411 protein-coding genes, 11 tRNA genes, 6 rRNA genes, 1 other RNA gene, 4 pseudogenes and 1 riboswitch (2 of these 434 only partly in view) are annotated in these 458735 nt (G+C 59.0%); of the genes and pseudogenes, 292 read left to right on the forward strand and 141 right to left on the reverse strand.

Annotated features, from left to right (window positions below):
* The 3 genes from msub_RS18530 to msub_RS18540 all read right to left on the reverse strand — a co-directional run.
* Positions 1-222: the 5' end (the start) of an FKBP-type peptidyl-prolyl cis-trans isomerase gene (locus msub_RS18530; protein ID WP_048497609.1), read on the reverse strand. It extends 495 nt beyond the left edge of the window; 222 of the gene's 717 nt are visible here — the first part of the coding sequence; the start codon lies at positions 220-222; its stop codon lies off the left edge, out of view.
* Between the two features lie 124 nt (positions 223-346).
* Positions 347-733, reverse strand: coding sequence for a hypothetical protein (locus msub_RS18535; RefSeq protein WP_048497610.1), 387 nt, complete (start codon positions 731-733; stop codon positions 347-349).
* Entirely contained in the window at positions 730-1287 is a 558-nt protein-coding gene (locus msub_RS18540) for a TIGR02444 family protein (protein ID WP_048497611.1), read from the reverse strand. The genes msub_RS18535 and msub_RS18540 overlap by 4 nt, the downstream gene beginning before the upstream one ends.
* A 46-nt stretch (positions 1288-1333) precedes the next feature.
* Here msub_RS18540 and msub_RS18545 point away from each other — a divergent pair, with 46 nt between their 5' ends.
* The gene (locus tag msub_RS18545) at positions 1334-3280 is read left to right on the forward strand and encodes an ATP-binding cassette domain-containing protein (RefSeq protein ID WP_048497612.1); all 1947 of its coding nucleotides are present in this window, start codon (positions 1334-1336) and stop codon (positions 3278-3280) included.
* Positions 3281-3286: 6 nt separating this feature from the next.
* Here msub_RS18545 and ppx read toward each other — a convergent pair whose 3' ends face one another.
* Complete coding sequence (gene ppx / locus msub_RS18550) at positions 3287-4813, reverse strand: exopolyphosphatase (RefSeq protein ID WP_048497613.1); 1527 nt, start codon at positions 4811-4813, stop codon at positions 3287-3289.
* Positions 4814-5113: 300 nt separating this feature from the next.
* Here ppx and trxA point away from each other — a divergent pair, with 300 nt between their 5' ends.
* A complete protein-coding gene (trxA, locus tag msub_RS18555; protein WP_048497614.1) occupies positions 5114-5440 on the forward strand; it encodes a thioredoxin TrxA in 327 nt (108 codons plus the stop codon).
* A 63-nt stretch (positions 5441-5503) separates the two neighbouring features.
* Here trxA and msub_RS18560 read toward each other — a convergent pair whose 3' ends face one another.
* The 5 genes from msub_RS18560 to msub_RS21685 are packed head-to-tail and all read right to left on the reverse strand — an operon-like array spanning position 5504 to position 8379.
* Positions 5504-5950, reverse strand: coding sequence for a molybdenum cofactor biosynthesis protein MoaE (locus tag msub_RS18560; RefSeq protein ID WP_048497615.1), 447 nt, complete (start codon positions 5948-5950; stop codon positions 5504-5506).
* A 1-nt stretch (position 5951) separates the two neighbouring features.
* Complete coding sequence (locus msub_RS18565) at positions 5952-6212, reverse strand: MoaD/ThiS family protein (RefSeq protein ID WP_048497616.1); 261 nt, start codon at positions 6210-6212, stop codon at positions 5952-5954.
* Between the two features lie 2 nt (positions 6213-6214).
* Positions 6215-7429 (reverse strand): molybdopterin molybdotransferase MoeA, encoded by a 1215-nt coding sequence (locus tag msub_RS18570; RefSeq protein ID WP_048497617.1) that lies wholly within the window; start codon positions 7427-7429, stop codon positions 6215-6217.
* Positions 7430-7463: 34 nt separating this feature from the next.
* Entirely contained in the window at positions 7464-8036 is a 573-nt protein-coding gene (gene moaB, locus msub_RS18575; protein WP_048497618.1) for a molybdenum cofactor biosynthesis protein B, read from the reverse strand.
* Between the two features lie 49 nt (positions 8037-8085).
* On the reverse strand, positions 8086-8379 hold the full coding sequence (locus msub_RS21685; protein ID WP_156182836.1) for a hypothetical protein: 294 nt from the start codon (positions 8377-8379) through the stop codon (positions 8086-8088).
* A gap of 20 nt (positions 8380-8399) precedes the next feature.
* Here msub_RS21685 and rho point away from each other — a divergent pair, with 20 nt between their 5' ends.
* The 3 genes from rho (at position 8400) to msub_RS18590 (ending at position 12591) form a co-directional block, all read left to right on the forward strand.
* Positions 8400-9662 (forward strand): transcription termination factor Rho, encoded by a 1263-nt coding sequence (rho, locus tag msub_RS18580; RefSeq protein ID WP_048497619.1) that lies wholly within the window; start codon positions 8400-8402, stop codon positions 9660-9662.
* Positions 9663-10097: 435 nt separating this feature from the next.
* Positions 10098-11585: a 4-hydroxy-3-polyprenylbenzoate decarboxylase gene (gene ubiD / locus msub_RS18585; protein WP_048497620.1), complete on the forward strand. Its 1488-nt coding sequence runs from the start codon at positions 10098-10100 to the stop codon at positions 11583-11585.
* A gap of 1 nt (position 11586) precedes the next feature.
* Positions 11587-12591 (forward strand): 2Fe-2S iron-sulfur cluster-binding protein, encoded by a 1005-nt coding sequence (locus msub_RS18590; RefSeq protein WP_048497621.1) that lies wholly within the window; start codon positions 11587-11589, stop codon positions 12589-12591.
* Between the two features lie 88 nt (positions 12592-12679).
* Here the strand turns inward: msub_RS18590 and msub_RS18595 are convergent, their stop codons facing one another.
* The 6 genes from msub_RS18595 to msub_RS18620 form a co-directional block, all read right to left on the reverse strand.
* Entirely contained in the window at positions 12680-13921 is a 1242-nt protein-coding gene (locus msub_RS18595; RefSeq protein ID WP_048497622.1) for a heme biosynthesis HemY N-terminal domain-containing protein, read from the reverse strand.
* Positions 13918-15042, reverse strand: a complete 1125-nt coding sequence (locus msub_RS18600) for a uroporphyrinogen-III C-methyltransferase (protein ID WP_048497623.1) — start codon at positions 15040-15042, stop codon at positions 13918-13920. Before msub_RS18600 ends, msub_RS18595 begins: the two co-directional genes overlap by 4 nt.
* An 8-nt stretch (positions 15043-15050) precedes the next feature.
* Positions 15051-15860 carry a uroporphyrinogen-III synthase gene (locus tag msub_RS18605; protein ID WP_048497624.1) on the reverse strand — a complete coding sequence of 270 codons (810 nt, stop codon included), beginning with the start codon at positions 15858-15860 and terminating at the stop codon, positions 15051-15053.
* Complete coding sequence (hemC, locus tag msub_RS18610) at positions 15841-16782, reverse strand: hydroxymethylbilane synthase (RefSeq protein WP_048497625.1); 942 nt, start codon at positions 16780-16782, stop codon at positions 15841-15843. Before hemC ends, msub_RS18605 begins: the two co-directional genes overlap by 20 nt.
* 91 nt (positions 16783-16873) lie before the next feature.
* Positions 16874-17623 carry a LytR/AlgR family response regulator transcription factor gene (locus msub_RS18615; protein WP_048497626.1) on the reverse strand — a complete coding sequence of 250 codons (750 nt, stop codon included), beginning with the start codon at positions 17621-17623 and terminating at the stop codon, positions 16874-16876.
* A complete protein-coding gene (locus msub_RS18620; protein WP_048497627.1) occupies positions 17620-18693 on the reverse strand; it encodes a sensor histidine kinase in 1074 nt (357 codons plus the stop codon). Before msub_RS18620 ends, msub_RS18615 begins: the two co-directional genes overlap by 4 nt.
* 119 nt (positions 18694-18812) lie before the next feature.
* Between msub_RS18620 and argH the strand changes: the two genes are divergently transcribed.
* A complete protein-coding gene (gene argH, locus msub_RS18625) occupies positions 18813-20222 on the forward strand; it encodes an argininosuccinate lyase (protein ID WP_048497628.1) in 1410 nt (469 codons plus the stop codon).
* Positions 20223-20244: 22 nt separating this feature from the next.
* On the opposite strand, the gene msub_RS18630 is transcribed toward argH, so the two are convergent.
* Entirely contained in the window at positions 20245-22689 is a 2445-nt protein-coding gene (locus msub_RS18630) for an EAL domain-containing protein (protein WP_048497629.1), read from the reverse strand.
* A 109-nt stretch (positions 22690-22798) separates the two neighbouring features.
* Between msub_RS18630 and msub_RS18635 the strand changes: the two genes are divergently transcribed.
* From msub_RS18635 to msub_RS18660, 7 genes are all read left to right on the forward strand, one after another.
* Positions 22799-25657, forward strand: coding sequence for a class I adenylate cyclase (locus msub_RS18635; RefSeq protein WP_048497630.1), 2859 nt, complete (start codon positions 22799-22801; stop codon positions 25655-25657).
* Positions 25658-25719: 62 nt separating this feature from the next.
* Entirely contained in the window at positions 25720-25866 is a 147-nt protein-coding gene (gene lptM / locus msub_RS21370) for an LPS translocon maturation chaperone LptM (protein WP_082146588.1), read from the forward strand.
* Between the two features lie 41 nt (positions 25867-25907).
* Positions 25908-27158: a diaminopimelate decarboxylase gene (lysA, locus tag msub_RS18640; protein WP_048497631.1), complete on the forward strand. Its 1251-nt coding sequence runs from the start codon at positions 25908-25910 to the stop codon at positions 27156-27158.
* 14 nt (positions 27159-27172) lie between these two features.
* A complete protein-coding gene (gene dapF, locus msub_RS18645; RefSeq protein WP_048497632.1) occupies positions 27173-28090 on the forward strand; it encodes a diaminopimelate epimerase in 918 nt (305 codons plus the stop codon).
* 16 nt (positions 28091-28106) lie between these two features.
* Positions 28107-28853: a DUF484 family protein gene (locus tag msub_RS18650; RefSeq protein ID WP_048497633.1), complete on the forward strand. Its 747-nt coding sequence runs from the start codon at positions 28107-28109 to the stop codon at positions 28851-28853.
* 28 nt (positions 28854-28881) lie between these two features.
* Positions 28882-29823 (forward strand): tyrosine recombinase XerC, encoded by a 942-nt coding sequence (gene xerC, locus msub_RS18655; protein WP_048498025.1) that lies wholly within the window; start codon positions 28882-28884, stop codon positions 29821-29823.
* Positions 29824-29882: 59 nt separating this feature from the next.
* Entirely contained in the window at positions 29883-31358 is a 1476-nt protein-coding gene (locus tag msub_RS18660) for a GGDEF domain-containing protein (RefSeq protein WP_048497634.1), read from the forward strand.
* Here msub_RS18660 and msub_RS18665 read toward each other — a convergent pair.
* Complete coding sequence (locus msub_RS18665) at positions 31355-31588, reverse strand: DUF2789 family protein (protein ID WP_048497635.1); 234 nt, start codon at positions 31586-31588, stop codon at positions 31355-31357. The genes msub_RS18660 and msub_RS18665 overlap by 4 nt on opposite strands.
* A gap of 96 nt (positions 31589-31684) precedes the next feature.
* On the opposite strand from msub_RS18665, the gene msub_RS18670 reads away from it, so the two are divergent.
* Complete coding sequence (locus msub_RS18670) at positions 31685-34483, forward strand: ATP-binding protein (RefSeq protein WP_048497636.1); 2799 nt, start codon at positions 31685-31687, stop codon at positions 34481-34483.
* Between the two features lie 17 nt (positions 34484-34500).
* On the opposite strand, the gene msub_RS18675 is transcribed toward msub_RS18670, so the two are convergent.
* Positions 34501-34866, reverse strand: coding sequence for a hypothetical protein (locus tag msub_RS18675; RefSeq protein ID WP_156182837.1), 366 nt, complete (start codon positions 34864-34866; stop codon positions 34501-34503).
* A gap of 215 nt (positions 34867-35081) precedes the next feature.
* Here msub_RS18675 and msub_RS18680 point away from each other — a divergent pair, with 215 nt between their 5' ends.
* Together msub_RS18680 and msub_RS18685 are read left to right on the forward strand one after the other, a co-directional pair.
* Entirely contained in the window at positions 35082-35693 is a 612-nt protein-coding gene (locus msub_RS18680; RefSeq protein WP_048497637.1) for a hypothetical protein, read from the forward strand.
* 142 nt (positions 35694-35835) lie between these two features.
* Positions 35836-37917 (forward strand): patatin-like phospholipase family protein, encoded by a 2082-nt coding sequence (locus msub_RS18685; protein ID WP_406564713.1) that lies wholly within the window; start codon positions 35836-35838, stop codon positions 37915-37917.
* Between the two features lie 6 nt (positions 37918-37923).
* Here msub_RS18685 and msub_RS18690 read toward each other — a convergent pair whose 3' ends face one another.
* From msub_RS18690 to msub_RS18700, 3 genes are all read right to left on the reverse strand, one after another.
* Positions 37924-38601 carry a GntR family transcriptional regulator gene (locus msub_RS18690; RefSeq protein ID WP_048497639.1) on the reverse strand — a complete coding sequence of 226 codons (678 nt, stop codon included), beginning with the start codon at positions 38599-38601 and terminating at the stop codon, positions 37924-37926.
* An 82-nt stretch (positions 38602-38683) separates the two neighbouring features.
* A complete protein-coding gene (cls, locus tag msub_RS18695; RefSeq protein ID WP_048498027.1) occupies positions 38684-40114 on the reverse strand; it encodes a cardiolipin synthase in 1431 nt (476 codons plus the stop codon).
* A complete protein-coding gene (locus msub_RS18700) occupies positions 40114-41196 on the reverse strand; it encodes an AraC family transcriptional regulator (RefSeq protein ID WP_048498028.1) in 1083 nt (360 codons plus the stop codon). Before msub_RS18700 ends, cls begins: the two co-directional genes overlap by 1 nt.
* Before the next feature lie 397 nt (positions 41197-41593).
* Between msub_RS18700 and msub_RS18705 the strand changes: the two genes are divergently transcribed.
* The 4 genes from msub_RS18705 to msub_RS18720 all read left to right on the forward strand — a co-directional run bounded on the left by msub_RS18705 (position 41594) and on the right by msub_RS18720 (position 45101).
* Complete coding sequence (locus msub_RS18705; protein ID WP_048497640.1) at positions 41594-42388, forward strand: alpha/beta fold hydrolase; 795 nt, start codon at positions 41594-41596, stop codon at positions 42386-42388.
* Between the two features lie 101 nt (positions 42389-42489).
* Positions 42490-43575 carry an SMP-30/gluconolactonase/LRE family protein gene (locus tag msub_RS18710; RefSeq protein WP_048497641.1) on the forward strand — a complete coding sequence of 362 codons (1086 nt, stop codon included), beginning with the start codon at positions 42490-42492 and terminating at the stop codon, positions 43573-43575.
* Complete coding sequence (locus msub_RS18715; protein WP_048497642.1) at positions 43575-44036, forward strand: acyl-CoA thioesterase; 462 nt, start codon at positions 43575-43577, stop codon at positions 44034-44036. The genes msub_RS18710 and msub_RS18715 overlap by 1 nt, the downstream gene beginning before the upstream one ends.
* A gap of 81 nt (positions 44037-44117) precedes the next feature.
* On the forward strand, positions 44118-45101 hold the full coding sequence (locus msub_RS18720; protein WP_048497643.1) for an NADP-dependent oxidoreductase: 984 nt from the start codon (positions 44118-44120) through the stop codon (positions 45099-45101).
* 14 nt (positions 45102-45115) lie between these two features.
* On the opposite strand, the gene msub_RS18725 is transcribed toward msub_RS18720, so the two are convergent.
* The 3 genes from msub_RS18725 to msub_RS18735 form a co-directional block, all read right to left on the reverse strand.
* On the reverse strand, positions 45116-46972 hold the full coding sequence (locus msub_RS18725; protein ID WP_048497644.1) for a cation:proton antiporter: 1857 nt from the start codon (positions 46970-46972) through the stop codon (positions 45116-45118).
* Between the two features lie 21 nt (positions 46973-46993).
* Positions 46994-47785, reverse strand: coding sequence for a tRNA cyclic N6-threonylcarbamoyladenosine(37) synthase TcdA (tcdA, locus tag msub_RS18730; RefSeq protein WP_197083906.1), 792 nt, complete (start codon positions 47783-47785; stop codon positions 46994-46996).
* A 268-nt stretch (positions 47786-48053) separates the two neighbouring features.
* The gene (locus msub_RS18735; protein ID WP_048497646.1) at positions 48054-49829 is read right to left on the reverse strand and encodes an acyl-CoA dehydrogenase C-terminal domain-containing protein; all 1776 of its coding nucleotides are present in this window, start codon (positions 49827-49829) and stop codon (positions 48054-48056) included.
* 170 nt (positions 49830-49999) lie between these two features.
* Here msub_RS18735 and msub_RS18740 point away from each other — a divergent pair, with 170 nt between their 5' ends.
* The gene (locus msub_RS18740) at positions 50000-50743 is read left to right on the forward strand and encodes an SDR family oxidoreductase (protein WP_048497647.1); all 744 of its coding nucleotides are present in this window, start codon (positions 50000-50002) and stop codon (positions 50741-50743) included.
* 29 nt (positions 50744-50772) lie between these two features.
* Here the strand turns inward: msub_RS18740 and msub_RS18745 are convergent, their stop codons facing one another.
* Together msub_RS18745 and msub_RS18750 are read right to left on the reverse strand one after the other, a co-directional pair.
* Positions 50773-51411, reverse strand: a complete 639-nt coding sequence (locus tag msub_RS18745; RefSeq protein WP_048497648.1) for a ChrR family anti-sigma-E factor — start codon at positions 51409-51411, stop codon at positions 50773-50775.
* Entirely contained in the window at positions 51408-52007 is a 600-nt protein-coding gene (locus tag msub_RS18750) for a sigma-70 family RNA polymerase sigma factor (RefSeq protein WP_048497649.1), read from the reverse strand. Before msub_RS18750 ends, msub_RS18745 begins: the two co-directional genes overlap by 4 nt.
* 239 nt (positions 52008-52246) lie before the next feature.
* Between msub_RS18750 and msub_RS18755 the strand changes: the two genes are divergently transcribed.
* Positions 52247-53290, forward strand: coding sequence for an AraC family transcriptional regulator (locus msub_RS18755; RefSeq protein ID WP_048497650.1), 1044 nt, complete (start codon positions 52247-52249; stop codon positions 53288-53290).
* Here the strand turns inward: msub_RS18755 and speA are convergent, their stop codons facing one another.
* Positions 53291-55201, reverse strand: coding sequence for a biosynthetic arginine decarboxylase (gene speA / locus msub_RS18760; protein ID WP_048497651.1), 1911 nt, complete (start codon positions 55199-55201; stop codon positions 53291-53293).
* A 211-nt stretch (positions 55202-55412) separates the two neighbouring features.
* Between speA and speE the strand changes: the two genes are divergently transcribed.
* Entirely contained in the window at positions 55413-56294 is an 882-nt protein-coding gene (gene speE, locus msub_RS18765) for a polyamine aminopropyltransferase (RefSeq protein WP_048497652.1), read from the forward strand.
* Between the two features lie 75 nt (positions 56295-56369).
* On the opposite strand, the gene msub_RS18770 is transcribed toward speE, so the two are convergent.
* The gene (locus msub_RS18770) at positions 56370-57641 is read right to left on the reverse strand and encodes an ammonium transporter (RefSeq protein ID WP_048497653.1); all 1272 of its coding nucleotides are present in this window, start codon (positions 57639-57641) and stop codon (positions 56370-56372) included.
* A 73-nt stretch (positions 57642-57714) separates the two neighbouring features.
* Complete coding sequence (gene glnK, locus msub_RS18775) at positions 57715-58053, reverse strand: P-II family nitrogen regulator (RefSeq protein ID WP_004578958.1); 339 nt, start codon at positions 58051-58053, stop codon at positions 57715-57717.
* A gap of 381 nt (positions 58054-58434) precedes the next feature.
* On the opposite strand from glnK, the gene msub_RS18780 reads away from it, so the two are divergent.
* From msub_RS18780 to trmB, 3 genes are all read left to right on the forward strand, one after another.
* Positions 58435-58689: an accessory factor UbiK family protein gene (locus msub_RS18780; protein WP_048497654.1), complete on the forward strand. Its 255-nt coding sequence runs from the start codon at positions 58435-58437 to the stop codon at positions 58687-58689.
* A gap of 60 nt (positions 58690-58749) precedes the next feature.
* Positions 58750-60282: a YifB family Mg chelatase-like AAA ATPase gene (locus msub_RS18785; protein ID WP_048497655.1), complete on the forward strand. Its 1533-nt coding sequence runs from the start codon at positions 58750-58752 to the stop codon at positions 60280-60282.
* 72 nt (positions 60283-60354) lie between these two features.
* Positions 60355-61089, forward strand: coding sequence for a tRNA (guanosine(46)-N7)-methyltransferase TrmB (gene trmB, locus msub_RS18790; protein ID WP_048497656.1), 735 nt, complete (start codon positions 60355-60357; stop codon positions 61087-61089).
* A 15-nt stretch (positions 61090-61104) separates the two neighbouring features.
* Here the strand turns inward: trmB and msub_RS18795 are convergent, their stop codons facing one another.
* The 10 genes from msub_RS18795 to msub_RS18840 all read right to left on the reverse strand — a co-directional run bounded on the left by msub_RS18795 (position 61105) and on the right by msub_RS18840 (position 70126).
* Positions 61105-61638 (reverse strand): hypothetical protein, encoded by a 534-nt coding sequence (locus msub_RS18795; RefSeq protein ID WP_053077984.1) that lies wholly within the window; start codon positions 61636-61638, stop codon positions 61105-61107.
* The gene (gene hemW / locus msub_RS18800) at positions 61638-62777 is read right to left on the reverse strand and encodes a radical SAM family heme chaperone HemW (RefSeq protein ID WP_197083920.1); all 1140 of its coding nucleotides are present in this window, start codon (positions 62775-62777) and stop codon (positions 61638-61640) included. The genes msub_RS18795 and hemW overlap by 1 nt, the downstream gene beginning before the upstream one ends.
* Complete coding sequence (gene rdgB / locus msub_RS18805) at positions 62774-63373, reverse strand: RdgB/HAM1 family non-canonical purine NTP pyrophosphatase (RefSeq protein WP_048497657.1); 600 nt, start codon at positions 63371-63373, stop codon at positions 62774-62776. The genes hemW and rdgB overlap by 4 nt, the downstream gene beginning before the upstream one ends.
* A 7-nt stretch (positions 63374-63380) precedes the next feature.
* The gene (locus msub_RS18810) at positions 63381-63836 is read right to left on the reverse strand and encodes a DUF4426 domain-containing protein (protein WP_048497658.1); all 456 of its coding nucleotides are present in this window, start codon (positions 63834-63836) and stop codon (positions 63381-63383) included.
* Complete coding sequence (gene metW, locus msub_RS18815) at positions 63833-64438, reverse strand: methionine biosynthesis protein MetW (RefSeq protein ID WP_048497659.1); 606 nt, start codon at positions 64436-64438, stop codon at positions 63833-63835. Before metW ends, msub_RS18810 begins: the two co-directional genes overlap by 4 nt.
* Positions 64435-65583, reverse strand: a complete 1149-nt coding sequence (metX, locus tag msub_RS18820; RefSeq protein WP_048497660.1) for a homoserine O-succinyltransferase MetX — start codon at positions 65581-65583, stop codon at positions 64435-64437. Before metX ends, metW begins: the two co-directional genes overlap by 4 nt.
* Positions 65584-65710: 127 nt before the next feature.
* Complete coding sequence (locus msub_RS18825) at positions 65711-67675, reverse strand: dynamin family protein (RefSeq protein WP_048497661.1); 1965 nt, start codon at positions 67673-67675, stop codon at positions 65711-65713.
* Between the two features lie 244 nt (positions 67676-67919).
* Positions 67920-68504 (reverse strand): YggT family protein, encoded by a 585-nt coding sequence (locus msub_RS18830; RefSeq protein ID WP_048497662.1) that lies wholly within the window; start codon positions 68502-68504, stop codon positions 67920-67922.
* Positions 68505-68526: 22 nt separating this feature from the next.
* Positions 68527-69360: a pyrroline-5-carboxylate reductase gene (gene proC / locus msub_RS18835; protein WP_048497663.1), complete on the reverse strand. Its 834-nt coding sequence runs from the start codon at positions 69358-69360 to the stop codon at positions 68527-68529.
* Between the two features lie 61 nt (positions 69361-69421).
* Positions 69422-70126 (reverse strand): YggS family pyridoxal phosphate-dependent enzyme, encoded by a 705-nt coding sequence (locus msub_RS18840; protein ID WP_048497664.1) that lies wholly within the window; start codon positions 70124-70126, stop codon positions 69422-69424.
* A 140-nt stretch (positions 70127-70266) separates the two neighbouring features.
* On the opposite strand from msub_RS18840, the gene msub_RS18845 reads away from it, so the two are divergent.
* The 3 genes from msub_RS18845 (at position 70267) to msub_RS18855 (ending at position 74044) form a co-directional block, all read left to right on the forward strand.
* The gene (locus msub_RS18845) at positions 70267-71301 is read left to right on the forward strand and encodes a type IV pilus twitching motility protein PilT (protein ID WP_048497665.1); all 1035 of its coding nucleotides are present in this window, start codon (positions 70267-70269) and stop codon (positions 71299-71301) included.
* A gap of 45 nt (positions 71302-71346) precedes the next feature.
* Positions 71347-72468: a PilT/PilU family type 4a pilus ATPase gene (locus msub_RS18850; RefSeq protein WP_048497666.1), complete on the forward strand. Its 1122-nt coding sequence runs from the start codon at positions 71347-71349 to the stop codon at positions 72466-72468.
* A gap of 121 nt (positions 72469-72589) precedes the next feature.
* A complete protein-coding gene (locus msub_RS18855) occupies positions 72590-74044 on the forward strand; it encodes an OmpP1/FadL family transporter (RefSeq protein ID WP_082146590.1) in 1455 nt (484 codons plus the stop codon).
* A 38-nt stretch (positions 74045-74082) separates the two neighbouring features.
* Here msub_RS18855 and msub_RS18860 read toward each other — a convergent pair whose 3' ends face one another.
* Both msub_RS18860 and polA read right to left on the reverse strand, forming a co-directional pair.
* A complete protein-coding gene (locus msub_RS18860) occupies positions 74083-74457 on the reverse strand; it encodes a hypothetical protein (RefSeq protein WP_048498032.1) in 375 nt (124 codons plus the stop codon).
* Positions 74458-74693: 236 nt separating this feature from the next.
* The gene (gene polA / locus msub_RS18865; RefSeq protein ID WP_048497667.1) at positions 74694-77423 is read right to left on the reverse strand and encodes a DNA polymerase I; all 2730 of its coding nucleotides are present in this window, start codon (positions 77421-77423) and stop codon (positions 74694-74696) included.
* Positions 77424-77510: 87 nt separating this feature from the next.
* Between polA and msub_RS18870 the strand changes: the two genes are divergently transcribed.
* Both msub_RS18870 and msub_RS18875 read left to right on the forward strand, forming a co-directional pair.
* Positions 77511-77849 (forward strand): DUF2782 domain-containing protein, encoded by a 339-nt coding sequence (locus msub_RS18870; RefSeq protein ID WP_048497668.1) that lies wholly within the window; start codon positions 77511-77513, stop codon positions 77847-77849.
* A 151-nt stretch (positions 77850-78000) separates the two neighbouring features.
* Positions 78001-78435: a hypothetical protein gene (locus msub_RS18875; protein ID WP_048497669.1), complete on the forward strand. Its 435-nt coding sequence runs from the start codon at positions 78001-78003 to the stop codon at positions 78433-78435.
* A 123-nt stretch (positions 78436-78558) separates the two neighbouring features.
* Here msub_RS18875 and msub_RS18880 read toward each other — a convergent pair whose 3' ends face one another.
* On the reverse strand, positions 78559-79212 hold the full coding sequence (locus msub_RS18880) for a DUF4124 domain-containing protein (RefSeq protein ID WP_048497670.1): 654 nt from the start codon (positions 79210-79212) through the stop codon (positions 78559-78561).
* 3 nt (positions 79213-79215) lie between these two features.
* On the reverse strand, positions 79216-79854 hold the full coding sequence (gene pyrE, locus msub_RS18885) for an orotate phosphoribosyltransferase (protein WP_048497671.1): 639 nt from the start codon (positions 79852-79854) through the stop codon (positions 79216-79218).
* A gap of 81 nt (positions 79855-79935) precedes the next feature.
* Between pyrE and msub_RS18890 the strand changes: the two genes are divergently transcribed.
* Positions 79936-80742 (forward strand): exodeoxyribonuclease III, encoded by an 807-nt coding sequence (locus tag msub_RS18890; protein WP_048497672.1) that lies wholly within the window; start codon positions 79936-79938, stop codon positions 80740-80742.
* A 156-nt stretch (positions 80743-80898) separates the two neighbouring features.
* On the opposite strand, the gene rph is transcribed toward msub_RS18890, so the two are convergent.
* Positions 80899-81615, reverse strand: coding sequence for a ribonuclease PH (gene rph, locus msub_RS18895; RefSeq protein WP_048497673.1), 717 nt, complete (start codon positions 81613-81615; stop codon positions 80899-80901).
* A gap of 169 nt (positions 81616-81784) precedes the next feature.
* Between rph and msub_RS18900 the strand changes: the two genes are divergently transcribed.
* The gene (locus tag msub_RS18900; RefSeq protein WP_048497674.1) at positions 81785-82651 is read left to right on the forward strand and encodes a YicC/YloC family endoribonuclease; all 867 of its coding nucleotides are present in this window, start codon (positions 81785-81787) and stop codon (positions 82649-82651) included.
* A gap of 23 nt (positions 82652-82674) precedes the next feature.
* On the opposite strand, the gene msub_RS18905 is transcribed toward msub_RS18900, so the two are convergent.
* Positions 82675-83493, reverse strand: a complete 819-nt coding sequence (locus msub_RS18905) for an RluA family pseudouridine synthase (RefSeq protein WP_048497675.1) — start codon at positions 83491-83493, stop codon at positions 82675-82677.
* Positions 83494-83649: 156 nt separating this feature from the next.
* Between msub_RS18905 and gmk the strand changes: the two genes are divergently transcribed.
* The 4 genes from gmk to msub_RS18925 all read left to right on the forward strand — a co-directional run bounded on the left by gmk (position 83650) and on the right by msub_RS18925 (position 87361).
* Entirely contained in the window at positions 83650-84282 is a 633-nt protein-coding gene (gmk, locus tag msub_RS18910; RefSeq protein WP_048497676.1) for a guanylate kinase, read from the forward strand.
* An 86-nt stretch (positions 84283-84368) separates the two neighbouring features.
* Complete coding sequence (gene rpoZ / locus msub_RS18915; protein WP_048497677.1) at positions 84369-84581, forward strand: DNA-directed RNA polymerase subunit omega; 213 nt, start codon at positions 84369-84371, stop codon at positions 84579-84581.
* A gap of 173 nt (positions 84582-84754) precedes the next feature.
* Entirely contained in the window at positions 84755-86896 is a 2142-nt protein-coding gene (locus msub_RS18920) for a RelA/SpoT family protein (RefSeq protein ID WP_048497678.1), read from the forward strand.
* Positions 86897-86974: 78 nt separating this feature from the next.
* Positions 86975-87361, forward strand: coding sequence for a RidA family protein (locus msub_RS18925; RefSeq protein ID WP_048497679.1), 387 nt, complete (start codon positions 86975-86977; stop codon positions 87359-87361).
* A gap of 59 nt (positions 87362-87420) precedes the next feature.
* Here msub_RS18925 and msub_RS18930 read toward each other — a convergent pair whose 3' ends face one another.
* Positions 87421-88293, reverse strand: coding sequence for an NAD-dependent epimerase/dehydratase family protein (locus msub_RS18930; protein WP_048497680.1), 873 nt, complete (start codon positions 88291-88293; stop codon positions 87421-87423).
* 76 nt (positions 88294-88369) lie between these two features.
* Here msub_RS18930 and msub_RS18935 point away from each other — a divergent pair, with 76 nt between their 5' ends.
* The 3 genes from msub_RS18935 (at position 88370) to msub_RS18945 (ending at position 92926) form a co-directional block, all read left to right on the forward strand.
* Entirely contained in the window at positions 88370-89326 is a 957-nt protein-coding gene (locus tag msub_RS18935) for a hydrogen peroxide-inducible genes activator (protein ID WP_048497681.1), read from the forward strand.
* An 8-nt stretch (positions 89327-89334) separates the two neighbouring features.
* Positions 89335-91410: an ATP-dependent DNA helicase RecG gene (gene recG, locus msub_RS18940; RefSeq protein WP_048497682.1), complete on the forward strand. Its 2076-nt coding sequence runs from the start codon at positions 89335-89337 to the stop codon at positions 91408-91410.
* Positions 91411-91561: 151 nt separating this feature from the next.
* Positions 91562-92926, forward strand: a complete 1365-nt coding sequence (locus msub_RS18945) for an aminoacyl-tRNA deacylase and HDOD domain-containing protein (protein ID WP_048497683.1) — start codon at positions 91562-91564, stop codon at positions 92924-92926.
* A gap of 331 nt (positions 92927-93257) precedes the next feature.
* Here the strand turns inward: msub_RS18945 and msub_RS18950 are convergent, their stop codons facing one another.
* The 5 genes from msub_RS18950 to msub_RS18970 all read right to left on the reverse strand — a co-directional run bounded on the left by msub_RS18950 (position 93258) and on the right by msub_RS18970 (position 101862).
* Positions 93258-93728, reverse strand: coding sequence for a DUF2489 domain-containing protein (locus msub_RS18950; protein WP_048497684.1), 471 nt, complete (start codon positions 93726-93728; stop codon positions 93258-93260).
* 19 nt (positions 93729-93747) lie between these two features.
* A complete protein-coding gene (locus msub_RS18955) occupies positions 93748-96042 on the reverse strand; it encodes a molybdopterin-dependent oxidoreductase (protein ID WP_048497685.1) in 2295 nt (764 codons plus the stop codon).
* A gap of 129 nt (positions 96043-96171) precedes the next feature.
* Positions 96172-99438, reverse strand: coding sequence for an Ig-like domain-containing protein (locus msub_RS18960; RefSeq protein WP_048497686.1), 3267 nt, complete (start codon positions 99436-99438; stop codon positions 96172-96174).
* A 14-nt stretch (positions 99439-99452) separates the two neighbouring features.
* A complete protein-coding gene (gene aupA, locus msub_RS18965) occupies positions 99453-100790 on the reverse strand; it encodes an alkane uptake protein AupA (RefSeq protein WP_048497687.1) in 1338 nt (445 codons plus the stop codon).
* A 343-nt stretch (positions 100791-101133) separates the two neighbouring features.
* Positions 101134-101862, reverse strand: coding sequence for a choice-of-anchor N protein (locus msub_RS18970; RefSeq protein ID WP_048497688.1), 729 nt, complete (start codon positions 101860-101862; stop codon positions 101134-101136).
* A gap of 627 nt (positions 101863-102489) precedes the next feature.
* Between msub_RS18970 and msub_RS22590 the strand changes: the two genes are divergently transcribed.
* Both msub_RS22590 and msub_RS21380 read left to right on the forward strand, forming a co-directional pair.
* Positions 102490-102771, forward strand: coding sequence for an HNH endonuclease (locus msub_RS22590; protein ID WP_082146591.1), 282 nt, complete (start codon positions 102490-102492; stop codon positions 102769-102771).
* A 134-nt stretch (positions 102772-102905) separates the two neighbouring features.
* The gene (locus msub_RS21380) at positions 102906-103382 is read left to right on the forward strand and encodes a tyrosine-type recombinase/integrase (protein ID WP_227506890.1); all 477 of its coding nucleotides are present in this window, start codon (positions 102906-102908) and stop codon (positions 103380-103382) included.
* A 9-nt stretch (positions 103383-103391) separates the two neighbouring features.
* Here the strand turns inward: msub_RS21380 and msub_RS18980 are convergent, their stop codons facing one another.
* From msub_RS18980 to rpsU, 6 genes are all read right to left on the reverse strand, one after another.
* Positions 103392-103769 carry a hypothetical protein gene (locus msub_RS18980; RefSeq protein WP_048497689.1) on the reverse strand — a complete coding sequence of 126 codons (378 nt, stop codon included), beginning with the start codon at positions 103767-103769 and terminating at the stop codon, positions 103392-103394.
* A 16-nt stretch (positions 103770-103785) separates the two neighbouring features.
* On the reverse strand, positions 103786-104370 hold the full coding sequence (locus tag msub_RS18985; RefSeq protein WP_053077986.1) for a DUF6036 family nucleotidyltransferase: 585 nt from the start codon (positions 104368-104370) through the stop codon (positions 103786-103788).
* Between the two features lie 144 nt (positions 104371-104514).
* Positions 104515-104591, reverse strand: a tRNA-Ile gene (locus msub_RS18990).
* A gap of 96 nt (positions 104592-104687) precedes the next feature.
* On the reverse strand, positions 104688-106538 hold the full coding sequence (gene rpoD, locus msub_RS18995; protein ID WP_048497690.1) for an RNA polymerase sigma factor RpoD: 1851 nt from the start codon (positions 106536-106538) through the stop codon (positions 104688-104690).
* A gap of 132 nt (positions 106539-106670) precedes the next feature.
* Entirely contained in the window at positions 106671-108398 is a 1728-nt protein-coding gene (gene dnaG, locus msub_RS19000; RefSeq protein WP_048497691.1) for a DNA primase, read from the reverse strand.
* Between the two features lie 149 nt (positions 108399-108547).
* Positions 108548-108763 (reverse strand): 30S ribosomal protein S21, encoded by a 216-nt coding sequence (gene rpsU, locus msub_RS19005; protein WP_007153483.1) that lies wholly within the window; start codon positions 108761-108763, stop codon positions 108548-108550.
* A 237-nt stretch (positions 108764-109000) separates the two neighbouring features.
* On the opposite strand from rpsU, the gene tsaD reads away from it, so the two are divergent.
* Positions 109001-110056 carry a tRNA (adenosine(37)-N6)-threonylcarbamoyltransferase complex transferase subunit TsaD gene (gene tsaD / locus msub_RS19010; protein ID WP_048497692.1) on the forward strand — a complete coding sequence of 352 codons (1056 nt, stop codon included), beginning with the start codon at positions 109001-109003 and terminating at the stop codon, positions 110054-110056.
* Between the two features lie 3 nt (positions 110057-110059).
* Here the strand turns inward: tsaD and plsY are convergent, their stop codons facing one another.
* Positions 110060-110647, reverse strand: a complete 588-nt coding sequence (gene plsY / locus msub_RS19015) for a glycerol-3-phosphate 1-O-acyltransferase PlsY (RefSeq protein ID WP_048498035.1) — start codon at positions 110645-110647, stop codon at positions 110060-110062.
* Between the two features lie 142 nt (positions 110648-110789).
* On the opposite strand from plsY, the gene msub_RS19020 reads away from it, so the two are divergent.
* Together msub_RS19020 and folK (msub_RS19025) are read left to right on the forward strand one after the other, a co-directional pair.
* A complete protein-coding gene (locus tag msub_RS19020; protein ID WP_048497693.1) occupies positions 110790-111146 on the forward strand; it encodes a dihydroneopterin aldolase in 357 nt (118 codons plus the stop codon).
* Positions 111146-111670, forward strand: coding sequence for a 2-amino-4-hydroxy-6-hydroxymethyldihydropteridine diphosphokinase (gene folK, locus msub_RS19025; RefSeq protein ID WP_048497694.1), 525 nt, complete (start codon positions 111146-111148; stop codon positions 111668-111670). Before msub_RS19020 ends, folK (msub_RS19025) begins: the two co-directional genes overlap by 1 nt.
* On the opposite strand, the gene pgi is transcribed toward folK (msub_RS19025), so the two are convergent.
* From pgi to dksA, 10 genes are all read right to left on the reverse strand, one after another.
* Entirely contained in the window at positions 111653-113314 is a 1662-nt protein-coding gene (gene pgi, locus msub_RS19030; protein ID WP_048497695.1) for a glucose-6-phosphate isomerase, read from the reverse strand. The genes folK (msub_RS19025) and pgi overlap by 18 nt on opposite strands.
* A 22-nt stretch (positions 113315-113336) precedes the next feature.
* Positions 113337-114185, reverse strand: coding sequence for a pantoate--beta-alanine ligase (gene panC, locus msub_RS19035; protein WP_048497696.1), 849 nt, complete (start codon positions 114183-114185; stop codon positions 113337-113339).
* Positions 114182-114976, reverse strand: coding sequence for a 3-methyl-2-oxobutanoate hydroxymethyltransferase (gene panB / locus msub_RS19040; protein WP_048497697.1), 795 nt, complete (start codon positions 114974-114976; stop codon positions 114182-114184). The genes panC and panB overlap by 4 nt, the downstream gene beginning before the upstream one ends.
* Positions 114977-115036: 60 nt before the next feature.
* A complete protein-coding gene (gene folK / locus msub_RS19045; RefSeq protein WP_048497698.1) occupies positions 115037-115534 on the reverse strand; it encodes a 2-amino-4-hydroxy-6-hydroxymethyldihydropteridine diphosphokinase in 498 nt (165 codons plus the stop codon).
* Entirely contained in the window at positions 115531-116862 is a 1332-nt protein-coding gene (gene pcnB / locus msub_RS19050; protein WP_197083921.1) for a polynucleotide adenylyltransferase PcnB, read from the reverse strand. Before pcnB ends, folK (msub_RS19045) begins: the two co-directional genes overlap by 4 nt.
* 726 nt (positions 116863-117588) lie before the next feature.
* Complete coding sequence (locus msub_RS19055; protein ID WP_048497700.1) at positions 117589-118992, reverse strand: sigma-54-dependent transcriptional regulator; 1404 nt, start codon at positions 118990-118992, stop codon at positions 117589-117591.
* Between the two features lie 7 nt (positions 118993-118999).
* Positions 119000-121963, reverse strand: a complete 2964-nt coding sequence (locus msub_RS19060) for an ATP-binding protein (RefSeq protein ID WP_048497701.1) — start codon at positions 121961-121963, stop codon at positions 119000-119002.
* The gene (locus msub_RS21910; protein WP_048497702.1) at positions 121953-122129 is read right to left on the reverse strand and encodes a hypothetical protein; all 177 of its coding nucleotides are present in this window, start codon (positions 122127-122129) and stop codon (positions 121953-121955) included. The genes msub_RS19060 and msub_RS21910 overlap by 11 nt, the downstream gene beginning before the upstream one ends.
* A gap of 50 nt (positions 122130-122179) precedes the next feature.
* Entirely contained in the window at positions 122180-123052 is an 873-nt protein-coding gene (gene gluQRS / locus msub_RS19070; protein ID WP_048497703.1) for a tRNA glutamyl-Q(34) synthetase GluQRS, read from the reverse strand.
* Positions 123053-123113: 61 nt separating this feature from the next.
* Positions 123114-123554, reverse strand: a complete 441-nt coding sequence (dksA, locus tag msub_RS19075) for an RNA polymerase-binding protein DksA (RefSeq protein ID WP_011784204.1) — start codon at positions 123552-123554, stop codon at positions 123114-123116.
* A gap of 179 nt (positions 123555-123733) precedes the next feature.
* Here dksA and sfsA point away from each other — a divergent pair, with 179 nt between their 5' ends.
* Entirely contained in the window at positions 123734-124465 is a 732-nt protein-coding gene (gene sfsA / locus msub_RS19080; RefSeq protein ID WP_048497704.1) for a DNA/RNA nuclease SfsA, read from the forward strand.
* Here the strand turns inward: sfsA and msub_RS19085 are convergent.
* The 3 genes from msub_RS19085 to msub_RS19095 are packed head-to-tail and all read right to left on the reverse strand — an operon-like array spanning position 124449 to position 126774.
* On the reverse strand, positions 124449-124820 hold the full coding sequence (locus tag msub_RS19085; RefSeq protein ID WP_048497705.1) for a Rieske (2Fe-2S) protein: 372 nt from the start codon (positions 124818-124820) through the stop codon (positions 124449-124451). The two genes, sfsA and msub_RS19085, sit on opposite strands and share 17 nt — an antisense overlap.
* Complete coding sequence (locus tag msub_RS19090) at positions 124817-125185, reverse strand: pentapeptide repeat-containing protein (RefSeq protein WP_048497706.1); 369 nt, start codon at positions 125183-125185, stop codon at positions 124817-124819. The genes msub_RS19085 and msub_RS19090 overlap by 4 nt, the downstream gene beginning before the upstream one ends.
* Positions 125186-125220: 35 nt before the next feature.
* Entirely contained in the window at positions 125221-126774 is a 1554-nt protein-coding gene (locus msub_RS19095; RefSeq protein WP_227506891.1) for a bifunctional aminoglycoside phosphotransferase/ATP-binding protein, read from the reverse strand.
* A 247-nt stretch (positions 126775-127021) separates the two neighbouring features.
* On the opposite strand from msub_RS19095, the gene mrcB reads away from it, so the two are divergent.
* Both mrcB and msub_RS19105 read left to right on the forward strand, forming a co-directional pair.
* Complete coding sequence (gene mrcB, locus msub_RS19100; RefSeq protein WP_227506855.1) at positions 127022-129262, forward strand: penicillin-binding protein 1B; 2241 nt, start codon at positions 127022-127024, stop codon at positions 129260-129262.
* Positions 129259-129834 carry a tetratricopeptide repeat protein gene (locus tag msub_RS19105; RefSeq protein ID WP_048497709.1) on the forward strand — a complete coding sequence of 192 codons (576 nt, stop codon included), beginning with the start codon at positions 129259-129261 and terminating at the stop codon, positions 129832-129834. The genes mrcB and msub_RS19105 overlap by 4 nt, the downstream gene beginning before the upstream one ends.
* A gap of 47 nt (positions 129835-129881) precedes the next feature.
* Here the strand turns inward: msub_RS19105 and msub_RS19110 are convergent, their stop codons facing one another.
* On the reverse strand, positions 129882-130844 hold the full coding sequence (locus msub_RS19110) for a DUF4382 domain-containing protein (protein ID WP_048498036.1): 963 nt from the start codon (positions 130842-130844) through the stop codon (positions 129882-129884).
* 225 nt (positions 130845-131069) lie between these two features.
* Between msub_RS19110 and msub_RS19115 the strand changes: the two genes are divergently transcribed.
* The 4 genes from msub_RS19115 to msub_RS19130 are packed head-to-tail and all read left to right on the forward strand — an operon-like array spanning position 131070 to position 134164.
* A complete protein-coding gene (locus msub_RS19115) occupies positions 131070-131657 on the forward strand; it encodes an RNA polymerase sigma factor (protein ID WP_197083907.1) in 588 nt (195 codons plus the stop codon).
* Between the two features lie 10 nt (positions 131658-131667).
* Complete coding sequence (locus msub_RS19120; protein WP_048497710.1) at positions 131668-132363, forward strand: anti-sigma factor family protein; 696 nt, start codon at positions 131668-131670, stop codon at positions 132361-132363.
* Entirely contained in the window at positions 132360-132788 is a 429-nt protein-coding gene (locus tag msub_RS19125) for a hypothetical protein (RefSeq protein WP_227506856.1), read from the forward strand. Before msub_RS19120 ends, msub_RS19125 begins: the two co-directional genes overlap by 4 nt.
* A gap of 53 nt (positions 132789-132841) precedes the next feature.
* Complete coding sequence (locus tag msub_RS19130; RefSeq protein WP_048497711.1) at positions 132842-134164, forward strand: tetratricopeptide repeat protein; 1323 nt, start codon at positions 132842-132844, stop codon at positions 134162-134164.
* Between the two features lie 35 nt (positions 134165-134199).
* Here msub_RS19130 and msub_RS19135 read toward each other — a convergent pair whose 3' ends face one another.
* The 6 genes from msub_RS19135 to msub_RS19160 all read right to left on the reverse strand — a co-directional run bounded on the left by msub_RS19135 (position 134200) and on the right by msub_RS19160 (position 140396).
* Positions 134200-135120, reverse strand: a complete 921-nt coding sequence (locus msub_RS19135; protein ID WP_048497712.1) for a lipase family alpha/beta hydrolase — start codon at positions 135118-135120, stop codon at positions 134200-134202.
* A 322-nt stretch (positions 135121-135442) separates the two neighbouring features.
* Complete coding sequence (hemL, locus tag msub_RS19140; protein WP_048497713.1) at positions 135443-136723, reverse strand: glutamate-1-semialdehyde 2,1-aminomutase; 1281 nt, start codon at positions 136721-136723, stop codon at positions 135443-135445.
* A 15-nt stretch (positions 136724-136738) separates the two neighbouring features.
* Positions 136739-137398, reverse strand: a complete 660-nt coding sequence (gene thiE, locus msub_RS19145; protein WP_048497714.1) for a thiamine phosphate synthase — start codon at positions 137396-137398, stop codon at positions 136739-136741.
* Positions 137395-138153 carry a bifunctional hydroxymethylpyrimidine kinase/phosphomethylpyrimidine kinase gene (thiD, locus tag msub_RS19150; RefSeq protein WP_082146609.1) on the reverse strand — a complete coding sequence of 253 codons (759 nt, stop codon included), beginning with the start codon at positions 138151-138153 and terminating at the stop codon, positions 137395-137397. Before thiD ends, thiE begins: the two co-directional genes overlap by 4 nt.
* A gap of 41 nt (positions 138154-138194) precedes the next feature.
* Positions 138195-138617 (reverse strand): protoporphyrinogen oxidase HemJ, encoded by a 423-nt coding sequence (hemJ, locus tag msub_RS19155; protein ID WP_048497715.1) that lies wholly within the window; start codon positions 138615-138617, stop codon positions 138195-138197.
* 3 nt (positions 138618-138620) lie between these two features.
* Complete coding sequence (locus msub_RS19160) at positions 138621-140396, reverse strand: chloride channel protein (RefSeq protein WP_048497716.1); 1776 nt, start codon at positions 140394-140396, stop codon at positions 138621-138623.
* Between the two features lie 154 nt (positions 140397-140550).
* On the opposite strand from msub_RS19160, the gene argC reads away from it, so the two are divergent.
* From argC to erpA, 4 genes are all read left to right on the forward strand, one after another.
* Positions 140551-141588, forward strand: coding sequence for an N-acetyl-gamma-glutamyl-phosphate reductase (gene argC, locus msub_RS19165; RefSeq protein ID WP_048497717.1), 1038 nt, complete (start codon positions 140551-140553; stop codon positions 141586-141588).
* A gap of 16 nt (positions 141589-141604) precedes the next feature.
* Positions 141605-142345, forward strand: a complete 741-nt coding sequence (locus msub_RS19170) for a DUF6776 family protein (RefSeq protein WP_048498040.1) — start codon at positions 141605-141607, stop codon at positions 142343-142345.
* 1 nt (position 142346) lies between these two features.
* Positions 142347-142844, forward strand: coding sequence for a bactofilin family protein (locus msub_RS19175; protein ID WP_048497718.1), 498 nt, complete (start codon positions 142347-142349; stop codon positions 142842-142844).
* Positions 142845-142928: 84 nt separating this feature from the next.
* A complete protein-coding gene (erpA, locus tag msub_RS19180; protein WP_197083922.1) occupies positions 142929-143261 on the forward strand; it encodes an iron-sulfur cluster insertion protein ErpA in 333 nt (110 codons plus the stop codon).
* Between the two features lie 13 nt (positions 143262-143274).
* On the opposite strand, the gene msub_RS19185 is transcribed toward erpA, so the two are convergent.
* Together msub_RS19185 and msub_RS19190 are read right to left on the reverse strand one after the other, a co-directional pair.
* The gene (locus tag msub_RS19185; protein ID WP_048497720.1) at positions 143275-144372 is read right to left on the reverse strand and encodes an anhydro-N-acetylmuramic acid kinase; all 1098 of its coding nucleotides are present in this window, start codon (positions 144370-144372) and stop codon (positions 143275-143277) included.
* Between the two features lie 5 nt (positions 144373-144377).
* Positions 144378-145787 (reverse strand): OapA family protein, encoded by a 1410-nt coding sequence (locus msub_RS19190; protein ID WP_048497721.1) that lies wholly within the window; start codon positions 145785-145787, stop codon positions 144378-144380.
* A gap of 303 nt (positions 145788-146090) precedes the next feature.
* Here msub_RS19190 and tyrS point away from each other — a divergent pair, with 303 nt between their 5' ends.
* The 59 genes and pseudogenes from tyrS (at position 146091) to rplQ (ending at position 193139) form a co-directional block, all read left to right on the forward strand.
* Positions 146091-147293, forward strand: a complete 1203-nt coding sequence (tyrS, locus tag msub_RS19195; protein ID WP_048497722.1) for a tyrosine--tRNA ligase — start codon at positions 146091-146093, stop codon at positions 147291-147293.
* A gap of 368 nt (positions 147294-147661) precedes the next feature.
* Positions 147662-149201 (forward strand): 16S ribosomal RNA (locus tag msub_RS19200).
* A gap of 240 nt (positions 149202-149441) precedes the next feature.
* Positions 149442-149518 (forward strand) — tRNA-Ile (locus msub_RS19205).
* A gap of 121 nt (positions 149519-149639) precedes the next feature.
* A tRNA-Ala gene (locus msub_RS19210) sits at positions 149640-149715 on the forward strand.
* Positions 149716-150033: 318 nt separating this feature from the next.
* A 23S ribosomal RNA gene (locus tag msub_RS19215) occupies positions 150034-152925 on the forward strand.
* Positions 152926-153021: 96 nt separating this feature from the next.
* Positions 153022-153136, forward strand: a 5S ribosomal RNA gene (gene rrf, locus msub_RS19220).
* Together the 16S, 23S and 5S rRNA genes with 2 tRNA genes alongside form the textbook arrangement of a ribosomal RNA operon.
* Before the next feature lie 325 nt (positions 153137-153461).
* Positions 153462-154569, forward strand: a pseudogene (locus msub_RS19225) (hypothetical protein).
* A gap of 130 nt (positions 154570-154699) precedes the next feature.
* Entirely contained in the window at positions 154700-155659 is a 960-nt protein-coding gene (locus msub_RS19230) for a hypothetical protein (RefSeq protein ID WP_227506861.1), read from the forward strand.
* On the forward strand, positions 155656-156207 hold the full coding sequence (locus msub_RS19235) for a hypothetical protein (protein ID WP_227506862.1): 552 nt from the start codon (positions 155656-155658) through the stop codon (positions 156205-156207). Before msub_RS19230 ends, msub_RS19235 begins: the two co-directional genes overlap by 4 nt.
* A 20-nt stretch (positions 156208-156227) precedes the next feature.
* Positions 156228-158630 carry a DUF6160 family protein gene (locus msub_RS19240; RefSeq protein WP_048497724.1) on the forward strand — a complete coding sequence of 801 codons (2403 nt, stop codon included), beginning with the start codon at positions 156228-156230 and terminating at the stop codon, positions 158628-158630.
* A gap of 102 nt (positions 158631-158732) precedes the next feature.
* Positions 158733-159698, forward strand: coding sequence for a biotin--[acetyl-CoA-carboxylase] ligase (locus msub_RS19245; RefSeq protein WP_048497725.1), 966 nt, complete (start codon positions 158733-158735; stop codon positions 159696-159698).
* Positions 159695-160426, forward strand: coding sequence for a type III pantothenate kinase (locus msub_RS19250; RefSeq protein WP_048497726.1), 732 nt, complete (start codon positions 159695-159697; stop codon positions 160424-160426). Before msub_RS19245 ends, msub_RS19250 begins: the two co-directional genes overlap by 4 nt.
* Positions 160426-161100, forward strand: coding sequence for a hypothetical protein (locus msub_RS19255; protein ID WP_227506863.1), 675 nt, complete (start codon positions 160426-160428; stop codon positions 161098-161100). Before msub_RS19250 ends, msub_RS19255 begins: the two co-directional genes overlap by 1 nt.
* A gap of 31 nt (positions 161101-161131) precedes the next feature.
* Positions 161132-161207, forward strand: a tRNA-Thr gene (locus tag msub_RS19260).
* A gap of 39 nt (positions 161208-161246) precedes the next feature.
* Positions 161247-161331 (forward strand) — tRNA-Tyr (locus msub_RS19265).
* A 10-nt stretch (positions 161332-161341) separates the two neighbouring features.
* Positions 161342-161416 (forward strand) — tRNA-Gly (locus tag msub_RS19270).
* An 11-nt stretch (positions 161417-161427) separates the two neighbouring features.
* A tRNA-Thr gene (locus msub_RS19275) sits at positions 161428-161503 on the forward strand.
* 51 nt (positions 161504-161554) lie between these two features.
* The gene (gene tuf / locus msub_RS19280; protein WP_048497727.1) at positions 161555-162751 is read left to right on the forward strand and encodes an elongation factor Tu; all 1197 of its coding nucleotides are present in this window, start codon (positions 161555-161557) and stop codon (positions 162749-162751) included.
* A gap of 37 nt (positions 162752-162788) precedes the next feature.
* Positions 162789-162864: transfer RNA gene (locus msub_RS19285), tRNA-Trp, on the forward strand.
* A 33-nt stretch (positions 162865-162897) separates the two neighbouring features.
* Positions 162898-163266 carry a preprotein translocase subunit SecE gene (gene secE, locus msub_RS19290; RefSeq protein ID WP_048497728.1) on the forward strand — a complete coding sequence of 123 codons (369 nt, stop codon included), beginning with the start codon at positions 162898-162900 and terminating at the stop codon, positions 163264-163266.
* A gap of 12 nt (positions 163267-163278) precedes the next feature.
* Positions 163279-163812, forward strand: coding sequence for a transcription termination/antitermination protein NusG (gene nusG / locus msub_RS19295; protein WP_048497729.1), 534 nt, complete (start codon positions 163279-163281; stop codon positions 163810-163812).
* 118 nt (positions 163813-163930) lie between these two features.
* Complete coding sequence (gene rplK / locus msub_RS19300; protein ID WP_048497730.1) at positions 163931-164362, forward strand: 50S ribosomal protein L11; 432 nt, start codon at positions 163931-163933, stop codon at positions 164360-164362.
* A gap of 1 nt (position 164363) precedes the next feature.
* Positions 164364-165062 (forward strand): 50S ribosomal protein L1, encoded by a 699-nt coding sequence (gene rplA, locus msub_RS19305; RefSeq protein WP_048497731.1) that lies wholly within the window; start codon positions 164364-164366, stop codon positions 165060-165062.
* 226 nt (positions 165063-165288) lie between these two features.
* Positions 165289-165819 (forward strand): 50S ribosomal protein L10, encoded by a 531-nt coding sequence (gene rplJ, locus msub_RS19310; protein ID WP_048497732.1) that lies wholly within the window; start codon positions 165289-165291, stop codon positions 165817-165819.
* A gap of 40 nt (positions 165820-165859) precedes the next feature.
* On the forward strand, positions 165860-166237 hold the full coding sequence (rplL, locus tag msub_RS19315) for a 50S ribosomal protein L7/L12 (RefSeq protein WP_048497733.1): 378 nt from the start codon (positions 165860-165862) through the stop codon (positions 166235-166237).
* Between the two features lie 241 nt (positions 166238-166478).
* Positions 166479-170558: a DNA-directed RNA polymerase subunit beta gene (rpoB, locus tag msub_RS19320; RefSeq protein WP_048498042.1), complete on the forward strand. Its 4080-nt coding sequence runs from the start codon at positions 166479-166481 to the stop codon at positions 170556-170558.
* Positions 170559-170634: 76 nt separating this feature from the next.
* Positions 170635-174849: a DNA-directed RNA polymerase subunit beta' gene (rpoC, locus tag msub_RS19325; protein ID WP_048497734.1), complete on the forward strand. Its 4215-nt coding sequence runs from the start codon at positions 170635-170637 to the stop codon at positions 174847-174849.
* A 167-nt stretch (positions 174850-175016) separates the two neighbouring features.
* Positions 175017-175391: a 30S ribosomal protein S12 gene (gene rpsL / locus msub_RS19330; RefSeq protein WP_012139854.1), complete on the forward strand. Its 375-nt coding sequence runs from the start codon at positions 175017-175019 to the stop codon at positions 175389-175391.
* Between the two features lie 115 nt (positions 175392-175506).
* Positions 175507-175977: a 30S ribosomal protein S7 gene (gene rpsG, locus msub_RS19335; RefSeq protein WP_048497735.1), complete on the forward strand. Its 471-nt coding sequence runs from the start codon at positions 175507-175509 to the stop codon at positions 175975-175977.
* An 18-nt stretch (positions 175978-175995) separates the two neighbouring features.
* Positions 175996-178101 carry an elongation factor G gene (gene fusA, locus msub_RS19340; RefSeq protein ID WP_048497736.1) on the forward strand — a complete coding sequence of 702 codons (2106 nt, stop codon included), beginning with the start codon at positions 175996-175998 and terminating at the stop codon, positions 178099-178101.
* A gap of 35 nt (positions 178102-178136) precedes the next feature.
* Complete coding sequence (tuf, locus tag msub_RS19345) at positions 178137-179333, forward strand: elongation factor Tu (protein ID WP_048497737.1); 1197 nt, start codon at positions 178137-178139, stop codon at positions 179331-179333.
* 186 nt (positions 179334-179519) lie between these two features.
* Positions 179520-179831 carry a 30S ribosomal protein S10 gene (gene rpsJ, locus msub_RS19350; protein WP_041341420.1) on the forward strand — a complete coding sequence of 104 codons (312 nt, stop codon included), beginning with the start codon at positions 179520-179522 and terminating at the stop codon, positions 179829-179831.
* A 76-nt stretch (positions 179832-179907) separates the two neighbouring features.
* The gene (gene rplC, locus msub_RS19355; RefSeq protein ID WP_048497738.1) at positions 179908-180546 is read left to right on the forward strand and encodes a 50S ribosomal protein L3; all 639 of its coding nucleotides are present in this window, start codon (positions 179908-179910) and stop codon (positions 180544-180546) included.
* 11 nt (positions 180547-180557) lie between these two features.
* On the forward strand, positions 180558-181163 hold the full coding sequence (rplD, locus tag msub_RS19360) for a 50S ribosomal protein L4 (RefSeq protein ID WP_048497739.1): 606 nt from the start codon (positions 180558-180560) through the stop codon (positions 181161-181163).
* Positions 181160-181453: a 50S ribosomal protein L23 gene (gene rplW, locus msub_RS19365; protein ID WP_048497740.1), complete on the forward strand. Its 294-nt coding sequence runs from the start codon at positions 181160-181162 to the stop codon at positions 181451-181453. The genes rplD and rplW overlap by 4 nt, the downstream gene beginning before the upstream one ends.
* 17 nt (positions 181454-181470) lie before the next feature.
* Entirely contained in the window at positions 181471-182298 is an 828-nt protein-coding gene (gene rplB, locus msub_RS19370) for a 50S ribosomal protein L2 (protein WP_048497741.1), read from the forward strand.
* 23 nt (positions 182299-182321) lie between these two features.
* Positions 182322-182597 carry a 30S ribosomal protein S19 gene (gene rpsS, locus msub_RS19375; RefSeq protein ID WP_007154011.1) on the forward strand — a complete coding sequence of 92 codons (276 nt, stop codon included), beginning with the start codon at positions 182322-182324 and terminating at the stop codon, positions 182595-182597.
* A gap of 16 nt (positions 182598-182613) precedes the next feature.
* The gene (gene rplV / locus msub_RS19380) at positions 182614-182946 is read left to right on the forward strand and encodes a 50S ribosomal protein L22 (protein ID WP_048497742.1); all 333 of its coding nucleotides are present in this window, start codon (positions 182614-182616) and stop codon (positions 182944-182946) included.
* Positions 182947-182957: 11 nt separating this feature from the next.
* Positions 182958-183641: a 30S ribosomal protein S3 gene (gene rpsC, locus msub_RS19385; protein ID WP_048497743.1), complete on the forward strand. Its 684-nt coding sequence runs from the start codon at positions 182958-182960 to the stop codon at positions 183639-183641.
* Between the two features lie 12 nt (positions 183642-183653).
* Positions 183654-184067, forward strand: a complete 414-nt coding sequence (gene rplP, locus msub_RS19390) for a 50S ribosomal protein L16 (protein ID WP_048497744.1) — start codon at positions 183654-183656, stop codon at positions 184065-184067.
* Positions 184067-184258 (forward strand): 50S ribosomal protein L29, encoded by a 192-nt coding sequence (gene rpmC, locus msub_RS19395; protein WP_048497745.1) that lies wholly within the window; start codon positions 184067-184069, stop codon positions 184256-184258. The genes rplP and rpmC overlap by 1 nt, the downstream gene beginning before the upstream one ends.
* A gap of 1 nt (position 184259) precedes the next feature.
* Positions 184260-184526 carry a 30S ribosomal protein S17 gene (gene rpsQ, locus msub_RS19400; RefSeq protein ID WP_008174879.1) on the forward strand — a complete coding sequence of 89 codons (267 nt, stop codon included), beginning with the start codon at positions 184260-184262 and terminating at the stop codon, positions 184524-184526.
* Positions 184527-184544: 18 nt separating this feature from the next.
* On the forward strand, positions 184545-184913 hold the full coding sequence (gene rplN / locus msub_RS19405) for a 50S ribosomal protein L14 (protein WP_007154005.1): 369 nt from the start codon (positions 184545-184547) through the stop codon (positions 184911-184913).
* A gap of 17 nt (positions 184914-184930) precedes the next feature.
* A complete protein-coding gene (gene rplX / locus msub_RS19410) occupies positions 184931-185251 on the forward strand; it encodes a 50S ribosomal protein L24 (RefSeq protein ID WP_048497746.1) in 321 nt (106 codons plus the stop codon).
* Positions 185252-185266: 15 nt separating this feature from the next.
* Complete coding sequence (rplE, locus tag msub_RS19415; RefSeq protein WP_048497747.1) at positions 185267-185806, forward strand: 50S ribosomal protein L5; 540 nt, start codon at positions 185267-185269, stop codon at positions 185804-185806.
* A gap of 12 nt (positions 185807-185818) precedes the next feature.
* Positions 185819-186124 (forward strand): 30S ribosomal protein S14, encoded by a 306-nt coding sequence (rpsN, locus tag msub_RS19420; RefSeq protein ID WP_048497748.1) that lies wholly within the window; start codon positions 185819-185821, stop codon positions 186122-186124.
* A gap of 88 nt (positions 186125-186212) precedes the next feature.
* Positions 186213-186605 carry a 30S ribosomal protein S8 gene (gene rpsH, locus msub_RS19425; protein WP_048497749.1) on the forward strand — a complete coding sequence of 131 codons (393 nt, stop codon included), beginning with the start codon at positions 186213-186215 and terminating at the stop codon, positions 186603-186605.
* A 9-nt stretch (positions 186606-186614) separates the two neighbouring features.
* Positions 186615-187148: a 50S ribosomal protein L6 gene (gene rplF, locus msub_RS19430; protein ID WP_048497750.1), complete on the forward strand. Its 534-nt coding sequence runs from the start codon at positions 186615-186617 to the stop codon at positions 187146-187148.
* Positions 187149-187157: 9 nt separating this feature from the next.
* A complete protein-coding gene (gene rplR, locus msub_RS19435) occupies positions 187158-187505 on the forward strand; it encodes a 50S ribosomal protein L18 (RefSeq protein WP_048497751.1) in 348 nt (115 codons plus the stop codon).
* Positions 187506-187517: 12 nt separating this feature from the next.
* The gene (gene rpsE / locus msub_RS19440) at positions 187518-188018 is read left to right on the forward strand and encodes a 30S ribosomal protein S5 (protein ID WP_048497752.1); all 501 of its coding nucleotides are present in this window, start codon (positions 187518-187520) and stop codon (positions 188016-188018) included.
* Positions 188019-188022: 4 nt separating this feature from the next.
* Positions 188023-188211, forward strand: coding sequence for a 50S ribosomal protein L30 (gene rpmD / locus msub_RS19445; RefSeq protein WP_012139786.1), 189 nt, complete (start codon positions 188023-188025; stop codon positions 188209-188211).
* 1 nt (position 188212) lies between these two features.
* Positions 188213-188647 (forward strand): 50S ribosomal protein L15, encoded by a 435-nt coding sequence (gene rplO / locus msub_RS19450; RefSeq protein WP_048497753.1) that lies wholly within the window; start codon positions 188213-188215, stop codon positions 188645-188647.
* Positions 188648-188664: 17 nt separating this feature from the next.
* Positions 188665-189987 (forward strand): preprotein translocase subunit SecY, encoded by a 1323-nt coding sequence (gene secY / locus msub_RS19455; protein ID WP_048497754.1) that lies wholly within the window; start codon positions 188665-188667, stop codon positions 189985-189987.
* A 30-nt stretch (positions 189988-190017) separates the two neighbouring features.
* Entirely contained in the window at positions 190018-190131 is a 114-nt protein-coding gene (gene rpmJ / locus msub_RS21390) for a 50S ribosomal protein L36 (RefSeq protein WP_008174902.1), read from the forward strand.
* A 140-nt stretch (positions 190132-190271) separates the two neighbouring features.
* Complete coding sequence (gene rpsM / locus msub_RS19460; protein WP_048497755.1) at positions 190272-190628, forward strand: 30S ribosomal protein S13; 357 nt, start codon at positions 190272-190274, stop codon at positions 190626-190628.
* A 13-nt stretch (positions 190629-190641) separates the two neighbouring features.
* Positions 190642-191031: a 30S ribosomal protein S11 gene (gene rpsK / locus msub_RS19465; protein WP_007153992.1), complete on the forward strand. Its 390-nt coding sequence runs from the start codon at positions 190642-190644 to the stop codon at positions 191029-191031.
* An 18-nt stretch (positions 191032-191049) separates the two neighbouring features.
* Entirely contained in the window at positions 191050-191670 is a 621-nt protein-coding gene (gene rpsD, locus msub_RS19470) for a 30S ribosomal protein S4 (RefSeq protein ID WP_048497756.1), read from the forward strand.
* 35 nt (positions 191671-191705) lie between these two features.
* Positions 191706-192710: a DNA-directed RNA polymerase subunit alpha gene (locus tag msub_RS19475; protein ID WP_022989799.1), complete on the forward strand. Its 1005-nt coding sequence runs from the start codon at positions 191706-191708 to the stop codon at positions 192708-192710.
* A 33-nt stretch (positions 192711-192743) separates the two neighbouring features.
* Positions 192744-193139: a 50S ribosomal protein L17 gene (gene rplQ, locus msub_RS19480; protein ID WP_048497757.1), complete on the forward strand. Its 396-nt coding sequence runs from the start codon at positions 192744-192746 to the stop codon at positions 193137-193139.
* A gap of 120 nt (positions 193140-193259) precedes the next feature.
* Here rplQ and uvrA read toward each other — a convergent pair whose 3' ends face one another.
* Positions 193260-196085 (reverse strand): excinuclease ABC subunit UvrA, encoded by a 2826-nt coding sequence (gene uvrA / locus msub_RS19485; RefSeq protein WP_048497758.1) that lies wholly within the window; start codon positions 196083-196085, stop codon positions 193260-193262.
* 174 nt (positions 196086-196259) lie between these two features.
* On the opposite strand from uvrA, the gene msub_RS19490 reads away from it, so the two are divergent.
* The 19 genes from msub_RS19490 to msub_RS19580 all read left to right on the forward strand — a co-directional run bounded on the left by msub_RS19490 (position 196260) and on the right by msub_RS19580 (position 216217).
* Positions 196260-197630 carry an MFS transporter gene (locus tag msub_RS19490; RefSeq protein WP_048497759.1) on the forward strand — a complete coding sequence of 457 codons (1371 nt, stop codon included), beginning with the start codon at positions 196260-196262 and terminating at the stop codon, positions 197628-197630.
* A 58-nt stretch (positions 197631-197688) separates the two neighbouring features.
* Positions 197689-198222 carry a single-stranded DNA-binding protein gene (gene ssb, locus msub_RS19495; RefSeq protein ID WP_048497760.1) on the forward strand — a complete coding sequence of 178 codons (534 nt, stop codon included), beginning with the start codon at positions 197689-197691 and terminating at the stop codon, positions 198220-198222.
* A 205-nt stretch (positions 198223-198427) separates the two neighbouring features.
* Entirely contained in the window at positions 198428-199360 is a 933-nt protein-coding gene (locus msub_RS19500) for a type IV pilus biogenesis protein PilM (RefSeq protein ID WP_048497761.1), read from the forward strand.
* A complete protein-coding gene (locus msub_RS19505) occupies positions 199357-199962 on the forward strand; it encodes a PilN domain-containing protein (protein WP_048497762.1) in 606 nt (201 codons plus the stop codon). The genes msub_RS19500 and msub_RS19505 overlap by 4 nt, the downstream gene beginning before the upstream one ends.
* Positions 199962-200660, forward strand: coding sequence for a type II secretion system protein GspM (gene gspM, locus msub_RS19510; RefSeq protein ID WP_048497763.1), 699 nt, complete (start codon positions 199962-199964; stop codon positions 200658-200660). Before msub_RS19505 ends, gspM begins: the two co-directional genes overlap by 1 nt.
* Before the next feature lies 1 nt (position 200661).
* On the forward strand, positions 200662-201009 hold the full coding sequence (locus msub_RS19515) for a hypothetical protein (RefSeq protein WP_048497764.1): 348 nt from the start codon (positions 200662-200664) through the stop codon (positions 201007-201009).
* Positions 201010-201026: 17 nt separating this feature from the next.
* On the forward strand, positions 201027-202742 hold the full coding sequence (gene mshL, locus msub_RS19520) for a pilus (MSHA type) biogenesis protein MshL (protein ID WP_227506864.1): 1716 nt from the start codon (positions 201027-201029) through the stop codon (positions 202740-202742).
* Between the two features lies 1 nt (position 202743).
* Complete coding sequence (locus tag msub_RS19525) at positions 202744-203583, forward strand: ExeA family protein (protein WP_048497766.1); 840 nt, start codon at positions 202744-202746, stop codon at positions 203581-203583.
* Positions 203580-204599: a tetratricopeptide repeat protein gene (locus msub_RS19530; protein ID WP_048497767.1), complete on the forward strand. Its 1020-nt coding sequence runs from the start codon at positions 203580-203582 to the stop codon at positions 204597-204599. The genes msub_RS19525 and msub_RS19530 overlap by 4 nt, the downstream gene beginning before the upstream one ends.
* Positions 204599-206368 carry a GspE/PulE family protein gene (locus msub_RS19535; protein WP_048497768.1) on the forward strand — a complete coding sequence of 590 codons (1770 nt, stop codon included), beginning with the start codon at positions 204599-204601 and terminating at the stop codon, positions 206366-206368. The genes msub_RS19530 and msub_RS19535 overlap by 1 nt, the downstream gene beginning before the upstream one ends.
* Positions 206368-207597: a type II secretion system F family protein gene (locus msub_RS19540; protein WP_048497769.1), complete on the forward strand. Its 1230-nt coding sequence runs from the start codon at positions 206368-206370 to the stop codon at positions 207595-207597. Before msub_RS19535 ends, msub_RS19540 begins: the two co-directional genes overlap by 1 nt.
* 36 nt (positions 207598-207633) lie before the next feature.
* The gene (locus msub_RS19545; RefSeq protein WP_227506865.1) at positions 207634-208191 is read left to right on the forward strand and encodes a type II secretion system protein; all 558 of its coding nucleotides are present in this window, start codon (positions 207634-207636) and stop codon (positions 208189-208191) included.
* Positions 208192-208227: 36 nt separating this feature from the next.
* A complete protein-coding gene (locus tag msub_RS22425) occupies positions 208228-208758 on the forward strand; it encodes a type II secretion system protein (protein WP_048497771.1) in 531 nt (176 codons plus the stop codon).
* A 43-nt stretch (positions 208759-208801) separates the two neighbouring features.
* Positions 208802-209272, forward strand: coding sequence for a type IV pilin protein (locus tag msub_RS22495; protein WP_048497772.1), 471 nt, complete (start codon positions 208802-208804; stop codon positions 209270-209272).
* A 146-nt stretch (positions 209273-209418) separates the two neighbouring features.
* Positions 209419-209898 (forward strand): pilus assembly FimT family protein, encoded by a 480-nt coding sequence (locus msub_RS19560; RefSeq protein ID WP_048497773.1) that lies wholly within the window; start codon positions 209419-209421, stop codon positions 209896-209898.
* Entirely contained in the window at positions 209895-210407 is a 513-nt protein-coding gene (locus msub_RS19565) for a type IV pilus modification PilV family protein (protein WP_048497774.1), read from the forward strand. Before msub_RS19560 ends, msub_RS19565 begins: the two co-directional genes overlap by 4 nt.
* Positions 210407-211195 carry a type II secretion system protein gene (locus tag msub_RS19570; RefSeq protein WP_048497775.1) on the forward strand — a complete coding sequence of 263 codons (789 nt, stop codon included), beginning with the start codon at positions 210407-210409 and terminating at the stop codon, positions 211193-211195. Before msub_RS19565 ends, msub_RS19570 begins: the two co-directional genes overlap by 1 nt.
* Positions 211185-211598: a hypothetical protein gene (locus tag msub_RS19575; protein WP_048497776.1), complete on the forward strand. Its 414-nt coding sequence runs from the start codon at positions 211185-211187 to the stop codon at positions 211596-211598. The genes msub_RS19570 and msub_RS19575 overlap by 11 nt, the downstream gene beginning before the upstream one ends.
* Positions 211595-216217: a DUF6701 domain-containing protein gene (locus msub_RS19580; protein WP_048497777.1), complete on the forward strand. Its 4623-nt coding sequence runs from the start codon at positions 211595-211597 to the stop codon at positions 216215-216217. The genes msub_RS19575 and msub_RS19580 overlap by 4 nt, the downstream gene beginning before the upstream one ends.
* Before the next feature lie 110 nt (positions 216218-216327).
* Here the strand turns inward: msub_RS19580 and ntrC are convergent, their stop codons facing one another.
* From ntrC to glnA, 4 genes are all read right to left on the reverse strand, one after another.
* A complete protein-coding gene (gene ntrC, locus msub_RS19585; RefSeq protein ID WP_048497778.1) occupies positions 216328-217755 on the reverse strand; it encodes a nitrogen regulation protein NR(I) in 1428 nt (475 codons plus the stop codon).
* Positions 217752-218846, reverse strand: a complete 1095-nt coding sequence (gene glnL, locus msub_RS19590; protein ID WP_048497779.1) for a nitrogen regulation protein NR(II) — start codon at positions 218844-218846, stop codon at positions 217752-217754. Before glnL ends, ntrC begins: the two co-directional genes overlap by 4 nt.
* Before the next feature lie 243 nt (positions 218847-219089).
* Positions 219090-219614 (reverse strand): DUF4124 domain-containing protein, encoded by a 525-nt coding sequence (locus msub_RS19595; protein ID WP_048497780.1) that lies wholly within the window; start codon positions 219612-219614, stop codon positions 219090-219092.
* Between the two features lie 178 nt (positions 219615-219792).
* Positions 219793-221196: a glutamate--ammonia ligase gene (gene glnA, locus msub_RS19600; protein WP_048497781.1), complete on the reverse strand. Its 1404-nt coding sequence runs from the start codon at positions 221194-221196 to the stop codon at positions 219793-219795.
* Positions 221197-221753: 557 nt separating this feature from the next.
* On the opposite strand from glnA, the gene typA reads away from it, so the two are divergent.
* The 8 genes from typA to msub_RS19640 all read left to right on the forward strand — a co-directional run bounded on the left by typA (position 221754) and on the right by msub_RS19640 (position 232519).
* Positions 221754-223565, forward strand: coding sequence for a translational GTPase TypA (gene typA / locus msub_RS19605; RefSeq protein ID WP_048497782.1), 1812 nt, complete (start codon positions 221754-221756; stop codon positions 223563-223565).
* A gap of 169 nt (positions 223566-223734) precedes the next feature.
* A complete protein-coding gene (gene pip / locus msub_RS19610) occupies positions 223735-224697 on the forward strand; it encodes a prolyl aminopeptidase (protein ID WP_048497783.1) in 963 nt (320 codons plus the stop codon).
* A 92-nt stretch (positions 224698-224789) separates the two neighbouring features.
* Complete coding sequence (gene dtd / locus msub_RS19615) at positions 224790-225260, forward strand: D-aminoacyl-tRNA deacylase (RefSeq protein ID WP_048497784.1); 471 nt, start codon at positions 224790-224792, stop codon at positions 225258-225260.
* Between the two features lie 497 nt (positions 225261-225757).
* Positions 225758-226774, forward strand: a complete 1017-nt coding sequence (locus msub_RS19620; RefSeq protein WP_048497785.1) for a porin — start codon at positions 225758-225760, stop codon at positions 226772-226774.
* Between the two features lie 94 nt (positions 226775-226868).
* The gene (locus msub_RS19625; RefSeq protein ID WP_048497786.1) at positions 226869-227732 is read left to right on the forward strand and encodes a CYTH domain-containing protein; all 864 of its coding nucleotides are present in this window, start codon (positions 226869-226871) and stop codon (positions 227730-227732) included.
* A 156-nt stretch (positions 227733-227888) separates the two neighbouring features.
* The gene (gene glnE, locus msub_RS19630; protein WP_048497787.1) at positions 227889-230795 is read left to right on the forward strand and encodes a bifunctional [glutamate--ammonia ligase]-adenylyl-L-tyrosine phosphorylase/[glutamate--ammonia-ligase] adenylyltransferase; all 2907 of its coding nucleotides are present in this window, start codon (positions 227889-227891) and stop codon (positions 230793-230795) included.
* Between the two features lie 76 nt (positions 230796-230871).
* Positions 230872-231795, forward strand: coding sequence for a branched-chain amino acid transaminase (locus msub_RS19635; protein WP_048497788.1), 924 nt, complete (start codon positions 230872-230874; stop codon positions 231793-231795).
* 55 nt (positions 231796-231850) lie between these two features.
* Positions 231851-232519, forward strand: coding sequence for a 3-deoxy-D-manno-octulosonic acid kinase (locus msub_RS19640; RefSeq protein WP_048497789.1), 669 nt, complete (start codon positions 231851-231853; stop codon positions 232517-232519).
* Here msub_RS19640 and msub_RS19645 read toward each other — a convergent pair whose 3' ends face one another.
* Positions 232520-233398, reverse strand: a complete 879-nt coding sequence (locus msub_RS19645) for a lysophospholipid acyltransferase family protein (RefSeq protein ID WP_048497790.1) — start codon at positions 233396-233398, stop codon at positions 232520-232522.
* A gap of 197 nt (positions 233399-233595) precedes the next feature.
* On the opposite strand from msub_RS19645, the gene msub_RS19650 reads away from it, so the two are divergent.
* The 3 genes from msub_RS19650 to msub_RS19660 are packed head-to-tail and all read left to right on the forward strand — an operon-like array spanning position 233596 to position 236405.
* Entirely contained in the window at positions 233596-234495 is a 900-nt protein-coding gene (locus msub_RS19650) for a glycosyltransferase family A protein (protein WP_048497791.1), read from the forward strand.
* Positions 234492-235463, forward strand: coding sequence for a DUF6492 family protein (locus tag msub_RS19655; protein ID WP_048497792.1), 972 nt, complete (start codon positions 234492-234494; stop codon positions 235461-235463). Before msub_RS19650 ends, msub_RS19655 begins: the two co-directional genes overlap by 4 nt.
* 33 nt (positions 235464-235496) lie before the next feature.
* On the forward strand, positions 235497-236405 hold the full coding sequence (locus tag msub_RS19660) for a glycosyltransferase family 2 protein (protein ID WP_048497793.1): 909 nt from the start codon (positions 235497-235499) through the stop codon (positions 236403-236405).
* Between the two features lie 63 nt (positions 236406-236468).
* Here the strand turns inward: msub_RS19660 and msub_RS19665 are convergent, their stop codons facing one another.
* The 4 genes from msub_RS19665 to msub_RS19680 are packed head-to-tail and all read right to left on the reverse strand — an operon-like array spanning position 236469 to position 241577.
* Positions 236469-237380, reverse strand: a complete 912-nt coding sequence (locus msub_RS19665; RefSeq protein ID WP_048497794.1) for a glycosyltransferase family A protein — start codon at positions 237378-237380, stop codon at positions 236469-236471.
* The gene (locus tag msub_RS19670; protein ID WP_048497795.1) at positions 237377-238219 is read right to left on the reverse strand and encodes a glycosyltransferase family 2 protein; all 843 of its coding nucleotides are present in this window, start codon (positions 238217-238219) and stop codon (positions 237377-237379) included. The genes msub_RS19665 and msub_RS19670 overlap by 4 nt, the downstream gene beginning before the upstream one ends.
* A 30-nt stretch (positions 238220-238249) precedes the next feature.
* A complete protein-coding gene (locus msub_RS19675; protein ID WP_048497796.1) occupies positions 238250-240103 on the reverse strand; it encodes a DUF3413 domain-containing protein in 1854 nt (617 codons plus the stop codon).
* Between the two features lie 52 nt (positions 240104-240155).
* Entirely contained in the window at positions 240156-241577 is a 1422-nt protein-coding gene (locus msub_RS19680; protein ID WP_048497797.1) for a mannose-1-phosphate guanylyltransferase/mannose-6-phosphate isomerase, read from the reverse strand.
* A 107-nt stretch (positions 241578-241684) separates the two neighbouring features.
* Between msub_RS19680 and msub_RS19685 the strand changes: the two genes are divergently transcribed.
* From msub_RS19685 to msub_RS19710, 6 genes are all read left to right on the forward strand, one after another.
* Complete coding sequence (locus tag msub_RS19685) at positions 241685-242569, forward strand: mitochondrial fission ELM1 family protein (RefSeq protein ID WP_048497798.1); 885 nt, start codon at positions 241685-241687, stop codon at positions 242567-242569.
* Between the two features lie 47 nt (positions 242570-242616).
* On the forward strand, positions 242617-243717 hold the full coding sequence (locus msub_RS19690; protein WP_048498043.1) for a glycosyltransferase family 4 protein: 1101 nt from the start codon (positions 242617-242619) through the stop codon (positions 243715-243717).
* On the forward strand, positions 243714-244523 hold the full coding sequence (locus msub_RS19695) for a polysaccharide deacetylase family protein (RefSeq protein WP_048497799.1): 810 nt from the start codon (positions 243714-243716) through the stop codon (positions 244521-244523). The genes msub_RS19690 and msub_RS19695 overlap by 4 nt, the downstream gene beginning before the upstream one ends.
* Positions 244524-244526: 3 nt before the next feature.
* The gene (locus msub_RS19700; protein ID WP_048497800.1) at positions 244527-245558 is read left to right on the forward strand and encodes a glycosyltransferase; all 1032 of its coding nucleotides are present in this window, start codon (positions 244527-244529) and stop codon (positions 245556-245558) included.
* Between the two features lies 1 nt (position 245559).
* The gene (locus tag msub_RS19705; protein ID WP_048497801.1) at positions 245560-246600 is read left to right on the forward strand and encodes an ELM1/GtrOC1 family putative glycosyltransferase; all 1041 of its coding nucleotides are present in this window, start codon (positions 245560-245562) and stop codon (positions 246598-246600) included.
* Between the two features lie 360 nt (positions 246601-246960).
* Positions 246961-248175 carry an O-antigen ligase family protein gene (locus msub_RS19710; RefSeq protein WP_156182840.1) on the forward strand — a complete coding sequence of 405 codons (1215 nt, stop codon included), beginning with the start codon at positions 246961-246963 and terminating at the stop codon, positions 248173-248175.
* Positions 248176-248276: 101 nt separating this feature from the next.
* Here the strand turns inward: msub_RS19710 and msub_RS19715 are convergent, their stop codons facing one another.
* On the reverse strand, positions 248277-249260 hold the full coding sequence (locus tag msub_RS19715; RefSeq protein ID WP_048497803.1) for a glycosyltransferase family 2 protein: 984 nt from the start codon (positions 249258-249260) through the stop codon (positions 248277-248279).
* Between the two features lie 176 nt (positions 249261-249436).
* On the opposite strand from msub_RS19715, the gene msub_RS19720 reads away from it, so the two are divergent.
* Entirely contained in the window at positions 249437-250420 is a 984-nt protein-coding gene (locus msub_RS19720) for a hypothetical protein (RefSeq protein WP_048497804.1), read from the forward strand.
* A 62-nt stretch (positions 250421-250482) separates the two neighbouring features.
* Here msub_RS19720 and lpxL read toward each other — a convergent pair whose 3' ends face one another.
* Positions 250483-251421, reverse strand: coding sequence for an LpxL/LpxP family Kdo(2)-lipid IV(A) lauroyl/palmitoleoyl acyltransferase (gene lpxL, locus msub_RS19725; RefSeq protein ID WP_082146594.1), 939 nt, complete (start codon positions 251419-251421; stop codon positions 250483-250485).
* 99 nt (positions 251422-251520) lie between these two features.
* Here lpxL and waaA point away from each other — a divergent pair, with 99 nt between their 5' ends.
* Positions 251521-252774: a lipid IV(A) 3-deoxy-D-manno-octulosonic acid transferase gene (gene waaA, locus msub_RS19730; RefSeq protein ID WP_048497805.1), complete on the forward strand. Its 1254-nt coding sequence runs from the start codon at positions 251521-251523 to the stop codon at positions 252772-252774.
* A 51-nt stretch (positions 252775-252825) separates the two neighbouring features.
* Here the strand turns inward: waaA and msub_RS19735 are convergent, their stop codons facing one another.
* Positions 252826-254184, reverse strand: coding sequence for a TolC family outer membrane protein (locus tag msub_RS19735; RefSeq protein WP_048497806.1), 1359 nt, complete (start codon positions 254182-254184; stop codon positions 252826-252828).
* Between the two features lie 180 nt (positions 254185-254364).
* A riboswitch (TPP riboswitch) is annotated at positions 254365-254485 on the forward strand.
* An 89-nt stretch (positions 254486-254574) separates the two neighbouring features.
* On the opposite strand from msub_RS19735, the gene thiC reads away from it, so the two are divergent.
* From thiC to cpdA, 4 genes are all read left to right on the forward strand, one after another.
* Positions 254575-256452 (forward strand): phosphomethylpyrimidine synthase ThiC, encoded by a 1878-nt coding sequence (thiC, locus tag msub_RS19740; protein ID WP_048497807.1) that lies wholly within the window; start codon positions 254575-254577, stop codon positions 256450-256452.
* 487 nt (positions 256453-256939) lie between these two features.
* On the forward strand, positions 256940-257557 hold the full coding sequence (locus msub_RS19745; RefSeq protein ID WP_048497808.1) for an NUDIX domain-containing protein: 618 nt from the start codon (positions 256940-256942) through the stop codon (positions 257555-257557).
* Entirely contained in the window at positions 257557-258042 is a 486-nt protein-coding gene (locus msub_RS19750; RefSeq protein WP_048497809.1) for a DUF1249 domain-containing protein, read from the forward strand. The genes msub_RS19745 and msub_RS19750 overlap by 1 nt, the downstream gene beginning before the upstream one ends.
* 198 nt (positions 258043-258240) lie before the next feature.
* Positions 258241-259047 carry a 3',5'-cyclic-AMP phosphodiesterase gene (gene cpdA, locus msub_RS19755; RefSeq protein ID WP_048498045.1) on the forward strand — a complete coding sequence of 269 codons (807 nt, stop codon included), beginning with the start codon at positions 258241-258243 and terminating at the stop codon, positions 259045-259047.
* Here cpdA and metE read toward each other — a convergent pair.
* Positions 259041-261320, reverse strand: a complete 2280-nt coding sequence (metE, locus tag msub_RS19760) for a 5-methyltetrahydropteroyltriglutamate--homocysteine S-methyltransferase (protein WP_048497810.1) — start codon at positions 261318-261320, stop codon at positions 259041-259043. The two genes, cpdA and metE, sit on opposite strands and share 7 nt — an antisense overlap.
* A gap of 120 nt (positions 261321-261440) precedes the next feature.
* On the opposite strand from metE, the gene msub_RS19765 reads away from it, so the two are divergent.
* From msub_RS19765 to msub_RS19775, 3 genes are all read left to right on the forward strand, one after another.
* Positions 261441-262331, forward strand: a complete 891-nt coding sequence (locus msub_RS19765; protein WP_048497811.1) for a LysR family transcriptional regulator — start codon at positions 261441-261443, stop codon at positions 262329-262331.
* Between the two features lie 45 nt (positions 262332-262376).
* Entirely contained in the window at positions 262377-262769 is a 393-nt protein-coding gene (gene gcvH / locus msub_RS19770) for a glycine cleavage system protein GcvH (RefSeq protein ID WP_048497812.1), read from the forward strand.
* A gap of 207 nt (positions 262770-262976) precedes the next feature.
* The gene (locus tag msub_RS19775; RefSeq protein ID WP_048497813.1) at positions 262977-264173 is read left to right on the forward strand and encodes a class I SAM-dependent rRNA methyltransferase; all 1197 of its coding nucleotides are present in this window, start codon (positions 262977-262979) and stop codon (positions 264171-264173) included.
* A gap of 29 nt (positions 264174-264202) precedes the next feature.
* Here msub_RS19775 and msub_RS19780 read toward each other — a convergent pair whose 3' ends face one another.
* Positions 264203-264871, reverse strand: a complete 669-nt coding sequence (locus msub_RS19780) for a histidinol-phosphatase (protein WP_048497814.1) — start codon at positions 264869-264871, stop codon at positions 264203-264205.
* Positions 264872-265042: 171 nt separating this feature from the next.
* Here msub_RS19780 and msub_RS19785 point away from each other — a divergent pair, with 171 nt between their 5' ends.
* From msub_RS19785 to msub_RS19795, 3 genes are all read left to right on the forward strand, one after another.
* Positions 265043-265573, forward strand: a complete 531-nt coding sequence (locus msub_RS19785) for an RNA pyrophosphohydrolase (protein ID WP_048497815.1) — start codon at positions 265043-265045, stop codon at positions 265571-265573.
* A gap of 14 nt (positions 265574-265587) precedes the next feature.
* On the forward strand, positions 265588-267894 hold the full coding sequence (ptsP, locus tag msub_RS19790) for a phosphoenolpyruvate--protein phosphotransferase (protein ID WP_048497816.1): 2307 nt from the start codon (positions 265588-265590) through the stop codon (positions 267892-267894).
* A gap of 120 nt (positions 267895-268014) precedes the next feature.
* A complete protein-coding gene (locus msub_RS19795; protein ID WP_048497817.1) occupies positions 268015-269256 on the forward strand; it encodes a patatin-like phospholipase family protein in 1242 nt (413 codons plus the stop codon).
* A gap of 57 nt (positions 269257-269313) precedes the next feature.
* Here msub_RS19795 and hslU read toward each other — a convergent pair whose 3' ends face one another.
* The 5 genes from hslU to msub_RS19820 all read right to left on the reverse strand — a co-directional run bounded on the left by hslU (position 269314) and on the right by msub_RS19820 (position 275933).
* Positions 269314-270642 (reverse strand): ATP-dependent protease ATPase subunit HslU, encoded by a 1329-nt coding sequence (hslU, locus tag msub_RS19800; RefSeq protein ID WP_048497818.1) that lies wholly within the window; start codon positions 270640-270642, stop codon positions 269314-269316.
* A 12-nt stretch (positions 270643-270654) separates the two neighbouring features.
* Positions 270655-271185 carry an ATP-dependent protease subunit HslV gene (hslV, locus tag msub_RS19805; protein WP_048497819.1) on the reverse strand — a complete coding sequence of 177 codons (531 nt, stop codon included), beginning with the start codon at positions 271183-271185 and terminating at the stop codon, positions 270655-270657.
* Between the two features lie 105 nt (positions 271186-271290).
* Positions 271291-271935 (reverse strand): SPOR domain-containing protein, encoded by a 645-nt coding sequence (locus msub_RS19810; RefSeq protein ID WP_048497820.1) that lies wholly within the window; start codon positions 271933-271935, stop codon positions 271291-271293.
* A 6-nt stretch (positions 271936-271941) separates the two neighbouring features.
* A complete protein-coding gene (gene argS / locus msub_RS19815) occupies positions 271942-273627 on the reverse strand; it encodes an arginine--tRNA ligase (RefSeq protein ID WP_048497821.1) in 1686 nt (561 codons plus the stop codon).
* A 131-nt stretch (positions 273628-273758) separates the two neighbouring features.
* A complete protein-coding gene (locus msub_RS19820; RefSeq protein WP_082146611.1) occupies positions 273759-275933 on the reverse strand; it encodes a primosomal protein N' in 2175 nt (724 codons plus the stop codon).
* A gap of 264 nt (positions 275934-276197) precedes the next feature.
* Between msub_RS19820 and rpmE the strand changes: the two genes are divergently transcribed.
* Positions 276198-276419, forward strand: coding sequence for a 50S ribosomal protein L31 (gene rpmE, locus msub_RS19825; protein ID WP_048497823.1), 222 nt, complete (start codon positions 276198-276200; stop codon positions 276417-276419).
* A 216-nt stretch (positions 276420-276635) separates the two neighbouring features.
* A complete protein-coding gene (locus tag msub_RS19830) occupies positions 276636-277901 on the forward strand; it encodes a malic enzyme-like NAD(P)-binding protein (RefSeq protein WP_048497824.1) in 1266 nt (421 codons plus the stop codon).
* A 66-nt stretch (positions 277902-277967) separates the two neighbouring features.
* Here msub_RS19830 and msub_RS19835 read toward each other — a convergent pair whose 3' ends face one another.
* Entirely contained in the window at positions 277968-280481 is a 2514-nt protein-coding gene (locus tag msub_RS19835) for a penicillin-binding protein 1A (protein ID WP_048497825.1), read from the reverse strand.
* Between the two features lie 194 nt (positions 280482-280675).
* Between msub_RS19835 and msub_RS19840 the strand changes: the two genes are divergently transcribed.
* From msub_RS19840 to msub_RS19895, 12 genes are all read left to right on the forward strand, one after another.
* On the forward strand, positions 280676-281740 hold the full coding sequence (locus tag msub_RS19840; protein WP_048497826.1) for a pilus assembly protein PilM: 1065 nt from the start codon (positions 280676-280678) through the stop codon (positions 281738-281740).
* Positions 281740-282303, forward strand: coding sequence for a PilN domain-containing protein (locus msub_RS19845; RefSeq protein ID WP_048497827.1), 564 nt, complete (start codon positions 281740-281742; stop codon positions 282301-282303). Before msub_RS19840 ends, msub_RS19845 begins: the two co-directional genes overlap by 1 nt.
* Positions 282303-282914, forward strand: a complete 612-nt coding sequence (gene pilO, locus msub_RS19850; protein ID WP_048497828.1) for a type IV pilus inner membrane component PilO — start codon at positions 282303-282305, stop codon at positions 282912-282914. The genes msub_RS19845 and pilO overlap by 1 nt, the downstream gene beginning before the upstream one ends.
* 2 nt (positions 282915-282916) lie before the next feature.
* Positions 282917-283468 (forward strand): pilus assembly protein PilP, encoded by a 552-nt coding sequence (locus msub_RS19855; RefSeq protein WP_048497829.1) that lies wholly within the window; start codon positions 282917-282919, stop codon positions 283466-283468.
* Between the two features lie 65 nt (positions 283469-283533).
* Positions 283534-285603 carry a type IV pilus secretin PilQ family protein gene (gene pilQ, locus msub_RS19860; protein WP_197083908.1) on the forward strand — a complete coding sequence of 690 codons (2070 nt, stop codon included), beginning with the start codon at positions 283534-283536 and terminating at the stop codon, positions 285601-285603.
* Positions 285604-285743: 140 nt separating this feature from the next.
* On the forward strand, positions 285744-286310 hold the full coding sequence (aroK, locus tag msub_RS19865) for a shikimate kinase AroK (RefSeq protein WP_048497831.1): 567 nt from the start codon (positions 285744-285746) through the stop codon (positions 286308-286310).
* Positions 286303-287397 carry a 3-dehydroquinate synthase gene (gene aroB, locus msub_RS19870; protein ID WP_048497832.1) on the forward strand — a complete coding sequence of 365 codons (1095 nt, stop codon included), beginning with the start codon at positions 286303-286305 and terminating at the stop codon, positions 287395-287397. The genes aroK and aroB overlap by 8 nt, the downstream gene beginning before the upstream one ends.
* Before the next feature lie 66 nt (positions 287398-287463).
* The gene (locus msub_RS19875; protein WP_048497833.1) at positions 287464-288996 is read left to right on the forward strand and encodes an SPOR domain-containing protein; all 1533 of its coding nucleotides are present in this window, start codon (positions 287464-287466) and stop codon (positions 288994-288996) included.
* A 240-nt stretch (positions 288997-289236) separates the two neighbouring features.
* Entirely contained in the window at positions 289237-293685 is a 4449-nt protein-coding gene (gene gltB, locus msub_RS19880) for a glutamate synthase large subunit (protein WP_048497834.1), read from the forward strand.
* 77 nt (positions 293686-293762) lie between these two features.
* Positions 293763-295181 carry an FAD-dependent oxidoreductase gene (locus msub_RS19885; protein WP_048497835.1) on the forward strand — a complete coding sequence of 473 codons (1419 nt, stop codon included), beginning with the start codon at positions 293763-293765 and terminating at the stop codon, positions 295179-295181.
* A gap of 97 nt (positions 295182-295278) precedes the next feature.
* On the forward strand, positions 295279-296343 hold the full coding sequence (gene hemE / locus msub_RS19890; protein ID WP_048497836.1) for a uroporphyrinogen decarboxylase: 1065 nt from the start codon (positions 295279-295281) through the stop codon (positions 296341-296343).
* Between the two features lie 240 nt (positions 296344-296583).
* Positions 296584-296952 carry a PilZ domain-containing protein gene (locus msub_RS19895; RefSeq protein WP_048497837.1) on the forward strand — a complete coding sequence of 123 codons (369 nt, stop codon included), beginning with the start codon at positions 296584-296586 and terminating at the stop codon, positions 296950-296952.
* Between the two features lie 115 nt (positions 296953-297067).
* Here the strand turns inward: msub_RS19895 and radA are convergent, their stop codons facing one another.
* Together radA and ettA are read right to left on the reverse strand one after the other, a co-directional pair.
* Positions 297068-298444 (reverse strand): DNA repair protein RadA, encoded by a 1377-nt coding sequence (gene radA / locus msub_RS19900; protein WP_048497838.1) that lies wholly within the window; start codon positions 298442-298444, stop codon positions 297068-297070.
* 119 nt (positions 298445-298563) lie between these two features.
* Positions 298564-300225 (reverse strand): energy-dependent translational throttle protein EttA, encoded by a 1662-nt coding sequence (gene ettA / locus msub_RS19905; protein ID WP_048498046.1) that lies wholly within the window; start codon positions 300223-300225, stop codon positions 298564-298566.
* 378 nt (positions 300226-300603) lie between these two features.
* On the opposite strand from ettA, the gene glyA reads away from it, so the two are divergent.
* The 7 genes from glyA to thiL all read left to right on the forward strand — a co-directional run bounded on the left by glyA (position 300604) and on the right by thiL (position 306718).
* Entirely contained in the window at positions 300604-301857 is a 1254-nt protein-coding gene (gene glyA, locus msub_RS19910) for a serine hydroxymethyltransferase (protein WP_048497839.1), read from the forward strand.
* Between the two features lie 83 nt (positions 301858-301940).
* On the forward strand, positions 301941-302459 hold the full coding sequence (gene nrdR, locus msub_RS19915; RefSeq protein WP_048497840.1) for a transcriptional regulator NrdR: 519 nt from the start codon (positions 301941-301943) through the stop codon (positions 302457-302459).
* Positions 302456-303571, forward strand: coding sequence for a bifunctional diaminohydroxyphosphoribosylaminopyrimidine deaminase/5-amino-6-(5-phosphoribosylamino)uracil reductase RibD (gene ribD / locus msub_RS19920; RefSeq protein ID WP_048497841.1), 1116 nt, complete (start codon positions 302456-302458; stop codon positions 303569-303571). The genes nrdR and ribD overlap by 4 nt, the downstream gene beginning before the upstream one ends.
* Before the next feature lie 64 nt (positions 303572-303635).
* Positions 303636-304751, forward strand: coding sequence for a bifunctional 3,4-dihydroxy-2-butanone-4-phosphate synthase/GTP cyclohydrolase II (ribBA, locus tag msub_RS19925; RefSeq protein WP_048497842.1), 1116 nt, complete (start codon positions 303636-303638; stop codon positions 304749-304751).
* Positions 304752-304798: 47 nt separating this feature from the next.
* Complete coding sequence (gene ribH / locus msub_RS19930; RefSeq protein ID WP_048497843.1) at positions 304799-305275, forward strand: 6,7-dimethyl-8-ribityllumazine synthase; 477 nt, start codon at positions 304799-304801, stop codon at positions 305273-305275.
* A complete protein-coding gene (nusB, locus tag msub_RS19935; protein WP_048497844.1) occupies positions 305275-305757 on the forward strand; it encodes a transcription antitermination factor NusB in 483 nt (160 codons plus the stop codon). The genes ribH and nusB overlap by 1 nt, the downstream gene beginning before the upstream one ends.
* Before the next feature lie 4 nt (positions 305758-305761).
* Positions 305762-306718: a thiamine-phosphate kinase gene (gene thiL / locus msub_RS19940; protein WP_048497845.1), complete on the forward strand. Its 957-nt coding sequence runs from the start codon at positions 305762-305764 to the stop codon at positions 306716-306718.
* Positions 306719-306766: 48 nt separating this feature from the next.
* On the opposite strand, the gene msub_RS22305 is transcribed toward thiL, so the two are convergent.
* Positions 306767-307069 (reverse strand): DUF6316 family protein, encoded by a 303-nt coding sequence (locus tag msub_RS22305; RefSeq protein ID WP_319803337.1) that lies wholly within the window; start codon positions 307067-307069, stop codon positions 306767-306769.
* Here msub_RS22305 and msub_RS19950 point away from each other — a divergent pair.
* Positions 307020-307241: a hypothetical protein gene (locus msub_RS19950; protein WP_156182841.1), complete on the forward strand. Its 222-nt coding sequence runs from the start codon at positions 307020-307022 to the stop codon at positions 307239-307241. The two genes, msub_RS22305 and msub_RS19950, sit on opposite strands and share 50 nt — an antisense overlap.
* Positions 307238-307933 (forward strand): DUF2057 family protein, encoded by a 696-nt coding sequence (locus msub_RS19955; RefSeq protein ID WP_082146595.1) that lies wholly within the window; start codon positions 307238-307240, stop codon positions 307931-307933. Before msub_RS19950 ends, msub_RS19955 begins: the two co-directional genes overlap by 4 nt.
* Before the next feature lie 35 nt (positions 307934-307968).
* On the opposite strand, the gene msub_RS19960 is transcribed toward msub_RS19955, so the two are convergent.
* Complete coding sequence (locus msub_RS19960; protein WP_048497848.1) at positions 307969-309501, reverse strand: wax ester/triacylglycerol synthase family O-acyltransferase; 1533 nt, start codon at positions 309499-309501, stop codon at positions 307969-307971.
* Entirely contained in the window at positions 309501-310418 is a 918-nt protein-coding gene (locus msub_RS19965; RefSeq protein ID WP_048497849.1) for a LysR family transcriptional regulator, read from the reverse strand. The genes msub_RS19960 and msub_RS19965 overlap by 1 nt, the downstream gene beginning before the upstream one ends.
* Before the next feature lie 283 nt (positions 310419-310701).
* Between msub_RS19965 and msub_RS19970 the strand changes: the two genes are divergently transcribed.
* Entirely contained in the window at positions 310702-311688 is a 987-nt protein-coding gene (locus tag msub_RS19970) for a glutathione S-transferase family protein (protein ID WP_048497850.1), read from the forward strand.
* Between the two features lie 128 nt (positions 311689-311816).
* Here msub_RS19970 and ispB read toward each other — a convergent pair whose 3' ends face one another.
* Positions 311817-312785 carry an octaprenyl diphosphate synthase gene (gene ispB / locus msub_RS19975; RefSeq protein WP_048497851.1) on the reverse strand — a complete coding sequence of 323 codons (969 nt, stop codon included), beginning with the start codon at positions 312783-312785 and terminating at the stop codon, positions 311817-311819.
* A 273-nt stretch (positions 312786-313058) separates the two neighbouring features.
* On the opposite strand from ispB, the gene rplU reads away from it, so the two are divergent.
* The 4 genes from rplU to proB all read left to right on the forward strand — a co-directional run bounded on the left by rplU (position 313059) and on the right by proB (position 316167).
* Positions 313059-313370 carry a 50S ribosomal protein L21 gene (gene rplU / locus msub_RS19980; protein ID WP_048497852.1) on the forward strand — a complete coding sequence of 104 codons (312 nt, stop codon included), beginning with the start codon at positions 313059-313061 and terminating at the stop codon, positions 313368-313370.
* Positions 313371-313406: 36 nt separating this feature from the next.
* The gene (rpmA, locus tag msub_RS19985) at positions 313407-313667 is read left to right on the forward strand and encodes a 50S ribosomal protein L27 (protein WP_048497853.1); all 261 of its coding nucleotides are present in this window, start codon (positions 313407-313409) and stop codon (positions 313665-313667) included.
* Positions 313668-313811: 144 nt separating this feature from the next.
* Positions 313812-315008: an Obg family GTPase CgtA gene (gene cgtA / locus msub_RS19990; RefSeq protein ID WP_048497854.1), complete on the forward strand. Its 1197-nt coding sequence runs from the start codon at positions 313812-313814 to the stop codon at positions 315006-315008.
* Between the two features lie 34 nt (positions 315009-315042).
* Positions 315043-316167 (forward strand): glutamate 5-kinase, encoded by a 1125-nt coding sequence (gene proB / locus msub_RS19995; RefSeq protein WP_048497855.1) that lies wholly within the window; start codon positions 315043-315045, stop codon positions 316165-316167.
* Between the two features lie 66 nt (positions 316168-316233).
* Here the strand turns inward: proB and rpsT are convergent, their stop codons facing one another.
* Positions 316234-316503, reverse strand: coding sequence for a 30S ribosomal protein S20 (gene rpsT / locus msub_RS20000; RefSeq protein ID WP_048497856.1), 270 nt, complete (start codon positions 316501-316503; stop codon positions 316234-316236).
* Positions 316504-316763: 260 nt separating this feature from the next.
* Between rpsT and murJ the strand changes: the two genes are divergently transcribed.
* The 12 genes from murJ to msub_RS22315 all read left to right on the forward strand — a co-directional run bounded on the left by murJ (position 316764) and on the right by msub_RS22315 (position 331173).
* Positions 316764-318344: a murein biosynthesis integral membrane protein MurJ gene (gene murJ, locus msub_RS20005; protein WP_082146596.1), complete on the forward strand. Its 1581-nt coding sequence runs from the start codon at positions 316764-316766 to the stop codon at positions 318342-318344.
* 82 nt (positions 318345-318426) lie between these two features.
* On the forward strand, positions 318427-319398 hold the full coding sequence (ribF, locus tag msub_RS20010) for a bifunctional riboflavin kinase/FAD synthetase (RefSeq protein ID WP_048497858.1): 972 nt from the start codon (positions 318427-318429) through the stop codon (positions 319396-319398).
* 82 nt (positions 319399-319480) lie between these two features.
* Entirely contained in the window at positions 319481-322300 is a 2820-nt protein-coding gene (ileS, locus tag msub_RS20015; protein WP_048497859.1) for an isoleucine--tRNA ligase, read from the forward strand.
* Entirely contained in the window at positions 322300-322824 is a 525-nt protein-coding gene (gene lspA / locus msub_RS20020) for a signal peptidase II (RefSeq protein ID WP_048497860.1), read from the forward strand. The genes ileS and lspA overlap by 1 nt, the downstream gene beginning before the upstream one ends.
* Before the next feature lie 5 nt (positions 322825-322829).
* Positions 322830-323282, forward strand: coding sequence for an FKBP-type peptidyl-prolyl cis-trans isomerase (gene fkpB / locus msub_RS20025; protein WP_048497861.1), 453 nt, complete (start codon positions 322830-322832; stop codon positions 323280-323282).
* Positions 323283-323300: 18 nt separating this feature from the next.
* Positions 323301-324254, forward strand: a complete 954-nt coding sequence (gene ispH, locus msub_RS20030; protein ID WP_048497862.1) for a 4-hydroxy-3-methylbut-2-enyl diphosphate reductase — start codon at positions 323301-323303, stop codon at positions 324252-324254.
* Between the two features lie 246 nt (positions 324255-324500).
* On the forward strand, positions 324501-324947 hold the full coding sequence (locus msub_RS20825) for a GspH/FimT family pseudopilin (protein WP_053077988.1): 447 nt from the start codon (positions 324501-324503) through the stop codon (positions 324945-324947).
* Positions 324948-324985: 38 nt separating this feature from the next.
* Entirely contained in the window at positions 324986-325375 is a 390-nt protein-coding gene (pilV, locus tag msub_RS20040) for a type IV pilus modification protein PilV (protein WP_197083909.1), read from the forward strand.
* Complete coding sequence (locus msub_RS20045; RefSeq protein WP_048497864.1) at positions 325372-326427, forward strand: PilW family protein; 1056 nt, start codon at positions 325372-325374, stop codon at positions 326425-326427. The genes pilV and msub_RS20045 overlap by 4 nt, the downstream gene beginning before the upstream one ends.
* A 4-nt stretch (positions 326428-326431) precedes the next feature.
* Positions 326432-326956 (forward strand): pilus assembly PilX family protein, encoded by a 525-nt coding sequence (locus tag msub_RS20050; RefSeq protein ID WP_048497865.1) that lies wholly within the window; start codon positions 326432-326434, stop codon positions 326954-326956.
* Between the two features lie 23 nt (positions 326957-326979).
* Entirely contained in the window at positions 326980-330705 is a 3726-nt protein-coding gene (locus tag msub_RS20055) for a pilus assembly protein (protein ID WP_048497866.1), read from the forward strand.
* A 72-nt stretch (positions 330706-330777) separates the two neighbouring features.
* Positions 330778-331173, forward strand: coding sequence for a type IV pilin protein (locus tag msub_RS22315; protein WP_048497867.1), 396 nt, complete (start codon positions 330778-330780; stop codon positions 331171-331173).
* Positions 331174-331184: 11 nt separating this feature from the next.
* Here msub_RS22315 and msub_RS20065 read toward each other — a convergent pair whose 3' ends face one another.
* The 3 genes from msub_RS20065 to msub_RS20075 all read right to left on the reverse strand — a co-directional run bounded on the left by msub_RS20065 (position 331185) and on the right by msub_RS20075 (position 334966).
* Entirely contained in the window at positions 331185-331751 is a 567-nt protein-coding gene (locus tag msub_RS20065) for a GspH/FimT family pseudopilin (protein ID WP_048497868.1), read from the reverse strand.
* A gap of 114 nt (positions 331752-331865) precedes the next feature.
* Entirely contained in the window at positions 331866-333254 is a 1389-nt protein-coding gene (locus msub_RS20070) for a sigma-54-dependent transcriptional regulator (protein ID WP_048497869.1), read from the reverse strand.
* Between the two features lie 56 nt (positions 333255-333310).
* Complete coding sequence (locus msub_RS20075; RefSeq protein ID WP_048497870.1) at positions 333311-334966, reverse strand: sensor histidine kinase; 1656 nt, start codon at positions 334964-334966, stop codon at positions 333311-333313.
* Positions 334967-335059: 93 nt separating this feature from the next.
* Between msub_RS20075 and msub_RS20080 the strand changes: the two genes are divergently transcribed.
* On the forward strand, positions 335060-336724 hold the full coding sequence (locus tag msub_RS20080) for an NAD+ synthase (RefSeq protein WP_048497871.1): 1665 nt from the start codon (positions 335060-335062) through the stop codon (positions 336722-336724).
* A 93-nt stretch (positions 336725-336817) separates the two neighbouring features.
* On the opposite strand, the gene msub_RS20085 is transcribed toward msub_RS20080, so the two are convergent.
* Positions 336818-337651 carry an outer membrane protein assembly factor BamD gene (locus tag msub_RS20085; RefSeq protein ID WP_048498049.1) on the reverse strand — a complete coding sequence of 278 codons (834 nt, stop codon included), beginning with the start codon at positions 337649-337651 and terminating at the stop codon, positions 336818-336820.
* 146 nt (positions 337652-337797) lie between these two features.
* On the opposite strand from msub_RS20085, the gene rluD reads away from it, so the two are divergent.
* The 3 genes from rluD to clpB all read left to right on the forward strand — a co-directional run bounded on the left by rluD (position 337798) and on the right by clpB (position 342411).
* Entirely contained in the window at positions 337798-338775 is a 978-nt protein-coding gene (rluD, locus tag msub_RS20090) for a 23S rRNA pseudouridine(1911/1915/1917) synthase RluD (RefSeq protein WP_048497872.1), read from the forward strand.
* Positions 338765-339520 carry a peptidoglycan editing factor PgeF gene (pgeF, locus tag msub_RS20095; RefSeq protein WP_048497873.1) on the forward strand — a complete coding sequence of 252 codons (756 nt, stop codon included), beginning with the start codon at positions 338765-338767 and terminating at the stop codon, positions 339518-339520. Before rluD ends, pgeF begins: the two co-directional genes overlap by 11 nt.
* Positions 339521-339834: 314 nt before the next feature.
* On the forward strand, positions 339835-342411 hold the full coding sequence (gene clpB / locus msub_RS20100; protein ID WP_048497874.1) for an ATP-dependent chaperone ClpB: 2577 nt from the start codon (positions 339835-339837) through the stop codon (positions 342409-342411).
* A gap of 76 nt (positions 342412-342487) precedes the next feature.
* Here the strand turns inward: clpB and msub_RS20105 are convergent, their stop codons facing one another.
* Complete coding sequence (locus msub_RS20105; protein ID WP_048497875.1) at positions 342488-342949, reverse strand: DUF4124 domain-containing protein; 462 nt, start codon at positions 342947-342949, stop codon at positions 342488-342490.
* 520 nt (positions 342950-343469) lie between these two features.
* Here msub_RS20105 and msub_RS20110 point away from each other — a divergent pair.
* The 22 genes and pseudogenes from msub_RS20110 (at position 343470) to msub_RS20215 (ending at position 364777) form a co-directional block, all read left to right on the forward strand.
* Positions 343470-345188, forward strand: coding sequence for an acetolactate synthase 3 large subunit (locus msub_RS20110; protein ID WP_048497876.1), 1719 nt, complete (start codon positions 343470-343472; stop codon positions 345186-345188).
* Positions 345189-345190: 2 nt separating this feature from the next.
* The gene (ilvN, locus tag msub_RS20115) at positions 345191-345682 is read left to right on the forward strand and encodes an acetolactate synthase small subunit (protein WP_048497877.1); all 492 of its coding nucleotides are present in this window, start codon (positions 345191-345193) and stop codon (positions 345680-345682) included.
* 64 nt (positions 345683-345746) lie between these two features.
* The gene (gene ilvC / locus msub_RS20120) at positions 345747-346763 is read left to right on the forward strand and encodes a ketol-acid reductoisomerase (RefSeq protein ID WP_048497878.1); all 1017 of its coding nucleotides are present in this window, start codon (positions 345747-345749) and stop codon (positions 346761-346763) included.
* Between the two features lie 89 nt (positions 346764-346852).
* Complete coding sequence (gene pssA / locus msub_RS20125; RefSeq protein WP_048497879.1) at positions 346853-347671, forward strand: CDP-diacylglycerol--serine O-phosphatidyltransferase; 819 nt, start codon at positions 346853-346855, stop codon at positions 347669-347671.
* A 256-nt stretch (positions 347672-347927) separates the two neighbouring features.
* Positions 347928-348182 (forward strand): annotated as a pseudogene (locus msub_RS22320) (molybdopterin-dependent oxidoreductase); the annotation flags it as partial.
* A 540-nt stretch (positions 348183-348722) separates the two neighbouring features.
* Positions 348723-350262 (forward strand): 16S ribosomal RNA (locus tag msub_RS20135).
* A gap of 240 nt (positions 350263-350502) precedes the next feature.
* Positions 350503-350579, forward strand: a tRNA-Ile gene (locus msub_RS20140).
* Positions 350580-350700: 121 nt separating this feature from the next.
* A tRNA-Ala gene (locus msub_RS20145) sits at positions 350701-350776 on the forward strand.
* 318 nt (positions 350777-351094) lie between these two features.
* Positions 351095-353986, forward strand: a 23S ribosomal RNA gene (locus msub_RS20150).
* 96 nt (positions 353987-354082) lie between these two features.
* Positions 354083-354197 (forward strand): 5S ribosomal RNA (gene rrf / locus msub_RS20155).
* A gap of 135 nt (positions 354198-354332) precedes the next feature.
* Entirely contained in the window at positions 354333-355883 is a 1551-nt protein-coding gene (locus msub_RS20160; RefSeq protein ID WP_048497881.1) for a 2-isopropylmalate synthase, read from the forward strand.
* A 36-nt stretch (positions 355884-355919) separates the two neighbouring features.
* Complete coding sequence (locus msub_RS20165) at positions 355920-356729, forward strand: hypothetical protein (protein ID WP_048497882.1); 810 nt, start codon at positions 355920-355922, stop codon at positions 356727-356729.
* A gap of 29 nt (positions 356730-356758) precedes the next feature.
* Positions 356759-357214 carry a ribosomal protein S18-alanine N-acetyltransferase gene (gene rimI, locus msub_RS20170; RefSeq protein ID WP_227506868.1) on the forward strand — a complete coding sequence of 152 codons (456 nt, stop codon included), beginning with the start codon at positions 356759-356761 and terminating at the stop codon, positions 357212-357214.
* 88 nt (positions 357215-357302) lie between these two features.
* On the forward strand, positions 357303-358883 hold the full coding sequence (gene prfC, locus msub_RS20175; RefSeq protein WP_048497884.1) for a peptide chain release factor 3: 1581 nt from the start codon (positions 357303-357305) through the stop codon (positions 358881-358883).
* A gap of 22 nt (positions 358884-358905) precedes the next feature.
* The gene (locus tag msub_RS20180) at positions 358906-359691 is read left to right on the forward strand and encodes a TatD family hydrolase (protein WP_048498050.1); all 786 of its coding nucleotides are present in this window, start codon (positions 358906-358908) and stop codon (positions 359689-359691) included.
* Between the two features lie 201 nt (positions 359692-359892).
* Positions 359893-360321 (forward strand): 50S ribosomal protein L13, encoded by a 429-nt coding sequence (rplM, locus tag msub_RS20185; protein ID WP_048497885.1) that lies wholly within the window; start codon positions 359893-359895, stop codon positions 360319-360321.
* A gap of 12 nt (positions 360322-360333) precedes the next feature.
* Complete coding sequence (rpsI, locus tag msub_RS20190; protein ID WP_008176554.1) at positions 360334-360726, forward strand: 30S ribosomal protein S9; 393 nt, start codon at positions 360334-360336, stop codon at positions 360724-360726.
* A 244-nt stretch (positions 360727-360970) separates the two neighbouring features.
* Positions 360971-361564, forward strand: coding sequence for a ubiquinol-cytochrome c reductase iron-sulfur subunit (gene petA / locus msub_RS20195; protein WP_048497886.1), 594 nt, complete (start codon positions 360971-360973; stop codon positions 361562-361564).
* Positions 361564-362796 (forward strand): cytochrome b, encoded by a 1233-nt coding sequence (locus msub_RS20200; RefSeq protein ID WP_048497887.1) that lies wholly within the window; start codon positions 361564-361566, stop codon positions 362794-362796. Before petA ends, msub_RS20200 begins: the two co-directional genes overlap by 1 nt.
* Entirely contained in the window at positions 362796-363551 is a 756-nt protein-coding gene (locus msub_RS20205; protein ID WP_048497888.1) for a cytochrome c1, read from the forward strand. The genes msub_RS20200 and msub_RS20205 overlap by 1 nt, the downstream gene beginning before the upstream one ends.
* Positions 363552-363660: 109 nt before the next feature.
* Positions 363661-364290: a glutathione S-transferase N-terminal domain-containing protein gene (locus msub_RS20210; RefSeq protein ID WP_048497889.1), complete on the forward strand. Its 630-nt coding sequence runs from the start codon at positions 363661-363663 to the stop codon at positions 364288-364290.
* A 70-nt stretch (positions 364291-364360) separates the two neighbouring features.
* Positions 364361-364777 (forward strand): ClpXP protease specificity-enhancing factor, encoded by a 417-nt coding sequence (locus tag msub_RS20215; protein ID WP_227506896.1) that lies wholly within the window; start codon positions 364361-364363, stop codon positions 364775-364777.
* Positions 364778-364819: 42 nt separating this feature from the next.
* On the opposite strand, the gene msub_RS20220 is transcribed toward msub_RS20215, so the two are convergent.
* The 3 genes from msub_RS20220 to msub_RS20230 are packed head-to-tail and all read right to left on the reverse strand — an operon-like array spanning position 364820 to position 367736.
* Positions 364820-365410 carry a D-sedoheptulose-7-phosphate isomerase gene (locus msub_RS20220; RefSeq protein WP_048497891.1) on the reverse strand — a complete coding sequence of 197 codons (591 nt, stop codon included), beginning with the start codon at positions 365408-365410 and terminating at the stop codon, positions 364820-364822.
* A gap of 11 nt (positions 365411-365421) precedes the next feature.
* Positions 365422-365787, reverse strand: a complete 366-nt coding sequence (locus msub_RS20225; protein ID WP_048497892.1) for a YraN family protein — start codon at positions 365785-365787, stop codon at positions 365422-365424.
* Positions 365788-365804: 17 nt separating this feature from the next.
* Positions 365805-367736, reverse strand: coding sequence for a penicillin-binding protein activator (locus tag msub_RS20230; protein WP_227506869.1), 1932 nt, complete (start codon positions 367734-367736; stop codon positions 365805-365807).
* Positions 367737-367811: 75 nt separating this feature from the next.
* On the opposite strand from msub_RS20230, the gene rsmI reads away from it, so the two are divergent.
* From rsmI to lpxC, 18 genes and pseudogenes are all read left to right on the forward strand, one after another.
* Complete coding sequence (gene rsmI, locus msub_RS20235) at positions 367812-368708, forward strand: 16S rRNA (cytidine(1402)-2'-O)-methyltransferase (RefSeq protein WP_048497893.1); 897 nt, start codon at positions 367812-367814, stop codon at positions 368706-368708.
* Positions 368709-368762: 54 nt separating this feature from the next.
* An RNA gene (rnpB, locus tag msub_RS20840) (RNase P RNA component class A) lies at positions 368763-369113 on the forward strand.
* 305 nt (positions 369114-369418) lie between these two features.
* The gene (mraZ, locus tag msub_RS20240) at positions 369419-369871 is read left to right on the forward strand and encodes a division/cell wall cluster transcriptional repressor MraZ (RefSeq protein ID WP_048497894.1); all 453 of its coding nucleotides are present in this window, start codon (positions 369419-369421) and stop codon (positions 369869-369871) included.
* Complete coding sequence (gene rsmH, locus msub_RS20245) at positions 369868-370851, forward strand: 16S rRNA (cytosine(1402)-N(4))-methyltransferase RsmH (RefSeq protein ID WP_048497895.1); 984 nt, start codon at positions 369868-369870, stop codon at positions 370849-370851. Before mraZ ends, rsmH begins: the two co-directional genes overlap by 4 nt.
* A gap of 2 nt (positions 370852-370853) precedes the next feature.
* Positions 370854-371258 (forward strand): cell division protein FtsL, encoded by a 405-nt coding sequence (gene ftsL, locus msub_RS20250; RefSeq protein WP_048497896.1) that lies wholly within the window; start codon positions 370854-370856, stop codon positions 371256-371258.
* A 23-nt stretch (positions 371259-371281) separates the two neighbouring features.
* On the forward strand, positions 371282-373027 hold the full coding sequence (locus tag msub_RS20255; RefSeq protein ID WP_048497897.1) for a peptidoglycan D,D-transpeptidase FtsI family protein: 1746 nt from the start codon (positions 371282-371284) through the stop codon (positions 373025-373027).
* Between the two features lie 4 nt (positions 373028-373031).
* Positions 373032-374516, forward strand: a complete 1485-nt coding sequence (locus msub_RS20260) for a UDP-N-acetylmuramoyl-L-alanyl-D-glutamate--2,6-diaminopimelate ligase (RefSeq protein WP_048497898.1) — start codon at positions 373032-373034, stop codon at positions 374514-374516.
* Positions 374513-375886: a UDP-N-acetylmuramoyl-tripeptide--D-alanyl-D-alanine ligase gene (locus tag msub_RS20265; RefSeq protein ID WP_048497899.1), complete on the forward strand. Its 1374-nt coding sequence runs from the start codon at positions 374513-374515 to the stop codon at positions 375884-375886. Before msub_RS20260 ends, msub_RS20265 begins: the two co-directional genes overlap by 4 nt.
* Positions 375886-376971 (forward strand): phospho-N-acetylmuramoyl-pentapeptide-transferase, encoded by a 1086-nt coding sequence (gene mraY, locus msub_RS20270; RefSeq protein WP_048497900.1) that lies wholly within the window; start codon positions 375886-375888, stop codon positions 376969-376971. The genes msub_RS20265 and mraY overlap by 1 nt, the downstream gene beginning before the upstream one ends.
* 15 nt (positions 376972-376986) lie before the next feature.
* On the forward strand, positions 376987-378327 hold the full coding sequence (gene murD / locus msub_RS20275; protein WP_048497901.1) for a UDP-N-acetylmuramoyl-L-alanine--D-glutamate ligase: 1341 nt from the start codon (positions 376987-376989) through the stop codon (positions 378325-378327).
* Positions 378327-379526, forward strand: a complete 1200-nt coding sequence (ftsW, locus tag msub_RS20280; RefSeq protein ID WP_048497902.1) for a putative lipid II flippase FtsW — start codon at positions 378327-378329, stop codon at positions 379524-379526. Before murD ends, ftsW begins: the two co-directional genes overlap by 1 nt.
* A complete protein-coding gene (murG, locus tag msub_RS20285) occupies positions 379519-380604 on the forward strand; it encodes an undecaprenyldiphospho-muramoylpentapeptide beta-N-acetylglucosaminyltransferase (RefSeq protein ID WP_048497903.1) in 1086 nt (361 codons plus the stop codon). Before ftsW ends, murG begins: the two co-directional genes overlap by 8 nt.
* Positions 380597-382042, forward strand: a complete 1446-nt coding sequence (murC, locus tag msub_RS20290) for a UDP-N-acetylmuramate--L-alanine ligase (RefSeq protein ID WP_048497904.1) — start codon at positions 380597-380599, stop codon at positions 382040-382042. Before murG ends, murC begins: the two co-directional genes overlap by 8 nt.
* A 1-nt stretch (position 382043) precedes the next feature.
* Complete coding sequence (locus tag msub_RS20295; protein WP_048497905.1) at positions 382044-383015, forward strand: D-alanine--D-alanine ligase; 972 nt, start codon at positions 382044-382046, stop codon at positions 383013-383015.
* A complete protein-coding gene (locus msub_RS20300; protein WP_048497906.1) occupies positions 383008-383847 on the forward strand; it encodes a cell division protein FtsQ/DivIB in 840 nt (279 codons plus the stop codon). The genes msub_RS20295 and msub_RS20300 overlap by 8 nt, the downstream gene beginning before the upstream one ends.
* 36 nt (positions 383848-383883) lie before the next feature.
* Positions 383884-385119, forward strand: coding sequence for a cell division protein FtsA (gene ftsA / locus msub_RS20305; protein ID WP_048497907.1), 1236 nt, complete (start codon positions 383884-383886; stop codon positions 385117-385119).
* Between the two features lie 99 nt (positions 385120-385218).
* Positions 385219-386208, forward strand: a pseudogene (gene ftsZ / locus msub_RS20310) (cell division protein FtsZ); the annotation flags it as partial.
* A gap of 379 nt (positions 386209-386587) precedes the next feature.
* Complete coding sequence (gene lpxC / locus msub_RS20315) at positions 386588-387505, forward strand: UDP-3-O-acyl-N-acetylglucosamine deacetylase (protein ID WP_048497909.1); 918 nt, start codon at positions 386588-386590, stop codon at positions 387503-387505.
* Positions 387506-387516: 11 nt separating this feature from the next.
* Here the strand turns inward: lpxC and msub_RS20320 are convergent, their stop codons facing one another.
* Positions 387517-387963 (reverse strand): DciA family protein, encoded by a 447-nt coding sequence (locus msub_RS20320; RefSeq protein WP_048497910.1) that lies wholly within the window; start codon positions 387961-387963, stop codon positions 387517-387519.
* A 215-nt stretch (positions 387964-388178) separates the two neighbouring features.
* Between msub_RS20320 and msub_RS20325 the strand changes: the two genes are divergently transcribed.
* The 6 genes from msub_RS20325 (at position 388179) to ribA (ending at position 395699) form a co-directional block, all read left to right on the forward strand.
* Positions 388179-389132, forward strand: coding sequence for a M23 family metallopeptidase (locus msub_RS20325; RefSeq protein WP_048497911.1), 954 nt, complete (start codon positions 388179-388181; stop codon positions 389130-389132).
* Between the two features lie 184 nt (positions 389133-389316).
* Positions 389317-392055: a preprotein translocase subunit SecA gene (secA, locus tag msub_RS20330; protein ID WP_048497912.1), complete on the forward strand. Its 2739-nt coding sequence runs from the start codon at positions 389317-389319 to the stop codon at positions 392053-392055.
* Positions 392056-392181: 126 nt separating this feature from the next.
* Positions 392182-393399 carry a bifunctional glutamate N-acetyltransferase/amino-acid acetyltransferase ArgJ gene (argJ, locus tag msub_RS20335; protein WP_048497913.1) on the forward strand — a complete coding sequence of 406 codons (1218 nt, stop codon included), beginning with the start codon at positions 392182-392184 and terminating at the stop codon, positions 393397-393399.
* Between the two features lies 1 nt (position 393400).
* The gene (locus msub_RS20340) at positions 393401-394372 is read left to right on the forward strand and encodes a Nudix family hydrolase (protein WP_048497914.1); all 972 of its coding nucleotides are present in this window, start codon (positions 393401-393403) and stop codon (positions 394370-394372) included.
* 95 nt (positions 394373-394467) lie between these two features.
* Positions 394468-394950, forward strand: coding sequence for a cyclic pyranopterin monophosphate synthase MoaC (moaC, locus tag msub_RS20345; protein ID WP_048497915.1), 483 nt, complete (start codon positions 394468-394470; stop codon positions 394948-394950).
* Positions 394951-395060: 110 nt separating this feature from the next.
* The gene (gene ribA / locus msub_RS20350) at positions 395061-395699 is read left to right on the forward strand and encodes a GTP cyclohydrolase II (protein ID WP_406564708.1); all 639 of its coding nucleotides are present in this window, start codon (positions 395061-395063) and stop codon (positions 395697-395699) included.
* A gap of 74 nt (positions 395700-395773) precedes the next feature.
* On the opposite strand, the gene dxs is transcribed toward ribA, so the two are convergent.
* The 4 genes from dxs to msub_RS20370 all read right to left on the reverse strand — a co-directional run bounded on the left by dxs (position 395774) and on the right by msub_RS20370 (position 399818).
* On the reverse strand, positions 395774-397705 hold the full coding sequence (gene dxs, locus msub_RS20355) for a 1-deoxy-D-xylulose-5-phosphate synthase (RefSeq protein WP_048497917.1): 1932 nt from the start codon (positions 397703-397705) through the stop codon (positions 395774-395776).
* A 133-nt stretch (positions 397706-397838) separates the two neighbouring features.
* On the reverse strand, positions 397839-398735 hold the full coding sequence (locus msub_RS20360) for a polyprenyl synthetase family protein (RefSeq protein ID WP_048497918.1): 897 nt from the start codon (positions 398733-398735) through the stop codon (positions 397839-397841).
* A complete protein-coding gene (locus msub_RS20365; RefSeq protein ID WP_048497919.1) occupies positions 398735-398989 on the reverse strand; it encodes an exodeoxyribonuclease VII small subunit in 255 nt (84 codons plus the stop codon). The genes msub_RS20360 and msub_RS20365 overlap by 1 nt, the downstream gene beginning before the upstream one ends.
* 55 nt (positions 398990-399044) lie before the next feature.
* Positions 399045-399818, reverse strand: coding sequence for an NRDE family protein (locus msub_RS20370; RefSeq protein ID WP_048497920.1), 774 nt, complete (start codon positions 399816-399818; stop codon positions 399045-399047).
* A gap of 89 nt (positions 399819-399907) precedes the next feature.
* Here msub_RS20370 and msub_RS20375 point away from each other — a divergent pair, with 89 nt between their 5' ends.
* The 4 genes from msub_RS20375 to msub_RS20390 all read left to right on the forward strand — a co-directional run bounded on the left by msub_RS20375 (position 399908) and on the right by msub_RS20390 (position 403301).
* Positions 399908-400705, forward strand: coding sequence for a sulfite exporter TauE/SafE family protein (locus msub_RS20375; protein ID WP_048497921.1), 798 nt, complete (start codon positions 399908-399910; stop codon positions 400703-400705).
* 10 nt (positions 400706-400715) lie between these two features.
* Positions 400716-401504 (forward strand): prolipoprotein diacylglyceryl transferase, encoded by a 789-nt coding sequence (gene lgt / locus msub_RS20380; RefSeq protein WP_048497922.1) that lies wholly within the window; start codon positions 400716-400718, stop codon positions 401502-401504.
* Positions 401501-402340 carry a thymidylate synthase gene (locus msub_RS20385; protein WP_048497923.1) on the forward strand — a complete coding sequence of 280 codons (840 nt, stop codon included), beginning with the start codon at positions 401501-401503 and terminating at the stop codon, positions 402338-402340. The genes lgt and msub_RS20385 overlap by 4 nt, the downstream gene beginning before the upstream one ends.
* A gap of 469 nt (positions 402341-402809) precedes the next feature.
* Positions 402810-403301 (forward strand): dihydrofolate reductase, encoded by a 492-nt coding sequence (locus tag msub_RS20390; protein ID WP_406564714.1) that lies wholly within the window; start codon positions 402810-402812, stop codon positions 403299-403301.
* On the opposite strand, the gene msub_RS20395 is transcribed toward msub_RS20390, so the two are convergent.
* From msub_RS20395 to msub_RS20410, 4 genes are all read right to left on the reverse strand, one after another.
* Positions 403280-404791: a DEAD/DEAH box helicase gene (locus msub_RS20395; protein WP_053077990.1), complete on the reverse strand. Its 1512-nt coding sequence runs from the start codon at positions 404789-404791 to the stop codon at positions 403280-403282. The two genes, msub_RS20390 and msub_RS20395, sit on opposite strands and share 22 nt — an antisense overlap.
* Positions 404792-404929: 138 nt before the next feature.
* A complete protein-coding gene (locus msub_RS20400) occupies positions 404930-405829 on the reverse strand; it encodes a haloalkane dehalogenase (RefSeq protein WP_048497925.1) in 900 nt (299 codons plus the stop codon).
* A 147-nt stretch (positions 405830-405976) separates the two neighbouring features.
* Positions 405977-406225 carry a hypothetical protein gene (locus msub_RS20405; protein WP_048497926.1) on the reverse strand — a complete coding sequence of 83 codons (249 nt, stop codon included), beginning with the start codon at positions 406223-406225 and terminating at the stop codon, positions 405977-405979.
* Between the two features lie 73 nt (positions 406226-406298).
* Positions 406299-406649: a hypothetical protein gene (locus msub_RS20410; protein WP_048497927.1), complete on the reverse strand. Its 351-nt coding sequence runs from the start codon at positions 406647-406649 to the stop codon at positions 406299-406301.
* A 120-nt stretch (positions 406650-406769) separates the two neighbouring features.
* Here msub_RS20410 and msub_RS20415 point away from each other — a divergent pair, with 120 nt between their 5' ends.
* Together msub_RS20415 and msub_RS20420 are read left to right on the forward strand one after the other, a co-directional pair.
* Positions 406770-407834, forward strand: a complete 1065-nt coding sequence (locus msub_RS20415; protein ID WP_048497928.1) for an AI-2E family transporter — start codon at positions 406770-406772, stop codon at positions 407832-407834.
* Positions 407835-407965: 131 nt separating this feature from the next.
* Positions 407966-408382 (forward strand): peptidoglycan-binding domain-containing protein, encoded by a 417-nt coding sequence (locus tag msub_RS20420; RefSeq protein WP_048498053.1) that lies wholly within the window; start codon positions 407966-407968, stop codon positions 408380-408382.
* Between the two features lie 84 nt (positions 408383-408466).
* Here msub_RS20420 and ilvD read toward each other — a convergent pair whose 3' ends face one another.
* A complete protein-coding gene (gene ilvD, locus msub_RS20425; protein WP_048498054.1) occupies positions 408467-410302 on the reverse strand; it encodes a dihydroxy-acid dehydratase in 1836 nt (611 codons plus the stop codon).
* A gap of 158 nt (positions 410303-410460) precedes the next feature.
* Here ilvD and msub_RS20430 point away from each other — a divergent pair, with 158 nt between their 5' ends.
* Both msub_RS20430 and msub_RS20435 read left to right on the forward strand, forming a co-directional pair.
* On the forward strand, positions 410461-411717 hold the full coding sequence (locus tag msub_RS20430) for an HDOD domain-containing protein (RefSeq protein WP_048497929.1): 1257 nt from the start codon (positions 410461-410463) through the stop codon (positions 411715-411717).
* Positions 411718-411769: 52 nt separating this feature from the next.
* A complete protein-coding gene (locus msub_RS20435) occupies positions 411770-412348 on the forward strand; it encodes an LON peptidase substrate-binding domain-containing protein (RefSeq protein ID WP_082146597.1) in 579 nt (192 codons plus the stop codon).
* On the opposite strand, the gene msub_RS20440 is transcribed toward msub_RS20435, so the two are convergent.
* From msub_RS20440 to msub_RS20450, 3 genes are read right to left on the reverse strand one after another with little or no spacing between them, the layout of a single operon-like run.
* Positions 412305-413804 carry a bifunctional DedA family/phosphatase PAP2 family protein gene (locus tag msub_RS20440; RefSeq protein ID WP_048497930.1) on the reverse strand — a complete coding sequence of 500 codons (1500 nt, stop codon included), beginning with the start codon at positions 413802-413804 and terminating at the stop codon, positions 412305-412307. The genes msub_RS20435 and msub_RS20440 overlap by 44 nt on opposite strands.
* Positions 413801-414799 carry a GGDEF domain-containing protein gene (locus tag msub_RS20445; protein WP_048497931.1) on the reverse strand — a complete coding sequence of 333 codons (999 nt, stop codon included), beginning with the start codon at positions 414797-414799 and terminating at the stop codon, positions 413801-413803. The genes msub_RS20440 and msub_RS20445 overlap by 4 nt, the downstream gene beginning before the upstream one ends.
* A complete protein-coding gene (locus tag msub_RS20450; protein ID WP_048497932.1) occupies positions 414799-415812 on the reverse strand; it encodes a GGDEF domain-containing protein in 1014 nt (337 codons plus the stop codon). Before msub_RS20450 ends, msub_RS20445 begins: the two co-directional genes overlap by 1 nt.
* A gap of 177 nt (positions 415813-415989) precedes the next feature.
* On the opposite strand from msub_RS20450, the gene msub_RS20455 reads away from it, so the two are divergent.
* The 10 genes from msub_RS20455 to lipB all read left to right on the forward strand — a co-directional run bounded on the left by msub_RS20455 (position 415990) and on the right by lipB (position 425032).
* Entirely contained in the window at positions 415990-417246 is a 1257-nt protein-coding gene (locus msub_RS20455) for a glutamate-5-semialdehyde dehydrogenase (protein WP_048497933.1), read from the forward strand.
* 5 nt (positions 417247-417251) lie between these two features.
* Entirely contained in the window at positions 417252-417902 is a 651-nt protein-coding gene (nadD, locus tag msub_RS20460) for a nicotinate-nucleotide adenylyltransferase (protein WP_048497934.1), read from the forward strand.
* A 70-nt stretch (positions 417903-417972) separates the two neighbouring features.
* Positions 417973-418323 (forward strand): ribosome silencing factor, encoded by a 351-nt coding sequence (gene rsfS / locus msub_RS20465; protein ID WP_048497935.1) that lies wholly within the window; start codon positions 417973-417975, stop codon positions 418321-418323.
* A gap of 2 nt (positions 418324-418325) precedes the next feature.
* Positions 418326-418796: a 23S rRNA (pseudouridine(1915)-N(3))-methyltransferase RlmH gene (rlmH, locus tag msub_RS20470; protein WP_048497936.1), complete on the forward strand. Its 471-nt coding sequence runs from the start codon at positions 418326-418328 to the stop codon at positions 418794-418796.
* A gap of 9 nt (positions 418797-418805) precedes the next feature.
* Positions 418806-420701 carry a penicillin-binding protein 2 gene (mrdA, locus tag msub_RS20475; protein WP_048497937.1) on the forward strand — a complete coding sequence of 632 codons (1896 nt, stop codon included), beginning with the start codon at positions 418806-418808 and terminating at the stop codon, positions 420699-420701.
* Entirely contained in the window at positions 420701-421846 is a 1146-nt protein-coding gene (gene rodA / locus msub_RS20480; RefSeq protein ID WP_048497938.1) for a rod shape-determining protein RodA, read from the forward strand. Before mrdA ends, rodA begins: the two co-directional genes overlap by 1 nt.
* A gap of 125 nt (positions 421847-421971) precedes the next feature.
* Positions 421972-422865, forward strand: a complete 894-nt coding sequence (locus msub_RS20485; RefSeq protein ID WP_048497939.1) for a septal ring lytic transglycosylase RlpA family protein — start codon at positions 421972-421974, stop codon at positions 422863-422865.
* Between the two features lie 56 nt (positions 422866-422921).
* The gene (locus msub_RS20490; protein WP_048498056.1) at positions 422922-424088 is read left to right on the forward strand and encodes a D-alanyl-D-alanine carboxypeptidase family protein; all 1167 of its coding nucleotides are present in this window, start codon (positions 422922-422924) and stop codon (positions 424086-424088) included.
* A 30-nt stretch (positions 424089-424118) separates the two neighbouring features.
* On the forward strand, positions 424119-424388 hold the full coding sequence (locus msub_RS20495) for an HP0495 family protein (protein WP_048497940.1): 270 nt from the start codon (positions 424119-424121) through the stop codon (positions 424386-424388).
* 5 nt (positions 424389-424393) lie between these two features.
* Positions 424394-425032, forward strand: a complete 639-nt coding sequence (gene lipB / locus msub_RS20500) for a lipoyl(octanoyl) transferase LipB (protein ID WP_048497941.1) — start codon at positions 424394-424396, stop codon at positions 425030-425032.
* Between the two features lie 21 nt (positions 425033-425053).
* Here lipB and msub_RS20505 read toward each other — a convergent pair whose 3' ends face one another.
* Entirely contained in the window at positions 425054-426124 is a 1071-nt protein-coding gene (locus msub_RS20505) for a GGDEF domain-containing protein (protein WP_048497942.1), read from the reverse strand.
* Between the two features lie 254 nt (positions 426125-426378).
* Between msub_RS20505 and msub_RS20510 the strand changes: the two genes are divergently transcribed.
* Positions 426379-427824, forward strand: coding sequence for an ABC1 kinase family protein (locus tag msub_RS20510; RefSeq protein WP_048497943.1), 1446 nt, complete (start codon positions 426379-426381; stop codon positions 427822-427824).
* On the opposite strand, the gene msub_RS20515 is transcribed toward msub_RS20510, so the two are convergent.
* Positions 427764-428207: a YqaA family protein gene (locus tag msub_RS20515; RefSeq protein WP_048497944.1), complete on the reverse strand. Its 444-nt coding sequence runs from the start codon at positions 428205-428207 to the stop codon at positions 427764-427766. The genes msub_RS20510 and msub_RS20515 overlap by 61 nt on opposite strands.
* Positions 428208-428267: 60 nt before the next feature.
* On the opposite strand from msub_RS20515, the gene msub_RS20520 reads away from it, so the two are divergent.
* Entirely contained in the window at positions 428268-430394 is a 2127-nt protein-coding gene (locus tag msub_RS20520; protein WP_048497945.1) for a methyl-accepting chemotaxis protein, read from the forward strand.
* A gap of 168 nt (positions 430395-430562) precedes the next feature.
* On the forward strand, positions 430563-430805 hold the full coding sequence (locus msub_RS20525) for a GrxA family glutaredoxin (protein ID WP_048497946.1): 243 nt from the start codon (positions 430563-430565) through the stop codon (positions 430803-430805).
* Between the two features lie 87 nt (positions 430806-430892).
* Here msub_RS20525 and msub_RS20530 read toward each other — a convergent pair whose 3' ends face one another.
* Positions 430893-432155: a 6-phosphofructokinase gene (locus tag msub_RS20530; RefSeq protein ID WP_048497947.1), complete on the reverse strand. Its 1263-nt coding sequence runs from the start codon at positions 432153-432155 to the stop codon at positions 430893-430895.
* A gap of 155 nt (positions 432156-432310) precedes the next feature.
* Between msub_RS20530 and mpl the strand changes: the two genes are divergently transcribed.
* The 5 genes and pseudogenes from mpl (at position 432311) to msub_RS20555 (ending at position 439568) form a co-directional block, all read left to right on the forward strand.
* The gene (gene mpl, locus msub_RS20535) at positions 432311-433705 is read left to right on the forward strand and encodes a UDP-N-acetylmuramate:L-alanyl-gamma-D-glutamyl-meso-diaminopimelate ligase (protein WP_048497948.1); all 1395 of its coding nucleotides are present in this window, start codon (positions 432311-432313) and stop codon (positions 433703-433705) included.
* A gap of 42 nt (positions 433706-433747) precedes the next feature.
* Positions 433748-434395, forward strand: a complete 648-nt coding sequence (locus msub_RS20540; RefSeq protein ID WP_048497949.1) for a flavin prenyltransferase UbiX — start codon at positions 433748-433750, stop codon at positions 434393-434395.
* A 122-nt stretch (positions 434396-434517) separates the two neighbouring features.
* A complete protein-coding gene (locus msub_RS20545; protein ID WP_048497950.1) occupies positions 434518-435657 on the forward strand; it encodes an acyl-CoA dehydrogenase family protein in 1140 nt (379 codons plus the stop codon).
* A 96-nt stretch (positions 435658-435753) separates the two neighbouring features.
* Positions 435754-437505: pseudogene (locus msub_RS20550) on the forward strand (protein adenylyltransferase SelO).
* A gap of 152 nt (positions 437506-437657) precedes the next feature.
* Entirely contained in the window at positions 437658-439568 is a 1911-nt protein-coding gene (locus msub_RS20555; RefSeq protein ID WP_048497951.1) for a hypothetical protein, read from the forward strand.
* Positions 439569-439704: 136 nt separating this feature from the next.
* On the opposite strand, the gene msub_RS20560 is transcribed toward msub_RS20555, so the two are convergent.
* Positions 439705-439791, reverse strand: a tRNA-Leu gene (locus msub_RS20560).
* Between the two features lie 253 nt (positions 439792-440044).
* On the opposite strand from msub_RS20560, the gene rnr reads away from it, so the two are divergent.
* The 8 genes from rnr to alr all read left to right on the forward strand — a co-directional run bounded on the left by rnr (position 440045) and on the right by alr (position 448361).
* Positions 440045-442615, forward strand: coding sequence for a ribonuclease R (gene rnr / locus msub_RS20565; protein WP_048497952.1), 2571 nt, complete (start codon positions 440045-440047; stop codon positions 442613-442615).
* 15 nt (positions 442616-442630) lie between these two features.
* Positions 442631-443368, forward strand: coding sequence for a 23S rRNA (guanosine(2251)-2'-O)-methyltransferase RlmB (rlmB, locus tag msub_RS20570; protein ID WP_048497953.1), 738 nt, complete (start codon positions 442631-442633; stop codon positions 443366-443368).
* A 245-nt stretch (positions 443369-443613) separates the two neighbouring features.
* Positions 443614-444030 carry a 30S ribosomal protein S6 gene (gene rpsF, locus msub_RS20575; RefSeq protein WP_048497954.1) on the forward strand — a complete coding sequence of 139 codons (417 nt, stop codon included), beginning with the start codon at positions 443614-443616 and terminating at the stop codon, positions 444028-444030.
* 25 nt (positions 444031-444055) lie between these two features.
* Complete coding sequence (gene rpsR, locus msub_RS20580; RefSeq protein WP_007154918.1) at positions 444056-444286, forward strand: 30S ribosomal protein S18; 231 nt, start codon at positions 444056-444058, stop codon at positions 444284-444286.
* A 26-nt stretch (positions 444287-444312) separates the two neighbouring features.
* Positions 444313-445179: a YybS family protein gene (locus msub_RS20585; protein ID WP_048497955.1), complete on the forward strand. Its 867-nt coding sequence runs from the start codon at positions 444313-444315 to the stop codon at positions 445177-445179.
* 20 nt (positions 445180-445199) lie between these two features.
* Entirely contained in the window at positions 445200-445646 is a 447-nt protein-coding gene (rplI, locus tag msub_RS20590; RefSeq protein WP_048497956.1) for a 50S ribosomal protein L9, read from the forward strand.
* A 232-nt stretch (positions 445647-445878) separates the two neighbouring features.
* A complete protein-coding gene (dnaB, locus tag msub_RS20595) occupies positions 445879-447285 on the forward strand; it encodes a replicative DNA helicase (protein WP_048497957.1) in 1407 nt (468 codons plus the stop codon).
* Positions 447285-448361 (forward strand): alanine racemase, encoded by a 1077-nt coding sequence (alr, locus tag msub_RS20600; protein ID WP_048497958.1) that lies wholly within the window; start codon positions 447285-447287, stop codon positions 448359-448361. The genes dnaB and alr overlap by 1 nt, the downstream gene beginning before the upstream one ends.
* Before the next feature lie 17 nt (positions 448362-448378).
* Here alr and msub_RS20605 read toward each other — a convergent pair whose 3' ends face one another.
* Positions 448379-448735, reverse strand: a complete 357-nt coding sequence (locus msub_RS20605) for a hypothetical protein (protein WP_048497959.1) — start codon at positions 448733-448735, stop codon at positions 448379-448381.
* 151 nt (positions 448736-448886) lie between these two features.
* Between msub_RS20605 and msub_RS20610 the strand changes: the two genes are divergently transcribed.
* Positions 448887-449765, forward strand: coding sequence for a sugar nucleotide-binding protein (locus msub_RS20610; RefSeq protein ID WP_048497960.1), 879 nt, complete (start codon positions 448887-448889; stop codon positions 449763-449765).
* Positions 449766-449793: 28 nt separating this feature from the next.
* Here msub_RS20610 and fnr read toward each other — a convergent pair whose 3' ends face one another.
* The 3 genes from fnr to ylqF form a co-directional block, all read right to left on the reverse strand.
* Positions 449794-450540 carry a fumarate/nitrate reduction transcriptional regulator Fnr gene (gene fnr / locus msub_RS20615; RefSeq protein ID WP_048497961.1) on the reverse strand — a complete coding sequence of 249 codons (747 nt, stop codon included), beginning with the start codon at positions 450538-450540 and terminating at the stop codon, positions 449794-449796.
* A 139-nt stretch (positions 450541-450679) separates the two neighbouring features.
* A complete protein-coding gene (gene fabB, locus msub_RS20620) occupies positions 450680-451888 on the reverse strand; it encodes a beta-ketoacyl-ACP synthase I (protein WP_048497962.1) in 1209 nt (402 codons plus the stop codon).
* A gap of 110 nt (positions 451889-451998) precedes the next feature.
* Positions 451999-452859 (reverse strand): ribosome biogenesis GTPase YlqF, encoded by an 861-nt coding sequence (gene ylqF / locus msub_RS20625; RefSeq protein WP_048497963.1) that lies wholly within the window; start codon positions 452857-452859, stop codon positions 451999-452001.
* Positions 452860-453101: 242 nt separating this feature from the next.
* Between ylqF and msub_RS20630 the strand changes: the two genes are divergently transcribed.
* Complete coding sequence (locus msub_RS20630; RefSeq protein ID WP_048497964.1) at positions 453102-453593, forward strand: Spy/CpxP family protein refolding chaperone; 492 nt, start codon at positions 453102-453104, stop codon at positions 453591-453593.
* 42 nt (positions 453594-453635) lie between these two features.
* Here the strand turns inward: msub_RS20630 and lipA are convergent, their stop codons facing one another.
* The 3 genes from lipA to msub_RS20645 form a co-directional block, all read right to left on the reverse strand.
* Complete coding sequence (lipA, locus tag msub_RS20635) at positions 453636-454679, reverse strand: lipoyl synthase (RefSeq protein ID WP_048497965.1); 1044 nt, start codon at positions 454677-454679, stop codon at positions 453636-453638.
* A gap of 128 nt (positions 454680-454807) precedes the next feature.
* Positions 454808-456085 carry an O-acetylhomoserine aminocarboxypropyltransferase/cysteine synthase family protein gene (locus msub_RS20640; protein ID WP_048497966.1) on the reverse strand — a complete coding sequence of 426 codons (1278 nt, stop codon included), beginning with the start codon at positions 456083-456085 and terminating at the stop codon, positions 454808-454810.
* 298 nt (positions 456086-456383) lie between these two features.
* Positions 456384-457085: a S24 family peptidase gene (locus msub_RS20645; protein WP_048495465.1), complete on the reverse strand. Its 702-nt coding sequence runs from the start codon at positions 457083-457085 to the stop codon at positions 456384-456386.
* Positions 457086-457299: 214 nt separating this feature from the next.
* On the opposite strand from msub_RS20645, the gene msub_RS20650 reads away from it, so the two are divergent.
* Genes msub_RS20650 through msub_RS20660 form a run of 3 tightly spaced genes read left to right on the forward strand, consistent with a single transcriptional unit; the run spans position 457300 to position 458500 of the window.
* Positions 457300-457635 carry a helix-turn-helix domain-containing protein gene (locus msub_RS20650; RefSeq protein ID WP_053077943.1) on the forward strand — a complete coding sequence of 112 codons (336 nt, stop codon included), beginning with the start codon at positions 457300-457302 and terminating at the stop codon, positions 457633-457635.
* 2 nt (positions 457636-457637) lie between these two features.
* Complete coding sequence (locus tag msub_RS20655) at positions 457638-458075, forward strand: hypothetical protein (protein ID WP_048495464.1); 438 nt, start codon at positions 457638-457640, stop codon at positions 458073-458075.
* Positions 458072-458500 (forward strand): hypothetical protein, encoded by a 429-nt coding sequence (locus tag msub_RS20660; protein ID WP_048495463.1) that lies wholly within the window; start codon positions 458072-458074, stop codon positions 458498-458500. Before msub_RS20655 ends, msub_RS20660 begins: the two co-directional genes overlap by 4 nt.
* Here msub_RS20660 and msub_RS20665 read toward each other — a convergent pair.
* Positions 458481-458735: the 3' portion of a hypothetical protein gene (locus msub_RS20665; RefSeq protein WP_048495462.1), read on the reverse strand. 9 nt of this gene lie beyond the right edge of the window; only the last 255 of its 264 coding nucleotides appear in the window; the start codon falls outside the window, past its right edge; the stop codon is at positions 458481-458483. The genes msub_RS20660 and msub_RS20665 overlap by 20 nt on opposite strands.

A 458735-nucleotide genomic window follows, 5' to 3' on the forward strand; every position in this document is an offset into this window, starting at 1 on the left:
GGCTTTTTCATCGCCTGCATGGCCGTGCTGGATGCCCTGGAGAAACTGGTCCATCTGCAGATTGGGCAGATCGTTGCTCATGCGCTCACCCAGGACCAGGCCCATGCCGTAGCTGACCTTCTGATCGGTTGACTCAAGCTCCGGTTGTACCGGTGCCTCGGGCGGAGTTGAGCAGCCTGCAACGAGACCGGTTACTGCCAGTGCGAGGAGCGTCTTTTTCATTGCTTCATCCTTTACCGTGTATGCATGGGGCAGCGCCCCGCGTTGTGTTTATCAGAACGCAGAAGGTAACGGGTTCTGGCGCCGGATGCCACTGAACATGTGTTAAGAATCCGGACGTGTCAGATCAGCTGCCGTTGTTGCCGGCGGCTGATGGCCCCAGCGAAAACGGTGCGGTGTAGGGCGACTGCCAGTCCGTCTCCGGTTCCGGAGCCCGGTTAAGAGGCGATGGCTTGTCCTGCCGCTCTATGGCCAGCGTGTACCAGGGGCCCTGTTTCGGAGGCTGGTCGGCGAAGTGCCAGTTGCCATCAGTGTCCTGCCACTTGAAAACGATTTCCGGACCCTCTGTGGGGATCGGTGAAGGCACCAGGCCTTCAAACGCCGGAATTTCCGGCTGGTCCTCGCTCGCGACCGGTTTGGATACATGCTCCGGGGTATTGAGCCCGAAGAAAATCAGCAACAACAGCAAACCCAGGGCGGGAAACGAGAGCCTTATGAGCCATTTCATCATCATGGCTGGTGGTCTCCCTCGGGGAAATTGGCCAGCACTGTGGCCAGTGTGTTCAGCAGGAGGCCGGCACCGTAATCAATTCGCGATGCCGGCGCGGCCGCAGCAAGATTGGTTCTGATCAGCGTATCGCGTCCGTGCATGTCAGATGGTTCCGGGTTGTTGATCATTAATGTCCGCCAGGCCAGTGCCAGTTCGATCTGTTCAGCTTCCAGCTCCAGGCCAGCGATGCCGGTGCGAAGCTGATGATACCTGCAGGGTGTGTCCGGCAGGGATTTTCTGGCGGCGCGCAGTGCACCGGTTACACGGTCGCGCCACTCTGTTACCGTAGCGTCCTCGACCCCGGCGAAGGCTCTGCCCGAGAGAGCAAGCCACGCCGCGCAGAGAATCCGCGTTACGCTCCAGCCCTGTTTCTGAAGTGCCAGGCAGGCGCCCGGCACCTCGGGCAAACGCCAGAATACCAGAGCAAAACGCCAGAGCGGGCTTTCCGGTTCCAGATCTGCCGGTAAATCCAGCGGCGATGTCGATAAATCCGGGATGGTAGCGGAGGTGACCGACATATGCGCTTAGCCTTCCCTGAACTTTCTACGTTGATAAAATGAAAACATGTTAACGATAACCGATCTCAGTTTACAACGGGGTGGCGTCTGGTTGCTAGAATCCGTCAACCTGACGGTTCAGCCCGGCCAGCGAGTTGCCATCGTCGGCGCCAATGGTGCCGGGAAATCCAGTCTTTTCCAGCTCTTACTGGGCCAGTTGGCCCCGGAGCAGGGCGCCGTCTCACTGCCGGGAGGCTGGCGTATTGCCCACATGGCCCAGGAAGTCGAGGCCTCCGATCGCAGCGCCCGGGATTTCGTTCTTGATGGTGATTTCGAACTGCGGCGCCTGGAGCGGGAGCTCGCCCGGGCGGAGGCTGCCCATGATGACCATGCTATTGCCCGACTTCATGGCGAGCTCGACCTGCATGAAGCCTGGTCTGCGGCCCGCCGTGCCGAAGCGCTGATCCGAGGGTTGGGTTTCTCCGACGAGGACGCCGACCGGCCGGTATCGGCGTTTTCCGGCGGCTGGCGTATCCGCCTGAATCTGGCCCAGGCCCTTATGCGACCCTCCGACCTGCTTTTACTGGACGAGCCGACCAACCACCTGGATCTGGACGCCTGCCTGTGGCTGGAGAACTGGCTGCGGCGCTATCCGGGGACCCTGCTGTTCATTTCCCATGACCGGGATTTCATGGATCGGGTCGCAAGCCATGTGGTGCATTTCGACCGGCGCAAGCTGGAGCTCTATACGGGTAATTACTCAGCCTTTGAGGGCCAGCGCAGCGAGCGACTGGCCCAGCAGCAGGCCGGATTCGAGCGCCAGCAGGCCAGGATCGCGGAAATCCAGCGCTTTATTGATCGCTTCAAGGCCAAAGCTACCAAGGCCCGGCAGGCCCAGAGCCGGGTAAAGGCCCTCGAGCGCATGGAGCGTATAGCCCCGGCGCATGTCGATTCACCCTTCAGTTTTGAATTTCCGGTGGCCGAGAAGGTCTCCAACCCCCTGTTGTCAATTCGCAACGGCAAGGCCGGGCATGGCCATACCCCAATCCTCGAGGGGATCAATCTCACTTTGTTGCCGGGCAGCCGGATCGGCCTTCTGGGCCCGAACGGCGCGGGTAAGTCCACTCTGATGGATGCGCTCCGCGGTGAAGACACCCTGTTGTCTGGCGATCGCACCTGCGGAGAGAACCTGGCGATTGGATATTTTGCCCAGCATCAGCTGGAATCGCTGGATCTGGACGCCAGCCCGTTTCTGCATTTGCAGCGGCTGACCCCCAGGGCGTCTGAGCAGAGTATCCGCAACTTTCTCGGTGGCTTCGACTTTCACGGCGATGAGGCGCTGAGCCCGATCCGTTCCTTCTCCGGCGGGGAAAAGGCGCGGGTGGCGCTGGCGGTGATTGCCTGGCAGAGACCGAACCTGCTGCTGCTGGACGAGCCCACCAACCACCTGGACCTGGAAATGCGCCAGGCCCTGACCATGGCGCTGCAGAACTTCGAAGGTGCCATTGTGGTGGTGTCCCATGACCGGCACCTGCTGAGAAATACCGTTGACGAGTTCTGGCTGGTGAACGATGGCCGGGTTGCCGAGTATGAGGGGGATCTGGAGGACTACGAGCGCTGGCTGGCCGACCGTCGCAAGGATGAAACCGAAGCGCCGAAGCGAACCTCGGCAGGCCGGGTGGCTGCGGCCGAGAATACCGAGGCTGTCGGGGAAAGCGCCGACGACCGTAAGGCCCGTAAGCGCGCCGAGGCGGCTCTGCGCCAGAAGCTCAGCCCCTATCGCAAGCAGCAGACCGCCCTGGAGAAGGAAATGGATCAGTTGCAGCAGAAGCTGTCGGTTCTGGAGGAAGAGCTTGCCAACCCGGGGCTCTATGACGACAGCGGCAAAGTCCGCCTGAAGGAGCTGCTGGGTGACCAGGCTTCAGCGACGGCCCGCCTTGAAAAAGTTGAAGCGCAGTGGCTGGAGGTCAGTGAAGCGGTGGAGTCCCTCGAAGCTGAGCTGGCCGCTGGCTGATTGTTGTCAGCCGCCGTTCAGCTCGAGCGTGAAATCCTGTTTGGCCAGGTAGTCCCGTTCGTTTTCAAGGTCTGCCAGGGTCAGCGGCCGGTCATCCAGCCAACCCGCCGGAAACGTCAGTACCAGCTTGTCTTTGTGGGCCTGCAGGGTAAATTCGGGTGGCGGCTCCATGTTGCGCGGATGCTGGAGCAATACCGCCAGACGCACCAGAACGCAGAGATAGCGCAGCCGGGGAATGTCTTCCGGATCCAGCCCCTCGAAAATGGCAGCGGCAAACTTGCGCCGGTGACCCCGGACGAGAGTGGCCAGATCCCGCTGGAACTGCTGGGTAAAGCCTGGCAGGTCTGAGTAACGCAGCAGGTAGGCACCATGCTTGTGGTACTGGCTGTGAGAGATGGTCAGGCCGATTTCATGCAGGCGGCAGGCCCAGCGCAGGACCTCTTCGTCGGCCGCTGTGTCGAGTCCCCAGTCGCCCGCAACCTGCTGCCAGGCGGCTACCGCGGTCGCCTCTACTGCGGCCCCGTGTTCGTGATCAACGTGATAGCGCTCCTGCAGGGCGGAGATGGTGCGCTCGCGCACGTCCTCGTGCTGGATCCGCCCGACAATGTCGTACAGCAAGCCTTCCCGAAGGGCGCCGTCGGCAAAGGACATTTCCGTGATCCCGAGGGACTGGAAGGCTCCCATCAGAATGGCGAAGCCGGCGGGGAAAATGCTCTGGCGGTCAGAGCGCACGCCCAGATCCGACAGTTTTTCCGCTTTGCCCATGTCCACCAGGCGCTTGCGCAGTTCCTGCATGGCTGGAAGGGTGATGGTGCCATCGGTGATTTTCAGGGAGGAGAGGGCACTGGTAATGGCCTTGATCGACCCGGAGGAGCCAACGGCGCTCTGCCAGCCGATGGCGCGGAAATGCTGACGGATGTTCTGCAGTTCCTGCTCGGCGTGGGTGATTGCCCTGTCCATTTGCCGGCGGGTAATCTTGCCATCCGGGAAATACCGGTTCCGGAACGACACGCAACCCATGTGCAGGCTTTCCAGCTTCTGGGGCTCGAAGCGCTGGCCGATAATGAACTCGGTACTGCCGCCACCGATATCTATTACCAGTCGGCGCCCGCTGTCGTCGGAGAGGGTGTGGGACACTCCCAGGTAAATCAGGCGTGCTTCCTCGCGCCCGGCAATGATCTCCACCGGGTAGCCGAGCACCTCTTCCGCGCGGGTCATGAACTGATGGGCGTTGCGGGCCACCCGAAGAGCATTGGTTCCGACAATCTGCACCGCTCCCGGGGGCATGCCCTTGAGTCGCTGTGCAAACCGGCCCAGGCAGGCCAGGGCCCGCTCCTGGGCATCCTCGGTCAGCCGGTTGAACTGATCCAGGCCGGCGCCGAGCTGGACTTTTTCACCCATCTTCTCGAGCGTTCGGATTTCGCCATGCACAAGTCGGGCAACCACCATGTGGAAGCTGTTCGAGCCCATGTCGATAGCTGCAAGCACCTCTGGCGAGGATGCAGCGTTTTCGGCGGTGGAGGCGGCCGTCACGTGGGGGCAATCCTTCTGGTATGAACGTGCGGGTACTATAAGCGAAATCCCTCAGGCCTGTCAGTAACCGGCAGACGCGGGATTTGACCGGGGTCAGGCGGGGATCGGTTCACGGTAGTGGATCTACCGCTTCACATACGGCTGATCAATCGCGTAAAGTATGCCGTATTGTGATTTGGGTGAAGGGTTGCCGTAAAACATGGCGGCCTTCAGCGACAACCAATAGCACCTGAGCCCGGTAATGCAATCCTTTACGGACATGCCGGTGAGGTTCAGCCGTGCACGAATCAGGAAAAGGTAATGAGCGGAAATATCGTAAATGTAACTGACGCATCTTTTGAGCAGGATGTACTGCACTCCGACGTCCCCGTTCTGGTGGACTACTGGGCAGAGTGGTGCGGCCCCTGCAAGATGATCGCGCCGGTGCTTGAAGAGATTGCCGACGAATACGATGGCAAACTGAAAGTCTGCAAGCTCAACATTGACGAAAACGAGCAGACCCCGCCGAAGTTCAACATCCGTGGTATCCCGACCCTGATGCTGTTCAAGAACGGCAACGTGGACGCCACCAAAGTCGGCGCACTCTCCAAGTCCCAGCTTGCGGCCTTCCTGGACAGCAATCTCTGATTGCCGTCGGGCCGCCGGAAACCGCCCCTGAGTTCGCGCTCACGGGCGGTTTTTTATTGCCTGTCAGTCCCAGCCCTGTGACCGTTCCCGGTCCGAGGCCTTCTGCTCGACCCAGTGCTCACCGTCCTGGTTGATCTCCTTCTTCCAGAACGGCGCCGAGGTTTTCAGGGCGTCCATGATGTACTCGCAGGCCGCAAACGCATCGCCCCGGTGGCCACTGCAGACGCCCACAAACACGATCTGATCCTGCAGCGCCAGCCGCCCGACCCGGTGAATCACCCGGGCCTGACGGACATCCCAGCGGCTTGAAGCCTCGTCAATCAGCCCCTGAATCACCTGTTCCGTCATTCCCGGATAATGCTCCAGGTAAAGCCCGGTGACTCCCTGGGTATCGCCGCTGTCGCGCACCAGGCCGGTAAAGGTTGCGATTGCGCCGGTGCCAGCCCCGCTGTCCCGCAAGGCGGCATATTCGGCGGCGGAATCAAAATCCCCGGTCTGAATGGAAATCATCCTAGCCTCCGGTCACCGGCGGAAAAAGCGCCAGCTCATCGCCAGCCTGAACCCCGGAGCCGGGTTTCGCCATCGCCTGATTGATTGCAATCATAACCGGCTGCTCGCCCTGCAACTGGCTCCAGGCACCGCCCCGGCTGGCCAGGTCTGCCATGACATCGCCGGCAGTTAGCCCCGGCCTGGCCTCGACGGCCAGTTGCTCGGTGTCCAGCTCTTCTCGCAGGCGGGCAAAAAAACGAACCGTAATCGTGTTAGCACTCATAGTCAGCTCAATAATTCCGTAAACGAGTAATAGGTTAGCAGGTCGCCAGGGTTCACCGTGGTGTTTTCCGGCACGGCGGCAAGGCCATCGGCCCAGCAGGCCGCACTCAGAACGCCGGAGCTCTGGTTGGGGTAGGCGGCCACCACTGTCCCGGATTCCCGGGCCTCTTTCCGTGCCCGGACAAACTCTCTGCGAGCCGAAGGCGCCGCCACGGAAAAATCGGCGGGCAGTCTTTCTCCGGTCGGGCCAGCCGGGTTGCGCCCCTGGCGCTTGCGGATGTAGGGCATGCCCACCACCAGGAACGTCACCAGCACAGATGCCGGGTTACCCGGCAATCCCAGCACCTGGGTGCCGCCGATGGCGCCAAAGGCCAGCGGCTTTCCGGGTTTTATGGCCAGGCGCCAGAGCGACAGGTGGCCGGTTTCTTCCAGCACTGCCCGCACGTGGTCCTCTTCACCCACCGAAACGCCGCCGCTGGTGATGATCAGATCCGCCGTCTCCGCCGCGCGGAGCAGCGTGTCCCGGGTGGCCTCACGCTGGTCCTTCAATGTCTCGCACAGCACCACCTCGCAGCCAGCCTCGGCAAGCAGGCCCAGCACGGTGAAGCGATTGCTGTTGTAGATCTGCCCGGGAGCCAGGGGCGTTCCCGGGTCTACCAGCTCGTCGCCGGTGGACAGAACGGCAACCTTCAGCCTTGCCAGGACAGCGACCCGGGCAATGCCCATGGAGGCCAGCAGGCCCATTTCGTGGGGCCGCACCCTGGTACCCTTCGACAGGGCAAGGTCGCCCCTGGCCAGGTCCTGGCCCCGGCGCCGGATGTTCTGACCCTCGGTCACCTCGGCCTGGACAACAATGCCGGCGTCGGTCACCTCCACGCGTTCCTGCATCACCACCGAGTCGGCGCCCTCGGGAATCTCCGAGCCGGTGAAAATGCGGGCGGCAGAGCCCGGTGCCAGAGCCTGCGGTGCTGCACCGGCGGGAATGCGAGCCGAGACCGGTATCGCCTGTTGCCCGTGCAGGTCCTGTTTGCGCAGGGCGTACCCGTCGACTGCACTGTTGTCCGCCGGTGGAACGTCCGCAGGCACATAATGGTTCTCGGCGAGCACCCGGCCCAGTGAGTCGGCGAGATCCACCGTTTCTACCCGGGTGACGACAGGTGCCTCTGACAACAGGTGAGACAGGGCGTCTTCCAGTGGTGCCAGGTTTGGGTTGGCCATCCGTTCTGAACTCCGATCCAGGTGAGTGTTCGCCTCAGCGCGTGGCACGCTGGCCAATAACGTCGTTGATGCGTTGCATGGGCTTATCGGGTTTGCGAAGCACCAGGGCAGAAAAGTTACACGGGCCATGCCGGCTGTCCAGTTGGCTGCTCAGAATGCCGTTCCAGCCGGTACGGCAGGCGCCGGTGGAACCGGGCAGGCAGAAAATGACCGTATGGTTGGCCATCCCGCCGAACGCTCGTGACTGAACGGTTGAAGAACCGATTTCAGCGGCGGACAGGCGTCGGAATTCCTCCCCGAAGCCTTCAATGGTCTTGTCCAGCAAAGGTGCGACCGCCTCCGGGGTGCTATCCCTCTCAAGAAGGCCAGTGCCGCCGGTGATGATCACCACGTGCACGCCCGGGTCGGCGATCCAGCCAGACATCAGCGCCCGCACCAGGTACACATCATCGGGCAGGATGCGACGGGCGACCAGGCGGTGCCCGGCCTCTACCACACTGTCCTCGAGAAACTGGCCGGACGTGTCCTGATCAGGGCCGCGGGTGTCTGAAACGGTCAGGATGGCGACGTTCAGGGGGGTCAGTTCAGTACTGGGTACACTGCTCATGGACGGACTCCGCAAATCGGTGAAAAGTTCTTATACGCAAGTATCGCCATCACAGGTCTACAATGGAAGGGAGTAACCCATCAGGGGGAGGCCGGGAACGGCTGGTGCGGCGGTTCCTCCCTAAAATTGCTGTTAATTTGTGCAGTGCACTTGACATTCGCCAGTCAGGTGGCCGATTATCCGTCTTGCCCGGCGAACGGTTGTTCCCACTCTCTGGCTTCAGTACCTTAATCCCGGATTTCATCTGCACCGGTTGCTCCACCTGGCCAGCATCAGTTTCATCGTTCATTTGATCAATACGTTCAGCGGCACCCCTGTCATTCCAATATTCGTTTACTTCCATTCCTGATAATCCAATAAACTATGAATCTTACTGAACTCAAGCAGAATTCAATGCCCGAATTGCTCGAAATTGCGCAAGAGATGGGCCTCGACAACCTGGCGCGTTCGCGCAAGCAGGATGTCATCTTCACGATCCTGAAAAAGCATGCCAAAAGCGGGGAAGACATCTACGGCGACGGCGTGCTGGAAATTCTGCAGGACGGCTTCGGCTTCCTCCGTTCCGCTGATGCCTCCTACCTGGCAGGCCCTGACGACATCTACGTTTCTCCCAGCCAGATCCGTCGGTTCAATCTGCGCACTGGTGATACGGTTGCCGGCAAGATCCGGCCCCCGAAAGACGGTGAGCGTTATTTTGCACTGCTGAAAGTCAGTGAGATCAATTTCGACAAGCCGGATAACGCCCGGAACAAGATCCTGTTCGAGAACCTCACACCACTGTTCCCGGACGAACGTCTGCAGTTGGAAGCCGGTAACGGCAGTACCGAGGATCTCTCCTCCCGGGTTCTGGATCTGGTGGCACCCATCGGCAAGGGCCAGCGCGGCCTGATCGTGTCTCCGCCCAAGGCGGGTAAAACCCTGTTGATGCAGAGCATCGCCCAGTCGATCACCCGTAACAATCCCGAATGCCATGTGATGGTACTGCTGATTGACGAGCGGCCTGAGGAAGTGACCGAGATGCAGCGCACCGTGCGGGGCGAAGTCATCGCCTCCACCTTCGATGAGCCGCCCGCCCGTCACGTTCAGGTGGCCGAGATGGTGATCGAGAAGGCCAAGCGCCTTGTCGAGCACAAGAAGGATGTGGTTATCCTGCTGGATTCCATTACTCGTCTGGCGCGCGCCTATAACACGGTGATCCCGTCCTCCGGCAAGGTCCTGACCGGCGGTGTGGATGCCCACGCCCTGGAAAAACCCAAGCGCTTCTTTGGTGCGGCCCGTAACGTGGAAGAGGGCGGCAGCCTGACCATTCTGGCCACTGCACTGGTAAACACCGGCTCCAAGATGGACGAGGTGATCTACGAAGAGTTCAAGGGCACCGGCAACATGGAGATCCACCTGGATCGCAAGATTGCCGAGAAGCGAACCTATCCGGCCATCAACATCCGCAGCTCCGGCACTCGCCGTGAAGATCTGCTGATGAGTGAGGCGGATATCCAGCGTATCTGGATCCTGCGCAAGCTCCTGCACTCCATGGACGACGACACAGCTGCCATCGAGTTCCTGCTGGACAAGCTCAAGGACACCAAGACCAACGACGAGTTCTTCCAGTCCATGAAGCGCCGTTGATGCCCGGTCTGTAACCGTTTAACTCTTGCGCCTCCGTTTGGGGGCTGCAGCGCCGGGTGATCCCTCCCCGGACACGCCGTGAATACGTCCCTGTAGGCTTGGTCTTGCCATCCCTGGCAAGACACAGTCCGGGGAGGGATCACCCGGCACTGCTGATCTGATTCTCTGCGCGCATCGTTAATACCGACTTAGGGTTCAAGCTGCACAAGCGCTAGCGCCATGGGCATAATGTTTTGGCGGCAAAGAACAACGCTTAGCGAACGGGGTGGTGGATGTCTTTCCCAGACCGTGCATTGCCAGGGATGGCAATGCCGAGCCCCCAGGGATGGGTTTACGGCGTGTCTGGGAAAGACATCCACCACCCCGTTCCTGCACCCAAGCCTGAAGCACAGTAATTGCACTTCGAAACGGTACGGGATCTAACCGGAGCAATCGATGAAATACAACGACCTGCGTGACTTCATTGACCAGTTGGAGAAGCTGGGCGAGCTGAAACGGATCAGCGTTGAGGTCGACCCCCATCTGGAAATGACCGAAATCTGCGACCGCACTTTGCGGGCAGGTGGTCCTGCGTTATTGTTTGAAAATCCCAAGGGCTATGACATGCCGGTACTGGCGAACCTGTTCGGGACACCGAAGCGGGTGGCGCTGGGTATGGGGCAGGATAGCGTCACCGCGCTTCGGGACATCGGTAAGCTGCTGGCGTTTCTCAAGGAACCGGATCCCCCCAAGGGTTTTCGGGATGCCATTGAAAAGCTGCCGCTGTTTCGGCAGGTGATGCGGATGAGCCCGAAGGTGCTGCGCTCCGCGCCCTGCCAGGACGTGGTGATCGAGAGAGATCAGGTGGATCTTTACCAGATTCCGGTTCAGCACTGCTGGCCGGGGGATGCCGGGCCGCTGGTAACCTGGCCGCTGGTGATTACCCGTGGGCCCCACAAAGAGCGCCAGAACCTTGGCATCTACCGGCAGCAGGTGATTGGCCGCAATCGGCTGATCATGCGCTGGCTAAGTCATCGTGGTGGTGCCCTGGATTTTCAGGAGTTCCAGAAGGCCAATCCCGGTAAGCCATACCCGGTGGCTGTGGCGCTTGGCGCCGACCCGGCTACGATTCTCGGAGCGGTTACGCCGGTCCCCGATACCCTGTCGGAATATGCTTTTGCCGGCCTGCTCAGGGGCAGCCGCACTGAACTGGTGAAGGCGAGCCTGAGTGATCTTGAAGTGCCTGCCAGCGCCGAGATTGTGCTTGAGGGCTTCATCTACCCGGATGACGTGGCGCCGGAAGGGCCGTTTGGCGATCACACCGGTTACTACAACGAAGTGGATCAGTTCCCGGTGTTTACCGTGGAGCGCATCAGCCATCGCCGGGACCCGATCTATCACAGCACCTACACCGGCCGCCCCCCCGATGAACCGGCGATTCTCGGAGTGGCGCTGAACGAAGTATTCATCCCGATTCTGCAGAAGCAGTTTCCGGAAATCGTGGATTTCTACCTGCCGCCGGAAGGCTGTTCCTATCGGCTTGCTATCGTGACCATGAAGAAACAGTATCCCGGCCATGCCAAACGGGTGATGATGGGGGTATGGTCATTTCTACGGCAGTTCATGTACACCAAGTTTGTGATTGTCACCGACGATGATGTGAATGCCCGCAACTGGGAGGATGTGATCTGGGCGATTACCACCCGGATGGATCCGGTGCGGGACACCACCCTGGTGGAGAATACGCCGATCGATTACCTGGACTTTGCCTCCCCGGTGTCGGGACTCGGTTCCAAGATGGGGATGGACGCCACCAACAAGTGGCCGGGAGAGACCACCCGTGAGTGGGGCGAGCCCATCGCGATGGCGGACGATGTCAAACATCGGGTGGATGAGATGTGGGACTCGCTGGGCATTGAAAGTCCGGGATCCCGCCCCGACTGATATGCCCAGAGATCATCGGCGTGTCGCACTTTTACCGTCCGGTCTCGTCTTCGAAGTGGCTGCCGAACGGAATTTGCTCAGTGCCGCTGCCAGCGCAGGCGTCGACGTACCTGCGGCCTGTCGAAACGGGGTGTGTGAACTCTGTGAGGCCCGGTTACTGGCCGGGCTCGCGCTCAACACCCGAAACCAACAGATTATTAAGGTCGGTGGGCGGCTGATGCTGTGCAGAAGCACGGCGCTCACCGATCTGGATTTGGAGATATCCGCCGTTATGGCAGCTGGAAACAATCAGCCTGGCAAGTTTCAGGCAAAGGTCGTGGAGGTACGTTCCATCAGTCACGATGTCTATCGCGTGGAGTTGCAGCTTCCGCGGCGTCGGGAACTGTCGTTCCACGCCGGGCAGTATCTCTCGGTCAATCTGCCGGGCGCCGAGCCATGTTATTTTTCCATTGCCAGCAGCCCCTCGGCCCAGCACATCGAGTTGCATATCCAGGCGACGCCGGAATGGGTGTCGGCACAGAAAGTCATTGATGCCCTGACCTCCGGCGGTGAGGTAACCGTTGAACTGCCCCACGGCAAGGCCTGCCTGGCCTCGGCGCCATCAAAGCCGCTGCTGCTGGTGGCTGCGGGCACCGGCTTTGCGCAGATGAAGAGCCTGGTGGATTACCTGCGGGAGACTTCGTATAACCAGCCGGTCAAACTCTACTGGGGCGTGCGCCGCCACGAAGATATGTATCTGCGTGCCCTGGCCCAGCAATGGCATGAGGAGTGGCCACCATTCACTTTTGTGCCGGTGGTCGGGGACGACGAGGATAACGACTGGAGCGGTCACCATGACCAGTTGGTGCGTGCCGTGCTGGCTTCAGGCATGGACTGGGCGAATGTAGAAGTCCATGCCAGCGGCTCACCTGCCATGGTGTATACATTGATGGATGCGCTCGTTGACGCCGGCCTGCCTGAAGGTGCGTTTTTCTCGGATGTACTGGAGTACGCACCCCGGAAATGAAAGCGTGAACTCGGGGTCAGATGAAAACGGGGTCAGATGAAATTTTCATCTGACCCCGTTTTCATCTGACCCCATTTTTACGGTCGGGCTACGCCCGCGGCATTGGCAGGTCGGGTAAGGCGTTGTCCTTTGCCAGGCCCTGCATCAGCAGTTTGACACTGGTCTCTTCCTCGCCCATGTGGGCATTCAGTCGGCTCAGCTCAGCCAGTGCTTCCCGGCTGCGCTTGAGTCTCAGGCTGGTTTCAAAGTATTCCCGGGCCTTGCCCCAGAGTTCATTGCGCAGGCTCAGCCGACCCAGGGCCAGCAGCAGTTCCGGGTTGTTGGGCCGGTCTTTCAGCCACTGTTCGGCCAGCAACAGCTGTTCATCGGGCTTCTGGCCCTGCACCCGGCCGTACAGGTTGATCAGTTCATCACTCCAGTGATTGCGCAGCACTTTACGTAACAGGGTCTCGGTCTGAACCTCGTCGCCCAGGCCGGCCAGTAGCCGGGCATAGTCCCGAATGGTGAATTCGTCACGGCGCAGGAAACCGGGCAGCTCATCCCAGAGCCGGGTGAGTGGCTCCAGGGATGCGTCCGGATTCTGTTGCTGCTGGCGCCGGCAGTCTTCCGCGGCGCGCTCAAGCAGGTTGTGCCAGACCTGGCGTTCCAGGTCATTCAGCTCTGTTTCGGGTAACACGTTGCGCTTGCGCAATTCCGGCAGCAGCTTCGACAGTTCCCGCCAGTCTTCCAGCCTCAGGTAGGTGTTTTTCAGCAGTTTCAGCACGAAGGGGTGGTGGGGCGATTGCTTGCGCAGCCGAATCAGGGTGGCCAGTGCCTGCTCCAGCCGGTTGCCCGCCAGTTGCAGTTGGGCCTGGGTAATGCCCACGGCCATATCAGACCCGGGCGTGCTGTCAAAGGCCTTCCGTAGCAGCTCATCCACGGCTTCGTGATCACCGGTTTCGAACGCTGCCTGGGCGGCCGCCAGGTAATTGATCAGCGGGGTATCGGCGTGGTTTGCCGACGCCGTGAGCAATTTCCGGGCCCTGGGCCAGTTGCCCTCGGCCAGCGCCAGCAGGCCCTGAGTTGTCCGGCGGCGTGCCCGGCGCTCGTTGCTACGGGCAATCCAGCCGGCGACCAGCCCGGTGCCGCGCCGCAGCCGGCGCACAAGATTGATGACCAGTACCGTGAGGGCGATGACCGTGATCAGAAGCACCAGGCCTACCCAGAAATTGGTCTCGATCAGGTAGTGTCCCAGGCTGATCCGGATATAGCCCAGGTCGTACTGCAGCCCCAGCGAGAGCCCGGTGCCAATCAGCAGTGCCAGCAGAACAATGAATAATAGACGGATCATGAATCACCGCCCTCATTCCCCTGGCTAGCGCTGTCACCACCAGTAGACTCACTGGCATTCAGGCGGCCGGCCAGCCGTTGCTTGAGAAGGTCCAGTGACTGACTGATATCCGGCAGGTCCGGGTCGACATTCCGTTGAGCCAGCTCGGCAAGGGTTTCGGTCAGCGCCTTGACCCTTGGGTTGCTGGCATCGTACCAGTCTTTGATCGTAGTGCGGGCTTTGGTCAGTGCTCGCTCATACAGTGCCTGATTACCCCTAAGAACGGCCATTTCCGCTTCTTCCAGCATCAATTGAAGATTGAGGCGGGCGTAGGCGCTCTGGTCTGGCGACAGCAGGGGTTTGACCGGCTCATCCATCCGGCGAACCACAACCACCTGCATCAGGGTTGATTTCACCTTTTGCCAGGCTCGCGCCAGCAGGCCGGGTTCGCCGGTTGTTTCAGTTGGCTTGCCGGAGTCGGATCCGGGCACAAAGCCCGGGGCATTTTCATGAACCAGAGCCTGGTCGGTCAGCTGGTTGATGCTGTCGATGGCCGCTTCCAGCTTCAGGTAGAGTCCGGTCCGGTCGACATCGGTCAGGCCCTTCAGCGCAAGGATTTCACGGGCCAGCTGTTGGCGAACCGGGTAGACGCCGATGTCATCGGATTCAGCCAGTACTTCGTCCGCTGCCTGCAGCGCGGACAATGCACCGGCAATGTCCTTTTCGATCATCAGCCGCTGGTTCGCGATCCGCAGCAGATACTCGGCCTCGGCCAGCAGCCAGTCAGTGCGGGTTCGATTGCCGGCCTCCAGCAGTTCCCGGGCGTTATGGTCGACCTGGCGTTGCTGGGTGGCAAGCAGTTCGCGCTGGCTGGCCAGTTTTTCTTCGAGGGTTATCAGGCGCTCGCTCATCTGGCTGCCACGGTCGCCGTAAAGATTTTCGAGCTGGGCGGTGTCCTGTTGCACGGCCTGCAGGGTCTGCCTGACGGCCTGATAGTTGTTCCACTGCTGCCAGCTCCACAGCGCGAGGGCAACTGCAAGGATCAGGGCAATAACGGCAATCAGCCAGACTGGCCAGAGTCTCTGGCGGGCGGATGAATCCCTGGAGACGGGTACGGGCAGTTGATTCGTTGTGTCAGTCACGGGCGTCCTTACTTGGCTTTTCCGGAGCCACCGTCCCGGCCGGCAAGTTGCTCTGCAACCCTGGCCACGATGTCGTTATCGGCAAGGCTTCCTGGTATACACGGATTTGTGAATCCCGCTGCCCGGGCCTGTTCGGCAACCCGATCTGCGGGAACAATCAATAACCTATCGTATAGATTATGGCTGCTATTCGCACTGAGTGCGATGAGATTGTTCAAGGTTTCGCCGGAGAGCACGATGAGGGCGTCGGGCGCGAAGGTCTGAAACTGCGACCGGAGCTGTTCCGCTGTGTACTCGGGGCGGCACCGGCGATACAGGGGCAGGGGCGTGACCCGGGCGCCCCGGGCTTCGAGGGTGTCCCGGATCAGCTCGCGGCCGGTTTCCCCCCGGGCGAGCAGCACCTGCTCACCCTGCAGGCTGGCGAGTGACGGTAGGGCCAGCAAGGCTTCACTGGTCCAGCCACTGGGTGGCTTTTGCGGGTCAAGCCCATGCTCTGCCAGTACCGCCGCGGTGCCTGCGCCCACGCCATACCAGCGCAGGCCCATGGGAATCTGAGGCCACCAGGTGTCAATCTCAGCCAGCAGCAGGCGGGCGGCAAAAGGGCTGACGGCGATAACGTGGGAGTACTCATCAAGGCTCAGGATGAGTGTGCGCCGCTCGGGCGTTTCCGGCAGGGGCTCCCGGTCAATCAGCGGCAGGATACGCACGTCGGCGCCAGCGGCCCGGAAACGGCTGGCGAGCCGTGATGCCTCCGGTTCTGGCCGGCAGACCAGGATCCGCCGGCCCTTCAGGTCGGGCTCAGGTGGGTGTGTGGCCATAGATTTCTGCCAACACCTTGTCGGCACCCAGGGCCAGCAGGTCCTCTGCCAGTTCCCGGCCCAGGCGCTCTCCTTCGGCCCGGGGAGCGCGGCCCTCGACCCGGAAGATCTGGGTACCGTCAACGGCGCCCACCAGGCCGCGCAGCCAGAGTGTGTCGTCATCCTCAAGCAGCGCATAGGCGGCGATCGGCACCTGGCAGCCACCCTCCAGGCGACGGTTCAGGGCCCGTTCGGCCTTGACCCGATCCGAGCTGTCCTTGTGGTTCAGGGGCTCGAGCATGGCCAGCAGGTCATGGTCGTCCACCCGGCATTCGATGCCGAGGGCGCCCTGGCCGACCGCCGGAAGCGACACCGTATCCGGCAGGCAGTAGCGGATGCGTTCATGGAAACCGAGACGCTTGAGGCCGGAGCTGGCGAGCACAATGGCTTCGTATTCGCCGGCATCGAGCTTGGCCAGCCGGGTGTTGACGTTGCCGCGCAGCACGCGGATCTGCAGGTCCGGGCGGTAGGCCCGCAACTGGGCTTCCCGGCGCAGGCTGGCGGTGCCAACCACCGCGCCCTGGGGCAGGGCGTCGACATTGTCGTACCGGTTGCTGACGAAGGCATCGGTGGGGTCTTCCCGCTCGCAGATGGCGACCAGCCCCAGGCCTTCCGGGAATTCCATGGGCACGTCCTTCATGGAGTGCACCGCCAGATCCGCACGGCCGTCCAGCATGGCTTCTTCGAGTTCCTTGACGAACAGCCCCTTGCCGCCGATTTTGGCCAGGGGCACGTCCAGGATCTTGTCGCCCTGGGTCTTGATCTTCACCAGCTCCACAGAGATGTTGTCGTGCAGCCTTTCCAGTTCGGCCTTGATGAATTCCGCCTGCCACAGCGCCAGTGCGCTGCTGCGGGTTGCAATGCGAAGGGTACGTTTGGACATGATGCTCGCTGTCGGTTCGGAAAATGTCCGCCAAGGTTACCCTGTGGCGGCAGAAAAGTCCCGTGGCTACCCCCTTGGGGGTGGTGCCGGTTCAGCCCGGCTGGTGCTCCTGGAGCCACTGGCGCACATTGCTGGTGTGCCGGCGACTGACCGGGAGTTGCCCCCGGCCGTCCCTGAGCAACACCAGGTTGTGGCCGTCGGGCGTCCGTTTCAGCCCCTGGATAAAGCGGACGCCCACCAGCGTGTTCCGGTGGATCCTGAGCAGAGTGCCCGGATAACTGCTCTCCAGCTCCTTCAGGGTATAGTCACACACCGTTTCGCCCCGGTCGTGGTGAATGGTGACGTATTTCTGATCCGCCTCGCAGTAGAGGATTTCCCGCAGATCGATCAGCTCGGTGCCTCGATGGGTGCGCACCGCGAGCTGTTCCGGGCCCTGACCGGACTGGCCGTTCAGTGCCTGCAACTGTACCCGGTTGACTCTGCCGGCCCGTGCCAGGGCCTCGGCCAGAGCCTCCTTGCGGACCGGCTTGAGCAGGTAGGCCGTGGCCTGCACATCGAACGCCTGGATGGCGTAATGATCGTAGGCGGTGCAGAAAATCAGGGCGGGCGGATTGGTCAGCTGGCTCAGGCGGCTGGCGGCTTCCATGCCGTCCATGCCGGGCATGCGGATATCCAGCAACAGGATATCCGGCTCCAGCTCGGCGACCTGCTTCAGGGTGCTGTCGCCGTCTGCTGCTTCACCGCAGGCCCGGTAACCCGGAAGCGCGTCCACCAGGCGGCGGATCCGTTCCCGGGCCAGGGGTTCATCATCGGCGATCAGGACGCTGCGGGTATCACTCATGGCTGATCTCGGTTCGCTTTCCTTTGGCTGGTTGGTCTCGGGGTTTTCCGCTCGTCCGCCTTCTGACGGGGCAGTCTCAGGGTAACGGTATAGACATTGTTCTGGTGGCTGTGTTTGAGCACCGCCGGTTCACCGAACAGGGCCTGTAGCCGGGATTTGATGTTGGCCAGTGCCATTCGGTTGCCGTCGTGCTGATGACTGTTCTGTTCCGGTTTCGGGTTCTGCACCAGCAGGTAGACAAAATCACCCCGGGCCTGGGCCTCGATGCGCACCGTGCCGCCCTCAGGCCGGGGCTGAATGCCATGGTAGATGGCATTTTCCACCAGCGGCTGCAAGGTCAGTGGTGGAATCGCCTGCTGGTCCAGGCCACCTTCAATCTGCCAGTCCAGCTTCAGCCGCTCGCCGAGGCGCAGCCCTTCAATCGCCAGGTAGCGCTGGCACAACGCCAGCTCCCTGGACAGGGGGATCAACTGGTCGCCGGTGCGAAGGCTGGCGCGAAACAGCTCCGACAGATCCAGCACCGCTTCTTCGGCCCGGTCCGGATTGATGGCGATCAGGCTCGCTATGGTGTTCATGCTGTTGAACAGGAAGTGGGGCTGTATGCGGGCCTGGAGTGAGGCCAGATGCGCCTGCATTTCCGCTTCCCGCTGCTGTTGCCACTGGTGTTGCAGGTAAAAGTAGCGCAGCACCATCAGCACGATCAGCAGGGCCAGCAACAGTTTCTTGGCCACGCCCTGCCAGACAGCCACACCAGCCTCCGGGTGCAGAACGCTGTCGGCAAACAGGCTGAAGGCCAGCACATCCAGCAGAACGATGGCGACAATGATGGCCGTGGCGGCAGAGACCGACATCCGGGCAAGCCTGGCGCGCAGCAGGCAGATCAGCGCGGCACTGGTGAGGGTGGTCCACTGGACAAACAGCGACAGCAGGCCGAAGTAGTTCCAGTCGATCCAGCCCTGCTCCGCCTGCACGATGGCGAGCACCAGAACCAGCAGTTCACTGGTTACCAGCAACAGGAACACCGCCCGCACCCGGCACAGGTCCGGAACGTAGAACTCGTTCGTTGCCACTGCTTTGTCCCCGTTACGGGGTGTCTCCTTTACCCGGGTCAGAATGGTATACTCCCGCCACGTTCAATGTACCCAGTTCCCGCCAGATGATGCCGGGCTGTCAGCAGGAAAGATAGACCATGACGGATCAGAAAAAGTCTGACCAGACCACAAGCTCCGAAAAACCCTGGGGCGGGCGCTTCAGTGAACCCACCGATGCCTTTGTCGAGAAATTTACCGCATCGGTGGGATTTGACCAGCGCCTGTACCACCACGACATCACCGGCTCCATTGCCCATGCCACCATGCTGGCCGAGGTAGGCGTGCTCACCACTGAGGAGCGGGATCAGATTATCGAAGGCCTGAAAGGGGTCAAGGCGGATATTGAAGCCGGTAATTTCCAGTGGTCGGTCAGTCTGGAAGACGTGCACATGAACATCGAGGCACGCCTGACCGACCGTATCGGCATCACCGGCAAGAAACTCCACACCGGCCGCAGCCGCAACGACCAGGTGGCCACCGATATCCGCCTGTACCTGCGGGACGAGATTGACGTGATTGCCGACGAACTGAATCGCCTGCAAGCCGGCCTGCTGGACCTGGCTGAGCGCGAGGCGGATACCATCATGCCCGGCTTCACCCACCTGCAGACCGCCCAGCCGGTTACCTTCGGCCACCATCTGCTGGCCTGGTACGAAATGCTGGTGCGCGATGCCGAGCGCCTGCAGGACTGCCGCAAGCGGGTCAACGTGATGCCCCTGGGCGCCGCGGCCCTGGCCGGCACCACCTACCCCATTGATCGGGCGATGACCGCCCGCCTGCTGGGCTTTGACCGGGCCAGCGAGAACTCCCTGGACTCGGTCAGCGACCGGGATTTCGCCATCGAGTTCTGCAGTTTTGCTGCCCTGCTGATGACCCATTTGTCCCGTTTCAGCGAGGAGTTGGTGCTCTGGACCTCGGCCCAGTTTGATTTCATTGATCTGCCGGATCGCTTCTGCACCGGCTCGTCCATCATGCCCCAGAAGAAGAATCCGGACGTGCCGGAACTGGTTCGGGGCAAGACCGGCCGGGTGAATGGCCATCTGGTCAGTCTGCTGACCCTGATGAAGAGCCAGCCACTGGCCTACAACAAGGACAACCAGGAAGACAAGGAGCCCCTGTTCGACACCGTGGATACCATCAAGGGTTGCCTGAAAGCCTACGCCGACATGATTCCGGCGATCCGTGCCAAGGCGGATAACATGCGGGTGGCAGCCAAGCGCGGTTTCTCCACGGCTACCGACCTGGCCGATTACCTGGTGAAGAAAGGCGTGCCCTTCCGGGATGCCCATGAAATCGTCGGCAAGTCGGTGGCGTTCGGGGTGGCTGAAGGTCGCGACCTGTCGGATATGACCCTGGATGAGCTGAAGCAGTTCTCGGATCACATCGGCGAGGACGTGTTTGATGTGTTGACCCTGGAAGGATCGGTTCAGGCCCGCAACCACCTCGGTGGCACCGCGCCGGAGCAGGTGCGGGCTGCCGTTGGCCGGGCGCGCAGCCAGTTGGGCTGAACGAGGTTCCCGGGGGCGGGGGTTAGCCGCCGATCCGCCCCGTGGTCAGATCAACCGCCGCCGGCGTTAACTGTTCCAGCGGCTGTGGCCGGAATAACCGGTAGCCCTGGCCGTAATGAATGCCCAGGGTCCGGACTTTCCGCAGGGCATCGTCGCTCTCGATAAACGTGGCCACGGTCACCTTGCCGGCAGCTTCGGCAATCCGGTGCAGGGCTTCGAGCATCACCTGCTGCACCGGGTCATCCTCCAGGTGCTGCACCAGCCGCCGATCCAGCTTGATGATATCCACCGGCAGTTTTGCCGCCAGGCTGTAGCTTTCCACCGAGGCCCCGGCGCCGTCGAGGGCGACCCGGCAGCCTGCCCGGTGCAGGGCATCGCACAACACCGCGACATCATCCGGGTACTGGGTCGCATGGGCCTCGCGAATTTCCAGACAGAAGCAGTCCGGATCAAATGGCGACTCCCTCAGGGCCTGCGCCATAAAGTCCGCGAAGGTGTCATCCAGCACGCTGGCCAGCGACAGGTTAAACCCGCAGTACTTCAATCGAGGCTCCAGCAACGGCTGGCGGCCGAGCCAGTCCAGGGTCTGCCGGATAACCTGGCGGTCCAGGCGTTTGGCCAGGTCAAAACGCTCCGCAATGGGCAGAAAGTCGTCCGGTTTGAGCACCGTGTCGGCGTCCGGCGTGGCCGGAATCCGGCAGAGGATTTCTATGTGGTCGCCCCAGGTCGGGCTGGCCACAGGTCTCATGGCCTGGTACTCGAGAACCAGGTGATGATTGTCCAGCGCCTCGCGGATTTGCGCCACCCGTTTGCTGGCGGTGGAATCGTCAGTGTGACCGGCGAGTGCCCGGGCGGCATGGATGCGGTTGCGCCCGGAAGTCTTGGCGGTGTGGCACAGGTCTGCCGCCTGGCTGAGCAACTGTTCCGGGTCGCCCGGAATCTCGCTGTCCATAACCAGCAGGCCGCCAGAGGCGGTGGTCTGCAGCGTTTGCCCCTGCCACTCGAAAACGAATTCCCCGATCAGATCCAGGGTCTCCTGGGCGATTTTCCTGGCCCGGCTGTCCGGGCAGTTCTCGATCAGCAGCGCGAAGGTGTCTCCGGCCAGGCGGGCCAGCGCGTCCCGCTGTCGGACCCGTACCCCCAGGTTGCCGGCCAGCGCCCGCAGATATCGGTCGCCGGTGCCGCTGCCGGCCACATCATTGAAACGCTCAAAACCATCAAGATCGAGGTACAGCAGGCTGTCACAAGACTCGCGGTGGCTTTTCTGTTCCAGGGTGCGGTGCAGCCGGGCGATAAATTCCTTGCGGTTCATCAGCCCGGTTACCGGATCGTGGCGGATCCGGTAGTCGCCGTTTGAGGCATGGTTGAGCCTCGGCTCAATGCGCCGTGCCACGTGCACGGCACCGGTCACTTCGCCCTGTTCGTTGGTCAGGCGCTGGTAGTGAAATTCATGCACCGGCAGCTCCCGGGCCTGCTGCGCCATGGCCATTTCAACCACGAAACTGTCCCGCTCGAACGCCCGTCGCCAGAGCCGTTCCATCAGCCTGCGTTCATTGGGGAATTCCCGGAGCAGTTCGCTCAGGCTGTCGCCAGGCCCGGGGTTCACACCGAAAGTCTGCGCAAACTGGCTGGCCCAGGCGGCGTTGAAATGGAGCAGGTGGAACGACGAGTCAACCGCAACCACCAGATCCGGCGTTGCCCGGGTGGTTGCCGTCAGCATCTGTTCCGCATTCTGGCGGGCCCGGTCGAGGCGCATTTCCCCGGTTCGGTCCACGAGGGTGCCGCCAAGCCGCTGAACCCGGCCGCTCTGCTTGAGCGCGCGACAGTTGAGGATCACCCGGCGAGGGGTCTGGCGCGAGGTGAGAATATCGAGCTGAAGGGCAAAGCTTTCGCCGGTCCGCATACAGCGCCGGAACATGGCCCGGACCCTGGCCTGGCCGGTCTGGCAGTAAAACAGCGCCTGCTCCGGTGTGATATCGCTGCCGGGCTTCAGCTCAAGGATCTGAAACATGCCCTCGGTCCAGGTCATTTCGTTACTTCGGGTGTCGAGTTCCCAGATTCCGAAACCGGCGTTGCTCTCGGCCGAGCGCAGCAGCCGTGAATCCCGGGAGGTACTGTCACAAAGTGTGATGGTGGCGCTTGCGGCCTTGTCGGAGTCGCGCATGTCCAGGCGCAGGCTCAGGCTGCCGGTATAGAAGAAGCCCTCCTTGTGGCGGAAGGTCACCAGCACATTCTGGCCCCGCTCGATCCGGTGGCGGTTGGCCGGAGCGAAGGGGTCGTCCTGGCGCGAAGCCAGAATCCGGTGCACGGGCTGGCCTTCCAGTTCGCTGGCATCGTAGCCGAGGATGGCTTCGGCCTGGTGGTCAGCGAACAGCACTTTGCCCTCATCGTCGATGCGAACGACGGTCTGGCGATCAGAGGTCGGGACATGCTCCGAGCGATAGCGGCGAATGATGAACTCTTTCACGGAAGGTTAGCCTCGGGTGTTCTATTGCTTTTATTTTTTTGCCGGTTTTGCCACGATGCGACCATCATACTCATACTGACACTGAAAAGAACCTCTCCCCGGAGATGCCTTGAGCACCCACGCTGGCCCGATTGACCTCGATTTTGACGAGGGTATAGACCGCAAGACGCTCCGCCGCCTGAGGGACCGGTTTCTCGTGGTCAACCAGCAGCGCTGGGAGCGTGCCCACTCGGCGCTGGCCTACCGGCAAAAGCTGGTGCTGGAGATTCTTCCGCTGGCGTTTCACCTGAATCACCCGGCATTGCCGGGCTACCTGGACAGCGACTGTCCGTATGGTCTGAGTCACTTCAGGCCATCAGACGCTACCCTCCATGCTGCCCGTCGGCTGGCCCGTACCTTTTCCCTGAAAGATGAGGGCAAGCGCAAACCCGACCTGGACGCCATGTTCCTGATGGGAAGCCCGGGCACCCTGGGGCATTCGGTTGCCAGTGATCTGGATGTCTGGCTCTGCCACCGCAATGATTTGCCCGAGCGCGGCGTTCGCTGCCTCGAGCGCAAGGCCGAAAAGCTGGCCGGCTGGGCCGAAACCTTTGGCGTGGAGCTGCATGTCTTTGTGTTCTCGTCCGCGGACTGGCGGGCCGGACGCCAGCGGGCAGAGGTCACCGGCGAGAACTGTGGCAGCGCCCAGCACTTTCTGCTGCTTGACGAATTCTACCGCACCAGCATCCACCTTGGTGGTGCCTGGCCGATGTGGTGGCTGATACCGCCCAAGCTGGAGACCAGCTATGACGAGTGCATGCGCAAGCTGGTGGATTGCCGGTTTGTGCGGGCCGATGAGTACATTGATTTCGGCCCGGTGCCTTCGATACCGGAGGCGGAATTTCTTGGTGCCGGGGTCTGGCAGCTTTACAAGGGCATCGACACCCCCTGGAAGTCCATTCTCAAACTGCTGCTGATCGAATGTTATGCGCGGACCACCGGTCAGGCATTGCTGTCCAGCGAGTTCAAGCAGGCTGTCTTTCGGGGTGAAACCGACGCCGACCGGCTGGATCCCTATATCATGCTTTATGACCGGCTGGAGAGCTGGCTCTGCGGGCCGGAGCTGGCGTCGCGGCTCGATCTGGTTCGCCGCAGCCTGTATCTCAAGGCCGGCCTGCCATTGACCCGAGCCGAGGTGTCTCCGGAGCAGTGGCGGGTGCGCCTGCTGCGACAACTGGTGGAACGCTGGGGCTGGCCGGAAACTACCCTGACCGAGCTGGATCAGCGCCAGCGCTGGCGGGCTGAGGATGTCATCACTCTGCGCCGGATCATTGTGAGCGAGCTCACCCACAGTTATCGGCTGCTCTCGAAAATGGCGAGGGAGCATGGCCGGCGGGCGGCCATCAGTGACAGTGATATCAATCTGCTGGGGCGCAAGCTGTACGCGGCGTTCCAGCGCAAGGCGGGCAAGGTTGAGCAGATCAACCCGGGCCTGGCGCCCTCGCTGGCCGAGGAAAATCTTGCCTTCCATCACCAGTCAGAGCAGGGCAGTGACGGCGCCGGCTGGCTGCTTTACCGCGACCTGGAAGATCCCGCCGACGCCTTCTGGCAGCCGGTGATCCGCCGCTCCGGCAATCTGGCCGAGGTGATGGTCTGGTGTTACTGCAATGGTCTGCTGACGCGCTCGACCCGGCTGAATGTCCGGGCCGGCACCACCATCGCCTCGGTGAGTGAGCTGCGGGAAATGCTCGATGCGCTGAGTGGATTCCTGCCGTTCCCGATCGGGGCCGCGCCCCGGGAAAGCCTGTCCCGGGGCGTCCGGCCCCTGAGAAACCTGCTGCTGGTGAATGTCGGCCTGGACCCACAGGCGCACCTGACCGACAAGGGGCTTCACAAGCTGAGCGCCCGGCACGATTCCCTCGGCTTCAGCGGCGGCCGGGAAAATCTGGTGATCAGCATTGACCAGATCACCTTCAACAGCTGGCATGAGGTCAGCCTGCAGCATTACGCCGCCGGCGACACGCTCATCCAGTGCCTGAAAAACGTTCTGGCCTCGGTGGCGGCCAACCCGTCCGAGTTGCCCGGCATCCAGGTGCACTGCCACAACCGGGGCCACGGCTCTGCCATTGCCCGCCGGGTCCAGGAACTGTTTGCCGATGTACTCAGGCCATTCTTCGCCGGTGGTTCCGGGCCGCACCCGCTGCGCTATGTCATCGAAATGGATCGCCGTTACTTCCTGCTGCAATTCAACGGCCTGGAGCCGCACTTCGTGGCGCTGGAGAGCCTGGATGCGCTGATGGAGTTTCTCGCACTGCCCCAGGAGCGCTACCTGCCGGTGGTATTCGACCGTTATGCGCTGCAGGACGAGCCGGCCCTGCGGGCGGTCTGTCAGGCCAGTGAACCGGACAATATCCAGGTGTTCTACCGGGTTCTGGGCGACCAGGCGCGGCTCTGGGTGGTTGATGAACTCGGCTCGGTATTCAGCTGGGAACAGCCGGTGACCAGCCGCCGGCATTTGCTGCTGCCGGTACTGCGGTTCCTCGATAATCTGATTGAACGGCGGTTGCTGCGGCACACGGAATCGCCGGGCGTGGTGGCCGGCGTGCAATGCTACGAGATTGTCCGGCGGGACGACGCCTGGCGCGCCGAATACCGGCCGGAAACGGACTCCGGGGTGTTGCTGCCCGGGCTTGAGGTGCAGGCCGTGGGCATTCACGAAGGCGACAGCCGGCTGCGCTTTGACATTTTCTGTGGCGAGCAGGAATTCACCGTGCAGGAATACGGCGACCAGCTTATCCCCGCAGTGGCCCACTACATCCGCTCCCTGCGCCCGAGCGGTGAGGTCTACCCGGTGTATCTGACCGACCTCCATCTGCCCCACGACATTGACCCGCGGGTCTATCAGCAGGATATCCAGACCAGCCAGTACCTGTATTACCGGTCGGTGCTCGAGCAATCCCTCAACCGGCAGCTTGCGAACGGGCGCTGATCTCGCCGCACGGTGCGGGTCTCAGGTATACTGCGGCCATAGTGAACTCAGGGGTAGCAGGTATGCGAGTGTGGACTCTGCCAATCATGGTGCTGATGCTGGCGTTGACAGTGAGCGGATGCGGCCAGAAAGGGCCGCTGTACCGGGACAGCCAGGACATTTCGGCCAAGGTTGTGAACGGGGCACCGGATGATGAAAAACGCGAGTAACACCCCGGCCTTGTCGCTCCGATAAACGAATCAGGAAACTCATGGATCATTTCAACTATCGCAACGGCGAGCTCTACGCCGAGGATGTGCCTGTCTCGACCATTGCCGAGCGGTTCGGGACACCAGCCTACGTTTATTCCCGTGCTACCCTCGAGCGCCATTATCGCGCCTACGACGATGCCCTGCGCGACCACCCGCATCTCGTGTGTTACGCGGTAAAAGCCAACAGCAACCTGGCGGTGCTGAATGTCCTGGCCCGGCTTGGTGCCGGTTTCGATATCGTGTCGGCCGGCGAGCTGGAGCGGGTGCTGCGGGCCGGCGGCGATCCGGCAAAGGTGGTGTTCTCCGGGGTGGGCAAGCAGGAATGGGAAATGAAGCGGGCCCTGGAGCTGGGCGTGCGCTGTTTCAATGTTGAATCCGATACCGAGCTGGACCGGCTGAATGCCGTGGCCGGTGAGCTGGGCGTCAGGGCGCCGGTTTCCCTGCGGGTGAATCCGGATGTCGATGCCGGTACTCACCCCTACATCTCCACGGGCCTGAAAGAGAACAAGTTCGGGATTGATATTGCCGAAGCACCGGAGGTTTATGCCCGGGCCGCGAGCCTGCCGAACCTGGAGATCAAGGGCGTGGATTGCCACATCGGCTCCCAACTGACCAGCGTCTCGCCGTTTCTGGATGCCCTGGACCGGGTGCTGGCCCTGATCGACACCCTGGCAGGCCGGGGGGTTCATATCCGTCATTTGGACATGGGGGGTGGGCTCGGCGTTACCTACAACCAGGAACAGCCGCCTCAGCCGTCGGATTATGTCCGGGCGCTGGCCGAGCGCCTGGGCGACCGCAAGCTGGAACTGATTCTCGAGCCCGGCCGCTCGATAGCCGCCAATGCCGGGATCCTGGTGACCCGGGTGGAATTCCTCAAGTGCACAGCGCACCGGAACTTTGCCATCATTGACGCCGCCATGAACGACCTGATTCGCCCGGCGCTATACAGCGCCTGGCAGGCCATTATCCCGGTCAAGCCGCACCAGGATGGCGAGGAAAAAGCCTGGGATCTGGTCGGCCCGGTCTGTGAAACCGGCGATTTCCTGGGCAAGGACCGCCCGCTTAGCCTGCAGGCCGGCGACTTGCTGGCTGTTCGCTCCGCCGGCGCCTATGGTTTTGTGATGAGCTCCAATTACAACACCCGGAACCGGCCGCCCGAACTGATGGTCGATGGCGACCAGGTGCATGTGGTGCGTCGCCGCGAAACCCTCGAAGACCAGCTCGCGCCCGAGAGCTGCCTTCCGGCATGAGCGGGAGTGAGGAGATGAACCAGCAGCGCCGCACCCAGGGCCCCACACTCCGGTTCACCAAGATGCATGGGCTGGGTAATGATTTCATGGTGGTGGATGCCATCAGCCAGCCGTTCCGCCTGCGCCCGGAGATGATCCGGGAGCTGGCCAACCGGAATTTCGGCATCGGCTTTGATCAGTTGCTGGTGGTGGAACCACCAGGCCTGCCGGATGTGGATTTTCGCTACCGCATTTTTAACGCGGATGGCTCGGAGGTGGAGCAGTGCGGCAATGGCGCCCGTTGTTTCGCCCGGTTTGTGCGCGACCAGCGCCTGACCAATAAGAAGGTGATCCGGGTTCAGACCGCCAAGGGTGTGATCGAATTACGCGTGGGCCGGGATGGCATGGTCATGGTCAACATGGGGGTGCCCGAGCTGAACCCGCCGGCCATTCCGTTTGCCGCTGACCGCCGCAAGGATGTCTACACCGTGGATGTGGATGGCCAGACGGTGGAACTCAGTGCGGTGTCCATGGGCAATCCCCACGGTGTGTTGCTGGTGGACGATGTTGACTCGGCACCGGTGGAAACCCTGGGGCCGAGGCTGGAGCGGCATCCCCGCTTCCCGGCCCGGGCCAACATCGGTTTCCTGCAGATACTGGATCGCAGCCATGCCCGCCTTCGGGTATTTGAGCGCGGCTCCGGCGAAACCCTGGCCTGTGGCAGCGGCGCCTGTGCTGCGGTTGTCGTCGGCTGTTTGCGTGGCCTGCTGGATCATCGCGTGGAAGTGGAGCTGCGGGGCGGCAAGCTGGTCATTGAATGGCAGGGTGAAGGTACCCCTGTTATGATGGAAGGGCCTGCGACCAGCGTATTTGAAGGGCAGTTACGGCTACCGGGTGACTCTGGCAGTCGCCGCCGGAGGGGCAGCGCCCGCCCCCACAAACAACGACCCTGACAGCCAGGAGTGCACCATGACAGAACAAGCGGCCCACCAGAAGGCCGGAGCCCTGACCCCGGAAGAGGTAGCGGAGTACCTGCGCGCCAACCCCGATTTCTTTGTCGGCCAGGACGAATTGCTGCGCAGCCTGACCCTGCCTCATGACAGCGGCCGGGCCATTTCCCTGGTCGAACGTCAGGTTCACCTGTTTCGTGAGCAACGGGATACCCTGCGCCGGGAGCTGGTGGAACTGGTGTCCATTGCTCGCCACAACGATCGGCTGTTTGAAAAGAGCAAGCGCCTGTTAATGCAAGTGATTGAAGCCCGGACGCTCAATGACATGGCCTCGGCGATTGATGACAGCATCCGTGGCGATTTCGGTCTTGATGCCGCCTCGGTGCTGCTGTTTACCGACTCCGAACTCCCGGGGGCGTCCCAGGGTGCTCTGCATGTGGTGAGTCCGTCCGCTGCCCGGGAACGGCTTGGCAGCCTGCTTGAAGGCGAACGCGCGGTCTGTGGCCAGTTCCGGGAGAGCGAGCGGGAGCTTCTGTTCCCGGGTCGGGAAGAGGCCATTGCCTCCGTCGCGCTGGTGCCTTTGCGCCATGGCGAGCTGGTGGGCCTGTTCGCCGTTGGCAGCTGCCAGCCAGGCTATTTTGACCAGAGCATGGGCTCGCTGTTCCTCAGCTACATCAGCGACACCCTGAGCCGGCTGCTGCCACCGATGATCCTGCGCCACACCCTGGCCGCCCCGGTTACCGATATGGCGGCGGAGTCGCGCTGAGGTGTCCGGAACTCCGGCGGTGTCGGATGTGCCCGATGAGCTGGGCCGGCCGGTAACCGATTTTATCCGTCACCTGGCGTCGGAGAAACGCCATTCCCCCAGAACCTGCGACAGCTATCAGCGGGATCTGCTTCGCCTTGCGGGCTGGCTGGCCGGCAGTGGGCAACTGGCCTGGCAACGGGTAACCAACCATGACCTGCGCCGCTATGTGGCCACCCTCAGCCGGGCCGGCCTGTCGGGCCGGAGCATTGCCCGGCACCTGTCCGCGACGCGCCGGTTTTACCAGTTCCTGCTCAGGGAGCGGCTGGCAACCGATAACCCCGCGCTCGATATCCGCGCCCCGAAAACTGGCCGGCGTCTGCCCCGGGTGGCCGACGTCGATCAGCTGAGCTATCTGCTGGACAGCCCCCCGGAAGACCCGCTCGAAGTCCGTGATCTGTGCATGTTTGAACTGATGTACTCCTCCGGCCTGCGGCTGGCGGAGCTGGCCAGCCTGGATGTGGATACCGTCGACCTGCGCAGTGGCGAGGTCAGGGTCGTGGGCAAGGGCGCTAAGCAGCGGCTGCTGCCGGTTGGCCGAAAGGCGGTGGCATCAATCCGGGCCTGGCTGCCCCAGCGGGCCGGGCTGGCCAATGACGGTGAGAAGGCCCTGTTTGTCAGCCAGCGGGGCGAGCGACTCAGCCATCGCAGTATTCAGGCCCGCCTGAGCCGCTGGGGAATCACCCGGGGCGCCGACCAGAAGCTCCACCCCCATCTCCTGCGGCACTCCTTTGCCAGCCACATGCTGGAATCCAGTGGTGATCTCCGGGCGGTTCAGGAATTACTCGGCCACGCCGATATCGCCACGACCCAGGTCTATACTCACCTTGATTTTCAACATTTGGCCCGGGTTTATGATCAGAGTCATCCCAGAGCACGCAGAGATTCGTATCATGGCAAGACCAATGATGAAAACACCTCAGGCCAGTGACCAGCGCGCGGGTCTTTTTCAGTCACTCACCGGACAGCAAGGGTAAACGGGAGCGCTCCATGGCATCGGATCAGTCCTGGAAGGAAAAATACCTTCAGGAACTCGAATCTGCAGAGAACCGGGAACAGCAGTGGAAGGTCGAGCGAAACTCCCTGGAACGCATGTTGGTGCGCACCAGCCTGGCATCCGAGGGCCAGGCGCCTGAGCTTGACCGGTTGTTGGCCCGCCTTCGCAAGGACCTCCGGAAAAACAGAGTGGATGTGGAGGCCTGGAAGGAGCTGCAGGACCAGATCGACCGCCAGGTCGCCCTGCTGGACGAACACCAGGCCTCGGCCGAGAAGAAACGGTCGTTGTTCTCGCGCAAACGGCGGGATCCGGAGCCGGTCAACGGGCCAGGGCCGCAGCCAGAGCCTGTCCCGCCCTCAGAAGCCGCTAACAAGCCGGGCAATGCCCAAGACATTGAAGACAATGCCCAGCGGCTGCGCATTGCCCGCCGGGTGGGTCAGCTCCTGGGCCAGATGCTCGCGCAGGTCTCCCTGGAACCCGCCACCGAGGCCAGGGCCAGGGCCCTTCAGCAATCCCTGCTGGCAAGCAATGACTGGAATGAGCTGCGGGAAGGGCTGAACCACGTGGCGGAACTGGTGATTGCCGCCGTTACCCGCAGCAAGCGGGAATTCGAGGCGTTTCTCAAGCGGCTGGATGAGCGCCTGGAACTGCTGCGGGGGCATTTCTCGGCGCAGTCGTCGGCCCAGTCCGGACGTCTGAATGCCTCTGAAAATCTTGATCGCGAGATCCGTGATGAAATTGAGCGCGTCGGGCTGCATTTGCAGGCCAGCGATAACCTCCAGGACCTGAAAAATTCGGTCAGCCGGCATCTGGCCTCCATCGGTCAGGCGGTGGGCCGCTTCCGCACCCAGGAGTCAGAGCGTGAGCGGGTGCTGTCCGAGCAGCTCGGTGCGATGCAGGAAAAAGTGGCGGCCATGGAGGCTCACTCGGAGCAGATGCAGGAGCAGGTTCGCAAGGAACGCCTGCGGGCAATGACCGACCTGCTCACCGAGTTGCCCAACCGGGAGGCCTGGCAGGAACGGCTGGCGTTCGAATACAACCGCTGGCAGCGCTACGGTCACCCGCTTACGGTCGGGGTGCTCGATATTGACCTGTTCAAGCGCGTCAATGACTCATACGGCCACAAGGCCGGAGACCGGGTGTTGCAGCTGGTGGCCAGGGAATTCAGGGAAGGCTTGCGCACCACCGACTTCGTCGCCCGCTTCGGGGGTGAGGAGTTTGTGATGCTGTTTCCGGAAACTGCACCGGTTGATGCCCGAACCGTGGTTGACAAGCTGCGGGAACATGTCGGGAAACTGCCGTTTCATTTCCGGGGCGAGCCGGTGGTGGTTACGTTTTCAGCGGGGCTGGCGGGTTTTGTTCCGGGTGATAATGAGGAGTCGGTTTTTGACCGGGCGGATCGCGCCCTGTATCAGGCCAAGGGCGCGGGCCGCGACCGGGTTGTCATCAGTGAGGAAGCGAGCTCCTAATGCCGCATCAGGGCATCCAGTTCATCGATGAGCTCGGCCCAGTCACTGTCATCTTCCAGACCTTCCTCCAGAAAATGCGACTGGCTCTCAGACCAGAGCGGGGCATCCTGGATTGCGACCTCGCGCGGCAGGGGCGAGTGCCTGGTGACAAAATCCTCGATGTCGCTGGCGCCGGAGGCCAGACCAAGTTGGTCGAACAGTGTGCTGAGGTTGTGTTTGCTGGTGTCCATTAACATTCCTTTCCGTTTGGCCGTTGGGCTGAATGAAATCGCAGGCGTTTGCAGGTATTGTTCCCTGAAATGTAGCGGAACCCCCGAGGATATCCAGTGAAGGCCTGCCTTCCCTTTTTACTGTGCTGCCTGTTGGCGCTGTTTCAATCCCCTGTGCGGGCGGAACCGCCGCAGGCGTCACCGGCGCCGGTGCTTGGCCAGCAGGAACTGGCCTGGCTTGCGGACCAGGAGCGCTTTCGCATCGGACTTTACACCAATCAGGTGCCCCTGGTGTTCGACACTGGCGAGGGTGTGCTGGCGGGGATCTACATTGATTACCTGGCCCGGTTGTCGGAGAAGCTGGATGTCGTTATCGAGCCGGTGCCCCTGCCTGCGGGGGAAGAAGGTAGCGAGGTGCCGGCCGAGGCGGCCAGTGATGCCATTCTGACGACGCGGATGCCGGGCATGCCGGTGGTGCCCGGCAAACGATTTACCGATCCACTGATGTCGCTGACCTATGGCCTGTTTGTCAGCGCCGGTGATGCCGCCATCCGCACCCTCGCTGACCTGGAGGGAAGCCGGGTTGCCATTATCGCCGGTGATCCCAACCAATACCCCATGCTGGATCCGGTCGAGGAGTTTACGCCGGTTCCTGCCGCCAGCGTCAGCGAGGCGGTTGGGCATGTGCTTTCGGGCAAGGCCGATGCGTTTCTGGCACCGGTACCCGTGGTTTCGGATTACCTGCAGTCGGCGATGGTGAATGGCATAGGTCTGTCGGACCTGCTCAGTGACACACCGGTTGAGGTTGTCTTGCGGGTCGATACCGGCAAGGATCGCCTGTTCCAGGTGCTGAACAAGGCGGTGGCGTCCATCAGCCATAACGAGCACCGGGTCATCCGGCAGTCCTGGCTGCAGGCGGGACAGCCCTTGATCGAGAAAACCGGTATCGAACTGTCCACCACCGATGTTGGCTGGCTCAAGCATCATCCGGATCTTACGGTGGCGTTCCGATCGGACTGGCCGCCATTTGAGTACGCCCAGGATGGCCGTCCCACCGGCCTGGTTCCGGATCTGGTGACCCGCCTGGAAGAGGAGTTGAACGTCCAGTTCAACAGAACCCTGGTTGCAAGCCGGATGGTTGCCGAGGAGCAGCTCCAGTCCGGTAAGGTCGACATACTGCCCGGGCTGTCCCGGACGCCGCGCACCGAAGACGACTTCCTGTTCACCCGTGCCTACCTGACCGTACCCATAGCTCTCGCGATCCGCGATGACGGGCGGTTTATCGGCGATCTCCGGGAGCTTCGCGATGAACGGGTTGGCGTGGTCAACCGGCACGCCGCCCACGATTACCTGCTGATCCATCATCCGAACCTGGACCTTTACCCGGTGGCCACTGTCGAGGAGGGGCTGCTGGCGCTCTCCAACGGCGACCTGGATGTGATGGTGACCCACATTCCGGCGGTCAGCTACACCGTTGCCCGGCTGGGTTTGTCGAACCTGAGGATTACCAGCATCACGCCCTACCAGTACGATCTCAGGCTGGCGGTGCGGAAGGATAATCCGGAATTGCAGCGGGTGCTGAACAAGGCTCTGGGGAACCTTGAAGCCAGTGAAACGGAGTCGATCTACAACCGCTGGATCCATCTCGATATTGAGCAGGAAGCCGATTACACGGTGGTGCGGCGGGTGGTACTGATCGCCGTCCTGGTGGTGCTGATTTTCCTGTACTGGAATCGCAAACTGTCCCGGGAGGTTGATGAGCGCATCCGCTCGGAGAACGCCCTGCGCCGCAGCGAGGATGAACTGAGGGCTGCCAAGCTCGAGGCCGAACGCCTGGCCCGGGAGGCGGAGACAGCCAGCCTGGCAAAAAGCGAGTTTCTGGCCAACATGTCCCACGAGATCCGAACCCCGATGAACGCGGTCATCGGCTACAGCGACCTGCTCAGCAACAGCGTCACCGACCCCCAGCAGCGTAATTACCTGGACGCCATCCGGGCCGGCAGCCGCAGCCTGCTGATGCTGATCAACGATATTCTGGACCTGTCCCGCATCGAGGCGGGAAAAATGCGGCTTGACTACTCCCCGGTCTCGGTTCGGCGCCTGCTGGGTGATGTCCGGCACATTTTTGATCTGCGGGCCCGGGAGCAGGGCATCACCCTGGAAGTCAGCGTTGATTCCGGGATGCCCGGGGCCATGATGCTCGATGAAACCCGCTTGCGGCAGGTTCTGTTCAATCTGGTCGGCAATGCTATAAAGTTCACCCACGAGGGTGGCGTTACGGTGCGTGCCACCGCGAAGCCCCTGAAACCCCGGGGAGAGGCCAGCCCGGGCTCCGGGACGCCGGCCCGTCAGTTCTACAAACTGGTGGTGACCGTCAAGGATAGCGGTATCGGTATCGCGCAGGATCAGCTGGATCGGATTTTTGACGCCTTTGAGCAGCAGGAGGGGCAGAACACCCGTCGTTATGGCGGGACCGGCCTGGGCCTTGCCATCAGCCGAAAGCTGGCGCGGATGATGGGCGGCGAGCTGGACGTTGAAAGTGAGTCAGGTCAGGGCTCGACGTTTACGGTGACCCTTCCGAGGGTAGAGGCGACCGTGGAGCATGCCGAAGACGAAGGTGCACCCAAGGAGTCGGATCGGCTGCTTGCCCAGACCCTGAGCATCCAGGAACGTGGCTGGCTGCGGGAACAGCTGGCTTCGGATTTTGGCGATGAGTGGGAAACGGTAAGGGAAAGCGGGGACCCTGAACAGATGAAAGACTTCGCCCGCCGTGTACTGGCCTGGGGCCAGCGATTCCGATCCCGCTCCGTGACCCAGTATGGTGAAAAGCTGCTTGCCGACGTGGAGGCGTTCAACCTGGACGCGGTCAACAGCACCCTGGAGGCTTTCCCGAAACTTCTGGGCCGCGAGGACTGACCGGCCCGGTGAAATGTTTACAGGCAGTCGAACTGTGAGCGGCGGTCAAAGGCAACGGATACCATGTCATAGCCGGAATCCGAAAGCTGCCGGATCAGCTCGCGGTCTTTCAGCAGGGTCATGCAGACCTTGTGGACACTGGCCTGAAGCTGTTCCGATGCCACCTGGCTGGAAGTCAGGCGGAAGTCCACAATGAGGTATTTGCGGTCAACCGGGGCACTGGCGGGAATGTCCTGACGCTCGACGCTTTCGTAACCGATGTAGGTTGCGTGGTCTTTCGGAAACACCTGGCTCAGCAGAATGTCCAGGTTTTCAGCCTGGGCAAAAGGCGCCGAAAACAGAAGCGCTGCGGCAGCGATTCGGAGTGCATGATGTCTGGTCATTGGCGGCCGCTCCCTGGTGGTCCGGTTAATATGTAACCAATTGTAAACTTTAGTTACGGTTGATTATCGCAGAGTCTGTCGCATTTTGCGTGATATTTGACAGTCATTTTTCAATTGTTTGCAGTCTGCACACAATGGCAGCGTGCGTTGCGGACTCCCGGAGCGCTGCGCGATCAACTATGATGTGGGAACGACGGACGTTAAGAGGAAAACGCATGTTTCAGCTTGTCTTTAAAGGGGAATGTGTTCCCGGAACGGATCCGGAAGCGGCGCGCAACAATGCCCGAACCCTGTTCAAGGCTTCGCTCGAACAGGTCGACCGTATGTTCAGCGGCCAGCCGGTGGTTATTCGTAACAAGCTGGAGGAGGTCCAGGCTGAAAAGTACCGGGCTGTGTTGAAAAAGCATGGCATGGTGGCTTACGTTCAGCCCATGGCCGATGCCCGGCCTGCTGCCGGCGCGGACCAGCAACCGAGACCCGCGGCGCCTGCGGGCCAGGCCAGTCAGCCGGCTGCCGTGCCGGCCGAACCCGCTCCTGACGCAGGGAACCGGGGTGCGGTTCCGAAAACAGAGCCTGGCGACCGTCTGCCGGTGGCTGGCGAAAAGGTGGACGACATTCTTGCCGGTACCGCGCTGAGCCTTGACCCGGTTGGCGTCACCCTGGCCGAGCATGAGGACGTGCAACCACCTATGTTTCAGCACCTGGATGAATGGAGCCTGGCGCCTGCCGGCAGTGATCTTGGTGTTGAGCGCGACCTGCCTCCGCCGGTGGTGCCCGATGTATCCCATCTGTCGCTGGCCGACGAAGACTCTTCGGACAGGACATGATGCGGCTGTGACTGTGCGGAATATCGGCAGGAGGCGGGTTTCCTGGTTACTGGCCGCGGCCCTGCTGTTACTCGCACCCAAGGTGCTGGCGGAAGACCGCCCCGTTGTCGGCCTGGTTCTCAGTGGTGGTGGTGCCAAGGGCATGGCGCATGTCGGGGTGCTCCGGGTTCTGGAAGAAATGCGCATTCCCGTTGACCTGATCGTCGGCACCAGTGCCGGTTCCGCCGTTGGTGCGCTCTACGCCAGTGGCATGCCCATCCCCGAGATCGAGCGGCGCTTTCTTCGCCTGGACTGGCTGGCCAGCTTCCAGGATAACCCCGGCCGGTCCTACAAACCGGTGCGTCGAAAGCGGGATGACTGGCGATTTCCAGTGGTGCCGGGTATCGGGGTCCGGGCCGATGGCCTGCATGTGGGTGGCGGTCTTGTCGCCGGCCAGAACCTGGGGTTCATCCTCAATGAGCTGACTCGTAATGCGGCGCTGGTTGAGGACTTCGATCGCCTGCCGATTCCTTTTCGTGCGGTCGCCACGGATCTTGAAACTGGCGAACAGGTGGTGATCGGTGAGGGCAATCTTGCCGAAGCCATACGTGCCAGCATGAGCATACCTGGCGTCTACGCCCCGGTTGAAAGGCACGGCCGGTTGCTGGTCGATGGTGGGGTCGCCAATAACCTGCCGATCAGTGTTGCCCGCGATATGGGGGCCGATATCATTATTGCGGTCGATATTACCGACAGTCTGATGCAAACCGATGAGCTGCGGGAGGCGTTCTCCGTGGTTGGCCAGCTCACCACCATCATGACCCGGCGCAACTCCGAACAGCAGCTGGCACTGCTGTCCGGGCAGGATGTGCTGATCCGTCCCGACCTGGAGGGCTACACCTCCGCTGACTTCTACGATGCCCCGATCCTGTTTGAACTGGGCGCCAGCGCCGCCCGGAAGCATGCCGTCGAACTCCACCCACTCTCGGTGTCGCAGGCTGACTGGCTCCAGTGGCAGGTGCGCCACCGCGCGCCGGAGGCAACCCAGGAGCCGGTGGCCCGGATCGAGATCGAGGGCGGCCGGCGACTGGCCAGTGACTTTCTCCGGGAGCGGATCCGCCAGAAGCCCGGTGAGAGGCTGAACCGGGATGAGCTGGAGGCGGATCTCAAACGCATCTACGGGCTCGGCTACTACGAGATTGTCTCCTATTCCACGGCGTCTTCCCCGGAAGGCACGATTCTGACGATCCGGGTCCAGGAAAAGAGCTGGGGGCCGAACTACCTGTCCTTCGGCCTCAACTACGAAGACAATTTCGATGGCGAAACCCGTTTCAATCTTGCCTCCTCACTGCGTATAACCGAGCTGAATGCCCTGGGTGGCGAGTGGCAGACCGGCCTCCAGCTGGGCACGGAACCCTGGGTTCGAAGCCAGTGGTACCAGCCGCTGGATTATGGTTATGAGCGTTTCCTGGTGCTCGGTGGTGAATACTCCCGGGATACCCTGAGCCTGTTTGACAGCGGGGGCCGCCGAATTGCCGAGGTGGATGTGGCCTTCCGCAAGGCGGACCTTGCTGTCGGTATGGAGATCGGTGGCAATGCCGAGGTCCGCCTGACCTATTCCCGGGGGTATGCGACGGTCGATGAACAGATCGGCCAGCCGGTGGCCCCGGAGGATTCGGTGCATCAGGGCGGCCTTGCCCTGCAATTGGTCCATGACTCACTGAATGACACGTTTTTCCCGAGCGCCGGTGGCTTCGCCGGCCTCCGGATGCGTATGGAACGGGATGGCCTGGGGTCCGACCGGCGGTTTGATTCGGTAACCGGCATGGCTCTGGGCACCGAGAGCTGGAGGGGGCTGACCCTGACCGGGTTGGTCTATGCCCATGCGGTCACCCGGGGCGTCCCCGGCATTGAAAATGCGGTTCGACTGGGTGGTTTCCGTCGGCTGTCGGCCTATGCTCCGGGTGAAATCACCGGCGCCGACGCCCTGATGGCGTCTGTCTACGCCAGCCAGACCTTCGGCGGGCCGCTTTTGCCCTGGTTTGTGGGTATCGGTTTTGAAGCCGGCAACGCCTGGTCGTCGCTGCATTCGGCGAGCTGGGACAGCGCGGTGAAGTCCTCAAGCGTGTTTGCCGGCGTGGATACCTTCCTGGGGCCGGTGCAAGTTGCGGCGGCCTATAACAACGAGGATAACTGGACTGCCTACCTCAATATCGGCTTTTCGTTCACCCAGTTGTTCTACTGAAAACCCTCACGCCGTTTTGCCCGCGGTATCTTCTATCGCGGCCAGAACCTGATGACACTGCTGCAGCGCGAAGCGGTGCAGGATAGCCGCCAGACGGTCTTCGTCCCGATCCCTGATGGCGCTGATCGATTCCTGCATGTGGGCAAGATTGTCTTCGAGCACCTGGTTGCCTCCGCGCTGGAAAGCGACGAAGGCGCAGCGCTTCGCAGAGGGCCAGAGGTCGTCAACGGCTGAGACAATGAAATAGTTGTCGGCGTAGGCCAACGACGCCTTGGTGTACTCGATGCCCAGCTCCAGGAAGGTCATCAGGTCGTTCTTTTCAAAGCAGGCTTTCATCTGGTCGTACAGGGATTCCAGCCGGATCATGTCCTCCGGTTGCCAGTGGCGCACCAGCTTGCGGCCCGTGTGGGTGAGGTAGAGTTCCAGGGTTTCGTAGAGGCTGCGCACGAAATAGTCGTCCAGCGGCGTGACAAACGCGCCCTTGCGGGGAACATTGCGCACCAGATGCCGTTTTTCCAGCAATAACAGGCCTTCCCGGATAGACCCGTGGCTGACGTCCATCTGTTTGGCCATGGCGCCCTCGTAGATCCGTTCTCCGGACCGGAGCTGACCAAAGGCGATAAGATTCTCGATGTGGCGGGCGACCTGCTCGGTCAGAGTTTCCCGGGGTTTGAACGCATTCATGATGGTCTGTCGCTACTGCATGCTCGCTGATTCGTGTTGGCATGGTCGCACATTGGCCATTCCGGAGCCAGTGGCCGGGACACTAGAGCAACGGTGCCAGTAATCGTACCGCCCGGCAGCCGAGCCGGAACAGGATGGAACGGTCCTGGTAGTCGCTTTCGGTCATCAGGCGCGAGCTTTCAAGGTCCTCCTCCAGCATGGCTTCGACGCTGTGGACAAAATGCGGCGCCGTGGTGACGGCGGTAATCTCGAAATTCAGCCGCATGGAGCGGTTATCCATATTGGCGGTTCCGAGTGCCGCGTACCGGTCATCCACCAGAATCACCTTCTGGTGCATGAAGCCCGGCTGATAACGATAGATCCCGATGCCCGTCTTGCAGGCCTGAACCAGGTAGGAGTAGGCTGCAATGCCGATCAGGCGGCTGTCTGATTTTTCCGGGATCAGCACCCGGACATCGACACCCCGCAATGCGGCCAGCTGCAGGGCGTTCATGATCTGGAAATCCGGCACGAAATAGGGCGAGGCAATCCACAGCCGGTTGCGGGCATTGTTGATGCAGTTCAGAAAGAACAGCGTGCAGGTTTCCCAGGTGTCAGCCGGACCGGTGGGCAGCATCAGCACCTCGTCATCACCCGGCAGATTGTCCGAGGGTGCCCAATCCAGGTTCGGGAACTGGCTGCTGGCCCAGTTCCAGTCCTCCAGCCAGGCCAGTTGCAGGCCCGTCACCGCCGGTCCTTCGATCCGGCAGTGGGTGTCACGCCAGGGTTCCTGATCCATGGCGGTTCCCAGATACTCATCGCCCAGGTTGATGCCACCGACAAAACCGATCTTGCCGTCGCAGACCAGCAGTTTACGGTGGTTCCGGAAATTGATCTGGAACCGGCGCCGGCGAATATTCCCGTCGCCAAACGAGGCCACACGGGCGCCGGCGGCTGCGAGCTGCTTGAGGTACTTACGTGGCAGCCCGACGCTGCCGATATCATCGTACAGAAACCAGACTTCGACCCCCTGGGCCAGCTTGCGTTCGAGAATGGATTTGATCTGCCGCCCGACCCGGTCGGAGCGCACGATGTAAAACTCCAGGAGAATATAGCGGGTGGCGTCCTCCATGGCTTCAAACAGCGCCTCAAAGGTCGCTTCGCCGTCCCGCAGCAGGGTGCACCGGTTGCCATCGGTGAACGGTTGGCGCCCCAGCCGGCACAAAACCTGAAGCTCGTCGCTGAACCGGTCAGTGGCGGGTGGCGGAATGGAGGTGGTCTGCTGCTCAAACCGGTTCAGCAGGCTGGTCAGCGATTCGTCGCCCAGCCGGCGCGCCTTGACGTAGCCACCGAACCGGTAGCGCCCGAACAGGATAAACATGGGAACCGCAAGGTAGGGCAGCCCGAGCAGGCCAATAATCCAGGCGATAGCGCCCTGGGTGGTACGGTAGGTGAGAAGAATGCGGTAGATACAGGCCAATGCGCCCAGATAGATCAGGACGACCACAAAGGCAATCAGTGAGAGGTCTTCCATCATCGGCTCCCGCTGCCGGAAACCGGCGTCTGGGTATCTGCGGCCTGCATGGCCAGGTGCCTGGCCCGATACTCGGCCGGCGAGCTACCGGTCCAGCGTTTGAAGGCGCGGCTGAAGGCGCTGAGTTCAGAGAACCCCAGCAGAAAGGCAATCTCGCCCAGGGCATAGTGGTCGCCGGCCACGTAGCGAAGCGCCTTGTCCTGGCGCACCTGTTCAACCAGACCATGGAAGCTGAGCCCCTCTTTCTTGAGCTTGCGGTACAGGGTCTGGCGGCTCATGTGGCACTGGCGTGCCAGGGTGTCGGCATCGATTTTCTCGGTCGCCATCTGCTTTGAAATCAGCCGGCGGATCCTGCGGCCAAAGGAGCGTCGGGTCTGCAGCCTCGCCAGCAGGGAGTTGACCTGCTTCAGCACTGCGGAATAGACGTAGGGATTGCGCCGGGGGATCGGGTGCCCCAGGTGCCGGCTGTTGAAGGCCAGGCGGGTTGTGCCGCAGTTGAAATGTACCGGGCCACCCAGGAGCTTCTCGTATTCATCGGCATAGGCCGGGGCCGGGTGGGCAATTTCCGCCCAGTCGGCCCGGATGCCGGGATGGATGAAGTGCCGGGTCCGGGTGAGGGCGGCGGCCAGGGTTCGGTCCATGTCCTGGCGGCAGTAATGCTCGGCCGCGTCCGGCTGCCAGCACAGAATGGCCTGGTCGGTAGTCTGTTCAAAGCTCAGGAACACCGATTCATTGATCAGCCGGTGCAGGCGCACGTACTGGGTAACGGCCTCGCCCAGGGTGTCGCAATTGAAAAACACATGCCCGACCAGCCCCATGCGCTCCGGATCCACCACCTGGCCGGCATGGAGCCCCACGCCGGGGTCGCCGGTTACCTGCTCGGCGTGCTCCCAGAGCCGATAATGGGCGTCAGCCGGCACCCGCCGGTCGGGATCACGGAGTTCCGACATGGACAGGCCGGTGAGCCGTTCGACGCGGGGCGGGTTCAGCACGCCCTGGCGCTCAAGGTAGTGCACCAGCGCAAGCGTACTGGACGCCGCGACCCGCGGTGCACCGGTGGTGTCTGGCTGAGTTGAGGTCACATTCTCCGGCCTGATGGTTAACAACCCGTCATGATTGCTGATACAAAATGTCAAGTGCCTGCAACCGCCTGTCAACGGTTAGGCCCACCCCTAACGATAGCATCAAGGTATCAGGTTGAAGCAATGGAAAGGCAATCAGGAGGTGTTTTATGGCACAGGAAATCTTCGTACCCCATACCGAGCTGGAACGCAAAAACGTGATTGAGCTCGCCGAGTACCTGAACAGCATCTTTTACTGCTGATTTTCAGGCGTAACGTCTATGACCTTGATGCCGGGCCTGGCCCGGCTTTTTTTCGTCTTCAGAAAATGACTTCGGGCCCGGGCGCTTGCTCGCGCAACTGGCAGTGGTAATGTATCCGCTTTAAACACCCAGACCAATCCGGAGACTGACTGCCCATGACTGTTGCTCTGAATCATCGAATTACCGGCGAAGGCCCGCCCCTGATACTTCTTCACGGTCTGTTCGGGTCGCTGGACAATCTTGGCGGGATTGCCCGGCGGCTGGAGGATCAATGGCAGATTCATGCACTGGACGAGCGTAATCACGGCAGTTCACCTCATACCGAGGCCATGGATTATCCGTCGATGGCGGACGATGTGATTACCTACATGGATGCACAGGGTCTCGAAAAAGCCAGCCTGCTGGGCCATTCCATGGGCGGCAAGGTGGCGATGCAGGTCGCTCTCAAGGCGCCGGAGCGGGTGGATAAACTGATCGTGGCCGATATTGCTCCGGTCAGTTACAGACCTCACCATGATGCCATTCTGGAGGGCCTCACTGGCATTCACCTGACCGGTGTGCGCTCCCGCCAGGACGCTGACAAGCTGATGGCCGAATTTGTTGACACGCCCGGCGTGCGGCAATTCCTGTTGAAAAATCTTGAGCGTATTCCCCGGGAGCAGCAGGAAGAGGGCGGGCCAATGTTTCGCTGGCGCCTGAACCTGCCGGTGATTGATGCCTGCTACGGGAAGCTCGCCCGCGCGCCAGAGGGAGAAACCCCGTTCACCGGCCCGGTGCTGTTCCTGAAGGGTGCGGATTCGGCCTACATCCAGGAAAAACACCGGGACGAGATCCAGCGGCTGTTTCCCCGGGCCCAGTTGCGAATTATCCAGGACACCGGCCACTGGCTGCACGCCGAAAAGGCCGATACCTTCGCCGCGTTGTGCCGCCGTTTCCTCAGCGCTGAATAGGTGCTGGCCCGGGAAGGCGGCAATTTCATGCTCGCCGGCCTGTCTGCTAAGGTTAGGCAGTCTCTGGATGGAATCGACATAACAACAGGCGGGCAGAGTGTATGAAGTGGCTGATGGTGGGTTTGCTGGTTGTTTTCCTGCTGCTGGGCAGTTTCCTGCTGACCCCGTCACCCATCGACAGCAAGGCCTGGAATCCACCCGCTCCGCCCCCGCTGACCGGGCTGCTGGCGCCGAATGAGCGTTTGCGCCTGGCGGATCTGCTGGCCCGGGGACAGGTCTACGGCCCTGAAGACACCACCATTGGTCCGGATGGCGTGCTGTACACCGGCACCCAGGACGGTTATATCGTGCGGGTGTTCCCCGATGGCCGGGTGGAAAACTGGGTATCCACCGGCGGCCGGCCCCTGGGGATGGTGTTTGATCAGCAGGGCAACCTGATTGTGGCGGATGCCTGGAAAGGCCTGCTGTCGATCAGCCCCGAAGCAGAGATCACGGTACTGGCGAGGGAGGCGGAGGGTACGCCCTTCGGGTTCACCGATGATGTTGATATTGCCGATGACGGCCGTATCTATTTCAGCGATGCCAGTTCCCGCTTCAACCAGCCGGACTATCGGCTGGATCTGCTGGAGATGCGGCCCCACGGTCGTCTGCTTCGATATTCCCGGAAGACCGGCAAGCCCGAGGTGCTGCTGGGCAATCTGTATTTCGCCAATGGTGTCGCGGTGTCGCCGGATGGCGACTATGTTTTGGTCAACGAAACCTGGAAATACCGCATCCTGCGTTACTGGATCCGCGGCCCGAAGGCCGGGCAGACGGAAGTATTTGCCGACAACCTGCCGGGGTTTCCCGACAACCTGGCGGTAGATTCGAAAGGCCGATACTGGGTGGCTTTTCCGACGCTGCGCAATCCCCAGATCGACACCCTGCACCGCAACCCCTGGCTCAAGGATCTGGTGGCCAAACTGCCGGACAGCCTGAAGCCGGCCCCCCAGGAATACGGCCTGGTCATTGCGTTTGACCGGAACGGCAAGGTCATTACCAGTCTCCATGATACCCGGGGTACCCATCTGCAGGAGATTACCTCGGTGAATCCCCATGGGGATTACCTGTACTTTGGTTCACTTCACAACGACCGGATTGGCCGGTTACCGTTTGAGGCCATTCCTGGCCTCGGAGACAACAAATAATGTCCTGTACTGACATCGCCTGGGACCTGCCGGGCCCGTTCACCATGGAGATTGCCGTACGCGAGGCGGACACCGACCGCCTGGGCCACGCCAACAATGTGGTGTATGTGCGCTGGCTCGAAGATGTCAGTTGGCAGCACATTGAGAGCCTGGGCATGACCTGGGCCCTGCATGAAACGACCGGCAAGGCCATGGCGATCACCCGCACGGAAATCGATTACCTGGCCTCGGCCAATGCCGGCGATCATCTGGTGCTGGGTACCTGGCTGACCGGTTACGATGGCCGGTTCCGATCTGCCCGGCAGTTCCAGTTGGTGCGGCCCGCCGATGGCAAAACCCTGGTCCGGGCAGTCTCCACCCACGCCTGTGTTGATCTGAAAACCCAGCGACCGTCGAGGGCACCGAAGGAGTTTGCCGCGATTCTCGGCGGCGCGGTGGTTCCGGGTGGCAGGGGACTGTAGGTTTCCTGAACCCTTTTGTGCTTAACTTCTGCTAGTCTGAATCAAATCCAGTCCCGTTTAACCCGCTGTCCGGAGATCCTCATGGAAACGAATGCTGACCAGAATGCCGAATCCAGGATGCGCCATGTGGTCTACGATCGCTTTGGTGATCGCGATGTGCTGCAGGTGGTTCAATCTGCAGTGCCGGCGCCCGCCACGGGACAGGTGCTGGTCCGGGTGCATGGTGCGGGGCTTAATCCTATTGACTGGAAAACCCGCAAGGGGCTGGGCTTCGCCGCCCGGCAAATCGAGCATTCACTGCCCTGGACACCGGGATATGATATGGCCGGCGAAGTGGTCACGGTTGGCGATGAGGTAACCACCCTGGCGCCGGGCGACCGGGTGATGGGTATGATCGGGTTTCCCGCCGGAGGCGGCGGCTACTCGGAGTATGCGCTGGCGGCGGCGGATGAGCTGGCTATCGTGCCGGAAGAGCTTGACCTGGTTGCGGCCGGCGCACTGCCCCTGGCAGCACTGACCGCCTGGCAGGCCCTGTTTGAGGTGGCCAAGCTGGAATCCGGACAAAAAATTCTGATCCACGCTGGCGCCGGGGGTGTGGGGCACTTCGCCGTGCAGTTTGCGCTGGAGCGGGGCGCCCATGTGATTGCCACGGCGTCTGCCGGCAACCGCGATTTTCTGGCAGAGCTGGGCGTCCACGAAGTGATTGATTACCGCACCACCGATATTGGCGAGGAGTGTTATGGCCTGGACGTGGTGCTGGATCTGGTCGGTGGCGACACCGGCAAGCGGTCGCTGCACACTCTCGGCGAGCAGGGCGTTCTGGTGACGATTCCCACCGTCACGGCCGACGAGATCATCAGCACGGCGGAAAGCCTGGGCTTGCGTGCCCACGGCATGATGGTGCGCCCGGATGTTTTTCACCTCGAGGAAATTGCCGAGCTGATTGAAGACGGCGACGTGAAGGTTCACATCGAAAAGGCCTTCGCCCTGGACGACGTCGCGCAGGCCCACGAGCTTCTCGAGGGTGGGCACGTGCGCGGCAAGCTGGTGCTGGACTGTCGCTGAGCCAGACGTTGTGCTCAGGGGGCTGCCGGTAACTCGGTATCGACAGCCTCGCCTTCCTCTTTTTCCTTGCGTTCCTTCCGGGCCTGGGGCGGCACCAGGCTGATCAGGATCCAGTCGTCTTCCGGTTTCAGGTCTTCCATGTCGAGTACCGGGGCGACGTGTTCCTTGCTGTCGAAAGTGAACAGCACCAGGGCCTGGCCCTGATATTTTTTCCGGAAATCCTCATAGCCGAACGATTCACTCAGTTGCGTGGTCTTGATGGAGTAGCCCTGGCTCACCAGGCTGGCCAGCTTGGCGTAGCTGACCCCATCAAACAGGCCCCGGGTCATCTGGATTTTTTCGGCGGTCTGGTGCCGGGCCTTCTGATCCTGGTCACCCTCGGCCAGACTGAATACACAGTTGGTTCCGAACCAGTCCAGGAAGTGGTAAGTGGCCAGGGAGTTCATGTGCTTGTAGGGTGAGATGACCAGCAGCTTGCCGATGCCAGTAAGATCCAGGTGGGTAGCAGCATGTTCGGACACCGGGTTGCCGAAATACACCTGCAGGTTGTCCATGCGCGCCTGGCGCACGTTCTCCCAGTTGGTGTCGGCCAGGGTCACCGGTACCTCGTATTTCTTCAGGGCGGCACCGATCATCCGGGCGACCGGGTTGGCGCCAAGAATCAGGAAGCCGTATTCCGCCGGCTCGGCGACCTTCAGCAACCGGGCCAGGGGCCTGGCGGTCACGCTTTGCAGGGTGACGGTGGCAATAATCAGCATGAACACCAGGGGCACCAGAGCGCCGGCACTGTCATAGCCGAGCTTCTGTAGCTGGAAGGCGAACAGGGCAGACACCGCCGCCGCAACGATGCCCCGGGGGGCAACCCAACTGAGAAACAGCTTCTCCCGCCAATTCAGGTTGGTGCCAATGGCTGACAGGAAGATGCTGAAAGGGCGCGCGATCAGCATCAGCAGCGCCAGCACCACGACCAGGCCCCAGCCCAGCTCGGCAATGGCGGAAAACTCCACCCGTGCTGCCAGAATGATGAACAGGGCCGAAATCAGCAGAACGCTGAGGGATTCCTTGAACTCCAGAATGCTGTCAATCGGCACCTGCTTCATGTTGGCCATCCAGACACCCATCACCGTTACGGTCAGCAGGCCCGACTCATGGGCCAGCTCGTTGGAAATGGCGTACACACCGAGCATGAAGGTGAGGGTGCCGGCATTCTGCAGGTATTGCGGGATCCAGTGTTTGCGCAGCACGATGCCGTTGAGGTAGCCGGCAACGGCGCCGATCAGGAAGCCCACCGCCAGGGTTTTGCCAAAAATGTACACCGAGTGCCCGAACACATTGCCCTGGCCCCAGGATACAATCCCCTCGAACACCAGAACCGCGAGCAGGGCGCCGACCGGGTCAATGATGATGCCTTCCCAGCGCAGAATGTTGGCGAGTTTGGAGTCTGGCCGCACCGATCGGAGCAAGGGGGCGATGACGGTGGGGCCGGTGACAATGGAAATGGCGCCAAACAGCAGGGCCACCGCCCAGGAAACCTCCAGCACCCAGCGCGCCGCCAGGGTGCCGATGATGCAGGTAACAATGGAGCCCACCGGGACGAGATTGCGGACCATCTTGCCATGGCCACGGATTTCCTCGTAGCGCAGAGTCAGGCTGCCCTCAAACAGAATAATGGCAACGGCCAGGGAAATTACCGGGAACAGCAGGTCGCCGAAAACGACCTCCGGGGCCAGGAACCCGAGTACCGGCCCCGCCGCGATGCCGCCCGCCAGAAGGAACAGGATCGCAGGCATTCGAACGCGCCAGGCAAGCCACTGGCAAAACAGCGAGAGAACACCAATGCTGGCAAGAAGCAGGACAGTACTGACAGGCATACTGGTTTCAGGTCCATTGAGTTATTGGTTGGCGCGTCGTGCAATGCGGTTCAGCAGCCGGGATGCGGCAAAGAATCCGAAACTGGCGGTGACCGGGCTGGCTGCGCCAAAGCCGGAGGCGCAGTCGAGCCGTACCGGACCATCCGTAGCCGGCTTCTGCAGGCAGACTTCGCCGTCTCCGGCAGGATACGTCAGCTGCTCGAGGGAGTATACGGCCTCGATGCCAAAGCGCCGTTTCGGGTTGCGGGAAAAGCCGTATTCCCGGCGCAGCAGGTTGCGCACCTTGGCCAGCAGCGGATCCTGGGTGGTTTTGCTCAGGTCCGCCACCTGAATCTGGGTCGGGTCGATCTGCCCGCCGGCACCACCGGCGCAAATCAGTGGGATTTTCCGGCGCTGGCAGTGGGCAATCAGGGCGGCCTTGGCCTTGACGCTGTCGATGGCATCGACCACACCGGTCATGTCCGCGGTGATCAGTTCCCCGACGTTCTTGGTGGTCAGAAAGCCAAAGTGTACCCGGATGTCAGCATGAGGGTTGATGGCCCGCAGGCGCTCTGCCATGGCATCCGTTTTGGTTCGGCCATACTGGCCTTCCAGGGCATGGAGCTGGCGGTTGGTGTTGGAGACACAGACATCGTCCATGTCGATCAGGGTGATGGTGCCGATGCCGCTGCGGGCCAGGGCTTCAGCCGCCCAGGAGCCGACACCGCCGAGCCCGACCACGGCAATGTGGGCCAGACGGAAGGCTTCCAGGGCCCGGCGCCCGTAAAGGCGTTCGATACCGCCGAAGCGGAATGGGTAATCGTCGGCGTTCATTGAGTCCCCGCGCTGCTCCGGCCGGATGCCGGATAGAATCAAAGAGCGCAATTGTAACCCAGTGATGCCCCGGACAAAAAAACGATCATAAAAAAAGCCACGCAGGGCGTGGCTTGCAGGAAAGTGCCCAGTGCGACGGGCAGGACTAGTTCAGAGACACTAATCAACCTGACTATTATCAGGTTCCGGCAGCTTGTCCTGAAGGTCACAAAGTGTCATTGATCGGTCATTTTCGGCCAGAGCGGCCTCGCTTCGGCCACCCTGGGGGTCACGCCGCCCAGTGGTCGTCGGAAAGCGCCATGAGGCTGTCCTTGCCGCTTTCAATGTCAGCCAGCAACCAGTCCACTTCCGGCAGCAGCTTCTCGAAGTAGAAGCGGGCAGAGACCAGCTTGCTTTCCAGCAGCGGTTTGTTGCCATCGCCGGCGGCAAGCTGCTGGTTGGCCACGTTGGCCATCTGGGACCAAAGGTAGCCGATGACGGTCAGTGCCATCAGGCGCAGGTAGGGCGTGGCGGCTGCGCCCGCCTGCTCCGGATCGTTCGGGGCGTTGCTGGCCAGCCACAGGGTGGCGGTCTTCAGAGCCTTCATGGCGTTTTTCAGTGCCTCCCGGTGTGGCGCCTCCGGGTTGTCTTTCAGGTAACCGCTCAGAGTGGCGAACAGGGTGCGTACCAGTTGGCCGCCTTTCAGGCCAAGCTTGCGACCCACCAGATCCATCGCCTGGATGCCGTTGGTGCCTTCATAGATACGGGCAATCCGGCCGTCGCGCACCAGCTGTTCCAGCGGCCAGTCGGTGGTGAAGCCGGAGCCACCCAGAACCTGCAGGCCGGTGTTGGCGTTGTTGAAGCCTTCATCCGTGAGGAAGGCCTTCACCACCGGGGTCAGCAATTGCACCAGGTCGTCGGCGGCTTCGCGGGTGGTTTCTTCCGGGTGGGCCACAGACAGATCCAGTTGATGCCCGGTGAACAGGGCCAGGGCGCGCATGCCTTCATTGAGGACCTTCTGGCGCATCAGCATGCGGCGTACGTCCGGGTGAACGATGATCGGGTCGGCCGGGCCGCCGGGGTTCTTCGGGCCGCTCAGGGAGCGGCTTTGCAGGCGCTCCCGGGCGAAGCCGAGACTCTCCTGGTAGGCCATTTCAGCCAGTCCCAGGCCCTGCATGCCCACCATCAGTCGGGCCTCGTTCATCATGGTAAACATGGCACGCATGCCATCGTTGGGCTCACCGACAAGCCAGCCCCTGGCACCTTCGAAATTCATCACGCAGGTGGCCGATCCCTTGATGCCCATCTTGTGCTCCAGGCCGCCACAGAACGCCGGGTTGCGCTCGCCGGAATCCGGCAGATACTTGGGCACCACGAACAGGGAAATGCCCTTTGTGGTATCGGGGGCGCCGGGCAGCTTGGCAAGTACCAGGTGCACGATATTGTCCACCAGATCATGCTCGCCACCGGTAATCCAGATCTTGGTGCCTTCGAGGGCGTAGCTGCCGTCGTCGTTCGGGTTGGCGCGGGTCCGGATCAGGCCCAGGTCGGTGCCGCACTGGGGCTCGGTCAGGCACATGGTGCCGGTCCATTCCCCGGAGATCAGTTTCTCCAGGTAAGTCGTTTTCAGTTCGTCGGAGCCGTGGGCATAGAGCGCGCTGATGGCGCCGTGGGTCAGCCCCGGGTACATGCCGAGGGACAGGTTGGTGGAGCACACCATTTCGTCGACCACGAATTTCAGGGTGTGGGGCAGGCCCTGACCGCCAAATTCCAGGGGCGCGTCCAGCGCGGTCCAGCCGCCCTCGACAAACCGGTTGTAGGCCTCCTTGAAGCCTTCCGGTGTCTTCACCGAGCGGGTCTCGGGGTCATAGATGCAGCCTTCACGGTCGCCGGGTTGATTGGTGGGTTGAATAACCTCGGCCGCCAGCTTGCCGGCCTCGTCGATCACCGCGGAAATGAGATCCGGGGTGGCATCGGCGTATTTTTCGAGCTCGTGGAGCCGGTCGGCACCCAGTACATCAAACAACAGAAAACGAAGATCATTCGCCGGAGCCTGGTATTGCATGGATACTCTCCTTCATGGGCTTTTTTGCCTGGAACACCGCCAGCGAGACGGCACCCGGGAGGAAATGTGAACACTGGTTTCATACGGGCGTTTAAATACGGTGGTTCACCGGTTAAGCTGGTCCGAACGATAAAATTTTCGTATGTCCTGGATGATCCGGGAGGAAGGAAATGAAACGAATCGTGATAGCCGGCGTGTCCGGCGCAATCGGCGGCGCCCTGGCCACCGCTTTTCTTGAGCGGGACCCGGATGCAAGGGTTATTGGCCTGTGTCGGAATCCGGACCGGGTCGCGGAGGGCCTGCGTGCCGACCCCCGGTGTCGGATACTGGCCTGGGACGCCGGAGACGCGGATTCGCCGGCCAGGGTAGCTCAGGCACTGGAACCCCTGTTACCCGCAAAGCCGGGCATAGACACCTTTATCTATGCCGCAGGCTTGCTGCATGAGCCTGGCATGTTTCCTGAAAAGCGCCTTGAGGATGTGGTTGCGGACACCATGGCACAAGCGTTTGCGGTTAATGCAACCGGCTTCGCCCTGCTGTTGCAGGCGCTCATGCCTTGGTTGCGTCACCGGGAGTTCAAGCGCGTTGCCGCCATTTCCGCCAAGGTTGGTTCCATCGGTGACAACCGGTTTGGCGGCTGGTACGCCTACCGGAGCTCCAAGGCGGCGCTGAACATGCTGGTGCGCAACCTGTCGGTGGAACTGCCCCGCCGTTGCCGCCCGGTGGCGTGTGTGTCACTGCACCCCGGCACAACCGAGTCGGCCCTGAGTGAGCCGTTCAGCCAGTCGCTGGCGAAGCTGACCGTGCACACACCGGCAGATACCGCGCGCAACCTGATGGCGGTTCTTGAAGCCGCGGATGAGGCGGACAATGGGCGCTTTCTGAGTTGGGATGGCTCGGAGTTGCCATGGTAACCAGCGTTTCCTTTCGTGTCAGCCGAGTGTCACCGGATAAACGGATTCAGAAACCGGGTGAAGGTGCCGGTCAGCTTGACCGGGGCGCTCAGTATCGAGAGCGTAATGCAGTCTTCACAACCAACCGCGACCGGCTTGTGCTCGTCCTGGTCGGTCAGCACAACGAAGTCCCACTGATTGAACACCCCTTTCTGATCGGCAAACGCGCCTTGCAGAACGATGGTGGTTTCTTCTCCCCGGTGCGTATGGACCGGGGCCTTGCCGCCGGCGGCCAGCTTCTGGAGCACAACCTGCTCCTTCTGGCCGGGGAACCGGTCGGTAATATCCAGTACGCTGACGTCGCCGAGTTGCCGCTTCCAGGGCAGGCCGTTCAGATCTTCGCCCAGAAGTTTCTGCAGAGCGCCGATTCTGGGGGCCGGTGTCATCTGCGGCTGGTCCGCCGGCGCACCGTCGATCCTGGCAAGGATGCTGTCGAACATGCTCTCCGAGACACTCACCTTCGGCTGCTGCTCCATCATCACGGCACCGAGGCTGTCCAGGGTGTCAACCCGGCTGCGGCAATGCGGGCACTCGTCAAGGTGGAGCCGGATGCAAAGAGCATGGGGCTCGCTCAGGTTACCTGCGCTGTACTCCATCAGGCTCAGGCTGTCGGGATGGTGCCGGGTCATACGTTCTGGTCCTGCAAAATCACTTTCAGTTTGTTCAGTGCCAGGCGAACCCGGCTCTTCACGGTGCCAAGGGGAATGTTCAACTCATCGGCCACCATCTGGTGGGACTTGTTTTCCATGTACACCTTGGCAATCACAGTCGTCTGTTCTTCCGGGAGGTGGCTCAGGGACTCACGAATCCGCCGCTCCGACATCAACCGGTGCAGGGAGGTAACGGGCTCGTTTTCGTTTTCACCCGGAATCTGCCAGAGATCCTCGGTTTCCACCGGCATTTCGGCGCTGGTGCGTTGCATCTTCCGTAGCATGTCGATGCGTTGGTTACGGGCAATGGTAAAAATCCAGGTCGATGCCGCCGCTTTGCGCCAGTCATACAGGCAGGAGCGCCGCCAGATGGACACAAATACTTCCTGAACCAGCTCTTCCGCATGACTCGCCAGGCCATTTGCCATGGCGTAGTACTTGATTTGCGGGCCGAAATGTTCAAAGAGCGCGTGGTAGGCCTCGCGATCCTGATTTTTGCCCACTTTCTGCAGCATCTGGCTCCAGGGGTCCTTGCGGCCCTCGGAACTGGCTGGCTTCTGATCCAGTGTGGTCACCGGACGCTCCTTGACAGTCGCATGATTTGAGCTTGTTCTGATCATCATTCTATGCACTCGCCCCGGGTTTGTCAGTCTCAGTATTTACGGTTTGCTGGGTACCCTGGATCAACCCGCCGGTAATTATTTCCGGTCGCTGGCAGCAGCGCCGATGGCAGGCGGTCTCGCAGGTAATTGCCGGAAACCGGAGAGCGGTCTAGTCTGAGCAACAAACAGACACAAAAAAGACAGCCAGCGCCATGAATGCACCCGGAATTACCGGAAACCTGCCTGTTATCCGGGCGCACTATGCCGACATCCTTTGCCAATTGGCAGAGGATCGGGGCGTAAAGCGGTCCCGCCTGCTCCCGGCCGCCGGACTCCGCGCGTCGATGCTGGGCCACCCGGACAATTTCATCACCGTGGAGCAGTTCAGCGGTCTGTGTCGTGAAGTGATGGCGCAGACCGGCGACCGGACGATCGGGCTGGAGTATGGCAAGCGTCTGAAATTCACCACCCATGGCTCCCTGGCCCAGGCAGCCATCAGCTGCGACACCCTGGAACAGGCGCTCCTGGTGCTGATCAAGTATTTCCAGACCCGGTTTGTCTATATGAGGCTGTCGTTTTTTGTGGAGGGTGAAGAGGCCGTGATACAGCTGGACCTTGCCCACAATGTGGAGGATCTGTACCGGTTTAACGTTGATGTCGTGATGGCCTCGCTGATGGATGTCAACCTGCTACTTTTCGGCAGCCGGCTGATGGATGGCGGCCGATGCCTGCTGGACTTTCCTGAACCCCGCGATCCATTGGCTTACCAACAGCTGTTCGGTAGCCGTCTCAGCTTTGGCGCCGGCTTCAACCAGTTGCGATTCAGGCGGGCCTTTCTGGATTCTCCCATGTCGCTGTCGAATCCGGTTACCCGACGGATGGCCGAGGCCCAGTGTGAAGAGGAGATGCGTTTCATCAAGGGGGCAACGGCTGTGGCGGACCGGGTGATGCGCCTGCTGGAGGCGGGGTGGCGCCAGCGCTTGCCGGCCCTGGAGGATGTGGCTGAGCACCTGGGTGTGTCACCCCGAACCCTCCGTCGTCAGTTGGCCGCCGAGGGCGTTCGCTTCCAGCAATTGCAGGAGACCCTGCGCCGCCGGCGGGCACTGGACCTGCTTCGACGTGGTGATCTCAGTATTGATGAGGTGGCCTATGCCCTCGGCTACAGCGATCCCTCCAATTTTGGCCGGGCCTTCCGTAAATGGGAAGGCCTGGCGCCCAGCGCCTGGCGTCGGCGGCACCAGCCGGGTGGTGGCTGATTACTCTTCCAGGTAGGTGTAGCCCTCGAGCCCTGCGGCGAGTTCGGCCAGCAGGGCGGCCTGGGTGTCCGGTGCCATGGCAGAGGCGGTGAACTTGCGCCGGTAGGCGTCCAGCAGAGCATCCGGCTCGAAGTTCACGTAGCGCAGAACCTTTGCCACGGTATCCCCGGTGATCGGCGTGCCGATATCATAGCCACCCCCGGTGTTCAGGCGGACATCCACGGAATGGGTGTCGCCGAACAGGTTGTGCATGTCGCCCAGGATTTCCTGATAGGCACCGGTCATGAAGAAACCCATGAGCAAGGGTTCCCCGGGGACGTCTTCCGGCAGTGGCAGGGTGGTTTCCGTGCCCTGGCCATCCACGTAGCGGTCGATCCGGCCGTCGGAATCGCAGGTGATGTCCTGGATAACGGCGCGCCGGTTCAGGGGGCGATTCAGGCCGTTGACCGGCATGACCGGAAATATCTGGTCAATGCCCCAGACATCGGGCAGTGACTGGAACAGGGAGAAGTTCACAAACAGCTTTTCGGCCAGTTTCTCGTTGAGCTCGTCGATAATTTCACGGTGGGCCCGGTTGCTGCTGTCCAGTTCGTTTCGCAGCAGGCGGCAGCAGCGGGTATACAGTGTTTCCGCATCCGCCCGCTCCTGCAGGGACAGCAGGCCATGGGCAAACTGGGCATGAACGTCGGCCATGGCGTGCAGCACATCGTGATAGATCTCGGCCAGTGAACGCGGTGAGTCGGCATCCTGCAGGCTGTCCAGGTCGCGCCACAGATCATGCAGGGGAGCGGGTGCGCTGCTGTCCGGCTGGACGGGGTCACGGTTCTCCGGTGTTTCCCGGTCAATCACGTTGGTCACCAGCACGGAATGGTGGGCGGTGAGGGCGCGCCCGGACTCGCTGATCAGATCCGGGTGGGGGATGCCGTGGCGGTCACACTCCGCCTGCAGGACATGCACCACGTTGTAGGCGTATTCGTACATGCTGTAGTTCATGGAGCAACTGCTGCGGGAGCGGGTGCCCTCGTAATCGACCCCGAGGCCGCCGCCGATATCGACGGTGCCGATCGGCGCGCCCATCTGGCGCAGCTCACTGTAAAACCGGGCGCATTCCCGGAGGCCGGTCTGGATGTCGCGGATATTGGCAATCTGGGAACCAAGATGGAAGTGCAATAACTGCAGGGTATCCAGCGCATCGGCCTCGCGCAGGGTGCTGATCACATCCAGTACCTGGCTGGCGGACAGCCCGAACTTGGATTTTTCACCCCCGGTATTCTGCCAGTTGCCCTTGCCGATGGTGGCCAGGCGGGCCCGGACACCAATGAGCGGCGATACACCCAGGTTTCTGGCTTCCTCGAGAATCAGCGGCAGCTCGGATTTTTTCTCCACCACAATAAATACCCGGTGGCCCAGGGTCTGGCCAATCAGGGCAAGGCGAATGTATTCCCTGTCCTTGTAGCCATTGCAGACGATCACCGAACCGGCCTGCTGGGACATCGCCAGCACGGCCATCAACTCGGGTTTGCTGCCAGCCTCCAGGCCAATCTGTCCGTTCGACGCAGCCGGCTCGGCGGTCAGCAGTTCCTCGACCACCTGGCGCTGCTGGTTGACCTTGATCGGGTAAACCGCCGTGTAGCGCCCCCGGTAGGTCTGCTCGTAGGCCACCTTGTTGAAGGCATTGCACAGTTTGTTGACCCGATCATGCAGGATATCGACAAAGCGGATCAGTACCGGAAGCTGAACCCCGGATTCAGTCAGGCTCCGGGTCAGTTCCGGCAGGTTGATCTGTGCCGGCGTGTGTCCGCGATCCGGACGGATCATCACCTCGCCTCCGGCGTTGACGCCGATGTAGCCATCACTCCAGTGGGCAATGTTGTAAACCTTGTGGGCCGGGGAGGCGCTGGCGTCGCTCATGCTTGCTATCCTGTCAGAAAACCGGAGCCGGCGGGTGTTCGGGCAGCGGCCGGCCGTTGGCTGCCATTGTATGGATTCCCACCCCCGGCTAAAAGCACCGAAGGCAGAAAATGCCGGGCCGGAAAACGCGATTATTGCTTTAGCTCGGCGCAGGGGCCCCCTACAATACGCCTTTTCAATACAGCCCATGTCGCACAGCGGGAGGCAAACGATGACAGCATTGAATGACGGCTGGTTTACCGAGGTATTCCAGGATCAGGGAACGGCGTTCTCTCTGCAGGTGACAAAGAAACTGCACGAGGAACAGACGCCCTTCCAGAAACTGGAGATTTACCAGACCGAGACCTTCGGCAACCTGATGGTGCTGGATGGCTGCGTGATGCTGACCACCCGCGACAACTTCCTGTACCACGAGATGATGACCCATCCCGCGCTGTTTACCCACCGGGATCCGAAAAAGGTGGTGATTGTCGGCGGCGGCGATTGCGGCACGCTCAAGGAAGTGCTCAAGCACCCGGGCGTGGAAGAAGCCTGGCAGGTGGAAATCGACGAGCGGGTTACCCGCATGTCAGAGAAGTATTTCCCCGAGTTGTGTGAAGCCAACAACGACCCCCGTGCCAATTTCTTCTTCGGGGACGGCATCCGGTGGATGCGTGATATCGAGCCGAACAGTGTCGACATCATCATCATCGACAGCACCGATCCGGTTGGCCCGGCGGAAGGCCTGTTCGCCCTGGATTTTTACCGCGATGCCATGCTGGCGCTGCGTGAGGGTGGCATTATCGTGCAGCAGAGCGAGTCCCCCCTGCTGCACACCGACACCATCATCAAGGGCATCCACGAGGACATGCGCAAGGCCGGTTTCGAGCACGTCCAGACTCTGCCATTCCCGCAGCCGGTTTATCCCACGGGGTGGTGGAGCTGCACCATGGCCAGCAAGGAGAACCCGATCAAATACTTCCGCGAGGACGATGCCAACAACCGACCGTTCGTGACCCGCTACTACAACGCCGGAATCCATCACGGTGCGCTCGCCATGCCGCAGTTCATGGTGGACGCGCTGGAGGATGAGGTTCGGCCGGAGGAAGGTTAAACCGGATCGGGTTGAGCAGAAAAAAAAGAGAGGGGCGCCAATCGGCGCCCCTCTCCGGTTTTGCGTAGTCAGCGTTTACTGCTTGCCGCTGACAAACTCTGGATAGGCTTCCATGCCACACTCGGACAGATCCACGCCTTCGTACTCTTCCTCTTCGCTCACTCTCAGGCCCATCACGGCCTTGAGGATGCCCCAGACAACCAGGCTGGCAACGAAGACCCACACGAAGATGGTAATGGCGCCGATAATCTGGCCGGAGAAGCTGACGTCGCTGTTGGTGACCGGCACCAGCAGCAGACCCAGAAGGCCACAGACACCGTGAACCGAGATCGCGCCGACCGGATCATCGATGCGCAGCTTGTCCATGGTGACGATGCTCAGCACAACCAGTACACCGCCGAAGGCGCCGAACAGGGTGGCAGTCAGGGCGCTCGGAGTGGACGGCTCGGCGGTGATAACCACCAGGCCAGCCAGGGCGCCGTTCAGCAGCATGGTCAGGTCGGCCTTGCCGAACATCAGGCGGGCGGTGATCAGGGCAGCGACAGCACCACCCGCGGCAGCGGTGTTGGTGTTCAGGAACACCATGGCCACGGAGTTGGCGCTGGCAATATCGCCCAGCTTCAGAACCGAGCCGCCGTTAAAGCCGAACCAGCCCATCCACAGGATGAAGGTACCGAGCGTTGCCAGCGGCAGGTTGGCGCCCGGGAAGGCCCGGATTTCGCCATTAGGGCCATACTTGCCTTTCCGTGAGCCCAGCAGCAGGACACCGGCCAGAGCGGCGGTTGCACCGGCCAGGTGAACGATGCCAGAACCGGCGAAGTCGCTGAAACCAAGGTCGCCCAGGGTGTACATGCCGAATACGGACGCACCGCCCCAGGTCCAGGCACCTTCCAGCGGGTAGATGAAGCCAGTCATGAAGACCGCAAATACCAGGAAGGCCCAGAGCTTCATGCGCTCGGCCACGGCACCGGAGACGATGGACATGGCGGTCGCGACGAATACAACCTGGAAGAAGAAGTCCGACGCGCCAGAGTAGATGGAGCCACCCTCGAAGCCGCCGTCACGGCTGGCGAATTCGCCCAGAACCGCAGTGGTGTCGACATCAGCAATGCCCGACAGGAAGATGCTGCCGCCGTACATGATGGCGTAACCGCACACCAGGTACATGATGCAGGAAATGGCAAACAGGGCCACGTTCTTGGTCAGTATTTCGGTGGTGTTCTTGGCGCGCACCAGACCGGATTCGAGCATGGCAAAGCCAGCCGCCATCCACATTACTAATGCACCGCACACCAGGAAATAAAAGGTATCTATAGCGTACTGCAGGTGAAAGATATTGCTTTCCATTTGAAGCCCTCCGCACGAGGCTTTTCAGGTTATAAATTTTTTTGCGTTGGCTGTTCGAAATATCAGAGCTGGTTCAGACCGCTTCTTCGCCGGTTTCGCCAGTCCGGATCCGGATGGCCTGCTCCAGTTCGGTCACGAAGATCTTGCCGTCACCGATCTTGCCGGTATTGGCCGCTTTGGTGATGGATTCGATAACCTGATCCAGCAGGTTGTCGCCGATGGCAACCTCCACTTTGACCTTGGGCAGGAAATCCACCACGTATTCCGCGCCACGATACAGTTCTGTGTGTCCTTTCTGCCGACCGAAGCCTTTGACTTCAGTGACGGTTACGCCTTGTACGCCAATCTCGGATAGTGCCTCACGGACATCATCCAATTTGAAAGGCTTGATGATCGCTGTCACAAGTTTCATTGCTTTCTCCTTGGTAAAGCCGTCCCAACAGTGAGGGCCCGTCGGCCAGTTGTTGAGCTCGGGATGCTGCCACCTCGCACACCAATTGTGCGGATTGCGTACGAGGGCTTTAGCATCGGGTATGCCAACGCAAAAAAATACTGGTAAAACAATAACCTGAAATATCCGCGTGCCAGAATGGCGCAGGGATGTGCACCAATATGGAGCGGACAGGCGGCCAGTGAGCCAAAGTGGAGCGGGGCCACTGGTCGCGCTCCCGCCATTATAAGGCGGACCGGGTACAGTATGGCAGGGGCAGCGGTGTGATACACTCCTGCAAACCGGTGAGAGCCATTGTGTTTTTGTCGAAGCCGGGTATTTCTGAAATCAGTGAGGTGATGCGTGAAAGGTCCACAGGATATCTTCGCCCAGTTACAGGGGCAGTTTGGTCAGTTTGTTCCCGATATGGCACGCGCTGCCCGCGAGGATTTCGAAACCCAGGCCCGGGCAACGGTGATGTCGATCCTTGCCCGGCTGGAGCTGGTAACCCGTGAGGAGTTCGACGCCCAGCAGGCGGTGCTGCTGAAGACCCGTGAAAAGGTGGACGCCCTCGAAAAGCGGGTCGCCGATCTGGAAAAATCCCTGCAGGATCAATAAATCCCGGAATCGCCCGGCAGGACGCCGGGCACAGCAATCCGGTTACCATGGAAGGTTGTCATGCTTGCTATCGTTCATTCCCGCGCCCTGATCGGCGTATCCGCCCCCGCTGTAACCGTTGAGGTTCACCTCTCTGGTGGCCTGCCCGCACTGTCCATTGTCGGCCTTCCTGAGACCGGCGTCCGCGAGAGTAAAGAACGGGTTCGAAGTGCACTGCTGAATGCCGGCTTCGAATTTCCCGCCCGGCGCATAACCATCAATCTCGCTCCTGCAGATCTGCCCAAGGAAGGTGGCCGGTTTGACCTGCCCATTGCCCTTGGCATTCTGGCGGCATCGGGCCAGGTTCCGGCAGAGAGCCTCGCCGACTGTGAGTTCCTGGGCGAACTGTCCCTTGATGGTGCACTGAGGCCACTCAAGGGTGTTCTGCCGGCGGTGCTGGCGGCCCGGCAGGACGGGCGGGCGTTGCTAGTTCCCCACGGTAATGCCAGTGAAGCCGCCCTCGCCAGCCAGGGTGACGTATTGGCGGCGGGCCATTTGCTGACGGTGTGTGAGCATCTCAGTGGCCGGGCCAGGCTGGTGCCGGTGCCGAAGCTGCCATTGGCACGGACGTTGGACAATGCCGGGGAGAGCCCCGACCTGTCCGATGTGCGGGGCCAGCGCGTTCCCCGGCGGGCTCTGGAAGTCGCCGCTGCCGGCGGCCACAACCTGCTGTTCTTCGGTCCGCCCGGCACCGGCAAGAGTATGCTGGCCAGCCGTCTGCCCGGCATTCTTCCGGAACTGGCTGATGACGCCGCCATGGAGGTTGCCAGCGTTCATTCGGTTGCCGGGCTGCCGGTGCGAGACGGCGGTTGGCGCCAGCCGCCGTTCCGGGCGCCCCACCACACCGCATCGGCCGTGGCAATGGTTGGCGGCGGTAGTAGCCCGCGTCCGGGAGAAATCTCCCTGGCCCATCGCGGCGTACTGTTTCTTGATGAGCTGCCAGAGTTCGAACGCCGGGTTCTGGAAGTGCTCCGGGAGCCCATGGAAACCGGGCATATCTCGATCAGCCGGGCGGCGCGCCAGGTGAATTTTCCGGCCCGGTTCCAGGTCGTTGGCGCCATGAACCCGTGCCCCTGCGGTTACAGTGGCCACCCAGCGGTTGAGTGCCAGTGTACACCCCAGCAGGTGACGCGTTATCGTTCGAAAATCTCGGGCCCGCTGTTAGACCGGTTCGACCTGCATGTGGAAGTCCCCGTCCAGGGTGGCAGTGTGCTGATGCAGCAGGGTGGAGACGGAGAGAGCAGCGCCACGGTTCGCCAGCGGGTCATCGAGGCCCGGAGGAGGCAGTCAGAGCGGGGCCTGGTGAATGCCGAGCTGTCGGGCCGGGATCTGCATGCCGCCTGTCGCCTGGCCCCCCAGGGCGAGCAGTTGCTGGCGGGGGCCATGGAGAAACTGGGTCTGTCGGCCCGGGCTTTGCACCGGATCCTGCGGGTGGCCCGCACCCTTGCGGACCTCGAAGGCTGTGATGAACTGCGCCAAAACCATCTGGTTGAGGCGCTTGGTTACCGGCAACTGGACCGCCAGCAGGGGCGTAATTCCGTGGTATCCGCCTGAGCTGCATCACTCTGGTAAACTGTGCCCAAAGCCCGTTAAACACGACCCGCTGACGGCGGTTAAGGATTGCAGATGACTGACCAGAAAGAGCCGCAAGATCATAGAGACGCTAAAGAAGAATCGCCGGTAACCACCCGTCGCGGCGTTCGCAGCTTTGTGCTGCGCCAGGGCCGGATGACCGAAGGCCAGAAAAAGGCGTTCGAGCGGAGCTGGCCAAAATACGGTCTTACTCGTGAAGACGGAATGATCGATCCGCGCCAGGTGTTTGGCCGGGACGCCATGCTGAACCTGGAGATCGGTTTCGGCATGGGCAAATCCCTGGCCGAGATGGCCGAAGCTGCGCCGGAGCAGGACTTTATCGGCGTTGAGGTGCACCAGCCCGGCGTCGGGGCACTGCTCAAGGACATCGAGGATCGTGGCCTGGAAAACGTCCGGATCTACAGTATTGACGCCAATGACGTGATCGACCTGTGTCTGCCGGATGCCTGTCTTGATCGGGTGATGGTGTTCTTCCCGGATCCGTGGCACAAGAAAAGGCACCATAAGCGCCGGCTGATCCAGCATGAGTTTGTTCAGCGCGTCCGCCACAAGCTTCGGGTCGGCGGTATTCTGCACCTGGCCACCGACTGGGAGAACTACGCGGAGCACATGATGGAAATCATGGGTGCGTCCGAGGGGTTTGCCAACATGCAGGAGTCCGGGGGCTATTCACCGCGCCCGGACGACCGCCCGGTGACCAAGTTTGAAAAGCGGGGAGAGAACCTGGGCCACGGTGTCTGGGATCTGCTGTTTTACCGCACCAACTGATCTCCGCAGGTCGGCTTAGTGATGCGCCAGCGGATGGCGCCGCGCGGCCCGGAGAATCACAAGCCCGGCGGTGCCCAAAGTCAGGGCAGTAAATTTGATCAGGGCGCAGAGGGTCGCCCACAGGCTCACCGCGTCAGTCGGCGGATCAAAGTTATTGAACAGCAGGATATTCTCTGCAAAATCCGCCAGGCCGGCGGCGACAAACAAGGCCCGCACCCATCTCGCGCCCACCCGCTCTCGAACCCCCGGGCGATCCCGTGTCAGGTGCCTGGTCAGGTGAAACAGGGCCAGCAGGTAGATGGGGATAAACAGGAAATCCAGCCACAAAGAGATCTTGGCCCAGCCAATGCCATCACTGCGCCAGCTACGCAGGATGGCGTGAGCCTGATCTGCGGTACCGGCAAGCTGATAACTGACGATGCCCTGGGGGGCGGAAGCCGTCTGCAGTGGCTGGTTGACCAGCAACAGGGCGAGCAACACCAGAACCAGCGCCACCAGGCTGGCTTTCAGGGTTTTGGGCAGGGCTGCCAATCCGTGTGCAGGGTCCATTATAGAAATCGCTCCAGCAGGCTGTTCAGGTATCTCTGGCCCAGGGGGGTCGCTTGCAGCCGGTCACTGACCAGCAGTTTGTCATCGCGTACTGTTTTAAGTTTTACCCCAACTGACGACAGCGGTAAACCCGTGCGCTGGTAAAAAAGGTCTTCACTGACGCCGTCTGTGAGCCGGAGGGCGTTCATCAGGAACTCCAGTGGCAGGTCTTCGTCGGTAATGCTGTTACTGCCTGCTGTCCGGCTGCCAATTCGGTTGAGGTAGGCCTCGGGCTGGCGGGTCTTCCAGTAGCGCCGGATACTGCCATCGGCAAGACTGATTTTGCCATGGGCTCCGGCTCCGAGCGCCAGGTAGTCGCCAAAGGTCCAGTAATTAAGATTATGGCGGGAAGCCCGCCCCTCGAGGCTCCAGGCCGACACTTCGTAGTCCCGGTATCCCTGCTGGTGCAGAAACCCGGCGCCCCGGCAATAAATGTCCCAGAGGTGATCGTCATCCGGCAAATCCGGTGGCCGGCTGTAAAACTCGGTGTTTGGCTCCAGAGTCAGTTGGTACCAGGACAGATGGGGCGGCTGGTAATGCAGGGCGGTTCTGAGATCCTCCAGTGCCTGCTCCGATGTCTGGCCCGGTAAGCCGTGCATCAGATCTATGTTGAAGTTCTCGAACCCGGCCTGGCGGGCGGCGGTGATGGCACGGTGAGCCGCCTGGCTGTCGTGAATGCGCCCAAGGGCTTTCAGGTGGTTGGCGTTGAAGCTCTGAACCCCGATCGAGAGCCGGTTGATGCCAGCGTCCCGGAAGGCCTCAAGGCGGCCTGCCTCCAGCGTGCCAGGGTTGGCTTCCAGCGTGATCTCGGCATCTGGTGAAATGTTGAGCCTCGCCCGCACGTGGGTAAACAGCCGCTGATAGAACTCACCACTCATCAGTGACGGTGTTCCGCCACCGATAAAGACGGTTTCCACTGGGCGGCCGGAGGCGAAGGCCAGATCCTGCTCAAGGTCTTCGAGCAGGGCATCAAGGTAGGCAGATTCGGGAATGGCGCCCGTGGCAGCGTGGGAGTTGAAATCGCAGTAAGGACACTTGCGCACGCACCAGGGCACATGAATGTACAGGCTAAGGGGCGGGGAAACCGACAAGGGGTTCAGTGCTCCGCCCGGAGCTGCTCTGCCAGTAATTTCAGGGCCCGGCCCCGATGACTGATGCGGCTTTTCTCGGCACGGGACATTTCTGCCGCGCTGCACCCCTGCTCCGGTGCCAGGAACACCGGGTCATACCCGAAACCGCCATCGCCTCGGGGGGCCCGGAGGATCGACCCGGGCCAGCGGCCATGACAAATCACCGGGGTCGGGTCATCGGCGTGGCGAAGGTACACCAGTACGCAGTGGAACTGCGCGCCCCGCAGCTCATCAGGAACGTCTTTCATGGCCTCAAGCAGGGCCTTCACGTTGTCCTGGTCCGTGGCATTGTCGCCGGCAAAGCGGGCAGAACGCACGCCAGGCCGGCCAGCCAGGGCATCCACGGCCAGCCCGCTGTCGTCTGCCAGGGCGGGAAGGCCGGTTTCCCGTGCTGCGTGTCTTGCCTTGAGAATGGCGTTTTCGACAAAGGTCACGGCGGGTTCTTCGGCCTCACCCACGCCAAGCTCGCCCTGGGCGACGGGGGTCATGCCCAGTGGCGCCAGCAGTTCGGCCAGCTCGGCAATTTTGCCCTGGTTGTTGCTGGCAATTACAAGCTTTTCGGTCATATCAGGCTCAGTCGCTGAACAGTGTGTGGGCAAAGCGAATCGCCAGGTCGTTCGGGTAGCCGTTCGGGCGTGCTGTGATGTTGAAGGTCATCAACTGGCCAGAGGTGTACTGGTACTCGGCGATGAAATAAACAGCGTCACCTTCCTGAATCCGCCGGAAGGCCAGAAATCGCACCTGCTGGATATCATTGGACACCTTGCCCTCAACCTGGCCGGTTACGGGGGCCAGGGTCCCGTCTTCGTTTTCCTTCATGATGGCGATGTTGACTATACCAATGCCCTTGCTGCGTTGAAGGTCGTTGGCTTTGGCAACGTCCGGTGCCAGGAAGGTGCTGGGCAGCACGCTCCAGAGCACGGTGTAGTCCCCGAAATCTTCAGAACCGGCCTGGGCCTGGACGCTGAACAGGCCAGCCAGCGCGATAACCAGCAGGCTGCGGAATGTGCAAATGGCTTTTTTGATCATTGCTCTGTCTCCCGTGCAATTCGGTAAATGGCAATCTCGCCCAACAGGTTGGGCCACAGGCGTGCCAGCCAGCTGTTCTGGTGCTGACCGTCCACCACCCGCCGGCTTTTGATCCTGATGCCTTTCTGCCGGCACAGAGCTTCGAAATCCTTGAAGGTGCACAGCCGTATGTTGGGGGTGTTATACCATTTATACGGCAGTGCTTCGGATTCGGGCATGCGCCCGCTGAGAGCCAGCCCCCAGCGCAGCCGCCAGTGGGCAAAGTTGGGGAAGGTAACGATGCCTTCACTGCCGACCCGCAGCATTTCATCGAGGACCTTGTCCGGCCGCCGCACGGCCTGCAGTGCCTGGGTCATCAGAACAACGTCGAAACTGCCGTTATCAAAGTTGCCCAGGCCCTGGGTATCAAGGTTTTGCTCAATGACCGCCACACCCCGCCCCATGCAGGTGGTGATGTGGTCGGGGTTGATCTCCAGGCCGAACCCGCTGGCGCCGCGCTCGCGCTGGAGGAAGTCAAGCAGGGTGCCGTCGCCACAACCGAGATCGAGCACATGGTGGCCGGGCTGAATCCACTGCTGGATGATTTCGAGATCCGGTCTCATGCTCCGACCTCCCGTGCGACGCGATCCATGTAGGCATTGAAAATATCGGTATACCGGGGCGTGGGAATCAGAAAGGCGTCGTGCCCCCAGGGCGCATCTACTTCGGCATAGCTGACCTTGCGCCGGGCGGCGATCATGGCGTTAACCATCTCTTCAGAGCGGGCCGGGGTGAAACGCCAGTCGGTGCTGAACGAAAGCACCAGGTACTCGCAGGTTGCGGCAGCGAGGGCCCTGGAGAGGTCACCACCGAACTCATAGGCCGGATCAAAGTAATCCAGCGCCCGGGTCATCAGCAGGTAGGTGTTGGCATCGAAGGATTCAGAGAACCGTTCGCCCTGGTAGCGCAGGTAGCTTTCTACCTGGAATTCCGCGTCATAGCCGAACTTGTAAGCCTGGTCCCGGAGTTCGCGGCCAAATTTCTCGCCCATGGAGGCATCGGACAGGTAGGTGATGTGCCCGACCATCCTTGCCAGCATGAGGCCCCGACGGGGCAGGGCGTCGAAGTCGTAATAGCGGCCGTCGTGGAATTCCCGGTCTGAGGTGATGGCCTGGCGTGCGACTTCATTGAAGGCGATGTTCTGGGCTGTCAGTCTGGGCGTGGAGGCAATGACCACGGCGTGGCGCAGCCGATCCGGATAGTCCAGGCTCCACTGCAGTGCCTGCATGCCTCCGAGCGAACCGCCGACAACTGCGGCCCAGCAATCAATACCGAGGCGGTCGGCCAGCAGGGCCTGGCTCTTCACCCAGTCGCCGACGGTAATGACCGGGAACTCCGGGCCGTAAGGCTTGCCGGTTGCAGGGTTGTTGCTGCTGGGTCCGGTGCTGCCATGGCAGCCCCCGAGGTTGTTCAGGCTGACGACAAAAAAACGGTCGGTATCAATGGGCTTGCCCGGCCCGATGCAACTGTCCCACCAGCCGGGCTTGCGGTCGTCGGCGGAATGGAAACCGGCGGCGTGATGATGCCCGCTCAGGGCATGGCAGATCAGCACGGCGTTGCTCGCATCGGCGTTCAGCGTGCCGTAGGTCTCGACGACCAGGTCGTAGTTTTCCAGGGTCTGGCCGCAGGCCAGCTCGATGGGAGCGTCGAAATGATAGGTCTGCGGGGTAACTACCCCAACAGAATCCGCAGGCAGGGAATCGGGCATCGGCGCGAGAGGTTCCTGGTTCGATCCGTAAGTGTCTGGAACAGCAACGGCAAAGCCATCGCCAGCCCAGCAGTTTAAAGCCGGGGCGTGATGGCTGCAACCGCCTGCATGGTCGCGGGTGCGGGGCTTATACCGCTCCGGAGATATTGACCACTTTCTGCTGGATCAGGGTAGGGGCCGGTTTACGGATCTGGCGCTGCATGGCATCGGCCAGCTCGAGTTGCCGGCGGAGGTCGGCGATGGTGTGGTTCAGGCGCTGGCGCTCGGCCCGGCTGTCCCGGTCGTTGCGGACCATGTCGCGCAGCCGGCGAATCTGGTGCTCAAGCAGCTGCTTCTGCTCCATCGAGAACTGCATGATGGGCAACAGAGCCTCAGACGGCCAGCGTTCCACGTCCTGGCGCACTCGGCCATGCAGGGTTCGGGCTTCACCCACCATGACATTGAAAAAGCGGCGAACCAGCACCGATTGCTCGGTCAGCAGATTCTTGGGGCTGATTCGGAACCGGCGGGCCTTTTTGCGCAGCTCGCGGATGGCGATAACGTGTCGGCCGGCCCGCAGCGGAATCGGTTCCAGGTGACGGGCCCGGCTGTCCTCGTTGTAGCGACGATAGATGGCGCCCACCATTTTTTCGGCCAGGTGGCCCTCGCTCAGCAGGTTGGTCAGGTCGCTTTCCAGCAGCTCGAAGAACTGATCCATGGCGCGGTTCATGCCGGCGGTCGTCCAGCTTTTCGACATGCTGGTCCTGACACGCTCGGCGTGAGCCTCGAAGCGTTGCTCGCTGACCAGTTTCTTCAGCAGGTCGCCCTGGGAGTCCATCAGGCGCCGGCTCGAACGCAGGGTGATCAGTTTCTTGTAGTAGTAGTCGTAGTCTTTCTGGGCACGCTCGGCGAGCCGGCCCAGTGCCGCCTTGTCCATGGTGACGCCAGCGCAGGCCACGAGCTCCTCTTCCAGCGAGTCGAGCCGGTACTGCATGGCGGCCTGGCTGTTCTGCAGCATGCCAAGCAGATCGTTGATCAGACTCTGGGTGATCAGCTGTTCCTTGTGCATCAGGATGCGCTGGATAATCAGCTGCTCAAGCTGGCCGACATTGGAGCGGTCGAACAGCTCGCTGTCCTTTCTGACCCGTGCCACCAGGCCCTGCTTGGCCGAGACCGGAATGACGTCGTGCTGGCGCATACCCAGGTGGTCGGCGGTGTAGCTGCGCACCCGGTCGATGGCTTCCTCGGTGTGGCGCTCGCCCTGCAGGTCGTCCCAGAGCACATCAATTTTGTTCAGAACGGCAAAGCGCCCGGCGCGATGGTCCGCGTGCTGGGTGTCGATGTGCTCCTTCCAGATGGTCATGTCACTGGCCGTTACGCCGGTATCGGCGCTGAGCACAAAGAGGATGGCATGAGCCCGCGGCAGCATGCTGATGGTCAGTTCCGGCTCGGAGCCCAGGGCGTTCAGGCCCGGGGTATCCAGAATGCGCAGGCCGCGCTCGAACAGCGGGTGGCGGATACTGATCTGGGCGTTGCGCCAGGCCGGCACCAGCACATTGCCCGGGTTGTTGCGGTCCTGCTCCAGCATGTCTTCGTCAAAGCCCAGGGCCCGAGCTTCGTCCGGCGGTACGCTCTTGACCCGGGCTACCTCGGCCAGCACTTCCCGCATGATCTCGGGGTCGCGCTCATCCAGCTCATGCTTGACCCAGCGCTCCGGCTGCTTTCTCAGTTGCTGCAGGGACAGGTCACCGTTGCGGGTCTCGATCGGCAGCAGGAGCAGGTAGTTCTCGTTGGCACTGCGATCGAAGAACAGCTCGGTGGGGCACATGGTGGTGCGCCCGGCCTGCGACGGCAGCATTCGCTGGCCGTAGTCGGAAAAGAACAGGGCGTTGATGAGTTCGGTCTTGCCCCGGGAGTATTCCCCCACGAAGGCAATGGTGAGCTCATCTTCGATCAGCAGTTCCAGCCCGTGACGGATGCGGGTGCTGACATCATCGGAAAACAGATTGTTGTCTTGCAGCCATAGCCGGTACCGGCCGATCTGGCGGATCAGCTCCTTCTTCCAGTTATGGTAAGCCTCTACCTGCTGCGACAGAGTTCCCTGCTGACTCATTGGATATTCCTTCTGCGCGACTTCCGGGTATCCCGGGCATGACGGGGTGCTCACGGGTGACGGATTAATTACCGGTAATACTATCCTGTTCCCTGAATATTTGCGGCGCGGCTGCGGCAGTACGGTTGGTTTGGATGGCGAAAAAATACCAAAAAAAGACTGCAAAATCAGTGTTCTGAGTCTGCAGTCCCGGAATAATGGTTTTCGTGGCTAAATGTAACGGAATGTATATTTGCGACGGGGTTTACATCCCGAGCCCGATCGCACCCAGCCCTGCGGCCACTTTCATATGCTCAATAACCACCGAAATAACATTCAGGATCAGGAACACAATGATCGGTGACAGGTCCAGGCCGCCCATGGACGGCATGATATTCCGCACCGGGCGCATGACCGGTTCGGTGATCTGGGCGACCAGTTGAATCGCAGGGTGGCTGCTGCCGGGCGCTATCCAACTGACAACCACGATGGCAATGACCGACCAGAAATAGATTTTCACAATCAAGTCCAGCACGTTCAGGACCGCCCAGACCAGCAGGGTGATGGGGTTCATGGCTGGAATGCCGCCATTGAGCGCGATCAGGATCAGGAAGAAGGTGATGGCCTGGATGATCACCGCCAGCACTAGGGCGGCCCCGTCAATACCACCCCAGCCCGGGATCAGGCGCCGCAGTGGCCGCAGCAGGGGATTTGTTGCCTTGACCACAAACTGGGTGATCGGGTTGTAGAAATCCGCCCGGGCGAGCTGAAGCAGGAACCGCAGCAGGACGATGGTCAGGTAAAAGGAGGATGCGATCAGCAGGATGGTAATCAGGATGTCTGCCAGCATGAAGCTGTGTCTCCGTTATCGGTTACTGTTTGCCAGCCAGTTCTTTGGCCATTTCTTCCGAGCGCTTGAACGCCGCGTTGTAGGCTTTGCGGACCAGGTCCCGCATGCCCCCGTCTTCGAAGGTATTGATGGCCTGCTCCGTGGTCCCGCCGGGAGACATCACGTTGCGCTTGAGTTGGCCGGGGTCCTGATCACTGCGGGCGGCCATCTCGGCAGCGCCTGCCATGGTCTGGATCGCCAGAGCCCGTGCCGTGTCGGACGCGATGCCTGCGTCCGCCGCTGCTTCCTCAAGGGCTTCGAGCATCAGGAAGAAGTAGGCGGGGCCACTGCCGGACAGCGCGGTCACGCCGTGGAGCTGGTTTTCTTCGTCGACCCACAGTGCCGAGCCGATGCTCTCGAATACCGATTCCACCATCTTCTTCTGGGCGTCTTTCACTTCCTTGTTGGCAAAAAGACCCGCTGCACCCTTGCCGACCAGCGATGGCGTGTTGGGCATTACCCTCACCAGCGGCAATCCGCCACCCAGCCACTCGTCCAGCGTGTCTGCGGTCAGGCCGGCGGCAATGGAGACCATCAGCGGCCGGGTATTCTGGACAACGGGCGCAATGTCGCGGCAGACATCGGCCATTACCTGGGGTTTGACGGCCAGCACTACCATGTCAGCCTGCTGGGCGCAGTAGCGGTTGTCGGTGGTAACGCTGACCCCGAAATGTTTGCGGATCGATTGCAGATGGCCGTCATCCGGCGCACTGACCCAGATGTCACCGGCTTTATAGCCGTTGTCCAGCATACCGCCAATGATGGCGCTGGCCATGTTGCCTGCGCCAATAAAAGAGATGGTTGGTGATGTGCTCAAGGTTCACTCCCCGGTTGATCGGTTAAACGTCCGGCCCTGATGATAGCAGGAACCGGCCGGTTCAGCTCTTTGCTGGCCGTTTGCCAAACAGCGCCGTGCCCACGCGTACCCAGGTAGCACCTTCGGCAATGGCCATTTCCAGGTCGCCTGACATGCCCATGGACAGTGTGTCCAGCGGGCCGGCGTCCGGGTGGTCCGTTTTCAGTTGTTTCAGGGTGTTGGCCAGTTTCCGGAAACTGGCCCTGAGGTCTCCCTCGGGTTGGTCCGGATCCGGAATGGCCATCAGGCCCCGCAATGTCAGGTTTGGCAGCTCGCCGATGGCAGCGACCAGCTCCGGCAGCTCGGCGATGCGGCAACCTGATTTGCTGGCTTCTTCATTAATATTGACCTGAAGGCAGATATTCAATGGTGCCAGGGCCGGATCCCTTTGTTCATCCAGCCGGCGGGCAATCTTCAGGCGATCGACACTATGCACCCAGGCAAAGGCAGAGGCGATTTGTCGGGTCTTGTTGGACTGTATTGGACCGATAAAATGCCACTGGATGCCGTCAAGATCCGCCAGTGCCTCTATCTTCTCGAGGGCTTCCTGAAGGTAGTTTTCACCGAACGCGCGCTGCCCTGATGCGAACGCCTCCCGCAGATCTTCCGGGGGGCGGGTCTTGCTCACGGCAAGTAAATGCACAGACCCGGGCTCGCGGCCCGCCTGCAATGTTGCTTTTTGTATGCGTCGGGTTACGCTCCCGATGTTGTCTGCTATGCTGCTCATAGTGTGAAATTGCCACGCTCGGTCTGTCGCTTGTACGGTGACACGTTACCCGCAGGTCACTGAAATGCCAAGTGAACCGAGCCGGGCCCCACCGGGCGGAAGCGACCAGGACAAAAGAAAAAAGCCTTCCGAGGATTCCTATGGATATTACTGAACTGCTTGCCTTTTCGGCCAAACAGGGTGCGTCTGACTTGCACCTGTCTGCCGGCCTGCCCCCGATGATTCGTGTTGATGGTGATGTTCGTCGCATCAACCTCCCGCCCATGGAACATAAAGAAGTCCACGGGCTGATCTACGACATCATGAACGACAAGCAGCGCAAGGACTACGAAGAATTCCTGGAAACCGACTTTTCCTTCGAAGTGCCGGGTGTCGCCCGCTTCCGGGTTAACGCCTTCAACCAGAACCGCGGCGCCGGTGCGGTGTTCCGGACCATCCCTTCCAAAGTTCTGACCATGGAAGACCTGGGCATGGGCCAGGTGTTCAAGGACATCTCATCGGTGCCCCGGGGGCTGGTTCTGGTGACCGGCCCGACCGGCTCCGGTAAGTCCACCACGCTGGCCGCGATGATCGACTACATCAACGACACCCGTTACGAACACGTCCTGACCATTGAAGACCCCATCGAATTCGTGCACGACTCCAAGAAATGTCTGGTCAACCAGCGGGAAGTGCACCGGGATACCCTGGGCTTCAACGAAGCGCTGCGTTCGGCGCTGCGGGAAGATCCCGACATTATCCTGGTCGGTGAGCTCCGGGACCTCGAGACCATCCGTCTGGCACTCACTGCTGCAGAAACCGGCCACCTGGTGTTCGGCACCCTGCACACCACCTCCGCCGCCAAGACCATTGACCGGGTTGTCGACGTATTCCCGGCCGAAGAAAAGTCCATGGTCCGGTCCATGCTGTCGGAATCCCTGCAGGCGGTTGTGTCCCAGACCCTGATGAAAAAGATGGGGGGCGGCCGGATTGCGGCTCACGAGATCATGATTGGTACCTCGGCAATCCGGAACCTGATCCGCGAAGACAAGATTGCGCAGATGTATTCGTCGATTCAGACGGGTGCGTCTCTGGGCATGCAGACCCTCGACCAGTGTCTGGAGCGGTTGCTGCAGAAAGGCCTGATTTCCCGCGAAGCGGCGCGGGCCAAGGCGAAGATGCCCGATAACTTTTGACTTGCCTGTCCCCCAGGCACCAAACAATAAAGATTGGGTAGCAAAATGGAATTCGAAAAACTGTTGCGGCTGATGGTGGAAAAGGGCGGTTCGGACCTGTTTATTACCGCAGGTGTGCCGCCGAGCATGAAGGTGAACGGGAAAGTGCTGCCGGTCACCAAGAACGCGCTGACCCCCGAGCAAACGCGGGAGTTCGTCTACGGCTCGATGAATGACAAGCAGCGGGCCGAGTTTGAGGAAACCCACGAGTGTAACTTTGCGATCAGCGCCAGGGGTATTGGCCGCTTCCGGGTCAGCGCGTTCTTCCAGCGCAACCTGTGCGGCATGGTGCTGCGCCGGATCGAGGTGAAGATTCCGCAGATCGACGATCTCTCGCTGCCGGCAGTGGTCAAGGATCTGGCCATGACCAAGCGCGGCCTGATCATGTTTGTCGGCGCGACCGGTACCGGTAAGTCGACCTCGCTGGCGGCTATGCTGGGGCACCGTAACCGCAACAGCCGTGGCCACATTATCTCTATCGAGGATCCGATCGAATTCGTGCACCAGCACCAGGGCTGTATCGTGACCCAGCGGGAAGTGGGCATTGATACCGAAAGCTTTGAAGTTGCCCTCAAGAACACCCTGCGGCAGGCGCCGGATGTGATTCTGATTGGTGAGGTGCGAACCCGCCAGACCATGGAGTACTCGGTGCAGTTCGCCGAAACCGGCCATTTGTGCCTGGCTACCCTGCACGCTAACAACGCCAACCAGGCGCTGGACCGTATTATCCAGTTTTTCCCGCCGGAGCAGCACAACCAGATCTGGATGGATCTGTCCCTGAACCTTCGGGCCATCGTGGCCCAGCAGCTGGTTCCAACGCCTGATGGCAAGGGCCGGAAAGCGGTTATCGAGGTACTGATCAATACCCCGCTGGTAGCGGACCTGATCCGCAAAGGGGAGGTCCATCGCCTGAAGGAACTGATGGCCAAATCCAACGAATCCGGCATGCAGACCTTTGACCAGGCGCTTTATCAGCTCTACGCTGAGGGTTCGATCACCTATGAAGATGCGTTGGCGCATGCGGATTCCGCAAACGATTTGCGTCTGATGATCAAGCTGGGTGCGGATGCGCAGGGCGCTGACAAACTGTCCTCGTCGGTGGACAGGCTCTCGATTCAGGATGATTGATGCTTCAGTGGTGCGGGTAGACTTTAGTTGTAGGTGGTTAGGGTCACGAACCATTAGGATCAGCATTTGAGGCCAGAGCCCGGTACTGCGTATACTCCGCGCGAGTCAATAAGGAGATACCATGTACAAAAAATCCTCAACCCTTGCACAAGCAGTACGCCTGACCACGCTTGCGGTCGTGGCCGCACCCGCCGGTGCTCTGGCTGGCGGCTTTTCCCTGAATGAGCAGAGCGCCAGCGCCATGGGCACCGCCAATGCCGGTGCCGCCGCCAATCCCGAGAATGCCACCACCGTTCTGTTTAACCCCGCTGGTATGAGCCAGTTGTCCGGCACCAATATTTCCTTTGGTGCGGCGGTTCTGGATATTGATGCCGAGGCGAATCCGGGCTCTATTTCTGTCACTCGCCAGGTCCCGGGAATTCCCGTTCAACCAGCTAAAGCTGGCGGTGATATTGCTGATCCGGCAGTTTTGCCAAATTTCTACCTGACCCACGAAGTCAGCAATACCATTGATGTGGGCTTTGGTATCCATGCCCCCTATGGCCTGGCGGCTGACTATGAGGAAGGTTTTGCCGGGCGCTTTTTTGCCGACAAAACCGAGCTGACGGCTATCGCCTTCACGCCATCGATATCTGTCAACAACGGCAATGGATTGTCCATGGGTGCCGGCATTAATCTGATTTATGCGGAGGGTCGCCTGTCTCGGTATCAAGACGTGACCGGGATTGCATACAGGGATGCTTATAAGCAGGCCATTGCTGGAGGTGCCGGGGCGCAGGCCGCGCAGCAAGTTGCGGCGACTACGGCTGCTGGAGCAGCACGCTATGAGCCATATGCCGACATCGAAGGCGACGATGTTGGGGCCACCTTCCGAGTTGGTTTTCTCTATGAGCTGTCGGATATGACACAGATCGGCCTGAGTGCCCAGACCGGCACCGAGCTCAATCTGGAGGGCGACGCCACCATTTCTAATTTCCCGATTTTGACCGCTCCGGGCCAGACCACCACGCTGACGGAGAAGGTTCGGGTGCCGTTGGCCATTCCGGAGAGCGCGACCTTGGGCCTGCGCCACCGGGTTAATGATGAGTTCACTCTGCTTGCCGGCGCAACTTACGCCAAATGGAGTCGCTTTGAGGAGCTGGATGTTATCAGCCAACGGTCTACGCCTGGAGAGGTGTCGTCGGTTTCGGGCTACCCGTATATCAGTCATGTGACCGAAAAGTGGAACAACACCTGGCAATTCAACCTCGGTGGCATCTGGCAGGCGACTCCGGAGTGGGCCTTGAAGGCCGGTTATGCCTGGGATGAATCGCCGGTCAATGAGAAGTATGTGACGGCCCGGATTCCCTCTGAGGATCGGCACTGGTTGACGCTCGGCGCCCAATGGAAAGACGTTCGCAGTGGTTGGACGGTGGACGCTGCCGTGGGAACTCTATTGTTCTCCGGGGATGCCAAAGTGGACGACCGGGAGTATACCCACGACAACCCGACCCAGCCTGCCACGCCAGCCAGGTATCAGGCTACCTACGATCTCAGCGCCTGGAGTGCGGCATTGCAGGTCAGCAAGGCCTTTTAAAGGGCACCTTCGGTAAAGGCTGATTTGCTACTCACTGATCAGCCCACCACCTGGCCACGGTAGATCACTTTGGTCTTCCGTGGCGGGTGGGGTTCTCCTTCCTCGTAATCATTGGCCGAAACTGGCGGGGCGTCAGCAATCACCTGGCCCCGGTAGGTGCGCTTCAATCCGTCATCTTCTTCCTCAGGTTCGATGTTCAACTGCGGAACCTGGTCCTTCAATGACTGCCACGTTCGTGCGAGGTGGCTTGAACGGGATTTTCGTGCGTAGTCCGCCAGTTGTTGCGCCAGACGCTCTTCCGTGAGATGCAGTTTTACGCCGAATTCGGTTTGAATCAGGCGACGGCACTGGTGAACCAGTTTCAGCACGCTGGGGTCCAGCAGCCAGCTACGTTCAGATGCCAGAGATGTCATGGTTTGAGCCTCGGAAAAGTGTGTCACAACATGGCGTTGCCGCGGATTATCCGGTGCGGGCAAGGCGCCGACCCGGGTAATCAAGCGAATTCCATGCCGTAACTGATGGCCGTTTGCCGGAGGCTTTCATTCACGGGATTTCGCGAGGCTTTGCCGGAGGAAGGGGCGTTTGCCGGGTGGCTTTCCCGGCGCATTTCAGTGCACGGGCACTGGCCCATGCACTGCTTTGGGATGGTTCAGTGCGCCTGGTCCCAGTTGTCACCGGCGCCGGCTTCCACCAGCAGCGGAACATCGAGCTTCGCAGCTGCAGACATGCGCTTTACCAGTCCCTCCCGCACCTTCTCCAGCGCGGATTCCTTCACCTCCAGAATCAGTTCATCGTGGACCTGCATGGTCATCCGGGCCTCATCGGCATGATCCCGGAGTAGCCAGTTCTCCACATCCACCATGGCCCGCTTGATGATATCCGCCGCGGTGCCCTGCATGGGCGCATTGATGGCAGTGCGCTCGGCCGCCTGCTGCATCTGCTTGTTGCGGGCGTTGATGTCGGGCAGGTAAAGGCGGCGCCCGAAAAGGGTTTCCACAAAGCCGTCGTCGTGGGCCTGTTTTCGAATGTTATCCATGTACCTGAGTACCCCGGGGTAGCGCTCGAAATACCGGTCGATGTATTGCTGGGCCACTTTGCGTTCGACGTCCAGTTGGCGTGACAGGCCGAAGGCGGACATACCGTAGATCAGCCCGAAGTTGATGGCCTTGGCACTGCGACGCTGATCCCCCGAAACCTCGTCCAGACTCACACCGAAGACTTCCGCGGCCGTCGCCTTATGGATATCCTCGCCGTTCTCGAAGGCATCCAGCAGCCCCTTGTCACCCGACAGGTGGGCCATGATCCGCAGTTCGATCTGGGAATAGTCGGCGGCTACCAGCTTGTAGCCTTCCGGTGCGATAAAGGCCTGGCGTATCCGCCGGCCCTGCTCGCTGCGGATCGGGATATTCTGCAGATTGGGCTCGGAAGATGACAGCCGGCCGGTGGCCGTGACTGCCTGGTGATAGGAAGTGTGAACCCGGCCGGTGCGATGGTGAATCAGCCCGGGCAGGGTATCGGTATAGGTGGATTTGAGTTTGCTCAGGCTCCGGTGCTCAAGGATCAGCCGGGGCAGCTCGTAGTCATGGGCGAGCTCCTGCAATACCGGCTCAGCGGTTGACGGGGCGCCCTTCGGGGTCTTCTTGACCACCGGCAAGCCCATTTTCTCGTAGAAAATCGCCTGGAGCTGCTTGGTGGAACCCAGGTTGAAGGTTTCGCCGGCAACCTGGTGAGCCTCCTTTTCCAGTTGGGCCAGGCGTTCGGCCAGCTCCTGGCTGTGCTGGCGCAGGGTGCTGGCGCTGATCAGGGTGCCGCGCTGCTCCATGCGAGAGAGTACAGGCACCAAAGGCAGGTCGATTTCCTCATAAACCGACGCCAGCCGACCGGTTTCCTGCAGCTTTGGCTTCAGAACCCGGTGCAGACGCAGGGTGATGTCCGCATCCTCGGCGGCATAGGGCGCGGCCTTTTCCAGTTCAATCTGGTTGAAGGTGAGCTGCCTGGCGCCTTTGCCGGCAATGGACTCAAAGCTGATGGTCTTCTCGCCGAGGTAGTGCATGGCGAGGCTGTCCATATCATGTCGGCTGCCCACGGAGTTGAGAACGTAGGATTCAAGCATGGTGTCCTCGGCAATGCCCTCCAGGGTAATGCCGTGATTGGCCAGAACGTTCTTGTCGTATTTCAGGTTCTGCCCGACCTTGGCCAGACCGGGATCTTCCAGAAGCGGTTTGAGTTGCGCCAGCACGGCATCTCGGTCGAGCTGCTCGGGAGCGCCCATGTAGTCGTGGGCGAGCGGAACATAGGCCGCCTCACCCGGTTTGATGGCGAAGGACACACCAACGATCTCGGCGTCCATGTACCGCAGGCTGGTGGTTTCGGTATCAAAGGCGAAAAGGTCGGCGGACTTCAGGCGCTGCAGCCACTGGTCGAGTTCGTCCTGGTCGGTGATAACACTGTAAGCCTTCGCGGTCTCCGGTGCCGGCTTGTCACTGGCGGATGTGCCCGCCGGAGTCTGCGATTTTTCCCCGTCTTCCAGTTCGGCAATCCAGCTACGGAGTTCGTATTCCCGGAACAGCTCCAGCAATTGCGAATCATCCTGTTCCCGCAGTTTCAGGTCTTCCAGACCAAAGTCCAGCTGCACATCGGTGCGGATGGTGGCCAGTTCGCGGCTCAGTGGCAGGGTTTCGGTAGCCTCCCTCAGATACTCGCCGATCTTGCCCTTGATCTCGTCAGCGTGCTCAACCAGGTTGTCGAGGTTGTCGTAGGTCTGCAGCCATTTCACCGCAGTCTTTGGCCCGCACTTGTTAACCCCGGGAATGTTGTCCACCTTGTCGCCCACCAGGGCCAGGTAGTCGACAATCTGCTCAGGGGTAACGCCGAACTTTTCCACCACGCCGTCCCGGTCCATCCGGGTTTCGGTCATGGTATTGATCAGCGTGACATGGTTGCTGACCAGTTGCGCCATGTCTTTGTCACCGGTCGAGACCACCACATCAATGCCCTTGCTGGTGGCTTCATCGGCCAGGGTGCCGATCACGTCGTCTGCCTCAACGCCGGTTACCGTAAGCAGTGGCAGCCCCATGGCCTTGACGATTTCATGGATCGGTTCAATCTGGCAGGCCAGATCCTCCGGCATGGGCGGGCGGTTTGCCTTGTACTCTTCATAAAGCTCGTGCCGGAATGTTTTGCCCTTGGCATCAAACACCACCACCATTTTCGAGCCCGGGAAATCCTGTTCCAGGCGACGGATCATGCTGATCACACCTTTTATCGCGCCGGTGGGGTGGTTCTTGCTCGTAGTAAGCGGTGGAAGTGCATGATAAGCACGGAAAAGATAGGACGATCCGTCCACAAGAACCACTGGTGGGGTGTTTTTGCTGGTCATGTCAAAACAGGTCCGGATTCTGATTGAAGCGTGGGTTGGCTTATGCAACTCTGTACTGAAATTGGAGAACGAAAGGGTATCACGAAAATGAAACGAATCGCCCGTTCCGCTCTGCTGCTCGCTTGCTTGCCTCTGGCTGGTCTGGCGCAGGAGCAGGGCGCGTTAAACGAGACGCCGGTCGAGACACCGAAAGAGCCTGTTGTCGTCTCGGATTACCAGCCGGCGAGTAACGGCCCGGAAATTGTCATCAGGCCGGGCAAGAACGAAGTGTTCTACGAATACCGGGTCAATGGCCAGCTTATGGAAATCAAGGTGGTACCGGAAGTCGGCCCGGAATATTACCTGGTGCCTGCCGACGGCGGTGGCTGGATCCGGGAAGCCGAGTCCGACATGCTGATACCCAGTTGGGTAATTTTTCGCTGGTAACCACAATTTTCGGTCGAATCGGCCTGTGCCCGTTTATTAGTATGAACATTCTAATTTTGGGGCGTAACTTGAGTCCTGAGATCGAAAAAAGGCCCTCGTCACATCAGTATTTGCGGGGCCTTGTCACTATCAGGAATCAAGGAGATTCAATATGGGTAAACTCAAGTCATATCAGCAGCAGCTTCAGGGGATTGTGGATAAAGGCATCAACGCGGCTGAAGAGCAGCAGAAAAGGCTGAGTGCCAAGCCCTTCAATTACGCCGAAAAGCTCGAAGGCGAGCTGCGCGAGTACAGCGTGAAAACTCTTCGCAAGCGTTACTATGGCTATAGTGATGAGCTTTTCGACCAACTGCGCAGCCTGAACAGCCGCTTCAGCAACTTCGCGGGTGACCTGGTCGCCAAGCTGGAGAGGGAAGCTGCGGAAGGCGCGGATGCGGTATCTGATGCTGTATCTGATGCTGCTGAGGATGTTTCAGAAGCGGCTCAGGATGCCAAGAAGTCCGTTGAGGCCAAGAAGCCGGCTGCCCGCAAGACCACTGCGAGCAAGAGCACCTCGACTGCCAGGAAAAGCACGGCTTCTGCCTGAAATCGGCGAAGCTCGCACCTGATTGGCAGGTGAAATGAAAAGAGGGCCAGCGATTCACCGCTGGCCCTCTTTTTTGTGTCCTGCCTTTCTGTATTGCACTCCGCTGTGGTCCGATGACTCTGCTCAGTTGGCTTTGCTGGCCGGCTCTAGCGGCAATGTTCGCTGTTCACCGGTTACTTCCTCAAGCCGCTTGATATCGGCCTCGAAGGCTTCGCGCAATTCCTCGATTTCCCGGTTTTGTGCGGCGATTTCCTGCTCCAGCTCCCGAATCTGCAAACCCAGCCGCCGGATTTTTTCCAGGGTGGCTTCGGGAATTTCACGGCCGGCCCGTTCCATGTCCGCCGCCCGACTTTGCTCGTTGTCGAGCTGGCTGGAGATGACCGAGATGTTGCCCTGCTTGAGCTGGATCAGGCCCTCGAGCTCCCGGATCTTCCGGTACATCGCTTTCACGGCCTGATCCGGATGGCTGTAGCGCTTGAGCAGCAGCCGGTCTTTCTCGCGCTGCTCGGCCAGTTCCTTCTGGCGCTGCTTTTCCGCTTCCCGGGCGGCAATCTCCGCATCGGTAGGCGCCGGAGGAATCACTTCAATCACCCGGCCATTGTCGCTGAGAATGTCGTAGCCCCGCTTGGTGGCTTCCTGAGGAATGGTGCCGCTGATCACAATCTGGCCGTTTTGATCGGTGTAACGGTACATGTTGGCTGCAGCATGGCTGGCCATGCCCAGAATAAGCGCACATGCACAAGCCCTGGCTGAAACTTTGGTCAGACGATTGGCCATCAATCAGACTCCGTAACGTTCCCGATAACTGGCCACCTTTTCGGCGTGCCCGGCGAACTCCGGGTTGGCCTTCAGGTAGTCCAGAACCTGTTCCAGGCGAATGATGCTCACCACTGGAATGCCGAACTCCTTTTCCACTTCCTGGATGGCAGACAGCTCGCCGTTGCCTTTTTCCTGGCGGTCCAGGGCGATGAGCACACCGGCGGGTTCGGCACCCGCGGCCCGGATGAGATCGATGGATTCGCGGATGGCAGTGCCCGCGGTAATGACATCATCGACGATCAGCACCTTGCCTTGAAGTGGTGCGCCGACAATATTGCCGCCCTCACCATGATCTTTCTTCTCCTTGCGGTTGAAGGCAAAGGCTTTGCTGTTACCGTCTGTAGCCAGCGCCATCGCGGTGACGGTGGCCAACGGAATGCCCTTATAGGCAGGGCCGAAAATAATGTCATAATCCAGCCCGCTGCGTGCTATCGCGGCGGCATAGGCCTTGCTTAACTGAAGCAGGTCGTCCCCGGTGTTGAACAACCCTGCGTTGAAGAAATAGGGGCTGGTTCGGCCCGACTTGAGCGTGAACTCACCAAAGCGCAGTACGTTCCGGCGGATGGCAAACTCGATAAATTGTTGCTGATAGTCGTACATGGCAAGGCTTCTGGCGGGTGTTGATCTTTAATTAACGCGTAAAAACGGTATCATACACACAAACCGAATCAGGGAACACGTATGCGGGTAGTATCAATCAGCGTCAACGGCCTCGCTCAGGCTGTTGAAAAGGGCTTTTTCGACTGGCTGGCGCAGCAGGATGCTGACGTAGTCTGCGTTCAGGACCATCGCATGCGGGCCTACGAGATTGAGGACTACAACCTGATTCCGGAAGGCTACGAGGCCTACTTTATTGATGGCGAGAAAAACGAGGATGGCGGTGTTGGTATCTACACCCGGCATTTCCCGAAAGCCATCATGTACGGGTTTGCCAATGAGCAGGCGGACCGCGAAGGCCGTTTTATCCAGGCGGACTTTGACAAGGTCTCAGTTGCCTGCGTCCTTGCACCCTGTGCCCTCGGCCGTGAAGAAGAGCTGACCGGCGAAGACGACCTGACGGTGCTGGACCATAAGGACGAGTTCATGGAGTCCTTCGGTCTGCATATGCAGAAGACGCTGCGCAAACGCCGGCAGTTTATTTTCTGTGCCAACCTCCAGACCGCTCATCACGTAACAGACGCGAGCCCCCTGTACCACAAACTGGACTTCTCCGGTTTCCTGCCCCATGAGCGAGCCTGGCTTGATCGCCTGTTTGATGAGATGGGATGTATAGACGGGTTTCGGGAAGTGAACAAGCAGAGCAACCAGTTTACCTGGTGGCCGGAGCAAGCCGAAGGTTCCCGCAAGAACGCCGGTATCCGTGTGGATTACCAGCTACTGACGCCGGGGATTCGCAAGACCATCGAGGATGGCTGGATTGACGACTCAACCCGGTTCTCCGATCACGCACCGGTGATCATGGATTACGATATCGAAATCGGCTTCTGAAGTCGGATATTTTCTGAATAGTAGCGGGTTCGGAGGGGGAGACCTTTCCGGGACCGTCTCCGGCCAGGGAAGGCCGGAGCCGAGCGCACATGGATGTGCTTGTAGCGTGTCCCGGAAAGGTCTCCCCCTCTGGACACGCGGGCGCCAGACTAAATTTCAGACTTCCAGCGCCGCCTTCTGAATCTCAAACAACTGCTCAATACCCTGTTTGGCCAGAGTCAGCATGCTGTCCAGTTCTGACTGGTCAAACGGTGCGCCTTCCGCCGTTCCCTGAATTTCAATGAAACCACCCCGGTCAGTCATGATCACATTCATGTCGGTTTCGGCTTCGGAGTCTTCCGGGTAGTCCAGATCCAGCACCGGCGTACCCTTGTAAACACCCACCGACAGTGCGGCAACCATTTGTTTCAGAGGTGATTTTTTCAGGCGCTTCTCGGTAACCAGGTAATTCAGGGCATCCACCAGTGCCACGCAGCCGCCGGTAATGGCCGCTGTGCGGGTGCCGCCATCGGCCTGTATGACGTCGCAATCGATGGTGATGGAGTGTTCCCCGAGGGCGGTCAGATCGACTGCGGCACGCAGGGAGCGGCCGATCAGGCGCTGGATTTCAACGGTGCGGCCGCCCTGTTTGCCGCGGGCGGCTTCCCGGCCCATGCGGCTGCCTGTGGAGCGGGGCAGCATGCCGTATTCGGCGGTGATCCAGCCCTTGCCTTCGCCCCTCAGGAACGGGGGCACCTTGTTTTCGACGGAGGCGGTGCAGATAACCTTGGTGTCGCCGAATTCCACCAACACCGAACCTTCGGCGTGGCGGGTGTAATTGCGGGTAATTCGGATATCTCTGGGTTGTTCGGGCGTTCTGCCGCTTGGACGCATAGTGTTTCCTGAAGTCAGTATTGAGTGTCCGGGCGTATGTCCCGGTCGGACGTTGGTCGAAAAGGCCGGTGAGTATATCACGTTGGCACCGGGCTTTTGTCGGGTTCGCCGTGGGCGTTAAGAGCCTGTTAGACTCGGGTTGTGAACTTCAACCATGAGCGGAGCCGACATGATCCGAAGTATGACCGCATTTGCCAGGCAGGATGTCCAGGGAGACTGGGGTACGCTGACCTGTGAGATCCGGGCGGTGAACCACCGGTACCTGGAGCCGTCGTTCCGCCTTCCCGAGGCCTTCCGGGACCTTGAAAACCGGTTCCGGGAGGAGCTGCGCAAGCAATTGAAGCGGGGCAAGGTGGATGTTTCCATGCGGCTTCAGTCCGCCGATAACGTGGCCCAGGGGTTCGAGATCAGCGAGGAGATGGCGCAGGCGGTGAATGAGGCTGCCAATCACATCAACCGGATGCTCGACAACCCCGCCCATATCAATGCGCTCGATATTCTTCGCTGGCCCGGGGTGTTGTCTGTGCCGGAGCAGGACTATGGCCCGGCGAAAGAGGCAGCCACCGGCCTGTTTGAGCAAACCGTTGCCGAACTGGCCTCGGTGCGGGAACGGGAAGGCGAGCGCCTGCGGCCGTTGTTCGAGGATCGCCTGAAAACCATGGCGGAGCTGGTCGCGGAAGTGCGCAGCCGCATGCCGGAGCTGCTTGAGGCTCAGGAGCGGGGGCTTCGGGACCGGTTCGAGAAGGTAAGGGTTGAACTGGATCCGGACCGGGTGGCCCAGGAAATGGTGATGCTGGCCCAGAAAAGCGACGTGGCGGAAGAGCTGGACCGGCTGGATGCCCATATCAGCGAAGTGGCGGATACCTTGAAAAGCGAGGAGGCCATCGGTCGGCGACTGGATTTCCTGATGCAGGAGTTGAACCGCGAGGCCAACACGCTAAGCAGCAAGAGCATTGACGCCGGAGTCACCCGGATCGCCGTGGACCTGAAAGTGCTGATTGAGCAGTTGCGGGAGCAGGTGCAGAACCTGGAGTAAGCCCGGGCAGGGCTTGTCACGCCTCAGGGCTGTTTCAGGTTGTCCAGTCCCTCTGGCAGTTGGAGTGTCACCGGTTGCCGGCTCAGCGGGCAGTCGAAGTGCAGGCGGAACGCCAGCAACTGCAGGGGCTCCGGGGCAGGACGCCCGTAGAGACGGTCGCCGATGATGGGGTGCCCGAGGCTGGCCAGATGGCGGCGGATCTGGTGTTTTCGGCCGGTTTCGATCTGCACCTCTACCAGCGACGTCTGGTCGGCCGTGCTGGTGCTCAAGGTTGTCACGCGGCTGGTGGCGGGCTTGCCTTCGACCGGTGTATCAACCAGCTGGTTCTGGAAGTTGGTCGCGCCGCTGACTCTGGCCCGGTAGTGCTTGGACATGGTTCGGGCCGCAAAGCACTTTGAGAGCGCGCCCGCCGCTTTCGGGTCATGGGCAATCAGCATCAGCCCGGCGGCGTCGGCGTCGAGGCGGTGGATAAGGTGGCATGGCCGCTCAAGGCGAATTTCCGCCATCCGCAGCAGGCTGCAATGGTCGCCCCACTGGGACCCCTGGGCGAGCAGGCCGTGGGGTTTGAACCAGACACTGTAACGGCCTTTGTCTTCCAGCAGGACCGGGTCGTCCGGTTTTCTGGCCAGTACCTTTTCGTCATAGTACAACTGCAGCCGAATGCCGGGCTTTAGCTCTTTGGTCGCCCTTCGCAGTCTCAGGGTCTTGCCCTTGTGGGTCCACCAGCAGGCGCCCTTGGTCATGGCGTCCTTGATTTTCTGGCGGGAGAGTCCTGACGCCTCGCTCAGCGCGTCAATGGCTTTGCGGGGCTCAGGAAGGGTGAGGTCTATGGTGGTTCGCATGGGAGTGTGTCGGTCGATAAAGATAAAAGGGCAGCCAGGCAAATAGTATCAGGTGTCGACCTGTCGGGGTGCGGTGTTTTGCCAAAGTCCGTATAATTTCGCGCTTTAACGGCTGACACATGCGGCCGCCGTGTCCAGGTTTGGAGTTCTCGGGTTATGAGTCAGGCAGTTGAACAGGGTACCCTGTACGTTATTTCTGCGCCATCCGGTGCCGGCAAGACCAGCCTTGTGGCGCAGATGCTTCGAAGCGACGAGAGGCTCGGGGTCTCTGTCTCTCATACGACCCGCGCCATGCGAGAAGGCGAGCAGGATGGCGTGAACTACCATTTTGTCAGCCGGAATGAGTTTGAGGCGATGATCGCCCGGGGCGACTTCCTGGAGCATGCCGATGTCTTCGGGAATTACTATGGCACCTCCCATGTCTGGGTGCGCGAAACCCTGGCCCGGGGCCAGGATGTCATTCTGGAAATCGACTGGCAGGGAGCCAGCCAGGTGCGAAGGCTGATCCGGGAGTGCGTCAGTATTTTTATCGTTCCGCCATCGCCGGAAGTGCTGCGTGAGCGGCTGGTAGGCCGTGGCACCGATGCCCCCGAAGTGGTGGAGCGCCGGCTGGCGGAGGCCGAGGAAGAGTGCCGCCACGCCGCTGAGTTTGATTTCCTGGTGGTCAACGATGATTTCGATGTCGCCCTCGCAGACCTGCTCGCTATCGTCCGGGCCCAGCGCCTGCGCATGGTGGTCCAGCAGCCGCGGCACCAGAAGCTTCTGGCAGGGCTGTCCGGCCCGGCCTGATACGGGGTTTTCCTGTATACAAATTGAACCGGCCGCAGTAAACTGTGCGGTCTGCTGAATCAGTCATTTTATTTGTCGGGGAAGTTATGGCACGAGTTACCGTTGAAGATTGCCTGGAAAACGTTGATAACCGCTTCCAGCTGGTAATGCTGGCTACCAAGCGTGCGCGTCAGCTCGCGACCAAAGGTGCCGAGCCGATGGTGCCGGAAGAAAATGATAAGCCGACGGTCATTGCCCTGCGCGAAATTGCCGAAGGTAAAATCACTCGTGATCTGCTCAAGGAAGAAGACGACGAGTAAATCCCTTGCGGGTAACAGGTAATAAATACCTGGCTGCAAGTGAGAAGCATTGAAATCTGTCCCCGCGGTTTTATAGTGTAGCTATAGAACGTTGCTGGAAGGACTAAGGAAGGACCCGGATGCGTGCATTCGGGTTTTTTTGTCGCTGAATTTCATGAAACGGTGGAGGCGCGGTGTCGGCAGAGGCTACGGTTGAAGGGCTGGCGAGAGAGCTCAGCTCGTATCTGGATACCAATCGCATCAACCAGGTGCGACGGGCCTACTATTACGCCGAGCAGGCCCATGAGGGCCAGATGCGCAAAAGCGGCGACCGCTACATTACCCACCCCCTGGCCGTTGCCCATATTCTCGCCGATTTGAGGCTGGACCATCAGAGCCTGATGGCGGCCATGCTTCACGATGTGATTGAAGATACCGGTATTCCGAAGGATGCCCTGTCGGAGCAGTTTGGTGAGGATGTCGCCGAACTGGTGGATGGTGTCAGCAAGCTGACCCAGATTGAATTCCGCTCCCGGGCCGAGGCCCAGGCCGAAAACTTCCAGAAGATGACGCTCGCCATGGCCCGGGACATCCGGGTGATTCTGGTAAAACTGGCGGACCGGCTGCACAACATGCGCACGCTCGGCCCCATGCCCTACGAGAAGCGCCAGCGTATTGCCAACGAAACCCTGGATATCTACGCCCCGATTGCCAACCGGCTCGGCATGCATTCCATCTGCACCGAACTGGAAGACCTGGGCTTTTCCTCGCTGTATCCGATGCGTTCGAAGTACATTTCCAAGGCGGTGGAAAAACTGCGGGGCAGCCACCGGGAAATCATTGAAGACATTCGTGGCAAATTGCAGGAAAAGCTTGAGGAGCGTGGGCTGCCCGGGAGGATTCTCGGCCGGGAGAAGCACCTGAACAGCATCTACAACAAGATGAAGTTCAAGCAGAAATCCTTCCATGAAATCATGGATGTGTACGCCTTCCGGATTATTACCGATACCGAGGATGACTGTTACCGCATCCTCGGGGCCGTTCACAGTCTTTACAAGCCCCTGCCGGGACGCTTCAAGGACTACATCGCCATGCCCAAGGCCAACGGCTACCAGTCCATCCACACCACGCTGTTCGGCATGCACGTGAACATTGAGATCCAGATCCGTACCGAGGAAATGGAGCACATCGCCAACAACGGCATCGCCGCCCACTGGATGTACAAGAACGAACCCAGCAGCGTGACCAGTGCGAACCAGGCCCGGGTCGACCGCTGGGTGAAGGGCCTGATGGAAATGCGCGAGCGCGCCGACGACTCCATGGAGTTCATTGAACATGTGAAGGTGGATCTGTTTCCGGACGAGATCTACGTGTTTACGCCCAAGGGTCGAATTATGGAACTGCCGAGCGGGGCAACGCCGGTGGATTTTGCCTACGCCATACACACCGATATCGGTAACGCCACCGTGGCCTGCCGGATCAACCGTAACCTCGGCTCCCTGAGCCAGCCCCTGCAAAGCGGCCAGACGGTGGAAATCATTACCGCCCCGGGGGCGCGACCCAATCCGGCCTGGCTCAGTTTTGTGGTTACCGGCAAGGCACGAAGCAGCATCCGGCATGTTCTGAAGAGCCAGAAGCGGGCGGAATCTCTGGAGCTGGGCAGAACCTTGCTGAAGCGATCGCTGAAAGGCTTTGATGCCCGGCTGTCGGATATCAGCGATGCCCAGAAGCAGGCGGTGGTGAATCACAACCAGGTGAACAGCTTCGACGACCTGGTCAGTGATATCGGCCTGGGTAACCGGATGGCCTACCTGGTGGCCCGCCAGCTCGTCAACGGCGCCGAAGGGGTCGGCTCCGGTGAAGGCCCCCGGAATATTGAAGGTGGCAATCAGAGCCCGGTGACCATCCGGGGAACCGAGGGACTTCTGGTCCGCTTTGCCAGCTGTTGCAAGCCGATTCCCGGTGACCCGGTGGTGGGCGTGATGGATTCCGGCAACGGCATGGTGATTCATTCCGATACCTGCTCCCGCTTGCCGGAAGACGATGTGGGCCGCGCCCGCCTGACCCATCTGAAATGGGCCAAGGATATTACCGATGAGTTTTCAGTGGAGCTGCGGGTGGAACTTGAGCGCCAGCGCGGTGTGATTGCCGAGATGGCGAATGCCGTGGCCATGACAGACGGTAACATCGAGCGCATCAATGTGGAGGAGCAGAATGCCCGCTTCGGTGTCGTCAGCCTGGTGGTGCATGTCCACGGTCGTCGGCACCTGGCCCGTGTTATGCGGCGCATCCGCAACATCCGCGCGGTGACCCACATCAGCCGCGTGCGGCACTGAGCCAGACCAAAGCCCGGTTGACAGTCGCGGTACCCAGGGGCGACGATTGGCGTTTTGTAAGAGAGGAAAATAAGGGTCATGACCAACAAATCTGTAATTCAGACCGAGAATGCGCCCAAGGCCATTGGTACCTACTCCCAGGCCGTGAAAGCCGGGGACACGGTCTACCTGTCTGGCCAGATTCCGCTGGTGCCGGAAACCATGGAAGTGGTGGCGGGGGATTTCGCCGCCAAGACCCGTCAGGTGTTTGATAACCTCAGGGCCGTGTGTGAAGCCGCTGGCGGTGAGCTGAAGGATATCGTGAAGCTCAATATCTATATGACCGATCTGGCCAACTTCGCGACGGTGAACGAGATCATGGCTACCTATTTCCAGGAACCGTATCCGGCACGTGCCGCAGTTGGCGTTGCGGCCCTGCCGAAAGGCGTGCCTATCGAAATGGAAGCGGTGATGGTACTGAGCTGAAGCCGGGAACCCACCGGATGTAATCAGAAAAGGCGGCTCCGGCCGCCTTTTTCGGTTTTTCAGGCTCCGGTTTCGTTGATCATTTCCCGGTAGCCCGCCCGGAAGTCCGGGTACCGGAACCGGAATCCGCTCGCCAGCAATCGTTTGTTGCTGCAGCGTTTACTGCCGGCCCGGCCACCCTTGCGCGCGTCCGGGACAGGATCGGCACAGGGCGTCTGCCGTCGTACCCAGTCCACCACCTCATCCAGCCGCACGGGTTCACAGTCGCTGGCGATGTAGCAGGGTTCCAGTGGCGTGCCGGCAAGGGCCAGGCGACTCAGGTGCGCTGCGACCTCCGCAGCATCGTCTTCGTGGATCCGGTTGCTGTAGGGCGCTGGCGACAGTGGGTTCATCCGGCCTTCCCGCACCTCTTCGAGAAACCGGCGCCGGGACGGGCCATAAATCCCGCTGAATCGTAGGATGGTTGCCGGGTGGCCACTGTTCAGAGCGGTTTGCTCACCGGCCAGAATTTCCTCGCCGCTGAACCTGGCCGGCCGGGTGGGGCTGGTTTCGTCGACCCAGCTGTCGTCGTTCTGGGCGTACACGCTGGAACTGCTGACAAAGAACAGGTGTTTCAGGGGCTTCCCGTCCAGTTCGGCCAGCAGATTCTCGAGCCCGGTCACGTAGGCAAGCCGGTAGCCCTGCTGGTCGTAGCTGGAAGGGGTCAGGCAGTAAATGATGATGTCCAGGTTAGCCGGCAGCTTGCCTTTCAGGGTTTCCGGCCGGGTCAGGTCCGCCCCGATGCCCTGGATGCCTTCCGGTACCAGCCCCGGGTTCCGTCGCAGCCCGAACACCCTCGCAGAGTCCTTCAGGCGGTTGGCGATGGCGCCACCAAGTTTGCCGCAGCCGGCAACGAGGACGACCGACGAGTTACTGCTTTCAGTGATTGCCATAGACAATTTCAATCCTTATGCTTTACCTCATAAATTAGTGGAACTTCGACCCGCACCTATCTGACCGGAGCTCACCATGACTCTCACCGAGTTACGATACGTCGTTACGCTGGCCCGTGAAAGGCATTTTGGCCGGGCGGCCGAGCGCTGCCATGTAAGCCAGCCGACCCTCAGTGTTGCTGTGAAAAAGCTGGAAGACGAGCTTGGCATCCCGCTGTTTGAGCGCAGCAAAAGCAGCATCCGCGTCACCGAAACCGGCCAGCGGATTATCGAGCAGGCTCAGCGTGTTCTGGACCAGGTGGGCGTTATCAAGGATATGGCCCAGGACGGCAAGAACCAGCTCAACTCGCCCCTGAAGGTCGGGGCTATCTACACCATCGGCCCATACCTGTTTCCCCATCTGCTGCCGGAGCTGCGACGAGCGGCCCCCGACATGCCGCTGTATATCGAGGAGAACTACACCGCGAATCTGCGCCAGAAGCTCCGTCAGTCTGAGCTTGATGCAATTATCATCGCCTTGCCGTTCGAGGAGCCGGAAGTGGTGACTCTGCCGCTCTATGACGAGCCTTTTGTGGTTTTGCTGCCCGGTGGCCATCCATTGGCGAAAAAGAAACAGCTGACCGGGGAAGAGCTTGCCCGGGAGCAGCTCCTCCTGCTGGGCCCTGGGCATTGCTTCCGGGACCAGGTGCTGGAGTCCTGCCCGCCCCTGGTGGATGCAATGACCCGCCGGACAGACGCGGCCTCGCCGGCGCTGGTTACCGAGGGCAGTTCGCTGGAAACCATACGCCACATGGTGGCATCGGGGCTGGGCATCACCGTGCTGCCTCTCTCAGCGGCAACCGCCATGCAATACCATGAGGACATCCTGGCGGTGCGCCCGTTTGCGCCTCCGGTGCCCTTCCGCACGGTGGCCCTGGCCTGGCGCGTTACCTTCCCGCGACCCAAGGCAATTGATGTGCTGTCGCTGGCGGCGAGCCAGTGCCGGGTCATCGAGAAGGCGAAAACGGATACACCTGTTGTCGAAAGTGCCTGAGTCCTGCCATGACGTCATTGGATGACATTTCGGTCACCCAGCTCAAGGGCGTAGGAAACGCCCTGGCAGAGCGGCTTGCCAGGCTGGGGATTGCCTCCCTGCAGGACCTGCTGTTTCACCTTCCGCACCGGTACGAGGACCGGACTCGCATTGTGCCCATGGGCAACCTGCGCATCGGCGATGTGGCCGTAGTGGAGGGCGAGGTGATGAAAGCGGATCTGGTGATGGGGCGCAGGCGCAGCCTGCAGGTCACCCTCCGGGATCACAGCGGCTTCCTGGTGATGCGCTTCTTCCATTTCAATGCCGCCCAGAAAAACCAGCTCAGCGAAGGCGCCCGGGTCCGGTGTTTTGGCGAGGTGCGCCCGGGGCGGGCCGGCTATGAATTCTATCATCCGGAGTACCAGGTCAACCCGCCCCCCATGCCAGCGGCAGATCAGGCCACCCTGACTCCGGTTTATCCGCTGACCGAGGGCATTCAACAGCCCCGGGTTCGTGCCCTTTGCCAGCAGGCCCTGGACTACCTTCAGCGGTTTCCGATCCGGGACTGGCTGCCCCGGGAATTGATGTCCGAGTATCAGTTGCCCGGCATCAGTGAGGCGGTCCGGATGGTGCATTCGCCGCCCGCGGATGCGCCGGTGCATCTGTTAATGGAAGGGCGGCATCCGGCGCAGCAGAGGCTGGTCATGGAGGAGTTGCTGGCGCATCAGTTGAGTCTGCTGCAGGTGCGGGAGCAGATTCAGGCCCGGGAAGCCCTGCCGCTGCTGCCAACCGGAGATTTACCGGCGCGCTTTCTCGACTTCCTGCCGTTTTCCCTCACCGGTGCCCAGCGTCACGTGCTGGCGGATATCCGGCAGGATCTCAGCCAGCCCGTGCCCATGCTCAGGCTTGTCCAGGGTGATGTCGGTTCCGGAAAAACAGTCGTGGCGGCGCTCGCGGCCCTGCAGGCTATTGGCGCGGGCACTCAGGTGGCCCTGATGGCGCCCACGGAAATCCTTGCCGAGCAGCATTTCCAGAACTTTCGCACCTGGCTCGCGCCACTCGGTATTCAATTGGCGTGGCTCTCTGGCAAGGTCAAAGGCAAAGCCCGGGCAGAGGTGCTGGAGGCTGTCCGTTCCGGCGAGGCCGGCGTGGTGATCGGGACTCACGCCCTGTTCCAGGATGACGTTGAGTTTCACCGGCTCGCCCTGGTGATCGTGGACGAACAGCACCGCTTTGGCGTTCACCAGCGCCTGGCCCTGCGTGAGAAAGGCGTGGGCGGAGCACTGGCGCCCCATCAACTGATTATGACGGCAACCCCAATCCCCCGTACCCTGGCCATGAGCGCTTATGCCGACCTGGATACCTCGGTGATTGATGAGCTGCCGCCGGGGCGGAAGCCGATAGAAACCATTGTGATTCCGGACAGTCGGCGTGAAGACGTGATTGAGCGGGTGCGGGGCGCCTGCCGGGAGGGACGGCAGGCGTACTGGGTGTGCACCCTGATTGAGGAATCCGAGGCCTTGCAGTGCCAGGCAGCGGAAGTGACCGCCCAGGAACTGGCCGAGCGGCTGCCGGACCTCAAGGTAGGTCTGGTCCACGGCCGGCTCAAGGCCCAGGAAAAAGCCGCCGTGATGGAGCAGTTCAAGGTGGGCGAGCTTGATTTACTGGTGGCCACTACGGTAATCGAGGTTGGTGTCGATGTGCCCAACGCGTCCCTGATCATTATTGAGAACCCCGAGCGCCTGGGGCTGGCCCAGTTGCACCAGCTCCGCGGTCGCGTTGGCCGGGGCGAACAGGCCAGTTTCTGCGTCCTGATGTACCACCCGCCGCTGTCCGCCAATGGCAAGGCCCGGCTGCAGGCCCTTCGGGACAGCCAGGATGGCTTCTTTATCGCCGAAAAAGATCTGGAAATTCGCGGGCCGGGCGAGGTGCTGGGCACCCGCCAGACCGGTATGATGCAGTTTCGCCTGGCGGACTTTGACCGCGACAAGGGCTGGATTGAGCCGGTGCGGAAAATGGCGCCGGGCCTCATGGCCCACCCGGAGATCGTTCAGGCGCTGGTTCGCCGGTGGCTGGGCGAGAAAATTCGCTATGGCGACGTTTAGAAACGTCCATTCTGCAACGGGCAGCGTATGGCTGCAGTCAGGAAATGGCGTTATATCAGTATCAGGGCGCTCTCTTTGCCCTATACTGGGGCTGAGATGATGTGCGGGCACGGATCAGCCGACGTTAAGCAGCAACATTCGGGAGAACTCTATGGAATTACCAGTCGCAGTTCAGCAGGCCCTGGGCGATTCCGCAGCCGGCGTGTCCCTCAGGGATGCGAGCCAGGCCAGCCAGCAGGAGCTGTTGCGCATGGTACTGCTCAGTGACGGGCAGGAAAATCTTCAGGTTATCTGTCGCAGGGAAGACCTGATTGACCTGGAGCAGCTGAACAAGCAGCTTGGCCGCAATTTGCGGTTAATGAAACGCCGCGAACAACTCCGGGTGCGTGAGCGGGCAGGGCTCAAGGCGTTGCCCGCGCTGCCATCACTCACTGGTTGGCGAACCGTGGTGGACCGGCGTGTGGATGAAATGCCGGCGGTGGCCCTGGAGTTGGGTGAGCAGAACCTGGCCATGGTGATGCCTGCCGAGGACTTCCGTGTGCTGACGGCCAAGGCCGACCGCCAGTCGTTTGCGGTTGCCCAGGAATCCATATGCGTTAACCTCGATGACCATGGCAGGGACAGGGATCAGCTGCATTCAGCCATCAAGAAGTTCACCGGCCTGAGAATCCAGCAGCGCCTGGAAGATACCCTTGAACTGCCGCCGCTGCCGGAAACCGCCCAGCGGATTATCCATCTGCGGGTCAATCCCAACGCAGTGATGGGGGACCTTGTAGATATTGTCGAAAGCGATCCCAGTCTCGCTGCCCAGGTTGTGAGCTGGGCATCCTCCTCATTCTATGCCGCCGCAGGGCAGGTGCGGTCAGTCCACGATGCGGTCTCCCGGGTGCTCGGCTTTGATCTTGTGATGAACCTGGCCATGGGGCTGTCTCTTGGCCGAGCGCTGAAGCAGCCCCAGGATCATCCCGATGGCTATGTGGATTACTGGCAGCAGGCAATCTGGCAGGCGCAGTCCGCCGGTATTCTGGCCAGCATGATGCCCCGGGGGGAGCGGCCGGTATTCGGTCTCGCCTATCTGGCCGGCCTGCTCCATAACTTTGGTCACCTGGTTCTGGCCCAGGTGTTTCCGCCCCACTTCAAACTGGTTTGCCGCTCCCTGGAGGTGAACCCGGATATCGATTCCTCGGTCACCGAGCATTATTTACTGGGCATTACCCGGGAGCAGATTGCCGCCCAGCTCATGGAGAACTGGGGCATGCCGGATGAGGTCACCCTGGCGATCCGGTATCAGAAAAATCCTGCCTATGATGGGCCCCATGGTGTCTATGCCCGGTTGTTGTGGCTGGGGCGTCAGTTGCTGACTGCCCGGGGGGTCGCGCTGGGTGCCGGGGAGGAAATCGGTCAGTCGTTCTACGATGATCTCGGCCTGAACCGGGAGCAGGTGGAGGAACAGTTTGACGAGTTGGTTAACAGTAAGGACAGCATCATGGCAATGGCGGGCATGATGAGCCAGTAGCTGGCAGGCGGTTTTTTGAAGCGCGCCTCGAAAAAAGCCGGCCCCAGGGCCGGCAAGCTCACCCGCTTATAGCAGTGTCGTCCAAACTTTTCAGGAGAAAACAACGTGAGGCGGTTCCCTCCGCAGATCATGGTTACCGCCCTGTTTTCAATTTAGACCCTGTCAGAGAAAATAAAAGTCAATGGTTTGGGCTTATGATGACTGAGTGTGCCGTCAAGTTTGAGCTGTTTTGTAACTAACTGATTTGAAATTATAAAATCAGCTTGTCCCCAGGCTTTCAGTTACAAACTGTTACAAAAAACAGGTCAGACCAAATGTCGGGCTAAACGTTTCAGGGCGTATCGGGCGAAAACGGATGGTGCCGCAGGGCAGTTGCGGCCCGGCGAATCTCGTCCGCGTGCGTCTGTTCAACCTCAAACCGTTCCCGATCCATTTTCTCGACGAACTTTGTCTCGGTAACCTGGCGGGCCCGGTGGGTGGGCATGTGTTGCAGCCGGTCGTGCACCTCCTGAAAAACCCGGAACGGTGACTGTGCCAGCAGGTCCGGCGCCAAGTGATCCAGAAGGCCCTTGAGCCGCAGGCAGGCTTCCGAGTATTCGATCTGGTCCTCTTCCACCGCCATCGCGATGACCTGCACGCTGCGGATCATGTCTTTTCGGCGGTCTGCCTGGAATGCTTCGGTTTTCGCCTGTCTCTTCCGGCTTTCAGACAGCAGCCCCATCTGGCGCCGGATAAATACCAGTAACAGAACGATGGCGATCACGCCTGCGATGATCAGGCTCCACTGCAGCCACTGGGGCATTATCGACTCCTTCTATGCATCAGGCCCGTTTACGTTGTCGCTCGGGGCGCCAGACTTTGACAGTAACGGGTTGACCATTCAATACGGAGGTTCCGGACAGTGGATCAATAACGCCGTCGCTGAGCACATCATTGATACTGGCTCCGGCATGGGCTGCCGCCACTGACTGGCGGGTGCCTTCCCGGTCGTGCCCCCAGCCATGGGGAATGGAAACCACCCCGGGCATGATGTCTTCCGTGATTTCCACCGGCAGGACAATCTGCCGGTCGTCGGCGCTGACTGCCGCCGAATCGGCCGCCTGCAACCCCAGACGGCTCGCATCTCTGGGGTGAATCATCAGGGTACAGCGATCCCTGCCTTTTACCAGCCGTTGGCTGTTGTGCATCCAGGAGTTGTTGCTGCGGACGTGGCGCCTGCCGATCAGGTGCAGGTGGGTATCCGCGGGCGTTGCCAGAAAATCGTGCAATCGCCCAAGGTCGTCCAGATAGCGCCTTGGTGCAAGGTTGATCCGGCCATCGCGGGTAAACAGGCGGTCTGGCAGAGAGGGCCTGAGTGGCCCGAGATCGACACCGCTCGGATATTCCTTCAGGGCGTTCAGGGAAAGCCCTTTGGGCAGTTCCTGCCACTGACGGTTCAGGGGGCTGAGCCTGGCCAGTCCGCGAAGCGGGTGGCGCTTGGGCAGAAGGTCGATCACCAGATCAACCGCCGGCTGTAACAAGCCTCGGGCACGCCCGGCATCGGCGCCGTATGGGCCGGATCGCAACAGCAGATCGAGAATGGGGTCTGGCCCGAGCTGTTTGAACGCGCGCCAGCCCAGCTCCGTGCGCAGTGGCAGCCGCCCGCCTTTCCGTTGTTTCTCCAGACGGTGCGCCAACTCCAGCAGAATCTGCCAGTCGTGGCGGGTATCGGGGCTGGCAGCAAACAGCGCTTCGCTGTACTTGGCGACATTGCGCACTGCGAACATGCTGAAAATCAGGTCGTAATGACTGCGCTCCAGGGCGGCCGTCGGTGGCAGAATGATATCGGCGTGTCGGGTCGTTTCATTCAGGTAGTAATCTACCGAGACTATGAAATCTAGCCCGCCCAGTGCTTCTTCGAGACGCCGCCCGTTGGGGCTGGACAGAACCGGGTTGCCGGCAACGGTCACAAATGCCCGGATTTGCCCTTCACCGGGGGTGAGCATTTCATCGGCCATGGTGCTGGCGGGGTATTCGCCGGCAAATTCCGGCAGTCCCTTCACGCGGCTGTGGCGCGTGCCAAAATGGCCTTGCTGGCCGGACATGGCGCCCAGCTCCACCAGATCGATGGCCGGCTGGGAAAACAGCACGCCGCCCGGCAGGTCCAGCTTGCCGGTCAGGATGTTGAGACAGTAGGCCAGCCATGTGGCAACGCCACCAAAGGTCTGGGTACTGGTGCCCATGCGAGTATACAGTGCGGCTTTCCGGGTGGTAGCGAGCCGCCGGGCCAGTGCCCGGATGTCGTCCGCGGCGATGCCGGTGTGTGCGCTGACGGCTTCGGGAGTGAAGGCGAGGGCGGCCAGGCGCAGAAGGTCTACGTCTTTCACCAGCCTTTCTGCCGGTCCGGGATCGACCAGGCCTTCCTCGAATAAGGTGTGCACCATGGCCATCAGCAGCAGGGCATCGCCACCGGGCCGGATAAAGTGAAACTCGTCGGCCAGTTTTGCGGTTTCGGTCCGGCGTGGATCGACCACGATCATTTTGCCGCCGCGCTGTTTCAGGGCTTTCAGTCGTCCGCGGAAATCCGGGACGGTCATCAGGCTGCCGTTGGAGGCCATGGGATTGGCACCGATGCAGATAAACAGCTCCGTATGGTCGATATCCGGAATCGGAAAAAGAACCTGGTGCCCGAACATCTCCAGGCTGGCCAGCATGTGGGGAAGCTGATCGTTGGAGGTGGCCGAGAACCGATTCTGACTGCCGATGGCCCTCAGGAAAGGCATGGTGGCAACCAGGGAACCGTGGTTGTGCACGTTCGGATTGCCCAGGTACACGCCGATACTATTGCGGCCGTGGTCCTGACGGGTCTTGTGGAGTCTGTCCGCTACAAAGTCAAAGGCTTCGTCCCAATCCATCTCCTGCCAGCCGCTGTCGGTTTTGCGGATTGGCTTTTTCAGACGATCCGGGTCTTCGTGGAGGTCCTGCAGGGCCACTGCCTTCGGGCAGATGTGTCCGCGACTCAGCGGATCCTCCTCATCGCCCTTGATGGAAGCAATCCGGCCATCTTTCATTTCGATTGCGACACCGCACATGGCTTCGCAAAGGTGACAGGTTCGATAGTGGGTGCCGTTGTCCATGGGATCTCCCGGGCATATATTTGTCGATCTGGTTGTGTTGTGAAACCAGATTAGCAGGTGTGATGAATGAGAGGGAAAATGGTTTGCAGAAAAAGGGCCAGCCCGGAGGCTGGCCCTGAACTTTGCACATCAGGGCCGTGCGGGGAGTTCCTTCATGGGGTTAGAGATGAAGTTCAGGTAGACGCCCTGGGATGGGATCTCCAGCGGTATTTTGACGGCACCACTGTTTGAATCGGTTCCGCTCAGCAAGCTGCCGCATTCGGAGAACAAGCTGATCACGCACGTCAGAAGATCTGCGCCCGTATTGATCAGGGCACTGTCAGTTGTAACGAGAACATCTAGCTTGGGATTGTTGGTGTTGCGTTGCTCAATTTGCATCCGTCCATCGTCGAAGAACGTAATCAGCCCCTCCAGTTCCAGGCTGAATGGGTAGCTGTACAGGTTGTGCCGAAGCAAGCCTGAAAGTGGGACCGTCAGATCCGGAGCATCCAGCGTCAGGTCGGCAGTGGTTGAGAAGATCGGACGGCCGTCCGGGCCCTCCTTAATCACGCCCTCGACCAGTCCGAGCGGATTATCCGGCGTGGGGGCGCCATAGGTCATGCGAAGGATCTGGGGCCCGGTCCGTTGCTCTCCCAGGCCTTGAAGAAACACGCTGGCGTTAGTGGTCATCAGCATGGTTGGATAAAGCAGTACCCTAACGCCGATGATGTTCCCAGAGTCATCCTTTGCCGGTCCAATCACTTCGGTGTTGAGGCCGTAAGTCTGGTAGATGAACTTTTTCTCGGGGCAGGGGTAGTCTGCTCCTGACTTTGAACAACCCACAACAGCGTCTGCCGGTGCGCCAAGAACGGTAGCAGTCTCGCCAGTTACCAGCAGCTTTGCGGTATTGGCAGACGGTTTGTAACCACCGGAACCATCTGAATCGTGGTTAAACGGTTCCAGGCAGTCCGTACCGCCGGCTGTTCCGCAGTCCACAACATAATTTGAGTTGGTGTCGCGAATCGGCAGATTGCGCAGGGGCGTGAAGACACTGTTTACCCGGTCAGTGCCGGTAAAGTAGATGGTCAGGTCCGGCCCGCCATCATTGGCCTGCCCCAGCAGCAAATCAGTATCCAGGGGCAGCTGCTCCCCGGAACAGATATAGCCGCCCGTAGAGCAGTCCCCATTGGTCGCGGAACGCATGGTGTAGCGATACATCTGGCCCGGCTGCCATGGGGTGTCAGGATAGAAACGAATCTGCTGGTTGTTCAGCTCCAGCCGACCCTCAACCCGGGCTTCTGAGCCGATGGCAGCAGGCGATGCTGCGTCGGCCACGGCTTCGACAACGAACGTGTCGTTATTGATGGTAGAGAGGTCCATGGATTGGGAGAATTTGACCACGATCGGCCGGTTCTCAGGCAAAGTCGTAACTGGCAGCTGATCGCGCACAAGGCTATCAGATAGACCCGCGGGTGCGGCATCGACACAGGTGCCATGGCTGCCATTCAGTAGGTCCTGATTCTCCGTAACGCAGGGGTAACCCGGGTAAGTCGTGAGTGCGAAAGGTGAGCGTGCAGCAAGGCCGGATCCGTTTTTGATGGCGGGCAAGGCAAACGGCAGGGCCTGGCTGGTCGCCGGATTGCCCGCCATGTCCGTCAACTGGCTACTGATCTGAACGGTGTAGGGCACCCCGTGCTTGAGTCCGCCAACCGGGTTGATAACCACTGCGGTACCATCGACATAGGCCCTGAGATTGCCACCACCAACCGTAAGAGCGGTGCCGCCTTCGTCAAGGACGATGCCTTCGGCGACCGTTTCGGCGTCAATCGGCTCATCAAAATTCAGAATGACCGGATCGCCCGGGCGCTGCATCTGATCGCGATTCCCCGGAATGGCAGAGTCCGGCCCCGGCATCCAGCTCACTAGAGACGGACTGGTGGTATCCGGCTTCCAGAGCTCAGCAGCATCCAATACGGAATCCGCATCGGTCTTGGCTTCCAGATGGAACGCAATGGTAGAGTCAGTGTACTCCTGGCCCAGCAGGTTGGGCTCGACCACACCGATGGCGTCGATGTTCAATACGCCATCCTTGACCAACGCAATGCCATCCAACTCGACACCCAGCAGGTTCTGGGACAGAGACGCGTTGGGTTGGGCCTCTTCCGTGTTCATGGCCACATCCATGAACAACCGGACGTGGCGGGGCGCGTTGATATCATCCGTATAGGCATTGGGTAGCAGATAGCCACTGGCATCCGAGAGCATGGTGACTTTGATGTTGCCGGTCTGCTGGATCTGGTTGGTCTCGGGGTTGATCACCGGAACCCTGCCATTGATCTTCACCTCGAGGCTGGTGCTGTTGAGAATGCTGTTTTTCGGCACCCGAAGTGGCAGCGCTTCGTCTGCGTCAAAGGAGGGTGCATAGGCCAGCTCGGCATAAAGGCCGCCGGTTTGCTGGGAGGGGCCTGCCGTTCCTTGAAGCACCGAATTGAGCGTGACCCCGTTGATTGGTTGGCCGTTGAGGATGGATTTTGTTGCCTGTTCCTCACTGGCGCCATCGCCGAGGCCGGAATCAACCACCTCCTGGTACACCACGACGGTCGGGCCGGTTTCCCGGACGGTGAAGTCCTGGCTAAAGTTAAGGGTGGTCCCGGGGCTGGTCAGGCTGGGCAGATCCTGGATTTTGAGGGTGTAAGTTGCCCCAGACTTCAGTTGATCGTCCTTGGTGCCGCACTGGGCCGGGTCCTCGGTAAGGCATGGATCGACGGTGACACGACGCTCGTCAACGAATACGCTGGCCGGGACCGCATTACCCTGATCGTCTTCCAGGACAATGTTGCCCCCCATCTCTTTCCAGCGCGGGTTAACAGGCTGGGTAAGAAGCAGGCGGAACGTCGAGAAATCCATAGCCCGGAGAAGGCCGGTCGGAGATGGAACCATGTTGGCGACTGAAAAATCGCTGGAAAGGCTATCCAGCGCACTGATACCGGTGTAGCCGCCTCGGGTATGGAACTGGATGCCTTCTGGACCGTTGGCGTTGGGTGTACCGATGTCGGTAGCGCCACTGGCGGTCAAGGGCTCCGAGAAGGAGACAGAGTATTCGGCGCCCAGTGACAGAGGCGTGTTCGGCGTCAGTTTGACACTGCGTCCACCATCAACCTTGGTTGCGGTGAAAGCAATAGTGTTCGAGCCATCATTAACCAGGATCTTGCTTTGCAGGTTGGCTTCGGTTTCCGCTACCGGGTTGGAAAAACGTATGACAATGTCGGATTTCGGGCTGACTCCCGTTTGTCCGTCCGTCGGGTAGGAATAGACAACCGAACCCGTGGCCAGGTCCGGTTTCATGGTCTGTTTGTCACCGCCACAGGCAGCAAGCAAAATGGCGGGGATGAGTGCCAGGGTCTTGGTGTACTTCATGGCAGAACCTCTCCTCAGAACTTCAGGGTAATGGAGCCGCTGATCACGTGGACATCGCCATCGGCGGTCACGCTGGTCTCGTTGCCGTCATAGTCCACCAGGGTGAAATCACGTTCCTGCAGCTGTTGGTACTGATAGCCGATATCCAGGCGTACCGGGTAGGCCAGAATACGGGTGCGGTTGTAGGTGGCGCTGAGGCCCAGGCCGACCACGAGCTTGTCGGTATCCAGGTAGTTGATTTCCGGGTTGCGGGTGGATTTGAGGGGTGACTCCTCATAAGCAATGCCGGTACGCAGGGCGAAATGCTCGCTGAGGCGATATTCCGCGCCGATCCGGGGAACCAGTATGTCGTCGAACTCAATGCGGCTGGCGGCCGGAACCGAACCCTGATCCTTGATAGTGTCGTCGGCGAATTCCTTTTCCAGCTCCGACCAGTTCTGCTGCTCCACGCTGCCACCGATGCGCCAGCCGCCGCCCTGGTACTGAACGCCTATGCCGAAGGTCTCCGGCTGGAAGGAGTCAATGGTGGACACGGCGAGACTCAGCCCCGGGTCTGGAATTGTCTGGGTCACAACGATGTTCGAATCAACCGTTGTTGAAGCCGAGGATTTGGTTCGGTAGGTCAGGGCCGTCTCCCAACCCTGGAGAAAACAGTCGCTCTCCGGGCAGAAGGTGCTGCCGAGATCAATGCTGGCGCCAAGAATGGTCTTCAGGGAAGGCTCGGCGTTGACTGAAAGTCGCTCGCGGCTGGTTTCGCCCCCGAGGGTGGAGACCGCATCCAGCTTCGCGGTGGCGTCCAGTGTTACCCGAACCGAGGCGCCAGCAGAGATGCCCCGCCAGATCGGCGTTGCTCCGCCAATATTGAGGAACAGAGGCTCCTTGCCATATTGCAGGAACTGACCGCTCTCCGTCGTCTGGGAATCAAATGCCAGCATTTCCTTGCCGTATTTTTCCACACCGGCAATAAATCCCAGGTAAATCGGATGCTTGAACCGTGTGATCGACCCGAGGTTGGTCTTCATGCCAATCAGCACATGCTGGCTCGGTGCATTCGACAGCACATCGCCATTGGCATTCGGGTTGGCGGAGCGCAGTTCCTGCTCCGCATGCAGGATGCCCGCCGTCAGCTCGCCACGCTCATCTTTGGTGAGGTAGGCGGGGTTGTAGTAGGTGGCGGAAACCTGATCATTGAACATGGACAGGGCCTGTGCAGTGGCTACGTCCACTGGCATAACGCCATAGGTGGTGCCCAGGTTGCCCATGCTGGCATTAGCAGAAACAGAGAAGCCTACAGAGGCGGTGGCGATTGCAAGAGACAGGGCCCTTGTCGAAACACGGGAGGAAAAAGCCATTGATACACTCCATTACTTCGTTGTTTTTATACTCGGGCCGTGAAGTCGAGCTTGCACGGCTGGTATTGTTGTTCGGAGGTAGTGTATTCGGCTTGTCTTTTTAGGACGTTGGCTTTTTTGACAGAAATCAATGTCGGTAGAACCACACTAGGCGCAGTTACAGTAAAAGTAATTGAAATCCATGGATAAAAAAAATCACTGCAAGATTTTGTAGTAAACAGGGCAATTTTCTTTAAGGAGAGATTGGCAAACAAAAAGCAGGGGTGTCAGGAGCAATCACAAGAATGGCCCCTTTCGGGGCCATTTGAGATGATAATGGGTTGGTGTGTAAAGCTTTCTGACATCATGCACGGCGGAGTCGGCGACGGACAGCGACCAGGCTCATCAGGCCGATGCCGAATAGCGCCAGGGTTGACGGCTCTGAGACTTCGACCGGTTCGCAGTTCAAGCCAATGCAATAGGCCGCATCGTGAGAGAAAGGTGCAAATTCGGTAATAGCTGTTCTGTTACCGTTGGTCTCACCGTAGGTGTACAGGTCGAAATGCAGGCCGTAACCGCTTGCCAGGGCGGAGGCATCGATCTGGAACACATGCTTGAACAGCTCATCCCCGGCCGGGCCGGCAGATCCATCCTGAGTATCGTATGAAGCAATGGTCGGGTCGCCTGAAAAACTGAACATCAACTCGTAGTAATAGGTGTCGAAAACATCGTGTGGGCCCAGCTCTCCACCGCTGGAAACAGATTCGATGGGTGGCGTGCCGTACTCGGCGCTGCCAGCAAACGTTGAAAGGGCTACGCCATTAACGGTTACGCCGCCAAGGTTCGCAACATCCCCGATATTCTGGGTCTGGGGCAGTAGCGCGATCGACAGATAATAATCAAATGCGGTGTTGACACCGGAAGTGTCGCCGAGTGCCCAGAGATCAAAGGTAGGGTCGTTTGTGACCGTACTTTCCTCTGAACCACCGACATAGGTTCCGCCATCAATATCAAGCTGTAGCGTAGGTATTGCCAGCGCAGTGTTAGTGCCCAGTATTCCTATTGCCAAAGCCGCCAACGTTTTAAGGTTCATAGCGACAGTCCTCTTCTCAATCTTCCTTGGTTAAACCCCGCGCCGACATGTTCGGGCACTCGACTAGAGGCAGCAAGGCTCTTGCCAGAATTGTGAAAGGCAAACAATTCAGAGGCTTGAATGAAGGTTGTCTATAAAAAAACAGCGTGCGTGTAAAAGTTATCGACAGGAGTTCCGAGGGGGGATCGATTGGTGGGGCTGGTGAGTGGTGGGCCCAGCAGGACTCGAACCTGCGACCAAGGGATTATGAGAGCCTTGATGTAGAATATTCTACACCACAGAGAACCACAATAAACGGAAATTCAATAACCTACGAAAATGGAAGCCCACAGCAAGCCACACAAAAGCGCTCGCTAGTTGACACATTGTTGACACCCATCAGTTTACCTCTGTTGCTGAGTAGGTTATTTTGTCTGCAACCCTAAAAGGGCGGTTTGGTATAAACTGACTGCTCTCAATCTTCCAGTACGAGTTTTCGGCTGGTTCCTCAATTTTCGCATAAGCGGACTTGGGGCACTGAAAAAGCCGGTAAAGCTCGTGTCTAGCAATAAACGTTATTCTCTCAAGCGCCCCCGCAATTCTGCATACCTCCGCCAAAATGGCCTGTGTATCTATTGCAGAAAGCCGATGTGGATCTCAGATGTAGAAAGCTTTGCGGCTCATTACTCCATTTCCGTCAGAAAAGCTCAGCACTTCCAATGCACCGGAGAGCACCTTGTTGCGCATAGTGAAGGCGGGAAACCTAATTCATCAAACATCGTTGCTGCCTGCAAATTCTGCAACATAAGGCGGCATGCACGTAAGCGCCCCGAAGATCCAGTAACCTATGCCTTGCACGTTCAGCGACGGCTTAAAAAAGGCTTCTGGAATAATCACTTGCTCAACCTCGCAGCCAGACCTGTTTCTTAGTATGGTGAATCCGTGAGCAAGCGTCAGAGCTGTCACGAGTCACCAATAAGTCTTAAAAGGAGCAGTAATCGTGAGGGAAGAATCCGCTGGGAAAACTACGCCGGCTGAAAATCGACGAGCCCGAACTGGCGTTCCTGGACCAGAAACAAATTGAAAGGCTCCTCGATGAGTTCAGGGCGTCATCCAATCCATCGGTTTACCATGTGGCCCGCTTGGCCCTGGCTACTGGTGCCAGGTGGTCCGAAGCTGAGTCAGTTAAGCGGTCCGCATTCACTTCCCATCGGGTAACTTACTCCGGCACGAAAAGCGGTAAGAGTCGCTCGGTTCCACTCAGGAAGGATCTATGCGAGGAATTGATCGAAGAGCTGCCTTTCCAGTCTTGCTATAGCGCCTTTCGATCGGCGCTTGAGAGAGCCGGCATCACACTGCCGAAAGGCCAGCTGACGCACATCTGCAGGCACACGTTTGCGAGTCACTTCGTGATGAACGGCGGTCATATACTGACATTGCAGAAAGTCCTGGGACATTCCGACCTGAAGCTCACTATGCGGTATGCGCATCTGGCCCCGGATTACTTGAATGAAGTCACCGAGAAAGGACCTCTGGCCTGAGCAATGAATTCAGGCTGCAGTTTTATCAAGTCCGCGCTTATAGTGCCGGGTTTGGAAGGGGAGTAGGGCTTTCATAAACGGCCTGAGATCGTGATCGAGCCCCCAGGATTGTGCCAGCCCGTCTACACGCTCCCGAGACAAGCGCTCAGGAAGGTTCGCCTTTGCCTCAGAGGCGACGGTTTGCAGCTCCTTCTTCTGCTCGGCACTCAGGCAGTTGAACCTGGATAAACGGTCAACCAGATAACCGGCCAGGCGTCGCTCTTCCAGGGGCAACCCTGAAAGCGTCGGGACATAGCCCTGATACCAGACTTCAAGGGCTGCTTTTACAACCTCTTGGTCTGTCACACGGTCGAGTCCTTTGTGTGCGACGTTAAGTAAGGAGTTCATGAAATATCCGCGTTGATCACTTTGTATACGTTTTTATAACGTGGGTGATATTCCCTGTCAATCTGTTGAGGTTGCCGGGAAAGTACTTACGGGCCTCCTCGGCACGGTATTTGAACTCCTCGATGGAGAGTCCATGGTCAAACAGCGTGTGTATATCATCGATGTCCTGGTCTCCATAGCGCCCGAGTTTCGAAACAGCCAGGTCCACTTTTTGAACCAGGTAGACCCAGATCGGTGAGTCTTCCTCGTTCCGGTTAAGCCAAATGGCGTCTTCCTGGTAATCCTCATGTAGCGGTGCGAGGGTCGGAGTGAAATTCGGATCGAATACGATAGATGAAGGGCCGGTTTCCGGATCATCAAAAAAGACTTCATCTAGGGCAAGGACCAGTTCATTTGGAGAAATCCTCTCCATCGCTTCGAGTTCAATATCCAGGTCACTGCTACCACGAGCGTTAGTGTGGAGGTGGAGAGCACACCCGCCGAAAATATACGCCTTACAGCTACCAGGCTTCGCCCCTCGATCTTCCAGGAAGTCAGCCAGGTTATCGAACATTTCAAAAATGGCTTTTGCCATCGGCGTGTCCCTGTATATTTCGGTCATGATTTCCTCCGGTATATCAGCCCGGAAGCATAACAGAACCTTGGAGCCGTATCGTCACGGCCAGCAGCAGAAAAAGGACCGTTGACGTTTGGTTGACACCTAGCGGGGAGAGCGTTGTTAGAAGTGATGTAAGTGCTTGAAAAATGGTGGGCCCAGCAGGACTCGAACCTGCGACCAAGGGATTATGAGTCCCCTGCTCTAACCAACTGAGCTATAGGCCCGTTCAGCGAACGCTGTTTTGAAAGGTGTTTCCGGAGGGGAAACAAAGCGGGCGCCATTATACCGGTGAGGTGTGGCGCCCGCTACTGTTGTGGTGCTTATCCGTTGCCCTGGTCGTCAATAAAGCCGCGCAGGTGATCGGAGCGGGAAGGGTGGCGCAGTTTGCGCAGGGCCTTGGCTTCGATCTGACGGATCCGCTCCCGGGTTACGTCGAACTGTTTGCCGACTTCTTCCAGGGTGTGGTCGGTGTTCATCTCGATACCGAAGCGCATCCGAAGCACCTTGGACTCGCGGGCGGTGAGGCCGGCCAGTACCGAGCGGGTGGCTTCGCGCAGGCCTTCGGCGGTGGCGGAATCCACCGGGGACAGAGCCTGGATATCTTCGATGAAGTCACCCAGATGGCTGTCTTCATCGTCGCCGATCGGGGTTTCCATGGAGATCGGCTCTTTGGCGATTTTCAGTACCTTGCGGATCTTGTCCTCAGGCATTTCCATGCGCTCGCCGAGCTCTTCCGGCGTGGGCTCGCGGCCCATCTCCTGCAGCATCTGGCGGGAGATTCGGTTGAGCTTGTTGATGGTCTCGATCATGTGCACCGGAATACGGATGGTGCGAGCCTGGTCCGCGATAGAGCGGGTGATGGCCTGACGAATCCACCAGGTTGCATAGGTGGAGAACTTGTAGCCACGGCGGTACTCGAACTTGTCCACGGCCTTCATCAGGCCGATGTTGCCCTCCTGGATCAGGTCCAGGAACTGAAGGCCGCGGTTGGTGTACTTCTTGGCAATGGAAATAACCAGGCGCAGGTTGGCCTCAACCATCTCTTTCTTGGCACGACGGGCCTTGGCTTCGCCGATGGAGACGCGACGGTTGATTTCCTTGATATCGGCAACGTCCAGATCCACTTCGGTCTGAACGTTCTGGATCCGCTTCTGCAGGCGCACGATTTCATCAATACGCTCGGCCATGGGCGCGGCGTAGGCCTTTTTGCTCTTGGCAATCTTGTCCGCCCAGTCGAGGTTGACTTCGTTACCCGGGAAGGACTTGATGAAATCCTTGCGGGGCATTTTGCAGTCGCGCACGCAAATCTGCATGATCGCCCGCTCGTTCTCACGCACCAGATCGTTGGTGGAGCGAACCACGTTGACCAGTTCATCGAATGCCTTGTTGGCAAGCTTGAACGGCGCAAATACCTGGCCCAGTTCGTTCAGGGCCTGCTGGGTTCGCTTGTCGGCGCGGCCGTGTTTGGCCAGTGCCTTGTTGGCGATTTCCAGCTTTTCGTTGAGCAGTTCAAACCGCAGACGAGTTTCTTCCGGATCCGGCCCGTTGTCGGTTTCTTCCTCGTTGTTTGAGGAATCGTCGTCATCGTCGGAGGACGAGTCGGAATCGTCAGAGCTGTCGGTGGTGGTGTCTTCGCCCATGAACGGCTCGGCATCGTCCGGGTCCAGAAAACCGGTAACCACGTCGCTGATGCGGCCTTCGTTCTCGATAATACGCTCGTAGGCCTGGCTCACGGTGCCGGTGATGCCGGGGAAATGGGCAACGGCGGCCATGACGTCGCGGATGCCTTCCTCGATACGCTTGGCAATGACAATTTCGCCTTCACGGGTCAGCAGTTCCACGGTGCCCATTTCGCGCATGTACATGCGAACCGGGTCTGTGGTGCGGCCGGCGTCGGATTCCACGGCAGCGAGGGCAGCGGCGGCTTCGGCGGCGGCGGCTTCGTCGGCTGTGGAATCGCCATCGGTCATCAGGAGCGTGTCTGCGTCCGGTGCAACCTCGGTCACCTGAATGCCCATGTCGTTGATCATTCGGATGATGTCTTCGACCTGATCCGGGTCAGCGATGTCTTCCGGGAGGTGGTCGTTCACCTCGGCGTAAGTCAGGTAGCCTTGTTCCTTGCCTCTTGCAATGAGGTCTTTCAAACGTGATTTTTGCGAATTGCCTGACATAGACACCCTGTGAACTCGCTTCTAGAAGGAAAAAGTGAAACAGCCATTATAGCTGTCGCTCGGTTGCTCTGCCACCAAGGAGCCGCGGCTTCATGGTTAGATGGTGATCAGTGCGTCAAGTTTCAAGTGCTGTTAGTCCCGCGTGCCACCACTCAGGGCTATCAGCTCCTGTCGCTCCTCATTGGTGAGTTTCGACAGGTTTCGTAACAGTGTTGCCAGTCGCTGCTGGCGGGTAGTCTCCTCGTTGGGGCTCAAAAGCTCCCGTGCCGCAGCCAGCGTTCTCTCACGTGCCGGGATATGCTCGATCCCGTCAAACAGGTGATAGAACCGCTCGCGGGCGGTGTTATCCAGTGCCAGCCGGCGAACCAGTGCTTTCCGGTCCCCGATCTGGTTCTCCAGAATCCAGTCGGCAAAATGCCGCGCCTGGTTGAACTGCCGGGAATTCCGGGCCAGTTCTGTCACTTCCGTGGCCAGGTCCGGCGCTTCCAGCAGGGCAAGGCAGAGAATGCTGTCCTTGCTGAGTTTCACGTCAATGCGTTCTTCGTTAACCCGGTCCCGTCGGCCGCTGTTCCAGCCGCCTTTTTGCGACTGCTGGCGGTTCTGCCACTGGCTGCGCCCGCCGCAGAGGCGGAGCATTTCATGCCACATGGCGTCCCGAAGGGTGCATCTGGGCATCCTGTTGAGCATTGGCTCAACCCGAGCCCTCAGCTCTCCCCGGTGTTCCGGCAGCTCCAGATCCAGGCCTTCGCTCTGCCGGTCAAACAGGTACCGGGACAAAGGCGTCGCGCCCTCTATGCGTTTCTGGAAGGCTTCGGGGCCTTCCTTTCGCACCAGTGTGTCGGGGTCCTCGCCATTGGGCAGCATCAGGAATTGCAGATGGAGGCCGTCCGCCATCAACTCCAGTGCATTTTCCATGGCCCGGTCCGCAGCGCGGAAGCCGGCTACATCGCCGTCAAAACAGAACACAATGTGGCGGACCTGCTTAAGAAGCGCCGCCAGACTGTCCTGGTTCGTTGCCGTGCCCAGCGTCGCAACGGCATAGTGGATGCCGTGCTGGGCGAGGGCGATAACGTCCATGTAGCCTTCAACCACGAGCAGTTTATCGAGCTGCCGGATGGCCTGCCTGGCTTCAAACAGCCCGTAGATCTCGCGGCTCTTGTGAAATACATCCGACTCCGGGGAATTGATGTATTTCGCCTTGTCGTCGCCCAGTGTCCGGCCGCCAAAGGCAACGGTCTTGCCCCGGCTATTGCGGATCGGGAACATGATCCGGTTGCGGAACAGGTCCCGTGGCCGGCCATATTTGTCGGAGACCGTGCCCGTCTCGATCAGCGGGCCCTGAAGATCTTTACTGGCAACATCGAACAGGGCGGTGCCGGTTGAAGGCGCATAACCCACCTGGTACTGCTCGATGATGGTGCTGTCCAGCCCGCGTTGCTTCAGGTAATCCCGGGCGTAGGCCCCTTGCTCGCCCTGCAGCGCTGAATGATAGAAGCGACTGGCAAAATCCAGGGCGTCGGTCAGTGTCCTGGCCTGCCGGATTTCCTGCCTGGCAGACTGGTCATAGGGCACTTCCAGCCCGACCCGTCTGGCCAGTTCCTCGACCGCCTCGGTAAAGCCCAGGCCGTCAAATTCCCGGACAAAGCTAATGGCATCGCCATGAGCGCCGCACCCGAAGCAATGATAGAAGCCCTTATCGGGCCTGACATTGAAGGAAGGCGTTTTCTCGTCGTGGAACGGGCAGCAGGCCTTGTAGTTGGCCCCGGCTTTCTTGAGCGTAATGCGTGAACCGATCAACTCCGCCAGATCGATGCGATCAAGCAGATTTTCAACAAACGGTTGAGGGATCAGTCCGCTCATGGTGGCTCCACATCAGGCCGTCATCGGAGTTGGCCAATAGCCAAAAATGCCGCCGAAGCCAGGCCTCGGCGGCATTTTTGAGTCGCTCTGTGCAGCCTGCGGCTGGACAGGCAATCAGTGCTTTGCAGTCAAGCGGCGTCGGTTAAAACTCAGTACAGACGCTCGAACTTGCGCTGTTCCCGCTGAAGCTTCTTGAGATGACGCTTAACGGCAGCGGCTGCTTTGCGCTTACGAACAGCGGTCGGCTTCTCGTAGTGCTCACGACGACGTACTTCGGAAAGTACCCCTGCTTTTTCGCAGGAACGCTTGAAGCGACGCAGTGCTACGTCAAACGGTTCATTCTCTTTCACTTTAACAGCTGGCATTCGAAAATCACCTACCTGATAGATTCGGTTTCAATTTTGTCCGCCTGGCAGGGCCAGATCGGTTCTCGATCCCTGGTCAGATTGGCTAAAACTCGACCAGTGCATAATTTAGGGCGGCAATGATAGCGCCTGGCTTATGGCGAGGTCAATGTTTGTTCGATGAATCTGCCAGCGGCTTTCGGGTTTCTGCTAAAATGCGCCTCGTTTTCATTCTGCCAACCAATGTGGCCCAACGTTATGCTGATTCTTGGTATCGAAACCTCCTGTGATGAAACCGGCGTCGCACTGTATGACACGGAGTGGGGCCTGCTGGGCCACGCACTTTTCAGCCAGATTGATATGCACGCGGATTATGGCGGCGTGGTGCCCGAGCTGGCTTCCCGCGATCATGTTCGCAAGCTCCTGCCCCTGTGCGACCAGGTGCTGGCGGACGCCGGGCGACACCGCTCCGATATAGAGGGAATTGCTTACACGGCCGGCCCCGGGTTGGTCGGTGCGCTCATGGTGGGTGGCTCTGTGGCGCACGCCCTTGGCTTCGCCCTGGGTATTCCCGTGTTGGGTGTGCATCACATGGAAGGGCACTTGCTGGCGCCCATGCTGGAGGACAACCCGCCGGCTTTTCCGTTCGTTGCCCTGCTGGTTTCAGGCGGGCACACCCAACTGGTTCGGGTCGATGGCATTGGCGAATATGAAATGCTGGGGGAGTCGGTGGACGATGCCGCCGGCGAGGCTTTTGACAAGACAGCCAAGATGCTGGGTCTGGATTATCCCGGCGGCCCCCGGGTGGCGGCACTTGCGGAAAAGGGCGCCGAGGGGCGCTACCGTTTCCCTAGGCCAATGACCGATCGGCCGGGGCTGGATTTCAGCTTCAGTGGCCTGAAAACATTTACCCTCAATACCGTGAACGCGGCCCGGGAGGCCGGAGGGCTGGATGACCAGACCCGGGCGGATATTGCGCTGGCGTTTGAGGCGGCTGTGGTTGATACCCTGACCATCAAATGTCGTCGGGCGCTGGAGCAGACTGGCTGCAAGCGCCTGGTAATCGCTGGCGGGGTCAGCGCCAATAAACGGTTGCGGGCTGGCCTGGAAAAAATGACCGGAAAACTGAAGGCCCGGGTGTTTTACGCCCGCCCGGAGTTCTGCACCGATAACGGCGCCATGATTGCCTACGCCGGTGCCCAGCGGATGAAGGCTGGCCAGCAGGACGGGGAGCGGATTGTGGCGGTGCCCCGATGGCCGATGAACACCTTGCCACCGGTTAGCGAGCCGAGATCCACAGGCCTGGTGGACTGATCTCTAGAGGCCGGCTTCACGGCCCTGGGCGAGCCGGATCAGGTTCTCTCGGTGACGGACCACGATCAGGATAGCGAGCAGGCCGAACAACGGCAGGGTTTCCGGTTCCAGGAAGGCGCTGATCAGAGGGCCGCTGACAATGGCCACCAGCGAGGCGAGGGCAGAAATGCGCCAACGCCAGATCACCAGCAGCCAGATGGCCGCTATTAGCAGCGTGGTTATCGGCGCCAGCGCCAGGCCGGCTCCCAAAGCCGTTGCGACACCCTTGCCGCCCTTGAACCGGTAGAACACCGGAATCATGTGGCCGGTTACAGCACACAGGGCCACGACTGCCTGCACCATCACCGAAAGGCCCGCTGCATGGGCCAGCCACACCGGCAGCCAGCCTTTGGCGGCATCCAGCGCGAGGGTCAGCAAAGCCGGCGGCCAGCCACCGGTGCGGTAAACGTTGGTGGCCCCGGGGTTGCCAGAGCCCTGGGCCCTTGGGTCCGGCAGCTTCCAGAGGCGGCTTACGGGCAGCGCAAACAGCACCGAACCTGCCACGTAGGCGGCGGCGCAGAGCAAAACCGTTAACACCGGGTCACTGATCATCAGGCTGTGGGCTCGGAGGCAAAGACGTATCTGGCCAATATGTGCGAAAATGCCGGCCCTGAATACGCGGGCTGGCATTTTCACAGTATCTCCTGGCCGAACGTTATTCAATCACCCATGAGTAGAAGAACCCGGGAGCCCCATGGCAGACATCGTATTTATCGAAGGCCTGGTTGTGGAGACTGTGGTCGGAGTTTACGACTGGGAGCGGCAGGTTACCCAGAACCTGGTGATTGATCTGGAGATGGCCTGGGATAACAGCGTTCCCGGCCGCACCGATGAGGTTGCAGACGCCCTGGATTACGCCGCGGTCAGCGCACGGGTCGAAACCTGCCTGCAGGCGCTCCGACCACAATTGCTGGAGCACGGTGCAGAGGAGCTTGCCAGGGTGCTGCAGGACGAGTTCGGGATTGCCTGGTTACGCCTGGCGATGCGCAAGCCCGGTGCTGTGCCGGCGGCCACGGCCGTTGGCGTCCGGATCGAAAGGGGAGTACGGTAATGGCAGGGGTTGCCCGGGTTTACATCAGCATTGGCAGCAATGTGGACAGGGAGCGTTACGTGACCGCCGCCCTCGATGCCCTGGCCGCCTGGTTCCAAAAACTCACGATTTCCCCCGTTTATGACAGTGAGGCCGTCGGGTTCGACGGCTCGCCCTTTCTGAACCTCGTGGTGGGCGTGGATACCGACCTTTCGGTTGCTGAGCTGTCTCGTCGGTTCAAGCAGTTGGAAGCGGATAACGGGCGGCGCCGGGACGTGCCGAAATTCAGCGCCCGAACCCTGGATCTGGACATCCTCACCTACGGTGATGCGGTCGGCCGGGTCGACGGGGTCGAGCTGCCCCGGGGAGAAATCCTCAAAAATGCTTTTGTCCTCCGGCCACTGGCGGATATTGCGCCGGACGACGTGCATCCGGTCTGCGGCAAAGCCTATGGCCAACTGTGGCGCGAATACAGTACCGGCCAGAAACTCCGGCCGGTGGATTTCAACTGGCAGGGCCGGCAGATATCAAGCTCCGCCGGCTGAGCGGAACCGCTCAATGAGGTAATCGGTCGAGCTGTCGCTGGTCTGGCTGCCGGCCTCCTCACCCAGCAGTCGGGGCAGAATGCCCTTGCCGAGCTGTTTGCCGAGCTCCACCCCCCACTGATCAAACGAATCCACATCCCAGATCACGCCCTGCACGAAAGTCCGGTGTTCGTAGAGCGCGATGAGTGCGCCAACGGTTTCCGGGGTTACCTTCTCCATCGTCAGGGTATTGCTGGGTTTGTTGCCTGGAATCACCTTATGGGGCGCAAGCTGTGCTATTTCGGCTTCGGTACAGCCTTCCGCAGCCAGCTCCGCCCGGGCTTCGTCCAGTGACTTACCGGCCATCATGGCCCTGGACTGGCTCAGGCAGTTGGCAAACAGGTCCGCGTGATGGTTGGCCACCGGGTTGTGGGTTTGCAGCGGGATGATGAAGTCCGCCGGAATCAGCCGGGTGCCCTGGTGGATCAACTGGTGGTAGGCGTGCTGGCCGTTGGCGCCAACCCCACCCCAGATGACCGGTCCTGACTGCCAGGCCAGAGGCTCGCCGCCCTGGGTCACGCTTTTACCATTGCTTTCCATGTCCAGTTGCTGGAGGTGGTCAGGCAGGCTGCGCAGGTAGTGGTCGTAGGGCAGGATGGCGTGGGTCTCGGCGCCCCAGAAATTGTTGTACCAGACCCCGAGCATGGCCATGACAACCGGCAGGTTCCGGTGCAGTGGCGCCTGCTGGAAGTGCTGGTCCATGGCGTGAGCGCCGGCCAGCAATGCCCGGAAGTTGGTCATGCCGACGGTGAAGGCGATGGGCAATCCGATGGCAGACCAGAGCGAGTAGCGGCCTCCGACCCAGTCCCACATGGGGAAGACGTTGTCAGGATCGATTCCGAAATCCCGGGCTGCCGGCACGTTGGCCGTCACCGCCATGAAGTGACGGGAGACTGCCTGTTCGTCGCCGCAGTGTTCAAGAAACCATTGGCGGGCCACCTTGCTGTTTTCCAGGGTCTCCTGGGTCCGGAACGATTTGGACTGAATCAGAAACAGTGTGGTTTCGGGGCTCACCCGGCGGAGCGTTTCACAGATCTCGGTGCCGTCGATGTTGGCCACGTAATGGCACCGCACACCGGACTCTCCATAGGGCTTCAGGGCTTCGCTCACCAGTTTGGGCCCGAGGTAGGAGCCGCCGATTCCGATGCTCACCACGTCGGTAAAGGGCTTGCCGGTGTAGCCGGTGCGGTTGCTACTGAGCACGCCGTCGACCAGTGTTGCCATCCGTGCCAGGGTGCGCTGGACCTCGGCAACCACATCCTGGCCATCCACCAGGATGGCTTCCGTGCCCGGATTGCGTAGCGCCGTGTGCAGGGCAGGGCGGTTCTCGGTCACGTTGACCCGCTCTCCCTTCAGCAAGCTCTCCCGCCGCGCTTCCAGGTTGCAGCTGCTGGCCAGTGCCAGAAGCGCGTCCAGCACCTCATCGGTCAGCCGGTTCTTGGAAAAGTCCAGGGACAGCCCGGCCCCCTCGATAAAGTAGCGCCTGGCCCGCCCGGGGTCCCGGCTAAAGAGCTCCTTCATGGGAACACCGTCGAGGCGTTCCCGGTGGTCCTTCAGTGTCTGCCATTCGGGTTTCGAGGTCAGTACTGTCGGATTCGCGGGCATCAGAGTTTCCTTTTCTGTGGGCTTATCGGGTTATGGACAGGTTATCGATCAAACGGGTGGTCCCGAGGAAGGCGGCTGCCAGAATCGTGATCTCCGGATCCTCCGGGCTGGCGGGCTTGAGTGTCTCGCTGTTCACGATGTTGAAGTAATCCGGGCGCAGCCCGGCCCTGGCAAGACTCTGCATGGCTTCGCTTTCCAGGGCCTGGAAGTCAGTATGGCCCTCGGTGATTTTCTGTGCCGTGGCCTGCAGGGTCTGGTACACCGCCGGTGCCATTTCCCGTTCCTCGGCAGAGAGGTAACCGTTGCGGGAACTTTTTGCCAGGCCGTCGTCTTCACGAATGGTCGGCGCACCGACGACATCGACGGGCATCATCAGGTCGCGGACCATTTTCCGGATGACCGCCAGTTGCTGGAAGTCCTTCTCGCCAAACACGGCGAGGTCCGGCTGAATCATGTTGAACAGCATGGTGACCACGGTGGCAACACCTTCAAAGTGACCGGGCCGGCTGGCACCGCAGTGGCCGTCGCTCACATCCGGCACGACCACCTGGGTGTGCTTTGCCAGGCCTTCCGGGTACACCTCTTCTGCCGACGGGGCGAAAACCAGGGTGCTGCCGGCCGAGGCGAGCTTGTCCTGATCCTCGGCCAGGGTTCTCGGGTAGGTGTCCAGATCTTCGCCAACACCGAACTGCATCGGATTGACAAAAATGCTGGTTACCACAACATCGGCCATCTCAGCCGCTTTGCGGACCAGGGAAACGTGCCCCTCGTGCAAGTTGCCCATGGTCGGCACCAGGCCGATGGTCTTGCCCTGGCGCCGGTAGCCGCGGAGGATGGTTCTCAGTTCTTTCAGGGAATGTACGGTTCTCATGCCTTGAACGTATGCTCCTCAGCGGGAAATGTGCGCTCGCCTACGGCCTTTACGTAGGCTTCGATCGCCTCCTGCACCGAGTTCGTCTCGGCCAGGAAGTTCTTCACAAACCTCGGTTTGCGCCCGGTGGTGATGCCGAGCATGTCGTGCAGTACCAGAACCTGCCCGTCGGTGTCGGAACCTGCGCCGATGCCAATAACCGGGGCTTTGACGGCCTGTGAGATCCGGGCCGCAAGGGGGGCCGGAACACATTCCAGCAGAATCACATCCGCACCGGCGGCTTCAAGTTCGCAGGCGTGTTCAATCATCATCTCCGCCGCCTTTTCGTCACGGCCCTGAACCTTGTAGCCACCAAACTTGTTGACAAACTGGGGAGTAAGGCCCAGGTGCGCACAAACCGGAACGCCGCGTTCGCTCAGGGCGGCGATGGTGTCCTTCATCCAGTCGGTGCCTTCAAGCTTTACCATGTGGGCGCCGGCCCGCATCAGCTCCGCGGCATTGTCGAGGGCGGCATCAACCGTTCCATACGTCATGAACGGCATGTCCGCCATGATCAGTGAGCCACGGTTGCCTTTGGCCACACAGCTGACGTGGTACACCATCTGGTCCATGGTCACCGGCAGGGTGCTGTCATGCCCCTGCAGGACCATGCCGAGGGAATCGCCGATCAGAATAACGTGCACGCCCGCTTCGCTGACGACCTGGGAGAACGTGGAGTCATAGGCGGTAAGGGCCGCGAAGGCTTCGCCCTTCTGCTTGAATTCACGCAGGGTATTGATGGTAACAGCCATAGAATCCTTGCCTTTTGGGTGGATGGGCCTAGACCGGGCCGGGGTACCGGCGTTGAAGTGTTAAGGGTAATCCGCGGGTGGAAGCTTGCGCAAGCGGTTGTCCGGGCATTGCCGGCGCGCAGTGGCAATCGGTGTCCCGTCCGGCAGCGCCAGGTCTGGCTTCAGGTCCAGTAAAGGCTGGAGGGCAAAGTCCCGGTTGCGCAGTTCCCTGTGAGGTACCGTGAGGCGCTCGTCCTCGAGCACCCGGTCACCGAACAGCAGCAGGTCGAGATCGAGGGTTCTGGGGCCCCAGTGCCGGAGTCGCTCACGGCCATGGGCCTGCTCGATGGCCTGCAGCCTGTCCAGTAACTGATGGGGGTCCAGTGAGGTCTTCAGCCAGACCGCACCATTAACGAAGTCTGGTTGATCCTGCGGCCCTACCGGTCGGCTTGCATAAAAGGCCGATTGCGCCACCAAGGTTGTGTCCGGCAGGGCTGCCAGCTCTGACACCGCCCGCGCGAGTTGGGCAGCGGGTTGTTCGAGATTGCTGCCCAGCCCGATGAAGGCATCCGTCGTCATTGCTGCGCGGGCTTTTGAGCCGGCTTGCGGCGGCGCTTGCGCTTTTTCGGCGCATCGCTGGTCAGTTGGGACAGCATCCGCTCCTGACCCCGCTCATCGGTCTGCTGGAACTCGGTCCACCACTGGCCGAGGCCCGGCTCAATCTCGCCGGACGCTTCCCGGACCAGCAGGAAATCATAGGCCGCACGGAACCGGGGGTGGCTCATGGTGGCGAACGCCCGCTTGCCCTGGCGCCGGGGCAGGCGCATCTGCAGTTCCCAGATTTCCTTCATCGGTCCCGAGAAACGCTTGGGAATCGAGGTGGCCTGCACCTGACGGCCAATCACCTTGCCGATGGCGCCATGCAAAGCCGGCTGCACCGGGTCGCCATTGTCCTGCCGGCGGTGCCATTCTGCCTGCAGAGCCGGCCACAGCATGGCAGCAAACAGGAAGTAGGGAGTCACCGATTTGCCCTGGGCAATCCGGGCATCCGTGTTTTTCAGGGACTGGCGGATGAGCTCGTCCGGCTCGCCGGCCTCGATGGCCCTGACGGTTTCCGGAAACAGGGGGGCCAGCAGGTTATACCGGGTCAGCAGGTCGTATGTGGCTTCGCCATGGCCTGCGGAAAACAGCTTGAGCACTTCGTCAAACAGTCGGGCCGGTGGAATATGGGTTAATAACGGTGCCAGTTCCCGGATCGGAGCTTCGGTTTCCGGCTCGATATCAAAGCCCAGCTTGGCGGCAAATCGGACCGCCCGAAGCATACGCACCGGGTCTTCCCGGTAGCGGGTCTCGGGGTCGCCAATCAGGCGCAGTTGCCGGTGGCGCAGGTCCTCGATGCCATCGGCAAAATCGATGATGGTGAAGTCGCGGATGCAGTAGTAAAGGGCATTGACCGTGAAATCCCGGCGCAGGGCGTCTTCTTCCTGGTTGCCGTAAACATTGTCTCGCAGCAGCAAGCCGTGCTCGCTGGTCTTGCGGTCGTCATCGTCAGTGTCAGTATCCGCTTCGGTGGCGTTGCCCCGGAAAGTGGTTACCTCGATAACCTCCCGGCCGAACACCACATGGACAATCCGGAACCGCCGTCCGATCAGCCGGGAATTGCGGAACAGGTCATGCACTTCCTCCGGCGTGGCGTTGGTTGCAATGTCGAAATCCTTGGGCTTGCCACCCAGCAGGATGTCCCGAACGCCGCCACCGACCAAATAGGCTTCATAGCCTGACTTGTTCAGGCGATGCAGAACCTTTTTGGCGGGCTCACTGATGGCTGAACGGGAGACGTTGTGCTGATCCCTGGAGATTTCCCGTCGCTGGAAGGTTCGGGCCTTCTTCTTGCCGTTGCCTGACATTAACGTACGGAATTTATCGACCGACTGCTCGACGAGTGTGAAAATTGATTTAGGCATTGAAATCCGTGGTTGCGATGAGCAAAAACCGAGAGTTTAACGGTTTGAGCAGGATTTGCACACGTTTGCCGTGGATAACAGTTCCTGTGCCCAGAAAATCAAAAGGCGGATCCGTTTACACGAATCCGCCCTCAAAGCGTTGACGATCTGCATTGTTTTTGTTTTTACCGGGATTTTTCTTCGTTTTTGTACCCCACTGTGCGTCCCCAGACTTGGGGCGTCTCAGTAGCGCAAACGGAAAGCTTTGAATACACAGAGCAGTCAGAGACATCGGGTGGGCCTGGAGTAGCTGTAGCGTTACCTGGAAGGCAATTCTTCTCTACATCTACGACTCACACATGCCATGGGACCACTAAAAAGCAAAGTACCCAAAACACTCAGTTCGCTTACGTTCTATTGTTGTTTTTGTTGCTGAACGTTTTCCCGCAGCTTTTTGTTCTTGTTGTGGCGCTGCTTTGTCACTCTTGTTCTTGTTGTTGTGCGCTTAATAGAGTGCAGGTCGTGTGCCAGTTTTTTAATTTCTTTAATTAACAGAGTCTTACGATTTTGTAGGCCATAAGTGTTACCCCGTACCCGACCTAAGTGTTACTGAGATCACGTTACTTATGGAGAGAGTGTTACCCACAGGAACACGAGGTAACAAGTGAGGTCGGGTTCACACTATGGGGTTCAGTTGCCTGAGGATTTTTTGCGCGGAATGCCGAGCCTCTGCCGGCGTTCCCACAGCGATTTCCGGCTGATGCCCAGTTTCTGGGCCAGCTCGGTCTCACTCATGCGGTCCTGGTTCTCAAGAACGAAATGCTGAAAGTAATCTTCCAGCGATAGGTCGTTGGCGGAATCCGCATCCCGGGTCCGGACCTGCTCGTTGTTGCCTTCCACCAGGGTTTCCGGGATGTACTCGTCGCCACCCTCGCTGTCCAGATCCAGCAGGGCCGGTGTAATCACGTCGCCGTCACACAGAATGGTGGCCCGCTCAATCGCGTTTTCCAGCTCCCGTACATTGCCGGGCCAGCGATGGCGCTCTAGAACTCGCATGGCCTCGGGGCTGAGATTGAGATTGGGCTTGGCCATTTTCTCACCCTGGCGCCGGAGAAAGCGGCGGGCCAGGCCGAGGATGTCACTCTGGCGCTCCCGCAGCGGGGGGATCCGCACCTGCATCACGTTCAGCCGGTAATACAGGTCTTCGCGAAACTCGCCGGTACGGGTCATGGCTTTCAGGTTGCGGTGGGTCGCGGCAATCATCCGCACATTCACCTTCCGGCTCTGGGTGGAGCCCACCTTGCGGATCTCGCTCTCCTGCAACACTCTCAGAAGCCGGGCCTGTGCCTCGGCAGGCAGCTCGCCAATCTCATCCAGGAACAGGCTGCCGCCGTCGGCGGCTTCAATCAGGCCGGTTCTTGCCGAAACGGCTCCGGTGAACGCACCTTTCTCATGGCCGAACAGTTCCGATTCAATGAGGCTTTCGGGGATCGCCGCGCAGTTCACTGAAATCAGTGGCTTGGCGGCCCGGGGGCTGAGCAGGTGCAGGGCGCGGGCGGCCAACTCCTTGCCGGTGCCGGATTCGCCCTGGATCAACACGGTGGTTTCAGTGGGGGCCACCTTGCGGATCAGTGTAAATACCCGCTGCATGGGTTCGCACTGGCCGAACATGATGTTGGCAGGATCACTGCTTTCCGGTGGTTCGGCATGGGCGGCCGGTTCATCGCCGGTGCCCGGGGCGGAGGGCTTCCGGGCCAGAATATTTTGCACGGCATCCAGCATTTCGTCATGGTCGAACGGCTTGGCTATGTACTCGACCGCCCCCATTTTCATGGAATCCACCGCCGAGCGCAGGCTGGCGTAGCTGGTCATGATCAGTACCGGCGTGTTGGGCGCCCGGTTGATCAGTTCCGTACCGGCGGCGCCGGGCAGGCGGAGGTCGGAGATGATCAGGTCGAACTGGTCCGGTTCGTGATTCTGCTCCGCTTCCTCAACGGATGATGCGTCGGCAACTTCATAGCCGGCGTGCTGCAGCAGTTTGCGCACCGCTGAGCGAATAATGTCTTCGTCTTCCACGATCAGAATGCGAGGCATAGCAGTCTCAAGACCTTTGGTTCTGGCTGATGGCGGTGTTGCCGGTTTCGGATTCGTAGGCTGGCAGTCTCAGCCTTACGCAGGTTCCCCTGCCGGTTTCGGTATTCGCAGGGCTCTCCACCTGAATATTGCCATAGTGTTCTTCAACAATGCTGTACACCAGTGACAGGCCAAGACCGGTCCCCTTGTTGGGGGCCTTGGTGGTGTAAAAGGGCTCGAAGATGTGATCTAGCTGATCGCCGGGAATGCCGGAGCCCTCATCAACGATCTCGATAATAGCGGAGTAACCGTCACCCTTGCCACTGACCCGGACGGTGCCGCCTTCGGGTGAGGCGTCCCGGGCATTGGCCAACAGGTTAACGAAGACCTGAACCAGGCGCTGTTCGTCGCCGAGTACCTGCAGTGACGGCGGGCAGTCATTGATGTAGTGAATGCCCAGGCCCTTGTCGCTGAGTGACAGCAGATTGACGCACTCTTCAACGCACCGGTGGATGCTGACGGGTTCGTAACGGTTTGCCTGAGCATGGTTGCCGGTGCGGGCGAAGTTCATCAGTGACTGCAGGATGGCGGAGATACGCCGGGTCTGCTGCTGGATCTGTTCGGCGGTGTCGAGAATGTCGGGGTTGTCGGTTTCCAGCTTCAGGTTTTGGGCCAGCGAGGAAATGCCGGTGACCGGGTTGCCGATTTCGTGGGCAACACCCGCCGCCAGCCTGCCCACCGAAGCCAGCCGTTCACTGTGCATGAGCTCGTCCTCAAGCAGCCGGGTTTCGGTCTGGTCTTCCACCAGGATAATGCTGCCGCCCTCGGGATGATCCGGCCCGCTCAGGGCCGCCTTGTGGAGGTTCAGCCAGTGTGGCTTCCCGCGGAGGTCGAGACGGTGTTTGTACCGGTGCAGGTCTTCGCCTCGGTTGAAGTCCTCCAGCAGCAGGTGCCAGTGTTCCGGCAGGGCCATCAGCCGGGCACCGACCACGTCGTCGGCGGAAATGCCGGTGAGTTCCTCCATGGTGTGGTTCCACATCAGGATTTCGCCGTCCTCACCCACGGAGCAGGCAGGGATGGGCAAATTCTGCAGGGTCTGCCGGTAATGCCGGCGCAGGTTATCGAGTTCCCCGGCCAGCCCGGTCAACCGGTTCTGGTAATCGCCCAGGGCCCGTTCGACATAGCGTATGTCCTGCGCCGTGCCACCCTGGGCCATGGGCTTGAAGCCCAGGTGCCGCTTGACCATGTCCCGGGCAACCGCCGGCCCGAGAAGACCCGAAAGGTTGATTTCAACCTGGTCCCGCAGGCGCCTGAGCTGGTAGGGGCGATACTCCACGTTCGGCAGTTTTAGCTGGGTGAGCGCACGCTCCACTTCCCTCTGGGCCACGCCATGGCCCAGAGGTTCTGCCAGCTGGCGAACGAAATCGCTGGAAGAGGTAGCCAGCAATTCGCGGCGCTGGGGTCGGGAAAGGGCGCCCAGGGAACACGCCTGGGCCGCGCTGGTCTCCTCACTGGTGTTACTGCTCAGGATGGAGACCAGAGCGAAGACGGTGATGTTGGCCGTCAGGCTTGCAAAGGTGAAGATGTGCCAGTTGCTGTAATCCGGAATCAGCGGGGCGTTGAGCCAGGCCAGCAGATTGGCGGTGTGGGAGAACGGCAGAACCAGGGTGGCGACCCAGATGGTCAGCCCGACAATCAGGCCGGCGATCAGGCCGCGCCGGTTTCCCTCCGGCCAATAGATGACGCCCAGCGCGCCGGGCAGCAGCTGAAGGGTGCCGGACAACGAAATGGCTCCCAGAATGGACAGGTCCAGGTTTTTACCGACCAGTTCGTGAAAGAGCAGGCCCAGGAAGATGATCACGGCGATGAGCAGCCGTTTGACCCACTGAAGCCACCGATAGATGTCACCCTGATCTTTCGGAGTTTTCAGGGGCAGCACAACATGGTTCAGGGCCATGCCGGCGAGCGCCAGGGTGCTGACTATCATCAGGCCGCTGGCGGCTGACAGGCCGGCAATGTACATAAGCAGGGTGAGTGCCGGGCTTTCCAGGGCCTGGGCGACACCGATGGCGAAGAACCCCGGGCCGGTTGTCACCGCCAGTTCCTGACCTCCCCACAGAATCAGCGGGACCGGCAGCGCCAGGAGCAAGAGATAAAGCGGCAAGCCCCAGCTGGCTTTTGCCAGGGCCTTGGGGGAGGGGCCTTCGTTAAACGTCATGTGGTACATGTGCGGAAGCACCAGGGCTGCAGCGAACGACATGAGCATCAGTGCCCGCCAACTGCCATCATCGATGCTGAGGGTCATGGTGGCGGCCGCAGAAGTCCGGTTTTCCAGCCAGGCTTCAAGGCTGCCCATGCTGCCGAAGACGCCGAAAAGAATGACTCCGCCCAGAACCAGCAGCGCCACCAGTTTGACCAGGGAGTCGAACGCGATCGCCAGCACCAGGCCCTGATGGTTCTCGGCGTTCTGGTCGCGGCGAGCCCCGAACAGCATCGCGAACAGCAGCACAATCAGGCTGAACATCACACTGATCAGCCCGGGCGACGTATCGGGTGCCAGGATGCTGGCCGACGTGGTTACGGCCTGAATCTGCATGCTTAGAAGGGCCAGGATGGCACCCGCTGAGCACAGCGTCACCAGGGTGCCCGCCCACTGGCTGCGGTAGCGGTAGGCGAACAGATCCGCGAGAGAGGTCAGTTGGTAGGCACGGCCGATCCGCATGACCGGGTTCAGGAGCACGGGCGCCAGCAGAAACGCCCCGCTGAGCCCGAGGTAATAGGCCAGGAACCCATAGCCGGACTCGGCGGCCATGCCGACGGCGCCGTAAACCGCCCAGATGCCGGCGTAAACGCCCAGGCTGAGGATATAGATCAGGGGGTGGCGGACCCACTGGCGGGGCAGCATTCCGCGCTCGGTGACCCAGGCAATACCGAACAACAGCACCAGGTAGACCAGGCTGGAGAACAGCAGGCCAGAGGCACTAAAATTCATTGGGGTCCCGCCGCCATTCGAGCCAGAAACCGATGGCAATCAGCCCGGCCCAGATAATGTAGGGGCTGTACCAGACGTTTCCCGGAGAAGTCCACCAGTCGAGGATGTTGGGCGAAAAGATATAGATGGCCAGTACCAACAGGAAGACCAGACGGTAGATATACATCAGGCATGCTATCCGCGCTGAGGTGTGAGAAGGGCTTTATACCATGTCCCTCACCGGGATGTCAGGTGGATGGCACCTCTGCGCCAGTTCGCCTGGCCCCAGTCCAGCAGGGTTTCCACGCTGGCACTCGCCAACGTTGGCGGCGGGTTCTGGCCAAGGGCGACCAGGGCCCGGAACAGGTTCTGGCCCGGCGTGCGGTCGTCCAGAGCCGGGGCATGGGTCTGCTTGCTGAGCTTCTGGCCCTGTTCGTTCAGGATCACCGGAATGTGCAGCCAACGCGGAGGCAGAGCCCCCAGCGCCCGGTAGATCTGCTGTTGCTGGGCTGTCATATCGAGCAGGTCGGAGCCTCGGACCACATCGGTAATGCCCTGATCAATATCATCGACGACCACGGCAAGCTGGTAGGCGTAGAACCCCTCCTTGCGCAGAAGGACAGGGTCATCCAGTTCGGCCTGTACGGTTTGGTGTTGTGGCCCGAGCAGCAGATCCTGCCAATGGCAGTCTTCATCTCTGAGGGCAAAGCGGATTGCAAAAGGCTGGTCGCCGGAAACCGCTTTGCCGTTACGGCAATGATGGGGGTGACGGCCGTTGCTGGCGGTCAGTTCCTTCCGGGAGCAGGGGCAGCGGTAGGCATCTCCCTGTTCCAACAGCCGGTTGATGGCTGCCTGGTAAGCGTCGTGCCGCCGGGACTGGAACCGAACCGGCTCGTCCGGGAGCAGGCCGTGGGCATCCAGGCTCGCGAGAATCTGGCCGGTGGCCTCCGGAGGCTCTCTCAGGGGGTCGAGGTCTTCCAGGCGGATTAGCCACTGGCCGCCCTGGCTGCGCGCTTCCAGGAAGCTGGCCAGAGCGGTTACCAGTGAGCCGAAATGCAGCGGGCCAGTCGGAGAGGGCGCAAAACGGCCCCGGAACTGAGGGTTGTTCATGGCGGTCAGTCAGCCGGCCGCGCCGGGGAGGGCGCTGGCCGGCGGCTGTCGAATGGCCGGATCAGATGCCGGTCTGGCGTTCGCGAATCTCGGCCAGGGTTTTGCAGTCGATACACAGGGTGGCCGTCGGGCGGGCCTCCAGGCGGCGGATACCGATTTCCACGCCGCACTGATCGCAGAAGCCGTAGTCGTCCTTGTCGATGCGGTCGATGGTCTGGTCAATCTTCTTGATCAGTTTCCGCTCGCGATCCCGGGTGCGCAGTTCCAGGCTGAATTCCTCTTCCTGGGTTGCGCGGTCACTGGGATCCGCGTAGTTTGCGGCGTCTTCCTGCATGTGATGCATGGTGCGATCGACTTCTTCCATCAGCTCCTGCTTCCACTGCAGCAGCAGATCCTTGAAGTGCTGCAGCATCTCAGCACTCATGTAATCTTCACCCTTCTTCATTTCGTAGGGGGTGAAGTTGGTAAAACGTTCGCGTGGTTGTTCTGCAGTATTTGCCATTGAACCCGGCCTCTTGTTTGTACTTCACAAGAACGCTTTGCTTCCCTCCGCGTGAGCCCCCGTGGCTGTGCGGTTTTAACCTGGATGAAGCATTCGTCCTGAAACGGGAATTTGCGGAAAATAGCAGATTAGTCCCGGGGGTGCCAGCCTTGTGACGCCTACTTTTGCATGGAGATCCTATGAAGTTTCCAGAACCGCTGGTTGAAGGCCGTCTGATCCGCCGCTACAAACGCTTCCTGGCGGATGTGCGGCTGCCTGACGGCACCGAGATTACCGCCCACTGTCCGAACACGGGCTCCATGCTGGGCTGCCAGCCAGAGAATGCCCGGGTATGGCTGAGCCGCAGCGACAACCCCAAGCGCAAACTGCCCTACACCTGGGAACTGGTGGAGGCGGTGCCGGGGCAGTTGGCCTGCGTGAACACCGCCCGCCCGAACGCCCAGGCCCTGGAGGCCGTGCAGGCGGGGGTTGTTGTGGAATTGTCCGGCTATCCGGCCGCCCGGCCCGAGGTGAAGTACGGCGCGGAGAAAAGCCGCATTGATCTGCTGCTTTCCGGCCATGGGTCGGCGGCAGACGCCTGGGTGGAGGTGAAGAATGTCACCCTGGCAGAAAACGGCCAGGGGTTTTTCCCGGATGCGGTGACCGAGCGCGGTCAGAAGCACCTTCGTGAGCTGATGACGCAGGTTGAGCAGGGGGATCGCGCCGTGCTGTTTTTTGTCGTCAATCACACCGGAATCGAAACGGTTCGCCCCGCGGACCAGATTGACCGGAAATACGGCGAGCTGCTGCGCGAGGCCTGCGATGCGGGAGTGGAAGTGATCGCGTATCGGGCTGACCTGTGCGGAAGCGATGGCAACCCGACGGGGGTGCTGACGCTCACCGAATCGGTGCCGGTTATTCTGGAAGTCTGATCTCGATCTGGCCGTCCCGTTCCCTCAGGTCCAGTTGGGTGAGGGCGTCACCCTGGCAGGGGCCGGCGATGCACTCGCCATCGGAGGGTTTGAACAGGGCCCCGTGGGTCGAGCATTGGATAAACAGGTTGTCGGAATCCATGAACCGCCCGGGCATCCAGTTCAGCTCGATGCCCAGGTGCGGGCAGATGTTGAGGTAGGCCCGGGGTGTGCCGTTATCCAGGAACACAAACCCGTTGAGGGGCATGCCTGCGGGCTCGCGGGCCTTCTCCCGTAGACGGAATTCGGCAAACTTGCCGGGTGTCAGCTCGGAAGCCGGGCATACCGGTTGCCACGGGCGCTGGTTACTGGTCATTTTGGCAGGATGGTGTAACGCATGCGGGTTCCGTGGTTCAGGGACATGACAATCTCGTCCGCCTCCAGCCGGTGCGGAAAATAGCAGCCGGAAATCTTGGCGCTGGCAATGCTCGCGCCTTCCATCCTGGATTTTGAAAAATCGATCCCGCGCAAATCCGTGCCGCGAAAGTAGGCGTGGCGAAAGTCCAGACCCCTGGCATCCATCCCCCGCAGGTCCAGGCCCCGGAAATCGCCGTGGGCGAAGCTCGGCAGCTCGGTGAGCTTTGCCTTTTCGACATTGAAGGCCTGCATATCCTCACTGCGAAGAAGATCGTACAGGGGGTGGCGGATCTCATGTACTTCGTGTTCGCGCTGGTCGTCCATCTCGTGCCTCGTTCTGGCCAGTGGGAGCCTGGTTTTTATTTTCCGGTTTTATCGAACGGAATGCCAAGGTGCTGCCGGATGCGGTCAGCCACCGCCTCTGCAACATGTTCCTGATCCGTGTGCAAATGGATGGTATGGCTTTTTTCTTCGGCCGTCAGCGGTTCGAACCAGTCCTGTTGTGCGTCCAGGAGCTCTTCGGTGGCTTCTGAAGCATCGCCCTTCCGGTTGCGGATCCATTCCCGGCGCAAGGCTTCCGGCGCCTCGCAATGGATCAGCGCAAAAGGCACGCCCCGGGATTCCGCCACCGCTGCCAGCAGTGACCGTTCCTGTTGTTTCAGGCTGGCCGCATCCACGATAACCGGCAGGCCTGCCGTCAGCACCTGTCCGGCCAGTTCTGCCAACCGTTGGTAGGTTTTCGCTGTCGCCTCTTCGGTGTAAAGGTTGCCGCCGGTTGGCGAGCGTGAACTCTCAAGCGGCGCGAGCCCGTGCAGGCGCTTGCGCTCGACATCCGAACGCAGGCGGATCAGGCCCAGCTCACCGGCCATGGCGGCGCTGACACAGGTTTTACCGCTGGCGGACAATCCAGAGGTTGCCAGCAGGTAGTGGTTGGGAATGGTGCTGTAATCTTCAGCCAGTTGGGCGTAATCACGGTAGCGCTGCATCAGGTCGGATTTTTCGCCCTCGGTGAGGGACGGATTTCCCATGGTAAACAGTGCAATCTTGGCCCGGACCATGGCGCGATAGGCCTTGTACAGTGGCAGCAGAGGCAGGGCCTCAACGTCGCCCCGGTATTCCAGGTAGGTGTTGAGCACCAGGTTGGCCAGTGCGTTTTCCCGCCGGGATTCCAGGTCCATCAGCAGGAACGCGAGGTCGTTGATGACATCAATCCAGCGGAAGGGTTCGTTGAATTCGATGCAGTCGAAAACAGTAACGTCGCCTTCAAAGCGGGTGATGTTGGCCAGGTGAAGGTCGCCATGACACTCACGCACCAGGCCGCCGGCTTTGCGGCTGGCAATCAGGTTGCGATGGCGCTCGAAGGTGGACTCGGTCCAGGCCTTGAGGTTGTCCAGTTGCACCAGCAGGTCCGGCTCGTCAATCAGCGGGCGGATCTGATCAAAGTTTTCCTGCATGGCGGCAAGAACGGCCTCGGGCGTTCCCAGCGGCTTGTCATCCGGTACCGGCGGCAACTGCTCGTGGAAGGCGGCAACCTGTTGTGCCAGGTCGGTCAGCAGCTCTGGCGCCAGCTCACCCTGCTCTTGCAGGCGATCAAACAGCTGGCCCTGGTCGAACTGGCGCATTTTGATGGCGTATTCGAAGGCTTCGCCGTCACCGCCGAGCGCCGGGCTTTCCGGTGTGCCGGTGATCGGCAGCACCTCAAGGTACAGTTTTTCCGCCAGCCTGCGGTTGAGCCGCAGCTCTTCCTCACAGAAGTGTTTCCGACGCGCCAGGGTCGAAAAATCCAGAAAGCCGAAATCCATGGGTTTCTTGATCTTGTAGGCGTAATCACCGGTCAGGATAACCTGGGAGATGTGAGTCTCGATGATCTGGAAATCTTTGACCGGGTGGTCGTACAGCTCCGGATTCTGCATGGCCAGAATCAGATTGCCTGGGGATGTCTCACTCACCGTACTCTCCTCGCGTTCCCTGAACCCATTGATTTTTCTTGCTCTATCATAACGGCCAGATTACAGAAATAACACACAGTTGGCCTGCCTTCCTGGGCGATCCCTTCGTTATAATCGGCCCATGAAAAAATCGAACTCATCTTCCCCGTCCAGGCGAAAGCCCTCCCGCAAGTCATCGAATAACGGTCGCAGGCCGTGGTTCTGGCGTTTCATGTTCCGGCTCCTTGCCATTGGCCTGGTGCTGCTGGCGGGCTGGACGGTCTACCTGGATGCGGTGATCACCGCGCGTTTCGAGGGGCGCCGGTTTGAAGTGCCCTCACGGGTCTACGCCCGCCCGCTGGAACTGTTCGACGGGGCCAGTGTCAGCGTTGGAGCCCTTGAGCGGGAGCTGGAACTATCCGGTTTTGAGCGAGGCGCGGCCGGGGCGCCAGGCAGTTACCAGCGCGATGGCGGGCATTTCACGATCCGCACCCGCGGCTTTTCCTTTCCCGACGGTGATGAGCCTGTCCGCAAGATCGCGTTGACGATTTCGGGCGACCGGGTCCAGGACTTCCGGGTCATTCAGGGCGAGGACGCGCCAATCGTTCGCCTGGCCCCCGCCCGGATTGGCGGGATCTATCCGGCGCACAAGGAAGACCGGGTTCTGGTGGAGCTGGCTGAGGTCCCGGCCCTGCTGCCGGCGACCCTGTTGGCTGTGGAAGACCGCAATTTCTATGATCATTTCGGGCTTGCGCCGCTGTCCATTGGTCGGGCCATGCTGGCCAATATCCGGGCCGGGCGTATTGTTCAGGGGGGCAGTACCCTGACTCAGCAACTGGTCAAGAACCTCTTTCTGACCCGCGACCAGACGCTGCTGCGCAAGGCTAACGAGGCCCTGATGTCGGTCTTGCTGGAACTGCATTATGAAAAAGATGACATCCTGCAAACCTACCTGAACGAGGTCTATCTGGGGCAGGCCGGAACGCGCAGCATTCACGGCTTTGGCCTGGCCAGCCAGTTCTACTTTGGCCAGTCCCTCAAGGACCTGGAGGTTCAACAGATCGCCCTGCTGGTGGGCATGGTCAAGGGGGCGAGCTTTTACAACCCACGGCGTAACCCCGACCGGGCACTGGAACGCCGGAACCTGGTGATTTCGGAAATGGAGCAGGCGGGCCTGATCGAGCCGGAACGTGCTGCCCGGGCCAGGGGACTCCCGCTCGGCGTTACCGATCGCCCTTCCTATTCCGAGAACCTCTATCCCGCCTATATCGACCTGGTGCGCCGGCACCTTGCCCGTGACTACAAGGAAGAGGACCTTCGCACGGAAGGCCTGCGAATATTTACCACCCTGGACCCGGCCATCCAATACGCCGCTGAATTCGCGGTATCCGATACGCTGCCACGCCTTGGTGGCGAGGCGCTGGCCAAGTCACTGGAGGCTGCCCTGGTGGTGACATCCAAGGATTCCGGCGAAGTCCTGGCCCTGGTCGGTGGCAAGGACCCGCGGTTTTCCGGGTTCAACCGGGCGCTGGATGCGAATCGCCAGATCGGCTCGCTGGTCAAACCGTTCATCTATCTGTCGGCACTACAGCAGCCCGAGCGTTACACCCTGATGACGCCGGTGCTCGATAAATCCTTCATCCTGGAGTTTGATGACGGCCGGCGCTGGCAGCCAAAAAATTACAGTGGCAAAGAGCGTGGCGAGGTGCCGTTGCACGAGGCGCTCTCCCATTCCTACAACCTGCCGACGGTGCGGGTTGGCCTGGATATCGGTGTGGATGTGGTCAGCGACACGCTGACGGCGTTCGGAGTCGATACACCGATTTCCCGATATCCCTCCATGCTGCTGGGGTCGATTTCCCTGAGCCCGATTACCGTTGCCCAGATCTATCAGGGGCTGGCAACGTCCGGCTTCAACACCCCGTTGAGAACGATCCGGCAGGTTACTGACGCCAGTGGCGAGGCGCTTTCCCGATACAACCTCGAGGTTGAGCAGGTCGCCGATCCGGCGGCCGTGCATCTGGTACAGTACGCCATGCAGGAGACCATGCGAGAGGGCACCGGGCGTTCCGCCTACAACACCTTGCCGCGGCAATTGGCCCTGGCTGGCAAAACGGGCACCACGGACAACGGCCGGGATTCCTGGTTCGCCGGGTTCAGTGGCGATTTGCTAGCCGTAGCCTGGGTAGGCCGGGATGATAACGGTGGCACACCGCTGACCGGCGCCAGCGGGGCGTTGCCCGTCTGGACGCGCTTTATGGCACAGATACCGCAGCACAGTTTCTCGCCGGTGGTGCCGGACGGAGTCAATTACCACTGGGTAAATTCCGAGCGCCAGGCGCTGACCGACAAATACTGCGAGAATGCCCGTTTGTTGCCATTTATCGCCGGCAGCGAACCGACCCAGACAGTTTCATGCTCCGGAGCCCTTGAGCGGCGAATCCGGGGCTGGTTTGAAGGATTATTTCAATGAAAGTCAGAACCACGTTGAAAACAGGCTGCATGCTTGCCGCGCTGGCTCTCGCCGGCTGCGCCTCTGGCCCGAGCGGCGGAATCTACGTGCCGATAGGCGCCGAACCTGCCAGGGCCCCGGAGCCGCCGAGAACCGGTACTGCGGAGGAAGAGCCGCCGGTCTGGCGCAAAAGCGAGCAGCCCGAAGTGGCGCCAGTACCGCAGGAGGCGCCCCGGACCCGCTCCCCGAGCTACAGTGAGTCGGGCGAGGGCCTCTCGCCGGCGGCTCTCAGCCTGGTGCACGACGCGGACCGATTGCTGGGGCAGGGTGATACTGCCGGGGCGATTGCCCAGCTCGAACGGGCACAGCGGATTTCGCCACGCTCAGCGGAGGTCTACTTCAAGCTTTCGGAAGCCTATGTGGCCAATGATCAGTTGGGGGCTGCCGAACAGTTTACCCTCAAGGGACTGTCCCTGGCCGGGAACAACACCCGGCTGCAGCGGGCGGGCTGGTTGCTGCTGGCGGATATCCGGCGGGCAAGAGGCAATGTGGCGGGCGCGGACCAGGCGGAAGCCCGGGCTGCGGCTTTGTAAGTGAAGCCCCTGCGCAGGCAGGGGCTCTGGTCACTGTTCCCTGAGAATCACGGAAGCAGCGGAATCGGTTCTGCCTGCACTTCGGTGTCAGCAACCACTGTTACGTTCTGAGTACCCTGGAAGTCCAGCGCATCGTCGATTTCGTTGTCATCGAGCTGGCAGCTGTAGCTGATGGTGTAGTCGCCGGCCGGCAGGAAGGCTGCGGTGTAGGTGTACAGGCCAGACAAATCCTCGTTGGAAACCGGAACTGCCATGAGCGGTTGTACGTCTTCGCTGTTGACATTGATATCTGTGGGTTCAATGTCAGGCCCTTCGAAAACGTAGACCGACCCTGCATAGTTATCGGCGCAATCATTAGCCGCCTGATCGTCGTCCAGGCGAGTCTGCTGGATTAACGGGTAGTCAACTTCTCCGTTAATAGACCCCACCTGAAGGTTGCTGACCAACCGGAGCGACGGTTTCAGCAGGTAGTCTGCGAGTGACTTACCTTGCGGATCGACAAGGGATTTCCGGACATCAAAATCGATGGTGAAGTCTGTCGTGGTGTCCGCGGCTACGAGAAAATTGCCCTTGAGTTTTAATACACTGGAGGGGACCGCCAACGTTTTGAGGTCGTCAGGCGCGTCTTCAGTTATTACATAAGAGTCCGACAGAGAATCGTCGTCCGTGTCGGAATCCTCAACATTGATGTTCAGTCTCAGTTCCGAGTACTGGCCCGCGGGCACTTCTTCGTCAGTAATCAGGGGAGCGCTAAGGCCGTCCTGGTATTCCAGAAGGTTCAATGATTTTGGTTCATCAAAGGTGAACTCTACCCAATCGCCATCGGCCGGTTTCAGAGACATCCCGGTAAAAGAGATGGTTACGTTGGAGAGATTCGTCGTCGGCGCGTCGGTTACACCGAACGAAACCGTGCCCGTGGAACTGGTGGACTGGCCGCCATCCCCGCCACCACAGGCCGCAATGCCTGCAGCCAGGGCTGAAACCGTGAAAAGCTGGATCGAACGTTTCATATAGACCTCCATGGCTTATTTTTCAGGAATCGTAGCGAAGCAATATCGCTACCTGACCCGGGTAAAACGACCGCAGAGAAGGCAGAGTTCCGGTTTTTTTGTTAACGTTTCCTCATCTTCCCGTCGCTTTGGGCCGGTGATTCCGGGACAGCAGCAAATGCATCGGGCCGGCAGTCTGTTATAAACTGCGCTGTTTGAATCAACCTACGCAGGTAAACAACGGCTTTGGCAATATTTCCTTTCAAGCCTTCTAAGGCCCGGCGCTTTGAAATACTGGTGCAGCCCCATCTGGAGGCCATGTACCGGTTTGCGTTCCGTTTGGCGGGGCAGCAGCAGGACGCCGAAGATCTGGTTCAGGATGTGGTAGCCAAGCTTTACCCGCGGCTGGATGAGCTGGAGTCTGTGGAGCAGTTGCGGCCGTGGCTCAATCGGGTGTTGTATCGTCAGTTTATTGATCAGGTCCGGCGCAGGAACCGCCAGGGTGATCGCTCGCTGACGGAATTGATTGGGGCGGAAGGTCAGGCAGACTGGCTGGACAGCCTGGAATCCGATCACGTGGGGCCGGATCTGCAACTCGAGCAGGCCCGGCTGGGGCCGGTTCTGGATAGGGTGCTGGCAACGCTGACGCCGGATCAGCGAACTCTGTTGTTACTCCATGATGTCGATGGCTGGCGCCAGGAACATCTGGCCGAGGTTCTGGATATTCCGGTCGGCACTGTAAAATCCCGGTTGCACCGTTGCCGGGCCGCCTTGCGAAAAAAATTGCAGCGGGAACTGGAACCCGTCGAGCCGGTCGGACGTGTGGGGGAGTGAGGTGATGACGATGACCTGTAAAGAAACCCGGGCGAACCTGCCCACCTACATCATAAACGGGCTTTCCCCGGCCGAGCATGACCAGGTTGTGCAGCACCTGGCCAGTTGTGATGCCTGCAATGAGGTGCTTGAGTCAGAGCGTGTCCTGAACGAGGCCTTGCGTGAGCGATTCGTTATCCCGCCACCGTCGCCGGATTTTGAGCAGCGTGTTTTTGCCGCATCCGGGAAAAACGCTGATGGCGGCTGGAGCCACTCGGTACTGGGCGGAGCCATCGCGGCAGCGCTTGCTCTGGGGGTCGGCCTGGGGGTTCTGCTGAATTCCGGCGGCCCGGCAGAGGGTGATGCGTCCGGTCTCGGTTCTGTGGCCTCTGTGGCAGTGGATGCTGAAAAGCCGGAGGCGCCTGTTGTGGCGCCTGTGGATAAAACCGTTCGTCTGGCATTCCGGTCTGGTGAGGCTCTGGAAAACGTTACCCTGACGCTGGAACTGCCGCCGAATGTGGAGCTTGCCTCCTGGCCCGGCCGCCGGAAACTCAGTTGGCAGGTCAGTCTTGAGGCGGGTGAGAATGTTTTGTCACTGCCTTTGAAGCTGCTCTTTCCAGGCGCGGGTGAGCTGGTGGCGCGACTGGATACCGGCGATCGTCAGAAAACCTTCCATGCTCCGATTCCTGAGTACCCGGAACAGCCGGTTGAGGATCCAGAATCATGAAGTTTGACCGTCTCTCCCGGAGCATTTTGTCGGCCGGGTCGCTGGTTTTTTTGCTGCTGGCACCGATGATAACGCTGGCCAGTGACGATCTGGATGTTACCATGCGTATGGTAACCGACGATGTTGAGCTTACAGATTCAGTGGTTCGGGAAATTGAACTGCCCCGGGTTGTTGAAAGGCCCGAAACCGCGGCCGAGCCCGGTTCAAAGGGTCTTGAGGCATCCAGGGGTGGGCGGGACGCCAGGGAAGTCCGTGAACGGGGACGCGAGTTCGGTGAAGCCGTGTCCGAGAGCGCCCGGCAAACCCGCGATCTGATGGAACGCGATCTGTTGGAAGAGGGCCGGCCCGACAGGCCGGATCGCCGTGAAGGACTCGAGCGCCCCCAGCGCCCCGAACTGCCGGATGCTGCGGGACGAGAGCGCTGAAACTGAGTTGCTAAGCCAGCCCGTCCTGTGATGAACAATCCGGAGAAATCTGTTTGCTGGCGCACTGGCTTGCCCTTTCCTTATCCGTTTTACTGGTGGCTCCCCTTGGGCTTCAGGCGGCCGAAACCGATGCCGGAATGGAGCAGCTCCAGGACGGCATTCAGTCGTTTGAAAGTGGCAACCTGCAGGCCGCCAGGGCGCACTTTGAAAACGCCATCGCTGCCGGCCTGACATCCCCCTCCCTTTTCTACAATCTGGGCGTTACCTGTTACCAGCTCGGGGACTATGCAGCCGCCGAGACGGCCTTCCGGGCATTGCTGGACGGTTCAAGTGGTTTCCTGGCGCGTTATAACCTCGGCCTCGTGGCACTTGAGCGAGGGGATTCCAGGGCGGCCCGGGGCTGGTTCGAGCAATCCGCTGCCGACGGTTCTCCCGACAAGATCCGGGCCCTGGCCCTTGCCCAATTGCGCAAGCTTGGTGAAGCCGGTCAACAATCAGGCCGCCGAACCGAGCGCCGGGCCTATCTGGCCCTATCCGGCGGTTATGATTCCAACATTGCCGGTTTGCCGGAGGCCTCCGCCTCCAGTGAAGGCGGCATCTTCCTCGATGCACTGGCGGCCGGAACACTTGAACACCCGGCTGGCGCCCGCTCCCGCTTCGCCCTGGAAGTGGCGGCTTACGCCCGAAAATACCCGTCTGAAGGAAATTACGACACCCGTGTATTGCAGGGGCGTGCGGGCTGGACGGAAACGCTTGTCGACGGGGAGCGAGGTGCTGTGGTATCGGTTGTGCAGTCGTGGTTCGACAGTCGCTCCCTGGAACGTCGCTACGGGGTTGAAGGCTTCTATCGCTGGAACCGATGCCCGTTGGTGGGTAGCCCTGAGCAATGCGGCGTGAGCCTCGCAGCAGGCACTGTGAATGGCGGCCCGGATTATGGCGCCTACGATGGCCAGTGGTATCGGGCCCGACTGCACGCACTCAGGTATTACCGAAGCTGGCGCTTTGATGGCGAGTACACCCTTGACATCAATAATCGCCGGGACCTGCGTACTGCAGAGGAATTTATCAGTGTGTCACCCTACCGACATACCCTGGAAGTGGCGGCTCGTTACCGTTGGCGGCCGGATATTGTCGTCGGTGCCCTGGGCTCCGTTCGCCACAGCCGTTACCAGAGCCCCCATGTAGTGTTGGCCTCGGCCGGTGAGAGCGGGCGCCGAGAGGATAGCCGGGTTGAGATTGGTTTACTGGCAGAGCAATCGCTGAATGCGCGATGGCTGGTGCGGGGAGAGTGGCGGGTTCGTGATAACAGCAGCAGTCTGGCTCAGTACGGTTATACCCGCCAGACGGTCATGGTCACCCTGGAAGGTGCTTTCTAGCCCTGTCGCACAGGGCCAGAAGGCCGGGTGGGCAGTTACAGACCGGCATTCCTTAGCCGGTTGGCGTGTTGCCGGTAAACCGCTTTCGGGTCTGTCTCGAACAGACTGTGCAGTCCCAGCGCCTGATTCACTTCATCAAGATGGTTCATGAAGTAATTATCCCGGATAACCTTACCAAACCGGTTACTGCAGCGGCCGACCAGGCCATCATTCTGGCTGAAACCGAATGCCAGGCTGGTGGTTCCGAGAAGCGCATCGGACGGGTCCAGGGCATTGGTAAGCACGCCAGTGCCACCCCAGGAATAAAAACGCACACCGTTCGCCGAGTATGCGCCTTCGCCACATGCCGTCGTTGGCATACCGGCCGGAGCAAAGTTGTTGAATTCGGCACTTCCCTGGGTTGTCAGAGAGTAAAGGCTGGAGCGCAGATCCTGATCGTAACCACCGCCGGAGAGCAGATCAATCAGCCCTCCGAGCGCATCGCCGAGGCTCGCGGCCAGGCTTTCAGCGGGTGAGCCGTAGATCAGATCCGCAACCGGTGAGCCTTTGTGAGGCGAGCCCACCGACGTTACCGAGGCCACCAGATCCGGCCGGACCCTGGCGATGTAGCGGGCGGTGGGGCCGCCATGGCTGTGGCCGATCAGGTTCACCTTGCCATACACCGCGGCGATGGCCTGTACCTGCGGCAACAGGGCTTCCCCGCGAGCGATGGTGCTGTCCAGGGCTGGTACCTGGGTGGTATAGACATCGGCGCCGTATTTGCGGAGTTCTTCGGCCACGCCGTACCAGTAATCCACGCCGGCGATGGAATCGAATCCGAACATACCGTGCACCAGCACGATCGGATAACGGGTATCCGTGTAATCGGACGGGGTAGAGTCCCACCACCAGGCGGCAGAGGGTGCAGACCAGGCCACAGTCAGGGCCAGGGCCATTGCTTTGATCCAGAGTTTCATTGTCGTTCCTACAGTTTGATGTTGTGTTTGTTATTCAAACTGCGGCTCAACCTAACGGGTTGCTCCAGAGAATTCCTTCTCGTGCTGCATCCGCCGGATGGCAGACTGAGTGCGTCCGTGCGCTGACTTCGTTCTTGTGCTTGTTAGATTGGTGCCGTCAGAGCATCTCGGTAGAGATGCGACTAACATTTGATCAGTGGGGCTGGCAAGTCAACGGCGTAACGCGTAAGTCGGGGGGGTTCTATCCGGAACTGTGAGGCGCATCACATGAGTGGCCCCGCAGGACAAGCGTCGGCCTGACTTGCGGGGTGGCACATCCTGATCAGAGCGTGGCCATGACTCGCTTGGCCGCCGCCGTTGTATGGGCAATATCTTCTTCTGACAATGCCGCGCTGGTGAAGCCGGCTTCAAAGGCGGAGGGTGCCAGATAGATACCCTCTTTCAGCATACCCTGGAAGAACTTCTTGAACCGCTCCACATCGCAGGCCATCACCTGGTCGAAACGGGTAACCGTTGGCGCTTCGGTGAAGAAGAAACCGAACATGGCGCCGGCGCCCTGAACGGTCAGGGGGACGCCGGTGGCGTCGGCGGCCTCCTTCAGCCCCCGGCAAACGGCATGGGTTTTCTCGGTCAGGCGATCGTGAAAACCGGGCTCGGATATAGCGTTCAGCGTTGTCAGGCCCGCGCACATGGCGAGTGGATTTCCGCTCAGGGTGCCAGCCTGGTAGACCGGGCCCAGCGGCGAGATGTGTTCCATGATTTCCCGCTTGCCACCAAAGGCGCCCACCGGAAGCCCGCCGCCAATCACCTTGCCCAGAGCCGTGAGATCCGGCGTCACGCCAAACAAGCCCTGGGCGCCGCCCAGGGAGACCCGGAAGCCGGTCATTACCTCATCGAAGATCAGCACCGTGCCATACTCGTCGCAGACCTCTCGCAGAGCTTCAAGGAACCCCGGTACCGGCGGGATGCAGTTCATGTTGCCGGCCACCGGCTCCACGATAATGGCGGCAATCTCGTCGCCTATCTTGTTGAAGGTCTCCCGGACACCCTCGATGTCGTTGTAGGTCAGGGTAAGGGTGAGTTGGGCAAGGCTGGCCGGGATACCCGGTGAATTCGGTACGCCGAGGGTCAGTGCGCCGGAGCCGGCCTTGACCAGCAGGGAGTCCACATGACCGTGGTAGCAGCCTTCGAACTTCACGATCTTGTCTCGACCGGTGTATCCCCGGGCCAGCCGGATTGCGCTCATGGTTGCCTCGGTACCGGAGTTCACCATGCGCACCAGATCGATGGAGGGCACCAGTTCGCAGACCTTTTTGGCCATCTCGGTCTCAAGCGCCGTAGGTGCGCCATAGCCGACGCCCAGATCGACCTGGGCGTGCAGGGCATCCTTGATGCGCTGATCGCCGTGGCCAAGAATCATTGGTCCCCAGGAGCCAATGTAGTCGATATAGCGCTGGCCATCCTCGTCATACAGGTAGGCGCCCTCGGCGTGGTTGAAGAAGATGGGCGTTCCCCCGACACCGCGGAAGGCCCGGACCGGAGAATTTACGCCACCGGGAATGTATTTCTGCGCCTGCTCGAACAGGGTTTCGGAGTGCGTCATGGGTCTGGGCTCCTGTTATCTTGGAAGTGTAAAAAGTGGGTGGTGACGGGCGAATAGCTGTTCGAATTCGTGTGCCCGTTGTTCAATATCGTCAGCACTGCCCCCAAACAGGCCGCCAACCACGGCGAGCATGTCGGCACCGGCACGAATCAGGGGCTCTCCGTTTTCGGTGGTTACCCCGCCGATGGCCGTGAGGGGGCGGTTGAAGCGTTTCGCCTCGGTGAGCACTTCGGGCGATGCTGCCGGCGCCCCCGGTTTGGTTGATGAGGTGTAAAAACGCCCGAATGCGAGATAGTCGGCACCCTGTTCCAGCCCGGCCTGTGCCAGTGCAAGGTCGGCATGGCAGGTAATGCCGATGATGGCCTGCTCCCCGAGCAACCGGCGGGCTGCTGCCAGCGAGCCGTCGGTCTGTCCCAGGTGAACGCCCGCGGCCCCCACCCGTTTTGCCAGTTCCGGGTCATCATTGATCAGTAGTGGTACGCCGGCGTTCCGGCACGCAGCCTGAAGGTTGCTGGCCTGCGCTACCCGCTCGGCCATGGGGGCGGATTTTTCCCGGTATTGTACCATGACCGCCCCACCCCGCAGGGCTGCTTCAACCGATTCAATCAGCATGGCCGGTGGGGTCAACTGGCTATCGGTAATGGCGTACAGGCCCGGGCGAAGCCCTTTGCTCATCGCTCCCACAGAATTCCCCGGTCTGGCACCGGCTGGCCTTTGCCAACGTCGAGTGCGTGAAGGATCGCGTGGTTGACGTAGTTCTGTGCCTGGGAAATGGCTGCCCGGGCCGACAGGCCCGAGGCCCGGCCTGCAGCAATGGCCGCTGCCAGCGTGCAGCCGGTGCCATGGTATTCGCCGCCAATTCGCTCAATCTCCCAGCGCATCGGCTCCGGGCTGTGATTGTAAAGCGTGTTGGTGATGTGGATGCCGGTGCCGTGGCCCCCGGTCGCAAGAACCGACTGGCAACCGGTTTTCAGCAGGTTTCCGGCTGCCTCATCGGGGTTGTCACTGTGTCCCAACAGGGCCAGTTCGACACCGTTCGGGGTAATCATTTCGGCGAGGGGAAAGAGCCGCTCCTTCATGGCTTTGATCAGTTCATCGTCGGCCAGATCGCCACCACCGGCGGCCTTGATTACCGGGTCGGTAATCAAGGGCAACCCCGGGTGTTCGCCGATGAAGTCCACCAGAGCCTCCACGACGGCTGCATTACCCAGGGCACCGGTCTTGATCGCGTGAATCGGGACATCGTCGGCGAGACACCGAAGCTGTTGGCGAATGAGTTCCGCCGATACTGCTTCGGCACCATATACATTCCGGGTGTCCTGAACGGTGAGGCAGGTAATAACCGGCAAGGGATGACAGCCCAATGAGGTGACTGCCTGTATGTCAGCCTGAATACCGGCACCGCCGGACGGATCGAGGCCGGAAAGAATCAGCACCTGGGGTCGGGTATAGCGTTTGATGGCTCAGCTCCTCAAAACGGTTTGACAACAGCCAGGACAACAACGGCCAGCAGGATCAGAACCGGCAGCTCATTGAACCAGCGGTAGAATACGTGGCTTCGGGTATTTCGGTCGTCCCGGAACACTTTGACAAGATGCCCGCAATAGAAATGGTAAACGATCAGTACGGCCACCAGTAACAGCTTGGCGTGCAGCCAGCCCTGGCTGAAATAGCCAGAGGCATTATAACTGATCAGCCACACCCCGAAGACAACCGTAGCAACCATCGAAGGCGTGGTAATGCCCCGGTAAAGCTTGCGCTCCATGATCTTGAACCGCTCTCGCCCGGGTTCATCCTCGCAGGCGGCGTGGTAGACGAACAGCCTGGGCAGATAGAAGATCCCGGCAAACCAGCAAACCATGGAAATTATGTGGAAGGCTTTGACCCACAGCATTCGTCAGCTCCGTCGGTATTGGTAATAACTTTCGATGTCGGATTTAAGCACCACACCATAAACCCGCTGGATCATGGGTGCCACGTGACGTTGTACGTACAGGGCCTCGGCATTGGTTGACTCGAATTCATTGAGGGCTTCCTCAAGGGTTGCCTGGTACTGGACCGGCGCAACGTCGCGGCGGTTGGCAGGGATGTCCATCAGGTCGATGGACTCCGGTGGAACAATCTCTTCTGCGGCTACCAGCTTTTCCGTGTCTTCCAGGTAGCGGGCGAGATCCACCGCCGGTAACAGGGCGGTGGGCCCGTTACTGCCCTCGACCAGCAGCCACTTGGGTTCGGATTTCAGCACTTTCCGGGCTTCCTCAACGGACAGATGTCGTTCGGTCCGCAAAATGCCGCGATCCATAATGGCTCCCACGGATACCCTGCGCAGGGCCTGGATCACCGGTGAATTCTGATAGCTCAGTCCCTGATTCTTGAGGATGGTCAGAAACAGCGATTTTTTCCGGAACGCTTCGCTGGTTACCAGGCTTGAGGTAGTGATAATCAACATACCCGGAAGGATGATATTGGGGTTGCGGGTCAGCTCCATAAGCGCCATCAGGGCGGCCAGTGGCGCCTGCAGGACCGCGCCCATCATGGCACCCATTCCCAGCATCGCGTAGAAGCCAACGGAAGAGGCGTGCTCAGGCATGATCTGGGCTCCGACCAGGCCCATGGCGCCGCCCAGGGTTGCCCCCATGAACAGTGTCGGGCCAATAACGCCGCTGGGCATGCCCAGTCCGATCGACAGCGAGGTGATGACCAGCTTGGCAATGCCCACGCCCAGCAGTAACCAGAACCCGAGCTGGCCATTGATGGTTTCGTTTACCGTGTCGTAGCCGATCCCCATGGTTTCGGGAACCAGAACAGCGAACGGCATCATCAGAACGCCGGCGATGGTGATGCGCAGAAGGACCGGCCGGTGGTTGTGTTTGCCCATGGCATCCACCAGGTGAATAAACAGGGCTGCGGCAATACCGATACTGACTGCAATCACCAGAATCCAGGGAACTTCCAACAGGGAGTTCATGGTCAGGGCGGGCACACTGAAAGCGGGCTCGGTGCCGTACACCGCCTGGGTGACAATGGCGGCGCTGACCGCCGCCAGTATGATGGGGGTGAAGCCGGCAATGGTGTACTCCATCATCACCACCTCCATGGAGAAGAGGACACCGGAGATGGGCGTATTGAATGATGCCGATATTGCCGCTGCGCAGCCGCAGGCAACCAGGGTCCGGATACTGTTGTTGGGTAGCCGCATCCACTGGCCCATCAGGCTGGAGAACGCCGCCCCCAAATGCACCGCCGGCCCCTCCCGGCCTGCCGACTGGCCGCTGACAACCGTGGCCACACCGGAGATGAACTGCACGATGGCGCTGCGGACGGAAATATAGCCCTGGTGATAGTTGAGCCGTTCCATGACATGGACAATGCCCACCTTGCGGTCATGGGTGGCCAGTCGGTGGAACATCCAGCCCAGTCCAAGAGCGCCGGCCAGCGGAAGCAGGGCGCGGGTCAGCAGGTTCAGTTCCTCGAACGACTCAAAGCCTTCGCCCGGAAGGAAATGTTCAAGGGGCCATTCGATGGCCAGTCGGAAGGCCAGGATTACGCCGCCCGTGATCAGGCCCGATAACAGGCCGAGCACCGCCAGTTGCGGCAATGCGTCCACTCCGGAGAGTCTGCGCCGGAATACGGGGATCAGGTTCTCGGTAATCTGGTGCCAGATTTTCTGCATGAGGCAGGGGTTCCGGTGAAAATGGGCAGACCGTCAGAAAGTTTCTGACAACATTGTAACGGTCGCCCAGAGGGCTGCAATAAGTCATTGGTTTATCATGGTAGACTACGCAGTCAATCCTCAAAATCGTGATACGACGTCGCTGGAGAGAAAGGTGGTTAAAGTAGGCATCGTTGGTGGCACCGGATACACCGGTGTGGAGCTGCTGAGAATCCTCGCGGTTCACCCTGAAGTTTCTGTCCGTTGCATTACCTCACGCTCGGAGGCGGGCGTGCCGGTGGCGGACATGTACTCCAATTTGCGTGGGCATTACGATCTGGCGTTTTCCGAGCCCGATGCCGGCGTGCTGGCGGACTGCGATCTGGTTTTCTTTGCAACGCCCCACGGAGTCGCCATGAGAATGGTGCCAGACCTGATTGCCGCAGGTGTGCGTGTGGTCGATCTTTCTGCCGATTTCCGGCTGAAAGACCTGGACGTCTGGGCGAACTGGTACGGCATGCCGCACGAGAGCCCGGAGTGGGCTGAGAAAGCAGTCTACGGGCTGCCGGAAGTGGTCCGCGATGAAATCCGTGGTGCACAACTGGTGGCAAACCCGGGCTGTTACCCGACGGCTGTTCAACTGGGTTTTCTGCCGCTGCTTGAACATGGCCTGGTGGACCCCGCGCGACTGATCGCGGATGCGAAGTCCGGAGCCAGCGGTGCTGGCCGGCAAGGCAGCATCGGCATGTTGCACGGCGAGATTGGGGAGAGCTTCAAGGCGTATGGCGCGTCAGGCCATCGGCATTTGCCCGAGATCCGACAGGGCCTTGCCAATGCAGCCGGCGGCAAGGTGGGCGTGACCTTCGTGCCCCACCTGATCCCGATGATCCGGGGGATTGAGGCCACGCTTTATGCGGAACTGAAAGATCCGGCGGACTTCGACCGGCTGCAGGCACTTTTCGAAGAGCGGTACGAAGCCGAGCCGTTCGTGGATGTGATGCCCTTTGGCAGTCACCCGGAAACGCGGAGCGTGAGGGGAGCAAACCAGTGTCGGATGGCTCTGCATCGCCAGGAGCAGAGCAACATTGTTATTGTCACGTCGGTGATCGATAACCTGGTCAAGGGCGCTGCCGGGCAAGCGGTTCAGAATATGAATATCATGTTCGGGCTGAAAGAAACCATGGGCCTTGACGCGCCGGCACTTCTGCCGTGATGCCGAAGGAAACATTGTGAGCAAGCACAGAAAACCGGCCCAGGAATATGTTGTCATCCCGCACCGGCCCGGGTACCGCCTGCGCAGAACAGCGATCCTGCTGGTTTTCACCATTGTAGCAGCGGTCGCCGGGTATGCCGCCGGCCTGGCGCAGAACGGGTTCCGCTTTTCCAGCGCGGAACAGTCGAACCAGCTGCTGGAGAAGGAAGTCGAGACCCTCCGGACGGATTTCCGTGAAGCCCGGCAGCAGCTTGTCAATCTCGAACGCGGGCAGGTTATCGATGAGCAGGCACTGAACCAGGCCCGCAAAACCATTGTTGACCTGGAAACCCGTATTGCGTCACTGCAGTCCGACCTGACCTTCTATAAGAATATCATGGCGCCCTCTGAGGCTAGCAAGGGTTTGCAGGTTGACAACTTTACGTTGGCTCCCAGCCCAGGCCGGGGAGCGTATGATTTCAAGCTGGTTCTGACACAGGTTGGCAATAACAAGAGCTACATCTCCGGTGTGGTGGCGGTCAATGTCATCGGCCTGCGTGACGAGGAAAAGGAGGTAATTGCCCTGCGGGACCTTTCTGAGCAAATTGAGGATCTGGGAGTGAAATTCCGTTTCCGGTATTTTCAGGATGTTGAAGGAACGCTTTCCTTGCCGGAAGATTTTCAGCCGATCGAGATTCAAGTGGTCGCACAGGCTGAGGGGCGGAAGTCGTCGCAGGCGGAGCGTACCTTTAACTGGGATGAATTAACGGAGAACTGACATGCTTGGCAAGAAAAAGCAGAAGCAGAAGCCGAGGAGGCCTTCTGGCCATTTTGATACTCTGGTGTCCTCCCGTACAGCCATCGAGGGGGATGTTCACTTTTCAGGTGGTTTACATGTAGACGGGCGTATTATCGGCAAGGTGATTGCCGATGAAGGAGCAGATGCGGTGCTCCGGGTTTCGGAAGTTGGTGAAGTCACCGGCGATATCAATGCGCCCCATGTGATCATCAATGGTACGGTAAACGGCGATGTCTACGCCTCGGCCCATCTTGAACTTGCAGAGAAAGCCGCGATAAATGGCAACGTGTATTACAACCTCATCGAAATGGCGATGGGGGCATCGGTCAACGGAAACCTGGTGCACCAGAGGGATCCGGTCGGGTTGCTCGGTAAACAGGATGATCCCTCCACCCTGCAATTGCAGCAAGGAGACGGCGGTACTGGCAAGCCCGTCGAATCAGATGAAGGGGCGGGCGATGGTGGAAAGTCCGAATAGTTGATTGTTTTAGTCAGGAATACCATAATCCCCTGACTTGCCAGCGAACATCCGGAGGCGAACTTGAGTGCAGTTCAGCAACAAATGGCCACACCACTGTTCTTCAGCGACAGTGCCGTTGCCAAGGTGCGTGAGTTAATCGAGGAAGAGGGTAACTCCGGACTCAAACTCCGTGTCTTTGTGACGGGGGGCGGCTGCTCCGGGTTCCAGTACGGTTTTTCATTCGATGAGGATCAGGATGAAGAAGATACCGTCATCGAGCGCGACGGCGTTTACCTTCTGGTGGATCCGATGAGCTATCAGTATCTCGTTGGTGCCACTGTTGACTATCAGGAAGGTCTCCAGGGCTCCCAGTTCATCGTCCAGAACCCCAATGCCAGCTCAACCTGCGGATGCGGCAGCTCTTTCTCAATTTGATTCCCTGCCGCCCTCAGGCCGGGTAAATGGCCCCGAGAATCCTCGGGCCAGAAGCCCCGGTCACTTCCGGCAGGTTGCCTGGCATGCCTTCTATTGCCTGTTTCGCCAGCCAGGCAAAGGCCACCGGCTCAACCAGTTGTGGGTCCAACCCCAGCTCTGAGGTCAGCAATATACGGGCCTCGGGCAGGGCCCTCTCAAGCTCCGCCATTAATACCGGATTTCTTGCCCCGCCTCCGCATGCATAAATCCGTACGTCTCGGGGCCGGGGCAACTGACTCACCAGGCTCTCCACCGTCAGTTGTAACAGCGTCCGTTGAATGTCCTCCGCTGGAATCTCGGGATGGCGGCTCACCTGCATCTTTACCCAATCCAGGTTGAACCTTTCCTTGCCCGTGCTTTTCGGCGGTTTTCTCGAAAAGTAGGCATCCGAGAGCATGTCGCTGAGCAAGTCGTGATTCACCGTGCCTTCGCTGGCCCAGTGGCCGTCACTGTCAAAGGGGAGGCCGGTCTGGTCCAGGCACCAGGCATCCATCAGGGCATTGGCCGGCCCGGTGTCAAAGCCGGTTACCGGGTTAATGCCATTAGACGGGATCCAGCTTATGTTTGCGATGCCCCCGAGATTCAGTATGCACCGGTCCTCGGTATCTGAGCTGAAAAAGGCTTTATGGAATGCCGGTACCAGCGGTGCTCCCTGCCCCCCGGCCGCCATGTCCCTTCGCCGGAAGTCGGCAACGGTGGTAATGCCGGTAGTTTCGGAAATAACCGAGGGGTTGCCGATCTGGATCGTGAAGGGCGCCGCTCCGGTAGGCTGGTGGCGCAGCGTCTGACCATGACTTCCGATGGCGCGGATGGCCGATATCGGGAGGTCGGAATGCCGGATGACTTCCGCTGCGGCTTGCGCGAACAGTGTGCCGGCCAGGGTGTCCAACTCGCCGATTTCATCGGGGGCTGCATGGTTCTGGCTTGCTGCGAGGAGTCTGTGCCGGAACTCGTCGGGATAGGGTAAGGTGTGGGATGCGTGAATCTGGGTGGAGTTGCCCTGGAAGGACACCAGCACGGCATCAATACCGTCCATGCTGGTGCCCGACATCAAACCGATCCAGGCGTCCATGGTTTTCAGTCGTCTGTAGCGAGGGCGAGTTGCTGGTGGCTCTCGCTGAGTACATCAAATTGTGCGATTCGTTGCTCGGTGACCTGTTTGAACCTTGCCATCTCGGACGAGGGAACAGGTTTGGCATCGGGCAATTTCACGGTGCGTGAGTTGCGCGGTGCGCCGTTCAATCTGAATTCATAATGCAGGTGGGGGCCGGTTACCATGCCGGAGGAGCCAACATAGCCGATGGTCTCGCTCTGCTTCACCCGGGTGCCGTTTTTAATACCCTTGCCAATCCGGCTCATGTGGGCGTAGAGCGTTGTAATGTTGTCGCCGTGCTTCAGGACAACCGTGCGGCCGTAACCGCCTTTCCATCCGGCAAAAATCACGCGCCCCGCGCCTGCCGCCTTGATGGGCGTTCCGGGAGGCGCACCATAATCCGTGCCTTCGTGGGGACGAACCACATCCAGAACAGGGTGGCGTCTCTGGAGATTGAAAGGCGACGATACGCGCGCATTGATGGGTGTGCGCAGGAAAGCCTTGCGCATGCTCTTGCCATCGGGGGTGTAATAGTCGCTGTCGCCATTACTGTCGGTATAGAGTAACGCGATGTTCTCTTCACCACGGTTCACGAACCTGGCGGACAGGATGCGGCCGGTGCCGAACTTTTCGCCATCCAGGTAGAGTTCTTCGTAAACCACTTCAAACTGGTCGCCCTTGCGAACGTCGTAAACGAAATCGATTTCCCATCCGAAGATGCCGGCCAGTTCCATGGTAAGCTGATCATTAAGCCCTGCTTCCCTGGCTGCAACGTAAAGGGAACCATCAATAGTCCCCGAAGCGAACGCCGGGCGCGCTTCGGGCTTGCGAACTTCAGTGTCGCCGGTGAAGCTGTCGCCGGCCTTGCTGATCTTCAGTGTCTCCAGCCGGTTGCGCTGAAGCTCAACTCCCGCCAGGGCACCGTCTTCGGTGGTGGCGAACCGGATGGTTTCACCTGCGTAAAGCTTCTCCAGTTTTTTGGCTTCTCCGTCACCGTGGATTACTGACAGCATGGTGCCGTCATTGAATCCGGCTTTCTTGAACAGCGAAGACAGGGTGTCGCCGGACTTGATGTCAAAGGTTTGCCATTCCAGTTGCGGTTTTGCGGGCTTTGCCGCGATTGCAGGTTCTGCGAGACTGACTTCCTGGGAGGGCAGGGCTCCGGAGCCGGTCTCAGCCGATTCCGGCGGAACTTCCTTTGACGGCGAAGCCGGTTCCGCTGGCTGCAGCGGAGTGGCACCTGTTTGTGAGACGGTGCCCTGCTCCAGATCCAGAGCATACGACATCCGTTTGGCCTCAACATTGCTACTGGGGCTCATAAGAACAGTGGCGGTCACAATGACGGTCGCCGCAGCAGCAATGGTAATATGTGTTTTCGGAAACATTTTAAGCACGTATCACACCCGTTTTAATCGGTATCCCGGTAGCTTGTACTACCTAATTAAAGCTGTTGTTCAAGTATAGTCCAACAGATTACCGTATAAAATGCATGTGGGACAGCGTGGAACATTACGGTTGCTGTTCCAGCCTCCGGATTTCTTTTGGCAGCGTTGTTATAATGCGTCGCCCTGTCGTGTAGGCGTTGATCAAAATCTGGTCAGCGTACTTTAGCAGTTGAGCAGGTAACTCACAGATTTCTTTTGTAGAAGTCTGTAACTGGCAGAATTTTCCAAGTTTAAAGCGGGGACGTGTTGTTCATGGCATCCATTGATGAAGCGTTGGCGGTTATCAAGCGTGGCGTAGACGAACTTATTCCGGAAGAGGGGCTTATCGAAAAGCTGAAGGAAGGTCGTCCACTCCGGATCAAGGCAGGCTTCGATCCCACCGCGCCGGACCTTCATCTCGGGCACACGGTCCTGATTAACAAGCTGCGGCAGTTTCAGGATCTCGGTCACGAAGTGATGTTTCTGATCGGTGACTTCACTGGAATGATTGGAGACCCGACCGGCAAAAGTGCAACGCGACCGCCTCTGACGGAGCAGCAGGTTGCCGAGAACGCGGTTAGCTATAAAGAGCAGGTGTTCAAGATTCTGGACCCCGAGAAGACCCGTGTCATGTTCAATTCCGACTGGATGGGCAAGATGACCGCGGCGGACATGATCAAGCTGGCCGGCCAGTACACCGTTGCCCGGATGCTGGAGCGTGATGATTTCACCAAGCGTTACCGGGCTGAGCAGTCCATTGCGATTCACGAGTTTCTTTATCCGCTGGTGCAGGGGTATGACTCGGTCGCTATGGAGGCGGATGTGGAGCTGGGTGGTACCGACCAGAAGTTCAATCTTCTGATGGGGAGGATTTTGCAGAAGCATTACGGGCAGTCTCCGCAGGTCATCCTTACCATGCCGATCCTGGAGGGGCTTGATGGTGTCCAGAAGATGTCCAAGTCGCTGGGCAACTATGTGGGTGTGAACGATTCGCCCGGCGAGATGTATACCAAACTGCTTTCGATGCCGGATAATCTCCTGTGGCGTTACTTCGAGTTGTTGAGCTTCCGGCCCCTTGCCGAGATTGAGGAATATCGGAAGGCGGTTGCCGCGGGGGCAAATCCGCAGGACTACAAGAAGTTGCTGGCGGAAGAGATCATTACCCGGTTCCATGACGAAGACGCGGCAAGAAATGCCCACAGGTCTGCGGGCAATCGGGTTGCCCTGGGCGAGATTCCGGACAATGTTCCGGCGGTCGAGGTTTCCCTGGAAGGCCAGCCCAGGATGCCGATGGCATCGGTTCTGCGCCTGGCAGGTCTGGTAAAGAACGGCGCCGCAGCAAGAGACGTGCTTGGTCGAGGCGCTGTCTTTGTGGATGGCGAGAAATTTGAAGGCGATCGGATGTTTGTAGAGGGTGATGATTGCGTCGTCCAGGCGGGTAAGAAGAAAATTGCCCGTGTCGTGATCACTGCGTAGGCGAATCCGGGCGATTTTGAATTTTTTCGGATTCGCCGTTGACACCCCGGCGCAGGTCTGTAGAATGCGCATCTCTTTCGAGGGGCAGGCCACTGAGTCGGCTCCGGATTCGGAAGGCAACTGTTTGAAAGTATTCGAAAATTTGCAGCAGAAAATCTTCGAAATAAACGGTTGACAAGGCGGCGGAAGGATGTAGAATACGCCACCTTGATTGAGCAACGGCTCAAACGCTCTTTAAAAAGTTAACCAAGTAATTCGTGTGGGCGCTGGCCGAGGTATTTCGGATACGAAATATCAGGACAGTGACTCGTCGAAATTGAGTTTTGTCTTGAGCAAGAATAGAGGATCTTCGGATTCTTGTATGATTTAAACTGAAGAGTTTGATCATGGCTCAGATTGAACGCTGGCGGCAGGCTTAACACATGCAAGTCGAGCGGTAACAGGGGGTGCTTGCACCCCGCTGACGAGCGGCGGACGGGTGAGTAATGCATAGGAAACTGCCCAGTAGTGGGGGATAGCCCGGGGAAACCCGGATTAATACCGCGTACGCCCTTCGGGGGAAAGCAGGGGATCTTCGGACCTTGCGCTATTGGATGTGCCTATGTCGGATTAGCTAGTTGGTGGGGTAAAGGCCTACCAAGGCGACGATCCGTAGCTGGTCTGAGAGGATGATCAGCCACATCGGGACTGAGACACGGCCCGAACTCCTACGGGAGGCAGCAGTGGGGAATATTGGACAATGGGGGCAACCCTGATCCAGCCATGCCGCGTGTGTGAAGAAGGCTTTCGGGTTGTAAAGCACTTTCAGTGAGGAGGAAGGCTTTCAGATTAATACTCTGGAGGATTGACGTTACTCACAGAAGAAGCACCGGCTAACTCCGTGCCAGCAGCCGCGGTAATACGGAGGGTGCAAGCGTTAATCGGAATTACTGGGCGTAAAGCGCGCGTAGGTGGTTTGATAAGCGAGATGTGAAAGCCCCGGGCTTAACCTGGGAACGGCATTTCGAACTGTCAGGCTAGAGTGTGGTAGAGGGTAGTGGAATTTCCTGTGTAGCGGTGAAATGCGTAGATATAGGAAGGAACACCAGTGGCGAAGGCGGCTACCTGGACCAACACTGACACTGAGGTGCGAAAGCGTGGGGAGCAAACAGGATTAGATACCCTGGTAGTCCACGCCGTAAACGATGTCAACTAGCCGTTGGGACTCTTGAAGTCTTAGTGGCGCAGCTAACGCACTAAGTTGACCGCCTGGGGAGTACGGCCGCAAGGTTAAAACTCAAATGAATTGACGGGGGCCCGCACAAGCGGTGGAGCATGTGGTTTAATTCGACGCAACGCGAAGAACCTTACCTGGCCTTGACATGCAGAGAACTTTCCAGAGATGGATTGGTGCCTTCGGGAACTCTGACACAGGTGCTGCATGGCCGTCGTCAGCTCGTGTCGTGAGATGTTGGGTTAAGTCCCGTAACGAGCGCAACCCCTATCCCTAGTTGCTAGCAGTTCGGCTGAGAACTCTAGGGAGACTGCCGGTGACAAACCGGAGGAAGGTGGGGATGACGTCAGGTCATCATGGCCCTTACGGCCAGGGCTACACACGTGCTACAATGGCGCGCACAGAGGGCTGCAAACCCGCGAGGGGGAGCCAATCTCACAAAACGCGTCGTAGTCCGGATCGCAGTCTGCAACTCGACTGCGTGAAGTCGGAATCGCTAGTAATCGTGAATCAGAATGTCACGGTGAATACGTTCCCGGGCCTTGTACACACCGCCCGTCACACCATGGGAGTGGATTGCACCAGAAGTGGTTAGTCTAACCTTCGGGAGGACGATCACCACGGTGTGGTTCATGACTGGGGTGAAGTCGTAACAAGGTAGCCGTAGGGGAACCTGCGGCTGGATCACCTCCTTAAACGAAGCCGAATGCTTCGGTCAGAGTCCACACGAATTACTTGGTTGGCTAATAAAGAGAGCAAAAGGGTCTTTGCAGGCCCGATGGCTGCGACGCTTTAAAGTGAAGCAGGCATTAGCGCTGTAGATTGTGACAGCTGACAAGGCGCAGGCTGAGAGAGCGAGGGAGCGTACATAAGTACGTGACCGAGTGAACGAAGACTGCAACGCAGCTCAGGTGGCGCAAGATGCAGTGATAATTGGGTCTGTAGCTCAGGTGGTTAGAGCGCACCCCTGATAAGGGTGAGGTCGGTGGTTCAAGTCCACCCAGACCCACCAGAATTGCGTGGCTCGTCGTTGTGTCCGGACTTGCATAGCAGGCTATGCGGCGCCCAGACACGCCTAGATCCACACAATTCTATAGCTTAGGTTAAACGGCCTGGCTTGTGTGGAAGATCGAGGGGCCATAGCTCAGCTGGGAGAGCGCCTGCCTTGCACGCAGGAGGTCGGCGGTTCGATCCCGCCTGGCTCCACCAAAAGCCTGAACGATCGATGCTTACATAACTGACTAACTCCGGTTAGCAGTGTACAGAAACGAATGTTTCATGATGATGAAGCCTTCCTTTCTGATCACTGGGTCAGATTTGCTCTTTAACAAATTGGACGAGATAGAACACGATTGATGGATTCCATTATCTCCGGAATTCATTGATCAGAGTGATAACGATTTCAAGCGTTATCCGGTGTTGTCGTTGAAGTGGTTGTTATATCGCTTCAAGGAACTGTCTCCACTTATTTGCATCCTGGTTTACCAGGTTGTCGATAGATGGAACACAGTTGTCTTGGGGTTATATAGTCAAGCAACTAAGCGCATACGGTGGATGCCTTGGCAGTCAGAGGCGATGAAAGACGTGGAAGCCTGCGATAAGGCTCGGGGAGCTGGCAAACAAGCTGTGATCCGGGCATTTCTGAATGGGGAAACCCACCGACTTTCGGGTCGGTATCTTGCACTGAATACATAGGTGTAAGAGGCGAACCGGGGGAACTGAAACATCTAAGTACCCCGAGGAAAAGAAATCAACCGAGATTCCCTAAGTAGCGGCGAGCGAACGGGGACTAGCCCTTAAGCTGGACAACTGGTAGGAGAAGGCTCTGGAAAGTGCCGCCATAGTGGGTGATAGCCCCGTATCCGAAACCTGAGTCTGGTGAAATCGAGTAGGACGGGACACGTGGTATCCTGTCTGAACATGGGGGGACCATCCTCCAAGGCTAAATACTCCTGACTGACCGATAGTGAACCAGTACCGTGAGGGAAAGGCGAAAAGAACCCCTGTGAGGGGAGTGAAATAGATCCTGAAACCGTATGCGTACAAGCAGTCGGAGCGGACTTGTTCCGTGACGGCGTACCTTTTGTATAATGGGTCAGCGACTTATGTTCAGTGGCGAGGTTAACCGTTTAGGGGAGCCGTAGGGAAACCGAGTCTGAATAGGGCGATTTAGTCGCTGGGCATAGACCCGAAACCGGGCGATCTATCCATGAGCAGGTTGAAGGTTGAGTAACATCAACTGGAGGACCGAACCCACTGTCGTTGAAAAGCCAGGGGATGACTTGTGGATCGGAGTGAAAGGCTAATCAAGCCCGGAGATAGCTGGTTCTCCCCGAAAGCTATTTAGGTAGCGCCTCGGACGAATACCACAGGGGGTAGAGCACTGTTTCGGCTAGGGGGTCATCCCGACTTACCAACCCGATGCAAACTCCGAATACCTGTGAGTACTATCCGGGAGACACACGGCGGGTGCTAACGTCCGTCGTGAAGAGGGAAACAACCCAGACCGCCAGCTAAGGTCCCCAAGTACCAGTTAAGTGGGAAACGATGTGGGAAGGCTCAGACAGCTAGGAGGTTGGCTTAGAAGCAGCCATCCTTTAAAGAAAGCGTAATAGCTCACTAGTCGAGTCGGCCTGCGCGGAAGATGTAACGGGGCTCAAACTGGTCACCGAAGCTGCGGCTGCATACATTGTATGCGGGGTAGGGGAGCGTTCTGTAAGCCTGCGAAGGTGAGTTGAGAAGCTTGCTGGAGGTATCAGAAGTGCGAATGCTGACATGAGTAACGACAATGGGAGTGAAAAACTCCCACGCCGGAAGACCAAGGGTTCCTGCGCAACGCTAATCGGCGCAGGGTGAGTCGGCCCCTAAGGCGAGACCGAAAGGTGTAGTCGATGGGAAACGGGTTAATATTCCCGTACCTTGGATAGCTGCGATGGAGAGACGGAGAAGGCTAGGTGAGCCGGGCGACGGTTGTCCCGGTTTAAGCATGTAGGCAGTGGGGTTAGGCAAATCCGGTCCCACAATGCCGAGACGCGACGACGACTGCTCTTAGAGCGGGAAGTCATTGATGCCCTGCTTCCAGGAAAATCTTCTAAGCTTCAGGCTATTCGAGACCGTACCCCAAACCGACACAGGTGGTCAGGTAGAGAATACCAAGGCGCTTGAGAGAACTCGGGTAAAGGAACTAGGCAAAATGGTGCCGTAACTTCGGGAGAAGGCACGCCGGTATTACGTGAAGCCCCTGCGGGTGGAGCGGAAGCCGGTCGAAGATACCAGGCCCCTGCGACTGTTTATTAAAAACACAGCACTGTGCAAACACGAAAGTGGACGTATACGGTGTGACGCCTGCCCGGTGCCGGAAGGTTAATTGATGGGGTTAGCGCTTGCGCGAAGCTCTTGATCGAAGCCCCGGTAAACGGCGGCCGTAACTATAACGGTCCTAAGGTAGCGAAATTCCTTGTCGGGTAAGTTCCGACCTGCACGAATGGCGTAACGATGGGGGCGCTGTCTCTACCCGAGACTCAGTGAAATTGAAATCGCCGTGAAGATGCGGTGTATCCGCGGCTAGACGGAAAGACCCCGTGAACCTTTACTATAGCTTCACAGTGAACTTTGAGCATGTTTGTGTAGGATAGCTGGGAGGCTTTGAAGCGGCGACGCCAGTCGTCGTGGAGCCAACCTTGAAATACCAGCCTGACCTGTTTGAGGTTCTAACTTCGTCCCCTGATCGGGGATAAGGACACTGTGTGGTGGGTAGTTTGACTGGGGCGGTCTCCTCCCAAAGCGTAACGGAGGAGCACAAAGGTGGGCTAAGCATGGTCGGACATCATGCGGTTAGTGTAATGGCACAAGCCCGCTTAACTGCGAGACAGACACGTCGAGCAGGTACGAAAGTAGGTCATAGTGATCCGGTGGTTCTGTATGGAAGGGCCATCGCTCAACGGATAAAAGGTACTCCGGGGATAACAGGCTGATACCGCCCAAGAGTTCACATCGACGGCGGTGTTTGGCACCTCGATGTCGGCTCATCACATCCTGGGGCTGAAGCCGGTCCCAAGGGTATGGCTGTTCGCCATTTAAAGTGGTACGCGAGCTGGGTTTAGAACGTCGTGAGACAGTTCGGTCCCTATCTGCCGTGGACGTTGGAGATTTGAGGAAAGCTGCTCCTAGTACGAGAGGACCGGAGTGGACGAACCTCTGGTGTTCGGGTTGTCACGCCAGTGGCATTGCCCGGTAGCTATGTTCGGACAGGATAACCGCTGAAAGCATCTAAGCGGGAAGCCCCTTCCAAGATGAGATCTCCCTGGCCCCTCGAGGGCCCTGAAGAGCCGTTCAAGACCAGGACGTTGATAGGTCGGGTGTGTAAGCGCTGCGAGGCGTTGAGCTAACCGATACTAATTGCTCGTGCGGCTTGACTATATAACACCCAAGACAATTGCGGATAACGCAAGAGCCAAAAGCTCTGAAATCAACATCACACCGTTCCATCTCGTCCCCCAGTGATCAACCGTTTTGCCTGACGACCATAGCGGTCTGGAACCACCTGATCCCATCCCGAACTCAGAAGTGAAACAGACCAGCGCCGATGGTAGTGTGGCGTTGCCCATGTGAGAGTAGGTCATCGTCAGGCGCCTAATGCCTTAAACCCCAGCATCCTCGATGCTGGGGTTTTTTATTGCCCGGAATTTGGAAAATCTCAAAACCATGACGCTGCGCACAGTGACAAAATGTAACCGGAGTTAAGCTTCAATGCAGGAGCTGGCTAAAAGCACACAATAATTAAAGCCGGCCTCAGAGACGCTCATCAGTCATCTTTTTAATCAGCCTCAGATTGCAAGAGGCAGCATTAGTGAGATTTGGCTATGAGTAGTAGTAAACCAGTCCCTTCGCTTTTGCTCCTGTTCCTGGTGGTTCAGGGTGCGCAGGCTGACTTGCGTCCGATCACAGACCGCCAGATGTCGGAGGTGACAGGCCAGGCATTCGTGTCTGTCGATCGCCAGTACCACCCCGATCCCAGCCGCAACACCGCTTACACCAGGGTCAATCTTGGTATGGATGTCGAGATCCAGACCAATGTGGATGTGCTCGAAATGGGACGCTATGAGCGTGCTGGTGAAAAGGCCGGCACCTCGGATGTTTACATTGAAGACTTTGCCCTTGGCTATATCAATAATCGGGCCTATTTTGACGCCAATCCGAAAGCGCCCAGGCAAAGGAAGCCGGACGGAAGCGTTTACGCAGAGGGCGAGATCGTCCCCTTTACCATTCAGAACCCGTTCTTCGAATTTGCTTTTGACCAGACTACCGAAGAGATCGTTGGCTTCCGTCTCGGCTTTGGCGAGTCCATGGGGGTGTTGTCTGGAAAGATAGAAACACTCACCGGTAATGTTAACGTTGATATTATCGACAGGGGCGAAGGGTTAAGTCAGGCTGACTCCAGCGGAAACCTGTTTGACCAGCTCATCGTTCTTCTGACCCCGCTGCTCGAGGGCGGCAGTCCTCTCCACACCAAGGCCCGGCTGGTATACGGTGCTGAGGGCGACCCTGACATCGGCTCTCTCGATCCGGTGCGTGCCGAACACATTGGTATTCCCGACGGCGAGCGCTTCATTCTTGAGGGTGCGAGTGGCTTTACCCGGTGGTCTGTAAAGAATCTCATTGGCTGGGGTTCAAGCTCCCAAATCGAAGTGCCTGACTGTTCCTTTTTCAGCTGTTCCGACGGCGACATCTACGTCTATGCCCAGGACTGCCTGGTACTTGGAATCGACTCCTGTTTTGATCTTGATACCTACAACAGCTTCCCAATTGGGCAGGTTGGGGTGGTGGACGGTGAACGCCGTATTACCGCCCCGGCTGATGGTGCCTTCATTCCAGACCCAAGACCTTGACTGGCTGAAAGATGTCCGGAAAACCGACATCACGCCGGAAGATTTCATTCGGGCAACCGCTGGTGCGTTTTTCAACATTCCCAACGGCGCTACGGAAGTGAATCTCAACGAAGCACTCTATGGAACCCAGCGTTACCGCACCGAGTATATCGATCGCGGTCGGGGCCTGTTCTGAGGAAATGGTGATGAAAGCGATGCGTTTCCGGAGGTCCCTGATTGAACAGCGGTGTCTGATTGTGCTGCTTGGGTTGTTAGCCTTGCCGTGGGGCTGCCGGGCTGAGCTTTTGGGTCTATCCGAGAGTGAAATGTCGAAAATCGATGGTGAGGGGGTCGGGCTGATATTGGAAAATTTCAAATTCTCCCACGGAACCGACCAGCCGGACGCCAGTGGTGCCCAACCCCGTATATTCCGGATTGGTGGTATCCGGAGTACAGATGGTCGGGATGTGGATATCACGGTGAATCATCTTTATATCTCCGGCACCGGAAGCGATTACGGCCAGCATCTCAGCCCGGTTAACCTTGGCCGACTCCTCAATCCCTGGCGCATCGATGTGGTGGATGGCAACTCCATCGGAATTGCCAACAGGGCGGTTCTGGAATTTGCTGCGCCGTCAATGGTGCCGGCGGAGCAGGGGTATAACTGTCTTGCTGCTACTGCCTCTTTCGGAAGTGGTACCTGCTCCAGCCGCCCAGCCACTGCCAGCTATATTGGCGAACGTGCGGATATCGGCATGCAGATGAATGTCGCCGTGGGTGCCGACCGGTCCGCCAATATCAATATTCATGCGAAAAGTGCCGTCATTGACGGAAGCTACCTGCGACTCTGGGGCGACAGCGATCGTCGCCAGATGGCCGGTCAGTTCAGGCTTGATTTCTATTCTCCGGAGCTCTCAATCAACGCCTGTTCTCAGGACGGTGCCACTTGCGGCTCGCGGATCCGTCTGAGCAACTTTGTCCTCGAGTTAGTTCTGGGCAACCAGTTACAACCGATGTTTTTCGATGTCGACGGCAGCGGAAACTTCGTGGCCGAGGTGCAGACGATTCGTGCTCCCCGGCCGGGTGACATCGGTGCGGATGGGCTCAGGGGGAACAGTGATGCGGAAACCTGGGACTTTTATGAGTCCTATTACACCAACCCCGAGTTCCGCAGCAATCTGACGATAGGTAACTTAAGCGTCGGCGATCGTGATTTTGGGTCTGCGCGAGTGCAGGGAATGCTGATCCAGCACCTGAACATCAAAACCAGGGACCTTGGGCAATGACCATGCCGGAACTGAGAATCGTTTTTTTCCTGCTGCCGGTTTTGGCCGCGCCACTGCCGGTGGTGGCGGAGCTGTCGCCCCTGGCCGATGATGCCATGTCCGGGATTGCCGGCCAGGGTGGTATCTACCTTTCCGGTGACATAAGTATCAATGAGATGGGCGGTCCCGTCGAAAACAGCTACTTCGGGCGATGTGACGATGCATCTAAGAAGTGCGGCGCCCGTTTCGCCTATCGCCTCAAGGAAGGCGGAGGGTGGATGGTGGTTGACGAACTCCGCGGTAGCTTTGCCTTTGAAGGCCTGACCCTCCGAGTCCGAAAAATTGATTCGGGGTTTGCCGGCGACGGGGAGCGTTTCAATCAGGATGTGATCGAGCTGGGGCTGCCAAACACGGTCCGGTTCAATGATGTGCAGTTCAAGATTGCCGGCAGCAGCACGGCGCGCCCAACGGACCCGGGCTTCCAGCAGACCGATATATTTTCCATTCAGATGCAGGGCGAAGCGGTAATGGAAGGAAATCTGCTGGTGTTTCCGGCGGGCAAGCCGTAACAGAGGGGGTTCTCAAGCCTATGGGATTTCAATGTTATCTGAAGCGATTGCCCGCTATCCCGGTGGCTGTTGCCTGTCTTGTGGTTTCTTCCGGCGCGCTGGCAGAAATGCAAAGCCTGTCCGACTCGGCCCTGGCCGATGTCCGTGGCCAGAGCGGTCTCACCATGGAGCTGGATCTTGACTTGTCTGCGGATCGGCTGTCCTATTCTGATGATGGTAATGGTCTGCACCTTGAGGGATTCAGGATTGGCTCAGCGTCCGATCCATCGGGACAGGCGTATCATCTGATCCGGGTCGATATTGCGGATGATGCGTCTCTTAACCTGGATTACCTGGTTGAGGACCGGCGGATCGAGTTTGGGGATATCCGTCTTGCCGGTGCGCCGGGTGTCAGCATGGGTGGAATCTTTTTCGATCATTCCCTTGAGGGCTACCTCACTCTCCGTCCGGGCGGCGCCCTCGGGGGGGCGGGCTATACATTTGACTCTGCCTATACCATGACCGGCGGCCGACTGGGGTATCGCACCAACGGAAACGAGGTATTCCTCGACGATATCACCATGAGGGCCGAGGCTCTTGGGGTCACGCTGGATGTGGTCGGCAATACCCTGGAGTTGTCTGCTCCCCGTATTGTGGGTGACTGGAGCGTGGGGGCAATCCGTTACAGCGGCAACCCACGGAACCACGGAGTAAGTGTCGATTCAGACACCGGCCAACTGCTGCCGAGTTACGGTGGTCTGAGCGGCCAGTATGAGCTTTCATCCGAAACGGCAATCACGGCCGGTGGCCGCCTGGGGGAAGGTCTCCGGATCGATAACAACACGGTGATTCGCTCAGCGTCCTTACTCTATAACGATGATGGTCACACTCTGGCACTGCGGGATATTACGGGTGCATACCGGATCAATGATCTGAGGCTGGATGTGGCACCGGACTGGCAGAGCCGGCCTGCGCTGGCTTTGACGCTCGGCTCGCTGGAGGGTGAGCTCCGGATCGGAGCGATTGAAATGGGGGTTAATGGTAAAAGCCTGGGCCAGGTCAACCTCAGCTTTTTGCTTGCGGACCAGGTCTTCAATGGTCGCCACTATTCCAACGCTATCTACCTTCAGGGCGGTGGGCATGCAGACGCAGGGCCCCAGGGGCTGCGCCTGGCAACAGAATGGAGCCTGCGTCTGGCCGATTTCAGTTACACGGAAGATGGCAACCGGGTGATATTCAGTGGCTTGCAGTCTTGGGGGCGGGGCGATGTAACGGTCAATGTGACGCGCAAGGAAGTGAATAACGGAACCCGGTTCTTCGATGGGTTGCGTATCGGGTTTGAGGGTATCAAGGCCGGCTACCGCCTGAATGGCCTGCGGGTGGGAAGCGAGGATGCACCTTTGCAGGGCGGCACAGAGCTGTTGCTTGCCCTGGGCGTTTATCCGGCCTACGAATTTGAGCTGGACGGACAGGTCACCCTGGGTGCCGGAGGTGCCTCGGGCGAGGGCATCACCATCAACTCCGATATCCGGATTCACAACGGCAAGGCGGCAATCATTGCCGTACCCTACGACCCGGGTACTGGCGAGGTCAGCCAGCGGGGGCTGTGGATTACCGACATGGACTACAGCGGCCATGTCCGGGGCATGACGGTCGACTTGAGCGAAGAAGGGCTTGCGATTAGGACTGGCGAAGCCTGGAGTACCATGGATATCGGAAACCTGAGGGTCGGTGACAAGGAGTCTGGCCGGAGTTTCGGGCGGTTTGTCGTACAGGAATATGAAACCGGCAGCAGCATGACTGTTATTCCGGGTGGCGCCGGGGCTGTCTGCGCCGGCGGCGTGGGCAGCAGCGCTGCCGCGTGCGAGGCTTCCGGCGGTGTCTGGGAGAGCCGGGGCGAAGAGGGGCTTACGGTTAAACTGAAGCAGATATTCGCCAGGGGTGTCAGTGACACCCGGAAAAATACCCTGGTCTGGGAAACCAACCGGCAGGTGGATGGTGCCGGCCGGGAGATTAACGGAACCGGTACCCGGCTGGTGTTGAACGACATCCACACCAGCGATGGCGGTGATTTTGACGGAAACGGCTCGGATGACAACAGCTTCGGTATCCGTACCGACCTGTCAGTGGATGTGTATCAGACCCGGGTTGTGAAGAAGGCCGACGGCGCCGATTCACTGGGTGTGGTCGGAAGCCGGGGTGATGAAAAAATCATGGATGCGGCGGCTACTGCCGGGTATCGGTATGTGTCGAGTCCCACAGCCGAGGAAGTGCAAAACCGGCCGCTCGGTTTTGCCGTGAAGGCGCGGAGTCAGTTCAAGGAGCTCTCCATCAACAATATCGATCTGGTTCATCCGGCGGGTGGCGCCCGGACGGCGGTTTATGGCGTTCGAATGCAAAACTTCGATATCAAGGCAAATCTCACCGCGACGCCGATTCCCTGATGGATCCGCGGTGGATTCGCATCGCCTGACCGGCATCTTTGTTTTTTTCGCCTCCCTGGTGTTTAATCCGGCCTTACTCATTCTTATGGCTGGATGCGTCTTATGAAATCCAAGGCACTTTTAGAGCTTCTCAGTGACGGACAGGTTCATTCCGGAGAATCCCTGGCCTCACGCCTGGGTGTCAGCCGCACCGCTATCTGGAAGCAGATCCGTCGTGCCATGGACGAGGGCGCTGAGATTGCCACGATTCGCGGACGCGGATATCGGCTCACCTCCCGACTGGATCTTCTTGACCGGGATTCTGTACTTGAGTGTCTCGCACCGGCACGTCGGGGTTCACTGTTTCTGAACGTGCTTGATGAAGTGGATTCAACCAATGCCGAAGTCCTCCGGCAGATCCCGGCTGGCGCCGGGAAAATTCCGGTGGTGATGGCCGATTGCCAGACTGCGGGACGCGGGCGCAGGGGGCGCGTCTGGCAAAGTCCTCGGGGTGAGAATCTGTACTTGAGCATTGGGCTTACCTTTCATGGTGGCTTTGGCGTTCTTGACGGCTTGAGCCTGGTGCTGGGCGTTGCCGTGGCCAACGCGCTTGAACAGCTCGGCGTGCCGGAAGTCGGGCTCAAGTGGCCCAATGACATCTTTCTTCCGGACGGTAAACTGGGCGGAATTCTTGTGGAATTGCAGGGCGAGCTTGAAGAAGGTGTGGTTCAGGTGATTGCCGGTATCGGGTTAAATGTCCACATGTCCCGGACAGAAGGGGTTGATCAACCATGGAGCAGCCTTGCCAGGGCGTGTCCGGAGATCGAGTGGTCGCGGAATCAGATAGCGGGCGCCGTTATTGATGCCGTCCTGGATGCGGTTCCGGTTTTTTCGGACCTGGGTTTCCGGGACTTCCGCGAGCCCTGGCAGCGGCGCGATATATTTAAAGGGAAGTCCCTTCAGGCGAAAGGTGGCGAGATTGAAGGGGTTGGCTGCGGCATTGATGACAATGGAAACTACCAGATACAGACCACTGACGGAGTCGTACCGGTACGGGCCGGAGAGATCAGTCTGCGGGTAATGCAATGAAGCTCTACGTCGATGCCGGGAATACCCGGCTCAAATGGTGTCTCGATCAAGCCGGTGAGACGGTAGCCAGCGGTGCGGGCGTGCTGGATGAGGAGAACCCCTTCCCCGGCCTGACACGTTATGCCTCGGATATTCGCAGCATTGCGGTGTCAACGGTGGCGTCGGAAGAGAAGCGCGGGAGGCTGCTCGATTACCTCTCTAGGCTGAGTGCTGTGGCCGCTTGTTGTTATTGGGCAGAGCCGGAACGGGGTGGGCTCCGGAACGCCTATTCCGACTACAAACGGATGGGCGCCGACCGCTGGCATGCCATGTATGGGGCGTGGCTGGACCACAAACAAGGGTTTGCTGTTGTGGATGCCGGCAGTGCGGTCACCGTTGACTACGTAGACCCGCACGGCCGGCATCTTGGCGGATATATTCTCCCGGGCTTGCAGATGATGTTGCGGAGCCTCAAAACCGATGCCGCTCGCATCGGGTTCGATCCTGAGCAGGTTTTGGCAACCGCGCCAGGTAAAAGTACCGGGGAATGCGTCAATCATGGGCTTGCGTGGCTGTCGGATGCCATGATTGCCCGTATAGGGCGGGATACCAGCGAGTTCGGCCTTACCGATGTCCTGGTTACTGGGGGGGATGCCCCGCGGCTCATTGATCTCGGGCTGTCGGGCATCCATCGCCCCGACCTGGTGCTGGCCGGCCTCCGTGCGGTTGCCGGCGAGGAAGCCTCCTGATGAGATGGCTGGCGCTGCTGCTGCTGCTTGTGAGTGTGGGCATCTATTATCTTCCGGCGTACCTGGGGCCTTCCGGAGGTATGGCCGAGGTGGCAAGCGGCAGCCTCCCGCGGGTTGCAAGCCTGAAGCCCTCCGCCCCCGAGGATCCGTCCGGCGCAGAGCCTCCGTTATCCCGAAGTTCTCCACTATCCTGTGTGCGCCTTGGTTGGATAGGTACGCAGGAGAGGGCCCGGCAACTGATCCGTCACCAGCCTCTTGCCCGCGAGGCAGAGTTTGCCGTTGAGGAGGTCGAGCGGCATCTGGCCCCGCTGCATTGGGTGCTCATCCCGCCGCAGCCAGAGGAGGTCGCCTTGCGAGAGTTTCGGGATATTCAGCGCCAGGGTATCGACTCCTACCTCGTCACGGAGGGCGAGTACCGAAATGCCATTTCCCTTGGCCTGTTTGAGCACCGGGAATCTGCAATTTCCGTGCTGGAAGAAAAAAAGCGCCAGAATCTTAATGCGGTACTGGCCAACTTCCCCCGAAATCAGATAAGCTACGCGCTCGTTTTTGAGGCTGAGCCAGACCTCGCAGAGGCGCTGGTCAAGGCGGTAAAAACGGATTACGGCAGCAATTTTGATTTCGTCGAAATCAGGCCTTGTGAAGGTGTTGCAACGCCAGAGAAAAATCCGTAGTATACCGCCCTCGCTGACGAGGCGATTGTGAGCTGGCGTAGCTCAGTTGGTAGAGCAGCTGACTTGTAATCAGCAGGTCGGGGGTTCGATTCCGTCCGCCAGCTCCACTTTAAGTTTTGACGGATTTGTGTAAGCAAGTTCGACTCGGAGGGGTTCCCGAGTGGCCAAAGGGATCAGACTGTAAATCTGACGGCATCGCCTTCGCAGGTTCGAATCCTGCCCCCTCCACCACTAATTGCTCGCGGGCATCGTATAGTGGCTATTACCTCAGCCTTCCAAGCTGATGACGCGGGTTCGATTCCCGCTGCCCGCTCCAATTTTTGCAATGCTCATGTAGCTCAGTCGGTAGAGCACATCCTTGGTAAGGATGAGGTCACCGGTTCAATTCCGGTCATGAGCTCCATTATTTATCCGGTCAACGTTACGATCCTGGTTGATTAGGGAGATTGGTCGAATGTCTAAGTCAAAGTTTGAACGTAAGAAGCCGCACTTGAACGTGGGCACCATTGGTCACGTTGACCATGGTAAGACCACTCTGACAGCAGCCCTGACCCGTGTATGTCACGAAGTCTGGGGGACAGGTGAGAGCCGTGCGTTTGACCAGATTGATAACGCACCGGAAGAGCGTGCGCGTGGTATTACCATCGCGACCTCCCACGTTGAATACGATTCTCCGACCCGTCACTACGCTCACGTAGACTGCCCGGGCCACGCGGATTATGTGAAGAACATGATCACCGGTGCGGCCCAGATGGACGGTGCGATCCTGGTTTGCTCCGCAGCTGACGGCCCCATGCCGCAGACCCGTGAGCACATCCTGCTGTCGCGTCAGGTTGGCGTGCCTTTCATCGTGGTGTTCCTGAACAAGGCGGACATGGTAGACGATGAAGAGCTGCTTGAGCTGGTCGAGATGGAAGTTCGCGATCTGCTGAGCCAGTATGACTTCCCGGGCGACGACACGCCGATCATTACCGGTTCCGCGCTGATGGCGCTGGAAGGTAAGGACGATAACGAGATGGGTACGACCGCTGTCAAGAAGCTGGTAGAAGCCCTGGATGAGTACATCCCTGAGCCGGAGCGTGCGATTGATCAGCCGTTCCTGATGCCGATTGAGGACGTATTCTCCATCTCCGGTCGTGGTACTGTGGTAACCGGTCGTGTTGAGCGTGGCATCATCAAGGTGGGTGACGAAGTGGAAATCGTCGGTATCAAGGATACCGTGAAAACCACCTGCACCGGCGTTGAGATGTTCCGCAAACTGCTGGACGAAGGTCGTGCTGGTGAGAACGTGGGTGTTCTGCTGCGTGGTACCAAGCGTGATGACGTTGAGCGTGGTCAGGTTCTGTGTGTGCCGGGCTCGATCAAGCCGCACACCAAGTTCGAGTGTGAAGTGTACGTACTGTCCAAAGAAGAAGGCGGTCGTCATACTCCGTTCTTCAAGGGCTATCGTCCGCAGTTCTACTTCCGTACTACTGACGTAACCGGTTCCTGTGAACTGCCGGAAGGCGTGGAAATGGTTATGCCGGGTGACAACGTGAAGATGAATGTTACCCTGATTGCTCCGATCGCCATGGAAGATGGTCTGCGTTTCGCGATTCGCGAAGGCGGCCGTACCGTTGGTGCCGGTGTAGTCTCCAAGATCATCGAGTAATTTGCTCGAGAGTAAGTGCGCTGAGTAGTTTCGGTGCAGGCCAGTAGCTCAATTGGCAGAGCAGCGGTCTCCAAAACCGCAGGTTGGGGGTTCGATTCCCTCCTGGCCTGCCATTTTTTAACATCCGGATACATAAGTTGATTCCTATGGAGTCAAAAGCCGTTCAGTCAGCCAGCCGTTTCGATTTCCTGAAGTGGCTGGTTGTTTTCGTTCTGATCGCCATCGGTGTGGTGGGGAATCAGTATTTTAGTGCCGAGTCTCTGCTGTACCGGGTTCTGGCTCTTGTAGGTCTCGCGATTGTTGCGGCGCTTGTTGCCCTTCAAACCGATCGTGGTCGTCGCTTTGCGACGCTGCTGAAGGAAGCGAGGGTGGAGATCCGGAAAGTGGTATGGCCCACCAGGCCCGAATTGGTGCAGACAACCGCAATTGTTGTGGTATTTGTGCTGGTCGTTGCGCTGTTGTTGTGGGGCATGGATTCGCTGATCAGCTTGCTGGTCGCCGGGTTTATCGGTTAACAGGAGTGGGCAATGGCTAAGCGCTGGTACGTCGTTCATGCGTATTCTGGCTTCGAAAAGCAGGTGATGCGCGCCCTGAAAGAGCGGGTTGCTCTTGACGGCATGGAGGACAGGTTCGGCGAAATCCTGGTTCCGACCGAGGAAGTCGTCGAAATGCGTGAGGGGAAGAAGCGCAAGAGTGAGCGCAAATTCTACCCCGGGTACGTACTGGTCCAGATGGAAATGGATGACGCGACGTGGCACCTTGTAAAGAATACGCCGCGGGTTCTGGGTTTTATCGGCGGCACCAAGGATAAGCCGGCACCGATCACTGAGAAAGAGGCGGACGCAATTCTGCGTCGTGTCGAGAGTGGTGCAGACAAGCCCAAGCCCAAGACTCTGTTTGAGCCGGGTGAGGTTGTTCGTGTCGTTGAAGGGCCGTTTGCTGACTTCAATGGTGTTGTGGAAGAAGTCGACTACGACAAGAGTCGTGTCAAAGTTGCTGTTTTGATTTTCGGTCGTTCAACTCCGGTCGAGCTGGAGTTTGGGCAGGTCGAGAAGGACTGACCGGCAACGATAAAACTGAAAGCTCGCGCGCCAAGGCGACGCGGGCTTTTTGTGTCTGCATTTTGCAGTTGTAACTAACGGGGAGCCGAAAGGCGTTCGAACCCACAGGAGATTTGTCATGGCGAAGAAGATCGAAGCCTATATCAAGCTTCAGGTTGCTGCCGGCAAGGCCAACCCGAGTCCCCCCGTCGGCCCTGCACTGGGCCAGCGTGGCGTAAACATCATGGAGTTCTGTAAGGCGTTTAACGCAAAGACCCAGGATATGGAGCCGGGCCTTCCGATTCCGACTGTCATCACAGTTTACAGTGATCGCAGCTTTACCTTTATTACCAAGACGCCGCCTGCGCCGGTTCTTCTTAAAAAGGCTGCTGGCATCAAGAGTGGCTCCGGTCGCCCGAATACCGACAAAGTTGGTACCGTGACTCGCGAGCAACTTGAAGAGATCGCCAAGACCAAAGAGCCGGATCTGACTGCTGCCGATATGGACGCAGCGGTTCGTACCATTGCAGGAACAGCCCGCAGTATGGGCCTGAACGTGGAGGGCCTGTAACATGGCAAAGCTGAGCAAGCGTCAGAAGCTTATTCGTGAAAAGGTAGACTCTGCCCGTTCCTACTCTGTTGACGAGGCAGTTGCCTTGCTGGTCGAGCTGGGTCAGAACGTGAAGTTCAAAGAGTCCGTGGACGTGGCCGTCAATCTGGGTGTTGATGCGCGTAAATCCGATCAGGTTGTTCGCAGCAGCACTGTTCTGCCGCACGGCACCGGTAAAACGGTCCGCGTAGCGGTGTTCACCCAGGGCGCCAATGCCGAGAAAGCCACAGCCGCCGGTGCGGATATCGTGGGCATGGATGACCTGGCAGATGAAGTTAAAAAAGGCAACATGGATTTCGATGTGGTTATCGCCACACCGGACGCCATGCGTGTTGTTGGTCAGCTGGGCCAGATTCTCGGCCCCCGTGGCCTGATGCCGAACCCGAAGGTCGGTACTGTGACTCCGGACGTTGAGACTGCGGTCAAAAACGCCAAGGCTGGTCAGGTTCGTTACCGCACCGACAAGAACGGCATTATCCACGCTCCGCTGGGTAACGTTGAGTTTTCTGCACAGAACATCAAGGAAAACCTTGAGGCTCTGGTAGCAGACCTGAAAAAGGCCAAGCCGTCGTCGGCGAAAGGTGTGTATCTGAAGAAGATCACCGTTTCCTCGACTATGGGTCCTGGCCTGACTATCGATCAGAGCGGTCTGAACATCTGATTCTCTGAGCGTTAGTCACTTTGTAGTCTGGGCGGAAGCCAAGGCTGTCAAAGACCGCAGGCCCCCGATGCGCTCCTGGTAACCCCGGAAGCGCGGCAAGGGTTAAAGCAACGCCTGCGCAGACGGTGTGAAGACGTTCTCTCTGAACCCAAACACCGTTAGGAGCCCCGCGAGGGGTATATGTGGGTTTGCCGGGATATCCCCGGCGAAATCGAGGAGAAATCCAGTGGCAATTAGACTCGAAGACAAGAAAGCGATCGTCGCTGAAGTCAACGAGACTGCCGGTGGTGCTCTGTCTGTGGTTCTGGCTGATTACCGTGGTGTGACCTCTGGTGACATGACGGCGCTTCGTGCCAAGGCTCGTGCCGAAAACGTGCGTCTGAAGGTTGTTCGTAACAACCTGGCGAAGATCGCGATTCGAGGTACCGAGTTCGAGTGCATTGATGAAGCGCTGGTTGGCCCGACCATTCTGGCATTCTCAATGGAAGATCCGGGTGCGGCTGCGCGCCTGCTGAAGGATTTTGCCAAAGAGAAAGAGGCGTTCGAGATCAAGGGACTGGCCGTCGGCGGAGAGCTGATGGGTGCAGACCAGATCGATCGTCTTGCCAAGCTGCCAACACGTCACGAAGCGTTGACAATGCTGGCTGCAGTAACACAGGCACCGATCACCAAGCTGGCACGGACACTGAACGAAGTTCCTTCGAAAGTGACTCGTGCTGTAGCGGCAGTTCGCGACCAGAAGCAAGAAGCTGCTTGATTCTGTTGAACACCATTTTTTATATTTTTGGGAGAAAGTCATGGCTCTGTCTAACGAAGACATTTTGAACGCAATTGCTGAAATGAGCGTAATGGACGTTGTTGCGCTGGTTGAAGCAATGGAAGAGAAATTCGGTGTTTCTGCCGCTGCTGCAGTTGCTGCTGCACCGGCCGCTGCTGCTGGTGGCGAAGCTGCCGCTGAAGAGCAGACCGAGTTTGACGTTGTACTTACCGGTCCTGGTGAGAAGAAAGTAAACGTAATCAAGGCCGTTCGTGAACTGACCGGCCTGGGTCTGAAAGAAGCTAAGGAAATGGTCGACAGCGCGCCTTCCGTTATCAAGGAAGCAGCCAGCAAGGCTGACGCTGAAGAAGCCAAGAAGAAGCTTGAGGAAGCAGGCGCTTCTGTTGAGCTCAAGTAAGAGTCGGCTGTTGATCGAAACCGTGCAATAAGCATGGTCAGGCTGGTGGCTTTATGCCACCGGCCTTTTTCTGTTGTATATGCTATAGAGTCTGGTGAGCAATTGCAGGTTGATGTCAGATATATAACCTACAGCCAGAGTCTTGTTCAAGACGGCGCGATAAGCCGAGCAATTCGGCCCCGAAGCAGAACAATGGTTGCTTCTTGATACCAGGTATCAGGTCTAAAGCTGGGGAATGCAGATGACTTACTCCTACACCGAGAAAAAGCGGATTCGCAAAGATTTCAGTAAATTGCCTTCCGTGATGGACGTCCCCTATTTGCTGTCTATTCAGCTGGATTCGTTCAGGGACTTCCTCCAAATGGAAGCCGCTCCTGAGGACCGTCGGGAAACCGGTCTTCACGCAGCATTCAAATCCGTATTCCCGATTGTCAGTTACTCTGGCAATGCCGCACTCGAATACGTCAGTTATCGTATTGGCGAGCCGGTTTTTGATGTCAAGGAATGCCAGCTTAGGGGCGTAACCTATGCAGCGCCGCTGCGGGTGAAAGTCCGCCTTATCATTTACGATAAGGAGTCGTCGAACAAGGCGATCAAGGACATTAAAGAGCAGGAAGTGTACATGGGCGAAATGCCCCTGATGACCGAGAACGGTACCTTCGTTATCAACGGTACCGAGCGCGTTATTGTTTCCCAGCTCCACCGGTCACCGGGCGTGTTCTTCGATCACGACAAGGGTAAAACCCATTCTTCCGGCAAGCTGCTGTATTCGGCGCGGGTGATTCCTTACCGTGGCTCCTGGCTGGATTTCGAGTTTGATCCGAAGGACGCCGTGTTCGTTCGTATCGACCGTCGTCGGAAGCTGCCGGCGTCTATCCTGCTGCGGTCACTGGGCTACACCTCCGAGCAGATGCTCGAGATGTTCTTTGAAACCAGTAAATTCAGCCTGGGCGCGGAGACGTGCAAGCTGGAACTGGTGCCGAGCCGTCTGCGCGGTGACATTGCCACCTTCGATATCAAGGACAATGACGGCAGCGTGATTGTCGAGGAAGGTCGCCGGATTACTGCCCGTCACATCAAGCAGCTGGAAAAAGCCGGTATCAACGAGCTTGAGGTGCCGACCGAGTACCTGTATGGCCGCGTTCTGGCCAAGGACATGATCGATCAGGCGTCCGGTGAAGTCCTGGTTGAATGTAACTCGGAGCTGACCGAGGAGCTGGTTACCAAAATCCTGGATGCGGGCGTAAAGGAAATCGAAACCCTTTACACCAACGATCTGGACTGCGGTCCGTTCATGTCCGACACCCTGCGTATCGATCCGACCCGCACCCCGCTGGAAGCGCTGGTTGAAATCTATCGGATGATGCGCCCGGGCGAGCCGCCCACCAAGGAATCGGCTGAAAACCTGTTCAATAATCTGTTTTTCTCCGAAGAGCGCTATGACCTGTCAGCGGTTGGCCGCATGAAGCTCAACCGCCGTCTGCGCCGGGAAGAAAGCACCGGTGAAGGCACCCTGACCCACGCTGACATTATTGATGTCCTCAAGACCCTGATCGATATCCGTAACGGCCAGGGCAATGTGGATGACATCGATAACCTGGGTAACCGCCGGGTTCGCTGTGTTGGTGAAATGGCCGAAAACCAGTTCCGGGTGGGTCTGGTGCGGGTTGAGCGTGCCGTTCGTGAGCGTCTGAGCCTGGCCGAGAGTGAAGGCCTGATGCCGCAGGACCTGATCAACGCCAAGCCCGTGGCGGCCGCCGTCAAGGAGTTCTTCGGTTCCAGCCAGTTGTCCCAGTTCATGGATCAGAACAACCCGCTGTCGGAAGTGACTCACAAGCGCCGTATCTCGGCCCTTGGCCCGGGCGGTCTGACCCGTGAGCGTGCCGGCTTTGAGGTTCGTGACGTACATCCGACTCATTACGGTCGTGTGTGCCCGATCGAGACACCGGAAGGCCCGAACATCGGTCTGATCAACTCGCTGGCAACCTATGCCCGTTCAAACTCCTACGGCTTCCTGGAAAGTCCGTACCGGAAAGTGGTTGAGGGTGTGGTCACCGACGAAGTGGTGTATCTGTCTGCCATCGAGGAGAGCAATTACGTCATCGCCCAGGCCAGTGCGGCCATGGACGAGAAGACCAAGCGCCTGACCGATGAACTGGTTACCGTACGTCACCAGAACGAGTTCACCGTTACGCCGCCGGAAAGCGTCAACTTCATGGACGTTTCGCCACGGCAGGTTGTGTCGGTTGCGGCGTCACTGATTCCGTTCCTGGAGCACGACGATGCCAACCGCGCCCTGATGGGAGCTAACATGCAGCGCCAGGCGGTTCCGACCCTGCGTTCCCAGGTGCCTCTGGTGGGTACCGGTGTTGAACGGACGGTGGCTCAGGATTCCGGCGTGTGTGTCACGGCCCGTCGCGGCGGCGTTATCGAAAGTGTCGATGCGGCCCGTGTTGTGGTCCGTGTGAACAATGAGGAAACCGAGGCGGGTGATGCCGGTGTGGATATCTACAACCTCACCAAGTACACCCGTTCCAACCAGAACACCTGTATCAACCAGCGCTCTATTGTGCGCCAGGGCGATGTGATTGCCCGTGGGGACGTGCTGGCAGACGGTCCGTCGGTCGACCTGGGTGAGCTGGCGCTGGGGCAGAACATGCGTATCGCGTTCATGCCCTGGAACGGTTACAACTTTGAGGACTCCATCCTCATCTCCGAGAAAGTGGTTCAGGAAGACCGCCTGACCACCATTCACATTCAGGAACTGACCTGTGTGGCTCGGGATACCAAGCTGGGTAGCGAAGAAATCACCGCGGATATTCCGAACGTTGGTGAAAGTGCGCTGTCCAAGCTGGATGAGTCCGGGATTGTGTATATCGGTGCCGAAGTAGGGCCTGGCGATATTCTGGTGGGCAAGGTGACACCGAAGGGTGAAACCCAGCTGACTCCGGAAGAGAAGCTGCTGCGCGCCATCTTCGGTGAGAAGGCGTCGGATGTTAAGGACACCTCCTCCCGTGTGCCGACAGGCACCCGCGGTACTGTTATCGACGTCCAGGTCTTTACCCGTGACGGTATCGAGAAGGACCAGCGAGCGCAGTCGATCGAGAAAGAGCAACTGGATCAATACCGCAAGGACCTTAAGGACGAGTACCGGATTGTTGAAGGTGCAACCTTCGAACGTCTGATGAGCGCTCTGAAAGGTCAGGAAGTGATCAGTGGGCCGGGCCTGAAAAAGGGTGCCACCCTGGACGAGGGCTACCTGGCCGAGCTGCCGCGTTCAGACTGGTTCAAGCTCCGGATGAAAGACGAGAGCCTGAACGAGCTGCTGGAGAAATCCGAGCAGGGTCTGGAAGATCGCAAGAAGGAGCACGAAGCACGCTTTGATGACAAGAAAGGCAAGCTTCAGCAGGGTGATGATCTTGCTCCGGGTGTGTTGAAGATCGTCAAGGTGTACCTGGCAATCAAGCGTCGCATCCAGCCGGGTGACAAGATGGCCGGTCGTCATGGTAACAAGGGTGTTATCTCTGCGGTTATGCCGATTGAGGATATGCCTTATGACGAGCATGGCAACACGGTCGACATCGTTCTGAACCCGCTGGGCGTTCCGTCGCGGATGAACGTAGGTCAGGTGCTGGAGACCCACCTGGGTGCCGCAGCCAAGGGGCTGGGTGAGCGAATCAGCCAGATGCTGGATGAACAGCGCAAGGTGGCTGAATTACGCAAGCTGCTGGATGAGATCTACAATCACTCAGACGAAGTGTTCAAGGTGGACCTGGATTCCCTGTCCGACAAGGAAATCCTCGAGATGTGTCACAACCTGCGTGGCGGTGTACCCATGGCAACGCCGGTATTCGACGGTGCCAAGGAAGCCGAAGTCAAACGGATGCTTGAACTGGCGGGGTTGAGCACCACGGGCCAGACCATGCTGTACGACGGTCGCACCGGAGACATGTTCGACCGTCCGGTGACCGTCGGCTACATGTACATCCTGAAGCTGAACCACCTGATCGACGACAAGATGCACGCTCGTTCCACCGGCTCCTACAGCCTGGTTACCCAGCAGCCGCTGGGTGGTAAGGCGCAGTTCGGTGGCCAGCGCTTCGGTGAGATGGAAGTGTGGGCCCTTGAGGCCTACGGTGCAGCCTATACGCTGCAGGAGATGCTCACCGTCAAGTCTGATGACGTGAACGGTCGGACCAAGATGTACAAGAACATTGTCGATGGCGACCATCGCATGGAGCCGGGCATGCCCGAATCCTTCAACGTTCTTGTCAAGGAAATCCGCTCGTTGGGTATCGACATCGAGCTGGAATCCGAGTGAGCCGAATTGTTTTTGGCAGCGTGAGCGGGCACCACCGGTGCCCGCCCGAGATTAACGCCATCCGGAGCTTTTACTGATGAAAGATTTGCTGAATCTTCTCAAGAGCCAGAACCAAAGTAAGGAATTCGACGCCATCCGTATCGGCCTGGCGTCGCCTGACATGATCCGTTCCTGGTCCTTTGGCGAAGTCAAGAAGCCTGAGACCATCAACTACCGCACCTTCAAGCCGGAGCGTGACGGGCTTTTCTGTGCCAAGATCTTCGGCCCGATCAAAGACTACGAGTGCCTGTGTGGCAAGTACAAGCGCCTGAAGCACCGCGGTGTCATCTGCGAGAAGTGTGGTGTGGAAGTGGCGCTGGCCAGTGTCCGCCGGGAGCGTATGGGCCACATCGAGCTGGCCAGCCCGGTCGCTCATATCTGGTTCCTCAAGTCCCTGCCGTCGCGCATCGGCCTGATGCTGGACATGACCCTGCGCGATATCGAGCGGGTTCTGTACTTCGAATCGTTTATTGTGATCGAGCCGGGGATGACCACCCTGGAGAAGGGCCAACTGCTGAACGATGAGCAGTACTATGAGGCCCTGGAAGAGTTCGGTGACGAATTTGACGCCCGCATGGGTGCCGAAGCGGTCAAGGAGCTGCTCGAAGGAATCGACCTGCAGGCGGAAGTTGACGCCCTGCGTGAAGAAATTCCCCAGACCAATTCAGAAACCAAGATCAAGAAATTCAGCAAGCGCCTGAAGATTCTTGAGGCGTTCCTGTACTCCGGCAACAAGCCGGGTGACATGGTGATGACCGTGCTGCCGGTTCTTCCGCCGGATCTGCGTCCGCTGGTGCCGCTGGATGGCGGCCGTTTCGCGACTTCCGATCTGAACGACCTGTACCGCCGGGTGATTAACCGGAACAATCGTCTCAAGCGCCTGCTGGAGCTGAACGCTCCGGACATCATCGTGCGCAACGAGAAGCGGATGCTGCAGGAAGCGGTGGACGCGCTGCTGGACAACGGCCGTCGAGGCCGAGCCATCACCGGCACCAACAAGCGCCCCCTCAAGTCACTGGCTGACATGATCAAGGGCAAGCAGGGCCGTTTCCGTCAGAACCTGCTGGGTAAGCGTGTCGACTACTCCGGACGTTCGGTGATCGTGGTGGGCCCGTACCTGCGCCTGCACCAGTGTGGTCTGCCCAAGAAGATGGCGCTGGAGCTGTTCAAGCCGTTCATCTTCTCCAAGCTGGAGCACCGCGGCCTGGCGACAACCATCAAGGCCGCCAAGAAGATGGTCGAACGTGAGGAAGGCGTGGTCTGGGATATCCTGGATGAGGTCATCCGCGAGCACCCGATCATGCTGAACCGGGCTCCGACTCTACACCGCCTGGGTATCCAGGCGTTCGAGCCAGTGCTGATTGAAGGTAAAGCGATCCAGCTGCACCCGCTGGTCTGTGCCGCCTATAACGCCGACTTTGACGGCGACCAGATGGCGGTGCACGTACCGCTGACACTGGAAGCCCAGCTCGAAGCCCGTGCGTTGATGATGTCCACCAACAACGTGCTGTCACCAGCCAACGGCGAGCCGATCATTGTTCCGTCCCAGGACGTGGTACTGGGTCTGTACTACATGACCCGTGAGCGCAAGAGTGCCCTCGGGGAAGGCATGGTGTTTGCCGATGTTAAAGAGGCCCACCGGGCCTATGGCGCGGGTATGGTCGATCTTCAGGCCATCGTCAAGGTGCGCGTGAAGGAAGTGACCATTCACGAAAGCGGCGAGCGTACCGAAGACTTCCGCATTGTGGATACCACGGTCGGGCGTGCACTGTTGTTCGATATCGTTCCGGATGGCCTCTCTTATGACCTGGTGAACAAGCCCATGGTCAAGAAGGCAATTTCCAACCTGATCAACACCTGTTACCGGGATGCCGGTCTGAAAGATACCGTCATCTTTGCTGACCAGTTGATGTACATGGGTTATCACTACGCGACGGTGTCCGGCATCTCGATCGGCTTCAACGATTTCGAGATTCCACCGGAGAAATACGAGCTGGTCGACGCCGCCTCCGCCGAAGTGAAGGATATCGAAACCCAGTATGCTTCCGGCCTGCTTACCCAGGGCGAGAAGTACAACAAGGTCATCGATATCTGGTCTCGTGCCAACGACAAAGTGTCCAAGGCCATGATGGAGCGGCTCTCCAAGGAGCAGGTCATCGGGCCTGATGGCCAGCCTGTGAAAGGCGAAGACGGCGAATACGAGATGCAGGAGTCTTTCAACTCCGTGTACATGATGGCCGATTCCGGTGCCCGGGGTTCCGCGGCGCAGATTCGTCAGCTTGCCGGTATGCGCGGCCTGATGGCCAAACCGGACGGGTCCATCATCGAAACGCCGATCACCGCGAACTTCCGTGAGGGTCTGAACGTACTCCAGTACTTCATCTCAACTCACGGTGCCCGGAAAGGTCTGGCGGATACCGCACTGAAGACAGCAAACTCCGGTTACCTGACCCGTCGTCTGGTTGATGTTTCCCAGGACCTGGTTGTGACCGAGGAAGACTGTGGTACCGACGAAGGCCTGCTGATGACGCCGCACATCGAGGGTGGCGACGTTGTTGTGCCTCTCGGTGACCGGGTGCTGGGCCGGGTGACCGCCCGTGATGCCTTTACCCCGACAGACAAGGATAATGCCGTTGTTTCCGCCGGCACCCTGCTGGATGAAAAAGCGGTTGAGGCCCTTGAGCACGCCGGTGTGGACGAAGTCTGGGTTCGCTCTGCGATTACCTGCGAGACCCGTCATGGCATCTGCTCGAAGTGCTACGGCCGTGATCTGGCCCGCGGGCACAGGGTGAACGTTGGTGAGGCCGTGGGCGTTATTGCTGCCCAGTCGATCGGTGAGCCGGGTACCCAGCTGACCATGCGGACCTTCCACATCGGTGGTGCGGCAAGCCGGGCGTCCGCCGTCGACAACATTCAGGTCAAGCATGGCGGTACCGTCCGTCTGCACAATCTGAAGTCGATTGAGAAGAGCGACGGATCACTGGTTGTGGTATCCCGTTCCTCGGCATTGGCTATTGCCGATGACCAGGGTCGTGAGCGTGAGTGGTACAAGCTGCCTTATGGTGCCGTGCTGTCTGTGAAACATGGCGATACGGTTGAAGCCGGTGTGGCGGTCGCCAAGTGGGATCCACACACCCACCCGATAATCGCAGAGGCCGAAGGTACCGCGCGGTTCGTCAATATGGACCAGGGCATTACCGTCCGGACCCAGACCGACGAGCTGACCGGCCTGTCCACCATGGAGGTGATCGACCCGAAAGAGCGTCCTGCGGCTGGTAAGGACATCCGCCCGGCGATCCAGCTGATCGACGCCAAGGGTGAAGAGGTCGAGCTGCCGGGTGGTGGTACCGCCATCTTCTTCCTGCCGGCAAACGCCCTGGTCACCATGGCAAACGGTGCCAAGATCGAGCTGGGTGACGTGGTTGCGCGGATTCCCCAGGAAAGCTCCAAGACCCGGGATATCACCGGTGGTCTGCCGCGAGTTGCCGACCTGTTCGAGGCCCGTCGCCCGAAAGAGTCGTCCATCCTCGCGGAAATCAGCGGCATGGTGTCCTTCGGCAAGGAAACCAAGGGCAAGAAGCGCCTGGTGATCACGCCCAAGGATGGCGATGCCTACGAAGTACTGATTCCGAAGCATCGTCAGATGAACGTGTTTGAAGGCGAAACGGTTGAAAAGGGTGAGGTTATTTCCGACGGCCCGTCCAACCCGCACGACATCTTGCGTCTGCTGGGTGTGGTTGCTCTGGCCAAGTACATCACCAACGAAATCCAGGACGTTTATCGTCTGCAGGGTGTTGTCATCAACGATAAACACATCGAGGTTATCGTTCGCCAGATGCTGCGCAAGGTTGAGATCACCGATCCGGGTGATACCACGCTGCTGTCCGGTGATCAGGTGGAAATCACCCAGGTACTGGAAGAAAACGAAAAGGCCGATGCGGCAGACAAGGAACCGGCGCGGTTCGAGCGTCTGCTGCTGGGTATCACCAAGGCTTCCCTGGCCACCGAGTCGTTCATTTCCGCGGCTTCGTTCCAGGAAACCACCCGGGTACTCACCGAAGGTGCGGTGACCGGCAAGCGGGATTACCTCCGCGGCCTGAAGGAAAACGTTGTGGTTGGTCGACTCATTCCGGCAGGTACCGGTCTGGCCTACCACAGCGAGCGTCGTCGCAAGCGCGAGCTTGAAGAGCAGGGCGTGACTGCGGCAGACGTGGAAGAAGCTCTGAGTGCCGAGCTCAACCGCGAAAGCTGAGTTGGGCCGGCGGGCCGCCTCCGGGTAGTTACCTACCCGCGCGGTGGTCAAAAAGAGACCAGTCATCTTGACTGTCCGGGGGCGCAGGCTTACACTTGCGTCCCTTAAATTTTACCCCCTGCACAGGGGGTAAGTTTCATTGATATGGTTTTTTGGAGTTTGCTTACATGGCAACGATTAATCAGTTGGTGCGTAAGCCTCGTAAGCGCAAGGTAGCCAAGAGCGATGTTCCTGCTCTCCAGGCCTGCCCACAGCGCCGTGGTGTTTGCACTCGTGTATACACCACAACGCCGAAGAAGCCGAACTCAGCACTGCGTAAAGTGTGCCGTGTTCGTCTGACCAACGGCTTCGAGGTTTCCTCATACATTGGTGGTGAAGGTCACAACCTTCAGGAGCACAGTGTTGTGCTTATCCGTGGTGGTCGAGTAAAAGACCTTCCGGGTGTGCGTTATCACACTGTTCGCGGAACGCTGGACACCCAGGGTGTGCAGAACCGTAAGCAGGGCCGCTCCAAGTACGGTGCAAAACGACCCAAGTCCTGATCTCCCGGACGGGTGCCTTTTATCGTTGCTTGTCAGAACGGTAAGAGTAAGGCTGAGTAGCAGTTTGCTATCTCAGGGGTTCCTGAAGACCTTTTAGATATATAAGGGCTTATCGATGCCTAGAAGAAGAGTTGCAGCAAAACGGGAAATTATCCCGGATCCGAAATTCGGCAGTGCACGTCTTGCCAAGTTCATCAACCACGTGATGGAAAGTGGCAAGAAGTCCGTTGCAGAGCGCATTGTTTACGGCGCCCTGGACATTGTTGCCGAGAAATCAAAGGAAGAGCCGATCGACATGTTCGAGAAGGCCCTGGAAAACATCCAGCCGATGGTTGAGGTTAAATCCCGTCGTGTGGGTGGTGCTACCTACCAGGTGCCCGTGGAAGTCCGGCCTTCCCGTCAGAACGCGCTGGCCATGCGCTGGCTCGTGGAATATTCACGGAAGCGCGGTGAGAAGTCCATGGCTCAGCGTCTGGCAGGTGAGATTCTTGACGCCGCTGACAGCAAGGGCTCCGCTGTTAAGAAGCGTGAAGACGTACACCGCATGGCAGAAGCCAACAAGGCGTTCTCTCACTTCCGTTTCTAAACAGCCGAGGTTTATATCGTGGCACGCAAGACTCCTATCAAGCGTTACAGAAACATTGGTATTTGTGCGCACGTTGATGCGGGCAAAACCACAACCACCGAGCGGGTCCTGTTCTACACAGGTATTTCCCACAAGATCGGTGAGGTTCATGATGGTGCGGCTACCATGGACTGGATGGAGCAGGAGCAGGAGCGTGGTATCACCATTACCTCCGCTGCGACCACCTGTTTCTGGCAGGGCATGGACAAGCAGTACCCGGAACACCGGATCAACATTATCGACACGCCGGGGCACGTTGACTTTACCATCGAGGTAGAGCGTTCACTTCGTGTGCTGGATGGTGCTGTGGTTGTATTCTGCGGTTCTTCCGGTGTTGAGCCGCAGTCAGAGACTGTATGGCGTCAGGCCAACAAGTATGAAGTTCCCCGCATGGTATTCGTCAACAAGATGGATCGTGCTGGTGCCAACTTCCTGCGCGTCGTTGAGCAGATCAAGAACCGGTTGGGTGCCACGGCGGTTCCCATCCAGTTGCCGATTGGTGCTGAGGACAACTTCGAAGGTATCGTCGACCTGATTCGTAACAAGGCCATCTACTGGAACGAGGCGGATTCCGGTGCCACCTATGATCAGCGGGACGTTCCTGCCGAAATGGTGGACGAAGTCGCCAAGTACCGCGAGCAGATGATGGAAGCTGCGGCTGAAGCGAACGAAGAGCTGATGGAGCGTTACCTGGAAGAGGGTGAGCTGGGCATTGACGATATCAAGAAAGGTCTGCGTATGCGTACGCTTGCTAACGAGATCGTCGTTGCCACCTGTGGCTCCGCCTTCAAGAACAAAGGCGTACAGGCGGTTCTGGACTCCGTTATCGAATTCCTGCCTGCGCCTGACGAAGTCAAGGCCATTCGTGGTGAAGTTGACGAAGACGGCACCGAGGAAACCCGTCAGGCGGACGACGACGCTCCGTTTGCGGCCCTGGCGTTCAAGATTGCGACCGACCCGTTCGTCGGTACGCTGACGTTCTTCCGGGTTTACTCCGGTAAACTGGAGTCCGGCAGTGGGGTCTATAACTCTGTGAAGGGCAAGAAAGAGCGCGTCGGCCGTATGGTTCAGATGCACTCCAAGGACCGTCAGGAGATCAAAGAGGTTCTGGCTGGCGATATTGCCGCCGCCATCGGCCTGAAGAGTGTCACGACTGGTGATACCCTGTGTGACGAGAACCACAAGATCATCCTCGAGCGTATGGAATTCCCGGAGCCGGTCATTTCCGTTGCGGTCGAGCCGAAGTCCAAGGCGGACCAGGAGAAGATGGGTGTCGCGCTGGGCAAGCTGGCCCAGGAAGATCCATCGTTCCGTGTCCGTACCGATGAAGAATCCGGTCAGACCATTATTTCCGGTATGGGTGAGCTGCACCTGGACATCATCGTTGACCGCATGCGTCGCGAGTTCAAGGTTGAAGCAAATATCGGTAAGCCGCAGGTGGCCTACCGTGAATGCATCCGCAAGCCGGTAGACGTCGAAGGCAAGTTTGTTCGCCAGTCTGGTGGTCGTGGTCAGTATGGTCACGTCAAGATCAAGCTTGAGCCGCTGCCCCTGGATGATGAAGACGGCGAAAACTTTATCTTCGTGAACGAGATTGTTGGTGGTGTGGTTCCCAAGGAATACATCCCGGCGGTCCAGCAGGGTATGGCTGAGCAGATGCAGAACGGCTGTCTGGCCGGCTATCCGCTGCTGCGCATCAAGGCGACCCTGTATGACGGCTCGTACCACGATGTTGACTCCAACGAAATGGCTTTCAAGGTCGCCGGCTCTATGGCGATGAAGAAAGGCGCTCTGGAGGCCAGTCCTGCGCTTCTCGAGCCGATCATGAGAGTTGAAGTCGTCAGCCCTGAGGACTACATGGGTGATGTCGTCGGTGATTTGAACCGTCGTCGCGGCCTGATTCAGGGTATGGATGAAAGCCCCTCGGGTAAGGTCATCCGTGCGGAAGTTCCGTTGTCGGAGATGTTCGGTTACGCCACTGACCTGCGTTCAGCAACGCAAGGCCGGGCGTCTTATGCGATGGAGTTCTCCCGCTATATGGAAGCTCCTTCGAACATTGCCGAAGCGATCATTAAAAAGGGTTGATCCCCAGGACTTAAGAAACAGGAAGAGGTGTAACCGTGTCTAAATCTAAATTTGAGCGTAACAAGCCGCACTTGAACGTGGGCACCATTGGTCACGTTGACCATGGTAAGACCACTCTGACAGCAGCCCTGACCCGTGTATGTCACGAAGTCTGGGGAACGGGTGAGAGCCGTGCGTTTGACCAGATTGATAACGCACCGGAAGAGCGTGCGCGTGGTATTACCATTGCGACCTCCCACGTTGAATACGATTCTCCGACCCGTCACTACGCTCACGTAGACTGCCCGGGCCACGCGGATTATGTGAAGAACATGATCACCGGTGCGGCCCAGATGGACGGTGCGATCCTGGTTTGCTCCGCAGCTGACGGCCCCATGCCGCAGACCCGTGAGCACATCCTGCTGTCGCGTCAGGTTGGCGTGCCTTTCATCGTTGTGTTCCTGAACAAGGCGGACATGGTAGACGATGAAGAGCTGCTTGAGCTGGTCGAGATGGAAGTTCGCGATCTGCTGAGCCAGTATGACTTCCCGGGCGACGACACGCCGATCATTACCGGTTCCGCGCTGATGGCGCTGGAAGGTAAGGACGATAACGAGATGGGTACGACCGCTGTCAAGAAGCTGGTAGAAGCCCTGGATGAGTACATCCCTGAGCCGGAGCGTGCGATTGATCAGCCGTTCCTGATGCCGATTGAGGACGTATTCTCCATCTCCGGTCGTGGTACTGTGGTAACCGGCCGTGTTGAGCGTGGTGTTATCAAGGTTGGTGAGGAAATCGAGATTGTCGGTATCAAGGATACCGTCAAGACCACCTGCACCGGCGTTGAGATGTTCCGCAAGCTGCTGGACGAAGGTCGTGCTGGTGAGAACGTAGGTGTTCTGCTGCGTGGTACCAAGCGTGACGACGTTGAGCGTGGTCAGGTGCTGTGTAAGCCGGGTACCATCAAGCCGCACACCAAGTTCGAGTGTGAAGTGTACGTACTGTCCAAAGAAGAAGGCGGTCGTCATACTCCGTTCTTCAAGGGCTATCGTCCGCAGTTCTACTTCCGTACCACTGACGTAACCGGTTCCTGTGAACTGCCGGAAGGCGTGGAAATGGTTATGCCGGGTGACAACGTGAAGATGAATGTTACCCTGATTGCTCCGATCGCCATGGAAGATGGTCTGCGTTTCGCGATTCGCGAAGGCGGCCGTACCGTTGGTGCCGGTGTAGTCTCCAAGATCATCGAGTAATTCGCTCGTTTGGTCCAGGAAAAAGGGGCTGATACTTCAGCCCCTTTTTCTGTTAAAGCCGCACATGTTGCCCGATCGCGTCAATCTGCATCTCAGTTGACACGGTTGGGTATTATGCATACAATGCGGCTCCTTTTTTTGAAGGTCGGCTAACTAGTAGCTGCTACGAGTGGAGTTTGGTGCATCATGCAAAGCCAAAAAATTCGAATCCGGTTGAAGGCGTTTGATTATCGCCTGATCGACCAGTCCACGCAGGAGATCGTCGACACCGCAAAGCGGACCGGCGCTCAGGTGCGTGGGCCTATCCCTCTGCCGACGCGGAAGGAAAAGTACACGATATTGGTTTCTCCGCACGTCAACAAAGACGCGCGCGATCAATATGAAATTCGTACTCACAAGCGTCTGCTCGACATTGTTGAGCCGACGGAAAAGACAGTAGATGCTTTGATGAAGTTGGACCTGGCAGCAGGTGTAGACGTTCAGATCAGCCTCGGCTGATACCGCCCGGTATCAGTCTGTGTAACTGTCATAAGGCCATAGAGGGTGAGAGCCCCGTACACTTAAGAGGTGAAACATGGCAATTGGTGTTGTCGGTCGTAAGGCCGGTATGACCCGTATTTTTACGGAAGACGGGCAGGCATTGCCCGTAACGGTAATCGAGGTTGAGCCCAACCGGATTACCCAACTGAAAACTCTTGAAAGCGATGGCTACCGCGCCGTACAGGTGACTGTTGGTGCCCGTCGTTCCTCTCGTGTTACCAAAAGCGAAGCGGGCCATTTTGCCAAGGCGGGTGTTGAGGCCGGTCGGGGCACATGGGAATTCCGTCTTGCTGATGGCGAGGGTGAAGAGCTCGCAGCCGGTGGTGAAATCACTGCAACGGTCTTTGAAGACGGCCAGATTGTAGATGCCATCGGTCAGTCCAAAGGTAAGGGCTTCCAGGGCGGCGTCAAGCGCTGGAATTTCTCCATGCAGGATGCCACTCACGGTAACTCTCTGTCTCACCGTGCACCGGGTTCCATTGGTCAGAACCAGACTCCGGGCAAGGTATTCAAGGGCAAAAAGATGGCAGGGCAGTTGGGTAATGCTCAGGTAACTGTGCAGAACCTGAAGATTGTCCGTGTCGACGCCGAGCGCAACCTGCTGCTGGTAAGTGGTGCCGTCCCCGGCGCAACTGGCGGTGATGTTGTCATCAAGCCTGCAGTTAAAGCCTGAGGAGCGGTGCGATGGAATTGACTATTACAGGTAGCGGCAAGGGAATCTCTGTTTCCGACGCCGCATTCGCCAAAGATTTTAACGAGTCGCTGGTACACCAGGTTGTTACTGCCTATATGGCAGGTGCGCGCCAGGGTACCAAGGCTCAGAAGACGCGTTCCGAAGTTAGCGGTGGCGGCAAGAAGCCATGGCGTCAGAAGGGCACCGGTCGTGCCCGTGCCGGTACTATCCGTAGTCCGATCTGGCGTTCCGGTGGCGTTACCTTTGCAGCCAGGCCCCGTGGGTTTGAGCAGAAGGTTAACCGCAAGATGTACCGCGCAGCGATGCGCTCCATTTTTTCCGAGCTGGTTCGCCAGGAGCGTCTGGTTGTTGTTGACGACATGAATGTCGACAGCCCCAAGACCAAGGCATTCAGCGCCAAGCTGAAGAATCTCGGTGTGACCAACGCACTGATTCTGTCCGACAACGTCGAGCAGAATCTGCACCTGGCATCACGCAACATCCCGCACGTTGATGTGCGCGACATTGCTGGCCTGGATCCGGTCAGCCTGGTTGCCTTCGAAAAGGTCGTTGTGACTGTTCCCGCTCTGAAGAAGATCGAGGAGATGCTGGGATGAATCAGGAACGCATTTACAAGGTCCTTCTGGGGCCGCACGTATCGGAGAAAGCTTCTTTGGTGGCCGAGCACGGCCAGGTTGTTTTCCGGGTTGCTCCGGATGCCACCAAGCCCGAGATCAAGAAAGCCGTTGAGCAGTTGTTCAACGTCACCGTAGAAGGTGTTCAGGTTCTGAACCGTAAGGGTAAGCTCAAGCGTACCACCCGCGGGTTCGGCAAGCGTAATGACATTCGTAAGGCTTATGTAAAGCTGGCAGAAGGTCAGGACATCGATTTTCTGGATGTGGAATAAGGTAAAGGGGTCGTAATATGCCGATCGTCAAAACCAAACCAACATCTGCCGGACGCCGTCACGTTGTAAAGCTTTACAACCCGGATCTGCACAAAGGGCGCCCTTACGAGCCGTTGGTGGAAAGAAAGAGCAAAACGGGTGGCCGTAATAATGTTGGCCGCATTACAACCCGTCATATTGGTGGTGGTCATAAACAGCACTACCGTGTAATCGATTTCAAGCGGACCAAAGATGGTATCCCGGCGGTCATTGAGCGCCTGGAATACGATCCGAACCGCACGGCGCACATTGCGCTGGTCAAGTATGCCGATGGCGAGCGTCGTTACATTGTCGCTCCCAAGGGTATGCAGATCGGTGATCCTGTGCGCTCCGGTATCGACGCGCCGATCAAAGTGGGCAGCACGCTGCCGCTCCGGAATATTCCGGTCGGTTCTGTGATCCACTGCGTCGAACTCAAGCCTGGCAAAGGTGCACAGCTGGCTCGCTCTGCGGGCGCATCCGTACAGCTGGTTGCCCGGGAAGGTGCTTACGCCACCATCCGCCTGCGCTCAGGTGAAATGCGAAAGGTGCTTGTAGACTGCCGCGCAACGCTGGGTGAAGTATCCAACAGCGAGCACAGTCTCAAGCAGCTTGGTAAAGCGGGTGCATCACGTTGGCGCGGTAAACGTCCAACAGTACGTGGTGTTGCTATGAACCCAGTTGACCACCCGCATGGTGGTGGTGAAGGGCGTACCTCTGGCGGGCGTCACCCGGTTACTCCGTGGGGTGTTCCGACCAAAGGGCATAAGACTCGTAAGAACAAGCGTACTGACAAGATGATAGTACGTCGTCGTTCGGCCAAGTAAACGACTACATAGAGGTAATTGCTGTGCCACGTTCTTTGAAGAAAGGTCCTTTTATAGACCTGCATCTGTTGAAGAAGGTCGAGGCAGCTCTGGAAGCTAACGACAAACGGCCAATCAAGACCTGGTCCCGTCGGTCAACAGTTTTTCCGGAGATGGTAGGCCTGACCATTGCAGTCCACAACGGCAAGCAGCACGTGCCGGTTTATGTCACCGAAGATATGGTAGGACATAAACTGGGTGAGTTCGCGGCAACGCGTACTTATCGTGGTCATGCGGCCGACAAGAAAGCTAAACGCTGATTCTGAGGTAATCGAAATGGAAGTAGCAGCCAAGTATAAGGGCGCTCGCCTCTCAGCTCAGAAAGCACGTCTTGTCGCTGACCAAGTACGCGGCAAGGCTGTTGAGGACGCCCTGAACATTCTGACTTTCAGCCCGAAAAAGGCGGCAACAGTCATCAAGAAAGCTCTTGAGTCTGCCATCGCCAACGCTGAGCACAACGAAGGTCTGGACGTTGACGAACTGCGGGTTTCCACCGTCATGGTGGATGAGGGTCCGACGCTCAAGCGAATCAAAGCTCGAGCCAAGGGGCGCGCTGACCGGATTTTCAAGCGCACCTGCCATATCACCGTCAAGGTCGCCGACAAGTAGGAGATGCTCAGATGGGTCATAAAGTAAATCCAACCGGTATGCGCCTGGGTGTGATCAAAGAGCACAACTCAGTCTGGTATGCCGACAAAAAGGAATACGCGAAAAACCTGTTGAACGATATCCAGGTTCGTGAATTCCTCGACAAGCGTCTGGTTAAGGCGTCTGTCAGCAAGATTGTGATCGAGCGCCCTGCTCAGAACGCCCGTATCACGATCCATACTGCCCGTCCCGGTATTGTTATCGGTAAGAAGGGTGAAGATGTTGACCGTCTGCGTCGCGAAGTCAGCGACATGATGGGTGTGCCTGTGCACATCAACATCGAAGAAGTCCGCAAGCCGGATCTGGATGCCCGCCTGGTAGCGCAAAACGTTGCCGGCCAGCTGGAGCGTCGTGTGATGTTCCGTCGCGCTATGAAGCGTGCGGTACAGAATGCCATGCGCCAGGGAGCCAAGGGTATCAAGATTCAGGTAGGCGGTCGTCTCGGGGGTGCTGAAATCGCGCGTTCCGAGTGGTATCGCGAAGGTCGTGTACCTCTGCACACTCTGCGTGCAGATATTGATTACGCAACCTACGAAGCGCATACCACTTACGGCGTAATCGGCGTCAAGGTATGGATCTTCAAAGGTGAGATTCTTGGTGGTATGGAGCAGGTCCGTGCTGACAAGAAAGCCTCTGGGAAGAAAGGTTCTAAGTAAAGGGGCACTCTTATGCTGCAACCAAAACGCACCAAATTTCGCAAGGTAATGAAAGGCCGTAACACCGGTCTTGCTCACCGCGCCAACAAGGTGAGCTTCGGTGAATACGGATTGAAGGCGACCAGCCGTGGGCGTATAACTGCGCGCCAGATTGAGGCCGCGCGTCGTACCATGACTCGTCGCATCAAGCGGGGCGGTAAGATCTGGATCCGGGTGTTCCCGGACAAGCCGATCACCGGCAAGCCGCTTGAAGTTCGAATGGGTAAAGGTAAGGGTTCTGTCGAGTATTGGGTGGCTGAGATCCAGCCAGGCCGCATGCTCTACGAGATGGAAGGTGTCGCTGAAGACGTAGCACGCGAAGCCTTTACTCTCGCTGCGGCCAAACTGCCGGTACAGACCACCTTTGTAACGAGGACGGTGATGTGATGAAAGCAACAGAGCTGCGTGAAAAATCCGTCGAGGAGCTGAACAAAGAGTTGATCGACCTCCTGAAGGAGCAGTTCAACCTGCGTATGCGTAAGGCGACAGGTCAGCTGAATCAGTCTCATCTTCTCGCCAAGGTGAAGCGCGATATCGCTCGCGTGAAAACAGTTTTGAACGACAAGGCAGGACAGTGACATGACTGAAGCTACCCAAACTGCCAGAACTCTGAGCGGCAAGGTCGTGAGCAACAAGATGGAGAAATCCATTGTGGTGCTGGTCGAACGTCAGGTGAAACACCCGCTGTACGGTAAGTACATGAAGCGTTCAACCAAGATCCATGCTCACGATGAGAGTAATCAGTGCAACATCGGTGACACTGTGACCATTCAGGAAACCCGCCCGGTCTCCAAGACCAAGAGTTGGGCCCTGGTGGAAGTCACCGAACGTGCATCCAAGGTGTAATTCGCCCGGAGAACAACCATGATTCAGACTCAAACAATGCTTGAAGTCGCGGATAACAGCGGTGCGCGTCAAGTGATGTGCATTAAGGTCCTGGGCGGTTCACATCGGCGTTATGCCAGCGTAGGGGATATCATCAAGGTGACCGTCAAGGAAGCCATCCCCCGCGGTAAAGTGAAGAAAGGCCAGGTCCTGAAAGCTGTCGTGGTACGCACCCGCAAGGGTGTTCGTCGTCCCGACGGTTCGCTGATCCGTTTCGACGGAAACGCGGCAGTACTTCTGAACAATCAGGACGCTCCTATTGGTACCCGTATCTTCGGACCGGTTACCCGTGAACTGCGTAATGAGAAGTTCATGAAAATTATCTCACTGGCACCCGAAGTACTTTAGAGGACCAGAGGCCGGTTATGAAAAAGATCAAACGAGATGACGAAGTAATCGTCACTACGGGGAAAGACAAAGGCAAACGTGGTAAAGTCCTGAAGGTTCAGGACGATGGCCGTATGGTTGTTTCTGGGATCAATATGATCAAGAAGCACACCAAGCCGAACCCGATGCTGGGCGCCCCAGGTGGCATCGTCGAAAAAGAAGCACCTATCCAGGCTTCCAACGTGGCTATTTTTAATCCGCAGACCGGCAAAGCCGATCGTGTAGGCTTCCAGACCAAGGAAGACGGCGCAAAAGTGCGGATCTTTAAGTCCACGAACGAAGCTGTCGATAACCAGTAAGCGGTGGTGGTTACGATGCTTAACAGTAAAGAGCAGTACAGTCAGGAAGTGGTACCCGCCCTGCAGAAAGAGTTCGGCTACAAGAACATTATGCAGGTGCCGCGTATCGAAAAGATCACCCTTAACATGGGTGTCGGCGAAGCGGTTGGTGACAAGAAGCTGATTGAAAATGCCGTGGCGGATCTCGAGCGCCTGGCAGGTCAGAAAGTGGTTGTTACCAAGGCACGTAAGTCCGTTGCGGGTTTCAAGATCCGTGAAGGTTGGCCTATCGGTTGTAAAGTTACCCTGCGTGGCGAGCGTATGTGGGATTTCTTTGATCGCCTGGTTCACATTGCGGTTCCCCGCATTCGTGACTTCCGCGGTCTGAATCCCAAGTCGTTCGACGGTCGTGGTAACTACAGCATGGGTGTGCGTGAGCAGATCATTTTTCCCGAGATCGAGTACGACAGAGTCGACAAGATCCGTGGTCTGGACATCACCATTACCACCACTGCCGGTACCGACGATGAAGGTCGCGAACTGTTGAAAGCCTTTGGCTTTCCGTTCAAGAAATAAGGAACGAGTGTAATGGCTAAGGTTTCCATGAAGAACCGCGAGCTCAAGCGCGAGCAGACCGTTGCGAAATTTGCGGCGAAGCGTGCTGAGCTCAAGGCGATTATCAAGAACCCGAATACCAGCGATGATGACCGTTGGAACGCACAGATGAAGCTTCAACAGCTTCCTCGTGATGCGTCTCCCTCGCGTCTTCGTAATCGTTGCCAGGTGACTGGTCGTCCCCATGGCGTCCTGCGCAAGTTCGAACTTTCACGGATCAAACTCCGTGAATACGGCATGCGCGGTGATGTTCCGGGCCTGACCAAGGCAAGCTGGTAAGATAGGCACCCTGACTCCGGTCAGGTGCCTGTTGGTAAGCGGTGCGGCACGCCGCTGCACAACTAAAAAGATCAGGAGCCTCATACCAATGAGTATGCAAGACACGCTTGCGGATATGTTTACCCGTATCCGCAATGCACAGATGGCATCAAAAGCAGACGTTGCGATGCCGTCCTCAAAGATGAAGATCTCCGTGGCCCAGGTCCTTAAGGACGAAGGTTACGTTGAAGATTTTTCCGTTTCAGCTGACGCAAAGCCTGAGTTGACGATCACTCTGAAGTACTTCGGTGGCAAGCCGGTTATTGAAGAGATCAAGCGGGTCAGCCGTCCGAGTCTGCGCCAGTACAAGGGCGCCGGGGAACTGCCGAAGGTATCCGGTGGTTTGGGAGTCGCGATTGTCTCAACGTCCAAGGGCGTTATGACAGACCGCGCCGCACGTGCTGCTGGCGTGGGTGGCGAAGTCATCTGCACCGTATTCTAGGAGAACCACATGTCCAGGGTTGCCAATAATCCTGTCGTGCTGCCTTCCGGTGTTGAGGTTAAGCTGAACGGACAGGAAATTAATGTGAAGGGCTCCAAGGGAGCGCTTCAATTCACCATTCACCAGGCGGTTGAAGTAAAGCAGGAAGAAAACGTTCTGCGCTTTGCGGCTCGCGATGGTGCTAAACAGTCCCGCGCTCTTGCTGGTACTACTCGTGCACTGGTCAACAACATGGTGACCGGTGTCTCCACAGGCTTTGAGCGAAAGCTCCAGTTGACGGGCGTAGGTTACCGTGCCCAGGCGCAAGGTAAGAAGCTCAATCTGACACTGGGTTTTTCACACCCGGTCGAGTATGAGCTGCCCGAGGGGATTACCGCAGAAACTCCGTCCAATACGGAAGTTGTGATTCGCGGTATCGACAAGCAACAGGTTGGCCAGGTCGCTGCGGAAGTCCGCGCGTTCCGTCCGCCCGAGCCTTATAAGGGCAAGGGTGTTCGTTATGCGGATGAGCAGGTCAGACGCAAAGAAGCCAAGAAGAAATAAGGCGGGACTATGAGCGCGAATAACGAAAGATTGCGTCGCGCACGCAAAGTGCGCATGAAGATCCGTGAGCTGGGTACCAATCGCCTGTGCGTTCATCGCACACCGCGTCACATGTACGCCCAGGTCACGACTGCAGATGGCAGTAAGGTGATTGCCACTGCCTCCACGTTGGATAAGGAACTGCGCCAGGGTGCAACCGGTAACGTGGACGCTGCCAAGAAGGTCGGTCAGCTGATTGCTGAGCGCGCCAAGGCAGCAGGTGTGGAGCAGGTTGCTTTTGACCGTTCCGGTTACCGTTATCACGGTCGTGTCCAGGCCTTGGCCGACGCAGCTCGTGAAGCTGGCTTGCAATTCTAAGAGGTGGAGAAGATGAGCGTTAACGAACAGAAGGCGCCTGAGCTCCAGGAGAAGCTGGTTCAGGTCAATCGCGTCGCCAAGGTAGTTAAGGGTGGCCGTATTTTCGCCTTCACCGCACTGACTGTAGTGGGTGATGGTAAAGGTCGCGTTGGTTTCGGTCGTGGCAAGGCGCGTGAAGTGCCGGTCGCCATCCAGAAGGCCATGGAAGCTGCACGCAAGAACATGGTAGACGTTCCGCTGGACGGTACTACTCTGCAATACCCGGTCAAGGCTCAGCATGGTGGCTCCAAGGTCTACATGCAGCCGGCCTCTGAAGGTACAGGTATCATCGCCGGTGGTGCGATGCGTGCGGTACTGGAAGTAGCGGGTGTTCAGAACGTACTGTCCAAGTGTTACGGGTCTACCAACCCGGTGAACGTGGTACGTTCCACCATCAAGGGTCTCCAGGCGACACAGGCGCCTGAAGATATTGCAGCCAAGCGCGGTAAGACCGTGGAAGAGATTCTGGGTTGAAGTCATGGCGAACGCAAAAACGATCAAAGTAACTCTGACCCGCAGCCCCATCGGCTGCCAGCCCAAGCACAAACTGTGCGTCAAGGGCCTGGGTCTTCGTAAAATCGGTCATACCGTGGAAGTGGAAGATACTCCGTCCATCCGTGGCATGATCAACCGGGTTGATTACCTGGTTCGGGTTGAGGAGAACTAAGATGCGTCTGAACGAACTTAGTCCAGAACCCGGTTCACGTCCGGCCGCCAGGCGCGTTGGTCGTGGTATCGGTAGTGGTCTCGGTAAAACCGGTGGTCGCGGTCACAAGGGTCTGAAGGCCCGTTCCGGCGGCAGCGTAGCCCCCGGTTTCGAGGGCGGTCAGCAGCCGTTGGCCCGTCGTCTGCCGAAGTTTGGTTTCACCTCTCGCCAGCAGCGCTATGTTGCCGAAATTCGCCTGAACGAACTGGCGAAGGTCGAAGGTGACGTGGTTGATCTGGAAGCCCTCAAGAAGGCTGATATCGTTCGTGAAGAAATTCGCGAAGCCAAGGTGATCCTGTCCGGCGAACTGAGCCGTGCGGTAACCGTGAAGGGCCTTCGGGTAACCAAAGGCGCGCGCGAGGCAATTGCCGCCGCGGGTGGGAAAGTCGAAGACTAAGGCGAGTCGAGGACTAAATGGCCAAGAACGCATCATTGCCTGCGGGCGCGGGTAAAGGACTGGCAGAGCTGCGATCGCGGCTCTGGTTCGTCTTCCTGGCATTGCTGGTGTACCGGATCGGTGCCCACATTCCGGTGCCGGGTATCAACCCGGACCGTCTGGCGGCATTGTTTGAGCAGAATCAGGGCACAATCCTGAGCATGTTCAACATGTTTTCCGGTGGTGCGCTTGAGCGCATGAGTATCTTCGCTCTCGGTATCATGCCGTACATCTCGGCTTCCATTATCATGCAGCTCATGACTGCGGTCAGTCCGCAGCTTGAGCAGCTGAAAAAAGAAGGCGAGGCTGGTCGTCGGAAGATCAGCCAGTACACGCGGTATGGTACGGTTATCCTCGCCCTGGTTCAGGGTGCTGGTATTTCTGTCGGTCTGGCATCGCAGGGTGTTACCTTCAACGACAGCTTCAGCTTCCACTTCGTGGCGGTTGTGTCTTTCGTGAGTGGTGCGGTGTTCATGATGTGGCTGGGTGAGCAGATCACCGAGCGTGGCGTTGGCAACGGTATTTCACTGCTGATTTTCGCAGGTATCGTGGCCGGCTTGCCAGGCGCCATCGGCCAGACGCTCGAACAGGCCCGTAACGGTGAGATGAGCCTGCTGGTCGTGCTGGGTATTGGCGTTCTGGCAGTGGCTGTAATCGGCTTCGTGGTCTTTATGGAGCGTGGGCAGCGCAGGCTGACCATCAACTATGCCAAGCGGCAGCAGGGTCGCCGGGTGTTTGCCCAGCAATCCAGCCACTTGCCCCTCAAAGTAAATATGGCCGGTGTGATTCCGCCCATCTTTGCGTCTTCCATTCTGCTGTTTCCGGCGTCAATCGGGCAGTGGTTTGGTCAGGGTGAAGGCATGGAATGGTTGAGCGATGTGTCCCAGGCGCTTGCACCCAGCCAGCCGTTGTACATTATTCTGTTTGCAGCAGCAGTGGTATTCTTCTGCTTCTTCTACACAGCGCTGATGTACAACCCGAAAGAAGTTGCGGATAACCTCAAGCGCTCTGGCGCGTTTATTCCGGGCATCCGTCCGGGTGATCAGACCGCCAAGTATATTGACGGTGTTCTGACCCGCCTGACACTGTTCGGTGCAATGTACATTACAGCAGTATCCCTGTTCCCTCAGTTCCTGATGGTGGCCGGGAACGTTCCGTTCTATCTGGGCGGCACATCACTGCTGATTGTTGTAGTCGTGGTGATGGATTTCATGGCGCAGGTTCAGTCGCACCTGATGTCGCATCAGTATGAATCGCTGATGAAGAAGTCCAATCTCAAGGGCTATGGTCGGAACGGCTAATCCCGTTCCCCTTGAAAACTGGAGTCGACAATGAAAGTACGCGCTTCGGTAAAGAAAATTTGCCGTAACTGCAAAGTAATTCGTCGCAATGGCTCAGTACGAGTCATTTGCTCGGAGCCTCGTCACAAGCAACGCCAGGGCTGATTCCGAAAGGAGCGGTTTCTGACATTGCCGGGTTTCGGAATAATGGCGCTTGACTCCATGCGGGGTCAGGCGCTATTATTTCGCGCCCTTTTTGTGGCGGAAAATTCACACAGCAAAGCTTTGAACGCGGAGTAATTTGGATGGCACGTATAGCCGGTGTCAATATACCCGATCACAAACATGCTGTTATCTCGCTGACCTACATCTTTGGTGTTGGCAAGACAACAGCCCAGAAGCTTTGCGACGCAACCGGTGTCAAGCCGGACGTCAAGGTCAAGGACCTGAGCGACGAACAGCTTGAAGCACTTCGTACTGAAGTGGGCAAGGTGTCTGTCGAAGGCGATCTGCGTCGTGAAGTACAGATGAACATCAAGCGTTTGAAGGATCTCGGATGTCACCGTGGTCTGCGTCACCGTCATGGGCTTCCCGTCCGTGGCCAGCGCACCAAGACCAACGCACGCACCCGTAAAGGTCCACGCAAACCTATTCGTAAGTAACAGGTAGGCAAACATGGCAAAGCCAGGTACACGTACCCGTAAAAAGGTGAAAAAGACGGTTGTTGATGGCGTCGCGCACATTCACGCGTCCTTCAACAACACTATCGTGACCATTTCTGACCGTCAGGGCAACGTCCTGTCCTGGGCTACCTCTGGTGGTTCCGGTTTCCGTGGGTCACGCAAGAGTACACCTTTTGCTGCGCAGGTAGCAGCTGAAAGAGCCGGTAATGCGGCTGCTGAATACGGCCTTAAAAACCTGGACGTAGAGGTTAAGGGTCCTGGGCCCGGACGTGAGTCTGCAGTTCGCGCGCTGAATGCGTGTGGCTACAAGATCACCAACATCACAGATGTGACGCCGATTCCACATAACGGCTGTCGTCCGCCCAAAAAGCGCCGCGTCTAACACAGGAGACAGTGAAATATGGCTCGTTATATAGGCCCGAAGTGCAAGCTGTCTCGTCGTGAAGGGACAGATCTTTTTCTGAAGAGCGGTGTTCGCGCGCTCGATTCCAAGTGCAACATCGAGACTCCGCCGGGTATGCACGGCGCGCGTCGCGGTCGTCTGTCCGAGTACGGCGTACAGCTTCGTGAAAAGCAGAAGGTCCGTCGTATCTACGGCGTGCTGGAGAAGCAGTTCCGTAACTACTACAAGGAGGCCGCACGAGGTAAAGGTGCGACTGGTGAAAACCTGCTGCAACTTCTGGAAGGCCGTCTGGATAACGTTGTATATCGCATGGGTTTTGGTTCTACCCGTGCTGAGTCCCGTCAGCTCGTTTCTCACAAGGCGATCCTGGTGAACGACAAGGTAGTGAACATCCCGTCCTACCAGGTCAAGCCGGGTGATGTTGTGAGTGTTCGCGAGAAGGCAAAGAACCAGCTGCGTGTAAAAGGCGCACTGGATCTGTCTTCAAGCCGTGCACCGGTGAGCTGGGTAGAGGTCGACGCCAACAAGATGTCCGGCGTTTACAGTTCAGTGCCCGAGCGTACTGAATTGCCGGCCGACATCAACGAGAACCTCATCGTCGAGCTTTACTCCAAGTAAAGCCCAGTTAGCAACGATAGCAGATAGGGGCGTCTATGCAGCGTTCAGTACATGAGTTATTGACACCTCGTACCATTGACGTGAAGGAATCAAGCGCCACACGTGCCAAGGTTACGCTTGAGCCTCTGGAAAGGGGCTTTGGCCATACGCTGGGCAGTGCACTGCGCCGGATTCTCTTGTCTTCGATGCCGGGCTGCGCCGTGACTGAAGCGCAGATTGACGGTGTCCTGCACGAGTACAGCGCCATTGAGGGTGTCCAGGAAGACGTGATTGAGATTCTGCTGAATCTCAAGGGCGTCGCTGTAAAAATGCACGGTCGGGACGACGCCGAGCTTACGCTCAGCAAGAAAGGCCCGGGCGTTGTGACAGCCGGTGATATCAAGCTGGATCATGACGTTGAGATTGCCAATCCGGAGCACGTGATCTGTCACCTTAGCGAGAATGGTGAAGTGAACATGCGCCTCCGTGTTGCCCGCGGTCGTGGCTATGAGCCGGCGGACCAGCGTGGTCTGGACGAGGACGAAACTCGCGCCATCGGACGCCTGCAGCTGGATGCAACCTTCAGCCCGGTTCGTCGTGTGGCTTACGCCGTGGAAAGTGCGCGGGTAGAGCAGCGGACCGATCTGGACAAGCTGGTGATTGATCTGGAGACCAATGGCACCATCGACCCGGAAGAAGCCATTCGCCGGGCGGCTACCATCCTCCAGCAACAACTGGCGGTGTTCGTCGATTTCGATCATGAAAAAGAGCCTGAGCGCGTTGAGGAAGAGGAAGAAATCGATCCGATTCTGCTGCGCCCGGTTGATGACCTGGAATTGACAGTGCGTTCAGCTAACTGCTTGAAGGCTGAGAACATTTACTACATCGGCGATCTTATCCAGCGCACAGAAGTTGAGCTGTTGAAGACGCCTAACCTTGGTAAAAAGTCGCTGACCGAGATCAAGGACGTTCTGGCGTCCCGTGGTCTGTCTCTGGGTATGCGTCTTGATAACTGGCCACCGGCAAGCCTTCGCGGCGACGACCGGGTTCTGGGCGGTTAATCGCCGATTAGTTTAAGGTAAGGAATCAGAGCAATGCGTCATCGTAAGAGTGGTCGTAAGTTCAGTAGGACCAGTGCGCATCGCAAGGCCATGTTCCGTAACATGACTGCGTCACTGGTTGAACACGAGCTGATCAAAACAACGCTGCCGAAAGCCAAAGAGCTTCGCCGGGTAGCTGAGCCTTTGATCACGCTTTCCAAGAATGATTCGGTCGCGAATCGTCGTCTGGCGTTTGCGCGCCTGCGTGACGATGCAGCGGTTGCCAAGCTTTTTGATGAGCTTGGCCCCCGTTACAACGAGCGTCCGGGTGGATACCTTCGTATCTTGAAGTGCGGCTTCCGTGCCGGCGACAATGCCCCTATGGCATTTGTTGAGCTGGTTGGTCGCCCGCTGGATATCGAAGCGGAAGAAGTGGACGACGAGGAGTAACATCTTCGGAGCCGTTCAGAAAAACCGGGTGTTGAAAAGCACCCGGTTTTTTTGTGTCCGTAAGATTGGATCATTGAAGACGGGGTCAGATGAGGGCGTTCATCTGACCCCATATTCACGTCAGGCTTTGGCCAGCATCGGCTTCAGGTACCGGCCGGTATGCGAAGCCGGATTGCCTGCCACCTCCTCCGGTGTCCCTTCGGCGATAATCTGGCCGCCGCCGGATCCCCCTTCCGGGCCCAGGTCGATAATCCAGTCCGCAGTCTTGATGACGTCCAGGTTGTGTTCGATCACTACAATGGTGTTGCCATGGTCGCGCAGGCGTTCCAGCACGTTGAGCAGTTGCTGGATGTCATAGAAGTGCAGGCCGGTGGTGGGCTCATCCAGGATGTACAGGGTTTTGCCGGTATCCCGCTTGGAAAGCTCCTTGGCGAGCTTGACTCGCTGAGCCTCGCCCCCGGAAAGGGTGACTGCGCTCTGGCCGAGACGGATATAGGACAAGCCAACATCCATCAGGGTCTGGAGTTTGCGCGCGAGGAAGGGCACGGCGTCGAAAAACTCCCGGCCCTCTTCAACGGTCATTTGGAGTACTTCGTTGATGTTTTTGCCCTTGTACCGAACCTCCAGAGTTTCACGGTTATAGCGTTTGCCCTTGCAGACATCGCAGGGTACGTACACGTCGGGCAGGAAGTGCATCTCCACCTTGATCATGCCGTCGCCCTGGCAGGCCTCGCAGCGCCCCCCCTTGACATTGAAGGAGAAGCGGCCCGGTTTGTAACCCCGTGAGCGAGCCTCCTGGGTGCCGGCGAACAGTTCACGGATAGGGGTGAACAGGCCGGTATAGGTAGCCGGATTGGAGCGGGGCGTCCGGCCAATCGGGCTTTGGTCGATATCGATTACCTTGTCCAGATGATCCAGGCCCTTGAGCGTCTGGTAGGGGGCATGATTCAGGCTGGTCGCCTTGTTCAGCTTGGCGGCGGCCACCGGATAAAGCGTGCTGTTGATCAGGGTGGACTTGCCCGAGCCGGAGACACCGGTGATGCAGGTCATTACCCCGAGTGGCAGGTTGAGGGTGACATCCCGCAGGTTGTTTCCCGTTGCGCCGGACAGGGCCAGGGTTTTGCCGTTGCCCCTGTTGCGCTCCTTTGGAATGGCAATTTCGCGGGTACCGCTGAGGTATTGCCCGGTGAGCGAGTCCGGGTTGTCGATGATCTGCTGGGGCGTGCCCTGGCCGATCACCCGGCCACCATGGATACCAGCGCCCGGGCCGATATCGATGACGTGATCGGCAGCCCGGATGGCGTCTTCATCGTGTTCGACAACGATGACCGTATTGCCCAGATCCCGTAGGTGGGTGAGGGTGGCCAGCAGTCGGTCGTTGTCCCGCTGGTGAAGGCCTATGGACGGCTCGTCCAGAATATACATGACGCCAACCAGCCCCGCGCCGATCTGGCTTGCCAGGCGGATTCGCTGCGCCTCGCCACCGGACAGGGTATCCGCGCTGCGTTCAAGGGTGAGGTATTCCAGCCCGACGTTTACCAGGAACTGCAGGCGCTGGCGTACCTCTTTCAGGATCTTCTCGGCAATTTCGCCCTTGCGCCCGGGCAGTGCCAGGGTTTCGAAATAGTCGTGGGCCTCACCCACTGGCAAGTGGGTTACGTCCGAGATGTTGTGCTCTTCGATAAACACATGGCGGGCACTGCGGCGCAGGCGCGAACCCTGGCAGACCTTGCAGGGCTGGGTGCTCAGGTTGCGCGCCAGCTCTTCCCGCATGCTCTGGGAATCGGTTTCCCGGTAGCGCCGCTCCAGGTTGGGCAGAATGCCCTCAAAAGGATGGGCTTTTTCCATGATGTGGCCGCGGGAGTTCACATACCGGAAGGGAATGTCTTCGCTTCCCGAGCCGAACAGCAGCACGTTGCGGAAATCTTCCGGCAAATCCGCCCAGGGCGTTTCAAGGTCGATGCCGTAATGCTCGGCTACGCTGCCCAGCATCTGGAAATAATACACCGCCCGCCGGTCCCAGCCCTTGATGGCTCCTGAGGCGAGGGTGGCTTCCGGGTGCTGGACAATCTTTTCCGGATCGAAGAACTGTTTAACCCCCAGGCCGTCACAGGTCGGGCAGGCGCCGGCGGGGTTGTTGAATGAGAACAGGCGGGGCTCCAGTTCGCTCAGTGCGTAGCCACACTGAGTGCAGGCATAGCGGGACGAGAAGGTGTGCTCTTCACCTTCACCGGTCATCGGTGCGACCAGGGCAATACCGTCGGAAAGCCCCAGGGCCGTTTCAAAGCTCTCGGCAAGCCGCTGTTCAAGGCCGGGCTTGACCTTGAACCGGTCAACCACCACATCAATCTGGTGCTTGCGCTTCTTGTCGAGCTCCGGCACGTCGTCGATGTCGTACACCGTGCCGTCAACCCGCATGCGAATAAATCCCTGGCTGCGCATGGTTTCGATCACCTGAAGGTGCTCGCCCTTCCGGTCACGGATAACCGGCGCCAGGATCATCAGTTTGCTGTCTTCCGGCATCGCCACCACCTGGTCAACCATCTGGCTGACGGTTTGCGCCTCCAAGGGCTGCCCGTGGTCGGGGCACCTTGGTTCCCCGGCCCGGGCGAACAGCAGGCGGAGGTAATCGTAGATCTCGGTGATGGTGCCGACGGTGGAGCGGGGGTTGTGGGAGGTGGACTTCTGCTCGATGGAAATCGCTGGCGACAGGCCCTCGATATGGTCCACGTCCGGTTTTTCCATCATCGACAGGAACTGCCGGGCATAGGTGGAGAGGGATTCCACGTATCGTCGCTGACCCTCGGCGTAGAGTGTGTCAAACGCCAGGGAGGATTTGCCGGAACCGGAGAGGCCGGTGATCACAATCAGCTTGTCCCTCGGCATATCCAGGTCAATGTTCTTCAGATTGTGGGTTCTTGCCCCTTTGATCTGGATATGGTCCATAACACCTCGCTCGGGTAAAAACGAAAATTATACCGCGTTGGGATCGCTGCGGCGAAATGGAAGCAGTCCCAAGGCTTCGGACTCGGTGACCCCTTCTGGTACAATGCGCCGCCTGAGAGGGATATGTGCCCTCAATCTGACCGCTTTCAACCCCGGCTGAGGTACGTAATCGCCATGAATGCGCTGGAAAAACGCTCGGTATCAGCCCTGGCTTCTGTCTACGCGATGCGTATGCTCGGGCTGTTCATGGTGATGCCGGTGTTCATGCTGCTTGGCAAAGAGCTTGACGGTGCAACGCCTGCCCTGCTCGGGTTTGCCATTGGAGCTTATGGCCTCAGTCAGGCCCTGCTGCAGATTCCCTATGGCATGCTCTCAGACCGGTTCGGGCGAAAGCCCATGCTCTACATCGGGCTCGCGCTGTTTGCCGGCGGTAGCCTTCTTGCCGGTGCCGCAGACTCCATATACGTTGTGATCGCCGGTCGGATTCTTCAGGGGGCGGGTGCCATTGCCAGTGTGCTTATGGCCTTGCTGAGCGACCTGACCCGGGAACAAGAGCGGACCAAGGCCATGGCCACGGTGGGCATCACAATTGGTTTGTCGTTCTCGATCTCGCTGGTTTTCGGGCCCCTGCTTGGCGCCGCGTGGGGGCTCTCGGGGATTTTCTATGTCACTGCGGGCCTGGCGGTTCTGGCGCTGGTTGTTGTCAATCGGATTGTGCCCACGCCCCATCAACACAAGACCAGCGCCGATACCCACCCTGCGAAAGAAATGCTCGGGCGAGTGATCTCGGACGGCCGGTTGCTGAGGCTCGATTTCGGCATCTTTGCACTGCACCTGGCATTGACATCCCTTTTTCTGGTTTTTCCCTCCATGCTGCAGGAAAAATTCGGGCTTCCCGCCCGCTCCCACTGGTGGTTTTACCTGAGCGTGGTGGTGACGTCTTTCTTTGCCATGGTGCCGTTCATCATCATCGGCGAGAAAAAGCGCAAGATGAAGCCGGTTCTGTGCGGAGCGATCACGCTGCTGACTCTCGCCGTCGCCGGGTTTACCGGCGTACCCGGCAGCCTGGTGGCCGCCTGGATCGTGCTGTTTTTCTTCTTCATGGCGTTCAACCTGCTGGAGGCCAGTTTGCCATCGCTGATCAGCAAGGAGGCGCCGGCGGCCAGCAAGGGTACGGCAATGGGGGTCTATTCCACTTCCCAGTTCCTCGGGGCGTTTCTGGGTGGGGCGCTGGGCGGGATGCTGCTGCAGCGTCTCGGTACCGACGGTGTGCTCTGGTTTATGACCGGGGTGCTCGCCCTGTGGCTGCTGGTTGCGCTGACCATGCCGGCCCCCGGCTATACCACCAGTTTCGTGGTACAGTTGAAGGAAGTAATAAATGGCCAGTACGACGATATCGATGGCCACCTCCGACGCCTGCCGGGTGTGCAGGACGTCGTCATTGTTGAAGACGCGGCTACCGCCTATCTTAAGGTGGATCGGCAGCAATTTGATGAAGCGTTACTTGCGGACTTTTCGTTTGTCCGGCAGGCTAGCAATTCTTGAAATCCGGAAGCTCGCATGGAACGCGGGTTGTCCCTGAAAACAGAGTCAGGAGCAGAACATGGCACGAGGCGTAAACAAGGTAATTCTCATCGGCAATCTGGGACAGGACCCGGATACCCGCTACACCCCGAACGGCAATGCGGTGGTGAACCTGAATCTTGCAACAGACGAAAGCTACAAGGATCGTCAGACCGGTCAACTGGTGCCGAAAACCGAATGGCACCGGGTGGTAATGTTCGGCAAGATTGCCGAAGTTGCCGGCCAGTACCTGCGCAAGGGGTCAAAAGTCTACATTGAGGGCAAGCTGCAGACCCGCAAATGGCAGAACAAGGAAGGCCAGGACGTCTATACCACCGAGGTTGTGGTGGATATCAACGGCCAGATGCAGATGCTGGACAGCCGGGGCGGTGAAGGCAGCATGAACCAGGGCGCGCCCGCAGGCCGGCCACAGCAATCGGATTACAACCAGCAGGGCGGGCAGCAAAACAATCCGCCACCCCAGCAACCGTCCGGCGGTTACAGCAACCAGCCTTCCCAGGGCGGCGGTATGCCCGAGCCGGTTGATGATTTTGATGATGACATCCCGTTCTGAGTATCTGAAGTGAAAAGAGGCCTCCGCCCCGCGGGGGCTTTTTGTTACCGACTTGCAAAAACAGCGTAAAATCAATCAAAAACCTTGGAGTTACGTTCACTTTCTCATCTATCATGTTAGCGATTCTAAAAAGCGCCTGTTTTTCAGGCAGCACCATAATGACCTGAGGCGAGCGAGTGCCTCCACTTCCAGTTCAACGGGTCTCATGACACGAAGTTCTCTGCTCAACAAGCTAACCGGCATGTTCAGGGGTTCACGGGAGCGTTGCCGTGTCTGCCTGGAAATACGCCCTGATGGCATTGCCTGGGCTGCTTCGGGCGGGCCCGATTCGGGGCGGTTCGGATTTTTCGATTGCCTGCCGGCAAAGCGCCAGGTTGTTCTGGATGAGCTGGTGGCGGACCGTGGCTGGATGGGTTCGCCCACGACTCTGATTCTGCCGCTGGAGCAGTACCAGGTGTTTCAGATGGAGCGCCCGGAAGGTGTCGAAGAATCCGAATTGGGCGACGCCCTGAAATGGAAGCTCAAGGATTTTCTCGATTTCAGCCCCTCGGATTCGGTTTCCGATGTGTTTCCGTTTCCACGGGATGCTTCCCGTGGCCGGGGTGAACTGGTCAATGTGGTCGCTGCCAGAAAATCACTGGTTTCCGAACTTGTGGCGCTGGTCCGGAAAGCCGGCCTGGAGCTGGACCGAGTCGATATCGCCGAGCTGGCGTTGCGCAACCTGGTGTGCCGGCTGGACGAGCATAAACGGGGCGCGGCTCTGGTTCACCTGAAAGACAACTACGGCCAGATGGTGATCTGCAAGGACGACACTCTGTACCTGTCACGGCGTCTCGATGTGACGTCTGCGGATCTTCGGGACGCTGGCCGGCAGGAATCCGCGGTTCAGTCTCTGGCGCTGGAAATGCAGCGGTCGCTGGATTATTACGAAAGCCAGCTCGGCCAGGTGCCGCCGGCAACGATCCGCCTGGTTGCCCGCGACAGTATGTTGCCGCTGGCCTCAATGCTTTCCTCCTACGTGGCTGCCGGGGTCGAGACGCTGGACTGGCGCAAGGTTGGCCTGGAATCGGATCTGGACAGTCGTTGCCTTGCGGCCTGGAGTGCTGGCCTGCCCCTGCCGGAGGCCAGGCCATCATGATTCAGCAGGTCAATCTCTACACCCAGGAATTGAGGCCGAACCGGGAACGGCTTCAGGCCGGAACTTCGCTGGTCATTCTGGGCATTGGTATCGCCATTGTGGCCGCCGTAGCGGGTATGTTTGGCTACCAGAATGCCGGCGTGGCAACTCAGGTCGCAAAGCTCGATCAGCAAAACACCCGCCTCGAACAGAGTGTGGCTGAGCTCTCGGAAGCCGTTCGTGCCCGGCAACCGGATTCCTCGGTGGAAGAGGCTCTGGCCCGCGTTACCGAGACCCTGGTCCGCCGTCAGCGCCTGCTTGAGAAGGTGGAAAGCCTTGTGCTGTCCGGCGGCCAAAGTTTCTCGCCCCAGATGGCAGCACTTGCCCGGCAGATTCCTGACAATGTCTGGTTGACTGGAGTGACCCTGGAATCAGAACCTGCTCACCTGACCATCGAGGGGCGCACCCGCTTGGCGGCACTGGTCCCTCTGTACCTGGAGAATCTTGGTGAGGAGGCTGCCTTTGCCGGAAAAACCTTTGACGCTTTCCGCCTGTCCCGCCCCGAAGTAGGCCGCTGGATTGATTTTCGCGTGTCCACCAGGCAGGCGGAGGAGAGCAGGTGATGGCGGGATCTCCGGGAAATTCTTTTGCACGTGCAGCCGACTGGTACAACCAGCGCCCGATTCGGGAGCGTGGGCTGATTCTGCTGACCGCCCTGGTGCTTTCTATCTTCGTGGGGTGGGATTTGGTGGTTGCGCCTTTGCAACAGGAACAGCAGAGCCTGGAAAGCCGGATGCAAACCCTGGTTGTCAGTCGGGATAATCTCATGGCGCAGCAACAGGCGCTCAATGAGCAATTGACGACAGATCCCTCCCGGGTATTGCGGGAGCAACTGAACGCCCGGCAGCAGCGGCTGGACAGACTGAACCAGCAGATAGCCGAGACCACCGGAAAACTGGTTGCGCCGAGAGCAATGGTGGCGCTGTTGCGAAACATGCTGGCAGCCCAGGACTCACTGGTGCTGCAGGGTATGGAGCTGAAAACGCCGACGCCGGTATTCGCCCCGGAGACCGGTTCAGCGTTGCCGCAAGGGAAACAGGAGCCGCAGGAAGCGCCAGAGCCCCTGCTTTACGCCCATGATGTGGAAATGCGCATCGCCGGCGGCTATCTCGAGGTTCTGAACTACCTTGAGAAGCTGGAGGCGCTGGACCAGCGCCTTGGCTGGATGATGCTGGAATACCGTGCCGGCGACTGGCCGTCCGGTGAGGCCGTTATTCGGGTCCGAACGCTGAGCCTGGATCAGGCCTGGCTGGGGGTGTGAGATGACCAAACGGGTAAATGTCCTGCTCCGCCCATGGGCCTGCCTGGCCGCGGGTGCCCTGATGCTGGTTTCCGGGGCGGCTACTGCCCTGCAGGACCCGACCCGGCCACCGGGCCTCGAATCCCGGGCAGGTGCGCCTGCGCCGGCAAGGCCGGTGTCACTGGACTCGATTCTTTACAGCAGGGACAGACGTATCGCCATTATCGAAGGTGAGGCCCTCAGGGAAGGCCAAGGTATTGACAGCATGCGGGTTATCCGGATTTACCAGAATCGGGTTCTGGTAACGGATAACGGCCGTGAACGGGTGTTGTACCTGGAGAAGCTTCCGCAGGTTCGGGGAACTCAATGACAGATAATCGGATTCTCATGAAAAGAATTACAACAACAGGTCTGCTTGCTTTCAGCTTGCTGCTGGCAGCCTGTAGCAATAACCCGCTGATGCGCTCGGCAACGGCCACGTCAACCGACGCGGCCCAGGCGATCGACGAGGTTCTGGCAGACGCACAGAAAAATTCGCCGGCCGAAACCGCCGACCGCCCGGCAGCCGTTCCGGTGCCGGCAGCGGTAAGTGAGGCGTTGCTGCCCCCCTTGTCGGAGCAAGCGGATCTCGAGCAGCGCTTTGACGTCAACGCAGAGGGCGTTCCCGCAGACAGTTTTTTCCAGGCTCTGGTAGCCGGCACACGCTACAATGTGGTGGTTCACCCGGGTGTCACCGCCCGTATTGAACTTCGGCTGGCTGATGTAACCGTGCCAGAAGTCATGGACATCGCCGCAGACCTGTATGGCCTGGATATCACCCGCACCGGCCGGCTCTTCCGGGTGGATGCAAATCAGATCGAGACACGCCTGTTCCCCATTGACTACCTGCATTTCAAACGCAGGGGCGGCTCGGAGACGCGGGTCAGTTCGGGCCAGGTCACCAGCGCCGGCAGTAGCAATTCCGGTGGCTCGGGGAATTACGGTATTGCCGATGGTGGCGGTTCCGGCGAAATCCGCAACGTGGTCGGTACCACCATTTCCACGGAAACAGCTTCCGATTTCTGGCAGGGTATCAGTGATGCTCTCAATATGATTGTCAGGGGCGAGGGCTCGCAGGTTGTGGTGAACCCCGAGGCGGGCCTTGTTATGGTCCGCGCCGGCACCAAAAACCTGGAGCTGGTGGAAGAGTATCTGCGCCGTACCGAGCTGATCATGCAGCGCCAGGTGATCCTGGAAGCCAAGATTCTCGAGATTGCCCTGAACGAAGGCTACCAGCAGGGCATCAACTGGGCGGATATTCAGAGTGCTTCCGGCATTACCGCTTCCGATGGTTTGCCGGAGGACTTCACGGCTCAGTCGCTGGCTGGCCAGGTAATACAGACCTCGGACATCGGCGGGCTGTTCTCGGCCAGTGTCCGGATGGGTGACTTTACCGGCCTGATCCAGTTGCTGGGCAAACAGGGCAATGTGCAGATCCTCTCCAGCCCCCGTATCTCCACCGTGAACAACCAGAAAGCCGTCATCAAGGTGGGTACCGACGAGTTTTTCGTGACGGATATCGATTTCAATGAGAACAACTCTGCCGTCACCGCCACCGATCAGACCTCGACATCCGTTGAGCTGACGCCGTTTTTCTCCGGGATCTCCCTGGATGTGACACCGCAGATCTCGGAAGACGGCATCATCACCCTGCACGTGCACCCCTCGGTCAGTGAGGTGAATGACCAGGAGAAACTGATCACCATCGGCGACCAGGATGTGACCCTGCCCCTGGCCAGCAGCACCGTGCGTGAGACCGACAGCGTGATCCGTGCCGAAAGTGGCCAGATTGTGGTGATTGGCGGGCTGATCCAGAACCGCAGTGAGGACGACGTCTCGGCGGTGCCTTTCTTCAGTGAAATCCCGCTGGTGGGCGAACTGTTCAAGCAAAAGCGCTTCCAGTCCCGCAAGAGTGAGCTTGTCATCCTGCTGCGCCCGGTGGTGGCCGGCGCACCGCAGATGAACGCCGAGATTGCTGCGAGCCGTGAGCGCATGAGCGTGCTCAGAGAGCTGTTGCAATCCTCTGAATCCGTCACCCCGGAACCGGAGAACGCCGTTCGATAGCATGTACGAATCCCATTTCGGACTGCAGGAAGCACCGTTTGCATTGACGCCCAATACCCGCTATTTCCTGCGGGCGCCCAGCCATGGTGATGCGCTGGAGTTGCTGCTGGTGGCCCTGAAAGAGCGGGAAGGCTTTATCAAGATCTCCGGCGAGGTGGGCACCGGAAAAACCCTTCTGTGCCGGCTGTTGCTCAACGAACTCGAGCAGTTGGCCCATACCGCCTACATTCCCAATCCTCACCTTACTCCCGACACCCTTTACGAAGCGGTGGCCGAGGAACTGGGGGTGGATATGTCGGGATGCGGTAATTCCCATCAGGTCCTCAAGGCCATCAACGAACGCCTTATCGCCCATGCCATGGAACAGCGGCCAGTGGTCCTGGTGATCGACGAGGCCCAGGCGATGCCGGAAGAAACCATCGAGGCCTTGCGCCTGCTCACCAATCTGGAAACGGAAAGTGCCCGGTTGTTGCAGGTGGTGTTATTCGGCCAGCCGGAGCTGGATGTGTTGCTGCAGAGGCAGAGCCTCCGGCAGCTGAATCAGCGCATCACCTTTCACTATCGCCTGGCGCCCCTGGATAAAGCTTCGGTGGCCCAGTACCTGCGCCATCGACTGGCTCAGGCGGGTTACAATGGCGCAGATCTGTTTGCCCCCGGCGCCCTCCGCCTGATCAGCCGGGCCTCGGGCGGCATTCCCCGGCTGGTCAATATCCTTGCCCACAAATCCATGTTGGCAGCGTGGGGCAAGGGTGACCGCATGGTTCAGCGGGGCCATGCCCTGCAGGCCATCCGTGACACCGAGAGTGTCCGCTCCCCCGGCCTGATCGGGAGGTGGTTATGAGCCTGCTCAATGATGCCCTGCGTGCTGCGGAGCAGCGGCAGAACCGGCCAGAAGTGGCAGGGGCCTATACCGGGCAGGCGCCGGCCAAAGGCCGGGGCGGGTTCTGGCTGTGGGCGATGCTGTTGTTGCTGGTGGCCGGGTTGTTTGCCGCTACCGTTTACTGGTTTCAGGTTCAGGATGCCAGCGAGCCCACCCCTGTTGTGGCTGCCGCCACACCAGCCCCTGAGCCGGAGCGGGTTTCCGAGCCAGTTGCAGCTTTGAAAGACGTTCAGCCGGCTCCGGAACCGGAACCGGAGCCAGAGCCAGAGCCAGAGCCTCAGGTCGCCAGAACGCCGGAATCACCAGCGCCGGCGTCGCATAAAAAGACCGTCTCCGGGCAACCAGAGAAGACCCGCCCGGTAAAGGTGGAGGAGGCGCCGGTCGCGTCGGTTAAACAGGTTCGTGAGACGCCGGAATCCATCGATCTGCGGGTGAGCCGGGAGCTGGCCGCCCTGCTGCGATCCGGGGACACTCGGGAGGCAGAACAGAAACTGCGGGAACTGGCGACCATCCAGCCGGCCATCGCCAGCCGTGAAGTCTTTGCCCGCCAGATGCTGATTCAGGGTATGCCGGGCCGTGCCCTGGTGTGGTTGCCGGAATCGGTGGCCCGGGCCGATGCCGGGGTGCGTTTGCTCAGAGCCCGGGCGCTTCATGCCGGGGGCGATCTGTCCGGTGCGGTGGCCACGTTGGAGCAGGCGGTGCCCCCCGCAGGCCAGAACATGGAATACCGGGTCACCCTCGCGACATTGCTCCAACAGGCCGGCCGCAGCACCGAGGCGGCCCGGCACTGGTCTGTGCTCATCGCCCAGGACGACAGCCGTGCCGCCTGGTGGGTCGGGCTGGGGATTGCGCTGGAAACCGGCGGCGAGCTTGCCGGCGCCGTGCGGGCCTATGGCCAGGCGGCGCAGTTACCCGGCCTGTCGCCGTCCCTGGCGCACTACGTTCGTGACCGACTGAAAACGCTGCAGGCAGGATGATGACGACAGAGCCGAAAAAGAAAGTCCGGTTAGGCGACCTGCTGGTTCAGAATGATGTCATTACGGAACAGCAGTTGATGACCGCCCTGCGGGAACAGAAAAGCACCGGCCGCAAACTGGGCAGAACCCTGACCGATCTTGGTTATGTCGACGAAGACAGCCTGCTCAACATCCTGTCCCGCCAGCTCGATGTGCCGTTTGTGCAGTTGCGCCATTACCAGTTCAACAACGAGCTGGTGAAAAAACTGCCGGAAGCCATGGCTCGCCGGTTCCGCAGCATTGTGCTGGCGGAGCAGGGCGGTGAACTGTTGGTGGGCATGGCTGACCCCCTGGATATCTTCGCCTACGATGAGCTGGTGCGGATTCTCAAACAGCCCATCAAGCAGGCGGTGGTGCGGGAAAGCGAGCTGCTCAACACCCTGGACCTGGTGTACCGGCGTACCGACGAAATCGCCTCCCTGGCGGAGGAGCTGGAAGACGAACTGGGTGATGACGCCTTCGACCTGGCGGACCTTTCCGCCGAGTCTGAAAGCGCGGAAGCGCCCGTAGTCAAACTGCTGCAAACGCTGTTTGAGGATGCCGTCCAGGCCCGCAGCTCCGACATTCACATCGAGCCGGATGAAACCGTCGTCCGCATCCGGCAGCGGGTGGACGGGGTGCTTCAGGAACAGGTGATGAAGGAGAAGCGGGTCAATGCCGCGCTGGTCCTGCGCCTGAAGCTGATGGCCGGGCTGAATATTTCCGAGAAACGGATGCCCCAGGACGGTCGCTTCAACGTTCGGGTCAAGGGCCGGAGCATTGATGTGCGGGTGTCCACCATGCCCGTGCAGTTTGGTGAGTCGGTGGTGATGCGTTTGCTCGATCAGAGCCAGGGCCTGCTGAACCTGGATGGCACCGGCATGCCGGCACAGCTGCTGGAACGGTTCCGGCGCATGACCAAAAGGCCCCACGGCATGATCCTGGTCACTGGCCCGACCGGCAGCGGTAAAACAACCACGCTCTACGGCGCCCTGACCGAACTGAACCGCCCGGAGATAAAGATCATTACCGCCGAGGACCCGGTGGAATACCGCCTGCCGCGGATTACCCAGGTTCAGGTGAACCCGAAAATAGGGCTGGAATTTGCCAATGTCTTGCGGGCCGCCCTGCGCCAGGACCCGGATGTGATCCTGGTGGGTGAGATGCGGGACCGGGAAACCGTGGAAATCGGCCTGCGCGCGGCCATGACCGGCCACCTGGTACTCTCCACCCTGCACACCAACGATTCCATCAGCAGCGCCATGAGGCTGATCGATATGGGCGCGGAACCGTTTTTGGTGGCCAGCTCCCTGCTAGGCGTGGTCGCCCAGCGCCTGGTGCGCCGGGTGTGCGAAAACTGTTCAGAGCCATATCAGCTTACCGACCAGGAGCGGATATGGCTGGACACCTTTGACCTGGATCCGTTGGATATCGAGGCGGGATTCGTGCATGGCCGGGGCTGCTACCAGTGCAGCAATACCGGCTACAAGGGCCGGGTTGGCGTGTATGAAATGCTGGAGATGAACGAGGCCATGCTGGATGCCCTGCGCCGGCAGGATGTCTCCGGGTTTACCCGGGCGGCCCGGAAAAGTGATCTCTACCGGCCGCTCGGGCAGTGCGCCATGGACTATGCCCTGCAGGGCGTGACCACCCTGGAAGAGGTGGCCCGCGTGGCCGCGACTTCCGAAGGGGAGTTCACGCCGGACGATGAGACTCTCTTGCTGGATGACGCCATTGAGGGAGGCTTTTAATGCAGTTCAGTTATCGTGGCAAGGATAGTCGTGGCAGCGTCCAGCAGGGCTCCCTGGCGGCCCCGAATGCCGATGCCGCCGCCACCGAACTGATGCGCCGGGGCATTACCCCGCTCACGATTCGTGAACAGGCACAAGACGACTCGATGGTTGATCGGCTTAACCGGCTGCCGATCTTCCGGAAAAAGGTCACTCTCGACGAGCTGATCGTATTCTGTCGCCAGATGTACGCTCTCACCAAGGCCGGTATCCCCCTGATTCGCACCATGCGGGGCCTGGCGGAAACCTCCCGCTCACCCGTGCTGGCGGAAGTACTCGAGGATGTAAGCAGCCGGCTCGAAGGGGGCAATACCATGGCCACGGCCATGCAGGCGCACCCTAAAGTGTTCTCGGAACTGTTCATCGCCATGATCCATGTGGGTGAGAACACGGGGATGCTGGACGACGCCTTCAAACGGCTTTCCGAGATTCTGGAACTGGAGAGGGATACCAAGCGGCGGCTCAAGCAGGCCATGCGTTACCCCACCTTTGTGATGATTGCCCTGCTGGCCGCCCTGATGGTTGTGAACTTCCTGGTCATCCCGAAATTTGCTTCCGTTTTCGACAAGCTGGGCGCGGATCTGCCGTTCCTGACCCAGGTGTTGGTAGGTACCTCCAACTTCCTGCTGGGCTATTGGTACCTGCTGTTGTTTGCCGCGGCCGCCGGCGGACTGCTGCTCCGGCAATGGAAGCAGACTGAGCAGGGCCGGCTCACCTGGGATCGTTACAAACTGAAAATGCCGGTTATCGGGCCCCTGCTGGAATTGATCACGCTCAGTCGGTTTGCGAGGAACTTTGCTACCATGCTCTCCGCCGGCATGCCGGTCACCCAAGCGCTCACGGTGGTGGCCGATGCCACCGACAACGCCTGGATAGCGATCCACATCAAGGACATGCGGGCCGGCATCGAGCGCGGCGAGAGCCTGCTCAGAACCGCCCGGAACAGCGAGATGTTCACCCCGCTGATTCTGCAGATGATCGCGGTGGGTGAGGAAACCGGGTCGGTGGACGACATGCTCAACAACGTGTCGGATTTTTACGATGAGGACGTGGATTACGGCCTGAAGCGGCTGGCGGAATCCATTGAGCCCATATTGATCGTGGCCATGGGTGTACTCGTGTTGATCCTGGCTCTGGGCGTGTTCCTGCCGATCTGGGACCTGGGGGCCGCCGCGATGGGGCGGGGCTGAGTGGCATCGGCGGGACGATCGGATGCCGGCAGGCTTGTGTTCGCACGCCGATTTCGCCTGTTGGTGGCTGTGGTCATCATTGGCGTTCTGGCGTGGTTCCTGCTCGATGTGCTGGAACGGGAAGTGCAGCGTGCGGAAGAACGATCCGCCCATATGGTGCTCAGTCAATTAAGAGTGGCGCTGGTGATCCGGGGTGCTGAAGTGATGCTCAGCCGGCAGGGAAGTTTTGAGGATCTTGAAGGGATTAACCCTTTCGCCCTGGTCGAGCACCAGTGGCACAACTACGAGGGGCTTTGCGCCGGGGAGAAACCAAGCGCCGGAAACTGGTGTTTCCAGGCTGGAGAACGAACGAGTAAACAAAAAGAAACAGCAACCGGACCCAAAGGCTGGTTAATTTATAACCCGGGACAGCCGATAACCTTGGATAAGCAACAGGTGGCGCCGGGTGAGCCTCTGGCCTGGAAAGTGACAACGGAATTTGCAGACCGCAATGGGAATGGAACGCGGGAGCAGGAAGAACGGCCAACGGGACTAAAGCTAGCCCCAGTGCCGTTGACAGGAGAAGCAGCGCGAACGCAGGATGCGCAACGCTGACCAGACGGACAAACGAAACCGGAAAGAGGCTGACCAATGAAGCAGGAAAACAGAATAGAGAAACAGCAAGGCTTTACCCTGATTGAATTGGTGGTAGTGATTGCCATCCTGGGTATTCTGGCGGCGTTTGCACTGCCAAGGTTTGCGCAGCTTTCAGAGCAAGCTCATCAGGCTAGTGTTCGGGCTACAGCGGGTGCACTTGCAGCGGGGGTTGCCTTGGCCAAAACACAGTGGGTGTCCAACGGGCGTTCTGCCGATCTGGATGACGTTGAAGATTTTGGGAATGGATTGGTGGATGTTAGTCCAGAAGGCTGGCCAACGGCCAATGGCGGTTCCAATGATCCGAATATGGTTGCGACCCGTTGCATTCAGGTTTGGGAAAATGTGATGCAGGCAAACGCGCCAAGCATTAGTGAGAATGGTGCTACCGATTACCACACAACGGTCCAGGGAGACGCTGATGGCGTCGGTGCCGGAGCTGACTGTGTATTTACCTACCAACTCGATAGCCAGGGCAGCACCATCGAATACGACGCTGACACCGGTGAAGTTACCACAACCCTGTAAAGGCAACCTAGACAGCCAAACGACGAGAAAGCGGAGTAACACCATGAAAACGATGAATATGATTGCAGCAAAGAAAGAAAAAGGTTTCACCCTGATCGAACTGGTCATGGTGATTGTTATTTTGGGGATTCTGGCGGCGTTTGCGTTGCCGAGGTTTGCGGATTTGGGGGGTGAGGCGCGAGCTGCATCTCTCCAGGGCGCTGCAGGCGCAGCAAAGTCAGCTTCGTCGATCGTCCACTCGGCTTGGCTTGCAACAGATCGCACTAGCCCTGTGGACCTCGAGGGAGTGGATATTACCACCAGTACCGAGGGATATCCTACGGCCGACGCTGATGGCATTATGGCCGCAGCTCAGCTTGCAGATGACTACACGTTGACCGGGACGATCGTCACTCCGAATGGCTTCGATGCGACTTCCAATGCTGATGGCGACAGTCCAGCTGGTGAGTGTTCATTCACCTATACTGCTTCCACAGGCCGCGTAACCAACATTCTGACAGATGACTGCGTTTAATTTTGTCATTTCTGTAGGTCGGATTAGCGCAGCGTAATCCGACAAATCTGATCACCGTGCCACCCAATGTCGGATTACGGCTTCGCCTAATCCGACCTACAATTTACGCGTTTTGATTGGGTGGTATGGGGAATCCGGGAGGGGGCATGGGAACAAAGGTCGCCCCGAGGTCGTCGGGGTTCACCCTGGTAGAGCTGGTGATGGTCATTATTCTGATCGGCGTATTATCGGCGCTCGGGGTTGGATTGTTTGCTGGCCGCTCTGCCTTTTCTCCCTTGCTGGCTACCCAGCAACTTTCCTCCGCTACGCTGCTTGCCCAGCAGGCGGCGCTGGCGGGGAATACGTCTGACACGCTGACTATCCGGCAGACGAGCGACGAGCTGCTTTTTTCGGCGGCCTCCTCCCAATTCAGCCTTCAACGCAGCGGCGCTACCATGGCCTATAGCGTAGGGGGTGATCCGTTCACTAATGTTCCTTCTGGCGGTGTAACCATCGGATTTGATGATCTCGGACGAGTTGCATCTCCCACCCCAAGAGTCAGCATCGATTTCCGCATCACCGGCGACAGTACCTTCAATCTTTGCCTGAGCGCCCTGGGTGCGGTGTTTGAAGGAACCTGCCCATGACTGGCCGGCAAAGAGTCACTCGCTTTCAAAGCGGCGCCACTCTGGTGGAGCTGGTAATCACCATTGTGATTATCAGCGTGGCGATCGCTGGTGTGGTGGGAGCCTTTGCGCTGATCACCGGGCGAAGTGCCGATCCGCTGAACCAGACCCGGGCGGTGGCTCTGGCGCAAATTTACATGGACGAAATCCTCAGCCGTCGCTATGACGAAGATACCCCGGTCGGCGGTTCTCCCAGGGAGCCGGGCTGCACCATTAACACCGAGGAAGCCAATCGTGCCGATTACGACGATGTGGACGACTACAACGCCATCAATAATGCTGTGCCAGCGAACGCCGAGGGTACGGCACTGGGGGCGGACTACGGCAATTTCCGGGTGTCGGTTGCGGTGGAATGCGCTGGTGATGAAATCGGCTTGCCACTGGAAGAGGACGCAAAACGAATCGACCTGTTAGTCACCAACCCCAGCGGGCAGGGGTATAGCTTCTCAGCTTACAGGGCGAACTACTGATGAGTCGCCAGTCCGGGTACACGCTGATCGAGCTGATCATGGTGATCGTCTTGCTCAGCATTGTCGCGACGGTATCGGTACGGTTTGTAGGCCTGTCCACTCAAGGTGCGCTCGATACCAGTACGCGTCAGTTGCGGGCCCTTCGGTCGGTAGTGATCAGCGAGCAGCTGACGCGGGAGCTGCGGGAGGCGTTCCCGCTCTCGGTACGAACCAACGGCTCCTGCATTGAGTGGCTGCCGCTGGAAGCAGGCACCAATTACCTGCAGCGCACCCGGGGGCCGAATTTTGATGAAATCGAGATCGCCGCGTTTGCCCAGCCGCCCTCGACGGGCAATACCCGGGCAGTGATCTACGGTTATGGGACCGGTACCGATGACTTGTATACCGCATCGGACCCGGGCCCGGTCTCTTCTACAGTTTCTGCGATCGATAACACCGGATCACCGGCCACAATTACCCTGTCGTCCAGCCACCGGTTCAATACCAATTCCCCGGCGCGGCGTCTTTTTGTGGTGGGCGAGCCGGTAAGCGTCTGCCAGAGCGGACATTTCTTGTATCGGTATAGCGGTTACTCGCCTACTGCCTCCCAGCCAGAGCCACCGTCCGTAGCGTCGACCGGAAAGCGGGAAGTCCTGGCGGCAAGCCTTACCGGCACGGTGGATTTCCGCGTCCTGCCGGCAACCCTTCAGCGTGCAGCGGTCGTTCAGTTTACCTTTGAGCTGGAAAGCCCGGACGGAGAAGAAACCACCACCGTCAGCCAGGAGGTACAGATCCGCAATGTGCCCTGACAGATTCCGGAAACACCAACGCGGGGCAGGCCTGCCCATCGCCATCTTCGTGATCACGGCGCTGGCGCTGATTGTGGCTGGTATGGCCCAGCAGCAGCAAAGCACGGGGCTGGCGGTCAGTCAGCAGATTCTGTCCCAGCGGGCGTTTTACGCTGCCGAAAGCGGAGCTCAGGCAGGTGTGACGGAGGCGCTTTATGGCAGTGGCTGTGCTTCTGTGCCGGGTTCATTGAGTTTTTCGCAGGCGGGGTTGAGCGGTTGTAGTGCCACTCTTAGCTGTTCTGCAGTACAGGCTGATATCAGTGGCAGTCCGGCCCCCGAGACGATTTATACTCTGGTCAGTACTGGTCAGTGCGGTTCAGGCAGTGAACAGGCCAGGCGAACGATTGAGGTGCGTGTGAGATGAGGCAATCAGGTTTTGTAATTCCGTTGCTGATGGCACTGGCGTTCTTCCTGGCGGCAGGAGATGTGTATGCCGCTCAGTGTACGGAGGTATTTGATGCGCCTGATGGCCTTAATGATAACCTGCCCGGCGATCGTCGCCTGAGTTACGATACCAATAATTGGGAAGGTGGTGAGAGCTGGCCAGCATCCGGAACCCAGCTAACTAGCGGCGACTATTACTACGATAATGTCACTTTGTCTAAAGACTACCAACTGAGGATCGCTCCAGGAGCAGTTGTCAGGATCTTTGTAGATGGAAACCTCGGGTTCGGCAAGAACGCTGAAATCAACGGCGCTGGAAATCCTGATCAGTTACTACTGGTCGTTGATGGATCGGTAGGGTTTGACAAGGACGGGTTTTTTAATGGCATCCTGTATGCGAAAGGCAAAATAAGCTTTGACAAAAATAGCCTCGCGGAAGGAATTCTCGCCAGTCAGAATGGGATTGGGCTCGATAAGGATGCGAGTCTGGAATATGTGCCGGATGCGTTAGCGCAGGATCTGTTGAATGGGCTCTGTGACTTTGGGGTTGAATCTCCACTCCCCGTTTTCGACGACTTCGAAACCTACACCCCCGGCACAATCACCGGACTCGATGGCGGTACCGGCTGGGGTGGCAGTTGGCAGGGAAACAGTGGGCAGAGCATCGTTGATACCAGCGCTAATCCTCTTCTGTTCCAGGCGAGCAACGGTTTGAGTATTCGCTCGCAAACGACCCTTGAAGTCGACGGAAACAATGACCGGGTCGCCTCGCGCGCGTTGTCGGGCGCTTTCTCCGGTGATCAGGTCTATCTCAGTATGCTGGTGCGGTTCCAGGGCGCGCCTGGCAACAATGATTTTCTGGGCTTTTGGGTTCAACGGCCAGGCTTCGGTGATTCGCCGCAGTTCGGGGTAAAAGTCAATGAAGGCGGCAGTGGCAACGCTGATTTCTTTGTTCGGCTTGATACCAGCGCGGCCTATTCAACGGACTTCCAGGCAGGACAGACCTACTTGCTGGTGGCCCGCTTTGACAAGAATAGCGGCAATTTCTACGACCGGGGGCGTCTGTGGGTGAATCCCCAGTGTACCGATTCGCCACCGCCCACGCCGTCCGCGACTATTTTCCGCAACCCCAGTAACAAGGTCACGGAGATCACGGAACTGGGCTTCCGTTCTGAGAACCTCGGTGGCGGGGAAAGTATACAGGTGGGCCAGGTGGCCGCCGGCGAGAGCTGGTCGGACGTGGTTCAGTGTACCTGTTACCAGAATGGCCTTGAAGCCACTTTCTATAATAACTACCAGAGCAATCAGCCATTCCCGGATTCTCCAGTGCTGACCCGTCTTGATCCCGGTGTGGATTTCGATTGGGCCAATGGCTCCCCGGATCCGGTGGTCGATGATAATGACTTTGCGGTGCAGTGGCAGGGAGCTATAGAGGTTCCTGAAACCGGTATGTATGAGTTCCGGACGCGCACCGATGACGGTGTCCGGTTATGGGTTGAGGATCTGACCTTCGGCGCCGCAGTTATTGATGACTGGAACGACCAGTCAGCCGCCGATAACACAAGCGACGCCGTTCGGCTGGAAGCGGGCAGGCGCTATGCGATTCGCATGCAGTTCTATGAAAATGGCGGTCAGGCCGTGGCGGAGTTGCAGTGGAATAGACCGGGTGGAGGTGGCTTTGAAATTATCCCGGAGGCGAACCTGTTTGCTTGTCTGCCGGTATCGGCGCCGACTCTGCAGTCTGCCTCGGCAGTGTGCGGAGCTTCCGATCTCCTGCGGGTGAAATTTGACCAGTCATCACGAACTCGCATGCTTGATGGCGCATCGGTTGAAGATACCTCGTTTTACTCAATAGAAGCGCTCGGCTCAGGCGCTAGTATCGGTGTGGAATCGGCCTCGCTGGAGTCATCCGGCTACAGCGTTCTGCTGAATCTCTCAACGCCCCTGTCGAGCGAGGAGACCTACGAGATCACCGTATCGGACATTCAGGATGTAGGCGGCGTCGCTATGTCGCCAAATCCCGCAACGGTTGAGTTTGAGGCCAGTAGTACGGGATTGAGCACGTTTTACTGGAACAATCGCGACCTTAATGGGCCAACAGTGGCCCAGGAGGTTTCCGCCACAATTGATGAAGATTATGGCGGTGGCAGTCCAATCCCCGGCACCGTGAACAATGATCGGTTTTCGATCCGCTGGACCGGCTACATTGTGCCCGCAGTAACAGGCGATTATCGTTTCAGGACACGGACTGACGATGGCGTGCGGCTCTGGGTGCAGGATCTGAGTAACCCGATCATCAATGAGTGGGTTGATCAGTCACCCACCAACCATGAATCGGGAGTGCTTACTCTTCAGCAGGGCCAGGCCTATGCTTTGAAGATGGAGATGTATGAAAACGGCGGGGGCGCAGTGGCGCAACTGTTCTGGGATACCCCGGCGTCGAGCGGTTTTGAGGTTGTGCCGGCGTCAGCTCTGTTTAACTGCCCCGAAGCTGCCAACGCCCTGGATCATTTCCGAATCATCAGCGGTGGCAATTCCGTTACCTGCAGCCCGGCTCCTGTCACCATTCAAGCCAGCGATGCCAACGGTCAGCCCGTCACTGATTACACCGGCACAGTAAACCTGTCCACGTCCACGGGTCTGGGAGACTGGTTAGCTGGCACTGGCGCAGGTGGCACGTTGGCTCGCGGTTCTGGAAACTCCGGAAGGGCAGCTTACAGCTTTTCTGCGGCGGACAGCGGCGTGGTTACGCTCAACCTCCGGCATACCCTTGCGGATACGGTCAACGTCAATGTCGCTGACGGCAGCACCGGCGAGCTTGACTCCTTTGATCCGGATATTGTCTTTGCCGAAACGGGATTCATTTTCCACCAGGCTGGAGATCTTGGCAGCCAGATCCAGAGCCTGGTCGCCGGCAAGGATTCCTCAATCGCCCCTGGCGGTCAGAACCTGCAGTTAACCGCCGTGCGAACCAATGATGATACGGGTGCGTGCGAGGCCTTCCTTACCGGTCCTCAGGATGTTGAGGTGGGCTATGTCTGCGAAAGTCCCGGTACCTGCGCGCTGACAGACGCGCTCAGGGTTAATGGTCAGACGGTGGCCTCCAACAATAATGGCGGTATATCGAATACAGGGACTGTGAGCCTGGACTTCGGCGACAGTTCGACAAGTTCTGCATCGCTGGTGCTTAACTATGCGGATGCTGGTCGACTTTCCCTGTTTGCCCGAAAGCCGCTTTTAGATGCGGAAGGCAATCCCACCGGTGGAGAAATTGCCGGTAGCAGCAATGCTTTTGTATCGGTGCCGGCCGGCTTCTGTATCACTGCCACCGACACCAACAGCGGATGCACCGGGGACCCGGCCAACTGCTCCGTGCTCACCAGTGCCGGCAGTGATTTCCCCGTCAGCTATCAGGCCGTCGCGTGGCAGCAGGCGGGGGAAAGTGGTGCTGAATTCTGTATTGGTAATCCGGTGACACCGGCCTTTGAGCGGCTCAATATCAATATAGCGCATGAACTGGTCGCGCCTGCTGGCGGTGAAACAGGCACTTTTGCCCCGCAGCAGTCGAGTTTTTCGAGCGGTGGCGGTGGAACATCAGATCAACTCCAGCGCATCAGCGAGGTCGGTGTCTTCAAAATCCGCATTCCAGAGGGCCAGTCTTACCTGGGGAATGCGCTGCCTGGTGGCAAGAGTGCCTCCATTGGCCGATTCATACCGGCAAGATTTGGTGTAACGCTGGCCAGCGCTGGCGAGATCGGGCCAGCCTGCGTTGGCACACCGGGCTTTACCTACACTGGGCAGGATTCAGGCTGGCAGGTGGAACCGGAAGTGCTGATTGCGGCACTGAATGAGCAGGATGAGGTAACAACGAACTATACCCGTGGAGATTTCCAGAAGCTTCAGGCCGCGGATGTGCTCAGAGCGCTTCCTGATACCGACTCGTCCCAGCAACAAGCGGATAATACGGGGCCGCTTGATGTGACGGTCTCGGCCCAGCCCGCAAACCTGTTGGCATTAACAACAAGCCCGGGGCGGATGGCTTACGAGTTTTCTTCGGCAGATACGCTGACTTATCCAAAGACCAAAGTCTCTCAGGTGGCACCGTTTAATCCGAGTCTGACCTTTGCCATCAACCAGGTTGTTGACAGTGATAACGTCAGCGGCGCCACCAGCCTGCCGATCAGCTTTCAGCCGCTGGCAGATCTGGACATCCGTTATGGCAGGTGGTTCATGGAGAACGTGTATGGACCTGAAACTATCCCCGAGCTGGAAATGCCTTTCCAGGCTCAGTACTGGGCCGGAGCCCGGTTTGAACTGAACGAAGTGGATAACTGCAGCGTCTGGGATACCACAAATGTTACCGGCACGACGGACCATCACAGTCTGGTAGCGGCGTCCGGCACTCTGAGTAGCGGCACCGGCGGGCCATTGGTGCTGGAGCCTGATGGCAGCCAGGGAACGGATACACTTATCTGGGAGGTGCCGGTGTGGCTCCAGCATTTCTGGAACGATGCAGCCACACTGCAGAATCCCACGGCAACGGCCACCTTCGGCGTCTACCGCGGCCATGACCGGGTCATCTACTGGCAGGAGCGATAAAAACGGGGTCAGATGAAAAGTTCATCTGACCCCAAAAATCCAAACCTGGCGGCAAAGTCGGGGTCAGATGAACTTTTCATCTGACCCCATGTTCATTCCTGCTGGAAGGCTCAGTCGTCCTCGTGCTCCGGGTGATCCATCCCCAGTTCATTGATCTTCCGGGTCAGCGTGTTCCGCCCCCAGCCCAGCAGAATCGAGGCATCCCGGCGCCGCCCGCCGGTGTGCTTCAGCGCCGTCTCGATCATGATTTTCTCGAACTCTGGCACTGCCGTGTCGAGTATCCCTTTCTTGCCCCGCTTGAGCTCCTGTTCGGCCCAGTTTTTCAGGCCTTCCTGCCAGGTCGTGCCAGTGGTGGGCGCTTCCGCCTGATGCAGTAACTCGGGCGGCAAGTCATCGATGTGGATCTCCCGACCGCTGGCCATTACCGTCAGCCAGCGGCAGGTGTTTTCCAGCTGGCGGACGTTGCCGGGCCAGGGCAGGGTGGTGAGGTATTCTTCTGCTTCCTCGCGCAGGATTTTGGGCTCGACAGCCAGCTCTTTAGCCGCCCGTTTCAGGAAGTGCTGCATCAGCCGGGGAATGTCTTCCCGGCGTTCGGCCAGTTTGGGCAGGTGCACCCGAATCACGTTCAGCCGGTGGAACAGGTCTTCCCGGAAGCTGCCGGCCTGAACCAGTTTTTCCAGATCCTGGTGCGTGGCGGCGATGATACGCACGTCCACCTTGATCGGTGTGGTGCCGCCTACCCGGTAAAATTCGCCATCGGCCAGTACCCGCAGCAGGCGGGTCTGGGTATCGGCGGGCATGTCGCCGATTTCGTCCAGGAACAGGGTACCGCCGTTGGCCTGCTCGAAGCGCCCCTGGCGTGCTGCGCCGGCCCCGGTGAAGGCACCTTTTTCGTGGCCAAACAGCTCGGATTCGATCAGGTCCTTGGGAATGGCAGCCATATTCAGGGCGATGAACGGATGCTTGGCCCGGGGGCTGTGGTTGTGCAGCGCCTGGGCCACCAGCTCCTTGCCGGTGCCGCTTTCACCATTGATCAGCACGGTGATGTTGGAGTGCGACAGTCGGCCGATGGCCCTGAATACCTCCTGCATCGCCGGCGCTTCACCGATGATCTCGGTTGCACGCTGGGCGCTTTCCGTGGCGGGTTCGGCGCTGGCGCGTTTCTCGTGGCTGTGGGCAACCGCGCGCTTGACCAGCGCCACGGCATCATCCACATCGAACGGTTTGGGAAGGTATTCGAACGCCCCGGTCTGGTAGCTGGTGACCGCGCTTTCCAGATCCGAGTGGGCGGTCATGATGATCACCGGAATATCCGCATGCACCTCGACAATCTGGGAAAGCAGGGTGATACCGTCAACGCCGGGCATCCGGATATCGCTGACGATGGCATCGGGCTGCTCGTGTTCCAGCCGCATCATGATGCTTTCACCGCTGTCAAAAACGCGGGGCTGCATACCGGCCTGGTTCAGGGCGCGCTCCAGCACCCAGCGAATACTGCGATCGTCGTCTATGATCCAGACGTTTGCCGGTTGGCTCATGGGGTGTCCTCCAGAGGCAGGAAGATGATGAAGTCGGTTCGGCCTGGTTCGCTCTCGCATTCAACGAGTCCATGGTGTTGGCCGATGATGCTCTGGGTGATGGAAAGCCCCAGGCCTGTGCCACTGGCACGGCCACTGATCATCGGGTAGAAAATGTTCTGCAACAGGTCCGGGGGGATGCCCGGGCCGTTATCAATCACGTCGATCCGGCACACCAGGCGGTGGCGCCGATGGCCGATGGTAAACTGGCGCAGGGTGCGGGTCCGGAAGGTAATGGTGGGCGGTTCGCCGTTGCGATTGCCGCCCTGGTGTTCAAAGGCGGCCTCCATGGCGTTGCGGGCAATGTTCAGGAATGCCTGGATCAATTGTTCCTTGTCGCCCCGGAATTCGGGAATGCTGGGGTCATAGTCCCGGCTGAACTGCAGGCGGCCCTTGCTCTCGGCTTCCAGAAGTGTGCTCACACGCTCCAGCACCTCGTGGATATTGGTGGGCGCCAGCTTGAGTGCCTTGTTCGGGCCGAGCATGCGGTCCACCAGGCTCCTCAGTCGGTCGGCCTCATCGATGATCACCCGGGTATACTCGCGCTGGTCTTCGCTGGTGAGCTCCCGGTCAAGCAGCTGCGCCGCGCCCCGGATGCCCCCGAGCGGGTTCTTGATCTCGTGGGCCATGCCCCGGACCAGGATGCGGGTGGTCTCCTGCTGGGAAATGATGTCTTCCTCCCGGCTGATCCGCATCAGGCGATCCCTGGGCTGGATCTCGATCAGCAGCTCCGTCGGATCGAGGCTGATCGGGGTCACCGAGTAGTCCACCGTCAGCCGGGAGCCGCTGGTTAACAGGAACTCGGCCTCACGGCGGGTGTAGGACTGGCCATTCTCAACCGCGGCGAACAGGGTTTTCAGGGCATCTTCGGAATCCACGAGAATCTCGCTGAAGGGCTGCCCGTGGCTACGGGTCATACTGGTTTCAAACAGACTTTCAGCGGCGGGGTTGAGATAGCGAATTTGCAGCGTATCCTCCAGCACCAATACCGCCGTAGTGAGGCTGTCGAGAATGCTTTTGTATCCGGTATCGCGAGCCGAAGGCAGTGCCATGGGAGATGTCCGTTGGTTCGACATGGTTTGACCTCCGGAGTTTTGCAAAAAGCGAACCAGTTTGGGCCAGGTTTAAAAATGACTGGGCAAAGTGCGGGCATTGCGGGGCATTGGCCGGAAAAGGCGCCGTACGCTGGTGCAGGCGGGGAAAGCGCAACTGACCAGCCGGAAGAATTCGCCCCGTTGCTGGTCAGAGTATGGCTGTTTTCTGGTGCGCGCGCACCAAAATAGTGCGCTCAAGAATCAGTTCAGTACGGAGGGGCGGTGAACGGTAAAGGAAATGGATGGGCCGGTTTTTATCTGAACGCCGTTTTCATCCACGATGTGCACGCGGGCCTCGTGGGTGCCACGGAAGACATTGCTGACGGCAATTGAGCCCGAAGCGCTCTGGCCAACGGGTTGGCCATCCAGGGTCACTTCGTACTTGTGGCCAGGCTGCAGGCCGGGTGTGCTTTGAACCTGGAACTGAATATCACCGCTGCCGCTGTAGAACGCCTGGTTGTTGTCCGGGTATACGAAGGAGACGCTCTCGTACACGGCGCCCTCTTTCTGGACCTCTTCACGGAGCTTGTCGGTTTCCTGAACCACCTCGGGCTTGGGCAGGGTGATGGTGGTAACCGGTTTGACCTCAATCGCTTTAGCGCCTTCACTTGGCTCGTCGGAGAAGGTGACGTTGCCGTAGGCATCGACATTCCGGTACACCTCGGCGGAGGCCGGGACCGCCAGAACAAACAGAAGGCCGGTAATCAATCCAGACCTTGGATTCATAAGCTCACCTGTTATTGGGTTTCCCCGATTATCGGCGGCGCCCCGGGGCATTTCAACGCTTGCGGGATCGGATATTGGTTACATATCGTTAAGGGCGGCAGGCAATGTGCTGCAGTGCACACAAAAAAGCCCCGCGCGGGGCGGGGCTTGACTGCTGCTGATTCCCTTGCGAGAGATATTAGCAGGAGTAGTACAGCTGGAACTCGATCGGATGCGTGGTCATGTTCAGTTTCTCAACTTCACCGCGCTTCAGATCAATGTAACCGGCAATCATGTCCTCGGTGAACACGCCGCCACGGGTCAGGAACTCGTGATCTTCCTGCAGGCAGTCCAGAGCTTCTGACAGAGTCTCGGCAACCTTCGGAATGCTCAGGGCCTCTTCCTTCGGCAGGTCGTACAGATCCTTGTCCATGGCATCGCCAGGGTGGATCTTGTTCTGGATGCCGTCCAGGCCGGCCATCATCAGGGCCGCGAACGCCAGGTACGGGTTGGCTGCCGGATCAGGGAAGCGCACTTCAATCCGACGCGCCTTCGGGCTGTTCACGTAAGGAATACGGATGGAAGCGGAGCGGTTGCGCGCCGAGTAAGCCAGCATGACCGGTGCTTCGTAGCCCGGAACCAGACGCTTGTAGCTGTTGGTGGCCGGGTTGGTGAAGGCGTTGATCGCCTTGGCGTGCTTGATCACCCCACCGATGTAGTACAGAGCCGCTTCGCTCAGGCCGGCATAGCTGTCACCTGCGAACAGGTTTTTGCCGTCTTTGCTCAGGGACATGTGTACGTGCATGCCGGAGCCGTTGTCACCCACAACCGGCTTGGGCATGAAGGTGGCGGTCTTGCCGTAGGCGTGGGCCACGTTGTGTACGCAGTACTTGAGGATCTGTACTTCGTCGGCCTTGCGGGTCAGGGTGTTGGCGCCAACGCCGATTTCACACTGGCCAGCGGTGCCCACTTCGTGGTGGTGTACTTCAATTTCCAGACCCATGGATTCCATGGCCGCACACATGGCGCCACGCAGGTCATGCAGGCTGTCTACCGGCGGAACCGGGAAATAGCCGCCTTTAACACCCGGGCGGTGGCCGATGTTGTTGCGGTCGAAGTCTTCGCCGGATACCCAGGCGGCCTCTTCGGAATGGATGTGGTACGAAGAGCCTTGCATGTCTACGTTCCATTTAACGGAATCAAAGACAAAGAACTCCGGCTCCGGGCCGAACAGGGCGCCGTCAGCGATGCCGGTGGACTTCAGGTATTCCTCGGCACGACGGGCAACGGAACGCGGATCACGCTCATAACCCTGCATGGTAGAAGGCTCTACGATGTTGCAGGTGATGTTGACAGTGGTTTCTTCGGTGAACGGATCCAGTACGGAGGTTGCGTCGTCTGGCATCAGGATCATGTCGGATTCGTTGATGCCTTTCCAGCCGGCAATGGAAGAGCCGTCGAACATCTTGCCGTCGGCGAAAAAGTCTTCGTCTACCTCGGTGGCCGGCAGCGTCACGTGCTGCTCTTTACCGCGGCTGTCAGTGAAGCGCAGGTCAACCCATTTGACTTCGTGTTCTTTGATCAAATCAACTGTCTTGGACATTGTGCATGCTCCGTATGTTATACCGCAAAGGCGGCTGTATTCATGTTCGTGGCGCCGGACCGCCCGGAAACCCGGGTTCCGATCTGGTTTTCAGGTTTGCGCAGCTTAGCAAATGCCGCTGCGTCTTACCTGCAAATTTCGGCTGATTTCGTTAAAGCAAGGCGCTTGCCAATTTTTAGGGCATGCTCCAGAACAGCGCAACGGCAGGGGCTCGGAGCCCGTTCGGGGCAATTCTGAGGTTTTCGGGCCGGATTTTGCATTCGAGCATTGCACAGAAATGGTGCGCTAACTGCCAATGTGCACCAATGTGGTGCTCTGGGCTGATTTGAGAATAGGCGTTTTTCGACATATAAACGACACAGACTTTTAGCTATACTACGCGCCGCTTCATTTTCACCCTGCCAATTTCTGATCCCGGATCGAAAAACTCCGTGCAGGGTGCCGGGCAGCCAGCTCCGGTAAATGAGTTCATTTTACGGATTTGAGACGGCATGTGCAGGGGTATCCCTGCGAACGACCCTCTCAGGTCATTCAGTGCATGCCGCAGGATTATTTTTGTGATTGAGAACCTTCGTAATATTGCCATCATTGCCCACGTCGACCATGGGAAAACCACGCTCGTAGACAAGCTCCTGCGCCAGTCCGGTACGCTGGATCGCAAAGAGCTCGAGAGCGAGCGGGTCATGGATTCCAATGATCAGGAAAAAGAGCGCGGCATTACCATTCTGGCCAAGAATACGGCCCTGAAATGGAACGGCTACGACATCAACATTGTGGACACCCCGGGCCACGCGGATTTCGGTGGCGAGGTCGAGCGGGTGATGAGCATGGTGGACTGCGTGCTGCTGGTGGTTGATTCCATCGACGGCCCCATGCCACAGACCCGCTTTGTGACCCAGAAGGCGTTTGCGGCCGGTTTGCGCCCGATCGTGGTGGTCAACAAGATTGACCGTCCCGGTGCCCGCCCGGACTGGGTGGTAGACCAGGTGTTCGACCTCTTTGACAACCTGGGTGCGACTGACGAGCAGTTGGATTTCCCCATTGTCTACGCCAGTGCCCTGAACGGCATCGCCGGTCTGGATCATGAGAAGCTGGATGACAACATGGATGCCGTATTCCAGGCGATCGTCGACCATGTGCCTGCTCCGAACGTGGATCCGAACGGTCCGTTCCAGATGCAGATCTCCCAGCTGGACTATAATAGCTTCCTGGGCGTGATCGGCATTGGCCGCATCACGCGTGGCAAGATCAAGACCAATTCACCGGTCACAGCGATTGGTGCCAACGGCAAGAAGCGCAACGGTCGTATCCTCAAGATCATGGGCCACTCCGGTTTGCATCGTGTTGAAGTGGAAGAGGCCCAGGCCGGCGATATCATCTGCGTCAGCGGTATGGACGAGCTGTTCATCTCCGACACCCTGTGTGACCAGGCCAACGTTGAAGCCCTGCCGGCGCTGACCGTGGATGAGCCGACGGTCTCCATGACCTTCCAGGTCAACGATTCGCCCTTCGCCGGCCGGGAAGGCAAGTACGTCACCAGCCGGAACATCAAGGAGCGCCTGGAGAAGGAGCTGCTTCATAACGTGGCGTTGCGCGTTGAAGAGGGCGGCTCTGCAGACAAGTTCAAGGTATCCGGCCGCGGTGAGCTGCACCTTTCTGTGCTGATCGAAAACATGCGCCGTGAGAACTTCGAACTGGCCGTGGGCCGCCCGGAAGTTGTCATCAAGGAAGTCGACGGTGTGAGGCAGGAGCCCTATGAGAATGTCATCGTCGACATTGAAGAGCAGCACCAGGGCCCGATCATGGAGCAGATGGGTCTGCGCAAAGGCGACCTGACCAACATGGTGCCGGATGGCAAGGGGCGGATGCGTCTTGAGTACACCATTCCGGCTCGTGGCCTGATCGGTTTCCGAAATACCTTCCTGACCATGACCTCCGGTACCGGTATTCTGACCTCCACCTTCAGCCACTACGGCCCGATCAAGGTGGGCGATGTGACCAGTCGCCAGAACGGCGTTATCGTCTCCATGGCGACCGGCACGGCACTGACCTATTCGCTGGAAACCCTGCAGAGTCGGGGCAAGCTGTTCCTCGACCCCGGCCAGGAAATCTACGAAGGCCAGCTGTGTGGCATTCACAGCCGCGACAACGATCTGGTGGTGAACCCGACCAAGGGCAAGAAACTCGACAACATGCGTGCCTCCGGCAAGGACGAAGTGATCGCCCTGGTACCGCCGATCAAGTTCACCCTTGAGCAGGCGCTGGAGTTCATCAATGACGACGAACTGGTTGAGGTAACCCCGAAATCGGTCCGCCTGCGCAAAAAGCTGCTGACCGAGAACGAGCGCAAGCGCGCGGGCAAGAAATAACGGTAGGCCGGCCCGTGAAAAAGGGGTCAGATGAAAGCCTTCATCTGACCCCGGCTTCAGCTCCGGCTTTCCCCACCAGCCCGAAGCCTCCCAGGGGTCAGATGAAAGCTTTCATCTGACCCCATCTTCATCCAGAATTCCGGAAACCCCCCTGTTCCGGAGCAACCCCATGCTGGCCCTCTACCCCGAAATCGCTGCCAACGCCCAACACCGCATCGCGGTAGACCCACCCCACGAACTTTATGTTGAAGAAAGCGGTAACCCCGACGGAATACCGGTTCTGGTGGTGCACGGTGGCCCTGGTGGTGGCTGTGAGGATTACCATCGGCGTTTCTTCGATGCCGAGCGTTTCCGGATTATTCTGATGGACCAGCGGGGTGCCGGTCGGTCCACGCCGCTGGCGGAATTGGAAGGCAACAGCACCGCAAAGTTGGTTGAGGATATGGAGGCCGTGCGTTCGTTTCTCGGTATCAACCAGTGGCTTCTGTTCGGTGGCAGTTGGGGGTCAACCCTGAGCCTGGTCTACGCCCAGGCCTATCCGGAGCGGGTATCCGGGCTGGTTCTGCGAGGCATTTTCCTGTGCCGGCCCCGGGATATCCAATGGTTCTACCAGGATGGCGCAAGCCGGGTATTTCCCGACTACTGGGCCGACTTCCAGGGCCCGATTCCGGAAGCCGAGCGTAACGACATGGTGAGCGCCTATTACCGCCGGCTGACCAGTACCAACGAGCTTGAGCAGATTCAGGCCGCCAAGGCCTGGTCGGTGTGGGAGGGGCGCTGTGCCACCCTGCACCCCAATCCCCGTGTTGTAGAGCACTTCGGCCATCCGCACGTGGCCATCGCACTGGCTCGTATCGAGTGCCATTACTTCATGAACAACGCGTTTCTTGAAGATAACCAGATCGTTCGCGATGCTCACCGCCTGAAAGAGATTCCCGGCATCATTGTCCATGGCCGGTACGATATGGTCTGCCCCCTGGAGAACGCCCTGGCGCTGAGCAAGGCCTGGCCTGAGGCCGAGCTGCAGATCATTCGGGATGCCGGCCATTCGGCCTCCGAACCCGCGATAATTGATGCCCTGATCCGTGGGGTGGAATCGGTCGTGGCAAAAACCGGGAAAACGGCTGGCTGATTCCCGTTTTCAGGGTTGCGGCCCGGGACGGCCATCGCTAAACTCTTGACCCATCTTTATTTCCTCCTGTTCATGTGGTCCCGGGGAACCTGATGAAAGGGCTGATCCAGCGAGTATCGGAAGCCAGTGTTACCGTGCAGGGTGAGCGCATTGCCGCCATTGGTTCAGGGCTGCTGTTACTGCTGGGCGTGGAAAACGGCGATAGTGAGGCAGAGGCAAAGGAGCTGTGCCGGAAGATCCTCACGTACCGTGTGTTTCCCGATGAGGCAGGGCGGATGAACCGGAGCCTTGAGAGCATTGGTGGAGAACTTCTGGTTGTTCCTCAGTTTACCCTGACCGCTGATACGTCATCCGGCACCCGGCCGGGATTCTCCCATGCTGCAAAACCTGAAGAGGCCAACCACTTGATTGGGCTGTTTGTTGCTCAGGCCCGGGCCGGGCTTGGGGATGAAAAAGTGGGGGAGGGGAGGTTCGGTACCCATATGAGGGTTGGCTTGGTGAATGATGGGCCGGTAACTTTTCTGCTCGAGGTTCGGCAAAGACATGGTGAAAGCGTTCGATAGTGGCCCGCACCGGTATCGGGCATGGGGCATTCAGGTGATTCGTATTGGTGCGCAAACCCCGGTGATCAGGGTTGCCATCAAGTAAGGGGGTGCTTTCCCCGGTCTTTAATTCAATGATTATAAAGAATAAATGTCGATTTGGCCCCGGAATTGAAACACAACCGTCACGATGCGCGTCGGCACTGAAAGGTATAGAAACTTGCCTTTCTGGTGCTAAAAGAGCTAAAAATGCATCGGCAATTATTTGCAAAACCGGGATAGTTGTATTAAAACAGGTTCATCACGCAGGGCTTTAACAATGCCCTGTAAGCAATTGAGCTGAAAAGGCCTGTCCTTGGGCGGGTAATCTAAAAAGAAGAAAAGTTACTTCCTTGTCATAAAAGTGACACGGCAGTGATGCAGAATCGGCCTCATCCAGCCTGACTGGTGAAGCCTTACAAAATCGGGATAAGAACCCGTCGCTAAAACCTGAGTTAACTCAAAAAGGAAGACGCAAAATGAAAAAAACGCTCCTCGCAACCGCTATCGCGGCCGCTACTTTCTCTGGCGCAGCGCTGGCCCAGGAAAGCAACATGCCGACTGTCTACGGTAACATTCAGTACGCACTCTCCCACACCAATGTTGATGGTGGTGGTTCTGCGATTGATCATTTCGATAACGGGACCACTCTGGGTGTTAAGCACGACCACGAGATTGCACCTGGCATCACTGGTTTCCTGAAGCTGGAGCTGGAAGGCATCAACGCCGATGACAAAGCTGCGAGCAGCGGCATTGACAGTCTTGACGAAGCTTATATCGGTGTTAAAGGCGATAGCTTTGGTCAGGTGTGGGTTGGTTCAGATGACTCCACTTACGAAAGCGCCATCGACAAGATCATAAATTTCCACGAAGTCGGTACTGGTATCGGCGGTAACTATGAGACTGGCGAAGGTGATCTGGTTCAGTATATGTCTCCATCCTTCGGAGGCCTGAAAGTTGGCGCTGCTGTCCAGGTTAACGGTGATGGTAAGGTCGGCGGAAAATCCTACCCTTACCAGTTGGCAGCGATCTACTCTGTCGATGCCCTGGAGCTGGCGTTCGCCATGGATTCCAATGATGGTTCTTTGAAATATTCGAAAGATGGGAGTGCTGTAAATGAAATCAGCACTAGTAACGAAAACACCTACGGCGTTCGTGCTACTTACGCCATGGGCGACCTGAGTGTGACCGGTGAATACCAGACTCGTAAAGACGAGGAAAACGAGTACGGTTTGATTGGTGTCTATGCTCTGGGCGCCAACCAGTTCTCCCTGGCCTACCAAGTGGTTGAAGACGATTCCCCGGGCGCAACCAACGGTGACAAGGAAGACGTAATCGCGCTGCAGGCTCTCCACAACCTGTCTGATAACATGTACGTCTACTTCGAAGGCTACCTGTACTCCTCTGACGATGCAGCGGAATATGATCTGGAAGACGGTGCCGGTGCCGGTGACGAGCAGACTATCGCAGCAGTTGGCGGTGTCTACTACTTCTGATCAGCCAACCGGCTAATCCTGTAGTATAAAAACCGGCGACCTTCGGGTCGCCGGTTTTTGCGTTTCTGAATCCCGAAAAAAACAGGTCGATTCCATGGCAACCGAACTGGAAATCAAACTCAGTGTTTCTGCTACCGACCAGGCGCGGGCGCTCAACTGGCTTGCCGCCCGCCCCGAGGTACGACCGGGACATCAGAACTCCCTGATCAATCGCTACTTTGATACGCCCCAGGCTGACCTGAACCGGGCCAAAGCCGCTTTGAGAGTGCGCAAGGCCGGTGATGCCTATATCCAGACCCTGAAAACCCGGGGTGACTTCGTTGACGGCGCCCATCGCCGCGAGGAGTGGGAGTGGCCGATCGCCGGTCCTGACCTTGACCTGTCACTGCTTGAGGAAACACCGCTGGCTGGCAGGCTGGATCTGGATCGGCTGCAGGTTGTCTTCGAAACCAACTTCGAGCGCCAGGTTCTTTGGCTGGAGGATGCTCACTCCCTGATTGAGGTGGCGGTAGACGCCGGCAGCATTGTCGCAGGCCAGGTTCAGTGGCCGCTGCATGAAGTGGAATTCGAGCTCAAATCCGGAGAGGGCAGCCAACTGGTGGCATGGGCCCTCGCTCTGGCCCGGGAAGTACCGGTATTCCTCAATCTTGTCAGTAAGGCTGAGCAGGGCTATTTTCTTGCCGGGATCTATCAGCCGGAAGCCCTCCCGGCGGGTGCTGCGATCTCCGTGACGCAGTTTCTCCAGGCGCTGAGTACGAGTTGGTTGCTGGACCAGCCGTTTGCCGTGGCGGCGTATGATCTCTCTCAGGTCACAGAGGCTGTTGAAACGGCCGGTTGCAGCGATCTGTGGGGGCAGGTGCATGCCGAACTCGCCCGGGGAGTTCACGCCCGTGATCTGGCGAAACAGTCCAGAACCCTCGGCATGCTGCAATTGCTGTTGGCGGCCTCAGGTAAATAACAGCTCATCCCCTACCAATAATGCGAGTGAGGCCAGGCCTTTTGCCTGATGGTCCCCCCTTGTATTGCGTCTGCTTCGGCAAAGGTGCCGTGTTCAGTTGCGGGTGAGTTCGTTATACAGTATCGGAAATATCACAGAGCGACAGGGGTTTGCATTATGTCCGAGCCATGGCACAGCCTTCCGAAACCATTAGCCGAGGATGTGGCAGCCTGCTGGCAATCGGTCTTTCCAGACGACGTTCCGCAATGGCTGATCTGCGCGCCGGAGATGACTGAGTCCGTGGTGGCCGATGCGCTGTCCCGCAGCCTGTTCCTGCGCCAGACGTTAGAGCGCCACGCAGAGCAGGTGCAGGCCCTGCTTGAGTCGCGATTGCTTACCGAGCCAACAACCCCTGAGTATCTGAAGAGTCGCTGGCAGGCGTATCTGGCCGAAGTCGATGGCGAAGCCGCGCTGCATTCGGCATTGCGCCGTTTCCGTCGGGAATCCCAGTTCCGCATGATCTGGCGGGATCTGCTGCGCTGGGCGGATCTGGCCGAGACCATGGCAGCGACCAGCGCCTTTGCCGAAATATGCATCGATGGCGCCCTGGACTGGCTTTATGAGGATTCCTGTGAACAGTATGGCACGCCCAGGGGCGCGGACCCGGTAACCGGTAACGAGGTGGACCAGAAAATGGTCGTACTCGGGATGGGCAAACTCGGTGGCCGTGAGCTGAACGTCTCGTCGGATATCGACCTGATCTTTGCCTTCCCGAGCAAGGGGGAGACCCAGGGTGGGCGGCGCTCCATGGACAACCAGCAGTTTTTCGTTCGCCTGGGGCAGCGACTGATTCAGGCCCTGGACCAGATTACCGCCGATGGCTTTGTGTTCCGGGTGGATATGCGCCTTCGCCCCTATGGTCAAAGCGGCGCCCTGGCGCTGAGTTTTGCGGCGCTCGAAACCTACTATCAGGACCAGGGGCGGGACTGGGAGCGCTACGCCATGGTCAAGGCCCGGGTGGTGGCTGGCGACCAGAGGACTGGGCAGGTGCTGATGGACAGCCTGCGACCGTTTGTCTACCGCAAGTACATTGATTTCAGTGCCTTTGAATCCCTGCGCAGCATGAAAGCCATGATCAGCCGCGAAGTTCGGCGCAAGGGGCTGGAAAATAACATCAAGCTGGGCAGCGGCGGCATCCGGGAGATCGAGTTTGTGGTCCAGGCATTCCAGCTGATCCGTGGCGGCCGGGACCGGGAGCTCCAGCAGCGTGAGTTGCTGGTGATACTGAAGGAACTCGAGGCCCTGGAGTTATTGCCATCGCCGGTGGTCACGGAGCTCCGGGAGGCCTATGTGTTCCTGCGTAATCTGGAGCACGCTCTCCAGGGCATGGAAGACAAGCAGACCCAGTTGTTGCCGGAGGACGAGCTCTCCCGGGCCCGGGTGGCCATGATCATGGGGTTTGATCACTGGCAGGCCTGTGAGGAGGCGCTCCGGGAACATCGGGAGCGCGTTGCCACTCACTTTGCCAATATCATTGCCACGGAGGAGGGCGAGGACGAGGGCCCGGCATCGCTGGATGAAGGCTGGTTCGAGCTCTGGCTGGCGGAGATGGACGAAAGCGCCGCCGTGGACTGGCTGAGTTCCCGGGGTTTCGAGAATCCGGAGGCGAGCCATGCCGAGCTTGTCGAGTTGCGGGAAAGCCGCACCGCCCAGACACTGCAGACGCAGGGCCGGAAACGGCTGAACCAGTTCATGCCGATGCTGCTGGAGGCGCTCACTCAGGTCAGCAATCCCTCGGAGACGCTGAGCCGGGTGTTGCAACTGGTCGAGGCGATTTTGCGCCGCACCGCCTACATGGTGTTGCTGCTGGAAAACCCGGGCGCCTGTACCCAGCTGGTCCGGCTGTGCAGTGATAGCCCCTGGATCGCCCGGCAGCTCGCCGAAACGCCGCTGCTGCTGGATGAGCTGCTGAATGCGGAGAGTTTGTACAGTCCGCCGGCAAAAGCCGAGCTGCAGGATGATTTGCGGCAGCAGATGTTGAGGATTCCCTTTGAAGATCTGGAAGAGCAGATGGAATCCCTGCGTCACTTCAAGAAGGCCCACATCCTTCGGGTCGCCGCCTCGGAACTGAAGGGCACCTTGCCACTGATGAAGGTGAGCGACTACCTGACCTGGATCGCCGAGGTGGTGCTGGACCATGTGGTGGATGTGGCCTTTGCCAATCTCGTCGGTCGCCATGGGCATCCACAGAGGGCGGATGGCTCCGCCTGCGAGACGGATTTTGCCATCATTGGCTATGGCAAACTGGGAGGTATCGAGCTGGGTTATACCTCTGATCTGGATCTGGTGTTCGTACACAACGCTGATCCGGAGCTGACTACCGATGGCGAGAAACCCATTGATAACGCGGTGTTCTACACCCGGCTGGGCCAGCGAATCGTGCATATTCTCAATACCCAGACGCCGTCCGGCCAGCTGTACGAAGTGGATATGCGCTTGCGGCCCTCGGGTAATTCCGGGCTGCTGGTGAGCACGCTGCAGGCTTTTGAAAAGTATCAGCGTGAAGATGCCTGGACCTGGGAGCACCAGGCCCTGGCCCGGGCCCGCGGTGTGGCCGGCTGCAGTGAAACCCTTGAAGGGTTTGAATCCATCCGCCACGACATCCTGTGTCAGCAACGGGATCGGGACAAGCTCCGCCAGGATGTGGTTGGGATGCGCGAGAAAATGCGGGCCAGCCTGGGCACCCCGGAAAGCCGGCAGGCCGACGTGTTCCACATCAAGCACGACACCGGCGGTATCATCGATATCGAATTTATTGTGCAGTATCTGATGCTGGCGTGGTGTTCCGAGCACCCCGAACTGACCCAGTGGTCCGATAACATCCGGCAGATGGAAGAGTTGGGCAGAGCCGGTGTGATGGCGGTAGAAGACGCGGAAAAACTGCGAGAAACCTTCATCGCCCTGCGCTCCACCATTCACCGGCGGGCACTCCAGAATCTCAATAGCCAGGTGGAGGGAAGTGCCTTCCCAGGGGAGCGTGACTACATCCGTGCCATGTGGAAAAAAGTCATGATTGATGCCTAAGGCAAATTCAATTCCGGCAGATTTTCCTGCTAGAATGCCCTTTCCCCGAAAACTGCTTTTTTAGGAGCAACGAAGAATGTCGATGGCTGATCGCGATGGCGTTATCTGGCTGGATGGTGAAATGGTTCCCTGGCGGGAAGCCAAGACCCACGTGCTGACTCACACCCTGCATTACGGCCTGGGCTGTTTTGAAGGTGTGCGGGCCTACAACACCTCGAATGGTCCGGCTATCTTCCGCCTGAAAGAGCACACCGATCGCCTGTTCCGTTCCGCCCACATCCTGAACATGAAAATGCCGTTCAGCAAGGACGAGCTGAACGAGGCCCAGCGTGCGGCGGTACGTGAAAACAATCTGGACGAAGCCTACCTCCGTCCGATGGCGTTTCTCGGTTCCGAGGGTATGGGCCTGCGTGCCGATAACCTCAAAGTGCACGTCATGGTTGCCGCCTGGAGTTGGCCGTCCTATATGTCGCCGGAAGCCAAGGAGATGGGGATCAAGGTGCGCACGTCTTCCTACACCCGTCACCATGTCAACATCACCATGTGTAAGGCCAAGGCCAACGGCAACTACATCAACTCGATGCTGGCGCTGAACGAAGCCATCTCCGGTGGTGCCGAGGAAGCCCTGCTGCTGGATAACGAGGGTTACGTGGCCGAAGGTTCGGGCGAGAACATCTTCATTGTTCGAGACGGCGTGCTGCATACCCCGGAGCTTACCTCCTGCCTGGAGGGAATCACCCGTGCCACGATCATGGACTTTGCCAAAGACCTTGGCCTGCAGGTAAAAGAGCGCCGCATCACCCGTGATGAAGTTTATGTCGCTGAAGAAGCCTTCTTCACCGGCACTGCCGCGGAAGTGCTCCCGATCCGTGAGCTGGATGGCCGAATCATTGGTGCCGGCAAGCGCGGCCCGGTAACGGAGAAGCTCCAGGCCATGTACTTCGATGCCGTGAAGGGTAAGCTGCCCGAGCACAGCAGCTGGCTGACGCCGGTCCGGTAAAACCCCCGTGGGGGATCGATACCGAAGGCAGGTCGGGGCCACAGGCGGTTATCTTGTGGCCCATTCGTTTCAGGAACGGTTCCGGGAGGCTTGGTTTGATCCCGGATTCTGGGGTCGCCTTGCCATACCGGTAGACAAAGGCGGGCGGGGTTCGACCTGGTTTGTCCGATCCGGCCCCGACGACCATCTGGTGCTCAGGCACTTCTGTCGGGGAGGTCTTCCCGGTCGCCTTGTTCGTCGTCGCTACGTCTTCGCCGGGACTGATTCAGTGAGATCCTTCGCTGAATTTCACCTTCTTGATGCACTCGGGCGTATGGGGCTTCCCGTTCCCGAGCCGGTCGCTGCCGGCTTCTGGCGCTACACTCCGTTGTTTTACCAGGCCTCGATCATTATCCGCAGAATTCCGGGCGCCAAACCTCTGGCTGAATTCGCCAGCGAAGCGAGTCTTGATGCCTGGCGGGCAGCGGGTGCCTGCGTCTGCCGTTTTCACAAGGCGGGCGTTTATCACGCTGACCTGAACCTGATGAATATTCTGGTGAGTGATCAGGTGTATCTGATTGACTTTGACCGCGGAAAAATAATGCCTGCGGGCAACAGCGGTGACTGGCAGGCAGCCAATATTCGCCGCCTTGAGCGTTCTTTGAACAAGTGCTTGGCCAATCTGGACGCCGGCCTCAGAGCAAGGCTTTGGGGGGCGTTCCTGGAGGGTTATCGGGCGCCCTGATCAGTAGACAGGGTTGTGGCCCGGCGCTGTTCTGCGGAAGCGCTTATACTCCCACTGATACTGTGCCGGAACCTCGACGATGCATTTCTCCACCGAGCGATTGAGGGCAGTGAGGGATTCGGTCATGTCCCGTGATTCCATGCCCGGCTCCACTTCTTTGATGACCATCTTGAAGCCCCGCCCATCGGGAAGTCGCTGTGCGTAGGTAATCAGTGGCTTGGCGCCGGTCTTCTGGATCAGTTTGGATGCCAGTGTCATGGTGACGGCGGGAATACCGAAAAAGGGCGCGAACTCGCCACTTTCCTGTCTTGGTGTCTGGTCCGGCAGAATGCCAACCACGCCACCTTCTTTGAGAATGCCGAACAGGCGCATGATGCCGCGACGGTCCGTCGCCACCAGCTCGGAGCCGCTGCGACTGCGGACCTTTTTCATGTAATCCTCAAAACCTGGCTGATTGGGCGGGCTGTAAAGCGCTGCCATTCTGTACCGGGAGGCAAAGAACAATCCGGAGAGTTCCCAGTTCCCAAGGTGGGGCGCCAGCAATAACAGGCCTCGCTTGCCCTCTTTATACTCTTCCAGCAGGTGTTCACCCTCTATTTCCCGAATCAGCCCGAGGCATCGTTCAATCGGCCATTCCCACATCAGCGGGATCTCGAGAGCTGTGGCGGCGGTCTCGCGGAGACTGTCGCGCCCGAAGCTTTCGATGTCTCTGTCATTCAGATCGGGGTAGCACGCCCTCAGATTTTTGCGGGTGGTTTCGACCGAGCGACCATCGAGCCGCCATGCGACGGAGCCCAAAAAGCGGCCCAGCCGTTGGGCATTTTTCAGGCTGAGAAGCGATAAGAGACGAAAAACCAGCTTTATGAGCTTACCGGTCACAATATTTTCCCGTCAGGAGTTTGCAGGGCGAAAAAAGTACCATTGTCGCCAGGGGGGCACAAGTTGCGCGGGCGTTGGTTAGGGTCGGCGCGACTGTTTTTGCTGCCTCTGCGTGATAGAATTCCGCAACTTTTGAGGGGGCGCGCTCGAACAGAAGGAAAGCGCGCGGCAATCCAGTGTGCATTGGGCAACGAGTTATGTGGGATCAGGTAACACTGGCGTTTTTCCGGTTTGCAGCAGGCGGCTGGATTCCCGCGCGCTGGTTCGAGCCCGGTCTGCCTGCTGAAACGGAGCGGGCTGCGCGAACCGGGCATCTGAAGCTGGAAGTTGTCAGCCACTGCTGGAACTACGGCCATTTCCTCGTTTATCAGCTCAGCTCCCTGGTTCTGTTTCCGCCCAAAAAGCTCGATGTCACCATGACGGTGTTCTACAGCCCTGAGGATGAAAAAACCTCGGAGCTTCTGGTCTGGTTTGGCCGACAGTCGGTGCCCGGCGTCACCTGGAACTGGCAACCGGTCCGAAAACAGGAACTGTTTCGCCGAGGCATCGGTCGAAATCGGGCTGCGTTGGCGACCAGGGCCGATTGGGTCTGGTTTACCGACTGTGACCTGATGTTCCGGGAGAATTGCCTCGATACGCTCGCAGAGGTTCTTCAGGGCCGTCGGGATGCACTGCTGTTTCCTGAAGAGGAACGAACCACTGATTTGCTGGCGGAGGATAATCCGATGCTTCGCGCCGGCGCCAGTGAGCCTCAGGTTCTGGACATCGACACCACGACTTTCACCACACGAAAGATTGCAAAGGCAACCGGTCCGCTGCAGATTGCTCACGGCGATGTGTGTCGCGCTGTGGGTTATTGCCGGAACATCGCGCTCTATCAGAAGCCTGTGGAGAGTTTTGCGAAGTGCCATGAAGATCGGGCTTTTCGCTGGTTATTGCGGAGCCAGGGCCAGCCCATTGAAGTGCCGGGCGTTTACCGCATACGCCACATCGCCAAGGGCCGATACACCGGCAGCGAAACCCGGAGCAAGTTCCGGACATGGTTGCGGGTCTGGCAGTCGCGGTGGCGGGATTGGCGGCAGGGTAGATCCTCATGAGTTCCGCGCCGCGTATCGCTTTCATTACGCCTACCTGGGCCGGCGACCTGGAGCACTTCCGGGTAATGCGGCGCTCTTTCGAGCAGTCACCGCTGGCCGGCTTTGATCACTATGTGGTTGTTCAGGACGAAGATCTCTCCCTGTTCGAGGCGTTTCGCAATCGCCCAGGCCTGAAGCTGCTTTCCACCCGGGATGTCTTGCCGGCAGAAGTTGAGTACCGGCGGGCAAGGGCACGAAAACTCTCGGAGCGTTTTGGCCGGGATTTCACCCGGATTTGCGGCAGCTTGAAGCGATTGTTTTCCTGGCCGTTGTGGCCCGCCTACACCGGTTGGCATACGCAGCAACTTTGCAAATTCAAACTCGCCAGTGAGCTGGATGCCGATACCGCAGTCATACTGGACTCAGATGTGGTTGTCACACCTGCTGCCGGCGCCGGGGATTTCCTGGGCGCTTCAGGTGTTGTGTGTTTCGCAACCTGGAGCCGTCGAGCCGATCTTGGGGGCAAGGTAAAAAACTGGGTGGTTGAATCCGAATGGCTGGCAGGCGCAAGCGAGCCTGCAGACCCCGTCAACGTGTATTTTGATACCCCCTTCGTGCTCGATCGGGAGCTCCTTGCCTCGGCTATGGCCGATCTTGGAAATAGGACTGGCAGAGACTGGTGGTCTGCTCTGCTGGAGCGTCCCCCTCGCAGGTGGTCCGAATTCGGTTTTTATAAAGCCTACCTGACGCACAGAGTTCCTGCGGCCGCTGTTGATTGGCGTGAGCCTCCGTTCTTTCGTTACGTCTACGACACCAGTAACCCCCAGCGTGTCATCGACACGGTGTGCGAAATGATGGAGGATCCCGCTGTTCACTATGTCACCATTCATTCTCAGGCGAGTGGCCGGGAAAACTGGGATCCGCAGGCTTATCTCAAGCCGCTCCTTTCATTGATCAATCGTGGTGACTTCCGAAACAGCTGCCGCTGACTTTACTGAAGACAATGGAGACAAGCTGTAGGCATGACGATCCTGACGGTCTGTATTTTCTCGTTCAATCGGGGCAGATACCTTCGCAACTGCGTGGAGTCAATTCGCACCTGTATCCCTGAGGCTGATATCGTCATCTTTGATGACAACAGCGACGATCCGGAGACCCTCGCCTATCTCGAAGAGGCCGCCGTCAGTTGCCGCATCGTGGAGCCCGGAGAAATCGGCACCATCAAACATGGCGGGCTCTACCACAACATGAATGCTGCGCTGGACCTGCTCAGGGATCGGTCATTACTGTGTTTTCTGCAGGACGACACGCAGCTGGTGCGTCCCGTTTCTTACTCTGAAATGAATGAGATGGACGAGCTGCTTGATCGAACTCCCGGGCCCGGATTTGTTCACCCATGTTTCATTCGGGGGATCGATCTCAGCAAGCGCCCGGTTACGACTCTGGCCGGGCCAGCCAGCGCATTTTTTTATCGCCAGGACACAGGGCAAAGCGCCGGTATTCACTATTCGGACCTGGTGGTCTTCAAGCCTGGCCGGCTAATTGCCGCTGGCTGGCGTTTTCATCAGTCCGAGCCGGCAAACGACCGGCAGGCAAAAGAACTGTTCGGAATGATGGCTTATATGTGGCTGCCGTTTGCTATGTGGTTGCCGGAGGTGCCCGCCTATCGGGGCAAGAAGAAAACACTTGGTTTGCGCCTGGCAGAAAAGAAGAAGCAGGTAGGCTTTTACCCATTCAGACTTCTTTCGGATGACGAGGTTGAGCGGACCAGGGAGCAGGAGCCTCCCCGATTACCAGTTGCCGAGGATTTTCTTGAATGCACTTCCGGCTCGCCCCCAAAGCCGTGGACTTACAACCCGCTAACAGGGCTAAGGTTGCTGAAACATCTGAACAACCTCGAGGTCGCTTTTCGGCGATGGTTCAAGCTTTGACTGGCTCGATCAGGATGCCCGGGTTGTCTTCGGCGAAAGTGTCTGGAAAATGTTTCTTGCCGTTCAGCTTTTTCGAGTCAGTTTTTTTAAAAAATCTTCAAGCTTCGCCAGCTTTCGTAAGAGCCGGTAACGTCGGAGAGGGTCGTATATCCAGGGCGATTTCAGGCCTCCAACGGCGATGCGGAGGTAGTCTTCGGCAATGGGAACCTGTTGTGTCGGGCGTGTTCGTAGGGCTTTTACGCTCTGCTCACCCATGATTCGAAATGGGTAGAATCCGGCCTGGTTGACGATTTCGGCCAATCTGAAAGTAAAACTTTTTTTCTTGTTGCGATAAGCCGGCGGGTTTGGCAACCACATGGCAAAGGGCGCATACATATAGCCCATTTCGAGGAAGTTCTCTTTCGCCTGTTGTTCGTTCTCAAATTCGCCGGGGACAAATCTCCAGTTCACGGCCTTGAGGCGATCGCTCCGGGTCACAGAAATGTCGGAGTAGTAGACCCCCGCTACCTGTTTGCGGCTCCGGTGTTCACAGACATAAACCCCCCGGTCTTCGTAATAAACAAAGCGATCCAGAGTTCGCTGCCGGGTAATCCGCTTCTGGAAAACCGGGGCGAGAAAGCCGCCACTCGGGAACTTTTCGAAGTAACCCTCCATGAACTGGAGGTCCTGCTCATCAATTTGTCGCACCAACTGGGTATCGTCCTGCAGAAAGCAGATCAGGCAGTCGTCCTCGACTGATTCAATGGCTCTCTGCATGTTGGTGTAGAGTGCGCCGTGCTGGTCGCCGGAGGCCTTGTCATCGCGCCTTCGGACCTCGTGCCGGGTCTCAATGTCCCGGAGTATTTGCTGGGTTTCCGGGTCATTGCTGGCATCGTCGTAGACAATAACCTGGTGATCGGGGGCACAGGTTTCGATGGATTCAATGCAGTTTTTCAGGTGGGGGCCACGGTTGTAGGAAAACACGAAGAAAATCAATTGGGGGCTCCTGTGGCCTGGTGCTGAAGGTGCTGCTCGATGCCATGCTCTGTGCGGATGATACGTTCCCTGTCGATTTTTATGCGATGCTGCTTGTTGGCGGCGACGATGCCGGGATCGACATACCCCCGGGCGTGGTCCAGGTGAATCACGATGGCATTATACCGAACGTGTTTCGGTTTGATGCCCAGGTTGACAAGCCGCACACCAAACTCCCGATCCTCGCCCCCGTAGGCCATGGTTTCATCAAAGCCGTTGACCGCCAGAACGTCTTTTTTCCATGCGGACCCGTTGGAGCCCTTGAACCGACAGCGTGTCGGGGTCAGCGTATTGAACAATCGGGCCTGCCAGTGGCTGGCCGTGAGCTTGCTGTTCTTGTAGCTGGATTTCAGGCCATGGGTTTTCAGCCAGGACAGCTCAAAACAGCGGCCGGAGATAATGTCGTCCCGGGTTATGGCCTGGCTGATCTCCATCGGGAGCTTATGGTACCCGCCGGAAAGGTAACGCCCTGGTTCGGCTTCGGAGGCATGCACCTCCAGAAAGTCACGTCTTGGTATGCAGTCGCCATCGGTAAAAACCAGATAGTCCGACTCGGATTCCAGAACGCCCATATTGAGAACGCGGCATTTCCGGAAGCCGTCGTCTTCCTGCCATACATGCTTGATGGGCAGGCCGGTTGCCTGGCGCATGCGATCGATACATTGCCGTGTTTCGTTGGTCGATCCGTCATCGGCAATGATCAGCTCGAAAGCCCTGTGGGTCTGCATGCTGTAGCCCCAGAGTACTTTTTCCAGCCACTCCGGTGAGTTGTAGGTACTGATGATGACGGAAAGCTTCATAATTTCAGGCCTGGGCGAGTCTGGCTCCAATTATTGATAAAACCGGGACAGCTCCTCAAGTACTTGCAGGGTTACCGAGGGTTTGAGCTGGTAGTCTTTCACGGCTTCCAACTGCCGGTTTACCACGTCGACATTGCCGGATGCATGGGTGACGACTTTCAGATCCCTGGTCAGCAATGCATAGTCCATATAGCTGTGTGCGATGCTCCATTCCCTTTCCCGGGGCGTGAAAAGGCCGTTGCCGGTTGCGTAGGTCGCGGCTGGCGTCTGGCTGCAGCCAAGTGCCCCTTTCATCAGCGTGGGTGCAATGTCGAAGTTTTCGGTCCGGTAATCTATCCGTTGGGCCTTCTTGCCAGGCCAATGCACCACCATGGGGACGCGCAACTGATACTGGCCGAAGTTACTTCCATGGCCCCAGTAATTCATGCCGTATTCGTTGAATTCCTGGCCGTGGTCGCCGGTAATCAGAACAATTGTGCTGTCGAGCAGATGCCGGCTCCGGAGATCATCCAGAACCCGCCCAACCTGATTGTCCACGTAGTGCAATGTGGATTTGTAGTTGTTCTTGATCAGTTCCGGATTGAAGTCCTGGTCCAGTTCCAGCTTGTTGACAGTCTCCCAGTAGGGCTGGAATTTCACGGGGTAGTCGTCCGGCACCATGTGATTGTGGGGCGTATCGTAGAACAGGAAGCCGAAAAACGGCTGCTCGGGATTGAGCCCGGACCTGGTGAACGCCAGCCAGTCATCGGTAATGCGGACGTCGCGATCCCAGGAATGCTGGCCCGGCGTTTCCAGTCGCAGGTCCGGAATCGAGGAAAACACATTCTGGTCAAAGGCCGGGCTCACCAGCGTCGCTGAGCCGAGTATCTCGGTCTGGTAGCCCAGCTCCTGCATCCGGCTGATCGTAACCGGTGGCTTCTTGGCGGCGGTGAAGGCGTCCCAGTAGCTGGCGGGCAATGAGTAGAACAGGGTAAAGATTCCGGGCTTGGTGGCGTTGCCGTTGCTGTAGTGTTTCTCGAAAATCAGATTGCTTTGGGCAAATTCGTAGATGTTGGGCATCCAGCGTGGGTCAAGCATGTCCCAGCGGGCGCCTTCGACCACGATCATCAATACGCTCAGTTTACGGGCCGGATCTTTGCACTGTAACGGCCGGGTAGGGTAGTTCAGTTGCCCCCCGTGGTTAACATTGCCAAGGGCCTGCGCGGCCTGATTGTCCCGGACTTTCTGTGGGTCTACCAATCCGTGCTCGTTCATGAACCGCTTGGCGGTAGCGGCGTAGTAGAGCGGTACGTGACGGGTGATGCCGGTGATGCGGCTGTCGTAATTGGCTTCCGCCCAGGCATGCCAGCCGTGGGCGCCAAGCTGCAGGGCGAACATGAGGGTGAACGCGGCGCCAAGCCAGCGGGCCCTCGGACGTTTGCGCCAGAGAGCGATCGCGATAACGGCCTCGGTTACCAGGATGCCGATAAAAATGCCGATGGCCGACGCCCAGAGTTGCCAGGAGAAGGAAAAGATCTCGGTTCCACCCCCGAGGGCCAGCTCCAGTACGAAAGCGGAAAGGTGAAAGCGGTAAAGGGAATACGCCACCGCGTCTGTTGCAAGCACGGCAATGCCAATGCCGGCATACAGCACGGACAGCACCGACAGCACCCGGCGGGCCGGTAGCAGCATGGCAATCATTACCAAAGGCAGCCCGGCCAGCCAGGCCAGCAGCGCGAATTGTCCGGGAAGGAGTATGCTGACGTAAGTGGCGGTCTCGCTATCGGGAATGTTCATCCACGGCAAATAGCGAAGCCCGACCAGCAGGGCGAAGAGCCCGTTCACAAAGATAAACCAGGAAGCCCAGGCAGTCCGTTGCCCGGGCGTGTTGTTACTGCACTTCATATTGTGAGTTTCCGATACCAAAGCTGAGGAAAGGTGCGTCTGACGGTCGGGATCAGGTTCTGCCGTATATATCCTTGAAGCGAACGATGTCGTCTTCACCCAGATAAGAACCTGACTGCACCTCGATCAGCTCCAGATCAATGACGCCGGGATTCTCCAGGGAGTGAATCTGGCCAATCGGAATGTAGGTGGACTGGTTTTCGGTAACCAGATAGGTCTTTTCGCCGTTGGTCACTTTTGCTGTCCCACTCACCACGATCCAGTGCTCAGCCCGGTGGTGGTGCATCTGCACTGACAGCTTGGCACCGGGTTTGACGGTAATTCGCTTTACCTGGTACCGGTTGCCGTTGTCGATGGAATCGTAGACGCCCCAGGGCCGGTAGACTTCCCGGTGATTCATGTGTTCGTGCCGGCCGTCACCCTTGATGCGTTCAACCACTTTTTTGACGTCCTGGACTCTGTCCTTGTGGGCGACCAGCAGGGCATCCTTGGTCTCGATAATCACCAGATCCTTTACCCCGACGGTCGCCACCAGGCGGCTGTCCGCCCGGACCAGTGTACTTGCGGTTTCGTGGGCCATCACATCGCCCGCGAAGCTGTTGCCGCTCGGGTCCTTTTCAGAGACGTCCCAGAGAGCCGACCAGGAGCCGATGTCACTCCATCCGGCATCAAGGGATACCACCGCTGCACTGTCGGTTTTTTCCATGACGGCGTAGTCGATGGAGTCTTCCGGGCATTCGGCAAAAATGCTTTCGTTCACCCGGGTGAAGTGTAGGTCTTCGCTGGCTTCCTCAAGCGCGGCCTGGCAGATAGCGAGGATGTCTGGCCGGTGCTTTTCCAGCTCCGCAAGATAGCGGCGGGCACCGAACAGGAACATGCCACTGTTCCAGAGGAAGTCGCCCGAGGCGAGGTATTTTTCTGCGGTTTCAAGATCCGGTTTTTCAACAAACCGGCTCACGACGAAGCTGTCCCCGGCCAGTTGTTTGCCGCGCTGGATGTAGCCATAACCGGTCTCGGCGTGCCCGGGCACGATACCGAAAGTGACCAGCTTGCCCTCCCGGGCCAGCGGCACGGCGCTGGCAATTCCCTGCTGGAACGCAGCGACATTCTTGATCAGGTGGTCCGCCGCCAGCACCAGCATCAGCGGGTCTTCGGCACTGTCATCGGCGGCCCGTGCCAATTGCAGGGCGGCCAGCGCGATGGCCGGTGCGGTGTTGCGGCCGCAGGGCTCAAGAATGATGCGAGCGTCGTTATACCCGGACTGGCGCATCTGCTCGGCAGCCAGAAACCGGTGCTCCTCGTTACAGATGAGCAGTGGATCCGTCGCGTCGATGCCTTCCAGCCGGGCAACTGTCAACTGCAGCATGGACAGGCGATCATCCGTCAGCTTCAGGAACTGCTTGGGGTTCAGTTGCCTGGAAAGGGGCCAGAGGCGAGAGCCGGTGCCGCCGGCCATAATAACGGGATGGATCATGTTCTGCTCCGCATTCTAGATTATTTGTGGCTGGGTGGATGTTACCATAACGGTTTTTTATGCCGGCACATTAATAACAGGCGCGGCTAGGGAAGGGGAGCGACGTTTTGGTACAGGTACTGGTCGTCAGTGATGGCAAGGCCGGCCACAGGAATCAGTCTCTGGGGCTGGCGGAAGCTCTGGTCCGCTTGCGCCCAGGCCTGTCCATCGAGCAGGTTGCCCCCATGTCGCGCTTGCAGGCGTTGTTCGCCCTGATTTCCGGCCGGTGTGCCCTGGCGAAGGGTAAACCTGCTCTGGTTATTGGCGCAGGGCACGGAACCCACCTCACGTTGCTGGCCCTGAAGCGGTGTTGGCGCGTGCCGGTTATCGTGCTGATGAAGCCCAGCCTGCCTTTGGCGCTGTTTGATCTGTGCCTGATTCCGGAGCACGATCGGCCGCCGGATCGTGGTAATGTCATCGCCACAAAAGGTGCGTTGAATCGTGTCGGGAATGCCGCCAAGGTGGCGGGCTCGGGCATGATTCTGGTCGGGGGACCCTCGAAAAGTAATGGCTGGGACGAAGAGCACCTGCTCGGGCAGATCCGGGCACTGATTGAGCGTAGTCCATGTTCCTGGGTTCTGACGACATCGCGGCGCACTCCGGCCTCTACGCAGGAGAAACTGCAGTCCATGGACGGTGTCGAGGTCTACCCTGCCGGGCAGACCGCACCGGGTTGGCTGCCGGAAAAACTGGCCACGGCAGAGCAATGCTGGGTGACCGAAGACAGTGTCTCCATGATCTACGAAGCGCTGAGCGCGGGCTGTGCCGTGGGCGTCTTCGGAGTGCCGTGGAAGCGCGAGGGGCGACTGTTGCTGGGTGTAAACAGGCTGAAAGAGCAGGGCTTGCTGACAGCGTTTGAACAATGGTCCGGCAACTCGCTGCCGGCGCCGAAACAGGCATTTAACGAAGCCGGGCGATGCGCGGGCAAGGTCATTGCAAGAGGGTGGTTGTAAGTGTGCCAGCGGTTTGAGCGGCGGTGTAACCGGGAAAGCAGATGGTTATGAAAATTGTTCAGGTACTGCCAGCGCTGGAAGGCGGCGGCGTTGAGAAAGGTACCCTGGAAATCGCCAGGGGGCTGGTGGAAAGTGGCCATGAGTCAGTCGTGATCTCGGCCGGAGGCGGAATGACTGAGCAACTGGAGGCTGAAGGCAGTCGCCACGTTGCCTGGGATCTTGGTAAAAAATCCCCGTTCACCTTTCGCCACGTGAGGGCTCTTCGGCGCTGGCTGCGGCAGGAAAAGCCGGACATTCTGCATTTGCGCTCGCGCATGCCTGCCTGGGTATGCTGGTTCGCCTGGAAGGGGCTGCCTGAAAACCAGCGCCCGCACCTGGTGACCACGGTACACGGGCTTTATTCCGTCAGCGGATACAGCGCCATCATGTGTCGTGGCGAACGCGTTATCGCAGTATCCAATACTGTCCGTGACTATATCCGCACAAACTATCCGCAGACCAACATGGAAAACGTCCGGCTTGTCTACCGTGGTATCGCCCCGGACGAGTTTCCAGACGGTTACCGCCCTTCGCACGACTGGCTGAACCAGTGGTATCAACAGTACCCCCAGTTGAAGGATAAGAAGGTTCTGACTCTGCCAGGGCGTCTGACCCGGCTAAAAGGCCACCATGATTTTATTGATCTGATCAAGCGGTTGCGGGATTCTGGCCAGCCGGTGCATGGCCTGATCGTGGGCGGTGAGGACCCCAAGCGCCAGGCCTATGCCCGGGAAATACGGGCGCGGATCGCCGACGAGGGGCTGGAGGACTGCCTTCTGCTGACCGGCGCACGACGGGACATTCGCGACGTATTTGCGGTTTCTGATCTGGTGCTTTCGCTGTCAACCAAGCCGGAGTCCTTTGGCCGGACGGTGGTTGAAGCGCTAAGTATGGGAGTGCCGGTGATCGGCTATGATCATGGCGGTGTCGGCGAGGTGCTCGGCCATCTCTATCCGCAAGGGCGGGTGCCTCTGGCCGATGCTGATGCCTTGTATCGGGCGGTAAACGAGAGCTTGACCACCGCTCAGCCGCCACTGCGAAATGACCGTTTCCTGCTGAGTGAAATGGTGCGGCAGACTCTGGCCTGCTACCGGGAGCTGGTTCAATGATCTGGGGTGCTGTTTTTCTGGGGTTGGTGATGCTGGTGCTTTTCAGTAAACGTTATGGCTGGTGGCGCCCCGCAGTGGGGCTGAATCACCCTCGGATTCTGATGTATCACATGGTTAGCGAGCATCGGCCCGGTGCGAAGTTCAATAAACTGCGGGTGAAGCCGGAAGCCTTTGAATGGCAGATACGCTGGCTCAGGGACAATGGCTGGCACTTTGCGCTGATGTCCGAGCTGGCGGCGCCGGATCAGCTGCCGCCAAAGACCGTGTTTCTGACCTTCGACGACGGCTTTGAAGATAATTACCGCCTGGCCCACCCGGTGTTGCAGAAATACGGTGCCAAAGCCACATTGTACCTGGTGGTTGACCGCTTTGACCGTGACTGGTCAACCGCCAAAAAAGCGCATCACAACACCGGTGAGCTGATGCGGGAACCCAAGCTGACCGACGGACAGTTAAGCACAATGCTGGGCAGCGGCTGCTGGGAGCTGGGCGGCCACACGTTGACCCATGCCAACCTGGCTCGTCTGGATGAGGAACAGAAACTGGCCGAAATCCGAGGTTGCCGGGAGCAACTGGGATCGTGTTTTGGTGTCGATGTCTCCAGTTTTGCCTATCCGTTCGGTATCTATGACCAGACCGATGTTGCGCTGGCCGAAAAGGCCGGCTTCACCAGTGCGGTGACCACAGTGGAAGGCATCGACATGAACCTTCAGGCACGGCGTTTTGAGCTGAGCCGGGTCAAGGTTTCCGGCAAGGACAACCGGCTGGCATTCCGCCTGCGGATGCGAACGGGCAGGAGAGGGTAAACCATGAAGGTCTGCCAGATAATGGCCGGGGATGAAGAGGGCGGCCTGGAAAATCACTTTGTTGAACTGTGTAATGGTCTGGCGGACCGGATTGATGAGGTGGTGGTCATTGCCCATGAGAAGTATGGTGATCGTTTCCGTCCGGAAGTACGGTTTCTGCCTCTGGACCTGAGCGGGAGCCGGCGTAATCCGTGGCTGCTGTTTTGCCTGGCCCGGCTGATCCGTCAGGAAGCGCCGGACATCGTCCACGCTCAGGCCAACAAGGCGGTCGACATGCTGGCCCGAATACACGCCTTCGTCCCCGGTTATCGGATTGGAACCCTGCATGGGCGCAAGAAGAATCTGGGGATGTTTGCCAGGATGCAAACAGTGGTCGGGGTCAGCCGTGGCGTGGTTGAAGGGCTCAAGCATCCGGATGTCCGGGTGGTGTATAACGGAATAAGACCCTACACGGGCAGCCAGTATGACCGCCCCGAACTGGCCCGATTGCTGGGGCTTGATCCGGGGCTGGGCATAACACTGGCAGTGGGCCGGCTGGCACCGGTCAAGGCATTTGATAACCTGATCAATGCCTGGTGCGAATCTTTCGGACAACTTCTGATTGTTGGCGATGGACCTGAACGTTCAGCCCTTGAGGTCCTTATCAAATCCCGGGGGTTGGGCAAACGGGTTGTGTTGGCGGGTTTTCGCGATGATGTGCGGGCGTTGATGTCAGCGGCAGACCTCCTGGTTTTCTCATCGCACCGGGAAGGCTTCAGTTATGTGCTGGTCGAGGCACTTCTGGCAGGCCTGCCGGTGTTATCAACGGCTGTGCCGGGTGCCATAGAGGTGTTGCCCGAGGATTATCTGGTGCCGGTCAATGATGTGCCGGCTCTGCACCGGGCATTGCAGCGAGTGCTGGAAGCGCCTGAGGTAGCACGGAGAGACCAGAGCGCGCTGTTTGAATGGGCCAGGCAGGCACTGACGATTGATCGGATGCTGGCGGATACGGTGGAAATCTACAGCAGTGTCATCCGGAACCGGGAAGGCTGCTGATATGGAAGCGCTGCAAGCACTCAATATTCTGATCCTTTCCGACGGTTTGCCGGGCCACGTTAATCAGTCGCGGGGGCTGGTCAGCTGGCTGTCTCAGCGATACAGGTGCACGGTCTCCGAGCTTGATGTGTCCCTCCGATTGAAGCCGGTTGCCCGCCTTCTGCTGCCCCGCCTGTTGCAAGGGCGGCGGCTTGGTAGTGCACTCGCACCCCTGTTCTATAGTGGCTATTCTCCGCTGCCCCGGAAGCCGGATTTGCTGATTTCTGCTGGCGGTAACACGTCCTTCCTGAACGTCGCGCTGGCCCGGCGGTGGCAAATCCCGAATGTTTTCCTGGGATCCAAGCGCCGGTTCCGTTCCGACGATTTCGCAGCCCATCTGACACTGGAGCCCACCGGCGAACCCCACAATATAGTTATGACAATTGCGCCCACGCTTATCGACCCGCAACAGTTGCAGAAAAAAGGCAATGAGCTGAGAGAGTTGCTCGGACTGCCGGCTGCTGAAAAACTCAATATGCTGGCGGTCGGTGGTGATGGTGCGGGCTACCACTATGACAGCCAGTCGGTGCAGCAACTGGTGCAGTTGGTGATCCGTGAGCATGATCGTACCGGCAGGCGCTGGTTGTTGACCACCTCTCGCCGGACCGGTACGGCGTTTGAGCAGCAATTGAAACAGTCACTCCCCCCCGACCTGTTGGCTGACAGTGTCTGGTGGTCCGACGCTCCACGCAAGGTCATGGCGGCCTTCATGGGCGCAGCAGATGAGCTGTTTATTACCGCCGACAGTATGTCGATGATTGCCGAGGCGATTGCCAGTGCCAGGCCAACTGTGATTCTGCAGCCCGAGCGGGCGCGGCCGGAGGTGCGTTACCAGGAGGCGCTGCAACGCTATGAGCGCGCTGGTCTGTGCCGGCTGGCGACGCTCGGGCAGCCGCTGAGCCCGGCAGTTGCCAGTTCCGGGGCGGTGATGCGCGCACGGGAAACTTTGCTTGATAAGCTTATCGCGCAGCTTGATTGGGTAAACTCGGAACGTAAGGGCTAACCGGGTGCTGCAGGCCTGTCGGTTAACGTGTGGGACTCACGGCAAGGCCGTGTGCTATCATACCGCGCTTTTTTCATGATGCATCCTGCCGTTGGATGGGGCCTTTGCCAGCACAGGATTAACGATTTGAGGCAGAAATATCGCAACCTTCCAGGAAGTAACTCGTGCTCAGCATTCGGATTGCCCAAAGCATTTATTGCGCAGAGAAATCCGCAAGGGCGCTGATCAGTATCGTCCGATGTGTTGTAGTTTTGAGGCCATGCTCGGTTCCGAAGTCAAAAGCAAAACCCGCAGCGCCAGATATAGCAAGGCGCCGCGGGTTTATTTATCAAATTTTATGTCTATAGTTCATTGACTACCATGGAAAAATTATCAGCCCGCTTTCGTGATGTTGGCTTTGATTGGCTAATTCTATTGTTGGCCGCACTATCGTTCCTCACCTTATATTTGCCTGGCTCTTTGAGCAGTGGGTCCGCGATTCTGGCGATTATTCTTATCTCCTGTACTGAACCCAGGTTCATTCAGCGGTTCTTTATTCAGTATAGAGGTCCAATAATTTTAGTTTTTCTAATATTGGCCATGGCTATATCTTTTTCGTCGCTGCCATTTAAAACCTCAAAAGCCATTTATGATTTCTTAAGAGCTTTTTTGCTGCTTCTGATTTTTTCTTACTTGGGTGCAAAACTCCAGTCAGGAATAATTCTGCGCGGTATCAGTTTTCTTGCGTGTCTCTTTTTAATTGTATTCTTCATGAATATGTTTCTGGAAGCCGAGCCTTCGCAGTCCATTATGAGTTCTGCCAATTGGGCTCAAATTTTGAGGACATCCTACAGTAGAAATATTATTGCAACGCAGATATGCCTTGCATTAATACCTATCGTTTGTGTCTTACTGGACCGGGAAGTAGTTTTATCAAAGCTGGAGCAATCGCTTTACAGTTTATGTGTTGCTGCGTCGGGCTTCGCTATACTTCTATCCCTTTCCAGGGGCACGCTGTTAGCTGCTGGAGTCACAGTATTGGTGGCAGGGTTCGTGTTTCATCAAAGAAAAGCGATACTTTGTATTTTTTCCGCTGTACTGATTCTTTTTTTTGCCGCACTTTTGCTCCCTGCGCAAACGTTAGCCCACAACTTGGTTTCTGGATTATATCGCGGCGGTGATCTATTGACTGCTCGAACTGAGATCTATTCAGCCACTTTTGATTTTATTTTGAAAGCTCCTTGGTTCGGTTATGGCCCTGGGACTTTTAAGCACCTTGGGGTGGTAGGGGCTTATACACACCCACACTCCATGTATCTTGAATTGCTTTTCTCTTTTGGCGTCATAGGAAGCTCGGGGCTGATAGCAGGGTTTCTCTGGCTTTCACGAAGATCAGCAAAAATATCAGATAAAGATGGACCGCTGTTTAAGTTCTCTTTAATTCTGTTTGTTTTTTTTATGACAAGAGGGATATTTGATATCCATTTGTTTGTCTACGACACTTGGGCAGTGCTGTTTATAGTGCTCGGCGGGGTGTGCTGTGGGCCCTCTGTTAAAAAGGTTGGCATCTCGTCAAATGTCATGCGTACGGAATGAGTTGGGGAAGAAGTGATGGGTGCGGCCCCCGGAGCAGGTTGAGTGCACGGCGACGGGGGGGGGGCGATTGCCGAGAGGTTAATCCCGGCTTTGAGAGCGTATTAGATGATACTTGACCATAAAAATTTCAGTCTTGCCAGAAAACACCGCGCTATTGCTTTGCTGAGCGGGCGATAGCTGGCCGCTTTCCTGTAATAACCAGCGGCCCACTTATAGTGTTTGGTCTTTTCCAGGTGACGCCCTGCCCGATACCAGGCTTTCCAGAGCGCCCAGTCCACGCCCTGATGATATTTGTCGTTTGGCTGCACCAGATGACCAATGCCCTGGTCAAGAAGTCTTGCGTAGGCCAGTCGGGAGTTCTGGTGCGGTCGATCAGACAGTTGTTTGGCGCCGATGTGCTGCTCTCCTGAATCGCGCACAAAGTTTCGGTAGGTAACCGGGTACCCGGAGACACGACACCAGGGCCCCATGGCAGAGACGAGCACAAAAAGCAGCTTGTCTTCTGCATACTTCAGGTGTTCGTTGAAGCCACCCGCGGCTAACAGGATATCCCGGCGAATCATGGTTGCCTGGGTGAGAGGGCCGATAAACCGGAAGGCTTCCGGGCCGACAATCTTGCCAGAGGTCAGCTCCGGCGAAAATACATAGGGACGACTCGATAACAGTGAGCCATCAACGGAGTAGAACTTCTCCTCAAGCTCATTGCTGGCGGCAACAGCGCCCGGTTGTTCCTGAATGGCGCCAACAAGTCTGAATAAGTGTTCCGGATGCCACAGATCGTCGGAATCCAGAAGCGCAATCCAGTTGCACCCATCTGCTTCCTGAATGCCGCGATTCCTTGCGGCGCCCGGGCCGGAATTCGGCTGATAGATATATTGAAAATCAAACCCGGGGGCACGGCATTGCGCCCATTCCTGAACAGCTTGCTGTGTCTCGTCCACAGAACCGTCATCAATCACGATCACCCTGTCTGGCAGCAACCTTTGACTGGCTACGGATTCAAGGGCATCCAGTATGAGGTGCTTGCGGTTATAACTGGGTATCACGACCGCAATTCCGTCTACGGCTGCACTTGTTTTCAGCAAACTTACTTCTCCTGTCGTGTTAATCAGGGTACAACTTGGGGCCTGGCACCACAGTCAGGTAATTAAGGGGAGCGTAGACGACCGTGAAACCATCTTTCGGCATTCTGAGACGCTATCCCCGCCCTCGTCGCGCCAATTCTAAACAGAGTCCGCTGTCCAGGAAATTGATCTTTTAAATGAATCTATTTATCGCCAGTTCGCCACTACAACTGTTCAACTGTGTTGAGGCCCGGAATCGTTTTCACCAAAATGAAGATAACCACTTGCTGTTCATCTTCAAAAAAGCGATTGATCTTGAACAGGCTCAGCCTCTACTCGATGAGAACTGGGCATCCAAGGCATTTTTCAAGTGGACAGCCTGCTCACGCCTGCTTTATGGGTTCACTTTGCAGCCTTACTTGCGGCGTTTTAAAGCGACGAAAAACCTCTACCTCGGGTATCCATATAATATTCGCGCCCATTTTGCGAACACCCTGGATGCTCGAGTCTGGATAGTAGACGATGGAAATTATTCAGTCTGGCTGGTGGGGCAGCTCGATAAACATGAGGGGGATATCTGGCGCCATCCCTCGGTCGGCGACCGGCTTCTTCGGCGGCAGGTTAGTACAGACTATCTTCACCACGCCGGATTCTTCACGACTTACCCATTGACGGATAGCGCAGAACGCGAGGTTATTTTCAACGATTTCCGGGGCGTAAGGGCCGAGTTTAAGGGATTGTCCCAGACCGAGGACGTGATTTTTATAGGTAGTCCGGTTATCGGTACTGTTGTCCGCACAGAATCCCAGTTTCGAGTGCTAATGGCGCAGGTATCGGCTTATTTTAACAATCGGAAGATTCGGTATGTGGCGCATCGCTATGAAGATCTTGACCGGTTGCGCGACATGCTCGAAGGCCTTCCGTTTGAGGTGGTTCGTTTTTCAACCCTGATCGAGTTGCAGTTTCTCCTGGATGGTCGCAAGCCCCGTGCCGTGGCTTCGGTGATGTCTTCGGCTCTGGTTAACCTTGGGTTGATCTACGATATTCCCATGACAGCCTTCCGGGTGCCGAAAAGCTGGATTCCGGAGCCACGGAAGGACGCCGTCTGTATGGTATACGAGCAGTTGGCCAAGGATGGCGTGTCCATGGTGCCTGTAACGGGCCCGGATCTTGAAGAGTGATCGGAGGGCTCCGGATAACCCGACTGATACCGCCAACTGGACAACTAGGCTGACAGAGGGGGCTAATACAACCCCGGATCATTGATGTCCGGCCGCGTCTTGAACCGCCGATGCATCCAGAGATACTGATCGGGCGCCTTGCGGATTTCCTGTTCGATAACCGCATTGACGCGGGTCGCATCTTTCAGATCGTCCCCGCTGGGGAAGTTTTCGAGCGGCGGGTGAAAATAAATATCGTAGCCCGGCCTCACTTCCCGGCGAAAATGGCTGAAGGGGATCACCTTGCAGCCGCTGCGCTCGGCTATTCTCGAGGTTGCGGTGATGGTGCCGGCAGGAATGCCGAAGAAGGGGGCGAAAACAATATCTTTGCGCCCGTAGTCCTGGTCGGTGGCGTACCACACGGCGCGGTTGTTCTTCAGGCTGCGGAGCAGGCCACGAAGATCCCGGGCGCCGAGTACGGTGCCGTAGCGCCGGCTACGGGCGCGGGTCATGACCGCGTTCATCAGCGGGTTGTTGTGATCCCGCTGCATTACATCGGCGTTGATGTATTCGGTAACCAGGCTCCCGCCCAGGTCCAGGGTGCTGTAATGGCCGCCCAGCAACAACACCCCGTGGCCGGTCTCCAACGCTTTCTCGAAATGTTCCAGGCCATGAACGCGGGTAATGCCGGTCAGCCTGGCCGGGTTTCGGAACCAGGCAATGCCCAGTTCCAGCAGGCCGATACCGTTGGCAATGAAGGCCTTGCGCACCAGTGCCGCCTGTTGCGCTTCGGTCAGATCCGGAAAACACAACCGGATATTTACTTCGGTAATGTGCCGGCGACTCCTGGCCACCCTCCAGGCCAGCAGGCCAACCAGCTTGCCGAGCCACCACTGCAGCCGGACTGGCAGTTGGGCCACCAGCCACATCAGGGAGATACCGAGCCAGGTTGGCCACCAGCGGGGGTGACGGTAGGCGGAATAAGCCGTGTTGCGCGGCTGTTTGGGGTACTTCTTCTTCAAAACGGGTAACCTTGCCTCGACAATGAGTAGGGCCGGGGCGGTATGCGGCCCCTTGACGATTTTTGCGCTATGATAACGCACTTTTGCCGGGAGTCCTGCGTGTTTCAGTTTCTCTATTCCCAGCTAATCCGTCTGATTCTGCCGTTCCTCCTGCTGCGGCTCTGTTGGCAAGGCAGGAAGGCGCCGGCCCTGCGACGCAACCTTGGCCATCGCATCGGCCTGGTTCCCAGAATTCCCGGAGCGGTGGTCTGGGTCCATGCGGTTTCTGTGGGCGAAACCATCGCTGCAGCTCCCATGGTACGGCGCCTGCTGGCGCAGGACCCGGATATCACCATTCTGATGACCGCCATGACCGACACCGGCCTGGCCCAGGCGCGCAGGATGTTCGGCAACCGGGTACGTTATGCCTACGCCCCCTATGACACGCCCGGCTCCATACGCCGGTTTCTCAATCGGGCCCGGCCGCGGATTCTGGTCATCATGGAAACCGAGATCTGGCCGAACATGATTCGCCAGAGCCGGGCCCGGGATGTTCCGGTTTTCCTGATCAATGCCCGGTTGTCCGAGCGATCCGCTCGTGGCTACCACCGTATCCGCAGCCTGGTGGCTCCCATCATGCAAAGCATCAGCTGGGTCGCGGCCCAGGCCGAGAAGGATGCCGAGCGGTTCCGGCGAATAGGTGTCGCACCGTCCAAAGTTGAGGTAACCGGCAGCGTCAAGTTCGATGTCGATATACCGGAGGGTGTCCGGGCGGTTTCCGTTGCCCTGAGGCAGACGTTCGCTGGTCGGCCTGTCTGGATTGCCGGCAGTACCCACAGCGGTGAGGACAGGCAAATCCTGGCCGCACATCGGGCGGTGCTGGCGAATCACCCAAACGCTCTGCTGATCCTGGTTCCTCGGCACCCGGAACGGTTCGAGGCGGTGGCTGACCAAACGCTCCGGGAGGGGTTCACGTTGGCTCTCCGGTCACGGCGGCAGGATCCCGCCAGTGCGCAGGTCTATCTCGGAGACACCATGGGCGAGTTGATGATGCTCTACGGTGCCAGTGATCTGGCGTTTGTCGGTGGTTCGCTGGTCGAACGTGGAGGGCATAACCCGTTGGAGCCCGCTGGCTGGGGCATACCGGTTTTTTCCGGGCCCCACATTTTCAATTTCGAGACCATCTACCAGTCGCTGCTGGACGAACACGGCGTCAAACTGGTCGCCGATGCGGGCGAACTGGCCTCACACGTGTCATCACTGTTCGTTGATGATCAAGAGCGGGAGGCCATTGGTCGCAGGGCTCTGGCTGTGGTTAACAAAAACAGGGGAGCCCTCGACAAGGTCGTCAAGGGTATCATCGAGCGGGTTTGAGTCTCGAGGTTGCAGTGGAGAGGCGGGTGAGCAGGATCACCCGCCTGGTGATCACTGCGCCGGGTTAGCCAATGTTTCTTCCTCGTTCGCCAGCGCCTCGATGCCCGGGGCCGCCTCGCTCAACCATTTGTTCAGTTCGAGCAAATCCTGCGGGCTCAGGGTGCCCGCCGCCTGCTTCAATTGAAGTGAGTTGATCACGTAGTCATAGCGTGCGTTGGCGTAGTCTCTGAGTGCCACGTAATAAGCTCGCTCGGCATCCAGTACCTCAACAATATTCCGTGTTCCCACCTGATAACCCGCACGGGTTGCATCCAGGGCGCTGCGCCTGGAAATAATGGTCTGGGCCAGGGCAGAGGCGGTTTCAATGTTGTTGTTCACGGTCAGGAACAGGCTGCGGGTATTGACCCGGACATCCCGGCGAACGGTTTTGAGCTGCTGCTCGGTGACCGTCACCAGGGAGCGCTGCCGGCGCACCGACGCCTGGGTACCACCACCGGAGTAGAGCGGCACATTCAGTTCCAGGCCAATGACCCCCTGAGTGCCGTCGAACTGATTGGGAGAGCCGCCTTCGATCGCTGTGTCGCCGTAGGAGGCCGTCAGGTTCAGCGTCGGGTAATGGCCGGCCTTCGCCACCTTCAGATTGGCTTCGCTGGCATTCAGCTCATAAATCGCGGACTGGATGGACCAGTTCTGCGCCAGGGCCGTGGCCTCCCAGGCTGACGGGTTCATGGGCTCGGGCCGGTCGAGCGGGAAGCTCCGGCGCAGGTTCTCAATGTCTTCGGGATATTCGCCGGTCAGCCGTGCCAGCTGCTCCCTGGCAATATTGAGCTGGTTTTCAGCGGCAATCCGCTGGCTCTTGGCGTCGTCGTAACTTGCACGGGCCTCGTAAACTTCGGTAATCGCGATGAGACCGACATCGAAACGCTCCTGGGCCTGCTCGTATTGACGCTGGATGGCTGCCTCGGTGGCGAGGGCCGTGGTGACGGTGTCCCGGGCACGAAGCACGTTGAAGTAGGCGGTTGCGACGTCCAGAATCAATTGCTGCTGCGCCAGGTTGTACTGTGCCCGGGCCGACTCGGTCTGGAACTGACTGGCATCGTAGCGGAACCAGGCATCGGCCTGGAACAGCGGCTGGCTGAGCTGTACGCCGTAGCTGGTGGATTTGTACGAGTTGTTCTGGGTTTCGCCGTCAAGATCGGTGTGATTGGCTTCGCCAAAGGCGCCGATCTGGGGCAGCAGGGCACTCTGGCTGACATCACTGGCCGCCCGCTGGGCTTCAAAGCTTGCCTGGGCGGCGGCAATACCTGAATCGTAGGAAAGCGCTTTCTCATAGGTATCGATCAGATCCATGGAAAGGGCGGGCTGGGCTGCCATGAGGCCAATCAGTCCGGAAAGCAGTCGTTTCTTCATTGTTTCTCCTGAATACATTTACACGTCACGCCCGTTCAGGGGCACTTGCATGGCGGCCGGGCACGCTGGGCGCCTCTGTTCACCTTCGCTGACGGTTCTGGTTGGCCATTATGGACAATAATTGCCCGCACCTCTACACTTGCAAACGGCACTCATTTCGAGTGCCATGCTTTACAGATTCGCGTCTTGACGGGGTGCTGGTCTGCCTTTGATGAAAACGGGCAGCCGGCTGAGATTGCATCGCAGAACCCGCGACCTGATCCGGATAATACCGGCGTAGGGATTTAAGACCACTGTGCTGAATGGCCAATATTCTCCCGAAGGGGAATCCGCGCCGCAGGCTCCGTCATACGCGACCCGAAAACCCATGACCTGTTCCGGGAGCGAATGATGACAACCATACCTGATTACCTCAGCGATTCCGCCAAGGTGGATTCCGCCGCCATCAAGCCTTTACCAAGCTCGCGCAAGATCTACGTAAAGGGTAGCCGACCCGATCTGCGGGTGCCTATGCGGGAAATTACCGTGCAGGACACGCCAACCGGCATGGGCGGCGAAAAGAACCCGCCGGTCGTAGTGTATGACACCTCTGGCCCCTATACGGATCCGGACGCGACGATCGATCTCCGCAAAGGCCTCAAACCCGTGCGGGCGGCCTGGATTGCCGAGCGTGGCGATGTGGAGCAGTTACCTGGCTATTCGTCCGAGTTCACCCGCCGGCGCATGAAGGATCCCCAGCTCGACCCGCTCCGGTTCATGGATGAGCGCAAGCCGCTTCGGGCCAGACCGGGCTGTAATGTCTCCCAGATGCACTATGCCCGCCAGGGCATCGTCACCCCGGAGATGGAGTACATCGCTATCCGGGAAAACCTGAAGCTGCAGGAAGCACGGGAGCAGGGGCTATTGAGAGACCAGCACCCCGGCCAGTCCTTCGGCGCCAGCCTGCCGGCTGAAATCACCCCGGAATTTGTTCGCGACGAGGTCGCCCGTGGGCGTGCCATAATCCCGGCGAACATCAACCACCCGGAAATCGAGCCAATGATCATCGGCCGCAACTTCCTGGTGAAGATCAACGGCAATATTGGCAACTCCGCGGTCAGCTCCTCCATCGAGGAAGAAGTTGAAAAGCTGACCTGGGGCATTCGCTGGGGCGCCGACACCATCATGGACCTGTCCACCGGCAAGAACATCCACGAAACCCGGGAATGGATCATCCGCAATTCCCCGGTCCCCATCGGCACCGTGCCTATTTATCAAGCGCTGGAAAAGGTTGGCGGCGTGGCCGAGGATCTGACCTGGGAAATCTTCCGGGACACCCTGATCGAGCAGGCCGAGCAAGGCGTGGACTACTTCACCATCCATGCCGGCGTTCGCCTGCACCATGTGCCGATGACTGCAAAACGCACCACGGGTATCGTTTCCCGGGGCGGATCGATCATGGCCAAGTGGTGTCTGGCTCACCACAAGGAAAGTTTCCTGTACGAGCACTTCGAAGACATCTGCGAGATCATGAAAGCTTACGATGTCTCCTTCAGCCTCGGTGATGGCCTGCGCCCCGGCTCCATTGCCGACGCCAACGACGCGGCGCAGTTCGGCGAACTGGAAACCCTGGGTGAGCTCACCAAAATCGCCTGGAAGCATGATGTGCAGTGCATGATCGAGGGCCCCGGCCACGTACCCATGCAGTTGATCAAGGAGAATATGGACAAGCAGCTGGAATGCTGCGACGAAGCTCCGTTCTACACCCTCGGGCCGCTGATCACCGACATCGCCCCGGGCTACGACCACATCACCTCCGGCATCGGAGCAGCGATGATCGGCTGGTATGGCTGCGCCATGCTCTGTTATGTCACACCCAAGGAACACCTGGGCCTGCCCAACAAGGACGACGTGAAAACCGGCATCATCACCTACAAGATCGCCGCGCATGCTGCCGATCTCGCAAAGGGGCATCCGGGCGCCCAGATCCGCGATAACGCGCTCTCCAAGGCCCGCTTCGAGTTCCGCTGGGAAGACCAGTTCAACCTCGGTCTGGACCCGGACACGGCCCGCGCCTACCACGACGAAACCCTGCCCAAGGAATCCGCCAAGGTGGCCCACTTCTGCTCCATGTGCGGCCCGAAGTTCTGTTCCATGCAGATTTCCCAGGAGGTTCGGGATTATGCGAAAGAGCATGGTCTTGATGAGGTATCCGCGGTGGATGCCGGCATGCAGGAGAAATCGCGGGAGTTCGTGGAGTCTGGGAGTAAGCTCTATGACAAGGTTTGATAGCTAGGTTTTCGTCCCTCAGGACTGCAATTGTGGAGTTGGAGCGCGGTGGGTGGCCCTGTTCAGGACACGCTCCTTGCGGCCCATCCCTGGGGCGCTTGGGCTCCGCCATCCCTGGCTCCGCACAGTCCTGAACAGGGCCACCCACCGAGCTCTGTCTGAACAACGGGAATTCTCAGTAATTAGTGTGCAGTTATTGCGAAATTAGCGGCTCTCTGGCTTTGGATGGAAGGTCTTTTCAAGCGAATTGCACATTGTTCGATCGGCAGAGTCGGGGTGGGCTTTCCAAAACTGTGCGGAGCCATGGATGGCGGAGCTCAAGCGTCACATGGACGTGCCGTAAGGAGCGTGTTTTGGAAAGCCCACCCCGAGTCTGCCACTCTCCCAAGCAACAGTCTTGGGCCAGAACAGAATCAAAAGTCCAGAGCTTGAAGTCAAACCCAACAAAGGGCTATCGTTCAAAGTCGACTCAGCAACCGGACAAACGATGACCAAGCCGTTCCAGTTCAAAGCCAACGACGTCAAAGTCGAAAAACGCGAAACCGTCTTCCAGGGCTTCTTCCGCATGGACAAACTCTGGCTGACCCACCCGCGTTTTGATGGCCGGAACATGCCTGTATTTACCCGGGAGCTTTTTATCCGGGGCGATGCCACCTGCGTGCTTCCCTATGACCCCCAACGGGACGAAGTCGTGCTGCTGGAACAGTTTCGCCTTGGTGCCCTGAGCCACGACCAGTCCCCCTGGTTACTGGAACTGGTCGCCGGCATGAATGAAGACGGCGAAAGTCCGGAAGAGGTTGCCCAGCGTGAAGGCCAGGAAGAGGCCGGGCTGACATTTGCGCCGCTGGAAAAAATCTGCAATTACCTGGTGTCGCCTGGTGGCAGTACCGAGATGATTCATCTGTACTGTGGTCGCGTCAGCACCGAAGATGCCGGCGGGCTTTATGGCATGGAACACGAGCACGAGGATATCCGCGCTCACGTCGTCTCTGCAGACGATGCCATAGCGATGATCCACGATGGCCGGATCAACAATGCCGCCGCCATTATTGCCCTACAGTGGCTCGAACTGAATCGCGCCCGGTTGAGAGAAGGGTGGCAGTGATGGGTGAGTGGACCATGAAACCCAAGCGATACGTTCCGGATCTGCGCCAGCTTGGCGCCCTGTGTGACGGCAACTACCAGCGGCTTCGGAAGCTCCGTCAGTTGGAAGTGGACGGCAAGCCGGTCTGCGAATTCGAATTGCACCGGGAGAATCACTACCTCGGGCGGGTCCGCATCCAGGTTCTGCAGACCGCCAGGTTCACCGAAACCCTGCTGCTGGAGCAGGTTCACAACTCCGGACGCTGGCTCAACAACCCGCAAATGACTGTTCGGGTGTACCACGATGCGTCCATGGCAGAGGTCATCAGTTGCTACCGGGATCGCCAGATTGCCCCGGTCAATGATTACCCGAACCGCTTCATGCACCACCCGGACGAGAAGGTCCAGGTGAACGGCTTCCTGGCGGACTGGCTGGATTATTGTCTGCGGTTTGGTCACTTACCGATGGAACATGCGGCCTGGTCGGCCGGTGAAGGCGTCGACTGAAACATCGGGGCGGCAGGCAGGACTAAAGTGGGGTAGCGGCGTCCCGTGGATGTGCCATAGTTGTCAAAAATTGCAATATATCGTCAGAGCCTGGCCGGAATGTGACGTTTGTACGGTTCAGCAGTGATAAATCCGGGAACTGGCGTCGTACACTTGTTTCCAGACCAAGTGTTGTACAGCGAGCAGATTCAGGCACCCATGACCACCAACGAACAGGCCCGGACGCTTCGGGTATTGCAGTTGACCGATCCGCATCTGATGGCGCATGCCGACGGGGACCTGCTGGGTGTCAAGACCCGGGAGAGCCTGCAGGCGGTCATTGACGAAGTGCTGGAGACGCACGGCCAGCCCGATCTGATTCTGGCTACCGGGGATCTCGCCCAGGACGGCTCGGTGCAGGCCTACCGGGTGTTTGGCGAGAGCCTGAAGGTGTTTTCCTGTCCCTCTGCCTGGATTGCGGGCAACCACGACCATGTTGATAACCTGGCCAGGGTAGCCGGCGAGTATAACGCCAGTGCCCGCCACGTTATTCAGGGTGGCTGGCAATTCGTCATGCTGGATTCCTCCGTGCCCGGCAAGGTCTTTGGCGCACTGGCAGACTCGGAGCTGGAGTTCCTCGCCAGTACCCTGGAACAGCATCCGGATTTTCCGGCGGTCGTGGCCTTGCACCACCATCCGGTGGACATCGGCTCGGACTGGATGGAAAAGATCGGCCTCACCAACCGGGAGGCGTTCTGGCAGGTGGTGGACCGGTTCCCTCAGGTGAGAGTCGTCTTGTGGGGGCACATTCATCAGGAGCATGAGCGGGAACGCAACGGTGTGCAGCTGTTGGCCACGCCGTCTACCTGTATCCAGTTTACCTCCGGCTCCAGCAAGTTCTCGGTTGAGCACCTGCCGCCGGGTTATCGCTGGTTTGAATTCCATGACACCGGCGCCTTCACGACGGAAGTTCGCCGGGCCATGACGTTTGAATTCGAGCTGGACCAGAACAGCACCGGTTACTGAATCCCTTCCCGCAGTTCCCGGGCCGCGGCCACCATGTTTTCCAGCGCCGGAAGCACTTCCTCCCACTGGCGGGTTTTCAGGCCGCAGTCCGGGTTGATCCAGAGCCGCTCAGACGGAATCCGCTCCGCCGCTTTCGCCATCAGGGCCTTGATCTGCCCCTTTTCGGGGATGTTGGGAGAATGGATGTCGTAGACGCCGGGGCCAATGTCGTTGGGGTACTCAAAGCCTCGGAACGCGTCAAGAAGTTCCATATCCGACCGTGATGTCTCGATGGTGATGACGTCGGCATCCATCCGGGCGATGGCCTCGATGATGTCGTTGAACTCGGAATAGCACATGTGGGTATGGATCTGGGTTTCATCGCGAACCCCATTGGCGGCAATGCGGAATGCCTCGATCGCCCAGTCCAGGTAGTCGTTCCAGTCGGCTTTACGAAGCGGGAGCCCTTCGCGCAGGGCCGCTTCGTCTATCTGGATAATGCCAGCGCCGGCGGCCTCCAGGTCCAGGACTTCCTCCCGAATCGCCAGGGCCAGTTGCAGGCAGGTCTCCCTGCGGGGCTGGTCGTCGCGCACAAAGGACCAGTTGAGAATGGTCACCGGGCCGGTCAGCATGCCCTTTACCGGCTTTTCGGTCAGCGACTGGGCATAACGAATCCAGTCCAGGGTCATGGCGCCGGGCCGGGAAATATCGCCGAACAGAATGGGCGGTTTCACGCAGCGGGAGCCGTAGGACTGGACCCAACCGAACTGGCTGAAGGCATAGCCTGCAAGCTGCTCGCCGAAGTACTCAACCATGTCATTTCGCTCCGCTTCGCCGTGCACCAGAACATCGAGGCCCAGGGCTTCCTGCCGGTCAATGCAGTGGCTTACTTCCTCCCGGATTCGTTGGATGTAGGCCGCTTCCGTAAGTTCTCCCCTGCGGAATTGCAGCCGGGCCTGGCGAATGTCCCGGGTTTGCGGGAAAGACCCGATGGTGGTTGTGGGGAAGCGTGGCAAGCCAAGTTTCTGTTGCTGGGCGGTTATGCGTTCCGGGTAAGTGCGTTGCCGCTTGCCGAGCGACGGGGTGATGGCTCCGGTTCGGGCCCGGACGGAGGAATGATGAACGCGCCCGGACAGTGCCCGGCTGTGGATGGCGGCGGTCGACTCCGCAAGCTGTTTGCGAACAGACGATCGGCCGTGATTGAGTGCCGCGGCCAGAACATTCAGCTCGTCCAGCTTCTGGGTCGCGAAGGCCAGCCAGCTGCGAATTTCCGGGTCCAGGGTTTCTTCGCTTCCGAGTTCCACCGGGACATGCAGCAGGGAACAGGAGGGCGCGAGCCAGAGGCGGCCGCCCAGCTTGTCATGGACCGGCTCCAGCCAGTCCAGTGTGGTTTCAAGGTTTGCCCGCCAGATGTTCCGGCCGTTAACCACGCCCAGGGAAAGTTGCTTGTGGGCGGGCAGCCAGTCCACGACCCGCGCCACTTCCTGTGGTGCGCTGATGGCATCAAGGTGCAACCCGGCGACGGGCAGTTCGCACGCCAGTTGCAGGTTTTCCCGCAACTCGCCGAAGTAAGTGGTTACCAACAGTTTGGTGTTGCTGGTTTTGAGATGGTGATAGGCCAGGTTGAAGGCATGGCGCCAGTCCGCATCCAGGTCGGTCACCAGCGCCGGTTCGTCCACCTGGACCCAGTCGATACCGTGGTTTGCGAGCAGATCAAGAAGTTCCGAATACACCGGCAGAAGGGCGCCGAGCAGCGCCAGCCGGTCACTGTTGTCCTTGGCTTTACCCAGCCAGAGATACGTCACCGGGCCGATGATGACCGGTTTCGGCGACAATCCCTGGGCCCGGGCTTCGATGATCTGCTCGATCAGCCGGTCGCCATTGAGCTGGAAACGGGTGTGCTGGTGAAACTCCGGGACAATGTAGTGGTAGTTGGTATCGAACCATTTGGTCATTTCGCCGGCCTGCACGCCGCAGCAGGAAGATTCCCGTCCGGATCGGCCCCGGGCCAGCCGGAAATAGCGTTCCAGCTCGCTGCCGCCGGCCTGGTTCACTCGCTCGGGCAGGTTGCCAAGAGTGACGCTCATATCCAGCACCTGATCGTAAAACGAGAAGTCGCCTACGGGCACCTGGTCGAGATTCCGCTGGTTCTGCCAGTGCTTTCGGCGCAAATCGGCGCCTGTGATTTGCAGTTCTTCTTCGCCGATCTGCCCCTTCCAGAAAGCTTCCTGGGCAAATTTCAGTTCCCGGCGGGCGCCAATGCGCGGGAAGCCGAGATTGTGGGTGGTTACCATGGTGCTGTCCTCTGTTCGGTCGTGTTGTTTGCAATGGCGAGCAGGTTATCGCTCTTGAGGAATGAAAAATAATGGTAATATTTCAGCTTTCCATGAAAACTGCTCATGTATGGAGTTGAAATGATCGAGCGCAATCATCTGGAGATTCTCCGGGCGGTGGATCTGCAGGGGTCCCTGACGGCGGCTGCCGAGCGGCTGCACCTGACCCAGTCCGCCCTGAGCCATTCTGTTCGCAAGCTGGAACAGCAACTAGGTACCGACATCTGGGTGCGGGAGGGGCGACAGCTCCGGTTGACCCAGTCTGGTGAGTATTTACTTTCGCTCGCCAACAGGCTGTTGCCACAAATGGAGCATGCGGAGATGCTGGTCGGGCAGTTTGCCAAAGGTCAGCGTGGCACGCTGCGCATAGGGATGGAGTGCCACCCCTGTTACCAGTGGCTGCTCAAGGTGGTGGGGCCATACCTCGAGCACTGGCCCGGGGTGGATGTGGATGTGAAGCAGAAGTTCCAGTTCGGCGGCATTGGCGCCCTGTTTGGCCATGATATCGACATGCTGGTGACGCCGGATCCGTTGCACCGGCCGGGGCTGGTCTTTGAGCCGGTGTTTGATTATGAGCAGGTTCTGGTGGTGGGGGCGGATCATCCGTTGGCCGGCAAAGCCTGGGCGGAGCCGGAAGATCTGGAGAGAGAAGTCCTGATTACCTATCCGGTGGAGATTGAGCGGCTGGATATCTACACGCGTTTTCTGCTGCCGGCCCACACCAGCCCGGCGCGGCATAAAACCATCGAAACCACGGACATCATGCTGCAGATGGTGGCCGCCGGTCGGGGGGTGGCGGCATTGCCACGGTGGCTGGTGGAGGACTACGGCGCACGGATTCCGGTGAGGCCGGTGCAGCTTGGTGAGGCGGGTATTCCCAAACAGATCTTTCTGGGCCTTCGCGAGCGGGACCGGGAGGTGGATTATCTGAATTCGTTCATGAAGCTGGCAAGAGAGGTTCGCTGGCGTTAACGTCTTCAGTTAAACTGCGCAAAAATTTGTTCAGGAAACCAGATTATGAGTGAGATACCCGCAGACCTGAAATACATTGAGACCCACCAGTGGGTTCGCGTGTCCGATGACGGCACGGCGACGGTCGGTATTACAGATTTTGCCCAGGAGCAACTGGGGGATGTGGTCTATATCGGGGTTCCGGATGTGGGCGCCACCGTTAATGGCGGAGAGGAAGCCGGCGTCGCGGAGTCGGTCAAGTCGGCTTCGGATGTGTTCAGTCCGGTGACTGGTGAGGTTATCGAGGTGAATGAGAGTCTTGAGGATGAGCCAGAGAAGGTCAATGAGGATCCTTATGGCGACGGCTGGCTGTACAAGGTGAAGCTGGCGGATGCCGGTGAGCTGGACGGCCTGATGGACGCCGCCGCATATTCGGAGCATGTGGCTGCCGAGGAGTAATGCCTTTTTTGTGACCTCTGTGCAGGAGCGGGCGGGCAGGGCTTTCGAAAACACGCTCCTTGCGGCACATCCCTGTGGCGCTTGGGCTCCGCCATCCATGGCTCCGCACAGTTTTCGAAAGCCCTGCCCGCCCGCTCCCATACCTTGTAGCATACCTCTACAGGCTATAATCGCGTTTTCTTTCCCCTGTCTGGCTGGTGTTTGTACATGAATTTTCCGATTTTATATCTTCGAAAAGGCGCCGAGCGCCGCCTCCGTGCTGGCCATCTCTGGGTTTACAGCAACGAAGTGGATACCCGCCGCAGTCCGCTAACGGACTTTGAAGCCGGCGTTCAGGCGGAGCTTCGGGCTTCGAATGACAAGCCGTTGGGGACGGTATTCGTGAATCCCCATGCGCTGATCTGTGGCCGGCTGATCAGTCGGGATGCGGGGCATGGCATGACGCCGCAGCGCCTGACCCAGCGCATGGAAGTAGCTCTGGAGTTGCGGAACCGGCTGTTTGACAAGCCGTTCTATCGCTGGGTATTCGGAGACAGTGACGGGCTTTCGGGGCTGGTGATCGACCGGTTTGATTCTACGGTGGTGGTGCAGATTTCCACCGCTGGTATGGAGCTGATGAAGGAGGCGGTTGTCCGGGCGATTCAGCGGCTGGTGCATCCTGAGGCGATCATCCTCAAGAACGATGGCAAGATGCGCAAGGTGGAGGGCCTGGATACCTATGTCGAGCAGGCCCATGGTTCAGAGGTCAGTCTGCTGCAGGTTGAGGAGAACGGCGTCCGGTTCGAGGTGCCGCTGGAAGGCGGTCAGAAGACGGGCTGGTTCTATGATCACCGGATGAACCGTGCGCGGTTGCAGGCCTATGCACCGGGCAAGCGGGTGCTGGATGTGTTCAGTTACGTCGGTGGCTGGGGAATTCAGGCGGCCTGTGCCGGGGCCACTCAGGTAACCTGTGTCGACAGTTCGGCCGGTGCGATCGATTCGGTTCACCACAATGCCAGGCTCAATGGCCTGGAAAATGTCGAAACCATTGAAGGCGATGCCTTTGAGGCACTGAAGGCGCTGGCGGATGAGAAGGAAAAGTACGACGTGGTGGTGCTGGATCCGCCGGCGCTGATTCCCCGGCGCCGGGATCAGAAGGCGGGGGAAGAGGCGTATGCCCGGCTGAACCAGCTTGGGCTGCGGTTGCTGGAGCGGGACGGCATTCTGGTGTCCGCATCCTGCTCCATGCATCTGTCGCAGGAGAAGTTGGTGGACATCATCCGGGGCAGTGGTCGGAAGATCGACCGTTTCGTGCAGTTGCTGGAGCAGGGGCATCAGGCGCCGGACCACCCGGTGATTCCGGGCATTCCCGAGACCGATTACATCAAATCCTGCTTCGTCCGCTCACTGACCGGCTTTTTCTGAAGGGTGAAAGCGGGGTCAGATGAAAGCTTTCATCTGACCCCATGTTCACGCAGTGACATCACTTTCCAGCCACTCTCCCGGGCGAACGCCTCGAGCGTCGGGTCCGGGTCAACGGCAACCGGGTTATCCACTTTCTTCAGCAGTGGCAGGTCGTTGTGGGAGTCGCTGTAGAACCAGGCGCCCTCAAGTGTCTGGCCATGGGCGTCGAGCCAGTCGTTCAGCCGTACAACCTTGCCATCCTGAAAGCTGGGGGTTCCCGCCACTTCGCCGGTGTAGCGGCCGTTCACCAGTTCCGGCTCGGTGGCAATCAGGTGCTCAATGCCAAGCGCTTCGGCAATGGGCTCGGTGACGAAACGGTTGGTGGCAGTAATGATCATCAGGGTGTGGCCCTGCTCCCGGTGGCTGTTCAGGAGGTCCTCCGCGCTGGCCTGCATCATGGGGCGTACTTTTTTCTCCATGAAGGCTTCCCGCCAGGCCAGTAGCTCGCTCATGTTGTGGCTGGCCAGGGGCTGCAGGGCGAAACCGAGATAGTGCAGGATGTCCAGCTCGCCGTTCAGGTATTCCTGGTAGAAGCGGTCGTTGGCAAGGCGGTATTCCTCGGCATCCACAATGCCTTCCTCTACCAGAAAGTCCCCCCAGGCATGGTCGCTGTCGCCGGCCAGAAGGGTGTTGTCCAGATCAAAAATCGCGAGCGTCAAGCAGTTACCTCCGGTGATCAAGGGCTTGCGGTAAAGCGCCAAGTCTATCACGACCTGTCCTCAACGGCTCCGTTTGCCGAACCCTTGGGATTCTGTAAGAATGAGAGCAACTTGGACAAATCCGACCGGTGAATTTTTAGCCGGTCCACCGACTTTTAAGAGGACTGTGCCGTGATCGATTCAGACGGTTTCAGACCCAACGTCGGAATCATTCTGGCCAACCACAGGGGAGAAGTTCTCTGGGCAAGGCGAATAGGGCAGGACTCCTGGCAGTTTCCACAAGGTGGCATCAAGCATGATGAATCCCCCGAGGAAGCACTGTACCGGGAGCTTGGAGAGGAGATCGGCCTCTGTGCGAAGGATGTGGAAATCATCAGTTGCACCCGGGGCTGGTTGAGGTATCGGCTCCCGAGGAGGATGGTACGCCATAACTCGCACCCCGTTTGCGTGGGCCAAAAACAGAAATGGTTCCTGCTGAGGATGTTATCGCCGGATGCGCAGGTGTGCGTGGACGGCACGGAGTCACCGGAATTCGACGGCTGGCAGTGGGTAAGCTACTGGTATCCGCTGGCCCAGGTGGTTTCATTCAAACGTGAAGTGTATCGACGCGCGCTGAGAGAGCTCGCGCCCCGGCTGTTCTACGACATGGAGCAGTGGCACAGGGCGGAGCAGAACCGGCGCTTAAAGGAACAACAGAAATGACGGACTGACCCGCCATGCTGAGCATTCTGCGAAGTCTAGTACAAGAGGTAAACAGCGCCCGCGATCTGCAGGAGGCGCTGGATATCATCGTATCGCGGGTGCAGAAGGCCATGGGGACCGAAGTCTGTTCCGTCTATCTGCTCGACCCTGCCACCAACCGCTATATCCTGATGGCCACCGAAGGTCTTTACCGCAAGGCCGTCGGGCAGGTCAGTCTGGCCTATTCCGAAGGCCTCGTCGGCCTTGTGGGTTCCCGCGAGGAGCCCATCAATCTGGAAGATGCGCCATCCCATCCGCGCTACCGTTACTTCCCGGAAACCGGTGAAGAGCGGTTCCGGTCCTTCCTGGGGGTTCCCATCATCCACCACCGCCGGGTGCTGGGTGTGCTGGTTGTGCAGCAGAGGGAAAGCTCCCGGTGTTTTGATGAGGGTGAAGAGGCCTTTCTGGTCACCGTCTCGGCGCAGTTGGCCGGTGTTATTGCCCACAGCGAGGCGACCGGTGCCATCAGCGGCCTGTCACTGACCGGTGAGGAGGCTCACGATGTCAGCTTCAGCGGCGTGCCCGGAGCGCCGGGCGTGGCTATTGGCAGTGGGGTCGTGGTTTACCCGTCGGCCGACCTGGACGTAGTTCCTGAGAAGCCCACCGAGGATATTGATGGGGAACTGGCACTGTTCCGGTCGGCGGTGAATGCGGTGCGCGAAGACATCGAACGCGTGGCGAAACGGCTCGCCTCCCAGTTGCGCCCGGAAGAACAGGCGCTGTTTGATGTCTATCTGAGAATGCTGGGCGACGATGCCATGCCCGGTGAGGTCGCCAACAAGATCCGGGAGGGAATCTGGGCGCAGGGTGCGTTGAAGCAGGTGGTTCAGCAGTATGTCCGCCACTTCGAGATGATGGACGATCACTACCTTCAGGAGCGCGCGGTTGATATCCGGGATCTGGGTCGCCGGTTGCTGTCCCACCTTCAGGAGGGTGAGCAGAAGCATCTGAACTATCCCGAGCGGACCGTTCTGGTCAGCGAAGAGCTGACGCCGGCCATGCTGGGTGAGGTACCCAAGGGGCAGTTGGTGGGCCTGGTGTCAGTCAAGGGCTCAAGCAACTCCCACGTCGCGATTCTTGCCCGCGCCATGGGCGTGCCCACCGTGATGGGGCTGGTGGATATCCCGGTGAACCAGCTTGATGGCAAGGAGCTGATTGTTGACGGCTTTGAGGGGCAGATCTTTGCGTCGCCCTCCTCGGACCTGCGGTCCTACTATCAGGCGATCTGCGATGAAGAAGACGAGCTGATCCGGGGTCTTGAGGTTCTGAAAGACAAGCCCTGCGAAACCACCGATCATCACCGGGTTTCGCTGCTGGTCAATACCGGGCTGATGACGGACGTTGTTCGCTCGCTGTCCCACGGCGCTGAAGGCATTGGCCTGTACCGCACCGAAGTGCCGTTCATGATCAAGGACCGGTTTCCCTCCGAGCAGGAGCAGAGGGAGTATTACCGGGAGCAACTGGAAGCCTTTGCGCCCAGCCCGGTCACCATGCGCACCCTGGACATCGGCGGCGACAAGGCGTTGACCTATTTCCCGATCAAGGAGGAAAACCCCTTCCTGGGCTGGCGGGGTATCCGGGTCACGCTGGATCATCCGGAAATTTTCCTGGTTCAGGTGCGGGCCATGCTCAAGGCAAGCGAAGGCCTGAATAACCTGCAGATCATGCTGCCGATGATCTCCAATATCTCCGAGGTGGAAGAGTCCCTGCACCTGATTTACCGGGTCTACCATGAGGTCCGTGAAGAGGGCTACGACATTCATATGCCCAAGGTTGGGGTGATGGTCGAGATTCCCGCCGCGGTCTACCAGATCCGCGAGCTGGCCGACCGGGTCGATTTCCTCTCGGTGGGCTCAAACGACCTGACCCAGTACCTGCTGGCGGTAGACCGCAACAACCCGAGGGTGGCCCAGCTCTATCATTCCTATCACCCGGCCGTGCTGCAGGCGCTGGTCCGGATTGCCCAGGATGCGCACTCGGTCGGCAAGCCGGTGGGCATCTGCGGCGAGCTGGCCGGTGATCCCGGTGGCGCGCTGCTGCTCATGGCCATGGGCTACGATTCCCTGTCGATGAACGCAGCCAGCCTGCCCAAGGTCAAGTCAGTGATTCGCAGCGTCAGCCGGGAATGGGCTGTGCAGCTACTGGAAGACGTGCTTTTGCTGGATTCGCCCCATGTCATCAAGAGCTGTGTGGATCTGGCGCTGAGAAATGCGGGTTTTGGCCGCTACCTGAGGCCCGGCAAGTCCAGCGCCATGGCGGTTTCCGAAGCGGCTGTTTCCTGACAGCAGAGCGCTTTGGTGAATATAGGGTGTGAATTCTAAAACCGGTTGTTACCTTGGTATCTCCCGTATCCGGCGGGCCAGAAAACGGGCGCGCATTCTTTCACCGGACAAGGAAAGGCTATGAAGGCACCTGCTGATCTCAAATCCGCTCCCCGCATCGGGCTTGCCCTGGGCGGAGGAGGCCCTTTAGGCGGAATTTACGAGATTGGAGCCCTGCGAGCCCTGGATGAAGCGCTGGACGGCCTTGATTTCAACAATATCGATGTTTATGTCGGGGTGAACGCCGGTTCTTTTGTGGCGGCGAACCTGGCAAACCAGATGACCACGGCGCAACTGTGCCGGATTTTCGTGCGTAATGAGGCGGAAGTTCACCCCTTTCACCCGGAAGTCTTCTACCGCCCTGCCTTCCGCGAATTCGGCAGTCGGCTGCTGGCGGTACCGGGGCTGGTTTCTACCGCGGTGCGCCGGTTTGTTAATAATCCCTACGATCAGAGCCTGCTGGAAGCCATGACCATTCTCGCCCAGGCAGCGCCGGCGGGACTGTTTGATAATGAAGGGCTGCACGAGTACCTCAAGCGTGCCTTCACCATGCTGGGGCGAACCAACGATTTTCGTCAGCTCAAGCGCAGCCTCTACATTGTGGCGGCTGACGTCGAGAGCACGGAGGCCGTCTGTTTTGGTGCCCCGGGCTTCGATCATGTGCCCATCTCCAGGGCCATTCAGGCGAGCACCTCGTCGCCGGGCCTGTATGTGCCGGTCGATATCGATGGCCGGTTTTACGTAGACGGCACCCTGCGCAAGGGTTTGCACGCATCCGTCGCCTTTGAGGACGGAGCCGACCTGGTGTTTGCGGTAAATCCCCAGGTGCCCATCGATGCCAGTGCCGCCGTGCGCGCCGGAACGATGAAGCCGGGCGAGCTGACCCGGTCGGGTATGCCCAACCTGCTGTCCCAGATGTTCCGCACCATGGTCTACTCACGGATGCAGTCGGGTATTGCCCAGTATGCCCGGGATTATCCGGACAAGGACATTCTTCTGTTCGAGCCCACCCGCGACGACGCCAAGCTGTTTTTCGCCAATGTGTTCAGCTTCCAGTCACGGCGTATGGTATGCGAACACGCCTACCAGATGACCCGGCGCGACCTTCTGAACCGGGCAGACCAGTTGGAGCCCAAACTGGCGAAGTACGGCATCAAGCTTCGGCGGGACCGTCTTGAAGACGAGCAACGCACGATCAGTACCAGCCTTTACGGTGAAATGCTGCCGCTTTATGTCGCCAAGGGCCGAAAGAAAAGAGATGAGAAGGGGAGGCTGGCCACCGGCCTCGAGAACGTTACGCACCTTTTCTCGAAAGCCGAATAGTTCGGGGTCAGATGAAAACGGGGTCAGATGAACTTTTCATCTGACCCCGGGTTAACCTCAGAGAATGTACCGGCTAAGATCCTCGTCTTCCGCCAGTTCTCCAAGCCTTTCATCGACGTACTCGGCGGTCACTTCAAAGCCATCGGTGACACCGTCACCGGCATCGAAGGACAGTGACTCGAGCAGCCGTTCAAGTACGGTATGCAGCCGTCGGGCACCGATGTTCTCGGTGGTCTCGTTAACCTTCCAGGCAACCTCGGCAATGCGGGCAATGGCGTCTTCCCGGAACGTCAGTTTTACGCCCTCGGTTAGCATCAAGGCCTCGTACTGCTGAACCAGGGATGCATCCGGTTCGGTCAGGATGCGCTTGAAGTCCTCAGGTGTGAGGGCCTGCAGCTCCACCCGGATCGGCAAGCGGCCCTGAAGCTCGGGAATGAGATCCGAAGGCTTGGACAGGTGGAACGCGCCGGAGGCGATAAACAGGATGTGATCAGTGCGTATCGCGCCATACTTGGTGCTGACGGTGCTGCCTTCGATCAGCGGCAGAAGATCACGCTGGACGCCTTCGCGAGACACATCCGATGAGGTGTTCTCAGAGCGCTTGGCAACCTTGTCGATTTCATCGATGAACACGATGCCGTTCTGCTCCACCGCCTGCACGGCCTTCTGCTTGATCTCTTCGTCGTTGACCAGCTTGGCGGCCTCTTCTTCCTTGACGCGCTTCAGGGCGTCCGAGACCTTCATCTTGCGGGTCTTGCGCTTGTCGGATGAGAGGTTCGAGAACATGCTTTGCAGCTGGTTGGTCATCTCCTCCATGCCCGGCGGCGCCATGATTTCCACGCCGGCCCCGGAATTGCGCAGGTCAATCTCGATTTCCTTGTCGTCCAGTTCGCCCTCCCGGAGCTTCTTCCGGAACAGCTGGCGGGTGGAGGAGTCGGAACTGCGCTGGCTGTCCTCGTTGAAATCCCTTGGTGGCGGGATCAGAGCATCCAGGATACGTTCTTCCGCGGCGTCCAGTGCCCGGCCTTCATGGCGCTTCATCTCAGTTTCGCGAAGCATCTTGACAGCCATGTCCGCCAGGTCCCGGATAATCGATTCGACGTCCCGGCCGACGTAACCCACTTCGGTGAACTTGGTAGCTTCCACCTTCAGGAAGGGCGCGTCGGCCAGCTTGGCCAGCCGCCGGGCAATCTCGGTTTTACCGACACCCGTGGGGCCGATCATCAAAATGTTCTTGGGGGTGATCTCATCGCGCAGGCTGCTGTCCAGCTGCATCCGGCGCCAGCGATTTCTCAGGGCGATGGCTACCGCCCGCTTGGCTTCTTGCTGACCCACGATGTGTTTGTTGAGCTCGTGGACAATCTCACGGGGAGTCATTGCAGACATGGTCGCTCCGGATCAGTCGTTTTTGGAGAGCACTTCAAGGGTGCGATTGTGGTTGGTGTAGATGCAGATATCCGCGGCGATATCCAGGCCCTTCTCGACAATCTCATGGGCGGAAAGGTCTGTATTCTCGAGCAGGGCCCGGGCCGACGCCTGGGCAAAGGGGCCGCCTGAACCGATGGCAATCAGGCCCTGTTCCGGCTCGATGACATCGCCGTTTCCGGTAATGATCAGCGAGGCGGTTTTGTCGGCTACCGCCAGCAAGGCTTCGAGCCTGCGTAATGCCCGGTCCGTTCGCCAGTCTTTCGCCAGCTCCACCGCGGCTCTGGTGAGGTTACCCTGGTGCTTCTCGAGCTGGGCCTCGAACCGCTCAAACAGGGTGAAGGCATCTGCCGTGCCACCAGCAAAGCCGGCAATCACCTTGCCATTGTAGAGGCGGCGTACCTTCCGGGCATTGCCTTTCATCACGGTATTGCCCAGGGAAACCTGGCCGTCGCCACCCATGGCAACTTCGTCATCGCGGCGAACGGAAAGAATGGTAGTCATTTGGGCTCCAATTGCCTGGTTAAACTTGGTATCCGCAAGTTATGGAGGCGCATGGTCGGAATTCAAGAGGTATTTTTGCCGGGATCCCGCCCGGGGTGGGGACGATCAATCTTTCTTGGGAATCTTCCGGGCCAGGGGCTCGATATTGATCGTAACCAGTTTGTCGATTGCGGCGTTCATCGCGCTCCGCGAGGTGAACGGTCCAACGTTCACCCGGTACCACACAGAACCGTTGTCCAGATCGATCCGCTGAACACTAGCACGCAGGCCCTGGAAGGCAATCTGCGCCCGCTGGCGTTCGGCATCTTCCTTGCTTCGGAAGGAACCGGACTGGACGATGTAGTTGACATCCTGCCTGGCGGGCCCGGGGTTGTACTCCTCCACGTCAGGGGGCACCACTTCGGATTCCGGTAACATGTCGTAGAAACGGAATCCCGGTTTCTGGTCTTCCTGGCGGGCCGTCTCCGCCGGCATTGAGGTTGTCTTCCGGGCCGGTTTGTCAGCTATTGGCGGAACGGTCGCGGCCGGGCCGGGCGGCAGAGAGTTGAGGTAGACGATAAACCCGATAAACCCCCCGACCGCTGCCAGGGACAGGATCCATTTCAGCGACAAGCCCCCGTGCTGCGAGCGGGCAGTGGCAGCCGGTTTCGCCCTGGTGGCTTTCGCCTTGGCCGGCTTTCCGGGCTTGCGGCGCGGGGTGGCCGAAGCCTTGGCAGATGGCCTGTCTTTGCGGGCGTAATCTCGGGACATGCGGCTTTACATCTCTTCCGGGGCGCTCACGCCCAGCAAATCCAGCCCGTTGGCGATAACCTGCCGGACTGCCAGGTAAAGGCTGATACGGGCATCTCGTGTTGCCGTGTCCTCGATCAACACCTTGTGAGCGTTGTAGTATGTGTGGAACTGCCCCGCCAGATCTCTCAGATAGTGAGTCAGGTGATGCGGCTCCCGCTGGGCGGCGGAGTTGGCGATCAGCTCCGGATATTTTGCCAACTGGTTGGCCAGCTCTTTTTCCTCGTCCAGAGTCAGCAGTGACAGGTCGCCCACGCATTCATTACGGCCGCGCTTCACGCCTTCCTCGGCCAGTTTCCGAAGCACGCTGCAGATGCGCGCATGGGCATACTGAATGTAATAGACCGGGTTTTCGTTGGTCTGCGAGCGGGCCAGGTCGATATCGAAGGTCAACTGGGAATCAACCCGACGGGCGGCCAGGAAGAAACGGGTGGCGTCGCGGCCAACTTCATCAATCAGGTCCCGGACGGTCACGTAGCTGCCGGCGCGCTTGGAGATTTTCACTTCCTGGCCAGAGCGGGTCACCATCACCATCTGGTGCAGAACGTAGTCGGGCCAGCCTTGGGGAATGCCGGCGTTCAGCGCCTGCAAACCGGCCCGAACGCGGGTAACGGTCGAGTGGTGATCGGCGCCCTGTTCGTTGATAACGGTGGTAAAGCCCCGCTGCCATTTATCCAGGTGGTAGGCCACATCCGGCAGGAAGTAGGTGTAGCCACCGTCCTTCTTGCGCATGACCCGGTCCTTGTCATCGCCAAACTCTGTTGTTTTCAGCCAAAGGGCACCGTCCTGCTCGTAGGTGTAGCCGTTTTCCTGAAGGCGCTTGACCGTGGCTTCTACCTTGCCTTCCTCGTAGAGAGAGGACTCGAGGAAATAGACATCAAACTGGACCCCGAAGGCTTTCAGGTCGAGATCCTGCTCGCGGCGCAGGTAGGCCACGGCGAATTCGCGGATGGCGTCCCGGTCTTCCGGGTCCGCCTTGGCAGTGACTTCCCGATCATCCGCTGTGACCGTGTCGCCAGCAAGGTAGGCCTTGGCTACGTCGACGATGTAATCGCCGCGATAGCCATCCGCCGGCCAGCTCTCGTCGTCCGGCGACAGGCCCTTTACCCGGGCCTGGACCGAGAGCGCCAGGTTATCAATCTGGGCCCCGGCGTCGTTGTAATAGAACTCCCGGGTAACATCGTAACCATTGGCTTCCAGCAGCCGGCAAAGACAGTCGCCAATGGCCGCACCACGGCCATGACCAACGTGGAGGGGGCCGGTGGGGTTGGCCGAAACAAACTCCACCTGCACTTTCTCGCCCTTGCCCTGATCGTTACGGCCAAAACGGTCACCTTCAGACAGTATGGTGTTGACCACTTCGAAGGCACTGGCCGTGCTCATGAAGAAATTGATAAAGCCCGGTCCGGCGATTTCCACCTTCTCCACGGCCTTGCTCGGCGGCAGCTTTTCGATCAGCGCTTCTGCCAGCTTCCGGGGCGGGCAGCCGGCTGCCTTTGAGGCAACCAGGGCAATATTGCAGGCGTAGTCGCCATGGGACTTGTCCTTGGTATTGCCCACCTGGGGCGTGAAGGACTGGTCCGAAGGCAGCGTGCCATCGGATTGAAGTGCGGCCAGCGCAGACTGGAGCAGATCGGAAACGGTCTCTTTCATGCTGTCAGGTGACTCGATTTACAGGAGAATTGGCGTTGGGGCGGGGCGCCCTTTGGAAACAGAAGGCGGTTATTATCGCGGAAAGTCCGGCTGCAAGCAAAAGTCCTGACGTCGTGCCAGGGTTGCGCGGCTCAACCGGTTTCCTGAGGATCAACATCAATCATCCACTTGACCCCTGCGGGCAGCTTTCTCCGGTCCAGTTCCTGGCAGATTCCTGTTAACAGGGTGTTAAGGCGTTTCCTGTTCCGGGCATTCAGGACCAGTTGGGCCCGGTGCTTATCCGCGCGGCGGGCAATCATGGCTGGCAGTGGTCCCCAGGTTTCAATGCCCGGTGCGTTGGTGAGCGGTTTGATGACGTCGAGAACCTGCAGGCTCTTTTCCATGGTATCGGCTTCGGCGCGGAAAATGGCCATGGCGCGGAATGGCGGGAACTGGCCCTCGTCGCGCTCGCTGAGGAGTTGGTCGGCGATGTCCAGATAATGGCCTTCGCAGAGGGTTTTCAGTAGCGGGTGGTCGCTGTGGCAGGTTTGTACCAGGACCTTGCCCGGCTTTGTGCCGCGGCCGGCCCGGCCACTGACTTGCAGAAGGGTCTGGATGAGCTGCTCGGGCGCCCGGAAATCCACGCTGAACAGTCCGCCGTCGGCGTTGACCACCACAACGAGCGTGACGTTGGGGAAATCATGCCCTTTGGCCAGCATCTGGGTGCCAACAAGCACGCATGGCTCGCCGCTGTTCACCTGTTTCAAGATGCCCTGGATGCTGCCCTTGCGTTGGGTGCTGTCGCGATCCACCCGAACAACGGGCGTGTCGGGGAAGGCGGTGGCGAGAATGTCCTCGGTTCGTTCGGTCCCCTGGCCGACAGGCTTGAAAGCATCGCTCTGGCATTTGGGGCAGTGCTCTGTGGCTGCCGTCTGGTAGTCGCAGTGGTGGCATCGCATTGCCCGGTCCCGCCGGTGATAGGTCAGCCGGGTGTCGCAGCGGGGGCACTCGACCATGTGGCCGCAGTCAAAGCACATCATCACCGGTGCAAAGCCGCGCCGATTGACGAACACCAGTGCCTGCTCACCCCTGGCCAGTGTTTGTTCAATGGCGTTCAGCGCAGGCCGGGAAAGGCCGCCTTCGAGGGGCCGGCTGCGAATGTCCAGCAGACTGATGACCGGTGGAGTGGCGTTGCCCGCACGCTCTTCGAGCCTGACCAGCCGGTATTTACCCTGCTGTGCATTGTAAACAGACTCCAGCGATGGCGTGGCGGAGCCAAGAATGACCGGGCAGCGGTTCAGGTGCGCGCGATAAACCGCCAGGTCGCGGCCGGAATACCGGAAACCCTCGCCCTGTTTATAGGAGCTGTCATGCTCTTCGTCGACGATGATTGCCTGCAATCCCGTAAACGGTAGCAGAACCGCCGAGCGGGTGCCGATCAGGATGACAGGTTCACCGTTGCGGATTTTCAGCCAGGTCGTCAGTCGCTCGCCGTCATTGAGGGCGGAGTGCCATACCACAATACGGGTGCCGAAATAGTGCCTGAAGCGGGCGACGGTCTGTGGGGTCAGGTTGATTTCGGGCACCAGTACAAGCGCCTGGTCCTCTGTTCCCAAATTTTGTTTGAGATAATGCAGGTAAAGTTCCGTTTTTCCGCTGCCGGTAATCCCATATAAAAGGGAGGCGCTGAACCCCGACCCGGCGCTGGCCAATTCTTCGGCGGCCGCAGCCTGGGCGCCGGAGAGGGTTGGTCCCGTCGCCAGGAATTCAGGTTCTGCAGTGGCTGAGTGAGGCGAGGGGGGCGAGACGGATTTCACCAGCTCTCTGTCGCATAGGGTCCTGAGCTGAGTGCGGGTGAATCCGGCCCTGATGATGTCGCTGCCCGCTGCGCCCTGGCTATGCCGGTTGAGCCATTCGAGCAGCGCCCTCTGTCGATGGGCGTTGGCCGGGAGAGCTTCCCCGTGGCCGCAGGCCACCCACCATTCGACGGGCTTTTCCTCGGCTTTTCTGCCACGTCTCAGTGCCGGAGGCAGGGCGGTGAACAGGCACTCACCCAGAGGGTGCTGGTAATAGTCACTCGCCCAGCTGAGCAGGCTGACGGTCTCCTCCGGAAGGGCTGGCCAGTCTTCCATGGTCGCAATGACCGGCTTGAGGTTGATGCCGGGAAGAGGCTCTACTCCGGTTTGAACGACAAGGCCGATTGCCTGCTGCCGACCGAAAGGGATTCTTACCCTCTGGCCGGGCACAAGCCGGACACCTTCCGGAACGGAGTAATCGAAGAGCCGGCGCAGGGGGCGGTTCAGGGCAATGCGTGCGGTCAAGGGCACTGGGTGCTCCACTGAAAAAGGGGTGTCACGGTTTTTCCCTATCCTGTTGTACCCGGCGGCCTGCCGCGAAATCTCTGGTGGGCGAGTCCGGAAACCAGGGTGGCGCTTGCCTGTGGCAATAATTGCAAGTAAGATTCGCGGTCTGTTTCCGGCAGGGCATGATTGTGCCCCGTCTTCTCAATTGATTCAAACATGCGGTGCCTGGCGCCAGGGTAGTTCAGATGCCCCGTGATCAGGTAGCGGCATGACCTAACGAGGTTCGCCATGAAAGAAGGTATTCATCCCAAGTACGAAGAAATTACCGCCACTTGTTCCTGCGGTAATTCATTCAAGACCCGCTCGACCTATACCCATGATCTACAACTGGACGTGTGCTCCCAGTGCCACCCGTTCTATACCGGCAAGCAGAAGGTCATGGACACCGGTGGCCGGATCGACCGTTTCCAGAAGCGTTTTGGCGGCCGTATCGCTGGCAAGAAAGACTGATCGCTACGGATTCATTAAAGCGCCTGCGGGCGCTTTTTTCTGGTCTCGACTATCATGTGTAGCAGTTGGCGACATGTGGGGCCGGGCTTGGCAGAACCTCTGCAGGATGGTTTTGCGCCACTTGTCGTTTCTGGGCTGGCAAGCCATAATGACGGGCCCCGTCGGGCGAGCTCCCGCGGTTTATTACCTTTAAACGTGACAAACGGAACAGTGGCAATGTCTCAAGATCTGAAAGAAGCAGCCCTTGAATATCACGCCAAGCCGCGTCCTGGTAAATTGAGTGTTGAAATCACCAAGCCAACCAAGACGTCCCGCGACCTTTCCCTGGCGTATAGTCCCGGGGTTGCTGAACCGGTCCGAGAGATCGCAAAAGATCCGGAGAATGCGTACAAATACACCGCCAAGGGCAACCTGGTGGCTGTTATCTCCGACGGTTCCGCGATTCTTGGTCTGGGTAACCTGGGCCCCCTGGCAAGCAAGCCGGTAATGGAGGGCAAGGGCGTACTGTTCAAGCGCTTTGCCGGAATTGATGTGTTCGATATTGAAGTCAATTCCGAAAGCCCGCAGGCGTTTATTGAAACGGTCGAGCGTATTGCCGATACCTTCGGTGGTATCAATCTCGAAGATATCAAGGCGCCGGAGTGCTTTGAAATCGAGCGCGCTCTGATTGAAAAATGCAGCGTGCCCGTCTTCCACGACGACCAGCACGGTACTGCCATTGTTACTGCCGCCGGCATGCTTAATGCCCTTGAGCTGCAGGGTAAAAAGATTGAAGAAGCGAAGGTGGTTTGCCTGGGTGCCGGCGCAGCCGCCATTGCCTGCATGAAGCTGCTGGTCAGCTGCGGTATTCGCTCGGAAAACATCTTCATGCTTGACCGCAAGGGTGTGATCCACTCTGGTCGTGATGATCTGAACCAGTACAAGGCGATGTTCGCCAATGATACTGACAGGCGGACTCTGGACGATGCCATTGACGGTGCGGACGTATTCCTCGGCCTGTCCGGCCCGGATCTCCTTACCGGTGAGCAGCTCAAGAAGATGGCGCCGAACCCTATTATCTTTGCATGCTCTAACCCGGATCCGGAGATCAACCCGGAACTTGCCCGGGCGACCCGTGACGATCTGATCATGGCGACTGGCCGTTCCGACTACCCGAACCAGGTCAACAATGTGCTGGGCTTCCCGTTTATCTTCCGTGGGGCGCTCGATGTTCGCGCCAGAGTGATCAATGAAGAGATGAAAGTGGCGGCCGTCAATGCAATTCGTGAGCTGGCCAAAGAGCCTGTCCCGCAGGAAATCTGTGAGGCTTACGGTGTTGAGAGTTTCGAATTCGGTAAGGAATACATCATTCCCAAGCCGATGGATGTCCGCCTGCTTGATGTTGTTCCGGCAGCTGTAGCTCGGGCGGCGGTGGATTCCGGCGTTGCCCGTAACCCCTATCCAGCGCACTATCCGCTCAAGTCCATGGCCGATATCATCTGATACCTGCCCGGGCAATAAAAAACCGGCGGTGATCCCGCCGGTTTTTTTGTGTCTGATCTGTCTGTGTCAGAAAATTCTTCGTGAGAGATCGTCTTCTCCGGCGCGCCCGTTGTTATCGATTTCCTCTTCGGTCTGCAGCGGCGGCGGGGCATCCTCTTCCCGGAAGATCTCAAACATGCCGTCTTCGCCCGGTCTCGCGCGCTGTCCGGTTTCGGGGTTGATGCGAATGTTCACTATGCCGTTTGGGCGAGGCATAAAGGATGGGGGCTCGCCCTCAAGGGCGACTTCCATGTAGTCCAGCCAGACTGGCAGCGCTGTGCTGGCGCCAAACTCGCCTCTGCCCAGCGGCGCTGGTTGATCGAATCCTACCCAGGCCGTTGTTGCGATGTCGTGGTTGAACCCGGCAAACCAGGTGTCCTTCTGTTCGTTGGTGGTGCCGGTCTTGCCTGCAACGTCATCGCGCCCGAGCGCCAGGGCCCTGCGACCCGTGCCAAGGCGGATAACGTCCCGCATCATCGAGTGGAGAATGTATACCGAGCGTTCATCGGCAAGCCGGCGCATCACTCTTACCTGCGGTGTGTTGCCGGTACGTTCGGCAGGCTTCGCCCCTGGGCTCGTTTCGTTGGCTTCGGCCTTTTCCGCAATCTCATTGCAGTTCTGATCGCACAAAACGGTCTCCGGAGCCTGGTAGATGACCTCCCCGCGGACGTTCTTGATGGTCTCGATCAGGTAGGGCTCAACGTCATACCCCCCGTTCGCAATCACTGCCATGCCGCGGGCCAGCTCCATGGGGCTGAGCAGGCCGCTGCCAAGCGCCAGGGAAAGGTTGGAGGGCATGTTGTCGACCGGAATTTCCAGCTGCCTCAGATAGTCAAGCGTGTTTTCGATGCCAAGATCGCGTAACAGCCGGATGGAGACCAGGTTTCTCGAGCTGTAGAGGGCTTCGCGAAGCCGGGTCGGGCCGTAGAACTGTCCCGAGGAATTCTGGGGACGCCAGGTAGACTGTAGCTCGGCGTCGTCAAGCACAATTGGCGCGTCGTTATAGATGGTCGCGGGTGTCATTCCGCTTTCGAGAGCGCTGAGGTACAGGAAGGGCTTGAAGGTAGAGCCGGGTTGTCTTTGCGCCTGGACGGCCCGGTTGTATTTGCTCTGGCTGAAGCTGTATCCGCCGCTGAGTGCCTGGATAGCGCCTGTCTGGGCGTCCAGCGAGATCAGGGCGCCTTCAACGCGAGGCACCTGGGCAAGTGAGACAAGTGCCGGTTCGCCAGGCTCCGCGTCTTCCTGGAGGGCCTCGCCGTTCGTTTCGGGCGTGGTCTCTTGCTTCGTCGGCGTCTCGGCCCGCACATAGACAACATCACCTACGGCAACCACATCCGAGGGTTTTTCGGGTTCCGGGCCGGTGAAGTCTTCAGTTTTGTAGCGGCTTGCCCATATCATCGTTTCGAAAGGCATGATGACCTGTCCCAGCGTTCGGGCGTGCACGCGGACCTCTCCGGTTTTGTCGTTTACGCTGGTAACGACGGCAGGGAGCAGGGACTCCACCTGAGGGTAATTCCGCATGGCCTCCGAGAGGTCGCTCCCTGCCAGGGTCTCCGGATCAATCTGGCCGATGGGGCCCCGGAAGCCATGGCGTCGGTCGTAGGCTTCAAGGCCATCCCGGAGGGCTTCCGTGGCAGCTTGCTGTTTCTCGCTGTCAACGGTGAGGATGACAGTATAGCCATCGGTGTAGGCTTGCTCGCCGTAGCGCTGGACCATTTCGTAGCGGGCCATCTCGGCAACATAGTCGGCGTCAACTTCCGTATCCGTGCTGTTATAAGTGGCGGTAAGCGGCGCGGAAACGGCAAGCTCGTAGGCGTCCGGAGTGATATAGCCCAGTTCCTTCATCCGGCCCAGAATCCAGTTCCGGCGAATCATTGCGCGCTCAGGGTTGGCAAGTGGATTGTAGGCAGACGGGGCTTTGGGCAGGCCTGCGAGCATGGCCATCTGCGCCAATGAGAGCTGTGCTACTGGTTTGTCATAATAAACCTGCGCGGCGGCGGCAATCCCGTAGGCGCGGTTGCCGAGATAAATCTTGTTCAGGTAGAGCTCAAGAATGCGGTCTTTATCAAGCTCACGTTCTATCTGAAGAGCCAGAAGTATCTCATTGAACTTCCGGATAAAGGTTCTGTCGCGTGACAAAAAGTAATTTTTTGCAACCTGCATCGTGATGGTACTGCCCCCGGACTGGATCTCCCCGGTGGAGACCAGTTCGATGGCAGCCCGCGCCAGGCCTTTGATGTCGACCCCGAAGTGCTCGTAGAAACGGGAGTCTTCAGCGGCCATAAAGGCTTGTAACTGAATTGTTGGGATCTGTTCGATTGTGATCGGTGCCCTTCTCTTTTCACCGAATTCTGCTATTAATCTCATGTCTTTGCTGTAGACCCGCAGCGGCGTCTGGAGCTTGATATCCAGAAGCCTGTCGACCGCAGGAAGGCCAGGACGAAGATAGAGATAGAAGCCTGAGGTTACTATTACGGCGACACTCAGTCCGGTAAGAAACAGCCAGGCGAAAAGGCGAGATGTGCGCAACAAATGAGACATTTTTTTCTGACAACTGTTGGATATAGGTCTATCATTTGAGAAATTGCTTTAGGAAGGATGAGTCGCTTCACCGCTGCAATGGTTCTCGATTAAAAAGAACACGCATTGTAGACGGAATAATGAAGAAATTCTCTTAAATAAAAAACACATAAGTTACGTAACCCGGTGCATCTAACCAGGTATAGGGTGAGCGCGTGTTCGGATTGTTGGGAAAGAAATCCAGTGCAGTGCTGGGCGTGGATATAAGTTCCAGCTCGGTCAAACTTCTGGAGCTGTCAAGGCAGGGCGACCGTTACAAGGTCGAAAGCTACGCGGTGGAGCCGTTGCCGGCGAACGCTGTGGTTGAAAAAAATATCACGGATGTCGAGGCGGTGGGTGAAGTGCTCAAGCGCGTTGCCTCCAAGTCCCGCACCGGCGCAAAGCAGGTTGCGGTCGCTGTCTCCGGCTCCGCGGTCATCACCAAGGTCATCCAGATGGATGGTGGCCTCAACGAATTCGAGATGGAAGATCAGATCGCCCTGGAGGCGGATCAGTACATTCCATACCCGCTGGATGAGGTGGCCATCGATTTCGAAGTGCAGGGTGCCTCCGAAAGCAACCCCGATCAGGTCGATGTGCTGCTGGCCGCATGCCGCAAGGAAAACGTCGATATCCGCGAAGATGCCCTCGAGATTGCCTCACTGACAGCCAAGGTGGTTGATGTCGAGGCATACGCGCTGGAGCGGGCTTACACACTGATTGAACCGCAGCTGGATTTCCAGGGCGAGGAGCTGGTGGTTGCCATCGTTGACGTCGGTGCAACCATGACCACGCTCAGCGTTCTGGCCGGTGGTAAAACCGTGTACACCCGGGAGCAGATTTTCGGCGGTAAGCAGCTGACCGAGGAAATCCAGCGGCGTTACGGCCTGTCAATCGAAGAGGCCGGCCTGGCCAAAAAGCAGGGCGGGTTGCCTGACGACTATGAGTCGGAAGTGCTTTCACCGTTCCGCGAAGCGGTAGTGCAGCAGGTCGCGCGAGCGCTTCAGTTCTTCTTTGGTGCCAGTCAGTACAATGCCGTCGACTATGTGGTTCTGGCAGGCGGTACTGCCTCGATACAGGGGCTGACGGAGATGGTCGAAGAAAAAACAGGTACACCGACACTGGTTGCAAACCCGTTTGCGGACATGGCGGTCGGGTCCCGGGTCAATGCATCGGCACTGAGTAATGATGCTCCTTCTCTGATGATTGCCTGCGGGCTGGCAATGAGGAGCTTCGACTGATGGCAAAGATTAACCTTCGACCATGGCGCGAGGAACTCCGTGCCGAGAAACAGAAACAGTTCGTGGTCATGCTGCTTGGTGCGGCGATCATTGCCGCTGGCCTGGTGTTCCTCTGGAAGTCGGATATGGACAACCGGATCGCCTACCAGCAATCGCGCAACGCCTACATCGAGACAGCAACCAAAAAGCTCGATCAGCAGATCAAGGAAATCGAGAGCCTCAAGCGCAAAAGGGATGAGCTTCTTGCCCGGATGCAGGTGATCCAGGATCTCCAGGGTAAACGGCCTATTATCGTCCGGGTGTTTGATGAAATAGTCAGAACCTTGCCTGATGGGCTGTTCTATACCGATCTCAAGCGTACCGGCGATCGCCTTGATATTGTCGGTATGGCGGAATCCAACAGCCGGGTTTCCACGCTGATGCGCCAGTTCGAGGAATCCGACTGGTTCACCCAGCCCAACCTGTCCAACGTGTCGGCCGCTGATAGCCGGCGGGCCGGTTACAGCCAGTTCAACCTCTCGGTACAACAGAAAACGCCCGAGCCCGAAGGGGAGGATAAGTAATGAGCCTCGCGGACTCACTTAAAAGCCTTAATGAATTTGATATCAATGATCTCGACGTTAATAACGCGGGAATCTGGCCGGCGCCGGTCAAGGCCATTGTGGTCCTGATCATCTTCGGGCTCATCCTCGGAGGCGGGTACTGGTTCTTTATCAAGGATCAGTACGCTCAGCTTGAACGGGTCGAGAAAACCGAGCTGGAATTGCGCAAGACCTACGAAGAGAAAGCCTATCAGGTGGCGAACCTCGAAGTCTTCAAGGCGCAGATGACGGAGATGGAAGAAACCTTCGGGGCCCTCGTGCGACAGCTGCCAAGCGAGACCGAGGTGCCCGGGTTGCTGGAGGATATTACCAATACCGCTCTCGGCAGCGGTCTGGCACTCCAGGAAGTGGCGCTACAGCCGGAGCAGCCCAAGGATTTTTACTCCGTGCTGCCGATCAATATCCGGGTTTCCGGCTCGTATCACGAGCTTGCGTCGTTTGTCAGCAGCGTTGCCAGCCTGCCACGGATTGTGACTCTGCATGACTTCACCATCAAACCAACTGGCGGAGAGGGGGATCAGCTTGATATGCAGGTTGTCGCTCGCACCTACCGCTACCGGGCTGGAGAATGAGCATGACAGGAAAGCATGCAGCAAAAGCCTGGCTGGGAGTGTGTCTGGTGTCTCTCATGACAGCCTGCTCCCAGGGCGGCGGATTTTCAGATCTTGATAAGTTCATGGCGGAGACGCGGGCGAAACCGAGGGGCCACGTCGAGCCTCTGCCCGAATTCAAGGCATACGAAGCGTTCACCTACTCGGCGGCGGACCGGCGGTCACCGTTCGAGCCGCCAATCGAGGTTCAACTGACGATGGTGGATGAGAAGCCGGTCAGTAATGTTGAGCCGGATCTCGACAGGCCAAGAGAGGTTCTCGAGAATTTCGATATTAAATCGCTCCAGATGGTTGGCACACTTCAGGGCGCATCGGGCAATCTGTTTGCCCTTGTTGAGGACAGCACCGGGGGAATCCACCGGGTTCAGACCGGAAACTATATGGGTGAGAACTACGGCCGCATTGTGGGCATCAGTGAAACCCGTATTGAGCTGATCGAAATTGTTCCCAATGGCCAGGGTGGCTGGGTTGAGCGTCCTCGCTCCCTGTCCCTCCTGGAAGAGGATGCGGGCTAAGGAGCGGCTGGATGAAAGTTGAAAGAAACATGCACGTACAAAAAAGTTCAGGGTCGAGGCTAGCGATGTTCAGAAAACTCAATGTATACGTCAGCGTGATTGCTTTTGGGTTGTTCTCCAGCCTGGCCAACGCGGTCACGCTGGAGGACGTTTCGTTTTCGTCGCTACCGGGCGAAAGACTGCAGGTGACACTGCAATTTGATGGGGTGCCGCCGGAACCCACCGGCTATACCATCGAGCGCCCGGCTCGTATTGCGGTCGATCTGCGGGACACGAAAAGCGGTCTGGACAGTCGCAGCATTCCTCTTGGGTCCGGTAATGCCCAGAGTATGACGGTGGTTGAAACCGACGACCGTACGCGGCTGATTTTCAACCTGGTTGAGTTGGTTCCGCACGACACGGTTCGCGCCGGCAACTCTCTGGTTATGACCATCGGTGGCGATGCGCCGGCCCCTTCTTCGGTTATTTCGTCCGCTTCCTCAAAAAGTGACTCCGGGGCTTCGGGATCGGCCCAGGCCAATGCCCTCGCCGGTGTGGATTTCCGCCGCGGCGACGAAGGAGAAGGTCGTGTCATTGTTGACTTGGGCAGCTCCAATACGCCGGTGAACCTGACCGAGCAGGGCGGTGTCATTCGCCTGACCATGGACGGGCTTAACGTTCCGCCTGAGCTGCGTCGTCGTCTGGACGTTACTGACTTCGCCACGCCGGTTCAGCGCATCGACACCTTTGTTGAGGGTGGTGATGCCGTCGTCGAGATTCGCCCGGAAGGCAACTATGACTACATCGCCTACCAGTCCGGCGGTGAATTTACCGTCAGTGTTGAAAAGCTGACCGAACAGGAAGCCGAGCTACGCCGCGAAGAGAAATTCCCTTACACCGGTGAGAAGCTTTCCCTGAACTTCCAGGATATTGAGGTGCGTTCGGTTCTTCAGCTGATTGCCGACTTCACCGGCCTGAACCTGGTTGCCAGTGATACCGTAGGCGGCAGCATTACCCTCCGGCTGCAGAATGTGCCCTGGGATCAGGCGCTGGACCTGATTCTGAAAACCAAGGGTCTCGACAAGCGCCAGATTGGTAACGTGCTGCTGGTGGCGCCGGCCGACGAGATTGCCGCCCGGGAAAAGCTGGAGCTGGAAACCAATAAGCAGATCGCCGAGTTGGCGCCGGTTCGGCTGGACATTATCCAGGTCAACTACGCCAAGGCTGCTGACATTGTAGGCCTGATCAAGGAAGATGAAGAACTGATTTCCGATCGCGGTTTCATCTCCTCGGATGTCCGTACCAACACTATCAGTGTTCGTGAGACGGCGGACAAGCTTGAGGAAATTCGCCGGCTGGTGTCCACGTGGGATGTGCCGGTACGGCAGGTGTCCATCGAGGCGCGTATTGTCCGGGCCCAGACCAATGTGGCGGAAAACCTGGGTATCCGCTGGGGTGGTGCCGCTTACGATGTCAGTGGCGATAACGTATTCACGGTCGGTGGCTCTCAGCAGTCGCTACAGGAAGCCCGTGATGCTGCGTCGGGTACCAGCAGTACCATTACCTTCCCGGGGGCACTGGCGGTCGACCTCGGCGTTAGTGGTGAGGGCGCCTCGTCCTTTGCCATCGGCTGGGGCAGTGATGACTTCCTGGTCGATCTGGAACTGTCGGCCCTGGAGAGTGACGGTCAGGCCGAAGTGGTTTCCCAGCCGCGGGTTGTGACTGCCGATCGCCAGACAGCATCAATCAAGTCCGGTGAGGAAATCCCGTATCAGGAAGCGTCTTCCAGCGGTGCAACGTCGGTCTCTTTCAAGGAAGCGGTGCTTTCGCTTGAGGTAACGCCGCAAATTACCCCGGACGACAAGATCATCATGGACCTGGTGGTCAATCAGGATTCCCGTGGTGAAGTGACCGCCGGCATTCCGGCGATCAATACCAACCAGGTAACCACTCAGGTGCTGGTCGGTAACGGCGAAACCGTCGTGCTGGGCGGTATCTTCCAGTCCGAGGTCGCCACCCAGGTTACCAAGACGCCGTTCCTCGGTGACATTCCCTACCTGGGCCGCCTGTTCAAGCGCACCGAGAAAATCGATGAGCGCAGCGAGCTGTTGATTTTCATCACGCCCAAGATCATCAAGAGCGACCTTGTCCGGTAATCGTCGGGGTTCCGGAAAAAGCCGCCGCGTCGAACCGGCGGCTTTTTTATGCCCGAATGTCCACCAGGCCGGGCCCGGAACTTATGCAAGTACCGGCCCTGTGATATTCTCACCCGCCTGAACAAAACTGAGCGGAAGTTATGTCTTTGCCGAAACGCGTTGTCCTCGTCGGGCCCATGGGGGCAGGGAAAAGCACAATTGGCCGGATGCTTGCCAAAGAACTGGGCTATCGTTTTCTCGATTCGGATCGAATCATCGAGCAGCGTTGTGGTGCCAATATTCCGTGGATATTTGATGTTGAAGGCGAGGATGGCTTCCGCCAGCGGGAAACCGCCATGCTTGACGAGTTGTCGAATGAAGACGGCACCGTGCTTGCCACGGGCGGTGGTGCAGTGATGCGGCCGGAAAATCACCCCCTGCTCAAAAAGGACTCGATGGTTATCTATCTGAAAACCTCGATTGAGCAGCAGGTTGAGCGAACGCGGAAAGACCGTAACCGGCCATTGCTGCAGAACGATGATCCGGAAGCGGTCCTGAGAAACCTCTTCTCGATCCGGGATCCGCTGTATTCACGCCTGGCTGACATCATCATGTACACGGATCGCAAAAGCCCCAGGCTTGTGGTTCGGCAACTGGTCAACCGGCTGAATCCGAGAACACCCCGCCACAAGAGACAGATCCGGAAGGAAGGTCGAAACCATGTCTAACCTGCTTCGTGAACTTTCAGTTGATCTGGGCGAGCGCAGCTACCCGATTTTCATTGGCCAGGGCCTTCTGGGTAACTTCGACCTGTCGCGTTTTGTCGCTGGCTCCCAGGTCATGATTGTCACCAACGAAACCGTCGCACCCCTGTATCTGGAGAGCGCCATCGCCTGCTTTCCCGGCAAGCAGGTTGATACGGTTTTACTGCCGGATGGTGAGAGCTTCAAAGACTGGCAGACCCTGAACCGGATTTTCGATGGCCTTCTTGAGCACCGGCATACCCGGAAAACCACTCTGGTCGCGCTGGGCGGAGGCGTGGTGGGCGATATGGCAGGCTTCGCGGCAGCGTGCTACCAGCGGGGCGTTCCTTTCATCCAGATTCCTACCACCCTGTTGTCACAGGTGGACTCCTCGGTGGGTGGCAAGACCGGCATAAATCACCCGCTGGGCAAGAACATGATTGGTGCCTTCCACCAACCGCAGGCGGTGCTGATTGATACCCGTAGCCTGCAGACCCTGCCGCCGCGTGAAGTGTCGGCGGGCATCGCTGAGGTGATCAAATACGGGCTCATCCGGGACCTGGATTTTCTTGCCTGGCTTGAAGAGCGGGTGGGGGATCTGGTTGCACTCAAGCCCGATGCGCTTGCCGAAGCCATCTACCGGTCCTGCGTCTGCAAGGCCGAGGCTGTCGCCCTGGATGAGCGTGAAGGCGGCCTGAGGGCGATACTGAACCTTGGTCACACCTTTGGTCATGCCATTGAGACCTTTGCCGGTTACGGCAGCTGGCTCCACGGCGAAGCGGTTGGCACTGGCATGATCATGGCGGCGGAACTGTCCGCCCTTGAAGGCATGATTTCGCAGGCTGACTGCCAGCGGATAACCCGTCTGATTCTGGATGCCGGGCTGCCCGGTAAACCTCCGACCGGAATGACAGCGGATGATTTCATGAACCTCATGGCGGTCGACAAAAAGAATATCGATGGGCAGCTCCGGCTGGTGCTCCTGCGTGCACTTGGCGATGCGGTGGTGACCTCGGAGGCAAGCCCGGACAACCTGGCATTAACCTTAGCCCGCTTCTGCGGCCCGCAATGAGTCAGTCAATGGCATCAATCATTGCCCGCGGTATGCGGTAAACGGAAGCGCAGACAAGGAAGATCCGTGACCGAAGAGAGCTTGAACAGTCTTGAGGATGGTGGCCTGTTTCCCAGGTTGCAGCAGCGCTATGGTTTGCGCGCAAACCCGCTGGATATGGAAACCCCGTTTTTCCCGGACGCCATGCGCCATCACGCGCTGGAAGCGCTACGACACCTCAGTGGCTTTGGCGATATGGCGCTGGTCCTCACCGGTGCACCGGGATCCGGCAAGACCCGGATACTGGCGGAGCTGGTGCGGAGCGAATCGTCGCGTCTCGACTTTCACCGGGTTCCGGCTTCTGCCCTGACCAGTGCCCACGCGCTGGCCAGGGACCTGAAATCGGTTGCCCGGTCTGCCATGGGTTCGGATGAGAGCCCCCGGGAACTGGTCTACCGCTTTTTCAAGTGGTCGGAATCACGGGTGCGCAAAGGCCAGCGGATGGTATTGTTGGTTGATGATGCCGACCGGGCCCCGGTCGAGGTACTCAGGCTCATACTGTCTGGCTATCTGGCTTCTGAGCGCGGGGCTTCAGCCGTCCCCGTTTTTGCCGGAAACGATAATCTGGTGGACATGCTCGCCCTGGATGATGCGTCCACCATGGTTCACCAGATCCATCTGCGCCCGCTGACCAAAGAGGAAGTCCTTGCCTACCTTGAGCCGCGAGTGCACGCCGCCGGCGGTAAAGCCAGCGAGCTGCTCAGCCCCGGCCGGGTATCGAAGATTTACAGCCTCAGCCAGGGAAGTTTCGCAAGGCTCAAACGGGTGGCGCCCGGAGTGTGGCTGGATAGGGCGGCGGCATCGCCGGTGCGTCGGTTTCCCGCGGCGCCCGGGAGGCGGCTGGGTTGGCCCGCGTTGGCGCTGTTGCTGCTTGCCGGTTCCTGGTGGTTTGTCTCCCGCCAGTACGATCAGTCGGTCGCTGAACAGCCAGTAACGCCGCCGGAACCGGCTCGCAAGAGCATAACCATCGGCCCCGAGAAACGCGACGTTGAGCCGCCCACCGAAGCGCTGCGTCCTGAGCCGGAAGCGCCATTGACAAAGGCCGTGGCCGAACCGGAGGCTGCTCGGCCAGCGCTATCGCCAGAACCAGAACCAGAACCAGAACCAGAACCAGAACCAGAACCAGAACCAGAACCAGAACCAGAACCAGAACCGAAACCTGAGTCAGCCCCGGCGCCTGAGCCAGCAGCAAAGCTTGCGCCAGAGCCTGAGTTAGTCGCTGTAACGAAGCCGGCGCCCGAGCCAGCCCCAGCGCCCGAGCCGGCATTTACCCCGGCAAATCCGGAGTATTTCGTGCCGATTGACCGCCTGCGTGCCCGGCAGGGATGGACCATCCAGTTGGTCGCCGGCAGGCTGGAAACAACCGCCCTGACGGTCATTGACCGTTATGCAAAGCTGGGCCAGCTCGTTTACACGCGCAGTGAAAGGCAAGGCGAGCCCTGGTTTATGGTATTCTATGGTGAATTCCCGACCCGGGAGGCGGCGAATGCAGCGGCATCCAAATTGCCCCAGGCGCTGGTGGCCCAGTCGCCTTGGGTGCGTTCAGACGACAATCTGTAGTGGCTTCCGCACGTTGGGGGCCGCTTGAGGTGGCGCCCTTTCGGCGCTAACTTGTTGTTCCGTAAACGGTCGTTTGGTAATTCCGTTTTTGGCTTCCCACAATAACTCAACTCCGATTTGAGTACGTATTTCTACGTGTGTAAAATAGCCAGCCCCCATTTTCAGTGTCAAAGGGTGGCTATGTGGCCGTGCGCCATTTAACCCTTTGATTGAAAAGCATTTCTACGCGAGAGAACGCTTATGATGACAGGTTTGTATCATCCCGACGAATTCAGGGACAACTGCGGCTTTGGCCTGATCGCCCATATGAAGGGCGAGGCCAGCCACAAGTTGTTGCAAACTGCCATCGAGTCTCTGACCTGCATGACCCACCGCGGTGGTATCGCTGCAGATGGGAAGACCGGCGATGGTTGTGGCCTGCTGATTCAGAGCCCCGACGGCTTTTTGAAGAAAGCCGCCAAGGCAGCCTTTGGCAAGGAGCCCGGGGACCTTTTTGCCGTGGGCCAGGTATTCCTGAACCCGGATAAAGCCAAGGCCGCCGCTGGCCGTGCCGCCATTGAGACGCGGTTGACCGAGCAGGGCCTGGAAATCCTGGGCTGGCGTGAGGTGCCAGTGGATGACAGCTGCCTCGGCCCCATGGCCCTGGATTGCCTGCCGCGGATCGAGCAGGTGTTCGTGGCGCCTGCCGGCAAGGAAGAGCGTGAGTTTGCCATCAGCCTGTTCGTGGGCCGTCGCCACGCTGAAGGCGACATGGCGGATGATCCGGAGTTCTACATCTGCAGTCTGTCCCACCGGACACTGGCCTACAAGGGCCTGATGATGCCGGCGGACCTTGCCAATTTTTACCCGGATCTGGGCGATCCGGATCTTGAAACGGCGATCTGTGTATTCCACCAGCGTTTCTCCACCAACACCATGCCCCGTTGGCCACTGGCCCAGCCGTTCCGCTATCTGGCCCATAACGGTGAGATCAACACCATTGACGGCAACCGCAACTGGGCGATCGCCCGCGCTGCCAAGTTCAGCTCGCCGGAGCTTCCGGATCTGCAGACCCTGCAACCATTGGTCAACCTGACCGGTTCTGATTCATCCAGCATGGACAACATGCTGGAAGTACTTCTCGCCGGCGGCGTGGGCCTGTTCCGCGCGGTCCGGATGATGATTCCGCCGGCCTGGCAGAACGTCGATAGCATGGACTCCGAGCTTCGGGCCTTCTACGAATACAACTCCATGCACATGGAGCCGTGGGACGGTCCCGCGGGATTGGTGATGTCGGACGGCCGCTACGCCGTCTGCATGCTGGATCGCAATGGCCTTCGGCCCGCGCGCTGGGTGATCACCAAGGACGACTTCATTACCCTGGCGTCGGAAATCGGAACCTACGGCTACCAGCCTGATGATGTCGTTGCCAAGGGCCGGGTCGGGCCGGGTCAGATGCTGGCTATCGACACCGAGTCCGGTGAAGTACTGCACACCGGTGACATTGATCAGCGCCTGAAAACCGCCCAGCCCTACAAGCGCTGGCTGCGGGAGAATGCCCTGCGCGTCGAAACCACCCTGAACCAGGACACGCCGGACTTCCGGCTGATGGATGCCGACGAGTTGCTGGTGCACCAGAAGATGTTCATGGTGTCTTACGAGGAGCGTGATCAGGTGCTGCGCCCGCTGGCCGAAAATAGCCAGGAGGCCGTGGGCTCCATGGGTGACGACACGCCGATGGCGGTCCTGTCCAGTCGGGTGCGGCACGTGGCGGACTACTTCCGCCAGAAGTTCGCCCAGGTTACCAACCCGGCGATTGACCCGCTGCGCGAGGCGATCGTGATGTCGCTGGAGACCTGCCTGGGGGCTGAGCGAAACGTTTTTGAGGAAACCGCGGAACATGCCGACCGGATCATTCTGACCACCCCGGTGCTGTCCCCTGCGAAATTCCTCAAGATCGCCAACAACGAGCGGCCCGGCTTTGAAGTGGCGCGTATCTCCATGAGCTACCGTCCGGAGCAGGGTCTGGAGCAAGCCGTTCGCCAGGTGTGCGAGGAAGCCGAGCAGGCGGTTCGTGATGGCAAGGTTCTGCTGGTTCTGACGGACAAGGACCTCAAGGAAGGCGAGTTGCCGGTCAATGCCATGATGGCAACCGGTGCCGTTCACCACCATCTGGTCCAGCAGGGCCTGCGTTGCGATTCCAACATCATTGTGGAGACCGGCTGGGCCCGCGACCCGCATCAGTTCGCCGTGCTCTTTGGCTTTGGTGCCACAGCGGTCTATCCGTACCTTGCGTACCAGGTGATGAACGATCTGATTCGCACGGGCGAGTTGCTGATGGATCCGATTGATGCGAAGAACAACTACCGCAAGGGCATCAACAAGGGTCTGCTGAAGATTCTGTCCAAGATGGGCATCTCCACCATCACCTCTTACCGTGGCGCCCAGTTGTTCGAGGCAATCGGCCTGGCGGATGATGTGGTTGATCTGTGTTTCCGGGGTGTGCCCAGCCGCATTCAGGGCGCCGGGTTCTATGACTTCCAGCAGGACCAGGAACAACTGGCCAGCATTGCCTGGAAGCCCCGCAAGCCGATCACCCAGGGCGGCCTGCTGAAGTATATTCACGGCCAGGAGTACCATGCCTTCAATCCGGACGTGGTGGGCAAGCTGCAGGAGGCGGTTACCAGCGGCGATTACGGCCATTACAAGGAGTACGCCGGGCTGGTGAATGAACGCCCGGTGGCAACGCTGCGTGATTTGCTGGGATTCCGGAAGGGCATCGAGCAGATCGACATTTCCGAGGTAGAGCCGGTCGAGAAGATTTTCCCCCGCTTTGATTCGGCGGCCATGTCCCTCGGTGCACTATCTCCGGAAGCCCATGAGGCATTGGCCGTTGCCATGAATACGCTGGGTGGCCGATCCAACTCCGGCGAGGGTGGTGAAGACCCCGCCCGTTACGGTACGGAGAAGCGGTCCAAGATCAAGCAGGTCGCCTCCGGGCGGTTTGGCGTTACCGCTGAATACCTGCGCAGTGCCGACGTCATGCAGATCAAGGTGGCCCAGGGTGCCAAGCCGGGTGAGGGTGGCCAGTTGCCGGGTGGCAAGGTCAACGATCTGATCGCCCGCCTGCGCTATTCGGTGCCGGGCGTCACGCTGATTTCGCCGCCACCGCATCATGATATCTATTCCATTGAAGATCTGGCGCAGTTGATCTTTGACCTCAAGCAGGTCAACCCACAGGCCCTGGTCTCGGTGAAACTGGTGTCCGAGCCTGGCGTGGGCACCATTGCCGCCGGCGTTGCCAAGGCCTATGCGGATCTCATTACGGTCTCCGGTTACGATGGCGGCACCGCGGCCAGCCCGCTGACCTCGATCCGCTATGCCGGGTCGCCATGGGAGCTGGGCCTGACCGAAACCCAGCAGGCGCTCCGGGCCAACGATCTGCGTGGCAAGATCCGCCTGCAGACCGATGGTGGCATCAAGACCGGTCTCGACGTGGTAAAAGGTGCAATCCTCGGCGCCGAGAGCTTCGGTTTCGGTACCACGCCCATGGTGGCGCTGGGCTGCAAATACCTGCGTATCTGTCATCTCAACAACTGCGCCACGGGTGTGGCCACCCAGAACGAGTACCTGCGAGAGGAGCACTTCAACGGGACGGTGGAAATGGCCATGAATTTCTTCCGCTTTGTGGCCGAGGAAACCCGGGAGTGGATGGCCAGGCTGGGCGTTCGTACCCTCGAAGAGCTGGTTGGTCGAGTTGATCTGCTGGAGCGACTGCCGGGCGACACCGAGCGCCAGAAAAAACTGGATCTCAGTCGTCTGCTGTCCAATGACCATATTCCGGCCGACAAGCCCCAGACCTGCCAGGTGGAGCGGAACCATCCGTTCGACAAGGGTACCCTGGCGGAGCAGATGGTTCAGGATATCTCGGCAGCGATCAAGGAGAAGAGTGGCGGTGCCTGGTCTTACCGGGTAACCAACTGCGACCGGTCGATCGGCGCACGTCTGTCCGGCGAAATCGCCGGGCTGCACGGCAACCAGGGCATGGTCGATGCGCCGATTACCCTGGATCTGACTGGTACCGCAGGCCAGAGTTTTGGTGTCTGGAACGTGGGTGGCCTCAACCTGATTCTCGAGGGCGATGCCAACGACTACGTGGGCAAGGGCATGACCGGTGGCAAGCTGGTGGTAAAGCCGCCCCGTGGCAGCACTTTCAAGAGCCAGGAAACCTCCATTGTCGGCAACACCTGCCTGTACGGCGCCACCGGCGGCAAACTGTTTGCGGCGGGCACCGCTGGCGAGCGTTTCGCGGTGCGTAACTCCGGCGCTCACGCTGTGGTGGAAGGAACCGGCGATCACTGTTGCGAGTACATGACAGGCGGTCTGGTTACCGTACTCGGATCAACCGGCCACAATTTTGGTGCCGGTATGACAGGCGGCTTTGCCTATGTCATGGATCTCAACAACACCTTTGTGGACAAATACAACCACGAGCTGGTGGAGATCCAGCGGATTTCCAGCGAAGAGATGGAGTCCTACCGCAATCACCTGCGCAGCGTTATCCGGGAGCACATCTCGGAAACCGGCAGTGAGTGGGCTGAGCACATTCTTGAGAATTTCGACGACTACATCGGCCGTTTCTGGCTGGTGAAACCCAAGGCTGCCAACCTCCGCAGCCTGCTGGCAAGCACCCGGGCGCGTCCGGAATAGGGCGCCGGCGTTAAAGGGTTCGGGGTGTTCAGCGTGGCTGCGCCCCTGTCGAAAATCGAGTTGATGAGAGCGTCATAATGAAAGAACGACTGAGTAACGACTTCCAGTTTGTCGAAGTTGGACGGGTTGACCCGAAGAAGGTGCCGGCCAGGAAGCGAAAGAAAGAGTTTGGTGAAATTTACCACCCGTTTACGGCGGACCATGCGTCCTCCCAGGCCCACCGTTGCCTCGAATGTGGTAATCCATACTGCGAGTGGAAATGCCCGGTTCACAACTACATTCCGAACTGGCTGAAGCTGGTGTCCGAAGGCAACATCATGCGGGCAGTGGAGCTGTGCCACCAGACCAACTCCCTGCCGGAAGTCTGTGGCAGGGTGTGCCCCCAGGATCGCTTGTGTGAGGGCGCCTGCACCCTGAACGATGGCTACGGTGCGGTCACCATCGGCTCGGTGGAAAAATACATCACCGATACCGCCTTTGCCCTGGGCTGGAAGCCGGACATGTCAGCCGTCAAATGGACCGACAAGAAGGTTGCGGTGATTGGCGCCGGTCCTGCTGGTCTCGGCTGTGCTGATGTTCTGGTGCGCAACGGCGTCAAACCGGTTGTGTTCGACATTTATCCGGAAATCGGTGGCCTGCTGACCTTCGGTATCCCCGAGTTCAAGCTGGAAAAGTCGGTCATGACCCGCCGCCGCGAGGTGTTCGAGGAAATGGGCGTGGAGTTCCGGCTGTCGACGGAAGTCGGCAAGGATATCCAGATGCAGGAGATCATCGACCAGTTCGATGCGGTCTTTATGGGCATGGGTACCTACACCTACATGAAGGGCGGTTTCCCGGGTGAAAATCTGCCCGGCGTCTACGATGCGCTGCCGTTTCTGGTCTCCAACGTTAATCGTCGCCTCGGCTTCGAAAAAGATGCTGCCGATTTCATCGATGTGAAAGGCAAGCGAGTGGTTGTTCTGGGGGGGGGTGATACTGCCATGGACTGTAACCGCACCTCGATCCGCCAGCAGGCCGAGAGCGTGACCTGTGCCTACCGCCGCGATGAAGCCAACATGCCAGGCTCCCGCCGCGAGGTGGCCAACGCCAAGGAAGAGGGCGTGAAATTCCTGTTCAACCGTCAGCCCATTGCCATTATTGGTGAAGACCGGGTTGAAGGGGTGAAAGTGGTTCAGACCCGTCTCGGTGAGCCCGATGAAAACGGCCGTCGCCGCCCGGAAGTGGTGCCGGGCAGTGAGGAGGTAATTCCCGCGGATGCCGTGCTGGTGGCCTTCGGATTCCGTCCAAGCCCGGCCGACTGGTTCGATGAGCTGACGGTGAGTACCGATGATTCCGGGCGGGTGACCGCACCGGAAGAAGCCGAGTTTGCCTTCCAGACCAGTAACGCGAAGATCTTCGCGGGTGGCGATATGGTCCGTGGTTCGGATCTGGTCGTAACCGCAATCTGGGAAGGACGCCAGGCTGCCGAAGGTATCATGGACTACCTGGATATCTGAGTGCAGGCTTAGTGCTTGAACCCGGGGTCAGATGAATGCTTTCATCTGACCCCTTTTTAGTTTTCTGCCCATTTGTTTCCCCAAGCCAGGAGTTTCCATGACCGAGCTGAAGAATGACCGTTTCCTGCGCGCCCTGATGCGTCAGCCCGTTGATCGTACGCCGGTATGGATGATGCGACAGGCCGGCCGCTATCTGCCGGAATACCGGGCGACACGCGCAAAGGCGGGGGATTTTCTCAGCTTGTGCAAGAACACCCCGCTGGCCTGTGAGGTTACCCTGCAGCCTCTGGAACGTTTTCCGCTGGATGCCGCCATTCTGTTCTCGGACATCCTGACGATTCCGGATGCCCTGGGCCTGGGACTGTATTTTGAGACCGGGGAAGGTCCCAAGTTCCGGAACACCATCCGTTCCGGGGCGGACGTTGCCGCGCTGCCGAAGATCAATGCCGAGGTGGATCTGGACTACGTGATGAATGCCGTCTCGACCATCCGTGGGGCGCTGAACGGCCGGGTGCCGCTGATTGGCTTCTCCGGCAGCCCCTGGACCCTGGCGACCTATATGATCGAAGGCGGTTCCTCCAAGGATTTCCGGGAAGCGAAGAAGCTGATGTACGGTCAGCCCGACGTCATGCATCGCTTGCTGGACCATCTGGCGGATGCAGTCACTGATTACCTTAATGGCCAGATCAAGGCCGGTGCCCAGGCGGTCCAGATTTTCGATACCTGGGGTGGCGTGCTCAGTAGCTGGGCTTATGAAGAGTTCTCGTTACGCTACATGAAGAAGATCGTTGGTGGCCTGATCCGTGAGAACGACGGCCGCCGGGTGCCGGTGATTCTGTTTACCAAGAATGGCGGTCAGTGGCTGGAGTCCATCGCGGATTCCGGCGCGGATGCTGTGGGCCTGGACTGGACCACGGATATCGGCAATGCCCGCGCCCGCATTGGTGACCGAGTGGCCCTCCAGGGCAACATGGACCCGGCGATGCTGTATGCCCCGCCCGAGCGGATTCGCCAGGAAGTGGCAGATATCCTGAGGCGCTTTGGTTCCGGCCCCGGCCATATCTTCAACCTTGGTCACGGCATTACGCCGGATGTGGATCCTAACCATGCCAAGGCGTTCATTGAGGCCGTGGTTGAATTGAGCCCTGAATACCACCGCTGAGCCATGGAGTTTGGCGTCTCCTAGCCTGTTAATTTACGGGTTAGGCCGCTGTAGGGCCCTTTCCAAAAACCGCTGGATGCATCGACCTGTCCGGTCTAAAGTCAGTCCCGTAGGTCGGATTAGGCGCGCAACGCGTGCCGTAATCCGACAATCCAGGCCCCACTCCAAAACTCCTCTGGATGCAATCTCCTGTCCGGTCTATAGTCAGGTAAAACAAGACTGGTAAACAGGAGTAACCACTTGCCCACCAAGCCCCCCGAAAAACGCCGGTTCCACCGGATTGAATTCGATGCGCCGTGTGAGCTCCACTGCCAGGAATCCGTCTGGACGACCGAGGTGCTGGATATTTCGTTGAAAGGCGTTCTGGTAAAGCGGCCAGAAGGGTGGGATGTGCCCTTAAAGCAGCCTTGTGAAGTGATTATTCACCTGAATGATCACGAAGCGGGCATCGTGATGGCAGTGGAGCTTCGTCATGTAGAGCCGCACCGGCTGGGGTTTAAGTGCCAGTACATTGACCTGGACAGCGCCACTCACCTGAAACGTCTGGTTGAACTTAATCTTGGTGATCAAGCTCTTCTGGAAAGGGAGTTTGCGCATCTTATTGATTAGGTAGGCTTTGTCGGATTACGGCTTTGCCTAATCCGACCTACTTGGCCAGGCGTAGGATTCAAACGCTAGAGTCTTTGAAGTTGGAGTCCGTTGACTCCCAAGCAAGAAGGCAGGCTTAGAGTTCCTCGAGGGCCGTCAGCGCATCACTGAGCTTGGTCACCGGGATCACTTTCATGCCCTCTATGGCCTTTCGCGGGGCATTGGATTTCGGCACCAGCGCCCGGGTAAAGCCGTGTTTGGCGGCTTCGTAGATGCGTTCCTGGCCGCTGGGGACCGGCCGGATTTCCCCGGAGAGGCCGACTTCGCCGAAGATCACCAGGTCCTGGGGCAGGGCGCGATCCCGGAAGGAGGAAACGATGGCGGCCAGCAGCGCCAGGTCGGCGCTGGTTTCGTTGACCTTCACGCCACCCACCACGTTCACGAAGACATCCTGGTCAGACACATGCATGCCGCCATGGCGGTGCAGAACAGCGAGCAGCATGGCCAGCCGGTTCTGGTCCAGACCAACCGCAACCCTTCTTGGGTAGCCGCCCTGCGCCATGTCCACCAGTGCCTGGATTTCCACCAGCATGGGCCGCGTGCCTTCCCAGACCACCATCACGACACTGCCGGGTGCGGCTTCCTCGCCGCGGTTGAGGAAGATTGCGCTGGGGTTTTTCACTTCCTTCAGGCCCTGTTCCAGCATGGCGAACACGCCCAGCTCATTGACCGCGCCGAACCGGTTCTTGATGCCGCGGAGTGTTCGGTAACGACTGTCACTGGAGCCTTCCAGCAGGATCGAGCAGTCGATCATGTGCTCCAGCACTTTCGGGCCGGCCAGGCTGCCGTCTTTGGTGACATGGCCGACCAGGAACAGGATGGTGCCGGTCTGCTTGGCGAAGCGGGTCAGGTAGGCGGCGCTTTCGCGCACCTGGGAGACGCTGCCGGGAGCCGATTCGGTATCGGCTACGTGCATCACCTGGATGCTGTCCACCACCAGGATTCGGGGTTTCTCCGCCTCGGCCACCTGCATGACTCGCTCGACGCTGGTTTCAGACAGCATCTTCAGGTCTCTGGTGGGCAGGCCGAGCCGCTTGGCGCGCATCGCTACCTGCTGCAGGGACTCCTCGCCGGTGACATACAAAGCCGGGACGCTGGCGGCAAGGTGGCAGACCGCCTGAAGCAGCAGCGTACTCTTGCCGGCGCCCGGATGGCCACCCATCAGCACGGCCGAGCCTTCAACGAGGCCGCCGCCCAGAACCCGGTCAAACTCCTGCATGCCGGAGCTGATGCGGGGCTGTTCGGCGAGGCTGACGTCATCCAGGCTCTGGACCTCCGACAGGCTGCCGGCGAAACCTTCAAAGCGGGCACCGCGGGCGCCTTTGGCACTGCTGCTGATGCCGCGGACTTCGCTGACGGTGTTCCAGGCCTGGCAAGCGGTGCACTGGCCCTGCCACTTGGAATAATCGGCACCGCATTCGGTGCAGACAAAGGCGGTTTTGGTTTTCGCCATGAATGTTGGCTGCCTGATTATAGTTGTCGGATTACGGCTGCGCCTAATCCGACCTACGGTCTGGTTCGGGTGCTTGTAGGTCGGATCAGGCCCGCCGGGCCGTAATCCGACAAAGAGCCTTACGCGAGCTTTTTATACTTCATGCGCTTGGGCTGCATGGCAGAATCCCCTTTGCGCTTCTTGAAGTCCTCGTCGTACTCCGTGAAGTTGCCCTCGAAGTACACCACCTCGCCGTCGTCCTCGAATGCCAGGATATGGCTGGCGACCCGGTCCAGGAACCAGCGATCGTGAGAGATCACCAGGGCGGAACCCGGGAAGTTCAACAGGGCTTCTTCCAGGGCGCGGAGGGTTTCCACGTCCAGATCGTTGGTCGGCTCGTCCAGCAACAGGACGTTGCCACCCTGTTTCAGCAGCTTGGCCAGGTGCAGGCGGTCGCGCTCACCACCGGACAGATCACCAACCCGCTTCTGCTGGTCGCTGCCCTTGAAGTTGAAACGGCCTACGTAGGCCCGGGACGGAGTCTCGTAGTTGCCCACCTTGATGATGTCGTTGCCATCGGAGAGTTCTTCCCAGACGGTTTTGCTGCCATCCAGGTCACGCATCTGGTCGACGTAGGCCAGTTCTACGGTTTCACCCACGGTAATGTCGCCGGAATCCGGCTTGTCGAAGCCCGCGATCATCTTGAACAGGGTGGATTTGCCGGCGCCGTTACCGCCTATAATGCCGACGATGGCCCCGGGCGGTACGCTGAAGGAAACATTTTCGTACAGCAGTCGGTCACCGAAGGACTTGCTGATGCCGTCCACCTCGATCACCTTGTTGCCCAGCCGTGGCCCGGGCGGGATGTAAAGCTCGTTGGTTTCGTTGCGCTTCTGGAATTCCTGGGAGCTCATCTCCTCGAAGCGCGCCAGACGGGCCTTGCTCTTGGACTGGCGCCCCTTGGCGTTGCTGCGCACCCATTCCAGTTCCTGCTTGATGGCTTTCTGGTGAGAGGCTTCCTGTTTGGACTCCATCTCCAGCCGTTTTTCCTTGTTCTCCAGCCACTGGCTGTAGTTGCCTTCGAATGGAATGCCGTGGCCGCGGTCCAGTTCCAGAATCCAGCCGGCGACGTTATCGAGGAAGTAACGGTCGTGGGTGATGGCCACCACGGTCCCCTCATAGTCGTGCAGGAAGCGCTCCAGCCAGGCCACGGATTCGGCATCCAGGTGGTTGGTGGGCTCGTCCAGCAGCAGCATGTCGGGGCCGGACAGCAGCAGGCGGCACAGGGCCACCCGGCGGCGCTCACCCCCGGACAGCACTTTCACCTGCTGATCCCAGGGTGGAAGGCGCAACGCGTCGGCGGCGACTTCCATCTTGCGCTCGATGTCGTGGCCGTCGGTGGCCTGGATGAAGGCTTCCAGTTCGCCCTGTTTCTTGGCCAGGGCATCAAAATCGGCATCCGGTTCGGCATAGGCGGCGTAAACTTGATCGAGTTCCGCCAGCGCGTCGTGAACACCAGAAACCGCCTCGTCGACGATTTCCTTAACGGTTTTCTCCTCGTCCAGCTCTGGCTCCTGGGGCAGGTAGCCCACGTTGATGCCGGGCTGCGGACGGGCTTCGCCGATGTAATCCTGGTCTACGCCCGCCATAATGCGGAGCAGGGTGGATTTACCGGCGCCGTTGAGGCCGAGGACGCCGATCTTGGCGCCGGGGAAGAAGCTCAGGGAGATGTCTTTCAGAATCTCGCGCTTGGGCGGAACCACCTTGCCCACGCGGTTCATGGTGTAGACGTATTGGGCCATGTTGGCGTAAACCTCTTGGTAAAACAGGTTTGTGAATTCGAAAGCTGGTGGCTCGGTCGGCGGGGCTGGCCTTCCGGGATACGCTGTGGATACGTCCATGTACGCTCGACAAAATCATCCCTGATTTTGACGATCCCCGAAGGCCAGCCCCGCCGACCTTGATCGGACCTAGTGCTATTGATCCGGTAAGGTATCGAAACCTGCCAGTGATAGCAATTGAGCAGCAACCGGAATCGGCCGCATGCCGGTATCTGCGGACGGCATAAAAGATGATTTTTCACCCGTTTCTAAGATAGAATAGCGGCCCAATTTTTCAGGGAGCCTGCGGAGATTGCCAAAGCTCTCCGGGCCAGCCAAGCACACAGGGGCAGCGCATCCATGTTTAATCGTGAAATGAAAATCGCCGGCTTTGACGACGAGCTCTGGAACGCCATGCAGGCGGAAGAGAAGCGTCAGGAAGCTCATATCGAGCTGATTGCGTCCGAGAACTACACCAGCCCCCGGGTGATGGAAGCCCAGGGCAGCGTGCTGACCAACAAATACGCCGAAGGCTACCCCGGCAAGCGCTACTACGGTGGCTGCGAGTTTGTGGATATTGCCGAACAGCTGGCCATTGACCGCGCCAGGGAACTGTTTGGTGCCGCCTACGCCAACGTGCAGCCGCATTCCGGCTCCCAGGCCAACTCCGCCGTGTTCATGGCGCTTCTCAAGCCCGGCGATACCGTTCTCGGCATGAGCCTGGCCCACGGTGGCCACCTGACTCACGGCGCCAGCGTCAACTTCTCCGGCAAGATCTACCATGCCGTCCAGTACGGCCTGAACCCGGAAACCGGGCTGATTGATTACGACGAAGTGGAAGCCTTGGCGGTAGAGCATAAGCCGAAAATGATCATTGCCGGCTTCTCTGCCTATTCCCAGGAACTGGACTTTGCCCGTTTCCGCGCGATCGCGGACAAGGTGGGCGCCTTTCTGTTTGTTGACATGGCGCACGTTGCCGGCCTGGTGGCCGCCGGTGTCTACCCGGATCCGGTGCCCCATGCCCATGTGGTTGCAACCACCACCCACAAGACCCTGCGCGGTCCCCGTGGCGGCCTGATCCTGGCCTGTGATGACGCCGATCTGCAGAAGAAACTGAACTCCGCGGTGTTCCCCGGCGGCCAGGGTGGCCCGCTGATGCACGTGATTGCTGCCAAGGCCGTGTGCTTCAAGGAAGCCATGAGCGATGAGTTCAAGTCCTACCAGCAGCAAGTGGTGAAGAATGCCTCGGTCATGGCGGAAGTGTTCGTCGAGCGCGGGTTCGACGTTGTCTCCGGTGGTACCAAGAACCACCTGTTCCTGCTGAGCCTCATCAAGCAGGACATCACCGGTAAGGACGCCGATGCCGCCCTGGGTCGTGCGCACATCACCGTGAACAAGAATGCGGTTCCCAACGATCCCCGTTCCCCGTTTGTAACGTCCGGTCTGCGCATCGGCACGCCGGCGATCACCACCCGTGGCTTTGGTGAGGCCGAGTGCCGCGATCTGGCCGGCTGGATCTGCGACATTCTCGATAATCTGGAAGATGAAGCGGTAAACAGCCGGGTCCGTGAGCAGGTCAGTGCTCTGTGTGCCCGCTTCCCTGTCTACGGCTGAATCTCTGACAGCCGACAACAGGCAAGAGCAGCCGGGCGGATTGATACCTGATCCGTCCGGCTGCCTCGCCGGAGCTCCTGACTATGCATTGTCCTTTTTGCGGTGAAGCAGATACCAAGGTGATTGACTCGCGGCTGGTGGCCGAGGGTGATCAGGTGCGCCGTCGCAGGGAGTGCCTGTCGTGCCGTGAACGGTTTACCACCTTTGAGTCCGCCGAGCTGGTGATGCCCCGGGTGGTCAAGCAGGACGGCACCCGGCAGCCTTTTGACGAGGAAAAGCTGCGCTCCGGGCTGATGAAGGCGCTGGAAAAGCGGCCGGTCAGCATTGAGCAGATCGATGCCGCACTGAACCGCATCAAATACCGCTTGCGAGCGACCGGAGAGCGGGAAGTGAAATCAATGCAACTGGGCGAAGAGGTGATGACCGAATTGCGCCAGCTCGACAAGGTGGCCTACGTCCGCTTTGCCTCGGTCTACCGCAGCTTCCAGGACATCAATGAGTTCAAGGAAGAAATCGAGCGGCTGTCGGCCAGCAACGGCGATACCGCCGTTGATGTTGCCAAGGCGCTGGCGGACAACCATTCGCCCGAAGGAAAGCCATGATCGAAAACCGCGACAGGGCGATGATGGCCCGGGCTGTCCAGCTCGCCTGGCGCGGTCGTTATTCGACGCACCCCAATCCACGGGTTGGTTGCGTTATTGCCCGGGGCGATCTGATACTTGGCGAAGGCTGGCATGAACGTGCCGGCGAAGCCCATGCTGAAGTCCGGGCCCTGAGCCAGGCTGGCCCGGATGCCCGGGGGGCGACGGCTTATGTAACGCTTGAGCCGTGCAGTCATTTCGGCCGTACACCGCCCTGTGCCCGGGCGCTGATTGATGCGGGGGTGGCCCACGTTTTCGCGGCGACCAAAGACCCGAACCCGTCGGTTTCCGGTCGCGGACTGGAGATGCTCCGGGAAGCTGGCGTTCGTGTTACGGAAGGCCTGCTGGCGGATGAGGCGGCGCGCCTGAACCCGGGCTTCATGAAGCGCATGACGACAGGCAGGCCCTGGGTGCGACTGAAAATGGCCGCCAGCCTGGATGGCCGCACCGCCATGGCGTCGGGCGAGAGCCAGTGGATAACGGGTTCTGATGCGCGCCGGGATGTCCAGCGCCTGAGGGCAATCAGCGATGCCATTCTGACCGGCGTGGGTACGGTTCTGGCCGACGATCCGTCTCTGACAGTTCGCCGTGAGGAGCTGGGCGATATCGGCGATGCCACCGAGCCGTCGCGGCAGCCCCTGAGAGTGATCGCCGACCGGGATGCGCGTTCGCCCTGTTCAGCAAAAATACTGCAGGGCGGTAATGTGCAGGTGTTTTGCGCATCGTCAACGCTGGCGACGGCCCCGGCCCAGGATCTGGCGGCGCTGGGTATCAGCCTGACCGGCGTGGCATGGAAAGACAACGGCGTTGATCTGGCCGAACTGCTGGACGCCCTGGGCGAGCTTGGCATCAACGAACTGCTGGTCGAAGCGGGCCCGACCCTGGCCGGCACGTTCATCAGCGAAAACCTGGTGGACGAGCTCTGGCTCTATCAGGCCCCCGTGTTCCTCGGCAGCACCGGGCGGCCGACCGCGCACCTGCCACTGGAAACCATGGCAGATAAAGTACAATGGAAGGTTCTGGACCGACGCCAGGTGGGAGAAGATCAGCGCCTGATTCTCGCTCGCCGGTAATCCATACATTCAGGAGGCTCCATCAGCAAGCGGCTGCCGGAGCTCCGCAAGGGTGCAAAACCATATGGCACTGAACAGCATTGAAGACATCATTGAAGACATTCGCCAGGGCAAGATGGTGATCCTGATGGATGACGAGGATCGCGAGAACGAGGGCGATCTGGTGATGGCTGCCGAGCACTGCACGGCCGAGGCCATCAACTTCATGGCCCGTTTTGGTCGTGGCCTTATCTGCATGCCGATGACCCGGGACCGCTGCGAGCAGCTTGGCCTGCCGTTGATGGTGCAGCAGAATGCCTCCGGTTTCGGTACCAAGTTCACACTGTCCATCGAGGCAGCGGTGGGTGTAACCACCGGTATCTCTGCGGCCGACCGTGCCCGCACGGTTCAGGCTGCGGTGGCCCGGGACGCCAGGGCCAGTGATCTGGTACAGCCCGGGCACATCTTCCCGCTGATGTCGGATCCGGGCGGGGTCCTGAGCCGCGCAGGCCATACCGAGGCGTCCTGCGATCTGGCCGCCCTGGCTGGCTGTGAAGCGGCGGGTGTCATTTGCGAGATCATGAACGACGACGGTTCCATGGCCCGCCGGCATGATCTGGAGCGGTTCGCCCAGGAGCATGATCTGAAGATCGGCACCATCGCCGACCTGATCCATTACCGCACCATGAACGAGCGCACGGTTGAGTGTGTCGAAGAGAATGAGCTGGACACCGAATACGGTATGTTCAGTCTGCGCACCTATCGTGACAACATCCAGGGAGCGACGCACCTGGCCATGGTGATGGGCGATATCACGCCGGATGATCCGGTTGTTGTGCGGGTTCACATCACGGATACCCTGAGAGACCTTTTGGGTGCCCGCCGCAAGGATTCCCGCAGTTGGCCCCTGCACCATGCCCTGGAGAAAGTGGCAGCGGAAGGCCGGGGCGTGGTGGTTCTGCTGAACAGTGCCGAAGACAGCTACAACCTCGAAGACCGCATCCACGAATTTTTTGATGGAGAGCAGGGATCCTCGGGCAAGGGCAGCTCCGGTGTGTATTTTACCGTGGGTACTGGCTCCCAGATTCTCCGGGATATCGGTGTGGGCAAGATGCGCCTGTTGAGCCCGCCGATCAAGTTCTCCGCCATATCCGGCTTTGATCTGGAAGTGGTTGAATACGTCCCCTATACCCCTGAATGATAAACCCGGCCGCGGCCGTTATGCCGCGACCCGTGAAGGAGCCATCGATGGCAGATATCAGAGTAATTGAAGGTGATTTTACCGAGTGCACTGGCCGCTATGCGCTGGTGGTTGGCCGTTTCAACGGCTTTGTCGTGGAAAGCCTGGTCGAAGGCGCGCTGGATACCCTGCGTCGCCACGGCATTTCCAATGATGACGTCACCATTGTCCGTGTGCCTGGCGCCTATGAGATGCCCCTGGCGGTCAAGCGTGTTGCTGAAACCGGCGAGTACGACGCCATCATTGCGCTGGGAGCTGTGATTCGTGGTGGTACGCCACATTTTGAATACGTTGCGGGCGAAGCCTCCAGCGGTCTCGGTGCGGTCAGCCTGGATTCCGATGTGCCGGTGACCTTTGGTGTGCTGACGGTGGATTCCATCGAGCAGGCCATCGAGCGCTCCGGCACCAAGGCCGGTAACAAAGGCGCTGAAGCGGCCATCACGGCCCTTGAAATGGTCAGCCTGTTCAAGAAGCTGGGTGAGTAATGAGCGACACAGAAGGTACATCACCGCAGCCGGCACCGACCGGACAGCCGAAAGCCGGTGATCGACGCCGTGCCAGGGCCCTGGCCATGCAGGGGCTGTATCAGCGCCATTTCAGCAAGACGGCCATTTCCGACATTGAGGCCGAATTCATGGTCGACAATGACACGAGCAAGGTCGACCTGCTGTACTTCCGCGATCTGCTCCGTGGCGTTCACCGGGAGCAGGGCGAGCTGGACAAGCTGATCGAGCCGTTCCTCGATCGCCCGATCAACGAGGTGGACCCGGTGGAACTGGCCATTGTCCGGCTCGGGGCCTATGAACTGAAGCACCGCCTCGATGTGCCCTACAAGGTGGTGATCAACGAAGGCATCGAAATGGCCAAGCGCTTCGGCGGCACCGAAGGCCACAAGTTTGTCAACAGTATCCTCGACAAGCTGAGCGGTCGCCTCCGGCTTGCCGAGACCCGCTCCCGTTCCCGCTAGGCTGATGGGTGAGTTTGAGCTGATCCGGCGTTATTTTCTGCCGCTCGCCGGGCAGGGTAAGTCCCGGTCCCTGATTCTGGGGCCGGGGGATGACTGCGCGATTCAGCGAATTCCCGCAGGCCGGGATCTTGTCTTTTCCGTGGACACCCTCGTTGAAGGCGTCCACTTCCCCAAATACTATCGCCCGGATTACCTTGGCTGGCGTGCCCTGGCTGCAGCGGCCAGTGACCTGGCTGCCATGGGGGCGGATCCCGAATGCTTCACCCTGGCACTGACCCTGCCGGCAGCAGACGAACAATGGCTGGCCGGTTTTGCCGAGGGGCTCAGAGCGGCCAGTGACGCGTTCGGTCTGGCTCTGGCCGGAGGAGATACCACCTCTGGCCCGCTAACGCTTACGCTTCAGGTGCACGGAACCGTGGACGAGGGCACCGCCATTCGCCGCACAGGTGCGCGGCCGGGTGACCTTGTTGCGGTATCCGGCACCCTTGGCGACGCCGGCGCTGCCCTGGAGTATCTCGCCGAGCCAGCGCCCACCCCGGACATGGCGGCCATGCTGGACCGCTATCACCGGCCACGGCCAAGGCTCGAACTGGGACGCTCGGTGCGGGGTTTTGCCAGTGCCGCCATTGATGTTTCTGACGGTTTGCTGGCCGACCTCGGCCATATTCTTCAGGCCTCAGGTGTTGGCGCCAGCCTCGACAGTGCGCGGCTGCCGGTTTCTCCCTCGCTGGCGCGCCTCAAGGGGGATGCCTCCGTGGCCCATGCGCTGCGCTCCGGTGACGATTACGAGTTGTGCCTGACTTTTCCGGAGGATCGCTGGGGTGCTATGCCGGAGAGCGTCAAACGCCAGTTATCAGTGATTGGTGTTATCCAGGCGGAAGCTGGGCTGTATCTGGACGGAACGGATTGTAGCGCTGGCGGCACGCCGTCGGGGTTCGACCATTTCAGGGGCAAGGGATGAGGCGGTATGCAGGGAGGCCTCAGAGAGGCTCCCTTTGGTGGCGTTAATTTAGTGCAGTTGCTGTTCTTCGGGTAACAACCGAACAACGTGTAGGAAGCGCTTCAGCCCAGTTTCGGCGCGCTCCCGTGAGGCAAACGGACCACTGTCAAACCCTTCCCGGGTGGTGAAGTACCATTTGCTCCCTACGCAGAAGAATCGGCTGCTGCGAAAGGGAACCGGCCCTTCTTCTCCGGTCCTGCATTGGGTATCCATGATGTCTCCTGTGCCCGTTTTTATGTTCTGGTTATCGGGCGCCGCGTTGATGAGTGCCGATCTGTCTAAAATTAATCCAATCCGGGATAAATTCAACATTTTTTTACATTTTTACGGGGTACGTCTCAATCAGGATCAGAGACCGCAGAGCGGCAAAGGCCGACAGCGCTCTGCCATTGTCTTGCTCTTGTCAGATGCACTCGTCAGAATGTTAGCGATCTGGCGCGAGCCTCAACCAGTTTTGTTTCCCATCATCAAGGAGATTGAATGAGCATCTGTCACGTTTACCGTGTTTTCACGTCTGCACTGCGAGGCGGGCATAAGCATGTTACAGGCCTTCGCGCCGGGCTGGCCGTATTGCTTGCGATGGCCCTGGTGGGTTGCGCTTCCGGTGTCAGTGTCGTGGAGACCTGGGAGGGAAATCCCCAGGCCGCAGCGAGCGCAGCCACACTGAAGACCCCGGGTGAAATCCGGGTTACCCGGGTTAATGGCCGCGACATGACCAACTTTCTGATGCAGGATCTGGCTCTGGATTACGCTCTGCTGCCCGGCGAAAACCAGGTGGTCTTTGTCTACAAAACGATCTGGGCAAAAACCGGGGTGGTCAGTAACGGCGAATCGAAAGTTCACGTGATCGAGAGTCAACCCCAGGTGGTCCGTTTTGAGGCTGAAGCCGGCGAAACCTATCATTTCGAATTCCCCAAACCGGATTCCCGGCAGGAAGCGGAGCGTATGATGCCTGAGTTTTCCGCCGCCATCGTGTCTTCGTCTGGCCAGACAGTCGCCAGTTCTACTGACTGGACTGCGGCGGATCAGGCCATGGCATCCCGGACACCGATCCCCGGCTCGCCTTCAGATGGCACGGTCGGCAGCAGTGGCAGTGCTCTGGACCAGCTCAAGGCAATCTGGAAAACCGCCAGCGATGAGGAGAAAAAAACGTTTCTCCGTTGGGCGTTTGAATAACACCTGATCGTACAGCAATCGCTTCCGGGCCAGATTCAGGCTCGGAAGCGATTCAGAGCCTTCCTCAGAATGCCCTCCAGGGCTGTCATGGCATCATCTGCCAGGGTCTGGGTTGAACTGGCCGAAGTTGGCGAATCATGACTGGCCTCAGTCCCGAGCCGGTGCACCGCTTCCTCAATCGCGTGCAGACTCTCGTCGACATGTGCCTGCAATGACTCCCCGTTGGCCACCACGTCCGGACAGGTGGTGAAGTTGAGGGTGAGCTTCCCTTCGTAGCTCACTGCGACGATCACCAGCCCCATGCTGTCGAATAGCGGCGCCGTGTTGTATTGCTGAACCAGGCGCGCGCCCTGCAGGTACAGCGGCACCTGGGGCCCCGGAACGTTGGTGATCGGCAGGTTGAAGACCGGCTGGTAACGCTGGGCAATCTGCAATTCCGAGTAAAGTCGCGCAGACAGGGCCAGCATGGTCGAGGGCAGCAGTTCCGTGAGCCGGTCGGCCGCTATGGCCTCCCGGTAGGGTTCCGACGCCACGGCATTCCAGTGGATCCGTCGAATTCGTTGCGCCGGGTTTGGCTCGTCGGTAGCCAGGTCCAGCAGCATGGCGGACATCTGGTTTCCGGTTGCCCGGCGCAGGCTTTTGGAGCGCACGGAAATCGGTGTCATGGCCACCAGGGATTTGCGGTTATCCGCACCTTCGGCGGTCAGGTAGCGGCGGAGCGTCTCGGCGCACAGGCCGAGCACCACATCATTCAGGGTGACATCTCCGAGCGATGCCTTCACCGTTTTAAGGCGAGGCAGCGCCACGCTGGCCGCGATAATTTGCCGGTTCGCGGTTATCTGGCGATTAAACGGGCTGTGTGGCGCAGAAAACAGCGGCAGTGGCAGCGGCAGTTTACGCAGCTGTTTCTGAATCAGCCCCCGGGCGGTGGCCTGGGCCGCGCTGGCCGCCAGCGAGGTGAGCTGCAGAGGGGTGCGAAGCATGTTGGCGCCGGCCTGCAGCACAACCCGCTCACTGGAGGGCTCCGGGCGGGGTTGCCAGGCGCGCGGTGGTGTTATCGCTCGCGGTTCGGGCGTGTACTCGAGCAACTTCCCGATGATTTCCTCGCCGCTGAAGGCATCAATGGCCGCATGGTGCAGTTTGACAATGAGCGCAAAACCCTCGGCGCCATCATCCCGGTCATCCAGCCTGAAACCATCCACAAAGGTGATGTGCCAAAGCGGCCGGTCTCTTTTCAGGGGCTCCTCGAGGATTTTCGAAGCCAGTGCCATCAGGCTGGATTTACGGCCGTATTCACCGAGGTTGACGTAGGCAAGGTGGCGCTCAATGCTGAAGTCCGGATCATCAATCCAGTAGGGCCGGCTCAGGCGCAGCGGGATCTCCTTGAGCCGCTGGCGGAATACCGGGACCACGTGCAGCCGGCTGCGAAGGTAGGCCACGAAGGTGCTGAACGCCAGAGGAGCAGCCCTCTGACTGGCATCAAAAAGGTAGATCCCGCCGATGTGCATCGGGGTGGTTTCCGATTCCAGATACAGGAAAGACGCATCGAGTTCCGACAACTGTCGCATCACAGAGCTTCCTTTGGTGCCGGTTTGACTACATCGTCCCTGCTGAGCCGGTCCCAGAACCACATCAGGGCCTTGCCCTGGTCTTCAGCATGCCGGGCCAGGTGCAGCATGATGGGTTGGCGGGCCTCATGAACCCGCTTCACAACCAGGCTTCCCTCCTCCAGTTGCCGCCCAATTCGTGCCTCGGGTAACCAGCCGACCCCGAGACCGGCAACCTGTATGGCAATCTTCTGGTCGATGTTGGCAACGGTCAGGGTTCGTTGCCGGCGAAAAATGCCGGCATGGCCCGGCGGCAATGAGCGCGAGGTATCGGCGGCTACGGCGGCCGGGTAACGGGAGATGTCCTCTTCCGAAAGAGGCTCCTCGGCACTTGCCAGCGGATGGTTGTCGGCAACGGCGAACACGAACGGCATTTCCCCGAGCGCTCTGGTGGTAAAGTTTCCGGCCGGCTTGCTGAAATTGTCGGCACCAATGATCAGGTCGACCCTCCGGCTTTGCAGGGCATCCCAGGTGCCGGCAAAGACTTCCTCCACGATCTGTACGTCCACGGGTACGCCAAGCTGGTAGAAGTCCCGGATGGCCGGGAACAGACATTCCGCGGGCAACAGGGAATTAAATCCGATTCGCAGTCTGGTCTCCCAGCCCTGGGCAACCTGGCGGGTTGTGTGGGCAAGGTTTTCGGCCGCCTCCAGCAGTGTGCGTCCCTCTTCCAGCAGGTAGTGGCCTGCCGGTGTCAGCCTGGCGCGGTGACCGGTACGGTCATAGATGGCGACATTGAGGTCTTCCTCCAGCTTCTGGACGGTGTAGCTGATGGCGGAAGGCACCCGGAAAAGTTCGCCGGCAGCGCCCGCGAAACTGCCTTTGCGATCGATGGCGTCAAGAACTTTGAGAGCGTCTATGGTGATGGCTGTATGCATGTTCGAATTATCTGAGGTTGTTGGCCAGAAATGCTTGTTTGAGAGGGTAGCAGGGTCGCCGTTATTCTGCCTTTAGTTTCGATTCGCTCCTGTATCTGGAGGGGCAGCGGGTATCGGGGAAGGCCTTTGCAAACACGCCGTGAACCCGTCCCTGGGGGGCTCGGCATTGCCATCCATGGCAATGCACGGTTTGCAAAGGCCTTCCCCGATACCCTCGGCAGACTCCTTGCGGGCCTCCACAGATACAGTATCAGACATTCAGGATTTTTAATCGGAGGAGTTTATGGGCCTGTTAATTGACGGCAAATGGCATGACCAGTGGTACGACACCGACAAGACCGGTGGCAAGTTTGAACGGGAGGCGGCCCGGTTCCGGAACTGGGTGACCGCCGATGGCTCACCGGGGCCGGATGGTGAAGGTGGTTTCAAGGCTGAGTCCGGGCGTTATCACCTTTATGTGTCCATGGCGTGCCCCTGGGCGCACCGGACGTTGATTTTCCGGAAGTTGAAAGGGCTGGAAAAGCACATTTCGGTGTCGGTGGTGCATCCGGATATGGTGGAAAATGGCTGGGAGTTCCGGCCGGACAGTGAGCAGCATCGGGATCACCTGCATGGGTTCCGGTTTCTGCACCAGGTTTACACCAAGGCTGCGCCCGAGTATTCCGGCCGGGTGACGGTGCCGACCTTGTGGGATAAAGAGAAGCAGACGATTGCGAGCAATGAGTCCGCGGAGATCATCCGGATGTTCAATTCGGCGTTCGACGGGCTTGAGGGCGTCCGGACGGATCTGGATTTCTATCCCGCCGCGTTGCAGGGCGAGATTGATGAGGTGAACGCCCGGGTTTATGACACGGTCAACAACGGTGTCTACAAAGCGGGCTTTGCCACCGCGCAGGACAGGTACGAGGAGGCCTATGAAGCGCTGTTCGAGTCTCTCGACTGGCTTGAGGCCCGACTGGCTGGTCAGCGCTATCTGGTCGGCGACCAGTTAACCGAGGCCGACTGGCGCCTGTTTACCACGCTGATCCGGTTTGATGCGGTGTATTTCAGCCATTTCAAATGCAATCGCCAGCGGATCGGCGATTTCCCGGCGCTTTCTGCCTACCTGCGGGACCTGTACCAGGTGCCGGGTGTTGCGGAGACGGTGGATATCGGGCAGATAAAGCGCCATTACTACGTGAGCCAGCGGACCATCAACCCGACACAGATTGTGCCGGTGGGGCCGGTGTTGGATTTTGCATCGCCTCATGGCAGGGAGGTCTTGGGGTGACTTGCCGGTGACCAGTGTCGGATTACGGCTTCGCCTAATCCGACCTACCCGGGGTCAACGCGAGGCATAAAAACGTAGGTCGGGTTAGGCGAAGCCGTAATCCGATAGACCGCTTGCGAAACAGCGCGCTAGCTAACCCGCGCAACCGCAATATCAGTCAGCAACACCATCGCTTCCTTGTGTGCTGTTTCGGGAAGGCATTTCAGGCAGCTGGCGGCCAACGCGGCCTGCTCCCGGGCTCGAGTCATGGTGTATTCGATTGCACCTGAGCGCTCAACGATCTCGAGGATGCGGGGCAGCTCATCCAGCCCGCCCTTGCGGATGGCCTGACGGATAAGCTGGCGTTCGTCTTCCGTGCCGTGGGCCATGGCGTGAATCAGGGGCAGGGTGGTCTTGCCCTCGGCCAGGTCATCGCCGACATTCTTGCCCATGGCCTCGGCATCGCCCCGGTAATCCAGTATGTCGTCCACCAGCTGGAACGCCAGGCCCAGATGCTTGCCATAGTTCTTCAGTCCCAGCGCCTGCTCCTCATTGGCGTTGGCGAGCAGGGCTCCGGTATGGGAGGCGGCTTCAAACAGCATGGCGGTCTTGTTGTGGATGACCTGCATATACTGGTCTTCGGTCAGGTCCGGGTTTTTCACGTTCATCAGTTGCATGACTTCGCCTTCGGCGATCACCGCCGTCGCGCGGGATAAAACCTCCATGATCGGCAGGCTTTTGAGCTCCACCATCATCTCGAACGCCCGGGCGTAAAGGAAATCACCTACCAGTACACTCGGGGCGTTACCCCAGCGGGCGTTGGCAGTGCTGCGGCCCCGGCGCATGTCCGAGGTGTCCACCACGTCGTCGTGGAGCAGGGTGGCGGTATGCAGGAATTCGATCACCGCGGCCAGTTTGAGGTGATCGTTCTGGCCGTAGCCCGCCGCCTGGCTGGAAAGCAGAACCAGCAGGGGCCTCAACCGCTTGCCGCCGCTTTCGATGATGTACTGGGCAATTTTCTCCACCAGGGGAACATCTGAGGAAAGCCGCTGGATGATCAGGTCATTAACGCGGCTGAAGTCGTCGGCCACGGTGTCGTAAATGCGCTGGGCTGTCATGCGGCTTGTGGATCCCTTGCTGGTGCTTCTGTTGATATTTCGGGCAGGAAGCAGCAATGCTAGGTATTGGGGGCTATGGTGTCAACGTCAAGAAGGGGTCAGATGAAGGCGTTCATCTGACCCCATGTTCAACTTGCGTAGCTGTGCATCTTCTCGTACAATCACGCGCCCAACTCATCCCAACCTGCGCTCCCTGCTATAGGGTCGCCAGAGCGCCTCCCTTAGAACCAGGTGGATAAGAGCAGGGATGGGTCAATCGCGGAGAACGAGTACATGTACGCAGTTATTGTTAGCGGTGGTAAGCAACACCGTGTAAAAGAAGGCGAAACCCTGAAGCTGGAAAAGCTGGAAGTTGAAACCGGCGGTAACGTTGAGTTTGATCGTGTTCTGCTGATCGCCGATGGTGACAAGGTTCAGGTAGGCGCGCCGGTGGTTGATGGTGCCAAAGTGACTGCAGAAGTGGTTAGCCACGGCCGTCACGACAAGGTTCAGATCATCAAGTTCCGTCGCCGGAAGCATCACATGAAGCGTCAGGGCCACCGTCAGTGGTTTACTGAAGTCAAGATCACGGGTATCCAGGGCTGAGGCTCTCGACTTACCCCTTAAATAAGGAGGCTGGTAATGGCTCATAAAAAGGCAGCAGGTAGTACCCGTAACGGTCGCGATTCCGAGTCGAAACGACTTGGTGTGAAGCGCTATGGCGGTGAGACTGTTTCTGCAGGCAGCATCATCATTCGTCAGCGTGGCACCCGCTTCCACGCTGGCAGTAACGTTGGCATTGGCAAGGACCACACCCTGTTTGCGAAAGCAGACGGCCAGGTGAAGTTCGAAGTCAAAGGCCCGCTGAGCCGCAAGTTCGTGAGCATCGTTCCGGCTGCGTAAGCAGCGGCGATCCGGTTCTGTCGAACCTTGGGTGGCACTGGTATCCTGATATCATCAGGTGTCCAGAGCCATCCGGAGCCCCGCAAAGCTTCCTAGAGGCTGCGGGGCTTTTTAGTTTATGCGCGTCGCGCAAAGGGTTGATTCATGAAATTCGTAGACGAAGCCACCATCATTGTGGAAGCCGGCAAGGGCGGCCACGGCTGCCTGAGCTTCCGGCGTGAAAAATACGTTCCCAAGGGTGGCCCCGACGGCGGCGACGGGGGCGATGGTGGTTCCGTATTTCTGGAAGCGGACGAGTCGCTGAATACGTTGATTGACTACCGTTTCCAGCGCAAGCACAAGGCCCAGAATGGTGAGCCGGGCTCCGGCCGGAACTGCACCGGCACCAAGGGGGAGGATCTGATTCTGCCCGTCCCGGTGGGTACCACGGTTGTCGATATGGATACCCATGAGGTGCTGGGGGATCTGACCCATGCGGGGCAGCGTCTGAAAGTGGCCCAGGCGGGTTTTCACGGCCTGGGTAATACCCGCTTCAAGTCCTCCGTTAACCGTGCGCCCCGGCAGACTACCAAGGGCTCGGAAGGTGAGTTGCGCAACCTCCGTCTGGAACTGAAGGTGCTGGCGGATGTCGGGCTGCTGGGTATGCCCAATGCCGGCAAATCCACCTTTATCCGCTCGGTGTCGGCGGCTCGCCCGAAAGTGGCGGATTATCCCTTTACCACGCTGGTGCCCAACCTCGGGGTGGTCAGTGTTCAGGCGCATCAGAGTTTTGTGATCGCGGATATACCCGGCCTGATTGAAGGGGCGGCCGAGGGCGCCGGGCTTGGTATCCGGTTCCTGAAGCATCTGGTTCGTACCCGGCTTTTGCTGCACCTTGTCGATGTGGCCCCCTACGACGGGTCGTCACCGGCGGATGCCGTCCGGGCGATTGCGCACGAGCTTGAGAAGTTCAGTGAGACGCTTGCCAGCCGGCCCAGATGGCTGGTGCTGAACAAGGTGGATATGGTCGCCGAGGAAGATCGCGAGGCCCATTGCCAGGCCATCGTCGATGAGCTTGGCTGGGACGGGCCAGTGTTCCGGATTTCGGCGCTCAGTGGTGAAGGTACCCGGCCCCTGGTTCAGGCGGTCATGCGCTGGATAGAGGAGCAGGCTGAAGCCGAAGCCCAGAACCCTGAGGTTGCAGAGCGCGAAGCCCAGCGCCGCCGGCAGATGGATGATGAAGCCCGGGCTCGCATCGAGGCGGAGCGCCAGGCCCGTCGCGCCGCCAGGGAGGATGACGAGGATGATGACGACTTCGATGACGATGATTACGACGTTGAAGTGGTCTATGCGCCAGAGTAACGCCGGATAAGACCATAGGGATCACCCACGGACCATGACTGAACGCCTACAGCTGCGCCAGGCCCGTCGCCTGGTCATCAAGATCGGAAGCGCCCTGCTGACCAACGATGGCAGAGGTCTGGATGCGGCCGCCCTGGGCCTGTGGGTAGACCAGATTGCGGCGCTGGTGGAAGAGGGCGTGGAGGTGGTTGTGGTTTCGTCCGGTTCGGTGGCGGAGGGTATGAGCCGCCTTGGCTGGACGGTGCGGCCCGACCAGTTGCACGAGCTGCAGGCGGCCGCCGCCGTTGGCCAGATGGGCCTGGTGCAGACCTGGGAAGCCCAGTTCAAGCGTCACGGCATTCATACCGCGCAGATATTGCTGACCCACGACGACCTGTCAGATCGCAAGCGTTACCTCAACGGCCGAAGCACGCTCAGGGCCTTACTCGACTTTGGCGTCGTGCCGATCGTCAACGAGAACGACACGGTCGTGACCGATGAGATCCGTTTCGGTGACAACGACACCCTCGGGGCGTTGGTTGCCAACCTGATTGAGGCGGACGGCCTGATTATTCTGACTGACCAGCTCGGCCTGTTTGACAAGGACCCCAGGAAGCACAGCGACGCCAGCCTGGTGACCGAGCGCAAGGCGGGTGACCACGAGCTCGATGCCATGGCGGGCGGTGGTGCCGGTGTGCTGGGCCGTGGCGGCATGCTCACCAAGTTGCGTGCGGCGCGCCTGGCCGCCCGGTCCGGTGCGTTCACGGTTATTGTCGGCGGCCGTATCGAGGGGGTGATCGGGCGCCTGCGGCAGGGCGATGTGATCGGCACTCTGCTGCTGCCTGAGCAGGGCAGGATTGCGGCCCGAAAACAGTGGCTGGCCAGCCATCTGCAGACCCGGGGCAGGCTGACGTTGGACGACGGCGCGGTAAAGGTGCTCTGCCTTGGTGGGCGGAGCCTGCTGCCGGTCGGGGTAAAAGGTGTGGCCGGGCAGTTTCGCCGGGGCGAGATGGTGTCCTGCGTGGATCAGTCTGGCAAGGAGATTGCGCGGGGGCTGGTGAACTACAGTGCCAGCGAAGCCCGTGCGATTGCCGGGCGCTCCAGCGACCGGATTGCCGATATTCTGGGCTACATCTCCGGTGAGGAGATGATTCACCGGGATAACCTGGTGATTGTCTGAGAATGACAGCGTTGCCCATAAAAAAACCGGCCAGCTGGCCGGTTTTTATGCTCTGAAGCGGGCGATTTACGCGCTCTTCAGGGATTTGATTCTCGCGCTCAGGCGGCTCTTGTTACGAGCGACCTTGTTCTTCGAGAAGATGCCCTTGTTCACCATGCTGTCCAGAATCGGCTGAGCCTGCTGGAAAGCAGCCTGGGCTTCTTCGTAGTTACCGGCTTCAATCTTGGACTGAATTTTCTTGATGTACGTACGCGCCATGGAACGCAGGCTTGCATTATGCTTGCGGTTCTTCTCGTTCTGACGTGCGCGCTTCTTGGCTTGCGGGGAATTTGCCACCGTATAACTCCTGAAAATCTAAAATTCGTTGCTGAATGATTCGTTACATCGCGGGCGCGCCAAAACCAGCGCGTCGAAATAAATGACGCGGAACTATGCCGCTCAAACCTCGAAATGTCAAGGCCAAAACCCATTTCATGCCCTGAGACACAAGGCCTGTGGTAAACTCGCCGCTCACGGATTGCGGGCCCTATCGGGAAGCAGGTAATTTCCGAAGTACCCGCCCTCATTGATGTTCACATTGCCAGACCAGAGCCTGCATGTCGTCGGAACCTGAATTACCTCCTGAGCCAAAACATCTACCCAAAGCGCACGGACTGCTGCGGTCCTCCGGGCTGGTGGGCATCATGACCATGCTGTCCCGGGTGCTTGGCCTGGTGCGCGATATGGTGATTGCGCGTTATTTCGGTGCCGGCGCCGGAGCCGATGCCTTCTTTGTCGCGTTCAAGATTCCCAATTTCCTGCGTCGGCTGTTTGCTGAGGGGGCCTTTTCCCAGGCCTTCGTTCCGGTATTGTCGTCGTACCGCGAGAATCGCGCCCATTCGGATGTTCAGGGGCTGGTCAATGCGGTGGCCGGTTCGCTAGGCCTGGTATTGCTGGGCGTAACGCTGGCGGCCATCCTGGGCGCGCCGGTCCTGACCGCCGTTTTTGCACCGGGCTTTCTGGACGATGAGGCAAAGTTCGCACTCACCAGCGACATGTTGCGCATTACCTTTCCCTATCTGCTGCTGATTTCCCTGACGGCGTTTGCCGGCGGTATCCTGAACAGCTACGACCGCTTCGCCGTGCCGGCGTTCACACCGGTTCTGCTCAACCTGGCCATGATTGCCGCGGCCATCTGGCTGGCACCGCTGATGGATGAGCCGGTCCTGGCCCTGGCCTGGGGCGTGTTCATTGCCGGTGCCCTGCAACTGTTCTTCCAGTTACCGTTTCTGATGCGTATCGGACTGCTTCCCCGGCCACGGGTGGATTATCGTCACGAGGGTGTCAGCCGCATCCTGAAGCTGATGGTGCCGGCCCTGTTCGGGGTGTCGGTCAGCCAGATCAACCTTCTGCTGGACACGGTGCTTGCCTCGTTTCTCCAGACTGGCAGCGTGTCATGGCTGTATTATTCCGATCGTCTTGCGGAGTTGCCGCTGGGTGTTTTTGGCATTGCCATCGCCACGGTGATTCTTCCAAACCTGTCCCGCAAACACACCTCTGCATCGGCGGATCAGTTTGCGGCAACCCTGGATTGGGCCGTCCGCGCGGTTCTGCTGATCGGTTTGCCGGCGGCACTGGCGCTTGCCCTGCTGGCCGAGCCTCTGATCGCCACACTGTTCGATTACGGTGAGGTGACCGATCGGGATGTGGCCATGTCGGCCCGGAGCCTGCTGGCCTATTCCGCCGGGTTGCTGGCTTTCATGCTGATCAAGGTGCTGGCCCCGGGCTATTTTGCCCGCGAGGACACCGCAACCCCGGTAAAGATCGGTGTCATCGCGATGGTGGCAAACATGGTGCTCAACCTGATCCTGATCTTCCCTCTCGCCCATGCCGGGCTGGCGTTGGCTACTTCGCTGGCCGCCTGGCTGAACGGCTATTTGCTGTGGCGGGGGCTGCGCAAGGAAGGGGCGTGGCAGAGCCAGCCCGGCTGGCGCCGTTTCCTGCTGCAGATTCTGTTCGCCAATGGTGCCCTGGCCGCCGTTATTCTGTGGCTGAGTCCGCCGGTGCCGGTATGGCTCGCCAACGGCGGTTATCAGCGGGCGGTGGATATGGCGATTCTGGTGGGCGCCGGTGTGGTGGTTTACTTCGTCGTTCTGGCGCTGGCCGGGGTTCGGGTAAGACATTTCCGCCAGAGGTAAGGTATAATCGCGCGTTTTCTCACCAGCGTTGCGGTAAAAGGTAAGCGCTGAAAGCAAGCTGGCAATTGAAGGTTCGCATTGCATGCGTCTGATCCGGGGCCTGACCAACCTGAAAAAGCTGTCCGGGCGGGAGGACTCTCCGCTCGCCAATGGGTGTGTCGCGACCATCGGTAATTTTGATGGTGTGCACCTGGGGCACAAAACCATTATTGACCAGGTCAAAAGCAAGGCCGAAGCGCTTGGCGTGCCTTCCGTGGTGATGATTTTCGAGCCCCAGCCCCGGGAGTTTTTCCAGGGCCAAGAGGCGCCGCCGCGGCTGATGGCCTTCCGACAGAAATTCGAGGAACTGCTGGCCGAGGGTGTCGACATGGTGCTTTGCCTGCGTTTCAATCAGGCTTTCCGCAGCTATTCGGCTATGGGCTTTATCGAAGACGTCCTGATTGAAGGGCTGGCTGTCCGGCATCTGGTAGTGGGCGACGACTTTCGCTTCGGCTGTGACCGGGCCGGGGATTTCTCACTGCTGGAAAAGGTCGGCCCGGATGTCGGTTTCACGGTTGAGAATACCCGCACGGTAACGGTTAAAGGCGAGCGGGTGAGCAGCACCCGTGTGCGGGAGTTGCTCACGGTGAATGGTCTGGAGCAGGCGGAAGCCCTGCTCGGGCACCCTTACCGCATCCGGGGCAGGGTGGTATACGGCCGGCAACTGGGCCGCCAGATCGGCGCGCCAACAGCCAACATTCTGCTGCATCATACACCGGCCCTGCGCGGCGTGTATGTCGTTGCCGCCACGCTGGATAACGGCGCAACTTACGACGGTGTGGCCAATATCGGCATTCGGCCGACGGTGGACGGCAAGCAGCCGTCGCTGGAAGTGCACCTGTTTGACTTTGCTGGCACACTTTATGGCCAGCATCTGGAAGTTGTCTTCCGCCACGGCCTGCGGGACGAGGAAAAGTTTGCTTCGGTAGATGAGCTGAAAGAACAGATTGCCCGGGATTTCGAGGAGGCCCGCTCGTGGATTTACGCCAACGGCTCCGTGCGAACCCCGCATTGAAACACCTCGCGGCGCCCCAACGAATAAAAGACTGATCAACACTGACCAAGCCAAATCGACCAAAAGAGTACGCACACAAACCATGAGCGACTACAAGCACACCCTGAATCTGCCGGAAACCGCCTTCCCCATGCGCGGTAACCTGGCCAAGCGCGAGCCGGAAATGCTCAAGCGCTGGCAGGATCTCGACGTCTACGGCAACCTGCGCAAGCAGCGTGAAGGGCGGGACAAGTTCATTCTTCATGATGGCCCTCCCTACGCCAACGGCAGCATTCACATTGGTCATGCGGTCAACAAGATTCTCAAGGACATGATCGTCAAGTCCCGCAGCTTCATGGGCTTCGATGCGCCCTACGTGCCGGGCTGGGACTGCCATGGCCTGCCCATCGAGCACAAGGTGGAGCAGGAGATTGGCAAGGCCGGGGTGAAGGTGGATTACAAGACCTTCCGCCAGGCCTGTCGCGACTACGCCACCAAACAGATCGCCGGGCAGAAGGAAGACTTTATTCGCCTGGGCGTGATGGGTGAGTGGGACAAGCCCTACCTGACCATGGATCCCAAGGTGGAAGCCGGGATCGTGCGTGCCCTGGGCAAGATTGTTGCCAAAGGGCATCTGGTGCGTGGTTACAAGCCGGTTTACTGGAGTGTGGTGGGTCAGTCCGCACTGGCGGAAGCCGAGGTTGAGTACCAGGACAAGACCTCTACCCAGATCGATGTGCGCTTTACCGCGGTTGATCAGGCCAAAGCCCTGTCACTGTTTGGCACCGACAATGGCCGTGGTGATGTGTCCGTTGTTATCTGGACCACCACGCCCTGGACCATTCCGGCCAACCAGGCGGTTTCTCTGAATGCGGATCTGGACTATGCGTTGGTACAGGCCGATGTTGGTCAGGGACCTGAGCGTATGATTCTGGCCGCCGATATGGTGGAAGGCATTATGGCGCGCTGGCAGGTCGAGAGCTACGAAGTGCTGGCCACCTGCTCCGGCGCTGCCCTGGAAAATCTGGTTCTCCAGCATCCGATCTACGACAAGCAGGTGCCGGTGATCCTCGGCGATCACGTGTCCACCGATGCCGGTACCGGCGCTGTCCATACCGCGCCCGATCACGGCATGGAAGACTTTGAAGTGGGCAAGGCCTACAACATCGGCACCATCAATCTGGTTCAGGCTGATGGCACCTACACCTCGGCCGCCGGTGAGCTGGCCGGAGTGCATGTTTACAAGGCGGATGAGCCGGTTTGCAGCGCGCTTGAGCGTGAGGGCAAGCTGGTCCGTTCCGAGAAATTCCGCCACAGCTATCCCCATTGCTGGCGTACCAAGACCCCGCTGATCTACCGGGCCACGCCCCAGTGGTTTATCAGCATGGACAAGGAGAACCTGCGCGCCGACGCCCTGGAAGCCATCAAGGGTGTGCGCTGGGTACCTGCCTGGGGCCAGAACCGTATTGAGGCCATGTTCAACCAGTCTCCGGACTGGTGCATCTCCCGGCAGCGGACCTGGGGTGTGCCCATCACCCTGTTTATCCATAAGGAAACCCAGGAGCTGCACCCGGATACCCAGAACCTGATCGAGAAGGTGGCCCAGCAGATCGAGGAGGGCGGTATCGACGCCTGGTACGAGCTGGATGCGTCTTCCCTGTTGGGCAGTGATGCCGAGCGGTACGAAAAGGTGACGGACACCCTGGATGTCTGGTTCGATTCCGGTGTGACCCACGAATCCGTTCTCCGGGTCCGTGATGAGCTGGGCCAGTTCCCGGCCGATATGTACCTGGAAGGCTCCGACCAGCACCGTGGCTGGTTCCAGTCGTCCCTGAAAACCTCCATCGCCATGAACGGCGTGGCACCGTACAGGCAAGTTCTGACCCACGGTTTTACCGTCGATGGCAAGGGCCACAAGATGTCCAAATCCCTGGGCAACGTGATCGCGCCCCAGGAAGTCATGAACGAACTGGGCGCCGACATCCTGCGCCTGTGGGTGGCGGCGACCGACTACAGCGGCGAAATGACCGTGTCCAAGGACATCCTGCGCCAGACCGCCGATGGTTACCGCCGGATCCGCAATACTTCCCGCTTCCTGCTGAGCAACCTGACCGGCTTTGATCCGGAGCAGCACATGGTGGCACCGGAGGACATGATCGCCCTGGATCGCTGGATGGTGGACCGTGCCCTGCAGTTGCAGGAAGAGCTCCACGAGGACTACGGCAACTATGCCTTCCTGCGAATTTACCAGAAGGTGTACAACTTCTGTGAGGCCACCCTGGGCGGTTTCTATCTGGATATCATCAAGGATCGCCAGTACACCACCCAGGCCGACAGTCTGGCCCGGCGTTCCTGCCAGACGGCCCTGTACCACGTGGCCGAAGCACTCGTTCGCTGGATCGCCCCGATCCTCAGCTTCACCGCTGACGAAATCTGGCAGCACCTGCCCGGCGAACGCAGCGATACCGTGTTCTACGAAACCTGGTATGAAGGCCTGACCGCGTTGCCGGAAAACGCCGAGCTTGGCCGCGACTACTGGCGTGAGATGTACAGTGTAAAAGAGGCCGTCAACAAGTGCCTGGAAGAAGCCAGGGCACGGGGTGAAATCAAAGGCTCTCTCAGTGCCGAAGTCACCCTGTTCTGCGAAGGCGATCTGGCAGCCGATCTGAAGCACCTCGGCGAGGAGCTGCGTTTCGTGCTGATCACCTCAGAAGCCACCGTGAAACCGGTGTCTGAAGCTGGCGATGCGGAAATGACCTCTCATGAAGGTCTCCGGGTGAAGGTGACACCGGCCGCTCACACCAAGTGCGAGCGCTGCTGGCACCACCGGGAAGATGTCGGGCGTAACGCCAAGTACGACGACCTGTGCGGCCGCTGTGTCACCAACGTGGAAGGGCCCGGCGAAGCCCGCGCCTACGCCTGATGGACGCTGCCATGACTGAGCAGCGAACAGGAGGCAAGCTGAAGTGGCTGTGGCTGACCGTGTTGGTGATCATTCTGGATCTCGGTACCAAGGCCATGGCCACCGCCATGCTGACCTACGGCGACCCGGTGCCGGTGATTCCCATGTTCAACCTGACGCTGCTGCACAATACCGGAGCAGCGTTCAGCTTCCTGGCCGAGGCCGCGGGCTGGCAACGGTGGTTCTTCGTGACCCTCGCCGTGGTGGTCAGTGTTGTGCTGGTCTACTGGCTCAGAAACCTGCAGCGCCATGAGACCTGGACTGCCGTTGCCATTGCGCTCATTCTGGGCGGCGCCCTGGGGAACGTCTACGATCGGGTGGTGCACGGCTATGTGGTCGACTTCCTGCATTTTTACTGGCAGGACTGGCACTTTCCGGCCTTTAACCTGGCCGACACCGCCATTACCATCGGTGCTGGCATGATGATTCTTGATATGTTCCGCAAACCCGCCGATTCCGACGGGAATGCGGAAAGGAGCGACTGACTTCCATGAACGAACTGCCTGTCGACAAGGGTACCCGCGTCAAACTGAACTTCGCCCTCAAGTTTCCGGATGGTGAAGTGATCGACTCAACCTTCGAGAAAGAGCCGGCTTCCCTGGAAATCGGCGATGAAAACCTGCCAGAGAATTTCGAAACCTACCTGATGGGCATGAAGGCCGGCGACAGGGACAGTTTCCAGGTGCCGCCGGAAAAAGCCTTTGGCCAGCACAACCCGAACAACGTTCAGACCTTCAAACGCCATGAGTTCAGCCCGGATATGGTGCTGGAACCCGGCGTGATGATCTCCTTCGCCGATGCCCGCCAGAGCGAACTGCCTGGGGTTGTCAGCCGAGTGGAAGGTGACGAAGTGGAGGTGGATTTCAATCACCCCCTGGCAGGGCGTACACTGACGTTTGAAGTAGAAATCATTGACGTGGAGCCGGTCGGCCCGGCCCACTAACCAGAGCAGCAGGTTGATATGCAGATCCGACTCGCCAATCCCCGAGGCTTTTGTGCCGGTGTGGACCGCGCCATTGAAATTGTAAACCGGGCGCTGGACGTGTTCGGAGCGCCGATCTACGTAAGGCACGAGGTGGTCCACAATAAATTTGTGGTGGATAACCTGCGCAACCGCGGCGCCATTTTCGTGGACGAGCTGGACGAAGTACCAGACGACAAGCTGGTCATCTTCAGCGCCCACGGCGTCTCCCAGGCGGTCCAGGACGAAGCCGCCCGCCGCGGCCTGAAAGTCTTCGACGCCACCTGCCCGCTGGTCACCAAGGTCCACCTGGAAGTCATGCGCTACAGCCGCGACGGCCGGGAATGCGTGCTGATCGGCCACCATGGCCACCCGGAAGTGGAAGGCACCATGGGCCAGTACGACCACAGCAATAGTGGTGAGATCTACCTCGTGGAAAACGAGGAGGACGTGGCAAGCCTGCAGGTGAAAGATCCCGCCAGGCTTTCCTACGTGACCCAGACCACCCTCTCCATGGACGACACCGCCCGGGTGATCGACGCCCTTCGCGCGAAATTTCCCGAAATCCAGGGCCCGCGCAAGGACGACATCTGCTACGCCACGCAGAACCGGCAGGATGCCGTGAAGCAGCTGGCCGGTGACTGCGATCTGATGCTGGTGGTCGGCTCGCCCAACAGTTCCAACTCAAATCGGTTGCGTGAGTTGGCGGAGCGCATGGGTACGCCGGCTTATCTGATTGATGAGGCGGCTCAGATTGATGCCGCCTGGCTGGAAGGCAAAACCTCGGTTGGTGTGACCGCCGGCGCCTCGGCCCCGGAAGTGCTGGTGAACGATGTGATCGCCCGCTTGAGGGAACTGGGTGGCAGTGTTCCTGAGGAGATCGCTGGCCGGGAGGAGAACATTGTGTTCTCCATGCCGAAAGAGCTTCGCATCGACGCAGTTGAAGTAAGCTGAGGCGAACATTCGCCCTCCGGAGTTGTGTTGGGGCACGGTTAAGGTGGTACCCCACCCTTGCATCCCTTCGATCTCCGGTAAGTCCTGAACCTTCCATCGGCTTCAGCCTTCAGGGAATGTGATCCTGTTCACGAAACGCCAACTGATTCCTGCCGCTTGTCCGCTAACAGCTGCCGCTAGTCCGATAACGGTGGTGGTCCCCTAATCATGCATCTAACGTGTAGAAAGGAAAACTGGGAATAGACTATGCATTCAAAGTCAGGCAGTGAAGGCTTCACTCTCGTCGAACTGATGATCGCAATAGCGCTCATTGCGTTAATCGCTGGCTTCGCCGTGCCCCAATTCGGACGGATTATCGACAACAACCGAGTTGTCTCTACAAGCAACTCTATCGTTGGTTTGTTGAACTATTCCCGAAGTGAGGCCGTCCGTCGGGGCGAGAGAGTGGCGGCGACCTCCGCCTCCAATACCATGCAGGCGACGGTCGTATCCAGCGGTAATGTCATCCGGCAGATTGAGGAGGCGAGCGGGGACCTGAGTATTAGTACAGGTTCCGTGACGTTTCGGGCCAACGGGCTTACCACCAGTACGGCGAACGTTTCGTTCAACGTTTGCGCCGGTGACGCTGACGGGACGAGCGTTACCGTGACGCCGGGCGGACGGGTGTCCACTGCCGACGTTACTTGCCCCTGATCCGGGGGAGCAGACGAGATCTCTGGAGAAAAATGTTCATGTTGGTCAGATCAGGTTCACGTTCTCAGAGTGGTTTTACTCTCATCGAGGTACTGGTTGCTCTGTTGGTACTGCTGGTTGGTCTTCTTGGTGTCGCGGGTATGCAATACCTGTCACTTCAGCAGGTTAACAATGCGAATCTCCGGTCGCAGGTCAACCTGCACGCCCAGGAAATGGTGGAGATGGTCAGAGCAAACGATAACGAAGCACTTACCACGGCTGAGGTCAGCGCCTGGAATGCCGGACTGAGCCGCGACGTTCCCGGTGCCACTGGCGCAGTATCCCTCAGCGGCAACACCGTTGATGTGACCATCACCTGGGACGAGCGGCAATACGGCAACGATGCCGCGCAACAGACTTACACCATGACAGCGAGGTTGGAGCAATGAGGATCTCGTCAAACCAGAGAGGCCTGTCCATTATTGAGGTGATGGTCGCATTGGCCCTGTCGCTGATCATTACCCTCGGGCTCACACAGATTTTTACCTCCAACAGCCAGAGTTTCCGGGTGGCTGAGGCCAGTGCCAGAATCCAAGAAACCGGTCGGTTGGCGACGTCCATTGTTGGGCGGGAGATTCGTAATTCGTCCTATTGGGGATGTCTGGGTAGTGATGGCGTCAGAGATGGGCGTCTCAACAGCATCCTGAATGATACCGGATTTGACGTTGGCGCTCTTTTACGTGGCCTGGATGCCGAGAATAACGCCGGTGCAGGAAATTCTGATGTTCTGTACCTTGGTGGAGTAAATGGTAACTCCCAAATCAAAGTGACGTTCCAGCCGAGCCAGCAGGCTGCCAACCTCCAGGTGGATGACAGCGATTCTTTCAACCTGAATGACATTCTCATTGTCACAAACTGCAGTGCCGGTGATGTTTTCCAAGTCACGAACCTGAACACCAATAACGAGGTAGTTGTTCACAACTCTGGTAACGTGAGTGTGGGCCCCGGAAACTCTACTCAATCACTCTCCACTAACTACAATGATGATCCGGATGGGGCTTCTGTGTTCAGGCCGCGCCAACAGAGATTCTATCTGACCGACAATGCGAACGGGGTCAGGGAACTGGTTACTGACGGTGTTGGAATATCGGGCTCTGGTATTGGTAACTTCTCAACACCTGTGGCCATTTTGCAAGACGTTATGGATTTCCAGTTCCAGTTCGGAGTAGACAGCGATCAGGACGGCCAGGTCAACGCTTGGGAGGATCCGTTAGGTCTCACAGCAGCTGGTCGTACCCAAGCGGACAACACCATTGCGATACGTCTGAGTGTTCTCATTCGCTCTCCGGAGGATCGAGTGACTGATGGAGCTCAGGATTACTGCTACCCCGGCTGGCTCGACTGTGTAGCCAACAGCGCCTTGGCGACAACCGCCAATGCCAACGACACCTTTTTGTACCGGGTCTACACGACCACAATCACCATGAGAAACAGGATCTGATGTGATGGGCAGAGTAAATATTACCAGTCAGGCAGGCGCCGCACTGATTCTGTCACTATTGATGCTGCTGGTCCTTACACTTTTGGCTGTGTCCAGCATGCAGGGAACCATCATGCAGGAGCGAATGGTCTCGGGTGCGCGAGAGGGTATGCAGTCTCTGGAGATTGCAGAGTCGGCGCTGCGGGATGCTGAAGTGTATATCGAGAACGTGAACCTTCTGTCGGAATTTGACGGCACAGGGGGGCTTTATGGCGAAACCGATACGGCGCCAGACCCACAGACGTTCGACTGGACTGGAAGCACAAACGTTCGGACGGCTACTGTTGTGGATGGCGTTACACCGAGATATTTCATACAGCACATCGGGGAGGCACGACAGCCGGAACAGCTTACTGATCTGGTGGTTGAGGGGTACTCCCATGAAACAGGTGCAACCGATGCCCAGGCCTTCCGGATCGTTGCGTGGAGCCCAGGCCCGACCGGTGAGTCCACCCGCATCATCGAATCCTATTATGCGCGGGAAATGTGAGCGCAAGCTGCAGGGATAATGCTATGAGTCAGATTAAAAGAAAGCTTTGCAATTTCTTCTTAGGCGTTGTCATCGTGCTTCCCGTTCAGGGCTATGCTGCGCCTGGTGTCCTGGCGGATCAGCCTCTGTATCTTGCCGGTGGGCGTGGCGTTCCCGGTAACCTGGTTTTGACACCTTCTGTGGAATTTCCGACGGTGCAAAGCTTGGCAAACCTCGGCTCTTACACCACCGACCGGCGGTTTGAAGGCTATTTCGACCCCAGCAAGTGTTACACATACAATTACGACGCCGATGCGTCAAAGCGGCATTTCAAGCCATCCAGCGTGTCTGCTTCGAGAACCTGCAGTGGCGCAGGGGAATGGAGCGGTAACTTTCTGAACTGGTCCACGACGCAGACGATTGATCCCTTCCGCAAAGTTTTGACGGGAGGCTATCGTTACCTGGACACCACCACACAAACGTGGCTGGAGAAGGCCCGGCATCCTGGGCAGAGTGGTCTCGCGGTAAGGGAGATCAGCGGTTCCACCGTCGTGGCAGGTGCAACCCCGTTTACCGCCAATCGCGTTCGCGTGAGGATTCAGGGGCTGGGCGTTGAAATGCGTTTCAGCGTAGGCGACACCGGCGTGAACAACAATCCGGTGAAGTACGATCCTACTGCTACATTCTCGGCGGCCAACGCCCAGGAGGCCCATGTTCGGGTCAAGGTATGTGACGCAAACGTAGGTCTGGAGGCCAACTGCGTTCAATATTCCAACGCCTGGAAGCCCGAGGGGCTTTTGCAGGAGAACTCGGAGACGCTGCGATACAGCGTATTCGGCTACCTGAACGACGACAGCAATAGCCGGGATGGCGGTGTTTTGAGGGCTCAACAGAAGTTCATTGGCCCCGAGCAGTTTCTTCCGTCAACAGGGTTGACCACCAACCCCAACGCAGAGTGGGATGAGACGACCGGTGTTCTTTACACCAATCCCGATCCGACCGCCGCTTCAAGTACACCGGGGACCGTGGTGAACAGTGGTGTCATCAACTACATCAACAAATTCGGGCAACTGAATAGCAACAACCATAAGTCGCTGGACCCGGTGAGTGAACTGTATTATGCCGCAACACGCTATCTGAAAGGGCTCGGATCTGTCAGCGCATATTCAAGCCTGAATGGCCTGGATGCAGCCACCACGAACAAATACACGGACGGATTCCCTGTAATTACGGACTGGGTCGATCCTGTTCAGTACGAGTGTCAGCCTGCGGCAATACTGGGCATTGGTGATGTAAATACCCACGATGACAAGAACCTGCCCGGCAACGAGACGAGTTACCGGGACGATGAACCGAATATGCCGAGCGAGGTGCGCAACGACGAGACCGTCAACGTGATTACCATGACTAATCGCGTGGGCATTATTGAGGGATTGGGCAACAGCCTTGGGGAGACCAATTCGTTCACCGGGCGGCAGAATTCTGCGTACATTGCAGGGCTGGCATTCGACAACCTCGTTAATGACATGCGACCGAACGATGAGGGTAAGCAGACCGCGACTACACATTGGGTCGACGTTCTGGAAAACCAGGTTTTACAGCCGCCGGCCAGTAACCAGTATTATCTGGCGGCCAAATACGGCGGCTTCGATGTGCCGGATGATTTCGAACCGGCAACACGGACGGAGGCTTTGCCGGAGGAATGGTGGCACACGAATGGTGAAACTGTATCCCTGGGCGGCACCAGCTTTAAACGTCCAGACAATTACTACATTGCCGGCCAGGCGGACCGGATGATCGCCAGTCTGGAAAAAGCCTTTGAGAGCATTGTTGCTGAGGCTGTTGGTAGCTCCACTGGCGTGACCTTTAACACCGCCACATTGGAAACCGACACGTTGTTGTTCGGTGCCCGGTTTGATTCCGCCAACTGGACCGGCGATCTCTTCGCCACTGGGCTGACCGAAAACGAGTCAGGACCTCCAACGATTAATGAAACCGAAACCTGGGAAGCGGGCAGCGTCCTGGACGCCCGGGACCAAATGCAGGATGCCCGACAGATCATCACCTATGATGGCGCGGCAGGATTGGCCTTTAACTGGACTAACTGGGGCAGCCTGACGACCCGCCAGCAGAACGACCTGAAATACGACGGTGGTGCCGGTAGCCTTGCTTTAGCCGAGAATCGAATCTCCTATCTCCGGGGTAATCCGATTACCGGAATGAGGAGCAGGGCCAGCCTGCTGGGCGACATTATCAATTCGACCCCGGTTTATGTGGCGGATCCAGATCTTGGCTGGCCCGCAGGAGTACCTTTTGGCACGACTACCGATACCTACGCCAATTACAGAAGCGAACAGCGTAACCGGACACCGGCGATCTATGTGGGTGCCAACGATGGCATGCTGCATGCGTTTCGAGGCAGTGACGGTAAAGAGCTCTTTGGTTATATCCCGGAGTTTATCTTCTCCGATCAGGCGGATGCCGGTCTTCATTATCTGACTCAGCAGGCCTATCAGCACCGGTATTACGTGGATTTGACACCAGTCGTTTCGGATGTCTACACGCAGGGCGCGGGTGGTACAGCGGCAGACTGGCGGACGATTGTGGTTGGTGGTGCGCGTACCGGCGGCAAGGGGGTCTTCGCCCTGGATGTTACCAACCCTGCCAGTTTCTCCGAGTTGAATGCTTCCGATCTGGTCATGTGGGAGTTCAGTAGTGCTGACGACAGCCGCATGGGCTACATCATCGAGCCGCCCACCGTGTCGCTGGTTCAATGGGGTAATAACGATTATCGCTGGACGGCGTTCGTGCCGAACGGTTACAACTCAACTGGAGCGTCAACCGGCTTGTTTATGCTCGATATTGAAGGCGGACTGGACGGCGACTGGACCGACACCGGCGACTATCGATACATCGAGTTCGACGCAGCGGCGGACGCCACCGGCTTGTCTCCGGTGCGACAGGTTGATTTGAATGGGGACCGGATTGTCGACCGTGTTTATGCCGGCGACCTGAAAGGCAACATCTGGGTGGCAGCAGATACAGGGAATGGAAGCTGGGCCTCCGCTTATCGTCAGGGTAGCACCCCGAATCCTTTGTTCACTGCCGTACGCTCCGGGACTGCACAGCCTGTTACGGCCGCCCCCATGGTAGTGCGCAACCCCAACGACAATGAAAATAATCCGGACCCGGATGTCATGGTCCTGTTTGGAACCGGTCAGTATCTAACCCAGGACGACACCGTAAGTGAAGATGTTCAGTCCTTTTACGGTATCCTGGATCAAGGTACTTCGGAGCTTGATCGATCCGATCTGATTGGTCGGACAGTCACCGATTCCGTAATTACCGTTGAAAACGAGGTGTTCGACGTCCGCTCTTCATCCGGCGAAGATTTCGATACCCAGAACGGTTGGTATGTCGACTTCACAACCGAAACCGGCGAAAGAATTGTGCAGCCTGCCCAGGTGAGGGGGGAGTACGTTTTCGTGAACTCCACGATCCCCTCGAGCAACCCCTGCGATGTGGGTGGCAGCGGCTGGCTGATGGCCTTTGGCCTGGATGGTCAGACGCCGGATCGCGCCGTTTGGCCGAAATTGGGCTCTCCTTATGTCGGCTTCAAGACCAAGGGTGGACTGCCGAACAAGACGGGTTTCCTGGGTGACTATGCACTCATTCCCCGGTCCGACAGTGAAATCCTCTCGGAAGAGGTAGATGTTGGTAGCACGTCTGAGAATACCGGTCGGATGAGCTGGCAGGAACTCTACGACTGATTCGCGGGAGCAACAACGGAAGCCGGGGCTCACAGGAACCCCGGCGAACAGCAACCGAGTTGGGAAGCAACAATGACAGCAGTCAAACGGCAGTCTGGCATCACACTGATCGAATTGATGATCGTGGTGGCAATCATTGGCATCATTGCCGCGATCGCCTTACCCAGTTACAACCGGTACGTTGAGAATGCTCGTGCGGCCGACGCCAAAAGCGCGCTCATGTCCCTGGCAAACGCCATGGAGCGCTTTCATACTCAGAATATGACCTACGCTGGGGCTTCCGTCGGCAGTGCTGCGGGCGCTATATTCCCGGATGAGGCGCCGCTCGATGGCAGCGCCAAATTCTACGATCTGGTGATCACCAGCCAGAGCGCAATCGCATTCAGAATTGAAGCGCAGCCGAAGAATGGGCAGGGGGGAGGAACCATTGCGCTGCTTTCAAATGGCCAGAGGGTCAATTGGGACTGACCGTGGTCCTGCTAGAGGCTGCTGCAGTCGATAGGGTTGCCTGAGGAATCTTCAACAATGCCGTCCCCGTCATGGTCCCGCGCCGTACGGGGGCGCCCTCCCATATTGATCCGGATCTGAGCGGCGTAATGGTTGTCGTCAGAGTCCGGGCACCAGACGAAATTCCCCAGGGTTCCCCGCGACCAGCCGCTGCTTTCAAACCGGAAGTAGTTGTGGATGCCTGAACTGACAGTGAGTCGGCCCGTATCCAGGGGCTGAATCACGCGCACAATCTGGCTGACATCTGTGATTTCCCGGGTGCGCCCGGGGTCCCGAAACGCGGTGATTGGCAGCGACCAGGTACTTGAGCATTTCGAATCTGCACCAATGGCACAGACGGTAACCGTTGTTTGCTCGTTGATTGCCGTGTTCCTTGCCAGATTGAGGGTGGCAATCAGGTCGGCGAGTACGGAATGACGCCCTGAATGGTTGATCAGGCTAGATGTACCTGGAATAGCGAACGCGAGGATGATGGCGCTGATTGCCATAACGGCAATCAACTCGACCAGCGTCACGCCAGTCTGAAGCGAATTTTTCATCGTTTACTTCCCTGTAACGACTTCGGACAGTGCGAATCAGTGAGTGACCAGTGCCTCCTGCTCTGGACGACCTCAGTATAAGCCGAGGGACCCTCCCGGATCTACAGGTCCTGGTTACTCCATCCCCAACTTCTTCAACCGATACCGCAACGCCCGAAAACTGATCCCCAACCGCTTCGCCGCGGCGGTCTTGTTCCATCGGGTTGCCTCCAGCGCCTTTTCAATAGCCTGCCGCTCGATGCCCTCCAGGTAGCCCTCCAGGTCGATCTCGCCATCCGGCACGGCAAAGCCTGCACCGTCGCCGGCCTGGCCTTCGGCAATAATCTGCGAGGCCGATGCCGCGTGCTGCACCCCGTTCCCCAGGTGCAGGTCTTCGGCGTCAATCTGGTCGGCATCGCACAGGGTGAAGGCGCGCTCGAGCACGTTCTCCAGTTCCCGCACGTTGCCGGGGAAGTCATAGCCTTTGAGGCGCTCGATTGCGGCGGGCGTTAACGCGGCCGGGTCGCACTCGTACTCCCGGGCGATGCGTTCGAGGATGTGGGTGGCCAGCAGGGGGATGTCGTCCTCGCGCTCGCGCAAGGGCGGAACAGCCAGTTCGATCACGTTAATGCGGTAGAACAGGTCCTGGCGGAAACTGCCTTCCTGCACCAGTTCCGGTAGATTCTTGTGGGTGGCACTCAATACCCGGATATCCACCGGGACTTCCTTGGTGTCACCTACCGGGCGTACGGCTTTTTCCTGGATGGCTCGGAGCAGTTTCACCTGCATGGCCAGGGGCAGGTCGGCCACTTCATCAAGGAAGAGGGTGCCGCCATTTGCCGAGCGGAACAGGCCATCCTTGTTTTCCACCGCACCGGTAAAACTGCCTTTCTTGTGGCCGAAGAACTCGCTTTCCATCAGTTCGGAGGGAATCGCGCCGCAGTTAACGGCGATGAACGGTCCTTCGCGACGGGGCCCCTGCAGGTGAATCATTCGGGCCACCAGTTCCTTACCACTGCCGGACTCGCCACTGATAAACACCGGCGCCTGGCTTCTGGCCAGTTTTCGGGTCTGGTTGCGCAGCTTCCGGATTTCGGGAGATTGGCCCAGTAGCAGGCCGGGTTCATCCGTGGCGTCTTCGCTGTCGGTCTTGGCTTCGGACAGCTTGAGTGCGCTGTTGACCAGCTCCCGGAGGCGGGAGAGTTCCACCGGTTTGGAGACAAAATCAAAGGCGCCGGCTTTCAGGGATTCGATGGCAGTGTCCATATTGCCATAGGCGGTAATCACGGCCACCGGGGTTGTCGGGGCATGCAGCTGAATCCACTGAACCAGTTCGATGCCATTGCCATCGGGCAGGTTCATGTCTGTGAGGCACAGGTTCGGCGGGTTCTGCTCCAGCAGCGCCAGAGCGCTGGTCATGTCGGGAGCCGTGAGCGTTTTTATTCCCATCCGGGTCAGGGTGATTTCCAGCAGTTCCCGGATATCCGGTTCGTCGTCAACGATCAGCGCTGTGTATGTGGTCATCTTGTATTGTCGGTTCCATGTCGTTATTCATACGCCCGATATCCGCTGGCGTGAGGTCATATCATTCGCCCGGGGTGGGCAAAGGTGATGCGGAAGCAGCAGCCGGGCTGGTCGTCTTCTATCAGGGAAAGATGCGCCTGATTAGCCTCGCACAGTTCCCGGGCCAGATAAAGTCCGAGGCCCGTGCCGCTTTTGTCGGTGGTGAAAAAAGGCTCAAACACCGAGTTGCGGTTTTCCGGGGCAATGCCCGGGCCCTGGTCGCGCACATCGATATAGGCCCGCTCTCTGTCGTCTGTTGCCCCGGCGTGTATCCCGATTGTTCGTTGTCCGGAGTGCTGCTCACTGTAGCGCAAACCGTTGTCGCAAAGATTCACCATCACCTGTTCAATCTGGCTCTTGTCGAATCGTGCCGGAGGAAGTTGCGGGTCAATTTTCAGAACAATATTGGCCGCCGTGCAGTGTTCGTCCTGTGTCTGAAGGAAGTCTTCCCGGAATTCCTGAAGCCAGGGCCCGACTTCGATCAGATCCGCATGGGCAGCCCGGCGCCGGGAAAGATCGAGAACGTTCTCGATAATGCCATTCACCCTGCGCGAATGGCGCCGAATGATTCCCAGCATCTGGCGGTCGCCAGGTTCCAGGTCCGGGGCTTCTTCCATCAGTTGGGCAGCATGGCTGATGGCGCCCAGAGGGTTGCGAATCTCATGGGCAATGCCTGCGGTGAGTCGCCCGAGAGAGGCCAGCTTCATCTGCTGGGCCTGCTGGGTGACCTTGCTCATGTCCTCGATGAACACGAGGATATGGTCGCCTCGCTCCTGATCCAGTTGAGTGAAGTTGGCCTGCAATAATGGAGATGTTGAGGACGGCTGGAAGGGTTCAATGCGGCGGGTGGGGTCCTTCAGCCAGGCCTCCAGGCCAAGCTTCAGTGGCTTGGGCAATACGGTGGCGTAATCACGAAACGGGGCTGAGGCCTTCGGCGCGCCGTACAACAGCTCCTCGGCGGCCGCGTTGGCCAGCCGGATATGGCCGTATCGATCCAGCACCAGAATGCCGGTGCGCATGCGCTGGATGATCTGCTGGTTGATCTGTTCCAGCTCGGCAATGCTGCGGGCCCGGCTGGTGGCCAGGGCTTCGCTGCGCATCATCCGGCGGGAGATATTCTGCAGTACGAAAGCAGCCGCAAAGTAGAGTATGCCCAGCGAGCCGGCCCGAACGATATCGTCGGCGGATTCGCCCAGTGTCAGCACCGCCCAGCCCGAAATGCCCAGCGAGCAGATGGCGGCCAGTGCCGCATAGAAGGTGCCCATGCGGCTCGGGGTCAGGATGTTGCCGGCAGCTACCGAAACAATTACCAGGTTGGCCAGGCCGTTGGTTATGCCGGTGCTGGTCAGCAGCAGGCCGTGCATGATAAGGATATCCATCAGGATCGAGAGCGTGATGTGCCGTTGGCTCGGGTGGAAGCCGGCTACCAGAAGCAGGGCAATAAAGGCATTCAGGGCAAGGTAGGCGGAAACGCCGGCCTGGTAGTAGTCGTGCAGCCGGAACCGTGTGTCAAAATTGATTGGATCGACAAACAGCAGCGCGACCAGCATCAGGCTGACCACCAGGCGGTAGTGGTTGTAGATCCTGAACAGCTTTGCCTGCTGCAGACCGGACGGCGTAGAAGGGGCCGGGGTGAGTGTTTCGGCTGACCGTGAAGGTGTCTCTGTTGCCATGTTTTACCGGAATCCGCTGTTGGTCGGGAGAAATCCTCTCGCTTGCGGGGTTATAATAGCCTTTTCATGGCAATGAGTTACAGGAGCCGATTTATGTCCGTTTCCGGAAAACAGGCCGCCTCCGGGGTGTCGGCGAAAAAATTACGGGTGGTGATGGCCCAACTGGACTTTCTGGTTGGCGACATACCCGGCAATACCGAACTTGTTATTGATGCGGCCCGCCGCGCCACATCAGACCACCAGGCGGACATCGTGGTTTTTCCGGAGCTGTGCCTCACTGGCTACCCGCCTGAAGACCTGCTGCTTCGGCCAAGCCTTGAGGTTCGGGTTAACGAAGCCCTCGAACGTCTGCAGGCGGAACAGCTCGAGCCGGCCATCGTTTTCGGTGCTCCGCTGCGCCATGGTGCGCTCCTCTATAATGCCGCCGTCGTGATCGAGGGTGGCGAAATCACCGGCCGGTACTTCAAGCGCTTCCCGCCCAACTACCAGGTGTTCGATGAAAAACGGTATTTTGCCGAAGGGACGGAGGTTCTGACCCTGGAGATCCGCGGTGTCCCGGTCGGTATTACCGTTTGTGAGGACATCTGGAAGGAAGGGCCGGTGGAAGATTGCGCTGCCGCTGGCGCAAGGTTGATTCTGAATCTGAACGCCTCACCCTACGACATCGACAAACAGGCCCGCCGCAAGGCCCTGCTGGAGCGAAAATCCCGGGAAAACCTGGTCAGCATCGTATATGTTAACCTGGTCGGAGGGCAGGACGAGCTGGTCTTCGACGGCGGCTCCATGGTGTTCGACCATTCCGGCGTGTTGACGGCGGAGGCGCCCCAGTTTGCCGAAGGCTTGTACCCGGTCGACTTTCTTTGTGAGCTCCGCTGCCAGCCGGTTTCCCAGCCCTTACCCGAAGAGCCCTCCCTGGAAGCCAATGTGTACAACGCCCTGGTAACGGGCGTTCGGGACTATGTTAACAAGAATGGCTTCAAGTCGGTGGTGCTCGGGTTGTCTGGCGGCATTGATTCCGCGGTCACCCTGGCGGTGGCGGTGGATGCCCTGGGCAAGGATCGTGTCCGGGCGGTGATGATGCCCTTCCGTTATACCTCGAGCATGAGTCTGGAAGACGCCGAGGCGGAGGCCAATACGCTGGGGGTGCAGTACGACGTGTTCTCCATCGAGCCCATGTACGACGCCTTCATGCAATCCCTGGCCGGGCCTTTCGAAGGCACCCGGCCGGATACAACCGAGGAGAATCTGCAGGCCCGTTTGCGCGGTGTGCTGCTGATGTCACTGTCCAACAAATTCGGCTCGCTGGTACTGACAACCGGCAACAAGAGCGAGATGGCGGTGGGCTATTCAACCCTTTACGGCGATATGGCCGGTGGTTTTGATGTGCTTAAGGATGTGCCGAAAACCCTGGTATTCCGCCTCGCCAAATATCGGAACACGGTCTCCCAGGCGATTCCGGAGCGGGTGATCACCCGGCCGCCCTCCGCGGAGCTGGCGCCAGACCAGAAAGATGAGGACAGCCTGCCCGGCTACGATGTGCTGGATCAGATCCTGAATCTTTACGTGGAGCGGGATTTCAGCGCAGACGCGATCGTCGCGGAAGGCTTTGATCGGGCCGATGTGGATCGGGTTATCCGCCTGGTGGATATCAACGAGTACAAGCGCCGCCAGGCCCCGATCGGCGTCAGGATTACCGAGCGCGGCTTCGGCAAGGACCGTCGTTATCCCATCACCAACAGCTGGAAAAGCGGCAAGTAGCCGTTATTTGGGGTCGAAAAAGGGGTCAGATGAAAATGGGGTCAGATGAAAAGTTCATCTGACCCCATTTTCATCTGACCCCTTTTTCAGTCTTTACTCGTCGCCCATCAGGCCAAACGTGACCACGTTGGTGAGCGAACGATTCTCCTCCTTCAAAAGATCGGCCACGAACTCGCCATCTTCATTGAGCGCGTCGCTGTCCGGGAAGTTGGTTTTCAGCAGGGCAATGGAGTCCCGGGCGGCTTTTTTCAGGTCGAGGAACTGGTAGGTTTCGATCATGATGACCAGCGCCTCTTCAACGGAGGGTGATGACGGGTAGTTCTCCAGCACGTACCGGCCCCGATTGTTGGCGGCTACGTAGGCCTGGCGCTTGATGTAGTAGCGCGCGGCATGGATTTCCAGCTCGGCCATGCGGTTGCGGATTGCGATCATACGCTGGCGGGCATCGGCCACATACTTGCTGTTCGGGTAGCGACTGAGCAGTTCCGAAAAGTCCCTGAAGGCTTGCAGTTGCTCGCCCGGGTCCCGGGCGGCGACGTCAATGGGAAAATAGCGCGCGGCAAGCCCGATATCCAGGTTATAGGAGGCAAGCCCGCGCATGTACAGGGCGTAATCGGCGTGGTCGCTTTGCGGGTTCAGGCGCAGAAAACGGTCGGCGGCCGCCCGGGCGCCTTCAAGATCGAGGTTCTGGTAGCGGGCATAGATCAGATCAAGCTGGGCCTGTTCGGCATAGCGGCCAAACGGGTAGTAGGTTTCCAGCGCATCCAGGTTATCTTCCGCCTCATTGAAGTTTCCGGAGTTCATGGCCTGGCGGGCATTCTCGTAATAGGTCTCCTCCGGCAGCACTTCTTCCTCCTTGGTTGTCGCGCAGCCACTGACCAGAACAATCAGAGTGGAAAGGAGCAGTAAACGAAGACCTGATCTCATGCCGGAATCCCGTATAATGTCGATAAATTCAAGGTCAGCCATTGTAGCGGGGAAGTCGCCCGATGTGCAGAGGCATCTGAAGAGCAACGCTCCGCTGTTTCAAAGAAACTGACCCAAACGTACCACACGCAGGCCCTGGGGGCTTAATGTCATCTGAAAATCGAATCGTCGCCAGCTTTGTTGTACCGCCGGAACTGAGTGATCGGCGCCTGGATCAGGCCGCAGCAGAGCTGATGCCCGAGCACTCCCGTTCAAGGCTGCAATCATGGATCAAGAGTGGCGCGCTCACCGTCAATGGAGAGGTGCACAAGCCCCGGGACAAGGTGATGCTGGATGATCGCCTGGAACTGGATGCCGAGCCGGAAGTTCAGGTGAATTGGCAGGCCGAGGAAATCTCGCTGGATATTGTCTACCAGGATGAGCACCTGCTGGTGATCAACAAGCCGGCCGGGCTGGTGGTGCACCCGGCGGCCGGCCACGCCGATGGCACGCTGGTCAACGCCCTGCTGAACTACGCGCCGGAAGTGGAAAACCTGCCCCGGGCGGGCATTGTGCACCGCCTCGACAAGGATACCTCGGGCATCATGGTCGTTGCCCGCAGCCTGATTGCCCACACCTCGCTGGTGGACCAGTTGCAGACCCGTGCCATGGGGCGCGAGTACGAAGCCGTTGTGGTCGGCACGCTGACCGGCGGTGCGACGGTGGATGCGCCCATCGGGCGACACCCCCGGGAACGTAAAAAGATGGCGGTGGTCGCGTCTGGCAAGCCTGCGGTCACCCATTACCGGCTGGTCGAGCGTTTTGCGGCCCACACGCTTGTCCGCTGCAAGCTTGAGAGCGGCCGCACGCACCAGATCCGGGTGCACATGGCACACGTGAAGCATCCGCTGGTCGGTGACCCCATGTACGGTGGTCGCCTGCGGCTTCCCAAGGGCACCACCGAAGAGCTGCGCCGGGCGCTGTCGGCGTTCAACCGTCAGGCGCTTCATGCCCGGCAACTGACGCTGGAGCATCCGGAAACCGGGGAAACCCTGAGCTGGGAGGTGCCCCTGCCGGAGGATATGATCACCTTGATAGAAGCCCTGCGCAAACACGCCCGGGAGCTGGATAACCGTGAGTATTGACGCAAGCACCCTCAAACCGGACTGGTCTGCAGCCGCCCGAGTACGGGCCATCAGCACAACCCGCGCCGGCGGTGTTAGCGGCGCGCCGTGGAGTAGCCTGAATCTCGGCGGCCACGTGGGCGACAACCCCACGCATGTGCGAGAGAACCGTCGGAGACTTGCCGACTCTGTCGGTTTGCAAAGCGACCGAATTGGATGGCTGAACCAGGTGCACGGCACCGAGGTCATCGAACTTACGCCGGACAACGTCGGGCAAACTGTAACGGCCGATGCCAGCTACACCCGTTATCCGGGCTTCACCTGCGCCATCCTCACCGCAGACTGCCTGCCCGTTATTCTTGCCGATAATGCGGGAACGGTCGTCGGCGCCGCCCACGCCGGATGGCGGAGCCTTTGTGGCGGGGTTATCGAGAATCTGGTGAGCGCCATGGCCGTTGCCCCCGAGGGCCTGCAAGCCTGGCTGGGACCGGCCATCGGTCCAGACAGCTTCGAAGTCGGCCCGGAAGTCCGGGATGTCTTTCTGAAACATGACCCCAAGGCTGCAAGAGCGTTCAAGGCCGACGGTGCTCGGCCTGGGCACTTCATGGCGGATATCTATGCCCTTGCCACCTTGCGGTTAAATCATCTCGGTGTTTCCGACGTCACTGGCGGTGGCCTGTGTACTTTTCAGGATTCGGATCGGTTCTTTTCTTACCGCAGAGATGGTCAAACCGGGCGGATGGCCACCTTGATCTGGTTGAATTAACGACTATTGGCAACTGACCGGTTATCTGTACGTTATCACTAAAGTTCGGGCCTGGGGCGGCAATGGCTCTCCAGAACTGTCTGCAGCATGGATGCTGCAGCCAAGCCTACATGGATGTATTCACGGCGTGTTCTGGAGAGCCGTTGCCGCCCCAGGCTTCCACCAGTCTCAAACTGACGGCCGTCAATTTTCTGACGAATTCATCAGTGTCCCGCTTGAAGTCCCCCCACTTGCCCCTACATTAACTATCAAAGCAATCGAATATCCGCCACCCACGGCACCATGGTATTCGTAGAATTTTGGGGAAAGTACACATGAGAATCGACAAGCTGACCAGCAAACTGCAGACCGCCCTCGCGGATGCACAATCCATCGCGGTCGGGAAGGATCACAACTTCATCGAACCGGTGCACCTGATGCAGGCCTTGCTTGACCAGGAAGGCAGTGCCATCAAGCCGCTGCTCAAACAGGCCGGTGCCGAGCCCGGGCGCATTCGCCAGGCCATTGCCCGGGAAATCGAGAACCTGCCCGAAGTGCAGGGCTCGGCGGGCGATGTCTCCATGTCCAATGACATGGGCCGTTTGTTCAATATTGCCGACAAACTGGCCCAGAAGCGCAAAGACCAGTTCATCTCCAGTGAACTGATGCTAATGGCAGCGCTTGAGGATCGAGGCAGTCTTGGCCGGGTACTCCGGGAGCAGGGCGTTGATAAAGCGGCCCTGGAAAAAGCCATTGACGAAGTTCGCGGCGGTGAGGCCGTCAACGATGCCGGTGCCGAAGAAAACCGCCAGGCCCTGTCCAAGTACACCATTGATCTGACCGAGCGCGCCGAGGCTGGCAAGCTGGACCCGGTGATCGGCCGCGACGATGAAATCCGCCGCACCATCCAGGTATTGCAGCGCCGCCGGAAGAATAACCCGGTGCTGATCGGTGAGCCGGGCGTGGGTAAAACCGCCATTGTTGAGGGCCTGGCCCAGCGCATCGTCAACGGCGAGGTGCCCGACGGCCTGAAGGACAAAAAAGTCCTGTCGCTTGATATGGGCTCTCTTATTGCCGGTGCCAAATTCCGGGGCGAGTTCGAGGAGCGCCTGAAAGCCGTTCTGAACGAGCTATCCAAACAGGAAGGCCAGATCATCCTGTTTATTGACGAAATCCATACCATGGTCGGGGCCGGCAAGGCCGAAGGCTCCATGGATGCCGGCAACATGCTCAAGCCGGCACTGGCCCGGGGCGAACTGCACTGCGTGGGTGCCACCACCCTCGATGAGTACCGGGAACACATCGAGAAAGACGCCGCGCTCGAGCGCCGTTTCCAGAAAGTATTGGTGAGCGAGCCGAGCGAGGAAGACACCATTGCGATCCTTCGTGGCCTGAAAGAACGGTATGAGGTTCACCATGGGGTGGAAGTCACCGATGGCGCGATCATTGCTGCCGCGAAACTGTCGCACCGTTATATCGCGGACCGGCAACTGCCGGACAAGGCCATTGACTTGGTGGACGAGGCAGCCTCCCAGATTCGGATGGAGATGGACTCCAAGCCGGAGCCGCTTGATCGCCTCGAGCGACGCCTGATTCAGCTCAAAATCGAGCGTGAGGCCCTCAAGAAGGAAACGGATCCAGCCTCCAAAAAACGCCTGTCCGAGCTGTCGGATGTGATCACCGGGGTTGAGCGGGAATACGCCGACCTGGAAGAAGTCTGGAACACCGAGAAAGCGGCTCTGCATGGCTCCCAGAAGATCAAGAGCCGGCTGGAGCAGGCCCGGATTGATCTGGAAAACGCCCGCCGCGCGGGTGATCTGGGTAAGATGTCCGAGCTCCAGTATGGCCAGATCCCCGAGCTGGAACGCCAACTGGATATGGCCAGCCAGGCCGAGATGATGGAGATGAAGCTGCTCCGGAACCGGGTAACGGACGAGGAGATTGCCGAGGTTGTCTCCAAATGGACTGGCATTCCCGTGTCCAAGATGCTGGAAGGCGAGCGCGACAAATTGATGCGCATGGAAGAGGCGCTCCATGACCGAGTGATTGGCCAGGATGAAGCGGTCGAGGCCGTGTCCAACGCCGTGCGTCGCTCCCGGGCGGGGCTTTCTGATCCTAACCGGCCGAACGGGTCATTCCTGTTCCTGGGCCCGACCGGTGTGGGCAAGACCGAGCTGTGCAAGGCCCTGGCTTCCTTCCTCTTTGATACCGAGGAAGCCATGGTCCGCATCGACATGTCGGAATTCATGGAGAAGCATTCCGTGGCCCGTCTGATTGGTGCGCCTCCGGGCTACGTCGGCTATGAAGAGGGCGGTTACCTGACCGAAGCCGTGCGCCGGCGCCCTTATTCAGTGCTGCTGCTGGATGAGGTGGAAAAAGCCCATCCGGACGTCTTCAATATCCTGCTGCAGGTGCTGGAAGATGGCCGCCTGACAGACGGCCAGGGCCGTACGGTTGATTTCCGGAACACGGTGATCGTGATGACCTCCAACCTGGGCTCGGACATCATCCAGCAGAAGGCCGGGGAAGAGAACTACGAAGCCATGAAGAGTGCGGTCATGGAAGTAGTGGGCACGCATTTCCGCCCCGAGTTCATTAACCGGGTGGACGAAGTAGTGGTATTCCATCCCTTGGCGGAAAGCCAGATCCAGGGTATTGCCCGGATTCAGATCGAGTCCCTGAGCAAGCGCCTGAAAGAGCAGGATATGAAACTGGAGCTCGACGAAGCCGCCATGGAACTGCTGGCCGAAGTTGGCTACGACCCGGTCTACGGTGCGAGGCCGCTGAAGCGGGCCATCCAGCGGATGATCGAAAACCCGCTGGCCCAGCGGCTGCTGAAAGGGGAGTTCGTCTCGGGGGATGTTATTCGCGGTACGGTGAAAGACCATCACCTGGACTTCACCAAGGCATGAGCCGGAAGCCCCGACCGAAACCGGGGTCAGATGAAAGTCTTCATCTGACCCCTTTTTACTGACCCCTTTTTAAGTCTTACTGTTCTGCTGGCCCGCAGTTCTCTTCGGCAATTCGCTCGAACTCTGCCCGTTTCTCGGCAATCTCTGCTTCGGACAGATAGCGCTGCTCGCCATTTTCCTCAACTCGGATGCGAGCGTTGCGGTCGATCACATCAAGGTTGGATTGCGCCGTGGCGCAATTGGCTTCCCGCTGTTTCCTGCGGGCTTCCTCTGCGGCCGTCTCCTGACGTTTCTCTGCTGCGCCGGCTTGCTGCTTCTGCATATCCTGCAGCCGTTCCTGTGGGCTCTGCCTGTTCCCGGCGGCTTCCGACGACGTGCCGGAGCGAACATTGATGGTCTCGGCCTTCGCCCCCATGGGCTGCCGATCACCAAAGTGGGTGACGCCGTTTTCGTCGGTCCATTTATAGACGGAGGCGCTCATGGCGACACCTGGTACTACGGCCAGTAATAAGGTCAGCGTCAGGGTTTTTCTGTTCATGGCTCTACTCGCGTATGTTCACTGCTCCCGGGCAGGCAGACAACCTGGATAAACCGGGCCCGTTTTTTCTGTTTTCATTATTGCCTATCATGCCACCAGCGATTGTCATTTTCTTCTGTCTGGTTCAAATCTTTGCGCCCTGCGCGCGCGCCGTATGGCAAACCTTCGGCCAGTATAGGCACAGAAACCTGCAGCGGCTATTGACAGGGAGTTTCCCGCTGTCAGAATTACCGATTGCCTGAAGACTGGGGTCAATACGGCAGGCAATCCCGAGCGAGTATCCCCCGTTAATCACCACACTGAACGCGCCGCGCATTGGTCGCGGGATGGTTGTTGCTTACGTGCAACCGTTGATTGGCCGTTCTCCGCAACCCTCAGGAGGGCGGCTGGCCAGGAGACAACCTCTTTACAAGGTGTGGAGGAGCAGCCGGTGCCGCTTTCAAAAGAAGCAGGGCAACCGTGAATCCAGGCAACCGGGATGTATCCCGGCTCATTCACTCGTAGAAGAGGGTAGAAAATCGTGGAGTTATTGTCTGGCGCCGATATGCTGATCCGGTCCCTTCAGGATGAAGGTATCGAATACATATACGGCTATCCGGGTGGTGCAGCCCTTCATATTTATGATGCGCTGTTCAGGCAGGACGCGGTCAAACATATTCTGGTAAGGCACGAGCAGGCGGCGGTCCATATGGCCGACGGTTATGCGCGGGCGACCGGAAAACCGGGTACTGTCCTGGTGACCTCGGGCCCTGGAGCCACCAACACCATCACCGGCATTGCCACCGCATTCATGGATTCCATTCCGATGGTGGTGCTGTGCGGCCAGGTTGCGTCAACTCTCATTGGAGAAGACGCCTTCCAGGAAACCGATATGATGGGCGTTTCCCGCCCTGTGGTTAAGCACAACTTCAGCGTTCGTCATCCCGAAGAAATTCCGGAAATTATCCGCAAGGCATACCATATCGCCGCCACCGGTCGCCCCGGCCCGGTTGTTGTGGATATCCCCAAGGATATGACCACGCCGAACGAGCGTTACGAGTACTCTTACCCCAGGAAGGTCAAGCTGCGCTCATACAACCCGGCCATTCGTGGCCACGCCGGCCAGATCAAGAAAGCCGTTGATATGATGCTGGCGGCAAAACGCCCGATTATCTACGCGGGCGGCGGTGTGATACTTGGCAAAGCCTCGGAGCAGTTAACCGAGCTTGTACGGATGCTGGGTTACCCGATCACCAATACGCTGATGGGCATTGGCTGTTATCCGGCCAGCGACAAGCAGCATCTTGGCTGGCTTGGCATGCACGGCACCTACGAAGCCAACATGGCCATGCACCATTCGGATCTGATCCTCTGTGTGGGTGCCCGCTTTGATGACCGGGTCACTAACGCCACCGAGAAATTCTGCCCGGGCGCGCGCATTATTCACATCGACATAGATCCGGCGTCTATCTCGAAAACCGTTGACGCAGATGTGCCCATCGTTGGGCCGGTGGATGCGGTGCTCAAGGAAATGCTGTCGCTGGTCAAGGAAGCCAGGGAAAAGCCCGACGCCGATGCCATTGCGTCCTGGTGGAAGCAGATCGACGAATGGCGGGCCTTCCATGGTATGCGCTACGAAACCAGCCCGGACGTCATCAAGCCCCAGGAAGTCATCGAGGCGCTTTGGCGGCTGACCAATGGTGACGCGTTTGTCACGTCCGATGTGGGGCAGCACCAGATGTTCGCGGCCCAGTACTACAAGTTTGACAAGCCCAATCGCTGGATCAACTCCGGTGGCCTGGGCACCATGGGCTTCGGTTTGCCGGCGGCCATGGGTGTCAAGCTGACTCATCCGGACAACGAGGTACTCTGCATCACGGGTGAAGGCAGTATCCAGATGAACATTCAGGAGCTGTCTACCTGCAAGCAGTACAACCTGCCGGTCAAGATCATCAACCTGAACAACCAGGCCCTGGGCATGGTGAAGCAGTGGCAGGACATGAACTACGAGTCCCGCCACTCCCAGTCCTACATGGAATCCCTGCCAGACTTCATCAAGCTGGCGGAAGCCTATGGCCACGTCGGGGTCCGGATTGACAAGAAGGAAGATCTGGAAACCAAGCTCAAGGAAGTGCTGGCCATGAAGGACAAGCTGGTGTTCGTGGATATCTATGTGGACCGGTTTGAGCACGTATACCCGATGCAGGTTGCCCGTGGCGCCATGAAGGATATGTGGCTCAGCAAGACGGAGAGGGTGTGATCATGCGTCGAATCATTTCTGTTTTGCTTGAAAACGAACCGGGCGCATTGTCCAGGGTAGTGGGCCTGTTCTCCCAGCGTAACTACAACATCGAAAGCCTTACTGTGGCGCCGACTGAGGATGAGACCTTGTCCCGTCTGACTGTCACCACCACAGGTTCTGACAAGGTCATCGAGCAGATTACCAAGCAGCTGAACAAGCTGATTGAGGTGGTGAAACTGGTGGATCTGACCGAGGGCGCCCACATCGAGCGTGAGCTGATGTTGGTGAAGCTGAAAGCCACCGGTTCCCAGCGTGCGGAGATCAAGCGTACGGTGGACATCTTCCGCGGCCAGATCGTCGATGTGACCAGCTCGGTTTACACCGTTCAGCTGGCAGGAGACAGCGAAAAGCTTGATGGCTTTATCCAGGCCATTGGCACCTCGGGTGTGCTGGAAGTGGTGCGTACCGGTGTATCCGGTATTGCCCGGGGCGAGAAGGTGCTCAGCCTTTAAAAATTTCAAACAGAGTTTGAACATCATGGCCCCTCGGGGCCATCACAAATAACAGAGGTTTCTCATGCAGGTTTATTACGATAAGGATTGTGATCTTTCCATCATCCAGGGCAAGAAAGTTGCCATCATCGGTTTTGGTTCCCAGGGCCACGCCCATGCGTGCAACCTGAAGGAATCCGGTGTTGATGTGACCGTTGGTCTGCGCCCGGGCTCATCGTCTATTGCCAAGGCGGAAGCTTACGGACTGAAGACCAGCGACGTACCTACTGCCGTTGCCGCAGCCGATGTTGTCATGGTTCTGACGCCGGACGAATTCCAGTCACAGCTTTACCGGGCCGAAATTGAGCCGAACCTGAAGCAGGGCGCGACTCTGGCCTTCGCCCACGGCTTTGCCATTCATTACAACCAGATCGTTCCGCGCAAGGATCTGGATGTCATCATGGTGGCTCCGAAGGCGCCGGGCCACACCGTGCGTACCGAGTTCACCCGCGGTGGTGGTATCCCTGACCTGATCGCCATTTTCCAGGACTCTTCCGGCAACGCCAAGAACCTGGCGCTTTCCTACGCCAGCGGTATCGGTGGCGGTCGCACCGGCATCATTGAAACCACCTTCAAAGACGAAACCGAAACGGATCTGTTCGGTGAGCAGGCGGTTCTGTGTGGCGGTACTGTCGAGCTGGTCAAGGCGGCGTTCGAAACGCTGGTGGATGGTGGGTACGAGCCGGAAATGGCGTACTTCGAGTGTCTGCACGAGCTGAAGCTGATTGTTGACCTCATGTACGAGGGCGGCATCGCCAACATGAACTACTCTATCTCCAACAACGCGGAGTACGGCGAGTATGTGACTGGCCCCGAGATCATCAACGAGCAGTCCCGTGAGGCCATGCGCAACGCACTGAAGCGCATCCAGAGCGGTGAGTATGCCAAGATGTTCATCTCCGAGGGCGCCCTGAACTACCCGTCCATGACTGCGCGTCGTCGCCAGAACGCTGCGCATGAAATCGAGATTGTGGGTGAGAAGCTGCGTGGCATGATGCCGTGGATCTCTGCCAACAAGATCGTTGATAAGGACAAAAACTGAGCGGAGATTCCGCCTGGTTTGAAAAACGCGGCCCGGGTGGCCGCGTTTTTCGTATATAATCCGCTCAAATGCTTTCCGGAGTAATGGGAATGACTGAAGAGAAAAAATCCGCCGGCGATACGCAGAACCCGGACTATGAAATTGAAGACGGAGAAGTGGTTGAGGAGGAACTGGTAGAAGGTGCGCCGGTCCGGCGCAAGGGTATCTACCTTCTGCCCAATGCGCTGACGACGGCATCCCTGTTTTCCGGGTTTTACGCCATTGTTTCGGCGGCAAACGGTGTCTTTGATAATGCCGCCATTGCGATTTTCGTCTCGATGATTCTGGATGGTCTGGACGGCCGTGTGGCCCGGATGACCAATACCCAGAGCAAGTTTGGTGAGGAATACGACAGCCTGGCCGATATGGTGGCCTTTGGTGTCGCTCCGGGCCTGGTTGCCTTTTTCTGGTCGCTGAATGGTCTCGACAAGGTGGGCTGGGCCATTACGTTCATCTATGTGGCGGGTGCTGCACTGCGACTGGCGCGGTTCAACACCCAGATCGGCTCTGTCGACAAGAAGTTTTTCGTGGGATTGCCCAGCCCGGCTGCGGCTGCCTGCGTTGCCGGTCTGGTCTGGTGCTTCCATCTCTTCGAGCCTTCCGTGTGGCTTACATTCCTTACCATGGTGGTCGTTGGGGGTGCTGGAGTAATGATGGTCAGCAACATCCTCTACCGCAGCTTCAAGGATCTCGACCTCCGCGGCCGGGTCCCTTTTGCCGCCATTCTGCTGGTGGTTTTGATCCTGGTAGTGATCGCGCTTGATCCCGCCACCGTACTCTTTAGCGGGTTCCTGATCTACGCGTTGTCCGGTCCCGTTCGTGCCCTGTTCCGTGGTAAGCCACGCAAAACCGAGGGTGCTGACAGCTAGAGTCTGGTTGCCCGGGCTTTCCAGGGGAAGCCCGGGGAATTCTCTCTTCAGTCTCCTGTGCCTTACACGGCTGGCGCTCCAGCGGAGACGATATATGTTCGTCAAGTAACGCCCATCCTGGATTTCGTTCCCATGCCGGGCTACTCCGCCGGCGAAGAGAAAACTCCGCTCACGGATGTTGCCCAATACAATAATTTCTATTAATTTGGCACGGGCAAGGGCGATCCTGCCCGGTGTGCCAATGAAATGACGGTCTATGGCGGTTGGTCTTTATGGGAAGACTCTGCCGGAACCGAATGGCGCGCCCATCCGGCTGGTTGTGCCCTTGAAGTATGGATTCTATGCCAACGTCAATCCAGAGGTTGATCACCCCCGGTGGAGCAAGAAGCGGGAGCGGCGGCTGCCCGCAGGACTGCTTTCTCCGAACTGGAGGGAAGCGGTCAAGTTCAACGGCCATGACGAGCAGGTAGCTCACCTTTATAAAGGCATGGATCTGAGGAAGTTCTATTGATGCCGGTTTCCCAGTGGTTCGGTCAGAGCCTGCTTCTGCTCGTTTTCCGGGTCCGGCGAATGCTGGGCTTGTTCGCGTTCTTTTACGCAGTGCTCCACGTCATGGCGTTTTTGCAGTTTATCCTCGGCTGTTTATTGGGCAGTTTGATCAGTGCCTGATCGATGGGGTAGGTGGAAACCGAAACCGCCATAAATTAATTCAAAAACCTCGTTGACAGTTTTTCTGACGTCTGTAGAATGCGCACCACTTCTGAGGGACAAGCCACTTACGGCGATATCCCGAAGACAAGCAACTGTTTGAAAGTATTCGAAAATTTGCAGCAGAAAATCTTCGAAATAAACGGTTGACAAGGCGGCGGAAGGATGTAGAATACGCCACCTTGATTGAGCAACGGCTCAAACGCTCTTTAAAAAGTTAACCAAGTAATTCGTGTGGGCGCTGGCCGAGGTATTTCGGATACGAAATATCAGGACAGTGACTCGTCGAAATTGAGTTTTGTCTTGAGCAAGAATAGAGGATCTTCGGATTCTTGTATGATTTAAACTGAAGAGTTTGATCATGGCTCAGATTGAACGCTGGCGGCAGGCTTAACACATGCAAGTCGAGCGGTAACAGGGGGTGCTTGCACCCTGCTGACGAGCGGCGGACGGGTGAGTAATGCATAGGAAACTGCCCAGTAGTGGGGGATAGCCCGGGGAAACCCGGATTAATACCGCGTACGCCCTTTGGGGGAAAGCAGGGGATCTTCGGACCTTGCGCTATTGGATGTGCCTATGTCGGATTAGCTAGTTGGTGGGGTAAAGGCCTACCAAGGCGACGATCCGTAGCTGGTCTGAGAGGATGATCAGCCACATCGGGACTGAGACACGGCCCGAACTCCTACGGGAGGCAGCAGTGGGGAATATTGGACAATGGGGGCAACCCTGATCCAGCCATGCCGCGTGTGTGAAGAAGGCTTTCGGGTTGTAAAGCACTTTCAGTGAGGAGGAAGGCTTTCAGATTAATACTCTGGAGGATTGACGTTACTCACAGAAGAAGCACCGGCTAACTCCGTGCCAGCAGCCGCGGTAATACGGAGGGTGCAAGCGTTAATCGGAATTACTGGGCGTAAAGCGCGCGTAGGTGGTTTGATAAGCGAGATGTGAAAGCCCCGGGCTTAACCTGGGAACGGCATTTCGAACTGTCAGGCTAGAGTGTGGTAGAGGGTAGTGGAATTTCCTGTGTAGCGGTGAAATGCGTAGATATAGGAAGGAACACCAGTGGCGAAGGCGGCTACCTGGACCAACACTGACACTGAGGTGCGAAAGCGTGGGGAGCAAACAGGATTAGATACCCTGGTAGTCCACGCCGTAAACGATGTCAACTAGCCGTTGGGACTCTTGAAGTCTTAGTGGCGCAGCTAACGCACTAAGTTGACCGCCTGGGGAGTACGGCCGCAAGGTTAAAACTCAAATGAATTGACGGGGGCCCGCACAAGCGGTGGAGCATGTGGTTTAATTCGACGCAACGCGAAGAACCTTACCTGGCCTTGACATGCAGAGAACTTTCCAGAGATGGATTGGTGCCTTCGGGAACTCTGACACAGGTGCTGCATGGCCGTCGTCAGCTCGTGTCGTGAGATGTTGGGTTAAGTCCCGTAACGAGCGCAACCCCTATCCCTAGTTGCTAGCAGTTCGGCTGAGAACTCTAGGGAGACTGCCGGTGACAAACCGGAGGAAGGTGGGGATGACGTCAGGTCATCATGGCCCTTACGGCCAGGGCTACACACGTGCTACAATGGCGCGCACAGAGGGCTGCAAACCCGCGAGGGGGAGCCAATCTCACAAAACGCGTCGTAGTCCGGATCGCAGTCTGCAACTCGACTGCGTGAAGTCGGAATCGCTAGTAATCGTGAATCAGAATGTCACGGTGAATACGTTCCCGGGCCTTGTACACACCGCCCGTCACACCATGGGAGTGGATTGCACCAGAAGTGGTTAGTCTAACCTTCGGGAGGACGATCACCACGGTGTGGTTCATGACTGGGGTGAAGTCGTAACAAGGTAGCCGTAGGGGAACCTGCGGCTGGATCACCTCCTTAAACGAAGCCGAATGCTTCGGTCAGAGTCCACACGAATTACTTGGTTGGCTAATAAAGAGAGCAAAAGGGTCTTTGCAGGCCCGATGGCTGCGACGCTTTAAAGTGAAGCAGGCATTAGCGCTGTAGATTGTGACAGCTGACAAGGCGCAGGCTGAGAGAGCGAGGGAGCGTACATAAGTACGTGACCGAGTGAACGAAGACTGCAACGCAGCTCAGGTGGCGCAAGATGCAGTGATAATTGGGTCTGTAGCTCAGGTGGTTAGAGCGCACCCCTGATAAGGGTGAGGTCGGTGGTTCAAGTCCACCCAGACCCACCAGAATTGCGTGGCTCGTCGTTGTGTCCGGACTTGCATAGCAGGCTATGCGGCGCCCAGACACGCCTAGATCCACACAATTCTATAGCTTAGGTTAAACGGCCTGGCTTGTGTGGAAGATCGAGGGGCCATAGCTCAGCTGGGAGAGCGCCTGCCTTGCACGCAGGAGGTCGGCGGTTCGATCCCGCCTGGCTCCACCAAAAGCCTGAACGATCGATGCTTACATAACTGACTAACTCCGGTTAGCAGTGTACAGAAACGAATGTTTCATGATGATGAAGCCTTCCTTTCTGATCACTGGGTCAGATTTGCTCTTTAACAAATTGGACGAGATAGAACACGATTGATGGATTCCATTATCTCCGGAATTCATTGATCAGAGTGATAACGATTTCAAGCGTTATCCGGTGTTGTCGTTGAAGTGGTTGTTATATCGCTTCAAGGAACTGTCTCCACTTATTTGCATCCTGGTTTACCAGGTTGTCGATAGATGGAACACAGTTGTCTTGGGGTTATATAGTCAAGCAACTAAGCGCATACGGTGGATGCCTTGGCAGTCAGAGGCGATGAAAGACGTGGAAGCCTGCGATAAGGCTCGGGGAGCTGGCAAACAAGCTGTGATCCGGGCATTTCTGAATGGGGAAACCCACCGACTTTCGGGTCGGTATCTTGCACTGAATACATAGGTGTAAGAGGCGAACCGGGGGAACTGAAACATCTAAGTACCCCGAGGAAAAGAAATCAACCGAGATTCCCTAAGTAGCGGCGAGCGAACGGGGACTAGCCCTTAAGCTGGACAACTGGTAGGAGAAGGCTCTGGAAAGTGCCGCCATAGTGGGTGATAGCCCCGTATCCGAAACCTGAGTCTGGTGAAATCGAGTAGGACGGGACACGTGGTATCCTGTCTGAACATGGGGGGACCATCCTCCAAGGCTAAATACTCCTGACTGACCGATAGTGAACCAGTACCGTGAGGGAAAGGCGAAAAGAACCCCTGTGAGGGGAGTGAAATAGATCCTGAAACCGTATGCGTACAAGCAGTCGGAGCGGACTTGTTCCGTGACGGCGTACCTTTTGTATAATGGGTCAGCGACTTATGTTCAGTGGCGAGGTTAACCGTTTAGGGGAGCCGTAGGGAAACCGAGTCTGAATAGGGCGATTTAGTCGCTGGGCATAGACCCGAAACCGGGCGATCTATCCATGAGCAGGTTGAAGGTTGAGTAACATCAACTGGAGGACCGAACCCACTGTCGTTGAAAAGCCAGGGGATGACTTGTGGATCGGAGTGAAAGGCTAATCAAGCCCGGAGATAGCTGGTTCTCCCCGAAAGCTATTTAGGTAGCGCCTCGGACGAATACCACAGGGGGTAGAGCACTGTTTCGGCTAGGGGGTCATCCCGACTTACCAACCCGATGCAAACTCCGAATACCTGTGAGTACTATCCGGGAGACACACGGCGGGTGCTAACGTCCGTCGTGAAGAGGGAAACAACCCAGACCGCCAGCTAAGGTCCCCAAGTACCAGTTAAGTGGGAAACGATGTGGGAAGGCTCAGACAGCTAGGAGGTTGGCTTAGAAGCAGCCATCCTTTAAAGAAAGCGTAATAGCTCACTAGTCGAGTCGGCCTGCGCGGAAGATGTAACGGGGCTCAAACTGGTCACCGAAGCTGCGGCTGCATACATTGTATGCGGGGTAGGGGAGCGTTCTGTAAGCCTGCGAAGGTGAGTTGAGAAGCTTGCTGGAGGTATCAGAAGTGCGAATGCTGACATGAGTAACGACAATGGGAGTGAAAAACTCCCACGCCGGAAGACCAAGGGTTCCTGCGCAACGCTAATCGGCGCAGGGTGAGTCGGCCCCTAAGGCGAGACCGAAAGGTGTAGTCGATGGGAAACGGGTTAATATTCCCGTACCTTGGATAGCTGCGATGGAGAGACGGAGAAGGCTAGGTGAGCCGGGCGACGGTTGTCCCGGTTTAAGCATGTAGGCAGTGGGGTTAGGCAAATCCGGTCCCACAATGCCGAGACGCGACGACGACTGCTCTTAGAGCGGGAAGTCATTGATGCCCTGCTTCCAGGAAAATCTTCTAAGCTTCAGGCTATTCGAGACCGTACCCCAAACCGACACAGGTGGTCAGGTAGAGAATACCAAGGCGCTTGAGAGAACTCGGGTAAAGGAACTAGGCAAAATGGTGCCGTAACTTCGGGAGAAGGCACGCCGGTATTACGTGAAGCCCCTGCGGGTGGAGCGGAAGCCGGTCGAAGATACCAGGCCCCTGCGACTGTTTATTAAAAACACAGCACTGTGCAAACACGAAAGTGGACGTATACGGTGTGACGCCTGCCCGGTGCCGGAAGGTTAATTGATGGGGTTAGCGCTTGCGCGAAGCTCTTGATCGAAGCCCCGGTAAACGGCGGCCGTAACTATAACGGTCCTAAGGTAGCGAAATTCCTTGTCGGGTAAGTTCCGACCTGCACGAATGGCGTAACGATGGGGGCGCTGTCTCTACCCGAGACTCAGTGAAATTGAAATCGCCGTGAAGATGCGGTGTATCCGCGGCTAGACGGAAAGACCCCGTGAACCTTTACTATAGCTTCACAGTGAACTTTGAGCATGTTTGTGTAGGATAGCTGGGAGGCTTTGAAGCGGCGACGCCAGTCGTCGTGGAGCCAACCTTGAAATACCAGCCTGACCTGTTTGAGGTTCTAACTTCGTCCCCTGATCGGGGATAAGGACACTGTGTGGTGGGTAGTTTGACTGGGGCGGTCTCCTCCCAAAGCGTAACGGAGGAGCACAAAGGTGGGCTAAGCATGGTCGGACATCATGCGGTTAGTGTAATGGCACAAGCCCGCTTAACTGCGAGACAGACACGTCGAGCAGGTACGAAAGTAGGTCATAGTGATCCGGTGGTTCTGTATGGAAGGGCCATCGCTCAACGGATAAAAGGTACTCCGGGGATAACAGGCTGATACCGCCCAAGAGTTCACATCGACGGCGGTGTTTGGCACCTCGATGTCGGCTCATCACATCCTGGGGCTGAAGCCGGTCCCAAGGGTATGGCTGTTCGCCATTTAAAGTGGTACGCGAGCTGGGTTTAGAACGTCGTGAGACAGTTCGGTCCCTATCTGCCGTGGACGTTGGAGATTTGAGGAAAGCTGCTCCTAGTACGAGAGGACCGGAGTGGACGAACCTCTGGTGTTCGGGTTGTCACGCCAGTGGCATTGCCCGGTAGCTATGTTCGGACAGGATAACCGCTGAAAGCATCTAAGCGGGAAGCCCCTTCCAAGATGAGATCTCCCTGGCCCCTCGAGGGCCCTGAAGAGCCGTTCAAGACCAGGACGTTGATAGGTCGGGTGTGTAAGCGCTGCGAGGCGTTGAGCTAACCGATACTAATTGCTCGTGCGGCTTGACTATATAACACCCAAGACAATTGCGGATAACGCAAGAGCCAAAAGCTCTGAAATCAACATCACACCGTTCCATCTCGTCCCCCAGTGATCAACCGTTTTGCCTGACGACCATAGCGGTCTGGAACCACCTGATCCCATCCCGAACTCAGAAGTGAAACAGACCAGCGCCGATGGTAGTGTGGCGTTGCCCATGTGAGAGTAGGTCATCGTCAGGCGCCTAATGCCTTAAACCCCAGCATCCTCGATGCTGGGGTTTTTTATTTTGGGTTCAGGATTCGCATCCTCACGGATCACCGCCCCGGTGATATACTCTCCCCATAGCGAATTTAATCTCTGAATGGAGCCTGCCCATGCCTGCAACTGATCATCTGGTCATCTTTGACACAACGCTCCGTGATGGCGAGCAGAGTCCGGGCGCCACCATGAACAAGGCGGAGAAGCTTCGTATTGCCAAGGCGCTGGAAAGGCTTCGTGTCGATGTCATCGAGGCGGGGTTTGCCATTGCCAGCCAGGGTGATTTTGAGGCGGTCAAATCCATTGCGGAGTCGATAAAAGATTCAACCATCTGTAGTCTCGCCCGCGCGCTCGATACAGACATCGATCGTGCCGCAGAGGCCATACGGCCTGCTGTGCGGGGCCGTATTCATACCTTTATTGCCACCTCCCCGATCCACATGAAATACAAGCTGCAGATGCAGCCTGACGAAGTTGTCGAGCAGGCTGTCCGGGCAGTCAAGAGGGCCCGAAGCCATGTCGACGACGTGGAGTTCTCCTGCGAAGACGCTGGCCGCTCGGAACTGGATTTCCTGTGCCGTATTATTGAGGCGGCCATAGATGCCGGTGCTCGCACCATCAATATCCCGGATACCGTGGGTTACGCCATACCCGAGCAGTTTGGTGAAACGATCCGCCAACTTCTGAACCGTATCCCCAATGCCGATAAAGCGATCTTTTCGGTGCATTGCCACAACGACCTGGGGTTGGCTGTGGCTAACTCCCTGGCAGCAGTGTCCCAGGGCGCCCGCCAGGTAGAGTGCACCATAAATGGCCTGGGCGAGCGAGCCGGAAACGCTGCGCTGGAAGAGATCGTGATGGCCGTTCGTACCCGCCAGGATCTGTTCCATATAGATACCCGAATTGACGCTGAGCATATCGTGCCGGCATCGCGTCTTGTGTCGACCATCACCGGTTTTCCCGTTCAGCCCAACAAGGCGATTGTGGGCGCCAACGCCTTTGCACATGAGTCCGGCATCCATCAGGACGGCGTCCTCAAGCATCGTGAGACCTATGAAATCATGAGTGCCCAGGATGTTGGCTGGCACACCAATAGCCTGGTGCTGGGTAAGCATTCCGGCCGGAATGCGTTCCGTACCCGGTTGCTTGAACTGGGAATCCAGTTTGAAACCGAGACAGAGCTGAATGAGGCGTTCACACGGTTTAAGGCACTTGCTGACCTGAAGCACGAGATTTTCGATGAAGACCTGCAGGCAATTGCCAGTGACACCCGCCAGAAAGAAGAGGATGGTCGGTACGGACTGGTCTGTATGCAGGTCTGTTCGGAAACCGGAGTGGTACCCAGAGCAACACTGACGCTGACGGTGGACGGCAAGGAACACAAGGTTGAAGCCGAAGGAAGTGGCCCGGTTGACGCCACGTTCAAGGCAATTGAATCCCTGGTGGATTCCGGCTGCAATCTTCAGCTTTACTCCGTCAACAATATCACCAGCGGAACGGATGCCCAGGGCGAGGTTACGGTGCGCCTTGCGCGTGGCGGCCGCATTGTAAATGGCGTCGGGGCCGATACGGATATCATCGCGGCGTCCGCCAAAGCCTATATTGAAGCCCTTAATCTGATCAGCAAGGGTGGCATTCGGCAGCATCCACAGGTGGCCGATGTTTGAGATACTCCAGTTTCCCGGGCAGTACAGGCGTGCTCAATGATTCGGGCTGAAGCTGAGAGACAGTTTTACCTCGGGGCGGCAGGTATACGCTTGTGGTATGCCAGGCAGTCGCTGCCGGGCGCCGCACCCAGCCCGGAATTTGAATTCCCATGCAAGGCTGCTGCTGAGGCTCCGCTGCCAACCTCCGAGCCGGCGGTCCGGCCCGGCGCGCATTCGGTTAGGGGCGGCCAGCCTGTAACGCCGGGCGGAGATCGTAATGACGGTGCCGCACGTATCGCCGATCTGCAGGCCCTGATGGAGGGTGGTCGCGCAGCTCGAGAAAGAGACGCCCGTGAGGCCCCGAAGCCCGGAGCTGCCATTACGGCCAGCCAGGATGCGCCGGAACCAGCTCCGGTAATCGAAGCAGCTGGCCCCGTGCAGGCAGGCGAAGTCGAGAAGGTCAGCCTGATGCTCTGGGCGGGCACCAATGTCGCCCTGATCGCCGACATGTCGGCCGATGCCAGTAACCGGCTTCAGGAAAATCTGGCGTTGAATATCCTCAAGAGCCTGGGCGAACAGGAAACTCCTGTCCTGGGTCGCATACGCTGGCCTGTGTTCAATAATCTTCTGGTTCCCGGCAATACCAGCGAAGACCTTGCCGAGTTGATGCAGAGTGTTCTGGCCGGGCTGAGTGGCCAGAAAGTCGTTGTGCTGGGCATCGAGACCGGATCCGGACACGACTGGCTGACCGAAGCACTGGGCCGTGATGCGGCGATCAGGTTCGAACACTCCCTCGCACAACTTGCCGGCAATCCCGCCCTGAAGCGCTCGCTCTGGCATCAGCTCAAGCCTCTGGCGGGCCAGTGATGCCCTGTCCGGACCTCTACCGAAGGGTGATGGCGACTGATCTTCTTGTCCGGCCGCTGTCTCCGGCGGACCTTCCGTCGGTATTGGATATTGAGCGTCAGGGCTACTCCTATCCATGGAGCGAAGCGGTATTTCTTGACTGTTTCAAGGACAGTTATCGCCTCTGGGCCGTCTGCCATGGTGAATTTCTTGCAGGGTATGCGGTTGTCGCCTATATGGTCGATGAAGCACACCTCCTGAATATCTGCACGCACCCCCAGGTGCGCGGCAAGGGTATTGGCCGGCAGCTTCTCAGGCATCTGCTGTCGGCCGCCTCCCGCGAGGGCATGTCAAAGCTTTTGCTGGAGGTGAGAGCCAGCAATGAAGCGGCCATTGGCCTATATGAAGTCGAGGGATTCCGGGAAATCGGTCGTCGCCCCGGGTACTATCCGGCGGCCAGTGGTCGGGAGGATGCCCGGGTGATGGCTCTCGGGCTCGGCCGGTAACCGGCACCGGCTGTGTTCGCGTAACCGCCGCTTAAGCCCTATAATAGCGGCCTTTTCCAGCACATCAGATTCAGGTTGCTCTTCAACTATGTCTAACCTTTCCCAGGAAGTGGCCAAGCGCCGCACCTTCGCAATTATCTCGCACCCGGATGCCGGTAAAACCACCATTACCGAAAAAGTCCTGTTATTCGGCCAGGCGATTCAGAAGGCGGGGACCGTCAAGGGGAAAAAGTCCGGCCAGCATGCCAAGTCGGACTGGATGGAAATGGAAAAGGAGCGCGGTATTTCCGTGACCACGTCGGTCATGCAGTTTCCCTATGGTGGCAAGCTGGTGAACCTGCTGGATACGCCGGGACACGAGGATTTCTCCGAAGACACCTATCGTACGCTGACGGCGGTCGATTCCTGTCTGATGGTCATCGATAGTGCCAAGGGTGTTGAGGAGCGGACCATCAAGCTGATGGAAGTTACCCGCTTGCGTGACACCCCCATTATCACCTTCATGAACAAGCTGGACCGGGATACCCGGGACCCGGTCGAATTGATGGATGAGGTCGAGGAGGTTCTGAAAATTGCCTGCGCGCCGATTACCTGGCCGATCGGCATGGGCAAGAGCTTCAAGGGTGTCTACCATCTGCTGCGGGATGAAGTGGTTCTCTATAAGTCCGGCCAGGGCCACGCCATTCAGGAGAGACGCGTCATCCCGGGGCTTGATAACCCGGAGCTGGAGCAGGCGATCGGGGCTTATGCCGCTGACCTGCGCGATGAAATCGAACTGGTTAAAGGCGCATCCCATGAATTTGACCAAGAGGCTTTTCTGGCCGGCGAGTTGACGCCGGTGTTCTTCGGTACGGCGTTGGGCAACTTTGGCGTCGATCATATGCTGGACGGTCTGGTGGACTGGGCGCCGCAGCCGCAACCCCGGGCAACGGACCAGAGGGTGGTGCAGCCGGCGGAAGAGGGCTTCTCGGGCTTCGTTTTCAAGATCCAGGCGAACATGGATCCCCAGCACCGCGACCGTGTGGCGTTCCTGCGCATTGTGTCCGGCCGGTACAGTCAGGGCATGAAGGCCCGCCATGTGCGCATAGGCAAAGAGGTGCGATTTTCCGACGCCCTGACGTTTATGGCAGGCGACCGGGAACATGCCGAAGAGGCCTTTGCCGGTGACATCATCGGGCTGCACAATCATGGCACCATCCAGTTGGGCGATACCTTCACCGCCGGCGACGACATGAAGTTTACCGGGATACCGAACTTCGCTCCGGAGCTGTTCCGCCGAATCCGTCTCAAGGATCCGCTCAAGGCCAAGCAGCTCCAGAAGGGGCTGATCCAGCTGTCCGAAGAAGGGGCCGTGCAGGTATTCAGGCCCTTCCGCAACAACGATCTTATTGTTGGCGCCGTCGGCGTGCTGCAGTTCGACGTGGTGGTCAGTCGTCTCAAGAGCGAGTACAAGGTGGAGGCGGTCTACGAGCCGATCAATGTTGCCACTGCCCGCTGGGTGACGTGCAGCGACGAGCGCAAGCTCGATGAGTTCCAGCGCAAGAACAACGACAACCTCGCCCTGGACGGCAGCGACAGGCTGGCCTACATTGCACCGACCATGGTCAACCTGAATCTGACCCAGGAGCGCTATCCCGACATCAAGTTCCACAAGACCCGGGAGCATTGACAGCGCCCGAGTGGAGGTGACCTTGCAACTGGTCGATGCCCATTGCCATTTTGACTTCCCGGAGTTTGACGGCCGTCGCGAGGCGGAGCTCGAACTGGCCCGCTCGCGCGGCGTCAGTCATCTGGTTATCCCCGGCGTGCGCCAGCCGGACTGGGGCAGGGTCCGGCAAACGGCACTGGCCCACGACGGCCTGTTTTACTGCCTGGGCGTACACCCGTGGTTTGTGGAGGAGCATTCCGAGGGGGACCTCGCGGAGCTTGAGCGCCTGTTGAGGAGTGAGCCGGAACGTTGTGTGGCTCTCGGGGAATGTGGGCTGGATCGGCTCAGGGGTCGTCTTGAGGCTCAATGGCCCTGGTTTGAGGCTCAGGTCGGACTGGCGTCCGCAATGAACCTGCCCCTGGTCATTCACTCGGTGAAAACCCATGACGAGGTGCATGGCCTGCTCAGGCGCATGCAATGGACCGGCCGGGCCCTGGTTCACGGTTTCACAGGAAGTTTTCAGCAGGCTGAAAAACTGGTCGATCTCGGCTGTTTTATCGGTGTTGGCGGTGTGATCACCCACCCCCGGGCCCGCAAAACCCGGGAAGCCATCTCGAGGCTGCCCACGGAATCACTGGTGCTGGAGACAGACGCGCCGGATATGTCCCCTGAAGGCGTTCCGCCGGGGCGGAACTCTCCGGCTTTCCTGCCGCAGATTCTGGACTCGCTCGCCCGGATTCGCGGGGTGGGGCAGGAGGCCCTGGCGCAGGCTCTGACGGATAATGTGTCGAGATTATATGGCTGGCCACCAGACGGTATAGGGGAATAACGAAACAGCGAAACACATGGTTGGATTTCCAGGATGGTTCGAGTATACTTCGCGCCCTGGCTTTTCAAGGCGACGCCACTATCTCAGCCCCGAATAGTGTCGCTGCCGACCATTTAACAGGTAGAGAAACCCCTCCGGATGCCAAGCATTTACCGGTGGCGGTTTTTTAACGTTTCTTATATAGCGTTCAAGGCGGAATCAATGAAGACTCTGAGTGCGAAACCAGAAACAGTAAAACGTGACTGGTACGTTGTAGACGCAGCCGGCAAGACGCTGGGTCGTCTGTCAACCGAAATCGCCCGTCGTCTGCGGGGCAAGCATAAGCCTGAGTATACCCCCCATGTAGACACCGGCGATTACATTGTTGTGATCAATGCGAGCCAGGTGCGGGTTACCGGCAACAAGGCATCTGACAAGATGTATTACAGTCATACCGGCTTTCCGGGTGGAATCAAATCCATCAACTTCGAGAAGCTGGTCGACAAGGCGCCCGAGCAAGTTATCCAGAAGTCTGTCAAAGGCATGCTTCCCAAGGGTCCGCTCGGCCGCGCCATGTTCAAGAAGCTGAAAATCTATGCCGGCGCTGAGCATCCTCACGCAGCCCAGCAGCCCAAAGAACTCGACATTTAACGGAAGGCGGATATGTCTGTAGCACAAAATTACGGTACTGGTCGCCGCAAGACATCCACGGCTCGAGTCTTTATCAAGCCGGGAAGCGGTAATATTTCCATCAACGGTCGCACTATCGAAGATTTCTTCGGTCGTGAGACTTTGCGCATGATCGTTCGTCAGCCGCTGGTAGTGGCTGAATCCACCGATCGTTTCGATATCAACATTACTGTCAAGGGTGGTGGTATCAGTGGCCAGGCCGGCGCTATTCGCCACGGTCTGACCCGCGCCCTGATGGATTACGATGAAACTCTGCGCCCGGCGCTGCGCAAAGCGGGTTACGTTACCCGTGATGCCCGTGAAGTTGAGCGTAAGAAAGTGGGTCTGCGCAAGGCGCGTAAGCGTCCTCAGTACTCCAAGCGTTAATATCGCTGGAGCAGAGATCCCGGAAACCCGGCCTTTTTTGGTCGGGTTTTTTTATGGCCGGACGATTTGCCAGCAAATTGATCTGGAGCAGGGATGAGGCGCCAGTGGCGGCTTTCCGACTTGTAAGGCCCTGGTAATTTCATTACCATTTGGGCGCTTACATTTTTGGGTTATGAAGTCCTTTTTGATGCACATTGCCGGCTGAATTGCAGGCTGTGACATCGCCTGATGGGAGAAAACCATAATGAGTAATGGCGACGTGAGCCAAGGCCGGCGCCGGTTTCTGATCGGTGCTACGTCTGTGGTGGGTGGAGTCGGCGTCGTCGGTGCGGCCGTTCCTTTCGTGGCATCCTGGAACCCCAGTGCCAAAGCGGAGGCAGCCGGTGCACCGGTAACCGTCAATATCAGCAAGATTGAGCCGGGTCAGCAGGTTACGGTGGAATGGCGGGGCAAGCCGGTCTGGCTCGTGCGCCGTACCGAGACCATGCTGGAGAACATCAAGAAGCTGAACGAGGAGGTAAAAGACCCTCAGTCGAAGGCGCCTCAGCAGCCGCCGTACATCGATGGTATCTACCGGGCCCTCAAGCCCGAGATCGCAGTGCTGGTCGGCATCTGTACCCATCTTGGATGTGTTCCGTCCTATCGTCCTGAAGTATCCCCGGAAGATCTGGGCGAGGCCTGGCTCGGCGGTTTTTTCTGTCCGTGTCACGGTTCCAAGTACGATCTTGCCGGTCGGGTTTTTGAGGCGCAACCAGCTCCCCTCAACCTGGTAGTGCCGCCTTATCGTTACGACGATGACGTGACCCTGACGATTGGTCTTGACCCGGAGGCAGCGTAATGCAGAAGCTCATTAACTGGGTAGACGAGCGTCTGCCGATTGTTGAAGCCTGGAACAAGCACCTGGCCAAGTATTACGCGCCGAAGAACTTCAACGTGTGGTACTTCTTTGGCTCCCTGGCCATGCTCGTGCTGGTGAACCAGTTGGTTACCGGTATCTGGCTGACCATGAGTTACAACCCCTCCGCGGAAAACGCCTTTGCTTCGGTTGAGTACATCATGCGTGATGTCGAATGGGGCTGGCTGCTCCGCTATCTTCACTCAACCGGTGCCTCCGCATTCTTCATTGTGGTTTATCTCCACATGTTCCGGGGGCTGATGTACGGCTCTTACCGGAAGCCCCGCGAGCTGATCTGGCTTTTCGGTATGCTGATTTACCTGGTGCTGATGGCTGAAGCGTTCATGGGCTATCTCCTTCCCTGGGGCCAGATGTCCTACTGGGGTGCCCAGGTTATCGTTAACCTGTTTGGTGCGATTCCCGTTATCGGCGAAGACCTGTCCCTGTGGATTCGCGGTGATTATCTGATTTCCGGTATTACCCTGAACCGTTTCTTCGCGCTGCACGTGGTTGCCTTGCCGATCGTACTGCTGGGCCTGGTTGTACTGCATATCCTCGCCCTGCATGAGGTGGGTTCGAATAACCCGGACGGTATCGAAATCAAGAAGAACAAGGATGAGAATGGCATTCCCAAAGACGGTATCCCGTTCCACCCTTACTACACCGTTCACGATCTGCTGGGCGTTGCGGTATTCTTTTTCATCTTCTTCGTTGTGGTGTTCTTCTTCCCGGAAATGGGCGGTCTGTTCCTGGAGAAGCCGAACTTTGAGCCGGCCAACCCGCTGAAGACGCCAGCTCACATTGCACCGGTCTGGTACTTTACGCCCTTCTACGCCATGCTACGTGCGGTAACCATTGACCTGTTCGGTCTGCCCGCGAAGTTCTGGGGTGTGGTCGTCATGGGCGGTGCCATCGCCATTCTCTTCGTCCTTCCCTGGCTGGACAGAAGCCCGGTTCGCTCTATTCGCTACAAGGGCTGGCTGAGCAAGATCGCTCTCGCCGTTTTTGCGGTGAGCTTCGTGGTGCTTGGCTACCTTGGCCTCGTGCCGGCGACAGCGGGGCGGACCACCGTGGCCCAGATACTGACGGCGGTCTACTTCCTCTACTTCATTCTGATGCCGTTCTACACGCGCATGGAGAAAACCAAGCCAGTACCAGAGAGGGTGACAGGATAATGAGAAAGCTGATTTTTGGTCTTTTCATCGCAATCCTGCCGGCGCTCGGGCTGGCAGCTGGCGCAGAGATGCATCTGGATGAGTTTGAGCCGGATCACACTGACAAGGCATCCCTGCAGCGTGGTGTAACCACGTTCACCAACTACTGCATGGGGTGCCACTCCATGGAATACGCCCGTTACAAGCGGGTTGCGGACGACCTGGGGATTCCTGTAGAGCTCTATGAGGAGAACCTGATCTTTACCGGTGCCAAGATTGGCGAGCTGATGAAGAACGCGATGAACAAGGATATGGCGGCCGACTGGTTCGGTGCGCCGCCGCCCGATCTGACCCTGGAAACACGCCTGCGTGGTGATGATTGGGTATATTCCTATCTTCGTGGCTTCTACAAGGACGAGTCGCGCCCGCTTGGTGTTAACAACGTTGTGTTCCCGGCAGTAGGTATGCCGCACGTGTTGGTGGGGCTTCAGGGCCTCTGTGCCGTGAAGCCGCACATCGGTGTTGAGGCCAGCGTCGAGCCGCTCAGCGGCAACATCAATAACGCGAATACCTGCCCCGAGTTCGCGCTTGAAGGCAGCATGACCGGCGCCGAGTTTGACCAGGCTATGTATGATCTGACCAACTTCCTGACCTACATGGCTGACCCGGTCAAGCTGGAGCGGGAGCGTCTGGGGATTTTTGTCCTGATCTTTGTGGCCATCTTCTTTGTGTTCGCTTACCTGCTTAATCGTGAGTACTGGAAGGACGTACACTGAGAAATAGGGTATAATCCCGTCCCCTGAGTTCCAGCGGGCACTAACCGGCCCGCTGGATTTTTGCGTTTTTTCAGGATCATTTCGGTTTGTTTACTCGTGAGGTAGTTCTATGGGCGTTGTGACCAAGCGGTCATCAATGACATTCTTCTCAGATCCGGCCAGCCACTACAGCCACCGGGTTCGTATCGTTCTTGCCGAGAAGGGTGTCACCGTTGATATCGTTGATGTGGATCCGGACAATCCTCCGGCCGAACTGGCCGACCTGAATCCGTACAACGCCCTGCCGACACTGGTGGATCGTGATCTTGTGCTCTATGAGCCGAATATCATGATGGAGTATCTCGACGAGCGTTTCCCGCATCCGCCATTATTGCCCGTTTATCCGGTGGCTCGGGCCAATAGCCGGCTGATGATTCATCGGATCCAGAAAGACTGGTGTGGTCTGGTCGACCGGATTCTGGCCCAGCCGAATGCGAAAGCCTCCGAGGCGGCACGCAAGGAGCTGCGGGAAAGCCTGTTGGCAACTGCACCACTGTTCGGTGAAATGCCTTTCTTCCTGTCGGAAGAGTTCACGATTGTGGATTGCTGCATTGCACCGATTCTGTGGCGGCTCCCGGCGCTGGGTATTGACCTGAACGAAAAGCAGGCCAAACCGCTGCAGAAATATATGGACAGCATTTTCAGCCGGGAAGGCTTCAAGGCAAGCCTTTCTGACCGGGAAGAAGACATTCGCAGCTGATTTGGCGCTGATTTGGCAAAGTTCCGCTGGTCGGAGCAGGAGAGTGGCAGTGGCTGAGAGTAAAAACACCATGACGTCCAGCCGTCCTTACCTGGTGCGTGCGTTCAATGAGTGGATTCTGGACAACGACTGCACGCCCTACATTGTGGTGGATGCCGGCGTTCAGGGTGTGCAGGTGCCCACCGAGCATGTGGCGAACGGGCAGATTGTTCTGAATATCAGCTCTGGTGCGGTCCGTGGCCTGGTTATTGGTAATGGTGCGCTCGAGTTCAGTGCCCGCTTCGGCGGTGTGCCCATGCAGGTGTTCATCCCTCTGCAGGCGGTGATGGCTATTTATGCCAAGGAAAACGGCGAGGGCATGGTCTTCGGGAGTGAGCCTGGCTCGCCGGACCCTGATGGCGCTGGTCGTGAGCGCGACGGAGGGCAGTCTGCCTCCGGACAGGAGGAGCGGCCGTCAGGAAGGCCGACGCTCAAAGTCGTCAAGTAATCGCCCGCCTTGCCTCGAATGCCAGCGTCCGCTGGCATTTTTTCATCCCCCGAAAAGCTTGCCATCAATCAGCCCGCACAGGGCGTTAATAATAAGAAGTAACAGCGGGGTCGCCTCTGTAGGGCTCAGGTCATTGAGTGCGATCTCATGGTCTTCCGGATGCATGAGTGAGGTGATATCCGATTTTTCCCTTGCGCTGAGCACCACAACACTCATCTCGCGGTCGTGAGCGGCCTGAATGGCCTGTATAAGGTTGGCTTTGTGCCCATCGTCAACGATGACGAAAAGCAGGTCGCCGGGCTTGCCGATTGCCCGGACCTGGCGGGAGAAGGTGTCGTTGAACCGGTTGTCCCGGCAGATGGCGGAATACGTGGTGGCATCCGCCCCGAGGTTGATGGCGGGCAGGGCGGGCCTGTCCTGCTCAAACCGGTTAAGCAGCGAAGTGCAGAAGTATTGGGCCAGAATGTTGGCGTTGCCATTGGCGCAGGTGATGATTTTGCCGTCCCGAAGCAGGGTCGCCACGAATGCATCAGCCGCATCCTCTATGGCGGGGCCGGCGGTGCTTGCCGCCTGGGCTGTGTGCTCCATGTGGCTTGCGAACCACTGGTTGATCTGGTGTTCGGTGTCGGTCATCGTCGGTTTCACTATCCTGCCAGAATTGCATTCCGGATCCATTGTACCCGGTATTTTTTGACGGTACCCGGGCTGATGGCAACCACATCAATCCGTGAAACTGAGTTCCAGAGGCCATGCCGATGCAGATAAAACGAAACCGCTTTTATCAGTCGTTTCTGTTTCGGGTAATTGATGGAGCTTGCGGGATCAACCAGGCTGCCGGGACCCCGGTAACGGACTTCGAAGAACACCAGAGTCTCGCCCTCACGGCCAATGAGGTCGATCTCACCGCCGCGGTTGTAGACGTTGCGCTCAAGGATCTGCACGCCCTGGCTGGCAAGGTAGCGGGCAGCAACACCTTCGAAGTGATTTCCCAGGGTTTTCGTGCCATCCATGGCGAATGATCGTTCCCTTAATTCTGCCCGGTGACTGGCATAACCTCGCCCCGGGGGATGATGTTGGTCTCATCGGGTACCAGTTCCGGCAAGCGTTCCGGCGCTCCGTTCCGGAATTGGGCCCATAGCTGATCCCGGTGGATGGCGCCCTCGGGCGTCATGGTCAGGACACCGGTCTGGCCGTTGATCGAGGCGCTGTTGACCTGGCGGAGCAATGGCAGGCGTTTGCTGAGCTGCCAGGCGTCGGCGCCCATGGCAAACAGTCGGCCGGCCTGGCCGCTGGTGCCGGGCATCAGCTTGGTGGCCTTGTTCCGAAGTTCGCTGCCGTCGCCGAGTACCCAGGGAATATCGGTGAAAATAACGCCGTTCAGGTCTCGGTCCCGGGAAGGCGACGGAGTGCCTTCGTAGATGATGGAGGGCGAATACACAGGCAGGTCGCCCCCGAAATAGAACGCAAACAGCGGATTGAACTGCCGGGCGATCGTGGGCTCGGCCACCATGACAATGGCATCCGCATCCTGCCGGCGGCGCGGTTCAAACTCAATATCCATACCAATAGTGCGTTCAACCTGGATCGCGCGGTCACGGGAAACGGTAATGCCCAGCAGGTCGGCGGTCACGGCCCTGAGGTTGTCTTCCCGGAAGAAGCGCTCCACATCCAGGATAACACCGCCCGAGGCGGTCATCCGTTGCCGCAGAGCCTGTTCCACCCGGTCTCCCCACTCGCCCTGCGGAATGAGTACCAGGACCTGGCGCAATCCCTTGGCCAGAAGCCGGTCGGCGATCTGGCGAGCCTCATCTTCCGCTGACAGGCCAAACTGATAGAGGCCTTCCGGCGGCTGCGAGCCGGCGGGCAGATAATTCAGTCCCAGGGCGGGCACCGGAAGCGTGTTCATCGAGGCAAGTTCTGCCAGCGCATCCTTTTCCAGGGGGCCGACTACCAGATCAATATCCTGGGTCGAAAGTTCGCGATACAGTTCGATAAACGGTGTGCTGGAGGTATCGAAGATCCGGATATCGGTTTTACCGCGATTGGCGGCGTCATCCAGGTAGTAGGCGGCAAGAAATCCGTCTCGAATCGCTTTGCCAGCGGTTGCGAGCGGGCCTTTCAGCGGAACTGCCAGGGCGATTTCCTCAGGCCGGCTTGCAGCCAGGTTTGCGATCAGCCGCAGTTCGGACGGCAGCACCTGGGCGGCGGGATGGCCGGGCCAGTTGTTCTGCCAATCGCGTATGATTCGCCCCTGTTCATCGATGTTGGTATCGGGCGCGCGGACAATCCGCGCCAGCTCCAGCCAGCCCTGGGCTTCATAACCGATGGCGTCCGCAGAGGCGGAATCCAGCTGGCTGTCAGGCACTCGCGCCAGAAGCGACCAGACCCGGTCATGAATTTTCTGGGGATCGGCGGTGCTATCGGTCTGGGCGAGCAAGATCAGGGTCATGGCGGCAGAGAGCGGGTCGTCCGCCAGTGCGAAGGTGTCTGCCTGAAGATAGGCGGCCCGCGCCATCAGGTTTGCCGGGTAGTCGATGAAATCTGAAGGCGACAGCTTGCCGGCCAGCTCTCTTGCCCAGGATTTATCGTCAAGTGCCGTTGCACTTGCCATCGACAACAGCCGCTTCTGGTTTTCGAGTGTCGGTGCCGGTTGCGCCAGCTGCTCGCTTTGCAGTAGCGTTCGGGCTGCCGCGTGGTCGCCCTGATCCTGGAATCGGCTGGCAATCCGGAGCAGGTAGGCCTGGGCCGTTTCGACATTGTCTTCCCTGCTGGCCATTTCAAGAGCCTGGTCTGCAGTTTGGGCAATGTGCGAATCAAGGTTGACGCTGGCACAACCGGCGGACAGTAGGGCGGCGGCAAGAACGCTGGCCAGGGCTCGTTTATGGATGCGGATCTTTATCATGGCAAGCTCGATATACTCCGGATTATTGGGCTTGTGGCGCCAGACTAACGGTGGCAAGTTTAACAGCTCCGGTATTAATTCACATGACGTAACTGTCACGGTCCGTGCAGCAGCAATGAAGGGGCAACAAATTTGAACAGCGAGAGCAGTGATTTCCCCGCTTCGGCGAACCGGAAGGACGTTGCGGGAGGAACCCTCTATATTGTCGCCACGCCCATCGGCAATCTCGATGACCTGTCTGCGCGGGCGACGAAGGTGCTGGCCGGTGTTGATGTGGTGGCTGCCGAGGACACCCGGCACAGTGGTCGGCTCCTGAGCCATCTGGGCCTTCAGAAACGATTGGTTGCGCTGCACGATCACAATGAAAAAGATCGTGCCGCCGGCTTGCTGGCGGAGCTTGCGGCGGGACGGGATGTCGCGCTGATCTCCGATGCCGGCACGCCGCTGATTTCCGATCCCGGCTATGTGCTGGTTCGGGAGGCCCGGGCCTCGGGTTTCTCGGTCAGTCCCATTCCCGGGGCTTGTGCGCTGGTGGCCGCGTTGAGTGCCGCCGGGTTGCCAACCGATCGGTTCCTGTTCGTGGGTTTTCTTCCCGCAAAACGCTCAGGTCGACGGTCAGGCCTTGAGTCGCTCGCCAGTGAGGTTGCAACCCTGGTGTTTTACGAATCACCCCACCGAATTCTCGAATCCTTGCGGGATATTGGCGAGGTTCTGGGAGCCGGGCGTGAGGTGGTGCTTGGCCGGGAAATCACCAAGACGTTCGAGACCTTCTACTCGGGCTCGGTGGGCGAGGTTCTGGCTGAGCTGGAGCAGGATGCCCACGGTACCCGTGGTGAGTTTGTCGTGATGGTCCGTGGTGCCGAGGCCCGTCCCGGCAATAGCGAGGCGACAACCATGGATGTTGACCGGGTACTGACGGTCCTGCTGGCGGAGCTGCCGGTAAAAAAGGTGGCAAAGATGGCCGCAGAATTGACGGGGCTGTCAAAGAACGAGCTTTATCAGCGGGCCCTGGCCCTGAAGGACGGTTGAGCTCCCGAGGCGGTTTCCCTTGCAAGGCCGCAGGTGCAGGAGTATTGTCTCGCCCGAGCTCGCCAGACAGTCGCCGCCGGTTTTACCGGGGGAGGAAAGTCCGGGCTCCGCAGGGCAAGGTGCCAGGTAACGCCTGGGCGGCGCGAGCCGACGGAAAGTGCAACAGAGAGCAGACCGCCTAAGCGCCTTCGGGCGCCGGTAAGGGTGAAACGGTGCGGTAAGAGCGCACCGCGTGGCTGGCAACAGTTCACGGCGATGGTAAACCCCACCTGGAGCAAGACCAAATAGGAATCCAATGGCGTGGCCCGCGCTGGATTCGGGTAGGTTGCTTGAGGCCTGTGGTGACGCAGGCCCTAGATGAATGACTGTCCAAGACAGAACCCGGCTTATCGGCGAGCTCACTCTTTTATTCCCCTCATGTGAAGTCTGTCATTCTCAGCAGATGTCTTTTATAGCCAAAAAATCTTAAACCTCACTTGTCTTCTCCAGACTTTTCTGCAGGTATTTGATTTTGCTTCTTTTCTTTTTCGTAATCTCAGCGCTTCGTTGAATCCGCCCCCGTAACCTCTTGTCATAAAAGGAACTTTCCCGCGTGTGGCGCTGTTTGCGGCGCTTGCATTGTGTATTGCGTGTTTCTATAGTGTGCGGAAGTGGGAAAAAGTGGTTTCTAGTGGTTTTTTGTGGTTTCCAGGCACCCAGAGACAGTGTGAATGAGTAATTTTCTCGGCAGTCATGCCATCAATATGGATGCGAAGGGTCGCCTGGCGATCCCCGCCAAGGTGCGCGAGCAGCTCGCGCAGGCCTGTGGTGGGCGCATTGTATTGACGGCCAATGCCGACGAAGAACGTTGTCTGCTGGTGTATCCGGAGCCCGAATGGGAAGTTCTCAGGCCCAAGATTGAGGCTCTTCCCAATATGAACAAGGCGGCGCGTCGCCTGCAGCGTCTGATTCTGGGTAATGCTGCCCCCATGGAGTTGGACTCAGCCGGGCGCATTCTGATTCCTCCAACGCTGAGAAGCTACGCCCATCTTGAGAAAAAGCTGATGTTGATCGGGCAGGGCAAGAAGTTTGAGCTCTGGAGTGAAGAGCGCTGGTTTGCCTGGCTGGATGAGTCTTCCGGAGACGATGAAATGCCGCCCGAGATGGAGGCATTGTCCCTATGACCGCCGATCGCAGGCAGGAGCCCGGAGCGGCATACAAGCATCGCTCGGTGCTTCTGGATTCGGCAGTCGACTATCTGATTAATGACCCTGACGGCTGCTACGTCGATGGCACCTTTGGCCGCGGTGGCCACAGTCGCCTGATTCTTGGGCATCTGGGTGAGGCGGGCCAGTTGCTGGGGATTGACAAGGACCCCGAGGCAATCAGGGTGGCACGCGAACTGGAAACCCGGGATCACCGGTTCCACTGTTTTCATGGCTCTTTTGCCGAGCTGGACGCAGCCGTTACTGGCCAGGGCTGGGAGTCAGTGAACGGTGTATTGCTGGACCTTGGCGTCTCGTCACCCCAGCTCGATGATGCGTCTCGTGGTTTCAGCTTTATGCGCGATGGCCCACTGGACATGCGGATGAACACCGAGCAGGCGCCCAGTGCCGCGCAGTGGCTTGCAACGGCGGAAGAAACCGAGATAGCGGACGTAATTTTCCGCTATGGCGAAGAGCGTTTTTCCCGGCGTATTGCCCGGCTTCTGGTCGCGCGCCGGCAGGAAACGCCGATCGAGACGACCCGCCAGTTGGCGGAACTGGTCAGTGAAGCGGTACCCAAAAAAGAGAAGCACAAGCACCCGGCGACACGAACCTTCCAGGCGATCCGGATTTTTATCAACCGGGAACTGGAAGATCTTGAAGCGGGCCTCCGGGCGGCCGTCGATCGGCTGGCAACCGGTGGCCGGCTGGTGGTCATCAGCTTTCATTCGCTGGAAGACCGGCTGGTCAAGCGTTTTATGCGGGATCTGGCACGCGGGCCCCAAGTGCCCAAGGGTGTGCCGGTAACCGCGGAACACGAAGCCTCGGATTTCCGGCTTGTTGGCAAGGCCAGCAAGGCCGGTGCCGACGAAGTAAGTGACAACGTACGGGCCCGCAGCGCAGTCATGCGGGTTCTGGAACGCACTGATATCAGAAATAACTCGCAGGGGAGCGCGTAGTCATGGGCGCGGTAGCCATTGAAGAGCCGGTTAAAACGGCAAAATTGAACAAGCAGAGAGTCCGGGACGGTGTGGTCACGGCCGTCCGGATTTCGCGGCAGGTTTTTGATGCCACAAAGCAGGGCAAGGTCCTGGTATCCCTCGGCCTTGTGGCGCTGCTGGTGGCGTCCTCCATCGGCGTTGTCGTGAGTGCCCATGAAAACCGGAAACTGTTCAACACCTTATCGCAGCTTCAGGCAGAACGGGACCGCTACCAGAGAGAGTGGAGTCAGCTGTTGCTTGAGGAGAGTGCGCTGGGAGCCTTCGGCCGGGTGGAGAATCTGGCAGCGGAGCGATTCAACATGGTGGTGCCGGAGCGTCAGGATGTTGTGCTGGTACCGCTGATGTCTGCGACTGACAGCCGATAACAACAATAGCAAAGGTGATCGACGTGTCTGATCAGGGAAAGACGACAACATGGAGGCAGCGTTTGGCGGCCAGGCTAGAAGCCTGGCGCTTTGGCTCCGTGCTGGGCATCTTTCTCCTGATTGTCGGGGTGCTGGGGTGGCGCCTGGTTGATCTGCAGGTGATTGACAACGAATTCCTGCGCAGGCAGGGGGATGTGCGGACAATACGGGTTGAGACCATCGACGCCCACCGGGGTGTGATTACCGATCGATATGGTGAGCCACTGGCGGTCAGCACACCCGTGCAGACCATCTGGGCCAACCCCTCGGAGATGGACCCGGCTGAGCCGCGTCTGGCTAATCTTGCCCGGCTTCTGGATATCAGTGAGGCCTCCCTGCGTGAGCGCCTGAAGGAATACTCGGGTCGTGAGTTCATTTTCCTGCGTCGCAAGGTTCAGCCTGAGCTCGCCAGGCAGGCGCTGGCTCTCGATATCGAGGGTGTCTATTCACGCCAGGAATACCGCCGTTACTATCCCGCCGGCGAAGTGACGGCCCATGTTGTTGGCTTCACCAATATCGACGAGCGTGGCCAGGAAGGTATCGAGCTTGCCTACAACGAATGGTTGTCCGGTGAATCCGGCCTCAAGCGGGTACTCAAGGATAACCGGGGGCGGATCATCAAGGATCTGACCCTGATCAGGGATGCCAGCCCTGGCCGTGATCTTGCGCTCAGTATTGATCTGCGCCTTCAGTACCTGGCTTACCGCGAGCTCAAAGCCGTCGTCGCCGCCCATAACGCCCGTGGCGGAACGCTGGTGATGCTTGATGTGGATACGGGTGAAGTTCTGGCGATGGTGAACCAGGGATCCTACAACCCCAATGATCGCAGCCAACTGGCTGCGGAAAACCTCAGAAACAAGGCGATCACCGACCTGTTTGAGCCCGGCTCAACCATGAAGCCTATAACCATGGCTGCGGCACTGGAATCCGGGCAGTATTCCGTCAACAGCACCATCGACACCAATCCGGGTTACCGGAGTTTTGGCCGTTTCACCATTCGGGATCACCGGAACTATGGAGTGCTGGACGTAACGGACATCATTGTTAAATCCAGCAACGTCGGAATCAGCAAGATTGCCACTGATCTTGGCGGTGATGTTATCCGTGACATGTACGACCGGCTGGGGATCGGCCAGCCAACCGGTATCGGGTTCCCGGGGGAGGCTGTCGGGGTGCTGCCGGCGCCACCGAAGTGGCGGCCGGTTGAAGAAGCGACCCTGGCCTATGGCTATGGCATGAGCGTGAACGCCCTGCAACTGGCCCAGGCCTATATGGTGATTGCCAATGGCGGTGTGCGCTATCCGCTCAGCCTGATGAAGCGGGAAGAGCAGCCACAAGGGCGCCGTGTCCTGTCAGAACAGATTACCTACAAAATTCGCAACATGCTTCGGCAAGTGATTACCCGTGGTACAGGAACCCGCGCGCAGCCCGGGTTCTACTCTGCCGGAGGCAAGACCGGAACGGTTCACCTTGTGGGCGATCAGGGTTACGAAGACAGTCAGTACAAGGCCATTTTTGCCGGTATGGCACCGATTGATGATCCGCGACTGGTTACGGTTGTGGCCGTTGATGCGCCGCAGTCCGGTGAATATTACGGCGGGGAAGTCGCTGCGCCGGTGTTCGCCAGAGTGATGAGTGACGCACTTCGACTGCTGAATGTGAAGCCTGAGCTGGAAGTGGGAGACGCAAAAGCAAAAGCGGCCTCGCCCACGACCGGGGCGCGAGGGTAAGGTTATGTGCATCACATCTCTCAGCACTTTGTTGCAAGGAATTGTGGCGGTTCCGTCGGTGTTCGACGTGACCATACATGGTCTTAAGTCGGACAGTCGCGATGTGGTCTCCGGCGACGCCTTTATTGCTCTGGCGGGGGCCAGTTCGCCCGCTGACTTTTATGTGGATTCGGCGATCAGGGCCGGGGCTACGGTCATCCTCCTGGAGTCTGACATGCCCGTTGAATGTTCGGAGCGGCAAGGTGCCCTGGTGGTCCCGGTGGCCGGCCTTCGTGGCCTGGTCGGTTGCATTGCCGACCGGTTCTTCGAACATCCGTCGCAACGTCTGCGCCTGATTGGTGTTACCGGAACCAACGGCAAAACCTCGGTGTGCCAGTACGTAGCCCAGTTGCTCAAAGAGACCGGCACACCTTGTGGCGTTCTCGGGACCCTCGGTTATGGCATGCCCGGTGCCTTGCATCCGGCGACCCACACCACGCCAGACGCCGTTCAGGTGAATCGGGTTCTGTCACGAGTTCTCAAGCAGGGCGGGCGCGCAGCCGTTATGGAGGTCTCCTCGCACGCGCTTGATCAGGGGCGTATCGATAACCTCACCATGACCGGTGCCGTGTTTACCAACCTGACCCGGGATCACCTGGACTATCACGGCTCCATGGAGGCCTACGGCGAGGCCAAGGCGCGCTTGTTCGAGCGTGAGGAACTGCACTTTGCCGTCATCAACTTCGACGATCCTTTTGGCCGCCAGTTGCACGAACAACTGACCGGCAAATGTGATCGCGTCCGCTACAGTCTGCACGAATCCCAGACCGAACTCTGGTTGAGGGAATTCCGGCCGACGGATGAGGGCTTTGAGGCGGAGGTGGACGGTGAGTGGGGCCGGTTTGAGATTGCCGTCCCCCTCATGGGCAGCTTCAATGCCAGTAATGTGCTGGCGGCCATGGCCACGGTTCTGACCCTCGGGGTTCCGGTGGAGCGGGTGCAGCAGGCTGCCGCCCGCCTGACACCTCCACCGGGAAGACTTGAAAGGTTTGGCGGTGCCAGTGGTATCAGGGTGGTGGTCGATTACGCCCATACACCGGATGCCCTCACCAATGCCCTGGCGGCGCTGCGGCCCCATGTTGCCGGCGACCTGGTTTGCGTCTTCGGCTGCGGCGGTGATCGCGATGCCGGCAAGCGCCCGGAGATGGCAGTGGAGTCCGAAAAGCTGGCGGACCGGGTTATCGTGACAGATGACAATCCACGCAGCGAAGACCCCGCCGCCATTGCCCGTGACATTATGGCCGGCTTTGCCGAACCCGAGAAAGTTGCCGTTATACATGACCGGGCAGAGGCAATCCGCACCGCAATTCGCAGTGCCACGCCGGACGACCTGGTCCTGATCGCCGGAAAAGGCCATGAGGCCTACCAGGAAATAGCCGGCCAGAAGTACCCTTTCAGCGATGCCGAACACGTTCGCCACATCTTGAAACTCAATGGAGGTGTGGCATGATGCGCGCCTTTTCGCTGGCCGAAGCGCAACGCTGGCTGGGTGCCGAGTGTGCGGCGGAAGATCTGGCGTCCGTGATGTTTACCGGAGTTTCAACCGACACCCGTACCCTTGAGCGGGGGCAGTTGTTCGTCGCCCTTCGGGGTGAGAACTTTGATGGTCACCGCTTTTTGCAGCAGGCCCGGGAGCATGGTGCCGCTGGCGTGGTTGTCGACGCGCCGGATAGCAGCGTGTCGTTACCGCAGCTGGTTGTGAGCGATACCCTCATGGCTCTGGCCCGGCTGGCATCGGTTAATCGCCGAGAGAGCACCGCCAGGGTTCTTGCCATTACCGGAAGCAGTGGCAAGACAACGGTCAAGGAGATGTGTGCGGCCATTCTTTCGCGGATGGGGCCGACACTCTCGACCCGGGGCAACCTGAACAACCACATTGGGGTGCCGCTTACGTTGTTTGGTTTCTCACCGGAGCACCAATACGGCGTGATTGAGCTCGGGGCCAGCGGGCTGGGTGAAATTGCCCATACGGTTGCGCTCGCGGAGCCCGAAGTAGCCATTCTGACCAACGCGGGCGAGGCCCATCTGGAGGGCTTTGGTAGCTATGAAAACATAGTCCTGGCCAAGGGCGAGATTATCGACGGCGTCGCAGCGGATGGTCTGGTGGTGCTGAACCGGGACGATCCGGCTTTTGGCCAGTGGCAGAAGCGTGCTGGTGAACGTCGGGTTGCCGCGGTCAGCCGGCTTGATGCTGATGCAGATTATTACGCTGTGGTAGAAAGCCGTGACGCCGGTGCCCGGTCGATTCTGGTGCAGGGCCCGGACAACTGGAGTTGCCGCGTTGTGCTGGCGCTCGAGGGTGATCACAGCATCACCAACATGCTGCTGGCCATCGCAGCGACTCGCCAGTTGGGTGCCGATGACCAGGCCATTGTCGAGGGGCTGGGCAACGTTGCCTCGGTCTCAGGGCGGCTCCAGGTGTTGAACCTGTCAGCAGGGCTAACGCTGATTGATGACAGCTACAACGCCAACCCCTCGTCGATAAAAGCCGCGCTGGGTGTCCTGGCGCAGCGTTCCGGCCAGAGGGTTGCAATATTGGGCGCAATGGCCGAACTCGGCCCTGAGGCCCGGGAACTGCACCGGGAAGTGGGCGAGTACGCCAGGGAGCAGGGAATCGAACGATTGATAACGGTCGGCCCCGGCTGTGAAGGCTATGCCGACGGCTATGGTGAACGCACGGAGCCCTGCCAGACCCACGAGCAGGCGGTCGATTCAGTTGTCAAAGCCAAAAACACTCCGTTGACAGTGCTGGTCAAGGGGTCTCGCAGTTCCGCCATGGATCGCGTGGTGGAGGGAATTAAAGAAAAGGTGAATAGCTGATGCTGCTCTGGCTGACAGAGATTCTGTCACAATATTTTTCGGCACTGACGGTGTTTCAGTACCTGACGCTGCGCGGAATTCTGGGAACCCTCACTGCGCTGCTGATTTCCCTGATCATCGGCCCGGTGATGATCCGCAAACTGAGCCAGTACCAGATCGGTCAGGCGGTGCGGGACGACGGCCCGCAGACCCATCTCAGCAAGGCGGGAACCCCCACCATGGGGGGGGCACTGATTCTGGTGGCAATCGGGGTCAGCACGCTGCTTTGGGCAGATCTCGGAAACCGTTATGTCTGGGTCACCATTCTTGTCACGCTACTGTTTGGTGCCATTGGCTGGGTCGACGACTATCGCAAAGTGGTTGAGCGCAATCCGCGCGGTTTGCCGGCCCGCTGGAAGTATTTCTGGCAGTCGGTGATCGGCGCCTCGGCGGCGATCGCGCTTTACTACAGTTCTGCCTTGCCGCAGGAGACATCGCTCTATGTGCCTTTCGTCAAGCAGGTATCCCTGACTCTGGGCCCGGTGTTCTTCATCCTGCTTAGCTACTTCGTGATTGTCGGCAGCAGTAACGCTGTCAATCTCACCGACGGGCTGGATGGCCTGGCCATTATGCCTACCGTTATGGTGGCTGGCGCCCTCGGGATTTTTGCCTACCTGTCCGGGCATGCCCAGTTTGCCAATTACCTGTTGATTCCCCACCTGCCCGGCACCGGCGAGCTCATTGTGTTCTGTGGCTCCCTGGTGGGTGCAGGGCTGGGATTCCTGTGGTTCAACACCTACCCGGCGCAGGTTTTCATGGGGGATGTCGGTGCCCTCGCCCTGGGTGCGGCACTCGGGGTAGTTGCGGTAATTGTCCGGCAGGAAATCGTGCTCTTCATTATGGGGGGTGTGTTTGTGATGGAGACGATCTCGGTGATCCTGCAGGTCGCATCGTTCCGTTTGACCGGGCGCAGAATTTTCCGCATGGCGCCCCTGCATCATCATTTTGAATTGAAAGGCTGGCCGGAGCCCCGGGTCATTGTCCGGTTCTGGGTCATTACCGTGGTTCTGGTCCTGATTGGCATAGCCAGTCTGAAACTGAGATAGGAAAACGCAGCCGCTATGAGTGTCATTGCTTCGGATCGTCGCACACTGGTCGTAGGGCTCGGTAAAACCGGGCTTTCCTGCGTGCGCTACCTGTCCGGGCAAGGTCGGGATATCGCTGTTGCGGATAGCCGCAGTGCACCGCCTGGGCTGGATGAACTCAAGGCCGGCTGGCCGGAAGTTCCGCTTTACCTGGGAGATTTCGATGCTGGGCTGTTCGCCGGCTTCAACGAACTGGTGGTAAGCCCGGGTGTGGGCATCGCGCACCCGGCCATTGCCGGGGCGGCAAACCAGGGTGCGCAGATTCGCGGTGATATCGACCTGTTCGCCGAGGCCGCCGACGCGCCGATCATCGCGATCACCGGTTCCAACGGCAAAACCACCGTGACCACCCTGGTGGGCGAGATGGCCAAAGCCGCCGGGCGTAAGGTGGCCGTTGGAGGCAATATCGGAACACCGGCCCTGGATCTGCTGGACCAGGGTGCCGATCTTTATGTGCTCGAGCTGTCGAGCTTCCAACTGGAAACCACGGCAGAGCTTAATGCGCTGGCCGCGACGGTGCTGAACGTCAGCGACGACCACATGGATCGTTACCCGAGCAAGATGGCCTATTTCCAGGCAAAGCAGAGGATCTATCGGGGCTGCCGGAATGCCGTCGTTAATCTGGATGATGCCCTCAGTACACCCATGGCGCGGGACACCCTGCGGTTTCTCTGTTTCGGTTTCCACAGGGTGAACCCGGACACCTTCAGTACCCGCGATGACGATGAGGGCACCTGGATCACATTCGGTTTCGAGAATCTGTTGCTGGCCAGTGAGCTGAAGCTCATGGGCCGCCACAACATCAGCAATGTCATGGCCGCGCTGGCCCTCGGCCATGCGGCGGGGTTGCCGATGGACCCCATGCTGAACGTGGCCCGGGAGTTTCCGGGGCTGCCGCACCGGTGTGAATTTGTGCGCCGGTTTGACGAGGTGGATTTCATCAACGATTCCAAAGGCACCAATGTTGGTGCAACGGTGGCGGCCATCGAGAGCCTGGCCCCGGAAAATGGCAAGGTTGTGCTGATTGCCGGCGGTGACGGCAAGGGCGCGGACTTTACCGCACTGGAGGCGCCAGTCGCGCTGCACTGCCGGGCAGTGGTGCTCATTGGTCGCGATGCCCCGGCCATTGCCGATGTGCTTGGCAGCGGGATTCCTGTTTACCGGTCAGACAGCCTGGCTGAAGCGGTCGCCAGCTCAGCCGCCCTGGCCCGCGCGGGGGATCGAGTGCTGCTGTCACCGGCCTGTGCCAGCTTTGATATGTTCCGCGACTATCAGGATCGTGGCGACCAGTTCCGTTCCCTGGTGGAGGGCCTGTGATGTACGCAGATCTTTCATTACCGGGAAGGACACGGTGGCTGGGGGACATCCAGCCCCTGGCGTTGCTGGTTATCAGTTCCGTGGCGCTGATGGTTGTCGGAATAGTCATGATTTCGTCGGCCTCGATGGATATGGCCGCGGAAACCATGGGTAACAGCTATCACTACGTGATTCGTCAGTTGTTATTTGCCGGCCTTGGCAGCTTTGCGGCCCTGGTGGCTGTTAATGTGCCTGTGGCCTGGTGGGAGCGCAGTGGCTGGCTGTTGCTTGGGGTCGGTCTGCTGGTGCTGGTGCTGGTGCTAACGCCACTCGGGCGCACGGTGAATGGTTCCACCCGGTGGATTCCGTTCGGCCTGTTTAACGTTCAGGTATCGGAAGTGGCCAAGCTTTGCCTGATCGCCTATCTGGCCGGCTACGTGGTTCGGCGCCGGCAGGAACTGCTCAACACCTGGGCGGGTTTCCTGAAACCCTTGGTGGTTCTGGGGGTTGCGTCGGTATTGCTGGTTATTCAGCCAGACTTTGGTGCCACGGTTGTGTTGGTCACGGCTGCGGCGGGGATGATCTTCCTGAGCGGCGTGCGCCTGAGCCGGTTCGTGCCGTTGATTGGCACGCTGGTGGTGTTGGGGGCAATCCTTATCGTCACCCAGCCGTACCGCCTCAAGAGGGTTGTCAGCTATCTCGACCCCTGGAAAGACCAGTTCGACAGCGGGTACCAACTGACCCAGTCGCTGATTGCCTTTGGTCGCGGAGACTGGGGCGGTGTCGGTCTGGGTAACTCCATCCAGAAGCTGTTCTTTCTGCCAGAGGCCCATACCGATTTTATCTTCGCGATTATTGCCGAGGAGTTCGGCCTTATGGGGTCGCTGCTGGTACTCGGTCTGTTCACCGTGCTCGTGGTTACCAGCTTTGTTATTGCCCGCCGGGCGGAAATTGCGGGTATGCCTTTTGCCGCCTGTTTTGCCTACGGCCTGGCATTGCTCATTGGCCTGCAGGCCGGCATCAACATGGCGGTCAGTACCGGGCTGCTGCCCACTAAGGGACTGACGCTTCCGCTGGTCAGCTATGGCGGCTCCAGCCTGATGATCACCTGCGTCAGTATCGGCATTATGGCCCGGGTTGAAATGGAACGCCTCGATAAGGAAAGGCTGGCCAGCGAAAAGGCCGGCACCGGGAAGCGCGGAGGTGCCGCCTATGAGTGACCAGCGCCGCTTCCTGATGATGGCGGGTGGTACCGGTGGGCACGTTTTCCCCGCTCTGGCCACCGCGCGGGCGCTTGAAGCCCGTGGTCACCAGGTCTACTGGCTGGGCGCCACTGGCGGAATGGAACAGAGGCTGATCGGTGACACCGACATTCCGCTGTCGCTAATTCATATTTCCGGCCTGCGAGGCAAAGGCAAGCTGGCACTGGCCCTTGCGCCTTTCCGGTTGATGCGGGCCCTCGGTGAGGCGTTCACAATTCTGCGCCGGATTCGACCGGATTGTGTGGTTGGTATGGGAGGCTTCGTCACCGGTCCTGGTGGTGTGGCCGCCTGGCTGACCAGAACGCCGCTGGTCATCCATGAACAGAACGCTATCGCCGGAATGACCAACCGCCTTCTGGTGCGGTTCGCGGCAACGGTTCTGGAGGCTTTTCCCGGCAGCTTCGGGCCGAAAGTGGTCACCCGGTGCACCGGTAACCCGGTGCGGGAGGACCTGGCGGCATTGGCGCCGCCGGAACAGCGTCTGGCCGGCCGGGAAGGTCCTCTGCGGTTGCTGGTAGTGGGTGGCAGTCTTGGCGCCCAGGTGTTCAACGAGCAACTGCCGGAGGCGCTGGCCTTGCTGGCAGAGGCAGAGCGTCCGGTGGTTCGTCACCAGTGTGGTGAGCGTCATGCCGAGGCAGCCCGCGAGGCTTATGAAAAACACGGGGTGGAGGCGACCGTCGAACCGTTCATCAAGGACATGGCAGGCGCCTACCAATGGGCTGATCTGGTGCTCTGCCGCTCCGGCGCATTGACCGTCTCCGAACTCTGTGCGGCGGGCATTGGCGCTGTGCTGGTGCCGTTTCCCCATGCGGTGGATGATCACCAGACCAAAAACGGGGAGCAAATGGTGGCGGCAAAGGCGGCCATCCTGATCCCACAACCCAAGATGACCCCGGCCGTGCTGGCGGAAACTCTCGGCGATTTGTCCCGGGATCGCAGCCGGGTAACCGATATGGCGAAGGCCGCCCGAACGCTGGCCCGCGCCGATGCAACGGAGAGAGTCGTGAATTACTGTCTGGAGGCCGCTAATGGCTGACGCAACCAACCCGCCCCTGGTCTATCAGGTGCCCGAAATGCGCCGCATCCGTCACATCCATTTCGTCGGGATTGGCGGAGCCGGTATGAGTGGCATTGCCGAGGTGCTTAAAAACCAGGGGTACGATGTTTCCGGCTCGGATCTGAGGGAAGGCCCGGTTACCGATCGCCTGAAAGCCATGGGTGTCGAGGTTCAGATTGGTCATCGTGAGCACAACAGTGCCAGCGCAGATGTGGTGGTGGTTTCGTCCGCGGTGGCGTCGGACAACCCGGAAGTCACTGCTGCCCGTGACCGGCGCGTTCCCATTGTGCCCAGGGCAGAGATGCTGGCCGAGATCATGCGTTACCGTCACGGGATCGCCGTCGCTGGCACCCACGGCAAAACCACCACCACCAGCCTGATCGCGTCCATTCTGGGCGAAGCCGGCCTGGATCCGACCTTTGTGATTGGTGGCAAGCTGAACAGTGCCGGCACCAATGCCCAGTTGGGCGGATCGCGCTATCTGGTGGCTGAGGCTGACGAAAGTGATGCGTCCTTCCTGCACCTGACGCCGGTTATCTCGGTGGTGACCAACATCGAAGCCGACCACATGGATACCTATGGTGGCGATGTTGAAAAACTGAAGCAGACGTTTGTCGATTTCCTTCACAACCTGCCGTTTTATGGCGTCGCGGTGATGTGTGTTGACGACGGTTATGTCCAGGAAATCATTCCCCGGATATCAAGAACCATCATTACCTACGGCATCGACAATCCGCAGGCGGATTACCGGGCTGAGAACATCACGTCGGATGGCTTGCGCACCCACTTCCTGGTCAAGCGCCCGGGCGGGCGGAGCGACCTGCCGGTGGAGCTGAAAATGCCCGGCCGCCATAACGTGGCGAACGCGCTCGCAGCCATTGCCGTGGCGACCGATGAAGGTGTGGCGGATGAGGCGATTTGCCGGGGGCTGGCAGGGTTCGCCGGTGTCGGCCGGCGGTTCCAGGTTTACGGTGACTACCAGACACCAAATGGCACGATCACCCTAGTGGATGATTATGGCCACCACCCCACCGAAGTGGAGGCGGTTATTCGTGCCGCCCACGATGCCTGGCCGGATCGCCGCCTGGTGATGCTGTATCAGCCGCACCGGTTCAGCCGGACCCGCGATCTCTACGAAGACTTCGTTCGCGTGTTGTCTGAAGTGGACGCTTTGCTGCTGATGGATGTCTATTCCGCGGGCGAGCCTGCGATCCCGGGTGCCGATGGTCGCGCCCTGTGCCGCAGTATTCGCCAGAGGGGCCAGGTGGAGCCGGTGTTTGTTGAGGATAACCGGGAGATTGAGACCCTGCTGGCCAATGTGCTGCAGGATGGTGACCTGCTGATAACCCAGGGCGCCGGTGATATTGGTGGAGTGGCTGCACGATTGGCGGCAGCAGGAGTAATCGCAGGTGAGTGAGATGCATCATTCCGAACCCCAGGCCTACCAGGCAGCTCCGGAGCTCGCGCGCGCTCTCGGGCGGGTGGCGGTCTTCATGGGCGGTGACTCCGCGGAGCGTGAAGTGTCCCTGAAAAGTGGCAAGGCGGTTCTGGCGGCACTGGTTTCGGCGGGCGTTGATGCCTACGCCGTCGATGTCCGCGGCTGCCTGTTGAGAACCGTGGATAACCCGGGGTTTGACCGGGTGTTCATTGCCCTGCATGGCCGTGGTGGCGAGGACGGCACGCTTCAGGCCATCCTGTCGCAGGCGGGGATTGCCTATACCGGTAGCGAAATGCTGGCCTCGGCACTGGCCATGGACAAGCTGAGAACCAAGTACGTGTTTGAAGGCTGCGGCCTGCCAACGCCGAAATTCCGGACCATGTCTGATGTCGACCAGGCCGAACAGATCCTTGGCGAGTTGCGCGCGCCCTTGAGTGTGAAGCCGTCACGGGAAGGTTCCAGTATCGGCATCCGCAAGGTCCACACGGCGGAAGAACTGGCGGAAGCCTTTGCTGCGGCGGCGGCCCTGGACGACCTGGTGCTGGTGGAAGAATGGATCGAAGGGCCGGAGTTTACCGTCAGTCTGTTGCAGGATCGGGCCCTTCCGGCCATTGGTCTGAGCGCCAGCACCGAGCACGTTTTTTACGATTACGAAGCCAAGTACCTGGCGGACGATACCCGCTACCGCATTCCATGTGGCCTGGCGCCTGAGGACGAAGTTCGCCTTCAGAAACTGGCCCTGGATGCCTTCCGGGTTGTGGGCTGCCGGACCTGGGGCCGGGTTGACATCATGCAGGACCGGGATGGCCAGTTCTGGCTGCTGGAGGTCAACACGGTGCCCGGCATGACCGATCACAGTCTCGTTCCGATGGCTGCGAAGGCTGCGGGCATCAGCTTTGAAGAACTGGTGGTCAGGATTCTGCAGGACACCCTGGAGGACGCCGATGCTTGAGACACTGCTGATCCGGAGCCGGGCGACACCATCCGAGCCCCCGCGCCGCCGGGGAGCAACCTCCCTCGGGCCGGAGCGGGACCGGTTTGGCGTGTTGAAGGGCGTTCTGGCAGCGGTGCCCTGGCTTCAGGTGGGCCTGGGCGCGGTGATTGTGCTGCTGGCGGCTCTGGTTCCCTGGGGCACCGGCAAGGTATTGAGCGCCATGGATCAGCAGATTCTGGCGGTGGATGTGAAGGGCGAATTTATCGGCGACAGCCGGGTGGCAATTGCCCGTGCGGCGGGCAACTGGATCGGCAAGAGCTATTTCGCCACGGACCTGTCAGACATCAAAGCCAGCCTTGAGCGCCGGCCCTGGGTGGAGTCCGCGGCTGTGCAACGGGTCTGGCCCGACCGCCTGGTCATAGATATCCGCGAGAAAAAGCCGTTGGCCTACTGGACCGACGGGCGCCTGGTAAGCCGGACCGGCGAATTGTTTGCGCCACCCAACCCGGAAGTGGCGGGCAAGTTGCCTCGGCTGGCCGGGCCGGACGGGCGGGTACGCGATGTGATCGAGATGGCGCAGACCATGAGTGAAAAGCTGGTTGCCCGCGGGCTGGGCTTTGCGGGCCTGTCCCTGGAACACCGGGGTGCCTGGACGCTGCAACTGGCCAACGGCATCGAAGTGGTGTTGGGCCGGGACCAGGTTGAAGAACGCTTTGAACGATTTATCACAGTTTATGAAAACCGGCTGGCGGCACGGTCGGACGAAGTCAGTCGGGTGGATGCCCGCTACACCAATGGTGTCGCGGTCAAATGGAAGGCCGCTGAGGCGGCTGCCGGCCCGAAATCATAGCAACGGTTAATTCAGACCTACGGTTTGGTGAAACACATGTCATCGGTTGATACGGAAAACATGATTGTCGGTCTCGATATCGGTACCTCGAAAGTGGTGGCGATTGTCGGCAAGCGCAAGATGGACGGCACGATCGAAGTGGTGGGTATTGGTTCCCACCCTTCCCGGGGCCTGAAGCGTGGGGTGGTGGTCAATATTGAAACCACCGTCCAGGCAATTCAGCGCGCAGTGGAAGAGGCCGAGCTGATGGCGGGTTGCCGGATCCATTCGGTTTACGCCGGGATAGCCGGAAGCCACATAAAGAGTCTCAACTCGCACGGCATCGTGGCCATTCGTGACCGGGAAGTGACCCAGGCGGATATCGACCGCGTGATTGATGCGGCCCAGGCTGTCGCAATCCCGGCCGATCAGAAGATCCTGCATATCCTGCCCCAGGAGTTCGTGATTGACAGCCAGGAAGGCATCAAGGAGCCCATGGGCATGTCCGGTGTGCGTCTGGAGGCCAAGGTGCATCTGGTCACCTGTGCGGTGAATGCGGCCCAGAACATCGAGAAGTGCGTCAGGCGCTGCGGCCTGGAAGTGGATGACATCATTCTGGAGCAACTGGCGTCGAGCCACGCCATTCTCACCGAAGACGAGAAGGAACTCGGCGTCTGCGTCGTGGACATCGGCGGTGGTACCACCGATATAGCCGTGTTCACCGGTGGCGCGATTCGCCACACCGCGGTCATTCCCATCGCCGGCGATCAGGTCACCAACGACATCGCCATGGCGCTCCGGACGCCAACCCAGAACGCTGAAGAAATCAAGATCAAGTATGCCTGCGCGCTGACCCAGTTGGCGGGTGCCGATGAAACCATCAAGGTGCCCAGTGTCGGCGATCGCGCGCCCCGGGATCTCTCCCGGCAGGCCCTGGCCGAGGTGGTGGAGCCTCGCTACGAGGAGCTGTTTACCCTGGTGCAGTCCGAATTACGCCGGTCCGGGTTCGAGGATCTCATCCCGGCCGGCATCGTGATTACCGGTGGCTCCTCCACCATGGAAGGTGTGGTGGAGCTGGCCGAGGAAATCTTCCACATGCCGGTCAGGCTGGCCTGTCCGCAGGCGGTCGCCGGTATGACAGAGGTGGTCAACAACCCCATCTACGCCACTGGCGTCGGGTTGTTGATTCATGGTTTCCGCCAGATGGATCTGGGGCGGACGCCTGTGCTCAAGGGTGAAGATGCACCCTCGCTGTTTGAGCGCATGAAAGCCTGGTTTACCGGTCATTTCTGACGGTGCCCGGGCGTGCAGTAAACGAAGGTATCTCGAAAACACAATCTCGAACAAGCAGCCTGCCAAAAGGCTGCAAAACAGCACGAAGGAGTAGGGGAAATGTTTGAACTCGTCGATAATGTCCAGCAAAACGCTGTCATTAAAGTCGTCGGTGTTGGTGGTGGTGGCGGCAACGCCGTGCGCCATATGCTCAACAGCGACATCGAAGGTGTGGAATTCATCTGCGCCAACACGGATGCCCAGGCGCTGACCGATATGGACGCGCGCCAGATCATCCAGCTCGGTGGCAACATCACCAAGGGCCTGGGTGCCGGCGCCAATCCGGAAGTCGGTCGGCAGTCCGCCCTGGAAGACCGGGACCGTATTGCCGAAGCGATTAAAGGCGCTGATATGGTCTTCATCACCGCCGGCATGGGCGGTGGCACGGGTACCGGGGCTGCGCCCGTAGTGGCCGAGGTGGCGCGGGAACTTGGCATTCTGACAGTTGCCGTGGTTACAAAGCCCTTCATGTTTGAGGGTGGCAAGCGTATGAGCGTTGCTGAATCCGGCCTCAAGGAGCTGGAAGAGAGCGTTGACTCCCTGATCACCATCCCGAACGAAAAGCTGCTCGCAGTCATGGGCAAGAAGACCAGCCTGCTGGACGCGTTTGCCGCCGCCAACGACGTGCTGCTGGGTGCGGTTCAGGGCATTGCCGATCTGATCACCCGTAACGGGATGATCAACGTCGACTTCGCCGATGTGAAAACAGTGATGTCCGAGATGGGCATGGCGATGATGGGTACCGCACGTGCCACCGGCGAAAACCGGGCACGGGAAGCCGCCGAAGCCGCCATTCGCAGCCCGCTGCTGGAAGACATCAACCTGCAGGGCGCCAAGGGTATCCTGGTCAACATTACCGCGGGTATGGATCTGAACCTGGGCGAATTCTCCGAGGTTGGCGACATTGTGCGTGAGTTTGCGTCTGACTCCGCTACCGTTGTTGTCGGTACCGTTATTGATCCGGAAATGACCGACGAACTGAAGGTCACGGTGGTTGCGACAGGCCTGGGTGGCGACCGGGAGAAGCCAACCAAGGTTGTGGACAATACCCGTTCCCTGGATGGCAAGACCGATTACAACCAGTTGGATCGCCCGGCCGTGCTGCGGCGTCGTGCCGTTGCCCGTGGCAATGTGGCAATCGACCAGAGCAAGGAGAATGAGGAGCAGGGAGTCGACTATCTCGATATTCCCGCATTCCTTCGCCGGCAGGCTGACTGATAATCTGTTGCAATTGTGATCCGGTTCCGGTCTGTGTTCGAAAAACGGAACCACGAAGCCGGTAAATACGTGCGCTGATTGCCTGCAGCCAGTGCCAGATGAAGGTTTGGCCAAGGCTGGCTGGTTAAATGGTATTCAGCCTTGTTTTCTGGTATTCTCCGGGCAGATTTTTGCCCAGAATATCGCCATTTTGTGACGGAATTATGTACCGATGATCAAACAACGGACACTCAAAAACACCATCCGTGCCACTGGTGTGGGATTGCACTCAGGTGAGAAGGTTTACCTGACACTCAAACCTGCGCCGGTGGACTCTGGTATCATCTTCCGCCGAACCGATCTGGACCCGATGGTCGAGATCCGGGCCTGCGCGGAAAATGTGGGTGAGACCATGCTGTCCACGACGCTGGTAAAAAACGGTGTCCGTGTGGCGACTGTAGAGCATCTGCTCTCCGCCATGGCTGGTCTCGGTATCGATAACTGCTTTGTAGAGCTCAGTGCTGCAGAAGTGCCGATCATGGACGGCTCCGCCGGTCCCTTTGTATTTCTGCTGCAATCTGCCGGTATTGCCGAGCAGGAGGCTGCCAAGCGCTTTATCCGCATCAAGCGTGAAGTGACCATTGAAGAGGGCGACAAGAAGGCAACCTTCCTGCCGTTCGAAGGCTTCAAGGTCAGCTTCGGCATTGACTTTGATCACCCGGTCTTCAAGGGCCGCGCACAGACGGCCACCGTCGACTTTTCCAGCACCTCCTTCGTGAAGGAAGTGAGCCGCGCCCGGACCTTCGGTTTCATGCGCGACATCGAAAAGCTGCGCGCCATGAATCTGGCCCTCGGTGGCAGTGTGGATAACGCGATCGTGGTTGACGACTACAAGATTCTTAACGAAGACGGTCTTCGTTATGAAGATGAGTTCGTCAAGCACAAGGTGCTGGACGCCATTGGCGATCTGTATCTTCTGGGCAACAGCCTGATTGGTGAATTCCGTGGCATAAAATCCGGTCACGATCTGAACAACAAGCTGCTGCGTAAGCTACGGGCTGAGGAAGATGCGTGGGAAGTGGTTACGTTTGACGACGAAGCGACTGCGCCGATTTCCTATATGAAGCCCGCGCTGGCGGCCCAGGCTTAAAGCAGGACGCTTTAATTCCGGACGTGGCTTGCGAGTTTTTCGAGAACCTCGCGTAGTGCTTTATCCTTCGTGTGCCCGGCTTCCTCTTTGAGGAGTCGGGCATTTTCCTTACTTAAGGGCGCTTTTTTGAACGTGGGCCCGTGAGTAAATCTGGGCGGCGCGACTTTAACCTTCAACTTCCAGACAAACCGGAACAGCTCGTTTTCCCTGAGTTTTTCCATGATTTCGTGCTGGCGGAAGCGAATCTGGCTGGCTCTGCCGGCGGTCTCGGCAGTAAGAACCAGTTCACCTTCCTTGCAACTTACAAAGCGTGTTCCCCCGGCCAGCCCGTCCGGCAGTGATGCCAGAACCTGCTCTTCCGCCTGGCGGTGAAGCTCGGCCCGGGCAACCAGATCCCTGAGCACGGGTGTCCTGCCGAGCGTATCCAGGGTCATTTTTTGCTCGCTTTTCCGTTTCATGGGCGCGTTTTTGCTCGACGGTTCTGATTACGATTGGTTACACTTCGGCACGGTTTATGCGTAGTGCCTGTCTCACACTCGTTTTACATTGTTGGAAACGAGTATGTCTACCGGGTGCTGCAATTTTCTCAATTATGTAGCTGTTGCCAAAGGATGGCAGACCCACTCGGAATTTCTCCGGGCGCAACGCTACAGGATGTGGTTGCGGCTCAATAATGAAACCAGAAGACAATATGAACATTATCCTTGTTGGCAAGCACCACGGAAAATCACGGGTTCTGCCGATTAACGCAACCCTTGCCGCCGCGCTTGTCTTTTTCGTGCTTTTAATGCTGGCAGCCGCCGGTTGGGCTGGCTATCAGGTGGCTGTGGAGCGTGCCGAAGCCCGCGAGCCAACCAACGCGGAGATGGTTGCCGAATGGCAGGGAATGCTTGCAAGGCAGAAGAACCAGCTTGCCGGCATTGAGGAAAATGTCCAGCAACAAGTGGACGCACTGACCCTGCGTCTCGGTGAGATTCAGGGGCGACTGTTAAGGCTGGACGCGCTGGGCCAGCGCTTTGTCGAGTCTGGGTTCGTGCCGAGTGATGAGTTCGATTTTACCCAACCCGCTGCGGTTGGTGGGCCGGAAGATGCCCTGGCGGCAGACTCGTATTCCGCTCCGCAACTCACTCGCATGATTGAGGAGATGGAGCGCAGGATTGACAACCGCGAGCAGCAGCTTCGGTTGCTGGATCAACTGGTTTCAAGCCAGAGGCTTGAAGATGAGCTTTACCTTGAAGGCCGTCCCATTACCTGGGGCTGGTTGTCGTCACACTATGGCTACCGTTCCGACCCCTTCACCGGCAAGCGGACCTGGCACGACGGCGTAGATCTTGCTGGCAAGGACGGTAGCGACATTATTGCGGTGGCCGGCGGCGTGGTTACCTACGCGGGCGACAGGTATGGTTACGGAAATCTGGTGGAGATTGATCATGGTGATGGTCTGGTGTCCCGCTATGGTCACTGCAAAAAGGTGAAGGTAAAGGTCGGAGATGTGGTCCAGAAAGGGCAGGTAGTGGCCCTGATGGGTAGCACGGGGCGTTCCACGGGCCCGCACGTGCACTTTGAAGTCATCCAGAATGGCAAGTCCCAGAATCCGGAAAAGTACATCAAGCGCGCGAGCCGCTGATCCTGTCCCGACTCGCCTGTTGTTTCGAATTTCTTAAGCCCGCCGGCGTCACGTCAGGCTTTTATTCCGGAATCCGGCGTCTCGACGCAGCCTTATAGCGCCTGTGTGAGGCGTGCCTTTTGTCCTGTCACAAAATAAGGTTAGAATGCCGGCTTCCTCCGTTTAATCAAAGAAGCAGTGGTCTATGTTCACAAAGCTTGCAACCAAGATGTTCGGCAGTAAAAATGCCAGAGAAATCAAGAGAATGCGCAAGTCGGTCTCGCGCATCAATGAGCTTGAAGAGCAGTATGGCAACCTTTCCGACTCCGAGTTGCAAGGCAAGACCGCCGAATTCCGCCGCCGGCTCGATGAGGGTGAATCGCTGGATGCGCTTCTTCCGGAAGCCTTTGCGACGGCCCGTGAAGCCGGGCGCCGGGTCATGGGCATGCGTCACTACGATGTTCAGCTGATCGGCGCAATCACGTTGCACGAGGGCCGGATTGCGGAAATGAAGACTGGCGAAGGCAAGACCCTAGTGGCCACTGCTTCGGTCTACCTTAATGCGCTCTCTGGTAAGGGCGTGCATGTTGTTACGGTGAACGATTACCTGGCCCGTCGTGATGCCGACTGGATGGGCAAGCTCTATCGCTTCCTTGGTATGCAGGTTGGGGTGGTTGCTTCCGGGCAGCCGCCGGAAGAAAAGCGGGCGGCCTACCAGGCCGATATCACCTACGGCACCAATAACGAATTCGGCTTTGACTACCTGCGCGACAACATGGCCTTCAGCACCGAGGACAAGGTGCAGCGGGGGCTCAATTACGCCATCGTGGACGAAGTGGACTCGATCCTTATCGATGAGGCACGCACACCACTGATCATTTCCGGTGCGGCCGAGGACAGCTCGAAGCTTTACCTGGCCATCAATGAGCTGACTCCAAGCCTGGAAAAGGGCGAAGCGCCTGAGGAGGGAGAACCCACAGGCGACTTCACCATCGACGAGAAGTCCCGTCAGGTTGAGCTTACTGAATCCGGTCACGAAAAGGTCGAGGAGCTGCTGCTCGGCCGGGGGTTGCTGAAGGAGGGCGAGAGCCTGTATTCGGCGGCCAACCTCAGCCTGCTGCATCATGTGCACTCGGCTCTGCGTGCCCACCACCTGTTTCAGAAAGACGTCGATTATATCGTCCAGGGTGACCAGGTTGTTATCGTGGACGAGCATACCGGCCGCACCATGCCGGGTCGCCGCTGGAGCGAAGGTCTGCATCAGGCGGTCGAGGCAAAAGAGGGAGTCAGGATCCAGGCCGAGAGCCAGACGCTCGCCTCTACCACCTTCCAGAACTATTTCCGGCTGTACGACAAGCTGGCCGGTATGACCGGGACCGCCGATACTGAGGCGTTTGAGTTTCGTCAGATTTATGGTCTGGATGTGGTGGTCATTCCGCCTAACAAGCCGATCCAGCGGATTGATTACAATGACCTTGTCTATCTGACTCAGGAAGAGAAGTTCCACGCGATTATCGACGAGATCAAGGATGTCACTGCCGAGGGACGTCCTATCCTCGTGGGTACGGCATCGATCGAAGCGTCTGAACTGCTTTCCATGATGCTGAAAAAGGCGCGGATCGAACACAAGATACTGAACGCCAAGCAGCATGAATCCGAGGCCCACATCATCGCCCAGGCAGGTCGGCCGGGGGCTGTTACTATCGCTACCAACATGGCTGGCCGGGGTACTGACATTGTTCTTGGCGGTAACTGGGAGCACGAAGTTGCCGGCATGGACAAGCCTTCGGAAGAAGAGGTTGCCCGGGTCAAGGCGGAATGGACGGAGCGTCATAACCAGGTGCTTGAAGCCGGCGGCCTGCACATTGTCGGCACCGAGCGTCACGAGTCCCGCCGGATTGATAACCAGTTGCGGGGCCGTGCCGGCCGTCAGGGCGACCCCGGCTCATCCCGTTTCTTCCTGTCGCTGGAAGACAACCTCATGCGGATCTTCGCGCCGGACCGGGTCAAGAGCCTGATGCAGGCAATGGGCATGAAGAAGGGCGAGGCGATTGAGCACCGGATGGTCACCAACGCCATTGAGAAGTCCCAGCGCAAGGTGGAAGGTCGCAACTTCGACATGCGCAAAACGCTGCTGGAATACGACGATGTCGCAAACGACCAGCGTACCGTTATCTACGAGCAGCGTAACGAAGTCATGTCCTCCGATGACATCTCCGACATGGTCAAGACCATCCGTGAAGATGTTGTGGACTCCCTGATCAGTGAGTACATCCCGCCCCAGAGCATGCCGGAACAATGGGATGTGGCCGGGCTGGAATCCCAGCTTCAGTCCGAGATGGCGATCGATCTGCCGATTCAGAAGTGGCTGGAGGAAGACAGCAAGCTTTACGAAGATAACCTGCGCCAGAAGATTCTCGACGAAATCGTGGCGGCCTATGAAGCCAAAGAGCAGATTGCCGGCTCCGAGGCCATGCGCAAGTTCGAAAAGCAGGTCTTCCTGCAGGTGCTCGATACGCTGTGGAAAGAGCATCTGTCCAATATGGATCACTTGCGCCGCGGCATCCACCTGCGCGGCTATGCCCAGAAGAACCCTAAGCAGGAGTACAAGCGCGAGGCTTTTAACCTGTTTGAATCGATGCTTGATACCATGAAGCGCGATGTTACCCGGGTACTTTGCCACGTGCGTGTCCAGAGCCAGGAAGAGATGGAAGAGGTAGAGCGCCGTCGCAAGCAGGAACTTGAGGAAGAACTCGCCCGCGCCCGTCTGCGTCACGATGAGACCAGTGCCACGGCCCAGAGCCGGGGCGAGGGTGATGAGGACGGTGCCCGCCAGTCGACGCCCGATACCTTTGTGCGGCAGGAGCGCAAGGTGGGCCGGAATGAGCCCTGTCCCTGCGGGTCCGGCAAGAAGTACAAGCAGTGTCATGGCAAGGTCAGCTGATTCCGCGAGCTGACCGGAAATCCGGAACCCGCAATCGGCCAGTAAACGCTGGCGGACTGCGGGTTTTTTCGTTTTGAGCTGGCCCTATGGTCGCTCGTGTAGGCATAGAGACAAAGGAGACACAGAATGGCGGTAGGTCCGGGAACCTTACCTGAACTTTATCCGGTGGCCGGCGTCCGGCTCGGGATTGCCAGTGCCGGTATCAAGAAGCCGGGTCGCAAGGACGTGGTCGTGTTTGAGCTGGCCCCGGAAAGCCGGGTTGCCGGTATCTTCACCAAAAACCAGTTCTGTGCCGCGCCGGTCACGCTGAGCCGTCGTCATCTGGCCGAGACAGCGCCCCGGTATCTGTTGATCAATACCGGCAACGCCAATGCCGGCACCGGTTCACGGGGTATGCAGGATGCCATTGCCTGTTGCCAGGCCCTGGCCGCTCAGGCCGGCGTCGCTGAATCCGAGATTCTGCCGTTCTCGACCGGCGTCATCGGCGAGCCGCTGCCGGTCCAGAAGATTGTAGGTGCGCTACCCGAGGCCCTGGGGAATACCGCCGAAGACCGCTGGGAGGAAGCCGCCCGGGGCATCATGACAACCGATACTCGCCCCAAGGGCGCCTCCTGCAAGGTGGATCTGGATGGCCACACCGTGACGATTTCCGGAATCAGCAAGGGCGCGGGCATGATCCGGCCGAATATGGCGACCATGCTCGGTTTTATTGCCACCGATGCCCGGATAGCGCCCGGCCTTCTGCAGACTCTCGCCTCCGAACTGGGAGAAAAGTCCTTCAATCGCATCACCATTGATGGTGATACCTCCACCAACGACGCCTGCATGCTGATCGCCAGCGGTCAGTACGGTGGGCCGGAAATCAACGCCTCCAGCCCATCGTTGGCGAAGCTCCGGGAGGCCCTTCAGAAGGTGTATATGGAGCTGGCTCATGCCATTGTCCGTGACGGCGAGGGTGCCACCAAGTTCGTTACCATTGAAGTCCGCGGTGCTGCCAGTCAGCAGGAGGCACTGGATGTGGCCTACACGGTTGCCCATTCGCCGCTGGTGAAAACCGCCCTGTTCGCTTCAGACCCGAACTGGGGCCGGATTCTGGCGGCCGTAGGGCGCGCTGGCGTTGACGGGCTGGACCTCAATGCCCTGGAGATCTACCTGGGGGATGTCTGCCTGGTGCGCAATGGTGGTCGGGCCGAGGATTATTCGGAAGCCCGGGGCCAGGCCGTGATGGACCGGGAAGAGATCACCATCGCCATTGATCTCAAGCGAGGTGACGTGCGGGAAACCGTCTGGACCTGCGATTTCTCCCACGATTACGTCACCATCAACGCGGAGTACCGCACCTGACATGGCGGCAGCGGAAACCTCGGTGAGAGAAATTCATGTGGCCGTGGCGGTGATTATCCGCGACGGCCGGGTGCTGATTGCCCGGCGGCCGGACCATGTGCACCAGGGCGGCCTGCTGGAATTCCCCGGGGGCAAGGTGGAACCGGGTGAGACAGTTCAGGCGGCCCTGGTGCGGGAGATTGCCGAGGAAACCGGCCTGAGTGTGCCTGAGGCCTCGCTGGAGCCGGTTATCGGCATCCGGCATGATTACGGTGACAAGCGGGTTTTCCTCGACGTATGGGAAACCAGGGCCGCCACCGGTGAGCCTGAAGGTCTTGAGGGCCAGCCCGTCGAATGGCTCAGCGCGGATCATCTCCGGGATGAGGAGTTTCCCGCGGCCAATCGGCCAATCATCCGGGCACTCCGGTTGCCGGGCCAGCTTGCGATCACCGGGGCGGCAACCAATGTAGACGAGGCAATCACCCGTCTTCAGGCCGGGTTGCAAACCGCCCGGCCACCTTTGGTTGTGCTCCGTGCAACGGAGCTGAGCGGGCCGGCGTATCTGGCGCTTGCCGCGAGGGCCATGCCGGTGTGTGACTCGGCCGGAACGGCCCTGCTCGTGCATGGCGGGACGGACGTGTTTAACGGCACCCCCGGCGCCCGTGGCCTGCACCTGCCCTGGCGTGAGGCGGCCAGGCTGTCCGGGCGGCCTGTTCCGGCCGATGCCTGGCTGGGGGTCTCCTGCCATGATGCGGAGGAACTGCGCCACGCCGCTGCCATTGGCGCGGACTACGCCACCCTCGGGCCTGTCCTGCCGACGGCCAGCCACCCGGGAGCACCGGCCCTCGGCTGGCACGCTTTCGCCCGTCTGGTGGCAGGAGCCACGCTGCCGGTGTTCGCCCTGGGCGGACTCTCGCGAGAGGATCTTGTTGAGGCCCGCTTGCAAGGGGCGCAGGGTATCGCCGGAATAAGTTTCTGGTGGCCCCGAGGCTGATACTTGTCGGCGGCTGGGTGCCCGTGAGCCCATCTCTGTTAAGCTGGTAACCCTGCATCTTTCACCCTGTTAGATAACCGATTCCGGGAGATTCCGTGACTAGACTGACCCATCTTGATGACAAGGGCGAGGCCCGAATGGTGGATGTGACCGACAAGGCTGCCACCGAACGGGAGGCTCGTGCGGAAGCAACCATCCGCATGGCGCCGGAAACGCTCAACATGATTGTAGAAGGCGAGCACCCCAAGGGCGATGTGCTGGCCGTGGCCCGCATTGCCGGAATCATGGCGGCGAAAAAAACCCACGACCTGATTCCGTTGTGCCACTCCCTCAATCTTACCTCTGTCAAAGTAGAGCTGGCCCCCGGTGAAGACGGTGCGTCGGTGCACATTGTCACCCGCTGCAAGCTGTCCGGCCAGACCGGTGTCGAGATGGAGGCGCTGACCGCCGCTAGCGTGGCAGCACTGACCCTGTATGACATGTGTAAGGCGGTCGACCGGGGTATGGAAATCGGCTCTGTCCGCTTGCTGGAGAAAAAAGGCGGTCGCAGTGGCCATTGGGTAGCTGACAAGCCCTGATCTGGTCGGACCTCGGGCTCGTAATTCTCCCGTACTGAGCACGCACCGGAGGAGCTACAGTGTCGAGACTACGCCAAGCAGGCGGGCCCGTGATAGAATGCGCGCCCCCAATGAGTGAACCACGAGGAAGCACTGTGGCTGTTCGTTACATCCAGACCTGCCGGTTGCCGACCCCGTTCGGGGTGTTCAATATGCACGGCTTTGAAGAACCGGATACCGGAAAGGAACACGTTGCCCTGACCCTGGGCGATCTGGACAGTGACGAACCCATGCTGGCCCGCACACACTCCGAGTGCCTGACCGGCGACGCTCTCTACAGTATGCGTTGCGACTGCGGCTATCAGCTTGAAGAGGCCCTGCGCAGTATCGCCCGTGAGGGGCGCGGCATATTGATGTATTTGCGCCAGGAGGGCCGCGGGATTGGTCTGTTGAACAAGATCCGCGCCTATCATCTGCAGGATCAGGGCGCGGACACGGTTGAAGCCAATGAGCGCCTGGGCTTTGCCGCCGATCTGCGCGACTACAGTATGTGCAAGGATATGCTGGAGCACCTTGGTATCTCGAGCCTGCGCCTGATGACCAACAACCCGCGCAAGGTCAAGGCACTGTCGTCCTACGGCATCGAGATAGTTGAGCGGGTGCCACTGCACGTTGGCCGTAATCCGCACAACGAGCATTACCTGAATACCAAGCAGAGCAAACTCGGTCACTGGTTTGAGACCCATCAGGACGACGATCCGGAGGTTTGAGCGGGTGCTTGTCCAGATACGAAAAAGCCCGCGGCTGTCGCGGGCTTTTTTGCTTTCCAGGGCTCGCCTTCTGCTTATTTGACGACTTTCAGATTCTGATGGCGAAGGGTTTCCATCCGTGTGCGGATAGCGGATTCAATACCAGCGGCGTCCAGGCCACATTCGGCCAGCAGTTCCCCATGTTTTCCGTGATCCATGAAGGTATCCGGCAAGCCCAGTTGAAGGACGGGCATGGAAACCAGGCGGCTATTCAGGAATTCGGTTACAGCGCTGCCGGCACCGCCGGCAATGGCGTTCTCTTCCAGGGTCACCAGCAGCTCATGCTGCTCGGCCAGTTCCAGCACCAGTTCCTCATCCAGGGGCTTGACGAAGCGCATGTCGGCGACCGTCGCGCCAATGGCTTCTGCTGCCTCCAGAGCAGGTACCAACAGGGTGCCAAAGTTGAGGATGGCAACTCCATTGCCACTGCGCATTCTGCGGCCTTTGCCAATCTCAAGCGGCGTAAGTTGTTGCTGTATCTCGGCGCCGGGCCCGGTGCCGCGCGGATAACGCACCGAGGCCGGCCCTTCATACAGCATGCCGGTCTGAAGCATCTGGCGGGTTTCGTTTTCGTCCGACGGAGTCATTACCACCATGTTTGGCACGCAGCGCAGGTAGCTGATGTCGAAAGCGCCAGCGTGGGTCGGGCCGTCTTCACCCACCAGGCCCGCGCGATCAATGGCGAACAGCACATCCAGGTTCTGGATGGCGACATCGTGGATCAGTTGATCGTAGGCCCGCTGCAGGAACGTCGAGTAGATAGCGACGACCGGCTTGGCCCCGTCACAGGCAAGACCCGCGGCCAGGGTGACCGCATGCTGTTCGGCGATAGCGACATCGAAATAGCGCTCCGGAAAACGCTGTGAGAATGCCAGAAGATCCGAGCCTTCACACATGGCGGGTGTGATGCCCACCACGCGCTCATCCTGTTCGGCCGAATCACAGAGCCATTGACCAAAAACGTTGGCGTATTTGGGTTTCGCAGGTTTCGGTTTGACCGGCTCGGGTTTGCTGGCTGGAACCGGTTCGATCTTGTTGATGGCGTGATACCCAATCGGATCCGCCTCCGCCGGCGCAAAACCTTTTCCCTTGGTGGTCACCACATGCAGAAACTGCGGGCCTTCAAGCTCGCGGATGTTCTCCAGGGTCTCAACCAGCAGGGGCAGGTCATGGCCGTCGATGGGACCGATGTAATTGAAGCCCAGCTCTTCAAACAGGGTTCCGGGGGCAATCATGCCCTTGAAGTGCTCTTCGGTCTTTTTCGCCAGCGCCATCAAGTGAGGTGCGCCCTGAAGGACTTTCTTGCTGCTGTCGCGAACCTGGTTGTAGGTGCGGCTGGACAACAGCTTGGCAAAATAGTTAGACAACCCACCGACATTGCGGGAGATGGACATGTCATTGTCGTTCAGGATCACCAGCATGTCGGCGTGCAGGTGGCCGGCATGGTTCAGGGCCTCGAATGCCATGCCTGCAGTCATGGCCCCGTCACCGATCACGGCAATGCTTTTACGGCCGGTACCCTGCAGGCGGGCCGCCACAGCCATCCCCAGAGCCGCACTGATAGACGTGCTGGAGTGGCCCACGCCGAAGGTGTCATAGTCGCTTTCGGCGCGTTTGGGGAAGCCTGCGAGGCCGCCCTTGCGCCGGATGCTGCCCATGGCCTCCCGCCGGCCGGTCAGGATTTTGTGGGGGTAGGCCTGGTGGCCGACATCCCAGACCAGGCGGTCGGTCGGCGTATTGAACACATAATGAAGGGCGATGGTCAGCTCGAGCACGCCGAGCCCGGCCCCGAAGTGGCCGCCGGTCTGGCCCACTGACCACAACAGGAAGGCTCTGAGCTCCCTTGCCAGTTGGGTGAGCTGTTCCGGCGCCAGCTCACGCAACCGGGCCGGTACATCCACCCGGTCCAGCAACGGAGTATTGGGCCGCTGTGACGGGATTTCCTTGAATATATAAGTGTCCTGCATCTGCTCGGGTCTTTTCCGGTTTGTTCGGTAACTGACTGGTATTATAAGGGAACAGGGGCGCCTGATTCACACAACCCCGGCCAGTTGTTACGAAAGTGTTTGCGGTCAGTGTGCGCCTTCCGGGCGCCGTGGTTCAATGGGTTCTTGCCACCACGTAATCGGCCATCGCCCGCAACGGGTCGGCTTCGGGGCCAAACTCCCTGAGACTTTGCTGCGCGCTGGCAAGCAGGGCATCCAGATGCTTCCGGGCGCCGGCCACGCCAAGCAAGGCAGGGTAGGTGGGCTTGGATCGTGCGGCATCCGACCCCCTGGGCTTGCCGATCACTTCGGTGTCTCCTTCGATGTCCAGCAGGTCATCCTGCACCTGAAAGGCCAGGCCGAGGGCTTTGGCATAGCCGGCCAGGGCAGCCAGTGCCTGCTCCCCGACCGAAGGCGCGGTCATGGCTCCCATGCGGACGCTTGCTTCAATCAGGGCACCGGTTTTGTGCCGGTGCATGGTTTCCAGCTGGCTAAGGGCCAGGGATTTGCCAACGGATTCAAGATCGATCGCCTGGCCACCGACCATGCCCCGGTGGCCGCTGGCACCTGCCAGTTCCCGTACCATGGCCAGGCGCACGGATTCGGATAACCCGGGGGCCTCTGCAATCCAGCCAAACGCCAGCGCCTGCAGCGCGTCTCCGGCCAGAATGGCAGTGGCTTCATCATAGGCGATATGGGTAGTGGGACGTCCCCGGCGTAAATCATCATCATCCATGGCGGGGAGGTCGTCATGGATCAGTGAATAAGCGTGGATCAGCTCCACGGCACAGGCGGGAACCAGCGCCTGGTCATCGGACTGACCCAACGCCCGGGCCGTAGCCAGGCACAACGCGGGACGAATGCGTTTGCCACCGCCCAGTACGCTGTAGCGCATGGCCTCCTGCAGGCGCCCGGATGCCGACTCCTGTTCAATGCGCTGGTCCAGCTCCGCGTCCACGCGGGCCCGGCAGGTTTCCAGAAAATCCGCTGCGAGTTGATGTAATCCGGACATCAGCCAGCATCGTCCGCAGAGAAAGGGCGGGCTTCCAGGGTGCCGTCACTGTTCTGTACCAGTTGTTCCACGCGCTGCTCGGCGCTTTTCAGCGCCTGCTGGCATTCACGGGTCAGTTTGACGCCGCGTTCAAAGGCGGTGAGAGATTGCTCGAGTGACAGCTCCCCCTGCTCCAGATCGCGAACCAGCTTTTCCAGTTCATCGAGGGATTTCTCAAAATCGGCCATGGATGTGGCGCCTTGTTCACCGGCCATCAGGGGCCCTCCGGTCAGGTGGCGAAATTTGCCGGATTATACCAGAGCCTGAACGCTACCGCTGCCAGTGGAACTGACGGCGTTCACTGGCCTGGGCTTCCGGCCCCCAGCTCTGTTCGGTAACGTGAATGTCTCCGCTGCCCGAAACGCTGACCACGGTCGTGGCACGCGTGCCGTACTCCGAGTCGACGATGAATGGCGACGACAGGAAGCGTTCAGTCTCGATCCCTACGCCTGTGTCCGGTAATAGCCGGTCCGGGGCGGGCGTCGTGTCCTGGAGCAGGGCAATCAATTCATCGTGCAGTGCGCCTGTATGGGGGGTGGCTGCGACAATGACCTCTCCGGCGGCCTGCCGTAGCCGAACCAGTTTCGGCCAGGGCGTTTGCAAAAGGTGATTGCTCAGGCCGTAGGCGCCCCGGTGAACATGCCGGCCTGGCTGGGCATCCCGGTTACTGAAATACCACCCGTCCCGGGTGGTCAGGTGCACCAGGTTAAAGCCGGAGTAATGGTCGGCATTGCCGTGCAGATAGCCTTCCAGTTGCCGCCGTGGCTCTCGGAGTGCCCGAAGCGGAAGCTCACCCCGGCTGATCTGGCCGGCCTCCGGCGTGCCTTCCCGAACGTTGGTCACTGCACTGACCTCACCCTTGGCGGAAACCGCCAGCCAGGTTCCACCAGATTGAAGGTCCCGGCCTGCCAGCACCCGGTTACCCGTATCGGTGGTCCACCAGTCCATGGCGGCGGTGGGGCGACGGAAAAATTCATCCCGATTTGCGGCGACGACCAGTGGAAAGTGCGGGTTCTGGCCAATGCTAAAGGCGATAAGGCACATGATTTTGGGCGGCACTCCCTGAGTTAATGAAGTTGACACTTGCGCTGTGTATCATACCAGCCTTGGATTTTGCGGGTGCGTGACAAAGTATGACCCAGATATACGTGTTTGCTGCCTGTCTGGCCCTTGGAGCTGTGGCCGGCACCGTGGCGGGCCTGTTCGGGATCGGCGGTGGGCTGATCATCGTTCCGGTGCTGATGTTCGGTTTCGGCCTGCAGGGAGTCAATCCGGAGATCATTCCCCATCTTGCGGTGGGCACGTCACTTGCGACGATTGTGTTCACGTCGCTCAGTTCCATTCGCGCGCACCACAGGCATAATTCCGTGCGCTGGGATCTTTTCAGGCCGATGACCGTGGGCATTGTTGGTGGAGCACTGGTCGGTGCCTGGACCGCGTCACTGATGAGCGGGCGCTCCCTTGAACTGGCGATTGGCATATTTGTCATACTCGTCGCCGTCAAAATGCTGCTCGACGCAAACCCGAAACCCGGCCGGAAAGTGCCGGATGCCGCCGGGCTGGGTATCGCCGGCGGCGGCATCGGGTGGGCCTCGGCCATTTTCGGAATCGGCGGCGGCACCCTGACGGTGCCTTACCTGAGCTGGTGTAATGTGCGCATGCAGCAGGCTGTGGGAACCTCAGCCGCCTGTGGCCTGCCTATTGCGGTTGCCGGTGCGCTGGGCAATATCTGGACCGGTTGGCAGAATCCAGCCTTGCCGGCACTGAGTTTTGGTTTCATTTACCTGCCTGCGCTGGCCGGTGTCATTCTTACCAGTGTGGTTTTTGCCCGGGTCGGGGCCAATCTGGCTCATCGACTCAATGCCCGGGTTCTCAAGCGAATTTTTTCCATCATGCTCCTTCTGGTGGGGCTCCGTTTTCTTCTGAGTTGAGAGGTTATCGATGTTGCAACACCCCCAGATTGATCCGGTGGCCATTGCTATTGGCCCCCTCAAGATCCACTGGTACGGCCTGACCTATCTGGTGGGGTTCCTCGCAGGCTGGTGGCTTGGCCGGATCCGCACACGCAAGCCATGGTCTCCCATCAATGAAGAGCAGATGGGGGATCTGCTGTTCTACCTGGCGCTGGGTGTCATTCTTGGTGGCCGCATGGGCTATGTGTTGTTCTACAATTTTGATAATTTTCTGGCAGACCCACTTTGGCTTTTCAGAGTTTGGGAAGGCGGAATGTCCTTTCATGGTGGACTTCTGGGTGTGATGTTCGCCATGTGGTGGTACGGGCGTAAAGTGGACTGTGGTTTCTGGCGCCTGGCCGATTTCGTTGCACCACTGGTGCCGATAGGGCTCGGTGCCGGCCGGATTGGTAACTTTATCAATGGAGAACTGTGGGGCAAGCCGACCGACGTAGCCTGGGGTATGGTTTTCCGCACCGCGCCGGATTCGCTGCCCCGACACCCGTCGCAGCTTTACCAGTTTGCCCTTGAAGGCGTTGCCCTGTTTGTCATCCTGTGGTGGTTCTCATCACGGGAACGGCCGAGAATGGCGGTGTCTGGCCTGTTTCTGATCTGCTACGGCGTCTTCCGCTTCCTGGTGGAATTTGTCCGTCAGCCGGATGCACAACTGGGTTATCTGGCCTTTGGCTGGCTGACCATGGGACAGGTACTCTCCTTCCCGATGATTGTTGCGGGCGCGGCCTTGATGTTTATTGCCTATCGGAGAAAAGCCGAATGAAAGCCTACCTCGACCTGATGCAGGACGTTGTCGATAACGGATTCAACAAAGGTGACCGCACCGGCGTAGGCACCCGTTCGGTCTTCGGTCGCCAGCTCCGGTTCAATCTGCAGGACGGTTTCCCCCTGGTAACCACCAAGAAAGTCCACCTGCGCAGCATTATCTATGAACTGCTCTGGTTCCTCCGGGGCTCCACCGACAACACCTGGTTGCAGGAGCGCAAGGTCTCCATCTGGAACGAGTGGGCCCTGGAAAACGGCGACCTTGGCCCTATCTACGGCAAACAGTGGCGCAGTTGGCAGTGCCCGAATGGCGAGGTGGTCGACCAGATCAGCGAGGTCATCGAACAGATTCGCGCCAAACCCAATTCCCGCCGCCTGATCGTCTCGGCCTGGAATCCGGCGGAGCTTCCGGACGAATCCATCGGGCCCCAGGACAACGTCCGGCAAGGGCGTATGGCGTTGGCGCCCTGTCACTGTCTGTTCCAGTTCTACGTAGCTGACGGCAAACTCTCGTGCCAGCTATACCAGCGCAGCGCGGATCTGTTTTTGGGCGTGCCCTTCAATATTGCGTCCTATGCGTTGCTGACCCACATGATCGCCCAGCAGTGTGATCTGGATGTGGGTGAGTTTGTCCACACATTCGGCGACTGCCACCTGTATCAGAATCACCTGACCGACGACATTGTCTTCGAGCAACTGAAGCGGGAGCCGAAGGCATTGCCGAATCTGGTCATCAAGCGCAAGCCGGCGAGTATCTTCGAGTACGAGCTGGAGGACTTCGAGTTTGAGGGTTATGACCCTTATCCAGGTATTAAGGCGCCTATTGCCATTTGAGTTGCTATCGATAGCCAGTCCTCTTGGCTTGGTGGCGTCGGTGGAGCAGGCTGGGGCTTTCCGAAAAACGCTGTGAATACGTCCGTGTACGCTTGGCTCCGCCATCCATGGCTCCGCACATTTTCGGAAAGCCCCAGCCTGCTCCACCGCGTCCGGACTGACGGAGATGGAATTTCCCGAATTCTTGAATGGGTGGCCATTTCGTTTCTCATCAAAACCTACTCAATGCTGGCAAAAGTGGGTTTCAGGTAAGCTGACTCCACGATTGAATCGCATCAGGGCGGGTAGGTTCCTCCAAAAATGTGCGGAGCCATGGATGGCGGAGCCCAAGCCGCGCATGGATGCCTTGAGGCGTTTTTTGGAGGAACCTACCCGCCCTGATGCAGCCCCCGAGTCATGAGCTTCAGAAGTGGGATTCAGAGTTTTACATTAAAGGGAGAGAAAGGTGAGAAAAGCCCTGATAGTAGCCATGTCCCGAAACCGGGTCATTGGCCGGAACAACAACCTGCCGTGGTACCTGCCGGGCGATCTCCGTTACTTCAAGCAGGCCACCATGGGCAAGCCCATTATCATGGGACGGAAAACCTGGGACTCCATTGGTCGACCCTTGCCTGGGCGGATGAACGTGGTGATTTCCCGGAATGAAACCTGGGAAGCGCCGACCGGAACCGTGGCCGCAAAGTCACTGCAAGAGGCGTTGGTGAAAGCCGAAGCCCAGGCTGAACTGGAAGGTGGTGACGAAGTGATGATAATCGGTGGTGGCCAGATCTATGCGGAGGCACTGCCGATGGTCGACCGGATGTACGTCACCCTGGTGCACGCTGAGGTGGAGGGCGATGCCTTCTTTCCGGAAGTGAACTGGGAGGAGTGGGAAGAAATCGGACGGGAGGATTTCTCCGCGTCCGATAACAACCCTTACGACTACAGCTTCGTCGTCTATCAGCGCTTGCCTTCGCCCTGACGGGGCGGGCGCTTGCCGGCGGGTTTACCACCCTTGCCGGGAGGCTTGCCTTTCGGGCCCGGGCCGCCGCGGCCCTTGGGGCCTTTCTTGAAGCCCGGCTTGTACCCGGGCTTGCCACCCGGGCGATCACGGCGCGGGGGCGCGGTTGCGGAAATCTCCGGCAAGGCCTCCGGCTGCTCCAGCGGGAGCGAGCCCGGCTGGGACGCTTCCAGCCAGCAGGCCAGGGCGCCGGCAACCATCGCCGTATCCATGTCGTTGCGCTCGGCGATCTCGTCCAGCAGCGCCATGGCTTTGGCCAGCTTGCCATCCTCGGCAAAGCCCAGCAGCTGCGTTTCGAACTGCTGCTCGCGCATCTTTTTCAGCTCTACCGGCGAAGGCAGTTGATAGGCTTGCATGGGTGAGTTGGTTGCACGTTCCAGGGTGCGCAGCCAACTGCGTTCCCGGGGTGTGACCAGCAGGATTGCCTTGCCTTCACGTCCGGCGCGACCGGTACGGCCGGTGCGGTGGATGTAGGCTTCGGTATCGTAGGGCACGTCGTAGTTGATCACGTGGGTGATCCTGGGTACATCCAGACCACGAGCGGCCACGTCGGTGGCAACGATGATGTCTTTTTTGCCGCGCTTGAGGTCTTCAACCGTCTGCTCTCGCTGACGCTGATTGAGATCGCCATTCAGCGGGGCAACCGCATGTCCGCGGGCAGAGAGTTTTTCGGCCAGCAGGGTGGTTTCTGCCTTGGTGCGCACGAAAATAATGGCGGCGTCGAACGGCTCCACTTCCAGGATCCGGGTCAGCGCATCCAGCTTGCGCTCGGCGTAGACCGGCAGAACAAACTGGGAAATACGCTCAACCGTGCGGGTTTCGCTCTCGATCCGGACCTCGACGGCGTTGCGCAGGTATGTCTGGGCGACTTTCTTGATCTGCGGCGGCATGGTGGCCGAGAACAGAGCGCGCTGACAGTTCTCCGGTGTTTTTGCCAGAATCGCTTCTACGTCATCAATAAAGCCCATGCGCAGCATTTCGTCGGCTTCATCCAGAACCAGCGCCTTCAGGCTATCCAGTTTTAGGGTGCCTTTACGCAGATGATCGAGCATACGGCCCGGCGTGCCCACGATCACCTGGGCGCCACGGCGCAGGCCCTTGATCTGCGGATAGAAATCCTGACCGCCATAGATTGGCAGGACATGGAAGTTGCGGAACTTGCTGGCGTAGGTGGTAAACGCTTCGGCCACCTGGATGGCCAGTTCGCGCGTTGGCGCCAGAACCAGAATCTGGGGGTCGGTTACAGTGGCGTCAATCCGGCTCAACAGAGGCAGTGCAAAGGCCGCGGTTTTACCGGTACCTGTCTGGGCAACACCCAGCAGATGATTGCCGGCAAGCAGCGCAGGAATGGCCTGAGCCTGGATCGGTGACGGGGTTTCGTAGCCAACGGCGGAGACAGCTTCAAGTACGGCTGGATCCAGCCCCAGTTCGGCAAATGACAATTCGGACATTGATTCACTCGGAATTCGGGAGGTAGAGCATTGACGGGCAATGCATGATGTGCACGTATTATAGCGGTTTTCCTGCGGTTTTAATACGTAAAACCTTGGCGGGGTTGTAGGTAGTTGCCGGTGAGGTTTTATGGCGGCTCAGGCCGCCATTTCGGACCTCAGTGCATCGATTATGATGCGCGCGAAATCTTCCGGCGAGTCTTCCTGAAGGAAGTGTCCGCCGCGCAGGGTGATGTGCGGCTGGCCGTGGGCCCCGGGAATCCGGCGCTGCATGTACCGATCGCCGCCACGGGTGATCGGGTCACCGCTGCTGAAGCATGTGATGAAGGGTTTTTTCCATTTCTCCAGAACCTGCCAGGCGGCCCGGTTGGCCAGGCTGTCCGGCGTCCCCGGCTCGATTGGCACGAGCTTTGGGAAAGCCCTGGCTCCGGCCTTGAAGTCGGCGGCGGGGAATGGCGCCTCATAGGCGGTAAGTTCGGCCTTGCTCAGGGTGCGCTCAGTGCCGAGCTGGACAATCCGCCCGACCGGGAACCAGGGGCTGTGGGTCGCAAACGCCTTCCAGATCGAGAACACCGCGGGCACCCGGGTGTCGCCGGTCGGCAACATGCCATTACCGACAATGATGCGGGCGAACCGCTGCGGGTGCTCGGCGGCCAGTCGCAGGCCCAGCAGCGAACCCCAGTTCTGGCATACCAGAGTGATGTTCGTAAGGTTCAGACCTTCCAGCCAGTTGGCCAGCCAGGCCAGGTGCCGGCCATAGCTGTAATCCTCGACCGAGGCCGGCTTGTCTGACTTGCCGAAGCCGATTAGATCCGGCGCCAGTACCCGGTGGCCGGCGTCTGCCACCAGGGGAATCATGTGCCGGTACAGGTAGGACCAGGATGGCTCGCCATGCAGCATGAGCACCGGGGAGGCATGGCGAGGGCCCTCGTCAACATAATGCATTCGAAGACCGGGCTCGGCGTCCAGAAAATGTGGAGCAAAAGGGTAATCCGGAAGACCAGCGAAGCGGGCTTCATCGGTTCTCAGAATACGCATGCCATCGACTGTCCTGACTGATTGGTTGCGTGATTGCCGGGAACGACCTGGTGCTCAGATTTCCCTAATACAATCGTCGAACGTCAGGATAAATCAGATGGAAATTTTGTGTGTTTGAGTTGCGTAACAGAGCGTTGCCGGTTTGAATCAGGAGGCGATCGAGAACAGGCGTTCGGAGTTGTCAACGCCCGCCAGGGCCTCATCACAGCAGTTGACCGCACCGCAATCATCGGCGGAGCACAGGCCGATAGTCTTGCATTCCATGTCCTGATGCTGGTTCCCCTTGTTCCGGAAAATCCGGCTGCGGGAAAGAATGGACCGGCAGTGGCCACAGAGCAGGGTAGGTACCGCGCTGCCCTTGGCCAGGATGGCGGTAAAATGGTGTTGTTCAGTCATAAATATCCTCCTGATACTGCCCAACATAGGGGCCGAGTATGACAGTTCAAAGTCCGGGGCCGGATTGTGCGGCTTATTTGTCCGGATCGACCCTTGGTTTACGGTTGGAACGCTTGTCCTCCCAGTCAAGCGCCTTGGGATCATACCAGCCGATGGCATTGAGAACCCTGTCCCGGGTTTGCGGAGACAGGGTTGGCCAGAGTTCCTGAAAGTCTTCCAGCCCCAGTTCGCGCTGCCTGAGCTGCTTGCTCTGCAGCCGGTTGATAATTCGCGGCAGTTGCAGGGCATCGCCAAGTTGGCCGGGCACCAGCACCTCCTGGCCCATCACCTTGCGCCGGTGAGTTCGCGCAGCCAGTACCTTCCGCAACTGCGTGGCAGCTTCCAGAGCGGTTTCCGTGGTGAAGGTTTCCAGTTCCAACAACATGACCTGTTAAGTGGTTGATCAATAACCGTCCACTATAACCTGAAGATGGCTACAGTGGCCACGCCAGCGTGTTAGGCTAGATTACTCAGATCGAACTCTTTCCGGGGAACCGCGAGAACTATGTACGCAAAACTTGAGACACGGACCTTTCTTGCCTTGCTGGTGGGGGTCTCCCTGGCTTTTGTATTTCTGATGAAGCCGTTCTTCGGGCCCATCTTCTGGGCCGTTGCCATTGCCCTGATTTTCCATCCGGTGCAGCAGTTCCTGGTCCGGAAACTGGGCGAGCGGCCTAACCTGAATGCGCTGATTACGCTTTTTTTCTGCATGATTATTGTGGTGATCCCGGTGCTCGTTCTCGTTACGTCGCTGATCGCCGAGGGCGTTGCCCTGTTCCAGCAGATCCAGAGTGGTGACCTGAAGCCGGGCGAGTACATTGACCGCGTTTACCAGTCGTTCCCGGCTATCCAGACGTTCCTCTCCCAGTTTGATATCAGCTTTGCCGAGTTACGGGATCGGGCTGTCAATATCTTTGTCGGCGGCAGCCAGTTCCTGGCCAAGCAGGCCCTGGGCTTTGGCCAGAATACCTTTCAGTTTTTCCTGGGGTTGGCCCTGATGGTTTACCTGGCTTTTTTCCTGCTGCGGGACGGCAGTTCGCTGGTGGAGTTGATGATCCGGGCGCTGCCGCTGGGCGATGAACGGGAGCGACTGCTGTTTGCAAAGTTCGCTGAAGTGACCCGCGCCACAGTCAAGGGCAATTTGTTGATTGCCCTGATCCAGGGGGCGCTTGGCGGGCTGATATTCTGGATTCTGGGGATCACCGGCGCCCTGCTTTGGGGAGTGGTGATGGCGATTGTTTCCCTGATTCCCGCGGTCGGGGCTGCGCTGGTCTGGGTGCCTGCAGCCATTTATCTGGCGGCGGTTGGTGATCTGGTTGAAGCGACGGTTCTGACCCTGTTCGGCGTGCTGGTGATTGGTCTGGCAGATAACGTGCTTCGCCCCATCCTCGTGGGGCGAGACACCAAGCTGCCCGACTACATAGTGTTGCTGTCGACCCTGGGGGGGATTGTCATGTTCGGCGTTAACGGCTTCGTAATGGGCCCTCTGGTTGCGGCCTTGTTCATGGCTTTCTGGGGTATCTTCATCCGTGAATTCGGTCATGAGGCCCATCGCGACCGAGGCGCTTGATGTCGGGCAAGGCGATATGCGACAAAAGTATGGTAGTCTTTCACACGATTGCCCAAGCCTGTGGAGATAGGCACCACATAACAAAAAAGACAGGGTATCCACAGATGCCCGGAGTTAAGCAGGTGAGCACCATGAGAAACGCGACAACCCGACTGGGACGCCTGGCCGCTGCGGCCGGCATGGCGGTTTCGCTGGGCATTGCTGCCCCCGCAGCCTTTGCGGACGAGACCGTTGCACTCAAGAACGCCCTGTACGGCGCAGGGTATGAAATCACCAATGTCAGCCCGAAAATGGACGACACAACCCGAGCCGCACTGACCAAATTCCAGAAAGACAACGGGCTGCAGGCCACCGGCGCGCTGAACGAGCCAACGAAAAAAGCCCTGGGAATGGTGTCAATGCAGGTTGCGGCAGCTCCCGCGCAATCGGCCAGCAGTTCCGGTGCTGCCGCGGCAGTTTCTTCCGGTTCGACACAGGAACAGGAGCCGAAGCAGGACAAGGATGAAGTGATTGAAGAAGAGGACGATGGCGGCTGGTCCCTCTGGTAAATCCGGTTCCGGTCACAAAAAAGCCCGCCAGAGACTATCCGGCGGGCTTTTTTTTGGCTGTCCAGTTACCGTTTTTCAGGGCTCTCAATCGAGCTTGCTGAGGTCCCGGACGGCGCCCTTGTCGGCACTTGTTGCCAGCAGTGCGTAGGCCTTGAGGGCCGCTGACACTTTCCGGTCCCGGGGCAGGTCTGGCTTCCACCCTTTTGCATCCCGGGCTTCCCGGCGGCGGTCAAGTGCGTGCTGGTCGAGCTCGACATTGATGGTCCGGTTCGGAATGTCGATGCGGATGATGTCGCCATCCTCAATCAGCCCGATCGCACCACCGGCGGCGGCCTCAGGCGAGGCGTGGCCAATGGACAGGCCGGAGGTTCCGCCGGAGAAACGCCCGTCAGTCAGCAGCGCGCATTCCTTGCCCAGCCCCTTGGATTTCAGATAACTGGTCGGGTAGAGCATTTCCTGCATACCGGGACCACCGCGGGGACCCTCGTAGCGGATAATGACCACCTCGCCGGGTTTGACCTCGTCCGCCAGGATGCCGGCTACCGCAGAATCCTGGCTTTCGAACACCTTGGCCTTGCCTTCGAAAACATAGATGCTTTCGTCCACGCCCGCGGTTTTCACCACGCAGCCGTCCAGAGCGATATTGCCAAAGAGCACGGCGAGCCCGCCCTCTGAGCTGTAGGCGTTCTCAACCGAACGGATGCAACCGGATTCCCGGTCGCCGTCCAGGCTTGGCCAGCGGGTGTTCTGGGAGAAAGCGGTCTGGGTCGGGATGCCGGCCGGGCCTGCCTTGTAGAATTCCACCACCTCCGGGGTCGGAGAGCGCATGATGTCCCAGGTCTGGAGGGCTTCTCTCATGGTTTTGCTGTGCACCGTGGGCAGATCGGTGTTGATCAGCCCGCCCCGCTCCAGCTCGCCCAGAATACCCATGATGCCGCCGGCGCGGTGCACATCTTCCATGTGGTACTTGGGGGAGTTCGGCGCCACCTTGCACAATTGCGGAACCCGGCGCGAAAGCTGGTCGATTTCGTTCAGGGTGAAGGGCACACCGCCTTCCTGAGCCGCCGCCAACAAGTGCAGGATGGTGTTGGTGGAACCACCCATGGCGATGTCCATGACCATGGCATTTTCGAAGGCGGCCATCGAGGCGATGCTCAGTGGCAGAACGCTGGCGTCATCTTCCTCGTAATAGCGGCGGGCATTCTCCACAATCTGTCGGCCGGCTTTCAGGAACAGTTGCTCCCGGTCGGCGTGGGTGGCCAGCAGTGAACCATTGCCCGGCAGCGCCAGGCCAATGGCCTCGGTCAGGCAGTTCATCGAGTTGGCAGTGAACATGCCGGAGCAGGAACCACAGGTCGGACAGGCGCTGCGTTCGTACTCTTCCACCTGTTCGTCAGAGGCGTTGGGGTCTGCAGCAATGACCATGGCATCCACCAGGTCCAGCTTGTGTTCGGACAGCTTCGTTTTGCCCGCTTCCATGGGCCCGCCCGAGACGAAAATCGTGGGGATGTTCAGGCGCATGGCCGCCATCAGCATGCCCGGGGTAATCTTGTCGCAGTTGGAAATGCACACAAGCGCGTCGGCACAGTGGGCGTTCACCATGTACTCCACGGAGTCGGCGATGATCTCCCTTGAGGGCAGGGAGTAGAGCATGCCGTCGTGGCCCATGGCGATGCCGTCGTCCACGGCGATGGTGTTGAATTCCTTGGCCACACCATCGGCGGCTTCGATCTCACGGCACACCAGTTGTCCCAGATCCTTCAGGTGCACGTGGCCCGGAACAAACTGGGTAAAGGAGTTGGCAACGGCGATGATGGGTTTGCCGAAATCCCCGTCTTTCATACCGGTGGCGCGCCAGAGGGCGCGGGCGCCGGCCATGTTTCGGCCTGCGGTGGATGTCCGCGAACGATACTGTGGCATGGTGTGCTGTTCTCTCTGTTGTTTTCTGATGGCAGTGTGCAAAAAAACAGAGGATACCAGATTAGACTCCAGGCGCATGGTTGTTTTCAGAGGCGCTGCTTACAATAGGTAACACAGTTGCCAAATTTTCCCGGTTTCAACCGGCAAGGAGTATGCCTATGGCTGGCCAGGAAAGCCTGCCGCTACGTCGCCTCAGAGAGTTTCAGCCACTTAACCGGCTGACTGATGATCAACTGGTGCTGCTTGCCAGCCGTGCCGAAAGAAGAACCCACGGTCCCGGGCAGCGGGTTATTGAGCGCGGTGTGCGGGACGGTCTCGATTTTTTTCTGGTCGCGGGCAAGGTCGAGCTTGAGTCTCTTGATGGCCGGAAAACGCTGGTGGAAGCCGGGACTGAGAAGGCCAACACCCCCATCGCGCGGTTGCAGCCCCGAATGTACGATGTTATTGCGGTCAAGCCCTGCGAATTCCTGGTCGTCGAACAGGAAATTCTCAACCAGCTCTTGCGGGCGGCCCCCGTTGCGCAGGTGGAAATGGGCTCCGGGGAGGGTAGCGGCGGTATCGAGAGCGAGGAGCACCACCTCCTGATGGAGTTCTACTCGGAACTGCGATCGAACCAGATCAAGCTGCCCAGTGTTCCCGATGTGGCCTGGAAGGTTCGGCGGGCCGTCGACCGCGAGGAGTCTACGGCTGAGCAGGTGGCGCAGGCGGTGTCTGCCGATCCTGCCATGGCTGCCAAGCTGGTCCGGGCCTGTAACAGCCCGCTATATCGCGGCTTCAGCGACGTCCGTAATGTTCGCGAGGCGGTCGTCCGGTTGGGTATGCGCACCACGCGGCAACTGGTAACGGTGTTCTCCATGCGGGAGGTGTTCAAGACCCGCCAGGCGTCCTTACAGAAGGAAATGGAGAAGCTGTGGCGCCATTCCAGGGAAGTTGCTGCCTTGTGCTGGGTGCTGGCCGACCATGCCACTGGGCTCAACCCCGAGGAGGCGCTGCTGGCTGGCCTGCTTCATGACATCGGAGTGGTGCCGATCCTGGTGCAGGCGGAGCACCACGTGAATCTCTTTGCCAATGAGGCCAACCTGAACCATGCTATCGAAGAGCTGAGGTCGGACGTCGGCACCGCCGTGCTGGAGAACTGGTCCTTCCCGCCGACGTTCATTGAAGCGGTTCGGCATGCTGCAGACTGGGGCTACGAATGCCGTGAAGCAGCGCCGCAGCTGGTGGACGTGGTCATTGTTGCCCGCTTGCACTCGTTGATCGGGTCCAGCCAGAATGCCGAGCTGCCTCCGTTCGACCAGGTGCCGGCGTACCGCCGTCTGGGGGAGCTGGAACTCAATGCCTCCCGCAGCCTGCAGTTGCTGACCGAGGCCAGGGCCCGGGTGGACGAAGTCCAGCAACTGCTGTCTATCCGGTGAGTGTCCGGGCTGTGTACACTGTAGGGCCTGATTACCGGTAACTGTTGCACTTATGAATGTACCTTTGTTCCCCCTGAACTCCATCGTCCTGCCCAGGGGCAGGATTCCCCTGCAGCTGTTTGAGCCACGTTACATCGATATGCTCACCCGCTGCCTGAAGGAAGACCGCGGCTTTGTGGTGGTTCTTCTGCGGGAAGGCGGTGAAGCGGGGCCCACCGCGACTTTCTACGATATTGGCACGTATGTCCGGATCATCGACTTCCAGCAGCTCGAAAACGGGCTTCTGGGAATTACGGTGGAAGGGGCATCGAAGGTGTCGGTGGTTCGTAGCTGGCAGCAGGACGATGGGCTCAATGTCGGCGATGTGGAGTGCCTTGTTGAGGAGGTGGAAAGCGAGGTGCCCCAGCATTTCAGCGAGCTGCCCTCGGTGCTTCGGGCCTTGTTCCGGCACCCGGTGATCCGGGATCTGAATATGGACATTGACTACGGCGACGCCCGGGATGTTGGCTGGCGCCTCACGGAACTGCTGCCCCTGGACAAGCAGGAAAAGCAGAAGCTCGTGGAGTTGCAGGATCCACTGGAGAGGCTCAGCCGCCTCCAGTGGTTGCTGGAAGCCCTGGAGGAGGGCTGACAACCTCGCTCGTCGGTCGCAGATCCATGACAGCGTCCTCCCAGGACAAAGTAATGTATGAACCTGCGAAAGCCAGCCACAGGACCGCCGCAACGGCGAAAGTCACATCCGGTGCCAGTGGCACCCGGTCGTAACGGCTGTAGCTGGCCCTTGTGGCGCCGGTGATCGCCAGGCCAAGCAGAAGCCCGCCGACCACATCGGTGAACCAGTGAACGCCCAGGTAAAGGCGACTCACTGCCACAGGAACCAGGGGTAGTGACAACAGGATGTAGGACTGCCACCGTTCCCGGTTCTGTGTCTCACCGGCGATAAAGCTGGCCAGCAGGGTAACCGTCAAGGTAATGCCTGTTGCATGCCCGCTGGGGAAGGCGCCGGAACCCGGTGGGCTCAGAACTTCGTCCGGCCGTGGAATGCCGAACGCCCATTTCAGGCCCCAGACCAGGACGATGGTTGCCAGAGCAGCAACCACAATGTGCGCAGCGGCGGCATAGTAACCCCGGAACAGAAACGCCAGGCACGCCAGGATACCGGCGGCGACAAGAACAGGCGGATCGCCCAGAAGCGTGAAGACAATAAATGGGCCGTCCAGCAGCGGTTGGCGGAGCTGCTCGAACCAGTGCAGGGTCGCCTGATTAAAGCCCTCCAGCAGGTGAGTGGCCGTGGCCAGTTGTCCCCAGATTACAAACAGGGCGGCGGCGCCGATGGCAAGCATGAAGGAGGCGAGCGGGAATTCGCCCTCCCTGGCAGGCCTCTGATTGGTGTAAAGGCGCCAGAAGCGGTGGGTGGCTTCGTATCCGGCCATTCGCTGCTCCAGCCACCGGTAGCTGCGGCTGCCTTCCCCGAGCCCCAGCTGAAACCGCACCAGGACGAAATAGACGGCAAGCAGCACCGCCAGGCTGGTGCCGGTAACGGCATAGACGTGGGCCGGCGCCCGGATGTTACTCGCCAGGGCGCTGCCTACCAGAAACCCCGGGAAAATGTACACCGGCGCCCAGGCAACCGCAGAGCCGATGTTAAACGCCAGAAAGCGACGCCATGGCATCATCAGGGCCCCGGCAACCAGTGGGATGACCGGCCGTATCGGCCCTAGAAACCGACCGAATATGACACTCTTGCCACCGTGGCGCCGGAAAAAGTGCTCGCCCTTGCCGATAATTTTGGGGTAGCGACTTAGCGGCCAGATCTCGGTCAGCCGGCCCTGCATAAGCCGCCCGAGACCAAAACTGGTGGTGTCGCCCAAAATGGCGCCAAGGCCGGCCCAGAGCAGCGCATCGGGCAAGGGCATTCCGGTCTTGCCCGCCAGCACCGCGACCGCAAACAGGATGGCGACGCCGGGAACAACGATGCCGGCAAGGGCAAGGGACTCCGTGAATGCGGCGGTAAACAGGGCCAGTGCCAGCCAGCCTGGATGCGTGCTGAGCCAGGCAGACAAGTCGTTCAGCCAGGTATAGCTCATGTTTCTATGGCTTCTCCGGCACTGAACCAGACTGAGTCTGGCCCCCGCCTGTGTGCCTCTGCCATCGCCTCTTGTGCCCGCTTGCGGAGCGTATCGGTACGGGTGTCGCCGCTGCCACGGGTGGTGCAGCCCAGGCTGACAGTTGCCTTGCCAACGACCGGCCACGTCTGTTCGGCAATGGTTCGGCGGATGCGTTCGGCGATCACTCTCACGCCCTCTTCTGGTGTGAATGGCAGTATCAGGAAGAACTGTGTGTCCTTCAGGGTGTACAGGGTGTCGCCCGCGCGAATAACCCCGAACAGGTGTTCGGTCATGTGCCGGAAAAGGCCCTGAACCTGGGCTTTGCCGTGCAGGTCGGCAATTTCGTCTGCGTAATCAATGCTCAGGTCAATCACCGACAGGGGATGCCCGGTGGCGATTGCCCGGCTGATCTCCTTTTGCAGGGTTTCGTCCAGAAAACGGGCATTGTGAGCGCCGGTAAGGGGGTCGGTTATGGCAAGGTCTTCCGCAGACTGTGCCATGTGATCGTAATGCCAGATGTACAGTGCGGCGGCCGAAAGCAGAATGAAGAGCCCGCCGATGATGGTGACCGCATCAGCCGGGGCCTGCCGCAGGAACAGGATGACCGACATGGGAATCAGCAGCAGAAGCGACAGCGCCACCCCCTGGCGTAATGGCAGAATCAGCAGGTTCAGGACAACAAGCGGCATGGCCCAGTGGCTGATGCCGGGCGCCTCCATGGTCAGCAGGGCCGCCAGTATGCCGCTGTTCAGGCCGGAAAGAATAATCAGATGGCCCGGAGCCGAAAGCTGGTGCCGGCGGTAGATAACCGTGTAAATGACGCCGGCCAGCGTCAGCAGCGCCATGCCTGTTGCCAGATAAAACAGCTCGTAAAAGCCGTAACGCAGGTTCTGCATGGCCAGTGTGAAAATAAACAGGCAGGCGATGCCGTAACCGAAGGCGTGGGTCCAGGTCCTGAGCCGGGTTTCTGTCATTAAACTGGCCCCTGTGTCTGCGGCTGGCCGGGTTGTGCCGGCTGTGACCAGGCGCTGTAGGCCTGGCTACGGTTGCCTCCCTGTTGCTGGGCCCGGCGCAGGGCGTTGGCGGCACTTTGCTGAAGCGTGTTGGCGTCGTCTCCTATGTTGAGCCCGGCAATGCCGGTACTGACAGTGAGATTCATGCCGTGACTTTCGAGCAGTGTGGCCAGTCCGCGGCGGATGGTTTCACCGCGGGCGATGGCATCACTGGTGGAGATGCCCGGGAGGATCACCAGGAACTGAAGGTCTGCCACCCGGTAGTAGGTATCAAAATCCCGTATCTGGGAGTGCAGGTAGCGGCCGATACGCGGCAGGATCGAGCGGATATCCTCGTCCGGATCATGGTCGCTCAGATGGGTGTCCAGGCCGATCATGATAATGGACATATCCGTGCCTTCCCGCTCGCTGCGCTGGATTTCCTTGTGCAGATCGGCAGACAGGTATTCCCGGCTGGCGGCCTGGGTCAGTTCATCGGTCCGGCGCAGGGGCGCCAGTTGTCGGGTTTTGTACTCTCGCAGGAAGACCAGCAGGGCCGATAACAGCATGGTGAGAAGAAAGGCGCTGATCATCTGGTGGCGATCGGCCAGCCCCACCGCCCACTGTGTTGCTACCATGGCCAGCACTACGATGACCAGAGTGATTGCGCCTGCGAATGCCAGGGGAACAAGGGCAAACGCGACAAGAGGAAGCGCGTAGAGCCAGTGGCTCAGCACCCAGGGCCCGATCCAGAAACTGGTTAGCAGGATCAGCACAAGAGCCAGAAAAAACGCCTGCTGAACCTTCGGCCAAGGCCGGTTTACCCGGCTGGGGTGAAATGTTCTGCCTGAGATCACAATGCCCGCGGCTGCGCCCGCTGCCGCCGCTACCATTGGCTCGCCCAGCATGGCGCACAGAACGGCAATGGCGATCAGAGCCACCAGGCCTGCCCGTGACAACTTGCTTAACAGGAATTTTTCGGCCAATTGGGCCATGATATCCGTCCTTTTCTCAACTCCCTGAAAAAAATCCTTCCCGAAGTTTCCGAGTATGGCATACCGCAGCGGTATAATATCTGTTTGGGATGCGTACTTGAAACGGGAAAGGTAAAGTTAGGCACTAATTCCCGATTTCCGCTTTGAAACAGCGCTTTGAAAACGAAAGGTAACGTAATGGACATTGCAGCTTATATGGCTGAGGTGGGCCAGCAGGCCCGTGCAGCAGTGACCGGAGTGGCGCGCTCGACCACCGCCGTTCGCAATCAGGCACTGCTTGCGACGGCAGAGGCTCTTGATGCCGCGCGGCACGAACTGGCTGTGGCCAACAGCAAGGATCTGGACCGGGGCCGGGAAAATGGCCTTGATGCGGCCATGCTGGACCGCCTTGAGCTGACGCCCCAACGGATCGACGCCATGATTGAAGGGCTGAAGCAGGTGGCCTCGTTGCCGGATCCCATTGGCGCCATCACTGACATGGCGTTCCGCCCCTCGGGGATTCAGGTTGGCAAGATGCGGGTTCCCCTGGGTGTGGTCGGGATAATCTACGAGTCCCGGCCGAATGTGACCGTTGAGGCGGCCAGCCTGTGCCTGAAATCCGGCAACGCCACGATTCTCCGGGGTGGTTCCGAAGCAATCCACTCCAATCAGGCCATCGCCCGCTGTCTCTCCGAAGGCCTGGCCAGTGCCGGGTTGCCCGAGGCCGCCGTGCAGGTCATCAAGACCACGGACCGGGCCGCCGTGGGTGAGCTGATCACCATGCCGGCCTATGTGGATGTAATTGTGCCCCGGGGGGGTAAGGGCCTGATCGAGCGCATCAGCCGCGATGCCCGGGTGCCGGTGATCAAGCATCTCGACGGCGTATGCCACGTCTACATTGACAGTCACGCCGATCCGGAAAAGGCGCTCAAGGTCGCGGTCAATGCCAAGACCCAGCGTTATGGCACCTGCAACACCATGGAAACGTTGCTGGTGGATCGCGAGATTGCCGAGGATATTCTGCCGCTGCTCGCACCGGCATTTGTCGAGAAAGGCGTCGAGCTCCGCGGCTGCGAAGAGACCCGCGCCATTGTTGACGGTGTCGCCGAGGCGACCGAGGCCGACTGGGAAGCCGAGTATCTGGCCCCGGTTCTGGCGGTGCGGGTGGTGGGCGGGCTGGACGGCGCCATTGAACACATCAACCGCTACAGCTCGCAGCACACCGACAGCATCGTGACCGAGAATTATACCCGGGCGCGCCGGTTCATTACCGAGGTGGATTCCAGTTCCGTGATGGTCAACGCTTCCACTCGCTTCGCGGATGGATTCGAGTATGGCCTGGGCGCAGAGATCGGGATCTCGACTGACAAGATCCATGCCCGCGGTCCGGTGGGGCTTGAGGGGCTCACCTCCCAGAAATATGTGGTGTTCGGCGACGGGCATATCCGGACCTGATGCCCATGCATGTGATTTATGGCGGAACCTTTGATCCGGTGCACCATGGCCATCTTCGGCTGGCGCTTGAAGTCAGTGACCGGCTTGGTGTCGGATCCGTCAGCCTGGTGCCCTGTCATATTCCGCCGCACCGTGGCCAGACCGGCGCATCGTCAGACCAGCGCCTGGCCATGCTCCGGCTGGCGATTGCCGGCGAGCCCCAGTTGCGAATTGATAACCGGGAGCTGGCAAGAGAGGGCGCCTCCTACACGGCGGATACACTTCGCCAGCTCAGGGCAGAGCTCGGCCCGGACGAGCCGCTGGCAATGGTCGTTGGAACCGACGCCTTTGCCAGCTTTGACCGCTGGCGGGAATGGCAGCAAATTCCGGAGCTTGCCCATGTGATTGTGGTTCGCCGGCCGGGCCCGGCACTGGATCCGGCCGGCAAGCCGGCCAGGCTGTTGGCGGAGCGCCTGGTGTCGGGCCCCGAGGCGCTGCATCACAGCCCTTGTGGCGGATTTCTTCAGATGGATCCGCCGCTGCTGGATATCTCGGCCACGGGTATCCGGGAGTGCATTGGCGATGGCCGGTCCCCGCGATATCTGGTGCCTGACCAGGTCTGGCAGGAAATTCGCCGCCAGGCACTCTATGGTGCGTGCCCCGACGGGAACTTTTAGTGCTACAATCGCGTCTGAATACGATATTTCGGGCGGCCATTCCGGCAAACGCCCGTCCGACAGGGTGATTATGCAGGCAGAGCAACTGAAAGACCTGGTAGTAAATGCGCTTGAAGATGTGAAAGCACAGGACATCAGCGTCATTGATGTCCGTGACCGAACCAGTATCACCGACTTCATGGTTCTGGCATCCGGAACCTCCAACCGACATGTGAAATCCCTTGCCGATTCCGTGGTTGTTGAAGCCAAAGAGCAGGGTGTTCGCGCCAGTAATGTCGAGGGCGCGGGAGTCAGTGACTGGATTCTGGTGGACCTGGGCGATGTGGTCGTCCACGTCATGATGCCTGCCACGCGGGAATTCTATGATCTGGAGCGTTTCTGGCGCGACGCCCCGGATCTTGGTGTTGCAGGCAGCGAATAATCATGCGGTTGCGCCTGATCTGTGTGGGGCAGAAAATGCCCGACTGGGTCATTACCGGATTCGGAGATTACGCCCGCCGCATGCCGCCGGAGTTGCCCCTGGAGCTGGTGGAGATTGCCATGGCTCACCGGGGCAAAAATCCCGATATTTCCAGACTGATGCAGCGCGAATGTGACGCGATTCTCTCCGCGACGGGCCCGAAAGACCGGGTGATTGCGCTTGAGGTTGGTGGTCGTCCCTGGTCGACCGAGAAGCTGGCAGGCCAGCTTGAGACCTGGCAACAGGATGGTCGGGATGTGAGTTTCCTGGTGGGTGGCCCGGATGGCCTGGCGGAAGACTGCCGGAAGCGGGCAGACCAGCAGTGGTCTCTCTCGCCGCTTACCTTACCTCACCCCCTGGTGCGTATCGTTCTCGCGGAACAGCTCTACCGAGCCTGGTCGATCACCCGCAATCACCCATACCATCGGGCTTAGGGAGCTTCTATGCCGTGGGGCGAGTTCAAGGATACGGCGGCAGAACGCCGACTTTTCCAGCGCCGGACCGTGGTCATGCTGTTATTTGTCATGGTGGCCATTGGCGGGCTGATTGCGCGCATGTACCAGCTTCAGATTGTCGAGCACGAGGTTTATACCACCCTGTCGGACAAGAACCGTGTGCAGGTTCAGTCAGTTCCCCCGCCCCGGGGCCTTATCTACGACCGTAACAATACCCTGCTGGCTGAAAATCGCCCGGTGTTCAGCGTAAAGCTGGTGCCGGAGCGTGTTGATGGCATGGATGAAACGCTGGAGAAACTCGGTTCCATTCTGGAGATTTCCGAGGAAGATCTTGAGCGCTTCCGGCGCCGGCTCGAGGAGCCCCGGCGGCCTTTCCAGGAGATTCCGCTCCGTTATGATCTCACCCCGGAGGAGATTGCCCGGCTCGCGGTGGAGCGACACGAACTTCCCGGCGTCGAGGTGAAAGCGGAGCTGGTGCGCTATTACCCTCATGGTGAACTCACGGCTCATGCCCTGGGGTATGTCGGCCGTATCAACCGGAATGAGCTGCAGAATATCGACCCGGTGAACTATGCGGGCACCAACTACATCGGAAAATCCGGCATTGAGCGGTTTTACGAGGAGATCCTCCACGGCAAGGTGGGTTATCAACATGTTGAGACCAACGCCCGTGGCCGGATCATGAGGGTTCTGGAGCGCGAGAACCCGGTGCCCGGTGAAGACCTCCAGCTCCATCTGGATCTCAGGCTGCAGCAGCGCGCCCATGAGCTACTCGACGGGCGGCGCGGCGCCATTGTTGCGATTGAGCCGGACACCGGAGGCATTCTGGCGCTGGCCAGTGTGCCCGGGTTCGACGCCAACAAGTTTGTTACCGGAATCAGTGTCAATGATTACCGGGAGCTCCGCGAGAGCAAGGACAAGCCGCTCTTCAACCGTGCACTGCGCGGGCAATACCCGCCGGGCTCGACAATCAAGCCCATGCTGGCTGTGGCCGGGCTCGACAGCAATGCCGTCACAAGGGATCACACCATTTGGGACCCTGGATACTATCGCCTGACGGAAGGCGGCCGGCTCTGGCGTGACTGGAAACAATGGGGCCATGGCTGGGTCGACCTGAAAGACGCCGTGGCGGAATCCTGCGACGTCTATTTTTATGAAATGGCCGTGGAAATGGGCGTGGACACTATGTACAGCTACCTCTCCCGGTTCGGCTTCGGGGAGGATGCCACCCTGGATGTGGCCGGCGCACTGAATGGCCTGCTGCCATCGCCGGAATGGAAACGTGCGGTCAGGAACCGGCCCTGGTACCCCGGGGATACGGTCAACATGGGTATTGGCCAGGGCTTCATGCTCGCCACACCACTGCAGCTGGCCACGGCCACGGCCCTGATCGCCAATCGGGGCAAGTGGGTGGAGCCGAGGTTGCTGAAAGATATAAAAGGCGATCATCCGACCGACCAGTTTCTGCCTGATGAAACCCACGAGCCGCTCAAGCTGAAAAATCCCCAGGATTGGGAGTACGTTGTGGACGCGATGGCCGAGGTGATGCACGGCGCCCATGGTACAGCCCGGCGAGCCGGTAGTGACGCTCCCTACCGGATGGCCGGCAAGACCGGCACGGCTCAGGTGTTCAGCCTGGATGAGGATGAGGAGTACGATGCGGAAGAGCTCCGGGAGCGTCTGCGGGATCACGCGCTCTTTGTCGGCTTCGCCCCGGTGGATAACCCGAAGATTGCGGTGGCGGTGATCGTTGAGAACGGTGGCAGCGGCAGTGGCACAGCGGCACCGGTTGCCCGGGCCATGTTCGATGCCTGGCTGCTGGACTATTCCAAGCCGTCCGGTGACAAGCTGGTCAGCAATGCAGCAGGGCAGGTGTCGAACTGATGGCCTTCAAGACATTACTTGATCCAACCGCAAGCAATCCCCTCGGCCGGCAGCGGACCATCTGGATGACGCTGCACCTGGATCCGATCCTGCTGGCGCTGTTGCTTGTGCTGGTTTCCTGCGGCCTGTTCGTGCTTTACAGCGGGGCGGACCGGAACCTGGAAGTGGTCAAGGCCCAGGGCATCCGGCTGGCTATCGCCTTTGTCGTTATGTTTGTGTTCGCGCAACTGGATCCTTCGGTGTATCGACGGTGGGCGCCCTGGCTCTATGTGGCCGGAGTCCTGTCGCTGGTTGCGGTTCTGGTGGCTGGTGTCGGGGCCAAGGGCGCGCAGCGCTGGCTGGATTTGCCGGGGGGGTTGCCGCGCTTTCAGCCCTCCGAGCTGATGAAGCTCGTGGTGCCCATGACGACAGCCTGGTACCTCTCCAGGCATTTTCTGCCTCCGAGGTTCCGGCATGTGGCAGTCGGGCTTGCGATCGTGCTGCTGCCGATGGGGCTGATCATTGATCAGCCGGATCTGGGGACCTCGCTGCTGGTTGGGCTGGCGGGAATTTTTGTGGTGTTTTTTGCCGGTATCAGCTGGAAACTGATCGCGGCGTTTGTTGCCATGGTGTCGGTGTCTGCGCCACTGATGTGGTTTTTTGTCATGCGGGACTACCAGAAGCAGCGGGTTCTGACGCTGCTGAACCCGCAAAGTGATCCGCTTGGCGCCGGCTGGAATATCATCCAGTCGAAAACCGCCATTGGCTCCGGAGGCATTGAAGGCAAGGGTTGGTTGCAGGGTACCCAGTCCCACCTGGAGTTCCTGCCGGAGAGCCACACCGACTTTATCGTTGCCGTGCTGGCGGAGGAATTTGGCTTCATCGGGATGCTCGCGCTCCTGACCGTATATTTCCTGATCATACTCAGGTGCCTGTATATCGCCGCCACCGCTCAGGATTCCTTCAGTCGCCTTGTGGCCGGCGCCCTGGCGATGACTTTCTTCATCTATGTCTTCGTGAATATCGGTATGGTAAGCGGAATTTTACCGGTGGTGGGTGTGCCTTTACCGCTTGTCAGCTATGGTGGAACCTCCAGTGTCACCCTGATGGCGGCATTCGGGGTCTTGATGTCAGTACATACACACCGGAGAATGATTGGTGCCTGACCGGAACCCGCGGAACCATGGCGGTCTGGTAATGGTGATTACCGCAGATAACCCGTTACAATGAATCGCAATGCTGCCGGTACTGGTATCGTGGCAGCTCCGCTGTTCTTGAGGAAGTCCGGATTGTGAATTGCAAACCATCATCATCGCTTATACTGGCGGTTGCTACGGCAGTGATGCTCAGTGGTTGCGCTTCAGCGCCCGGGACCGGTCAATCGTCCCGCTACGCTCTGGCGAACGACCGCGCCCCCTCCGGTGGTTTCGATGTGTCTGGTCTCGGCAATGCCGTTCCCGTTTACGAGGAGCCCAGTGGTGCCGGCAACAAGTCTCCCTACACGGTCTGGGGCAAGCGATACCATGTGCTTGAGAGCAATGATGGATATGTGGCACGGGGCACGGCGAGCTGGTACGGGGAGAAGTTTCATGGACACAAGACTTCCAACGGTGAAACCTTTGACATGTATGCCATGTCTGCGGCTCACAAATCCTTGCGGATTCCGGGCTACGCCAGGGTAACGAACCTGGATAACGGTCGCTCGGTGATTGTCCGGGTCAACGACCGGGGACCTTTCCACGGCGACCGGCTTATTGATCTCTCCTATGCCGCTGCCAAAAAACTGGGTTACCAGGCCCGGGGCACCGCCAGGGTTGAGGTTGCGGCCATCACCATAGAGCCGGATGGCGCCATGTATCTTGCCGGGAAACCATTCACGCCCGGCCGTTCCCGCGGCCACTCTGAAGCCCCGGCCAAGGCAGGCGATGAAAAGGCAATGGACCGGCAATCGCTGTTCGTCCAACTGGGCTCCTTCAGCAGCCGAGATCCGGCCGAAAAACTGCTCGAACAGGCAAGGGCGGTGCTTGAGAACCCGATGCGCGTGAGAGCGGTTGATACCGACGCCGGGCGTTTTCACCGTGTTCAGGTAGGGCCGTTCACTGATGAGGTGTCGGCCAGGAAAACCCAGAACCTGCTGGAGGCCCGGGGCTTTGAACAGTCTATCGTGCTGACGGATTCATACTGAGTAACCAGAAATCACGCTGAAAACAGACACACACCTAACGACGAATGAATGGAGCCATGGCCTTAAAATCTGCTTTCCGAACGCTAACCGTTGTCTTCGTACTGATGCTCGCCCTGACCGCCAAGGTGATGGCCCAGTCGGTGCTGATCCCCTCGCCGCCGCAGATTGCCGGCAGTTCCTATGTCCTGATGGACCCGAAAAGCGGCCGGATCATCATGGACGAGAACAGCCATGAACGTCTGCCGCCTGCGAGCCTGACCAAGATGATGACGGCCTATATTGTCGAGCGGGAGCTGGATGAAGGCCGCATCTCCATGACCGATATGGTGCCCATCAGTGTTAATGCCTGGAAGACTGAAGGTTCCCGGACCTTTGTCAGGGAAGGCACCCAGGTGGCCGTAGAGGATCTTTTCCGGGGTGTGATCATCCAGTCCGGCAATGACGCCTCGGTGGCGCTGGCGGAGTTCATTGCCGGAAGTGAGCAGGCCTTCGTCGACATCATGAATCAGCAGGCCCAGTTACTGGGTATGAAAGATACCCATTTCGAGAATGCCACCGGGCTGCCAGCACCGAATCACTATTCAACCGCGTACGATCTGGCGATTCTGGCCCGGGCCATCATTAACGACTATCCGGAAAACTATTCGATCTATTCGGAAAAGCATTTCACCTTTAACGATATCCGGCAGCCAAACCGGAACAGCCTGCTGTGGCGTGACAGCAGTGTGGATGGTCTGAAAACGGGCCATACCGAACAAGCCGGATACTGTCTGGTGGCTTCGGCCAAGCGGGATGATACCCGCTTTATTGCCGTGGTCATGGGCACGAGCAGTACACAGGCCCGGGCCCAGGAAATTCAGAAGATGCTGAACTATGGCTTCCGTTATTACGACAGTGAGCGTCTGTTCCAGGCCGGACAGGAGCTGATCGAGGCCAAGGTCTGGGGTGGCGAGGCGAATCAGATCTCGGTTGGCCTGGCGGAAGATGTCTACGTCACTATTCCCCGGGGCTCCAGAGACAGCCTTGAATCGACGGTAGACCTTGATTCTGTGATCAAGGCACCCATCAAAGTGGGGGATGAGCTCGGACGGGTCAAGGTGTCTTACAACGGTGACGTGCTGGTTGATCAGCCGGTGCTGGCCCTGACCGATGTTCCCGAGGGCGGTTTCTTCAAGCGCATCTGGGACGCCATCAAGCTCTTTTTCATTCAGTTAATGCCGTAGGGTGACGTTGGTCCCCGGGGGTGAAGCCGCATGAGTCAGCCGAAAGCACCAAAAATTGAATTTCCATGCGACTACGTGATCAAGGTGATCGGTAATGCAGCACCGGATTTCACTGAGTTCGTGGTTGAGGTCGTGGCGCAGCATGCGCCGGGCATCTGCGAAGCCGATATTTCGGTGAATGAGAGCAGCAAGGGCCGTTTCTCCTCGGTACAGCTGACAATTGTTGCCACCGGGGAGGCGCAGCTCAAAGCCCTGTTTGAAGACCTCAAGGCCAGTGGCCGTGTACACATGGTGCTCTGACGCCGATGCCTGAACTGATTGTCCGGTCCCTGGGGGAGCAACCCTACCTGGAAACCTGGGAGGCCATGAAAACCTTTACCGCCAACCGGGATGAGACCGTTGCCGATGAGCTCTGGTGCCTTGAGCATCCCGGGGTCTACACCCAGGGTCAGGCGGGCAAGGCCGAGCATATTCTGGCCCCGGGTGACATTCCGGTGATCCAGGTGGACCGGGGTGGGCAGGTGACCTATCACGGCCCGGGCCAGTTGGTAATCTATCTGATGATCAATCTGACCCGAAACAGGATGGGCATCCGTGCACTGGTGGATGAAATTGAGCAGGCGATTGTCCGAACCCTTGCCGGGTTAGGCGTGGAATCCGCGCCGCGAGCGGATGCCCCTGGTGTCTATGTGGACACATCAAAAATTGCGTCGCTCGGGCTCCGGGTGCGGCGGGGGTGCTCTTTCCACGGGCTGGCGCTGAATGTTGACATGGACATGGAGCCCTTCCGGCGGATCAACCCCTGCGGTTATGCCGGATTGGCTATGTGCCAGGTTCGCGATTTTGTCCCGGAGATTACCCTGCCCGAGGTCCAGCGGCGCCTTGTTGCCCAACTGGTGGAAGGCCTGGGACACTCTGCGGTGGAGTTTCAACAGGGTTGGTAGCTCGGATGGCCGCCTTCGGTCCTATCCGCAGACACGATTGCGCCCTTCTGACTTGGCCTGATAAAGCGCCTCGTCTGATCGCTGCAGCAGTCGATCAATGGATTCGGATCTCCGGATTGTTGCAACGCCCGCACTGACCGTGGTTTTTATCAACCCCTGTCCGGTATTGACCGACGCTTCCGAGATCGCCTGCCGAATCCTGTCGGCCGTCTGCAAGGCCTGTTCTGACGGGGTTTCAGGAAGCAGTATAAGGTATTCCTCGCCGCCCCACCGGGCCAGTGTGTCCACCTTGCGGCACTGTTCACGCAGCGTCTGGGCAACCAGAGTGATCAACTCGTCTCCCACATGATGTCCGTAATTGTCGTTAACGCTCTTGAACAGGTCGATATCCAGCAATACGACTGAAAAAAGGCGGCCGTTCCGAAGGTAGCGCTGATGTTCTGCATCAAGCTGGCTGAGGGCCTCCCGGCGGTTTGCCAGGCCGGTCAGGGCATCGTGCTTGGCGGCATACTCGAAATCCGCGGCCAGTTTTAGCAGGCCAAGTTTGCTTCGGCGGCGGCTCTGGTCAAGGATGTAACAGGTGACCATTTCGAAGCCCAGCGCAAAGATCATGGTCAACCGGAAGCTGGAGCTGTACGGCGGTTCAAAGAGCATATCGCCCAGCGGGCTGAACAACAGGATAACCGCGGCAAATCCCCCGCTGCAGGCGGCCACTCCAACCCGGGCTTCGCTGATGTAAAAGATGATCGGCGGGTAGGCGAACAGCCAGAGAATGGCCGAGCCGTCTTCCACAGCATGAATAGCCAGGTAGGTAAAGAGCACGGTGATCAGCGCGATGAACCCGCGGCGCTGGAGGGTTTTGTGACTGGATAGCCAATAAACCAGGGAGTTGGCGGCCAGCATTACTGCAAAACCAATCAGCAATGGTGGTGTAACCGGATCATTTCGCAGGCCGGATCGCCAGGCAAAGAATACCAGCAGAGGAACGGCTACGGTTGTCAGCCAGTTGATCAGGACAGGGACAGGAATTTCGCCCTTGACACGAAATTGGGAAAGTTCCGTATCCGGCGTGTTTCTTGTTGTTTGAGACATGTTCAGGTCTTGTTCTTGTGATATTTGGTATCGGACCTTACGTATGACCAGATGGTAGACCGGTTCGCCAGTGCAGACTGTATCGAAACGTAAACAACCTGATGGTCCAGATCTAAAACCGGCAGGGGGCCCGTTACATTGGCTCCACGGCCGCTCAAACCCGGGCGTTTCGGTTAGGTCAGCCCACCGGAGTATCCGTATAATGATGTAAGCCGCCAAACCTGGTGAAATTCTCTGATCCGAACAGGTCTTCCATGGCATCCAGACGTTCAGGAAAATCGGTTTCCCGCATCAAGACAGGCAGCTTCGAACGCCGGTTGAGCATGACCCGCGCCGGCCTGTTCGCAGGCACCCGCATGGCTTCGCACATGGCGACCAACTGGTTCGGCAGCGAGGAAAAACGGGAGAAGCGCCACCGGGCGATGCTGTCAAGCCAGGCGCGCTTCCTGGTGGATGAACTGGGCCAGCTCAAGGGCAGCGTGGTGAAGATCGGCCAGGTGATGGCACTGTATGGCGAACATTTCCTGCCCGAGGAAGTGACCGAAGCCTTGCACACCCTGGAGGACCAGACCACCTCGCTGGAGTGGCCGGCCATTGAGCGGGTGCTGAAAGCCGAACTGGGCGTGGAACGGCTTGCTGAGCTCGAGGTGGACCCGGAGCCTATCGGGGCGGCGTCCCTCGGCCAGGTGCACCGGGCCGTGCGCCGCAGTGACGGGCTCGAGCTGGTTCTGAAGGTGCAATACCCCGGTGTCGACGATGCCGTAGACAGCGATCTGAATGCCGTTGCGCAGTTACTCCGGGTGGCCAGGCTGGTGAACTTCGGCCCGGAATTCAACGACTGGCTGGAAGAAGTGCGGGAGATGATGCACCGGGAGGTGGATTATCGCCTGGAGGCAAAGACTACCGAAAAATTCCGCCAGATGCTGGCCTCGGACCCCCGGTTTATCGTACCGAGGGTTTTGCCGGAGTTCTCAACTGCCCACATCATCGCTTCCACTTTTGAGCACGGGCACTCGGTGAGTTCTCAGGCGGTCCGGGAGTTGCCACTGGCAAGGCGCAGTGCGCTGGGGAAGGCTGCTCTGGAGCTGTTTTTCCGGGAGCTGTTTGTCTGGGGTGAAATCCAGACCGACCCCAACTTTGGCAACTACCGCATTCGGATTGCCGGAGAAGAGGGCGAGGACTCTGGCTATGACCGGATCGTTCTGCTCGACTTCGGGGCGGTACAGTCCTACTCGGACGAGTTCCTCCAGCCAGTAATCCAGATGATCCGGGCGTCCTATGAAAATGATCTGCAGGCCGTAATCGACGGCGGGGTAAAACTGCGCTTCATGAGCACCGACTGGCCGGAGGAAGTCCTGCAGAAGTTCGGGTCGGTGTGCATGTCGGTTCTTGAACCCCTGTCCAGCGACCGGGAGTCGTGGCCGGATTATGCCGTGAACAGCCATGGAGAATATCGCTGGAAACAGAGCGATCTGCCCTCCCGGGTTGCCCGCCAGGCGGCCCGCTCGGCCATCAGCCGGTATTTCCGGGTGCCGCCCAAGGAGTTTGTGTTCCTGAACCGCAAGCTGATCGGGGTCTATACCTTTATCGCCGTTCTGAACTCCGAGTTCAATGGCGAGCCAATGCTGCGTAAATACCTCTATGGCGAGGGCGGCGATGCCCCGGATGCTTCGGCCACCAGCCAGAGTACGAAGGCATAGCGGGCGCCCTTGCCGATTCCCACCAGAATCACGAAGTTCAGCCAGGGCACGCGCATGATTCCGCCCACCAGGGTCAGCGCGTCGCCCCCCAGGGGCAGCCAGCCCATAAGCAACGACCACTGGCCATAGCGGTTGAACCGGTTCCGGGCCTTGTGCAACTGTAATTCGCTGACCGGAAACCAGCGTTTGTGCTTAAAGCGATCCACTTGCCGGCCGATAACCCCATTAACGACCGAGCCAAGCGTGTTGCCCAGCGTTGCCCAGACCCACAGCCACCACCAGGAATAGCCCTGGGTGAGCATGGTGCCGAGCAGGATTTCAGAGTAGGCAGGCAGCAGGGTGGCGGCGGCGAACGCGGTCAGGAAAAGTGTCAGGTAAGCCACCGGGCACTCCTTGCTTGAAAATGAAATGAATCTTCTACACCCCACAGGTCTCGCGTTACGATGAAACAGTTCTCGCTCCGCTTCAAGCTTTACGCCCTCGTTGTGTCCCTGCTCCTGATCATGGGCGTCAGTATCGTCGTTACGGCCCAGTTGTCGCTCAGGGACATGGAGCAGCGGTTGACGGCTGAAACCCGGGAGACGGTGCAGGGTATTGTGATGGACCAGCTTGGCGCAACCGCCGGCAAATATGGCGAGCTGGTCAGCGGCCAGTTTGCGACCGCGTTTCGCACGCCGGAAGTCGTTCGCAATGTGATTATCCGCAATATCCAGACAGACAGTTCGGGGCGCATCAGCCGTTCGGCCCTGCAGGAAACGATCGGTGCCGTCCTGGAAGAGCAGCCGAGCCTGAGCTCCATCTACGCCCAGTTTGAACCGGACGCCTACGATGGCCAGGATCGCTATTTTACCGGGGGTGTTGAGGAACACAGCAGTGACGAAGGCACCCTGGAGATCTATTACTACCGGGATCCCGAGGGCAATGTGGTGTTCAGCCGCACAGAGGATCCGGCCACCAAATACCTGGACAGCAGGAACGAGTTCGGTATTCGTGAGGCAGAGTGGTACCTGTGCTCCAGGGATGCCAAAGCGCCCTGCATCATGGAGCCCTACAATTACGAAATCAGCAAGGGGTATTCCGAGCTGATGACCAGTCTCGTGGTGCCGATTCTCGATGAGGGCACCTTTGCCGGGGTCGTTGGGGTGGACATCAACCTGTCGACACTGCAAAAGACCATCGCCAGTGTCAGCCAGAAACTGTTTGATGGCCAGTCCCGGGTAACGCTGCTCAGCCAGAAGGGGCTGATTGCCGCCTCCAGCCATTATCAGGAGCACCTCGGTCGCCCCCTTGTGGAAGCCTTGCCGGAGCTTGGCGAGACCCTGTCCGGGTTGCACCAGGGCGAGGGCACCTATGACGATGGCGAAACCCTCGCCGTTGCCTACCCGGTAGATATTCGCCTGCCGGGCGCCCAGTGGTCGTTATTGATTGAACTGCCCCGGGCGGCAGCATTGGCCAGCGTCTCTGAAATCACCGACCTGTTATCCGCTGAAGTGGCCGCCACCGCCACCCGCCAGACCCTGGTAGGAATCGCGGTGGTAGTAATCGCCATCATTGCGCTGGTGCTGCTGGTTCGCTCGGTTACCCGGCCACTGGATGAAATCCGCGACCGGATGAAGAATCTGGCCAGCGCCGAAGGGGACCTGACCCGGGAGCTGGAAATTGACACCCACGCGGAACTGATTGACCTGGCAGGCGGGTTCAACGCCTTCCTTGCCCGGCTGCGGGAAATGATCAACGATCTGAAGGGCGTAAACGCCAAGGTCCGCCAGCAGGCCGGCGAAGTCGGCGCCATTGCCGTTGAGACCGACGAGCAGACCGCCCGCCAGCACCAGGACATCGACAGTGTGGTGACTGCGATGAACGAAATGTCTGCAGCAGCGGGTGAGGTGGCAGGTTTCGCGGGCGAGGCGGCCGACAATGCCCGAATGGCCCAGGACGGTATCCGCTTCACCCAGGATACGCTGTCGTCGGCGGTGACCGGTGTCAGTGCGGTTGCCAGTGACATGGGCGAGGCCAGTAAGGCCATTGGTCGTGTTTCCCACCGCAGCGAAGACATCAACCGCATTCTGGAGGTGATCCGCGCCATTGCCGAGCAGACCAACCTGCTGGCGCTGAACGCGGCGATTGAGGCGGCCCGGGCCGGAGAGCAGGGGCGTGGCTTTGCGGTGGTTGCAGACGAGGTTCGTACCCTGGCATCCCGCACCCGGCAGTCCACCGATGAAATCAGCACCATGATCGACGGGCTGAAACAGGACGTAAACGGTGCTGTCTCGGTGATCCAGAGTGGTGTAAACCGCGCGACGTCGGCCGTTGACGGTACCCAGGAAGCGGCCCATTCGCTGGCCACCGTTGTCGACCGCATCGGAACCATTGTGGAGCATGTGACCCAGGTCGCCACGGCGGCGGAGGAGCAGAGCTCGGTGAGTGAGGAAATCAACCGCAACCTCACGCAGATTGGTGATGCCGCCAATGATCTGCGAGAGCTGGCCAGCCGGGTCAAGGGCAATGGCCAGGCGCTGGATAGCGAGGTTCAGGTCCTCGAGCGGGAACTTGGCCGTCTGAGGACCTGATGGCGGGTTCGGTGAGCCGCTGGCGAGCCTTAACCTGGCCCGGCATGGTCAGCTACTATGGCGGCGATTCAAACCATCAATTTTCAATTCCGGAGTGCCGTGTCATCCTTGGCCAACGGATTCCGGAGATTCAAAACTTACTGTCAACCAGGTTTCGGAGGTCTTCCTATGGAGCAGGTCACGATTTATGGCCGATCAAGCTGCGGATTCTGTGTCCGGGCAAAGGGCCTGTGTGAGACCAGGAACATCCCTTATGTCTGGATCGATATGATCGAGAAGGGCATGAGCAAGCAGGATATCGCTGACAAGATTGGCCGGCCGGTGTACACGGTGCCGCAGATCCTGGTGGGTAGCCAGTACGTGGGTGGGTTCGACCAGTTCTATGCCTACCTGAGAGATCACGGCGCGTAAGCTGCCCGTTGCCCTGCTAACGAAAAGGGCCTGACAGATCGACTGTCAGGCCCTTTTTTTCATGCGCTGGCGGTGCTGACTGCCGGCCTAAAGCTGGAACTCGGTTTTCAGCTTCCTTTCGACCAGAATATTCTGCAGTTTGGCAACCCGCGGCAGCCCATTGTCGAACGGCGGGAAACTCTCCCCGTAAATCAGGGGCTCCAGATAGTCCCGGCAATCCTGGGTGATGCCAAAACCATCGTCGGTGATGTAGTGAATCGGCATCTTCTTTTCCTGGTTGGCCACTTCACTCAGAGGCGCTTCGCCAATCTTCCAGCGGTACGGCTTTGCCTGCTCGCGAACGATGGTGGGCATCAGAGCCTGTTTGCCCGCCAGAGCCATCTCCACCGCGGCCTTGCCAACGGCATAGGCCTGCTCCACATCGGTGGCGGAGGCAATGTGCCGGGCACTGCGCTGCAGGTAGTCGGCTACCGCCCAGTGGTACTTGTGGCCCAGGGCCTGCTTGACCATATTCGCCAGGGCCGGCGCAACGCCACCCAGTTGGGTATGACCAAACGCATCCTTGGCACCGGCATCGGCCAGGAACCGGCCGTCTTCATACTGGGCACCTTCGGACGCAACCACGACACAGTAGCCATATTCCTTCACGCAGTGATCCACCCGGGCCAGGAAGGTGTCCCGATCAAACGGGATTTCCGGGAACAGGATGATGTGCGGCGGCTCGCCCTCACCCTGGCCGGCCAGGCCGCCGGAAGCAGCAATCCAGCCCGCGTGGCGCCCCATGACTTCCAGTATGAACACCTTGGTTGAGGTTTCGCACATGGATTTGATGTCGAGGCTGGCTTCGAGGGTAGAGGTGGCAATGTATTTGGCCACCGAACCAAAACCCGGGCAGCAGTCGGTAAACGGCAGATCGTTGTCGACAGTCTTGGGGACGCCGATGCAGGTGATGGGGTAGCCCATCTTGTCGGCAATCTGGGAAACCTTGTAGGCCGTGTCCTGGGAGTCGCCACCGCCATTATAGAAAAAGTAGCCGATGTCGTGGGCCCGGAACACTTCAATCAGCCGCTCGTATTCGCGACGGTTCTCTGAGATGTTCTTGAGCTTGTGGCGACAGGAGCCGAAGGCGCCCCCCGGCGTGTGAATCAGGGCCTGGATGGCTTCGTCGCTTTCAAGGCTGGTATCGATCAGTTCTTCTCTGAGCGCTCCTATAATACCGTTGCGCCCGGCATACACCTTGCCGATCTTGTCCGGATGTTTGCGGGCAGTCTGGATGACCCCGCAGGCACTGGCATTGATGACGGCGGTGACGCCGCCGGACTGAGCGTAGAATGCGTTCTTGATGGCCATCTCGGGCTGGAGCCTCCTGCTGGTTCGACAATGGCGCCGATGATACGCCAAACGCCGGCATTTTTCATGAGCAGGATTGCGGATAGCGTGGCTCTTGACGGGGTGGGGCGGATACGGGAGGCTTGTCGGGTTTCAATGGAGAGGGCAGTCGCCGAATGCACATTCATATTCTCGGAATCTGTGGCACCTTTATGGGCAGCCTCGCCGTTCTGGCCCGGGAGCTGGGCCATACCGTGACCGGCTCCGACCAGGGCGTGTATCCGCCCATGAGCACGCAGCTGGAGGCTCAGGGCATCAGCTTGATGGAAGGCTACAATCCGGAGCATCTGGAACCACAGCCGGACCTTGTGCTGATTGGCAACGCCATGTCTCGCGGCAATCCGGAAGTGGAGGCGGTGCTCAACCGCAACATCGATTACATGTCCGGGCCCGAGTGGCTGGCCCGCGAAGTGCTCCGGCACCGCTGGGTCATGGCGGTGGCCGGCACCCATGGCAAGACCACCACAACATCCATGTTGCTTTGGATACTGGATCAGGCCGGGTTCGAACCCGGGTATCTGGTGGGCGGTGTGCCCCGGGATTTCCCGGTGTCAGCCCGGCTGGGCAACAGTGACTTTTTCGTCATCGAGGCCGACGAATACGACAGCGCCTTCTTTGACAAGCGTTCCAAGTTTATCCATTACCGCCCCCACACCCTGATCCTGAACAATCTGGAGTTCGACCACGCGGACATCTTCGAGAACGTCGAGGCCATCGAGCGCCAGTTCCACCACCTGGTAAGAACCGTTCCTTCCCAGGGCCTGATTATCCGCCCGGCGGTGGACGGCCACCTGGATAATGCCCTGGCAATGGGCTGTTGGAGCCCGCTCCAGGACACCGCCATTGGCAGCGAGACCCCGCGTATGTCGGATTGGCGGGCCGAGCTGCTGTCGGAGGACGGCAGCCGGTTTCTGGTCATTCACCACGAGCAGCCGGTGGCCACCCTGAAGTGGGGCCAGACCGGCCTGCATAACGTCCGCAATGCCTTGTCTGCCATCGCCGCCGCCCGCCATGTGGGTGTCACCCCCGATCACGCGGTAGCCGCGCTTTGCCGGTTCTCCGGTGTCAAACGGCGGATGGAGTTGCTGGCAGACATAGACGGCGTGCGTGTGTACGACGACTTTGCCCACCATCCGACCGCCATTGCCACCACCCTTGAGGGCTTACGCAATCAGGTGGGTGAAGAACCGATCCTGGCGTTGATTGAGCCGCGTTCCAACACCATGAAACAGGGTGTCCATCAGCAGACGCTGCTGCCCAGCGCGGAAACTGCGGATCGCGTTCTGTGGGCCAATCTGAATAACATGGACTGGCTGCCGGAACTGATTGCCGGTTGGCAGGCGCTGCACGCCGGTTCCAATCTCCACCGGGTTGAGGCCACGGTGGAGGATTTGCTGGCACGCACCCTGGAAGATCTCCCCAGTCCCTGCCACATTGTGATCATGAGCAACGGTGGCTTTGGCGGTATCCACGGTAAACTTATTGCCGAACTTGAGCGTATCCGTGGCTGATCCGGCGCGCCCGGCGATTTCATCTGACAAGTGGCGACACCCATGACCAATCACCAGAACCGGCCATCAACCGTTAACCTGGCCTTCACCGGCGCGTCCGGTGCCCAATACGGCCTGCGCCTGTTGCAGTGCCTGGTTTCGGCCGGCTGCCGGGTGAACGTGATGGTCAGCCGGGCCGCGCAGGTGGTGATTGCCACGGAAACCGACCTCAAGCTGCCGGGAACCCCGCCCGCGATGCAGGAAACCCTGTCTGCCTATGCCGGCGCGGAACCTGGCCAGGTGCTGGTGTTTGGCCGGGAAGACTGGTTTGCACCGCCGGCTTCCGGCTCCGGGGAGAGAGCGCCACTGGTGGTCTGCCCCTGCAGCACCGGAACGCTCTCGGCCCTGGCGACCGGTGCCAGCAACAACCTGATCGAGCGGGCCGGTGATGTGGCCCTGAAGGAACGGCGCCCACTGATTCTTGTGCCCCGGGAGGCGCCTTTCTCGGAAGTCCACCTAGAGAACATGCTGAAACTGACCCGTATGGGCGCGGTGATCATGCCCGCCAGCCCCGGCTTCTACCACAAACCGCAGTCGGTCGAGGATCTGGTGGATTTTATTGTCGCCCGTATCCTCGATCACCTGAACCTGCCTCAGGACCTGATGCCCCGCTGGGGCGAAGCTCGCGCCGAGGACAAGCGCATGGGCTGAGGGGGCTCGGGGCGATGGTTTTGGTCAGCCCGATTGATGCTTTTCATCATTGAGCAAGCCGGCCTCCGGGCAGAGACTTGGTGAACGACAATCACAACACAGGTCATTCACCGAGGTTCACCATGATTCCACGCACGCTCTTCGACGCCGACCTTGAAGGCTTCCGCGATTCCGTCCGCAAATTCCTGGAGCAGGAAGCGGCGCCTTACCACGACCAGTGGGAGAAAGACGGCCAGGTCAGCCGCGAGCTCTGGCAGAAGGCCGGTGAGCTGGGCTTCCTTTGTCCCTGCCTGCCAGAAGAGTTTGGCGGTGTAGGCGCGGATTTCCGGTACAGTGCGGTGTTGATTGAAGAAGTGGCCAGGGCCGGCTTGACCGGGATAGGCTGGGGCTTGCACTCTGACATTGTTGCGCCTTACGTGCTCAACTATGGTTCCGACGAGCTCAAAAACCACTATTTACCGAAGCTGGCCAGCGGTGAGATGATCGGTGCCATTGCCATGACCGAGCCGGGCGCTGGTTCGGACCTGCAGGGCGTGAAAACCACGGCGGTCAGGAACGGCGACCACTATGTGCTCAACGGCTCGAAAACCTTCATCACCAACGGCCAACTTGCGGATGTAGTCATTGTGGTTGCCAAAACCGATCCCAAGGAAGGCGCCAAAGGCATCAGCCTGTTCATGGTGGAAACCGCGTGGGAAGGGTTCGAAAAGGGCCAGAACCTCAACAAGGTGGGCATGAAGGCGCAGGACACCTCCGAGCTGTTCTTCCAGGACGTGAAAGTGCCAGTGAAGAACCTGATCGGCCCGGGCGAGGGGCAGGGCTTCTTCCAGCTGATGCAGGAACTGGCGGCCGAGCGCCTGCAGGTTGCTCTGGGCGCTGTGGCTGCGGCCGAGGCAGCCTGGCAGTGGACCCTGGATTATGTGAAGGAGCGAAATGCCTTCGGAAAACCGGTGATTGCCTTCCAGAATACCCGCTTCAAGATGGCGGAAATGAAAGCGGAAATCACCGCTGCCCGGGTATTCACCGATCGGTGCCTGGAGCTGCATCTGGACAAGAAGCTCGACATTCCCACCGCGGCAATGTTGAAGCAGCTCACCACAGACCTGCAGTGCAAGGTGATGGACGAGTGCGTGCAGCTCCACGGCGGCTACGGCTACATGTGGGAATACCCGATCGCACGGGCCTGGGCAGACTCACGGGTGCAGCGGATCTATGCCGGCACAAATGAAATCATGAAGGAGATCGTCGCCCGTTCATTCTGAGCAGGGCCCTGGGTTCTGGCAAAAAGGGTTCTGGCCAGAGGGGCGGTCGAAGGCAGTGCCAGCACTGCCCGTTCTCCTGGATCAGGAGACGCAATGATGGATAATCAGTTGTCGAGAGAATCCAGCCTGGAAGTGACCAGCCTCGAAGAGCTTGCACCAATGGCAGACTATTCCCTGATGAATCGTCTGAACTGCGATCCCGGTGCGACCCCCGATGGCGTTGACTTCCGGCCACGACAGGTCTTTTCAGGGCACTACGTTCCGGTCAGGCCAACGCCCATCGAGACCCCCGAATACGTCGCCCACAGTGAAGGTTTGTTCCGCGAATTGTGCTTTGCAGACAGCCTGGCCCGCTCTGATGACTTTGTCCGGATGTTTTCCGGAGACCTCTCACTCGTGCCGGAACCCATGAGCAAAGTCGGTTGGGCGTGTGGCTATGCGCTCTCCATCTACGGCACCGAATACACCCAGCAGTGTCCGTTCCAGACCGGCAACGGCTATGGTGACGGCCGCGCCATTTCGGTACTGGAAGCGGCTATCAACGGTCGACGCTGGGAAATGCAATTAAAGGGTGGGGGACGGACGCCCTACTGTCGAGGCGCCGATGGTCGGGCCGTTCTGCGTTCCAGCGTTCGTGAATTCCTGGCACAGGAGCACATGCACGCGCTGGGAGTCCCAACCTCCCGGTCTCTGAGCCTGTATGTATCGAAAACGGAGACGGTGCGGCGACCCTGGTACTCCGAGGGCTCCCATGCCAGGGATCCCGACCAGCTCATTTCGGAGCCGGTTGCCATCTCCACCCGCGTGGCCCCGTCATTCATTCGGGTGGGCCAGCTGGAACTCTTTGGACGCAGGGCCCGAAAGCAGGAACACCCCCGTGCGCTTGAAGAACTCGAGCAGCTGGTCCTGCACCTGATTGATCGGGAGTACAATGGCGTTATTGACCAAACACTTGCGACCCCCACAAAAGTCGTGATGCTCGCGCGGGCGTTCCGCAGCCGCCTTGCCTCCCTGGTCGCGAACTGGATCCGGGTTGGTTACTGTCAGGGTAATTTCAACAGCGACAACTGCGCCGCCGGCGGCTTCACTCTGGATTACGGCCCCTTCGGCTTCTGCGAAGTGTTTGAGCCGTTTTATCAACCCTGGACCGGCGGGGGGCAACACTTCGCTTTCCTGAATCAACCCGCGGCAGCGGAAAGGAACTTCAAAAGTTTCTGCTCTGCCCTGAGGCCTCTGCTTGATGATCATGAGGACGAACTGGCTCAACTGGATGAGATTCAGCAGGGCTTCCCGGACGTGATGCAGGCGGAAATGCAAACGATGTGGTCAGCGAAACTGGGGCTTGAGACTTTTGACACCGAACTCTTCAAGCAACTGATGATGCTGATGACGCAAACGCCCGTGGATTATACCGTTTTCTTCCGCGAGCTTTCGTCGATCCCTGATGATATTGAACCCATCAAAAAGAGCTTTTACAGGTCTCTGGACGAACCCGGGATAGCCGGCTCGGAAGCCCTGCTCGAGCGTTGATCACAATGGTTCAGCGAGTGGAAATCGCAAATTGGAATCGGCGGAAATGGTGCCAATGGCGCCGGCTGGCAATCGCGCGAGGAGCGTTCCCGAAGCATGAAACGGGTGAATCCAAAGTACACCATGCGTGAGTGGTTCGTGGTGCCTGCCTACCAGCGGGCAGCCGAAGGAGATTACCTGCCAATCAGGGAGCTGCAACAGGTATTGACTCAGCCCTACGCCGAGCAATCAGAGGCGGTCGAGAAACGCTTTTACCGGCTGAAGCCCTCAGAGCTTTTCGATCTCGGAGGGCTTTCCCATTACAGCTGCTCGTCTTAGCCGGACGAAGCACTGCGACAAAGTTTCTGGCGGGTTTGACTGAGCCGGGCTGGTTACCAAACTTTACAAATTGCCAAACCTATCAAGGTCTCCGGCCATCACATCCCCTAAAGTAGCGGCACAACCTCTAACAAGGATAAACGGTTGCCGCGATGAAACGCCTCATTGGTCTCTCTGTTACTGCTTTTTCCCTCGTCCTGGCCGGGTGCGGCAAGGAATCTGATCAGTTGCCCGTGGACGGACGGGATTTTGATGGCGTGGAGTACAGTGAGCCGGCGCCCTACACCGGCAAGGTCATCGATGGCTACCTGAACAACGCCCGGGTCTGGCTGGACATGGATGGCGACAGCCAGTTCACGCCGGGCCCGCTGGTTATTGAACTGGACAATGGTGAGACGGCCACGCTTGCATCTGGCGAGCCGACCGCCATGAGCGGCCCCGGAGGCCGGTTCTCACTGGATATTGCCGAACTGGAACTGGAGCCCACCCTGGGGCCGGATCTGGACCCACGGGACTATCCGCTGTATGCCGTGGCGCTACCGGGCAAGACGCTTGAAGAAACCTGGAGCGGCAAGGTTCCGGTGGCCAGAGCATTCCTGATGTCGGCGCAGCCGGGCGTTCGGAATGTAACGCCGCTCACCACCCTGGCCCGGTATCGCGGCCTGGCGGGCCTGGGTTCCTTCCTGGAAGCCCAGGCCGGAGTGGCCGCCAGTCTGGCGGACCTTAACCTGGTGCGGGATTACATCCTCGCCCAGGATGAGCGTTCCCATGCCTACGCCCGGGCACTGGCAAAATTCATGGCCAGCCAGATTCCCGATGCCTACAACAAGCTGCTGGCGGAAGACGGCAGCGACGGTGCCGAGCCCTACCTGAGCAGGGAGGCGGTATTCCTGTTGGGCCTTTCTCTGGTGCGGAACGCCGGGGATGTGATCGCGGTGGTGGATGCGGCCGCTCAGGGCGGATATGCCAATGTTGACGTTGATGCCCTGCAATTGCCGCGGGTTGCCCTGGAGCTTGATGATCCGGTTCTGCTGACCAGCCAGAGAATCTATTCGGAACCGGCCAACCAGGGAACCTTGCCGGCGCTGCGCACCGGCCTGGATATCTCCGCCGAGCTGCGGTTCGACTACACCCAGGGCGGCCAGCTGGTGTCCGTCTCCGCTAAGGGCTGCCTGGCGCCGTCCATGCCGGAACTGGCCAGGCTGGTGCGGGTAAACGGCTATATGGCCAATCTCGAGACCCAGTGGCTGCCGGCCGTTGCGCTCTCAAGCCAGAGCCGGGAGACTTATAAAACCGAGGGAGTTGATGAACGTCTGATCTTCGACTGGGACAACCAGCGAATCTATTTCGAGACCAGCACCTCATGTCACGAGCCCGCTGGCATTCTGGCGGGATCAAGCGAGCTGGGTGGGAGCCCTGAGGTTGCCTATCGCTGGACAAAGGAGGGCGGTGAACTGGTGGAGCTGGTTGCGGACTACGCCGGTGGCGTTACCCGAACGCTTGTTCCTGACAACACTCTTCTTCCGGATGGAACTGAAGCACCACAGGTTTTTCCGGGGTACCGGATTCTTGAAGACGGTGTCCAAAAAGAGGCTGTGACCCTGACTTCTGAGATTGCAACCTGCGATCCCCAGTTGGACGCAGGGACAGCAAGCCAGGTCGTAACCGGCTATCTGAGCTATAATTTTGCGGGCCATGAGCCCCAGCCGACCGGCTTCACCGATTTGCTCCTGGAGTTTGATACCCGGGACTTTTCAGGCCCTGAGCATCCGGATCATCCGGATCTGCGCCTGTTGCGCTACGGCTTTCTGGATCCGGCGCTCTCCGGCCTGGAGCGGGTGACCGGAGATGGCGGATTCGAGTGGGCGATGAACTATCCCGGGTCGGATGCGTCCGGCTTTGTTGCGGAGCAGCCGAATCTGATCAGTCGGGCCTTTTTGAAGCGTTATAACAGTGTCGTTGACTGCGGCCGGAGCATGGATGATCTGCCGTCTGCAGCCTATGCGCAGGTTGAGTACAGCTATCAGCGGTTGTCCGAGTATCTGGTGGATTCGTTGAAATAATCTGGCGCGATCGTGAGCATGAATGAGCACCGGAAACGCGCGAAAGTTGAATGCGTCACCAGAGCGGAATAGATAATGGGATATCAGATTAATAGGTCAGCCGGTTGGCTGACTTGCCATTTCCTGAGGAAGGAAATGGTGCCGAGGAGAGGACTTGAACCTCCACGGGGTTGCCCCCACTAGCACCTGAAGCTAGCGTGTCTACCAATTTCACCACCTCGGCAGGTGATTTGCAGGACGTTAGTTTGTTGAAAACTGTACGTTTCTGCCAGCGGTGAGGATTGTCCCTCAACCGATGGCGCGTACTTTAATAATTCCGGTCTGGGCTGTCAAACGTTTTTTTGCAAAAAGAATGGCAGGTATTTGTGCCTATTCCTGGCCGGTTGATAGGCAGAAGCTACATCTCAACGTTATACTCCATTGCAAATGAATTCAGACTGTGCCGTGGTGGCACAGCAGTTAAAGCAAGGATCCGAATGGTTTCCAGGAAGAAAAACGACCGGGATCCTCACGCCAGTCGTGAGGCCCAAAAATACGATAACCCTATTCAAAGCCGGGAATTTATCCTCTCGCATCTCAAGGATCGCGGGGCTCCCGCAACACATGAAACATTGTGTTCCGAGCTTGGCCAGTCTTCGGAGGAGGGCATTGAGGCCCTGCGCCGGCGCTTGATTGCCATGTGCCGGGACGGGCAGCTTATCTGCAACCGTCGTGGCGCCTACCTCCCCATTGAGGAAGCCGATCTGGTGACCGGTCGGGTGATCGGCCACAAGGATGGCTTTGGCTTTCTGGTGCCGGACGACGGCGGCTCTGACCTGTTTCTCACCGCCCGCCAGATGCGGCAGGTGTTTCATGGTGATCGCGTGGCCGCACGGGTTGATCGTATTGATGATCGCGGCCGGCGTGAGGGTGTCATCGTCGAAGTGCTGGAATACCGGACCAGCCAGACGGTGGGGCGTCTCTTCCAGGAGAGTGGAATCAGCTTCGTTGTTCCGGAAAACGCCCGGATCAACCACGAGGTGCTGATTCCCCAGGAAAATTGCGGCAATGCCCGCCACGGCCAATATGTTGTGGTGGATATAGTCCGTCAGCCCACCGTGCGCACCCAGCCATTGGGTAAGGTGGTCGAGGTCCTTGGGGAGCACATGGCGCCGGGGATGGAAATTGACGTTGCCATCCGCTCCTACGACATTCCCCATAGCTGGCCGCCCGCTGTCGGCGAGCAGACAGCGGAAATTCCGGAAGAGGTCACAGAAAAAGACAAGGCCAACCGGAAGGATATCCGGAATCTACGGCTGGTAACCATCGACGACGAAACTGCCCGTGATTTCGACGATGCCGTGTATTGCGAGCCGAGGCCGCGTGGCGGCTATCGCTTGCTGGTCGCGATCGCCGACGTTTCCCACTATGTGCGGCCGGGTACACCGCTGGATGAAGAGGCGGTGAATCGAAGTACGTCGGTTTATTTTCCGGATCACGTCGTGCCGATGCTGCCGGAAAAACTGTCCAATGGCCTTTGCTCACTGAATCCGGGGGTGGATCGCCTTTGCATGGTGGCCGATATGACCATCAGCGCCGCAGGTAATATCAGTAGTTATAGCTTCTATCAGGCGGTGATGTTCAGTCATGCGCGGCTTACCTATAACAAGGTAAGCACCATGCTGGAGCATCCGGACACCGAGCAGGGTTACAAGCTGTGTGAGCAATACGCCAATGTCCTCCCGCAGTTACACAATCTCTATGGGCTCTATCAGTTGTTGCGCAAGGCCCGCACTGAGCGTGGTGCGATCGATTTCGAAACCACCGAAACCAAGATTGTGTTTGATGCCGACCGGAAGATAGAAGAGATCGTGCCGGTGCAGCGCAACGATGCCCACAAGATCATTGAGGAATGCATGCTGTGCGCGAACGTTGCGACAGCGCGATTCCTGAAAAAACACAAGCTCCCGGCACTATACCGGGTCCATGATGGCCCTTCAGAAGAGCGACTCAATGCGGTTCGGCTGTTCCTGGGTGAGCTGGGTCTGCAGTTGGGGGGCGGTGATTCGCCCACATCCGCTGACTATCAGGCATTGCTGTCCAGTATCAAGGATCGCTCGGATGCCAATGTGATCCAGACGGTTATGCTGCGTTCACTCAGCCAGGCTGTCTACAGTCCGGAAGAGGGCGGCCACTTTGGTCTTGGTTATGCGGGTTATGCTCACTTCACTTCGCCGATCCGACGTTACCCGGACCTTATCAATCACCGGGCAATCAAATCTGTTATCCACGGGGGGCAGGCTTCCAAGGATGTTGTTGTGCCTCCGAAACCGGATCCCGAGCTTGCCGAGTATCCTTACGATATGGCCCGGATGGAGCAGTTGGGTGAGCACACCTCGATGGCCGAGCGGCGTGCCGACGATGCCACCCGGGATGTCATGGCCTGGCTGAAGTGTGAATACCTGAGTGATCATGTCGGTGAAGAGTACGATGGCGTCATCGCTTCCGTCGTGCCCTTTGGCTTCTTCGTTGAGCTCTCGGGGGTTTACATAGAAGGGTTGGTGCACGTTTCGACCCTAAGCGGGGATTTCTTTCATCACGATTCAGCCAAGCATCGCCTTATTGGTGAGCGCACAGCAATGAGTTTCCGGCTTGGTGATGAGGTTCGTGTGAAGGTCGTTCGGGTTGGAATGGAAGACCGGAAGATAGACCTGGAACTGATCAGTGAGCCCGTGCATCGACAGGCGGATCGCGACGCGCTCCAAGTTCCTGATAAAGGTGAGCGAGGCAAGGGGAAGCGAGGTGCCAGCAAAGGTGGCAAATCGCCCGGCAGAACCAAGCCTGGCCAGAAAGGTGCGTCAGCCGGCGAGTCTGGCCCGAAACGCCCGAGGAAACGCCCGGCGTCTCAGAAAAAGGCAGGCCCCGAGGCCTTCGATGACGATGAAACGCCTTCTGCCAGGGATGAGCTGATTGCCCGGGCTGCCAAACTTGCCCTGAAGAAAGGAAAGAAGAGCGGCGGCGCGAGCAAAGACGATAAAAAAGCCAAGCCGCGAAAATCCGGCAAGTAACGGGAAGAGTAAACAGTGTCCGGAGAATTTGTGTTTGGCTGGCACGCGGTTGAGGCCGTTCTCAAACGTGAGCCTGAACGATTGCAGCAGGTCTGGATCCAGACCGGCCGGCAGGACAAGCGGGTCAAGAGCATTACGGATGCATTGGATACGCTGGGCGTGCGCTGGAAGGTGGTGCACCGCAGGGAGCTTGACGAGCGGGTTGCCGGGGTGCATCAGGGTATTGTGGCGGCGGTCATTGAAAGCCGCGAATGGACGGAAGAGGATCTGCTGGCGCAACTGGCGGGCAGTGACAAGCCACCGTTTCTGCTGGTGCTCGACGGAGTAACCGACCCCCACAATCTGGGGGCCTGCATGCGGACCGCCGATGCCGTGGGTATCCAGGCGGTGATTGTGCCGAAAGACAAATCAGCCTCCCTCACACCGGTGGCCCGCAAGGTCGCCTGCGGTGCCGCCGAGACGGTGCCGTTCGTAAGGGTAACCAATCTCGCGCGGTTCCTCCGGAATCTGCAGGATCAGGGCGTGTGGCTGATCGGCACCGCGGGTGAGGCGGATGCCACGCTTTACCAGGCCAACTTCAAGGGGCCGGTGGCGCTGGTGATGGGGGCCGAAGGCAAGGGCATGCGCCGATTGACCCGTGAGCATTGCGATCAACTGATCAATATCCCCATGCTGGGCCATGTGGACAGCCTCAATGTATCCGTGGCTACGGGTGTTTGCCTATACGAAGCCCTGCGCCAGCGGCTTGGTTAACCCTTGCACACAGGGCCCTGCCCGCCTAGAATACGTCACCCCTTTTCTAAGGGGTGGTTTTGTATTGCCTGAATGATGGCAGTGCAAATCCTCGCTTTTGATCGAGCCTTTCTTGTAAAGCCTTATTGATAAAGCAAAAAGAAACCGGCAGCCCAGGCTGTCAACTCCTTGCTTTCATGTTTGCCGGCTGCGAATTTTCAGTTGGTCCGGTAAAAAGGAAGCTGTTTAAACCGTAGGGAGAACTCATGCGTCACTACGAAATCGTTTTTATGGTACATCCGGATCAGAGCGAGCAAGTGCCCGCGATGATCGAGCGTTATACCAGCGTCATCACTGAAGATGGCGGCAAGGTACATCGCCTGGAAGATTGGGGCCGTCGCCACCTGGCCTACCCGATCAACAAGATTCACAAGGCTCACTACGTACTGATGAACGTTGAATGTTCACAGGCCGCAATGGACGAGCTGACTCACAACTTCCGTTTCAACGATGCCATCATCCGCGACATGATCCTGCGCCGCGATGGTGCGGATACCGACCTGTCCCCGATGAAAGCTTCCGAGTCCCGTGAAGACCGTCGTGGCGGCGATGATCGCCCGCGTCGTTCAGCCGAATCTGACGAGCCACGTCAGCGTGCTGAAACCCAGGACGAAGAAGAGTAATTAACCGGAGTTGAGGAGTTAAGTTATGGCTCGTTTTTTCAGACGTCGTAAGTTCTGCCGCTTCACGGCAGAGGGTGTCAAGGAGATCGATTACAAGGATCTGGACACTCTGAAAGGCTACATCACTGAAACCGGCAAAATCGTGCCCAGCCGCATCACCGGCACCAAAGCACGTTATCAGCGTCAGCTGGCTACCGCTATCAAGCGTGCCCGCTACCTGGCACTGCTGCCGTACTCGGACAGCCACGATAACTAAGTAACAGAAACACAGGATTTGGGACCATGCGTGCACTTGCACAGTATGTAATGCGCGGTCCCCTGCAGGCAGGCGGGGTAGCAGCAGTAACCACTGCGATACCCCTGCTGTTCTGGATTGGCGCAGCCGTTGTCGGCCTGGTTATTCTCAGGCTCGGCATCAGTCAGGGGCTCAACATCGGGCTCTGGGCATTGCTGCCGGCACTCGGCTGGAGCATTTTCGGGCAAGACCCGACCGCTCTGGCGGTATTGCTTCAGGTAATGCTGATGGCCGCGCTTATCCGGACCACGCAGTCCTGGGAAAAGGCCCTCCTCGGGGGGAGTTTTCTGGGAATCGTCACAGGGCTGATGTTGCCTGTGATTTATCCCGGTTTGCTGGAGGATCTGGTCCAGGCCGGGGTGAGCTTTTACCAACAGTACAATGCCGAGATTGCCAAGAGTCTCGGGGATGATCTTGAGACGGTCATTCGGAACACCATGAACGCGAGCATGGCAGGCACCTACCTGGCAACGGGTGTGGGCGTGACCATGATGGCGCGGGCCTGGCAGGCAGGGCTTTATAACCCTGGCGGGTTCCGCACGGAGTTCCATGGCCTGAGGCTGTCATTGCCGATTGCCGTGCTGTGCGCGGTAACCATGGTGGTGGGTCCGTTGCTCGGGCTTAACACCATGCTGCTGGCCTGGGCCGCGGGAACCCCGCTGTTTCTGGCTGGTCTGGCTCTGGTTCACGGCATTGTTGGGTTGAAAAAGCTGAGTGGGCAGTGGCTGGTGCTGTTTTACGTCGCACTGGTTCTGTTGGGCCCAAGTCTGATGATTCTGTTAGTGGTTCTGGCTTTTGTGGATAGCTGGCTGGATATCCGGAGGCGTGTAAAGCCCGCCGGGCCGGCTGAATAAAGCACGAAGAGGTTAACGAGATGGAAGTTATTCTGCTCGAGAAAGTTGCAAACCTTGGCTCCCTGGGTGACAAGGTAAAGGTCAAGGCCGGTTACGGTCGTAATTTCCTGCTTCCGTATGGCAAGGCTGCACCTGCCACTGAAGCAAACCTGAAGGCGTTCGAAGAGCGTCGTGCCGAGCTTGAGAAAGTGGCTGCTGAGAAGCTGTCTGCTGCCCAGGCCCGCGCCGAGGCTCTGGAAGGTGCGTCCTTCACCATCAGCTCCAAAGCGGGTGAGGAAGGCAAGCTGTTCGGCTCTATCGGTGTGCGCGACATCGCTGACGCAATCACTGCCGGTGGTACCGAAGTCGAGAAGAGCGAAGTTCGTCTGCCAGAAGGTCCGCTGCGCGTGACTGGCGAGTACGACATTGAGCTTCAGCTGCACTCAGACGTCGAAGTAACCATCAAGCTGGCGGTTGTTGCCGAGTAATCCGTTTTCCCTGAAAGCGGTGCCGGGGTTTCCCCGGCCTTGGTAATACGCCGGCGGCCGGTGCGGTCTTTTTCAAGGCTGCGACCGGCCAGCCCAACAGGCCCGAACCGCATCTTGCGGCTTTCGGGCCTGTTGCTTTCTGGTATGCTGTTACCGTGCGTTAACCCTCTCCCATTGCTGCGGCAGGTCGCTTAAACTGTCGTGGTTCTGACGTCCAACTGAAGACTTTTTCATGGCCAAGCCCAATCTGAAGCCCGCGAGCACCGATCTCGAAACCAGTCGCATCAAGGTTCCTCCCCACTCCGTTGAGGCGGAGCAGGCGGTGTTGGGTGGCCTGATGCTGGATAACCGCCGGTTCGACGAGATCTCCGAGATTATCTCGGCTGTCGATTTCTATCGGCAGGATCACCGGTTGATCTTTGGCGCCGTGGAACGCCTTGCCAGCGAAAGTGAGCCGCTGGATGTGGTGACCCTCGCCGAGTTTCTGGAGCGGGCCGGCGATATCGAAGATGCCGGAGGCTTGTCCTATCTGGCCGAGCTGGCGGAGAAGACGCCGGGCGCGGCCAACATCCAGGCCTACGCCAATATTGTTCGGGAGCGTTCGGTGCTTCGGCAACTGGTGGAGGTGTCCGGCAAGATCGCCGATTCCGCGTTCAACCCCCAGGGCCGGAACAGCAACGAAATCCTGGATGAGGCCGAGCGGAATGTATTCCAGATCGCCGAGGCCAGGGTCAAGGAAGGTTCCGGGCCCCAGGCCATCAACCCGATTCTGGCCAAGACCCTGAGCCGGATCGAGGAACTGTTTGAGTCCGGCGAGCAAACCACCGGCCTGACCACGGGCTTCAAGGATCTGGATAACCAGACCTCGGGTATGCAGCCCTCGGACCTGATTATCGTGGCCGGGCGGCCCTCCATGGGCAAGACCACCTTTGCCATGAACATCGTGGAGAACGCCCTGATCAGCACCGGCACACCGGTGTTGGTGTTCAGCATGGAGATGCCGGCCGATGCGCTGGCCATGCGTATGCTCTCGTCACTGGGGCGTATCGACCAGACCAAGGTCCGGGGTGGCAAACTGGAAGAGGACGACTGGCCCCGCCTGACGTCCGCGGTCAGCCTGCTCAAGGACAAACCGCTTTATATTGATGATACGCCGGGCCTGAGCCCCACCGAGCTACGCTCCCGTGCCCGGCGGATTGCCCGCGAGAACGGCGGCAAGATCGGCCTGATCATGGTCGACTACCTGCAGCTTATGCGCGTGCCCGGCAACACCGAGGGCCGGACCGCGGAGATTTCCGAGATATCCCGGTCATTGAAGGGGATTGCGAAGGAACTGAGCTGTCCTGTGGTGGCTCTGTCCCAGCTCAACCGAAGCCTTGAGCAGCGGCCCAACAAGCGCCCGGTCAACTCGGATCTGCGGGAATCTGGCGCGATCGAGCAGGATGCTGACGTGATCATGTTTGTCTACCGGGATGAGGTCTATAACGAGGACACGCCCGACAAGGGCATTGCCGAAATCATTATCGGCAAGCAGCGTAACGGCCCCATCGGCACTATCCGCCTGGCGTTTATCGGTAAGTACACCAAATTCGAGGACCTGGCCCACGGCGACTATAGCGACTATGGCGGGGAGTATTGATGCCGCGTAGTACCGTCGCCCGGATTGATCTGCAAGCGCTTCGGCGCAATTACCTGGCCGCCTGCAGCCGTGCCGGTGGCGCGCAGGTGATGGCCGTGGTCAAGGCGGACGGATATGGCCATGGTATCGGCCCGGTTGCAGCGGCCCTGGATGGCCTGGCCCCGAAATTTGCGGTGGCCTGCCTGGAGGAAGCTCTGGCTATCCGTGACGCCGGGTTGCAGCAATCGGTCGTGCTGCTGCAGGGCGTTCATGCCGGTGGCGATCTGGCTGATTGTGAGCAGGGCGGGTTTGAACCGGTCCTCCACAGCGTCCAGCAGGTTGAATGGCTGGAGCGTTCGGGCAAACGCCCGGCCTTCTGGTTGAAGGTGAACAGCGGCATGAATCGTCTGGGCTTCCACCCTGTCGATCTTCCTTCGGTGGTTGCCCGGCTGCAGGCCATGGGCGTAGATCACGAGCTACTCGGTTTCGTGACTCATTTTGCCTGTGCCGACGATCCGGACAGTACAATGACTGCGGAGCAGACCTCGGTTTTCGAGCGGGCAACGGCGCCGTTTGAGGGGCGGATGAAAAGCGTTGGTAATTCGGCAGCGCATTTTCTGCCCGACCAGCCGCTGTATGATTGGAGCCGCCCGGGCATCATGCTCTATGGCGGCTCTCCGATGGTTGGCAAGACCGGGCCGGAGCTTGGCCTGGCCCCGGTGATGTCGCTGGAAGCGCCGCTGATCAGTACCCGGGTTGTACCCGCCGGGGAGTCTGTCGGCTACGGCGGCAGTTGGGTTGCCGACCGCAACACCCGGATGGGCATGGTGGCCATCGGCTACGGTGACGGCTATCCCCGGCATGCCGGAACCAACACGCCCGCCGCAATCAATGGCCGGCGAATCCGGCTCATCGGCCGGGTTTCGATGGACATGCTGGCGGTGGATCTGACCGCAGCGCCGGAAGCCCGTGAAGGCGACAGTGTCGAATTGTGGGGGCAAACGGTCGGTGTTGATGAAGTGGCTGCCTGTGCCGGTACCATTTCCTATGAACTTCTGACCGGTATTACCGCACGGGTAAGGCGGCAATACCGGTAGGCCCGGCGGGGGAGCGGTCAGGCCGGCTCCGGCTCGTGAATGATTTCCTCGATAAAGTCGAGAATGGCAGCCAGGCTTCGGTCATCGAGTTTTTTCAGAACCTTGTGAACCACCATCTTGCTGCCCTTGAGCATGCTGCTGATGCCCATTCTGGCCATGCCCATCATCATGCTGCTGGCATGCAGCCGTCTGAGCGGCTCAAGGAAAAAGAAATCCAGACCTTCTTCGGTCATGTCCACGATCAGGTTGAAGAGTTTGTCGATGGCTTCCTTGTCGGCCTTGCCGCGTTCGCGAAGTTCGCCGACGGTATACAGGGCTCGGGTTCTGAGTTCATCGGGAATCGGTGCGACAATGTGGCTCTGTTGTTTCAGCATGGCGGTTCCTGTTGTTGTATGCTCCCGAAAGGGAAGTTAAAGAATCAGTTTCAGGCGGAATGATAGTGTAGGGGCCGGAAATGGTAAGCCATTGGCCAGACCGGTTCCGCAATACCGTCACATCAGTGATATCCGGAGGCATTGAACCCGCGTGCATGTACTTGTCGTTCACGATTACGGACCCCTGGGGAAAATTTTGCTGGAGCGGTTGCGGGAAACGCACCTGCATGTCAGCCCGTTGCTGGTCAGTGACCCCACCAATGCCGATCTGGACGCGCTGGAGAACTGGATTCCCGAGGATACCGACCTGATCGTGAATGCGCTCTGGATGGCGGACCCCGAAGCTGCCGAGAAGGACCCCGAGGGCGCTCACATGGCGGCTTTTTCGTTGCCGGTGGCCATGGCTGAATTTGCCCGTGACCACGGCATGGCACTGCTCCAGCTGTCCTCCTGTTACGTCTTTGATGGCCGCAAGCAGAGTGGCTACATTACCTCCAACCCCGGCCAGCCGGTCAATGAACTGGGCAACTGGCAGTGGGAATGCGAGCAGGCGCTGCGCACGCTCCTGCCCAGGCACTTGATCCTGCGCACGGGCTGGAGCCTGGCGCGGTTTATCCGCAAAGTGCAGGCCAGTACCTCAGCCGGGGAGACTCTGTCGCTGCCCGGACGATGCCGGGGCCAGCCGGTGGCGGTTCGGGACCTGGCGCGGGTGATGGCGGCGGTGGTGCTGCAGATTGATTGTGGCGCCGAGGTGTGGGGTACCTACCAGTACGCTGGCGCCGAGGAGATCAATCTCTATGAGCTTGGGCTGGCGATTGCAGGCCTTCCGGGTATTCCGCAGGGGATCCGGGTAATTGACGACATGCCCGACTGGGGACCCCTTGAGCCGGTGAACACCACGCTGGTCTGCACAAAGATCCGGAATACCTTCGGTATCAAGCAGCTACCCTGGCGCTCCGGGCTGGTGGATGAGCTGTCGATGCTGAAGCAGACCAATGGCCGGGAAGTGGCCGGCGAGCCCGCAGGATAACTCGCGAGCCGGCCGGTCGGGGCAGGGATCAGTTGGATTGCCGGGAGAACTCGCGGGTAACCAGTTGCAGGGCCTCCACGTCCAGCAGTTCCACTTCCCGGCCACGGGCCTTGATAATGCCCTGGTTCTGGAACCGGGTGAACACGCGGCTGACGGTTTCCACCGCAAGCCCGAGGAAGTTGGCGATATCGTTCCTCGCCATCGGCAGGCTGAAATTGGTGGGCGACATGCGCCTGCGCTGGAACCGGCTGGACAGCGACAGTAGCAGGGCGGCAATGCGTTCTTCCGCCGTGTTCTTGCTGAGCAGCATGGCGAGCTGGTTGCTGTTCTGGATTTCCTGGCTCATCAGGTGGTACATGTGGTGCTGCAACTCTGGCAGCTTGCCGGTCAGTTCCTCCAGTTTATCCACCGGAAATTCGCAAATGCTGGTGCGTTCCAGTGCCCTGGCTGTGCACGCGTAATTCTGACTGCCCAGGCTGTCGAGCCCGACCAGCTCGCCGGGCATGAAAAACCCGGTGACCTGCTCTTCACCACCCTCGGTAATAATCGATGTTTTGATCGACCCGCTTTTCACCGCGAAACAGGAGCGGAAGGGTGTGCTCTGGTCGAAGATGTGCTCGCCGCGATTGAAGATTCGCCCCTGCTGGACAATATCTTCCAGCCTGTCCAGGTCATTTTCTTCAATGGCCAGGGGAAGGCACAGGTTGCTCAGGCTGCACTGATGGCAGGACGCCTTGAGCGGCGATGCCTGACGAAACGGGATTGCTTGGGACATAGGTGGTGATCCGTCCGGTTTGATCCATATCAAGACTGTACCTTAATACGGATAGCTGTCTTTGCCAATGATCAAGCAGGATGATCTGAGAATATAATTTTCAAAAATAAGGGCCCGGGGGCCCTTACTGTTACTGCACTCACAGCTTTTCGAATACCAACGACGCGTTGGTTCCACCAAACCCGAAACTGTTGGACATCACGGTGCTCAGTACTCCCTCGCGACTTTTCGGGCCCACGATGGGAATATCGCTGATTTTTTCGTCCGGATTGGTCAGGTTTTTGGTGCCGGCGATAAAGCCGTTCTGCAGCATCAGCAGCGAATAGATCGCCTCCTGAACGCCGGCCGCACCCAGGGAATGTCCGGACAGGGACTTGGTGGAGGAAATGGCCGGAATTTCTGATCCGAAGGTGGCCCGGACCGCGCCCATTTCAGCCACATCGCCCACCGGGGTGCTGGTGCCATGGGCATTGATGTAGTCGATCTTGCCGCGGATCGTGGCCATGGCCTGCTTCATGCACCGCTGGGCGCCTTCACCGGAGGGGGCCACCATGTCGTAGCCATCGGAAGTGGCGCCATAGCCGGTCAGCTCGGCAATGATATTGGCGCCCCGTTTCTTCGCGTGTTCCAGTTCTTCCAGAACCACCATGCCACCGCCGCCGGCAATCACGAAGCCATCCCGGGCAGTGTCGAACGGACGGGAAGCCGTCTCCGGCGCGTCGTTGTACTTGGTCGACAGGGCGCCCATGGCGTCGAACATCATGGTCAGGCTCCAGTCTTCCTCCTCGCCGCCGCCGGCGAATACGATGTCCTGCTTGCCGGCCTGGATCTGTTCCATGGCGTGGCCGATACAGTGGGCACTGGTGGCGCACGCAGACGACATGGAGTAGTTCACGCCGCGGATCTTGTAGGCCGTGGCGAGGCAGGCGGACACTGTGCTCGTCATGATGCGCGGCACCATGTAGGGCCCGATGCGCTTCACACCCTTCTCGCGCATGATGTCCGTGGCTTCCACCTGACTGGAGCAGGAGGCGCCGCCGGAACCGGCGATAAGGCCGGTGCGGTCATTGGAAACCAGGTCATCGGTCAGGCCCGCCTGGGCAATGGCCTGTTCCATGGCCAGGTAGCTGTACATGGCGGAAGGCCCCATGAAACGGCGGATCTTTCGGTCGATTACGGATGTGTCGACATCCACAGAGCCGGCAATCTGGCTGCGGAAGCCCATCTCCTTGTAGGTTTCGTTGAAGCGGATGCCTGATTTCCCGTGCTTCAGGCTGTCCCTGACCTCATCCAGTGAATTGCCGAGGCAGGATACGATGCCCATACCGGTGACGACGACGCGTCTCATAAGTTCCTCCTTACCGATCGGCCGAAATGGCCGACCTTGCGATCAAGTACCTTATTTAACAGTCTAGGCCCTTTGGGCCGGATACGATATTTGACCTTGGTAAGGGGAGGTTAGTTCGCAGCTTCCCGCGCTTCACGCTCTACCATCTCGGGAGTTTCCAGGGAAATGCGCCCCAGCGTGCCGGCGCGAAATTCGTTGAGCAACACCTCCGACACCTTGTGCAGGTCCGGAATGCCGCCGCGACCAAAGAACCGGCGTTTTGTGGCGATACCGTCCATCAATGCCAGGCCGTCTTCAGGCAGTTCCTCGAATCCATAGCGGGCCTTGACCAGCTCCGGGTAGGCCGTCAGCAGGTACTCGGCCTCGAACATGGCAACATCCTCAAAGTCCAGCACCGCACTGCGAATGGCGCCGGTGACTGCCAGGCGATAGCCGCAGGCTTCCGGCGACAGCTTGGGCCACAGGAAGCCGGGGGTGTCGTAAAGCAGAATGTTGTTCGGCAGCTTGATCGCCTGCTGCGCCCTGGTGACCGCCGGCTCGTTTCCGGTTTTGGCGGCCGGGCGCCCCGCCAGGGTATTGATCAGGGTAGACTTGCCCACATTGGGAATGCCCAGAATCATCACCCGCAGTGCGCTTTTCTGGCGATCGTGATGCGGCGTCATGTCTTCGGCCAGTTTCAGGATCGCCAGCGCCTCGCTGCGCTGGTTGTGGCTAAGGGTAATGGCGCGCACGCCCCGCTCTTGCTCCAGCCACACCCGCCATTGTTCAGTGATCTCCGGATCGGCCAGGTCGCGTTTATTGAGAACCTTGATCAGCGGTTTGTCACCACGCAGGGCCGGCACCAGCGGGTTTTCGCTGCTGAAAGGAATGCGGGCATCCACCACCTCAATGATGAGGTCCATCTTCGGCATCACCTGTTTGATCTCCTTTCGGGCCTTGTGCATGTGCCCTGGAAACCAGTTAATTGCCATCTTTTTTGCTCCCGCTGTCGGTAAACGGCGCCATTATGAAGGGGAATGACGAAACTTTCACATTTGATTGGCCCCGCGCGGGTGGCGGGGTCACGGGGCAAATAGTGGGAAGTATGTATAAAAACAGGGCTTATCAGGATGAAAAGCGGGGGGCGGATGTTTTAGGGTGTAAGCCCTGAACGTCAAAATCAATGTAAATCGGTGGTATTCCAGTTGTGGCCACCCCGTTAACGGAGAATTTTATGAAGCTTGTAAAACTATTTGGCACTGCCCTGGTCGCCCTGAGCCTGTCGCTTCCCGTCATGGCCCAGCAGTCCGCGGGTGGGCCGCCGGACCAGGTTGATCAGTTGGCTAAAATGGTGGGCCTGACCGAGGAGCAGCAAACCGACATCCGTGCGATCATTGATAAGATGCAGGGCGAGATCGGCGAGCTGCGCATGCAGGCGCGTTCGTTGCAGGAAAAGATGCAGAATGAGATCAAGTCGGATTTTGATGAAGCAGCGATTCGCAAACACGCCGAAAAGCTGGGTGATGTAACCGGTGAGATCGCCGCCCTGTCCACTCTGATGCAGGCCAAGGTAGACAAGGTATTTACCCAGGAGCAGCGTGACGAGCTGGACAAGCGCATGAAGCAGATGCAGCAGCAGATGCAGCAGCGTCAGATGATGATGCAGCAACAACAGCAGCAGATGCAGCAACAGCAACAGAACCAGCAGGACCAGCAGGATCAGTAATTCAGCGATCTGTTGATTGTCAGTTGAAGAAAGAGGGCCGGCTCAGTCGACGGCCTTCACCGGAATCTGCATGGCGTTCGAGGCTTGGGGGACCTCGGGCACGGCAAGGCCAAGATTGTTTTTATCAAAGACTTTATCGGCGCGATAGCTGGAGCGAACCATGGGGCCGGACGGCACTTCCATGAAGCCTTTCTCCAGACCGATTTCCCGGTAGCGGTTGAACTCCTCCGGCGTCACGTAGCGTTCCACCGGCAGGTGGTTCGGGGTGGGGCGCAGGTACTGGCCCAGGGTCAGGATATCCACACCGATGGCGCGCAGGTCATCCATGGTTGCCAGGATTTCTTCCTCGGTCTCACCCAGGCCCAGCATCAGGCTGGTCTTGGTGAGCACCTCCGGGCGGTGCTTCTTGGCATGCTCCAGCACGCTGAGGGTTTTCTCATAGCCGGCGCGGGGGTCCCGCACGCGACTGGTCAGGCGTTTGACCGTTTCGACATTCTGGGCAAAGACATCCAGTCCGGAATCCACGACTTTCTCGACGTCGGACATAACGGCATCGAAATCCGGAGTCAGTGCCTCCACGGCCACTTCCGGCGTGCGCTGTTTGATGGCGGACACGCAGGCGGCATAATGCGCGGCACCGCCGTCGTCCAGATCATCACGGTCTACCGAGGTGAGCACGATGTAGCGAAGGCCCATGAGCTCCACCGACTTGGCAGTGTTCTCCGGCTCTTCATGATCCAGCCAGCCTTTCGGGTTGCCGGTGTCTACCGCGCAGAATTTGCAGGCCCGGGTGCAGACCGACCCCATCACCATGATGGTGGCGGTACCGGCGGTCCAGCACTCACCAATGTTCGGGCAATGGGATTCCTGGCAAACGGTACTCAACCGGTGCTCACTGACGTTCTTGCGCACGGCCTCGTAGCGCTCGCCTCCAGGCATGCGCGCCCGCAGCCATTTGGGCTTGCGCTCTACCGGTGTGGCTTCCTGCTTCGATGACCGCTTGACGCCATCCTTGATGGCTGAAAAGCCATGCTCATTGCGGAATTTGGAACCACTGGTAATGCGGGGCTTTGCGCTGTCGCTCATTGCAACCGGACTCTCATAAAGGCTTGGGGAACATTAAAGAGTAATGGGCTGGCGGGGGAGTTACAAGACAGATAGGGGCAATCACGAGGGTCCCGGGTACGACATTGGTCGCACCCGGTTGACCGTGGTCAAGCCCGGGCTTTGTCCAGGGCCTGGGTAATGTCGGCAATGATGTCGTCGACATGCTCGATGCCGATCGACAGCCGCACCAGGTCCTCACTCACCCCGGCACTTTTCAGTTCCTCCGGGCTCAGTTGGCGGTGGGTTGTGGTGGCAGGATGGCAGGCCAGGGATTTCGCGTCACCGATGTTCACAAGGCGCAGGATCAGGTCCAGCGCATCAATGAATCTGGCGCCGGCTTCCCGGCCCCCCTGGATACCAAAGCTCAGGATACCGGAAGCCTTGCCGCCACAGATCTTGTCGCAGGTAGCCTTGTATGGGCTGTTGCCCAGAGCCGCGTAGTTCACCCATTCCACCGACGGATGACTCTGCAGGAAGTTGGCGACTTTCTCGGCATTCTCGCAGTGGCGCTCCATACGCAGCGCCAGGGTTTCCAGGCCCTGCATGATCAGGAAGGCATTGAACGGCGCCAGGGCGGCACCGGTGTTGCGCAGCGGCACCACACGGCAGCGGCCAATGAAGGCGGCGGGGCCGAGGGCATCGGTATAGACCACGCCGTGGTAGGACGGGTCCGGCTCGTTCAGCATCGGGAACTTGTCGGCGCTGGCCTTCCAGTCGAACTTGCCGGAATCCACCACCACGCCTGCCACCGTGGTGCCATGGCCGCCGATGTATTTGGTGAGCGAGTGGATGACGATGTCCGCGCCGTGCTCAAAGGGGCGGCACAGGAACGGCGTGGCGACGGTATTGTCTACCATCAGCGGAATGCCATGCTTGTGGGCAATCTCGGCCCAGCGCTGGATGTCCACGACGTTGCCCGCCGGGTTGCCGATGGATTCGCAGAACAGGGCCCGGGTGTTGTCATCAATGGCCTTTTCCACGGCATCGAAATCATCGTGGGGCACCATCCGGCAGTCAATGCCCTGGTTCGGCAGGGAGTGGGCAAACAGGTTGTAGGTGCCGCCGTAGAGCTGGCTGGTGCTGACGATGTTGTTGCCCACCTTGCAGATGGTCTGCAGGGCGTAGGTGATGGCGGCCATGCCAGAGGCCACGGCCAGGGCGCCCACGCCACCTTCCAGTTCGGCCATCCGTTCTTCCAGGACCGCGTTGGTCGGGTTCATGATGCGGGTGTAGATGTTGCCCTGAACTTTCAGGTCGAACAGATCGGCACCGTGCTGGGTGTCGTCGAAGGTATAGGAGGTGGTCTGGTAGATCGGCGTGGTCGCCGCCCGGGTTGTGGGGTCGCTCTTGAAGCCTGCATGCAGGGCGAGGGTTTCCGGTTTCATGTCAACGGTCCTTGCTGGTGTGTTGTTCTTTGTGTGAACTAGGGTTATGTTTGGCACAACCGGGATTAGCTGGGAATCAGCGGGATTGAATGGGGAGAATTCAAGCACATCAGGCATTTAGAAGTAACCGGGCGGCCAGCTTGTGCCAAATGTAGCGCCAATCACAATAAGCCCGATATATCATCAAAGCTCTCAAGTTTGGCGCGATGTTTGGCACTTGATCAGAGCGCCGATTCTGTTCGAGGCCAGAAACAGAATTGAGTCGAGGCCTGATCAGAAAAAACGCCAGGCGTCATGATCAAAGCCAGCCCGCAGACCACACCGCCCTGCCTATTACCTCCAGCTCGTTCAGCCTGTCCCTGGGGACTGTGACGGGCTGGTACTGTTTATTCTCACTGATGATCACCACGCCGTCGAAATTGCGCTGCAGGCGCTTGGCGTAGAGGTGATCGTCCAGGCGCAACACGTAGATGCCCTCGCCCTCAATCGTGGTCCTGGTGTGGTCGATCAGGACCGTGTCGCCGCTGTGTAGTACCGGCTCCATGGAGTCGCCGTCAATGCGGATGGCGGAGAGCTGCTCCGGCGTCAGCCCTTTCTTGCGCAGGCTGTAGCGCGTAAAGCTCAGGTGGGTCAGTACCCTGGAGTGCTCGTTCCAGGCGCCGTCTCCGGCGCTGCACTGGGCATCATAGAGCGGCACGAAGGCGTAGTCTTCCATGCCTGCAGGTTGTGGCACCTCCCTCTTCAATTCCTCCTTGCTGAAGCCGAACGCCAGCCAGTCGGCACCAACATCAGCTGCCGAGGCGATCATCGCCAGGCGATCGAGTGTCGGGAAGGTCTCGCCGCTCAGATAACTGCGTATGGCACCTTCTGAGAGTCGGCACTTGCGCGCAAAAACGCGCGCGCTATCGGAACCCATCGCGATTTTTAGGCGCTCCCTGAATGCGTCAAAGTTGTTTGTATCAACTTTGACGTCGTCTATTTCTCCTGCTTGCTCCGTCATAGTTACCCTAAAGCATTGAAAAAAATGCAAATAAATTAAAGGCGGCCAGTAAATGGCGCGCCTCGAACTTTGACGCGATGCACACATAAAAATGCAGATATTCTTTTATCTGAAGCTAATGCACTTTTATCCGCTTGCACGACACATAAATCCGCGCTATGTTTATTTCCTAGAACACGATAGACGACCCAAAAAAACGCCACCGAGGTGACGCATGAAAACCAAGATTCCGACCGATCCAGAACTGCTGTGGGAGTGGGTGAAATTCCAGCTCCGTATGCGTGGATCGTCCCTTGCCAAGGTTGCCCAGGATCTGGGCGTTTCCAGGCAGTCTGTCAATAACGTCAAGCGCGTGCGGTACCCGCGTGTTGAGCGGGCCATTGCCCGGAAGCTGGAACTGGCTCCCCAGGACATCTGGCCCGACCGCTGGCATCCGCACGGCGCGCCGCTCCGCGAACGTCCGAATGTGGGAGAACGCAAGGAGCAGGTATGCACTAAGCATACAAAATCTAACGCTATCGCGCACTGTCAACTGGCGCGGAGCGCATAAATATGCGCAGGGTCAAAGACACCGCCACGATTGACATCTTCGAGGTGCCCCAGCCGGTGGTCCCGCTGCCAGGCAGTGGAAACTATGCCGCCCAGGTAAGCGAGCTGGTGGGCGCTGTCTTGAAGCACTCCCCACACGATCGTTACGAGATCGCGGCCCAGATGAGCCGGCTGTCTGGCGACGACGTGTCCAAGCACATGCTGGATGCCTGGTCGAGCCCGGGCCGGAGCGAGCACAACATTCCGCTGTACCGGGTTCCGCTGCTGGAAGAGGTGTGCCACACCCACGCCTTTACCGACTGGATGGTGCACATGCGCGGCGGCCGTGTGGCCTACGGAAAAGAGGCGCTGGCGGCGCAGTACGGAAAGATGCAGCAGATGAAGGACCGGCTGCAGCACGACATGAAGGAACTGAAGCGACTGATGGGAGAAGAGGAATGAAGCAGTCTGACCTGACGAAAGATCACCACCAGGCATTCGCGGTCGCTGCCTGCCTCGGAAGCGAAGAAGCCATACAGGTCATGAGTGACCTTATATCTCAGGCTATCGCAGAGGGCATGACCGCTGTCGAGTTCAGTGTACGGATACAGAAGTCTGGCCCCTACAAGCTGCTTGAAAGGGCTGGGCAGATTATCGATGAGGCTCTAACCGCAGCGCCTCAGGAGGCCAGCGACTTTACCTGGGGGCCTGCCACTTGGGCCCTGAAAGAAATGTCCAAGTATGCCTATGAGAGCTGGGGGATCACTGACCAGTCCGTGAGCATCCGGATATTGCACCAGGCAGCTCTGACGAGAGCCCAGCCAGAAAAGTTACTGGCCGGACTTTTCAACTCCCTTTCGGGTGATGTTAAGAAGGATCGGAAGTAATGCTCTCGACCTTGCGTAAGACCGTTTCGGCAATGATCCGGGCATCCGAGTTTTCTGGCCGCCCTTCTATTTCAGCCTGCAGCTCAGCGATAACGGCCTCTTTCGTTACTGGTCGACCTTTCATCATGAGCTTCTCCACGCACTGGCCGAAGTATGAGTGCCACACGCCAGCAGCGGCAGTCCGCATGTTCTCAGCTCGGGTGCGCTGCATCTCTTCAATATCAAAATCTGTTCC

The organism is Marinobacter subterrani (genome assembly GCF_001045555.1).
GTDB classification, from domain to species: domain Bacteria; phylum Pseudomonadota; class Gammaproteobacteria; order Pseudomonadales; family Oleiphilaceae; genus Marinobacter; species Marinobacter subterrani.

What these genes read in the sequence shown, in the direction of transcription:
- msub_RS18535 (WP_048497610.1), bottom strand. Translation starts at nt 733, where the DNA reads ATGATGATGAAATGGCTCATAAGGCTCTCGTTTCCCGCCCTGGGTTTG.
- msub_RS18540 (WP_048497611.1), bottom strand. Translation starts at nt 1,287, where the DNA reads ATGTCGGTCACCTCCGCTACCATCCCGGATTTATCGACATCGCCGCTG.
- msub_RS18545 (WP_048497612.1), top strand. Translation starts at nt 1,334, where the DNA reads ATGTTAACGATAACCGATCTCAGTTTACAACGGGGTGGCGTCTGGTTG.
- trxA (WP_048497614.1), top strand. Translation starts at nt 5,114, where the DNA reads ATGAGCGGAAATATCGTAAATGTAACTGACGCATCTTTTGAGCAGGAT.
- msub_RS18560 (WP_048497615.1), bottom strand. Translation starts at nt 5,950, where the DNA reads ATGATTTCCATTCAGACCGGGGATTTTGATTCCGCCGCCGAATATGCC.
- msub_RS18565 (WP_048497616.1), bottom strand. Translation starts at nt 6,212, where the DNA reads ATGAGTGCTAACACGATTACGGTTCGTTTTTTTGCCCGCCTGCGAGAA.
- msub_RS18570 (WP_048497617.1), bottom strand. Translation starts at nt 7,429, where the DNA reads ATGGCCAACCCAAACCTGGCACCACTGGAAGACGCCCTGTCTCACCTG.
- moaB (WP_048497618.1), bottom strand. Translation starts at nt 8,036, where the DNA reads ATGAGCAGTGTACCCAGTACTGAACTGACCCCCCTGAACGTCGCCATC.
- msub_RS21685 (WP_156182836.1), bottom strand. Translation starts at nt 8,379, where the DNA reads ATGGAAGTAAACGAATATTGGAATGACAGGGGTGCCGCTGAACGTATT.
- rho (WP_048497619.1), top strand. Translation starts at nt 8,400, where the DNA reads ATGAATCTTACTGAACTCAAGCAGAATTCAATGCCCGAATTGCTCGAA.
- ubiD (WP_048497620.1), top strand. Translation starts at nt 10,098, where the DNA reads ATGAAATACAACGACCTGCGTGACTTCATTGACCAGTTGGAGAAGCTG.
- msub_RS18590 (WP_048497621.1), top strand. Translation starts at nt 11,587, where the DNA reads ATGCCCAGAGATCATCGGCGTGTCGCACTTTTACCGTCCGGTCTCGTC.
- msub_RS18595 (WP_048497622.1), bottom strand. Translation starts at nt 13,921, where the DNA reads ATGATCCGTCTATTATTCATTGTTCTGCTGGCACTGCTGATTGGCACC.
- msub_RS18605 (WP_048497624.1), bottom strand. Translation starts at nt 15,860, where the DNA reads ATGGCCACACACCCACCTGAGCCCGACCTGAAGGGCCGGCGGATCCTG.
- hemC (WP_048497625.1), bottom strand. Translation starts at nt 16,782, where the DNA reads ATGTCCAAACGTACCCTTCGCATTGCAACCCGCAGCAGCGCACTGGCG.
- msub_RS18615 (WP_048497626.1), bottom strand. Translation starts at nt 17,623, where the DNA reads ATGAGTGATACCCGCAGCGTCCTGATCGCCGATGATGAACCCCTGGCC.
- argH (WP_048497628.1), top strand. Translation starts at nt 18,813, where the DNA reads ATGACGGATCAGAAAAAGTCTGACCAGACCACAAGCTCCGAAAAACCC.
- lptM (WP_082146588.1), top strand. Translation starts at nt 25,720, where the DNA reads ATGCGAGTGTGGACTCTGCCAATCATGGTGCTGATGCTGGCGTTGACA.
- lysA (WP_048497631.1), top strand. Translation starts at nt 25,908, where the DNA reads ATGGATCATTTCAACTATCGCAACGGCGAGCTCTACGCCGAGGATGTG.
- dapF (WP_048497632.1), top strand. Translation starts at nt 27,173, where the DNA reads ATGAACCAGCAGCGCCGCACCCAGGGCCCCACACTCCGGTTCACCAAG.
- msub_RS18650 (WP_048497633.1), top strand. Translation starts at nt 28,107, where the DNA reads ATGACAGAACAAGCGGCCCACCAGAAGGCCGGAGCCCTGACCCCGGAA.
- msub_RS18660 (WP_048497634.1), top strand. Translation starts at nt 29,883, where the DNA reads ATGGCATCGGATCAGTCCTGGAAGGAAAAATACCTTCAGGAACTCGAA.
- msub_RS18665 (WP_048497635.1), bottom strand. Translation starts at nt 31,588, where the DNA reads ATGGACACCAGCAAACACAACCTCAGCACACTGTTCGACCAACTTGGT.
- msub_RS18675 (WP_156182837.1), bottom strand. Translation starts at nt 34,866, where the DNA reads ATGACCAGACATCATGCACTCCGAATCGCTGCCGCAGCGCTTCTGTTT.
- msub_RS18680 (WP_048497637.1), top strand. Translation starts at nt 35,082, where the DNA reads ATGTTTCAGCTTGTCTTTAAAGGGGAATGTGTTCCCGGAACGGATCCG.
- msub_RS18685 (WP_406564713.1), top strand. Translation starts at nt 35,836, where the DNA reads ATGGCGCATGTCGGGGTGCTCCGGGTTCTGGAAGAAATGCGCATTCCC.
- msub_RS18690 (WP_048497639.1), bottom strand. Translation starts at nt 38,601, where the DNA reads ATGAATGCGTTCAAACCCCGGGAAACTCTGACCGAGCAGGTCGCCCGC.
- cls (WP_048498027.1), bottom strand. Translation starts at nt 40,114, where the DNA reads ATGGAAGACCTCTCACTGATTGCCTTTGTGGTCGTCCTGATCTATCTG.
- msub_RS18705 (WP_048497640.1), top strand. Translation starts at nt 41,594, where the DNA reads ATGACTGTTGCTCTGAATCATCGAATTACCGGCGAAGGCCCGCCCCTG.
- msub_RS18710 (WP_048497641.1), top strand. Translation starts at nt 42,490, where the DNA reads ATGAAGTGGCTGATGGTGGGTTTGCTGGTTGTTTTCCTGCTGCTGGGC.
- msub_RS18715 (WP_048497642.1), top strand. Translation starts at nt 43,575, where the DNA reads ATGTCCTGTACTGACATCGCCTGGGACCTGCCGGGCCCGTTCACCATG.
- msub_RS18720 (WP_048497643.1), top strand. Translation starts at nt 44,118, where the DNA reads ATGGAAACGAATGCTGACCAGAATGCCGAATCCAGGATGCGCCATGTG.
- msub_RS18725 (WP_048497644.1), bottom strand. Translation starts at nt 46,972, where the DNA reads ATGCCTGTCAGTACTGTCCTGCTTCTTGCCAGCATTGGTGTTCTCTCG.
- tcdA (WP_197083906.1), bottom strand. Translation starts at nt 47,785, where the DNA reads ATGAACGCCGACGATTACCCATTCCGCTTCGGCGGTATCGAACGCCTT.
- msub_RS18735 (WP_048497646.1), bottom strand. Translation starts at nt 49,829, where the DNA reads ATGCAATACCAGGCTCCGGCGAATGATCTTCGTTTTCTGTTGTTTGAT.
- msub_RS18740 (WP_048497647.1), top strand. Translation starts at nt 50,000, where the DNA reads ATGAAACGAATCGTGATAGCCGGCGTGTCCGGCGCAATCGGCGGCGCC.
- msub_RS18745 (WP_048497648.1), bottom strand. Translation starts at nt 51,411, where the DNA reads ATGACCCGGCACCATCCCGACAGCCTGAGCCTGATGGAGTACAGCGCA.
- msub_RS18755 (WP_048497650.1), top strand. Translation starts at nt 52,247, where the DNA reads ATGAATGCACCCGGAATTACCGGAAACCTGCCTGTTATCCGGGCGCAC.
- speA (WP_048497651.1), bottom strand. Translation starts at nt 55,201, where the DNA reads ATGAGCGACGCCAGCGCCTCCCCGGCCCACAAGGTTTACAACATTGCC.
- speE (WP_048497652.1), top strand. Translation starts at nt 55,413, where the DNA reads ATGACAGCATTGAATGACGGCTGGTTTACCGAGGTATTCCAGGATCAG.
- msub_RS18770 (WP_048497653.1), bottom strand. Translation starts at nt 57,641, where the DNA reads ATGGAAAGCAATATCTTTCACCTGCAGTACGCTATAGATACCTTTTAT.
- glnK (WP_004578958.1), bottom strand. Translation starts at nt 58,053, where the DNA reads ATGAAACTTGTGACAGCGATCATCAAGCCTTTCAAATTGGATGATGTC.
- msub_RS18785 (WP_048497655.1), top strand. Translation starts at nt 58,750, where the DNA reads ATGCTTGCTATCGTTCATTCCCGCGCCCTGATCGGCGTATCCGCCCCC.
- trmB (WP_048497656.1), top strand. Translation starts at nt 60,355, where the DNA reads ATGACTGACCAGAAAGAGCCGCAAGATCATAGAGACGCTAAAGAAGAA.
- msub_RS18795 (WP_053077984.1), bottom strand. Translation starts at nt 61,638, where the DNA reads ATGGACCCTGCACACGGATTGGCAGCCCTGCCCAAAACCCTGAAAGCC.
- rdgB (WP_048497657.1), bottom strand. Translation starts at nt 63,373, where the DNA reads ATGACCGAAAAGCTTGTAATTGCCAGCAACAACCAGGGCAAAATTGCC.
- msub_RS18810 (WP_048497658.1), bottom strand. Translation starts at nt 63,836, where the DNA reads ATGATCAAAAAAGCCATTTGCACATTCCGCAGCCTGCTGGTTATCGCG.
- metW (WP_048497659.1), bottom strand. Translation starts at nt 64,438, where the DNA reads ATGAGACCGGATCTCGAAATCATCCAGCAGTGGATTCAGCCCGGCCAC.
- metX (WP_048497660.1), bottom strand. Translation starts at nt 65,583, where the DNA reads ATGCCCGATTCCCTGCCTGCGGATTCTGTTGGGGTAGTTACCCCGCAG.
- msub_RS18825 (WP_048497661.1), bottom strand. Translation starts at nt 67,675, where the DNA reads ATGAGTCAGCAGGGAACTCTGTCGCAGCAGGTAGAGGCTTACCATAAC.
- msub_RS18830 (WP_048497662.1), bottom strand. Translation starts at nt 68,504, where the DNA reads ATGCTGGCAGACATCCTGATTACCATCCTGCTGATCGCATCCTCCTTT.
- msub_RS18840 (WP_048497664.1), bottom strand. Translation starts at nt 70,126, where the DNA reads ATGAGCAGCATAGCAGACAACATCGGGAGCGTAACCCGACGCATACAA.
- msub_RS18845 (WP_048497665.1), top strand. Translation starts at nt 70,267, where the DNA reads ATGGATATTACTGAACTGCTTGCCTTTTCGGCCAAACAGGGTGCGTCT.
- msub_RS18850 (WP_048497666.1), top strand. Translation starts at nt 71,347, where the DNA reads ATGGAATTCGAAAAACTGTTGCGGCTGATGGTGGAAAAGGGCGGTTCG.
- msub_RS18855 (WP_082146590.1), top strand. Translation starts at nt 72,590, where the DNA reads ATGTACAAAAAATCCTCAACCCTTGCACAAGCAGTACGCCTGACCACG.
- msub_RS18860 (WP_048498032.1), bottom strand. Translation starts at nt 74,457, where the DNA reads ATGACATCTCTGGCATCTGAACGTAGCTGGCTGCTGGACCCCAGCGTG.
- polA (WP_048497667.1), bottom strand. Translation starts at nt 77,423, where the DNA reads ATGACCAGCAAAAACACCCCACCAGTGGTTCTTGTGGACGGATCGTCC.
- msub_RS18870 (WP_048497668.1), top strand. Translation starts at nt 77,511, where the DNA reads ATGAAACGAATCGCCCGTTCCGCTCTGCTGCTCGCTTGCTTGCCTCTG.
- msub_RS18875 (WP_048497669.1), top strand. Translation starts at nt 78,001, where the DNA reads ATGGGTAAACTCAAGTCATATCAGCAGCAGCTTCAGGGGATTGTGGAT.
- msub_RS18880 (WP_048497670.1), bottom strand. Translation starts at nt 79,212, where the DNA reads ATGGCCAATCGTCTGACCAAAGTTTCAGCCAGGGCTTGTGCATGTGCG.
- pyrE (WP_048497671.1), bottom strand. Translation starts at nt 79,854, where the DNA reads ATGTACGACTATCAGCAACAATTTATCGAGTTTGCCATCCGCCGGAAC.
- msub_RS18890 (WP_048497672.1), top strand. Translation starts at nt 79,936, where the DNA reads ATGCGGGTAGTATCAATCAGCGTCAACGGCCTCGCTCAGGCTGTTGAA.
- rph (WP_048497673.1), bottom strand. Translation starts at nt 81,615, where the DNA reads ATGCGTCCAAGCGGCAGAACGCCCGAACAACCCAGAGATATCCGAATT.
- msub_RS18900 (WP_048497674.1), top strand. Translation starts at nt 81,785, where the DNA reads ATGATCCGAAGTATGACCGCATTTGCCAGGCAGGATGTCCAGGGAGAC.
- msub_RS18905 (WP_048497675.1), bottom strand. Translation starts at nt 83,493, where the DNA reads ATGCGAACCACCATAGACCTCACCCTTCCTGAGCCCCGCAAAGCCATT.
- gmk (WP_048497676.1), top strand. Translation starts at nt 83,650, where the DNA reads ATGAGTCAGGCAGTTGAACAGGGTACCCTGTACGTTATTTCTGCGCCA.
- rpoZ (WP_048497677.1), top strand. Translation starts at nt 84,369, where the DNA reads ATGGCACGAGTTACCGTTGAAGATTGCCTGGAAAACGTTGATAACCGC.
- msub_RS18925 (WP_048497679.1), top strand. Translation starts at nt 86,975, where the DNA reads ATGACCAACAAATCTGTAATTCAGACCGAGAATGCGCCCAAGGCCATT.
- msub_RS18930 (WP_048497680.1), bottom strand. Translation starts at nt 88,293, where the DNA reads ATGGCAATCACTGAAAGCAGTAACTCGTCGGTCGTCCTCGTTGCCGGC.
- msub_RS18935 (WP_048497681.1), top strand. Translation starts at nt 88,370, where the DNA reads ATGACTCTCACCGAGTTACGATACGTCGTTACGCTGGCCCGTGAAAGG.
- recG (WP_048497682.1), top strand. Translation starts at nt 89,335, where the DNA reads ATGACGTCATTGGATGACATTTCGGTCACCCAGCTCAAGGGCGTAGGA.
- msub_RS18945 (WP_048497683.1), top strand. Translation starts at nt 91,562, where the DNA reads ATGGAATTACCAGTCGCAGTTCAGCAGGCCCTGGGCGATTCCGCAGCC.
- msub_RS18950 (WP_048497684.1), bottom strand. Translation starts at nt 93,728, where the DNA reads ATGCCCCAGTGGCTGCAGTGGAGCCTGATCATCGCAGGCGTGATCGCC.
- msub_RS18955 (WP_048497685.1), bottom strand. Translation starts at nt 96,042, where the DNA reads ATGGACAACGGCACCCACTATCGAACCTGTCACCTTTGCGAAGCCATG.
- msub_RS18960 (WP_048497686.1), bottom strand. Translation starts at nt 99,438, where the DNA reads ATGAAGTACACCAAGACCCTGGCACTCATCCCCGCCATTTTGCTTGCT.
- aupA (WP_048497687.1), bottom strand. Translation starts at nt 100,790, where the DNA reads ATGGCTTTTTCCTCCCGTGTTTCGACAAGGGCCCTGTCTCTTGCAATC.
- msub_RS18970 (WP_048497688.1), bottom strand. Translation starts at nt 101,862, where the DNA reads ATGAACCTTAAAACGTTGGCGGCTTTGGCAATAGGAATACTGGGCACT.
- msub_RS22590 (WP_082146591.1), top strand. Translation starts at nt 102,490, where the DNA reads ATGTGGATCTCAGATGTAGAAAGCTTTGCGGCTCATTACTCCATTTCC.
- msub_RS18980 (WP_048497689.1), bottom strand. Translation starts at nt 103,769, where the DNA reads ATGAACTCCTTACTTAACGTCGCACACAAAGGACTCGACCGTGTGACA.
- msub_RS18985 (WP_053077986.1), bottom strand. Translation starts at nt 104,370, where the DNA reads ATGACCGAAATATACAGGGACACGCCGATGGCAAAAGCCATTTTTGAA.
- rpoD (WP_048497690.1), bottom strand. Translation starts at nt 106,538, where the DNA reads ATGTCAGGCAATTCGCAAAAATCACGTTTGAAAGACCTCATTGCAAGA.
- dnaG (WP_048497691.1), bottom strand. Translation starts at nt 108,398, where the DNA reads ATGAGCGGACTGATCCCTCAACCGTTTGTTGAAAATCTGCTTGATCGC.
- rpsU (WP_007153483.1), bottom strand. Translation starts at nt 108,763, where the DNA reads ATGCCAGCTGTTAAAGTGAAAGAGAATGAACCGTTTGACGTAGCACTG.
- tsaD (WP_048497692.1), top strand. Translation starts at nt 109,001, where the DNA reads ATGCTGATTCTTGGTATCGAAACCTCCTGTGATGAAACCGGCGTCGCA.
- plsY (WP_048498035.1), bottom strand. Translation starts at nt 110,647, where the DNA reads ATGATCAGTGACCCGGTGTTAACGGTTTTGCTCTGCGCCGCCGCCTAC.
- msub_RS19020 (WP_048497693.1), top strand. Translation starts at nt 110,790, where the DNA reads ATGGCAGACATCGTATTTATCGAAGGCCTGGTTGTGGAGACTGTGGTC.
- folK (WP_048497694.1), top strand. Translation starts at nt 111,146, where the DNA reads ATGGCAGGGGTTGCCCGGGTTTACATCAGCATTGGCAGCAATGTGGAC.
- pgi (WP_048497695.1), bottom strand. Translation starts at nt 113,314, where the DNA reads ATGCCCGCGAATCCGACAGTACTGACCTCGAAACCCGAATGGCAGACA.
- panC (WP_048497696.1), bottom strand. Translation starts at nt 114,185, where the DNA reads ATGAGAACCGTACATTCCCTGAAAGAACTGAGAACCATCCTCCGCGGC.
- panB (WP_048497697.1), bottom strand. Translation starts at nt 114,976, where the DNA reads ATGGCTGTTACCATCAATACCCTGCGTGAATTCAAGCAGAAGGGCGAA.
- folK (WP_048497698.1), bottom strand. Translation starts at nt 115,534, where the DNA reads ATGACGACGGATGCCTTCATCGGGCTGGGCAGCAATCTCGAACAACCC.
- pcnB (WP_197083921.1), bottom strand. Translation starts at nt 116,862, where the DNA reads ATGTCAGGCAACGGCAAGAAGAAGGCCCGAACCTTCCAGCGACGGGAA.
- msub_RS19055 (WP_048497700.1), bottom strand. Translation starts at nt 118,992, where the DNA reads ATGCCTCGCATTCTGATCGTGGAAGACGAAGACATTATTCGCTCAGCG.
- msub_RS19060 (WP_048497701.1), bottom strand. Translation starts at nt 121,963, where the DNA reads ATGAATTTTAGTGCCTCTGGCCTGCTGTTCTCCAGCCTGGTCTACCTG.
- msub_RS21910 (WP_048497702.1), bottom strand. Translation starts at nt 122,129, where the DNA reads ATGTATATCTACCGTCTGGTCTTCCTGTTGGTACTGGCCATCTATATC.
- gluQRS (WP_048497703.1), bottom strand. Translation starts at nt 123,052, where the DNA reads ATGAACAACCCTCAGTTCCGGGGCCGTTTTGCGCCCTCTCCGACTGGC.
- dksA (WP_011784204.1), bottom strand. Translation starts at nt 123,554, where the DNA reads ATGGCAAATACTGCAGAACAACCACGCGAACGTTTTACCAACTTCACC.
- sfsA (WP_048497704.1), top strand. Translation starts at nt 123,734, where the DNA reads ATGAAGTTTCCAGAACCGCTGGTTGAAGGCCGTCTGATCCGCCGCTAC.
- msub_RS19085 (WP_048497705.1), bottom strand. Translation starts at nt 124,820, where the DNA reads ATGACCAGTAACCAGCGCCCGTGGCAACCGGTATGCCCGGCTTCCGAG.
- msub_RS19090 (WP_048497706.1), bottom strand. Translation starts at nt 125,185, where the DNA reads ATGGACGACCAGCGCGAACACGAAGTACATGAGATCCGCCACCCCCTG.
- msub_RS19095 (WP_227506891.1), bottom strand. Translation starts at nt 126,774, where the DNA reads ATGCAGAATCCGGAGCTGTACGACCACCCGGTCAAAGATTTCCAGATC.
- mrcB (WP_227506855.1), top strand. Translation starts at nt 127,022, where the DNA reads ATGTTCCGGCTCCTTGCCATTGGCCTGGTGCTGCTGGCGGGCTGGACG.
- msub_RS19105 (WP_048497709.1), top strand. Translation starts at nt 129,259, where the DNA reads ATGAAAGTCAGAACCACGTTGAAAACAGGCTGCATGCTTGCCGCGCTG.
- msub_RS19110 (WP_048498036.1), bottom strand. Translation starts at nt 130,844, where the DNA reads ATGAAACGTTCGATCCAGCTTTTCACGGTTTCAGCCCTGGCTGCAGGC.
- msub_RS19120 (WP_048497710.1), top strand. Translation starts at nt 131,668, where the DNA reads ATGACCTGTAAAGAAACCCGGGCGAACCTGCCCACCTACATCATAAAC.
- msub_RS19125 (WP_227506856.1), top strand. Translation starts at nt 132,360, where the DNA reads ATGAAGTTTGACCGTCTCTCCCGGAGCATTTTGTCGGCCGGGTCGCTG.
- msub_RS19135 (WP_048497712.1), bottom strand. Translation starts at nt 135,120, where the DNA reads ATGAAACTCTGGATCAAAGCAATGGCCCTGGCCCTGACTGTGGCCTGG.
- hemL (WP_048497713.1), bottom strand. Translation starts at nt 136,723, where the DNA reads ATGACGCACTCCGAAACCCTGTTCGAGCAGGCGCAGAAATACATTCCC.
- thiE (WP_048497714.1), bottom strand. Translation starts at nt 137,398, where the DNA reads ATGAGCAAAGGGCTTCGCCCGGGCCTGTACGCCATTACCGATAGCCAG.
- hemJ (WP_048497715.1), bottom strand. Translation starts at nt 138,617, where the DNA reads ATGCTGTGGGTCAAAGCCTTCCACATAATTTCCATGGTTTGCTGGTTT.
- msub_RS19160 (WP_048497716.1), bottom strand. Translation starts at nt 140,396, where the DNA reads ATGCAGAAAATCTGGCACCAGATTACCGAGAACCTGATCCCCGTATTC.
- msub_RS19175 (WP_048497718.1), top strand. Translation starts at nt 142,347, where the DNA reads ATGCTTGGCAAGAAAAAGCAGAAGCAGAAGCCGAGGAGGCCTTCTGGC.
- erpA (WP_197083922.1), top strand. Translation starts at nt 142,929, where the DNA reads ATGGCCACACCACTGTTCTTCAGCGACAGTGCCGTTGCCAAGGTGCGT.
- msub_RS19185 (WP_048497720.1), bottom strand. Translation starts at nt 144,372, where the DNA reads ATGGACGCCTGGATCGGTTTGATGTCGGGCACCAGCATGGACGGTATT.
- tyrS (WP_048497722.1), top strand. Translation starts at nt 146,091, where the DNA reads ATGGCATCCATTGATGAAGCGTTGGCGGTTATCAAGCGTGGCGTAGAC.
- msub_RS19230 (WP_227506861.1), top strand. Translation starts at nt 154,700, where the DNA reads ATGTCGAAAATCGATGGTGAGGGGGTCGGGCTGATATTGGAAAATTTC.
- msub_RS19235 (WP_227506862.1), top strand. Translation starts at nt 155,656, where the DNA reads ATGACCATGCCGGAACTGAGAATCGTTTTTTTCCTGCTGCCGGTTTTG.
- msub_RS19240 (WP_048497724.1), top strand. Translation starts at nt 156,228, where the DNA reads ATGGGATTTCAATGTTATCTGAAGCGATTGCCCGCTATCCCGGTGGCT.
- msub_RS19245 (WP_048497725.1), top strand. Translation starts at nt 158,733, where the DNA reads ATGAAATCCAAGGCACTTTTAGAGCTTCTCAGTGACGGACAGGTTCAT.
- msub_RS19250 (WP_048497726.1), top strand. Translation starts at nt 159,695, where the DNA reads ATGAAGCTCTACGTCGATGCCGGGAATACCCGGCTCAAATGGTGTCTC.
- msub_RS19255 (WP_227506863.1), top strand. Translation starts at nt 160,426, where the DNA reads ATGAGATGGCTGGCGCTGCTGCTGCTGCTTGTGAGTGTGGGCATCTAT.
- tuf (WP_048497727.1), top strand. Translation starts at nt 161,555, where the DNA reads ATGTCTAAGTCAAAGTTTGAACGTAAGAAGCCGCACTTGAACGTGGGC.
- secE (WP_048497728.1), top strand. Translation starts at nt 162,898, where the DNA reads ATGGAGTCAAAAGCCGTTCAGTCAGCCAGCCGTTTCGATTTCCTGAAG.
- nusG (WP_048497729.1), top strand. Translation starts at nt 163,279, where the DNA reads ATGGCTAAGCGCTGGTACGTCGTTCATGCGTATTCTGGCTTCGAAAAG.
- rplK (WP_048497730.1), top strand. Translation starts at nt 163,931, where the DNA reads ATGGCGAAGAAGATCGAAGCCTATATCAAGCTTCAGGTTGCTGCCGGC.
- rplA (WP_048497731.1), top strand. Translation starts at nt 164,364, where the DNA reads ATGGCAAAGCTGAGCAAGCGTCAGAAGCTTATTCGTGAAAAGGTAGAC.
- rplL (WP_048497733.1), top strand. Translation starts at nt 165,860, where the DNA reads ATGGCTCTGTCTAACGAAGACATTTTGAACGCAATTGCTGAAATGAGC.
- rpoB (WP_048498042.1), top strand. Translation starts at nt 166,479, where the DNA reads ATGACTTACTCCTACACCGAGAAAAAGCGGATTCGCAAAGATTTCAGT.
- rpoC (WP_048497734.1), top strand. Translation starts at nt 170,635, where the DNA reads ATGAAAGATTTGCTGAATCTTCTCAAGAGCCAGAACCAAAGTAAGGAA.
- rpsL (WP_012139854.1), top strand. Translation starts at nt 175,017, where the DNA reads ATGGCAACGATTAATCAGTTGGTGCGTAAGCCTCGTAAGCGCAAGGTA.
- rpsG (WP_048497735.1), top strand. Translation starts at nt 175,507, where the DNA reads ATGCCTAGAAGAAGAGTTGCAGCAAAACGGGAAATTATCCCGGATCCG.
- rpsJ (WP_041341420.1), top strand. Translation starts at nt 179,520, where the DNA reads ATGCAAAGCCAAAAAATTCGAATCCGGTTGAAGGCGTTTGATTATCGC.
- rplC (WP_048497738.1), top strand. Translation starts at nt 179,908, where the DNA reads ATGGCAATTGGTGTTGTCGGTCGTAAGGCCGGTATGACCCGTATTTTT.
- rplD (WP_048497739.1), top strand. Translation starts at nt 180,558, where the DNA reads ATGGAATTGACTATTACAGGTAGCGGCAAGGGAATCTCTGTTTCCGAC.
- rplW (WP_048497740.1), top strand. Translation starts at nt 181,160, where the DNA reads ATGAATCAGGAACGCATTTACAAGGTCCTTCTGGGGCCGCACGTATCG.
- rplB (WP_048497741.1), top strand. Translation starts at nt 181,471, where the DNA reads ATGCCGATCGTCAAAACCAAACCAACATCTGCCGGACGCCGTCACGTT.
- rplV (WP_048497742.1), top strand. Translation starts at nt 182,614, where the DNA reads ATGGAAGTAGCAGCCAAGTATAAGGGCGCTCGCCTCTCAGCTCAGAAA.
- rpsC (WP_048497743.1), top strand. Translation starts at nt 182,958, where the DNA reads ATGGGTCATAAAGTAAATCCAACCGGTATGCGCCTGGGTGTGATCAAA.
- rplP (WP_048497744.1), top strand. Translation starts at nt 183,654, where the DNA reads ATGCTGCAACCAAAACGCACCAAATTTCGCAAGGTAATGAAAGGCCGT.
- rpmC (WP_048497745.1), top strand. Translation starts at nt 184,067, where the DNA reads ATGAAAGCAACAGAGCTGCGTGAAAAATCCGTCGAGGAGCTGAACAAA.
- rpsQ (WP_008174879.1), top strand. Translation starts at nt 184,260, where the DNA reads ATGACTGAAGCTACCCAAACTGCCAGAACTCTGAGCGGCAAGGTCGTG.
- rplN (WP_007154005.1), top strand. Translation starts at nt 184,545, where the DNA reads ATGATTCAGACTCAAACAATGCTTGAAGTCGCGGATAACAGCGGTGCG.
- rplX (WP_048497746.1), top strand. Translation starts at nt 184,931, where the DNA reads ATGAAAAAGATCAAACGAGATGACGAAGTAATCGTCACTACGGGGAAA.
- rplE (WP_048497747.1), top strand. Translation starts at nt 185,267, where the DNA reads ATGCTTAACAGTAAAGAGCAGTACAGTCAGGAAGTGGTACCCGCCCTG.
- rpsN (WP_048497748.1), top strand. Translation starts at nt 185,819, where the DNA reads ATGGCTAAGGTTTCCATGAAGAACCGCGAGCTCAAGCGCGAGCAGACC.
- rpsH (WP_048497749.1), top strand. Translation starts at nt 186,213, where the DNA reads ATGAGTATGCAAGACACGCTTGCGGATATGTTTACCCGTATCCGCAAT.
- rplF (WP_048497750.1), top strand. Translation starts at nt 186,615, where the DNA reads ATGTCCAGGGTTGCCAATAATCCTGTCGTGCTGCCTTCCGGTGTTGAG.
- rplR (WP_048497751.1), top strand. Translation starts at nt 187,158, where the DNA reads ATGAGCGCGAATAACGAAAGATTGCGTCGCGCACGCAAAGTGCGCATG.
- rpsE (WP_048497752.1), top strand. Translation starts at nt 187,518, where the DNA reads ATGAGCGTTAACGAACAGAAGGCGCCTGAGCTCCAGGAGAAGCTGGTT.
- rpmD (WP_012139786.1), top strand. Translation starts at nt 188,023, where the DNA reads ATGGCGAACGCAAAAACGATCAAAGTAACTCTGACCCGCAGCCCCATC.
- rplO (WP_048497753.1), top strand. Translation starts at nt 188,213, where the DNA reads ATGCGTCTGAACGAACTTAGTCCAGAACCCGGTTCACGTCCGGCCGCC.
- secY (WP_048497754.1), top strand. Translation starts at nt 188,665, where the DNA reads ATGGCCAAGAACGCATCATTGCCTGCGGGCGCGGGTAAAGGACTGGCA.
- rpmJ (WP_008174902.1), top strand. Translation starts at nt 190,018, where the DNA reads ATGAAAGTACGCGCTTCGGTAAAGAAAATTTGCCGTAACTGCAAAGTA.
- rpsM (WP_048497755.1), top strand. Translation starts at nt 190,272, where the DNA reads ATGGCACGTATAGCCGGTGTCAATATACCCGATCACAAACATGCTGTT.
- rpsK (WP_007153992.1), top strand. Translation starts at nt 190,642, where the DNA reads ATGGCAAAGCCAGGTACACGTACCCGTAAAAAGGTGAAAAAGACGGTT.
- rpsD (WP_048497756.1), top strand. Translation starts at nt 191,050, where the DNA reads ATGGCTCGTTATATAGGCCCGAAGTGCAAGCTGTCTCGTCGTGAAGGG.
- msub_RS19475 (WP_022989799.1), top strand. Translation starts at nt 191,706, where the DNA reads ATGCAGCGTTCAGTACATGAGTTATTGACACCTCGTACCATTGACGTG.
- rplQ (WP_048497757.1), top strand. Translation starts at nt 192,744, where the DNA reads ATGCGTCATCGTAAGAGTGGTCGTAAGTTCAGTAGGACCAGTGCGCAT.
- uvrA (WP_048497758.1), bottom strand. Translation starts at nt 196,085, where the DNA reads ATGGACCATATCCAGATCAAAGGGGCAAGAACCCACAATCTGAAGAAC.
- msub_RS19490 (WP_048497759.1), top strand. Translation starts at nt 196,260, where the DNA reads ATGAATGCGCTGGAAAAACGCTCGGTATCAGCCCTGGCTTCTGTCTAC.
- ssb (WP_048497760.1), top strand. Translation starts at nt 197,689, where the DNA reads ATGGCACGAGGCGTAAACAAGGTAATTCTCATCGGCAATCTGGGACAG.
- msub_RS19500 (WP_048497761.1), top strand. Translation starts at nt 198,428, where the DNA reads ATGACACGAAGTTCTCTGCTCAACAAGCTAACCGGCATGTTCAGGGGT.
- msub_RS19505 (WP_048497762.1), top strand. Translation starts at nt 199,357, where the DNA reads ATGATTCAGCAGGTCAATCTCTACACCCAGGAATTGAGGCCGAACCGG.
- gspM (WP_048497763.1), top strand. Translation starts at nt 199,962, where the DNA reads ATGGCGGGATCTCCGGGAAATTCTTTTGCACGTGCAGCCGACTGGTAC.
- msub_RS19515 (WP_048497764.1), top strand. Translation starts at nt 200,662, where the DNA reads ATGACCAAACGGGTAAATGTCCTGCTCCGCCCATGGGCCTGCCTGGCC.
- mshL (WP_227506864.1), top strand. Translation starts at nt 201,027, where the DNA reads ATGAAAAGAATTACAACAACAGGTCTGCTTGCTTTCAGCTTGCTGCTG.
- msub_RS19525 (WP_048497766.1), top strand. Translation starts at nt 202,744, where the DNA reads ATGTACGAATCCCATTTCGGACTGCAGGAAGCACCGTTTGCATTGACG.
- msub_RS19530 (WP_048497767.1), top strand. Translation starts at nt 203,580, where the DNA reads ATGAGCCTGCTCAATGATGCCCTGCGTGCTGCGGAGCAGCGGCAGAAC.
- msub_RS19535 (WP_048497768.1), top strand. Translation starts at nt 204,599, where the DNA reads ATGACGACAGAGCCGAAAAAGAAAGTCCGGTTAGGCGACCTGCTGGTT.
- msub_RS19540 (WP_048497769.1), top strand. Translation starts at nt 206,368, where the DNA reads ATGCAGTTCAGTTATCGTGGCAAGGATAGTCGTGGCAGCGTCCAGCAG.
- msub_RS22425 (WP_048497771.1), top strand. Translation starts at nt 208,228, where the DNA reads ATGAAGCAGGAAAACAGAATAGAGAAACAGCAAGGCTTTACCCTGATT.
- msub_RS22495 (WP_048497772.1), top strand. Translation starts at nt 208,802, where the DNA reads ATGAAAACGATGAATATGATTGCAGCAAAGAAAGAAAAAGGTTTCACC.
- msub_RS19560 (WP_048497773.1), top strand. Translation starts at nt 209,419, where the DNA reads ATGGGAACAAAGGTCGCCCCGAGGTCGTCGGGGTTCACCCTGGTAGAG.
- msub_RS19565 (WP_048497774.1), top strand. Translation starts at nt 209,895, where the DNA reads ATGACTGGCCGGCAAAGAGTCACTCGCTTTCAAAGCGGCGCCACTCTG.
- msub_RS19570 (WP_048497775.1), top strand. Translation starts at nt 210,407, where the DNA reads ATGAGTCGCCAGTCCGGGTACACGCTGATCGAGCTGATCATGGTGATC.
- msub_RS19575 (WP_048497776.1), top strand. Translation starts at nt 211,185, where the DNA reads ATGTGCCCTGACAGATTCCGGAAACACCAACGCGGGGCAGGCCTGCCC.
- msub_RS19580 (WP_048497777.1), top strand. Translation starts at nt 211,595, where the DNA reads ATGAGGCAATCAGGTTTTGTAATTCCGTTGCTGATGGCACTGGCGTTC.
- ntrC (WP_048497778.1), bottom strand. Translation starts at nt 217,755, where the DNA reads ATGAGCCAACCGGCAAACGTCTGGATCATAGACGACGATCGCAGTATT.
- glnL (WP_048497779.1), bottom strand. Translation starts at nt 218,846, where the DNA reads ATGGCACTGCCTTCGGCTCGCGATACCGGATACAAAAGCATTCTCGAC.
- msub_RS19595 (WP_048497780.1), bottom strand. Translation starts at nt 219,614, where the DNA reads ATGAATCCAAGGTCTGGATTGATTACCGGCCTTCTGTTTGTTCTGGCG.
- glnA (WP_048497781.1), bottom strand. Translation starts at nt 221,196, where the DNA reads ATGTCCAAGACAGTTGATTTGATCAAAGAACACGAAGTCAAATGGGTT.
- pip (WP_048497783.1), top strand. Translation starts at nt 223,735, where the DNA reads ATGCTGGCCCTCTACCCCGAAATCGCTGCCAACGCCCAACACCGCATC.
- dtd (WP_048497784.1), top strand. Translation starts at nt 224,790, where the DNA reads ATGAAAGGGCTGATCCAGCGAGTATCGGAAGCCAGTGTTACCGTGCAG.
- msub_RS19620 (WP_048497785.1), top strand. Translation starts at nt 225,758, where the DNA reads ATGAAAAAAACGCTCCTCGCAACCGCTATCGCGGCCGCTACTTTCTCT.
- msub_RS19625 (WP_048497786.1), top strand. Translation starts at nt 226,869, where the DNA reads ATGGCAACCGAACTGGAAATCAAACTCAGTGTTTCTGCTACCGACCAG.
- glnE (WP_048497787.1), top strand. Translation starts at nt 227,889, where the DNA reads ATGTCCGAGCCATGGCACAGCCTTCCGAAACCATTAGCCGAGGATGTG.
- msub_RS19635 (WP_048497788.1), top strand. Translation starts at nt 230,872, where the DNA reads ATGTCGATGGCTGATCGCGATGGCGTTATCTGGCTGGATGGTGAAATG.
- msub_RS19650 (WP_048497791.1), top strand. Translation starts at nt 233,596, where the DNA reads ATGTGGGATCAGGTAACACTGGCGTTTTTCCGGTTTGCAGCAGGCGGC.
- msub_RS19655 (WP_048497792.1), top strand. Translation starts at nt 234,492, where the DNA reads ATGAGTTCCGCGCCGCGTATCGCTTTCATTACGCCTACCTGGGCCGGC.
- msub_RS19660 (WP_048497793.1), top strand. Translation starts at nt 235,497, where the DNA reads ATGACGATCCTGACGGTCTGTATTTTCTCGTTCAATCGGGGCAGATAC.
- msub_RS19670 (WP_048497795.1), bottom strand. Translation starts at nt 238,219, where the DNA reads ATGAAGCTTTCCGTCATCATCAGTACCTACAACTCACCGGAGTGGCTG.
- msub_RS19675 (WP_048497796.1), bottom strand. Translation starts at nt 240,103, where the DNA reads ATGAAGTGCAGTAACAACACGCCCGGGCAACGGACTGCCTGGGCTTCC.
- msub_RS19680 (WP_048497797.1), bottom strand. Translation starts at nt 241,577, where the DNA reads ATGATCCATCCCGTTATTATGGCCGGCGGCACCGGCTCTCGCCTCTGG.
- msub_RS19690 (WP_048498043.1), top strand. Translation starts at nt 242,617, where the DNA reads ATGAAAATTGTTCAGGTACTGCCAGCGCTGGAAGGCGGCGGCGTTGAG.
- msub_RS19695 (WP_048497799.1), top strand. Translation starts at nt 243,714, where the DNA reads ATGATCTGGGGTGCTGTTTTTCTGGGGTTGGTGATGCTGGTGCTTTTC.
- msub_RS19700 (WP_048497800.1), top strand. Translation starts at nt 244,527, where the DNA reads ATGAAGGTCTGCCAGATAATGGCCGGGGATGAAGAGGGCGGCCTGGAA.
- msub_RS19705 (WP_048497801.1), top strand. Translation starts at nt 245,560, where the DNA reads ATGGAAGCGCTGCAAGCACTCAATATTCTGATCCTTTCCGACGGTTTG.
- msub_RS19710 (WP_156182840.1), top strand. Translation starts at nt 246,961, where the DNA reads ATGGAAAAATTATCAGCCCGCTTTCGTGATGTTGGCTTTGATTGGCTA.
- msub_RS19720 (WP_048497804.1), top strand. Translation starts at nt 249,437, where the DNA reads ATGAATCTATTTATCGCCAGTTCGCCACTACAACTGTTCAACTGTGTT.
- msub_RS19735 (WP_048497806.1), bottom strand. Translation starts at nt 254,184, where the DNA reads ATGAAGAAACGACTGCTTTCCGGACTGATTGGCCTCATGGCAGCCCAG.
- thiC (WP_048497807.1), top strand. Translation starts at nt 254,575, where the DNA reads ATGACAACCATACCTGATTACCTCAGCGATTCCGCCAAGGTGGATTCC.
- msub_RS19745 (WP_048497808.1), top strand. Translation starts at nt 256,940, where the DNA reads ATGACCAAGCCGTTCCAGTTCAAAGCCAACGACGTCAAAGTCGAAAAA.
- msub_RS19750 (WP_048497809.1), top strand. Translation starts at nt 257,557, where the DNA reads ATGGGTGAGTGGACCATGAAACCCAAGCGATACGTTCCGGATCTGCGC.
- cpdA (WP_048498045.1), top strand. Translation starts at nt 258,241, where the DNA reads ATGACCACCAACGAACAGGCCCGGACGCTTCGGGTATTGCAGTTGACC.
- metE (WP_048497810.1), bottom strand. Translation starts at nt 261,320, where the DNA reads ATGGTAACCACCCACAATCTCGGCTTCCCGCGCATTGGCGCCCGCCGG.
- msub_RS19765 (WP_048497811.1), top strand. Translation starts at nt 261,441, where the DNA reads ATGATCGAGCGCAATCATCTGGAGATTCTCCGGGCGGTGGATCTGCAG.
- gcvH (WP_048497812.1), top strand. Translation starts at nt 262,377, where the DNA reads ATGAGTGAGATACCCGCAGACCTGAAATACATTGAGACCCACCAGTGG.
- msub_RS19775 (WP_048497813.1), top strand. Translation starts at nt 262,977, where the DNA reads ATGAATTTTCCGATTTTATATCTTCGAAAAGGCGCCGAGCGCCGCCTC.
- ptsP (WP_048497816.1), top strand. Translation starts at nt 265,588, where the DNA reads ATGCTGAGCATTCTGCGAAGTCTAGTACAAGAGGTAAACAGCGCCCGC.
- msub_RS19795 (WP_048497817.1), top strand. Translation starts at nt 268,015, where the DNA reads ATGAAGGCACCTGCTGATCTCAAATCCGCTCCCCGCATCGGGCTTGCC.
- hslU (WP_048497818.1), bottom strand. Translation starts at nt 270,642, where the DNA reads ATGTCTGCAATGACTCCCCGTGAGATTGTCCACGAGCTCAACAAACAC.
- hslV (WP_048497819.1), bottom strand. Translation starts at nt 271,185, where the DNA reads ATGACTACCATTCTTTCCGTTCGCCGCGATGACGAAGTTGCCATGGGT.
- msub_RS19810 (WP_048497820.1), bottom strand. Translation starts at nt 271,935, where the DNA reads ATGTCCCGAGATTACGCCCGCAAAGACAGGCCATCTGCCAAGGCTTCG.
- argS (WP_048497821.1), bottom strand. Translation starts at nt 273,627, where the DNA reads ATGAAAGAGACCGTTTCCGATCTGCTCCAGTCTGCGCTGGCCGCACTT.
- rpmE (WP_048497823.1), top strand. Translation starts at nt 276,198, where the DNA reads ATGAAAGAAGGTATTCATCCCAAGTACGAAGAAATTACCGCCACTTGT.
- msub_RS19830 (WP_048497824.1), top strand. Translation starts at nt 276,636, where the DNA reads ATGTCTCAAGATCTGAAAGAAGCAGCCCTTGAATATCACGCCAAGCCG.
- msub_RS19835 (WP_048497825.1), bottom strand. Translation starts at nt 280,481, where the DNA reads ATGTCTCATTTGTTGCGCACATCTCGCCTTTTCGCCTGGCTGTTTCTT.
- msub_RS19845 (WP_048497827.1), top strand. Translation starts at nt 281,740, where the DNA reads ATGGCAAAGATTAACCTTCGACCATGGCGCGAGGAACTCCGTGCCGAG.
- pilO (WP_048497828.1), top strand. Translation starts at nt 282,303, where the DNA reads ATGAGCCTCGCGGACTCACTTAAAAGCCTTAATGAATTTGATATCAAT.
- msub_RS19855 (WP_048497829.1), top strand. Translation starts at nt 282,917, where the DNA reads ATGACAGGAAAGCATGCAGCAAAAGCCTGGCTGGGAGTGTGTCTGGTG.
- pilQ (WP_197083908.1), top strand. Translation starts at nt 283,534, where the DNA reads ATGTTCAGAAAACTCAATGTATACGTCAGCGTGATTGCTTTTGGGTTG.
- aroK (WP_048497831.1), top strand. Translation starts at nt 285,744, where the DNA reads ATGTCTTTGCCGAAACGCGTTGTCCTCGTCGGGCCCATGGGGGCAGGG.
- aroB (WP_048497832.1), top strand. Translation starts at nt 286,303, where the DNA reads ATGTCTAACCTGCTTCGTGAACTTTCAGTTGATCTGGGCGAGCGCAGC.
- gltB (WP_048497834.1), top strand. Translation starts at nt 289,237, where the DNA reads ATGATGACAGGTTTGTATCATCCCGACGAATTCAGGGACAACTGCGGC.
- msub_RS19885 (WP_048497835.1), top strand. Translation starts at nt 293,763, where the DNA reads ATGAAAGAACGACTGAGTAACGACTTCCAGTTTGTCGAAGTTGGACGG.
- hemE (WP_048497836.1), top strand. Translation starts at nt 295,279, where the DNA reads ATGACCGAGCTGAAGAATGACCGTTTCCTGCGCGCCCTGATGCGTCAG.
- radA (WP_048497838.1), bottom strand. Translation starts at nt 298,444, where the DNA reads ATGGCGAAAACCAAAACCGCCTTTGTCTGCACCGAATGCGGTGCCGAT.
- ettA (WP_048498046.1), bottom strand. Translation starts at nt 300,225, where the DNA reads ATGGCCCAATACGTCTACACCATGAACCGCGTGGGCAAGGTGGTTCCG.
- glyA (WP_048497839.1), top strand. Translation starts at nt 300,604, where the DNA reads ATGTTTAATCGTGAAATGAAAATCGCCGGCTTTGACGACGAGCTCTGG.
- nrdR (WP_048497840.1), top strand. Translation starts at nt 301,941, where the DNA reads ATGCATTGTCCTTTTTGCGGTGAAGCAGATACCAAGGTGATTGACTCG.
- ribD (WP_048497841.1), top strand. Translation starts at nt 302,456, where the DNA reads ATGATCGAAAACCGCGACAGGGCGATGATGGCCCGGGCTGTCCAGCTC.
- ribBA (WP_048497842.1), top strand. Translation starts at nt 303,636, where the DNA reads ATGGCACTGAACAGCATTGAAGACATCATTGAAGACATTCGCCAGGGC.
- ribH (WP_048497843.1), top strand. Translation starts at nt 304,799, where the DNA reads ATGGCAGATATCAGAGTAATTGAAGGTGATTTTACCGAGTGCACTGGC.
- nusB (WP_048497844.1), top strand. Translation starts at nt 305,275, where the DNA reads ATGAGCGACACAGAAGGTACATCACCGCAGCCGGCACCGACCGGACAG.
- thiL (WP_048497845.1), top strand. Translation starts at nt 305,762, where the DNA reads ATGGGTGAGTTTGAGCTGATCCGGCGTTATTTTCTGCCGCTCGCCGGG.
- msub_RS19950 (WP_156182841.1), top strand. Translation starts at nt 307,020, where the DNA reads ATGAGTGCCGATCTGTCTAAAATTAATCCAATCCGGGATAAATTCAAC.
- msub_RS22305 (WP_319803337.1), bottom strand. Translation starts at nt 307,069, where the DNA reads ATGTTGAATTTATCCCGGATTGGATTAATTTTAGACAGATCGGCACTC.
- msub_RS19955 (WP_082146595.1), top strand. Translation starts at nt 307,238, where the DNA reads ATGAGCATCTGTCACGTTTACCGTGTTTTCACGTCTGCACTGCGAGGC.
- msub_RS19960 (WP_048497848.1), bottom strand. Translation starts at nt 309,501, where the DNA reads ATGCGACAGTTGTCGGAACTCGATGCGTCTTTCCTGTATCTGGAATCG.
- msub_RS19965 (WP_048497849.1), bottom strand. Translation starts at nt 310,418, where the DNA reads ATGCATACAGCCATCACCATAGACGCTCTCAAAGTTCTTGACGCCATC.
- msub_RS19970 (WP_048497850.1), top strand. Translation starts at nt 310,702, where the DNA reads ATGGGCCTGTTAATTGACGGCAAATGGCATGACCAGTGGTACGACACC.
- ispB (WP_048497851.1), bottom strand. Translation starts at nt 312,785, where the DNA reads ATGACAGCCCAGCGCATTTACGACACCGTGGCCGACGACTTCAGCCGC.
- rplU (WP_048497852.1), top strand. Translation starts at nt 313,059, where the DNA reads ATGTACGCAGTTATTGTTAGCGGTGGTAAGCAACACCGTGTAAAAGAA.
- rpmA (WP_048497853.1), top strand. Translation starts at nt 313,407, where the DNA reads ATGGCTCATAAAAAGGCAGCAGGTAGTACCCGTAACGGTCGCGATTCC.
- cgtA (WP_048497854.1), top strand. Translation starts at nt 313,812, where the DNA reads ATGAAATTCGTAGACGAAGCCACCATCATTGTGGAAGCCGGCAAGGGC.
- proB (WP_048497855.1), top strand. Translation starts at nt 315,043, where the DNA reads ATGACTGAACGCCTACAGCTGCGCCAGGCCCGTCGCCTGGTCATCAAG.
- murJ (WP_082146596.1), top strand. Translation starts at nt 316,764, where the DNA reads ATGTCGTCGGAACCTGAATTACCTCCTGAGCCAAAACATCTACCCAAA.
- ribF (WP_048497858.1), top strand. Translation starts at nt 318,427, where the DNA reads ATGCGTCTGATCCGGGGCCTGACCAACCTGAAAAAGCTGTCCGGGCGG.
- ileS (WP_048497859.1), top strand. Translation starts at nt 319,481, where the DNA reads ATGAGCGACTACAAGCACACCCTGAATCTGCCGGAAACCGCCTTCCCC.
- lspA (WP_048497860.1), top strand. Translation starts at nt 322,300, where the DNA reads ATGGACGCTGCCATGACTGAGCAGCGAACAGGAGGCAAGCTGAAGTGG.
- fkpB (WP_048497861.1), top strand. Translation starts at nt 322,830, where the DNA reads ATGAACGAACTGCCTGTCGACAAGGGTACCCGCGTCAAACTGAACTTC.
- ispH (WP_048497862.1), top strand. Translation starts at nt 323,301, where the DNA reads ATGCAGATCCGACTCGCCAATCCCCGAGGCTTTTGTGCCGGTGTGGAC.
- msub_RS20825 (WP_053077988.1), top strand. Translation starts at nt 324,501, where the DNA reads ATGCATTCAAAGTCAGGCAGTGAAGGCTTCACTCTCGTCGAACTGATG.
- pilV (WP_197083909.1), top strand. Translation starts at nt 324,986, where the DNA reads ATGTTGGTCAGATCAGGTTCACGTTCTCAGAGTGGTTTTACTCTCATC.
- msub_RS20045 (WP_048497864.1), top strand. Translation starts at nt 325,372, where the DNA reads ATGAGGATCTCGTCAAACCAGAGAGGCCTGTCCATTATTGAGGTGATG.
- msub_RS20050 (WP_048497865.1), top strand. Translation starts at nt 326,432, where the DNA reads ATGGGCAGAGTAAATATTACCAGTCAGGCAGGCGCCGCACTGATTCTG.
- msub_RS20055 (WP_048497866.1), top strand. Translation starts at nt 326,980, where the DNA reads ATGAGTCAGATTAAAAGAAAGCTTTGCAATTTCTTCTTAGGCGTTGTC.
- msub_RS22315 (WP_048497867.1), top strand. Translation starts at nt 330,778, where the DNA reads ATGACAGCAGTCAAACGGCAGTCTGGCATCACACTGATCGAATTGATG.
- msub_RS20065 (WP_048497868.1), bottom strand. Translation starts at nt 331,751, where the DNA reads ATGAAAAATTCGCTTCAGACTGGCGTGACGCTGGTCGAGTTGATTGCC.
- msub_RS20070 (WP_048497869.1), bottom strand. Translation starts at nt 333,254, where the DNA reads ATGACCACATACACAGCGCTGATCGTTGACGACGAACCGGATATCCGG.
- msub_RS20075 (WP_048497870.1), bottom strand. Translation starts at nt 334,966, where the DNA reads ATGGCAACAGAGACACCTTCACGGTCAGCCGAAACACTCACCCCGGCC.
- msub_RS20080 (WP_048497871.1), top strand. Translation starts at nt 335,060, where the DNA reads ATGTCCGTTTCCGGAAAACAGGCCGCCTCCGGGGTGTCGGCGAAAAAA.
- msub_RS20085 (WP_048498049.1), bottom strand. Translation starts at nt 337,651, where the DNA reads ATGAGATCAGGTCTTCGTTTACTGCTCCTTTCCACTCTGATTGTTCTG.
- rluD (WP_048497872.1), top strand. Translation starts at nt 337,798, where the DNA reads ATGTCATCTGAAAATCGAATCGTCGCCAGCTTTGTTGTACCGCCGGAA.
- clpB (WP_048497874.1), top strand. Translation starts at nt 339,835, where the DNA reads ATGAGAATCGACAAGCTGACCAGCAAACTGCAGACCGCCCTCGCGGAT.
- msub_RS20105 (WP_048497875.1), bottom strand. Translation starts at nt 342,949, where the DNA reads ATGAACAGAAAAACCCTGACGCTGACCTTATTACTGGCCGTAGTACCA.
- ilvN (WP_048497877.1), top strand. Translation starts at nt 345,191, where the DNA reads ATGCGTCGAATCATTTCTGTTTTGCTTGAAAACGAACCGGGCGCATTG.
- ilvC (WP_048497878.1), top strand. Translation starts at nt 345,747, where the DNA reads ATGCAGGTTTATTACGATAAGGATTGTGATCTTTCCATCATCCAGGGC.
- pssA (WP_048497879.1), top strand. Translation starts at nt 346,853, where the DNA reads ATGACTGAAGAGAAAAAATCCGCCGGCGATACGCAGAACCCGGACTAT.
- msub_RS20160 (WP_048497881.1), top strand. Translation starts at nt 354,333, where the DNA reads ATGCCTGCAACTGATCATCTGGTCATCTTTGACACAACGCTCCGTGAT.
- msub_RS20165 (WP_048497882.1), top strand. Translation starts at nt 355,920, where the DNA reads ATGATTCGGGCTGAAGCTGAGAGACAGTTTTACCTCGGGGCGGCAGGT.
- rimI (WP_227506868.1), top strand. Translation starts at nt 356,759, where the DNA reads ATGGCGACTGATCTTCTTGTCCGGCCGCTGTCTCCGGCGGACCTTCCG.
- prfC (WP_048497884.1), top strand. Translation starts at nt 357,303, where the DNA reads ATGTCTAACCTTTCCCAGGAAGTGGCCAAGCGCCGCACCTTCGCAATT.
- rplM (WP_048497885.1), top strand. Translation starts at nt 359,893, where the DNA reads ATGAAGACTCTGAGTGCGAAACCAGAAACAGTAAAACGTGACTGGTAC.
- rpsI (WP_008176554.1), top strand. Translation starts at nt 360,334, where the DNA reads ATGTCTGTAGCACAAAATTACGGTACTGGTCGCCGCAAGACATCCACG.
- petA (WP_048497886.1), top strand. Translation starts at nt 360,971, where the DNA reads ATGAGTAATGGCGACGTGAGCCAAGGCCGGCGCCGGTTTCTGATCGGT.
- msub_RS20200 (WP_048497887.1), top strand. Translation starts at nt 361,564, where the DNA reads ATGCAGAAGCTCATTAACTGGGTAGACGAGCGTCTGCCGATTGTTGAA.
- msub_RS20205 (WP_048497888.1), top strand. Translation starts at nt 362,796, where the DNA reads ATGAGAAAGCTGATTTTTGGTCTTTTCATCGCAATCCTGCCGGCGCTC.
- msub_RS20210 (WP_048497889.1), top strand. Translation starts at nt 363,661, where the DNA reads ATGGGCGTTGTGACCAAGCGGTCATCAATGACATTCTTCTCAGATCCG.
- msub_RS20215 (WP_227506896.1), top strand. Translation starts at nt 364,361, where the DNA reads ATGACGTCCAGCCGTCCTTACCTGGTGCGTGCGTTCAATGAGTGGATT.
- msub_RS20220 (WP_048497891.1), bottom strand. Translation starts at nt 365,410, where the DNA reads ATGACCGACACCGAACACCAGATCAACCAGTGGTTCGCAAGCCACATG.
- msub_RS20225 (WP_048497892.1), bottom strand. Translation starts at nt 365,787, where the DNA reads ATGGATGGCACGAAAACCCTGGGAAATCACTTCGAAGGTGTTGCTGCC.
- mraZ (WP_048497894.1), top strand. Translation starts at nt 369,419, where the DNA reads ATGAGTAATTTTCTCGGCAGTCATGCCATCAATATGGATGCGAAGGGT.
- rsmH (WP_048497895.1), top strand. Translation starts at nt 369,868, where the DNA reads ATGACCGCCGATCGCAGGCAGGAGCCCGGAGCGGCATACAAGCATCGC.
- ftsL (WP_048497896.1), top strand. Translation starts at nt 370,854, where the DNA reads ATGGGCGCGGTAGCCATTGAAGAGCCGGTTAAAACGGCAAAATTGAAC.
- msub_RS20260 (WP_048497898.1), top strand. Translation starts at nt 373,032, where the DNA reads ATGTGCATCACATCTCTCAGCACTTTGTTGCAAGGAATTGTGGCGGTT.
- msub_RS20265 (WP_048497899.1), top strand. Translation starts at nt 374,513, where the DNA reads ATGATGCGCGCCTTTTCGCTGGCCGAAGCGCAACGCTGGCTGGGTGCC.
- mraY (WP_048497900.1), top strand. Translation starts at nt 375,886, where the DNA reads ATGCTGCTCTGGCTGACAGAGATTCTGTCACAATATTTTTCGGCACTG.
- murD (WP_048497901.1), top strand. Translation starts at nt 376,987, where the DNA reads ATGAGTGTCATTGCTTCGGATCGTCGCACACTGGTCGTAGGGCTCGGT.
- ftsW (WP_048497902.1), top strand. Translation starts at nt 378,327, where the DNA reads ATGTACGCAGATCTTTCATTACCGGGAAGGACACGGTGGCTGGGGGAC.
- murG (WP_048497903.1), top strand. Translation starts at nt 379,519, where the DNA reads ATGAGTGACCAGCGCCGCTTCCTGATGATGGCGGGTGGTACCGGTGGG.
- murC (WP_048497904.1), top strand. Translation starts at nt 380,597, where the DNA reads ATGGCTGACGCAACCAACCCGCCCCTGGTCTATCAGGTGCCCGAAATG.
- msub_RS20295 (WP_048497905.1), top strand. Translation starts at nt 382,044, where the DNA reads ATGCATCATTCCGAACCCCAGGCCTACCAGGCAGCTCCGGAGCTCGCG.
- msub_RS20300 (WP_048497906.1), top strand. Translation starts at nt 383,008, where the DNA reads ATGCTTGAGACACTGCTGATCCGGAGCCGGGCGACACCATCCGAGCCC.
- ftsA (WP_048497907.1), top strand. Translation starts at nt 383,884, where the DNA reads ATGTCATCGGTTGATACGGAAAACATGATTGTCGGTCTCGATATCGGT.
- lpxC (WP_048497909.1), top strand. Translation starts at nt 386,588, where the DNA reads ATGATCAAACAACGGACACTCAAAAACACCATCCGTGCCACTGGTGTG.
- msub_RS20320 (WP_048497910.1), bottom strand. Translation starts at nt 387,963, where the DNA reads ATGAAACGGAAAAGCGAGCAAAAAATGACCCTGGATACGCTCGGCAGG.
- msub_RS20325 (WP_048497911.1), top strand. Translation starts at nt 388,179, where the DNA reads ATGAAACCAGAAGACAATATGAACATTATCCTTGTTGGCAAGCACCAC.
- secA (WP_048497912.1), top strand. Translation starts at nt 389,317, where the DNA reads ATGTTCACAAAGCTTGCAACCAAGATGTTCGGCAGTAAAAATGCCAGA.
- argJ (WP_048497913.1), top strand. Translation starts at nt 392,182, where the DNA reads ATGGCGGTAGGTCCGGGAACCTTACCTGAACTTTATCCGGTGGCCGGC.
- msub_RS20340 (WP_048497914.1), top strand. Translation starts at nt 393,401, where the DNA reads ATGGCGGCAGCGGAAACCTCGGTGAGAGAAATTCATGTGGCCGTGGCG.
- ribA (WP_406564708.1), top strand. Translation starts at nt 395,061, where the DNA reads ATGAGTGAACCACGAGGAAGCACTGTGGCTGTTCGTTACATCCAGACC.
- dxs (WP_048497917.1), bottom strand. Translation starts at nt 397,705, where the DNA reads ATGCAGGACACTTATATATTCAAGGAAATCCCGTCACAGCGGCCCAAT.
- msub_RS20360 (WP_048497918.1), bottom strand. Translation starts at nt 398,735, where the DNA reads ATGTCCGGATTACATCAACTCGCAGCGGATTTTCTGGAAACCTGCCGG.
- msub_RS20365 (WP_048497919.1), bottom strand. Translation starts at nt 398,989, where the DNA reads ATGGCCGGTGAACAAGGCGCCACATCCATGGCCGATTTTGAGAAATCC.
- msub_RS20370 (WP_048497920.1), bottom strand. Translation starts at nt 399,818, where the DNA reads ATGTGCCTTATCGCCTTTAGCATTGGCCAGAACCCGCACTTTCCACTG.
- msub_RS20375 (WP_048497921.1), top strand. Translation starts at nt 399,908, where the DNA reads ATGACCCAGATATACGTGTTTGCTGCCTGTCTGGCCCTTGGAGCTGTG.
- lgt (WP_048497922.1), top strand. Translation starts at nt 400,716, where the DNA reads ATGTTGCAACACCCCCAGATTGATCCGGTGGCCATTGCTATTGGCCCC.
- msub_RS20385 (WP_048497923.1), top strand. Translation starts at nt 401,501, where the DNA reads ATGAAAGCCTACCTCGACCTGATGCAGGACGTTGTCGATAACGGATTC.
- msub_RS20390 (WP_406564714.1), top strand. Translation starts at nt 402,810, where the DNA reads ATGTCCCGAAACCGGGTCATTGGCCGGAACAACAACCTGCCGTGGTAC.
- msub_RS20395 (WP_053077990.1), bottom strand. Translation starts at nt 404,791, where the DNA reads ATGTCCGAATTGTCATTTGCCGAACTGGGGCTGGATCCAGCCGTACTT.
- msub_RS20400 (WP_048497925.1), bottom strand. Translation starts at nt 405,829, where the DNA reads ATGCGTATTCTGAGAACCGATGAAGCCCGCTTCGCTGGTCTTCCGGAT.
- msub_RS20405 (WP_048497926.1), bottom strand. Translation starts at nt 406,225, where the DNA reads ATGACTGAACAACACCATTTTACCGCCATCCTGGCCAAGGGCAGCGCG.
- msub_RS20410 (WP_048497927.1), bottom strand. Translation starts at nt 406,649, where the DNA reads ATGTTGTTGGAACTGGAAACCTTCACCACGGAAACCGCTCTGGAAGCT.
- msub_RS20415 (WP_048497928.1), top strand. Translation starts at nt 406,770, where the DNA reads ATGTACGCAAAACTTGAGACACGGACCTTTCTTGCCTTGCTGGTGGGG.
- msub_RS20420 (WP_048498053.1), top strand. Translation starts at nt 407,966, where the DNA reads ATGAGAAACGCGACAACCCGACTGGGACGCCTGGCCGCTGCGGCCGGC.
- ilvD (WP_048498054.1), bottom strand. Translation starts at nt 410,302, where the DNA reads ATGCCACAGTATCGTTCGCGGACATCCACCGCAGGCCGAAACATGGCC.
- msub_RS20430 (WP_048497929.1), top strand. Translation starts at nt 410,461, where the DNA reads ATGGCTGGCCAGGAAAGCCTGCCGCTACGTCGCCTCAGAGAGTTTCAG.
- msub_RS20435 (WP_082146597.1), top strand. Translation starts at nt 411,770, where the DNA reads ATGAATGTACCTTTGTTCCCCCTGAACTCCATCGTCCTGCCCAGGGGC.
- msub_RS20440 (WP_048497930.1), bottom strand. Translation starts at nt 413,804, where the DNA reads ATGAGCTATACCTGGCTGAACGACTTGTCTGCCTGGCTCAGCACGCAT.
- msub_RS20445 (WP_048497931.1), bottom strand. Translation starts at nt 414,799, where the DNA reads ATGACAGAAACCCGGCTCAGGACCTGGACCCACGCCTTCGGTTACGGC.
- msub_RS20450 (WP_048497932.1), bottom strand. Translation starts at nt 415,812, where the DNA reads ATGGCCCAATTGGCCGAAAAATTCCTGTTAAGCAAGTTGTCACGGGCA.
- msub_RS20455 (WP_048497933.1), top strand. Translation starts at nt 415,990, where the DNA reads ATGGACATTGCAGCTTATATGGCTGAGGTGGGCCAGCAGGCCCGTGCA.
- nadD (WP_048497934.1), top strand. Translation starts at nt 417,252, where the DNA reads ATGCATGTGATTTATGGCGGAACCTTTGATCCGGTGCACCATGGCCAT.
- rsfS (WP_048497935.1), top strand. Translation starts at nt 417,973, where the DNA reads ATGCAGGCAGAGCAACTGAAAGACCTGGTAGTAAATGCGCTTGAAGAT.
- rlmH (WP_048497936.1), top strand. Translation starts at nt 418,326, where the DNA reads ATGCGGTTGCGCCTGATCTGTGTGGGGCAGAAAATGCCCGACTGGGTC.
- mrdA (WP_048497937.1), top strand. Translation starts at nt 418,806, where the DNA reads ATGCCGTGGGGCGAGTTCAAGGATACGGCGGCAGAACGCCGACTTTTC.
- rodA (WP_048497938.1), top strand. Translation starts at nt 420,701, where the DNA reads ATGGCCTTCAAGACATTACTTGATCCAACCGCAAGCAATCCCCTCGGC.
- msub_RS20490 (WP_048498056.1), top strand. Translation starts at nt 422,922, where the DNA reads ATGGCCTTAAAATCTGCTTTCCGAACGCTAACCGTTGTCTTCGTACTG.
- msub_RS20495 (WP_048497940.1), top strand. Translation starts at nt 424,119, where the DNA reads ATGAGTCAGCCGAAAGCACCAAAAATTGAATTTCCATGCGACTACGTG.
- lipB (WP_048497941.1), top strand. Translation starts at nt 424,394, where the DNA reads ATGCCTGAACTGATTGTCCGGTCCCTGGGGGAGCAACCCTACCTGGAA.
- msub_RS20505 (WP_048497942.1), bottom strand. Translation starts at nt 426,124, where the DNA reads ATGTCTCAAACAACAAGAAACACGCCGGATACGGAACTTTCCCAATTT.
- msub_RS20510 (WP_048497943.1), top strand. Translation starts at nt 426,379, where the DNA reads ATGGCATCCAGACGTTCAGGAAAATCGGTTTCCCGCATCAAGACAGGC.
- msub_RS20520 (WP_048497945.1), top strand. Translation starts at nt 428,268, where the DNA reads ATGAAACAGTTCTCGCTCCGCTTCAAGCTTTACGCCCTCGTTGTGTCC.
- msub_RS20525 (WP_048497946.1), top strand. Translation starts at nt 430,563, where the DNA reads ATGGAGCAGGTCACGATTTATGGCCGATCAAGCTGCGGATTCTGTGTC.
- msub_RS20530 (WP_048497947.1), bottom strand. Translation starts at nt 432,155, where the DNA reads ATGGCCATCAAGAACGCATTCTACGCTCAGTCCGGCGGCGTCACCGCC.
- mpl (WP_048497948.1), top strand. Translation starts at nt 432,311, where the DNA reads ATGCACATTCATATTCTCGGAATCTGTGGCACCTTTATGGGCAGCCTC.
- msub_RS20540 (WP_048497949.1), top strand. Translation starts at nt 433,748, where the DNA reads ATGACCAATCACCAGAACCGGCCATCAACCGTTAACCTGGCCTTCACC.
- msub_RS20545 (WP_048497950.1), top strand. Translation starts at nt 434,518, where the DNA reads ATGATTCCACGCACGCTCTTCGACGCCGACCTTGAAGGCTTCCGCGAT.
- msub_RS20555 (WP_048497951.1), top strand. Translation starts at nt 437,658, where the DNA reads ATGAAACGCCTCATTGGTCTCTCTGTTACTGCTTTTTCCCTCGTCCTG.
- rnr (WP_048497952.1), top strand. Translation starts at nt 440,045, where the DNA reads ATGGTTTCCAGGAAGAAAAACGACCGGGATCCTCACGCCAGTCGTGAG.
- rpsF (WP_048497954.1), top strand. Translation starts at nt 443,614, where the DNA reads ATGCGTCACTACGAAATCGTTTTTATGGTACATCCGGATCAGAGCGAG.
- rpsR (WP_007154918.1), top strand. Translation starts at nt 444,056, where the DNA reads ATGGCTCGTTTTTTCAGACGTCGTAAGTTCTGCCGCTTCACGGCAGAG.
- msub_RS20585 (WP_048497955.1), top strand. Translation starts at nt 444,313, where the DNA reads ATGCGTGCACTTGCACAGTATGTAATGCGCGGTCCCCTGCAGGCAGGC.
- rplI (WP_048497956.1), top strand. Translation starts at nt 445,200, where the DNA reads ATGGAAGTTATTCTGCTCGAGAAAGTTGCAAACCTTGGCTCCCTGGGT.
- dnaB (WP_048497957.1), top strand. Translation starts at nt 445,879, where the DNA reads ATGGCCAAGCCCAATCTGAAGCCCGCGAGCACCGATCTCGAAACCAGT.
- alr (WP_048497958.1), top strand. Translation starts at nt 447,285, where the DNA reads ATGCCGCGTAGTACCGTCGCCCGGATTGATCTGCAAGCGCTTCGGCGC.
- msub_RS20605 (WP_048497959.1), bottom strand. Translation starts at nt 448,735, where the DNA reads ATGCTGAAACAACAGAGCCACATTGTCGCACCGATTCCCGATGAACTC.
- fnr (WP_048497961.1), bottom strand. Translation starts at nt 450,540, where the DNA reads ATGTCCCAAGCAATCCCGTTTCGTCAGGCATCGCCGCTCAAGGCGTCC.
- fabB (WP_048497962.1), bottom strand. Translation starts at nt 451,888, where the DNA reads ATGAGACGCGTCGTCGTCACCGGTATGGGCATCGTATCCTGCCTCGGC.
- ylqF (WP_048497963.1), bottom strand. Translation starts at nt 452,859, where the DNA reads ATGGCAATTAACTGGTTTCCAGGGCACATGCACAAGGCCCGAAAGGAG.
- msub_RS20630 (WP_048497964.1), top strand. Translation starts at nt 453,102, where the DNA reads ATGAAGCTTGTAAAACTATTTGGCACTGCCCTGGTCGCCCTGAGCCTG.
- lipA (WP_048497965.1), bottom strand. Translation starts at nt 454,679, where the DNA reads ATGAGCGACAGCGCAAAGCCCCGCATTACCAGTGGTTCCAAATTCCGC.
- msub_RS20640 (WP_048497966.1), bottom strand. Translation starts at nt 456,085, where the DNA reads ATGAAACCGGAAACCCTCGCCCTGCATGCAGGCTTCAAGAGCGACCCC.
- msub_RS20645 (WP_048495465.1), bottom strand. Translation starts at nt 457,085, where the DNA reads ATGACGGAGCAAGCAGGAGAAATAGACGACGTCAAAGTTGATACAAAC.
- msub_RS20650 (WP_053077943.1), top strand. Translation starts at nt 457,300, where the DNA reads ATGAAAACCAAGATTCCGACCGATCCAGAACTGCTGTGGGAGTGGGTG.
- msub_RS20655 (WP_048495464.1), top strand. Translation starts at nt 457,638, where the DNA reads ATGCGCAGGGTCAAAGACACCGCCACGATTGACATCTTCGAGGTGCCC.
- msub_RS20660 (WP_048495463.1), top strand. Translation starts at nt 458,072, where the DNA reads ATGAAGCAGTCTGACCTGACGAAAGATCACCACCAGGCATTCGCGGTC.